Origin of the sequence: Frigoribacterium sp. PvP121, assembly GCF_017833115.1 — a bacterium.
Taxonomy (GTDB): domain Bacteria; phylum Actinomycetota; class Actinomycetes; order Actinomycetales; family Microbacteriaceae; genus Frigoribacterium; species Frigoribacterium endophyticum.
Genome location: NZ_JAFIBR010000001.1, coordinates 1820386 through 2278447 on the forward strand (window position 1 = coordinate 1820386; position 458062 = coordinate 2278447).

Consider the following 458062-nt stretch of genomic DNA (forward strand, 5'->3'; position numbering starts at 1 on the left):
GGCTCGGAAAAGATGTACTACTCTTGACGGACGGACGATTCTCAGGCGGCACAACCGGCCTGTGCATCGGCCACATGGCTCCCGAAGCGGTCGACGCAGGTCCGATCGCCTTCGTGCGCGATGGTGATCTGATTCGGGTCGACATCGCTGCTCGGTCCATCGACCTACTCGTCGATCCCGCCGAGCTCGAGTCCCGCCGCGACGGCTGGGCTCCTCTTCCCCCGCGCTACACCCGCGGTGTCCTCGCCAAGTACGCGCGCCAGGTCCGCTCCGCCGCGGAGGGCGCCGTCACCTACTAGACGACCGTCCCCGCCGCCTCCACCGGGCCCGCGCGATCGTCGTCGGCTGACCTCCGTCACACCGTCCACCACCACGAAGAGGGAACCGCCTCCGATGCCCCACGACACGACCCCGCTGCCCGGTGCCGCCGCGCGCCCGGCGGCCCGCCCCGGCTCCGACGCCCCGGCGCCTCCCGAGGTCCTCACCGGCTCCGGCGCGATCCTCCGGTCGCTCGAGCACCTCGGGGTGACCGACGTCTTCGGCCTGCCGGGCGGCGCCATCATCCCGTTCTACGACGAGCTGATGGCCTCGACCGCGATCCGCCACATCCTGGTCCGCCACGAGCAGGGCGCCGGCCACGCGGCCGAGGGCTACGCCGCGGCCTCCGGGCGCGTCGGCGTCGCCATCGCGACCTCCGGCCCCGGCGCGACGAACCTCGTCACCGCCATCGCCGACGCCTACATGGACAGCATGCCGCTGCTCGCGATCACCGGCCAGGTCTTCTCGACGCTGATGGGCACCGACGCCTTCCAGGAGGCCGACATCGTGGGCATCACGATGCCGATCACCAAGCACTCGTTCCTCGTGACGAAGCCGGAGGACATCCCGGCGACCCTCGCCGCGGCCTACCAGATCGCCAGCACCGGCCGCCCCGGCCCCGTGCTCGTCGACATCACGAAGGACGCGCAGCAGAACAGCGCGCCGTTCGTGTGGCCGCCGGTCGTCGACCTGCCCGGCTACCGCCCCGTGACCAAGGCCCACGGCAAGCAGATCACCGCGGCCGCCCAGATGATCGCCGAGGCGAAGCAGCCGGTCTTCTACGTCGGCGGCGGCGTCATCCGCGCCGGCGCCTCGGCCGAGCTCAAGACCCTGGTCGAGCTCACCGGCGCCCCCGTCGTCACCACGCTGATGGCCCGCGGCGCCTTCCCCGACACCCACGCGCAGCACCTCGGCATGCCCGGCATGCACGGCACCGTCCCGGCCGTGCTCGGCCTGCAGGAGAGCGACCTGATCATCGCCCTCGGCGCCCGGTTCGACGACCGCGTCACCGGCAAGGCCGACCTCTTCGCGCCCGGCGCGAAGGTCGTCCACGTCGACATCGACCCGGCCGAGATCTCGAAGATCCGCATCGCCGACGTGCCTATCGTCGGCGACGCGAAGGTCGTCATCCCCGACCTCGCCAGCGCCTTCGCCGAGGTGACCGGCGGGCGGAAGCCCGACATCGCCGCCTGGTGGGAGCGCCTCGACGGGCTCCGCGAGCAGTTCCCGCTCGGCTACACCGAGCCCGACGACGGCCTGCTGTCGCCGCAGGCGATCATCCAGCGCATCGGCCAGCTCTCCGGCCCGGAGGCGATCTACGCCTCCGGCGTCGGCCAGCACCAGATGTGGGCCGCCCAGTTCATCCAGTACGAGCGCCCGCACGCCTGGCTGAACTCGGGAGGCGCGGGCACGATGGGCTACTCCGTCCCGGCCGCCATGGGCGCCAAGGTCGCCCAGCCCGACCGCGTGGTCTGGGCCATCGACGGCGACGGCTGCTTCCAGATGACCAACCAGGAGCTCGCGACCTGCGTCATCAACGACATCCCGATCAAGGTCGCGATCATCAACAACTCGTCGCTCGGCATGGTGCGCCAGTGGCAGACCCTCTTCTACGAGGGCCGCCACTCGTTCACCGACCTGAACACGGGCCACGAGACCCGCATGGTGCCCGACTTCGTGAAGCTCGCCGACGCCTACGGCGCCCTCGGCATCCGGGTCCGGACGGAGGACGAGGTCGACGCCGCCATCCAGCTGGCGCTGGAGACGAACGACCGCCCGGTCGTCATCGACTTCGTCGTCAGCCGCGACGCGATGGTCTGGCCGATGGTGCCCCAGGGCGTCTCGAACTCCGAGATCCAGCACGCCCGTGCGCTCGCCCCGGAGTGGGACGACGAGGCGCCGGGCAGCAGCGCGTCCGACACCACCCGCGACGGCGACATGACCGGAGAGCACGCATGAGCCACGTCCTGAGCCTCCTCGTCGAGGACAAGCCCGGTCTGCTGACCCGCGTCGCGGGCCTCTTCGCCCGCCGCGGCTTCAACATCGAGAGCCTCGCCGTCGGCAAGAGCGAGCTCGAGGGCTTCAGCCGCATCACGGTCGTCGTCGACGTGGAGGAGCTCCCGCTCGAGCAGGTCACGAAGCAGCTCAACAAGCTGGTCAACGTCATCAAGATCGTCGAGCTCGACTACTCGCAGTCGGTGCAGCGCGAGCACATGCTGATCAAGGTCCGGGTCGACAACACCACCCGCTCGCAGGTGCTCGAGGCCGTGACGCTGTTCCGGGCCGCGGTCGTCGACGTCTCGACCGACGCCCTCGTCATCGAGGTGACCGGCGACACCGGCAAGACCACCGCCCTCCTGCGCGTCCTCGAGCCCTACGGCATCAAGGAGATCTCGCAGTCGGGCCTCCTGGCCATCGGCCGCGGGGCCAAGTCGATCACCGACCGCGTCTTCAAGAACTAGGCGGCCCCGGGCTCCCGGCCCGCGCCTCCTGCTGCACGACCCACCGACACGACATCCGTCGACAACCGAGGAGAAGCACCACTGTGACTGAGATCGTCTACGACAACGACGCCGACCTGTCCCTCATCCAGGGCAAGAAGGTCGCCGTCATCGGCTACGGCTCGCAGGGCCACGCCCACGCGCTGAACCTCCGCGACTCCGGCGTCGAGGTCGTCATCGGCCTCAAGGAGGGCTCGAAGAGCCGCGCCAAGGCGGAGGAGGCCGGCTTCACGGTCCACACCCCCGCGGAGGCCTCGGCCTGGGGCGACGTCATCGTCGTCCTCGCCCCCGACCAGGTCCAGCGCCACGTCTACGCCGACGACATCGCCCCGAACCTCGCCGAGGGCAAGGCGCTCGTCTTCGGCCACGGCTTCAACATCCGCTTCGGCTACATCGAGGCGCCCGAGGGCGTCGACGTCGTCCTGGTCGCCCCCAAGGGCCCGGGCCACACCGTCCGTCGCGAGTTCGAGGCCGGCCGCGGCGTGCCCGTGATCGTGGCCGTCGAGAAGGACGCCTCCGGCTCCGCCTGGGACCTCGCCTGGTCGTACTCCAAGGGCATCGGCGGCCTCCGTGCCGGCGGCATCAAGACGACCTTCACCGAAGAGACCGAGACCGACCTCTTCGGCGAGCAGGCCGTGCTCTGCGGCGGCACCTCGCAGCTGATCCAGTACGGCTTCGAGACGCTGACCGAGGCCGGCTACCAGCCGCAGATCGCCTACTTCGAGGTGCTGCACGAGCTCAAGCTGATCGTCGACCTGATCTGGGAGGGCGGCCTGGCCAAGCAGCGCTGGAGCGTCTCCGACACGGCCGAGTACGGCGACTACGTCTCCGGCCCGCGCGTCATCGACCCCTCCGTGAAGGAGAACATGAAGGCCGTCCTGGCCGACATCCAGTCGGGCGCGTTCGCGAAGCGCTTCATCGACGACCAGGACGCGGGCGCCCCCGAGTTCAAGGAGCTGCGCGCCAAGGGCGAGGCGCACCCCATCGAGGCCACCGGCCAGGAACTCCGCGCCCTGTTCGCCTGGAAGCAGACGGACTCCGACTACGTCGACGGCAGCGCTGCGCGCTGACGTCGACGTAGTCGACGCACGCTGGCGACATCGGTCGGCTCCGCCGACGGGCGACGGCAGCGCTGTGCGCTGACGTCGCCGTGGTCGACGCACGCTGGCGACATCGGTCGGCTCCGCCGACGGGCGACGGCAGCGCTGCGCGCTGACGTCGCCGTAGTCGGCGCACGCTGGCGACATCGGTCGGCTCCGCCGACGGGCGACGGCAGCGCTGCGCGCTAGCTGGTCGCCGAGCACTGACGACGCCCCCCTCCGACCGGAGGGGGGCGTCGTCGGTGTCGGGGCGACCAGGCGGCCCGTGGCATGATCTAGGGCATGGCGATGAGCAAGAAGGCAGTGCACTTCGGTGCGGGCAACATCGGTCGTGGCTTCGTGGCGCAGTTCCTGCACGCGAGCGGCTACGAGGTCGTGTTCGCCGACGTCAACGACGAGCTGATCGGGCTGCTGCAGTCCCAGTCGTCGTACGAGGTGCACGAGGTCGGCGAAGACAGCCGGACGACCGTCGTCGACGGCTACCGCGCCGTCAACAGCCGCACCGACGAGGAGGCCCTGGTCGCCGAGATCGCGACCGCCGACGTCGTCACCACCGCGGTCGGCGCCCGCATCCTGCCCTTCGTGGCTCCGGTCATCGCCCGCGGGCTGGCCCAGCGCGACGCGGCGCTGCCGCCGCTCACGGTCATCGCGTGCGAGAACGCGATCAACGCCACCGACTCCCTCGCCGAGGCCGTGCGCCAGGCCGACCCGGCCGAGAACGCGGTCTTCGCGAACTGCGCCATCGACCGCATCGTGCCCGAGCAGCCCGCGGGGTCGCTCGACGTCACCATCGAGTCCTTCTCCGAGTGGGTCGTCGAGAGCGGCCCGTTCGGCGAGCACCGCCCCGAGATCCACGGCGTCACGTGGGTGCCCGACCTCGAGCCGTTCATCGAGCGCAAGCTCTTCACCGTCAACACGGCCCACGCCGCCGCGGCCTACCACGGCTTCGCGCGCGGGCTGGGCAGCATCCGCGAGTCGCTCGCCGACGAGTCCGTGCACGCCGAGGTGCGCGCCGCCCTCGCCGAGACCAAGGCGCTGCTCGTCGCGAAGCACGAGCTCGACGCCGACGAGCAGCAGAGCTACATCGAGAAGAACCTCGTGCGCATCTCGAACCCGCACCTGCCCGACACCACCGAGCGCGTCGGCCGCGGGCCGCTCCGCAAGCTGGGCCGTCACGAGCGCTTCGTCGGACCCGCGGCGCAGCTCGCCGAGCGGGGCCTCCCGAGCGACGCGCTCGTCCGTGCCGTCCGTGCCGCCCTCGACTTCGACGTCGCCGACGACGCCGAGAGCGTCGAGCTGCAGGCGCTGCTGCGCTCCGGTCGGCCTGCCGACGAGCTGACCGTGACCCTCACCGGCGTCGAGGCGGGGCACCCGCTCTCCGCCGCCCTGGTGGAGGCGGTCTCCTCCAAGCTCACGGCATGACCGACCCCCGGCCCTCCGGGTCGGCCGGCCGCCACGACCACGCCGACGCGACCGCGTCCGAGCAGATCGACCGCGACGTCGACCTCGATCTCGACGACGACGGTGCGGACGACGCGCTCTCGTGGGGCGACGAGTCGGACGCCAGCCACGTCGAGGGTCCTGCAGCCGCGACGCACGACGACGAGATCGACCCCGACGCTCCCCAGGTCATGAGCAGCGCCTCCCTCGTGGGGCACGGCGTCCTCGGCGGCGTCGCCCTGCTCTCGAGCGTCGGCTGGATCGTCTCGCGCGACCAGTTCCTGGTCGCGTTCGGCGGCGGCCTCGTCGAGCACGTCCAGACGACGCTGTGGCTGACCGGCGTCTTCCTCGCCCTCGTCGCCCCGCTGCTCTGGTTCGTCGCGGTGATCCTGCTGGTGCCGTCGCAGCGCTCCGGTCGCCGCCTGCTGGTGATGGCCGTCGGCGCCGTGCTCCTGGCCCCCTGGCCGCTCGTGATCGGAGGCGGGGCGTGAGCGCCGCGCGCAGCGGAGCGACCGCCTCCTCCGACCCGCGCCCCGCCCGTCGGGGCCCCCGCGTCGGCTTCGTCCTCATCGCCGCCCTGGCCGGGCTGCTGGCCGCCTACGACCTCTCGGAGGCCGTGACCAACCTCGTGCTCGTGCCGCAGGACGTCCGCTACCAGAACAACGCCTTCTTCGACGAGGTGGGCGTGGGCTCGCTCGCGGCGTCGCCGCCGTGGGCCGCCCTCTGGGCCAACGTGCTGCTGCCCCCGGTCGCGTACGTCGTCGCCCTCCTCGTCGCGCGCCGGCGCACCCTCGGTCGGGTCGCCCTCGTCTTCGCCACCGGCCTCGCGGCGGTCGCGGCGGCGTCGCTGAGCCTCACGGCGTACGTGCTCAGCATCTGACGGGCGCGCCGCCGCGGCGGCGACGGCCGCGGACGCGGGCGGGGGAGTCGCGGTGCGCGCCCCCGGGGGAGGCCGGCGTCATCTGCGCCTCGGCCCTCCGACGAGTCGCTAGAGTGACCAGCAGCCGCGCCCACGGCGCGTCGCGGCGCCCCCCTGCACCCTCTCGTTAGGACCCTGTCTCCGTGGCCAAGCCCGTCGTTCTGATCGCTGAAGAGCTCTCACCCGCCACCGTCGAGGCCCTCGGCCCCGACTTCGACGTGAGGAGCGTGGACGGCACCGACCGCCCCGCGCTGCTCGCCGCCCTCGCGGAGGCGAACGCGATCCTGGTCCGCTCCGCGACGCAGGTCGACGCCGAGGCCATCGCGGCGGCGCCGCACCTCCAGGTCGTGGCCCGTGCGGGCGTCGGCCTCGACAACGTCGACATCAAGGCCGCCACCACGGCGGGCGTCATGGTCGTCAACGCGCCGACGTCGAACATCATCTCGGCCGCCGAGCTCACCGTCGGCCACATCCTCAGCCTCGCCCGCCACATCCCCGCCGCGCACGCCGCGCTGGCCCAGGGGCAGTGGAAGCGCTCGAAGTACACCGGCGTCGAGCTCTTCGAGAAGACCGTCGGCATCGTCGGCCTCGGGCGCATCGGCGCCCTCATCACCGCGCGCCTCCAGGCGTTCGGGGTGAACGTGGTCGCCTACGACCCCTACGTCACGCCGGCCCGCGCTCAGCAGCTCGGCGTCACCCTGCTCTCGCTCGACGAGCTGCTGGCCACCGCCGACTTCGTCACGATCCACATGCCGAAGACGCCCGAGACGACGGGCATGATCGGCCTCGAGCAGATGAAGGCCATGAAGCCGACCGCGTTCGTCGTCAACGTGGCCCGCGGCGGCCTGATCGACGAGGCCGACCTCTACACGGCCCTCACCACGGGCGAGATCGCCGGCGCCGGCCTCGACGTCTTCACCTCCGAGCCCCCGGTCGACCAGGCGCTGCTCGGCCTCGAGAACGTCGTCGTCACCCCGCACCTCGGAGCGTCGACCGACGAGGCGCAGGAGAAGGCGGGCGTGTCGGTCGCCAAGTCCGTCCGCCTGGCCCTCGGCGGCGAGCTCGTGCCCGACGCGGTCAACGTCGCCGGCGGCGTCATCGACCCGTACGTGCGCCCCGGCATCCCGCTGCTCGAGAAGATCGGCCAGGTGTTCGCCGGGCTCGCCGACTCGCCCCTCACCAGCATCGACGTCGAGGTGCGCGGCGACCTCGTCGAGCACGACGTCAGCGTGCTCAAGCTCGCGGCCCTCAAGGGCGTCTTCACGAACATCGTCAGCGAGTCGGTCAGCTACGTGAACGCGCCGCTGCTCGCCGAGCAGCGCGGCATCACCGTGCGGCTGCTCACCGACCCGACGAGCGAGGAGTACCGCAACGTCCTGACCATCCGCGGCTCGCTCAGCGACGGCGGCCAGATCAGCGTCTCCGGCACCCTGACGGGCACGAAGCAGGTCGAGAAGATCGTCGAGATCAACGGCTACGACGTCGAGGTGCCGATCGCCGCGCACCACCTCGTCATGGTCTACGGCGACCGTCCCGGCATCGTCGCCGTCTACGGCAAGGAGTTCGGCGACGCCGGCATCAACATCGCCGGCATGCAGATCGCCCGTCGCAGCGCGGGCGGCCAGGCCCTCAGCGTCCTCACGATCGACAGCCCCGCCCCCGACGAGCTGCTCGAGACGGTCCGCGTCGCGATCGACGCGCAGCTGCTGCGCGAGATCGACGTGACCCTCTAGCGCCCTCCGGGCCCTGGACGACACGGCGCCCCGTCTCCCGGTCGGGAGGCGGGGCGCCGTCGTGTGCGGTGCGGTGTGGGCCGGGCCGGGCGGAGTCGCGGGTCAGACCTCGAGGGACTCGTGCGCCGCCAGGACGACGGCCGTGCCCCCGAGGGCCTCGACGCTCGCCCGCAGCCGGTCGGCGTGCATGCCGAAGCCCGCCGCCGACAGCGTCTGCTCGTGGACGGGGAAGAGCCGCGTGGGCGCCACGGCGGTCACGTAGTCCATCGCCTCGCCGATCTTCAGCCAGGGCGCGCCGACCGGCGCCGCCAGGGTCTCGACCGGCACGGGCGGGACGGTGAACGCGTCGCCCGGGTAGAAGAGGCGGCCGTTGACGAGCACCCCCACGTTGTCGATGACGGGGATCGACTCGTGGATGACGGCGTGGCGGGAGCCGTGGAAGGACAGGGTGAAGGGCCCCGCCTCGACGGTGTCGCCGTCGGCCACGACGTGGACGTCGAACCCCGCGGCGGCCCCCGCGAGCCCGGCCGGGCCGTAGATCGTCGCGTCGGGGTTCGTGGCCAGCAGGTGGCCGAGCTGGTCGGGGGTCCAGTGGTCGGCGTGCTCGTGGGTGACGACCACGGCGACGACGTCGTGCAGGTCGACCTGAGGAGTGGTGAAGGAGCCGGGGTCGACGACGAGCTTCCGCCCGTCCTCCTCGACGACGAAGGCGGCGTGCTCGAGCTTGGTCAGGCGCATGCGGCCGACTGTACGCCCGCTCCGCGACACGCGGAGCGGGCTCGATTTGTACTCGTTCGTGAGGCTGTGGCATACTCGACGAGTTGCAAAAACGGCCCCATCGTATAGTGGCCTAGTACGTCGCCCTCTCACGGCGGTAACACGGGTTCGAATCCCGTTGGGGTCACCGATCTGTTCGGTTACCACCACCGTTCAGCAACCACGAGATCCCGCCCGGCACACGCCGGGCGGGATTCGTCGTTCCGGGGCGTCTCGCCCCCCCCCGGTGCGCCTGCGACGTCGTCACGTCTCGGTCACGACCCGGCCGTCGCCCTCGACGACCCGCCTCCCGTGGTCGATGCTCGGGGCATGCCCTCCGACCGGACCACACGCGTGGGCCTGCTCGTCGGGCTCTGCTGCCTCCTCGTGGTCACGGCCGGCGCCGTCCTGCTCGCCCTGAGGCCGCTCGGCGGGCCCGTCGTGGCCTGCCCGGCCGTCGCCTGGGGCACGACCGTCGTCGTCGAGGTGACGGGGGCCGTCGAGCGCGTGGCGGTGGTCGAGCTCGTGCCCGTCGGCGCTGCGTCGTCGCCCCCCGAGTCGTGGGGCGGCCCCGACAGCGGCGGGCCGGCCGCCGACGGCCCCGACGTCGGGCCGTGGCTCTGGCCCGGCCCGGCCGAGCGGGCTCCGGACGGCACCTGGGTGATCGCGTCCTGGGGCGGGTCGACGTCGCCGGACGGTTCCTTCCCCGACGAGGTCGACGTGCGGGCGTGGTCCGACGGCGGCGACGTCGGCCTCGTCCTCGCTGCCGCTCGCACGGCGGGGCTCCGCTTCGAGCGCGTCGGCGGCGACGCCGTCTGCGGGGGCCCGGGGGAGGCGCGGGTCGCCCTCGAGGTGCCCCCGGCCGCCTAGCGCCGGGCCGGGGTGCTCGTCGTCACGCCCTCGGGGCGGCACCGGTCTGCGTGCCGCGCCCCGCGACTCCCTCGTCCCACCGGGGGCGGAACTGCACCGAGATGCGCGGCCCGACCGCCTTCTTCGTCTTCGCGATGGCGTGCTCATGGGTGCGCTGGCAGCTGCCGCCCATGACGAGCAGGTCGCCGTGGCCGAGCGGGAACCTGTCGACCCGCCCCGTGCGTCGCGAGCGGACGGCGAGGGTGCGGGGAGCGCCGAGGGACAGGATGCCGACCATCGTGTCGCGGCCGAGGCCGGAGCCGACCCGGTCGCCGTGCCAGGCGATGCTGTCGTCGCCGGTGCGGTAGAAGCACAGGCCGGCACGACGGAAGAGCTGCTCGTCGGGCGCGCCCCGCCGGGCGTAGTGCTCGTTGAGGTCGTCACGGGCCGCGGCGAGGACGGGGTCGGGCAGGGCGTCGCCGACGCCGTACGACGAGACGAGGCGCGGCACCTCGACGACGCGGTCGTACATGGTGCGGCGGTCGGCCTGCCAGGGCACGTCGGTGACGAGCCGCTCGAACAGGGCGTCGGACGCGGTCGCCCAGCCGGGCGCGAGGTCGAGCCACGCGCCGTCGCCGAGCTCGAGCCGTCGCACGCGGCCGGCGAGCGGGAGCAGCTCGGGGCCGTCGTCGAGGGAGTCGAGCAGCGAGGCGGTGAACGGGATGACCATGGCGTCACCCTACGCTCCGTTCGAACACGTGTTCTAGTCGTGACGCGCCCCGGGCGCGTCGCTCACCCGCCGGGGACGACCCGCGCCTCCGGGGCGGCCAGTTCGCCGGCCCGGCCCTCGACGTCGACGTCGACGGGGTGCCCGGCCCAGATCGAGACCTGCAGCTGCCCGGTGTGGGTCCACAGCCGCTCGCCGCTCGCGAGGTCGTAGGCGACCACCGTCGAGCGCCCGCCGGAGCTGCCGTACGCGAGGGCGTAGCCGACGGTGCGGCCGACGGCGGCGAGCACGGCACCGGTGGGCAGGTCGAAGCGGGTCAGGGTGCGCCCGGTCGCGCCGTCCAGCGCCTGCACCTCGAGCGGCCGGTCGCCCGGTGCCGAGGAGCTCGCGTAGACCCGGTCGTCGGTCTGCCCGACCACCCCGGCCGCGCCGGTGGCCCCGAGCCCCTCGCGGCTCCAGGTGGCCCGGCCGGTCGTCCACGAGAGGCAGGTGAGGCGGTCGCGGTCGACGTCGCTGACCAGCAGGCACGACCGGCCCTCGTCGAGGGCGCCGCGGACGCCCGCGGGGGAGCGCCACCGCACCTCGCCGTCCGCGCCGCGGGCGGTCACGCCGCCGTCCGCGCCGGTCGGCCCGATCAGCAGCCCGTCGTGGACGAGGTGCCCCGACAGCTCGTCGAGGCGCGTGCCCCACGGGCGGGCCACGCCCGACGTCGGGTCGACCTGCAGGGTGCCCTCGGGGGTCGCGACGACCAGCCGGTCGTCGAGGGCCAGCACGGTGCCGCTCGTCGTGCCCCGCCCGGCCCAGGTCACCCGACGCAGGTCGCGGACGTCGCGCAGCTCGTAGCTGTAGCGCGCCCCGGCCGCCGGCTGGCGCCCCGTGACGACCACCGTGCCCGCCGCCTGGAACCTGTCGGTCTCCGTCGTCGCCCGCGGCTCCGACGCGCCGACCGTCGTGCCGTCGGCGAGCGCCAGCGTGAGCAGCACCGCCCGCTCGCCCGCGACGACGCGGACGACGACGAGGCCCGTGTCTCCGGCGAGCGAGGCCGCGACGACGTCGACCGGCCCGTCGAGGCCGAGCCGGGCCGCGTCGTCGGCGACGTCGTGCACCCAGCTGAAGGCGCCCCGCTCGGTGTCGAGCAGCGCGAGACGGGAGCCGACGCCGGTCGTCTCGCTGCCGCAGCCCGCGTCGTTCGCGAAGCCGTACGTCCAGCCCGGCCCCGCGCTGACGAGCACGCGGCCGGTGTCGACCGTCGCGGTCGGGAAGCGCAGGCACGCGGGGCGGAACCCGGGGGCGAGGGTCTCGGCGAGCGCGACGGACCACCCGGTCGTCGGCTCCTGCCGCAGGTCGACCGTCTCGACGCCCCGCCACGGCGACTCGGCGCCGTACTCCGGCTGGCCCGGGGCGAGGAGGGCCGCGGGCAGGGCGGCGGCCAGCAGCAGCGCGGCGTAGCCGAGGGCGAGGCGGCGCCCGCGGGAGGCGCGGCGCCACCACGCGGGCCGGCGCGGCCCCGGCACGGCCTGGCCTCGTCCGGGCTGTCCTGCCCCGTCGACGGCGGGGGCCTCGTCGCCGTCCCTCCGGGGCTCCGTGGCCGTGCCGTCCGACCCGCGCCGGTCGGCCTCCCACACGGCGACGTCCGGGGCGGGTCGCGCCGGGGCCCAGCCGGGCCGCTCCTCGGGGCTCACGCCGCGCCTCCGGCCGGCCCGGGGGCCACCACGCGGGTGCGGTCGACGAGTCGCGTCGCCACGCCGAGGCCGTCGATCGAGACCAGGCCCCCGCCCCAGAACGACACCCGGTCGTCGGAGCGGAGCGACCAGAGCCGGGCGCCCGTCGCGGCGTCGTAGGCGCTGAGGCCCCGGCCCGCGGTCGGGGAGCCGTCGGTGCGGACGTAGACGACGGTCCGCGACGCCGCGGCGACCTCGTCGAGGACGCCCAGCGGCGCCCGCCACCGGACCCGCCCGTCGGCGGCGGCGAGGGCGGTGAGGCGAGCGCCGTCGTCGGACTGGACGACGGCGTAGAGGTCGCCGCCCGTCTGGCCCGGGGCGGCCGAGGCCGAGAACGCGGCGGCGAGCTCGGTCGTCCACCGGCCCTGCCCGCTGCGGGGGTCGAGGCAGGTGGCCGTGGTGCCGCCGTCGTCGGTAGTGAGGACGCAGCCGTCGGTGGCCGAGAGGCGCGGCGTCGGGCTCGGCACGGACCAGAGCAGGTCGCCGTCGGCGTCGATGGCCGACACGGAGCGCCGGCCGTCGGCGTCGCGGCCGAGCGTCCAGGCCACGTCGCCTGCGTCGGGGGCGGTCGCGACCACGTCGGCGGCGGCGGCCGACGGGCTGACCTCGCCCGTCCGGCCGTCGACCCGCACGGCGCGGCCGTCGACGACGACGAGGAGCCCGTCGGGGAGCAGCTGGGGCGTCGTGCCGGCGTCGACCCGCCCCTCCCACACGGGGTCGTCGAGGGCGGCCGCGTCCACGAGCGAGTACCGGTCGGGCGAGCCGATCGCCCCGGAGGAGGTGCGCAGCTGCAGCCGCCCCACGGTCGAGACGCTGATCGAGGGCACGTCGCGGCGGCCGCGGGTGGACTCCAGCCCCCGGCCGTCCCCGAGGTCGAGGGCGACGAGCACGGTCGACCCGGTGGTCTGGGTCTGCACCAGCACCCGGCCGGCCGCGGGCACGACCTGGCTCGCCGGGATGCTCAGGGGGTCGGTGTCGTCGAGGTCGTCGGCCAGGTCGTGCACCCAGCGCACCCGGCCGTCGCGCGAGTCGACGAGGGCCACGCGGCTCGCCCCGTCGTCGAGGGCGGCACGGCGGCAGTCGGGCCCGCCGGAGGCCGTGCCCGGGTCGAGGTCGACGGAGGCCCCGACGGCGACGAGCCCGTCCACCGCGGGGGAGGGCCAGAAGTGCAGGCAGCGGCGGGGCACGTCGGGGGCCAGGCGCTCGGCCAGGTCGAGCGACCAGGCCGTGCCGGTCGGGGCGTTGCGGAGGTCGTCCACCGCCGTGCCGCCCCAGGGCGCGCCGTCGGCGTAGCGCGGCGACGCGGCCGTGCCGCCGACGGCGACGAGGGCGCTCGCGGCGACCACGGCCAGGGCGGCGACGACGATCCGTCGCAGGGGAGACGGCCGAGGCCTGGGCGCCCGCGTCGTCCCGTCCGCTCCCGCCATGCTGTCGTCGGCCTCCTCGTCGAGGGCCCCGTCGACCGCGCGACGGGTGCCGTCATGCTATTCGGAACCCTCGCCGGGGGCGCTCGGGGGCGCTCGGGGGCGCTCGGAGGCCGCTCGGCGGCGCGGGAATGCGGCGTCGGCCTCGCCGCTTGCACCTCACGTCGCCGGGCAGGCCCTGGCGTAGACTTCGACGATCATTCCGCTGAGAAGAGCTCTGGAGAGGGGCGTGCCCGTGGGCAGGACGCTTGCCGAGAAGGTGTGGGACGACCACGTCGTCGTCAAGGGGGAGGACGGCGCGCCCGACCTCCTCTACATCGACCTCCACCTCGTGCACGAGGTGACCAGCCCGCAGGCCTTCGACGGCCTCCGCCAGGCCGGTCGTCCGCTCCGCCGCACCGACCTCACGATCGCGACGGAGGACCACAACACCCCGACGCTCGCCATCGACCGGCCGATCGCCGACCTCACGAGCCGCACCCAGATCGAGACCCTGCGCCGCAACACGGCCGAGTTCGGCGTCCGGCTGCACCCGCTGGGCGACGCCGAGCAGGGCATCGTCCACGTCGTCGGCCCGCAGCTCGGCCTCACCATGCCGGGCATCACGGTGGTCTGCGGCGACTCGCACACCTCGACGCACGGCGCCTTCGGCGCGATGGCGTTCGGCATCGGCACCAGCGAGGTCGAGCACGTGATGGCGACGCAGACCCTGCCGCTCAAGCCCTTCAAGACCATGGCCGTGACCGTCGAGGGCACGCTGCGCCCCGGCGTGACCGCGAAGGACATCATCCTCGCCGTGATCGCCCAGATCGGCACCGGCGGCGGTCAGGGCTACGTGCTCGAGTACCGCGGCAGCGCGATCCGGGCCCTCTCGATGGAGGGGCGGATGACGATCTGCAACATGTCGATCGAGGCCGGCGCCCGCGCCGGCATGGTCGCCCCCGACCAGACGACCTTCGACTACCTCGAGGGCCGCGACCACGCGCCGACCGGCTCCGACTGGGACGACGCGGTCGCCTACTGGACGACGCTGCCGACCGACGACGACGCCGTGTTCGACGCCGAGGTCTTCCTCGACGCCGACACCCTCGAGCCGTTCGTCACCTGGGGCACGAACCCGGGCCAGGGCGTGTCGCTCAGCGACTCGGTGCCCGACCCGACCGCCGTCGCCGACCCGAACGAGCGCGCCGCCGCCGAGCGCGCGCTCGAGTACATGGCCCTCGAGGCCGGCACCCCGATGAAGCAGATCCCGGTCGACGCGGTCTTCATGGGCTCCTGCACGAACAGCCGCATCGAAGACCTGCGGGCCTTCGCCTCCGTCATCGCCGGCCGCACCAAGGCCGAGGGCGTCCGCGTCATGGTCGTCCCCGGCTCCGCGCGCGTCCGGCTCGAGGCCGAGGCCGAGGGCCTCGACAAGGTCTTCACCGACTTCGGCGCCGAGTGGCGCTTCGCGGGCTGCTCGATGTGCCTCGGCATGAACCCCGACCAGCTCGCCCCGGGCGAGCGCTGCGCCTCGACGAGCAACCGCAACTTCGAGGGCCGGCAGGGCAAGGGCGGTCGCACGCACCTCGTCTCCCCGCTCGTCGCGGCGGCGACCGCCGTGCGCGGCACGCTCTCCGCCCCGGGCGACCTCGACGACCTCGCCGGCACCCCCGTGCACGACGCGCTCCTCGCCGAGCGCGCCGAGACCTCGCCCGCGCTCGCCGAGCTGGCCGGAGGCGCCGCCTGATGCAGAAGTTCACGACCGTCACCGGAGTGGCCGCGCCCCTGAAGCGCAGCAACGTCGACACGGACCAGATCATCCCGGCCGAGTTCCTCAAGCGGGTCACGAAGACCGGGTTCGAGGACGCCCTCTTCTTCTCCGCCCGGCAAGATCCGGACTTCGTGCTGAACCGACCCGAGTACCAGGGCGCGCGCGTCCTCGTGGCGGGGCCCGACTTCGGCACCGGCTCGAGTCGCGAGCACGCCGTGTGGGCCCTCCGCGACTTCGGCTTCGACGTCGTCCTCAGCGCCCGCTTCGGCGACATCTTCCGCGGCAACTCGGGCAAGCAGGGCCTGCTCAGCGCCGTGGTCGACGAGGCCGACGTCGAGCGCGTCTGGGCGGTGCTCGAGGCCACGCCCGGCCTCGAGATGACCGTCGACCTCGAGGCGCAGACCGCCACGGCGGGCGACCTGACCGTGTCGTTCGAGGTCGATGCCTACACTAAGTGGCGCCTGCTCGAGGGTCTCGACGACATCGGGCTGACGCTCCGCGACGAAGCGGCCATCACAGAATTCGAATCCCGACGCGCCGCCTGGCGCCCGAAGACATTGCCGGTGAAGAAGTGAACTCCCTTGTCCAAGACGCAGCAGCAGCAGGAGCCCGAGTGGGTCTGAAGAGCGACGAGATCGTCATCCGCGGCGGCAAGCCGCTGATCGGCCGCATCGAGGTCCGGGGCGCGAAGAACCTGGCCACGAAGGCCATGGTCGCGGCCCTCCTCGGCGACACCCCCAGCATCCTCCGCGACGTCCCCGACATCAGCGACGTCAACGTGGTGCGTGGCCTGCTCTCCGTGCATGGCGTCCGGATCACCGACCCGGCACGCGGCGAGATGATCCTCGACCCGTCGAACGTGGAGTCGGCGCACTTCGCCGAGATCGACGCGCACGCCGGCTCGAGCCGCATCCCGATCCTCTTCTGCGGCCCCCTCCTGCACCGTCTCGGCGAGGCGTTCATCCCCGACCTCGGCGGCTGCCGCATCGGCGACCGCCCGATCGACTTCCACCTCGACGCGCTCCGCGCCTTCGGCGCCGTGGTCGACAAGTCGTACAACGGCATCCACCTGACGGCCCCCGACGGCCTCAAGGGCGCCAACATCGAGCTGCCCTACCCGAGCGTCGGCGCCACCGAGCAGGTCCTGCTCACGGCCGTCCTCGCCGACGGGGTCACCGAGCTCCGCAACGCGGCGATCGAGCCCGAGATCATGGACCTCATCGCCATCCTCCAGAAGATGGGCGCCGTGGTCTCGGTCGAGCCCAACCGCGTCATCTTCATCGAGGGCGTGAAGAGCCTCCGCGGGTACACGCACCGAGCGATCAACGACCGCAACGAGGCCGCCAGCTGGGCCTCCGCGGCCCTGGCGACCAAGGGCGACATCTTCGTCGAGGGCGCCGACCAGAAAGACCTGATGACGTTCCTCAACGTCTTCCGCAAGGTCGGCGGCGACTTCGACGTCCACGAGGACGGCATCCGCTTCTTCCACCCCGGCGGCGAGCTCAAGCCCGTCGTCGTCGAGACCGACGTGCACCCCGGCTTCATGACCGACTGGCAGCAGCCCCTCATCGTCGCGCTGACCCAGGCGCAGGGCACCTCGATCGTGCACGAGACCGTCTACGAGAACCGCTTCCAGTTCACCGAGGCGCTGAACGACATGGGCGCGCAGATCGTCGTCCACAAGGACGGCCTGCCCGGCCACGACCGCCGGGTCGCGCGCCGCGAGTTCGAGCAGGCCGCCGTCATCACCGGGCCGACGGCGCTGCACGGCGCCGACATCCGCGTGCCCGACCTGCGCGGCGGCTTCAGCCACCTCATCGCGGCGCTGACCGCCGAGGGCGAGTCGAAGATCACCAACGTCGGCATCATCAGCCGTGGCTACGAGCACTTCATCGCGAAGCTGCGCAAGCTGGGCGCCGACTTCGACTTCCAGGGCTAGCCCGGCGTGAGCGACGCCGCCCGCGCGCACGGGGGTCCCGCCGACCCCGACGTGCCCGTCGTCCAGCCTGCCCGCCGCGTCGGCCGCTTCGGCCGGGGCAAGGAGAAGAGCGCGGTCTTCCGTGCCGTCGCCGCCGTCGGGGCGCCGCTCTTCGACCGCCTCGCGGTGATCGAGGTCCGCGGCGCCGAGAAGCTGCCGAACGAGGGCGCCTTCGTGCTCGCGCCCAACCACTGCACCAACATCGACCCCGTGGTCGTGGCGCGCCTGATGTGGACCCTGGGCCGCGTGCCGAGGTTCCTCGCAAAGGCGTCGCTCTTCCGGGTGCCGGTCTTCGGGTCGCTGATGCGCGCCATGGGGCACGTTCCCGTCGAGCGTGGCGGACCGACGCACGCGAGCGACCCGCTCGCCGCGGGCCGTGCCCTCGCCACGAGCGGCGGCGGGGTGATCATCTACCCCGAGGGCACGCTGACCCGCGACCCCGACCTCTGGCCGATGAAGGGCAAGAGCGGGGCGGTCCGCCTCGCGATCGAGGCCGGCGTGCCCCTCGTGCCGATGGCCCACTGGGGCAGCCAGCAGGTCATGGGCCGCTACTCCTCGAAGCTCAGCCTCTTCCCGCGGAAGCGCATCCTCGCGGCGATCGGCGACCCCGTCGACCTGTCGCCGTGGCGCGGCCGGCCGCTCGACCAGGCGGCGTACGCCGAGGCGACGGCGCTCGTGATGCGCCGGGTGACCGAGCTGCTGGCTGAGCTGCGCGACGAGTCGCCGCCGGCCGAGCCGTGGGACCCGCACGCGAAGGACCAGAAGGAGACCGGCCGCTTTGAGTAGCAGCGACGACCGCCAGGGCACGAGCGAGGGCGCCAGCCGCGAGGACGCCATCGGCGCCCTCGGCGAGGGCGCGGTCACGACCGAGGCGATCTCCGTCGTCATGCGCAGCGCGATCCCGCGCACGGTCGCCGTGCTGGGCTCCGGCAGCTGGGGCACGACCTTCGCGAAGGTGCTCGCCGAGGGCGGCGCCGACGTGACGCTCTGGGCGCGCCGCCCCGAGCTCGCCCGCGAGATCACCGAGAGCAAGCGCAACAGCGACTACCTGCCGGGCATCAACCTGCCCCGCACCCTCGTCGCCACGACCGACGTCGCCGCGGCCCTGGCCGGGGCCGAGCAGGTGTACCTCTCCGTACCGAGCCAGACCCTCCGTGAGAACCTCGCCGCGGTGCGCGAGCTCGTGCCGCACGGCGTCCCGGTCATCAGCCTCATGAAGGGCGTCGAGAAGGCGACCGGGCTCCGCATGAGCCAGGTCATCGAGCAGGAGCTCGACATCGACCCCGACCTCATCGCCGTCGCCTCCGGCCCGAACCTCGCCCTCGAGATCGCCAAGCGGCAGCCGACCGCGGCCGTCGTCTCGTCGCGCAGCCTCGAGACCGCCACGGCCGTCGCGGCCACGGCGACGAACCCGTACTTCCGGTCCTTCGTCAACACCGACGTGATCGGCACGGAGTTCGGCGGCGTGCTCAAGAACCTCATCGCGGTGGCCGTCGGCATCGTCGACGGCGTCGGCTACGGCGAGAACACGAAGGCCTCGATCATCACCCGCGGCCTCGCCGAGATGACGGCCTTCGCGGTGTCGTTCGGGGCGAAGGCCGAGACCCTGGCCGGGCTGGCCGGGCTCGGCGACCTCATCGCCACCTGCGAGTCGCCGCTCTCGCGCAACAACACCGCCGGCCGGCTGCTCGGCCAGGGCTACGCGTTCGGCGACGTCGTGCGCCAGATGAACCAGACCGCGGAGGGGCTCTCCTCGGTCGCCCCCATCCTCGAGCTGGCCGCGTCACGGGGGGTCGACATGCCCATCGTGACCCAGGTCGCCGGCGTCCTCGCCGGTACGCTGGACCCGCGGAACATCGCCCCGCACCTCACCGAGACCGACGAGCCGCAGGGCGAGTAGCCGCGGGAGGGCGACCGGCACCACGCCGGGGCCGACGCTCCGTCACGAACGCCACCCGCGCCTCCCACGGTCACCCCGTCGGGCGCGACGACCCAGAGGGGCCCCATGAGCAGCGAGACCGACACCGGCGTGGCCGACGTCCCCTCGACCGAGACCGAGACCGACACCGGCGTCGGCGCCGTGCCGGGCGCCCCGCGGCGCCAGCGCGTCGTCGTGCTGTTCGGCGGCCGCTCCAGCGAGCACTCGATCAGCTGCGCGACCGCCGGCGGCGTGCTCGCGGCGATCGACCGCGACCGCTTCGACGTCGTCCCGGTCGGCATCACCGCCGACGGGGCGTTCACGCTCCAGCCCGACGACGCGGCCCTGTTCGCCCTCGACGCCGTGTCGCTGCCGGTCGTGCGCGACAACGGCACGCGCGTCCGCTGGCCGGAGTCGTCGACCAGCCGTGAGCTCAGCGTCGTCGAGGCCGACGGCAGCGTGCGGCTGCTCGGCGACGTCGACGTCGTCTTCCCCATCCTGCACGGGCGCTTCGGCGAGGACGGCACGGTGCAGGGCCTGCTCGAGCTCGTCGGCCTGCCCTACGTCGGCGCGGGCCTGCTGGCCTCCGCGGTCGGCATGGACAAGCACTTCACCAAGACCGTCCTGCAGCAGGCCGGCATCGCCGTCGCCCCCTGGCGGACCGTCCGGGCCGCGGAGTGGCAGGCCGACCCCGAGGCCGTCGCGACCGCGGTGGCCGAGCTCGGCTACCCCCTCTTCGTCAAGCCCGCCCGGGCCGGCTCGAGCGTGGGCGTCTCACGCGTCGACGGCCCCGACGAGCTCGCCGCGGCGATGGCGGTCGGACTCGCGGAGGACGTGAAGGTGCTCGTCGAGGCGGGCCTCGTCGGCCGCGAGCTGGAGTGCGCCGTGCTCGGCGGCCGGGCCGGTGGGGCACCCCGCACCTCGGTCGCCGGCGAGATCGTGCTCGGCTCCGACACGTTCTACGACTTCGAGTCGAAGTACCTCGGCGGCGCGGGTGCCGACCTGGTCTGCCCCGCGCCGCTCGCCGACGACGAGCTGGCCGAGATGCAGCGCCTCGCCGCCCTCGCCTTCGAGTCGATCGACGGCACCGGCCTGGCCCGCGTCGACTTCTTCCTCACCGCGGAGGGCTGGGTCGTCAACGAGATCAACACGATGCCCGGCTTCACGCCGATCTCGATGTTCCCGGCGTGCTGGCTGGCCAGCGGGCTCAGCTACCCCGAGCTGATCACCGAGCTCGTCGAGCTCGGCCTCGAGACCGACCGCTAGGTCGCCGGGCCCGTGCGCGGGCCTCTCCGCCGCCTAGGGCGTGGGGGAGTCGCGGGGCGCGTCGGTGGACGCACCGCCGTCGGTCGGGCCCTCGGTGGCGCCGGCCCCGCCGCTGCCGTCGCTCCCGTCAGCACCGCCGCCGTCGCCGCCCGGCAGGTCGCCGACGCCCACGCAGGCGCGCCCGTCGTTGGGCAGGTAGCCCACCGCGTCGGCGAGGTCGAAGAGCGGCGTGCTGCCGACCTCGTCGGTGACGATCACCTGCACGGCCGGGGTGCGGCCGTAGGTGGTGAAGATGTAGGTGTCGGGGTCGTCGGGGTCCTGGTCGCTGAGCCAGTCCACGCCGGCGACCGGGTAGCAGGGCAGGTCGGAGACGGCGGGCGCGGTGACGCCGCAGCGCAGCAGCACGGCCGTGGGGGAGCCCCAGGCGCCGGTCGCCTGCGCGTCGGTCTCGCGCCGCTGGTAGGGCGCGCTGTCGGGGCCCACCTGCTCGGGCAGGTGGACGGTGACCTGGGCGCAGGCCGGGTCGTTCGCGTCGTCGGCCGCCGTCATCGGCACGGCGGCGGTGCAGCCCGCGAGCACGGGCACGAGCACGGCGACGGTGGCGGCGAGGAAGGGCAGGCGCAGGCGCCGAGCGGGGCTGGACATCCCGGCCAGGCTACCGTCGTGCACATGGAACGCACCTCCACGTCCGCCGAGCCCGCCGACGCCGCCGACGGCGCCCCCGCCCCCGCCGACCGGGGCGCCGGCGCCCCCTCCGCGGCCGACACCGTCGAGGGCGCGGGCGAGCTCGCGACCCTGGCGCGCATCCTGCCCCGCCTGCCCCGCGGGCTCGACACGCAGCTCGGCCCGGGCGACGACGCCGCCGTCGTCGCCGCGCCCGACGGCCGCTTCGTCGTGACGACCGACCTCATGGTCCACGGCCCCGACTTCCGCCTCGCCTGGTCGACCCCCCACGACCTCGGCTGGAAGGCCGCCGCCTCGAACCTCGCCGACGTCGCGGCGATGGGCGCGCGGCCCACGGCCCTCGTCGTCGCCCTCGCGGTGCCGCCCGGCACCCCCGTCGCCGACCTGGAGCGCCTGGCCGACGGGCTGCGCGAGGCATGCGCCGAGATGGCTCCCGGCTGCGGGGTCGTGGGCGGCGACCTCTCGGTGTCGGCGACGTTCACGGTCGCGGTGACGGCGTTCGGCGACCTCGGCGGCCGCCCCCCGGTGCGGCGCGACGGAGCCCGGCCGGGCGACGTGGTGGCGGTCTCCGGCGCCCTCGGGCGGGCGGCCCGGGGCCTCGACCTGCTGTTCCGCCTCGGCGTCGACCACGAGGGAGCGCCCGACGCCGACCTCGCGGCGGCCCTCCGGGAGCGCGACCCCGACGTCGGCTGGCAGCTCGCCCCGACGCCGCCGATCGCCGACGGCCGGCTCGCCGCGACCGCGGGGGCGACCGCGATGCTCGACCTCAGCGACGGGCTCGCCCTCGACGCCGCCCGGGTCGCCCGGGCGAGCGGCGTCGTCGTCGACCTCGACCCGGCGCGCCTCGGCGCCGATCCGCGCGTCGCCCTCGGCGGCGGCGAGGACCACTCGCTGCTCGCCACGTTCCCGCCCGGCACCGACCTGCCGGGCGGGTTCCGCGCGGTCGGCGTCGTCCGGGAGCTCGGGGGAGGCACGCCCCGCGTCACCGTCGGGCGTCGCGACCTCGACGAGGTCGGCGGGTGGGACCCGTACCGCCTCTGGAGCGGGCAGGCGGGCTGAGGCCGACCCGCGACTCCTCGGGGGCCCGGAGCCGCGGGCCCGGGGCCTCGTGCTCAGTCGCGGACGGCGAACCAGACCGTCGTGTCGCCGTACTTCTTCCGCACGTCGAGGCCGAGCCCCGCCGGCCAGACCGGCTCGCCGTCGCGCGAGGCGCGCTCGACGACGACGAGGGCCCCGTCGGCCAGCGAGGGAGCGAGCGCCTCGAGGTCGCCTGCGAGCTCCGCCGCGGAGACCTCGTAGGGCGGGTCGAAGAAGACGAGGTCGACCGGCGCCGCGCTGCCGACGAGGTAGGCGCGCACGGGCATGGCGACCACGTCGACCCGCGGTGCGCGGCCGCTCGGGGCGCGCCCGACCACGGCGTCGACGTTCTTCCGCAGCACGCGGGCGGCCGCGGGCGCCTTCTCGACGAGCGTGACCGTCGCCGCGCCCCGCGACGCCGCCTCGAGGCCGAGCCCGCCGGTGCCGGCGTAGAGGTCGAGCACGCGCCGGCCGGCGATCTCGTCGCGGGCGTCGAGCGACGAGAACAGCGCCTCGCGCACCCGGTCGCTCGTCGGGCGCGTGCCCGTCTTGGGCACGGCGAGGGTCAGGTTGTCGGCGAAGCCGGAGATGATGCGGGACACACGGCCATCCTGACGCATCGGCCAGGCGGTTCGAGCAAGTCGACAACGCGGCGGCGGCCCGGCCGGTGAGCGGTCGTGGAGGTGGCACAAGGCGTTTGGCGGTCGCGGTCGCCGCGGGCACGATCGGCCCATGACCAGCGTCGACCGCACCGTGAGGCCCTCGTTCACCAAGTCGTTGTTCGCGGGGCGGATCGCCTCCGAGCTCGTGCTGCCCTACCCGCACATGGCGCCGGAGGAGGCGGCCAGGGTCGAGGCCGCGGCGGCGTCGGCCCGCGAGGTGCTCGCCGGCTACGACCCGCTGCGCGCCGAGCGCGAGGGCTGGGTCGGCGACGACACGATCCGCGAGCTGGGCGACCGCCGCCTCACCGGCCTCTTCGTCGCCGAGGAGTACGGCGGCCTCGGCCTCGGCCAGAGCGCGTACTGCCGGGTGATGGAGGAGTTCGGCCGGGTCGACGGCACCCTCGCCACGGTGATGGGCGTGCACCAGTCGATCGGCACCAAGCCCCTGCACCTCTACGGCACCGACGACCAGAAGGCCCGCTGGCTGCCCGACCTCGCGAGCGGCCGCAAGCTCGCGGCCTTCGTGCTGACCGAGCCGAACGTCGGCAGCGACGCCTACGCGCTCGAGACCCGCGCCGAGCGGCAGTCGGACGGCAGCTGGGTGCTGAACGGCGAGAAGCGCTGGATCGGCAACGGCGACAAGGACGTCCTCACCGTCTTCGCCCGCAGCGAGCTCGGCCACGTTGCGCTGGTGGTCGAGAAGGGCGCCGAGGGGCTCAGCACGGGGCCCCGTTTCGAGACGCACGGCCTCAAGGCGAACCACCTGCAGCGCGTGCACTTCACCGACGTCCGGGTGCCGGCGGATAACCTGCTGGGCGAGCCCGGCGACGGCTTCCGCATCGCCATGAACACCCTCAACAACGGCCGCATGTCGATGGGCACCGCGATCTCGGGCGGCATGAAGCGCTTCCTCCAGCTGTCGGTGGAGCACACGGAGGCGCGGCGCCAGTTCGGCCGCCCCCTGGCCGACTTCGAGATGGTCGGCGACAAGCTCGCGTGGATGACCGAGCAGATCTACGGGGTCGAGTCGATGTCGTACCTCACCACCGGGCTCGTCGACCGGGGCGACACCGACTTCGCGCTGGAGTCGGCGATGACGAAGGTCGTCGCGAGCGACACGGGCTGGTTCGCGCTCAACCGGGCGGTGCAGCTGCACGGCGGCGAGGCCTACATGGAGGGGCACCCGCTCTCGAAGGCCCTCCGCGACTTCCGCATCTTCCCGATCTTCGAGGGGGCGAACGACGTGATGCGCGCGTTCGTCGCCCTCAACGGCCTCAAGGCCCTCAGCGAGGAGCTGCCCGACGTCGCGTCGCTCCGCATCGGCGAGCCCGCCCGGGCGCTCGGGGTGCTCGCGCCCTACGTGGCGGGCCGGGTGCAGCGACGCATCTCGCCGGAGCGGCCGGTCGGCGTGCACCCGTCGCTCGCCCGCAGCGCCGCCGCCGTGGGCGAGCAGGTCTCGCAGCTGCGTGAACGGGCCGAGGCGGCCCTCCGCCGGCACGGGCGCCACGTGCAGGAGAAGCAGCTCGTCCAGAAGCGCCTCGCCGACGCCGCCTCCGGCGTCTACGCGCAGATGGCCGTCCTCTCCCGCGCGACCACCAGCCTGCAGGAGGCGCGGGCCGGCTCCGCCGACGAGCGTCACCTGGCCGTCGGGTTCTGCAAGCGGTCGGCGCGGGAGGTCGCCCGGCAGCTGCGGGCCCTCGAGGTCAACGACGACCGGCACGTGACGGCGCTCGCGGAGTCGACCCGCGCCTCCGGCGGGTACGCGGTCGCGCTCTGACGCCGTCGCGCTCCGACGCTGTCGGGGGCGGGCGCTAGCGTGGTGGGGTGCCCGACTCCCCGCTCGACGCGTCGCCCCTCGACGCCTCGCTGGCCGGTGCCCTCGGCGGGCGGACGGCGCAGGCGATGCAGAAGGCCTTCGGCCTCCGCACGGTCGGCGACCTGCTCTCGCACTACCCGCGGCGCTACGCCCGGCGCGGCGAGCTGACCGCGCTCGACCAGCTGCCGCTCGGCGAGTCGGTGACGATCGTCGCCCAGGTGCTCGACGTCCGCGAGCGCACGATGCGGGCGCGGCGTGGCTCGATCCTCGAGGTGCGCATCGGCGACGGCCAGGGCATCCTCACGCTCACCTTCTTCAACCAGGCCTGGCGCGCGAAAGACCTGGTGCCGGGGGCCCGGGGCATCTTCGCGGGCAAGGTCGGCGACTACCGGGGCCTCCGCCAGCTGGCCCACCCCGACTACGAGCTCTTCGACGCGTCGCACGAGGCCGTGGCGGGCGTCGGCGACGCCGAGGCGCAGGCCTGGGCGAAGCAGCCGATCCCCATCTACCCGGCCAGCGCCTCCGTCGCCTCGTGGCAGGTGCAGCGCTCGGTCGAGCTGGTGCTCGACACGCTCCCGCCGATCGACGACCCGGTGCCGACCGCCGTGCGGGCCGAGCTCGAGCTCGTGTCGCTGCGCGACGCTTACGAGCTCGTCCACCGGCCCGAGAAAGACCGAGACCACCTGCGTGGCCGTGACGCGCTGCGCTTCCAGGAGGCCTTCGTGCTCCAGGCGGCCCTGCTGCAGCAGCGCGCCCTGCTGCGCACCGCCCCCGCGACGCCGCGCGTGGCCGGGCCGGACGGCCTGCTCGCGCGCTTCGACGCCGCGCTGCCCTTCGAGCGGACGGCCGACCAGGTGCTCGTCGGCTCCGAGATCAGCCGTGACCTCGAGGGCGACGTGCCGATGAACCGGCTCGTGCAGGGGGAGGTCGGGTCGGGCAAGACCCTCGTGGCGCTCCGCGCGATGATCGCGGTCGCCGAGAGCGGCGGCCAGTCGGCCCTCCTCGCGCCGACCGAGGTGCTCGCCGCCCAGCACCTCCGCTCGGTGGTGCGCTCGCTCGGCCCCGACCTCGCGGCGCGGCTGCGGCCCACCCTGCTCACCGGGCAGATGTCGACCGCCGAGAAGAAGCGCGCGCTGCTGTCGATCGTCAGCGGGCAGTCGCACCTCGTCGTCGGCACGCACGCCCTCCTCAGCGAGGCCGTGGGGTTCTACGACCTCGGCCTCGTCGTGGTCGACGAGCAGCACCGCTTCGGCGTCGAGCAGCGCGAGGCCCTGCGGCAGAAGGGCCGCACGCCGCCGCACGTGCTCGTCCTGACGGCCACGCCCATCCCGCGCACGGTCGCGATGACGGTCTTCGGCGACCTCGACGTCTCGACCATCACCGAGCTGCCCGCGGGCCGTCAGCCGATCGAGTCGTTCGTCGTGCCGCTGGCCGACCGGCCCGGCTGGCGCGACCGCGTCTGGCAGCGCTCGGCGGAGGAGGTCGCGAAGGGCCGCCAGGTCTTCGTCGTCTGCCCCGCCATCGACGCGGCCAGCGTCGAGGCCGGCGAGGAGGCGCCGGTCGACGACGCACCGGAGGGCACCGCCGAGGGCGCTCCCGACGGCGCCGTGCCCGCCCCCGAGCGTGCGAGCGTCGAGGGCGTGCTCGCCCTCGCCCGGTCGCTGCCCGTCCTCGCCGGCGCCCGCGTCGAGCCCCTCCACGGCCGCATGTCGGCCGACGAGAAGGACGACGTCATGCAGCGCTTCGCCGCGGGCCTGATCGACGTGCTCATCGCGACGACCGTCATCGAGGTCGGCGTCGACGTGCCGAACGCGTCGACGATGGTGGTGCTCGACGCCGACCGTTTCGGGGTGTCGCAGCTGCACCAGCTCCGCGGCCGGGTCGGGCGCGGCGGGCACCCGGGCCTGTGCCTCCTCGTGACCCACGCGGCGCCCGACACGGTCGCCCGTGAGCGCGTCGAGGCGGTCGCCGCCACGCTCGACGGGTTCGAGCTCGCCCAGGTCGACCTCGAGCTGCGGCGGGAGGGCGACGTGCTCGGCAGCCTGCAGTCGGGCGGCCGCTCGTCGCTCCGCCTGCTGCGGGTCGCGACCGACGGCGACCTGATCACGACCGCGCGCGAGCACGCCGCGGAGGCGCTCGAGGGCGACGCCGCACTGACCGGGCACCCGGCGCTGGCCGCCGCCATCGCGCGCCGCCTCGACGACGCCGACCGCGAGTACCTCGCGAAGAACTGACCGGGCGGCCGCGCGCCGTCCGCCGACGAGCGCGAGACGGGCTCCCGGGGCACGTCGCTCCGAGTTCGCCCGAAGGCCCCCGGGAGCGACATCTGCACGGGCTAGGGTGTGCGGATGAACAGGATCGCCGTCGTCCCGGGGTCGTTCGACCCGGTCACCCTGGGTCACGTCGACGTGATCGCCCGGGCCGCCCACGTCTTCGACGAGGTGCACGTGCTCGTGGTGCACAACCCCGACAAGTCGGCGCTGCTGCCGCTGCCGAAGCGCGTCTCGCTCCTCGAGCGGTCGCTCCGCGAGGCGGGCCTCCCCGAGTCGGTGACCGTGCACAGCTGGAGCGTCGGGCTGCTGGTCGACTACTGCACCGAGGTCGGCGCCTCCGTGCTCGTCAAGGGCATCCGCTCGCAGGTCGACGTGGCCTACGAGACCCCGATGGCGATCATGAACCGCAGCCTCGCCGGCGTCGAGACGGTCTTCATGCTCCCCGACCCCGCCCACGCCCACGTGTCGAGCTCGCTGGTGCGCCAGGTCGCGGCGCTCGGCGGCGACGTCGCCCCGTACGTCCCCGCCAGCGTCGCCGAGTACCTCGCGGCCACCTGACCCCTCCCGCACGGCAGCGTCGCCGGCCCCGGCCCGTCTCCTCCCGTGCGACCCGACCACCCCGCACGCCCGCCCGACGCCCTCCGGGAGAGACCATGAGCACGACCAGCGACACCCGACCGTCCGACCGTGCCCTGCGGGGCGACGGCGACCTCGACCTGATGCCCCTGCCCGAGGTGCAGGCCGCCGCGCGCCGGATCATGGAGGCGGTGGCCACGGTCATCGACGGCAAGGACGGCGCGATCGGCACGGCCCTCACCGTCCTGCTCGCCGAGGGGCACCTCCTCATCGAGGACGTCCCCGGCGTCGGCAAGACCCAGCTCGCCCGGGCGCTCGCCAAGGCCGTCGACGCCCGGGTCACGCGCATCCAGTTCACCCCCGACCTGCTGCCGAGCGACATCACGGGCGTCTCGATCTACGACCGCGACCGCGGGGGCTTCGAGTTCACGCCCGGCCCCGTCTTCGCCAACGTGGTGATCGGCGACGAGATCAACCGCGCCTCCCCGAAGACGCAGTCCGCGCTGCTCGAGAGCCTCGAGGAGCGGCAGGTCACGGTCGACGGGGTCACGCACCCGCTGCCCGACCCCTTCCTCGTCGTCGCGACGCAGAACCCGGTCGAGATGGAGGGCACGTACTCGCTGCCGGAGGCGCAGCGCGACCGCTTCATGGCCCGCATCTCGCTCGGCTACCCCGACACGGAGAGCGAGCTGCGGATGCTGCAGCAGCGCGAGCGCGTCAGCCCGCTCGAGAAGGTGCGGCCGCTCGTCTCGCTCGACGAGCTGCGCCGCATGATCGCGGCCGTGCGGACGGTCTACACGGCCGAGCCGGTCGAGCGCTACGCCGTCGACGTCGTCCAGGCGACGCGGCGCCACCCCGACGTGCGGCTCGGTGCCAGCCCCCGGGCGACGCTGCAGCTCATGCGGGCGGCCAAGTCGTGGGCGGCGCTCAACGGGCGCGGCTTCGTCGTGCCCGACGACGTCGACGCGATGAGCGGGCCCGTGCTCGGCCACCGGATCATCCTCGCCGGGCGGGCCGGGGCCGGCGCGGTCTCCGCGGCCTACGACGTGGTGGCCGACGTCGTCGCCTCGACCGACGTGCCGCTCGGCGACACGGCCGGCCGACGCTGACCGTGGCGCGCGGGGGAGTGCCCACGCCGACGCGGCGCGGCGCGGTCGTGGTGGGCGCGGGGCTGCTGCTCGCCGTCGCGGGCGCGCTCCTCGAGTCGCCGCCCCTCGTCTTCGCCGGCGCGGCGCTCGTCGCCCTCGTGGTCGCCGTCGTCCTCTCGCTGCTCGTCCGCGGGGTCGACGTCGTCGTGGGCCGCCGCTTCACTCCCTCGCGGGGCGTGGCCGGGTGGTCGGCGGTCGAGACCCTGACGGTGACGCCGCGCTCCGGGCGCGCCCAGCAGGCCGCCCTGCGCGACGAGGTGCCGTGGGGCCGCACGCGCCGCTCGGCGGCCGTGCCCGTCACGCTCGAGCCGGGGCGCACCGCCACCGTGACCTTCCGCCACCCGGAGCTGAGCCGGGGGCGGCACCGCGTCGGTCCGCTCCACGTCGAGCTCGTCGAGTCGTTCGGGGTGGCCCGTCGACGAGTCGTCGCGCCCGGCACCGCCGAGTTCGTCGTCGTGCCCGAGGCCGTCGACCTCGGCCTCGCCCGCGAGTCGAGGTCGCTGGGCGACGGCGCCCGGCGCCAGCGCGAGCACAGCCTCTCCGGCGGCGAGGACGACCCGATCACCCGCGAGTACCGCCGCGGCGACCCGCTGCGCCGCGTGCACTGGAAGGCGACGGCCCGCCACGGCGACCTCATGGTCCGGCAGGAGGAGCAGCACGGGCTGCCGAGCGCCCGCCTCGTGCTGGCGCTCGGGTCGGCCGGCTGGTCGGACTCCGTCTCCTCCACCGCCGCCAGCGTCGCGAGCGCCGACTCGGCGAGGGTCGACGTCGCCCGCAGCGACGCGTTCGAGTGGGCGCTGTCGGTCGTGGCGACCCTCGGCGTCGAGTGGGGCCACGCGGGCTCCGTCGCCGTGCTCGGCACGCCGGGGGGCAGCCTCGTGGCGCGGCACGACCCCGACGCCACCGGGGCGTGGCTCGACGCCCTGGCCGACCTCCAGCTCGACGACGCCAGCGACTCGCTCGCGCCGCCGCCCGCGGCGAGGGAGCCCGTCACGGCCGTCGTCTCGGGCCTCACCCGCGCCGAGCTCGACCAGCTGGGCCGCTCCCGGGCCGCCGGCTCGACGGCCGTCGCGCTCGTCGTCTCGCCGACGCTCAGCTTCACCGCCGTGGGCGGCGGGGCCGGCCCGTCGGGCGCGGAGCCCGCCGCCGTCCTGCCGCCCGAGGCCGTCGCCGCGTCGCTCCGCGAGGCGGGCTGGCGCGTCGTGGAGGCCACGCCGACCGAGCCGGTCGGCGACGCCGTGCGTCGAGGAGGGCTGCTCCGTGGCTGAGCCGCGGCGGTCCGGGCGCTCCGGGGGCGAGGCGGAGGGCGCTCGCTGGCCCGTCGTCGCGCTCGTCTGGCTCGTGCTCGTCGTCTCGCTCGCGAGCCTCTCGTCGCTCTTCCTCGGCGCGGGCTGGTGGTTCGCGGGGGCGGGCGTCTCGGCCGTCGTGCTGGGCGCCTCCGGCCTCGTCCGCTCGCTCCGCGGCTCGCCGTGGCTCGCCTGGCTCGTCGGGCTGCTCGCCGGCACGGCGACCGCGACGGCGGTCGTCTCGGGCGGCACCGCGGTGCTCGGCGTCGTGCCGACCGCCGCGACCCTGCAGCGCGTGCGCGACCTCAGCGACCAGGCGGCCCTCACCATCTCCGACGGCACCGCCCCGGTGCCGGTCGACGACGGCGTGCTCGCGACCGTCGTGGGCGCGGTGCTCGTCGTCTCGCTCCTCGTCGACCTGCTCGCCTCGGTCGGCCGCCTCCCCGGCGCGACCGGGCTCTTCCCGGCCGTCGTCCTCGCCGTGCCGGCCTTCGTGCCGACGGCCGAGACCCGGTGGCCCTGGGTCGTCGCGACGGTGCTGCTCTACCTGCTGCTCCTCATGGTCTCGTCCGGGCGCCGTCCGACCCCCGCCGGGGCCGTGGGGGCCGTCGCCGCCGTGGCCGTCGCGGGCCTCGTGACGAGCCTCGTGCCCCTCGGGGGCGTCTCGCCCCTGACCGGCGTCGCGTCCGGCACGGGCCTCGCCACCGGCGTCAACCCGATCATCGACCTCGGCGACGACCTGCGGCGCGGGGCGCCCGTGAGCGTCCTCACCTACCGCTCCTCCGACGAGCAGGGCACGTACCTCAAGCTCGTCGACCTCGTCGACTTCTCCGGTCGCAGCTGGAGCCCCGCCGACGTCGAGCTCGACCCCGACGCCACCGTCGACGTCCTGCCCGAGGCGCCCGGGGTCGACGCCGACACCACCCGACGGGCGGTCGAGACGCAGATCACCATCGGCGTGCTCCGCAGCCCGTACCTGCCGGTGCCCGTGCCGCCGACCGAGATCACCGGGATCGACGACGGCTGGTCCGTAGTCGACGAGTCGGGCGTGACGGTGCGGAGCGACGACGAGAGCACGCAGGGGCTCGAGTACACGGTGCGCAGCCGCCCGGTCGACCCCACGGAGGACGAGGTGGTCGCGACCCTCGGCGACGCGCCGGCCGACATGGCCCCCTACCTCGCGGTCGACGGGGTGCCCGCGACCGTCAGCCAGCAGGCGGCCGAGGTGACGGCCGACGCCGCGAACCCCTTCGACGCGGCCGTCGCCCTCCAGGACTGGTTCCGTGACGGCGACTTCACCTACTCGGAGGAGACCCCGGTCGACCAGGGCTACGACGGCAGCGGCCTGGACGCCGTCGAGACGTTCCTCCGCGTGCGGAGCGGGTACTGCGTCCACTTCGCCTCCGCGATGGCCGTGATGGCGCGCACCCTGGGCATCCCGTCGCGCGTCGCGGTCGGCTTCCTGCCGGGGGAGTCCACCGGCTTCGCCGACGACCAGGAGCGCACGGTCAGCAGCGACGACCTGCACACCTGGCCCGAGCTCTACTTCCAGGGCCTCGGCTGGGTGCCGTTCGAGCCGACCGTCGGGCTCGGCCGCCCCCAGTCGTTCCTGCAGGAGACCGGCGTCGAGCCCACCGCGGCGCCCAGCGATCCCGCCGAGGCCTCGCCGACCCCCACGGCGGAGGCACCCGCGACCACCGGCCCCGACGCGGCCAGCGCCACGCCCAGCGACCCCGCCCGGGCGGCGGGGTCGTCCGGCTCCGCCGCGGTGGCCGTCCCGGGCGGCCTGGCCGCGCTCCTCGTGCTCCTCGTGCTGGCGCTCGTCGTCCCCTCCGGCCTGCGGGCCGGCCGTCGGCGTCGGAGGTTGGCCGCCGAGCCGCCCGACGCCGCGCTCCGGGCCTGGCAGGAGGTGCTCGACACCGCCGACGACCTGCGGCTCGACGTCCCGCGCTCGGCGACGCCGGGGGCGGCGGCCGAGGTCCTGGCCGACCACCTGGGCGCCGCGTCCGGCGGTCGACGTCGGCACGGCTCCGAGGAGTCGCGGGCCGCGCTCGACCGCGTGGTGACCGCCCTGACGACCGAGCGGTTCGCCGGCCGGCCCGCGGAGGCCGACGTGGGCGGGGACGCGCGTCGCGTCGTCGACGCCCTCCGCGCCTCCTCGACGCCCCGACGTCGCGTCGCGGCGGTCGTCGCGCCCCGCTCGCTGTGGGCGAGCACGGGCGCGCGTCGGCCGCGCAGAGCGTAAACTCTCCCCTCGTGCCTCACTTCACCCCCACCCCCTACACGCTGACGGTGTACGACCTGCTGCACCGCGCAGGCGAGATGCGCGAGCACACCGTCGACGTCACGGTGCCCGAGAAGCTCGGCGAGGGCCCGGTCGCGGTCGCGACCGGTGCGGCCCTCGAGCTCGACGTGCGCCTCGAGGGCCTGCACGACGGGATCCTCGCCTCCGGGCACGTCTCGTCGACGGCCACCGGCGAGTGCAGCCGGTGCCTGCGAGCCATCGAGCAGCCCGTCGAAGTCGATTTCGCGGAGCTTTTCGCGTACGCTGTCGACGAAGCTTTCGACTATCAGGTTCAAGACGATCACGTGGATCTTGAACCCGTGGTCAGAGACGCAGTGGTTCTGTCACTGCCCTTCCAGCCGGTGTGTCGGCCGGATTGCCCTGGACTCGACCCGGTGACGGGTGAACGGATCGAGGACATCCCCGACTACACGCCTCACGAGAACGTCGATCCCCGGTGGTCGGCCCTCGCGGGGTTCCAGGCTGAATCGGCACCTGCCGACGGCGAGCCAGCGAGCCCGGGTCACCACGACCGCGGTGAGCAGGGCGAGCAGCACTAGCACCACCGCGTCAGCACCACGCGCGTCACCACCACGACAGACCAGGCACCCGCGAGGGCGCCGCAACAGAGAAGAGAACCTCATGGCCGTTCCCAAGAGGAAGCAGTCCCGCTCCAACACGCACGCCCGCCGCTCGCAGTGGAAGGCCACTCCCGTGCAGCTCGTGAAGACCATCGAGAACGGCAAGGTCACCTACAGCCTCCCGCACCGTGCCAAGGTCGTGGAAGACAGCGCCGGCACCGCCCTGTACATGGAGTACAAGGGCCGCAAGGTCGCCGACGTCTGAGCACGTCGAGCGTGACCACGTCCGTCTTCGAGGTCTCGAAGTGACGTCCACCAGGGATCAGCCCGTGTCGAGCGCCAGCGCCGACCGGGCTGATCTTCTGTCACGCCTGCAGATCGACGTCAGCGACGAGCTGATCGACCTCGCCCTGACGCACCGCTCGTACGCGTACGAGCACGGCGGCATCGGCAACAACGAGCGCCTCGAGTTCCTCGGCGACTCGATCCTCGGCCAGGCCGTCACGGTCATGCTGTTCACCGAGAACCCCGACCTCGACGAGGGCGAGCTCGCCAAGCGGCGGGCGAGCCTCGTCAGCACGGTCGCGCTGGCCGAGGTGGCCCGCAACATCGACCTCGGCCGCCACCTCCGGCTCGGCCGCGGCGAGGAGCTCACCGGCGGCCGCGAGAAGCACTCGATCCTCGCCGACACCGTCGAGGCGATCATCGGGGCGACCTACCTCGACGCCGGCGCCGACGCGGCGACGGAGTTCGTGCTGCGCCTCGTCGCGCCGCTGCTCGTCGACCCCGACCGTTTCGGCGCCGCGATGGACCCGAAGACGAGCCTGCAAGAACTGGCGGCCTCGCTCGGCCTCGGCGCCCCGTCGTACCACCTCACCGACAGCGGCCCCGACCACGACAAGCGGTTCCACGCGATCGTCCGCCTGGGCGCCGACGACGTCGCGACGGGCCACGGCAGCAGCAAGAAGCAGGCCGAGATGGCCGCCGCGCTCGACGCGTGGACCCGGCTCAGCGCCGGGGCTCGCTGACCCGTGCCGGAGCTCCCCGAGGTCGAGGTCGTCCGCGCCGGCCTCGCGCCCGTGGTCGCGGGTGCCGTCGTCACCGACGTCGAGGTCCTCGACGGCCGCTCGCTGAAGCGGCACCGCGGCCCGTCCGACGACTTCGTCGACCGCCTCGTGGGCGGCACCCTCGACGCCGCGGTGCGCCGGGGCAAGTTCCTCTGGTTCCCGTTCGAGCCCGCCGCCGTGCACGACCAGCCGCTGGCGCTCGTGGCGCACCTCGGCATGAGCGGCCAGGTGCTGCTGCGCGAGCGCGACGCCGAGCCCGACCGCCTGATGCGGGTGCGGCTCGACGTCGAGAGCCCCGCGCACGGGCCGCTCCGCCTCGCCTTCGTCGACCAGCGCATCTTCGGCTCGATGGCCCTCGACGAGACCGTCCCCACGCTCGACGGGGCACCCGCGGGCTGGGCCGGCGCCGAGCTGCTCGGCTCTGGTCCGCTGCCGACCTCGGTCGACGGTCGGCCCGCCGACCCGACCCGCGCCTCCTGGGAGCTCCGCGTGCCGCAGCAGGTGTCGCACATCGCCCGCGACCCCCTCGACCCCGCCTTCGACGAGGGGCGGGTGCTGACGCGGCTGCTCGCCCGGCGCACCGGCGTCAAGCGGGCCCTGCTCGACCAGGGCCTGCTGAGCGGCGTGGGCAACATCTACGCCGACGAGAGCCTCTGGGCGGCGCGGGTGCACCCCGAGCAGCCCACCGAGAGCCTGACCCGGGCCCGCGCCCGCACGCTGCTCGCGGAGGTCCGCGCCGTGCTGCTCCGCGCCCTGGGCGAGGGAGGCACGAGCTTCGACGCGCAGTACGTCAACGTCAACGGGCAGTCGGGCTACTTCAGCCACAGCCTGGCGGCCTACGGCCAGCAGGGGAAGCCCTGCCCGCGCTGCGGCACCTCGATCGAGCGCGCGGCGTTCATGAACCGCTCGAGCCACTTCTGCCCCCGGTGCCAGCGGGTGCGCGGGGCCTGACGGGCGGGCCGGTGTCGGTGCCGGCGTCGTCGGTGGCCGCACCTATCCTGGGAGCCACGGGCCCGGCCGCCGCCGGCCGTCCCGTTCCGTGACGCGCGAGACGAAGGGGGGCGTCGGGTGCACCTGAAGAGCCTCACCCTCAAGGGCTTCAAGTCGTTCGCGTCGCCGACCACCTTCGCCTTCGAGCCCGGCGTCACCTGCGTCGTCGGCCCCAACGGCTCGGGCAAGAGCAACGTCGTCGACGCGCTCGCCTGGGTCATGGGCGAGCAGGGCGCCAAGAACCTCCGCGGCGGCAAGATGGAGGACGTCATCTTCGCCGGCACCTCGACCCGGGGGCCGCTCGGCCGGGCCCAGGTCGTGCTCACCATCGACAACTCCGACGGCGCCCTGCCCATCGACTACGCCGAGGTGACGATCAGCCGCACGCTCTTCCGCTCGGGCGGCAGCGAGTACGCGATCAACGGCGAGGGCTGCCGGCTGCTCGACGTCCAAGAGCTGCTCAGCGACTCGGGGCTCGGGCGCGAGATGCACGTCATCGTCGGCCAGGGCCAGCTCGACGCGGTGCTGCACGCCACCCCGGAGGAGCGCCGGGGCTTCGTCGAGGAGGCCGCCGGCATCCTGAAGCACCGGCGGCGCAAGGAGAAGACCCTCCGCAAGCTCGACGCCATGCAGGCCAACCTGACCAGGCTGAGCGACCTCGCGGGCGAGCTGCGACGGCAGCTCAAGCCCCTGGGCCGACAGGCGGCGGTCGCGCGCCAGGCCCAGACCATCGCCGCGGTGGTGCGCGACGCCCGGGCCCGGCTCGTCGCCGACGAGGTCGTCGGCCTCCGCGACGCGCTCGCACGCCAGGGGCGCACGGAGGCCGAGCGGCGCGCCGAGCGCCAGGTGCTGCAGGAGCAGCTCGACCAGGCCAAGGCGCGCGAGCACCGGCTCGAGCAGGCGATGATCGGCGACGCGGTCGACCAGGCCCGCCGGGTCGCCTTCGGGCTCGAGTCCGTCCACGAGCGCCTCCGCAGCCTCACCAGCCTGGCCCAGCAGCGCCTCCAGCTGCTCGCCCAGCAGAGCGACCAGCCGGCGGTCGAGGCGACGGTGAGCGCGGGCATGGTCGCCGACGCGCGCGAGGAGGCCGTCCGGCTGCAGGGCGGCGTCGCCGAGGCCGAGGCGGCCGTCGCCCGTGCGGGCGCCGACGTCGGGGCGGCCCGGTCGCGGCTCGACGCCCTCGACGAGCAGATCGCGGCCCGGAGCGCCGAGGTCGCACGGCACGACCTCGAGCTGTCCCGCCTCCGGGGAGCGGCGGACGCCGCGCGCTCGGGCCTCGCCGCCGTCCGCGGCGAGCTCCTCCGTCAGCGGGCCGCCCTCGAGGCCGCCGAGCAACGCCTCGCGACGGGCCGGGCGGAGCACGAGGAGCTCGTCGGGTCAGCCCCGGCCACCGGCCCCGACGCCGCCCCCGCCGTCGACGGAGGAGGGGACGCCATGGGGCCGCGGGTCGACCACGCCGCCGTGCGCGACGAGTCCGAGCGACGCGTCGGCGAGCTCGAGGTCCGCGTCGCCGAGCAGGAGGCGCGGGTCGACGACCTGCGCGGCCGACGTCACGCGGCCGAGCGCGAGCGGGACGCCCTCGCCGCGCGGCGGGCCGCGTTGACCATGGCCCTCGACCAGGGCGACGGCTCGTCGGCGCTGGTCGCCGCCGGCCGCCCCGGGGTCCGGGGCCTCGTCGCGGAGCACGTGCAGGTCGACGAGGGGTGGGAGGTCGCGGTCGCCGCGGCCCTCGGCAGCGTCGTGGACGGCGTGCTGGCCGACGACTCCGCCGCGGCCCTCGACGCGGTCGTGCACGCCGTCGACGAGGCCCTCGGCCGCGTCGAGGTCGTCGTCGCCGAGCCCGACCGCCCCCGAGCCGACCTGGGCGTCGACCTGCCCGAGGGGGCGGTCGCCGCGGCGTCGGTCGTGACGGCCCCCGAGGGGGTCCTCGGCCTGCTCGCCGGCACCGTCCTCGCCGTCGACCTCGACGCCGCGCGCCGAGCGTGGGCCGTCCTGGCCGGCCGCCCCCTCCCCGTGACGGTCATCACGCGCTCCGGCGAGGTCCTGACCGACTGGGTGCTGCGCGGCGGGTCGGGCGGCGAGCGCTCGCGCCTCGAGCTCGTCGCCGACCGTGACGAGGCCGCCGAGCGTCTCGTCGGGGTCGGCGCCGTCGTCGACGACCTCGCCCGCGAGCACGACGAGGCCGCCGAGAGCCTGGTCGCCTCCCGGTCGGCCCTCCGCGAGGCGACCGCGGCCGTCCGCGAGGCCGCCGCGGCGGCGCGCGCGCAGGAGCAGGCCCTCGCGGCCCAGGAGCAGCGGCTCGACCGCGTGCGCGCCCGGGTCGAGGCGGCCGACGCCGAGGTGGAGCGCCTCCGCACCGCGCTCGGCGACGCCGAGGCGTCCGTGCAGCAGGCGGAGGCGCGGGTGACGGAGGCCGTCGCCGCCCACGACGAGCACGCCGCCCGTCCGCGCCCCGTGCTCGACGCGTCGGGGCGGGACGACGTCGTCGCCGAGGTCGAGCGTGCCCGCGGCACCGAGGTCGAGGCCCGCGTCCGCCTGGAGACCGTCCGCGAGCGGGTGCGCACCGAGGTGGCGAGGGCCGAGGGGCTCGAGCGGCGGCGTCGCCAGCAGGCCGCCGCCGCGGAGGAGCAGGCCCGGCGGACGGTGCTCCGGCAGCGGCAGATGGCGACGACCTCGGCGGTGCTGGACGCCCTGCCCCTGGTCGTCGACTCCGTCGCGCGGTCGCTGGGCGAGGCCCGCACCGCGCTGGCCGCCCGGGAGGCCGCCCGCGCGGAGCAGAACGAGGAGCTCGCGGCGCTGCGCCGCGACGAGCGGGCCCTGCGCGAGCGGCTCGGCTCCGTCACCGAGCACGTCCACGGCCTCGAGATGGAGATCTACGAGAAGAAGCTGCACGTCGGTCAGCTGCTCGAGCGGGCGGCGTCCGAGCTCGGGCTCTCCGAGGAGGTCCTCGTGGCCGAGTACGGGCCCGACGTTCCGGTGCCCGACGACGCCGCGCTGGCCACGGCACGGGTGGCCGACCCCGACGCCGCCTCCGACGTCGACTCCGGCGATGCCGCCGCGGAGGGTGCATCCGTCCCGGCCGCCGACGCCGACCCCGCCGACGACCTCCCGAGCACGCCCTACGACCGGGAGGCCCAGACGCGTCGCCTCGCGGCGGCCGAGGCGAAGCTGGCCCAGCTCGGCCGGGTGAACCCCCTCGCCCTGGAGGAGTTCTCCGCGCTCGAGCAGCGCCACGCGTTCCTCGCCGACCAGCTGACCGACCTCACCGCGACCCGGCGCGACCTGCTGACCATCATCGACGAGATCGACGCGAAGATGCAGACCGTCTTCGCGAGCGCCTTCGCCGACACCAGCGCGGCCTTCGACCGGGTGTTCCCGGTGCTCTTCCCGGGCGGGAGCGGATCGCTGACCCTGACCGACCCCGACGACCTGCTCGGCACGGGCATCGAGGTGACGGTGCGCCCCGCCGGCAAGAAGATCGAGCGGCTCTCGCTGCTGAGCGGCGGCGAACGGTCGCTCGCCGCGGTCGCGCTGCTGATCGCGATCTTCAAGGCCCGGCCGAGCCCGTTCTACATCATGGACGAGGTCGAAGCCGCCCTCGACGACGCCAACCTGGGTCGCCTCCTGACGATCTTCCAGGACCTCCGCGAGTCCAGCCAGCTCATCGTGATCACGCACCAGAAGCGCACGATGGAGATCGCCGACGCCCTCTACGGGGTGTCGATGCGCCAGGACGGCGTGAGCGCCGTAGTCGGCCAGCGGGTCACGGCCGAGCAGGTCGGCTGACCGACCCCCTCGAGGGCCGGGCCCCCGACGACGAGACGACCCGCGCCTCCCGGGCTCACGGAGGAGCGGGGGAGGCGCGGGTCGTCTCGGCAGGGAGGGCCCGGCAGCCGGTCAGTCGGCGTCGGCCTCGTGGAGCGCCCCGTTGACGGTGAGCACCTTCCACGACTCGCCGTCCCACTCGACGGTGTTCGCGGCGGCGTTCTCGATGTGGGGCGCCTCGCTGCCCATGATCGCCGACAGGGTGAAGCGGATGATCGTGCCGTGGCAGACGACGACGATGCTCGCGTCGGGGCCGTCGAGGGGGAGGCGCGTGTCGCGGATCATCTCGAGGGCACCGAGGCCGCGGGCCGCGACCGACTCACGGGGCTCGATGTCGGGGTACGACTCGTTCGGCTCGTCCGGGATGGGCGAGTCGGGGACCCAGCCCTCGCGCGAGGCGTAGTCCCGCTCGATGAGCTCGTCGTACGCGTCGCCGAGCTCGATGCCGAGCTCGGACGCGATGATCTGCGCGGTCTCTCGGGCACGCCCGAGCGGGGAGGACACGATCGCCGACCACGGCTCGCCCGAGAGCAGCCGTGCGGCCTCGCGGGCCTGGCCTCGACCCGTCTCGTTGAGCGGGACGTCGGACGAGCCCTGGAGCTTGTCCTGGCTGTTCCAGTCGGTCTGGCCGTGGCGGATGAGTTCGAGTCGCATGAGCGGGTGTTCCTGTTCGATCGAGGGCCGGTGCGTCGCCGCCCTCGTGGGGCGGCGACGCGGTGACGGCGATCAGCTGTCGCTGGGCTCCTTCACCGGCACCACGACCTCGCGCTTCCCGTCTCGACGCACCTTGGCGAGACTGAGGACCGTGGCGACGGCGATCGTCGCGAGGATGAAGCTGAGGGAGAACCAGATCGGGATCTCGGGGACCCACTCGACCGGCTGACCGCCGTTGATGAACGGTACCTCGTTCACGTGCAGAGCGTGGAAGAGGAGCTTCACGCCGATGAACGCGAGGATGACCGCGAGGCCCTGCGCCAGGTACACGAGGCGCTCGAGCAGGCCCGAGATCAGGAAGTACAGCTGACGGAGGCCGAGCAGCGAGAAGGCGTTCGCGGTGAAGACGATGTACGCCTCCTGCGTGAGGCCGAAGATCGCGGGGATCGAGTCGAGGGCGAAGAGCACGTCGGTGAGGCCGATCGCGACCATCACCAGGAAGAGCGGGGTGAAGAGGCGCTTGCCGTCGATCTTCGTGGTGAGGCGGTCCTCGACGTAGTCGGGGGAGGTGGGGATGATGCGGCGCAGGAAGCGGATGAGCTTGCTGTCGGCCTGGTCGCCCTCGTCCTCTCCGCCCTTGACCTGGCTGTAGGCGAGCCAGAACAGGAGGAGGCCGAAGAGGTAGAAGACCCACGAGAAGTTGTCGATGATCGCGACGCCGGCGGCGATGAAGAGGCCGCGCGAGATGAGCGCGATCGCGATGCCGACGAGCAGGACCTTCTGCTGGTAGATCCGCGGGACGGCGAACGCCGTCATGATGATCAGGAAGACGAAGAGGTTGTCGACCGACAGGGCCTTCTCCGTGATGTAGCCGGCGAAGTACTCACCGCCGAACGTCCAGTTCGAGAAGATGCCGACGCCCACGCCGAACAGGATCGCGATGCCGATGTAGACGGCCGACCAGATGGCCGACTCGCGGATGGTGGGCTCGTGCGGCGTGCGCACGTGGCTGTAGAAGTCGAAGACGAGGAGCCCGAGGATTCCGGCGATCGTGATGATCCAGGTGACGAGTGAGACGTCCATGCAGTTCCCTTCAGTACGCATGAATGTGTACTGAAGGTCTCTTCCACTCGATCGTCAGATGATCGAGCCGATGCACCGGGTCGAGACTGGGCTCTTCCGTATTGACGACGCACCGTGAACGGAATACTCCCCTTCAACGTCTCGACACTAGCAGCAGGTCGGCCCCCGGCCGACTGCGAATAGGCTGAGCGCATGGCTTCCCCCTGGTCCCTCTCCGGTGCCCTCCGTGGCATGTTCGCGAAGAAGACGATCGACGAGACCACGTGGGACGACCTGGAGGAGGCGCTGATCGGCGCCGACTTCGGCCCCGACGTCACCGAGCAGGTCATCGACGACCTGCGCGAGAAGGTGCAGCGCTACTCGACGACCGACCCCGCCGACCTCAAGCGCATGCTCCGCGAGACGCTGGAGGAGCGCCTCTCGGCCCTCGACTCCACCCTCAAGCTCAGCGCCCGGCCGGCCGTCGTGCTGATGGTCGGCGTCAACGGCGTCGGCAAGACCACGACGATCGGCAAGTTCGCGAAGTTCCTCCGCAACTACGACCGGTCGGTCGTGGTCGGCGCGGCCGACACGTTCCGCGCCGCCGCCGTCGAGCAGGTCGCCACCTGGGCCGAGCGCGCGGGCGCGCAGATCGTCCGCCCCCAGCAGCCCGGCCAGGATCCAGCCTCGGTCGCGTTCCAGACCGTCGAGTACGCGAGGCGCACCGGCGTCGAGATCGTCCTGATCGACACCGCGGGGCGCCTGCAGACGAAGTCGGGCCTGATGGACGAGCTCTCGAAGATCAAGCGCGTCGTCGAGAAGCAGACCGAGATCGCCGAGGTGCTGCTCGTGCTCGACGCGACGACGGGCCAGAACGGCCTCGCCCAGGCGCAGGCCTTCATCGAGCACGCGGGCGTCACCGGCCTGGTGCTCACGAAGCTCGACGGCTCGGCCCGCGGCGGCTTCGTCCTGGCCGTGCAGGAGCAGACCGGCATCCCGATCAAGCTCGTCGGCCAGGGCGAGGGCATCGGCGACCTCACCGGCTTCACGCCGCACGTCTTCGTGCAGAACCTCATCGGCTGACCCGCTGACCCGCTGACCCGCTGACCGGCCGACCGGCCCGGTGGCCCCGGGGGAGGCGCGGGTCGGCCGACGGGGCGGCCGCGGCCCGTCGTCGGTTAAGATGGCGACACCATGGCCACATTCGGAACCCTCTCTGACCGCCTCGCGGACACGTTCAAGAACCTCCGCAACAAGGGCAAGCTCAGCCCCGCCGACGTCGACGGCACCGTCCGCGAGATCCGTCGTGCCCTGCTCGACGCCGACGTCGCGTTCGACGTCGTCAAGGCGTTCACGAACACGGTGCGCGACCGGGCCCTCGGCGACGAGGTCAGCAAGGCCCTCAACCCGGCCCAGCAGGTCGTCCAGATCGTCAACGAAGAGCTGATCGAGATCCTCGGCGGCCGCCAGCGTCGCCTCGAGTTCGCGAAGAACCCGCCGACCGTCATCATGCTCGCGGGCCTCCAGGGCGCCGGCAAGACGACCCTCGCGGGCAAGCTCGCGAAGTGGCTCGCGAAGGACGGCCACACGCCGCTGCTCGTGGCCTGCGACCTCCAGCGCCCCAACGCCGTGCAGCAGCTGCAGGTCGTCGGCGAGCAGGCCGGCGCGGCCGTGTTCGCCCCGGAGCCGGGCAACGGCGTCGGCGACCCGGTCAAGGTCGCCAAGCAGGCCATGAAGTTCGCGCGCGACAAGGTCTACGACACCGTCATCATCGACACCGCCGGTCGTCTCGGCGTCGACGCCGAGATGATGAAGCAGGCCGCGAACATCCGCAAGGCGGTCGACCCCGACGAGGTGCTCTTCGTCATCGACGCCATGATCGGCCAGGACGCCGTCGCCACCGCGAAGGCCTTCCAGGCGGGCGTCGACTTCACCGGCGTCGTGCTCTCCAAGCTCGACGGCGACGCACGGGGCGGCGCGGCTCTCAGCGTGGCCTCGGTGACGGGCCGCCCCATCATGTTCGCGTCGACGGGCGAGACCCTCGACGCCTTCGAGCCCTTCCACCCCGACCGCATGGCGAGCCGCATCCTCGACCTCGGTGACATCCTCTCGCTCATCGAGCAGGCCCAGGGCGCGTTCGACGAGGCCGAGGCCCGCGCCGTCGCCGAGAAGATCGCGACCGACAACTTCACCCTCGACGACTTCCTGAAGCAGATGCAGCAGCTGCGCAAGATGGGGTCGATCAAGGGCATGCTCGGCATGCTGCCGGGCGCCAAGGGCATGCGTGAGCAGCTCGAGAACTTCGACGAGCGCGAGATCGTCCGCACCGAGGCGATCATCCAGTCGATGACGCCGCAGGAGCGCGCCCTGCCCAAGCTGCTCAACGGGTCGCGCCGGCTCCGCATCGCGCGGGGCTCGGGCATGACGGTCACCGACGTGAACCAGCTCGTCCAGCGCTTCGAGCAGGCCTCCAAGATGATGAAGACCGTGGCCAAGGGCGGCGTGCCCCAGGTGCCCGGCATGGGGCCGATCCCCGGGGCCTCCTACGGGGGCAAGCGCCCCGCCGCCAAGAAGAAGGGCTCGAAGGCCGGCAACCCGGCCAAGCGGGCCGCCCAGAACGCGGCCCTCGCCACCGGCGCGAAGCCGGGAGGCGCGGCGCCGGCCAGCGGGTCGGGCTTCGGCCTCGGCGCCGCTCCCGCCGGCGACGGGGCCCCCTCGGCGGAGGAGATGGCCTCGTTGCAGAAGTTCCTCGGCCGGGGCTGAGGACTACTCGGCGGAGGTCAGGCCCTCGCGCAGCTCGCGGACGAGGGAGGCCACGACCGGTCGCAGCTCGCCGCCGTGCCGGGCGGCCACCGACAGCTGGCGCTGGTAGCTGGCGCCGTGGCCGATCACGGCCGCGATCGAGTGCAGCTCGTCGACGCAGCCGAGACGGGCGGCCGTGGGCTCGAGCGTGACGAGCAGCTCGCGCAGGTCGTCGGTGACGAGGCGCTCGTCGCCGGCGGAGTTCTGGATGACGATGGCGTCCATGCCGTAGCGGGCCGCGCGCCACTTGTTCTCGCGGACGAACCACGGCTGCATCGACGGCGGCACCACGCCGCGGTCGAGGCCCTCGGCCATGTGGTCGACGAGGCACTGGACGAGGGCGGCCATCGCCGCGACCTCCTCGACCGTCGAGATGCCGTCGAAGACGCGTGTCTCGAGGGTGCCCCAGCGGGGCGACGGGCGGAGGTCCCAGCGCAGCTCGCTGTGGTCGTCGACGACGCCGGTGTGGCTCAGGTCGCCGACCATGCGCTCGTAGTCGCCCCACGTGTCGAACTGCGGCGGCAGCCCCGCCGTGGGCAGCTGCTGGAACATCAGCGCTCGGTTCGAGGCGTAGCCGGTCTCCTCGCCGACCCAGAACGGGCTCGAGGCCGTGAGCGCCTGGAAGTGCGGCAGCCAGGTCAGGAGGCCGTTGAGGATGGGCAGCACCTTGTCGCGGGAGTCGATGCCGACGTGCACGTGGACGCCCCAGATCATCATCTGGCGACCCCACCAGCGGGTCCGGTCGATGAGCGTCGCGTAGCGCTCCTTGTCGGGCGTGACCTCCTGGTCGACGTACCGGCTGTACGGGTGCGTGCCGGCGCACAGGACGTCCGCGCCGAGCACGTCGGCCGAGGCGTGGACGGCGTCGACCGTGCGGCGCAGGTCGTCGACCGCCCCCGCGACGCGGTGGTGCACGCCGGTCACGACCTCGACGGTGTTCGTCAGCAGCTCGCCGGTCACGCGGACGGGGCCGTCGTCGTTGAGGTGCGCCAGGTCGGCGAGGACGGCCGGGGCGTGCGGGGCCAGCTCGCCCGTCCCGCGGTCGGTGAGGGCCAGCTCCCACTCGACGCCGAGGGTCGACCGCTCGGAGCTCGTGAAGTCGATCTGCATGGCTGCTGCCTCCCGCTCGGCGCGTGCGCGCCGACCCATCCTGACAGCCGGGGGAGTCGCGTGACCGTCCGTGTCGCCGCCCCCGCCCGCCGACACGACGGCTGGTTCACGAGAGATTGGTGGAACCGGTCGTTCGTCTGCAACAATGGTGGGTCGAGTCTCCGGTCGCCCGACCCTCTAATCAGGTGGCCGCCGAGACCTCATAGAGCTTCCGAGCCGAGTGTGCCCCCACGCTCACGGCTAGCAACTCGCCCACATCACATCAACAGGAGAATTGTGGCTGTCAAGATCCGTCTCAAGCGCATGGGCAAGATCCGTGCTCCGTACTACCGCATCGTCGTCGCCGACGCGCGCACCAAGCGCGACGGTCGTGTCATCGAGGAGATCGGCAAGTACCACCCCACCGAGGAGCCCTCGTTCATCGAGGTCGAGTCGGAGCGTGCGCAGTACTGGCTCAGCGTCGGCGCGCAGCCGACCGAGCAGGTCGCCGCGCTGCTGAAGCTCACGGGCGACTGGGGCAAGTTCAAGGGCGACGCCGACGCCGTCAGCACCGTCAAGACCAAGGCCCCCAAGGAGGCCTTCGTCGCCGACGAGAAGAAGAAGCCGGTCCTCGTCCCCAAGTCGGAGAAGCCCGCCAAGGCCGAGCCCGCCGAGGCCCCCGCCGCCGACGACGCCGAGACCACCGAGGCGTAGTCAGTGCTCGCACCTGCACTCGAGCACCTCGTCCGGGGGATCGTCGATCACCCGGACGAGGTGCAGGTCGTGGAGAAGACCTCTCCTCGGGGCGACGTCCTCGAGGTGCACGTCCACGCTGACGACCTGGGCCGCGTCATCGGCCGCGCCGGTCGGACGGCGAAGGCACTCCGCACCCTGGTCACGGCCCTGGCCGACGGCAAGCGCGTGCGGGTCGACGTCGTCGACGGCGACCTCTAGGCCGTGAGCACGAACGACAAGACCCAGCTCCGGGTCGGGCGCCTCACCAAGGCGCACGGCCTGAAGGGCGCGCTCAAGCTCGAGCTCTTCACCGACACCCCCGAGCAGCGCTTCACCCCGGGCTCCTCCTTCACCCTGCAGGTGCCCGAGACCAGCGAGTGGCACGGCCGGAGCGTCACGCTCACCGAGCTCCGCTGGTACAACGGCCACCCCGTCGGCTTCTTCGAGGGCGTCGACGACCGCACCGGCGCCGAGTCCCTGGTCAAGGCGATCCTCTGGGTCGACCAGGACATGGACGAGCTCCCCGACGAAGACGACGCCTGGTACCACCACCAGCTCGTCGGCCTCCGGGTCGAGCGTGACGGCGTCGAGGTCGGCACCGTCTCTCGCGTCGACCACCTCCCCGCGCAGGACTTGCTCGCCGTGGCGACGCCCGCGGGCGAGGTGCTGGTGCCGTTCGTCACGGCGATCGTGCCGAGCGTCGACATCGAGGCGGGCGTCATCACCGTCACCCCGCCGGCGGGCCTCTTCGAGGAGCTCGCCGACGACAGCTCCGACGAAGCGTCTGCCGCGTCCGTCGACACCGGCGACGACGAGGGTGAGAGCCCTGACGACGCCGAGGCCCTCGAGGCCGACCGCGCCGACGACGGCAGCTGACGATGCGCATCGACATCGTGTCGATCTTCCCGGAGTTCTTCGGGGTGCTCGACATCTCCCTGCTCGGGAAGGCCCGTCAGCAGGGCCTGCTCGACGTGGCCGTGCACGACCTGCGCGACTTCACCCACGACCGGCACCGCACCGTCGACGACACCCCGTACGGCGGCGGTGCCGGCATGGTGATGCGACCCGAGCCGTGGGGCGAGGCCCTCGACCACGTGCTGGGCGACGAGGCGAGCCCCGAGACCACGACGTTGATCGTCCCCTCGCCGGCGGGCACGCCGTTCACGCAGGCCCTCGCCCGCGAGCTGGCCTTCGCCCCGCACCTCGTGTTCGCCTGCGGGCGCTACGAGGGCATCGACCAGCGCGTCGTCGAGCACGCCGCCGAGCGCGTGACCGTCCGCGAGATCAGCCTCGGCGACTACGTGCTCAACGGCGGCGAGGTCGCCGTGACGGCGATGGTCGAGGCGATCGGTCGCCTCGTGCCGGGCGTCGTGGGCAACCCCGAGAGCCTCACGGAGGAGAGCCACGAGGGCGGCCTCCTCGAGTACCCGAGCTACACGAAGCCCGCGAGCTGGCGGGGCCACGACGTGCCCCCGGTGCTCCTCAGCGGCAACCACGGCGCCATCGCGACCTGGCGTCACGAGCAGCAGGTCGCCCGCACCCGGCGCGTCCGCCCCGACCTGCTCGGCGAGTAGCGCGTCCTGCGGCTCTCCGGGCCGCGCCGATCAGCCGCGGGCGGTCAGCACGAGCGGTCCGTCGGCCGTCACGGCGACGGTGTGCTCCGCGTGCGCGGCCCGCGAGCCGTCCGCGCTCCGCAGCGTCCAGCCGTCGGAGTCGGTGACGATCTCGTCGGTGCCGAGCATCAGCCACGGCTCGATCGCGATCACGAGGCCGGGCCGCAGGGGCCAGCCGCGCCCGGCCCGCCCGTCGTTCGGCACGTGCGGGTCGCCGTGCATGGTCGTGCCGACGCCGTGGCCGCCGAACTGGAGGTTGACGGAGAACCCCGCTCCTCGTGCGACGTCGCCGATCGCGGCCGAGACGTCGCCGAGCTTGCCGCCCGGCTGCGCGGCCGCGATGCCGGCCTCGAGGGCGCGTTCGCAGGTCTCGATGAGGCGACGGTCGTCCGGTGTGGGCTCGGCACCGACCACGAACGAGACCGCGGAGTCGGCGACCCAGCCGTCGACGGCGCAGGCGAAGTCGAGGCTCAGCAGGTCGCCCTTCCGCAGTCGGTACCGGTGCGGCAGGCCGTGCAGCGCCGCGTCGTTGACGGAGGTGCAGATCACCTTGCCGAACGGGCTGGCGCCGAACGACGGGTGGTAGTCGAGGTAGCTGCTCTCGGCCCCGCGCTCGCGGATCATGTCGTGGGCGAGGGCGTCGAGGTCGAGCAGGTCGACGCCCGGCGCCGCGGCCGCCCGGGTCGCCTCGAGCACGGACGCGACGAACGCTCCCGCCGGTCGCATGCGGTCGATCTCGTCGGGGGTGCGCAGCTCGATCATGCAGCCATTCTCCACCGTCGTTCCCTAGCCTCGACCGCATGGTGCTGCGTCGAGTCCTCTACCGCCTCCTCTGGCCCGCCGTCGTCGTGCTGCCCCTGTGGGTCCTGCTCGGCCGTGCCGCGTTCGGCGTCCCCCTCGGGGCGCAGGTGCTCGGCCAGATCGTCCTGGTGCCCCTCCTGTTCGTGGCGCAGGCGGTCGCGGTCGGGGTGGTGGTCGCGCGGCGGAGCGTGCGCCGGGCACGGGCTGTCTCCTGGCTCGACGCCGGCCTCCTCCTCCTGACCTGGGCGGCCCAGCTGGCCCTCGGCTTCTTCCTGGTGGACTCGGTCTCCGGGTCGCGTCCGGCCTCGGCGTTCACGCAGCTCGCCGGCGACGGGCGGGTCGACCTGTCGACGGCGCTCTTCGCGGTCTCGGCCGTCGTGACGATCCTCGCCGGGCTGGGGCTCGCGGCCGCCGCGGTGCGGCAGCTCGTGCAGGAGGCGCGGGGCCGGGTGGCTGCGTCGCTGGCCGACCTCGACCGCCTCGCGTCCGGCGTCACGGGGCCGACGCCTCCTCGCGGGGGTCCGGCCTCCGACGACGGCCCGGTCATCACCATCACGCCGCGCTCCTGACGCGGTGGCGGCCCGGCGCCGACCTGTGGCACACTTGACGCTTGTGCCTGCGCACGACTCTGCCACAGGGGAGTCTGCTCTCGTCAGTGCACGACCTCTTTCATCACCTCGGGTGCCCCGCACCCACGAGCAGCAGTCGACCTGTGGCGGTTGCAGAGAGCGAACCACCATGCACATCCTCGACGCCGTCGACGCAGCCACGCTGCGCACCGACATCCCCGACTTCCGCGCCGGCGACACCGTCAAGGTGCACGTGAACATCATCGAAGGCACGCGCTCGCGCGTCCAGGTCTTCCAGGGTGTCGTCATCGGCAAGCAGAACGAGGGCGTCCGCGAGACCTTCACGGTCCGCAAGGTCAGCTTCCAGGTCGGCGTCGAGCGCACGTTCCCCGTGCACTCGCCCGTCATCGACCACATCGAGGTCGTCAGCCGCGGCGCCGTGCGCCGCGCGAAGCTCTACTACCTGCGCGAGCTGCGCGGCAAGAAGGCCAAGATCAAGGAGAAGCGCGACCACTGACCCGGTCCGCACGTCCTTCCCCGAGCTCCCCGCCCTATACGATGGCGGGGAGCTCGGGCGGTTAAATGACAGACGACACATCCTCGCGGCGCCTCCTGCGCCGCCCCGGTCGCGGTGGCGACCAGAAGAAGCGCGGCACCCTGACGTTCCTCCGTGACGTCCTGGTCATCTTCCTGGCGGCGCTGCTGATCTCCTTCTTGATCAAGACGTTCCTGATCCGCTCGTTCTACATCCCCTCGGGGTCGATGGAGAACACGCTGCAGATCAACGACCGCATCATCGTCAACGAGCTCGTGCCCGACGTCGTCGACGTCAAGCGCGGCGACGTCGTGGTCTTCACCGACCCCGGCGGGTGGCTGGAGGGCACGGCCCCCGTCACCACCGCCTCCGGCAACCCCCTGGGCGACGGTGTCTCGTGGTTCCTCACGCTGGTCGGGCTGGGCACGCAAGACAGCAACGACCACCTCATCAAGCGCGTCATCGGGCTGCCCGGCGACACGGTCTCGTGCTGCAACGACTTCGGCCAGATGTCGGTCAACGGCGTCCCGCTCGACGAGCCGTACGTCACCCTGCCCCCGGGGGTCGACCGCGTCTCGGGCGACGACTTCTCCGTCACGGTGCCCGCCGACTCGCTCTGGGTGATGGGCGACAACCGCTACAACTCGAAGGACAGCCGCTACAACGGCGACACCCCGAGCCAGGGCTTCGTGCCGATGAGCGACGTCGTCGGCCGCGCCTTCGTCATCAGCTGGCCCGCCGCCCGCTGGACCTGGCTCGACGACTACCCGGCCGTCTTCCGCGGCACGGAGCGCGAGGGCGAGTGATGGCGGTCGTCGACCCCACCCTCGACCTCGAGCGTGAGCTGCACGCGGCCGGCGCCACGTGGGTGATCGGCTGCGACGAGGTCGGTCGGGGCGCCATCGCCGGGCCCGTCGCGGTCGGCCTCGGGGCGGTCCACCTCGAGTGCGGCGAGATGCCCGTGGGGCTCCGCGACTCGAAGCTCCTGAGCGAGAAGCGGCGCGAGGCGCTCTACCCGACGGCCACGACGTGGGTGCAGGCGCACGCCGTCGGCCTCGCCGACGCCCGCGAGGTCGACGAGATCGGCATCGTCGCCGCCCTCGGCCTCGCCGGGCGGCGGGCGCTCACGGCGCTGCACGAGGCCGGCGTCGGCATCATGAGCTCCGTCGTCGTCCTCGACGGCAACCACGACTACCTGACGCCGGCGCTCGCGACGCCGCCGCGCATCACCACCCGGGTGAAGGCCGACCGCGACTGCGCATCGGTCGCCGCGGCCTCGGTGATCGCCAAGGTGCACCGTGACCGGATGATGATCGCGGCCGACGACGAGCACCCCGGCTACGGCTGGGCGGGCAACAAGGGCTACGGGTCGACCGCGCACTACGCGGCGCTGACCGAGCTGGGCCCGTCGCCGCTGCACCGCCTGACCTGGCTCCACTGAGCCGACCGGTCGCCGACCGGCGGTGCCGGCCGGGCCGACCCCGTCGACGACGCGGCCCGGAGCGCTCGGGGCCCCGGCCGTGCGGGAGGCTCGGGCACAGCCGCGTAGGATGGTCCCTCGATGGACGAGGACGAGTTCGAAGACTACGACCGAGAGGTCGAGCTCGCGTTGTACCGCGAGTACCGCGACGTGGTGTCGCAGTTCCGCTACGTGGTCGAGACCGAGCGGCGCTTCTACCTCGCGAACGAGGTAGAACTCGTGCGGCGCGACACCGAGCACGACTTCTACTTCGAGCTGACGATGAGCGACGTCTGGGTCTGGGACGTCTACCGCTCCGACCGCTTCGTCAAGTCCGTCCGCGTGCTCACCTTCAAGGACGTCAACGTCGAGGAGCTCACCGCGCGCGACCTCGAGCTGCCCAAGGAGCTCGCGCTCGACGAGTAGCGCGTCCCTCCCCAGGCTCCGCCGGGGGCGCGTCGTCCCCACGACGTGACCGGCCGTCGTCGACCCGCCCCGCGCCTCCGCCAGTCTCCTCGCAGGAGGTCGACATGGCGGAGAAGGACGAACTGGGGCGGCGCGGAGAAGACGTGGCCGCCGAGTGGTGCGAGGCACAGGGGCTGCGGGTGGTCGACCGCAACTGGCGGTGCCGCGAGGGCGAGATCGACCTGGTGGCGCTCGACGGCGACGAGGTCGTCGTCGTGGAGGTCAAGACCCGGTCGGGCACGGGGTGGGGCACGGCGCTGGAGGCGGTGACGCCGCAGAAGCTCGCCCGGCTGCGGCGGCTCGCGGGGGCGTGGTGCCAGGAGCACCCCGGGGTCGGTCACGGCGTCCGCATCGACGTCGTCGGCATCACCGTCGAGCGGTGCCGCGGGCACGAGCGCATCGAGCACGTGCGCGGGGCCGGCGCATGAGCATGGGGCGCACCCGGGCCGTGTCGCTCCTCGGGCTCGACGGCGCCGTCGTCGAGGTCGAGGCCGACCTCGGCCAGGGGCTGCCGGCCTTCATGATCATCGGGCTGCCCGACGCGTCGCTGGGGGAGGCCCGCGACCGGGTGCGGGCGGCGGCCTCGAACGCCGGGTGTCCGCTGCCCTCCCGCAAGCTCACGGTCAACCTGTCGCCGGCCTCGCTGCCGAAGCACGGCTCGTCGTTCGACCTGGCGATCGCGGTGGCGGCCCTCGCGGCGGCCGACCTCGTCGAGGCCGAGTCGGTCGCCCGGGTCGTGCACGTCGGCGAGCTGGGGCTCGACGGGCGGCTGCGGCCCGTCGACGGCGTGCTGCCGGCCGTCGTGGCCGCCCGCCGGGCGGGCGCCGAGATCGTCATGGTGCCGGCCGACAACGCCGACGAGGCGTCGCTCGTGCCCGACGTCCGGGTCGTCGCCGTCGTCGGGCTCCGCGACGCGGCGATCTGGCACGGCGCCGACCTCGCGCCCGAGCCGGCCGAGCCGCTCCGCCGGTCGACGGTGGCCTCGCCCGCGGGCGCCGCCCCCGAGCTCGCCGACGTGATCGGCAACTCCGACGCCGTCCAGGCGCTCGTCACGGCGGCCGCGGGCGGGCACCACCTGCTGATGGTCGGCCCGCCCGGGGCCGGCAAGAGCATGCTCGCCGCGCGCCTGCCCGGCCTGCTGCCCGACCTCGACCTCGAGGCCGCCCTCGAGGTCAGCTCGATCCGGTCGCTCTCGGGGCTGCCGGTGGGCCGCGAGCTCGAACGGCGACCGCCGTTCGAGAGCCCGCACCACACCTGCAGCGCGGCCGCGCTGGTCGGGGGCGGCAGCGGCGTCCTCCGGCCGGGGGCGGCCTCCCGGGCGAGCCGGGGCGTGCTCTTCCTCGACGAGGCACCCGAGTTCGCGCAGACGGTGCTCGACTGCCTCCGCCAGCCGCTCGAGTCGGGCGAGACCGTGGTGCACCGGTCACGCGCCGTGGCGCGCTTCCCGGCGAGGTTCCAGCTCGTGGCGGCGGCGAACCCCTGCCCGTGCGGCCAGTGGGGCTCGCGCGAGGGGGAGTGCACGTGCTCGCCGCACCAGCGCCGGCGCTACCTCGCGAAGCTCTCGGGCCCGCTGGTCGACCGCATCGACGTGCAGCTGCGCGTCGCACGCATCAGCTCGGCGCAGTTCCGGCTCGCCGAGACCACCGACGTCCTCACCACCGCCCAGGCGAGGGAGGTCGTGGAGGAGGCGCGGGCGAGGGCCCGGCACCGGCTGGCCGGCACGCCGTGGCGGCTGAGCTCGGAGGTGCCGGGCGCCTGGCTCCGGGGCGCCGGCCGGCGACTGGCCGTCGCCGACTCGGCGCCGATCGACCGGGCGCTCGAGACCGGGGCCCTCACCATGCGGGGCTACGACCGCGTCCTCCGCCTCGCCTGGACCCTCGCCGACCTCGACGGGGTCGATCGGCCCGGCCGGGGCCAGGTCGCGCGCGCCCTCGGGCTGCGGCGGTCGCTGTGAGGGCGCTGCTCGACGCCTCCGGCGACGAGCTCGCGCGGCTGGTCCGGCCCGTGCGCTCCTGGGTGCCGGGGGGCGACTCCGACGAGGCCGGTCTCGACGTCTTCGCCCGCGCTGCCTGGTCGGGCATCGCGGAGCCGGGCGACGTCGTCGCGGGCCTCGCCCGCCGGGGCCTGGGGCCCGCGGTCGCCCTGAGGCTCGCCGTCGAGTCCGTCGTGGAGCGGGGCGGCGGCGGGGCCGGGCGCGGTCTCGAGACCGCGCTCCGCGACTCCCCGGCGGGTGACGACCTCGGCCGGTTCTCGGTCGACGCGGCCCTGCGACGCTGGGCCCCCCGTCTCCAGCGGTGGCGGGCGGAGGCGTCGCTGCGCGCCGCGGAGGCCCTCGACATCCGCCTGCTCGTGCCGGGCGACCCCGGCTGGCCCGCCGAGCTCGACGAGCTGGGCGACCACGCGCCCGCCGTCCTGTGGCTGCGTGGCGCGGGCGAGCTGCCGGCCCCGGCCGCGTCGGTCGCCGTCGTGGGGGCGCGGGCGGCGACGTCGTACGGCGAGACGGTGGCGGCCGACCTCGGCAGCGGCCTCTCCGACCGGGGGCTGACCGTCGTCTCCGGCGGAGCGTACGGGATCGACGGCTCCGCGCACCGTGCAGCCCTCGCCTCGGAGGCCCCGACGGTCGCCGTGATGGCCGGCGGGGCCGACCGGTTCTACCCCGCCGGGCACGACGAGCTCCTCCGCCGGGTCGTGCAGGCGGGGCTCCTCGTCGCGGAGGCGCCGTGCGGCACGACACCGTCCCGCTGGAGGTTCCTGCAGCGCAACCGGCTGATCGCGTGCCTCACGGCGGCGACCGTGGTCGTCGAGGCCGGCCGGCGCTCCGGCTCGCTCAACACCGCCGGCCACGCACAGGTGCTCGGGCGACCGGTCGGCGCCGTGCCCGGGCCCGTGTCGTCGCCGTCGTCGGCGGGCTGCCACGCGTTGATCCGCTCCGGGCTCGCCGCCTGCGTCACCGGCGTCGACGACGTCCTCGAGCTCGTGGGCCCGATCGGCCGCGGCGCGGGAGGCGGGGGAGGGGCAGGAGGCGCGGGGCCTGCCCCGGAGGCCGTCGACCCCCGCGTCGTCCGCGTCCAGGACGCCCTCAGCCCGCGCGTCGAGCGCACGACCGACGAGGTCGCGGCCGCCTCCGGGCTCGGCGCCGACACGGTGCGGGGCCTGCTCGCCGAGATGGAGGTCGACGGCCTGGTCGTCGCCGGGCCCGCGGGGTGGCGGAGGAGGGGCCGCTCGCGTGGGTAGCCTGGCGCCGTGACGACGACGAGACACGCGGCGGGCCCCGGCGGGGCGGGGCGCCCGTGACGGCCCTGCACGTCGACGTCGACGCCTTCGTCGAGCACCTGCGTCACGCGCGGGGGCTGAGCGAGAACACCCTCCGCTCGTACCGCTCCGACCTCGCCGACCTGCTCGCGGTCGCGGGGCAGCGGCTGGGGCGTGAGCCGCGGACGGCCGACGTCGACCTCGAGCTGCTCCGCGACTGGCTCTGGCGCGGCACCGAGGCCGGCCTCGCGCGTACCACCCTCGCCCGCCGGTCGGCCAGTGCCCGGGCGCTGACGCGCTGGCTGGAGGAGACCGGGCGCACGGGGGTCGACGTCGGCCTCCGGCTCCGCGCCCCCAAGGCCGAGAGCCACCTGCCCCGCGTGCTCACGACCGCCCAGACCGAGTCCGTGCTGACGTCGCTCGCCGTCCGGGCCGACGCCGACGACGCCGTCGCGGGTCGCGACCTCGCGGTGGTCGAGCTGCTCTACGGCTCGGCGCTGCGCGTCTCCGAGCTCGTCGGGGCCGACCTCGGCGACGTCGACCTGGACCGCCTCACCGTCCGCGTCACCGGCAAGGGCTCGCGTCAGCGGGTCGTCCCGTTCGGCGTCCCCGCGGCGGAGGCCCTGCACCGGTACCTCACACGGTCCCGGCCCGTCCTCGCGGCCCGCGCCGGAGCCGGCGCAGCCGCCGGCGCCGGGCCCGCGGGCGACGCCTTCTTCCTCGGCGCGACCGGCGGCCGGCTCGGCACCCGCGCTGTGCACCGTCTGGTCTCCGGGCTGCTGGCCGACCTGCCGGGCAGCGGTCCGTCGGGCCCCCACGCCCTCCGGCACACGGCGGCGACCCACCTGCTCGACGGCGGCGCGGACCTCCGCGCCGTGCAGGAGATGCTCGGCCACGCCAGCCTGGGCACCACGCAGATCTACACGCACGTCTCGACCGAGCGACTCCGCGAGAGCTACCGGACGGCCCACCCCCGCGCCTGACCGACCCGGAGGCCTCAGCCCCGCACCTCGTCGTGGCGGGTCGGCAGCAGCACGCTGGCCCGGCCGAGGCCCAGCATCATCAGCGGCGAGACGTATTCGCCGTCGATCCGCGCCCCCAGGTGCATGCACGGGGCGGCGCAGCCGTGGCCGGGCTCGAGCACACCGACGGCCTGGCCCCGCTGCACGACGTCGCCGGCGCGCAGCTCCGTGCTCACGGGCTCCATGCTGCTCAGGACGCCGCCCGCGTGCCGGAGCGACAGCACGGGGCGGTCGACGACCGTGCCGGCGAAGTGCACCACCCCGTCGTCCGGGGCCGACACCGCGCCTCCCTCGGTCATCGCGAGGTCGACGCCCCGGTGCCCCGGCGACCACCGGTGCTCGGGGGCGACGAACGGACGGAGCACGAGGTGCGGCTCGGGCACGGGCCAGGACCACGGCACCGCCGGGCCGGGCCGTGCCTCGGCCGCGACCGGCCCGACGGGACCGCCGGCGAGGAGGAGGACCGCCAGGACAGCGGCCGGGACGGCGACGCCCCGGCCAGCTCGCGGCGCTCCCCGGTCAGGCGACAGGTGTCGGACGACGGAGGGACGAGGGGAGGCGGCGCCGGTCTGCATGCACAGATCGTGCACGACGTGCGCGGATTCACAGCGAGGCGTATGGTCCCTCTGTGCACGAACACCCGGTGCACGACGATGTCGGGGGAGTGAGGTCACGAGCCCGCCCTCCGTGGATTTAAGGAGAACCGTGTCGAACTCGGCGCAATCGTCAGCAACAGAGAAGAAGCTGAACAGGCGGGTGACGGCTCTCGCGATCGCCGCGGCCGTGGGTGGCTTCCTCTTCGGATTCGACTCGTCCGTCATCAACGGCGCGGTCTCCAGCATCACCGACGAGTTCGGCCTGACGGAGTTCGCCTCCGGCTTCGCCGTCGCCTCGGCGCTGATCGGCTGTGCGATCGGCGCCTACGTCGCCGGCCGCCTCGCCGACAAGATGGGCCGCATCAAGGTGATGCTCATCGGCGCCGCGCTCTTCCTCATCAGCTCGCTCGGCGCCGCCTTCGCGTTCGCCGTCTGGGACCTCGTGCTCTGGCGCGTCATCGGCGGCCTGGGCATCGGCATCGCCTCCGTGATCGCCCCGGCCTACATCTCCGAGGTGTCGCCGAAGGCCATCCGCGGGCGCCTCGCCTCGTTCCAGCAGCTCGCCATCACGCTCGGCATCTTCGTCGCGCTGCTCTCGGACCAGCTCTTCGCGGTCACCGCGGGCGGCGCCTCCGAGCCCTCCCTCTTCGGCCTCGCGGCCTGGCGCTGGATGTTCCTCGTCGGAATCGTGCCCTCGGTCGTCTACGGCGTGCTCGCCCTCCGCCTGCCGGAGTCGCCCCGGTACCTGGCCGGTGAGGGCCGCGAGGACGAGGCCAAGACCGTCCTGAAGGGCATCGTCCCCGCGGAGACCGTCGACACGAGCCTCAAGGAGATCACCGACTCGATCAAGACCGAGGCGGAGCTGGAGAAGAAGTCGAGCATCCGCGGCGACCGCTTCGGCCTGCAGCCCATCGTCTGGGTCGGCATCATCCTCGCCGTGCTGCAGCAGTTCGTCGGCATCAACGTGATCTTCTACTACTCGACGACCCTGTGGCAGGCCGTCGGCTTCCAGGAGAGCGACTCCTTCACGATCTCGACGATCACCTCGATCGTCAACGTCGTCGTCACCTTCGTGGCCATCGGCCTCGTCGACAAGGTCGGTCGTCGTCCGCTGCTGCTCATCGGCTCCGTCGGCATGTTCGTCAGCCTCGCCGTGACCGCGCTCGCCTTCAGCCAGTCCGTGCCCGGCGACGGCGGCGACCCGCAGCTGCCCGGCGCCTGGGGCCCGGTCGCGCTCGTGGCCGCCAACCTCTTCGTGGTCTCGTTCGGTGCCACCTGGGGTCCGCTGATGTGGGTCCTGCTCGGCGAGATGTTCCCCAACAGCATCCGTGCCACCGCGCTCGGCGTCGGCAGCGCCGCCAACTGGATCGCGAACTTCATCGTCACGGTCTCGTTCCCGTCGCTCGCGGCGGTCAGCCTCACTCTGTCGTACGGCATCTTCGCCGCGTTCGCCCTCATCTCGTTCTTCTTCGTGCTCGCGAAGATCCCCGAGACGAAGGGCCGCAGCCTGGAGGAGATGGGCATCTCCGCCGTCGAGGGCGGCACCGCGAAGGGCGCCTCGGGCGCTCGCCGCTGACCTCGCCGCGCCCCCCCGTCGGGAACGCCCCGTCCGTTCGTCGGACGGGGCGTTCCGTCGTGCGGGGCGGGGGAGCGCAGGCGCCGGACCGCGCCTCCGTCAGGGGCCCGTCGCCGCCCCCTGCCCGTACTCCGTCGGTGCTACGATGAGCACGCAGTCTGCCTCGCAGACTGACTTCGCGTGCCCGTGCGTCCATGACGCACCGTCCCCGAGCAGCCTCCCTCACGGTCGGCCGCTCACGGACGACACCGGCCTCCACCCCCACTCGGTCCGTCACGCACCACCGGCACGTCAGTGCCACGGTGCCGACGGCGGGGGCGTGCCCGGGCACCAGGCAGGGGCGACCGACCGGTCGCCCGGACGAACCGACACCGGCACGCCTCCGCGCGTGCCACGAAAGAGGAGAACGACCATGGCCGTCGTCACCATCCGCCAGCTGCTCGACAGCGGCGTCCACTTCGGACACCAGACCCGTCGCTGGAACCCGAAGGTGAAGCGATTCATCCTCGCCGAGCGCTCCGGCATCCACATCATCGACCTCCAGCAGTCGCTCGGCTACATCGACAAGGCGTACGACTTCGTCAAGGAGACGGTCGCCCACGGCGGCACCATCCTCTTCGTCGGCACGAAGAAGCAGGCTCAGGGCTCCATCGCCGAGCAGGCGAACCGCGTCGGCCAGCCCTTCGTGAACCAGCGCTGGCTCGGTGGCCTCCTGACCAACTTCCAGACGGTCTCGAAGCGCCTCGCCCGCATGAAGGAGCTCGAGGACATCGACTTCGACGACACCACGCAGGGCTTCACCAAGAAGGAACTGCTGATCAAGAAGCGCGAGCTCGACAAGCTGCACAAGACGCTCGGCGGCATCCGCAACCTCACGAAGACGCCGTCGGCCCTCTGGGTCGTCGACACCAAGAAGGAGCACCTCGCGATCGACGAGGCCAAGAAGCTGGGCATCCCGGTCATCGGCATCCTCGACACGAACTGCGACCCCGACGAGATCAACTTCCCGATCCCCGGCAACGACGACGCCATCCGCTCCGTCGGCCTGCTGACGCGCATCGTCGCCGACGCCGCCGCCGAGGGCCTGGTGCAGCGTCACCAGAAGCCCGAGGACGCCGACGCTCCCGTCGAGCCCCTCGCCGAGTGGGAGGCCGAGCTGCTCGCGCAGGGCGAGGCCAAGGCCGCCGACGCCGCTGCCGAGGCCCCCGCGGCCGAGGAGCTCCCCGTCGCGGAGAACGACGCCGACGCGCAGGTCGCCGAGAAGCCCCTGGGCGAGCCGGTCGTCGAGCCCGTCGCCGAGGCCACCGAGGCCACGGCTGCCGAGCCGGCCGACGCCGACGCCAAGTAGTCCTCCCCCCTTCCGACTCCACGAAAGGAAGCCAGCCAATGGCCAACTTCACCGCAGCTGACGTCAAGACCCTCCGTGACCGCCTGGGCGCGGGCATGATGGACAGCAAGAACGCCCTCGTCGAGGCGGACGGCGACCTCGAGAAGGCCGTCGAGATCCTCCGCGTCAAGGGCCTCAAGGGCGTCGCCAAGCGCGAGGGTCGCCAGACCACCGCCGGCCTCGTCGCCGCGAAGGCCTCCTCGGGCTACGCCACGATCATCGAGCTCGCCAGCGAGACCGACTTCGTCGCGAAGAACGAGAAGTTCATCGCCCTCGCCGACTCCGTGCTCGAGGCCGTCTCGGCCGCGGGTGCGAAGGACGCCGCCGAGGGCAACGCCGCCGCGATCGGCGGCCAGACCGTCGAGGCCTTCGTCAACGACGAGGCCGCGCTGATGGGCGAGAAGGTCGAACTGCGCACCGTCTCGCACATCGAGGGCGACGAGTTCGCGATCTACCTGCACAAGACCTCGAAGGACCTGCCCCCGCAGGTCGGCGTGGTCGTGGGCTACACCGGCTCCGACGCCGAGACGGCCCGCTCGGTCGCTCAGCACATCGCCTTCGCCGCGCCGACGTACCTGTCGCGCGACGAGGTCCCCGCCGACCAGGTCGCCAAGGAGCGCGCCATCGTCGAGGAGACCGCGAAGAACGAGGGCAAGCCCGAGGCCGCCCTGCCGAAGATCATCGAGGGTCGCCTCACCGGCTTCTTCAAGGAGATCGCCCTGCTCGACCAGGCCTACGCGAAGGACAACAAGCTGTCCGTCGCCAAGGTCGTGGAGCAGGCCGGCATCGAGATCAAGGGCTTCGCCCGGGTCAAGGTCGGCGCCTAGCAACACCCTGACGGGGCCTGAGACGAACGCGTCTCAGGCCCCGTCGCCGTGTCCGCGGCCCTCCACTGCGGGAGGCGCGGCCGGCCGACGCAGTCCGGCACGCCCGCCGTGACTCGCTACCCTGGCTACGGCCACGACACGAGGGAGAACTCGCATGACGACAGGAACAACCGGACGACGCCGCGTCCTCCTCAAGCTCTCGGGCGAGGCGTTCGGCGGCGGTCAGCTCGGCGTCAACCCCGACGTGGTGGGCGGCATCGCCCGCGAGATCGCCGAGGCGGCGGCCGACGTCGAGATCGCCGTCGTGGTCGGCGGCGGCAACTTCTTCCGCGGCGCGGAGCTCAGCCAGCGGGGCATGGACCGCGGTCGTGCCGACTACATGGGCATGCTCGGCACCGTCATGAACGCCCTCGCCCTGCAGGACTTCATCGAGAAGGCCGGGGCCGCCACGCGCGTCCAGTCGGCCATCGCCATGACCCAGGTCGCGGAGCCCTACATCCCGCGCCGTGCGGAGCGGCACCTCGAGAAGGGCCGCGTGGTCATCTTCGGCGCCGGCGCCGGCCTGCCCTACTTCTCCACCGACACCGTCTCGGCCCAGCGCGCGCTCGAGATCGGGGCCGACGAGGTCCTCGTCGCGAAGAACGGCGTCGACGGCGTCTACTCCGCCGACCCGCGCACCGACCCCGACGCCGTGAAGCTCGAGACCCTGACCTACCAGGAGGCCCTGGTCAAGGGCCTCAAGGTGGTCGACTCGACCGCCTTCAGCCTCTGCATGGACAACGGCATGCCGATGCACGTCTTCGGCATGGAGGGCGCCGGCAACATCGCCCGGGCCATCCGGGGCGAGCGCATCGGAACTCTCGTCAGCAACTGACGACTAAGCTCGACGACGAACCAAGGGAGCATTGTGGCGATCACTGACGTACTGACCGAGACGCGCGAGAAGATGGAGCGGGCCCTGGAGTCCGCCAAGACCGACTTCGGTCAGGTCCGCACCGGGCGCATCAACCCGGCGCTCTTCCAGAAGATCCCCGTCGACTACTACGGCACCCCGACGCCGCTGGCCCAGCTGGCCTCGCTGCAGGTGCCGGAGGCGCGCACGATGATCGTGACGCCCTACGACAAGTCGGCCCTGAAAGAGATCGAGAAGGCCATCGCGACCTTCCCGAACCTCGGCGCCAGCCCGACGAACGACGGCACCCTCGTCCGCGTCACCATCCCCGAGCTGACGCAGGAGCGCCGCAAGGAGTTCGTGAAGATCGTCCGTGGCAAGGGCGAGGACGCCAAGGTGCAGATCCGCAACATCCGTCGCACCTCGAAGACGGAGCTCGACGCGCTGAAGACCGAGGTCGGCGACGACGAGGTCGCACGCGCCGAGAAGGAGCTCGAGTCGGTCACCAAGGGCTACATCGACTCGATCGACGACGCGCTGAAGAAGAAGGAAGCCGAGCTGCTCGAGGTCTAGATGAGCGACGCTCCCGACGGCCCCCGCCCCGACGAGTCGGCGCCGAACCCCAAGACCACCCTCGGCAGCCGTCGCGCCGACTTCGACGCCCGGGCCCAGGCCGCCCGTCACGACCTCGAGAACCAGCTCCGCGCACGACGCGCGCAGCTCGGTGCTCGCAACGAGGTCCTGACCGCGAAGACGGGCCGCAACCTGCCGGCGGCGATCGGGGTCGGGGTCGGTCTCGGCGGGGCCGTCCTGGTCAGCCTCATCTTCCAGCCCGCCTTCTTCATGATCGTGGCCGGGGCGCTCATCGCGTCGCTCTGCTTCGAGCTGACGAGCGCGCTGCGGTTCGCGGGCCGTGACGTCCCGCGGCTGCCGAGCGTGCTGGCGGGCCTGGCCATCGTCCCCGCCGCCTTCTACGGCGGCGCGGCCGGGCAGTGGCTCGCGCTCCTCGCGGGCGTCGCCGTCATCTCGCTGTGGCGGCTCGTCGAGCTCGCGCGCCCCTCGCACCGGAAGCCCGCCTCCGTCGTCCTCCGCGACATCGGGGCCGGGGCGTTCGTGCAGATCTACTGCGCCTTCCTCGGCAGCTTCATGGTCCTGCTCGCGGCCCAGCCGAACGGGGCGAACTGGACCCTCTCGGCCCTGATCATCGTGATCGCGGTCGACACCGGCGCCTACGCCACCGGTCTCAACTTCGGCAAGCACCCGATGGCTCCGCGCATCAGCCCCAAGAAGACCTGGGAGGGCTTCGCGGGCTCCGTCGCCGCCAGCCTGATCGCGGCCGTTCTGACGTCCTGGCTCCTGCTCGACATGCCCTGGTACTTCGGCTTCCTCCTCGGCGGCCTCATCATCGCCACGGCCACGGTCGGCGACCTGTCCGAGTCGCTCATCAAGCGCGACCTCGGCATCAAGGACATCTCGACCTGGCTGCCGGGCCACGGCGGGTTCCTCGACCGGCTCGACAGCACGCTGCCGTCGGCCGTCGTCGCGTACGCGCTCTACCTGATCTTCGTCTGACGCCGTGCCGTCGCCCGGGCCCGGTCTTCTCGGGTCGAGCGAGGGCGATGCGGCATGATGGTGCGCGTGAGCACAACCTTCCCCCTCGCGCCCAAGGGCCAGCGGGGCTACGACGAGTCCGAGGTCGACGCCTTCCTGGCGGAGGCGCGTGCTGCGTACGCTGCGGCACCGGGGGAGGGCGGGGTCGACTCGGCACGCATCCGGCGCACCGCCTTCGCGATGACCAAGGGCGGCTACTCGACCGCGCACGTCGACGCCGCGCTGGAGCGGCTCGAGGACGCCTTCGCCTCCCGAGAGCGCGAGCGCGCCAGGACGACGCGCGGCGACGACTCCTGGCTGGGCGACGCCCGGTCGACCGCGGAGGAGATCGTGGCGCGCCTCGACCGCCCGCAGGGGCACCGCTTCGACCGGGTCAGCATCTTCACCCCGGGGTACCACCGCGGCGACGTCGACCGGCTCGCGCGGCGACTGCAGGGGTACTTCAGCGACGGCCGGGCCCTGAGCATCGACGACGTGCGCGGGGCGGTGTTCCGGCCGCAGCGGGGCGGGTACCGCGAGGCGCAGGTCGACCTCGTGCTCGACGCCGTGGTCGACGTCATGCTGGCTGTCCGCTGACGCGCTGACGGCCTGACGGTCGCGTGCCACGACGCCGTGGCGTCGCCGCGACGCCGCGACACGCGCCCGGGGCCCTAGCCGTGCCGTGATCGATCCGTTACCCTGGACGGACTCATGGGCAGGCACTCAGCGACTCCGACCCCCGGCACGACTCCTCGAGATCACCCGGTCGTGGTCTCCCGACCCCGTACGGTGCACCGCAGGCTCCCCGCCTCGGTCGTCCCGGCCTCGATCGCGAGGGCCCAGGCCAGCGCGACGACGTCCGTGGCGCCGCGGCCGGCGCCCCGCCGGCACGTGGTCCTGCCGATGATCGGCTTCTGCGCGACGGCCGCCTTCATCGGCGCCTCCCTCGTGAACCCGCTCGCCGGGGCCGAGGCCGCGACGACGACCCCCGCGGCCGCCGCGGCGCTGAGCGCTCCCGGCCAGACCGTCACGGTGGCCAGCGGCGTCGTCACGACCGCCGACCGCGACTCCTACGGGGTCACCGTCCCGCCGCCGCCCCCGCCGCCCGAGCCGGAGCCCGTCGTCGAGGAGACCGCCGACGCGTCGGCCGCGTCGACCGGCACGGGTGCCGCCGCCGCGGCGAAGAAGCCCAGCACCGGCTCGGCGCCCGTCGCCGGCACTCCCGACCCGGGCAGCGCCAAGGCGGTCGCCGCCGATCTCGTGGCCGCCCGAGGCTGGGGCAGCGACCAGTACGACTGCCTCGTCTCGCTCTGGAACAAGGAGTCCGGCTGGAACGTCTACGCGGCCAACCGCTCCAGCGGTGCGTACGGCATCCCTCAGGCTCTCCCCGGCAGCAAGATGGCCTCGGTGGGCGCCGACTGGCAGACCAACCCCGCCACCCAGATCACCTGGGGCCTGAACTACATCCAGGGGCGCTACGGCAACCCCTGCGGTGCGTGGGGCCACTCGCAGTCGGTCAACTGGTACTGAGGCCGGGCACGACAGCAGCCTGACGCCACGACGGCGCTCCCGCGACAGCGGGGGCGCCGTCGTCGCGCGGCCCCGTCGCGGCTGGCCCCGACGCGGCCGGGCCGCGGCGACGCCGGTACGCTGGTCGACATGCCCCGCAGCAACCGACCGCGCCGACCCCGCGACCGGGCCCCGGGCACCGACGGCGCCTCCTCCGACATCAGCCGCGCGCTCTTCGGCGGGCCCCGGGTCGAGACCCGGCACGGTCGCGACTACACGGTGCAGGCCGTCTCGGCCGCCGCCGCGGTGAAGGAGTACACCTGCCCCGGCTGCTCGCTGGCCATCGCCCCCGCCACCCCGCACGTCGTCGCCTGGCGTGCCGACGGCATCTTCGGCGAGGCCAACGACCTCGCCGGTCGCCGTCACTGGCACACGCACTGCTGGAGGATCTCGTGAACGCCCCCGACCCCGCCCCCGTCGAGATCCGCGGGGGCGTCGAGCTGCCCGCCCGCCGCCGTGACGTCGAGCTGACGACCGACGACGGGCTCACCCTCGTCGGCGAGCTGGCGCTGCCGCTCGACCGCGCACCGGTGGCCACGATCGTCGCCCTGCACCCGTTGCCGACGGCCGGGGGCTTCATGGACTCGCACGTGCTCCGCAAGGCCGCGGGGCGCCTCCCCGCCCTGGCCGACGTCGCGGTGCTCCGCTTCAACTTCCGGGGCGTCTCGTCGCCGCGAGGCCGTTCCGAGGGCGAGTTCGGCGAGGGGGTCGCCGAGGCGGCCGACCTGCGCGCCGCCGTCCGCTTCGTCGCCGAGCAGGGCCTGCCCACCCCGTGGCTGGTCGGCTGGTCGTTCGGCACCGAGGTGGCGCTCATGCACGGCACCGAGGTCGACGTGGCGGGCCTGCTGCTGCTGTCACCGCCCCTCCACCGCGCCACCGACGACCACCTGCGCGCCTGGAACGCGTCGGAGGTGCCGATCGTCGCGGTGGTGCCCGAGCTCGACGACTACCTCCGCCCCGAGGAGGCGCGGAGCCGGTTCGCGGTCGTGCCGCGCCTCGAGGTGGTCGCGGTCGAGGGGGGCAAGCACCTCTGGGTCGGCGAGAAGCAGACCACGCGCGTGCTCAGCGAGATCGTCGCGCACGTGGCGCCGGCTGCGCTGCCGCTGCCCACGACCTGGCCCGCGGGCTGACCGGGAGCCGCCCGCTCGCTACAGGGCGTCCTGACGGGGCACGACGACCTCGCGGATGATCAGCAGGACGGACGCGGCCACCGGGATGGCGATGAGCGCGCCGAGCACGCCGAGGAGCGTGCCGCCGGTGAGGGCCGCGATGACGACGATGACGCCGGGCACGTGCACGGCGCGCCGCATGATGCGCGGGCTGAGCACGTAGGCCTCGACCTGCATGTAGACGATGTACCAGATCGCCGCGGTGATCCAGGTCGAGGGCGACTGCGGGAGCAGGGCGATCTGCGCCAGCACGATGATCGCGGAGCCGCTGATCGTGCCGACCAGCGGGATGATCGAGCCGAGGAAGGCGATGAACGCGAAGACCGCCGGCTGCTGGGCCCCGATCGCGCTGAGGAAGACGAAGCTCACGATGCCGTTGATGGCGGCGAGCGTGAACTGCCCGATGACGTAGCGCCCCACCGAGGTGCTGATCTGCTCGGCGATGTCGGCGAACTTCGGGCGCTTCGACGCGGGCACCAGCTTGTAGAGGCCGCGCTTGAAGGTGTTGATCGACGACGTGAAGTAGAGCGTCAGGATGAGCACGACGACCGTGGCGAACACCCCGTTGCCGATGGCCACGCCGACGGCGAGCACGCCGCCGCCGATGGTGAGGACGTTGTCGGGGTTGGTGAGGAACTCCACGAGGGCGTCGAGGCCGTCCTGCACGTCGATGACGTTCTGCGGGACGAGCGACTGGAGGTTGTCGACGAACTGCTGCGTCGTGACGCTCTGCAGGTACGTGACGAGGCTCGTGATCAGCGCGGTGGCCTGGCTCACGATGACGGGCACGATGGCGAACACGACGCCGACGAAGGCGCCGAGCACGGCCAGGAAGACGATGACGATCGCGAGCGACCGCGGCACGCGGCGGTTCTCGAGCCAGGAGACGATCGGGTCGAGCCCCAGCGCGATGAAGATGGCCGCGCCGACGTAGGTCAGCACCGTCGACAGCTCGCTGACCGCTCCGCCGATCACGAGCGCGACCAGGACGCCCAGGCCCGCCAGGAGTCCGAGGCGGAACGGGTTGTGGATCTTCACGGGGGTGCTCCTGTCGACGACGGAGGCACCGCTCACCGCGGTGCCGCCGACTGCCTACTCTGTCGTACCGGAGTCGTCACCGCCCGACGCCGTCCCGGAGAGCGCCCGGCGCAGGCCCTCGAGGTAGCTGGCCACCTCGTCGCGCTCGTCGCGCAGGGCCTCGAGCCGCGCCTCCGCGTCGGTGACGAGGCCCCGCGACCGCTCCTCGGCGTCGGCGACGAGGCGCTCGGCGCGGGCCTCGGCCTCGCTGACGGTCTCGTGGGCCGCGGCGTCGGCCTCGGAACGCACGGTGCGCGAGTGCTCCGCGCTCGTGCGCTCGAGCTCGTCGGCCTCGCGGCGCGCCTCGACGGCTCGCTGCCGAGCCTCCTCGAGCTGGGCGCCGGCCTCGTCGAGGTAGCCCTGGGTCTCGGCGACCGCGGCGTGGTGGCGCTGCACCAGCTCGCGGTCGGTCTCGTCGCGGCGGGTGCGGAGCTCGACGTCGGCCGCGCTGCGCCGGGCCTCGAGCTCGCGCTCCAGCTCGGCGACGGAGTCGTCGCGCTCGGCCTCGAGCCGGGCGCGCACGGTGCGGGCCTCGTGGGCCAGGCGGACGCGCTGCGACTCCTCGTCGTCGACGAGGCGGGCCTGGCTCTCGGCGACCTCGGCGTCGAGGTCGGCACGGGCGTTCGCGACCTCGACCTCGACCTGGGCGCGCAGCTCGGCCTCCTCCCGCTCGAGGCGCTCGCGCTGCTGCTCGACGTCGCGGGCCAGCCGGTCGCGCGTCTCGGTCGTGGTCCGCTCGATCTCCTCCCGGGCGGTCGCGGTGGCCAGGTCGACCTCCGCGGTGCGGGCGGCGAGCTCGACCGCGAGGGCCTCCCGCGCCTCCGCGACCTCGCGCTCGAGGCGCGCCCGGTCGGCGGCGACGTCGGCGAGGGCCTGCGCCCGGGCGGTCGCCAGCTCGTGGGCGAGGTCGGCCCGGGCGGCCTCGACCTCGCGCTCGAGCTCGGCGCGGCCGGTCGTCAGCTCGAGCTCCAGCTCGGCCCGGACGCGTGAGACGTCGGCCGCCAGGGCCGCCCGGGTCTCCGCCACGTCGCGGGCGAGGTCGGCGCGCGTGTTCTCGACGTCGTCGTCGAGCTCGGCACGGGCCGCGTCGATCTCGCGGGCGAGGTCGTCGCGTCGGGTCGTGACCTCGAGCTCGAGGTCGGCGCGCGTGGTCTCGTCGAGCCGGGCGAGCTCGGCCCGGACGGCGGCGCCCTCCCGGTCGAGGTCGGCCCGCTGGCGCTCGCTGTCGGCGACGAACTGCTCGCGGGCCTGCGCGGTGGTCCGGGCGAGCTCGGCGGCGCCGTCACGGGCGGCGGCGACCTCCTGCTCGACGACGGCCCGCAGCTCGGCGGCCTCGCGCTCGGCGGCGGAGAGCACGGCGGCGGCCTCGTGGCGCGCGGTCGAGACGTTCTCGGCGGCCTCGGTGGCCGCGGCGCCGCGCATGGCCGAGGAGTCGCGCTGGGCCTCCTGCAGGAGGGACCGGGCCTCGCCGCGGGCCCGTGAGACCAGCCGGTCGCCCTCCGCCGTCGACTCGGCGACCTGCGCGGCGGCGCGGCCGCGGGCGTCGTCGAGGAGGGCGGTGCTGCGCTCCCGGGCGTCGTCGAGCACCTGACGCGCCTCGTCGGTCGACGAGCGGCGCAGCTCCTCCGCGTCGATGTCGGCCTGGCTGACGAGGGCCGTGGCCTGCTCCTCCGCGAGGCGCAGCGTGCGCTCGAGCTTGCTGCCGAGGCCCGAGTAGGTGGGGGTGCCCGCCTCCTCCAGCTCGCGCTGCATCTCGTCGAGCCGCCCCTGCAGCTCCTTGAGGCGCCCGGCGGTGTCGGCCCGGTCGGCGTTCGCCTTGATCAGCTCCCGGCGGAGCTCGCCGAGCGCCTTGTCGACGTCGTCCTTGCGGTACCCCCGGAGCTCGGTGCCGAACTCGGCGTCGTCAGCGGCCACTGTGTCTCCTCGCGTCGGTGCCGAGCGCGACCCGTCGCGTCTCGGCGGGACGATTTTAGGGCACGCCGCCTGCCCGTCGGTCGCGTCGGCGCGTCGCCCGCGGCCGGGCGGGGGAGTCGCGGCGCGGGCCCCAGGGACGGCTGCCGGGCCCCGGGCGTGCGGCTCACAGGCTGGTCGGATACGCTGAGCCGTCTTAAATTCTGCTGCCGCGCCCGGCCTCCTCGGCCAGGCCCGCACGAGGCCGCGTCGTACTGGCGCGTGCTCGGACCCGACCGGGATGGTGGCACGGAGGGAGAGGTAACGTGCGCTTCATCATCGCAGTCGTGGTCGTCGTGCTCGCGGCGGTCATGGTCGGCCTGGGCTTCGCCCAGAGGACGGTCTTCGCGCCGCCGGAGAGCGTGTCGTCGACCGTGTCGACCGAGTCGTCGGACGCCGTCGTGACGGTGGTGCCCGCCGAGGCGCTGCACGGCCACGACGGCCGCCAGACGATCTCGGTGGCGGGCGGCGGAACGGTGTTCGCCGCGTACGGCCGAACCTCCGACGTGCTCGGCTGGGTCGGCGACACCACCTACAACAGCGTCACGTGGGACGACGCGACCGGCGAGCTCGAGACCCGGGTGGTGCAGGGGGCCGAGGCCACCGCGCCGGCCCCGGCCGACAGCGACCTCTGGTACGAGCAGTACGAGGGCACCTCGCTCACCTTCTCGCTCGACGCCCCCGACGACATCTCCCTCGTCGTCCTCTCCGACGGCACCGAGCCCGCCCCGTCGCAGCTCCGCGTCACGTGGCCGCTGTCGGCGTCGACGCCGATGGCCGGCCCCCTGATCGTCGGCGGGCTGGTCGTGCTCGTGGTCGGCGTGCTCCTCTACGTGTGGGCGATCGCCCACCACCGTCGCACCCGCGGCCCGCGCCGCACGTCCAGCGACGGCAAGCGCCCGAAGCTGCCGCGCCCGCCGCGTCGCGCCGCGATCCGCGCCGGCACGACCCCCGCGGTCGGCGCCTCGAAGCGCGGCGCCCGGCGTCGGCTGGTCGCCGTCGTGCCGGTCGTGCTCGTGTCATCGCTGGCCCTCGCGGGCTGCACGGCCGACTACTGGCCGAGCGCGGTGGGCGGTGCCGGCGACGGCAGCACGCCGACCCCGACCGCCACGGCGACGCCGGGCGCCGAGGGCGACGACGAGGGCACCGAGCTCCAGCCGCCCGTCGTCACCGAGGCCCAGGCCGAGCGCATCGTCGCGAGGGTGGCGGCCGCGGCCTCCGCCGCCGACGCCGCGCTCGACGCGACCGCGGCCGCCGAGCGCTTCGTGGGCCCGGCCCTCGAGCAGCGCGAGGCCAACTACCAGATCCGCGCGAAGGACGCCGCGGCGGCCGGGCCGATCGGGGTCCCCTCCGGGGAGCTGACCCTCACCCTGCCGCAGCAGGCCGACACCTGGCCCCGCACGCTCTTCACCGTCGTGCAGGACGCCGACGCGTCCAAGGCGCCCATCGCCCTCACCCTGGTGCAGGAGACCGCGCGCGACCCGTACAAGGTCGAGTACCTGCAGGCGCTGGAGGCGCAGGCGACGCTGCCGACGGTGGCTCCGGCCTCGCTCGGTGCGGCTCGTCTCGCGCCCGACGTGAAGCTCCTGACGCTGCGGCCCGACCAGCTCGCCGAGGCCTACGGCGACATCCTCCGCAACGGCGACGAGAGCCAGTACGCGTCGCAGTTCCAGGCGGAGGGCGACACGCTCCGCGACAAGATCGGCAAGGCCTACAAGGACGCCAAGCGGGCCAGCCTGCCCACGACGGCCTCGATCGACTACACCTCGACGCCCGACGCCGAGACCCCGGTGGCGTTCGCCTCGAACGACGCCGGCGCGATCGTGTCGGTCGGCCTCGACGAGGTCGAGACCGTCAAGCCGACCGCCGCCGGCGCCGAGGTCAACCCCGCGGGCGTCGTCAAGACGCTCGTGGGCCTCGACAATTCGACGAAGGGCATCGAGGCGACCTACGGCGTCCAGCTGCTCTTCTCCGTCCCTCCCGTGGGCAGCGACGACAAGATCGTCCTGCTCGGTTTCAGCCAGGCCCTCACGGCCGCGAAGGAGTTGCCATGACCACCCTGCCCCCCGTGCCCTCCGGGCTCCGCGGAGCCGTCGACCTCTCGTCGCTCGTCAACCGGCCGCCGGCTCCGGCGCCCGGGGCGGCCTCCGCCGGGGCCCCCGGCGCCCCGACGCCGCCCGACGGAGGGGCGCCCGCCGCCTCCGTCGCGGTGCCGGCGCTCGTGCTCGACGCGACCGACGAGACGTTCACGCAGTTCCTCGAGCTGAGCAACACCGTCCCCGTGATCGTCGACCTCTGGGCCGAGTGGTGCGGCCCGTGCAAGCAGCTGTCGCCGGTGCTCGACAAGCTCGTCGCTGAGTACGGCGGCCGCTTCGTGCTCGCCAAGGTCGACGTCGACGCGAACCCGCAGCTGACGCAGGCCTTCCAGGCGCAGTCCATCCCGGCCGTGGCGGCCGTGATCGGCGGGCGCCCGGTGCAGCTCTTCGTCGGGGCCCTGCCCGAGGCCCAGGTGCGCGACGTGTTCGAGCAGGTGCTCGAGCTCGCGGCGCAGAACGGGGTCACCGGCACCGCGGTCGTGGACGGCGCCCCGGCGGGGGAGGGCGAGACGCCCGAGCCCGAGCCCGAGCCGCTGCCCCCGCACCACCAGGACGCCTACGACGCCATCGACCGCGGCGACTACGACGCCGCCATCGCGGCCTACACGACGGCGATCGCCCAGGACCCGCGCGACCAGCTGGCCGTCGCGGGGCTCGCCCAGGTCTCGCTGATCTCGCGACTGCAGGGCGCCTCCCTCGCCGACGTCCGCGCGGCGGCCGCCGCGGCGCCGACCGACGTCGACGCGCAGCTGGCGGTGGCCGACCTCGACGTGAGCGGAGGCCACGTCGACGACGCGTTCGACCGGGTGCTGACGGTCTTCCCGTCGCTCGACCAGGAGGGGAAGGACGCGGCCCGCAAGCGCCTCCTCGAGTACTTCGAGATCGTCGGCCTGGACGACCCGCGCGTGGCGGCGGCCCGACGACGCCTCACGATGCTGCTCTACTGAGCAGCTCCTCCCGAGCACGACGGAGCCCCCCTCGACCAGGTCGAGGGGGGCTCCGTCGTGCTCGCCGTGCGCTCAGCGGCGCAGCTTCAGCCAGACCACGCCGAGCGGCGGCAGGACGACGTCGGCCGAGGCCGGGCGGCCCGCCCAGGGGGCGTTGGTCGCCGTGACGGCGCCGAAGTTGCCGACGCCCGAGCCGCCGTAGACCGTCGCGTCGGTGTTGAGGATCTCGTCCCAGGTGCCGGCCTCCGGCAGGCCCAGGCGCATGGTCTGCGGCACGCCCGAGAAGTTCGCGAGCACCGCGACCGACTCGCCCTGCCCCGACTTGCGGAGGAACGCCACGACGCTCTGCTGCGCCGCGCCGCCGTCGATCCACTCGAAGCCCTCGACGTCGAAGTCGTGGGCCCAGAGGGCGCTCTCGCGGCGGTAGACGGCGTTCAGCTCGCTGACGAGGTCGAACACCTGCTGGTGCTCGGGGCGGTCGAGCACCGACCAGTCGAGGCCGTTCTCCTGGCTCCACTCGGTGGGCTGCCCGTACTCGGAGCCCATGAAGAGCAGCTGCTTGCCGGGGTGGCCCCACATGTAGGCGAGGTAGGCGCGGAGGTTCGCGCGCTTCTGCCACTCGTCGCCGGGCATCTTCTCGTACAGCGAGCCCTTGCCGTAGACGACCTCGTCGTGCGAGATCGGCAGCATGAAGTTCTCGCTCCACGCGTAGTGGAACGAGAAGGTGATCTCGCCGTGGTGGTATGAGCGGTAGGCCGGGTCCTTCTCGACGTAGTCGAGGGTGTCGTGCATCCAGCCCATGTTCCACTTGAGGCCGAAGCCGAGGCCGCCCTCGCTCGTCGGGCGCGAGACGCCGGGCCAGCTGGTCGACTCCTCCGCGATCATGACGACGCCGGGGTGGCGCTTGTAGGCCGTCGCGTTCGCCTCCTGGAGGAAGGAGATCGCCTCGGTGGCCTCGCGGCCGCCGTGCTCGTTCGGCAGCCACTCGCCGTCGTTGCGGCTGTAGTCGAGGTAGAGCATCGAGGCGACCGCGTCGACGCGGAGGCCGTCGATGTGGAACTCCTCGAGCCAGTAGAGGGCGTTCGCGACGAGGAAGTTGCGCACCTGCGAGTCGCCGAAGTTGAAGACCAGCGTGCCCCAGTCGGGCTGCTCGCCGCGCCGCGGGTCGGAGTGCTCGTAGACGCTGCGCCCGTCGAAGTTGCCGAGCGCCCACTCGTCCTTCGGGAAGTGGCCGGGCACCCAGTCCATGATCACGCCGACGCCGGCCTGGTGCAGGCGGTCGATCAGGTAGCGCAGGTCGTCGGGGGAGCCGTAGGTGCTCTGCGGCGCGTAGTAGCCGGTCACCTGGTAGCCCCACGAGCCGCCGAACGGGTGCTGCGCGAGCGGCATGAACTCGACGTGCGTGAAGCCGAGCGCGGTGACGTAGTCGACCAGCGGGTCGGCCAGCTCGCGGTAGCTGAGGCCGGGGCGCCACGAGCCGACGTGCAGCTCGTAGACGCTCATCGGGCCCTGGTGCTGGTCGGTCGCGGCGCGCTGCGTCATCCAGTCGTCGTCCGACCACGAGTGCGCGGCCTTCGTGATGACGGAGGCGGTGGCCGGCGGCACCTCGGAGCGGCGGGCCATCGGGTCGGCCCGGTCGACCCAGGCGCCGTCGGGCGTGAGGATCTCGTACTTGTACGTGCCGTCGACGACGCCGGGCACGAAGAGCTCCCAGATGCCGTTGCCGTCGAGCTTGCGCATCGCGTGGCGGACGGCGTCCCAGCCGTTCAGGTCGCCCTTGACGCGGACGGCGTTCGCGTGGGGCGCCCAGACCGCGAAGGAGGTGCCGCGCACGCCCTCGTGCTCGCGCACGTGGCTGCCCAGCATCTTCCAGAGCTGCTCGTGGCGGCCCTCACCGAAGAGGTAGAGGTCGAACTCGGTCACGGTGGGGGAGAAGCGGTACGGGTCGTCGGCGACCCAGGGGGAGCCGCCGTCGTAGGTGGCGGTGACCTCGTAGCCGCCGAGCGGGCCGCGCGCGGCGCCCTGCCAGAGGCCGTGGACGAGGTGCTCCAGGGCGACGACCTCGCCGGAGGCGCCGGTGACGGTGACCGTCTCGGCGAGGGGCCGCACGACGCGGACGACGGTGACGCCCTCGCGCACGTGCTCGCCGAGGATCGCGTGCGGGTGGCCGTGGCGGCCCTCGACGGCGGCGAGCACCTCGTTCTCGTCGAGTGCGGGCAGCGCGACGGCCGGGGCCGACTCGTCGACGCGGACGTCGGGCGGGGTCGGGTCCTCGGGGGCGGACGGCTCGGGCTCCGGCTCCGGCTCGGGCTCGGGCTCCGCGGCGACGGCGGGCTCGGGCTCGATCGCGGGCTCGGCGGCGGCCGGCTCGGGCTCGGCGAGGACGGGCTCGGGCTCGGCGGCGGCCGGCTCGGGCTCGGTGACGACGGGCTCCGGCTCGGCGGCCGCGACGGGCTCCGGCTCGACCGCGGCGGGCTCGGCCGCCGGGGCCGTCCCCGGTGTGATGATCTCGTCGAACGACGGGCGGGCCGTCTCGGGCTCGGGGGCGGCGGGCTGCGCGGCGGCGCCGCGCCCGGGCTCCTCGGGCTGGGGCTTCGGGTGGCGGAAGATGCTCATCGGGGTGCTCCTCAGGGGGCGCGGTTCAGGTCGACCGACAGCACGTGCACGGGCTCCGTGAAGGCGTCGAGTCGGACGTAGTTGTCGTCGGACCAGGTCCACTGCTGGCCGGTGATCAGGTCGCGCACCGTGTACGTGCCGCCCGGGCGCAGCCCGAACTTCGTCACGTCGAGGTGCACGGTCGTCTCCCGGGCCGAGTGGGGGTCGACGTTGGCGACGACGATGATCGCGTCGGCGCGGCCGCTGCGGGTGTGGGCGCGGCTGAGGTACTTCGAGTACACGAGGATCGCGTCGTCGTCGCTCGAGTGGACGTCGAGGTTGCGGAGCTGACGCAGGGCCGGGTGCGACGACCTGATGCGGTTCAGCTGCGTGAGGTACGGAGCGAGGCTGGCCCCCGCCTCCTCGGCGGCCTGCCAGTCACGCGGCTTGTACTCGTACTTCTCGTTGTCGATGTTCTCCTCGCTGCCCGGGCGGGCGACGTCCTCGAACAGCTCGTAGCCCGAGTAGACGCCCCAGGTCGGCGACGCCGTGGCGGCGATCGCGGCGCGCACCTTGTAGGCCGCGCGGCCGCCGTACTGCAGGTACGGGGTGAGGATGTCGTGGGTGTTGACGAAGAGGTTCGGGCGCAGCCAGGCGCTCGTCTCCTTCGACAGCTCGGTGAGGTACTCCTCGAGCTCCCACTTCTCGTTGCGCCAGGTGAAGTACGTGTACGACTGGTGGAAGCCGACCTGGGCGAGGGCCTGCATCATGGCGGGCTTGGTGAACGCCTCCGACAGGAAGACGACCTCGGGGTTCGTCTCGCGGATCTCGTGCAGCAGCCACTCCCAGAAGCGCACCGGCTTGGTGTGGGGGTTGTCGACGCGGAAGATCGTGACGCCGAGCTCGATCCACCAGCGCACGATGCGGAGGATCTCGCGGCTGATGCCCTCGTAGTCGTCGTCGAAGTTCAGGGGGTAGATGTCCTGGTACTTCTTCGGCGGGTTCTCGGCGTAGGCGATCGTGCCGTCGGGCAGCTGCGTGAACCACTCGGGGTGCTCGGTGACCCAGGGGTGGTCGGGCGAGCACTGCAGCGCCAGGTCGAGCGCGAGCTCGAGGCCGGTGTTGCGGGCGGTCTCGACGAACCAGCGGAAGTCGGCGACCGTGCCGAGGTCGGGGTGGATCGCGTCGTGCCCGCCGTCGGCCGAGCCGATGGCGTAGGGCGACCCGGGGTCGTTCGGCCCCGCGGTCAGGGTGTTGTTCGGGCCCTTGCGGAAGGTCGTGCCGATGGGGTGCACCGGCGGGATGTAGACGACGTCGAAGCCCATCCGCGAGATCGCGGGGAGGCGGCGGGCGGCGGTGCGGAACGTGCCGCTCTTCCAGGTGCCGTCGGCCTGCTTCTTCGCGCCCTCGCTGCGGGGGAAGAACTCGTACCAGCTGCCCAGGCCGGCGCGGCTGCGCTCGACGCGGAGGGCCTCGGGCTCGCTGCGGGTGCGCAGGCTGCCGAGCGGGCGGGCCGCGAAGACGGCGGCGAGCCGCGGGTCGGTGGCCACGCGGAGGCGCGCGCCGGGGGTGAGGGACGTGTTGCCGAGCGCCTTGGCCGCGTCGGCCACGAGCGGGGTGTCGGGGTAGTCGCCCGCGGCGGCGGCCAGCAGGCGGCTGCCGAGGGTGAAGGTCACCTCGACGTCCAGCTCGGCCGGCACCTTGATCTCGGCGGTGTGCAGCCAGGTGGCCCAGTCGTCGGTGTAGCCCTCGACCTGCCAGGTCCAGTCGCCCTCGACCTCGAGCTGCACCTCCGTCGTCCAGCGGTCGGTGCCGGGGAGGCCCGCGACCATCGGGTGCCGGGTCTCGACGCCCTCCGGGTCGGTGAGCACGAGGTCGGCGCCGACGACGTCGTGCCCCTCGCGGAAGACGGTCGCGCCGAAGGGCACGACCTCGCCGCTGAAGGCCTTGGTCGGGAAGACGCGGTCGGGGGTGGTCGGGGAGAGCGCCGTGACGGGGATCCGCCCGACTCTGGGTTCGTAAGCAGCCACGGAGGCGACGCTACCCGGTATCGGGGGCAGCCGCTCCGGTGCGTCGCGCCGCGTGCGCGACCCGGACGACGAGGAGGCGCGGTGGGCGCCCCGGGGCGGGCGCGGGCACCCGAGGTGGACCGGTCCGTCCCCCGAACTGGGTCCATGCGCGTGCATCGGAAATGCTTGTCCGCACTTAGGGGGACCAGTAGTGTCGGACCCGTCGAGAAGGCCAGCCCGCCTCGGAGCCTGAACCCTCCTGAGAGCCCGGCGCCCTCGACGCCTCGCACCACGAGGTGAACCGCACACGCGTCGTCCACCCGGCCCCCGGTCAGCCATGACCGGGGCGGGCGGCGCCGTGCCGACGCGCGACGGAGCGTGCCCGGACCTAGCCCGAGCTGGTCCGGTCCGCACCGTCGACCGCCGGAGGGGAGCCCGATCCCTTCCGGCGGGACGCGTCCGGCGGCGTCAGCCGCCTGGTGTCAGCCGCCTGGCGTCAGCCGCCTGGTGTCAGCCGCCCGGCGTCAGCACCAGGGCGACGACGACGCCCACGACGGCCACGTTGAGCACGACGGTCAGCACGAACGAGCGGCGGAACGACGCCTTGCGCGTCTTGTGCCGCAGCGTCCGCTGCGCGACGAGCGCCCCGGGCCAGCCGCCCACGAGGCCGAGGGCGAGCAGCGTCCGCTCCGGCACCCGCCGGGTGCGTCGGCGAGCCGCCCGCTTGTCGAGCGCGTAGACGACGACGGTCACCGCGTTCAGCACGAGCAGCGCCGCCCCGAGGGCGAGCAGCGCGGCGGTGCCGATCGACGCGTCGGCGAAGAGCGGGGCCACGCTCAGTCCCGCGCGACGGGCAGCAGCTGGGCGCCCGTGGCGCGCACGAGGTCGGCGGGGGCGATCTCGATGTCGAACCCGCGCCTCCCCCCGCTGACGAAGACGGTCTCGAAGGAGGCGGCGCTCGCGTCGACGACGGTCGCCAGCGCCGTGCGCTGGCCCACCGGGCTGATGCCGCCCACCACGTAGCCCGTGCGTCGCTCGGCGACGGCGGGGTCGGCGAGCGACGCCTTCCGGGCGCCGACGGCGGCCGCGAGGGCCTTGAGGTCGAGACGCCGGGAGACGGGCACGACGGCGACGACGAGGGTGCCCTGCGCGTCGGCGACGAGCGTCTTGAAGACGCGCTCCTCCGAGAGGCCGAGCTCGGCGGCGGCCTCCTCGCCGAAGTTCGTCGCCGTGTCGTGGTGCTCGTAGGTGTGCGCCGTGAAGGGCACTCCCGCGGCCAGGAGCGCGACGGTGGCGGGCGTGCCCGGCCCGCCCGCGCCTCCCGCGGGCCTCCTGGTCACGCGCCCTCCTCCGCCGTCGCGGGGCGGGCGCGGTAGATGATCACGGTCGGGCCGGAGACGAGCACCTCGTCGCCGGGCGCGACCGGTCGGAGGTCGGCGGAGTCGTCGCTCGTCCAGAGCGGCTCGTAGCCTGCGACGCCCTCGTGCCGGGCGACCGTCACGGCGGTGCTCGTCTCGGCGCCGTGCACGAGCACCAGCACCGCGTTCGGCGCCTCGTGCTCGGGCGTGGAGCGCGCGAAGTACTGCAGCGTGCGGACGTGCGGGTCGTTCCACTCGTCGGGGTGCATCTCGGCGCCCGAGGCCGAGAACCAGTCGATCTCGTTGGCGCTGAGGGTGCACGCGCCCTCGAGGCCGAAGCGGGTCGGCCGCAGCGCCGGGTTCTCGGCGCGGATGCGCGTGAGGGCCACCACGTCGTCGGTGATGCCCTGCTGCCAGGGCTGCGTCGCCCAGTCGACCCAGGTCAGCTCGCTGTCGGTGCAGTAGCCGTTGTTGTTGCCGCGCTGCGTGCGGCCGCGCTCGTCGCCGGCGGTGAGCATCGGCACGCCCGACGAGACGAACAGGGTCGCGAGCAGGTTGCGCATCGAGCGGCGCCTCGCGTCGCTGATCCACGGGTTGTCGCTGTGGCCCTCGACGCCGTGGTTGAACGAGCGGTTGTCGTCGGTGCCGTCACGGTTCTGCTCGCCGTTGCTGAGGTTGTGCTTGGCGTCGTACGAGACGAGGTCGAGCAGCGTGAAGCCGTCGTGCGCCGTGACGAAGTTCAGCCCCGCGAGCGGGCCGCGCTCGTGCGCGAAGACGTTGCTCGACCCGCTCAGCTTCGAGGCGACGCTGCCGAGGCCGGTGGGCGGGGTGCCCTGGGCGCGGGCGGCGGCGACGTCGGTCAGCCAGAAGTCGCGGGCGCGGTTGCGGAAGCGGTCGTTCCACTCGATCCAGCCCGCGGGGAAGGCGCCGGTCTGCCAGCCGCCGAGGCCGACGTCCCAGGGCTCGGCGACCATCTTGACGCCGGCGAGCGCCGGGTCGGTGACGATCCCGTGCAGCAGGGGGTGCTCGGGGTCGAAGGCGTGGTCGGCGCCGCGCCCGAGCGTCGCGGCGAGGTCGAAGCGGAAGCCGTCGATCTGCATCTCGGTGGCCCAGTAGCGCAGGCTGTCCATCACGAGCCGGTGCGCGGCGGGGTGGCTGGTGTCGAGCGAGTTGCCGCAGCCGGTCACGTCGACCGGGCGGCCCTCGGCGTCGTGCCGGTAGTAGGCGGAGCCGTCGAGCCCGCGGAGGCTCGTCACCGGGCCGCCCTCCTCGCCCTCCTCGGCCGTGTGGTTGTAGACGACGTCGAGCCAGACCTCGATGCCCGCCTCGTGCAGCAGGCGGACCATGCCCTTGAACTCGCGGACCACGGCGGAGGCGCCCGCCAGCTGGGCGTCGCGGCTCGCGTACGCCGCGTGGGGCGCGAAGAACGACAGCGTGTTGTAGCCCCAGTAGTTCTCGATGCCCTGCGCCACGAGCCGCTGCTCGTCGACGTGCTGGTGCACGGGCAGCAGCTGCACCGCCGTCACGCCGAGCTGCTTGAGGTGCGCGATCGTGGTGTCGGCCGCGAGGCCGGCGTAGGTGCCGCGCAGCTCGTCGGGCACGAAGGGAGCGAGGCGCGTGAGGCCGCGCACGTGCGCCTCGTAGACGACGACGCGGTCGAGCGGGGTGCGCGGCTTCTCGACGCCGCCCCAGTCGAACGACTCGTCGACGACGGTGGCGCGCCACTCGCCGCGGCCGGTGCGGCCGAGGCCGCGTGCCCACGGGTCGAGCAGGGGGAGCTCGGGGTCGAAGACGGCGCCGCCCCGCGTCTCGCCGTCGGCGCGCACCCAGTAGCGGCGGCCGGGGGTGAGGGCGTGGTCGGTGGCGCTCCAGACGTCATGCTCGTCGCGGGTCATCGGCACGACGCGGTCGTGGGGCGCGTCGTCGACGACGAGCTCCAGTCGCGTCGCCGCGGCGGACCACACACGGAGGGTCGGGCCCTCGGGGCCCACGCGCACACCGAGGTCGGAGAGGGGATCGGCGTCAGGCACGGGACTTACAGTAGATCAGCGGCGGAGCGCCCCCCGAGAGGCGGGAGCGCCGATCCGGGCGTCGCCCGACCGGCCGTCGCGCCGAGACCAGGAGGAGCCGACCATGAGCGTCTACCTCGACCACGCCGCCACCACGCCCCTGCACCCCGCCGCGCTCGCCGCCTACACGGCGGCGCTCGGCACCGTCGGCAACCCGTCGTCGATCCACTCCGCCGGCCAGGGCGCGAAGCGGCTGCTCGAGGAGTCCCGGGAGCGCGTGGCGGCGACCCTGGGCTGCGACCCGATCGAGGTGGTCCTCACCTCCGGGGGCACCGAGTCCGTCAACCTCGGGGTGAAGGGCCTCTGGTGGGCGCGGCAGTCCGACCGGCCGCGCCCGCGACTCCTCGTGCCCGGCGGCGAGCACCACGCGACCGTCGACACCGTCGAGTGGCTCGAGCGCTACGAGGGCGCCGTCGTCACGACGATCCCGCTCGACGAGCTCGGCCGGGTGCGGCTCGACGCGCTCGCCGCCGCCCTCGACGAGCACGACGACGTCGCGCTCGTCACGCTGCTCTGGGCCAACAACGAGGTCGGCACGATGCAGCCGGTCGCCGAGGTCGTCGCGCTCGCCGCGGCCCACGGGGTGCCCGTGCACTGCGACGCCGTGGCGGCCTACGGCCAGGTGCCGATCGACTTCCGCTCGACGGGGCTCGCCGCGCTGAGCGTCAGCGCCCACAAGATCGGCGGGCCGATCGGCATCGGCGCGCTCGTGCTGGCGCGCTCGGCGACGGTGGTGCCGCTCATCCACGGCGGAGGGCAGCAGCGCCAGGTGCGGTCGGGCACGCAGGACGCCCCCGCCGCCGCCGCGTTCGCCGTCGCGGCCGAGCAACCGCACCAGCCGTACGAGCCGCTGCGCGACCGGCTCGTCGAGGGCGTGCGGCGCGTCGTGCCGGGCGCGGTGCTGCGGGGCGACCCGGTCGACCGGCTGCCCGGCAACGCGCACTTCACCTTCCCCGGGTGCGAGGGCGACTCGCTGCTCTTCCTGCTCGACGCGGCCGGGGTCGCGGTGTCGACCGGGTCGGCCTGCCAGGCGGGCATCCCGGAGCCGTCGCACGTGCTGCTCTCGATGGGGCTCACGGCCGAGGAGGCGCGGGGCGCGCTCCGCATGACCGTCGGGCACACGAGCACCGACGCCGACGTCGACGCGCTGCTCGCGGCGCTGCCGGAGGCCGTCGCCCGCGCGACCCGCGCCGGCTACGCCGACCGCGCGCCCGCCCTCGGCGCCCGCTAGCGAGCGCCTTCGTCGAGATGACCCGTCGTGGGGCGTCGCTGGGCGTGGGGGCCCAGGACGCGCCACCTTGCTGTGGGGGAGGGAGGTGAGCACACCCCAAGTGACTCGTCCTGGGGTGTCGCGGAGCGCTCAGCCCCGAGACGAGTCACCTCGATGCGCGTGAGCGTCGGCCCTCCCCAGGGCCGAGGAGGCGCGGGTCGTCCCGACAGGATCGGCGGCGATCGCCGGTCGCGCTCACGCCCCGGCACGCTCCTGGCATGCGACCTCGCCCCCTGCCCTCCGACCTGACGTCCCGCCCCTTCTCCGTGGCGGAGGCGCTCGAGGTCGGGCTGCCGTACGAGAGGCTCCGAGCGGGTGACCTCCGGGCGCCGCACCGGGGAGCGAGGTCCGCCACTGCGGCGCTCGACCTGCGCGGCCGGTGCGCGGAGTTCGCCCCGCTCCTCCGCCGGCACGAGCACTTCGCCCACGTCACGGCGCTCGGCCTCTGGGGGCTGCCGCTGCCGAGGTGGCTCGAGGAGTCCGACCTCCTCCACGTCTCCGACCCCCGGGCACGGCAACGGCGCCGCCCGGGCGTCGTCGGGCACGGCTACTCGGCACCGTCGTCGCACAGCCTGGACGGCCTGCCCGTGGCCGAGCCGCTGGAGGCCCTGGTCCAGGCGGCGGCGGACCTGCCCGTCGACACGCTCGTCGCCCTCGGCGATGCGCTGGCGGGCGGGTGGTCGCCGCACCCGCCGGCACGGCTGCTGTCCGTCGCGGACCTGCAGGGCGCCGCGGTCCGAGCCCGCGGCCGGCCCGGCGCGCGGTCGCTCCGGCACGCGGTGTCGCTCGTCCGGGCGGGAGTCGACTCTCCTCGGGAGACCGCGCTGCGACTCCTCGTGGTCCGTTCCGGGCTGCCCGAGCCCGAGGTGAACGTGCGGCGTTTCGCCGCGGACGGCTCCTACCTCGGCAAGCCGGACCTCAGCTGGGCCTCCCCGCGCGTGGCGCTCGAGTTCCAGGGCGACCACCACCGCGAGGACCGCGAGACCTGGCGCTACGACCTCCGCCGCCGCGAGGGCTTCGAGGACGACGGCTGGCGGGTCGTGCTCGTCAGCGACGACGACCTGCACGGGGCCGAGGCGCAGGCGCTCGTCGCCCGCCTGGCTCGGCTGCTGGGGCGGTGACGGCCATCGAGGTGCCGCTTCCTGGGCCCCGTTCCGTGTCGAGGGCCCAGGAAGGGGCACCTCGACGCCCGACGGTCGACACTGGGGGCATGCAGATCTACTCGTCGTCGCCCGTGGTCCGCGCTCGGCAGGTGGCGGGCGACCTCGTCGCCGTGGGGCTCGTCGTCGTGTTCGTCGTGGTCGGCGTCGCCATCGCCCAGTTCATCGCCGGGTTCGCCGACCTCGGCCGCCAGCTCGAGGAGGCGGGGGCCGGCTTCCAGGGAGCGATGCAGGACGCCTCGCGCACCCTGGGCGACCTGCCGCTCGTCGGGGCAGCGGCCAGCGCTCCGTTCGACGGGGCGAGCGGCGCGGGCGGCTCCCTCGCCGACGCGGGCCGCCAGCAGCAGGAGGGCGTGGCCCGCGCCTCCCTCGTGGCGGGCCTCGTCGTCGCGGGGGTGCCGAGCGTCGTCGTGCTGTGGGTGTGGCTGCGCGGGCGCGTCGGGTTCGTGCGCCGCGCCTCCTCGACCCGGTCGCTGCTCGCGACGCCCGGCGGCGAGGAGCTGCTCGCGCTGCGCGCCCTCACCGGCCGCGACGCCCGGGCGGCGCTCGCCGTGTCGACCGACCCGGTCGCCGACTGGCGCGCGGGGGAGCCCGGCGTGGTGCGGGCGCTCGCCGACGTCGCCCTGCGCGAGGCGGGCGTGGCCCGCGCCCGGCGCTGAGTCGCGGCAGGCAGGCCGGCGGGCCCGGCAGGCCCGGCAGCCCCGGGAGGCCCGCACGCCCCTCGCACCCCGGGCCGGTAAGCTCGGGCACCATGATCGCACTGGACTTCTCTGAGCAGATTGCCGCCCTCCGGGCCACGTTCGAGGACATCCGTGCGGTGATCGGGCAGGACCGCCTCGTCGCCGAGATCGCCCAGCTCAGCGAGCAGGCCTCCGCCCCCGACCTGTGGGACGACACGGAGAACGCGCAGAAGGTCACCAGCGCCCTGAGCCACCGCCAGTCCGAGCTCGAGAAGCTCGAGACCACCGAGCAGCGGCTCGACGACCTCGAGGTGCTCGTCGAGATGGCCAACGACGGCGACGACCAGGAGAGCGCCGACGAGGCGCAGGTCGAGCTGAAGGCCCTGCAGAAGATGATGGACACCCTCGAGGTGCAGACCCTCCTCGACGGCGAGTACGACCCGCGCCCCGCCGTCATCACCATCCGCGCCGGCGCCGGCGGGGTCGACGCCGCCGACTTCGCCGAGATGCTGCTGCGCATGTACCTCCGCTACGCGGAGAAGCACGGCATGTCGGCCACCGTGATGGACACCAGCTACGCCGAGGAGGCGGGCATCAAGAGCGCGACCTTCGAGATCGACGCCCCCTACGCCTTCGGCACGCTCAGCGTCGAGGCCGGCACGCACCGCCTGGTGCGCATGAGCCCCTTCGGCGCCGCCGGCAAGCGCCAGACCAGCTTCGCCGCGGTCGAGGTGATCCCGCTGATGGAGGAGACCGAGTCGATCGACATCCCCGAGAACGAGATCCGCGTCGACGTGTTCCGCTCGTCGGGCCCCGGCGGCCAGAGCGTCAACACGACCGACTCGGCCGTGCGCCTGACCCACATCCCCACCGGCACGGTCGTCTCGATGCAGAACGAGAAGAGCCAGATCCAGAACCGCGCCGCCGCCATGCGCGTGCTGCAGTCTCGCCTCCTCCTGCTCCAGAAGGAGGCGGAGAACGCGAAGAAGAAAGAGCTGGCGGGCACCATCACGGCCAGCTGGGGCGACCAGATCCGCAGCTACGTCCTCGCGCCGTACCAGATGGTGAAGGACCTCCGGAGCGAGCACGAGGTCAACAACCCGTCCAACGTCTTCGACGGCGACCTCGACGGCTTCATCTCGGCGGGCATCCGCTGGCGCAAGCGCGACGACAGCTGACGCTGTCCGACAGCCGTCGTCCTGCGGGCCCGCACCGCGCCTCCTCGCTGTCAGCGGATCCATAGCCGTCGCGGGCGGGGCGGCGCAGCGAGTCGCTGCCTGGATGGGCGCGGCCTCGGCTTAGGGTGATCCCCGTCATGATCCGATTCGATGAAGTCACCAAGGTCTATTCCGGCAACCCCCGGCCTGCGCTGAACTCGGTCACCCTCGAGATCCTCAAGGGCGAGTTCGTCTTCCTCGTCGGGGCGAGCGGCTCCGGCAAGTCCAGCTTCCTGCGCCTCGTGCTGAAGGAGGAGAAGCCGAGCACCGGCCAGATCCACGTCCTCGGCCAGAAGCTCAGCACGCTGTCGAGCCGCAAGGTGCCGTACTTCCGCCGCAACCTCGGCGTCGTCTTCCAGGACTTCCGCCTGCTGCCGCAGAAGAGCGTCTTCGACAACGTCGCGTTCAGCCTGCAGGTGATCGGCAAGAGCAAGGGCTTCATCCAGGAGGCGGTGCCCGACGTGCTCAAGATGGTGGGCCTCGTGGGCAAGCAGCAGCGCCTGCCGCACGAGCTCTCGGGCGGTGAGCAGCAGCGCGTCGCGATCGCGCGCGCCATCGTCAACAAGCCGTCGATCCTCCTGGCCGACGAGCCGACGGGAAACCTCGACCCCTCGACCAGCGCGGGCATCATGACCCTCCTCGAGCGCATCAACGCCGGCGGCACGACCGTGATCATGGCCACGCACGACGCCGGCATCGTCGACCAGATGCAGCGCCGTGTGATCGAGCTCTCGGGCGGCAACATCCTCCGCGACGAGCGCCAGGGCGGCTACCAGACCCAGGCGGTGCCCATCCAGGCGATCGGGGTCGAGGACCTGAGCACGAGAGGAGCCGACGCATGAGGCTCGGACTCGTCCTCAGCGAGGTCGTCAGCGGCCTGCGCCGCAACGCCTCGATGGTCATCTCGGTCGTGCTCGTCACGTTCATCTCGCTGACCTTCGTCGGCACGGCCGCCCTGCTGCAGCTGCAGATCAACCAGATGAAGGGGTACTGGTACGACAAGGCCCAGGTGGCTGTCTACCTCTGCACCGACACCGACACGACCGGCAACTGCACCGGCGCCAAGGCCACGCAGGACCAGATCGACGGCGTCGAGGCGCAGCTCTCGAGCGACGTGCTGGCGCCCTTCGTCGACCGCTCGTACTTCGAGACGCAGCAGGAGGCCTACGACCGCTTCACGACGCAGTTCGCCGACAGCCCGGCGACCGAGTTCGTGCAGCCCTCGTACCTCAACGAGACGTTCTGGGTGAACCTCAAGGACCCGACCCAGTCGGACGTCCTCACCGAGAGCCTGTCGAGCCTCGCCGGCGTGCAGAGCGTCGTCGACCAGCGCGGCTACCTCGACCCGATCTTCTCGGTGCTGAACGCTGCGAGCTACACCGCCATCGGCATCGCGGTGCTGATGCTGATCGCCGCCGTGCTGCTGATCGCCACGACGATCCGCCTCAGCGCGTTCAGCCGACGGCGAGAGCTCGGCATCATGCGGCTGGTGGGGGCGTCGAACCGGTTCATCCAGACGCCGTTCATCCTCGAGGGCGTGATCGCCGCCCTTCTCGGGTCCGTGCTCGCCGGCGGGGCCCTGATCGCGATCGTCAACTTCTTCGTCAAGGGCTACCTCGTCGAGAACTTCGCGTCGACGCCGTTCATCGGCCTGCAAGAGACCGCGATCGTCGTGCCCCTCGTGGTCGTGATCGGCATCCTGCTCGCGGCGCTGTCGGCCAACGTCGCCATCCGCCGGTACCTGAAGGTCTAGGGCGCGGGGGCCTGGGGGAGGCGCAGTGCCGGTCTGACCGGCACCGCGCCTCCTGCAGGTCTGAGCCTGTATGCTGACAGGCTGCCTGCACCAGGCAGCACCACCCATGACGACCAGGAGACAGCGTGGCGAAAGAGCGCGGTGAGAAGGTCGTGGCCACCAATCGCCGGGCGCGCCACGACTACACGATCGACGACACCTACGAGGCCGGCATCGTGCTGAGCGGCACCGAGGTGAAGTCGCTGCGGCAGGGGCGGGCGTCGCTCGTCGACGGCTACGCCTTCGTCGAGGGCGGGGAGGCCTGGCTCGACGCGGTGCACATCCCCGAGTACACCGAGGGCACGTGGAACAACCACGCGCCGCGACGCAAGCGCAAGCTGCTGCTGCACAAGCAGCAGATCGTCAAGATCGGGCAGAAGACGAAGGAGGGCGGGTTCACCGTCATCCCGCTCAAGATCTACTTCAGCGACGGCCGCGCCAAGGTCGAGATCGCGGTCGCCAAGGGCAAGCGCGAGTACGACAAGCGGCAGACGCTGCGCGAGCGCACGGCGACCCGCGAGGCGGAGTCGGCGATGTCGGCCCGCAAGCACCTCGGCGAGTAGCCGAACGGGCCCCCAGGGCCTACACTGGAAGGCCGCGCGGGAACGCGCGGAACGGTTCTCTCGACAACAACACAGAGTGTGACAACGGCCCCTCACGGGGATGATCGGTTTCGACATCGCCTGTGTGCGAACGAGAAGCGGGCCGAGGATCCAGGGTTATCTCGTAAACGATCTCTGGAAAACAATAAGTGCCAATAACAAGCGCACTGACTTCGCTCTCGCTGCGTAAGCAGTAGAGCCACATGAAGTCCGTCAGTCTGGTGACCGCCTTCTAACCAGTCCCTGACGTCATCTAGAGGGCTCGCTGCGTGACTACGCCTGGGGGTCACGCGGGACTTCAACTCGGGCTGGGCCCGTCGACCTAGAAGCCAGTAGCAAAGGTCGGGGCCGAGCAGAACGTCTCATCTGGCTACGCCCGTAGAATGCGTGCAATCTCAGCGATGGACGGGGGTTCAATTCCCCCCATCTCCACCACCGGCCGCTGTCACACTCCGTGCTCGTCCCGCCCCGTGCCTCGGCACGGGCGGGCGGGTGGCCCCCCGAAGCCCCCTCGACCTCTCCGGTCGAGGGGGCTTCGTCGTCCGGGCGGTCGCGCCCGTCGGTGCTCGCGCACCACGTTCTCGCCCGCGCACCACGCCGCGGCGTGGTTCCGGTGCGACGACGTGGTGCGTCGTGGGCGCTGCGGTGCCCGGGGGAGTCGCGGGCGGGGCTGGGTGCCGACCCGCGCCTCCCCGGGGGCTGGGGGCGGCACGCCGAAGCCCCCTCCGCTGCTGGGGCGGAGGGGGCTCGGGTGCTGCGGTGTGGCGGGTGCTGCTAGTCCTGCTGCGCGTCGACGGTGCTCAGCTGAGCACGGCGACGACGGGCCGCGAGGACGAGGCCGGCTCCGGCCAGCGTGAGGGCGGCGCCGAGGCCGATCACGAGGCTGGAGTCGTCAGAACCGGTGAACGCCAGGCTGCCGGCGGCACGCACGGGCGTGGCCGAGGTGCCGGCGGGGACGATCGGCGTGGCGGCGGCGACGCGGAACTCGACCACGTTGGAGAGGTCGGAGACCAGCACGTTGCCGTCGGCGTCGACCGTGGGCTCGCCGTTCGCGTCAGCGAAGAACGAGAGGGCGACGACGGAGTACTCGCCCGGCTTGACCATGCGGACGGTCGAGCTCCAGGTGCCGTCGGCGGCCACGACGATGACCGAGTCGGTGATGGCGTCCTCGAGGGGGCCGGACGACGCCGGCGCCTCGTCGGTCGGGTACAGCAGGAACGCGATGTTGGCGCCGGGGGTGCCGGTGCCGCTGATCGTGACGTCCTGGCCGACGACGACCTGGGCGGGGACGGGCGAGGTGATGACGGGCGTCGCGGGGGCGACGGCCTCGGGGGTCACCGCGGCGGCCGGCAGGTTGAAGCTGCGCTCGACGGTGTTGTCGAAGCCGCTGGCGCCGACGAAGCCGCTGACCGTGACGGTCTGGGCGACGGGGGCGGTCTCGGAGTAGGTGACCGAGATCGAGTAGGTCGAGCCGCTGCCGAGGTTCTGGCGACCGAGCTCACCGGCGGGGCCGGTCACGACGACGGTCGAGCCGACGGGGGCGGTGCCGGTGAAGGTGACGAGGCGGCTCGCGGCGGTGGAGCCGGCGACGGGGCTGTCGAGCGTGACGGTCTTGGCCGGAGCGGCGACGGCGGGCAGCACGATGTCGCGCGTGACGGGGTCGATGCCGCTGCCGCCGAGGAGGCCGTTGACGGAGAGCGTCTGGTTGATCGCATCGGCGTCGGTGAAGACGACGGGGATCGAGTACGCACCCGAGGCGTCGAGGCTCTGGCGACCGAGCTCACGGTCGGCACCGCGGACGATGACGATCGAGTTCGGGGTCGCGGTGCCCGTGACGGTGAAGCTGCGGCTCGCGACGGGGCCCGCCGCGGGGCTGTCGATGGTGATGAACTTCACCGGAGCGGCGGCGGGGAGGGTGAAGTCGACGCGCTTGGGGTCGCTGAACCCGCTGCCGCCGTAGATGCCGGTGACGTAGATGCTCTGCGCGACGGGTGCGTCGACCGCGTACGTCAGCGTGGTGCTGAAGGTGGTCGCGTTGCCCGTGTTGATGCGGGTCTCGCGGGTGCCGCTGGCGTCGACGCCCTTGTAGATGTCGACGATGGCGCCGGCGAGGACGGTGCCCGACACGGTGACGGTGCGCGAGTCGACCGTCGAGCCCGCGACGGGCGACGTCACGACGAGGGCGGCCGGCGCAGCCTGTGCGGCGGTGGAGGTGAGCAGTGCCCCGCTGAGGGCGAGCGTCAGCGCGGCCGGGACGGCGAGCGCGCGGCGCCAGGAGAAGACGTTCTTCACGTGGTGTTGGTGCTTTCTGATCGGTGTTCGAGCTTCATCGCTCGTCGCCCTGGCCCAGCACCCGGATGACTTGCAGAGGGGCAGTCGGTGATCGCCCCTCTCGGGACACTATGTGACAGCTGTGGCGTTGCCTAGCGACTGTGCGCCACAGGGCCAGGTGGTTCGTGGGAGGCGCCGGTCACCCTCCGGGTGGAAGCTCGCCCGGACCAGGTGGTTCGGCCCGTGATCAGGACGAGCCAGCGCAGACTCCGCTACCGCGGGGTGCTGGCCGTCGCCGAGGACGACCCCGTGGTCGTGCCGTCGGCCTCGACGGCGGGCAGGGTGATGTCGACGACGTCCGCGTCGAGGAACCCGTCGCCCTTGATCGCGTCGACGTAGAGGCCCTGTCGCTCAGGGGCGTCGTCCGCGTACTCGACCACCGTCGAGAAGGTCCCGTCGATCACCTTGGTGCTGCCGAGGAGGATGGCGTTCGAGTGGGCGTCGTAGATGCGGATGATCGCGTCGTCGGTGCCCGTCCCCGACACGACGACGGTCCGCGTGTCGGAGGCGGAGCCGTTCGTCGGCGTCGTGACGATCAGGCTCTCCTCGCCGGTGGACGCCGGGAGGAGGGTAAGCAGGGCACCACCCGTCGCGAGCGCGGCGACGGCGGTCACGGCGAGGACGGGGCGCCAGGGGAGGGACATCGTCACGGGGTCGGCTCTCTCGGGGATGTCGGGCATCATGCGCCCACTTCGCGCTCAGGGCAAGGGCTGGCGAGACGTTCCGGCAGAACATCTCGATACCCGAGAGTATCGGAAAAGGACGGGTCTGTTCGCTCGCTGTCCTCCAGGCGAACTGGGCTGCACCCCCAGAAGAGGGGGCGGAGCCCCTCGGGTCAGACGGGCCAGGTGGCGGCGACGGCCAGGCCGTTGAAGACGACGTGGGCGACGATCGCCCCGCCGATACGCCCCGTGCGCGCCGCGAGCGTCCCGACGAGCAGACCGAAGACCGTCGTGCTCACCAGGGTGACGAGCAGGCCGGCGGGGGAGAAGCTGCCGACGAGCGCGTGCATCAGCGCGAAGACGAGCGACGTCGTGAGGACGGCCATGACCGCGGCGCCTCGGGCGTCGAGACGCGTCGGCGTCGACAGCAGCCTCGCCGTCGAGCGCTGCAGCAGCCCCCGGAAGAAGACCTCCTCCACGACGGGTGCGAGCAGCACCCGCGCGAGCACGGTCACGACCAGCACGCCCACGGCGGGCCCGCCGTCGATGGTCGGGACGGGCTCGAGGCCGGTGCTGCCGACGACGCCGAGGTTGACCAGGGCGTCGAGCACGCGGGCGGTGAGGCCGATGCCGACGCCCCAGAGGAGGTCGAGGGGGCGGAGGCGCAGGCCGAGTCGTCGGAGTGCGCCCGCCCGACCGAGACCGATGGTCGCGAAGACGACCGCCGCGAGCAGCGGCACCCAGATGACGAGGTACGAGACGACGACCGAGACGAGCGGCGGCACCCCGGGGGAGCGCAGCAGCAGGTCGCCGACGACGCTCGACGCGATGACGACCGCCGCGAGGGCCAGGGCGGCGTAGAGGACGTCCCACGCGGCGGACCGCTCGCGGACGTGCTCAGCGGGGTCGAGGTCGCGACGTGTCATGAGGTCAACTTACGGTGCGGCGAACGGTCGGTGCCCTGCCGAGCGAGGCTCATGTGGCACGATTGCTCCGATGTGACCGTCTCTGGCGTCACGTCTTGATCAAGGGGAACCAAAGCCGTGGAACTGCGCGACTACATCACCGTCCTACGCAAGGGGTGGGTCTTCATCGTGGCGATGATGCTCGTGGGGGTCGGGCTCGCCTCGGCGTACTCGGTCGTCAAGACGCCCGACTACAGCGCCTCGGCGCAGGTCTTCGTGTCGACCCAGACCAGCGGCAGCGTCTCTGACCTGGCGCAGGGCAACACCTTCACGCAGCAGCGCGTGAAGACGTACGCCAGCCTCGTCACGACTCCCATCGTGCTGCTGCCCGTGATCTCCAGCCTCGGCCTGAACACCACGGCCGAGCAGCTCGCGGAGTCGATCACCGCCAGTGCGCCCCTCGACACGACCCTGATCCAGGTCGACGTCGTCTCGGAGGACCCGGTGATGGCCGCTGACATCGCGAACGCGACCTCGCAGAGCCTCACCAACGTGGTCGAGCAGATCGAGGCCACGAGCGAGGACGCCGACAGCGAGGCCGGCTCGCAGGTGAAGCTGACGCGGGTGCAGGAGGCGCAGGTGCCGAGTGCGCCGACCAGCCCGAACGTGCCGCTCAACCTGGCCCTGGGTCTCCTCCTCGGCCTCGCGGTCGGCGTCGGTGTGGCCGTCCTCCGTCACACCCTCGACAACCGCGTGCGCAACGAGGCCGACGTCGAGAAGATCAGCGACGCTCCCATCGTCGGCGGCATCGCCTTCGACCCCAAGGCCGACGAGCGCCCCCTCATCGTGCAGGCCGACCCGCGCAGCCCGCGCGCGGAATCGTTCCGCACCCTGCGCACCAACCTGCAGTTCCTCGACCTGGGCACGAAGTCCCGCACGTTCGTCATGACGTCGTCCGTGCAGTCCGAGGGCAAGAGCACGACCGTCGCCAACCTCGCGATCGCGCTCGACAGCGCCGGCGCCCGCGTCATCCTCATCGACGCCGACCTGCGTCGTCCGCGCGTCGGGCAGTACATGGGCCTCGAGGACGCCGCCGGCCTCACCGACCTGCTCATCGGCCGTGCCGACCTCGCCGACGTCGTCCAGCCGTGGGGTCGCGGGCAGCTGCACGTGCTCCCCGCCGGCCAGATCCCGCCGAACCCGAGCGAGCTCCTCGGCTCTCGGGCGATGCAGGAGCTCATCGGCCAGCTCGAGCAGCAGTTCGACTACGTCCTCTTCGACGCCCCGCCCCTCCTGCCCGTCACCGACGCGGCGATCCTCTCGAAGAGCGCCAGCGGCGCCATCGTCGTCGTCGCCGCGGGCAAGACCCACAAGGGCCAGCTCAGCGGTGCGGTCGCCGCCCTCGAGAGCGTCGGTGCCCCGATCGCCGGCTTCGTCATGACGATGATGCCCACCAAGGGCCCGGACGCCTACGGCTACGGCCGCTACGGCGGGGCCTACGGCTACGGCATCGAGGACGACAAGGAGACGAAGGCCACGAAGAAGGAGAGGACGCGCATCGGCGCCGAGGCCCGCAAGGCCGCTCGATGACCGCGGGGCGCCCCTTCAGCATCCTCGTGGTCTGCACGGGCAACATCTGCCGGTCGCCCCTCGCCGAGCAGCTGCTCACCGCCCGCCTCGCCGGTTCGTCGACGCCGTTCGTCGTGATGAGCGCCGGCACGATGGCGCAGGACGGCGCCGCCATGGACGCCACGGCGGCGGACATGTCGCGAGCCTACGGAGGCGCGCCCGAGGCCCACCAGGCCACCTACCTCACCGAGATGCTGGCCGAGAGCGCCGACCTGGTGCTGACGGCCGCCCGTGAGCACCGCGCCGCGGTCGTGCGCCTCTCGCCCCGGGCCTCGCGCCGGTCGTTCACCCTCGAGCAGTTCGCTCGCCTCGCCGAGGCCTCCGACGCGGCGGAGCTCGCCGCGGCCGACAGCCCCGCCGACGTCGTCCGTCTCGTGGCGAGCATGCGCGGCATGGTGCCGCCGCTGGACGACCCCGAGGCAGAGGACATCGTCGACCCGTACCGTCGCGGCCTCGACGTCCACGAGCGGGCAGCGGCGGACGTCGACCGAGCCGTCGACGCGATCGTGACGGCGCTCCGGGCACCCGACAGGTCGGCTGCCGCGTGAGTCGCTCGGGGGGAGCGACGACACGCACGTGGTGGTTCGTCGTGCTGGCGGTGCTCGTCGTCGCCGACGTCGCCCTGATCGCGGCGGCCGTCGCGTCGACCCGACCCGGCGAGCAGCGCGAGGCGGGGCCGATCCCGACGTTCTCCTCCGGCCCCACGACGGAGGCGCCGACCCCGACGCCCGAGCCCACGACCGCTCCGTCGTCGACGCAGCCGGCGGGCTTCCTCTCCGCCGTCAGCGCCACCGAGGCGTGGCGAGCCACCCCCGGGTCGTGCACGGACGACGCGGCCCTCGTCGAGCGCAGCACCGACGGAGGCGCGACCTGGCAGCCGATGGAGCTCGCCTTCGACCTGCGCACCGTCGTCGCGCTCGAAGCCGGCCCCGAGAAGGTCTCCGTGCTCGGCGGCGTCGGGGACGACTGCGAGCGTCAGTTCTGGTCGAGCTTCACGGCGGGGGAGTTCTGGGAGCAATACCCCGACCAAGCATCGAGCGTCGCGTTCGCTGACGTCGATTCGTCGACCGTGTCACTCGGAGGAGCCTCCAGCCCGTCGCCGTGCGCCTCTCCTGTCAGGGTGAGCACCGAGGGCTCGACGAGCTTGGTCGCCTGCGAGGGCGCGTTCTCCGTCAAGACCGGTACGGCCGATTGGGCTGCCGTCGCCGTGCCGGGTCTCCTGGACGTCACCACCGTCGCGAACCAGTACATCGCGGCCGTGTCCAGTGTCAGCACCTGCGAGGGCGTCGCCGTGCAGAGCGTCGCCGTTCCTGTGACGTCGAGTAGCACGCCGACGACCATCGGCTGCGTCACGGGCTTCGATGCTGGTGCGGGGGTGATGCTGGCGTCCGTCGACGACACCGTCTGGCTCTCGAGCGCGTCCGCAGCCCTGGTCTCGGTCGACGGCGGCCGGACCTGGTGAGGACGCGACGATGAGTGCGAACCCGACGACCCGGGAGATCAGGACGGCCAGCTCCACCATCGGCTGGAACAAGGCCTACTCGCAGCGTCTGCTCCTGACCGACGCCCTGGTCCTCATCTGGGTCGTCTTCGGCGTCCAGATCGCCTGGTTCGGCATCGACACCGCCAATGTCGCCTTCCGGGGGGACCTCCGCAACATCGCCGTCAACTACACGGCGATCTCGCTCGTCGTTATCGTCCTCTGGCTGAGCGTGCTGGGGCTCTACGGGTCGCGAGCCGATCGCGTGATCGGCACCGGCAGCACGGAGTACAAGCTCATCTTCGACGTGAGCTTGCGCGTCTTCGGGCTCCTCGCGATCCTGGCCTTCCTCTTCCACGTCGACCTGGCGCGCGGGTACATCCTCATCGCGTTCCCCGTCGGCGTCCTCGTCCTGGTCTTCTCGCGATGGCTCTGGCGTCAGTGGCTCGTCCTCCAGCGTGCCCAGGGGCGGTTCTCGGCCCAGGTGATGTTGGTCGGGTCCAGGGAGACCGTCGAGCACTTCGCGAGACAGCTCATGGCTCAGCCCTCCGCGGGCTACCACGTCGTCGCCGCGTGCGTTCCCGGAACGGCGGGAGGAACCGTCGGTGGCTCGTTGGGTGTGCCCGTCGTGGGGACCTTCGACGACCTCGAGGCGGCTCTCGTCACGAGCCGCGCGGACACGGTCGTCATCACGAGCTCTGACCATCTCCCGCCCGAGCGTGTCCGCGAGCTGAGCTGGAGCCTCGAACCGGGCGGGCAGCACCTGGTCGTCGCTCCGAGCCTGACCGACATCGGTGGTCCCCGCATCCACACGCGTCCGGTCGCCGGCTTCCCCCTCATCCACGTCGAGACGCCGACGTACGCCGGGCAGAAGCTCTTCTCGAAGCGGATCTTCGACATCGTCGTGAGCGGGCTCTTGCTGGTCCTCCTGTCGCCGCTGTTGGCCGTGGTCGCGCTCATCGTCGCCGTGGGCAGCACCGGGCCGGTGTTCTTCCTCCAAGAGCGAGTGGGGCTCAACGGCTCGACGTTCCGCATGGTGAAGTTCCGGACCATGGTCGTCGACGCTGAAGCTCGCCTACAGCGTCTCGCGGGGGAACAGCGCGCGGTAGGAAACTCGGTGCTCTTCAAGATGAAGGACGATCCACGCGTGACCCGCGCCGGTCGATGGCTCCGACGCTACAGCATCGACGAACTGCCCCAGCTGCTGAACGTCCTCCGTGGCGACATGGCGCTCGTCGGGCCGAGACCGCCCCTGGCGCGCGAGGTGGCTCAGTACGAGACCCACGTGCACCGCAGGTTCCTCGTCAAGCCCGGCATCACGGGCCTCTGGCAGACGAGCGGCCGTTCGAACCTCTCCTGGGAGGACAGCGTCCGTCTGGACCTGTACTACGTCGAGAATTGGTCCATGGCCGGTGACCTGGTCATCTTGTGGAGGACTGCCAGAGCGGTCCTCGCCCGTGAAGGAGCTTTCTGATGAAGTTCGGCGTCATCAACGGGGTCGCGGTGAGCGAAAGAGCCCTGAGGGAGGCTCGCATCGCCCGAGCGATCATCCATCTGCGCGCCCACGGGGTCGAACACGGCGCGAGACCCGTCATCGAGCACTGGTTGCCCGTCATCAAGAACGAGGGACGCATCCGGATCGGCGACCGAGCGGTGATCCTGGGCGCCGAGTCCCGGGTGCACCTCGAGACTCGTGAAGGAGCGACCCTCCTGGTGGGCGATCGTGTGCTCATCAACGCCGGATCAACGATCACATGCCATCGGGCCATCACGATCGGAGACGATGTGAAGATCGCCAACAACGTCGCGATCCTCGACACCGGAAGTCACGAGATCGTCGCGGGAACGGGGGTACCCGTCGCCCCGGTCGTCATCGAGGACGACGTCTGGATCGGGAGGGGCACGATGGTGCTGCCCGGCGTCACCGTCGGACGTGGTGCTGTCGTCGGAGCCGGAAGCGTCGTGACGAGGGACGTACCCTCGTTCACGGTGTCCGCTGGTTCTCCGGCGAGAGTGCTCAGGACCCTCGAAGCGACACCTCGTGCTCGTGCCTGAGACCTTGCAGCAGCATCCACGATCCGACGCGCCGGGGATGCGAGGCGGCGTGGGCAGAGCTCGCATGATCACTGCGGGGATGATCTTCACGGGCCTCGCGACTGCGGCCACGGCCGTGCTGGTCGCCGCTTCGCAGGTGCTTCCCGTCCAGATCACGATCGTCCTCTTGGGGGTGATGGCTGCCTTCGTCCTGCACGACCGGAGCCGAGTCCTGCTGTTCGCCGTTCTCATGGTGCCCTCGCTGAGCCTCGTCCGGAGAGTGACCGCCGGTTCCGCGGGCTACACGGATTCGGACCCGCTCATCCTCCTGCCCATCGCTCTTGTCGTGGCTGTCGTCGTCCTCAGCTGGACGAAGCCTCGGACCGACTCGAGTCAGCGATTCGTCCGTGGCGCGGCCGTGGCCGTCATCGCTGGAACGGCCGTCACCCTCGTCCTCCGAGGCTCGTTCGAGGTCAGCTCGTTGTTCTTCGCCGGGCTCATCGTCGTTCCCCTGATGCTGGCCATCAGCCTCAGCACCGGGCGCATGCCGCCCGTCTGGGACGTCGTATCGTCTGCCATCCCGGCACTCGCGGTCCTCGCCGGGACCTACGGAATCATCCAGTTCTTCTTCTTGCCCGCCTGGGACAGGGCGTGGATGATCACGAGCCGGCTCACCAGCATCGGTGCCCCCTTGCCCATGCAAGTCCGGGTCTTCGGTGCTTCCGAGTCACCTGGCCCGTACGCACTCTTCCTCGGACTCGCCATCACGCTGTGCCTGGCCAAGGCAGTGGTCGAGCCTCGGCTGCTGCGTCGTACGGCTTGGGTGGGCGTCGGTGCCTACATCCTCTTCCCGTTGCTCCTGTCCGGCGTTCGCTCGACACTGATCGGCATCGTCGTGAGCGCCGTCCTCCTGACCCTCATCCGCGCTCGTGGACTGACCCGGCTGGTGTTCCTTGCGTTCCTGGTAGGTGGCTACGCCTTGCTGCAGGCAGTCGTCGGCCGCTTCGGTGCCGGATCCTCGATCCTGACGTCGGACCGGTACTCCGGATTCTCAACGCAGGACGACTCCTTCGTCGCGAGGATCGACCTCCTGAGGAGCGTCGGGAACCCGCTCAGCTACATCGTCGGCGATCCTTCAGCGGGGAACGCTGACAACCTCTACGTCAGTGTCCTCATTCGGTACGGCTTCGTCGCTGCTGTCGCCCTTCTCGCGCTCGTCACCGTCTTGGTCGTCTCGGCCATCAGGCGACTCGCCGCGGGTCACTCCGAGACAGTGGCGCTCAGCGTGATCTTCATCGCGGTCAATTCGCTGTTCGGCCCCATCTTCGACGCTCTCTTCGGCATCGTCATCGGTGTGGTATTCGGCACCCTGATGTCCGTCGCTCGGGAGAACGTCGGCGAGCCTTCACACGCGTCGATGGAGCCGGGCCGCGTGAAAACCCTGTAGCAGACCAGTGACCGAGCCGAGCATCCTCTCGCCGGCCCGAGAGTCTCCCCGGAAGCTCAACAACACGAACAGACCCAGGCCGCAGCAGATGCGGTTGCCGACGAGGAGCCCACGCACGAGGAATGCGAGACGGCGGCCAGACGATTCGTAGAGGGCGACCGCCACGGCCTCGTTGTAGCGCATGATGCGAGTTCTCTCTCGGGTGTAGAGAGTCCGTTCATCGCCGACAGCGCGTGCAGCGGGGAAGTGGTCGACCTGGATGCGAGGGTCGTAGGCACCGGTGAAACCCTGGCTGAGGATGCCGAGACTGAGGATGACTTCGTTCCCGGACTGAGCCCCCTCGCCCGTGACGAGGTCGGCGAGCGCCACGTTGCGGGCAGGTTCTGCCCGGACGCTCATGTTCGCTCCCTTCACGTGGTGGGCAGGGCGTCGGGTGCCCTTGCCGAGGTGGTGGTTGCCGATCAGTCGCCCTCGTCTCAGGGCGCCGACCACGAGAGACGCGGATCCAGCGTCCCTGTCACCGTGTACGTTGTCGCGACCACCCAACACGCCGAGTCGACGATCCGATCCGAAGGCGTCCCTGATGCGCTCGACCCAGTCGGGGAGGGCCTCTGCGTCGTCGTCGACGAACGATACGACATCGGAGTGTGCGTTCGCGATGGCCGTCTCGACGGCGAGTGCGAGGCCCGGTGCCTCGACCACGATCACACGAGCGCCTGCCGCCGACGCCGCCTCCTGAGTGGCGACGTCCTGCCGCTGCGCGACGACGATGACCTCGTCCGGTCGATCGAGTTGCGCGGAGACGTGCCTCAGAGCATTGCTCAGAGCGTCTGGACGCCCCACGCTCGCGATGGCAACGGTCACCGTCACTCGGCCTGCTTCGGATGTCACTCTTCTCACCTGTCCTTGTTCTTGTGCTCGACGTGCGTGGAGCTGATCGTTCAACGGCCAACGAGCGTGTCGCGGACGAGTGCGAGGAGTATCCGGGGGATCGACGCGAGCCGCTTCACGCGCTCCCGAGCCGGAAGATCCGCATCGAGCGCTATCGCCCGGGCTACGTACAGTCTCTCCAACGTCCTCTCGCGAGAGCGAACGTGGGTCAGGTTCGCATCGTGCTCACGCCAAAAGCCTCGAGCTGAGTCAACGTGCACCACACTTCCCTGCGTTGCCAGGTGGTAGCCCAGCCAGTAGTCGTACATGCCGCCGGCTCTCGCCGGCAAGTCGATGGCTTTGAGCACGGTCGATCGGGTCAGGGTGGCAGGCCCCATGGGCACGGCGATCGTCGTCACCGACGCCGAGTGCCAGGAGGCGATGAGACCGGGCTCCAGATCCGCGAGTCCCCAGAGTCTCCAGGCGCTCTCGGTCCGGGCCGGGTCTTCGCTGCCGTCGGCTGTCGCCACACGAGCCCGCGAGAACGCGGCGACAGCCTCCGGGTGCTCGTCCAGGGCCGCGACGAGCAACTCCACGGTGTCATCCGCGAAGAAGTCGTCGTGGTTGAGGATGGCGATGGCGTCACCCGTGCTGAGGGCGATCCCGAGTCGGTGGTTCCGAGCTGGCCGGAGCGGATTACCGTTGCCGACGTACCTGAAGCGGTCGTCGTCCAGCGACTCGACGAGCCGACGGCAGGACTCTTCGTCCGCGTCGTCCAGAACGAGCACCTCGAGGTGGTCGTGGGTCTGTCGTCTGACGCTCTCGAGTGTCTCCGCGAGATAGTGGCCTTTATACGTGGCGACGATGACCGACACCTTCATCATGTGTGGTCTCCTTCGAAGTTGGTCTCATCGCCGACGAGGGCGTAGTCGAGGAGCTGGGCGCAGCGAGAATCGGTGAAGTCGAGGGCTCGAAGCCTTCCCGCCGCGCCGAGAGCAGGCAGGATCTCTGGGTCGATGACCAGACGGCGCATGGCGGCGGCTAGAGCAGCGGCGTCGCCAGGCTCGTGCAGCAGGCCGCTGACGCCGTCCTCGATGATCTCCGCGGGTCCACCGTCAGCGCTCGCGAGCACCGCCAGACCGTAGGCGAGTCCCTGGACAACGACCTGACCGAACGGCTCGGGACGAGTCGACGCATGAACGAGCACGTCATGAGACTCGAGGAGCGGCGCGACATCCTTCTGATGCGGCAGGAATGTCACGGAGAAGCGGGACGACTCAGCAGCGACTCGGAGAGCGTCACGATAGGACGAGGGCCCCATCACGTTGTCTCCGGCGATCGTCAACTCGATCTGCCCCGAGCCGACCTCCGGCCCCAGGAGCTGAAGGGCTTCCAAGATGACATGGATGCCCTTCCACTCGACCAGGCGGCTCAGGCTCAGGAGGCGGAGACGGGGCGATTCGACGCGCTCGACCTCGGGACTGGTGCCGCGGATCCCCGACGGTGAGTAGACGGGACGTCGCACGAGGTGCCTGTAGCGACTCGGGACGGTCGCGGCCGTCCACGCGCTGTTCGGGAGGATGTCTCGGACACCGAGGGAGAAGACCGCGGCCGTCAGGAGACGGCGCAGGATCGACAACGAACCAGCCGAGATGCCGTCATGGAGGATGACGACGTGGTCCTGTCCGCGGGGCTTGACCGCGGCGACCATGACAGCCGCGCGGAGCGTGTTCGACACGACGACACGGTCGCGGTTCCTGCGCAGGAGCCGGTGCAGGTGCACGGCCTGCTCGATGATGTTCAGCCGCCGAACGGGTGAGACGACGTCGGTGCCGGAATCGAAGGGGAGGTCGCCGACCCCAGGTTCGAGGAACACGAACCGCCAGTTGAGGCTGGTCTCCCGGGCCAGGCGTGGGAGCGCCAGCTCTGCCCCTCCTGGTTTCGAGGTGTGATCGACAAGGAGGACTGACCTGGGCTTGGGACGGTCAGGCGACACGCGAGCCTCCGTCCTTCGCGAGACGCAGGGCGCGAGGATAGATCTCCTCGATGAGACGGCCAGGAGACGCCAGCGTCGTGAGACGCTCCACCGCTGTTCGGCGCCCCGAGTCCTCAGGGCCTTCGATCGACGGCCCGCCCGACAGGCGCGCGGCGAGCGCGTCCGACAGATCGACGTCCGGACAGATCTGGAGGATGCCAGCCGGTTCGGTCAGGCTGCGCATGTACTCGCTGCCCGGGTTCGAGGATGCGATCACCGGCGTGCCCATCGACAGCGCTTCGTACGTGGGGATGCCGAAGCCCTCGTACAGGGAGGGGGCCACGAGTACCCACGAACGGCTGATGATCCGTAGGACGTCGGCGTCCGATGCTCCCGAGACGTGTCGCGTGCCCGCCGGCCAGGAGTGAGCGTCCGAGGAAGGCCCCACGACGGTGAGAACTATCTGGAGGCCCGTTCTCGCCCGGATCGCCTCGACGGCATCTGCGACGACAGCACCTCGTTTTCGTCCGGAGTAGGAACCGACGAAGACGACTGACGCCTCGTCGGTCTTCTGGACGCCCTCTGGTGCCTGCACGGCCGTCACCGGCGGCATGAAGTCCTCACACTCGAACTCCTCCACGGAGTCTGGGCCGATGCCGATCTTGACGTCAGCACGTAGCGAGGAGATCCTCTCGGTGACGGCGAGGACGTAGTGGTTGAGCTTGCGGAGACCCGTGGACGATCTCGCCTCGGCCAAGGACGACCCCAAGAACGTGCGCACGAGGGGCGCGCTGCGATGCGAGGCCAGGGCCCAGTCGTCTCCGAAGCTGTGGATGACGTCAGGGCGGGTCGCCGAGATCACCCGGCGCAGTCGGAGCGGGGAGCCGTAGAAGCGCCCGAGACGACCTGAGGGGCGGGGAATCATCCGCAGAGATGCACCGTCGAGTGGGGTGCCTCCGGCGAAGGTGACGATCGTGAGGTCGATGTCGGGGCGTGTCGCGAGGGCCGAGGCGAGGCGGTAGGCGTACCGGCCCACGCCGCCGACGTGACCCTCGTGGGGCCACTCGAGACAGATGAACGTGACCCTCATCGGACGGCGCGACCTGTAGCGACGGCCATCGATGAGTACAGGTCGTTGTGACGGTCGGCCACGTTGCGCCACGAGAAGGTCTCGGCGTGGGCTCGACAGTCGGCACCGGAGGGCCGCGAGCCTTCGAGGGCCGAGGTGAGCCGCTGCGCAAGGGCCTCGACCGAGTTGGACGGCACGATCAGGGACCGGTCGAGACCCACGACGGCGTCGGGGAGGCCACCACAGTCCGTGACGACGACAGGGCGGCCGACGGCGAGCGACTCCAGCGCGATCAGGCCGAACCCCTCGAGGGCCAGGGTCGGCACGACCGTGCAGGTGGCGGCACCGTAGGCGTGGCCCAGCGCCTCGTCGTCCAGTGTTCCGCGGAATGTGATCGAGTCACCGTGCTGGACGGACCGTGCGAGATCGTGTAGTTCCGTCTCGAACGTGCCCGTTCCGACGATGTGGAGTTCGGCCTCGGGAACACGAGCAGCGACGTCGGCCCACGCGCGGATCAGGACGTCGATGCCCATGCGTCGTTCGAGACGGCGGACGCAGAGCACGATCGGCTTAGACCCGGTCGGGTCAGGGCGGAGGCTGAAACGCTCCAGATCGACCCCCGGCGCGAGGATGCTTATCTTGCTGGCATCGACATGGTAGTCATTCGCTAGCACGTCCTTGAAGGACTCTGAGAGGACGATGTAGTGGTCGGCGCCTCGGTAACGAAGGCGTTCGAAGATCCGCTTGGCTGCAGCCGAGGTTCGGGACCCGCCTGCCGCAAGGCTCTCCGCGGCCCAGGGGCCTTGGAAGTGGACCACTTCGAGAGGACTGCCCCGATATGCCCGCTTCCGCGCACCGTACAACGCGAAGTGCCGGTCGACCACGTCGGCCTGCTCGTCGCCCAGGATCCGTCGAGAGGCAGCGACACGGGTTCGTGTCCCGCCTCCGATGGGCCCCCACGAATGCGCACCGCTGACAGGGGGCGGGGTCCCGAACGATGAAGCGTGCACTGCGACGTCGTCTCTCATCGACAGGGCACCGAACAGATCCGTGAAGTACCGGTTCAGGCCTCCGCTCCTGCTCCCGAACCATTCAGATCCGGACATGTCTATGCGCACGCTGGCGGCTCCTCGGGGTCGGGGTCGGGTTCTGGTGGGGTGGTCAGATCGGAGGGCAATGTGATGCTTCGGACCCGGATTCACTCGTCGATCCAGCCTGCGATGCGTCGTCGGAACACCGCTTCGTCGAACTGCCAGGCACGCGCGACGGAATCTTCAGCACGCACCGTGCCGACACGATCCACAGCCTGGCGCATGTGATGAGCGTCGAAGACGTCGAGGAGCACTCCCGTCACCCCATCGACGACCGTCTCGGCAGCCCCGCCGACCGAGCTGGCGATCACTGCCGCACCCGTAGCCATCGCCTCGACAGGCATGATCCCGAAGTCCTCGACGGCTGGGAACACGTAGGCGAGGCACCGTCTGTACAGTTCCCGGAGCAATGCGTGCGAGGGCGATCTCACGATGTGGACGGTGCCCGGCTCCCTGCGCGCGATGAGCTCGAACTGTGAGAGGAGGGGACCGTCGCCGGCGAGGACCACAGGCACGTCGGTAGCACGGCCCATCTCGACGACGAGGTCCAGGCGCTTGTAGGGAATGAACCGCGACGCGCCCAGCAGGAACGTCTCGGGCAGAGACGCAAGGGTCTCTTCCTCGTGTTCGGAGAGGTCGCCGTCATCCGCCGCGAAGCGCGCGACCTCGACTGGCGGATAGATGACCTGGCTGTCGCGGCGCCAGGAGTCCTTGAGTCGATCCTGGACGAAATGGCTGATGGAGGCGATCGACTTGGCCTCTTGAGCGCGGGCCCTGTCGATCCGCTTCAGCGGGGGCACAGCAAGCCGTACGAGGGCGGACTGGCCTCGGCTGTCGAGCTCGGGGTGCCAGATGTAGCGGGCAGACGTGTAGGCGTAGACGTATTTGTCGACGTGCCGACTCGGTCCGGAGAATCGCGCATGATGAGAGAAGAGGTGCGAACTGCAGAGGATCCACTCGGAGTCGTCATGACCCAGATGTCGCCACGTCGTGGGCATGAACGGAAGCGCGGCGCCCTTGTGTCGCCTCAGAGGCGTCCTCGCAAGCCAGGTCTCCGACACCCGATCGCTCTCGAAGCGCCGCGGTGCGTCGTTCCAGAGAGCTCTGATCGACGCATCCGGGTACAGGCGAGCTAGCTGTTCGACGACCTTCTCTGCCCCGCCGTGGGGCTCGAGCCATTCATGGACGATGACGCCACTCAAGCTGCCCCCAGTTGATCGTGCTTCAGCTATTGGCGAGAAACCTAGCAGCACGAGGGGTCCTCTCCGTGCCTTGCCGACGCTGGTCGCCGGCGCGCGCAGGTCTCGCTGAAGGTCTGAGGTCGTCTGATTGAATGAGCGCATGTCAGCCAGTCACGCCGGGCGTCCGCGCTATCGCTCGACCCGGCGGACGCTCCGCGTGGTGCTCTTGGTCGTCGGAGTGCTCGTGATCTTGACGGTGGCATGGGTAGGGATAAGGGGCTACCTCGCGTCACGGCACCTCCAGGCGGCCGCCGGGCTCGCTCAGGACGTCCAGGCCCAGGTCCTGGACAACGACGGTGCGGCAGCTCTCGCCACAGCCGCTCAGCTGGGGGACGAGGTGCACGCCGCTCGCGACCTCACTGGTGACCCGGTGTGGCGGCTCATCGAGGGCCTCCCCGTCGTGGGTGACGACCTGAGCGCCGTTCGGCAGGTCTCGGACATCCTCTCCGCCGTTGCTGATGATGCCATCACGCCCGTTGCCGGGATCGCCAACAGCGTGAGCATCGATTCGTTCAAGCCGGTCGACGGTGCCATCGACCTTGCTCCTCTCATCGAGGCCCGGCCAGCGGTGACACGCGCCGACGCCACCCTCGACTCGCAGCTCTCGATCGCGGAGGGCATCGACACGACTCATGCTGTGGGTCAGGTCCGGGAGGCCGTCGGCCAAGTCGTGGACGTCCTACGTCGGGCCAGCGGTCAGGTGGACGTCGTCGCCCGCGCCGTCGACCTCGCTCCAGCGATGATGGGGGCCGACGGGCCACGGGACTACCTCGTCCTGTTCCAGAACAACGCCGAACTGCGAGCGACAGGGGGCATCCCGGGGGCGGTCGCCCTCCTGCACGTCGAAGGTGGAAAGCTCAGCCTGGTGCAGCAGGCATCATCGAGCGACTTCCCACGGGCAGACTCGCCCGTGCTGCCCCTTCCGGCAGAGACCCGGGGGCTCTACGGCGACATCACTGGTCAGTACATCCAGGACGTCAACCTCACTCCGCAGTTCCCTCTCAGTGCACAGTTGGCGAGCGAGATGTGGAGACGCGAGTTCGGCACCACCGTCGACGGTGTGCTGTCGATGGATCCCGTTGCGCTCAGTTACCTGATGACGGCGACTGGCCCGATCACCCTTCCTACTGGTGACGTCCTCACCTCGGACAACGTCGTGTCCTTGCTCTTGAGCGAGGCGTATTCCCGCTACGACGATCCGGTGCAGCAGGACCTGTTCTTCGCGGGGACCGCGTCGGGGGTCTTCTCAGCGGTAGCGTCGGGTGCCCTGGAACCTCAGGCGTTGGTCGCGGCACTGGCTCGAGCCGGTGACGAGCGACGCATCTATCTGTGGAGTGCAGACCCTGGCGAGCAGGCCCGCCTCGCCGAGACGAGCCTCGCTGGAGAACTGCCGGCGAGCACCCCCACTCGTCCGGGCTTCGGTGTCTATCTGAACGACGGCACCGGCGCCAAGATGGACTACTACCTGGGAGCCGAGTTCGGGGTCGGGAATTCTGTGTGCCGACAGGACGGCCGATCGACCTACGTCGTTGAGGTCACGCTGCGGAACAATGCACCGGCCGACGCTGCGTCGTCGCTGCCGCCCTACGTCACCGGTGGCGGGAACTTCGGTGTGGAGGCCGGCCTGATCAGCACCAACGTCGCCGTCTATGCCCCCAGTGAGGGGGTGTTCATGGAGGCCACGGTCGACGGCCAACCGGCCGCACCCCAGACGGCCATGGACTCGGGGCGCTCGGTCGTGCAGCTACAGACCACGCTCTCACCAGGGCAAAGTACGACGATCAAGATGTCGTTCCTCGGCGGGGAATCCACGACTGGCGCCGCGCGCCTGGAGACGACCCCGATTGTTAACCTTCCGGAAACACAGCACGTAAGCGTTGCCTGTGAATCTCCGCTAACCTGAGCCTGCGTCTCATTCCGCAGGGGAAGTCACTGGGGCGCCTATCCACTTAGGGGAACCCATGAAGAAGATCATCGCCGCAGCTCTGCTCGTGGTCGCCGGCGTTTTCGCTGGTCCGGCTGCTGCCCAGGCTTACGTCCCGTCCACCAGTGTCACGGTGCAGGGCAACGTCGCCGCCGGCGGAACCATCAACGTCACCATCGTCAACGGTTCGTTCATCGCTGGCGAGAACGTCAGCTTCGCCGTCACCGGTGAGGGTCGCGTCACGCTGGCCGCCGTCGAGACCACCACCCTCGTCAAGACCGCCGACGCCAACGGCTCGGCTCGCGTCGCCGTCACGCTCCCGACCACGGCTCGTGGCTCCTACGCGCTGACCGCGACCGGCCTCACCTCGGGCAACGTGGCCACCGCCGCCCTGACCGTGGTCGCCGCTGATGGCACCCCCGCCGCTGGCTCGAACAACGCCGGTGGCCTCGCCTTCACGGGTTCGACCGTCCCGACGCTCGTCATCTGGGCTGCCGCCGGCGCCCTGATGCTCGGCATCGCGCTGATGGTCGTCGTCACGCTGCAGCGCCGCGCGCGCAACAACGCGTAACAACAGATCCTCCTGAAGGCCCCGAGCTCCGGCTCGGGGCCTTCTTGCGTGCGCAGATGACCGCAGCCGTTGATATTCAGATCGGCCGAGATATCGGGCCGGTCGCCCCGGCCTGAATGCTGGAGCGCCCACAGTCCGAATTGGAGCCTCAGGCCGCCCATCCGGAGCCAGTGCCGAGTCTGCGCGCCAGACGAGCTGCACGCTGTCTCGAAGGACCAAGGACCAAGGACCAAGGACCAAGGACAAAGGACCAAGGGCCAAGGGCCAAGGGCCAAGGGCCAAGGGCCAAGGGCCAATGACGAATGACCAAGGGCCGGGTCGAGGGCTCGACGGGCTCGGGTCTGGTGATGGGGGCGAAAGCACCCCGGTTCCGCTCGAGACACGGGAATCCGTGTCAGGGCGCCACCTGACGAGGAGGACCAGCCCCGGTCATGGAGGCTCGACGAGCCTGGTGATGCTTCAGGCTTTCTGCCTGCTCAGCACGGACCAGGCGGAGAGGCGTGCGACGGAGAAGACGAACATCGCCGCCGCCATCGTGAGTCCGCTGAGCGCGTTGCCGACGGCAAGCGTCGTCACTAGCCCAGCGAGGACGACGATCCCGACGACGGAGGCGACGACGAGGTGGCCAGCTGCCTCACGAGCCGAGTCGGCCAGTACTCTCAGGGACCACTGGTCCGCGATGACCTGGGTGGCGACGAGGACGATGACGACAGGAGTCAACCCGTCGAAGGTCGGCCCGAACAAGGCTCGTCCGAAGAAGAAGACGACCACGACGATGGCAGAACCGGAAAGCAACGAGCAAGTGATGCCGATGAGCGTTCGACGCCTCATGAAGACCTTGCTGTCGTCTGCGCTGAGACCTGCGAACTTCGAGTAGGCAAGGGAGTTCAGGGCTGCGGTCAGGCCAGCGGATGCGGTAGCGCATGTCACCGCCAGGGAGTAGACGCCCAGGACGGAGGCCTGAGTGAGAGCGGACAGCGCAACCTGGTCGCCCCGGCCCCCTACTGCGTCCAGAGCGCTCGTGGCCCAGTACTTGAGGCTGAAGTTCCACGGGACAGGAGCGGGAGCGCTACCTCGGATCAGTATCACTGCGAACAGACAGCCGAGGACGGTTGAGAGCACCTGCCCGCCGAGCATGATGACGTATGCCGATCTCAGGGTGAGAGCTCCGAGAAAGTACGTGACGATGATCGTGCTGGCTGGCAGGACGAGGACCGCTGCCCTTGTGAGGTTGTAACGGACGATCTTGTTCTTGAGCAACAGCAGCTCGACGCCCACCTGCCCGAAACCAGACCCCACCAGGACGACGGCGCTGACTCGAATACCGAGAGCTACCCTGTCGTCTCCGTTAGCGACCAGGTCGGCCGTCCCGACAGCGAGGGCTGCGCTCAGGACGCCGAGGGCCAAGGTGGCCACGACGCCGGCACCAGATATCTGGTCCCGTTTGACGCTCTGGAGGGCCAGTCCGCGCGGCAGGCCCAGGAAGCTCACCCATGAGAGAAGCTGCAATGTCACGAAAGCGGCAGCGAGCACTCCTCGACCGTCAGCGCCTACAGTTCGTGCCAGGAGCGGAGCGGAGACGAGGCTGAGCGCGGTGCCGCCGTATGTGATGCCTGCAGTCTGGACCAATGCACGAAGGTCTCTGCCACGGAGGAACTCAAGCACGCGATGCATCCTCGGGGGATTCGATTCTGGGCCCACGCGGCATCGGCATCCATCTCTGAACGTCGTGCGCGGGAGTTCGGGCGGGGACGAAGGGCGGCGGCGTCCGCGAACATCCATCTCATCCGCCACCATCGTTACGGGTCTGGGCCATGAACGACTACCGAGGGCAACTCTAGACGAGGTGTCTTCTCAGCTTGTCACCCTGCGTGAGGTGTGCCTTTTTGTGCGGGTTGGGTCACTCGACTGGCGGGGCCAGAGGCGATGAGAAAATGATGCACTCTTCGGGACAGCTTGTGGGACGGCCCCTCTACTGCTTTGAAAAACGCGTAGGCAACGGCCAGCGACACCGGTACTGCGAGCATCAATGTCCATGCCTTGCTGCCCGCGGGGAGCAGCTCTGAGATGGCTACCACGATGGGCTCATGCACCAGGTAAAGGCTGAAGGAGATCCCTCCGAGGAATAAGACGAGACGGCTCTCGAGCGCTCTCTTGAACGTCGGCATGACGATCGCCAGGGCGACGAGCAGCCCAGCTCCGACTACTTCCAGGACAGCGGCGAGACGAAATATGCCTCGACCTGAGATCAAGGACAAAGTCCAATACGAGGTCGTGAGGAACACTGCGCCCACGAACAAGCCAGCCCACGTTATGGCCGGTCTCTTCAAAAGGTCGATCAGTGCGCCGAGGCGTCTCAGCCGCTCCAGGTGGGGGGCCATGATGGCCCCTATGAAGAACAATGGCAGGAACTGCAGGGCAGTTACGTTCAGCGCAGTGCCTGCAGCGACCGCGAGAAGCGACGCTGCAACAACTACATGCCACAGATGCTGAAATTTGACGGCCACAAGCACGACGAGGGGGAGAAGGACCGAGAAGATCACTTCCCAGCGAAGCGACCAGAGGGCGCTGTTGATCCCGGACGTACCCGTCACTAGAACGGCGTCGCGCAGGACGCTTGGCCCGGTGACAATTTCGTCGTGACCCTTGACCCACGAGGAGTCTCCCACGCCGAATTCTCTAGGCACGGAGGTCATCAGTAGTACTGCGACTCCGATGGAAGCCCAAACCGGCAAGTAGAGGCGCAGTAGACGGCTCGGGTAGTAAGCAACCCAGGAAAAGGCTGGGCTTTTCATGACCGACGCTGTCAGTACGAGGCCGCTGAGGATGAAGAAGACGTAAACAGCCTCTCGTCCAGCCCAGACGACATGGAGCGGAGAGTAGGTGAGCCAAGCTATGGATGGAGCTGCCCGTATCCCGTCATACGGAGCTGCGAACGCGGGAATGACGAGCAATGAGTGGTGAATGACGACGACCATGGCGGCAAGTCCACGAAGTCCATCGAGCGACCGATCGCGACGGGGCAAACGCGCCGCGTTCGCTTGATCAACCGGGCGGCTTACGCTCTGCATGTTCGCAAGGTTAGCTCACGTCCTACTAGACGCTGCGCTCCGCAAGTTCGCTGCCCTAGTCCCGACGGGCTAGCCGTCAGCTGAGTTCTCTCAGGCCTTGTCAGCGTCCGTTGGAGGTCATGACCTGGACGAGCTCAGCGTCGAGAAGGCTGACGCAGGTCGTGTCGGAGAAGCTCGCTGCGGCTCGTGCCCCTGCTGTCCCTAGGAGCTTCCGCGTGGCCGGTTGCTTCAAGAGCAGGGAGATAGACGCCGCGAGACTCCGGGGGTCACCAGGTTCATGCAACAACCCTGTTTCCCCGTCCCGAATGAGTTCGTCGGGTCCGCCTCCTCGACTGGCCAAGACAGGCAGCCCGTGGCTGAGGCCTTGGACGATCACCTGACCGAACGGTTCTGGACGTATAGATGCGTGCACGAGGACGTCGTGTTGAGTTAGAAGGGTATCGACGTCGAGCTGGTGCGGGAGGAAGACCACCACGAATGGGAGCGCGGCAGCCGCTGATCGGAGGCGCTCGACGTACGCCTCGCTACCCATCAGAGCGTCGCCAGCGATGGTTAGTTCGATACTGCTTGACGAGGTGTCGGCGGTGAGAAGGGATAGGGCCTCGAGGATGACGTGAATGCCCTTCCACTCCACAACACGACTCAGGCTGAGCAACCGCAGCGGGATGTCCGGGAGATCGTCAGGGGCTTGGGTGACGACGTCGGCTGGTGTCCCCGACGGGGAAAAGACCGGTGCGCTCACCCGTTCACGAAAGCGGGAAGGGACCGACCGGCCAGTCCAGACGCTGTTGGGCAAGATCTTCGTGACCCGAGAGAACGCAAAGCGACTAGCCAGCCGTTTTCCCAAGGACAGGGAATCTGAAGAGACCCCGTCGCGCAGGAGCTGGACGTGTACTTGGTGTCGCGACTGTAGCGCCGCGACAAGTACGGCGGCCCGCAGCGTATTTGACGCTATGACGTCCCCAGGATGTTCGCGAAGCAGGCGCCTCAGGAAGAACATCTGAGCCAGCGGGCCTTGTTGTTTCTTCGGAGCGACAACTACCACGCCATCGTCGAAGGGCAGAGCGTTAGTCAGCGGTTCGAGGAATGCGAACTGCCACGAAAGCCGACTATGACGTGCAATGCGGGGAAGTGCGAGCTCTGCTCCCCCCGGCTGGCTCGTGTGGTCGATAAGAATCACACTGGTGGGCTCATGCGGCTCTGCACGGCGTGGCGTGGAAACGACGGTTCTTCTCCTTCTCCATCTCTTCAGCGTGTATGCGATGGTACGCGCTGGACATCAAACGAATCGACCTTGACGAGAACGAGGAACATGGAGGTCTGAGCCGACGGTGACCAACATCGTGTGCTCAGGGCCGCGCCCCACTTGAGGTTGGCGAGGGGGTCCAGCCCGACCAAGCTGACAGAACGCATCTGTGTCGCTGCCAAGACTGTCAGCTCTCATCCCCTTTGGTTGACAACGGGCCAGGCCTCGCGTTCTCGGGATCGCATGTCGGGTCCTGGTAGCGCTGCGGGCGCGATGACTTGAAAGGAATGATCGTGGGATCGGCTAGCGTCGGCTCAGTACGAGTGATCGCGAACGCGGCTATGGCTGTCCGTGCCGAGCAACGACGTGTCCGAGCATGATCACTCCCAGCAGGGCGCCGAGCAGTGCGCCCGTCGAGTTCGCGAGCAGGTCGTCCAGCGAGGCGAAGCGGTCGGGGAGGAAGAGCAGCTGGCCGAGCTCGACGCTGCCGCTGATCACGAACCCTGCCACGGCACCCCCCCACCAGCGGCGCGGGCCGACTAGCAGCACCACGATCAGCCCGACCGGCACGAAGAAGACGATGTTGGCCGTGAACTCGACGGCGCTGTAGCTCATCCACGCGGGGAAGCCGACGGTGTGCAGCCGGTCGAGCAGCCGCACGAGCAGGGGAGTCACTCCGCTGTCGACCGGCCTCGACGTGAAGGCGACGAGCGCCACGAACGCGCCGTAGCCGAGCGCGGACCGGACCGCGATGCGTCGCGTCGCGGGGCCGGGCGTTCCGGCGGGGTGAGCGCCCAGCAGGGGGCGGAGCGCGGCGCTGATCAGGGAACCGAGCGCGAGCCCGACCGCGACGGCCACCGTCAGGGAGGTGAGGCGGGCGCGGACCGGCACCGCGCCTCCCGCAGTCGCCGCCGTCAGCGCCACGATCGCCACGACCCCCAGCACGGCGGCGAGGCGCAGCAGCGCCCGTCGCCGACGGAGGCCCGTGGCGACGTCGGCCAGGGGGAGGAGTGGTGCGAGCGCCAGCGCGATCGCGGCCACCTGCGTGTAGCCGTCCGACATGGTGAGCAGGCCGATCGGCCGCGTCGAGGCGAGCACGTCGGCCCAGGTCGACCGCGCCACCTCGGCGACGGCCGGGACGAGGGCGACGGACGACCCGACGAGGGCGAGCACGACGAGCCAGGCCGAGAGCAGACGGGCCGCGGTCGTCCGCAGCCGTCGCGTCGTCATCCGGCCCACGGTAGCGGTGTCCGCCTGCGACCGCGCCGGGGAGCGCCGCGCCTCGACGGCGGGGCAGCAGCGACCGACAGGTGTAAGACAGGAGCATCCCATGACGAACGCATCCGACTCCTCCTCTGTCCGCGACTCCGACGGAGCGCCCGCGGCCTCCGACCCCTCGGGGCAGGTCACCGACAGCCAGAAGTGGCAGGCGTTCGGCGTCTGCGTCGGCGTCGCAGCCCTCACCATCCTCGACCTGTCGAAGGTCAACGTCGGCCTGCCGAGCATCGAGGCCTCGCTCGGCGCCGGGCCGACCGCCCTGCAGCTGATCGTCGCCGGCTACGCCCTCGCCTTCGGCCTCTCGCTCGTGCCCTCCGGCCGCCTCGGCGACCTCAAGTCGCGCCGCCTCATGTTCGTCATCGGGCTCAGCGCGTTCACGATCGCGAGCATCCTCTGCGCCCTCGCGCCGAGCATCGAGCTGCTCGTGGTCGCCCGCATCCTCCAGGGGGTCGCCGCCGGCATCCAGATGCCCCAGGTGCTGGGGCTCGTGCAGCAGCTCTTCCAGGGCAAGGAGCGCGGTCGCGCCTTCGGGCTCTTCGGTGCCGTCATCGGCATCTCGACCGCCTTCGGCCCGACCCTCGGCGGCCTCCTCATCGCGATCGGCGGCGACCAGGACGGCTGGCGCCTGCTGTTCTGGATGAACGTGCCCCTCGGCATCGTCGCCATCGTCTTCGCCCTCAAGCTGCTGCCGCGGGCGACGACCGCCCCGAGCGGCCACAACGAGCTCGACCTCGTCGGCATCGTGCTGCTCGGCCTCACCATCCTCACGCTGATGCTGCCGTTCGTGCTGACCACCGGCCAGGGCGACGAGCCCCTGCGCTGGCTCTTCCTGATCGGGTTCGTCGGCTTCGGCGCCGCCTTCGTCGCCTGGGAGCAGCGCTACAAGGCCCGCGGCAAGTCGCCCGTCGTGCACTTCTCGCTGTTCTCGCTCGCGTCGTACCGCAACGGCACCCTCATCGCGACGGTGTACTTCTGCGCGCTGCCCGCCACCTTCCTCCTCACCACGCTCTACCTGCAGCAGGGGCTCGGCCTCGAGCCCGTCTACGCCGGCATGGTGACGATCCCGTTCGCCCTCACATCAGCCGTCGCCGCGTTCTACGGCGGACGCATCGTCGACAAGTACGGCCGCAGCCTCGTGGTGCTCGGCCTCTCGCTCGTCGCTGGCGGCTTCGTGCTGCTGCTGCTCGCCGCGGTGCTCACCCCGCAGGAGATCACGCCCTACGCCATGGGCGCCGGCATGCTCGTCGCCGGCGCGGGCGGCGGCTTCGTCATCTCGCCCAACCAGACCCTGACCCTGGCGGAGGTGCCGGTCGAGATGGGCGGCGTCGCCGGCTCCATGGGCCAGGTCGGTCAGCGTGCCGGCACCGCCATCGGCACGGCGGCTGCCGTGTCGACCTTCTACTCGGTCATCGCCGGCGCCGGCTCCGACGCCTCGCTCGACGTCTACCACGCGGCCTACCGCAGCGGCTTCTTCGTCACCATCGCCCTCGTGGCGGTCGCGCTCGTGCTGGCGCTGCTCGACCTGCGGGCCCGCAAGCAGGGGCGCGTGGGGGAGGCGGCCAGCGCCTCCTGAGGTCTGCTGCGCCAGGTGCGGTGCGACGTGCCCGCGACGGTGCCTCGGCGCCGAGCGTCGCGGGGCCCCGCCGGGCGGCGAGTCAGACGGTCGCGGGCGAGGACGCCAGCGCGGCCACGAGCCACGCCGTGATGTCGACGTCGTGCGTCGCGGGGAGGTCGACGGCGGCCGGGTCGACGGCGCTGACGGTGCTGCTCGAGGGGGAGACGACGGAGGCGGCGGTGACGACGGGCATGAGGGGCTCCTTCACGAGGCGGTGACGTCGCCGCGGGCGGCGCCCCCGGCGTTGACGGAGCCCCCGCGGCCCGCCCTCAGGGCAGGCGAGCCGCGGGGCCCCTGGTGCGCCGGCCCGTCCGTGGACAGGACCCCTCCGGGGTGCGGCGTCGACCTGCGGCCAGTCAAGCGGTCGCCGCGACGCACGGCATCACCCCGGGGGATGGGACTGCCGAGGCGCGAGCTAGTCCGGAGGGATGAGGCTGGCCGCCGGGTGGCGATGTCCCGGTGACGACGGCTGGCTGGAGCTGCTCAGCCCGCGACGACCCCGAGCACCCCGTCGTGCAGCAGCCCGTTCGTCGCGAGGGCGCTGCCGTGCCACGGGCCCGGCCGGCCGTCGGCGCTCGAGAACCGGCCCCCCGCTTCCTCGACGATCGGGATGACCGCCGCCATGTCGTACGGCTCGAGCCCGAACTCGCCCGCCACGTCGACGCTGCCCTCGGCGACGAGCATGTACGACCAGAACTCGCCGTACGCCCGCGTGCGCCAGACCCGCCCGGTGAGGTCGAGCAGCTGGTCGAGTCGACCAGCGTCGCGCCAGTACTCGAGGCCGTTGTAGCTCAGCGACGCGTCGGCGAGGTCGCTCACCCCCGACACCCGCAGGGGAGCGGCACCGTGCTCGGACGAGAACGCCCCGCCGCCCCGCGTCGCCCACCAGCGCCGCCCGAGGATCGGCGCGCTCACCACCCCGAGCACCGGCACCCCGTCGACGACGAGCGAGATCAGCGTGGCCCACACCGGCACCCCGCGCAGGAAGTTCGCCGTGCCGTCGATCGGGTCGACGATCCACTGGCGGTGCGAGGCGCCGTCGTCGCCGTACTCCTCGCCGAAGAACGTGTCGCCGGGGCGCTCGGCCTCGATGCCGGCCCGGATCGCTCGCTCGACGGCCTGGTCGGCGTCGGTCACGGGCGTGCGATCGGGCTTCAGCGACACGTGCAGGTCGGCCGAGCGGTAGCGCTCGGTGCTGATCGCGTCGGCCGCGTCGGCCAGCTGCAGCGCCAGCCGCAGGTCGTCGGCCCACTCGGCCGACCCGCTCGGGTCGGCAGCGGACGAGGAGTCGCGGGTCGAGTCGGTCACCCCGCCAGCGTACCGAGCGCGGTCGGCCGGCACCGCGCCTCCGGCTGGCCCGTCCTGCACGGCCCGCACCGCGCCTCCTCACCCCCTCTCTGCAGTAAATGCCGACAGAACGAGAGCGATGAGCCTCAGAACAGGTGCTTTTCCGGGTCTCAGACCCGCACCGGTCGGCATTTGCAGCCAGCAGCCCCCGGGCAGCCCGGTGCCCAGGCACTCGGTGGGCCGCTACCCCGAGACGCGCCGGGGCTACGGCTGCTCGTCGCCGCGGGCGTCGTCGTCGCGCGCGGCCTGGTCGCGGCCGCTCACCCCGCCCTTCGAGGCGAGCAGCGTCTGCAGCGACCGGAGCCGCTCGCGCCCGGTCTCGCCGAGCTCGCCGGCCTCGACGCGGTCGACGATCTCCCAGTCGTGCGCCTCGGCGAGGGGGATCCCGTCGGGCGCGGGCCCGTCGGCGGGCAGCGCGTGCGCCGCGAACGCCTTGAGGATGTTCTCGGGGTCGACGTGGCCGAGGCCGAACGACCGCACGCCGGGGGTGTCGACGATCCAGCCGCCGCTCGGCACCTTGAACGACACGGTCGAAGACGACGTGTGCCGCCCGCGCCCCGTGACCGCGTTCACGACGCCGACCTCGCGCTGCGAACCGGTCAGCGCGTTCACGAGCGTCGACTTGCCGACGCCGGAGTGCCCCACCGTCACCGTCACGTGGCCGTCGAGCAGCTCGCGCAGCTCGTCGAGCACGGGCGACGGCGAGCCGTCGGGCAGCGGGTCGAACGACGTGGAGGTGGTCGTCACGATCCGCAGGTCGAGGCACGCGAAGTGCGCGGCGAACGGCGCCGGGTCGGCGAGGTCGGTCTTCGTGATGCAGAGGATCGGCTCGACGCCCGCGTCGAACGCCGCGACCATGTAGCGGTCGACGAGACGGGGGCGCGGCTCGGGGTCGGCCGCGGCGACGACGATCAGCATCTGGTCGGCGTTCGCGACGATCACGCGCTCGACGGCGTCGCTGTCGTCGGCGCTGCGCCGCAGCAGGGTCGTGCGCTCCTGCACCTTCACGATGCGGGCGAGCGAGCCCTCGGCCCCGCTCGTGTCGCCGACGACGCCGACGCGGTCGCCCGTCACCACGCTCTTCTTGCCGAGCTCGCGGGCCCGGGCGGTCGTGATCTCGCGCTCGTCGGGGGTGCCCGCGTCCATCAGCACGCCGTAGCGGCCGCGGTCGACCGTCCAGACGACGCCCTCCTCGGCCTGGTCGTAGGCCGGGCGCTGCTTCGTGCGCGGGCGGTTGGCCTTGGGGTTCGGGCGCACGCGCACCGAGCTCTCATCGTACTCGCCGTACGCCTCGTCGTCCGCGTCGCCCTCGACGTCGCTCCACCAGCTCATGCCGGGCCTACAGGAAGCCGAGAAGGTCGATGTCGGCGGGCCGCTCGCTGACGCGGCGACCGAGCAGGTCGCTCCACAGCTCGGTGAACTGCGGCAGCGTCTTCGCCGTCACGCGCACGTCGTCGACCTCGACGCCGTCGACCGCGAGGCCGATGATCGCGGCGGCCGTCGCCATGCGGTGGTCCTCGAACGAGCGCCACTGGCCGGCGTGCAGGGGGGAGGGCTCGAGGTGCAGCCCGTCGTCGAGCTCGGTCACCCGGCCGCCGAGGGCGTTGATCTCGCTCGCGAGGGCCGCGAGGCGGTCGGTCTCGTGGCCGCGGAGGTGGCCGATGCCGGTGATCGTGCTCGGCCCGGAGGCCAGGGCGGCGAGGGCGACCAGCGCGGGCGCGAGCTCGCCGCCGCGCGAGAGGTCGACGTCGACGCCGGGCAGCGAGCCGCCGCCGATCAGGCCGTCGCCGCCGTCGACCGTGAGCACGTCGCCCTCGAGCGTGACCGTCGCGCCCCAGAGGGGCAGCAGCTCGATCAGGTCGGCGCCGACCTGCGTCGTCTCGGCGGGCCAGTGGGCGATCGAGACCGTGCCGCCCGCGACGAGCGCCGCGACCAGGAAGGGCGCCGCGTTCGACAGGTCGGGCTCGATGACGAGGTCGCGGCCGGCGATCGGGCCCGCGGGCACCTCCCAGACGCCGGCCGACGGCGAGGTCACCTCGACGCCGCGCTGCGCGAGGGCGTCGACCGTCATCTCGATGTGGGGCATGCTCGGCAGGCTCTCGCCGGTGTGCGTCAGGGTGAGGCCCCGCGAGAAGCGCGGGGCCGAGAGCAGCAGCCCCGACACGAACTGGCTGGAGGCGGACGCGTCGATCTGCACCGCGCCTCCCTCGACCTCGCCGGTGCCGTAGAAGCTGAACGGCAGCGAGCCGCGGCCGTCGTCGGCCACCTCGACGCCGAGCGCCCGCAGCGACGCGACCGTGGTCGCCATCGGGCGGCGCCGGGCCGACTCGTCGCCGTCGAACGTGACGGGGCCGAGGGCCAGCGCCGCGACCGGGGGCAGGAAGCGCATGACGGTGCCGGCCAGGCCGCAGTCGACGGTGACCCCGCCCTGCAGCTCGCCGGGGGTGATCTCGAGGTCGGGGCCGAACGGCTCGCCCGACTCGATCTCGTCGATCGTCGTGCCGAGCGACCGCAGCGCCTGGATCATCAGCGCGGTGTCGCGCGAGTGCAGCGGCGCCCGCAGGCGGGAGGGGCCGGAGGCGAGGGCGGAGAGCACGAGCTCGCGGTTGGTGAGCGACTTCGACCCGGGCAGCGAGAGGGAGGCACGGAGCGGCCCGGCCGCCCGCGGCGCGACCCAGCGCCCCGGGTCCGCCTCGGGCACGCGGCCGTCGTCGTAGGGGGAGAACTCGGGCGCGGAATACCTGTACACCTGCATCGGTTCACCAGGGTAATGCAGCGACGACCTGGAGGACGTGTGCCCACAGCACTTGCACCGATGACGCTTCCGGGGCGCATCACCGTGGCCGAACTAGAATCGGCCCTGATGATCACCCCCGAGGGCGACGAGCCCACCCCCGCGACCAGCGCGACCGCCGCTGTGCCCGTGCCCGTGCCCGAGCGCGCCGTCGACGCCCCCGCGACCGACGGGGCCGCGGCCGAGGCCGAGGCGACGCCTCCGGGCGAGGCCGAGCTCCGCTCCCTCTTCGAGGAGCAGGCGCTGCCGTTCATGGACCAGCTCTACGCCGCCGCGATGCGGATGACGCGCAACCCGGCCGACGCCTCCGACCTCGTCCAGGAGACCTTCGTCAAGGCGTTCGCCGCCTTCCGGCAGTTCCAGCAGGGCACCAACCTGAAGGCCTGGCTGTACCGCATCCAGACCAACACGTTCATCAACACGTACCGCAAGAAGCAGCGCGACCCGTACCAGGGCACCATCGACGAGCTCGAGGACTGGCAGATGGGCGGCGCCGAGTCGGCGACGCGCACCTCCGGCTCCACGCGCTCGGCCGAGGCCGAGGCGATCGACCACCTGCCCGACAGCGCCGTGAAGGACGCCCTGCAGAAGGTCCCGGAGGACTTCCGCATGGCCGTCTACTTCGCCGACGTCGAGGGCTTCTCCTACCAGGAGATCGCCGACATCATGAAGACCCCCGTGGGCACGGTCATGAGCCGCCTCCACCGCGGTCGCCGCCTCCTCCGAGGCCTCCTCGCCGACTACGCACGCGACCGCGGCATCGCGGTGCCGGCCGGCACGACGACGAAGGGCAGCAAGCGATGACCGACTGCGGGTGCGACAAGACCAAGGCCGAGCTCGAGGAGTACCTCCACGGAGAGCTGTGCCGCGAGGACGCGGCCGACATCCGCGAGCACATCGCGAACTGCGCCGACTGCGCGGGCGAGCGCAAGGTGGGCGAGGTGCTCACCGAGGCCGTGCAGCGGGCGTGCCGCGAGACGGCCCCCGAAGACCTGCGCTCGACGGTGCTCGCGCGGCTGCGGGCCCTCCAGGCCCAGCACTAGCCGACCCCGGGGAGTCGCGGGCCGGCTCCCCGGCACCGCAGGCCCCCGGCGCACCGTCGTCACGCACCGCGGCACTGCGCTAGCGTCGGCGTCATGACCGCCACGGTGGAGGTGCTCGGCACCCTGACGCCCGACGACCTCGACGACCTCGTCTCGCTGATCAGCTCGCTCGGCTACGCCCTCGACGCCGACGTGCTCTCGGCCCGCCTGGCCCGCCTCACGGCGGAGGCCGGCCACGAGACGTGGGTCGTGCGCGACGCGTCCGGGCGCATCTCTGCGGTGGCGGGCGCCCACGTGACGTGGGCGTACAACGCCGACGCCCCGACGGCGCAGCTGCTGCTGCTCGTCGTCGCCGACGCCGCCCGCGGCGACGGCCTCGGCTCGTACCTGCTCGGTCACTTCGAGGGCTGGGCCCGCGGCCACGGCGCCCGCACGCTCGACGCGGTGTCGGCCGCGGCCACCGACTCGGCACACCGGTTCTACCGCAAGCGCGGGTACCACGAGGCGGGCGTCCGGTACTCGAAGCTCGTCTGAGGGGCGCGTCCGCGGGGCCCTGGTCGGGCCGACGTCGTGCCGGATGCGGCGCGGGCCCGCCGCGGAGGACGGGGACCCGCCCACCCCGACGAGGGCGGCGTCATCCGGCGCCCCGGGCTCAGCGCCCCGCGGCGTGGTGCGCCGCCACGGCGGCCGCGTCGAGCGCGGTGTCGTAGACCCGCACGGTGTCGACGTCGCCCCGGAGCGTGTAGTCCGCCGGTTCGCCCGCCCACGACGCGAGCGACTCCCGGCCCACCCGCCACGAGCCGTAGTAGGACTTGGCGCTGCGGGCGTCCGTCCGTCGGCCCTGCAGCTCGCCGTCGAGCCAGAGCTCCATGCTGCCCGGCCGGAAGGTGCCGACCGCGTGGTGCCACTCGCCGTCGGTCACCACGCTCTGCCCGCCGACGGCGAAGCGGAAGTCGTTCGAGCCCTGCACGCCGAAGAGGAGGGTGCCGTCGGCTCCGACGTAGATGTGGCGGTCCTTGTAGGGCGACGCCGACGAGGTGGCCGAGCTGTAGCCCACGATGCGCCCGGCGGCGCTCTCCGTCCGGAACCACGCCTCGACCGAGAACGTCGAGGGGGCGACGGCCGTGACCGTGCTCTGCACGCGGGCGTCCGAGGCCGAGAGGCTCATCGAGGGGTCGCCGTCGCAGGGGGCGTCGTTCCGGGCGGGGCCCGAGGCGGAGCGACCGAGCTGCCCGTGCCCGCTCTCGTCGCGGACGTCGCCGCCCCGGGGCTCCGAGAAGCCCCACGCCAGCACGGGGTCGTCGAGCAGCGGGTCGGCGAAGCACGGGAAGGTCGCGGTCGACGCCGAGGCAGCCGTGCCGGTCGTCGCCGAGAAAGCGGCGTCGCTGGTCGCGCCGACGGCGGCGACCGTCGCGACGACGAGCGCGCCCGCGACGAGGCGCACGGTGCCGGAGGCGCGGGGCGGCTCCCCGACGGAGGGCGCGTCGGTCTCCCACCGCGGAGCACCGCAGCCGCGGCAGGGCGCCCCCCGCCGGACGTCACGGTCGGCCCGGGTGAGCCCCGCGACCACGGCCGCCGCCGCCACGAGCAGCAGGAGCGGCGCGACGGCGCCCTGGCGCAGCCAGACGCCGGGCAGGCCCACCGCGGGCACGCGCAGCACGCCCGCGCCGTGCACGGCGGCCGGAGCGACCGGGCTGCTGTCGTCGGCGGCGTTCGCGTCGCCCCGGAGGTGCAGGCCCTCGTCGCTGGTCCGGACGAGGCGGTGCAGCCGCAGGCGCTCGTCGTGGTCGGGGTCGTCGACGAGCAGCACCTGGCCGGGCACGGCGTCGGCACCGGAGATCGGGGCGGCCGCCACGACGTCGCCGGTGCGGAGGCGCGGGGCCATCGAGTCGCTCGCGACCGTCGTCACCGACCAGCCGGCGGCGGCGGGGAGCACGCACCAGAGGGCGAGCAGGGCGACCGTCCAGAGGGCGGTGCGGGCCGCCGTCGCGAGGGCGACCACGGGCAGGTCGCCCGGGCAGGAGCGGACGGGGTGGGGCACGGGGATCCCTCGGGTGTCGGTCGGGTGGGGGGCGGGAGGTCGGCGGAGCGCGTGTCGACGGGGGCCGGACCGGCGAGGCCCGGACCGGCGAGGCCCGGGCGGGCGGGGGCCGGGCCCCGTCGGCACGCTCGTCGATCAGTCGTTCTGCGCCTCCCAGACGAACGTCGTCGACGCTGCCGCCTCCTGGACGGCGTTCGTCGCGTCGTCGGCGAGGTGGTACGTGACGCGCCAGAGGGAGTCGGTGGTGCCGGCGGGCACGCTCCAGTCGCCCACGCCGTCGGCGAAGGAGGTGGAGGCGGCGAGGTCGGCGAGGGAGCCGGTGAAGGCGGGCTCGCCCTCGGCGACGAAGCGCTCGCAGGTGGCGTCGGCGTCACCCCTCTCGACGGCGACGACGAGGGACGACCCGAGGGCGTCGAGGTCGGTGCTGTCGGCCGTGTAGAGCCGAACGGTGCTGGGGGTGCTGGTGTCGGCCGTGACCGTGAGGCAGTTCGAGCCGGTGTCGCCGGGCAGCAGGCCGGCGACCTCGAAGAGGGCCTGGCCCTCGTCGTCGTCGCTGATCGCGACCTTGCCGGTGGCCCAGCTGTTGCCGGCGTTCTCGGTCGTGTCGGAGAAAGCGGCGTACGAGCTGGTGCCGACCACGACGCCGCTGATGACGACGGCGAGGGGGAGGGCGGCGAGGGCCGCGAGGCGGGTGGAGCGGGCGGAGAGGTGCATGGGAGTCCTTCGTCAGCGGCGTGGCGCCGGGGGCATGAGCGGATGTCGCATCTGAGATGTTACGTGACATTACACATCCTGACAACCACTCAGCGCGAGACGTGTGCCCCACGGCACCCGGTCACCGTGCCGTCGGCCGTCGTCGCGGCCACCGGAAGAGCAGGTCGGCCCCCGGCCACCGTGCCGTGGCCGCGTGCAGGGGCGGGCATGCGCACCATGGTCGACCCGCGCCTCCTGCGCTCCCGGGGCCCGGAACGAGGGAAGGTGACGTCGGCTCAGCCGACGTCACCCTCCGTCTCGCCCGCCCCGGTCGGCGGGCCTCACCCCGGCTGAGCTACAGCGTGAGCGCCGCCGCGATCAGCTCGGCCTGCTGCGCCGCGCTCGCCTTCGTCGAGCCGGCGGCCGGCGACGCCGAGGCGGGGCGCGACGCGACCCGGATCGGGCGGTCGAGGTGCCTCTGCAGCTCGAGCACGACGAACGGCCACGCGCCCTGGTTCTCGGGCTCCTCCTGGGCCCAGACCAGCTCGGCCTGCGGGTAGCGCGACAGGACCTCGCGGATGCGCTCCAGCGGCAGCGGGTAGAGCTGCTCGAGGCGCACGAGGGCGACGTCGTCGCCGACGCCGCGCTTGTCGAGCTCGGCCGTCAGGTCGTAGTGGATCTTGCCCGAGTGCAGCACGATGCGCTTCGTCGCCGACGGGTCGGAGACGCGGGTGCAGTCGAGCACCGGCTCGAAGCGGCCCGAGGTGAAGGCGTCGACGCCGCTCGTGGCGCCGCGCAGCCGCAGCATCGCCTTCGGGGTGAAGACGACGAGCGGGCGCCGCGGCCGGGCGTAGGCCTGGCGACGCAGCAGGTGGAAGTAGGAGGCGGGGGTCGAGGGGCGCGCGACCGTCATGTTGTCCTCCGCGCAGAGCTGCAGGAACCGCTCCATGCGGGCCGACGAGTGGTCGGGGCCCTGACCCTCGTAGCCGTGCGGCAGCAGCAGCACGACGCTGGAGCGCTGGCCCCACTTCTGCTCGGCGCTCGAGATGAACTCGTCGATGACGGTCTGCGCGCCGTTGCTGAAGTCGCCGAACTGCGCCTCCCACATCACGAGCGCGTCGGCCCGTTCGACCGAGTAGCCGTACTCGAAGGCCATCGCCGCGTACTCGCTGAGCAGCGAGTCGTAGATCCAGAGGTTCGCCTGGTCGTCGGTGATGTTCTGCAGCGGCAGCCACTCCTGGCCGTTCTCGCGGTCGTGCAGCACGGAGTGGCGCTGCACGAAGGTGCCGCGCCGGCTGTCCTGGCCGGCGAGCCGGACGGGCGTGCCCTCGGTGAGCACCGAGCCCATCGCGAGCAGCTCGGCGAAGGCCCAGTCGATGCCGCCGGCCCGGCTCATGTCGACGCGCTTGCGCAGCAGCTGCGAGAGCTTCGGGTGCACCGAGAAGCCCTCGGGCGGGTTGTCGTGCGCGTCGCCGATCGCGTGGATCAGGTCGAGCGAGACCCCGGTCGTCTCAGGCTCGCCGGTGCGGTCGTCGCGCTGCGACACGGGGCGCTCGAGGTCGTCGACGTCGCCCGCGTCGTCGGTGACCACCGGCATCGACCCGGTCTGGGCCGCGTGCGTCTCGGCGAAGGCCCGCTCGAGGCGGTCCTGGAAGTCGCGGTGGGCGCCGTCGTACTCCTCTTGCGTGATGTCGCCGCGGCCGACGAGCGCCTCGGTGTACAGGGTACGGACGCTGCGCTTGGCCTCGATGAGGTTGTACATCAGCGGCTGCGTCATCGACGGGTCGTCGCCCTCGTTGTGGCCGCGGCGTCGGTAGCAGACCAGGTCGACGACGACGTCGCGCTTGAACTGCTGGCGGTACGAGAAGGCGAGCTCCGCGACGCGCGCCACGGCCTCGGGGTCGTCGCCGTTGACGTGGAAGACCGGCGCCTGGATCGTCTTCGCGACGTCGGTCGAGTAGACCGAGGTGCGCGACTCCGACGGCGGGGTGGTGAAGCCGACCTGGTTGTTGATCACGACGTGGATGGTGCCGCCGACGCGGTAGCCGCGCAGCTGCGACATCTGCAGCGTCTCGACGACGACGCCCTGGCCCGCCATGGCCGCGTCGCCGTGCACGAGCACCGGCAGGGTGGCGAAGACGCCCTTCGGCCCTCTGTCTTGCTTGGCGCGGACGATGCCCTCGAGCACGCCGTCGCCGGCCTCGAGGTGCGAGGGGTTCGCCGCGAGGTAGACGGGGATGGTCTCGCCGGTCGCGCTCGTGAACTCGCCCTCGGTGCCGAGGTGGTACTTCACGTCGCCGGAGCCCTGGACGGTCTTCGGGTCCTGCGTTCCCTCGAACTCGCGGAAGATCTGGCCGTAGGTCTTGCCCGCGATGTTCGTCAGCACGTTGAGGCGACCGCGGTGGGCCATGCCGATCGCGACCTCTTCCAGGCCCTCCCGGGCGGCCTGCTGGATGACCGTGTCGAGCAGCGCGATCGCCGACTCGCCGCCCTCGAGGCTGAAGCGCTTCTGGCCGACGTACTTCGTCTGCAGGAAGGTCTCGAAGGCCTCGGCCTCGTTGAGCTTGGCGAGGATCCGCATCTGCTCGTCGTGCGACGGCTTCACGTAGGGCACCTCGACGTGCTGCTGTACCCAGGCCCGCTGCGCAGGGTCCTGGATGTGCATGTACTCGACGCCGATCGTGCGGCAGTAGGAGTCGCGGAGGATGCCGAGGATGTCGCGCAGCAGGGCGGAGGTGCGGCCCCCGAGGCCCCCCGTGACGAACTCGCGGTCGAGGTCCCAGAAGGTCAGCCCGTGGCTCTCGATGGCGAGGTCGGGGTGGGTGCGCTGGCGGTACTCCAGCGGGTCGATGTCGGCCATGAGGTGGCCGCGCACGCGGTAGCTGTTGATGAGCTCCTGCACGCGCGCCGTCTTGCCCACGCGCTCGGCGAGGTTGACGTTGATGTCGGCGTTCCAGTGGATGGGCTCGTAGGGGATGCGGAGGGCCGCGAAGATCTCCTCGTAGAAGCCGCGCTGCCCGATGAGCAGCTCGTTGACCTTCTTGAGGAACTCGCCGGAGCCCGCGCCCTGGATGACGCGGTGGTCGTAGGTGCTCGTCAGCGTCACGGTCTTGCCGATGCCGAGCTCGACGAGGGTCTTCGCCGACGTGCCCTGGAACTCGGCCGGGTAGTCGAGAGCGCCGGCGCCGATGATCGAGCCGGCCCCCTTCATGAGGCGCGGGACGCTGTGGACGGTGCCGATGCCTCCCGGGTTGGTCAGCGAGATCGTGTTGCCCTGGAAGTCCGCCGCCGTGAGCTTGTTGTCGCGGGCCCGGCGGACGACGTCTTCGTAGGCCGACAGGAAGTCGGCGAAGGTCATCTCGTCGGCCTTCTTGATGCCGGGCACCAGGAGGGCACGGGTGCCGTCCGGCTTCGGGATGTCGATCGCGAGGCCGAGGTTGATGTGCGGGGGAGTGACGACGGAGGGCTTGCCGTCGACCTCGTCGTAGAAGACGTTCTGGCTCGGGAACTCCTTGAGCGCCTGCACCAGGGCCCAGCCGATGAGGTGCGTGAACGACACCTTGCCGCCGCGGGCGCGCTTGAGGTGGTTGTTGATGACGATGCGGTTGTCGATCATCAGCTTGGCCGCGACGGTCCGGACGCTGGTCGCGGTGGGCACCGTGAGGCTGGCGTCCATGTTGGTCGCGAGCGACTTCGCCATGCCGCGGAGCGGCGTGACCACGGCCTCGGGCTCCGGCGTGGGCTCGGCGGCCGGGCGCTTCGGCTCCGCCGCCTTCGCGGGCGAGTCGGCGGGGATGGGCTTCGCGGAGGGCTCCACCGACGTGGTCTTCGCCGCCTTCTTGCCGGCGGGCGCGGCCGGGGCGGGGGCCGGGGCTGCGGGCTCGTCCTGGCCGGGGGCGCCGGCGACCTCGTCGGGGACCTGGGCCTGGCCGCCGTCGGTCGAGGCGGGCTCCGGGGCGGGGGGCGTGCTGGCCGCGGCGGAGGAGGACCGCGGGGCAGGGTCGGCGTCGGCGGCGCCTCCGGCCGGGGCCTCGCCGCCGTCGGCGGGCGTGTACGCCTCGAGGACGGGCCACCACGACTCGTCGACGGCGTTCTTGTCGACCAGCCACTGCTCGTAGAGCTCGTCGACCAACCACTCGTTGGCGCCGAAGGCACCCTCGTCGGTCGTTCCCGTCACGTGGCTCGTCACAGCCGATCGCCCACTCTCCGTTGATTGTTGATCAGTGCGTGGGCAGCGCCGCCCACGGTGCCCCAGCTTAAGCGCATCCGACCGAGCGCGGGCGGGGCGACCCGCAGGAGGCGCCCCACCGGTCGGCCTCGATCTCACGGAGTCAGCGCGGTCCGGGAGAGCTACCGTGGAGCCATGAGGTTCTACGAGACGACGCCGACCCACGACCTGACGTACTCCGACGTGTTCCTCGTGCCCAGCAGGTCGTCGGTCACGAGCCGCCTCGACGTGAGCCTCGCCCCCGGCGACGGCACCGGCGCGACCCTGCCGATCGTCTCGGCGAACATGAACTCGGTCACCGGGCCCCGGCTCGCGGCGACGCTCGCCCGGCGCGGCGGCCTCGGCGTCCTGCCGCAGGACATGCCGCTGCAGCAGCTAGACGCGGCCATCCGGTGGGTGAAGGCCCAGCCGGTCGACTACGACACCCCCTACTCGCTCGACGCCGGCGAGACCGTCGAGACGGCACTCCGCACCGTCCCCGCCGTCGAGGGCCACGGCATCGTCCTGCACGACGGCACCGGCGCGTACCTCGGCTGCATCGCCGCCTCCCGCCTCGGCACCGCGCCCCGCGACGCCGTGCTCGGCGACCTGCTGCACGGGGCCCTCACCTCCCTCGACGCCGACGACGTCGAGGGGCCGCGCGCCGCCTTCGACCGCATGGTCGCCGCCGAGATCGACTTCGCGCCGGTGCTCCGCCACGGCCGCGTCATCGGCACGGTCAGCCGCAAGAGCGCGCTCCGCAGCACGCTGTACCGGCCGGCCCTCGACGCCGGGGGGCGCCTCCGCGTCGCCGCCGCCGTCGGCATCACCGGCGACGTCGCCGAGAAGGCGCGGGCGCTCGCCGCCGCCGGCGTCGACGTGCTCGTGATCGACACCGCGCACGGCGACCAGGACGGCATGATCCGGGCCATCAAGGCGGTCGCCGCCCTCGGGCTCGGGCTGCCGATCGCCGCCGGCAACGTCGTCACCGAGGAGGCGGTGCGGCACCTCGTCGCCGCCGGGGCCTCCATCGTCAAGGTCGGCGTCGGCCCGGGCGCGATGTGCACCACCCGCATGATGACCGCGGTCGGCCGCCCCCAGTTCTCCGCCGTGCTCGAGACGGCCGCGGCGGCCCGCGCGCTAGGCGCCCACGTCTGGGCCGACGGCGGGGTGCGGTACCCCCGCGACGTGGCCCTCGCGCTCGCCGCGGGCGCCGCCTCCGTCATGATCGGCTCGTGGTTCGCGGGCACGATCGAGGCCCCCGGCGAGCTGGCGGCCGACGAGGAGGGCCGGCTCTACAAGGAGAGCTGGGGCATGGCCTCGACGAAGGCCGTGCAGGGGCGGTTCGAGCGGCTCGACCCCTACGAGCTCGCCCGCAAGACGCTCTTCGCCGAGGGCATCTCGTCGTCGCGCATCTACCTCGACCCGCTCCGCCCCAGCGTCGAGGACCTCCTCGACATGATCACCTCGGGCGTCCGCAGCTCGTTCACCTATGCGGGGGCGACGACCCTGCCCGAGTTCGCCGAGCGGGCCCTCGTCGGCGTCCAGTCGGCGGCGGGGTACGAGGAGGGCAAGGCGCTGCCGGTCAGCTGGTAGCGGACGCGGCCCGCGTCCGCCGCCCAGGTGCGGGCGCGAGGGCCCGCGCGCGGTAGGATCGCACGCCTATGGATGACCCTCCGTCCCAGACGACCGCACCCTCCCACCATCTCCGCGCCGAGCGGGGTGACCGCTCCTCGTGAACGAGTGGATCCTCCTCGGCATCGGCCTGCTGCTCACCGTCGGCACCGGCCTGTTCGTGGCCAGCGAGTTCAGCCTCGTCAACCTCGACCGGTCCGACCTCGAGGCCCGTGAGCAGAAGGGCGAGAAGGGCCTCGGCCCCACCATCGGCGCCCTCCGCATCACCTCGACCCACCTCTCGAGCGCTCAGCTCGGCATCACGCTGACGACGCTGCTCACCGGCTACACGATGGAGCCTGCGATCTCGCGGCTGCTCGAGCCGCCGCTCACCGCGGTGGGCATGCCCGAGCCGGTCGTCGACGTCGGCGCGCCGATCGTGTCGATCGTCGTCGCGACCCTCCTGTCGATGATCATCGGCGAGCTCGTGCCGAAGAACTTCGCCCTCGCCCTGCCGCTGCGCACGGCCAAGCTGGTCATCCCCTTCCAGGTCGGCTTCACCACGGTGTTCAAGCCCGCGGTGCGGCTGCTCAACGAGACGGCCAACGCCATCCTCCGGTCGATCGGCATCGAGCCGAAGGAGGAGCTCTCCGGCGCCCGCACCGCGGAGGAGCTCTCGTCGCTCGTCCGCCGCTCGGCGTTCGAGGGCAGCCTCGACACCGACACCGCGACCCTGCTGGCGCGCACCCTGGCGTTCAGCGACCACACCGCCTCCGACGTGATGACGCCCCGCCCCCGCCTGTCGACGGTCACGCGGACGGACTCCGCCGAGACCGTGCTCGAGCTCGCACGGCGCACGGGCCTGTCGCGCTTCCCGGTCACCGACGACGGCATCGACGACGTCGTCGGTCTCGTCCACGTCAAGCAGGCCGTCTCCGTGCCGCGCGAGAAGCGGGCCGACGTGCCCGTGTCGGCGCTGCAGACCGCCGCCGTCCGCGTGCCCGAGACGATGACCCTCGACAACCTCCTCGCCGAGGTGCGCGGCCGCGGCTACCAGATGGCCGTCGTCGTCGACGAGTACGGCGGCACCGCCGGGGTCGTCACCCTCGAGGACCTCATCGAGGAGCTCGTCGGCGAGGTCTCCGACGAGCACGACCGCAGCCGCGTCGACGTCGTGCGCTCGCGCAACTGGCTGACCTTCCCGGGCCTGCTCCGCCCCGACGAGCTGCTCGAGCGGGCGTCGGTCAAGGTGCCGGAGGAGGGCCCCTACGAGACCGTGGGCGGCTGGCTGATGAGCGAGCTCGGCCGCCTGCCCGTCGTCGGCGACGTCGTCGAGAGCGACTCGGGCACCTTCCGGGTCGAGCGCCTCGACGGGCGCCGCATCGACCGCATCCGCTTCACCCCCACCCAGGACGACGAGGCGAGCGAGGCCGGTGACGCCGACCGCGCCTCCGACACCGGGTCGGTCTCGTCGCAGATCGCCGACGCGCGCCAGGGGGCGCACGACGACGCCCGCGGGCCCGGCGGGCCCGCCACCCGCACCGACCGGGCGACCCGGGCCGCCACCGCGGCCGCCGCCGCCCGGGCCGCGGGCCGCGGCACGGGCACCGGCACGACCACGACGACGAAGGAGGACGCGCGATGAGCGACTGGCTCGGCATCGTCTGGCTCGTGCTGCTGCTCATGGGCAACGCCTTCTTCGTGGCGGCGGAGTTCGCCGTCATCAGCGCCCGGCGCTCACAGATCGAGCCGAAGGCGGAGGCGGGCAGCCGCGCCGCCAAGACGACCCTCTGGGCGATGGAGCACGCCACGATGATGCTCGCGACGACGCAGCTCGGCATCACGATCTGCTCGCTGCTCATCCTCAACGTGTCGGAGCCGTCGATCCACCACCTGCTCGAGGGCCCGCTCGGCCTCACCGGCCTCAGCGAGGAGCTCGTGAGCGTGGTCGGCTTCGTCATCACGCTGGTGCTCGTGTCGTTCCTGCACGTGGTGCTCGGCGAGATGGTGCCGAAGAACATCTCGTTCTCGCTGCCCGACCGCGCCGCCCTGCTGCTCGCGCCCCCGCTCGTCGCCATCGCCCGCGTCTTCCACGTCGTGGTCGTCGCGCTGAACTGGTCGGCGAACGCCGTGCTGCGGGCCTTCCGGGTCGAGCCGAAGGACGAGGCGGCCAGCGCGTTCACGGTCGACGAGGTGGCGACGATCGTCGCGCAGTCGCAGCGCGAGGGCACGCTCACCGACGCGAGCGGCACCGTGCAGGCCGCGTTCGAGTTCACCGAGAAGACCGTCGACGACGTCGCGGTGCGGATGTCCGGGCTCGTCACCCTCCCGGAGGACGCGACGCCGTCCGACGTCGAGCGGGCGGTCGCGCAGAACGGCTTCTCGCGCTACGTGCTCGTCGACGACGGCGGCGACCCGACGGGCTACCTGCACCTCAAGGACGTCATCGACCTCGACGTCGACGAGTTCCACGACCCCGTGCCGCCGAAGCGAATCCGCCAGCTGATCTCGATCTACCGGGGCACCGAGCTGGAGGACGCCCTCGCGACCATGCGCCGCAGCGGCGTGCACGTCGCCCGCTCGTTCGACGAGCACGGGTCGACGCAGGGCGTGCTCTTCCTCGAGGACATCCTCGAGGAGCTCATCGGCGAGGTCCAGGACGCGACCCGGCGCTCGTAGCGGGCTTTCCGGCGGGCGTCCCCGCCGCCTCCCTCACGGCGCACGACGACGGCCGCCCCGATCGCGAGATCGAGGCGGCCGTCGTCGTGTCGGGCCGGAGGCGCGGGGCGCCTCCCCGGGGTCAGCTCACCCGGAACGGAGCGCGCTGGTACTGCGCCGGCACGTAGTCGAGCTCGACGCCCAGCTCGGCGGCGGCCCGCAGCGGGAAGTGCGGGTCGCGGAGGAACTCGCGCGCCATGAGCACGACGTCGGCCCGGCCCGAGGAGATGACCTCGTCGGCCTGGCGGGCGGAGACGATGAGGCCCACGGCGCCGGTCTCGACGTCGGCCTGCCGACGGACGTGCTCGGCGAAGCGCACCTGGTAGCCGAGGCCCACGGGGATGCTCACGCCGGCGACGAGGCCGCCCGTCGAGATGTCGAAGAAGTCGGCCCCGGCCTCGCGCGACCACGCGGCGACGGTCGCGGTGTCGTCCTCGTCCCAGCCGCCCTCGGCCCAGTCGGTCGCGCTGAAGCGCACCAGCAGCGGGTAGCCGTCGCCGACCTCGGCCCGCACGGCGCGGACCACGTCGAGCAGGAGGCGGGCGCGGTTCTCGAGCGACCCGCCGAACTCGTCGGTGCGCTGGTTGCTCAGCGGCGAGAGGAACTGGTGCAGCAGGTAGCCGTGCGCCGCGTGCAGCTCGATCAGCTCGAAGCCGGCCTCGACCGAGCGGCGGGCGGCGGTGCGGAAGGCCTCGACGAGGCCGACGACCTCGTCGTGCGTCAGCTCGCGCGGCTCGTCGTAGCCCTCGAAGGCGACGGCCGAGGGGGCGACCGTCGGCCAGCCGCCCTCGCTCGCGGGCACGCTGCCCTGCACGTCGCTCCAGGGGCGGAAGGTCGACGCCTTGCGGCCCGCGTGGGCGAGCTGCACGCCCGGCACCGAGCCCTGGCCCTTGACGAACGCCGTCACGGGCTTCCAGGCCTCGACCTGCTCGTCGTTCCAGAGGCCGGTGTCCTGCGGCGAGATGCGGCCCTCGGGCACGACCGCGGTGGCCTCGCTGATGACCGCGCCGGCGCCTCCCCGGGCAAGTGCGCCGAGGTGCACGAGGTGCCAGTCGGTGGGCACGCCGTCCTCACGGTCGACGCTGTACTGGCACATCGGCGCCACCCAGAGCCGGTTGCGGAAGGTGGTGCCGCGCAGGGTGATCGGGTCGAAGAGGCCGGGAGCCGTGCGCTCGGGGGCCGTCGTGGGGGAGTCGGTGGTCACGCTGGTGTCGGACGTCACGGAGCAGTCATCGCCTTTCAGATCGGTGGCGGGCGACCTCGGTCGCCCCTCGTGCCCCAACGCGGCGCCCGCGCGGCGTGTTCCCCCGACCGGCGGCCCGGGCGTGGCGGGGTCCGCCCGGGCTAGCGTCGAGGCGTGACCGACTCGAGCGACTACACCGACTGGGCCCCCTCCGACGCCGCGGGCGAGATCGCGGTGCCCCGCCCCGACGACGACAAGTACCGCCGCGGCGTGCTCGGCGTCGTGACCGGCTCGTCGTCGTACCCGGGGGCCGCCGTGCTCGGCGTCGAGGCCGCGCTGCACACGGGCGTGGGGATGCTCCGCTACGTCGGGCCCCGCCGCGCCGCCGACTTCGTGCTGCACCGCCGGCCGGAGGCCGTGACGGGCATCGGCCGCGTGCAGGCGTGGCTGCTCGGGTCGGGGGTGGACGGCGACCACCTCGACGACGAGACGGAGGAGGGCTTCCGCACGGCCGCCTCCTCGGGGCTGCCCCTCGTGCTCGACGCCGGTGCGCTGTCGCTGCGGGAGCGGGCCACGGGGCCCGTCGTCCTCACCCCGCACTTCCGCGAGCTGGCGACGGCCTCGGGCCAGGAGGTCGACGACGTCGCCGCCGACCCCGCCGGCGCCGCCGCGCGGGCGGCCGAGACCTGGGGCTGCACGGTGCTCGTCAAGGGCCACCACACGTACGTCGCCTCGCCCGGGGGCACGCGCCTGGTCGCGGCCAGCGCCCCGTCGTGGCTCGCGACGGCGGGGGCCGGCGACGCGCTCGGCGGCGTGCTCGGGGCTCTCGTCGCGACCCACGCCGACGAGGTCGCCGACGACGCGGAGGCGCTGGCCCGGCTGGCGGCGACGGCGGCGGTCGTGCACGGGCTCGCCGCGTCGCGGGCGAGCGCGGGCGGGCCGCTCACCGTGCTCGGGCTGGTGCACGCCCTGCCGGCGACGATCGCCGAGCTGCTCGCGGAGCGCTAGCCGGTCGCGAGGCCGCCGACGGTCGCGGGGCGCTAGCCGGCGGGGGCGGCCGCGACCAGGAACTCCACCGAGCCGGCGTCCTCGACCTGGACGAAGCCGAAGCTCGGGGCGTCGACGCCGTAGTCGGAGAAGGTCACGGGGATCGACCCGCTCACCTGGACCCCGTCGCCGGACAGGGCCGCCTGCAGGTCGACCGTGACGCTCTGCGTGACGCCGTGCATCGTGAGGTCGCCGGTGGCCTCGACGCTCGCGACCTCGCCGTCGGCGGGCACCGCGGCGTCGATCGGCTGCGTGAGGGTGAAGGTCGCCGTCGGGTAGGTGCCGGCCTCCATCGCGTCGTCGCGGAAGTACCCGTCGCGGTTCGCGCTGTCGGTGGCGATGCTCGCGACGTCGACCGTCACGGTCGCGGCGGTGATGGTCGTGCCGTCGAGCGTGACGGTGCCCGTCACCTCGTCGGTCGTGCCGACCACGGTCACGTCGGTGCCGTTGAGGACCTCGTCGACCCGGTAGCCGGCGCTGCTGCCGTCGCCGATCGTCCAGTCGCCGGAGGCCTGGCTCACGTCGACGGTCGTGGCGCCGGGGGTCACGCTGACGGTGGGCGCGGCGTCCGGCTCGCCGACGACCACGTCACGGTAGAAGGCGGGGCCGGCCACGGCCGCGGTGACGCCGAGGCCCACCACGACGACGGCGGTGACGGCGAGGGCGATCTTCGTGTTCTTCTTCACGGCGGGGTCTCCTGGGGTCGGCTCGGTGCGGGTCGGCTCGCGGGGGCTCACGGGGCTCACGGGATGGTGTCGTGTCGCCCTCGGGGGCACCTGGGAGGGGTCAGGCCGTGAAGCGGGCGAGGAAGTCGCGGGCGCGCTCGGTGCGGGGCGCCGTGAAGAGCTGGGCGGGCGGCCCCTGCTCGGCGACGCGGCCCGCGTCGAGGAAGACGACGCGGTCGGCGACGTCCCGCGCGAAGGCCATCTCGTGGGTCGCCATGAGGATGGTCGTGCCGACCTCCTTCAGCGTGCGGACGAGGTCGAGCACCTCGCCCACCAGCTCGGGGTCGAGGGCGCTCGTGACCTCGTCGAGCAGCAGCACGGCGGGGCGGGGAGCGAGGGCCCGGGCGATCGCCACGCGCTGCTGCTGCCCGCCGGAGAGCCGGTCGGGGTACGAGCCGGCCTTGTCGCCGAGCCCGACGCGCTCGAGCAGCTCGAGGGCGCGCTGCTCGGCCTCGCGACGGGGCTGGCGCAGCACGTGCCGGCTCGCCAGCGAGACGTTCTCGAGCACGGTCATGTGGGGGAAGAGGTTGAAGTGCTGGAAGACGACGCCGATCCGCGCCCGGACGGCGTCGACGCGCACGCGCGGGTCGCTGATGTCGGTGCCGTCGAGGGTGATGCGGCCGTCGTCGATGGTCTCGAGCAGGTTGACCGTGCGCAGCAGCGTCGACTTGCCTGAGCCGCTCGCGCCGATCAGCGCCACGACCTCGTCGCGGGCCACGTCGAGGTCGACGCCGTCGAGCACGGTCGTGTCGCCGAACGCCTTGCGGACCCCCTCGAGGCGCAGGACGGGGGCGGCCCCGGGAGCCGGCACCGCGCCTCCGGCGGGCGTGACGGGGGCGCTCACACGACGCTCCCGGCCTGCTCGCGACGGCGGAGGCGCGCCGACAGCCAGTCGGTGAGCCAGATCGTCGGCAGCGCCAGCACGACGAACAGCAGGCCGGCCAGCACGTAGGGCGTGAAGTTGGCGGCGGTCGCCGTCTCGATCTGCGCGGCGCGGACGGCGTCGACGGCGCCGAGCACGGAGATCAGCCCCACGTCTTTCTGCATCGACACGAGGTCGTTCATCAGGGCCGGGGTGACCTTGCGGAGGGCCTGGGGGAAGACGACGAGGCGGAGGGTCTTCGCGTGGCTGAGGCCGAGCGACCGGGCGGCGAGCCGCTGCGACGGGTGGACGGCGTCGATGCCGGCCCGCACGACCTCCGAGACGTAGGCCGAGTAGGTGAGGATCAACGCGATGGTGCCCCAGAACTCGGCGGGGAGGCGGGGGATGCCGAGGCCGAGGCCGGGCACGCCGAAGCCGACGAGGTAGAGCACGATGATGAGCGGCAGCCCGCGGAACAGGTCGGTGTAGCCGCGCACGAGCGCCCGGACGGGGAAGAAGACGGGGCCGCGCAGGGTGCGGAGGGCCGACAGCACGGTGCTCAGCACCGCGACGCCGAGGGCCGCCACGACCAGAACCCGGACGTTGAGCCAGAGGCCCTCGAGCACCCGGGGCCAGGCGGCCACGAGCGACTCGCCGTCGAAGAAGCTGAAGCGGACGCGCTCCCAGCCGGGCGTGCTCGTCACCGCCCACCAGGCGAGGGCCGCGAAGACCACGGTGCTGACGGTCGCGACGACGATCGACCGGGTCGACTGCCGGCGGCGGTACTCGCGCCGCCCGAGCTCGAGGTCGCTGACCGGGGCGGGAGCCGGGCCGCCGGGGGCGGCGCCCGTGCCGGCGGCGACCGGTGCCGGCGCTACGAGAGCTCCGGCACGTCGTAGTCGGCGAGCCACTGCTGCTGCAGCTCGTCGAGGGTGCCGTCGGCGCGCAGCGCGTCGACGGCGGCGGTGACGTCGGAGGTCAGGTCGCTGCCGAGCGGCAGGACGATGCCCAGCTCGTCGCTGGCGCCCTCGGCGGCGGGCAGCTGACCGAGCACGACGCCCCCCTCGACGAAGTAGGTGGCGGTGGGCACGTCGAGCACGATGGCGTCGACCTGGCCCGACTCGAGCGCCGCCTTGGCGTCGTCGTTGGAGTTGTAGGCCTGCACGCCGCCGTCGGGGTCGATGGCGGTCTCGGCGGCCGTGAAGCTCGTGGTCGCGCTCTGGGCGCCGATCGCGAGGCCCTTGAGGTCGGCGACGCTCGTCGCGTCGGCCGCGGCCGTGCCGGGCAGCGTGACGACGGCCTGGCGGGTCTCGTAGTAGGGCGACGAGAAGTCGACCGCCTTCTTCCGCTGGTCGGTGATCGAGAACTGCTGCAGGTTCAGGTCGTAGGTCTTCGGGCCGGGCGCGATGGCCTCGTCGAAGGTCGTGCGCACCCAGACCACGTCGGAGTCGTCGTAGCCGAGCTGCTCGGCGACGGCGTAGGCCACGGCCGCCTCGTAGCCGTCGCCCGTGGTCGGGTCGTCGCCCTCCACCCACGGGCTGTACGCGGGCTCGCCGGTCGCGACGGTGAGCTTGCCGTCGGTCACGAGGCCGACGCCTCCGCCGGAGGCGTCGCCCGACCCGCCGGAGGCGCCCGAGCAGGCGGTGAGGAGGCCGACGGCCGCGAGGGCGGTCGCGACGGCGGAGGCTCGACGGAGTCGGGTGAGGCGCATGGGACGAGAGTACCGGCGGCGACCGATGGACGACGCCTCGGAGACGCCCCGTGACGGGCGGCTAGCCTGTGCGCATGACCCGCGCCGCGCCTCCCTCGTCCGGACGCGCCGACACGGGCAGCGTGCCCCTCCCGACCGCGTCGACGGCCTCTGCGGCCCCTGCCGCCTCCGGGGCTCCAGGCCGGGGCGCCCCGGGGCCCGCGCGCCGGGTCGCCGCCTCGCCCGTGCTGCTCGGCGTCGCCGTCGTGCTCGTGCACCTCTGGCTCGGGCACGCGGCGCTGACCGGCCCGAACCAGCCGATGGGCGACGTGCTCAGCGTCTACTCGACCTGGATGCAGCGCGGCGTCGGCGCGGGGGACTGGGTCGGCATCGACCGGCCGTGGGTGTACCCGCTGCTGGCCGCGGTGCCCATGCTCCTGGCGCGCGTGGCCGGCCCCGAGCACTACGGCACGGCATGGCTCACGATCGTCCTTCTGCTCGACGCGGCCGCGCTGGCCGTCCTGACCCGCGGCGGGCGCCGCGAGCTCGCCGCGGCCTGGTGGTGGCTCGCCTTCCTCGTCGTGCTGGGGCCCATCGCCGTCGGGCGCATCGACGCCGTCACGGTCGCCCTCGCCCTGGTCGGCCTGCTGCTGCTCACCGCGCGGCCCACGCTGGCCGCCGCCCTGCTCACGGTCGCCGCCTGGGTCAAGGTCTGGCCGGCGGCCCTCGTCGTCGCGGCGCTGATCGCGGTGCGCCGCCGTCGCGACGTGCTCACCGCCGCCGTGACGACCAGCGTCGTCGTCGTCGCGATCTCGCTCGTGCTCGGCAGCGGCGCGACCGTGCTCGGCTTCGTCGGGCAGCAGGCGGGCAGGGGCCTCCAGGTCGAGTCGCTCACCGCGGTGCCGTGGCTCTGGCGGGCCGCGTCGGGGGCCGCCGACACGACCGTCTACTACGACCGCGAGATCCTGACCTTCCAGGTCTCCGGCCCCGGCGTCGCGCTCGCCGCCCAGGCGACGACCGTCGTCATGGCGATGGTCGTGCTCGCCGTGGTGCTGCTGGGGCTGCGGGCCGTGCGCTCCGGGGCGTCGGCCGCGCGCCTCCTCGCGCCCCTCTCGCTCGGGCTGGTCACGGCCCTGATCGTCACCAACAAGGTGGGCTCGCCGCAGTTCGTCTCGTGGCTGGCCGTGCCCGTCGTGGTCGGCCTCGTGCTGCAGCGCCGGGGCGGGCCCTCGTTCGTCGTGCCGGCGGCGCTCAGCCTCGTCGTCGCGGGCCTGACCCAGGTCATCTACCCGTGGTGCTACGACTCCCTCCTCGCCGCCGAGCCCTGGATCGTGCTCGTGGCGACCCTGCGCGGGGTCGCCGAGGTGGGGCTGCTCGCGCTCGCCGGGGCCCAGCTGTGGCGGCTCGGCAGGACGACGTCGGCAGAGCGGGGCAGGATGGGCGCATGATCGTCGCCTTCTCCGTCTCGCCCAGCGGCGGTGCCCCCGCCGGCCACCTCGACCCGGAGGCGCACGGCGACTCCGTCCACGACGCCGTCGCCGCGGCCGTGGCGGTCGTCCGGGCGTCGGGCCTGCCGAACCGCACCTCCTCGATGTTCACCGAGATCGAGGGCGAGTGGGACGAGGTCATGGCCGTCGTCAAGGAGGCCACGGAGGCGGTGGGCCGCTTCGGCACCCGCGTCTCGCTCGTGCTCAAGGCCGACATCCGCCCCGGCCGCACCGGCGAGCTGACCGGCAAGGTCGAGCGCCTCGAGGCCGCCCTCGGCGAGCAGGGCTGAGCCCTGACCCTGGTCGTCCTCGGGGCGCTCCTGGTCGTCCCGGGGCTGCTCGCCTACACGGGCGCCTGGCGCCGCTGGTCGGACTCCACGGTGCTGCACTGGCCCTTCGGCGTCGCGTGGGCCGGCACGGGCGTGGCGATGGTGGGCGCCGGCAACCTCCTCTGGGCGCGCGCGGAGCCCGTCGCCGACGTCCTCCAGCAGGTGGGCCTGTGCATCTGCGTCGTCGGGATCGTGGCCGCCTTCTGGCTGCCCGCCGTCCTCCTGCCCGCCTGGTACCGCGCGGCGAAGTCCGACACGGGCCCCGGCCGGGGCGTCGGCGGCCGCTGATCGGGCCCTCCCGGGGGCTGCGCCCGCGCCTCCTAGGGCGTACCATCGAGGGTCAGGTCGAATCGATTCGAACCGACACGGTCAGGCCGGAGGTGCGACGTCGCCCCCGCCGACGCCCCCAGCTCGCTCGACGGAGAGCCCTGGGCCCCCTCAGCCCGTCACCTCCGACCCAGCGAAGGCAGCCGCCCGTGACCACCCTCTCCACCCGTCGCAAGACGTTCGCCCTGATCGCCCTCGCGCTCGGCGGCTTCGGGATCGGCTCGACCGAGTTCGTCGCCATGGGCCTCCTGCCGAACATCGCGCAGGACCTGCTGCCCGACCTCTGGGCGCAGTCGTCAGACGCGGGCATCGCCCGCGCCGGCTGGCTCGTCAGCGCCTACGCCCTGGGCGTCGTCGTGGGGGCGCCGACCATCGCCGCGATGTCGTCGCACCTGCCCAAGAAGAAGCTGCTGATGGGGCTGCTCGCGCTGTTCGTGGTCGGCACCGTGCTGTCGGCCGTGCTGCCGTCGTTCGGCTGGGTGCTCGCCGCGCGCTTCTTCGCCGGGCTGCCGCACGGCGCCTACTTCGGCATCGCCTCCATCGTGGCCGCCACCATCATGGGGCCGGGCAACCGGGGCAAGGGCGTCGCGCTCGTGCTCAGCGGTCTGACGATCGCCAACGTCGTCGGCGTGCCGACCATCACGGCCCTCGGCCAGGCGCAGGGCTGGCGTACGGCCTACCTCGCCGTCGCCGCGATCTTCGCGCTCACCTTCGTCGCGGTGGCGTTCGCCGTGCCGCGCATGGAGGGCGACTCGGCCGCGTCGATGCGCCGTGAGCTCAGCGCGTTCCGCAAGCCGCAGGTCTGGCTCGTGATGGGCGTGGGCGCGATCGGCTTCGGCGGCTTCTTCGCCGTCTACAGCTACATCGCCAACGCCGTCACCGAGGGGGTCGGGGTCGACGAGGGCGTCGTGCCGTGGGTGCTCGTCGGCGTCGGCGTCGGCATGACGATCGGCAACGTCATCGGCGGCTGGGCCGCCGACAAGAACCTGAAGGCGGCCCTCACGGTCGGCTTCGTCGGCCTCATCGCCGCCCTCGTGGCGTACGCGCTGCTCGTCGACAGCCTCGTCGGGATCTTCGCCACGACGTTCCTGCTGGGCCTCGTCAGCTCGATGATCGGCCCGTCGGTGCAGTCGCGCCTGATGGAGGTCGCCGGCGAGAGCCAGGTGATCGGCGCCGCCCTGAACCACTCGTCGATGAACCTCGGCAACAGCGCCGGGGCCTACCTCGGCGGGGCCGTCATCGCGGCCGGGTTCGGGTTCGCCGCACCGGGCTGGGTGGGAGTCGCGCTGGCCCTGGCCGGGGTCGTCCTGACGGTCGTCAGCTTCCGCCTCCAGAAGACCGGCGACGCCCGCCAGGCGGCGCTCTGCGCCGCTGCCCGCGAGGCCGACCACAAGGAGGACACCGACACCGGGTCGGTGTTCATCGGCCAGCGCTAGCGGCGGGAGCCCTCGCGACGACGAACGGCCCGGCCCCTCGAGGGGCCGGGCCGTTCGTCGTCGCGAGGGGCTAGAAGCTCGTCTGCGCGGGGGTGTCGATGAGGATGCCGTCCTGGAGGGCGCGCTTCCGCAGCGCGACCTTCGTGCCGACGTCGTAGCCCGCGACGCGGTACTTCTCGCGGATGCGCTTGAGGTAGCTCTTCGCGGTCTCCTCGCTGATGCCGAGCTGGTACGCCACGGCCTTGACGGGCTCGCCGCCGCCGTACAGCGCCATGACGCGGCGCTCCTGCGCGCTGAGCTTGGGCACGCCGCCGATCTCGGCCGCGTTGAGGGCCAGGTCGAGCTCGGCCGAGATGTACGACTCGCCCTTCGCCGCGGCGCGGATGGCCTCGACGATCATGTCGGCGTCCTCGCTCTTGACGAGGTAGCCGAGCGCGCCGGCCGCGAGGGCCTCGCGCACGACGTTGGGCTCGGAGTACGTGCTCATCAACACGGTCTTGACGCCCGTGGTCTTGAGCGTGTTGATCTTGAGCGAGATCGGGATGTTGTCCTTCAGGTCGAGGTCGAGGAGCACGACGTCGACGGGGAACTCGGGGTGCGTCAGGAGCTCGGGCCAGGAGGCGACGGCCGCCACCATCGAGATGTCGCTGGCGGCACCTCGGATCCACTCGCTCAGGGCTCCGAGCAGCATCTTGTGGTCGTCGACCAGGGCCAGACGGATGCGGTCGTCGGGGTTCGTCACGGGTGCCTTCTTTCTCAGGACGTGGTGTTCAGACTAGACGGAGGGACGGAACGGGCTGTCACGACTCGGCGGGGTTGTCGACGATGCAGTGCAGCTTGATCATGACGCTCTGCTCGTGGGTCGAGGCGGTGTACTCGCCGACCCGCTCGAGGGCGTTCCAGGTCGCGGGGGTCACGCGGTTGCGCCGGATGCCGGTCGTCGTCAGCACGACGGGCACGTCGACGCTCCGCCCGGCGAGCGACGCGATCGATCGGGTGGACGCCGTCACCGGGCCGAGGGTCAGGGTGATGGTCGTGCCCGGGGTGCGGCTCTTCGAGTCGCCCAGCAGCAGCCAGACGGCCTGGAGCAGGCCGTCGCGCTGCGGGGGAGCGAGGAGGCCGGCGAGCGACGACGGGTCGACCAGCGTGACCGACCGGCCGAGGTACTCCGACTCGGTGACCGCGTGGTGCAGCCAGGTCTCGCGTCGCCCCTCGATGAGGTGCAGGCGGAGCTCCGTCGCGAGCGAGGCGGCCTGCGACGCGACCTTGGGCGCGAGGGGGAGCGGCACGTCGCCGCCGGCGACCCCGTCGAGCAGCTTCTCGGCGGCGAGGTCGAGCCGGGCGAGCTCGTCGCTCGCCAGCATGCCGACGGCGAACCGGGGCTGCGTGACGTTGCTCTGCACGAGCACGCGGTCGAGCTCGACCTGGACCATGCGCCGGAACCGTTGCACGATCGACGTCGCCACGGCGGAGGGCAGCACGGCGAGGGCGATCACGGAGAGCTGCTGGGGCACGGTGTCAGCCGTCAGCGGCGTGGTCACGAGCACCATGACGACGAACGCCACGAGCAGGACGCCGGTGGCCACGACGATCTCGCGGGCCGGCCGGAGCGTCACGACCGGCAGCAGCCCGAAGCCGACGGCCACGGAGGCGGTGGCGAAGGCTCCGACGTCGTGGAGCGGGGCGATGGCGATGAAGTCGAGAGCCACCACGACGACGAGCACGCCGCCGATGACGGCGAAGACGGAGCCCGTGAGGCGCTCGCCCCGGATGGTGACCAGGGCCGCGGTGCCGACGAACGTCGCGATGTAGAGCAGCCACGCCACGAGGGCCGGGGCCACGGACGGGTAGTCGGCCAGGTGGCTGAGGAAGAAGACCAGGCCGTAGACGGCCTGGAGGCCCGCGATCACCGCGGCGCCGAGGCCGAGGTAGCCCGTGCCGAGGGTGGCCCCGGCCGCGCGGGCCTGACGCAGGGAACGGGCGCCGGTCGAGCTGATCGGCAGGCCGCGCGCCGCCCGACGGCCCCGCACGACGCCGAGGGTGTTCTCGTCGATGCTCATCGCGGTGCCTCCAGGACGACGGTGGTGCCCGAGCCGGGCGAGGAGAAGAGCCGGGCGCTGCCGCCGACCTCGTGCAGGCGGCCGACCACCGACTCCTTGAAGCCGAGCCGCTCCTCCGAGATGCCCTCGAGGTCGAAGCCGACGCCGGCGTCGGTGACCATGGCCCGCACCATGTCGTCGTCGTGGATGATCGTGACGTGCGCCTCGGTGACGCCCGCGTGCCGTCGGACGTTCTCGAGGCACTCGGCGAGGGCGAGCAGGAAGGCGTCGAGCACGTGGGTCGGCAGCAGCACCTGGCCGGTGCCGTGCCAGCTGACCTCGAGGCCCATGCGGCCGAAGCGCTGCTTGACCGACTCGAGGGTCTGGCCGAGCGGCGCCTCCTCGACGGTCTCGAGCGAGTACTCGCCGGAGGCCTGCGGCTGGGGCGTGCCGCCGAGCCGGAGGTGGCGCAGCAGCCGGGCGTCCTCCGCGGCCTGCGCCTGGAGCGCCTGGGCCGTGACCCCGACGCCGGAGTGCGCCAGGAGCGTGAGGGTGGCTAGCACGGTGTCGTGGAGGAGGCGCGCGCCCTGCCGGCGCTGGGCCTCCGTCTCGCTGGCCTGGCGCTCCGCCCGGTGCGCGTTGCCGATGCTGTAGATGCGCCGGGCGGCGAGGGGCACGCTGCGGCCGAGCCAGATGCCCGCGACGAAGACCAGCGCCCAGCCGAGCACGACGGCCGCGACCGGGAAGGTGAAGAGCGAGCCCGTGGCCAGGGCGACGAGGGTGACGGCGACGACGAACGCGACCGACGCCGTGACGACCCGCAGCCGGCTCGACGACAGGACGATCGTGAACGACGCGGTCGCGCCGCCGGCGAGCGGCACGACGGCGGTGGCGATGCCCGGGCTCGGCTCGCCCGTGGCCGGGAGGAGGGCCACGACGGTCGCCGCGATTCCCGCGGCGAGCCCCACCACGACCCACGCCCTCGCGTGGCCGCCGGAGCGCCCGACGATCGCGAGCGCCACGATGAGCAGGAGCACGAGGGGCGCGACGGCCGCCAGGTGCAGGGGGTCGGCCACCCCGGGGTACGCCAGCGCGAGGAGGCTGACGGCCGCGCAGGCGATGCCGAGGGTGCGCGCCGTGCTGCTCAGCAGCCGGTCGCGCTCCTGGGCGAAGATGTCCATGGTGTCCCTGAGTCGGACTGCTGATGTCGTGGAGGCCTGCCGGGTGACAGCGACCTCACCATGTTTTCACACCAGGACCACCCGTGGGGGTGGTAGCGCGCGCGACGCGCCGGGGAGCGAGCCCGATTCAGGTCTCGAGCAGGCGCCGGAGGTGCCCCCCGACCGCCTCGTTCTCGATGAGGAAGCCGTCGTGGCCGAACTCGCTCGAGATCACGGCCGCGTCGCCGCCGTCGAGGCCGTGGGGCAGGAGGCGCGCGATGGTCCGCTGGTCCGCCACCGGGAAGAGGCGGTCGCTGTCGATCCCGAGCACGAGCGCCCGCGCCGACACCCGGGCCAGCGCGGCCTCGACGCCGCCGCGCCCCCGGCCGACGTCGTGCGAGTTCATCGCGCCGAGCAGCGTCACGTAGCTGCCGGCGTCGAAGCGCCGCGTGAACTTGTTGCCGTGGAAGTCGAGGTAGCTCTCGACCTGGAACCGGCCCGGCCCGCCGAGCGGGCTCACCTCGCTCTGCCAGGCACGGCCGAAGCGGGCGTTCAGCTCGTCGGGCGAGCGGTAGTTGAGCAGGGCCATGCGCCGCGCGAGCGCGAGACCGCGGTAGGGGCCCTCGCCGTCGGGGGCGTCGTGGTAGTCGCCGTCCCGCCAGCCCGGGTCCATCCGGACGGCCTCGCCCTGCACCGTGTTGAGCGCGATCTGGTCGGCGCTGGCGAGCGGCGGCGCCGCGAGCACGGCGAGTCGCTCGAGGCGGTCGGGGTGGCCGACGCCCCACTCGAGGGCGTGCATGCCGCCCATGGAGCCGCCGACGACCGCGGCCCAGCGCTCGACGCCCAGCGCGTCCGAGAACGCGACCTGCGCCTCCACCTGGTCGCGGATCGTCAGGTGCGGGAACCGCGACCCCCACTCGACGGCGTCGGGCGCGAACGACGACGGGCCGGTGCTGCCCTGGCAGCCGCCGAGCATGTTCGGGGCGACCACGAACCAGCGGTCGGTGTCGACCGCGAGGCCCGGGCCCACGACGCCGTTCCACCAGCCGGCCGTCGGGTGGCCGGTCGAGGCGGGCCCGACCACGTGGCTGTCGCCGGTGAGCGCGTGCAGCAGCAGCACGGCGTTGCCGCGGTCGGCGTCGAGCTCGCCCCAGGTCTCGTAGGCGATGCGCGTGCGCGCGAGCGAGCCCCCGCTCTCGAGCGGGAGGTCGCCGATCGCGACGAACGAGCGGTGCCCGGGGTCGTCGCCGTCGCGCCACGCGCCGGTGGCCGGCGGCTTGCCGAGCATCGCCAGGCGGTGCCGCTCGGAGACGATGCTCGACGGGACGGTGTCCTCGGATGTGCTCTGCCAGTCCATGTCGTCTCCATCATGGGGGTGGTCGGGGGGCGACGCCCGTTCGTGACGTCGCCGGGCCCGGGGAGGAGCTGCGGTGCGGTGACGCGCGGGAGGCGCGGTGCCCTCGCCCGGGGCACCGCGCCTCCCTGAGGGGGCCGGCCGGTCAGGACGACCGCAGGGCCTCCTGCGACGTGCGCCGCGCGGCCGCGAAGCCGGCCTCGAGGTCGGCCTTGAGGTCGTCGACGGACTCGATGCCCACGGAGAGCCGGACGAGCCCCGGCGTGACGCCGGTGGTCAGCTGCTGCTCGGGGGTCAGCTGCGAGTGCGTCGTCGAGGCCGGGTGGATGACGAGGCTCCGCACGTCGCCGATGTTCGCCAGGTGGCTGAACAGCTGCAGCGAGTCGACCAGCGCGCGGCCGGCGTCGACCCCGCCCTTGAGCTCGAACGAGAGGACGGCGCCGACGCCCCGGGGCGCGTACTTGTTCGCCGCCGCGTACCAGGGGCTCGTCGGCAGGCCCGCGTACCAGACGGCCGCCACGTCGTCGCGGGAGTCGAGCCACTCGGCGATCTCCTGGGCGTTCTGCACGTGGCGCTCGATGCGGAGGCTGAGCGTCTCGATGCCCTGGATGAGCGCGAAGGCGCTGTCGGCGGCGTTCGACGACCCGAGGTCGCGGAGCAGCTGCACGCGCGCCTTCACCACGTAGGCCAGCTCGTCGCCCACCGCCTGCGTGTAGACGGCGCCGTGGTACGAGGGGTCGGGCTCGGTCAGCCCGGGGAAGCGCTCGGCGTGCTCGCTCCAGCGGAAGGTGCCGCCGTCGACGATGAAGCCGCCGATGACGGTGCCGTGCCCGCCGAGGAACTTCGTCGCCGAGTGCACGACGACGTCGGCGCCGTGCTCGAAGGGGCGGATCAGGTAGGGAGTGGCGATCGTGTTGTCGACGATCAGCGGCACGCCCTCGGCGTGGGCCACCCCGGCGACGAGCTCGATGTCGAGGATGTTGATCTTCGGGTTGCCGATCGTCTCGGCGAAGAAGAGCTTCGTGTTCGGACGGACGGCTCGGCGCCACTCGTCGGCGTCGTCCTGGTCCTCCACGAAGGTCGTCTCGATGCCGAGCTTCGCGAGCGTGTACTTGAAGAGGTTGTACGTGCCGCCGTAGATCGACGACGACGAGACGATGTGGTCGCCCGCCTGGGCGATGTTGAGCACCGCGAACGTCGACGCCGCCTGGCCCGACGCCACGAGGAGGGCGCCGCTGCCGCCCTCGAGGTTCGCGATGCGCTGCTCCACCACGTCGTGGGTCGGGTTCATGATGCGCGAGTAGATGTTGCCGCTCTCGGCGAGGGCGAAGAGGTCCTGGGCGTGCTGCGAGTCGCGGAAGACGTACGAGGTCGTCTTGTAGATGGGCGTCGCCCGGGCGTTCGTGGTCGGGTCGGGTCGCGCCCCGGCGTGGATCTGCTGGGTCTCGAACTTCCAGTCGCTCTGGTCGGTCACGGTGGTCTCCTGCGTCGGTCGGTGCTGCTCGGGTCGCGGTGGGGCCACGGTACGACACGGGCAGCGCCGGCCGGCGCCGCGCGGACACGGGGCGTAACGGGTGGGCGCGCACGGGCCGACCGGCGGCGGTAGCGTCGGACGGCGCCGTCCCGCGACCGTGGGCGGCGGGCACGGGAGAGAAGGAGACGCCCATGGCGGGACGAGTGGTGGTGACCGGGGCGAGCTCGGGGATCGGTGAGGCCACGGTGCGCCTGCTGCGCGGCCGGGGCTGGGACGTGCTGGCGGTCGCCCGCCGTGAGGACCGCCTCCGCGCGCTCGCCGACGAGACGGGGGCGACCTGGTTCCGCGCCGACGTCACGAGCGACGACGACGTCGCGGCGCTCCGCGCCCACGTCGAGGCGACCGGGCCGCTGCACGCGCTCGTGAACAACGCCGGCGGCGCCTTCGGCCTCGACAGCGTCGAGGCGGGCTCGGTCGACGACTGGCAGCGCATGTTCGACGTGAACGTGCTCGGCACCAAGCGCGTCACGGCGGCGCTGCTGCCGGCGCTGCGCGACGGAGCCGAGGAGGCGGGGGTCGCTGACGTCCTGACCGTCACCTCGATCGCCGGCCACGTCGCGTACGAGGGCGGGGGCGGCTACAACGCGTCCAAGTTCGCCGAGCACGCGCTCGTGGCCGTGCTGCGGCTCGAGCTGGCGGGGGAGCCCATCCGCGTCGTGGAGATCGCCCCCGGGATGGTGCGCACGGAGGAGTTCTCGCTCGTGCGCTTCGGCGGCGACCAGGCGCGGGCCGACGCCGTCTACGCCGACGTGCCCGGGCCGCTCACGGCCGACGACGTCGCCGAGTCGATCGTGCACGCGATGGAGCTGCCGAGCCACGTCAACCTCGACCTCGTCACCGTCAAGCCGGTGGCGCAGGCCGCGCCGCACCGCGTCGCACGGGGCGCCCTGGCGGTCCGCCGCCCCTGAGGGCACCGCCCCGACGGCCGTCCGGGCGCGCTCTCGGGCGGCCGGGGCCCCCGGGCGGGGGGTGAGTCGGGCGAGGAGCGGGTGAACCGACCCGCCGCCGTCAGTCACGGTCGTCCCCCAGAACGGGGGGCACCGTGGCCCCCGTCCACGGGACCGACAGCCTCCCGGTGGCCCCTCCCGACCCCCGTCCGGGGGGTGTCGAGGGGAATCGTGTCCCCCTTGATGAGGACTCACGGGCGTGATGAGATGAGGGGCCCTCAGGTCAGAACGGGGGACGGGAGCGGGGCCCGGTCAGCGCCGGGCGGGTCGCCAGCGGCGGCAGGCGCCGGCCGGACAGAGCGAGCAGTCGGTCCCCGCGCGGTAGTGCTCGTGGGCCTCCAGGGCGTGCCCGCACACGCAGAGGGCCGCAGGCTCGGGGCGATCAGCGGTCACGACGGTCTCTCCGGGGGCTCGGGCGGACGCTCGGGGCGACCGTCTGGTGTCTCGCGATCCTATTCGCGCACCGCTGCGGAGGCCCCCGGGGCGGCGACGTCGTCCCTGGGAGTCGGCTGGCGGGGGGACAGAACGGGGGACACGCGATGTCCGCCATCGGGTACCCGCAGGTATCGACCAGGGTCGGCGGGGCGAGTCGGTCGAGGCCCGGGAGGTCGGCGGATCACCCCTCGACACGACCGGGTGGGGGTGCTTGCGCCGCGTCGCCAGCGGCGTATGTTGGTGCTCACCCGACAGCAGCGCCGATCGAACCCGAAACTCGATCGGCCCGCCCAGCCCGGCTCGACGGACCCGAAACCCCCGAGTCGCCGGCTCTCCACCGCAGGCCACCCCACCTGCTGGTTCGCTCACCCACGCAAGGACCCCCCTCGTGAACCCGGTCTCACCCCTGCCCGCATCCGCTCAGCCCCGCATCTCCATCGTCGTCCCGGCCCGGAACGAGGCCCGCAACCTCGAGATCGTGCTCCCGATGCTGCCCAGCGTGCACGAGGTGATCCTCGTCGACGGCCACTCGGTCGACGACACCGTCGCGACCGCCGTGCGCGTCATGCCCGACATCAAGGTCGTCCACCAGACCCGGAAGGGCAAGGGCAACGCCCTGGCCTGCGGCTTCGAGGCCGCCACGGGCGACGTCATCGTGATGTTCGACGCTGACGGCTCGGCTGACCCCGCAGAGATCCCGCGCTTCGTCGAGGCGCTCGTCGCCGGCGCTGACGTCGCCAAGGGGAGCCGCTTCGTGCAGGGGGGCGGCAGCGAGGACATCACGCGCTTCCGCGCGCTCGGCAACTGGGGGCTCAACGCGCTCACGAACCTCCTGCTCGGCACCCGCTACACCGACCTCTGCTACGGCTACAACGCCTTCTGGGCCCGCATCGTCCCGAGCCTCGAGCTGCTGCCCAGCGGGCTCGCGCCCCGCGCCGACGGCCAGATGCACAACGGCGACGGCTTCGAGATCGAGACGATCCTCAACTGCCGCACCGCCGCCCTCGGCTACGACATCGTCGAGGTGCCGAGCATCGAGAAGCTCCGCATCCACGGCTCGAGCAACCTCAACGCCGTCACCGACGGGTTCCGCGTGCTCCGGGTCATCCTGGAGGAGCGTCGTCGTCGCCCGTCCGCGGCGGCCCGACGCGCCTCGATGCGCGCCGCGGCGGCACCGGCCCCGGAGCTCGTGTCGACGAGCACCGGCTCCGTCCGGACCGGAGCGCGCCGGGACGTCGCGTGACCGACGGCCCCGTCACCGTCACCGTCGTCGTCTGCGCCTACACCGAGGACCGCTGGGACGACCTGGTCGCGAGCGTCGAGTCGGTGCGCCGACTGCCCGAGACGACCGAGGTCGTCCTGGTCATCGACCACAGCGACGCCCTGCTCGCCCGCAGCCGTGCCCGCTGGAGCGACGTCGTCGTCGTGCCGAACCGCTTCCGCCAGGGGCTGTCCGGCGCGCGCAACACCGGCGTCGCCGCGGCCCACGGTGAGGTCGTCGCCTTCCTCGACGACGACGCCGCCGCCGACCCGCGCTGGCTCGAGCACCTCCTCGCGCCGTTCGCCCAGCCCGAGGTCGTCGGCGTCGGCGGGCACGCGACCCCGCGCTGGCCCGACGGGGCCCGCGCGTTCTACCCGCCGGAGGCCCTGTGGGTCGTCGGCTGCAGCCACCGTGGCCTGCCGACGACGACCGCCGACGTGCGCAACGTGATCGGCTGCTCGATGGCCTTCCGCCGCGCCTCCGTCGTCGCCGTCGGCGGCTTCAACCTCGACACCGGCCGGGTGGGCACCGTGCCCCTCGGCTGCGAGGAGACCGAGCTCTGCATCCGCATCCGCCAGGCCGACCCCTCGGCCCGCATCGTGCTCGAGCCGCGCGCCGACGTCAGCCACCACGTGACCCCGCCGCGCGTGACGTGGGCCTACGCGCGTCGTCGCGGCTGGAGCGAGGGGCTGTCCAAGGCCGCCCTCAGCCGCCAGGTCGGCGCCGGCGACGCGCTCTCGAGCGAGTCCGACTACCTGCGCCGCGTCGTGCCCGCCGCCCTCGTCCGTGAACTCGGGCAGACGGGCCGGGGAGGTGCGGGCCGCGCGGGCGTGCTCCTCACCGTGGTCGTCGCCACCGTCCTCGGCTACGCCGCCGGCACCCTGCGCCGCGCCCGTCTCGCGCCCCACGACCCCGCGGTCGGCCGTGCCGTCCTCGAGGAGGCGACCGCCGCCTCCCCGGGGCGTCCGTCCGCCGCCGAGGTCGTCTCGTGACCGCCCTCTCGCTCACGCGCCCCATGGCGAGCACCGCGGTGCCGACCTGGGCGGGCGCCCTGTGGGTGGGCACGGTCGACGTGGCCGACCTGGCGCGGCCCGACGTCGACGACCTCCGCCTCGTCGACGCGGACGGCCACCCCGCCGCCCGCCTGCTGGTGCGCGACGGCCGGGAGGTGCTCGGCTTCGTCGAGGCGCCGGTGGTCGGCGGCCATGTGTCGATCGACCTCGTGCGCTCCGAGGCCGCCGACCTCCCGCCCGCGCCGAGGGCCGCCGTGGCGCCCTCCGCCGGGCTCCCCACCGTGACCGTGGTCGTCTGCTCGCGCGACCGTGCCGAGCAGCTGCGCGGCTGCCTGAGGTCCGTGCTCGCCCTCGACCACCCGGCCTTCGACGTCGTCGTGGTCGACAACGCCCCCTCGACCACCGCGACCCGCGACCTCGTCGCCGGGGAGTTCGACGACCCGCGGGTGCGCTACGTGGTCGAGCCCGTGGCCGGCCTCTCCAGCGCCCGCAACGCCGGGCTCCGCGCGGCGACCGGCGAGGTCGTCGCCTTCACCGACGACGACGTCGTGGTCGACGCCGGGTGGCTCCGGGGCCTCTGCGACGGCTTCGCCCGCGCCGACGACGTGGCCTGCGTGACGGGCCTCGTGCCGAGCGGGGAGCTCCGCACCCCGGTGCAGCGCTCGTTCGACGACCGCGTCTCGTGGTCGAGGAACGTCGCGCCCCGCGTGTTCCGCCTCGACGAGCAGCCCGCCGACCTGCCGACCTTCCCCTTCTCGGTCGGCGCGTTCGGCACGGGTGCCGACTTCGCGCTGCGCCGCGACGTCGCGCTCGCGCTCGGCGGCTTCGACACGGCCTTCGGCGTGGGCACCCGCACCGCCGGGGGAGAGGACCTCGACGTCTTCACGCGCGTTCTCTTCGCCGGGCACGCCCTCGCCGTGCAGCCCTCGGCCCTCGTCTGGCACCGGCACCGCGCCGACCTCGCCGCGCTGCGCGTCCAGGCCGCGGGCTACGGCACCGGGCTCGGCGCCTGGCTCGCCGGCGTGGCCCTCGACGGGCGCACGCGCCGCGCCGCGCTCCGCCGCGCCCCGCACGCGGTCGCGGCCCTCCTCGCCAAGGGGAAGGCGGGCTCCGCCCCCGTGGCGACCTCCCGCGTGAGCACGGCGCCGGCCGATGTCGAGCTGGACCGCGAGCTGCGCCGCACCGCGCGCGTCGAGCTCGCCGGGATCGCCCGCGGACCGCTGCTCTACCTGCGGCAGCGCTGGGACGGCGCGTCGACGATGCGTCCGGTGCGCCCGCCCGTGGCCGCCGCGTCGTCGACGCTCGCGCCGTCGCCGACGCCCGCGCCGGCAGCGGTGCCGACGGCCGCGGGGGCTGCCTCGTGACCGCCATGGCCGTGCCCGCTCTCCGCGCCGCGACCCCCGCCGAGGGCGGCCGCCGCACCCTGCCCATCTCCGCCGTCGACCGCCTCGCCGCGGGCGCGCACGTGCTCGGCGTGATGGGCCCGCTGGTGCTGCCGCCGCGGGCGGCCCTCGTCGCGGCCCTGCACCGCGTCGTCTCCCTCGGCCCCGGCGCGCGCCTCGGGCTCGTGGCGGCCGACCGCCGCGACTGGGCGTGGACCCCCGAGAACCAGCGCGAGCTCTGCGAGCGGATGGTGAGCGAGATCCCGCCGCTCGGCGACGATCTCGCCCCCGACGAGGTGCTCGAGCACCTCGTGGGCATGATCGACGACGCCCTGCCGCTGCAGGTCGTCGTCTCCGGCGAGCGGCTGCTGATGATCTACGACCACCAGGTCGTCGACGCGCGCTTCACTTCCCGGCTGCCCGCCGCCCTCCTCGACCTCGCGGCGGGCGGCGAGATGCCGGCCTGGCTCAGCGCCGAGGGCGTCCGTCACCCGCTCTGGCGGGCCGTCGCCGCCACGTACCTGCGCCACCCCGCCCGTGTGCCGGCGCTGCTGCGCGCCCGGCGCGTGCAGGTGCCGGTCGTGCCGACCGGCGTCGTGCAGGAGCGCGAGCAGGTCGCGTGGGCTCCCTCCACCGCGGTGGCCTGGGGCCGGGGCGACCGCCGGACCTTCACCGAGCTGCGGCGCTGGCTCCGGGCGCAGCCGCACCCCGTCGCCTTCTCCAGCGCGGTGATCGTCGCCCTGCGCGCCGCGTTCGTCCGCGAGGGCGTGCGGCTGGCGGCCGAGAGCGAGCTCGTCTGGGACGTCCGCCAGTACCTGCCGGCGGGCGTCGACACCACCGGCAACTTCGTCACGGGCGTGCCCGTCACCGGGGTGGACGACCTCCTCGCCGTCGACGAGAGCATCCACGAGACCGTCACGTCGGGCCGGCCCCTCGCGGCCCTCGTCGCCGGTGCCGTCAAGGAGGCCGTCCGCCCGGGCGACCGCCGCGTGCCGGCGACGGCACCGGCCCACGCGCGCGGCCACCTCGTCGTCAGCAACCTCGGCGTCGCCCGCACGATGCAGGGCCTGCCGTGGGTCCGCGACGGCCGCCCGGCCGAGCTCGGCTACACCGTGCACCCCGTGCCGGCCGAGAACCTCTCCGTGCAGATCGCCGTCATCGACGGCGCCCTGCAGGTCGCGGTCGCCTACAACGACAACGTGTTCGACCGCGGGGTCGTCGACCGGGCCCTGGCGCGGTTCGTCGCCGACCCGCTCTCGCTGATCGACGGTGCCCCGGGCTCCTGAGCCGGCGACCAGGCCGGGGAGGCGCGGGTGGCGCTCGACGCGCACCTCGCCTCCCCGGCACCATGGGCGGGTGACCTCCGCACCGACCCCGACCCCCGACCGCGCCGTGGCCCGCTGGGCCGCCTTCTCCGCCGACCCCGCGGGCGGCAACCCCGCCGGGGTCGTGCTCGACGCCCGCGGCCTCACCGACGCGGAGATGCAGGCGACGGCGCTCGCCGTCGGCGACGCCGAGACGGCGTTCGTCGTGGAGCCCGACCTCGACGGCGACGGACGGCGGCACCGCGTGCGCTACTTCTCGCCCGTGGCCGAGGTGCCCTTCTGCGGCCACGCGACCGTCGCGACGGCGATCGCGCTCGCCGAGCGCGACGGGCCGGGCCGGGTCGTCGTCGAGACCGCCGTGGGCCCGGTGCCCCTCGAGACGACGGTCGAGCCCGACGGGGGAGCGCGGGCGTCGTTCACCTCGCCCGAGCCCCGGGTCGAGCCGCTCGCGGCCGGGGTGCTCGCGCGGCTGCTCGCGGTGCTCGGGCTCCGGGCGACGGACCTCGACGACTCCCGGCCCGTGCTCGCGGCCTGGGCCGGCAACCTCCACCCCGTGCTGCCCGTCGTCGACCGAGCGGCGTTCGACGGCTTCGTGGTCGACGCGGGCGCGCTCCGGCCGCTGATGGACGAGCAGGGCTGGGCGGGCACGGTCACCGTCGTCCACGACCTCGGGGTCGACGACGACGGCACCCTCGTGCTGGAGGCCCGCAACCCCTTCCCGGTCGGCACGCTCGTCGAGGACCCGGCCACGGGGTCGGCCGCGGCCGCCCTCGGGGGCTGGCTCCGCGCCTCCGGCAGGGTCGTGCCGCCGGTCAGGGTCCGCGTGCACCAGGGCGCCCACGTGGGGCGCCCCGGGGTGCTCGACGTGCTCGTGCCGGTCACGGGCGGCGTCGTGGTGTCGGGCCGGGGCGTGCGGATCGACGGGGCGGCACCGTCCGCGGAGGCGGGGCGGGCGAGCTAGTCGTCGGTCTCTGTCGGCTCGTCGGTCTCCGTCGGCTCGTCGTGGCCGGCGCCTCCTCCGGCGCCGCCTCGCTCATCGCGCCGCTCGGCCAGGCCGGCGAGGTCGACGTCGAGCAGGTCGCGGAGGCGCTCGTCGCGGCCCTCGTCGTAGCCCGGGGCCGGCGCGGCGGCCCAGCCGATCCGGTCGACGACGGTGCTGCCGACGTCGTCCCACGCCCGGGCCCGCGCCGCGTCGACCACGGCCGCCACGAAGGCGTCGTCGCGGCCCGCCCGGCCGAGCTCCTTCACGAGCGCCTTGTGGGTCGCCTCCCGGAGGCGGAGGGCGTCGACGTCGTCGACGCGGTAGTCGAACTGGTGCTGCGACTGGCCGTACGATCGGTGGGTCCGTCGGCGGACGCGACGCAGGCGGCGGGCGCCCTCGAGCTGCTCCTCGGTCAGGCGGCCGATCTCGGAGCGGACGAAGCCGGTGGCGACCTCCTCGTCGAAGGGGAGGCGCTCCTGCAGGGCGCGGCGGATGACCTGGTTGGCCGTCGCGACCACCAGCGACGCGCGGATGATGAGGAAGCCCTCGTCGACGGCCCGCTCGAGGGGGCTCGGGTCGGCACGGCGCGCGCTCGGTCCGGTCGTCACGGGGCGGGCCTCCTCGGGTGGTCGGCGGACGGGTGGTCGGCGGACGGGCTGGCGTGCGGCGGTCGGGTGGTCGGCGCCGTCCGTGCCCCCGGTCCGTCGACCCTACCCACGGGGCCGCCCAGGCGTCGTCCGTATCGTGGCGCCATGACCGCTCGCGAGCCCGCCCCCGTCAGCACCGTGGCCCCCGACCTGCTGCGGGCGCCGGTGATCAGCCAGCACTGGGGCGGCCTCGCCTTCGCCCACTGGCGCGTCGAGCCCGAGCGCGTGGCGCCGCTGCTGCCCCCGGGCACCCGCCCCGACGTGCACGACGGCTCGACCTGGGTCGGCCTCATCCCGTTCGAGCTCTCGCGGAGCGCCTTCGGGCCGCTGCCCCCGGTGCCGTGGCTCGGCACCTTCCTCGAGACGAACGTGCGGCTCTACTCGGTCGACGACCTCGGTCGCCGCGGGGTGGTCTTCCGCACCCTCGAGGCCGCCAAGCTGCTGCCCGTCGCCACCGCGAACGTCGCGCTCGGGCTGCCCTACCGCTGGGCCTCGATGAGCCGCCGCCGGGTGGGCGGCACGGTCGAGTACGCCTCCCGCCGGCACGGCCCGGGGCCCCGGCCGTCGACGAGGCTCGCCGTGCGCCCCACCGACGAGGAGGTCGTCGGCGACCCCCTGGCGGAGTTCCTCACCGCGCGCTGGGGCATGCACGTCGCCCGCGGCGGCACGACGAGGTACTGGCCGAACACGCACGGGGCCTGGCCGCTCCGCCGGGCCGAGCTGATGGACCTCGACGACGAGCTCGTGGCCGACTCCGGGCTGCCCGGGGTCACCGACCGCGCGCCCGACTCCCTGCTCTGGTCGGACGGCGTCGACACCGTCTTCGCGCCTCCCGGAGGCCGGTGGGAGGCGCCCTGACCGGGCCCTGACGTCGAGGGTGCCCGACGGGCGTCGCGCGCGGGTGCGCGGCCCACTACGGTTGCTGGCATGGTTTCCTCACCCGACGACCCGACCGACCTCGCCGCACCGCCCGCGGGAGGGGCGCCGGGAGCCGGGGTCGACGAGACCGCGCAGGAGGCGCCCGTCGCGTCGTCGACGGAGGCGCCCGGTCGTGAGGTGCTCGGCTGGCTGGAGTTCGGCGACGCCGCCCGCCACCTGGCCCGCGACGTCGTCGCGGCCGACTTCACGCCCGACGTGATCGTCGCGGTCGCCCGCGGCGGCCTCGTGCTGGCCGGCTCGATCGCGTACGCCCTCGACACGAAGATGTGCGGGTCGATCAACGTCGAGTTCTACACGGGCGTCGACGCGCGCCTGCCGGAGCCCGTGCTGCTGCCCCCGACCCTCGACGCCCCGTCGCTCGCCGGCAAGCGCGTGCTCGTCGTCGACGACGTCTCCGACTCCGGCCGCACCCTCGCGCTCGTGCGCGACCTGCTCGCCGAGGTCGCCGACGAGGTCCGCACCGTCTGCCTCTACAGCAAGCCGCAGACCATCCTCGAGCCCGACTTCGTCTGGAAGCGCACGGCGCAGTGGATCACCTTCCCGTGGAGCGCCCTGCCCCCGGTCACCCGCGACGCGACGGTGAGCCGCGAGGCATGAGCATCCACCTCGTCGGCGGCGGCTGGTCGCCCGACGCCCCCGACATCTACGAGCCCTTCGTCGCCGAGGCCGCCGTGCGCGGCGCCGCCCTCGGCCGCGCCGTGCCCCGCGTCGCCGTGCTGGTCGTCGTGGCCGACGGATCACCCGGCGACGAGTTCGTCACCGGCTGGCCGGCGCTCATCGCCCACCGCGGTCGCTGCGAGGCCGTCGTCACCGTCGTGCAGGCCGGTGCCGCCTTCGACACCCGCGTGCTCAGCGACGTCGACGGCCTCGTCGTCGCCGGCGGCCTGACGCCCGCCTACCTCGACTCGGTCACGCCGCTGATCGACCAGGTGCGGCTGCTCGTCGCCGACGGCCTGCCCTACCTCGGCTTCTCCGCCGGCGCGATGATCGCCGCCGACCGGGCCCTGCTCGGCGGCTGGCTGATCGGCGACGTCCCCGTCTGCCCCGAGGACGCCGCGGAGGGCCTCGGCGAGGTGACCCTGGGCGAGGGGCTCGGGCTCGTCGACCTCGCCGTCGACGTGCACGCCGCCCAGTGGGGCACGCTCACGCGCCTGGTCGCCGCGACGGAGGCCGGCCTCGTGCGCGGCGGCGTCGCGATCGACGAGCACACGGCCCTCGTGGTCGGCGAGGGCGCGCTCGCCGTGCTCGGCACGGGCAACGTCTGGCGCGTCGAGCCGCAGACCGACGACGACGGCGAGATCGTCGGCGTCTCGGTCGGCACCCTGGGCGTCGAGTGACGGCCCACCCCCTCCGCGACCTCGTGCACCCGAGCTGGGCGGAGGCGCTCGACCCGGTGGCCGACGAGGTCGCCGACATGGGCGAGTACCTCCGGGCCGAGGTGCGGGCGGGGCGCGGCTACCTGCCCGACGGCGCGCTCGTGCTGCGGGCGTTCACCTACCCGCTCGACGACGTCCGGGTGCTCGTCGTCGGGCAGGACCCGTACCCGACGCCCGGCCACCCGGTCGGCCTGTCGTTCGCGGTCGACCCGCACGTGCGGCCGGTGCCGCGCAGCCTCGCCAACATCTACCGTGAGCTGCACGACGACCTGGGCGTGCCCGTGCCCGCGCACGGCGACCTGACCTCCTGGTCGGAGAACGGCGTCATGCTGCTCAACCGGGTGCTGACCGTCCGGCCGGGTGAGGCGGCGTCGCACCGCGGCAAGGGCTGGGAGCCGGTGACCCAGCGCGCCATCGAGGTGCTCGCGGCCCGCGGCGGCCCGCTCGTCGCGATCCTCTGGGGGCGCGACGCGGCCGGCCTCGTCCCGATGCTCGGCGAGGTGCCCACGGTGCAGTCGCCGCACCCCAGCCCGCTGTCCGCGTCGCGCGGGTTCTTCGGGTCGAGGCCGTTCAGCCGCACGAACGAGCTGCTCGTGCAGCAGGGCGGGCAGCCGGTCGACTGGACCCTGCCCGCGGAGCCGGCCGCCGCCTCCTGACGGCCTGCCCTGTCGGCGGGCGAGCGCGACGTGCCAGAGTGGACGGGTGCTCGAAGAGGAATACCAGACCCGGCGGCGGCTGCCGCGTGAGCTGCGGCCCGCCCCGCTGCCCGAGCCGGCGTTCAGCTTCGAGATCCGCCCCGCCGTCGCGGCCGACCTGCCGTACGTGCGCGAGATCTACAACCACTACGTGCAGAACTCGACGGTCACCTTCGACGAAGACCCCATGACCCTCGCCGACTGGCGTCGCAAGGCGGGGGTGGCCGCGAAGCTCGGCATGCCGTTCCTCGTCGCGGTGAACCCCGCGGGCGAGGCGCTCGGCTACGCGACCGCGATGCCCTGGGGCGGCAAGGCCGCGTACCGGTACACGGTCGAGAGCTCGATCTACCTGCGCGCCGCGTCGACGGGGAAGGGGCTCGGCAGGGCCCTGCTGGAGGCGCTGGTCGAGGCCTGCCGCGAGGCCGGCATCCGTGAGATGGTCGCCGTGATCGCCGACAAGAACGCCGAGGCGTCGATCCGGCTGCACGAGTCGCTCGGCTTCACCGAGGTCGGCCGCATGGGGCGCGTCGGCTTCAAGTTCGGCCGCTGGCTCGGCACGGTGACGATGCAGAAGTCGCTGAAGAAGCGGCGCCGTGGGAAGTAGGGGGGACTGGGGCTCGGGCTCCTGCCGCTGGGCTCAGGTCTGGCTCTTGCTCTTGCTCTCAAATTTGAGAGTGATCGGGGCGGATCGGCCGCAGACGCGGGGCGTCCTGGTCGCTCGAGGACGGATGTCTCTCGGATTGCGGAGCGGGACGTGCGGGGGGTGCCGAGCGCCGGGCACCGGGCGTCTCAGGCGACGACGCGGCGGAGCAGCTTCTCGGTGGCGGCGGCGTCGCCCGGCTCGCCGCGCCAGAGCATGCGCACGATGAGGCCGTCGACGGCGAGCGAGACGACCGGCAGCCGCTCGGCGGGCACGCCGACCCGGGCGAGCACGTGCTCGAGCGACGAGTACCAGGCCTCGGCGTCGTCGCGCAGGCCCGGGTCGCGCACGGCCTGCAGCAGCATCTCGTACTGCGCCACCGCGGCGGCCCGCTCGACGACGGCGTAGCGCACCAGCGTCTCGGCGAGGTCGCCGAGCGTCGGCTGCTCGAGCTCGTCGAGGGAGCGGGTCCAGGTCGCGGTCGCGTGCCGCAGGGCGCTCCGCAGCATGTCGTCCCGCGACGAGAAGTAGTAGGTCGCGGCCGCGAGCGGCACGCCCGCCGCCGTCGCGACCGCGCGGTGGGTGACGGCCGCCGGGCCGCCGGCCTCGAGGACGGTCAGGACCCCGGCGAGCAGGGCGCGCCTCCTCGCCTCGCCCTTCGGCGTCAGGGCGCCGTCACCGCGAGGGGCGACCGCCGGGGAGTCGCGGTCCGGCTCGTCCGGCGCGCCGCTCGGCTGCTCGCGGGGCCGGGTCACGCGGCCGCTTCGTGCCGGCCGCCGAGCTCCAGCATGGTGACGCCGCCGATCACCAGCACGATGCCGCCGAGCTGCACGAGCGTCAGCGGCTCGTGGAAGACCAGCCAGCTGATCAGCGCGACGAGCACGACGCCGATGCCCGCCCAGACGGCGTAGGCGATGCCGAGCGGCACGCCCCGTCCGAGCGACTGCGAGAGCATCGCGAAGGCGAAGACGTAGCCGACGATGACGACGGCGTACTGCCACCAGCGGGCGTCGGGCCCGCTGGTGACCTTGAGGAAGCTGGTGGCGACGACCTCGCCGACGATGGCCAGGGAAAGGAAGAGGTAGCCCATGGTGGTGACTCCGAGCCGTGCGACGATCCCGCCGAGCCGAGTGCGTCAGGCGGGGGAGCACGAATGAGACGAATGTACCAGAATCGGTCGTCGGTGGCTCGGCCGGCGCCCGGGGGGACGCAGTGGGCCGCGGTGCGGCGCAGCGCGGCTCGGTCGGCGGGAGCGCGGGCACGGCGGAGCACCGCCGCCCCGGAGGGCGACGGTGCTCCGCCGTCGGCGGGTGCCGGTCAGCGGCGGGCCTCCCGGCGACGCGCGACGACCAGCAGGGCGAGGCCGGTCAGCAGGGCCAGCAGGGCTCCGGCGAGCGTCGCGGCTCCGTCGTCGCCCGTGTAGGCGAGGGCGGACGTCGAGGCTTCGGCCGGGGCGGTGGAGGCGCCGGTCGCGGCGAGGGCCTGACGACCCGTCGCCGAGGCGGTCACCGACTCGGTCGAGGTGACGGCGGCGGCGGTCGCGACGGCCGTGCCGGCGGGCTCGTCGGTCGTGGCCGGGACGGTGGGTTCGTCGGTCGTGGCCGGAGCGGTGGGCAGCACCGGGATGGTCGGATCCGTCGGAGTGGTGGGGTCGACCGGCGTGGTGGGGTCGACCGGGGTGGTCGGCGTCACCGGCGTGGTGGGCACGTCGGTCGTGCCCCCGTCGGTGCTGCTGTCGCCGATGACGGAGACCGCGGCGCCGCCGACGGTGATCGGCACGTCGATCACGGGCACGACCTGGGTGCCGCCCAGGATGCCGTCGTCACCGCTCGTGACGGGGCCGGTGCCGGTGCCGGTGCCCGCGGTGGGCGTGGTGCCTGTGGTGGTGTCGGTGCTGCTGCTGTCGCCGATGACGGAGACGGCGGTGCCTCCGACCGTGACGGGCAGTCCGATGACCGGGATCACCTGGGTGCCGCCGAGGACGCCGTCGTCACCGCTCGTGACGGGGCCGGTGCCGGCGCCGGTGCCCGTGGTGGGCGTGGTGCCGGTGGTGGTGTCGGTGCTGCTGCTGTCGCCGATGACGGAGACGGCCGTGCCGCCGACGGTGACGGGCAGGCCGACCACGGGGGCGACCTGGGTGCCGCCGAGGACGCCGTCGTCGCCGCTGGTGGCGGCGCCGGTGCCGGTGGCGGGCGTGGTGCCGGTGGTGGTGGTGCCGGTGCCGGTGCTGCTGCTGTCGCCGATGACGGAGACGGCCGTGCCGCCGACGGTGACGGGCAGACCCACGACCGGGATCACCTGGGTGCCGCTGAGGACGCCGTCGTCGCCGCTGGTCGCGGCGCCGGTGGCGGGGCTGGTGCCGGTGCCCGTGCTGGGCGTGGTGCCCGTGGTGGTGCCGGTGCTGCTGCTGTCGCCGATGACGGAGACCGCGGTGCCGCCGACGGTCACCGGCAGGCCGATGACCGGGATCACCTGGGTGCCGCCGAGGACGCTCTCGTCGCCGCTCGTCGTGCTGCCCGAGCCCGTGCCGGCGGTGGGCGCGGTGCCCGTCGCGGGCGTCGTGCCGCTGCCCGTGTCGGCACCGGTGCTCGAGCTGTCGCCCAGCACCGAGACGGCGGTGCCGCCCACGGTCACGGGCACGTCGAGGTCGATCAGCGCCTGGGTGCCGCCGAGGACGCCGTGGTCACCGCTGGTCTCGGGGGCCGGCGACGCCGACCCCGTCGGGCCCGCGGCGGGCGCCGTGGTCGTGCCGCCGGTGCTGCTGCTGTCGCCGAGCACCGAGACGGCGGTGCCGCCCACGGTGACCGGCAGGTCGAGGTCGACGAGCGCCTGGCTGCCGCCGCCGATCGAGTCGTCTCCGCTGGTCTGGGCGGGAGCGGGTGCCGGGGCAGGTGCCGCCGGCACCGTCGGGGCGGTGGCCGGTGCCCCCGCGCTCGCCGCGTCGCCGACCACGCTGACGGCCGTGTCGGTCACGGTGACCGGCACGTCGACCGAGACGATGCCCTGCGTGCCCGACAGCAGCCCGGCGTCGCCGCTGGTCGTCGTGACCGGCGCGGCCGCGGGAGCGGCCGGAGCCGGAGCGGGAGCGGCCGGAGCCGGAGCGGCGGCCGGAGCGGGAACGGCAGCAGGCGCCGCCGCCGGGCCCGACGACGTCGCGTCGCCGACCACGCTGACGGCGGTGCCGAGGGCCGAGACCGGGGCCTCGACGACCGCGGCGACCTGGGTGCCCGAGAGCAGCCCGTCGTCTCCGCCGGTCAGGGTGTCCGCCTGGGCGGCGGTGGTTCCGAGGGCGCACAGGCCCCCGACGAAGAGCGCTCCGAGGAGCCCTCTCGAGACGTGCTTGTTCATGGTCTTCTCCGTACGAGTGAGGTGGGGCGCCGCGCGGGGCGGCGAGGGTCGCGTCTGTCGCTCGGCAGGCGGTGCCTGCGGCGGCGGATCGGCTCCTGCTCAGCAGGAGCGCCCGCGGCGTGGGCGGGAGCCCACGAGCGACGCGACCGACCTCAGTCGGGGGAGCTGTCGGTGTCGTGCACGGGCGACGACGGGAGGTCGTCGTCGCCGTCGGGGGAGCCCGCCGTGGTGGTCAGGGCGGGGAGCTGGGAGGCGCGGGTCGCGTCGGCCACGACGGCCCCGCCCGCGGCGCCGCTCGCGCCGGCGCCCTGCGAGCCCTGGCCCGAGCCGGAGGGCAGGGCGGGCTGGCCGTCGTCCGACGGGCCGGGGAGGGGCGCGGGAGCGGGGGAGAGGGGCAGGTCGGAGGCGCGGGTCGGGTCACCGGCGGAGGCGCGGTCGCCTGCCTGAGCCGCCACGATCGCGGCCCGGAGCGCGGTGCCCGCGTCGACCGCGACGACGTCGGCGGCCTCGGGCGACAGCGACGCCGTCGCGGCCGGGTCGCCCGCGGCGAGGCCGGCGGCCGGGGACACCGCGGCGGTGGAGTCGGCACCGAGCTCGTCGCCGACCCCGATGGTCGCCGCCGGACCCGCGTCGGGCCCGTCTCCGGCGCCGGGTGCGCCCGGCGTGACGGGGAGGGCGGGCACGGTCGGCAGGGCGGGCACGAGCGGCGCGAGCACGTCGGCGGGAGCCGGGGCGGCCGCCGCGTCGGCGACCGTGCCGACGGCGGCGTCGGTGACGGCGGCGACCGGGGCCACGACCGTCGCCACCGGTGCGGGGCCCGTGACGGCCTGCGCGACGGGGACGGCTGCCACGACGCGGTCGACGGTCTGCGCCACCGGGGCGACGACGCTGCTGACGGGGGCGGCCGCCGCGACCTGCTGCACGACCTGGGGCGCCACGGGGGCGACGGCCTGCGCGACGCGCTGCACCGGCGGTGCGACCGCGGTGACCTGGGTGGCGACCTGCGTCGCCGACGCCACTGCGCCTCCCGCCGTCTGCGCCACGGCGGCGACGGGGGCGTCGAGCGAGCCCGTCACGCTCCCGAGGGCCTGCGTCGTCCCGCCGAGCAGCGAGGGCGACGGCGCGGTCTCGGCGGAGGCCGACCGCGGGGCGATGGCGAGCGCGAGGACGACGAAGGCCAGCGCGAGGAGCCCGGAGAGGACCAGGAGGCGCACGAGCGAGAGCGCGGCGGGTCGCCGCGTCGTCGTCTCGGCCGTCTGATCCACGGCGCACCGCCTTCGGTCGCTTCGTCGAGTCGCCGGCTGGTGAGTGCCGGCCGCAGGGTGGTTGGTCCTGCGTGCCGACCTTTCTACGCCGTCGTCCCCCGCTCGTCAACGAAGGATGCTCAGATGTACCCCGCATTCCCGCCGCGGCATGGTCGTAGGCTCGGGGCGATGTTCGAACTCCACCACCTCAGCGCCCACGAGCAGTGGGACTGGCTGCGCCGCGGCGAGGTCACCCCCCGCGAGCTCACCGAGCACTACCTGGCCCGGATCGAGCGGCTCGACCCGCAGGTGCGCGCCTTCGTCACGGTGACGCCGGAGGCCGCCCGGCGCCGTACCGACGAGCTGGCCGTCGCGGGCCGGAGCGCCGCGCCGCTCTGGGGCCTGCCGCTCGCCGACAAGGACCTCTACGACCGAGCCGGCGTCCCCACCCGGTCGGGCTCGCGGCTCACGGCGGCGACGCCCGCGGCCCGCGACAGCGAGATCGCCGCCGTGCTGTCGGAGGCCGGGGCCGTGAGCCTCGGCAAGACGAGCACGCCCGAGTACGGCCTCACCGGCTACACCGAGCCGCTCGCGGGCCCCGTCACGCGCAACCCGTGGGGGCTCGGCACCGGGGCCGAGCTCGGCGCCGGCGGGTCGAGCGGCGGGGCCGCCGCCGCGGTCGCCGCCGGCCTGCTGCCGTTCGCGCCGGGCAGCGACGGGGGCGGCTCGATCCGCATCCCCGCCGCGGCGAACGGGCTCGTCGGCCTCAAGCCGTCGCGAGGTCGCGTGCCGGCCCAGTCCGGGCTGTCGAGCCTCGGCGGCCTCTCGGTGGGCGGCCCGATCGCCCGCACCGTGGCCGACGCGGCCCTGCTGCTCGACGCGATGGTCTCGCCCGACGGCCGCCCGCCCAGGGTCGACACCGCGCTGCGGGCGCCCGACTCGCCCGACGGGGCGTGGCTGGGGTCGGCGGTGCGCGGCGAGGGCCGTCACCAGCTCGGGGTGCTGAGGGCCAGCCCGTGGGACGACGCCTACGACGTCCGGGTCGACCCGCGCCTCCTCGCGGTCCTCTCCGACGCCGTCGACCTCCTGGCCACGATGGGCCACGGGATCGAGGAGGCCTCGCTGCCGGCCTCCCGGTACCCGCAGCTCTTCCGCACCCTCTGGCAGGCCGGCGCCGCGGGCATCCCGGCCGAGACCGACGACGACTTCGCCCGGCTCGAGCCGATGACGGCCTGGCTCGTGCGTCGCGGCCGCGAGATCGGCGCCCGCGAGCTCGGGGCGACCCTCGCCGGGCTCACCGAGTTCGAGCGGAGCGTCGTGCGGGCCTTCGACCGGTTCGACGCGGTCGTCACGCCCTCGCTCGCCCTGCTGCCGCAGCCGCTCGGCTGGTACGACGCCGACGACCCCGAGCGGGCGTTCGAGCAGCAGTGCCTCGTCTCGCCCTTCACCTCGTTCGTCAACGTCGCGGGCCTGCCCGCGATCACGCTGCCGGTGGGCGAGGTCGACGGCCTGCCCGCGGGCGTGCAGCTGATCGGGCGCCCCGGCCGGGAGGACGTCCTGCTGAGCATCGGCGCCCAGCTCGAGCGTCGGCTGCGCTGGCAGCGGAGGCACCCCTCCGTCTGGTGACCGACGGCGCGGGGTGACCCGAGCGGGGCCGCCGAGCACGTCGAGGGCCCAGGTCGGGTCGTCTCGACCGCGCCGCGTCGGCCGAGCACGCGCCGGCCGAGCCCGCACCCGTCGAGCACGCGCCGGTCGGTGCCGGTCAGTCGATCGTCGGCACCGACGCGATCAACGACCGCGTGTACTCGTGCCGGGGCCGCCGCAGCACGTCGTCGGTCGCGCCCTGCTCGACGACCCGCCCGTCGCGCAGCACGGCCACCCGGTCGGCGAGGTGCTGCACGAGGCCGATGTCGTGCGAGACGAGCAGCAGGCTGAGGCCGAGGTCGGTGCGCAGCTCGCGCAGCAGCTCGATGATCTGCGCGCGGACGGTCACGTCGAGGGCGCTCATCGGCTCGTCGCCGACCAGCAGCCGCGGGCGGTGCACGACGGCGCGCGCGAGTGCGATGCGCTGGCGCTGACCGCCGCTGAACTCGTGCGGCCACCGCTCGGCGTCGGCGGCGTCGAGGCCGACGCGCTCGAGCACCTCGGCCACGAGCGCGCGGTGGTCGCCCTCCACGTGCAGGTGGCGCAGCGGCTCGGCCACCGTGTCGCCGACGCGCATGCGGGGGTCGAGCGAGCTGTACGGGTCCTGCAGCACGACGCCGGTCTGCCGCCGGAACCAGCGCAGCTGCGCGGCCCGGCCGGGCTCGACCGGGCGCCCGTCGAAGGTGACCGTGCCGTCCGTCGGCCGGTCGAGGGCCAGCAGCAGGCGCACGAGCGTCGACTTGCCCGAGCCCGACTCGCCGATCAGGGCCACGCTCTCGCCCGGCCCCACGTCGAGGTCGGCCTCGACGAGCGCGTGCCGCACCGGGCCGGGCTGGAAGGGCGACCGACGCGGCAGCCGGAAGGTGCGGGTGAGGCCCCGCCCGCTGAGCAGGGGCGAGGGCCCGGCTACCCGGCCGGCGGCGCCGCCGGCGCCCGCGGCGTCCGCCTCGCCCGTCGGCTCCGTCACGATGCCCGCCAGGTGGTGGCCCGGGTCGCCGCGACGAGACCGCGCGTCACGGGGTGCTCGGGGGCGTGCAGGAGGCGCGTGACCGGCCCGCTCTCGACGGCGCGCCCTCGCGACAGGACCACCGCCTCCTCGGCCACCTGCGCCAGCACGGCGAGGTCGTGGGTCACGAAGAGCAGCGACGCCCCGCGGTCGTCGACCAGGCGGCGGAAGAGCCGGAGCACCTCGGCCTGGGTCGTGACGTCGAGCGCGGTCGTCGGCTCGTCGGCGAGCAGGACGGCGGGCCGGGTGATGAGCGCGGTGGCGATGACGACCCGCTGCCGCTGGCCGCCGGAGAGCTGGTGGGGGTACCTGTCGACGATGCGGTCGGGTTCGGGCAGCCCGACCTCGGCGGCTGCCTCGACGGCGCGGCGGCGGGCCTCGCGGCGGGTCACCGTGCCGTGCAGGCGGAGCGGTTCGGCGATCTGGCGGCCGACGGTCATGACGGGGTCGAGGGCCGTGCGCGGGTCCTGGAACACGGTGCCGACCACGGCGCCGCGCACGCGGGCCAGCTCGCGCTCGGGCAGGCCGAGCAGCTCGCGCCCGTCGAGGCGCACGCTGCCGGCCACGCGGGCGGTGCGGGGCAGGAGGCCCAGCACGGCGAGCGTGGTCAGCGACTTGCCCGACCCCGACTCGCCGATGAGCCCGAGCCGCGCCCCGTCGTCGAGCCGCAGCGAGAGGTCGTCGACGACGGCGCGGTCGCCGATGGTCACGGTCAGGTGGTCGATCTCGAGCGTCACGAGGTCACCTCCGGGGCGGGGGAGCGGGCGGGGTCGGCGGGGCCGGCCGGGCGACGGCCGCCCGCGCGCCCCGTGCCGGCGGGCCGGTCGCGGAGGCGCGGGTCGGCCGCGTCGCGGACGGCGTCGCCGAGCAGGTTGAGGGCGAGCACGGTGAGCGTGATCGCGAGCCCCGGCCAGACGACCGTCCAGGGGTGCACGCCGAGGAACTTCTGGAGGTCCGCGAGGAGTCGCCCCCACGACGCGGTCTCGGCCGAGGCGCCGTAGCCGAGGAAGGAGAGCCCCGCCTCCGCGAGCACGCTGGTCGCCATGGCGAGCGACAGCTGCACGACGAACACCGGGGCGATGTTCGGCAGCACGTGGCGGCGGAGGACGGCCGCGGTGCCGGCGCCGGAGGCCCGGGCCGCTGTGACGTAGTCCTCGCGGACCACGCGGCGGATCTCCGCGCGCGACACGCGTGCGATCGTGACCCCGTAGCCCACGCCGGTCGCCACGACGACGACCGCGAGCGAGCCGCCGAACGCCGCCGCGAGGGCCATCGCCACGAGGATCGTGGGGAAGGCGACGAGCACGTCGATGAGCACGGCCGTCGCCTCGCGGACGGGCCGGGCGGTGAGCGAGCCGAGCGCCGCCAAGGCCAGGCCGACGAGCACCGCGACCACGCCGGCCGAGACCGCGACGACGACGGTCGTGCCGGTCGCCGCGAGGACGTAGCTCGCGATGTCGCGGCCGACGCCGTCGGTGCCGAAGAGGTGGGCGCCCGACGGGGGCAGCCAGGCGGAGTACGGGTCGGTCGTGAAGGGGTCGAGCGGCGTCCAGACCCGGCTCACCAGCGCGCCGACGAGCAGCAGGGCGAGCCAGCCGGCCGCGGCGGCGCCGGCGGGGCGGCGGAGGAGGGCGCCGAGCGCGCTGCGCCGCCTCACGCCTCCTGCTCCCGGAGGCGCGGGTCGAGCCGGCGGTGCACGACGTCGACGACGAGCCCGACGAGCAGCACGAGGGCCGTGAGGGTCATCAGCTCGCCCTGCACCTTGGTGAGGTCTCGCCGGCCCACGTCGCTCACCAGCATGCGGCCGAGGCCGGGGAGGGAGAAGAGCTGCTCGACGACGACCGCGCCGACGACCAGGCCCGCGACCTGGAGGCCGAGCACGCTGACGACGCTGAGCAGCACGTTCGGCAGTGCGTGGCGGAGCAGGGCCCGCGTGGTGGTCATGCCCTTCGCGGCCGCGGCCCGCACGTAGTCCTCGTCGAGGGCGCCGACGACGGCGGAGCGGGTGAAGCGGAACAGCACAGCGCCCTCGACGAGGCCGATCGTGACGGCCGGCAGCACGAGCGAGCGCAGGGCCCGGCCGGGCTCCTCCCAGCCGTCGACGGGGAACCCCTGGGTCGGCAGCACCCTCAGGGTGACCCCGAAGAGCGCGATGAGCAGCATGCCGGCCCAGACGACCGGCACCGCGGCGAGCAGCTGCGCGACGACGCCGAGCACGGCGCCCGACGGGCGGTGGTGATGGATCGCGGCCACGACCCCGAGGGGCACGCCGACGGCCAGCCCGACGACGAGCGACATCCCCGCGAGGGGCAGGGTCACGCCCAGCTTCTCGGCGACCTCGTCAGCGACCGGGGTGCCCGTCACGAGCGACTCCCCGAGGTCGAGGCGCAGCAGGCCGCCGGCCCAGTCGAGGTACTGGACGACGACGGGCTGGTCGAGGCCGAGGGAGGCGCGGATCGCGGCCACCTGCGCGGGGCTGCCGGTCGTGCCCGCGATCGACTGCGCCACGTCGCCCGGCAGGAGGCGCAGGGTGACGAAGATCAGCACGCTGGCGACGGCGAGGCCCAGCGCGAAGAGCGCGACCCGACCGAGCAGGAACCTCGTCACTCGGTCGTGGCCAGCTCGGAGAGGTCGAGGCGGGTGCTGGTCGACGTGGTCGGGAAGCCGGTGACGCCGTCGCGGATCGCCGTCAGGGTCGTGGAGGTGTAGAGCCACTCGGCCGGGGCGTCCTCCGACACCTTGGCCGCGGCGTCGCTCAGGGCCTGCGCGGCGACGGCCGGGTCGGTGGCGGCCAGCGACTGCTCCCAGAGCGCCTGCACCGGGGCGCTGTCGTAGCCCCAGTAGTAGTCGGGGTCGGCCCAGTTGCCGAAGTCGTGCGTCTCGGCGTGGTCGACCATGCTCAGCTGGAAGTCGCGCGGGCCGCCGTCGGCGGGGGCCGTGTAGACGTCGTCGAGCCACGTCGTGAAGTCGACCTGCTCGACCGTCAGGGTGATGCCGACGGCGGCCAGCTGCGTGGTCAGCACGTCGCCGATCGCGGCCGGGTAGAAGTTCGCGTACTCGAGGGTGAGGTCGAGGCCGTCGGCGTGCCCGGCCTCGGCGAGGAGCGCCTCCGCCGCCTCGGGGTCGTAGGCGTCGACCGACGTCAGGTCGGCGTAGCCCGGGTCGAGCTCGGGGATCGGCCCGCCCTGGTCGACGGCCGAGCCGCCGACCGCGGTGATGATCGCGTCGTTGTCGATCGCCATCCGGATCGCCTTGCGCACCTGCACGTCGGTGAAGGGCTCGACGGCGTTGTTGAAGGCGAGCGTGTACTTGTCGGTCGTCTTCCCCTGCTCGAGGCTGACGCCGTCGACGCCCTCGAGCTGCGACGAGAGGGTGGCGTCGACGGCGGTCTGCACGTCGAGGTCGCCGGAGAGCGTGGCGTTGATCGCGGCCGACGGGTCGGTCACGTAGCGGAACACGACGGCCTCGACGCTCGCCGGGGTGCCCCAGTAGCCGTCGGCGCGCTCGAGGCGGAGGTTGTCGCCCTGCGTCCAGCTGGCGACCGTGTAGGGGCCCGTGCCGTTCGCGGTGGTCGACGGGTCGTTCGTGGCGGCCTGCTCGAGCACGAGGCCCGCGCGGCCGGTCAGGGCGAAGAGCAGCGCCGAGTCGGGGCGCGACAGCGTGAGCACGACGGTGTCGTCGGCGGGGGCCGAGATCGACGAGACGGCGGCCAGGTCGGCGTGCCCGGCGAGCGTCTCGTCGGTGCGCACCTGCTCGAGCGACCAGACCACGTCGGCCGCGGTCATGGCCGCGCCGTCGTGGAAGGCCACGCCGTCGTGCAGGGTGAACGTGTACGTGAGGCCGTCGTCGCTGATCGTGTGCTCCGAGGCGAGCACGTCGACGACGTCGTTCTCCTCGGTGCGGCCGACGAGGCCCTGGTAGACGTTGTCGATCAGGACCTGGTCGAGCGCGACGCCGTCGGTGTGGCGGATGTCGAGGTCGCTCGGCTCGAGCACGAGGCCGACCGTCACGGTGGCGTCGGCGTCGGGCGAGCCGGAGCCGTCGGAGCCTCCCGAGGTGCAGCCGGCCACGAGGGCGACGACGAGGGCGGAGGAGGCGGCGGCGGCGAGGAGGCGGCGGGAGCGCATGGGGGAGGAGTGGCCTTTCGGAGCGGTGCGGATCGGCGCGCCGTCGCTCGTCGCGACCTGCGCACCCCGGGTGCAGGACGTCCTCCGTCGCTGCCGGACGATGGATCTCGGCTGGCGCTCCGTCGCTGCTGGACGGGCGCCGCCCCTCTGCCCCCGGGTCGCTGCTGGACCGAGGGCTCCCGCGAATCTACTACACCCCTGGGAACCCGCCGCGGGTGTCCACGGGGAGTGGCGGCTTAGGTGAGCCTCACCTATATTGAGGGGGACATGTTCTTCGACGACCCGAACCCGCCGCTGCCGCACGACGCGATCCGCGTCCTCTTCGCCGGCGACGCCTCCTCGCTCCCCGCCCTCCGCGAGATGCTCGCCAGGCTGCCGATCTGCGCGCGCGGCCAGGTGTTCGTCGAGGTCGGCTCGACCGCCGAGGTCGAGGAGCTGCCGTCGCCCGGCCGCGTCACCGTGACCTGGCTCGCCCGCGACCGCCGCTCCGGGGCCCCCGGCACGGGCCGCTCCTGCGCCCCCGGCGAGGCGCTCGACCGGGCCGTCCGTGCCTGGCTCGCCGAGATGTACGTCGACGCCGGCGACCTCGCGGCCGGCGAGCACCTGATCTGGATCGGGGGCGCCGCCTCCTTCGCCTACGACCTCCGCCACGACCTGCGTGCCGTGCACGCGGCCGACCACGGCGCCGCCGCGACGCTCTGACGTGAGCCTCGCCGCCACGGCCCCGTCGGCCGCTCCCGTCGCGCGCCCCGCGCACCGCCCCTACCGGGTCCGCGTCGCGGCGGTCACGCGCCTCAGCCCGTCGTTCACCCGCCTCACCTTCACGGCGCCCGACCTCGCCGACTTCGGCACGGACGGCCTCGACCAGCGCATCAAGGTCGTGCTGCCCCTGCCGGGGACCGGCTTCGACGACTTCCCGGTCGACGACTGGTGGGGCGCGTGGCGCGCCCTGCCGGCCCACCGGCAGAACCCCTTCCGCACCTACACGGCCCGGGCCGTCCGCCCCGAGGCCCACGAGGTCGACGTCGACTTCGTCGTGCACGACGACGGCGGGCCGGCGGGCACCTGGCTCAGCACCGTGGCCGTCGGCGACGAGGCGATGCTGGTCGGCCCCGACGCGACGAGCGGCGTGCACGGCAGCGGCGTCGAGTGGTCGCCGGGGGAGGCCCGCACCGTCATGATCGCCGGCGACGAGACCGCGGCCCCCGCGATCTGCTCCATCGTCGAGCAGCTGCCGGCGGACGCCCGCGGCTGCGTCTTCGTCGAGGTGCCGACGGCGGCCGACGCCCTGCCCCTCGTCGCGCCGGCCGGCGTCGACGTGCACTGGCTGCCCCGCGAGGGCCACGCCGGCACGGCCGCCCACGAGGGCCACGGCGGACGCCTGGTGGAGGCGGTGCGCGGCTGGACGGCCCGGTACGTCACGGCCCGCCACCACGGCGTGCCCGTCGAGGAGGTCGACATCGAGCACGACGTGCTCTGGGACGTCCCTCAGGGCCACGCCCCGCACGGGGCGTCGCTCGACGGCGACCTCTACGCCTGGCTCGCCGGCGAGGCCGGGGCGATCAAGGCCCTCCGCCGCTTCCTCGTCAGCGAGGTCGGCGTCGACCGTCGCCAGGTCGCGTTCATGGGGTACTGGCGGCTGGGCAAGGCCGAGGGCTAGCAGCCCCCGGCCCCGCCGCGACCGGTCAGACCTCGGAGGGCAGCCCGACGATCGCCGACGTGCGGTCCCACAGGGCCTCGGCGAGGAGGTCGTCCTTCGCCTGGCGCGTGCGCAGGCCGTCCGGCTTCAGCTGATCGAAGTACGTGCCGCTCGGCACGCCGATCGTGCTCGGCCCGGCGAGCTGGATGAGCGGCAGGGCCCCGGCCTTCGCCGAGATCCCGTAGTTGCCGTTGCTCAGCACGTTGGCCATGCGCCACATCGGCGACGTCTGGCCGAAGCCGGTCTTGACGATCCCCGGGTGGAACGAGAACGCCTCGAGGCCGGTGCGACGGGCGAGCTCGCGCACGAAGAGGATGGTCTCGATCTTGCTCGTGCCGTACTGGCGCCAGCCGCCGAGCCACGGGCGCTTCGTCCAGTTCAGGTCGTCGAGGCGCACGTGGCCGAACATGTTCGCGACGCTGGCGGTCGACACGACCCGGCCGCCGCTCTCCTGCAGCCGAGGCAGCAGGAGGCGCGTCAGCAGGAAGGGCGCGAGGTGGTTGGACTGCAGGATGCGTTCGTGACCGTCGCTCGTCAGCTCGTGGTCGCTGACCAGGCCGCCCGCGTTGTTCGCGAGGACGTCGATCGTCGGGTAGCGGTCGAGGAGGCGGTCGGCCAGCGAGCGGACGTCGTCCAGCCGGTCGAAGTCGGCCAGGAAGGCCGTGCCGCCGACCTGGTCGGCGACGGCCTGGGTGCGCTCGGCGTTCCGGCCCACCACGGCCACGTCGGCCCCTCCGCTCGCCAGGGCGATCGCCGCCTCCTTGCCGATCCCGGAGCTGGCTCCGGTGATGATCACGGTGCGGGTCATCGGTAACCGCCTTCCTCGAGGCCGGCCTCGATCTCGAACCTGTTCGTCAGCGGGTCGCTGCCGGCCAGGGCGTACAGGAACGGCATCAGCATGCCGTACTTCTTCCACTGCGCGACGTGCCGCGCCTCGTGCCGAAGCACGGCGGGCCCGTCGTTGTCGCGGGTCAGGTACACGCGGCCGACGCAGGTGCCGCCGCGCTTGAACGCCCAGCGGGGCAGGCCGCGGCAGACGATGAGGTCGCCCACGACTCGGACCTTGCCGACGCTGAGCGGCACGCCGACGGCGAGGCCGACCGCGGTCGCCCAGGCGCAGCCCGCCCGCGAGATCGGCGAGTCGACGAGGGGGTTGATCACGGACGACCGTAGGCGTCGAGCAGGCGCAGCCAGATCTCGCTGACCGTCGGGTACGACGGCACGGCGTGCCAGAGGCGGTCGATCGGCACCTCGCCGACGACGGCGACCGTGGCGGCGTGCAGCAGGTCGCTCACGTCGGGGCCGACGAAGGTCGCGCCGACGATGACCTTCCGGGCCTCGTCGACGACGATGCGGGCGTGGCCCTCGTAGGAGTCGGAGTGGATCGCCGAGCCCGCGACGGCGGCGAGGTCGTAGTCGACGACGCGCACGTCGAGGCCGCGCTTCTGCGCGGCGTCGGCGGTGAGGCCGACGCTCGCGACCTCGGGGTCGGTGAACGTGACCTGCGGCACGGCGGCGTCGTCGGCGGTGGCCACGTGCGCCCCCCAGGGCTCGGTCGCCAGCTCGCGGCCGAGGGCGCGGGCGGCGATGACCTCGCCGGCGGCGCGGGCCTGGTACTTGCCCTGGTGGGTGAGCAGGGCCCGGCCGTTGACGTCGCCGACGCCGTAGAGCCAGTCGGTGCCCTTGACGAGCAGGGTGTCGTCGACGTCGAGCCAGGTGCCGGCCTCGACCCCGACGGACTCGAGGCCCAGGTCGGAGGTGCGGGGAACGCGCCCGGTCGCGACGAGGATCTCGTCGGCGATCACGACGGCGCCGTCGTCGAGGGTGACCTCGACGGTGTCGTGCTCGGTGCGGCTGACCTGCACGGGCGAGGTGCCCTCGCGCACGTCGACGCCCATCGCCCGGAGGCTCTTCCCGACGAGCTCGCCGGCGAACGGCTCCTGCCCGCCGAGCAGGCCGCTGCGCGCGACGAGGGTGACCGTGGAGCCGAGCTGCTGGTAGGCCGTGGCCATCTCGGCCGCGACGACGCCGCCGCCGACGACGACGAGGCTCTGCGGGATGCTCTTCGCGCTGGTCGCCTCGCGGCTCGTCCACGGACGGGCCTCGGCCAGCCCCGGCACGTCCGGGAGGAGCGCGGAGGAGCCGGTGACCGCGGCCACGGCGTGGCGGGCCGTGTAGACGGTGTCGCCGACGGTGACCTCCTTGACGCCCGTGATGGTCGCGTGGCCGCGGATCAGGTCGATGCCGGCGCCCTCGACCCACTCGGCCTGGCTCGAGTCGTCCCAGTTCGAGGTGAAGGAGTCGCGGCGGCGCAGCACCGCGGCGACGTCGACCTCTCCGGTGACGGCCTGGGCGGCCCCGTCGACGGCCCGCGCGGCCCGGAGCACGGCGGTGGAGCGCAGCAGCGCCTTCGAGGGCATGCAGGCCCAGTAGGAGCACTCGCCGCCGACGAGCTCCGCCTCGACGAGGGCGACCTTCAAGCCGCTCCGGGTCGCGTAGTCCGCCACGTTCTCGCCGACAGCGCCGGCGCCGATCACGATGAGGTCATAAGTCGTCATGGGGAGAACCTAGTCCTGGGCCCCCGGGTGGTCACCCAGCCGACGCGCGTCGCGGACATGTCCGTTCCGTGAGTGATTCCTGAGCAGCAGGTGGGAGGCGCGGGTACAGCCGTCCCCGGGCGCGTACCTTCTGATCCATCGCGCAGACAGCGCTCATTGAGGAGGTCACCATGGGACTCGACGACAAGATCAAGAACGCCGCTCAGGACATCGCCGGCAAGGCCAAGGAAGCTCTCGGAGACCACAAGGGCGACGAGAGCCTCAAGGCCGAGGGTCAGAAGGACCAGACCAGCGCCTCCGCCAAGAAGGTCGGCGAGGACGTCAAGGACGTCTTCAAGTAGGCCGATCCGCCTCGTTCTCGGGCCCGTCTCCCCCTCGGGGGAGGCGGGCCCTCGACGTTCCCCGGCCACCGAGACGGGCGCGGAGCCGTGCTCGAGGCATCCTCCCTCGGGGCCGCGTCTCGCTCGAGGGGCGTCAGCGCCCGGTGAACTCGGCGTCGGTGCGGGCCAGGAACGCCTCGTGTCCGATACGGGCGTCGTCGGTGCGCATCAGGCGCACGAGCTCCGGCTGCAGCTGCGCCTCTGCGGCGCGGTCGCCGTCGCGGAGGGCCAGCCGGGCGTTCGCGAGCGTCGCCTGCACGGCGAGCGGGGCCTGCGCGGCGATGCGACGGGCGAGCTCGAGCCCGCGGCCGAGCGCCTCCGCGCGCGGCACCACCTCCTGCACGAGGCCGATGCGGAGCGCCTCCGCGGCGTCGAGGAGGTCGCCCGTGAGCATCCAGCGCATGGCGTCGCCCCAGCCGACGCGCCGGGGCAGCCGCACCGTCGCGCCGCCGAAGGGCAGGATCGCCCGGCTCACCTCGATCTGCCCGAAGCGCACGTCGTCCGCGGCGACGACGACGTCGCTCGCGAGGGCGAGCTCGACGCCGAGCGTCAGGCACGTGCCCTGCACGACGGCGACGACGGGCTTCGACAGCTGGCGGCCCTCCACCTGCCAGGGGTGCAGGCCGCCCTCGGGCACGACGTCGAGGCCGTCGGGGCCCACGGCGGGGGCGACGTCGGCGAGGTCGAGCCCGGCGGTGAAGTGGTCGCCGTGGGCGTGCAGCAGGCCGACCCTCAGCTCGGGGTCACGGTCGAGCAGGCCGTAGGCGAGGCTCAGCTCGCGGAGCAGGCGCAGGTCGGCGGCGTTGCGCTTCTCCGGGCGGTCGAGGCCGATCAGCAGCACGTGGCCGTCGCGGACGACGCTGACCCGCGGCCGCTCGCCCCCGTCGCTCATCGCGACAGCGCTCCGACGACGCGGAGGATCGTGCCCATGTCGTCGGACGCGTGGGTGGCGTCGACGGGCGCGAAGCCGCAGAGGCCCGCGCCGACGAGGGTGAAGCGCTGCTTGAGGGCGGTCAGCGTCTCGATCAGCACGCTCGGCTCGAGGCCGAACGGCTGGGGGTCGAGCAGCCCGGTGAGGGCCGAGGGGTCGAGCACGTCGAGGTCGACGTGGAGGTAGACCTCGGTGGCGCCGGTCTCGGCGACGGCGTCCACGACGTCCTGCGGGGAGAGGTCGAGCGACGACACGGAGCGGATGTGGCGGCTCTCGAGGTGGACGTCCTCGGCGTCGTCGATCGAGCGGACCCCGGCGAGGACGACGCGCGACGCGTCGAGCGACTCGGGCGCAGGCCCGGATGAGAAGGTCGGGAGGTCGTCGCCGCCGTCGATCAGGGTGCGGAGCACCATGCCGCTGAAGGCCCCGCTCTCGCTGCTGCGCGGGGTGTGCAGGTCAGGGTGCGCGTCGAACCACACGACGGCCGTCCGCGGGGTGACGGCGTGCCGCACGGCCGCCAGCTCGACGCCGCAGTCGCCGCCGACCACCAGCGCGGGCGAGTCATCGCTGCGCAGCTCGTCGGCGACGGCCTCGGCGGCGGCGAGCACGGACGACAGCCGGTGCACGCCCGTGCCGAGCGAGTCGCCGGCGCCCACGGGCACCTCGACGAGGGCGGTGGCGCTCGGGGGGAGGTCGGCCAGCACGGCGTAGGCGCCGTCGGCGAGCCTCATGGCCCGCGACGACGGCGAGCCCTGCCACTGGGGGACCACGACGAACCTCACGGGCGTCAGTCTGTCACAGCGCGCGGCCCGCGCGACCAGGGCGAGCTGAGCCGGCCGACGGCGCGTTCGAGGGGGCCCCGGCCGACGAAGCGCTGCCAGAGCACGGCGTACGTCAGCGTGGCCACGACCGCCACCCCGAGCTGCCAGAGGGGCAGCCCGTACGACCCGCCCTCGGCGCGGTAGGCGAAGAAGAGCGGCGCCGTGAGCAGCAGGTGCGCGGAGTAGACCGTGAGCGGCTGGGCCCCCGTGGCCGACAGGGGACGGAGCGCCGTGGCCACGCCACGGCCCCAGGCCCGGTCGGGGCTGGTCACCAGCAGCAGCAGCCCGATGACCGCGATCGCGACGCCGCCGCTGCCGACGATCTCGGCGGGCATGCCCTCATGGTCGGCGGGGTCGAACGCCGGCACCGCGGCTGCCCCGGGCAGGAACCGCACGGTGTAGCCGACGAGCGCCGCGGCCGTGCCGGCCCCGAGCATGACGAGCTGCGTGCCGCGGCTCCGGAGGTCGCTCCGGGCGGCGACGAGGCCCACGAGCAGGAAGGGCAGCCAGACGAGCGCGGGGTAGGCCCCGACCAGCAGGGCGTCCGTGGCCACGCCCGCGGGCCCCGGGAGGCTGGAGTCGCCGTAGGCGTCCTGCGGCACGAGCGTCGCGAGGGCGGGCGCGCCGACCGCCACGGCCGCCGCGATCACGAGCAGCACCCCCGGCGGGGCGAAGAGCACGACCAGCAGCAGCAGGAACATGACGCCGTAGTAGGGCAGGATCACCAGCACGTAGCCGTTCCAGGCCTGCAGCAGCAGTCCGAGGGCGATGAGGATCCCGGCCCGGATCGCGATCGACCCGACGACGCGGGCGCGCCGGCCCCGGGGCGTCGGGGCCGCCCCGCCCGACATCAGCCCCAGCGAGACGCCCGCCAGGGTGGCGAAGAGGATGGCCGAGCGGCCGTCGAAGACCCGCTCGTCGAGGTCGACGCGCGGCCACATGTGGGCCGCGAACATGCCGAGCACGGCGAGCCCGCGGGCGACGTCGACGCCGACCACGCGGGTGCGCCCGGCTCCCCGGGCCGCACGGGGCCCCCCGTCGACCGAGCGGGGCTCGACGACGGGCGGGACGGGCCAGGGGGAGCCGGGCGCGGTGGTCACGGGGCCGTGCTCACTTGTCGAGGGCGCCGAGCTTCAGGGCGGCGAGGCGCGCCTCCACCTCGGTCTGCTGGTCGAGGTCGTCGAGGCTCTCGAACTGGGCGTCCAGGCTCGAGGCGGCGAGCTCCTGCTGGCCCAGCACCCGCGCCTCCTCGCGACGGATCTTGTCCTCGAAGCGGCTGATCTCGCTGGTGGGGTCGAGCACGTCGATGCTGCCGATCGCGTCGGCGACCTTCGACTGGGCGGCGGCGGTGCGCGAGCGCGCGACGAGCTCGTTGCGCTTCGAGTTCAGCTGCTCGAGCTTCGCCCGCATCGAGGTGAGCCCGGCCTTGAGCTTGTCGACCACCTCGGTCTGCGAGGCGATCGTCGGCTCGGCGTCGCGCGCCTCCTTCTCGGAGGCGATCTGCCGGCCGAGGGCGACCTTGGCCAGGGCGTCGAACTTGTCGGCGTCCGCCGTCGACCCCGAGCTGCGCAGCTGGTCGGCCTTCGTGCTGGCGGCGACCGCCTTGCGCTCCCAGTCGGCGGCCGCGGCGACGTCCTCGGCGTGGTCCTGCTCGAGCAGGCGCAGGTCGCCGATCGTCTGCGCGACGGCGGCCTCGGCCTCACGGATGCTCTCGGTGAAGTCGCGCACCATCTGGTCGAGCATCTTCTGCGGGTCCTCGGCCTGGTCGAGGAGGGCGTTAATGTTGGCGCGGGTCAGCTGGGCGATGCGCCCGAAGATCGACTGCTTCGTCATGGGGTGGTCCTTCCGGTGGTGGTCGTGGGGTGAGGTGGTCTGGTCTCGGCCGGGGCCGGTGGGGAGTCGCGGGTCGGCTCGTGCGGGAGGCGAGCGCCGGTCAGAACCGGCCGCCCCCGGAGCTGCGGCCGCCGCCGCCGCCTCCTCCTCCGCCGAAGCCGCCGCCGCCCCCGCCGAAGCCGCCCCCGCCCCCGAAGCCGCCGCCCCCGCCGTTGAGGAGGCCGCCGATGACGAGGCCCGTGACGATGCCGCCGAGGTCGGCGCCGCCCCGGCCCCGACCGCCGTAGCCGCCGCCGAAGCCGACCTGCTGGTACTGCTGCACCTCGGCCGCGGCCTCGCTGGCCGCCGCGGCGGCCAGCTGGGCCGCGTCGTGCGCCTCCACGAGGGCGGCGTCGCGGTCGCGCACGGCCAGTGAGACCGCGGCGGCGAGGTGGCGCTCGGCCTCGGAGAGGCGCGTGCGGGGGCGGGTGCCGATCCCGCCGCGCCGCGTCTGGATGAAGTCGCGGGCGGAGCTGATCTGGTCGCGCGCCGTGCGGAGCGCCTGGTCGAGGGCCGCCTGAGCCCGGCGGTCCTTCTCGCCCTGCTCGCGGACGGCGGCGAGGACGGCGTCGATGCGGGCGTTCGCGGCCCCCAGGTCGGCGAGCACCGCCAGGGGGTCGTCGGTGGTCGTGCCGGCGAGGGCCACGGCGGCCCGCGCGGCCGCCACGGAGCCGGCGACGTCCACGCCGTCCGGGGCGCTCCCCGGCGGCAGCGACTCGGCCGTCGCGACGTCGGCCCTCAGGTCGGCGGCGAGGGCGGCGATGGTGGTGGCGGCGGTGCGCAGCTGCTCGCCCGCGTGGTCGACCGAGGAGAGCAGCTGGTCGACCTGCCCGAACGCCTGGCGGACGGCCCGCACCCCGGCGACGGCCTCGCCCGGGCGCGAGGCCGCGAGGTCCTCGCGGGCCGCGTCGGCGGTCTCCCGCGCGAACTCGACGAGCCGGTCGGCCTGGTCGGCGTTCTCGGCGACGCCGGCGACGGCCCGGGGCGAGTACGCGGTCGAGAGCCGGGCGAGCACCTCTCGGGCCTTGGCGACCCGGGCGACGCGCGACTCCACCTCGGCGGGCAGCGCGGCCACGTCGGCGGGCACCCGCTCCTCGGCGGCGCGGCGCTCGTCGAAGGCCCGCGACTGCTCCTCCAGGGCGGCGTCGGCGGCCCGGCAGAGCTCGACGATCCGCTCGGTCCACTCGCGGCGCTGCTCGGCGGAGTCGGGCACGGCGTCGTCGAGCCTCTGCTGGAGCTCGAAGGCCTCGCGGGCCTGGTCGCGGGCCCGGCGGAGGGCCTCCACGAAGGGCCGGGCGGCGTCGTCGCCGAACTGCGCCGCGGCGAAGCCGACCTCCTGCTGGCCCGCGGTGATCTCGTCGTCGAGGGTGACGAGCATGCCGGCGGCCTCCCGCTCGAGCTCGGCCTGGCGGGCCGCCGCGGCGTCCTCGGCCTTCCGGCGACGGCGGGTGCGCAGCACCACGACCGCGACGCCGGCGACGATCACGAGCACGACGACCGCGAGCACGACGCCGAGCAGCCACGACATGTCGGGGCCCGCCTGGTCGTCACGGATGCCGTCCGCGAGGGCGACCGCCGCGCCGGCCCAGTCGTCGTCGCGGAGGCGGGGCTCGACGACGTCGGCCTGCAGCCGTCCGCGCTCGGCGTCGGAGACCGGCCCGGTGGAGTCGGTGGAGAGGTCGTAGACCCGGTCGCCCACCGCGACCGAGAGCAGGACGTCGTCGGGGCCGAGCTGGTTCAGCGAGGCCGTGGCGCTGCCCCAGGCGGCGCGGTCGGCGGGGGAGGAGAAGGAGTCGACGTAGACGACGAAGAGGTCGACGCCGGAGTCGGCGGCGAGGGCGTCGAGGCTCTCGCCGACCCGCTGCTCGTCGGCGGCCGACAGCACGTCGGCCTGGTCGAGCACGTACGCCCCCGACAGCGAGACGGGCGGCTCGGCGTGGGCCCGGTCGGCACCGACGCCGGCCACGGCCGACCCCAGCACCACGGCGGCCGCGGCCAGCACGGCCCCGACACCTGCCCCCCGACGGCTTCGTTCACTGACGCGCACACTGCTCCCCTCGGTCGTTCCGCGGAGTCTATCGACGCCGGGTCGGCGGGGGCCCGGCCGCCCCCGGGTCGACCGGTCGGCGGCGACGGGCTACTCGACGAAGAGGAGAGCGACGGACGCGACGGCGCAGGCGGCGCCGACGCCGACCAGCACGCGCCCCACCGCGCGCAGGGCCCGGCCGTCGTCGTGAGGCGCGTCGGTGCGCGGCCGCGACGGTCGGTCGGGGTCGTAGTGCACGGTGATCTCGGTCTCGACCGGGGTCTCGAGGGGGTGGTCGCCGAACTGGGTCTCGTGCAGCTCGCCGGAGGAGTCCATCCAGCGGGCCACGGCGGCGCGGGCCCACGCGGGCGGCGGGATAACGACGGCGACGGTCTCCTCGTACCGGGCGGCCCGGTGCCGGGCGTGCGCGCCCGCGAGGAGGAAGGGCACGCCGACGACGAAGCCGAACCAGCCGAAGAGCTCCACGACGGGGGAGATCACGGTGAGGGCGTCGGACACCCTGCGATGCTACCGGCGGCCGGCCAGGCCGAGGCGCAGCCCGTCGCGGCACGTCCGGGCGGGCCCGGCAGCGCCCCTAGACTCGCCGCGTGAGCCGCCCCCTCGACCGCGTCCCGTCGCCGCTCCTGGCCGTCGCGGCCATCGTCTCCGTCCAGTTCGGCGCTGCCCTCGCCCGCACGCACTTCGAGGCGCTGGGCCCCACGGGCGCCGCCGCCCTCCGCCTCGCCCTCGGGGCGCTCATCCTCGTGGTCGTCTTCCGCCCCCGCGTGCGTCGCTGGTCGCGGCGCACCTGGCTCGGCGTAGTGCTGCTCGGGCTCGCCCTCGCCGGCATGAACTCGCTCATCTACCTCGCCATCGACGTCGTGCCCCTCGGCGTCGCGGTCACCCTGGAGTTCCTCGGGCCGCTCGCCGTCGCGCTCGCCCAGACCCGGCGCTGGCTCGACGCCGCCTGGGCGCTGCTCGCCCTCGTCGGCGTCGTCGTCCTCGGCCTCGACTCGTCGGGTGCGACCCCCCTCGTCGGCGTGCTGCTCGCCCTCGGTGCCGGGGCCTTCTGGGCCGGCTACATCGTGGCGAACGCGAACCTCGGCCGGTCCGACGACGCGATGGGCGGGCTGGCCGTCTCGATGGTCGTCGCGGCCGCCGTGGTGGTGCCCGTGGGTGCCGCGGACGCGACGCGGGCCGTGGTGGCCGACCCGCGACTCCTCGCGGTCTTCCTGCTCGTCGCGCTGCTGACCTCCGCGCTGCCGTACTCGCTCGAGGTGGTCGCGCTGCGACGCCTGCCCACGCGCGTGTTCGGGGTGCTGTCGAGCCTCGGCCCGGCCGTCGCCGCCCTCGCCGGGCTCGTGGTGCTGCGCCAGGCCCTCGGCGCCCGCGAGCTCGTGGCGCTGGCCCTCGTCACGGCGGCCAGCGTCGGGGTGACGGCCACCGCGGGGCGGGGGCGGCCCGCCCGAGACGTCGTGGAGGCGCCGCCGGTCTGAGACGTCGGCCGCCCGGGTGCGCTCGTGTCCCCCGCGGAGCGGACCCGGCGTCGTCACCGACCCGGCACTCACAGGTAAGCGGCAGGTGCACGGCAGCCGTCTCGCCGGTGTTGTACCCCGAGCGCGGGGTACGCTCGGCACACGAGCCCCCGTCGGCGGGGCTCCTGAGGCCGGGAGGACATCATGGGAGCTGTTCTGGAACGCACGTCACGGGCCGAGGTGATCGACCTCGGAGACGGATTCCACCGCGTCTCCACGCCCACCGCGGGCGTCATCGGGTTCGTCCACGAGTCCTCGGGCCGCTTCGAGGTCCTGCGGGGCCGGAGCCGCCAGGCGACCCGTCAGGAGGGCGCGTACCGCACCCTCGACGTGGCCGTCATCGCGTTGACGTACAGCTGATCGGCTGGTGAAGACCGCGGGCGAGGCCCTGACGTGGCCGTGATCGGGTACCGGCGCGATTCCGACGACGAGGTCGGCAGCCACCAACGTGACGCGTTGGCCGGTGCGTCGTGCGAACGCGTCTACGTCGACCGGGCCACCGGCCCGCGGGCTCGTCGCCCCGAGCTGCAGAAGGCGTTGTCCTCCCTCCGGGAGGGCGACGTCTTCGTCGTCTCACGCCTCGACCGGCTCGGCGGCACCCTGGCCGAGGTGGTCGCGCTGATCGCCTCGCTCGACGACCGGGGCGTGGCCTTCCGCTCGATCGACGACGACATCGACGAGCTCGGCGCCTGGGGGCGGTTCTTCTTCCGTGCCGCGGGGGCGCTCGCCTCGTACGAGTCGACGATCGCCGACGAGCCGGCCCGGGCCGTCGAGCGGAGACGTCAGGAGGCGCACTACAAGCGCCGGGGCGCGCCCGCCCTCAGCCGGCGGCGGCTCCAGATCGCCCGCGACATGCTCCGCGACGAGGCGAGCCTCGTCGACGTCGCCCGGCACCTCGACGTGCCGCTGCGGACGCTCCGCGAGGGGCTGGCGGAGGCGGAGGCGGACCGGCCCCGGGACGACCCCCGGGCGCCTGCCCGCCGGGACCCGACCCGCTGACCAGGGCCGCCGTGCCGTCTGCCTCCGACTCGACCGTCCCTTGACACGGAGGGGCGTCCGGGTCCAGCCTCCCCGGCATGAGCCTCTTCATCACCTGCCCGGTCGAGAGCGTCGAGCGCGCGACGGCCTTCTACTCCGCCCTCGGCTGGGCCCTGCGGCCGGAGATGTCCGGCCCCGGCGGATCGTGCTTCGTGGTCACCGGCGACCAGCACGTCATGCTCGTCAGCCGCGAGCAGTACACGGCCGTCGGTGCGACGGAGGAACTGGTCGGGGCACCCGGGACGCCCTCGCCGGTGACGGTGTCGTTCGACCTCGAGAGCCGCGAGGCGGTCGACGACCTCGTCGCGCGCGCCGCGGCCGCGGGCGGACGCGTCGGCGACACCGACGAGTACCCGTTCATGTACCAGCGGCAGTTCGACGACCCCGACGGCTACCACTGGTCGCCGTTCTGGATGACCGCCGTCACGGAGGGCGACGCCCCGGCGTCGTCCTGACGGCGACGCGGGCCGAGGCCCTCGGCGGCCGGGCAGCGACCTGACCTCACGGACGACGGAAGAGGAGACCGGGCCCTCCCGGTGCCTCCAGACGAATCTCGGTGCCCCCAGAAGGATTCGAACCTTCGCCCCTGCCTCCGGAGGGCAGTGCTCTATCCCCTGAGCTATGGGGGCCAGGGTCGACGTCAAGGCTAGCAGCCCGCAGGGTCGCCGACGGACACGGGTCGGCCCCGCCTGGGGCGCGGCCCAGCGGGCGGGTGCACTCTGGGGCGGTGACCCACGACGACGACTCCGCCCGCGCCTCCCACGCTCCCTCTTCTCCCGCCTCCGGTGGCGGCGACGGTTCGGGGCAGGGCGGCCGCCGCTCGCTCCGCGACCGGGTGCGCGGCGCCCGCCGGCCCGAGATCGACGTGGCGCCCCTCGGCCCCGAGCAGGCGCCCCCGGAGCCGATCGAGCTGTTCCTCGCCTGGCTCGACGACGCGGTGGAGGCCGGGGTGGCGCAGCCGCACGCGATGACCCTGTCGACCGCCTCGACCGCCTCGGGGCCGACCGCGCGCACCCTCCTGCTCAAGGAGGTCGACGACGCCTTCTGGTTCACCACCTCGTCGCTCAGCCCCAAGGGCCGCCAGATCGCCGACGACCCCCGCGTCGCCCTGACCCTCGCCTGGAGCGACCTCGGCCGGCAGGTCCGCGTGCTCGGCGACGCCGTCCCCGGGCCGCGCGACGTCAGCGAGGACGACTTCCGGGCGCGGCACCCCGACTCCCGGGCCGTCGCGATCGCGATGCCGCAGAGCACCGAGATCCCCGGCGCTGAGCAGGCCGACGCGGCCCTCGACGAGGCGCGACGCCGGCTCGACGACGAGCCCGACCTCGTGCCCGACGACTGGACCGCCTACCGCGTGGCGCCCGTCTCGGTCGAGTTCTGGCAGGGCACGACGGGCCGCGACCAGGTGCGCCTGCGGTACGACCGGGTCGGCGACGGCTGGCGCCGCGCCTCCCTCTGGCCCTGAGCCGGTCGTAACGTCGCGACACACGGGTGGCGCACGGCCACGACGGTGACGACCATGGGTCCATGCCGATCGAGACGCGAGCCCCCGGAGTCCGCCCCGGCGCGCGCCTGGCCGTCGTCGAGGTCACCCGCCGTCGCCCGCACGCGCCGGAGCACCACGCCTACGTGCAGACGCTGAACGAGCGCGTCGTCGCCGAGGCACGCCGGGCGGGTTGGTCGGCCGAGCGCCTGGCCGCCGACGACCTCGGCGTCGACGCCCTCCTGGCCGCCACGCGCGACGCCGACGCGGTCGTCGTCGTCGGGGGAGAGGACCTCGCCCCCCACCACTACGGCGCCCCGGGCGGCTACCCCGGCGAGGGGCGACACCTCGAGGTCGCCGACGCCGGCCAGCTCGCCGTCGTCCGCCGGGCGGTGCGCCTCGGCACGCCCCTGCTCGGCATCTGCCGCGGCCACCAGGTGATCAACGTCGCCCTCGGCGGCACCCTCGTGCAGCACCTCGACGACGAGGCCGGCCTGCACCGCGGCACGGGCTCCGTCGAGCAGCTCATGACCGACCACGACGTCGACCTCGTCGCCGGCACGCGCCTGCGGGAGGCGCTGGTCCGGTCGAGCGCCCTGGTCCGGAGCGCCCACCACCAGGCCGTCGGCCTCCTCGGCGAGGGCCTGCGCGTCGCGGCACGGTCCCGCGACGGCGAGGTGGAGGCGATCGAGCACGTCACCGCGCCGGTCACCGGGGTGCAGTGGCACCCCGAGGACCGCGGCGCCGAGGCCTGGCAGCTGCCGCTCCTGCTCGGGCAGCTCGCCGCCCGCGAGGCGTCGGCGCGCCGCGCCGCCTAGCCCGCGCCGCCTTCGCCCACCGCGGCGAGGAGCTGCGTCATCACCGGCTCGGCCGACCCGGGCTCCGCGAAGGTCGTCGACTCGGCCACGACGAGGCGACCGGTGGGCAGGGCACGGGCGACGCCCGTGCCGCCGTGCAGGCTGAAGTAGCCCTCCACCCCGTAGCTCGGCACGGAGTTGCTCGAGGCGACGAGGTCGTTCGCGATCGCGGTGAGGCTGGCCTCGTCGTACGCGGCGACGCCCACCGTCACGTGGTCGCCGGCGGCGTCGACCCAGTCGCAGACCGTCCCGTCGGCCTCCGCCACCTGGGCGAGGGCGTCGTCGAGCGCGCCCGCGTCGGGGGCGTCGGCGGCGGCGAGGCCGGGCCACAGCGAGGGCAGCACGCCCGCGGCGGGGTCGAGCAGGGCGGCGCAGTCGAGGGCGAGCGGGGTGCTCACGAGCGGCGGCGGCGTGTAGCCGGCGGCGGCGGTGGGCGTGGCGCCGGTCGTCGAGGGCGAGGGGGCGGCCGAGGCGGACGACGAGGACGACGGCCCGGCGCCCGGGGCCGACGTCGTGCACCCGGTCAGGGCTGCGGCCCCGAGGGCCAGGGCGGAGGCGGCGACGACCAGGGCGGGGACGCGAGCCGGGGGTCGGGGGCGGCGGGACGACATGCCCCCATCCTCCCCGACGCGGCCCGTGGCCGGCTCGGAGGGGGCGCCGCGACGGGTCGTCGCCCGGGCAGGCGGCCGCCCGGCAGCCGGTACGATCGTCTCTCGTGACCCCCGCCGAACTCTCCTCCTCCCTGCTCGCCGTCGTCCAGGGCGTCCTCGAGCGCCGAGGGGTCGGCGACGACGTCACCGTGGCCCCCGCCGACGTCGTCCTCGAGCGCCCCAAGAACCGCGACCACGGCGACTGGACGTCGAACGTCGCCATGAAGTTCGCGAAGCGCGTCGGCGTCCCGCCCCGCGAGCTCGCCACGGAGCTGGCGGGCGAGCTCGCCGAGGTCGACGGCGTCGCCGACGTCGACGTCGCGGGCCCGGGCTTCATCAACGTGCGGCTCGACGCGGCCGCGGCCGGTCAGCTGGCCCGCACGATCGTCGAGCAGGGCGAGGCCTTCGGCCGCGGCGACTACTACGCCGGCGTGACGATCGACCTCGAGTTCGTGTCGGCCAACCCGACCGGCCCCATCCACCTGGGCGGCGTCCGCTGGGCGGCCGTGGGCGACAGCCTCGCCCGCGTCTTCCAGGCCCAGGGCGCCCTCGTCACCCGCGAGTACTACTTCAACGACCACGGCGGGCAGATCGACCGCTTCGCCCGCAGCCTCGTCGCCCGCTCGTTCGGCGAGCCCACCCCGGAGGACGGCTACGGCGGCGAGTACATCACCGACATCGCCGACCGCGTCGTCGCGGCGCACGACGGCGACCTCCGGGCCCTGCCGCGCGACGAGGCGCAGGAGGTCTTCCGCGCCGCGGGCGTCGACTTCATGTTCAGCGACATCAAGTCGTCGCTCCACGACTTCGGCGTCGACTTCGACGTCTTCTTCCACGAGAACTCCCTGCACGAGTCGAAGGCCGTCGAGCGCGCCGTCGCGCGCCTCACCGAGCTCGGGCACATCTACGAGGCCGAGGGCGCGACCTGGCTGCGCACGACGGAGTTCGGCGACGACCGCGACCGCGTCGTCATCAAGAGCGACGGCGAGGCGGCGTACATCGCCGGCGACCTCGCCTACTACCTCGACAAGCGCGAGCGGGGCTTCGAGCGCAACCTGATCATGCTGGGCGCCGACCACCACGGCTACGTCGGCCGCATGATGGCGATGTGCGCGGCCTTCGGCGACGAGCCGGGCGTCAACCTCGAGATCCTCATCGGCCAGATGGTCAACCTGCTGAAGGACGGCGAGCCCTTCCGCATGTCGAAGCGCAACGGCACCGTCGTCACGATGGAGGACCTCGTCGACGCCGTCGGCGTCGACGCCGGGCGTTACTCGCTCGTCCGCAGTCCCGTGAACAGCTCGATCGACATCGACCTCGACCTGCTGACGCGCCGCACGAACGACAACCCCGTCTTCTACGTGCAGTACGCCCACGCCCGCACCCGGTCCGTCGCACGCAACGCCGCGGCCGCGGGGGTCACCCGCGACGCCTTCGACGCGTCGCTGCTCTCGCACCCCACCGAGAGCGCTCTCCTCGGCGTCCTCGCCGAGCTGCCCCGCGTCGTCACGCAGGCGGCCGAGCTGCGCGAGCCGCACCGCGTGGCGCGCTACATCGAGGAGCTGGCCGGCACCTACCACCGCTGGTACGACAGCTGCCGGGTCACCCCCCTCGGCGACGAGGAGGTCACCGACCTGCACCGCACGCGGCTGTGGCTGAACGACGCCGCGGGCCAGGTCGTCCGCAACGGTCTCGGCCTCCTGGGCGTCTCCGCGCCCGACCGCATGTGACCTGACCGGCGCGGGGCGCGACTCCGCCCGGTCGTCCTGAGAAGATGTCGGGATGAGCGACGAGAGCGACAGCGACTTCTTCGAGGCCCGTCCGGTCGAGCGTCGGCGGCTCCGCAGCGCGGGGGCCGGGCTGTTCATCCTCGTCGGCGTCCTCGTCGGCCTGGCCGTGCTCGCCGTGATCGCCGACGTCGTCGTGCGCTCGGTCGTCGAGAGCCGCGCCGCGGCGGAGGTCCAGACGTCCACGGGCCTCGACGACGTCGAGGTCGAGGTGCACGGCACCTCGGTGCTCTGGCAGATCGCGCAGGGCTCGCTCGACGACGTCACGCTGACCTCCGGGGTCGAGGGCGACCCCGTCGTGGTCCGCGTCGACGTCGCCGACGTGCCGACCTCGCTCGAGGGCGACTCCGGGCCCGTCACGGGCACGATCACGGCCGACCAGGCGACGGTCGACGGCCTCGAGGCGCTCCGCCAGCAGGGTGCGTCGCTGGCGCTGGGCGACGACGCGGTCACGTACTCGCGGTCGTTCTCGGTGCCGATCGTCGGCGACGTCCCCGTGGCCGTCACCGCGGTGCCCAGCCTGAGCGACGACGGCCGGTCCGTCTCGTTCGCCCCGACCACCGCCTCCCTGCCCGACACGTCGCTGCAGATCGACCTGACCCCCTTCCTCGGCGACTTCGCCACCTCGGTCTGCCTCGCCGAGCAGCTGCCGGCGTCGGTCACCGCCACGGCCCTCGACGTGCGCTCCGGCGAGGTCACGGTCGACCTCGCCTCGCCCGGGCTGCCCCTGACGAGCTCCGCGCTGTCCGAGAAGGGCAGCTGCTCGTAGCCGGCGACCGCGGCCGACGTCACGTGGCCCGGCTCGTCGTCGCCTGTCGGTAGGCTCTCTGACGTCACGCGCGCGACCACGTCGCGCGCGGCGACCCCCGTCCCGCCGACCCTGGAGAGGCCCCGTGTCGAACCCCCTCGCCCCCGCCTGGCTCCGCGAGCCCCACGACCTCGCCGAGCTCGACGCGAGCGTCTGGTCGCGCACGGCCCGGCGCTCGGACGAGGGCGAGATCGTGCTGGGCGGCGTGGGCGTGACCGAGCTCGCGCAGACCTACGGCACTCCGCTCTACGTGCTCGACGAGGCCGACGTCCGCAGCCGGGCCGCCCAGACCGTCGAGGCCTTCCGCCGTGAGTTCGCCCGGGTCGGGACGACCGTCAAGGTCTACTACGCCGCGAAGGCCTTCCTCTCCGCCGAGGTGGCCCGCTGGGTCTCCGAGGCCGGGATGGCCGTCGACATCTGCACGGCCGGCGAGTTCGCCGTCGCCCGGGCCGCCGGCGTGGAGCCCGCCCGGATGGGCTTCCACGGCAACAACAAGTCCGACGCCGAGCTCGACCGCACGGTCGCGGCGGGCATCGGCGCGGTCGTCATCGACAGCGCGGAGGAGGTCGACCGGGTGGCCGACGTCGCCGCGCGCCACGGCGTGGTCCAGGCCGTTCGCCTCCGGGTCAACTCCGGCGTCCACGCGAGCACCCACGAGTACCTCGCCACGGCGCGGGAGGACCAGAAGTTCGGGGTGCCGCTGAGCGAGACCGCCGCCGTCGTGGCCGCGGTGCGTGCCCGGCCGTCGCTGCGCTTCCTCGGGCTGCACTCCCACATCGGCTCGCAGATCTTCGGCTCCGACGGCTTCGCCGAGGCCGCCCGGCGCCTGCTCGCCGTCCACGCGGGCCTCCTCGCCGACGGCGAGGTGCCCGAGCTCAACCTCGGCGGCGGCTTCGGCATCGCCTACACGAGCGCCGACGACGCCCGCTCGATCGACGAGCTCGCGGCGGCCCTCGCCGACATCGTCCGGGCCGAGTGCACCGACCGGGGCATCCCCGTCCCGGTCGTGGCCGTGGAGCCGGGCCGGACGATCGTCGGCCCCGGCGGCACCACGCTCTACACGACCGGCACGATCAAGGACGTCACCGTCGCGGTCGACGAGGTCGACGTCGACGCCGTGGCGACCGAGTCCGACCTCGCGGCGGCCGCCGACGAGGCCGTGGCGCTCGGTCGGCCCGCGGCCAGCGCGGTCCGTCGGTACGTCAGCGTCGACGGCGGCATGAGCGACAACGCGCGGACGGCCCTCTACGCGGCCGACTACTCCGTGGCCCTCGCGGGGCGCGCCTCCTCGGCTCCTCCCGTGCTCGTGCGCGTCGCCGGCAAGCACTGCGAGAGCGGCGACGTCGTCGTCCTGGCCGACTGGCTGCCCTCCGACGTGGCGCGCGGAGACCTGCTGGCCGTGCCCGCCACCGGTGCCTACTGCCACAGCCTGTCGAGCAACTACAACCACGTCGGCCGGCCCGCCGTGGTGGCGGTGCTCGACGGCGCCTCGCGCGTCATCGTGCGCGGCGAGTCGGAGGCCGACCTGCTCTCGCGCGACGCTGGCCTCGACCAGCCGGCCCGCGACTCCTCGTGACGAACGACCCTCCCTCGTCGGCCCCGCCCGCCCCCGGTCGCCGCAGCACCCCCACAGAACGGAACACCATGATCGAATACCGCAACGTGCGGGTCGCCCTGATCGGCGCCGGCTCGGTCGGCTCGCAGGTGGCCCGGCTGCTGCTCGAGCAGGCCGACGAGCTGGCTGGCCGCGCCGGCGCGGGCATCGAGCTCGTTGGCATCGGCGTCCGTGACGTCGACGCGCCCCGCGACGTCGACCTGCCCCGCGAGCTCCTCACGACCGACGTCGAGTCGCTCATCCTCGGGGCCGACATCGTCGTCGAGCTCATGGGCGGGCTCGAGCCGGCCCGTCAGTACGTGCTCGCGGCGCTGAACTCGGGCGCCGACGTGGTCACCGGCAACAAGGCGCTGCTGGCCAGCCACGGCCCCGAGCTGTTCGAGGCGGCCGAGCAGGTGGGCGCTCAGCTCTACTACGAGGCCGCGGTGGCCGGCGCCATCCCGATCATCCGTCCGCTCCGCGACAGCCTCGCCGGTGACCGCATCGTCCGCATCATGGGGATCGTCAACGGCACGACCAACTTCATCCTCGACCGGATGGACACCGACGGCGACACCCTCGAGGCCGCCCTCGCGACGGCGACCGAGCTGGGCTACGCCGAGGCCGACCCCACCGCCGACATCGGCGGCTACGACGCCGCGCAGAAGGCCGCGATCCTCGCGAGCCTCGCGTTCCACACGACCGTCCCCCTCGTCGCGGTGCACCGCGAGGGCATCACCGAGGTGACCCACGAGCAGGTGGTCGCGGCCCGCAAGGCCGGCTACGTCGTCAAGATCCTCGCGATCTGCGAGCGGCTGCTCGACGCCGACGGCGTCGAGGGCGTCAGCGCCCGCGTCTACCCGGCCCTGGTGCCGCTCGAGCACCCCCTCGCCACGGTGCACGGCGCCAAGAACGCCGTGTTCGTCGAGGCCGAGGCCGCGGGCGACCTCATGTTCTACGGCGCGGGCGCCGGGGGAGTGGAGACGGCCTCGGCCGTGCTCGGCGACCTCGTCTCCGCCGCCCGACGGCACGTGATCGGCGGCCCGGGCCTCGCCGAGTCCACGCACGCCGACCTCCGCGTGCTGCCCATCGGCGACGTGGTCACGCGCTACCAGGTGACGCTCGACGTGGCCGACCAGCCCGGCGTGCTCGCCGAGGTGGCCGGCGTGCTCAGCGACCACGGCGTCAGCGTCCACAGCGTCGAGCAGACCGGCGGGGTCCCGCCCCTGGCGTCACACGGCGACGTCGAGGCCCCGGCGACCGCTACCCTGATCATCGGCACGCACCGTGCCCGCGAGTCCGCCCTCGCCGCCACGGTCGAGGCCCTCCGCACCACCCCGGTCGTGAACTCCGTCACGAGCGTCCTGAGAGTCGAAGGAGCCTGATGGCCCACCAGTGGCAGGGTGTCCTGCGCGAGTACGCCGACCGTCTCGACGTCACCGAGGCGACGCCCGTCGTCACCCTCGGCGAGGGCGGCACGCCCCTCATCCCGGCGCCGGCCCTCTCGGCCCGCACCGGCGCGAAGGTCTACGTCAAGTACGAGGGCATGAACCCCACGGGCTCCTTCAAGGACCGCGGCATGACGATGGCGATCTCGAAGGCCGTCGAGCACGGCGCGAAGGCCGTGATCTGCGCCTCCACCGGCAACACCTCGGCCTCGGCCGCCGCCTACGCCGCGCACGCCGGCATCACCGCCGCCGTGCTCGTGCCCGAGGGCAAGATCGCGATGGGCAAGCTCAGCCAGGCCGTCGCGCACGACGGGCAGCTGCTGCAGATCCAGGGCAACTTCGACGACTGCCTCGACATCGCGCGCGACCTCGCCGCGAACTACCCGGTGCACCTCGTCAACTCGGTCAACAACGACCGCATCGAGGGCCAGAAGACGGCGGCCTTCGAGGTCGTCGACGTGCTGGGCGACGCCCCCGACTTCCACTTCATCCCGGTCGGCAACGCCGGCAACTACACGGCCTACACCCGGGGCTACCGCGAAGACCTCGAGGCCGGCCGCGCCACGCGCCTGCCCCGCATGTTCGGCTTCCAGGCGGCGGGCTCCGCGCCCATCGTCGCCGGCGAGGTCGTGCGCCAGCCCGAGACGATCGCCAGCGCCATCCGCATCGGCAACCCCGCGTCGTGGCAGCTGGCCCTCGAGGCCCGCGACCTCACCGACGGCTGGTTCGGGGCCATCACCGACGAGGCCATCCTCGCCGCGCAGAAGATCCTGTCGGCCGAGGTGGGCGTGTTCGTCGAGCCGGCCTCCGCGATCAGCGTCGCCGGCCTGCTCGAGCGGGCCGACGCGGGCGTCGTGCCCGCCGGCGCCACGGTCGTGCTCACGGTGACGGGCCACGGCCTGAAAGACCCACAGTGGGCCCTCCGCAAGGCCGACGGCACCGACGTGCAGCCGACGGTGGTCGCGAGCGACACCGCGCGCGTCGCCGAGGTGCTCGGGCTCGTCCCGGCCTCTGCATGACCACCGGCCCGGCCGTGAGGTCGGTCGTCGTCAAGGTGCCGGCCACCTCGGCCAACCTGGGCCCGGGCTTCGACACCCTGGGGCTCGCGCTGTCGCACTACGACAGGCTCGTGGTCTCCGAGACCCGGGGCGCCGGAGTCGCGGTGCACGTCGACGGGGTCGGCGCCGGCGAGGTGCCCACCGACGAGAGCAACCTCGTCGTGCGCTCGATCGCGGCCACGTACCGTGCTGCGGGCGTGCCGCTGCCGGGCCTGCGGCTCGAGGCGCGCAACGCGATCCCGCACGGGCGGGGCCTCGGCTCCTCCGCCGCGGCCATCGTCTCCGGCGTCATGGCGGCCAAGGGCCTCCTCGAGGGGCGCGTCGACTTCACGCCCGACCAGCTGCTGGCGGTCGCGACGGAGCTCGAGGGGCACCCCGACAACGTCGCGCCGGCCCTGTTCGGCGGCCTGACGATCGCGTGGACCACCTCGGCCGGGCCCTCGCACAAGAGGCTCCTCGTGCACCGGGGCGTCTCGCCGGTCGTCTTCGTGCCCGAGACGACCCTGTCGACCTCGCTGGCGCGGAGCCTCCAGCCGGCCTCCGTGCCCCACGAGGACGCCACGTTCAACGTGTCGCGGTCGGCCCTGCTCGTGGCGGCGCTCATCCAGAGCCCCGAGCTGCTGCTCGCGGCGACGGAGGACCGCCTGCACCAGAGCTACCGGGCGAGCGCCATGCCCGAGACCGACATGCTCATCCGGGTCCTGCGCCAGGCGGGGCTCGCGGCCGTCGTGTCGGGGGCCGGGCCCTCGTTGCTCGTGCTCGGCAGCGACCCGGCGCAGCGCCTCCTGGCGGCTCAGCTCGTGGCCGAGAACGCCCTGTCGGCGTGGCGCCCGCTGATGCTCGCCGTGGACCTCCGAGGTGCTACAGTGAACGCGCACCCGGTAGAAAACTGAGATCTCCTGGGCATCTGGCATCGTCCTCCCGGTCACCGGGCGGCACACGTGTGGGGTCCCACGTCATCCCGGCATTCCCGGTCGCACATCCCGTAGTGCACATCTAGCAGCGCTCGGTCGCTCTCTGGCGATCGCGTGCCGCACCTCCGAGAGCTTCCTGCGCATCCCGCGCAGTGCGTGCCGCGCCCTGAGCGTGCGGCCGCAGGGCCCGCCCGCACGGCAGGCCAGAGGCTGCGAGGTGTGACCAGCTCATCCTCGCGGCTCTCGCGGGGGAGCGGAAGGAACCCACCAGTGTCAGACGCAGACAACAGCGCCACCACCCAGACCACCGCCGAACTGAGCGCCATGCGCCTCCCGCAGCTGCAGGCCCTCGCCTCCTCGCTCGGCATCAGCGGCCTCTCCAAGCTCCGCAAGGGCGACCTGGTCGCGGCGATCGCCGCCGTCCAGGCGACCGGCGACGCCTCCGTGGTCGCCCCGGCCGACGACGTCGTCGTCGAGGCGCCCGTCGCCGTCCAGCCGACCCTCGACGTCACCGACGCGGCACCGGCCGAGTCGGCCCCCGTCGCCGAGGCCCCCGCCACCGAGACTGCTGCGGCGCCCCGCACGCGTCGCCCCTCGCGTCGCGTCACCGCCGCCGCCGGCGCCCCCGAGCAGCGCACCGCCGTCGAGCACGTCAACGCCGGTGAGACCGGCGTCGCGCCGGTCGCCGACGAGGCGCCCGCCGCCGTGGCTGAGGTCGGCGCGCCGGTCGCGTCGCCCGCCGACGAGGCCGCCGCCCCGTCGTCGGTCGTCGAGGCCCCCGTCGAGGATGCGCCCGCCGCCGCCGAGCGTCCGTCGCGCAGCCGCCGTGGCTCGCGCCGTGCCTCCGACGCCACGGTCGCCGCCGCGGCCGCCGAGGCCCCCGCCGCGGAGGTGCCGTCCACGCAGGGCGACGCCGTCGCGCCGCAGTCGGCCCCCGAGGCGAGCGACGCCGAGGCCGGCGCCGCCGACCAGGGCTCGAACGACCAGGGCGCCGGTGACCAGGACGGCCAGGGCCAGCAGGGCGGCGGTCGTCGCAGCCGCAACCGCAACCGCAAGAACGGTCAGAACGGTCAGCAGGGCCAGAACGGCCAGCAGGCGCAGAACGGCCAGCAGGGCCAGCAGGGCCAGAACGGCCAGCAGGCGCAGAACGGCCAGCAGGCGCAGGCCTCCGCGCAGGAGCAGTCCGCGCAGGCCGCCGAGCAGCAGCGCGCCGCCGGCGAGAAGAACGACGCCGCCCGCGGCGAGCAGCAGTCGGGCTCGCAGGCCGGTCAGCAGTCCGACGAGGCCGGCCGCCAGGGCCGCGGCCGTCAGCGCGACCGCAAGCGCGGCCGCAGCGTCCAGAACGACGAGTTCGAGCCCGAGATCTCCGACGACGACGTCCTCATCCCCGTCGCCGGCATCCTCGACGTGCTCGAGAACTACGCGTTCGTGCGCACCACCGGCTACCTCCCCGGGGCGAGCGACGTCTACGTCTCGCTCGGCCAGGTGAAGAAGTACCACCTGCGCAAGGGCGACGCGGTCGTCGGCGCCATCCGTCAGCCCCGTGACGGCGACCAGGGCCAGGGCCGCCAGAAGTACAACGCGATCGTCAAGATCGACTCGGTCAACGGCCAGCCCGTCGAGGAGGCCGCCAAGCGCGTCGAGTTCAGCGCCCTGACGCCCCTCTACCCGCAGGAGCGCCTGCGCCTCGAGACCGAGCCCCAGAAGCTGTCGACGCGCATCATCGACCTCGTCTCGCCGATCGGCAAGGGCCAGCGCGGCCTCATCGTCTCGCCCCCGAAGGCCGGCAAGACGCTCGTGCTCCAGGCCATCGCGAACGCGATCGCGGTCAACAACCCCGAGGCCCACCTCATGGTCGTGCTCGTCGACGAGCGCCCCGAGGAGGTCACCGACATGCAGCGCACGGTCAAGGGCGAGGTCATCGCCTCGACCTTCGACCGCCCCGCGGAGGACCACACCACGGTCGCCGAGCTCGCCATCGAGCGTGCCAAGCGCCTCGTCGAGCTGGGCCACGACGTGGTCGTGCTCCTCGACTCGATCACCCGTCTCGGCCGCGCCTACAACCTGTCGGCCCCCGCCTCGGGCCGCGTGCTCTCCGGCGGCGTCGACTCGTCGGCGCTGTACCCGCCGAAGCGCTTCTTCGGCGCGGCGCGCAACATCGAGAACGGCGGCTCGCTGACCATCCTCGCGACCGCCCTCGTCGAGACCGGCTCGAAGATGGACGAGGTGATCTTCGAGGAGTTCAAGGGCACCGGCAACATGGAGCTCCGCCTGTCGCGCCACCTCGCCGACAAGCGCATCTTCCCGGCCGTCGACGTCAACGCCTCGGGCACCCGTCGCGAAGAGATGCTGCTCAGCCCGGAGGAGGTCAAGATCACGTGGCGCCTCCGCCGCGCCCTGGCCGGCCTCGACCCGCAGAAGGCCCTCGAGATCGTCCTCGGCAACCTCCGCGAGACCAGCTCCAACGTCGAGTTCCTCGTGCAGGTCCAGAAGTCGGTGCCGGCGAACGGCCACGACTCCGCCCACAAGGAGCACTGACGGTGTTCGAGTCGGTGTCGGTGCTGCTGGCGGAGCACGACGACCTGCAGACGCAGCTCAGCGACCCTGCCGTGCACGCCGACGCGGCTCGGGCGAAGAAGATCAACCGCCGCTACGCCGAGCTCAGCCGCATCGTGGCTGCCCACTCGGCGTGGCAGCAGGTGCAGGACGACCTCGAGGCCGCGCGCGAGCTCGCGAAGGAGGACGAGGCCTTCGCGGCGGAGGTCCCTGCGCTCGAGCAGGGCCTCGACGAGGCCCAGGAGAAGCTCCGGCGACTCCTGATCCCGCGCGACCCCGACGACGGCCGCGACGTGATCATGGAGATCAAGGGCGGTGAAGGAGGCGCGGAGAGCGCCCTGTTCGCCGCCGACCTCCTGCGCATGTACCTGCACTACGCGGAGTCGAAGGGCTGGAAGAGCGAGATGATCGCCAGCGACGACTCCGACCTCGGCGGCTACAAGAACGTCCAGGTCGCGATCAAGTCGAACGCCAGCGACCCCGCGCAGGGCGTCTGGGCGCACCTCAAGTACGAGGGCGGCGTGCACCGCGTCCAGCGCGTGCCGGCCACGGAGTCGCAGGGGCGCATCCACACCTCGACGACGGGCGTCCTCGTCTTCCCCGAGGTCGACGAGCCGGAGGAGGTCGACATCAACCAGAACGACCTCAAGATCGACGTCTACCGCTCGAGCGGCCCCGGCGGCCAGTCGGTCAACACGACCGACTCCGCCGTGCGCATCACCCACCTGCCCACGGGCATCGTGGTCGCGATGCAGAACGAGAAGAGCCAGCTGCAGAACCGCGAGGCGGGCATGCGCGTGCTCCGCGCGCGCATCCTCGCGCGCCAGCAGGAGGAGCAGGCGGCCATCGCCTCCGACGCCCGCAAGAGCCAGATCCGGGGCATGGACCGCTCGGAGCGCATCCGGACCTACAACTTCCCGGAGAACCGCATCGCCGACCACCGCACCGGCTACAAGGCGTACAACCTCGACGCCGTGATGGACGGCGCGCTCGAGCCCGTCGTCGAGTCGTGCATCCAGGCCGACGAAGAGGCGCGGCTCGCCGAGATCGGCGACACCGCGTCGTGAGCGCCGTGGCCGACGCCTTCTCCGGCGTCGGCACGGTCGACGCCGCCCTCGCGGCGGCGACGGCCGTGCTGTCGTCGGCCGACGTCCCGACCCCGTCGGTCGACGCCGAGCTCCTCCTCGCGCACGTCACCGGGGTCGAGCGCGGCGTCCTCCTCGCGCGGGCGGTCACCCGTTCGCCCGTGACCCCGGAGCAGGTGGAGTCGCTGGTCGCGCTCGTGTCGCGCCGCGCCTCCCGCGAGCCCCTGCAGCACATCACCGGCACCGCCTGGTTCCGGTCGCTGGCCCTGCAGGTCGGCCCGGGCGTCTTCGTGCCCCGGCCCGAGACGGAGGGCGTCGCGCAGCTCGCCGTCGACGCGCTGCGCGCGGCGCCCTCGGCGGAGCCCCTGGCCGTCGACCTCGGCACCGGCAGCGGTGCGCTCGCGCTGGCCCTGGCGACCGAGGTGCCGCACAGCCGCGTCTGGGCCGTCGAGATCTCGCCGGACGCCGCGGCGTGGACGCGGCGCAACATCGAGTCGGTCGGCGCCTCGAACGTCACCCTCGTCGTCGGCGACATGACCGACGCGCTGCCCGAGCTGGACGGCCGGGTCTCCGTCGTCGTGAGCAACCCGCCGTACATCCCGCTCGGGATGGTCCCGCGCGACCCCGAGGTGCGGCTGCACGACCCGAGCACGGCGCTCTACGGCGGCGAGGACGGTCTCGTGCTCGTCAGGGCGCTCTCGCTGACGGCTCGTCGACTGCTGCACCCGGGGGGCGCCCTCGTCATCGAGCACGGCGAGCAGCAGGGCGCGGCGATCCGCGGGATCCTCGACGCCGACGGCTGGCGGAGCCCCGAGACCCAGCCCGACCTCACCGGCCGCGACCGGTCCACGACGGCGGTGCGCTGACCCGGCCACCAGGTCGGCCGCACTATCATCGTCTCGTCATGACCTCCTCCTACGACCTGTCCGTCGCCACCGAGCTGCTCACCGGCATGCGCGCCGCCCGCGGTGCGATCGGCCGCGGCGAGCTCGTGGTCATGCCCACCGACACCGTTTACGGGCTCGCCGCCGACGCCTTCGACGCCTCGGCCGTGCAGGCGCTGCTCGACGCGAAGGGCCGTGGCCGGCAGTCGCCCCCTCCGGTCCTCGTGAAGGGCCTCGACACCCTCGCCGCGCTGACCGAGTCGGTGCCCGACCTCGTGCGGCCCCTGCTCGACGAGTTCTGGCCCGGCCCGTTGACCGTCATCTTCCGCGCCCAGCCGTCGCTCAGCTGGGACCTCGGCGAGACCCGGGGCACCGTCGCCCTGCGCATGCCGAGCCACCCCATGGCCCTCGAGCTGCTGGAGGAGACGGGCCCCCTCGCGGTCTCCAGCGCCAACCTCACGGGGCAGCCGGCGGCCGCGACCGTCGACGAGGCCCGGGCCATGCTGGCCGACCGGGTCGCCGTCTACCTCGACGCCGGGCCTGTGGGGGAGGGCTACGAGCGCCGTCCGGGCGCGAACACCGGCTCGACGATCGTCGACGCGACCGGGGCTGCCGACGGCGTCCTGCGGATCGTTCGCCACGGCGTCCTCGCCGACTCCGAGATCAGACGCGTCGCGGGCGACGCCGCCGTCGCGTGAGGTACTACCTGCTGGCCTTCGCGATCGCGGCGGGGGTCAGCTTCGTCCTCTCGATCGTCGTCTGGCGGCTCGGCCTGCGCTTCAAGCTCTACCCGGCCATCCGCGACCGCGACGTCCACCGGACCCCCACCCCCCGACTCGGCGGCATCGCGATGTGGGCGGGCGTGGTCGTGGCTCTGCTGGCCGCGTGGTTCGTCTTCCCCCTGATCTCCGGCGTCGACTACTTCCGTCTCGTGTTCGCCGACCCAGGGCCCCCGCTCGCGATCATCGGGGCCGCCACGATCATCGTCGTGATCGGCGTGGTCGACGACCTCTACGACCTCGACTGGATGACCAAGCTGGCCGGGCAGATCATCGCCGCGGGCGTCCTCGCCTGGCAGGGCGTCCAGCTGCTCTCCCTCCCGATCGGCAGCAGCCTGGCCGTGGGCTCGCCCTTCATGTCCCTCATCCTGACGATCCTCGCGGTCGTCCTCGTGATGAACGCGGTCAACTTCATCGACGGCCTCGACGGTCTGGTCGCCGGCGTCACGATCATCGCCAACGTCGTCTTCTTCGCGTACAGCTTCGCCATCTCGCTGACCATCGGCCAGACCGAGTACTTCAACCTCTCCGCCCTCCTGACGGCCGTCCTGACCGGGGCGTGCCTCGGGTTCCTGCCGCTGAACTGGCACCCCGCCCGTCTCTTCATGGGCGACGCGGGCGCCCTCCTGACCGGGCTGCTCATGGCGACGAGCGCCATCTCGGTGACGGGGCAGATCGACCCGGCGACCATCTCCCGCACGGCGCTGCTCCCCGCCTTCATCCCGATCCTGCTGCCGTTCGCCGTGCTCATCGTGCCGCTGCTCGACTTCGGCCTCGCGGTGCTCCGTCGGGTCAGCGCCGGCAAGTCTCCGTTCACCGCCGACCGCAAGCACCTGCACCACCGTCTGCTCGACATGGGCCACTCGCACTTCCACGCCGTCCTGATCTTCTACGCGTGGACCCTCGTCGTGTCGGTCGGCTGCCTGATGTTCCTCTTCGTCAAGCCGACCTCGCTGGTCGTCGGGTTCCTCGTCGTCGGACTCGTCGCCTGCGCCGCCCTCACCCTCGCCCCGCTGAGCCGCCGCAAGAAGGTCGAGGTGGCCGTCCAGTCCGCCCGGCCGGGCGACCTCGCGACGTCCCGGTCGGACCGCTTCGACCCGCTCGACCAGGCCGCCGGGGGCCTCGACCACCTCGACGCGGCCGACCCGGCCGACGTCCCGTCGCCACCACCCTCGAAGGACCACTGATGAACGCCCGATCGATCTTCACCAAGATCCTGACGTACACCGGCCTCCTGGCCCTCGCGATCGCCGTCGTCGGCGGAGGGGTCGGCTGGCTCACGGCCGGCTCGGACGGGCTCTGGAGCGCCCTCGTCGGCGTGGCCCTGGCGATCGTCTTCGCGGGCATCACCGCGGGCAGCATGCTCATCGCGATCCGCTTCCGCCTGGCCGCCTTCTTCGGCATCGTCATGGGCGCGTGGCTGCTCAAGATCGTCGTGTTCGTCGTCCTGCTCGTGCTCGTCCGCGACCAGCCCTTCGTCGACGACGTCGTGCTCTTCCTGGCCCTCGTCGTGTCGATCGTCGGCACGCTCGTCATCGACGCCCTGGTCGTCGTCCGCGGGCGGCTGCCCCACGTGAGCGACGTCACGCTGCCCGAGGCACCGGTCGACCGCTAGTCCGTCGCACCGCCGACGGCGGGCCCGGGCCGCACCGTGCGTCCGAGCGCCGCGCCTCAAGCGTGCACAGCGCGAAAGAACCCCCGTCGATTCGCTGTCCTGAGGGTTACCTTGATAGGGTGATCTCCGTTCCCCGGCCGCGATTCTCTGCGGGTTCGGATGACAACCCCACCAATCGTCGCGACACTTCAGGGTGCTCGCCCCGACACAGGAGATAGCGCTGATAGCGAACGCTGTGAACCTGCTCTCCGCTGCCGACGCCGGCCACGGAGACGGGGGATTCCACGCCCCGACTCTTGACGAGTTCTTCCCTTCCGCCATCTTCTTCGAAGGCACGCCCTTCGAGCTGAACCGCATCATGCTGGTCCGCCTCTTCGCGATCGCCGTCATGCTGCTGCTGTTCTGGCTGGCCCTGCGCAAGGGGCGGCTCATCCCGTCCCGCGGGCAGAGCATCGCCGAGCTGGGCCTCGACTTCGTCCGCATCCAGATCGTCGAGGAGATCCTCGGCGAGAAGCTGGGTCGGAAGTACCTCCCGCTGCTGGCGGCGATGTTCTTCGGCATCTTCGCCATGAACATCACCGGCATCGTGCCCGGCCTCAACATCGCGGGCACCTCCGTGGTCGCGATGCCGCTCATGCTGGCCGTCGTGGCGTACGTGATGTTCATCTACGCCGGTATCCGCGAGGCAGGCACGGGCACGTTCTTCCGTAACGCGCTCTTCCCGCCCGGGGTCCCGTGGCCGATGTACATCCTCCTGACGCCCATCGAGTTCATCAACATCTTCATCGTCCGGCCCATCTCGCTGGCCTTGCGACTGCTGCTGAACATGATGGTCGGCCACCTCCTGCTGGTGCTCTGCTTCGCAGCGACGCACTTCTTCTTCTTCAGCATGAGCGGCGGCTTCATCGCCTTCGGCGCCCTGACCCTCGTCGGCGGCTTCGTGATGACCATCGTCGAGATGGCCGTCGCCGTGCTGCAGGCCTACGTCTTCACACTCCTCGCCTCGGTCTACATCCAACAGGCCGCGTCGAAAGAACACTAAGTACGACGAGCTCCGTCGACCGACGGAGCTCGCCCAACCGGAAGGAAACACACAGTGGACACCACCACGATCCTCGCTGAGATCAACGGCAACATCGCGACCGTCGGCTACGGCCTCGCTGCGATCGGCCCCGGCATCGGTATCGGCATCGTCGCGGGCAAGACCGTCGAGGCCATGGCTCGCCAGCCCGAGCTCGCCGGCCGTCTCCAGGTCACCATGTTCCTGGGCATCGCGTTCACCGAGCTGCTGGGCTTCATCGGCCTCGCCGCCGGCTTCATCTTCTCCTGATCAGTTAGGACGACACACCGATGATCGAGACGATCCTCGCGGCAGAAGGGGCACCCGAAGGGGCCGCCGTCTTCTTCCCCGCTGTTTACGACGTCCTGTGGTCTGCCGTCGTCTTCGTGGTCATCGCGGCGTTCTTCGGGATCTTCGCCATCCCGAGGTTCCGCAAGATCCTCGACGAGCGCGCTGAGCGCATCGAGGGCGGCATCAAGCACGCCGAGGCCGCCCAGGCCGAGGCCGCGCAGGCTCTCGGCGAGTACAAGAAGCAGCTCGCCGACGCTCGCGCCGAGGCTGCGCGCATCCGGGAGGCCGCGCGCGCCGAGGGAGCCGAGATCCTCGCCGACCTCAAGCAGCAGGCCCAGGCCGAGGCGGACCGCGTCACCGCGAACGCCCACGTCCAGATCGAGGCCGAGCGCGCGGCAGCAGTCGCCTCGCTCCGTGCCGAGGTCGGCTCGCTCGCGATCGACCTCGCGTCCGGCGTCATCGGTGAGTCGCTGAACGACGACGCTCGTGCGTCGGCCGTCGTCGACCGCTTCCTGGCCGACCTCGAGGCCGACCAGAACGCGAAGGCGGGCAACTGACGATGGGTTCCATGACCAGAGAGGCCCTCAGCTCGGCGCGGGCGGTCCTGACCGACCTCGGCGACACGGCCGACCTGGCCACGGGCGAGCAACTGCTCGACGCCGGTCGGGTCATCGGGGGGTCCGTGCAGCTGCAGGCCTACTTCGCCGACCCGGCCGTCGACGCTGTCGTCAAGAAGCAGCTCGTCGACCGTCTCTTCGGTTCCTTCTCGCAGCCCGCCCGGGCTCTCCTGCTCTCCGTGGTGGCCAGCCGCTGGTCGTCTCCCGACGACCTGCTCGCCGGCATCGAGGAGCTCGGGTTCCGGGTCATCGCCTCGAGCTCCCCGTCCGACAGCAGCATCGAGAACGAGCTGTTCGGGTTCGACGCCGCGGTGTCGTCCGACGCCCGCCTCGAGCTCGCGATCGGCACGAAGCTGAGCGACCCCGAGGCGAAGGCGGGCCTCGTCCGCCGTCTCCTCGAGGGCAAGGCGAGCGCGCAGACCCTGGCCATCGTCAGCCACCTCGTCCGCCAGCCCCGTGGCCGGCGCATCGGCGAGCTCGTCCGGACGGCCGCCGACATCGTCGCCGACCAGTCCGGCCAGCTCGTCGCCACGGTGACGACGGCGAAGCCGCTCGACGCCGCCCACGCTGAGCGGCTCGAACGGGGCCTCTCGCAGCAATTCGGCCGCGACCTCCGCATCAACCAGGTCATCGACCCCGCCGTCATCGGCGGGCTGCGCGTGCAGGTCGGCGACGAGGTCATCGACGGGACCGTCGCCACCAAGCTCAGCCTGCTCCGCCTCCAGCTCGCTGGCTAGGCGCGCTCCCACACACAGACTCGAGGCCTCCCGAAGCCTCGCTACGAATAGGAATCACAATGGCAGACATCAAGATCAGCCCCGATGAGATTCGCGACGCGCTGAAGGACTTCGTCTCGTCGTACGACCCGTCGAAGGCCTCGACCACAGAGGTCGGCTACGTCACCGACGCCGCCGACGGCATCGCCCACGTGCAGGGCCTGCCCGGCGTCATGGCCAACGAGCTCATCCGCTTCGCGGACGGCACGCAGGGCCTCGCTCAGAACCTCGACGAGGACGAGATCGGCGCCATCGTGCTCGGCGAGTTCTCGGGCATCGTCGAGGGCATGGAGGTCACCCGCACGGGTGAGGTCCTCTCCGTCCCCGTCGGCGACGGCTACCTGGGTCGCGTCGTCGACCCCCTCGGGGCCCCGATCGACGGCCTCGGCGAGATCGCGACCGAGGGTCGTCGTGCCCTCGAGCTCCAGGCGCCCGGCGTCATGCAGCGCAAGTCGGTGCACGAGCCCATGCAGACCGGCATCAAGGCCATCGACGCCATGATCCCCGTCGGCCGTGGCCAGCGACAGCTCATCATCGGCGACCGCCAGACCGGCAAGACGGCCATCGCGATCGACACGATCATCAACCAGAAGGCCAACTGGGAGTCCGGCGACACGACGAAGCAGGTCCGCTGCATCTACGTCGCCATCGGCCAGAAGGGCTCGACGATCGCCTCCGTCAAGGGTGCGCTCGAAGAGGCCGGTGCCATGGAGTACACGACGATCGTCGCTGCTCCCGCCTCCGACCCCGCCGGCTTCAAGTACCTGGCGCCCTACACAGGCTCGGCCATCGGTCAGCACTGGATGTACGGCGGCAAGCACGTCCTCATCATCTTCGACGACCTGTCGAAGCAGGCCGAGGCCTACCGCGCCGTCTCGCTCCTCCTGCGTCGCCCGCCGGGCCGCGAGGCCTACCCCGGCGACGTCTTCTACCTGCACTCGCGTCTGCTCGAGCGCTGCGCGAAGCTCTCCGACGAGCTGGGCGCCGGGTCGATGACGGGCCTCCCGATCATCGAGACGAAGGCCAACGACGTCTCGGCGTACATCCCGACGAACGTGATCTCGATCACGGACGGCCAGATCTTCCTCCAGTCCGACCTGTTCAACGCCAACCAGCGCCCCGCGGTCGACGTCGGCATCTCGGTGTCGCGGGTCGGCGGCGACGCCCAGGTCAAGTCGATCAAGAAGGTCTCCGGCACGCTCAAGCTCGAGCTGGCGCAGTACCGGTCGCTCGAGGCCTTCGCGATGTTCGCGTCCGACCTCGACGCCGCGAGCCGCCGTCAGCTCGCTCGTGGAGCTCGCCTCACGGAGCTCCTGAAGCAGCCGCAGTACTCGCCGTACCCCGTGGAGGACCAGGTCGTCGCGATCTGGGCCGGCACGAACGGCAAGCTCGACGAGGTCCCCGTCCCCGACATCCTCCGCTTCGAGCGTGAGCTCCTCGACTACCTGGGCCGCAACACCTCGGTGCTGTCCGACCTGCGTGAGAAGAACGTGCTGTCCGACGACATCGTGTCGACGCTCGACTCGTCCATCGACGCCTTCAAGCAGGAGTTCCAGACGGGCGAGGGCAAGCCGCTGGCTTCCGTCGGTCGCGAGGAGTTCGCCGCCACCGACGCCGACGACGTCAACCAGGAGAAGATCGTCAAGGCCAAGCGCTGACGCGCTCGACCGACGATCACGACTGACGAGACAACAGGAGAGTCATGGGAGCCCAACTACGGGTCTACCGCCAGAGGATCCGCTCCGCGCAGACGACCAAGAAGGTCACGCGCGCCATGGAGCTCATCTCCGCCTCGCGCATCCAGAAGGCGCAGGCGCGGATGAAGGCCTCGGGGCCGTACTCGCGTGCCATCACGCGGGCGGTCTCGGCCGTGGCGACGTTCTCGGACGTCGACCACATCCTCACCACCGAGCCGGCGACGATCGAGCGGGCCGCGGTCGTGGTCTTCACGTCCGACCGCGGCCTCAACGGCGCCTTCAGCTCCAACACCCTGAAGGAGGCGGAGCAGCTCTCGCAGCTCCTCCGCAGCCAGGGGAAGGACGTCGTCTACTACCTCGTCGGGCGCAAGGCGCAGAACTACTTCACGTTCCGCAAGCGTGACTCGGAGCAGATCTGGACGGGCAACACCGACCAGCCCGAGTTCGCGACGGCGAAGGAGATCGGCGACGCGGTCGTGTCGAAGTTTCTCACCGAGGCCGCCGAGGGCGGCGTCGACGAGATCCACATCGTCTACAACCGCTTCGTGAACATGGTCAGCCAGGTCCCCGAGGTCGTCCGTCTGCTCCCTCTCGAGGTGGTGGAGGGCATCGAGGAGCCCGCCGAGGGCGAGGTGCTGCCCCTCTACGACTTCGAGCCCGACCCCGTCGAGGTGCTGGACTCGCTCCTCCCGGTGTACATCGAGAGCCGCATCTTCAACGCCATGCTGCAGTCGGCCGCTTCCGAGCACGCCGCCCGCCAGAAGGCCATGAAGGCTGCCAGCGACAACGCCGACACCCTCATCCGCGACTTCACCCGCCTCGCGAACAACGCTCGCCAGGCGGAGATCACGCAGCAGATCTCCGAGATCGTCGGCGGCGCCGACGCCCTCAGCTCGGCCAAGTAGATCAGCACCCCAGTTTCACCATCCGAAGAGAGAGAAGCCATGACTGACACCGCAACCGCGCCGGTCGCGACCGAGTCGGCTCCCGGCGTCGGGCGAATCGCCCGGGTCACGGGCCCCGTCGTCGACATCGAGTTCCCGCACGACGCCATCCCTGGCATCTACAACGCCCTGCACACGACGATCACCATCGGCGAGAGCACGAGCGAGCTGACCCTCGAGGTCGCCCAGCACCTCGGTGACGACCTCGTCCGTGCCATCGCCCTCAAGCCCACCGACGGTCTCGTCCGTGGCCAGGAGGTCACCGACACCGGCGGGCCCATCACGGTCCCCGTCGGCGACGTGACCAAGGGCAAGGTGTTCAGCGTCACCGGCGACATCCTGAACCTCGAGGGCGACCAGAAGGTGGAGATCACCGAGCGCTGGCCGATCCACCGCAAGCCCCCGCAGTTCGACCAGCTCGAGTCGAAGACCCAGCTCTTCGAGACGGGCATCAAGTCGATCGACCTCCTGACCCCGTACGTCCAGGGCGGCAAGATCGGCCTGTTCGGCGGTGCCGGCGTCGGCAAGACCGTCCTCATCCAGGAGATGATCCAGCGCGTCGCTCAGGACCACGGTGGAGTCTCCGTCTTCGCCGGTGTCGGTGAGCGCACCCGTGAGGGCAACGACCTCATCGGCGAGATGGACGAGGCCGGGGTGTTCGACAAGACCGCCCTCGTCTTCGGCCAGATGGACGAGCCGCCGGGAACGCGCCTCCGCGTGGCCCTGTCGGCGCTGACGATGGCGGAGTACTTCCGCGACGTGCAGAAGCAGGACGTCCTGCTCTTCATCGACAACATCTTCCGCTTCACGCAGGCCGGTTCCGAGGTGTCGACCCTCCTCGGTCGCATGCCCTCTGCGGTGGGCTACCAGCCCAACCTCGCCGACGAGATGGGCGTCCTCCAGGAGCGCATCACCTCGACGCGTGGCCACTCGATCACGTCGCTCCAGGCCATCTACGTGCCTGCTGACGACTACACCGACCCGGCCCCGGCGACGACGTTCGCGCACCTCGACGCCACGACCGAGCTGTCGCGCGAGATCGCGTCGCAGGGTCTCTACCCCGCGATCGACCCGCTGACCTCGACGAGCCGCATCCTCGACCCCCGCTACCTGGGCGAGGCGCACTACAACACGGCCATCCGCGTCAAGGCCATCCTGCAGAAGAACAAGGAGCTCCAGGAGATCATCGCCATCCTCGGTGTCGACGAGCTCTCCGAGGAAGACAAGATCACGGTCGCCCGTGCTCGTCGCATCCAGCAGTTCCTCTCGCAGAACACCTACATGGCGAAGAAGTTCACCGGCGTCGAGGGCTCGACCGTCCCCCTGAAGGACACCATCGAGTCGTTCACGGCCATCGCTGACGGCGAGTTCGACCACGTCGCGACGCAGGCCTTCTTCAACGTCGGCTCCATCTCCGACGTCGAAGAGAAGTGGGCTCAGATCCAGAAGGAGAACGGCTGATCGTGGCTGCTCTCACCGTGAGCGTCGTCTCGGCCGACCAGGAAGTCTGGTCGGGCGAGGCGAGCTCCGTCGTCGCCCGCACCTCCGAGGGTGAGATCGGGATCCTCCCGGGTCACGAGCCTCTCCTCGCCATCCTGGCCACGGGCCGGGTCCGCGTCCGCCAGGCCGACGGCACCACCGTCGAGGCGACCGCGGACGACGGGTTCCTCTCCGTCGAGAACGACACGGTCACCGTCGTCGCGCGCAACGCGCAGCTGGCCTGACCCGTCCTCTCCCTCCCGTTCCACCGTGCTGTTCCTGCTGCCCCCGTCCGAGACGAAAGTCGACGGGGGCAGCGGTGCGTCCGGGGTCGATCTCGGGCGGCTCGCCTTCCCGGGTCTCCGGGCACAGCGTGAGGACGTGCTCGCGCGCCTCGCCGTCCTCTCGGAGGACGTCGAAGCGTCCCTCGTCGCCCTCAAGCTGGGGCCGCGCCTGCGCGGGGAGGTGGACCGGAACCGGGCACTGCCGACGGCACCCGTGCTGCCCGCGTTGTCGAGGTACACGGGAGTCCTCTACGACCCCGTCCGCGCCACCGGCCTGAGCGCCGCCGAGTGGGCCTGGGCAGGGCGTCACCTCGTCGTCCACTCAGCTCTCCTCGGCCTCGTGTCGGCGACCGACCCCGTGCCGGCCTACCGCTTGTCGCACGACTCGCGCCTCCCGGGGGCGAGCCTCAAGGCCACCTGGCGAGCGGCCGTCGCCGGGAGCCTCGCGGAGGTCGACGACGTCGTGGTCGACCTCCGCTCAGAGGGCTACGTCGGCCTCGGCGCCGCGCCGGCCGACAGGTCGACGTACCTGCGCGTCGTCTCCGGTGCCGACGGGCGACGCCGGGCGTTGAACCACTTCAACAAGAAGTCCAAGGGGCTCCTCGTGCGGGCGCTGCTGGACGACAGGCCGTCGCTCGGGACCCTCGACGACCTCGTGGGGTGGGCGCACGGTCGGGGCATCGTGCTGGAGCAGGGGGCGAGTGAGACCGTGCTGGTCTCGGAGTCGGTCCTGGCCCCGGTGGGCTGACCTGCGCCTCCTCGGCCTGCCCCTCCCCGCCGGCCGCGGGGGCCGAGCGGCCCACGGGCTCCGCGGTCTCCGGGCCGCAGGCCCACGGGGCCCTCACGGCACCGCGACCGGCCCCTCCCGGTGGACGATGCCCTCGTGCTGCAGCAGCCAGCGCTTCGTCTCGACGCCGGCGCCGACCGTGTAGCCGGTCAGCCCTCCCGTGCGGCCCAGGACGCGGTGGCAGGGCACGAGGATGGGGAGGGGGTTCGCGCGGACGGCACCGCCCACGGCGCGGCCGGCCTGCGGGCTGCCGATCGTCGCGCCGAGACGGCCGTAGGTCGTCGTGCGGCCCCACTCCACCGTCGCCAGCGCCGACCAGACCGAGCGCTGGAACGACGACCCCGTGAGGCGGAGGGGCAGGTCGAACCATCGACGGACGCCGAGGAAGTAGTCGCGCACCTGGGTCCGAGCCGCGACCAGGAGGGCGTCGGGCCTCTCGTCGAGCCCGTCGTGGGGGAGGCGCCCCTCCGACTCCACCGCGACCCGCTCGACCGCGAAGCCGCGGGTCTGGATCTCGATGCGGCCCACGGGGGAGTCGAGCCGGACGAAGCCGGAGCCCTCGGGGGCGACGTCTTCACCGCTGCCCGGCGGCGGGGGCGGGACGAGGGCCAGGGTTCGCATGACGAGACCCTAGGAGACCGGGGGAGCCGAGGTGGCCGCGCTGGCGTGCCCTGTGGAGAACTCGCCGGCTCGCGGCCCGGGGCGGCGGTCGGCGACCTGCCCCCGTCACGACGGCCGGGAGCCGGTCTGCCGGGCCGATAGCCTGGAGCGAGGGCGTCCCGGGGCCCCGGCCCGCGCCTCCCGGCCCGTCCGGCACGGCACGGCAGACCCTCGACGATCGGAACGGCATGGCCCCCCACGACGGCCCGCACGACCCGTCGCGTCTCGACGACACCGTGGTCACGCCGCTCGTGCGGCCGCCGGGGCGGACCGCGCCCCGTGACCTCGACGACACCGTCGTGCGTCCGCGCGCCGCTCGGCCGGGCGGGGGCCAGGCGGGCACGGCGGCGCGCGGCCGACCCGTTCGTCGGCCGCACGGCGTGCGCGTGGGGCACGCGGTGCACTGGCTCGACCGCCCGCTCCTCGTGGGTCGTCGCCCCGCGGCTCCGCGAGTGGTCCGGGGAGCGGAGCCCGTGCTCGCCGCGGTGCCCTCGGCGGGCGGCGAGGTCTCGGCGTCGCACGTGTCGTTCGAGCAGCAGGGCGACGTGGTCGTCGTGACCGACCTGCGCTCGACGAACGGCACGGTCGTCGTGCTCCCGGGCCGTGTTCCGGTCCGACTGCGGCAGGGCGAGTCGGTCGTGGCCCTCGCAGGGACCATAGTGGACATCGGCGACGGCGTCCTCCTCGAGGTCCTCCCGCCTCAGCGCATCCCCCTCCAGGAAGATCCCCTCCCGTGACAGAGCTCGGCAGCCCCGTGACAGACCACCACCTCGCCCTCGAGGGGTCGACCCTGACCCTCGACTGGGCCGGCGTGACCGACGTGGGCCGTCGGCGCGCCCACAACGAGGACAGCTACGTCGCGGAGGCCCCCCTCTTCGTCGTCGCGGACGGCATGGGCGGGCACAGTGCCGGCGACGTCGCCAGCGACGCCGTCGTGCGGCGGCTCCACGACGCGGCCGTCGCGCCCTTCCTCACCACCGACGCGGTGGAGGAGGCGCTTCTCCGCGCGACGGAGGAGATCGCGGTGGCGGCCGCCGACACCGAGCTCGGCGTCGGCACGACGGTGACCGGGGCGTTCCTGTCGCTCGACGACGACGAGCCGTCGTTCACGGTCTTCAACGTCGGCGACTCCCGGGTCTACCTCCTCGACGCCGGCGTCCTGCGCCAGGTCACCGTCGACCACTCGGTCGTCCAGGAGATGGTCGACGCCGGCATGCTCCACCCCGACGACGCCGAGTCGCACCCCGACAGCAACGTCATCACGCGGGCGGTCGGCTTCGACGTGGAGCCGCGGCCCGACTACTGGCGCGTGCCCCTGCGGCCCGGCCAGCGCCTCCTCGTCTGCTCCGACGGGCTCACCAAGGAGCTCGACGCCCGGGCCATCGCCACGACCCTCGGAGCGGCCGACGGCGCCTCCGGGGCGGCCGCGGACCTCGTCGAGCAGGCGGTCGCCGCCGGCGGCCGCGACAACGTGACGGCCGTCGTCGTCGTCGTGCGGGGCTCGTCACCGGCGGGCGGCACGGAGGCCGACGAGACCACCGTCCCTCGCTGACGTCGCCCGGGCGACGAGCCCTCCCCCGAAGTGGGGGGACCGGCGTTGTCCCCCGAACGCTCTCGTCGACCCGGCGCCTCGGGGCGCCGACCTAGAATCGATCCGGTCGGCGGCGCGTCGACGTGATCGAGGCAGATCGCGCCGACGGCGCGGGGCGGGAGGCGACGTGGCACGACGACTGCCGTCCACTCCGCCGGTGCTGCCGGGCTTCTCGTCGGTGCACGTGCTCGGCTCCGGCGGCTTCGCCGACGTCTTCCTCTACGAGCAGAACATGCCCCGACGCCAGGTGGCCGTCAAGGTGATGCTGAGCGAGGTCGTCAACGACCAGGTGCGGCAGATGTTCCAGGCCGAGGCCAACCTCATGGCCCAGCTGAGCTCGCACCCGTCCATCCTCACCGTCTACCAGGCGAGCGTCTCGGCCGACGGCCGGCCGTACCTCGTGATGGAGCTCTGCTCGTCGTCGCTGAGCGAGCGCTACCGGCGTGACCGCATCCCCGTCGCGGACGTCCTCCGCATCGGCGTGGCGATCGGCTCCGCCGTCGAGACGGCGCACCGGGCCGGGGTGCTGCACCGCGACATCAAGCCGTCGAACATCCTCATGACCGCCTACGGCCACCCCGTCCTCTCCGACTTCGGCATCGCCGCCTCCCTCAGCGAGAGCGAGCCGCAGGAGGTCGTCGGCATGTCGATCCCGTGGTCGGCGCCGGAGGTCCTCCTCGACGAGACGGCCGGCACCGTCGAGTCGGAGGTCTGGTCGCTGGGCGCCACCGTCTACTCCCTGCTGGCGGGTCGCAGCCCCTTCGAGATCCTCGGCAGCGACAAGAACGGGGCGTCCGAGCTCATCGGCCGGATCGACAAGGCCAAGCTCGTCCCGACGGGCCGCACCGACGTCCCCCCGAGCCTCGAGCGCATCCTGGCCCGTTCCATGTCGCGCCGCCCCGAGCAGCGTCAGTCGAGCGTGCTCGAGCTCCTCCGCGAGCTGCAGCAGGTCGAGTCGGAGGTCGGGGTGGGCCAGACGCCGATCGAGGTCGCCGTCGACGACTGGGCCCTCGCGACGGTGACCGACCTCGAGGAGAAGACCCGCATCCGCGGCGTGGCGCCCGTCGTCGCGACGCGACGCCGACGGCGGCGGCGGCGTCAGGTCACGGAGGCGCAGGCGGCCGCCGTCCACGGTCCCCGGGCGGGCGCCGGCGCGCGGAGCCAGGCGGGCCCGGGGCAGAGCAGAGCCCTGCTGCGCAGCACGGGCACACGGCCGGCTCGCCGTGACCGCCGCGTCCTCGCCCTCGTCTGGCTGCTCGTCGCGGCCGGGGTGGTCGTCATCGCGCTGGGGGCCACCGCCACGCTCGTGCTCGTGCGGGCCTCGTCGACCGAGATCCCGCGCGTGACGGGCATCTCGACCTCGAGCGACGGCACGTCGGTCGTCTTCTCCTGGAGCGACCCGGGCCTCCGGCCGGGGGACTCCTACGTCATCACCACCGGTGACGACTCGAGCCAGCAGACCGTCGGCCGCTTCGTCGCGAGCCCCTCCGACCCCGACGCGGAGGTCTGCGTGACCGTGAGCGTCAACCGAGGGGGCCGGAGCGGTGAGCCGAGCGCCGAGACGTGCGCCACGGTGGGGCCCACGCCGTGAGCCGGCTCCTCTCCTGGGCGTCGCGACGTCGCTCGGCCGTCGCCACGGGCATGAGCTCCGTTCTGATCGCAGCCGTCGTGGCGGGCGTGGCGGTGGTCAGCACCGGGTACGAGGCGCAGCGCATCGACCTCGACGACGGGACGGTGTGGGTGGCGAACGGCGCCCGGTCGGCCGTGGGCCGTGCGAACGCCGACGTCCGCGAGCTCAACGCGGCGGTCCGTGCCACGGGGACGGACCTCGCCGTCGCCCAGTCGGGCCAGGACGTCCTGCTCGTCGACCGCACGGCCGCGACGGTGGGGGTCGTCGACCCCGCGACGGCGACCCTCGGCGACACGGTGCCGCTCCCTCCCGAGTCGCCCGACGTCGCCATCGCGGGCGACCGGGCGCTGATCGTCTCGCAGGGCACGGGGGAGCTGTGGAGCCAGCCCCTCGACTCCCTGGCGTCGTTCAGCAGCGACGTCGACGCCGACCTCAGCCTGGGCGCCGACGTCGTCACGAGCGTCAGCCCCGGCGGGGTGACCACGGTCTTCTCGGCGGAGACCGCCGTGGTGACGCGCATCGACTCTCCCGACGACCTCGTCGTCTCGTCGACCAGCACCACCTCGCTGACGGGCGACGGACCCTTCCAGGTGACCAGCGTCGGCGGCCGCTCCGCCGTCCTCGACCTCGCCACCGGTGAGCTCGTCGTCGACGGCGCCCCGGTCGACCTCGGTGCCGAGGCCGACGGGGGGCTCGCCCTGCAGCAGGCGTCCGACGACGGTGACGGCGTGCTCGTCGCCACGTCCTCGTCGCTCCTCCGGGTGCCCTTCTCCGGAGGGGAGCCGGAGGAGGTCGTGACCGGGCAGGTCGGGGCGCCCGCCCGGCCCGTCGTCGTCGCGGGCTGCACGTACGCGGCCTGGGCGGGAGGGTCCGCCTGGAGCGACTGCTCCGGCGCCCGCGGCGGTCTCCTCGAGCTCGACGGCGTGCCGGCCACCTCCGATCTCGTCCTGGCGGTCCACGGCGAGCACGTGGTGCTGAACGACCCGGCCGGAGGGCGCAGCTGGGCGGTGCAGGGCGACGGCTCCGTCATCGACAACTGGGACGAGCTCCTCGACGAGGAGCAGCAGGAGGAGCAGGAGGAGAACGACGCGACCGACGAGCCGCCGGAGCTCGACCCCGACCAGAAGGCCCCCGTGGCCGTCGACGACTCGCTCGGCGCCAGGCCCGGGCGGGCGAGCACCCTGCCCGTGCTGCTCAACGACTACGACCCCAACGGCGACCCGCTCGTCATCGAGAGCGTCGGCGAGATCGACCCCGCCGTGGGGCGCCTCGACCTCGTCAACGACCGCCAGCAGGTGTTGCTCACCCTCGCCGACGACGCCTCCGGGGCGGTGCTCGTCGACTACACGGTGAGCGACGGCCGCGGCGGCACGGACTCGGCGGTGGCGACGGTCGCCATCCGGCAGGAGGGCGAGAACGGCCCGCCGGCCCAGGTCCGTCGCTCCACCGCGACGGTGTCGTCGGCGGGGCGGGTCTCGACCGCCGTCCTCGGCGACTGGGTCGACCCGGACGGCGACGCGTTCTACCTCACCTCCGCGTCGGGCGCCGACGGGGTCTCGTACAAGCCGTCCGGCGACGTCGTCTACCAGGACGCGGGGGCCGGCGCCGACACCGTCGACCTCTCCCTCGTGGTGAGCGACGGCCAGGCCGAGGGGCGCGGCCAGCTCGTGGTCACGGTCGGCGGAGCGGCGACCCTGCGGGCCGACTCGTTCACGGTCCAGGCCTACGCGGGCCGCCAGGTGACCGTCCGCCCGTTGGACTACGCCCGCGGGGGCTCCGGTGAGCTGAGGCTCAACAGCGTCCCGGCCAAGGCCGGCTCGACCGTGACGCCGAGCTACGACGCCGGCACGTTCCGGTTCGTCAGCGACGAGGTCCGCACGCACAACCTCGAGTACACCGTGACGGACGGTGACCAGACCGCGACGGGCGTCGTCCGGATCGACGTCCAGTCGCCTCCTGACCCCTCCACCCCGCCGGTGACGACGCCGAAGACGGTCTTCGTCGAGACGCTGAGCTCGCAGACCCTCGACGTCGTCGCGACCGACCTCGACCCCGCGGGCAACGTCCTGATGGTGACCGGCACCTCCGAGGTGCCCCTCAGCACCGGCGTGCGGGTCGAGACCCTCGAACAGCGCTACCTGCGCATCACCCTCGCCGCCCCGCTCGAGGGCCCCGTCGGCCTGACGTACACGGTGTCGAACGGCCTGGCGACCGCCGAGGGCACCGTCACGGTCGTCGAGATACCCCGGCGCCAGCAGACGCAGCCCCCGGTGGCGACCGACGACCAGGTCACCGTCCGGGTCGGCGACGCCATCGACATCGACGTCCTCGCGAACGACGAGCAGCCCGACGGCGACGACCTGACCCTGGTCGCGGACCTGGTCCGGGGGGTCCCGGCCGACGGCGGGCTCCTGTTCACGTCGGCCACCGAGCTCCGGTACCTCGCGCCGGCCACGCCCGGCAACTTCACCGCGGTGTACGCGGTGCAGGGCCGGGACGGGCAGACCGACTCCGCCCAGGTGTCGATCTCCGTCCGCGAGGCGGACGCCTCGACGAACAACGCCCCGGTGCCCCAGACCGTGACGGCCCGGGTCGTCGCGGGCCAGACCGTGCGGGTCAGCGTGCCCCTCGCCGACATCGACCCCGACGGCGACAGCGTCAGCCTGCTGGGCATCGGCACGAGCCCCGAGAAGGGCAACGTGACGGAGGTGGGGGCCGACTTCGCGCAGTACCAGGCCAACGCCTCGGCGGCGGGAACGGACGAGTTCACGTACACCGTCGTCGACGGGCTGGGCGCCCGGGCCACGGGCAAGCTCCGGATCGGCATCGCGGCCCGCGCCGACGGCTCGCGGAACCCGGTGGCCGTCGCGGACGTCGTGACGATGCGGCCCGGCGGCACCGTGACGGTCAGGGTGCTCGAGAACGACTCCGACCCCGACGGGGGTGCCCTCTCCGTGACCCAGGTGGAGCCCTCCGACGAGGCCACGACGGCCGAGGTCGTGGACGGCTCCCTCGTCGAGGTGACGCCGCCCCGGGCCGAGGGGTCGTACGGCCTCGTCTACACGGTCGAGAACGCGCAGGGCGGCTCCAGCTCGAGCTTCGTCACGGTCACCGTCGACGCCGACGCCCCCCTCAACCGCCCCACGGCGTCCGACACCGTCCTCGACCTCGCCGACATCAGCGGCCGGGAGTCCGTCGACGTGGCCGTCCTCGCCAACGTCTTCTTCGCCGACGGCCCCGTCTCCGAGCTGGGCCTCGGCATCGAGCCCGGCTACGACGGCACGTCCGTCGTGACCGCCGACCGTCGCGTGCGCGTCACCCTGACCGACCGCGCGCAGATCATCCCCTTCTTCGTCACCCACCCCGACGACCCGCGCGTGCGGGCGACGGCGTTCATCCGCGTCCCCGGCTTCGACGACGCCCTGCCGCAGCTCGACAAGCGGGCGCGACCCGTGACGGTCGTCAGCGGCCAGCGCGTCGTCGTCGACCTCAGCCGGTACGTCATCGCCGCGGGCGGCAAGGCCGTCCGCCTGACGAACCCCGGAGCCGTGCGGGCCACCCACGCGAACGGGGACGATCTGGTCATCGACCAGACCACGCTGGCGTACACGTCGGCCGACCTCTACTTCGGGGCCGCCTCCCTCTCGTTCGAGGTCACCGACGGAACGTCCGCCGACGACCCCGAGGGCCGGACCGCGACGCTCGTGCTCCCGGTCACGGTCACGCCGCGCGAGAACCAGCCGCCCACCTTCACCGGCACGTCGATCGCCCTCGAGCCCGGCGAGTCGCGGACGCTCGACCTGACCCGCCTCACGACGTACCCGTACCCCGACGCGGTCGGCGAGCTGCGCTTCGAGGCCCGCCCCGAGGCCGCTCCCGGGTTCACCGTCGACGTGTCGGGCCAGCGCATGACGGTCACGGCCGACGCCGGCACCCCGAAGGGCACCTCCCGCACCCTGCCCGTCTCCGTGCGCGACTCCGTCTCGACCGGCCAGTCGGGCGCGGTCCAGCTCGCCGTCGTGGGGTCGAGCCGTCCCCTCGCGCAGCCCGTCGCCGACGCGCAGGCGGTCCGGCGGGGCAGCTCGGCGACCATCGACGTGCTCGCCAACGACCAGGCGACCAACCCCTTCCCCGGTCAGCCGCTCCGCGTCGTCGACATCAGGGGCCTGGGGGGAGGCGCCCTGCCGGCGGGCGTGTCGGTCACGCCGAGCGCCGACAGCAGGACCCTCGCGGTCGCCGTCGGCGCCGGCGCCGCCCCCGGCGACGCGAACCTGCAGTACCGGGTCGCCGACGTCACCGGCGACCCCGACCGCCAGGTGTGGGGCAACGTGACGATCTCCGTCCAGGACGTCCCGGCGCAGCCGGCGGCGCCGACCCGCACCGGGTCCTTCCGCGGCGGAGAGCTGACGCTGAGCTACGCGGCTCCGCAGGCGAACAACTCCCCGATCACCCGGTTCCGGCTCGTGGGCACCGGCAGCGGCGGCTCGCCCTACTCGAAGGACTGCGGGCTCTCCACGGTCTGCACCCTGACCGACCTCGCCCCGGAGCAGACCTACCAGTTCGCCGTCGTCGCGACCAACGCCGTCGGCGACTCCCCGGCGAGCGCCCTCAGCGACTCCTACAGCGCCGACTTCGTCCCGGCGGCGCCGACCGGCGTCTCGGTCACCCCGTCGCGCTCCACCCCGGGCGCGCTCGACGTGTCGTGGAACGCCGTGCCGAAGCCGGCGAGGGGCACCGCGGTCACGGGCTACGTCGTCGAGCGCGCCGGCGCGGCGGCCCAGTCGACGTCGGCCACCTCGGTGACCCTGACCGGCCTCGCTCCGAACGAGGTCTACGGCGTGACGGTCTCGGCACGCAACCGTGCGCAGGTCAGCAGCGACGCCGACTGGGCGCGGAGCGGCACGGTCTCGGCGCGGGCGGTCGGTGAACCCTCGGCCCCTGTCGGTGTCCGTGCTGATCGCGACCGCAACACCATCACGGTTTCGTGGCAAGCGCCAGCAGATCTGGGCGGTGCCTCAGCTGTGACCTACAGCGTCTGGCGGCAGGACACGGGCACAGGCGCGACGGGGTGCAACGCCGCCGGTACGCGCATCCTGAACGACCAGTCGACCTCATCCGTGACCGACTCTCCGCCGGACGACGGTACCTTCACGTACGTGGTCGTCGCGCGAAACGGCTACTTCTGCGGCGCGAGCGGCAGCGCTTCGTCGACGAGCGTCACGCCACCAGGTGCCGCGACGGGTTCCGTCTCGGTCGAGCAGTCAGACAGTTTCGGGAACTACGACCTTCGTGTGAGCAATCTGTCCGCGGCGAGCGGGACGGCTGACCGATACGAATACCGCGTTGGCGGTGGCGCCTGGCGTCCCGTGGCGAACGGCGACTTCATCGCCTCTGATGCACCGAGCGGACGCACGCTCTCGGTCACCTTCAGGGCCTGTCGGACGATCTTGCTCTTCAGCGAATGTGGCGCCGAGTCGTCGGCCACGTCGGCCACGCCAGTCTCGACCCGCCCTGCCGGAGCCGTGTGCAGCGTTAATCAACCACTCGTCGTGAATGATCCCGCCAATGGGCCTGATGCGGTGGTGCCGGACGACGGGATGGTGATCGTCTTCGTCACGGTGGCTCAAGGAGCAGGCAGCCCCGTGGAGACCGAGTCACGGACTGACCCGGCCACAGGCCGACCTTGGACTCGTTCCAGCACCGTGCCCGAGACCGCCGCGTCGGTCCGAGTCACGACGACGGTGGACGCCGACGGCACGTCCTACACGGATCCCGGCTCGTTCACGACATCGTGCTCGTGACGCACCACCGCCCCGCGCCGACCAGAGAGACGACAGCAGAATGAGCATGACCCCCGAGCAGGCGACCTGGTTCTCCGACATCTTCGGCCGCCTCGTCGCCAACGTCGACCAGGTCCTCCTCGGCAAGTCCTTCGTCGTCAGGCTCTCGTTCACGGCGCTGCTGAGCGAGGGCCACCTGCTGCTCGAGGACTTCCCGGGCACGGGCAAGACGTCGCTGGCCCGGGCGGTCGCGCAGACCGTGCAGGGCACCAGCAGCCGGGTCCAGTTCACGCCGGACCTCCTGCCCGGCGACATCACGGGCGTCAGCATCTACGACCAGAAGAAGGGCGAGTTCGAGTTCCACCGCGGGCCCGTCTTCGCCAACATCGTGCTCGCCGACGAGATCAACCGGGCGAGCCCGAAGACGCAGTCGGCGCTGCTGGAGGTCATGGAGGAGTCGCGGGTCACCGTCGACGGGATCAGCCACGACGTCGGTTCGCCGTTCATGGTCATCGCGACCCAGAACCCGGTCGAGCAGGCGGGCACCTACCGCCTCCCGGAGGCCCAGCTCGACCGGTTCGTCATGAAGACCTCGATCGGCTACCCCGACCACGCGGCCACCGTCCGGATCCTCGAGGGCTCCGCGACGCGGGTCCACGAGGGGTCGATCTCGCCCGTGGTCCAGGCCGGCGTCGTCGTCGAGATGGCCCGTCTCGCCCGCACGGTGCACGTCGAGTCGACCATCAACGACTACGTCGCCCGTCTCGTCGAGGCGACGCGCACGGCCCAGGAGGTGCGCCTGGGCGTGAGCGTCCGGGGCGCGCTGTCGCTGGTGCGCTGCGCGAAGACCTACGCGGCGTCGCTCGGCCGGCACTACGTGACGCCCGACGACGTCAAGGTGCTCGCCGAGCCCGTCCTGGCGCACCGCCTCGTGCTCGACCCCGAGGCGGAGTTCGACGGCGTCACCGCGTCGAGCGTCGTCAGCCAGCTCCTGATCGAGACCCCTCCGCCGGCCGAGAGGGTCGCCGTGTGAACGAGGAGGGAGCGGGCCCCGTCGGGGCGTCGCGTGGGTCCGTCGCTGCGCGTGAGCGCAGCCGCACCCGGGGCGGGCAGCCCGCCCGGGGCGGACAGCCCGCCCGGGGCGGGGCCGACGCCTCGTTCGCCACCGGCACTCGGGGGCTCACGAACGCCCGCACCCGGCTCGTCGGCGACCGCACCGGCCCCGTGGCCGACGGCCTCGTGCTCGTGGTCCGGGCCGCCCGTGGCGTGCGTCGTGTCACCTCGCACGGGGTCACCGTCGTCTCGGGCGTCGTCACGCCCGTGGGCTGGGCCATGCTCGTCGCCGCGCCCGTCGGCCTGGCCGCGGGCCTCGTGCTCGGCTGGCAGGAGCTGCTGGTGATCGGCTGGGCCGCGGTCGTCATGCTCGTCGTCGCGGCCGTGTACCTGATCGGGAGGAACGCGTTCACGGTCGAGCTCCACCTCCCGCACGAGCGGGTGGCCGTCGGCGACGACGCCTCGGGGACGGTCACGGTGACGAACCCCACCCGTCGGCGGCTCCTCGGCGTCTCCGTCGAGGTGCCCGTCGGCGTCGGCCTCGCCGAGCTGAGCCTGCCCGGGCTGCGGGCGGGGGAGTCGCTGACCGAGACGTTCCCGGTGCCGACGACGCGCCGGGGGGTCGTGCGGGTCGGCCCGGTCCGCACCGTCCGCGGCGACGCCGTCGGCCTCGTGCGGCGCGAGCTGGAGTGGACGGGCGTGACCGAGCTCTTCGTGCACCCCCGGACGATCGGCATCGCCAGCTCGAGCACCGGCCTCATCCGCGACCTGGAGGGCAACCCGACGAGGGACCTCAGCCCGAGCGACATCTCGTTCCACGCCCTGCGGGAGTACCAGCCGGGCGACGAACGGCGGAACATCCACTGGCGGTCCACCGCCAAGACCGGCACCTACATGGTCCGTCAGTTCGAGGAGAGCCGTCGGAGCCACGTCGTGATCGCCCTCAGCGTCGCCCGCGACGACTACGCGGGCGACGAGGAGTTCGAGCTGGCCGTCAGCGTCGCCGGCTCGCTGGGCGTCCGGGCGATCCGCGACGCCCGCGAGGTGAGCGTCGTCGTGGGCGAGCGCACGCCGGAGTTCGCCAAGCGCAAGGTGCTCGCCGTGCGCGAGCTCAGCACCCTGACCCGCAACCGCCTCCTCGACGACCTCGCGGTCGTGGAGCGCGACGAGTCGGCGCTGCGGATCGAGGACGTCGCACGCGTGTCGAGCACCCAGGTGTCGGGCGTGAGCGTCGCGTTCCTCGTGGTGGGGTCGAGCACCACGCTGACCGGGATGCGGGCGGCCGCCCTGCAGTTCCCGCTCGGCGTCGAGGCCGTCGCGGTCGTCTGCGACCCCGAGTCGGTGCCGGGCATGGTCCGGGTCGCCGACCTCACGGTGCTGACGGTGGGCTACCTCGACGACCTGGCCCTCTCCTTGGCCCGGGCGGCGGCGACGTGACCGCGCACGACCTGGGGGAGCGCCGTCGGGCCGGCGACCTGCGGGTGCGGGTCCGGCGACCGCGGCTCCGCGCCTCCTTCGTCTCCCTCGCGTGCACCCTGCTCGGCCTCGCCACCCTCGTCTCCGCGGTGCCGTTCTGGCCCGTCTACCAGAGCGCGGAGTTCGTCGTCACCGTCGTGGTGACGGTGCTCGTCGGCACCGTGCTCGGCGTCGCCGGAGCCGTCCTGCGCCTCTCGAGCTTCGCGGTGCTCCTGGTGACCGTGGCGGCGTACCTGCTGCTCGGCGTCCCCCTCGCCGTGCCCTCCGGGGCGCTCTGGGGCGTCCTCCCCACCCTCGACGGCCTGCGTCAGCTGGTCGTCGGCACCGCCCTCGGCTGGAAGCAGCTGCTGACGATCTCGCTGCCCGTGGGCAGCTACGAGGCGCTGCTGGTGCCGCTGTTCGTGCTGCTGCTCGTCGTGTCGGTCGTCGGGACGTCGGTGGCGCTCCGCACCCGGCGCGGCGAGCTCGCGATGGCGGGGCCCGTGGTCGTCCACCTGGCGGGCATCGTGCTGGGGCCCGAGGACGCCGTCCTGCCGCGGGTGGCCGGGCTCGCGCTGCTGACGACGTGCGTGGCCTGGTTCGTCTGGTGGCGCCTCCGTCGTCGTCGCCTGGCGGTCGACGCCCTCGCCGGGGGCCGCCCGTCGGGCTCGACGGGCCACGGGCACGGCACCGTCGCGGGCCGGGCCGTCGCGGGCACCGTCCTGACGCTGGCCGTGGCCGCCTCGACCGCCGTCGGGGCCGTGGCCCTGCTGCCGTCCCCGAGCGACCGGGTCGTCGCGCGCTCGCTCGTGGCCCAGCCGTTCGACCCGCGCGACGAGGTGAGCCCCCTGACGCGCTTCCGCGTCTACGAGCAGGAGCCGCTGGTCGACGACGAGGTCTTCCGCGTCCGGGGGCTGGCGCCGGGGCAGCTGCTGCGCCTCGCGACCCTCGACACCTACGACGGCGTCTCGTACACGGTCGGCAGCGGCTCGGTGTCGAGCGCGTCCGGCACGTTCGACCTCGTGCCGTCCACCGTCGACCAGTCCGACGTCGCGGGCGCGCCGACGAGCGTCTCGGTCGACGTCGGCTCGTACGAGGGCATCTGGTTGCCGACCGTCGGGGCGCTCCGCGACGTCGCCTTCTCGGGCCCGACCGCCGCCGAGCGACGGGAGCGCTTCTACTACAACGACGCGACGGGCACGGCGGCCGTCGTCGGGGGAGTCTCCGAGGGCGACGCCTACAGCCTCCGGGCCGTCCTGCCCCGGCAGCCGTCCGGGGGCGACCTCGACCGCCTGACGCCCGGCACCGACGCCGTCCCGGCCCCCCGGGCCGTCCCCGACGAGCTGAGCACGGCCCTGGACGGCTACGTCGAGGGAGTCGCGGGGCCGGGTGCCCAGCTCCGGGCAGCCCTCGAGGGCCTCCGGGCGCAGGGCTACGTGAGCCACGGCGTCTCCGCCGACGAGCCGCCCAGCCGGTCGGGCCACGGGGCCGACCGCATCGCGCAGCTCTTCACGGACCCGGTCATGGTCGGCGACGGCGAGCAGTACGCGACGGCGGCCGCCCTGATGGCCGACCAGCTCGGCTTCCCCGCCAGGGTGGTCATGGGCTTCGTGCCGAGCGAGGAGGCGCCCGTCGACGACCAGGGAGCGGTCGCCCTCACCGGCGGTGACGTCACGGCCTGGATCGAGGTCGACACCGCCCAGTTCGGCTGGGTGGCCCTCGACCCGAACCCGGAGGAACGACCCGTCCCCGAGGAGCAGCTGCAGGACCCGAGCCAGGTCTCACGCCCGGAGTCGGTCGTGCAGCCGCCGCCGCAGGACCCGCAGGTGCGCGACGACCAGGCCCCGCCCCAGACGGCGCAGGAGGACGCCGACACGCCCCCCGAGTGGCTCGCGGCGCTTCTCGTGGTCGTCACGGTCGCGGGGTGGCTCGCCCTCGTGGCGGGCATCGTCGCGGCGCCGTTCCTGGCCGTGGTCGGGCTGAAGGTCCGTCGTCGTCGACGTCGCAGGAGGGCGGCCTCGGCCGCGGCCCGGATCACCGGCGGCTGGCGCGAGTTCGAGGACGCCGTGGTCGACCACGGCGTCGACACGCCCCCGGCGGCGACCCGGAGCGAGGTCGCCGCCCGCGTCGGCGGGGCGCGCACGGCGGTGCTGGCCCGCGTGGCCGACCGTGCGGTCTTCGGTCCGTCCGCCCCGCCGGAGGAGGACGCCGACCGCGTCTGGGCGGCCGTCGAGGACCTCCGTCGTTCGCTGGGGGAGGGCCTCACCCGGTGGCAGCGGGTCAAGGCCGCGGTCTCGCTCCGCTCGCTCCGTCGATACCATGGCCGGACACGTCCCGAGCGCTAGAGGAACCTCATCGATGCACTGCCCCACCTGCGCCAGCCCCCTCCCCGTCGGAGCCATGTTCTGCGGCGAGTGCGGCCGGGCCGTCACGAGCGCGGACGTGCAGGCGGCCCGCCGGGCGGAGGAGGCCGAGGCTGCGCGCGTCGCCGCGGCGGGGCCGGCCCCGGCTGCTGAGACGCCGTCCTGGCGCCTCGAGCAGCCCGACCGTCCGCTGCCGGGCGAGCAGGAGCCCTGGTGGGTGCGCGAGCGTCGAGCCCCCGCCGCGCCGCCGGCGTGGTCCGGCCAGCCCGTGCAGCCCCTCCCGACGACGCCCGAGGCGCGCCCCGCCCCGACGGAGCCCGACGACGGGCCCGTCGACCGGCCCACCGAGGCTGCGACACCGGCCGCCGTCCCGGCCCCGGCACCCGCGCCTCCGGCACCCGCGCCCCCGGCGGCCCCCGCTGTCCGGCCGGCGCCCCTGCGCGTGCCCGGTGCCGACGACGACGGCCCGCGGCCCACGTCGGCCCCGCTGTGGACGGCGTCCCTGGCACCCGTCCCCGTTCCCGAGGTCGTGTCGGCGACGGCCGACTCCGCCGACCCCGCCCCCGTCGACCAGCAGTCGCGCCCGGGCTCGGAGGCGGAGGCCGAGGAGGCGACGCCCGCCCCGGACGGTGCCGCCTCACCCGGCGACGTCGGAGCCGAGCCGCGCGAGGACGAGTCCGTTCCGACCGACGACGCGTCCGAGGGCTCCGAGCACCTGGTCGGCGCGGCGTCGGGGCCGTCCGGCCCCGCGACGCCCGCGACCGACACCGCCGCCGACACCGCCGCCGAGGGTGCCGACGCCTCAGGCCAGGACGACCCCGCCGAGCTCGACCACGACGTCGACGTGACGCCCACGGTCGGCGAGGCCGCCGACGCCGCCGACGCGCAGGCCGCCGAGCCCGAGCCGGCCTCAGCTCCCGTGCCCCTCCGCGAGCCCGTGGCGTTCGCCCCCGCAGCGGGCGACACGGCCCCCGTGGCCCCCGTCCCCCTGGTGGAGCCGGGGCGCGCAGCCGCCGTCGAGCACTGCACCCACTGCGGGGCCGCTCTCCACGAGGACGACATCTTCTGCCCCGAGTGCGGTGCCGTCGTGCAGTCCGTCGCCCTGTCGTTCACCGGGCCGATCACTCCCTTGCCGGCCAGCTGGACGCCGCCGACCACGCCGGCGCCCGACGCACGCGTCGAGCCGGAGCCCGTCGAGCCGGCGCCCGTCGAGCCCGCCCCGAGCGAGGCGGCGCCCGTCGAGCAGCCCTCGCCCCGGCCGGTGACGCCTCCTGCGTCCTCGGCCCCCGTCGTGCCCCCGGCCCCCCCGGCGCCCGAGGCCTCGCCGTGGCGCCCCTCGCCCCTGCCTCCCCACCTGAGGCCGTCCGACGACGACGACGTCGACGCCACCCGGCTCGTCCGGCGCGGCCCCGTCGGCACCCCCTACCTCCTCCAGTTCAGCACCGGCGAGAGCGTCACCGTCGACGGCTCGGGCCTGCTCGGCCGCGCGCCCGCCCCGCAGCCCGGCGAGCGCTTCGACCAGCTGGTGCGCATCGTCGACCCCGGCAAGTCCGTCTCCAAGACGCACCTCGAGTTCGGGCAGGAGTTCGGGGCGCTCTGGGTGAGCGACCGGTGGTCGGGCAACGGCACCGTCGTCCGGCCCCACGACCAGCCCGCCCGCCGGGTGGAGCCCGGCACCCGGGTGCGCGTCGCTCGGGGCACCCGCGTCGAGATCGGCGAGCAGTTCTTCGTCGTGAGCTGACGTCCCTCCCCAGCTGACGACGTTCCCGTCCGTCCCCCGGCGTCGGCACGCGTCCCCGCGTCGGCGGCGCGACGTGGTCTCCTCGGGCATGCCCCTGCCTCTCCGTGCTCCTCGTTCCCTCGCCCCCGACGCCCCGTCGCGAGGGGCGCCGCGGGCGCCCCTCGCCGTCGTCGGGAGCGACGCCGCGCTGGTCGCCGCCGGGGTGGCGGCGGTCGTGCTGACCACCGGCGGGGCGCGGTCCTGGAGCGTCGCCGTCGTCGCCGCGGCCGCCTCCTGGGTCGGCACGACGGCGGCGAGTCTCCTCCGACACCGGAGGCCACGGTCACGTCGAGCCGCGCGGGAGCACGAGGAGGCGGTGGCGGCGGTCACGAGACAGCTCGCGGTCGTGGCCGACGACCTGTCCGCCGAGTTCCCGGACTCGGCGGCGCTCGCCGAGCTCGTGCGTCGTCGGGGAGGCCTGCTGTCCCTCGCGCCCCGTGACCCCGGCGGCGCGGCGTGGCTCGTCCTCGGCACGGGGCAGGTGGACGTGGACGTGGGCGTGGCGGGGCTCGACGACGACGGGCGGGGCGGGAGCGCGAGCTCCGGGCCAGCCGACGCGGCGCTCCCCGACGAGCCGGTCACCGCGCGACGACGTTCCCCGGGTCTGAGCCCGTCGACGATCGCCCGGGGCCCGCTCTGCGTCGACGCCCGCGGTGGTGTCGACGTCCACGGCCCCGCCGTGCTCGTCCGCGGTGTCGCCGCGGGCTTCCGGCTGCAGCTCCGCGCCCAGGGCGGCCCGGTCGACGCGGTGGCCGTCGTCGGTGAGGACGCGCCGAGCAGGGCGCCGGCCGCGTGCGTGCTGGTCGTCGACCGGGACGGCACGGCGACGGTCACCCGCCGCGACGGGCGTGCGTGCCGGGTGCCCGTCCAGGTCTGGAGCATCTCAGTGCACGACGACGCGGAGCGGGTGCGGCCGTGACGCGGCACCACCCGCGCCGGGGCCCGGGGCCCGGGGCCGCGGGGGCCCTCAGCGTCCCGCGGCGACGAGCTCGGGGCTCACCTCGATGCCGCCGACGACGACGCCTCCGCCGAGGACGGGCTCCAGGGTCGCGTCGACGACGCGTCGTGCCGCGTCGGCGTCCACCGCGCCCTCGGCGACGAGGAGGTGGAGCGCCACCAGCGTGCCCGCTCGCACGTTGCCGTCCAGCACCTTCACGGCGACGCCCACGCCGCCCGGGGTGCCCATCACCATGACACCCTCGGCCCCGAGCTTCGCGAAGACGCCCAGCTCGTCGACCGTGACCGTGTTGGCACGGCCGGGCCCGTCGATGGCCCAGGCGTCGGCGAACACGGCGTCGACGAGCCGCGCGGCCTCGGGGTCGCCCGCCCGGCGCGCGGGCGCCACCGAACCGGCGACCCGGGCGACGGAGCGCGCGAGCCCCGTCACGGTCGTCGCGAACACCGGGGCCCCGCAGCCGTCGACGCCCGCGTGGTCGACGACCTCGCCGGTGTACTCGGCCACGGTCTCCCGCACGGCACGCTGCAGCGGGTGGTCCAGGTCGACGTAGGTCGCCGGGTCCCAGCCGTTCTCGGCGCAGGCGAGGAGGAACGACGCGTGCTTGCCCGAGCAGTTCATGGCGAGCCGACGGCTGCCGTCGGCGCGCCGGGCGCTCGCCCGGTCGCCGGGCCAGTCGGGCGGGCAGAGCAGGTCGTCCTCGCCGCTGCCGGAGCGGGCGAGCACGCTCGCGGCCAGGGCGAGGTGCTCCGGGGTGCCGGCGTGGCTCGCCGTCGCGATCGCCGCCTGGGAGCCCGGCAGCTCGACGCCCGACCGCAGCACGGTGAGCGCCTGCAGGGGCTTGAGGCACGAGCGCGGGTAGATCGAGGCGCCCGCGTCGCCGACCTCGCGGAGCACGGCGCCGTCGTGGTCGACGACGGCGGCGGCGCCCAGGTGCCGGCTCTCCTCCAGCCCGGAGCGCACCAGCACGGCCAGCTCACGGCTGCCCGCCGCCGTGAGCGGGTGGCGGGGGGCGGAGACGGGCGCGGTGGCACTGAGGTCGGTCATGATGGGGAGCATACCGACGCCCCCGGCCACCGACGGGGGCGTGCCCGCCACCGATCCCCGGAGGTCCCCGTGCTCGACCACCACTACGCCGTCGACCTCACCTGGACGGGCGACCGCGGCGTCGGCACCACGTCGTACCGCAGCTACGGGCGCGACGCCGTGATCTCGGCCGCGGGCAAGCGGCACGACGTCGAGGGCTCCGCCGACCGCACCTTCCACGGCGACGCCGACCGCTGGAACCCGGAGGAGCTCCTGCTCGCCGCGCTGGCCGAGTGCCACCTGCTCAGCTACCTCCACGTCGCGGCCGCCGCGGGCGTCGTCGTCGTCGCCTACTCGGACGCCGCGGAGGGCAGCATGACCCAGACCGCCGACGGGGGAGGCCGCTTCACCTCGGCGACCCTGCGGCCCCGCGTGACCGTGGCCGACGAGAGCATGGTCGAGGCCGCGACCCGCCTGCACGCGGAGGCGTCCCGCAAGTGCTTCATCGCCGCCTCCGTCGCCTTCCCCGTCGGGCACGAGCCCACGACGCTCGTCCGCGCCTCCTGACCCGGGGCACGACGCCCAGCAGACACCTCGACGTCGTGCGGCACAATGGTCTGCGCCGAGCGTCGTCGACGACCGGCCCCCACCGCCTCGACCGAGAGATCACCATGCGCCGCTCCCTGTCCCTCCTGGCCGTCCCCGCCCTCGTGCTCGCGCTCGCCGCGTGCTCCGGCGACGACGGGGCCGCCCCCGCCGACACGTCCTCGCCGTCGAGCTCGTCGAGCTCCGCCGCAAGCGACGTCCCCCAGCGCGCCACCGGCGCCGACCAGGAGCCCACCCCGGGCTTCCCGACCGTCGAGCTCGACGCCGACGGCCGACCGACCGTGACGATCCCCGACTCGGCGGCGCCCACCGAGACGCAGGTCGAGGTGCTCAAGAAGGGCGACGGCGCGGTCGTCGCCGACGGCGACACCGTCACGGTGCAGTACCAGGGCGTCAACTGGACGACCGGCGAGGTCTTCGACGAGAGCTGGTCGCGCGGCGCACCGGCGACCTTCGCCACCACGCAGGTCATCACGGGCTTCGCCCAGGGCATGGTCGGGCAGACCGTCGGCTCGCAGACGGTCGTCGTGATCCCCCCGGCCGACGGCTACGGCGCGTCGGGCCAGCCGCAGGCCGGCATCGGCGGCACGGACGACCTCGTCTTCGTCATCGACATCCTCGCCGTCGGCTGACGTGACCCGCCTTCACCGTCTCCCGCGCCTCCTCGCGGCCGCCGTCCTGCCGCTCGTCGCGGCGGGTCTCGTCGGCTGCACGGGCGGCGGCGAGCCGGCGCCGTCCGACGGCACGGCCTCGGGCACGGCGACCGCAGCGACGCGTGACTGCCTGCCGTCGGGCTCGGCGTCCGAGTCGGTCCAGGTGTCGGGCGACGTCGGCACGCAGCCGACCATCGCCCTGAGCGGGCCGGTCGACGTCTCGTCCAGCCAGCAGACGGTCGTGACGGCGGGCACCGGGGAGCGCACGGGCACGGGCGACGTCGTCCGCGTGGCGATCACGGTCTTCGACGCCACGACCGGCGACCTCGTCAACTCGGCCGGCTACGAGAGCGGCACCGGCGAGCAGCTGACCATCAGCGCCGACTACTACGTGCCGGGGCTCGAGGGCGCCCTGCTCTGTGCGCAGGCCGGGGGCCGCACGGTCACCGTCGCCTCCGCGGCCGACATGCAGCCGAGCACCGAGGGCACGGACCCGCCCAACGCCGCCGCCGTCATCGTGGTCGACACCTTCGCGGTCGTCCCGACCCGGGCGACGGGGGCCGACCAGGAGGCGCAGCCGGGCTTCCCGTCGGTCGAGCTCGCCGACGACGGCCGCCCGACGGTCACCCTCCCCGAGGGCGACCCGCCCACGGACCTGCAGGTCGAGGTCCTCAAGCTCGGCGACGGCCCGGTCGTGCCCGACCCGGCCAACGTCACCGTCCAGTACCAAGGCGTGAACTGGCGCACCGGCGAGGTCTTCGACGAGAGCTGGGGGAGCGGCACGCTCGCGACGTTCTCGACCCAGCAGGTCGTCAGCGGATTCGCCTCCGCGATGATCGGCCAGACCGTCGGGTCGCAGGTGCTCGTCGTCGTGCCGCCCGCGGAGGGCTACGGGGAGGCCGGCCAGGCCTCGGCCGGCATCGAGCCCGGCGACACGCTCGTCTTCGTCATCGACGTGCTCGCCGTCGCCTAGCCCGCCCCGCCCCGCCCCGACTCGCCGCCCGACGCCGGGCCGGGCCGGGCCGCGGCGGCCCCGGCCGAGGCCAGCCCGCGGGCCCTAGGCTGCTGGCATGCGTCGCGTCACGATCCTCGGCTCCACCGGCTCCATCGGCGTCCAGGCGCTCGACGTGGTCCGGGCCAACCCCGACCTCTTCGAGGTGGTGGGGCTCTCGGCCGGGAGCAACCGCGAGCTGATCGAGCAGCAGGCGGCCGAGTTCGGGGTCGAGCACGTCGCGCTCGGCACCGACGAGTCCGTGGCGCTCGTCCGCGACGTCGCGACGGACGTCGTCCTCAACGGCATCACCGGCAGCGTCGGCCTCGGCCCCACCCTCGCGGCCCTCGAGTCGGGCGCGACCCTCGCCCTGGCCAACAAGGAGAGCCTCATCGTCGGCGGCGACCTCGTGCGCGAGCGCGCCCGGCCGGGCCAGATCGTCCCCGTCGACTCCGAGCACTCGGCCATCGCACAGGCGCTGCGGTCGGGGACGGAGCGCGAGGTCCGGCGCCTGGTGCTCACCGCCTCCGGTGGCCCGTTCCGGGGTCGCACCCGGGCCGAGCTCGTCGACGTCACCCCCCGGGAGGCCCTCGCGCACCCCACCTGGGACATGGGCCTCGTGGTCACCACGAACTCCTCGACGCTGGTCAACAAGGGGCTCGAGGTGATCGAGGCGCACCTGCTCTTCGACGTCGACTACGACCGGATCGACGTCACCGTCCACCCGCAGTCGATCGTGCACTCCATGGTCGAGTTCGTCGACGGCTCGACCATCGCCCAGGCGTCGCCGCCCGACATGCGCCTGCCCATCTCGCTCGGCCTCGCGTGGCCCGACCGCGTGCCGGGGGTGGGGCGTCCCCTGGACTGGACCACCGCCTCCACCTGGACCTTCGAGCCGCTCGACACCGAGGCCTTCCCCTCGGTCGAGCTCGCGAAGCAGGTCGGCCGGGCCGGCGGCACGGTGCCTGCCGTCTTCAACGCCGCCAACGAGCAGGCGGTCCTGGCCTTCCACGAGGGCCGCGTGGGGTACCTCGGCATCCTCGACACGGTCCGGGAGGTCGTCGACCGCCACGACTCCGGCGTCGCGTCGCTCGAGGGAGTCCTCGAGGCGGAGCGCTGGGCCCGTGCGGAGGCCGACGCGCTGCTCGCCGGCTGATCCGGCCCGGCCGCCGGCGACCGCGGTCGGCTGCCCGCCCCCAGACCTGGGGTGACGGCCCCCGCCGGCCCGGCGTTCCCAGCGTCGCCAGGGCCGGGGCGCACCTCGCCCCCTGGTCCGGGCAGCTACCCTGAGCCGGTGGAAACGATCCTGCTGTACGTGCTCGGCATCCTGATCATGGTGATCGGGCTCGGCGCGTCGATCGCGCTGCACGAGGTGGGCCACCTCGTGCCGGCCAAGAAGTTCGGCGTCAAGGTCGGCCAGTACATGATCGGCTTCGGGCCCACGATCTTCTCCCGCCGTCGCGGCGAGACCGAGTACGGCCTCAAGGCGCTGCCCCTCGGCGGCTACATCTCGATGTCGGGCATGTACCCGCCGAGCGCCGCCGGCGGCTCGCGCACGGCGAGCACCGGCTTCTTCCAGACCCTCGTCCAGGACGCCCGCACCGCCAGCGCCGAGACGATCGACGAGGGGGAGGAGAAGCGCACCTTCTACCGCCTGCCCGTCTACAAGCGGATCATCATCATGCTCGGCGGCCCCGCGATGAACCTCCTCATCGCCGTCGCCCTCTTCGCCGTCCTCCTCTGCGGCTTCGGCACGGCCCAGTCGAGCTCGACCGTGGGCTTCGTGAACGAGTGCGTCCTGCCGGCGGGCTCGACCGAGACCAGCTGCCCGGCGGGGGCGACCCCGGCTCCCGCCTACGCCGCCGGGATGCAGAACGGCGACCGGATCGTGTCGATCGACGGCGTCGCCATGACCGACGGCGACCAGGTCACGAGCACCCTGCGCGCCGCGCCCGACCAGACCCTCGACGTCGTGGTCGAGCGCGACGGGGCCGAGCAGACCCTCCAGGTCACCCCGGTGCTCACCGAGCGCGAGGTCACCGACGACGCCGGAGCCGTCGTGACGGACGCCGACGGCGCGCCGCGCACGCAGGAGGTGGGCTTCGTCGGCATCGGGTTCGCCACCGAGAACGTGCGGCAGCCCGTCACTGCCGTGCTGCCGGCTGTCGGCGACACCGTCGCGCGGGTGGCGAACGTCGTCCTGCACCTCCCGCAGCGGATGGTCGACGTCGCCCAGGCCGCCTTCGGCGGCGGTGAGCGCGACGCGAACGGCCCGGTCAGCGTCGTCGGGGTCGGCCGCATGGCGGGCGAGATCGTCAGCCTCGACAGCATCCCCGTCGTCGACCGGGCGGCGTACCTCGTCAGCCTGCTCGCGAGCCTCAACGTCGCCCTGTTCGTCTTCAACCTGGTTCCCCTGATGCCGCTCGACGGCGGCCACGTCGCCGGCGCCCTCATCGAGGCCGTCCGCCGTGCCGCCGCGAAGCTCCTCCGCCGGCCCGACCCGGGCCCCGTCGACACGGCGAAGGTGATCCCGTTGACCTTCGTGGTCGTCATCGTGCTGGGCGGCATGAGCCTGCTGCTGACCTACGCCGACATCGTCAACCCGATCAAGCTGTTCGGCTGACGCCGGGTCCACTCGGCGCTCAGCCCGCGGGGCTAGCATGTGCTCCGTGCCTGCAGTCAATCTCGGAATGCCGAAGGTCCCCGAAACTCTTGCCCCGCGACGCAAGTCGCGGCAGATCAAGGTCGGCAAGGTCCTCGTCGGAGGAGACGCTCCCGTGAGCGTCCAGTCGATGACGACCACGCCCACCCCGAACATCAACGCGACCCTCCAGCAGATCGCCGAGCTCACCGCGTCCGGCTGCGACATCGTCCGCGTCGCCGTGCCCAGCCGCGACGACGCCGAGGCGCTGCCGGTCATCGCCAAGAAGAGCCAGATCCCGGTGATCGCCGACATCCACTTCCAGCCGAACTACGTGTTCCAGGCGATCGACGCCGGCTGCGCGGCCGTCCGGGTCAACCCCGGCAACATCCGCAAGTTCGACGACCAGGTCGGCAAGATCGCGGCGGCCGCCAAGGCCGCGGGCGTCTCGATCCGCATCGGCGTGAACGCCGGGTCGCTCGAGCCGAGCCTGCTCCAGAAGTACGGCAAGGCCACTCCGGAGGCGCTCGTCGAGTCCGCCGTCTGGGAGGCCTCGCTCTTCGAGGAGCACGACTTCCACGACTTCAAGATCTCGGTCAAGCACAACGACCCGGTCATCATGGTCAAGGCCTACCGCCAGCTCGCCGAGCGCGGCGACTGGCCGCTGCACCTCGGCGTCACCGAGGCCGGCCCCGAGTTCCAGGGCACCATCAAGTCGGCCACCGCCTTCGGCATCCTCCTCGGCGAGGGCATCGGCGACACGATCCGCGTCAGCCTCAGCGCCCCGCCCGCTCAGGAGGTCAAGGTCGGTCTGCAGATCCTCCAGTCGCTGAACCTGCGCGAGCGCAAGCTCGAGATCGTCAGCTGCCCGAGCTGCGGTCGCGCCCAGGTCGACGTCTACAAGCTCGCGAACGACGTCACCGACGGCCTCGAGGGCATGACCGTGCCCCTCCGCGTCGCTGTCATGGGCTGCGTCGTGAACGGCCCCGGCGAGGCCCGCGAGGCCGACCTCGGCGTCGCCTCCGGCAACGGCAAGGGCCAGATCTTCGTCAAGGGCGAGGTCATCAAGACCGTGCCCGAGGCCGAGATCGTCCAGACCCTGATCGAGGAGGCCAACCGCCTCGCCGCCGAGATGCCCCCGGGCGAGGTGGGCTCGCCCCAGGTCCTGACGGTCTGACGACCGCCCGGCGGCCGAGGCCGCCACACCCGCGGGAGGCGCGGTGCGAGCACGATCTCGCACCGCGCCTCCCGCATGTCCGGGCCGGGCACCTCGACGCATGTGTCGTCGTGTGACGTGCCCGCGCGCCCCCGCTCCGCGCAGCCTCCACCATGGAGGGGACGCCCGAGCGAGCGCCGACCCGCGTCGGCCGCCACAGCCGGCTCGTCGCCGCACAGAACACCGAGGAGACCCATGTCCAGCGCCACGCCCCTGATCGACGCCCCGAAGAAGGGCCCCGGTCGACTCATCGCGATCATCGTCGTCGCCGTCGTCGTGATCGCCGCCGCGATCGGGATCGGAGTGGCCGTCGCCGGCCGAGGCGGCTCCGGCGCCGCGGGGGAGACCGTGCGCATCGGGGTCGTCGGCGCGAGCGACCCGTACTGGAAGACCTTCACCGACGCCGCGGCGGAGGAGGGCATCACGGTCGACCTGGTCGACTTCTCCAGCTACGAGCAGCCGAACCCCGCGCTGACCGAGGGCGAGCTCGACCTCAACCAGTTCCAGCACATCGTCTACCTGGCCCAGTACGACGTCGCGGCGGACGCCGACCTCGTGCCGATCGGCTCCACGGCGATCTACCCGCTGCCCCTGTACTCGCAGGAGTACACGTCGGTCGACGACTTCCAGCCCGGCGACACGATCGCCGTGCCCGACGACGCCAGCAACCTCGCCCGCTCGCTGCTCGTCCTCCAGTCGAACGGTCTCATCACGCTGAAGGACGGCGGAGACATCTTCTCCGGGGTGGACGACATCGACGAGTCGAAGTCCACCGTCAAGGTCACGACGGTCGCCGCCGACCTCGCCGCGACGTCGCTGCCCGACTTCGCCGGGGCGATCATCAACAACGAGTACGCGACGAAGGCCGGCCTGTCGGCCGACGACGTGATCGCGCAGGACGACCCGAGCGACCCCGCCGCCCTGCCCTACGTCAACGTGTTCGCGGCCCGCGCCGACGACGCCGACGACCCGACGCTGAAGAAGCTCGTGCAGATCTACCAGGACACCAAGGCCGTCACCGACGGCGTCGTCGAGAACTCGGGCGGCACGGCCGTCACCGTCAAGGTGCCGGTCGCCGACCTCGAGTCGTCGCTCTCCGAGACGAAGGAGCTCGTCGAGCAGAACGGCTGACGCCCGGCCCGCCCTGCCCCGCCCGACCCGTGTGCCACCCTGGTGCACGGGTCGGGCCGTCCCGCCCCTGACGAGGAGAACCATGCCCGCCATCACCCTGACCGACGTCGTGAAGACGTACCCGCCCCGAGAGAAGGGCGGCGCGCCGCTCACCGCCGTCGACGGCGTGAGCCTCGAGATCGCGGACGGCGAGATCTTCGGGATCATCGGCTACTCCGGGGCCGGCAAGAGCACGCTCGTCCGCCTGATCAACGCGCTCGAGCTGACGACCAGCGGGCGGATCGAGATCGACGGCGCTCCCGTCACGGGGCTGCCCGAGCGCGACCTGCGCCGGGTGCGGGCCGGCATCGGCATGATCTTCCAGCAGTTCAACCTCTTCTCGTCCAAGACGGTCTGGGGCAACGTCGAGTTCCCGCTCCGGGCCGCCGGGGTGCCCAAGGCCGAGCACCAGCGGCGGATCAGCGACCTGCTGCACTTCGTCGGCCTCGCCGACAAGGCCCACGTCAGGCCCGACCAGCTCTCGGGCGGGCAGAAGCAGCGCGTCGGCATCGCCCGGGCCCTCGCGACGTCGCCGCGCATCCTCCTCGCCGACGAGGCGACGAGCGCCCTCGACCCCGAGACGACCCAGGAGGTGCTGGGGCTCCTCCGCCGGGTGAACGCTGAGCTCGGCATCACGATCGTCGTCATCACCCACGAGATGGACGTCATCAAGTCCATCGCCGACCGGGTGGCCGTGATGGACTCCGGCAAGGTGGTCGAGCTGGGCCCCACCTTCCAGGTCTTCAGCGAGCCCCGCGAGGCCTCCACCCGCCGCTTCGTGTCGACGGTCGTCGCGGGCAGCCCCGAGGGCGACGAGCTGGCGGCCCTGCGCCGACGCCACCCCGGCCGTCTCGTGACGGTCCGCGTCTCCGAGGGCGGGGTGGACCAGCAGCACGTGTTCGGCGTCCTCGCCCGCCACGGCGTCGGCTTCGAGATCGTCTTCGGCGGCATCGACGAGATCGCCGGCCGGACCTTCGGCACGCTCACGCTCGCCCTGGCGGGCGACGACGGGGCCGTGGAGGCCGCCGTCCGTGAGCTCGGGGCCGCGGCGACGGAGCTCCCCCCGCACACCTCCGGCACGACGCAGAAGGGCCTCTGACCCGTGGACTCCCTCCTCCAGCTCCAGCCCCTGCTCTGGCAGGCGGCGTACGAGACCGTCTACATCGTCGCCCTCACCCTCCTGCTGGGCGGACTCGGCGGCCTCCTCCTCGGGCTCGCGCTCTACCTCACCCGAGCGGGCGCGCTCTTCGCCAACCGCCCGGTCTTCAGCGTGCTGAACGTGGTCGTGAACGTGTTCCGGCCGATCCCGTTCATCATCTTCCTCGCGGCGGCCCAGCCCCTCGCCCGGGCCGTGCTCGGCACCGGCGTCGGCAACACGGCGATCATCTTCACGCTGTCGCTCGCGGCGTCGTTCGCCATCTCCCGCATCGTCGAGCAGAACCTCCTGACCGTGCAGCCGGGCGTGGTCGAGGCCGCGAGGGCCGCGGGCGCCGGCCCGTTCCGCATCATCGGCAGCGTCATCCTGCCCGAGGCCCTCGGGCCGTTGATCCTCGGCTACACCTTCGTCTTCGTCGCGCTCGTCGACATGTCGGCGGTCGCCGGCTACGTGGGCGGCGGCGGCCTCGGGGCCTTCGCCCTCCTCTACGGCTACCGGCAGTTCGACCCGGTCGTGACCTGGGCGGCGGTGCTGCTGATCATCGTGCTGGTGCAGCTCGTCCAGTTCGCCGGCAACGCCCTCGCCCGTCGCGCGCTGCGACGCTGACGGGGGTCGCTGCGACGCCGACGGGGGGTCCCGACGGGGTCGGGCCCGACGGACGTCCGGTCTACAGTGGAGCGCGTGACCGACACGACGACGACTCCCCAGCCCGCCGCGGCCGCAGCCGGTCCGATCAGCCCGGCCGAGATGGAGCGTGCGCACCGGGTTCTCGGCACCGTGTCCGAGGCCTTCTCCCGCAAGGTCGTCGGCCAGACGGCCCTCCGCGACACCCTGCTGATCGCCCTGATCACGGGCGGGCACGTCCTCCTCGAGAGCGTCCCCGGGCTCGCGAAGACCACGGCCGCGCAGACGTTGTCGTCGGCGGTCCAGGCCAGCTTCACGCGCATCCAGTGCACGCCCGACCTGCTGCCGAGCGACATCACGGGCACGCAGATCTACGACGCCCAGAAGTCGACGTTCGTCACGCAGCTGGGGCCCGTGCACAGCAACTTCGTGCTGCTCGACGAGATCAACCGGTCGAGCGCCAAGACCCAGAGCGCCATGCTCGAGGCGATGCAGGAGCGCCAGACGAGCATCGGGGGCCGCGTCTACGCGCTGCCCCGCCCCTTCCTCGTCCTGGCGACCCAGAACCCGATCGAGCAGGAGGGCACCTACCAGCTGCCCGAGGCGCAGCTCGACCGGTTCCTCCTGAAGGAGGTGCTCGACTACCCGAGCCCCGCCGAGGAGGCGGAGGTCATCCGCCGCATCGAGGCCGGCGTGTACGACGAGGGCCGGGCCGACGAGCCGACCGGGGTGACGCTCGACGACGTCGTCTCCCTGCAGGAGCTCGCCAAGCGCGTCTACGTCGACGCGTCGATCGTCAACTACGTCGTGCAGCTGGTCTACGTCACGCGGCACCCGCAGCAGTACCTGCCGGCCGGGCTGGCCGACTACGTCGAGTTCGGCGCCAGCCCGCGGGCCAGCATCGCCTTCGTCCAGGGCGCCCGGGCCCTGGCCCTCCTCCACGGCCGCGACTACGTCATCCCGGAGGACGTCAAGCACCTGCGCCACGGCGTGCTGCGGCACCGGGTCATCCTCGGGTACGAAGCCGCGGCCGACGACGTCCGGCCCGAGACCGTCATCGACGCCGTGTTCGGCGCGGTGCAGACTCCCTGACGCCGTGCCGGGCCTGCTGCTCCGGGTGCGCACGAAGATGTCGCTGTTCGCCCACCGACGCACCCTCGACCTGCTCGAGGGCGGCTACGCCTCGGTGCACCACGGGCGCAGCCACGACTTCGACGACCTGCGCGCGTACGTGCCGGGCGACGAGGTGCGCGACATCGACTGGAAAGCCACCGCGCGCCACGGCGAGCCGCTCGTCAAGCGGTACATCGCCAGCCGCCGCCGCCATCTGGTCCTGGTCGTCGACACCGGCCGCAACATGGCCGCGACGGCCGCCGGCGGCGAGACCAAGAAGGACATCGCGGTCATGGCGGCCGGGGCCCTCGCCTACATCGCCGCGCAGCACGGCGACGTGGTCAGCCTCGTCGCGGGCGACGAGTCGGGCACCCGCGCCTACCCCGCCGGCTCCACCGACGCGCACCTCGAGATGCTGCTGAGGCGCGTCGACGAGCGGGTGAGCCTCGAGGCGCCCCGCAGCGACCTGCACGGCGTCCTGTCGTGGGTCGCCCGGGGCGTGCGCCGGCGCTCGATGCTGCTCGTCGTCGCCGACGACGTCGTGCTCGACGAGGCGCTCGAGAAGCTGCTGCGGCGGCTCCGCGCCCAGCACGAGGTCCTCTGGCTCACGGTCGGCGACGCCGACCTGATGAGCCGTGCAGGCCACGCGCGTGACCTCTACGACGTCCAGGAGACCGCGGGGCTGCCCGCGTACCTCCGCGAGAACGGAGCCCTGCGGGTCGCCTTCGACGCCTCGTCCGAGCGACGGGTCGGCGACGTCGAGCGGCAGCTGCAGGCCCTCGGCATCAGCAGCGAGCGCCTCACCGCGCAGTCGCAGGTCGTCCCCGGCCTCTTCGCCCTGATCGAGAAGCACCGCCGTGCTCGACGATAACGGCTTCTTCGGCCCGTATCAGTACCAGTGGTGGGTGCTCTGGCTCGTCCTCGGCCTGTTGCTCCTGGCGCTGGTCGTCGGCTGGTGGGTCTTCGTGGTGCGGTTCTCGGCGCGACGGCTCCCGCCGGCCGAGCGCGCCGCCCGCCGTGCGGCCGCCGTCGACCTCCCGAGCGTCCGCGCCCGCTACCTCGGCCTGGTCGACGAGGTCGAGGCCGCGGCCGCGGCGGGCAGGCTCGACGACCGCGCCGTCCACGGCCGGCTCAGCCTCCTGCTGCGCTCCTTCGCCCACGAGACCGCCGGCGTCGACACCCAGGTGATGACGCTGGCCGACCTGCGGGAGTCCGACCTCCCGCAGCTCACCGGTGCGGTCGAGGAGTACTACCCGCCCGCCTTCCGGCAGGCGCACCCGGGCGACGCGCGCCACGCCGTCGCCACGGCACGGGAGGTGATCACCTCGTGGGCCTGATCTTCTGGTGGGTGCCCCTCGTGGCGCTCGTGGTCGCGGGAGTCGCGGTCTGGCTCACCGTGCGTCGCCTCCGTCGCGAACGGGGTCGCCTCCGTCGCCTCGGCACGCCCGTCGCGCACAGCGAGCGCCTCACCGAGCTGCCGGTGTACCGCCGGCTGGTGCGCCGGTACCGCGCGCTGCTCGTGGCCGCGCTCGTCGTCCTGGTCGCCCTGGGCGGCGTCGGCGCGCTGCTCGCCGCACGCCCCTCGTCGACCCAGGTGGTCGAGCCGCCGTCCTACAAGCGCGACATCGTGCTGTGCCTCGACGTCTCCGGCTCGATGACCGAGGTCGACGCGCAGATCGTCGACACGTTCGCCCAGCTGGCACAGGGGCTCGACGGCGAGCGGATCGGCCTGACGCTCTTCGACAGCTCGGCCGTGACGGCCTTCCCCCTGACCGACGACTACGACTTCGTGACCGAGCAGCTCCAGCGCTACGGCGCCTCCTTCGACTCCCTCGGTGAAGACGGCACGCGCTACTGGTCGGGCACGGACCTCGGCGAGGGGGCCTCGTTGATCGGCGACGGCCTCGCGTCGTGCGTGCTCGGCTTCGACGGGGGCAGCGAGAGCACCCGACCGAAGTCGGTGGTGCTCGCGACCGACAACTACGTCAACGGCCAGGCGCTCGTGACCCTCACCGAGGCGGGCGAGCTCGCCGCCGAGCGCGACGTGCGCGTCTACGCGCTGAACCCAGCCGACTACTCGTCCGACGCCGTCGCCGACGAGGTGGCGGGCGAGCTCGAGCAGGTCGCCGTCGACACCGGCGGGGCCTACTACGCCCTGAACGACGACGACACGGTCTCCGCGGTGATCGACGCCATCGACGAGCGGGAGGCCGGGCTGTTCACGGGCACGCGCCGGCTCGTCGTCACCGACCGGCCCCAGGGGCTCGTCATCGCGGCCCTGCTGGGCGTCGCGGGCGCGTTCCTCCTGCTCTGGCGGGTGCGGCTGTGAGCGCGGTCGGCACGGGGGAGGCGCTGGTCACCGCCTCGACGGGGGTCGCCCGGGCCGTCGTGTTCCAGCCCGTGCTGCCCTGGTGGCTGCTCGCCGTCGTCGGTGTCGCCCTGCTGGGCTTCACGGCGTGGCGGCTCGTCGCGGAGCGGTCGAACCGGCGGCTCGCCCGGGCCTGGGCTCGGCGCCTGGGCGTCGTGGCGCTGCTCCTCGTCGTGGCCGCCCGCCCCGGCCTGCCGGGAGGCTCGGCGGAGGCGTCGGTCGCGCAGGTCAACGTCTTCTTCGTCGTCGACACGACCTCGAGCATCGCGGCGGAGGACTGGGGCGACGGGCAGCCGCGGCTGACGGGGGTCCGCGCCGACGTGGCCGCCGTCGCGGAGCAGCTCGCGGGCGCGCGGTTCTCGCTCATCAGCTTCGACAGCACCGCCGTGCTCCGCACCCCGCTGACCGACGACGCGGCCGCCGTCGTGTCGGCCGCCGACGTCATGAACCAAGAGATCACGACGTACTCGCGGGGCAGCTCGATCAGCGAGGCGAACGACCTCCTCGCCGAGCGCCTGGCCGAGGCCCGCGACGCGGACCCGGCGCGGGCGAACGTCGTCTACTACCTGGGCGACGGCGAGCAGACCTCGGGCGACGAGCCCGAGTCGTTCGCCGAGGCGGCCGGCGATGTCGACGGGGGAGCGGTGCTCGGCTACGGCACCGCCCAGGGCGGGCCGATGAAGGTCTTCGACGGGTACGGCGACGAGTACAGCGACGACGAGTACATCCTCGACCGGACGCGGGCGGGGGAGCCCGAGGCGGTCTCGCGCATCGACGAGGACGCCCTCCGCACCGTCGCCGAGCAGCTCGGGGTCCCGTACGAGCACCGGACGGCGGGCACGAGCGTCGACTCCGTCGTCGCCGACGTGCGCTCGGGCAGCGTCGCCTCGGACGCGACGCGGTCCGAGACGGTGACCGACCTGTACTGGATCGCCGCGGTGCCGCTCTTCCTCCTCGTGCTCGTGGACGCCCTCCAGGTCGCCCGTGCCCTGGCGGAGGTCGGGCCCGCGCGGCGCCCTCGGCCCACGGGCGCCGGCGGCCCCGGCACGCCGCCCCGCGCCTCCGACGCCCGCCGACCGACCCCCGGAGCCCGACCGTGACCGACACCCTGCCCCCGCCTCCCGTCGAGGTCGCGCGCGCCCGAGACGTCGCCCCCGCCCGCACGGTCGAGGAGTACCGGCGGCGCCTGCGTCGCCGTCTCCTGCTGTGGTCGGCCCCGGTCGCCCTCGTCGTCCTCCTCGTCGCGGTCAAGCTGCTGTCACTCCCGATCGCCGCGGCGCTCACGCAGCAGGCGTACGGAGCCCGCGAGTTCGAGCGCGCCGCGTCGGCGACCGGGCCGCTCGGGGTCGTCAACGTCGTCGAGCCCTGGGTCCACCACTTCGACCGGGGCACGGCCTACGCCCAGATCGGGGTGCTCGACGTCGCGCGCCAGGAGTTCGTCACCGCCCTCGACCTCGCCCCCGACGACGACACGGTCTCCTGCGTGATCCGCACCGACCTGGTCCTGACCATCGAGGCACAGGGCGACGCCGCGCTGCTCGAGCTCCGCTACGCGGACGCCGAGGCGCTCTACGCGCTGGGCCTGACGACGATCGAGGAGGCGCCCGAGGGCTGCTTCCAGCCCCCGGACGACCCGCAGCAGCCCGACACCTCCGAGCCGCTCGACCAGGCGGACGGCCGCCTGGGCGAGAAGCAGCAGGAGGCGCAGGGCGAGCCGGGCGACGGCGACCCGGGCGGAGGCGACGGGAGCGATCCCGCCCCCGGCGACGGGGAGGAGGGCGACGGCGGCGCCGGCGGGCAGACGCCCCTCGAGCAGCTGCAGGAGCAGGGCGAGCAGAGCCAGCAGGAGCAGCAGCGCGACCAGGACCGCGAGCGGTACTACGAGCAGAACCCGGGGGACTACGACGGCAGGCCCTGGTGAGGTGCCGTCGCGCCCCTAAGCTGGTCGGGTGTCCACGCGCCTCTCCCAGCTCTTCGTCCGCACCCTCCGAGAAGACCCCTCCGACGCGGAGGTGACCAGCCACCGCCTCCTCGTGCGGGCCGGCTACATCCGCCGCCAGGCGCCGGGCGTGTTCGCCTGGCTGCCGCTCGGCCTCCGGGTCAAGGCCCGGATCGAGGCTGTCATCCGCGACGAGATGGCCGCCGCCGGCGCCCAGGAGGTCCACTTCCCGGCGCTGTTGCCGCGCGAGCCCTACGAGGCCACCGGCCGCTGGACGGAGTACGGCGAGGGCATGTTCCGCCTGAAGGACCGCAAGGACGCCGACTACCTCCTGGCGCCCACGCACGAGGAGGCCTTCACCCTGCTCGTCAAGGACCTCTACGCGTCGTACAAGGACCTCCCGCTGACCCTCTTCCAGATCCAGGACAAGTACCGCGACGAGGCCCGGCCCCGGGCCGGTCTCCTGCGCGGCCGCGAGTTCACGATGAAGGACGCCTACTCGTTCGACGTCCGCGACGAGGGGCTCGAGGTCAGCTACCAGGCCCAGCGCGACGCCTACGAGCGCATCTTCACGCGACTCGGCCTCGAGTACGTCATCGTCCAGGCCGATGCCGGGGCCATGGGCGGCTCCCGCTCCGAGGAGTTCCTGCACCCCACCGAGGTCGGCGAAGACACGTTCGTCCGGTCGGCCGGCGGCTACGCGGCGAACGTCGAGGCGTTCACCACCACGGTGCCCGCCACCGTGCCGATCGAGGGCCAGCCCGCCGCCGTGATGCTCGACAAGGCCGACACGCCCACGATCGCGTCGCTCGTCGAGCAGCTCGAGACCGCGCACCCCCGCGCCGACGGGCGTCCCTGGACGGCCGCCGACACGCTCAAGAACGTCGTCGTGGCGCTCACGCACCTCGACGGCACGCGCGAGCTCGTCGTCGTCGGCCTGCCCGGCGACCGCGACGTCGACATGAAGCGGCTCGAGGTCGCGTTCGCCCCGGCCGAGGTCGACGCCGCCGGCGACGCCGACTTCGCGAAGGCGCCCGGCCTGGTGAAGGGCTACATCGGGCCCGGCGGCGCGGGCTGGGGAGCCGGCATCCGCTACGTCGTCGACCCCCGCGTCGTCGAGGGCAGCTCGTGGGTCACCGGGGCCAACATCCCCGGCGTCCACGTCGCGGGCCTCGTCGCCGGCCGCGACTTCGAGCACGACGGCGTCGTCGAGGCGGCCCAGGTGCGCGAGGGCGACCCGGCCCCCGACGGCTCCGGCCCCATCGAGACCGCGCGCGGCATGGAGATCGGCCACGTCTTCCAGCTGGGCCGCAAGTACGCCGAGGCCCTCGGCCTCAAGGTGCTCGACGAGAACGGCAAGCAGGTCACCGTCACGATGGGCTCGTACGGCATCGGCGTGACCCGCATCCTCGCCGTCATCGCCGAGGCGAACAACGACGAGAAGGGCCTCGTCTGGCCCGAGAACGTGGCGCCCTTCGACGTGCACGTCGTGGCCACCGGCAAGGACCCGGTCGTCTTCGAGGTCGCCGAGGCCCTGACCGCCGAGCTCGAGCAGCACCGCCTCGACGTCCTCTACGACGACCGTCCGAAGGTCTCGCCGGGCGTGAAGTTCGGCGACGCCGAGCTCCTCGGCGTGCCGCGGATCGTCGTCGTGGGCCGCTCGGCCGGCGAGGGCGTCGTCGAGCTCTGGGACCGCCGCACGGGCGAGCGCACCCCCGTCACCGTGGCCGAGGCCGTGGCGGCGCTCTCGGCACCGCGCGCCTCCTGACCACCGGCACCGCGCCTCCCCGTCGTCCTGGCGCGGAGGCGCGGTGTCGTGCGTCCGGGCGGTGCGTCCCGCCGCCCGCACTCGGGTACCGTAGGGGGATGCTGTGTGCGCCACCGCGCGCGCAGCCTGCAGATCTGAACAGTGGAGGCCCTCAGTGGACATCGACCTGAGTGTGTTGCGCCTCATGGAGCGCGAGCGCGAGATCCCCTTCGAGGAGCTCGTCGGAATCATCGAGCAGGCCATCCTCACGGCCTACCTCAAGCACACCAACCAGCCCGAGAGCCGCGTGCCCGCGGCCCGCGTCGAGCTCGACCGCAAGACCGGCCACGTGTCCGTCTTCGCCATCGAGCGCGACGAGGAGGGCGCCGTCGTCGGCGAGGCCGTCGACAGCCCGAGCGACTTCGGTCGCATCGCCGCCTTCGCGGCCAAGCAGGTGATCAACCAGCGCCTGCGCGACATCGGCGACGACAAGGTCCTCGGCCAGTTCAAGGGCCGCGAGGGCGACATCGTCGCCGGCGTCATCCAGCAGGGGCCGAACCCCCGCATGGTGCACGTCGACCTCGGCACCGTCGAGGCGATCCTCCCCCCGGAGGAGCAGGTGCCCGGCGAGAAGTACGCGCACGGCTCCCGCATCCGCGTGTACGTGACGGGCGTCAGCAAGGGCACGAAGGGGCCGCAGATCACGGTCTCGCGCACCCACCCGTCGCTCGTGCGCAAGCTCTTCGCGCTCGAGGTGCCCGAGATCGCCAGCGGCGTCGTCGAGATCGTCTCGCTCGCCCGCGAGGCCGGCCACCGGACGAAGATCGCCGTCAGGGCCACGGAGGCGGGCGTCAACGCCAAGGGCGCGTGCATCGGCGAGATGGGCCAGCGGGTCCGCGCCGTCACGACCGAGCTGAACGACGAGAAGATCGACATCGTCGACTACTCCAGCGACCTGCCGACCTTCGTCGCGAGCGCCCTGTCGCCCGCGAAGGTGTCGTCGGCGTTCGTCATCGACAAGTCGACCAAGGCCGTCCGCGCCCTCGTGCCCGACTACCAGCTGTCGCTCGCCATCGGCAAGGAGGGCCAGAACGCCCGCCTCGCCGCGAAGCTGACGGGCGCGCGGATCGACATCCAGCCCGACTCGATCCTCGAGGACGACTGAGCTGGAGGTCGATCCGCGCGCCGGGTCGACGGCGCGCAGCGTCGGCGGCACGGTGGCAGGCATGGCCCGTCCAGCCCGACTCGATCCTCGAGGACGACTGAGGCACATCGTCGACCTCGACGCCGGGGGAGGGCGGCACCACGCCGTTCGCCCCCGGCGTCTCCCGTCCCGCGACCCGAGGGGGTAAGGTGGAACCCGTCAGAACGTGCATCGGCACTCGAACGCGCGCTCCGCGGTCCTCACTCGTGAGGATCGTCGTCCGAGACGGACGCCTGGTGGTCGACGAGACCGCCTCGCTCCCCGGGCGGGGTGCGTGGTTGACGCCTTCGATGGAGGCGTTCGAGTCAGCAGTGAAGCGCAGGGCCTTCCGCCGTGCGTTCCGCCTCGACTCGGACCCCGACTCGCAGGAGCTCCGCGACCACCTCGTGGCACGGACCACTCCCGATGCACCACCCCGAGTTCCACCACGACCACTAGCCCAGACAGAACAGGCTGACAGGCACATGGACAACTAATGAGCGGCTCGAAATGAGACCCGTCCAGAACTGACGGCTCCACCCTGATCGGGCGGGGCCCGAGACAGGAGAACTGTGGCTAAACCACGCGTACACGAGATCGCCAGCGAGCTGGGGATCGACAGCAAGACCGCACTAGAGAAGCTCAAGGAGATGGGCGAGTTCGTCAAGGGGCCCTCCTCCAGCGTCGAGCCCCCCGTCGCCCGCAAGCTGCGCCAGGCCTTCGCCGGCGCCGCCTCGGCGTCGCCCGCCCCCAAGGCACCCGCGAAGCCCGCCACCACGGCGTCGTCGTCGGCTCCCAAGCCGGGCACGCCCCGCCCCGCGGCCCCCACCCCGAAGCCCCCGGTCGCCGAGCAGCCCGCTGCTCCGGAGCCGGCTCCCGTCGCCGTTGAGCCCGAGGCGGAGGCGGCACCCGCCCCCGTCGCGCCGCTCACCGTCGCCGAGCGTCAGGCCCAGGCCGAGGCCCAGCGCGCCGCGGCCGCCGCCGAGGCTGCCTCCGCCCCCGCGGCGGACGCCGTCAAGCCCGGCGCCGCCGGCCCGAAGCCCGGCGGCCCCCGCCCCGGTGCCCCGCGCCCCGGCAACAACCCCTTCGCCAGCAACCAGGGCATGGGTCGTCCGAGCGCGCCCCGTCCCGGAGGCTCCGGCGCCGCGAGCAGCATGCCGCGTCCCGGCGGCGCCGCGGGCCCCCGCCCGATGGCTCCCCGTCCCGGTGCTCCCCGTCCCGGTGCCCCGCGCCCCGGCGTCGGCGCAGGCCCCCGCCCCAACGGCTTCGGCCAGCGTCCGGCCGGTGCCGGTGCTCGTCCCGGCGGTGCCGGCGGCGGCTTCCAGCGTCCCGGCGCCGGCGCTCCCGGCGCCGCGGGCGGTTTCCGTCCCGGCTTCGGCGCTCCCCGCCCCGCGGGCGGCGGCGGTGGCCGTGGTCGTGGGCCCGGCGGCGGCACGGCCGGTGCGTTCGGTCGCGGTGGCGGCAAGAGCAAGGCACGCAAGTCGAAGCGGACGAAGAGGGCCGAGTTCGAGATGCGGTCGGCGCCGTCCCTGGGCGGCGTCAGCGTCCCCCGCGGGGACGGCAGCACGATCGTCCGTCTCCGTCGGGGCGCGTCCATCAGCGACTTCGCCGACAAGATCGACGCCAGCCCCGGCAACCTCGTCACCGTGCTGTTCCACCTCGGTGAGATGGCCACGGCGACCGAGTCCCTCGACGAGGCCACCTTCCAGGTTCTCGGCGAGGAGCTGGGCTACAACATCCAGGTCGTCTCGCCCGAGGACGAAGACAAGGAGCTCCTCGAGGGCTTCGACATCGACCTCGAGCAGGAGCTCGAGGACGAGGACGAGTCCGTCCTGCAGATCCGTCCCCCCGTCGTGACCGTCATGGGCCACGTCGACCACGGAAAGACGCGACTCCTCGACGCGATCCGCAACGCCAACGTCGTGGCCGGTGAGGCGGGTGGCATCACCCAGCACATCGGTGCGTACCAGGTGTGGGCTCCGCACGAGGGCGTCGAGCGCGCCATCACCTTCATCGACACCCCGGGCCACGAGGCGTTCACCGCCATGCGTGCCCGTGGTGCGCAGGTCACCGACATCGCGATCCTCGTGGTCGCGGCCGACGACGGCATCATGCCGCAGACGGTGGAGGCCCTGAACCACGCCCAGGCGGCCAACGTGCCGATCGTGGTCGCGGTCAACAAGATCGACAAGGAGGGCGCGAACCCGGCGAAGGTCCGGCAGCAGCTCACCGAGTACGGCCTCGTCGCGGAGGAGTACGGCGGAGACGTCATGTTCGTCGACGTGTCGGCCCGTGACAACAAGAACATCGACGCCCTCCTCGAGGCCGTCCTGCTCACGGCCGACGCTGGTCTCGACCTGCGCGCGAACCCCGACAAGGACGCCCGAGGCGTCGCGATCGAGGCTCGTCTCGACAAGGGCCGCGGTGCCGTCGCCACGGTGCTCATCCAGTCGGGCACGCTGCGCGTCGGAGACGCCATCGTCGCCGGCACGGCCTACGGCCGTGTGCGAGCGATGGTCGACGAGAACGGCGACGCGGTCGACGAGGCCTACCCGAGCCGGCCCGTGCTGGTCCAGGGCCTGTCGAGCGTGCCCCGCGCCGGCGACACCTTCCTCGTCACCGAGGAGGACCGCACGGCTCGTCAGATCGCCGAGAAGCGCGAGGCCGTCGAGCGCAACGCGTCGCTGGCCAAGGCCCGCAAGCGCATCTCGCTCGAGGACTTCACCCGTGCTCTCGAGGAGGGCAAGGTCGAGGCGCTCAACATCATCATCAAGGGCGACGTGTCCGGTGCCGTCGAGGCGCTGGAGGAGTCGCTGCTCAAGATCGAGGTGGACGACAGCGTGCAGCTGCGCATCATCCACCGCGGAGTCGGCGCCGTCACCGAGAGCGACGTCAACCTCGCCACGGTCGACAACGCGGTGATCATCGGGTTCAACGTGCGCCCCGACACGAAGGCCCGGGAGCGCGCTGCTCGCGAGGGTGTCGACGTCCGGTTCTACTCGGTCATCTACGCGGCCCTCGAGGACATCGAGAACTCGCTCAAGGGCATGCTCAAGCCCGAGTTCGAGGAGAAGCAGTCCGGTGTCGCCGAGATCCGCGAGATCTTCCGCTCGTCGAAGGTCGGCAACATCGCCGGTGTCATCGTGCGGTCGGGAACGATCACCCGGAACGCCCGCGCTCGGGTCATCCGCGAGGGCGTCGTCGTCGGCGACAACCTGGCGATCGACTCGCTGCGTCGCTTCAAGGACGACGTCACCGAGGTGCGAACGGACTTCGAGGCCGGCATCGGCCTCGGCAAGTTCAACGACATCCAGATCGGCGACGAGATCGAGACCATCGAGATGGTCGAGAAGCCGCGGGTCTGACCCCGGCGTCACAGCACTGAACGAGGCCCCGCTCCGACTCCGGTCGGGGCGGGGCCTCACCCCTCACCGCTCGCCCTGAGCGGACCAGCAGAAGGAGCCCGACATGGCTGACCCGCAGCGCGCCCGCAAGATGGCCGACCGCATCAAGGAGATCGTCGCTCGACGCCTCGACAAGGGCATCAAGGACCCGCGTCTCGGCTTCGTCACGATCACCGACGTCAAGGTGACGGGCGACCTCCAGCACGCCTCGATCTTCTACACGGTCTACGGCACCGACGAGGAGCGCCGCGACACGGGCGCCGCCCTGAAGTCCGCCACCGGCATGCTCCGGAGCGAGGTGGGCAAGAACATCACCGCGCGCCTCACCCCGAGCATCGAGTTCATCCTCGACGCCCTGCCCGAGAACGCGGCGTCCATCGACCGCCTCCTCCAGGAGGCGCGTCAGCGTGACCAGGAGAGCCAGACCATCGCGGCCACGGCCGAGTACGCCGGCGACGCCGACCCGTACGTGAAGCCCCGTGACGAGGACGACTACGACGACGAGGCCGACGACGGCGACGAGCTCGAGCTCGACGACGCCGAGCCCGCGCCCACCGCCGACGCCCCCGCGGGCGACGCCCCGGTCGGAGACGGCTTCGTCGAGCCTGACGGCGGCACGCGCTGACCTGACGCCGCGGCGCCTCGCGTCGTCAGCTCGGCAGTTCCCAGCCCTCGTCGGCACTGCCCGTGACCAACCCGTCGCGGAGCAGGCCGGCGAGGGCTCTGTCGCGCTGGGCGGCGTCGGGCCAGACCGTGGCGATCTCCGCGGCGGTGACGGGCACGTCGCTCGCCCGCAGCTCGGCCATGACGAGCCCGCGCACCTGGCGGTCCGATCCCTCGAACCTGGCCTGCGTGCGGAGGCGCGGCCCGACGTGCGCGGGGCGTCCAGCCAGCACCCACGCGCACTCGGAGATCAGGGGGCACTCGTCGCAGCGGGGCGAGCGCGCGGTGCAGACCAGGGCACCGAGCTCCATCACTCCGGCGCTGACGACCCGCGCCTCCTCTCGGTCGAGGGGGAGCTGTGCCTCCATCAGCGGCAGGTCACGCCGGGCCGACGGCGCCCAGGGCTCTGCGAGGCCCTCGACCGCACGGGCCAGGACCCGGCGGACGTTGGTGTCGACGACGGGGTGCCGGTGCCCGTAGGCGAAGACGGCGACGGCCCGGGCCGTGTAGTCGCCGACGCCGGGCAACGCCAGGAGGTCGGGCACCCCCTCGGGGACGACGCCGCCGTGCCGCTCGGTGATCGCCACGGCGGCGGCGTGCAGCGCCAGGGCGCGACGGGGGTAGCCCAGGCGGTCCCAGGCGCGGACGGCGTCGGAGGCGGGGGAGGCGGCCAGGTCGGCGGGGGTGGGCCAGCGCTCGAGCCACTGCTGGAGGCGCGGGACGACGCGGACGACCGGCGTCTGCTGGAGCATCACCTCGCTGACCAGCGTTCCCCAGGCGGTGAAGCCGGGCCGGCGCCAGGGCAGGTCCCGCCCGTTCTCGCGGAACCAGGTGGCGACGGGGGAGGCGAGGGGCACCGGTCGATCCTAGGCTGCGCGCCCTCGACGGAGGCGCACCCTCCCCAGGCGCGGTGCCCCGGTCGCCGTCCCCAGCGTCAGGCCTCGAGTGGCGACAGAACGGTACATGTGGAATGTTGGTTGGCAGCCCGCCGACCACCGTGAGACAGGACGCCGCCATGACGAGACCCCGCTGCCCGCAGACGCCCCGCGACGAGGCCTCGTGAGCTTCGCGGGCGACCTGCCGAAGCCCCGGGTCGAGGGCGACCCCGCGCAGGTGCGGGCGGCGGCGGCCCGGTGGGGGGCGACGGCCGAGCTGATCTGGTCCGCGGCGGAGTCGTTGCGCTCCCTGGACGCCGAGGGGGCTCAGAGCGACGCGATCGAGGCGTTCCTCGCCGCGGCCGGCGAGGTCGAGCAGCAGCTACGGACGGTGCACCGGCGCTACCAGGGCGCGGGGGAGGCGCTGCAGGCCTACGCCGCCGCCCTGGCGGAGGCGCAGACGGCCTCGGCGCCGGCCCTCCGGGAGCACGGCCTCGCGGTCGACGACCACGACGCGGCCCGACGGCTGGTCGAGAAGTACGAGGGGATGGCCCTGGTCGCGGTCGGCGAGGAGGCGCGGGCCGACTACGAGGAGCTCGCCCGCGTGCAGCGTCTGCGCCTCGCCGAGGCTGCCGAGCGTGTCGTGCTCCACGGTGGCCGTGTGGACGCCGCGCACGCCGCCGTCGAGGCCGCCGCCACGACCGCGATCGCCAGCCTCGACGACCTCGAGGCCGGCGGGCCGCGCGACTCGCTCTGGGACGACGTGAGCGGTGCCGCCGGCGTGGCCTTCGACGGCTTCCAGCAGTGGATGGAGGACAACGACCACTGGATCGACGGCCTCGTGACGGTCGCGGGTTTCGTAGGCATGGCACTGGCCGTGGCGGCTCTCTTCATCCCAGGAGTGAACGTCTTCGCGTTCGGCCTCATGGTGGGCGTCCTGGCCGTCACGGCCGCTCAAGCCGCTGTGGGGACTGGTGAATGGTCGGATGTCGCCTTCGCTGCCCTGTCCCTCGCCACCTTCGGCACGGGCTCGGTCCTCGTCGGTGGTGCCAAGGTCGCCGCCAAGAGCATCGCCGTGAACCGTGTCAACGGCCTGGTCGCGTCGGGCCAGTCGCGGTCGCTGGCGACGGCGTGGGTCAAAGCGACGTGGGACCGAGCCGCCCCTGGCTTCCTCAGCAAGTCGCTCCGGCAGAACCTCGGGGATGTCGACATGGCGCAGATACGGCGGTTCCTGCGAAGTGACCGACCCGGTGCAGAGTTCGACGACGCCGTCGCAGTCGCCGGTGCACTCCGGGATCTGCGGCACGCTCGCATGTTGTCCGGCAGCGACTTTGTGACGGGTGGGTTGCGGGCGCTCGATCCGTACGGTCGGCTGCAGCGGGCGGGAGTCATTCAGTGAGCGCCAGCGCGGCGTCCACGTCCACGACCAGGGGCCGGAGGTCGAGCGGCGCGTCTCATCCGATCTCGGCAGGGTTCTGGGTCGTCGCCTACTACGGCAGTCTGGTTCCGGTACTCGTCATTCAGAGCTTCAACATCGTGCTGGTGATCATCGCCGTGCGCTGGGAGGCGGATGGCCGCCGGTCATCCGAGATCGAGACGGTCTTCGAGTCGTCACCCGGTTGGCCTCCGGTCGACATGCCGGGCTTCGTGTTCGTCGGCATGGGGATCGGCATCGTGCCCATGGCCGTGGAGATGGTGGTTCGCCGCGGAAGAACGCCCAGTGGCAGCCAGCCGGGGCTGATGGGCTTCGTGTGGGCTGCTGACGGCCTGCTCTGCCTGAACCACTGGTGGGCCTTCGATGCGGCGCCGGTCTGGGCTGCTCCCGCGGGGCTCGCGGGCTTCACCATGCTCGCCTCAGCGGGCGTGGCGTTCGTCGTGTACCTGACCCGTGGCGTGCGTCGACTGCTAGCACGTCGCCGAGGCGACCCGGCTGCCGACGAACCAGCCGAGTCGCTCGACCCTGTGCGGGCTCGCCTGCTCCGCGGGACGGGGGCAGGCCGATGAGCCCGCCGCGGTGGGTGCGGCGGGGGCCGGGCGTGGTCGGCGTCGGGTACGCGGTGATGGTGCCGCGGGGCTGGGTGCAGATCCCGGGGCAGCTGCGGCCCGAGATGGCCTTCGACGCGGTCGTCGACCAGCTCGGCAGCGTGCTCGGCGGCGAGGTGCCTTCGGAGTTCGCACAGCGGGTCGGCAGCGGGCTGATCGAGGCCGCTGCCGCCGACGCCGACGGCCACGTGCTCGACTCCTACGTGACCGCCGGCCCGCTGCCCGACACCGGAACGACCGCCAGCATCGTGGTCACGGTGGTGCCGGTCACCGCTCGCTCGACCGACGACCTCGACCGGCTGCTGCTGGGGCGGGTCGGCCGGGGCGCGACAGCCCTGGGCGTGGGAGGTGAACCGGCGGTCGTGTGGAGCGAGACCGGCGGTGGGCAGCCGGCCCGCGACTCCCCGGGTCGGGTGGTCCGCCGACGCACGATGCTCACCAGGGTGACCGGGCAGCTCGACCGTCTCGTGTCGGCGACGCTGACCGTGCTCGAGACCCACGAGCGCACCACCGACACGGAGGCCGCGAGCGACGCGGTGGCGGACGCACTGGTCGAGCTGTTCGACGCGATGCTCACCACCGTGCGCTGGCTCGACGCGGAGGGCCGGGTGATCACCGGCCGCTGAGCCGCCGCGCGGCACCGCGGCCTAGGGTGACCTCATGACCACCCGCTGGGCCCCCGCCAGGAAAGACACGCTCCGTGCACTCGCGACCGAGATCCTGCACAACTACTCGAGGGGCCGCGCCTTCGTCGCCGTCGACGGCCTGCCCGGTGCCGGCCAGGCCGCGTTCGCCGACGACCTCGCCGACGCCCTCCGCGAGCTCGGGCACGCGGCCTTCCGCGCCTCCGTCGAGGACTTCGTCGTCCCCGTCGACACGGGCTCGTCGCCCGACGTCGGCGCCGCCGACCCGGCCTTCGCGCCCGAGCTGTTCCGCCGCGTCCTCATCGAGCCCTTCCGCCTCGGCGGCAGCACCGGATGGGTCGAAGCGGCGTACGACCGCGAGGCCCGTCGGGCGGTGGAGCCGCGCTGGGTCACCGGGCCCGCCGACGCCCTCCTCCTGGTCGACGGCGCCGGGCTCAACGAGCCCGAGCTCGCCGGTCTCTGGAACTACAGCGTCTGGGTCACGGGCGACGCCCACCGCGGCGGCCTCCGAGCCCGGGCGACCTCCGTCGTCGACGTCAGCGACCCGGAGCACCCCCGCCGCGTCTTCGACGACGCGTGCTGAGGTCCGCCCCTCGCGGGTGCGGTAGCGTCGTCGCGTGAACAGCGGCATCCTCCTCGTCGACAAGCCGCAGGGCATCACCAGCCACGACGTCGTCTCGCGGGTCCGCCGGGCCGCCGGCACCCGCAAGGTGGGCCACGCTGGCACGCTCGACCCGCTGGCCACCGGGCTCCTCGTGCTCGGCCTGAACTCGTCCACGCGCCTCCTGACCTTCCTCGTCGGCCTCGACAAGACCTACGAGGCGACCATCCGCCTCGGCGTGGCCACGACCACCGACGACTCCGAGGGCGAGACCACCGCCACGCACGACGCCTCCGCCGTCACCGACGAGGCGATCGACGCCGGAGTGCGTGCCCTGAGCGGACCGATCAGCCAGGTGCCCACGACCGTGAGCGCCATCAAGGTGAACGGCCGTCGCGCGTACGACCTCGCCCGCGAGGGCGTCGAGGTCGAGCTCAAGGCCCGTGACGTCACGATCTCCGAGTTCTCCGTCCACGACCGGCGCAACGCCGAGGTCGTCGACGAGGCCGGGCGCACCGTGAGCGTCCGCGACCTCGACGTCCGGGTGCGCTGCTCCTCCGGCACCTACGTGCGGGCGCTGGCCCGCGACCTGGGCGCCGGGCTCGGAGTCGGCGGGCACCTCACGGCCCTGCGCCGCACGACCGTCGGCCCCTTCGACGTCGCCGACGCTGCCGTCCTCGAGGGCATCGACGTCGCGCCCGCCCTCCTGCCCCCCACCGCGGTGGCGGAGCGCCTCTTCCCCGTCTGGCGGATGACCGCCGACGAGACGGTCGACCTCGGCCACGGCAAGCGCGTCACCGTCGGCATCGACGACACCGCCGGGCCCGTCGCCGCCGTGACGCCCTCCGGCGACCTCGCCGGCCTGGTCGAGGTGCGGCGGGGGCAGGCCGTCCCGATCGTCAACTTCCCGAGCGACGAGGTGTCGGCATGATCGAGTGGTTCACCTGGGTGCAGGTCGTCGTGGCGTGCGTCGCCGGCCTCGTCTGCGTCGTCGCCGGGTTCGCCCGCAAGCTGCCGAACGACGTCACCGTCGGCGCGACGGCCCTCGTCCTGGTGCTGCTGATCGTGCAGCTCGTCGTCGCGATCGTGGCCCCGTTCGTCGGCAACCCGCCCACGGGCAACGTCGTCGAGTTCTACATCTACCTCGTGTCGGCCATCCTCCTGCCGCCCCTGGCGGTGGTCTGGGCGCTCGTCGACCGGACCCGGTGGAGCAACCTCGTGCTCGCGGCGTCGGTGTTCGCGGTCGCCGTGATGGTCTACCGCATGCTGCAGATCTGGACGGTGCAGGTCGCGTGACGCCGTCGTCGAGCCGCATCCCGTCGACCCTGCCGCCCGTGTCGGCGCGCACGGCGACCGCGACCTATCCTGGTCGATGATGGTCACTCAGAAGTCAACGCGCGCGGTCGGCCTCGGCCGGGTCCTCGTCGCGGTCTACGCCCTCCTCGCCCTGGCGGCCACCGGCCGCTCCGTCTTCCAGATCGCCGAGCAGTTCTCGGAGGCGCCGCTCGCCTACACGCTGAGCGCCCTCTCGGCGGTCGTCTACATCGTCGCGACCGTGGCCCTCGTCAAGCGAGGCACCACCTCGTACGCCGTCGCCTGGGCCACCATCTCGTTCGAGCTCGCCGGGGTCCTGATCGTCGGGCTCGTGACCGCGCTCGACCCGGCCCTCTTCCCCGACGACACCGTCTGGTCGTTCTTCGGCCGCGGCTACGGCTTCGTGCCGCTCCTGCTGCCCGTGCTGGGCATGATCTGGCTCTCACGCACCCGACCGACCGCCGCCGAGCGCGCGCACGACGGCGAGCCGGAGTCCGTCACCGGCCTGCCCGAGTAGGCGACGTGCAGTTCTTCGAGACCGTCGCCTCCGTCCCGGCCGACTTCGGGCCGAGCGCCGTCACCATCGGCAAGTTCGACGGGGTGCACGTCGGCCACCGGGCCGTCATCGACCTCCTCGAGCAGGTGGCCGCCGACGAGGGGCTCGTGAGCACCGTCGTGACCTTCGACCGGCACCCGCTCGCCGTGCTGAGGCCGGGCGACGTGCCGCGGGCCTTGGTCAGCAACCGCCAGAAGCGCGAACTGCTCGAGCAGGCGGGCGTCGCCGCCACGCTCATGCTCACCTTCGACGACGAGCTCCGCGCCCTCGCTCCCGAGGAGTTCGTCGACAGGATCCTCGTGGGCGCCCTCCACGCGCGGGTCGTCTTCGTCGGCGACGACTTCCGCTTCGGGGTCCGGGGCAGCGGCACGGTCGAGACGCTGCGCGAGCTCGGGGCGAGCCGGGGGCTGCGCGTGGTCTCGATCGACGACGTCCGCCCCGGGGGCGCACGCCGCGCCTCCTCGACCTGGATCCGCGAGCTGCTCGACGGGGGCCGCGTCCGCGAGGCCGCCGAGCTGCTCGGCCGGGAGCCGGCGGTGCGGGGCGTCGTCGTCCAGGGCGAGCAGCGCGGGCGCGAGCTGGGGTTCCCGACCGCCAACCTCGAGCCGCACAGCGAGGGCTTCGTGCCCGCCGACGGCGTCTACGCCGCCCGGGTGCTCGTCGGCGACACCCTCTACCCGGCCGCCGTCTCCGTCGGCAACAACCCGACCTTCGAGGGCGTGCCCGAGAAGCAGGTCGAGGCGCACCTCCTCGACGTGACGCTCGACCTCTACGGGCAGGAGATCACCGTGCACTTCGTCGACTGGGTGCGGGGCAACGTCGCCTTCGAGGGGCTCGACGCGCTGATCGCGCACATCAGGGCCGACGTCGTGCGGTGCCGCGAGATCCTCGGGGCCCCCGCGCCCTGAGGCCGCACCGCGAGGGCCCGGCCCGCGCCGGCCGGATGAGCCCGCGCCGCGTGCGCCCGGACGCCCTGACGCCCGGACGCCCGGATGCCAGAAGGCCCGCACGACGATCGTCGTGCGGGCCTCCTGCTCTGTCGCGTGGTCGGCCGGGCCGCCCCGGCCCCGGCTCAGTACGACGTCGCGTCGTCCCCGGCGCCGGAGGCGCTGCCGGTCTCGAGCCGGTGCGCGAGGTCGTCGAGGATGGTGCCGCTGGCGCTGGTGCCGAAGCGGGTCACGCCGAGGTCGAGCATCTCGAGGACGGTGTCGAGGCCGCGGACGCCGCCGGAGGCCTTGACCTGGACGCCCTCGCCGACCGCGTCGCGCATGAGGCGCAGGTGGGGGAGCGTCGCGCCGCCGCCGGCGAACCCGGTGGACGTCTTGACGAAGGCGGCGCCGGCCCGCTCGGCGGCCTTCGAGCCCGCGACGATCTCGTCGTCGCTGAGGAAGGCGGTCTCGAGGATGACCTTGACGACGAGGTCGCCCGCGGCCTCGACCACGGCGCGCACGTCGGCCTCGACGTCGTCGAGCAGTCCGCTGCGCAGGCGGCCGACGTTGACGACCATGTCGAGCTCGACGGCGCCGTCGGCGACGGCCTGACGCGACTCGGCGACCTTGGCCTCGGTCGAGGTCGTGCCGTGGGGGAAGCCGATGACGGTGCCGACGAGGACGCCGGTGCCGTCGAGGCGGGAGACGGCGTGGGCGACGTCGGAGGGGCGGACGCAGACGCTGAAGACGTGGTGCGCCGCGGCCGTGTCGAGGGCCTCGTCGACGTCGGCACGGGTCAGTTCGGGCTTGAGGATCGCGTGGTCGATCATGCCGGCGACGGCGGCGACCGTGGGGAGCTGCTGGGTAGTCATGATGCTGCCAGCGTAGCTTGGGCACATGGCCACCGACCCCGTCCCGTCCGACCCCCGCCCCGCCGCCGACCCCGTCGTGAGCGAGAACGACGGCGCGGTCGCCCGGCGCCGTGTCCTCGTCACCGGCTCGACCGGCTACATCGGCGGGCGGCTGACGCCGCGCCTGGTGGCGGCCGGCGCCGACGTGCGCGTCCTGGTGCGGAGCCCCGGCAAGCTCGTCGACGTCCCGTGGGCGGGCGACGTGGAGGTCGTCGAGGGCGACCTCACCGACGCCTCCACCGTCCGCCCCGCCATGGACGGCGTCGACGTCGTCTACTACCTCGCGCACGCGATGGGCGGGCGCGGCGACTTCGAGGCGGCGGAGGCGGAGGCCGCCCACACCGTCGCCGACGCCGCCCGTGAGGCGGGCGTGGGCCGCATCGTCTACCTCGGCGGCCTGCACCCCGAGGGCGAGCTCTCGAAGCACCTCCAGTCGCGCAAGGAGGTCGGCGACGTCCTTCTGGCGAGCGGCGTCCCGACGGTCGCCCTCCAGGCGGGCGTGGTCATCGGCTCGGGCTCGGCGTCGTTCGAGATGATCCGCCACCTCACCGACGTGCTGCCCTACATGCCCGCGCCGAAGTGGGTCCGCAACCAGATCCAGCCGATCGCCGTCCGCGACGTGCTGCACTACCTCCTCGGCGCCGCCGACGTGCCCGCCGACGTCAACCGCACCTTCGACATCGGGGGCCCCGACGTCCTCCGCTACGGCCAGATGATGAACGGCTACGCGCTCGAGGCAGGGCTCAAGCAGCGACCCATCGCCTCGCTGCCGGTGTTCACGCCGTGGCTGGCCTCGCAGTGGGTCAACCTCGTCACGCCGGTGCCTCGCGCCCTCGCCGTGCCGATCATCGCGTCGCTCCAGTACGACTGCGTCGTGCACGAGCACGACATCGACCAGTACGTGCCGGCGCCGGCGGAGGGCCTCCTCCGCTACCGCCAGGCCGTGCGCCTCGCGCTCCAGCGCGAGAAGGACGGCGAGGTCGAGACGAGCTGGCAGGACAGCTCGGTGTCGGGCGCGCCCAGCGACCTCCTGCCCAGCGACCCCGACTGGTCCGGCCACATCGTCTACACCGACGACCGGGAGACCGACTCGACCGCGCCTCCGGAGGAGCTCTGGAAGGTGGTCGAGAGCATCGGCGGCGAGAACGGCTGGTACTCCTTCCCGCTCGCCTGGGCCGCGCGGGGCTGGATGGACCGGCTCGTCGGGGGAGTGGGGCTCCAGCGCGGGCGGCGAAGCCGCAGCACGCTCCGCGCGGGCGACGCCCTCGACTGGTGGCGCGTCGAGAAGATCGAGCGCGGCCACCTGCTGCGGCTCCGCGCCGAGATGAAGGTGCCGGGCGGCGCGTGGCTCGAGATGACCGTCACGCCCCGTGAGGGCGGCGGCTCCCACTACCGCCAGCGCGCGGTGTTCTTCCCGCAGGGGCTCGGCGGGCGCCTGTACTGGTTCGCGATCCTGCCCTTCCACGGGGTGATCTTCTCGGGCATGCTCGAGCGCATCACCGCCACCGCCGAGCGCGACGCGGCCGCCGCCTCCCACGGTGACGACGTGCCGGCGGGGCACGGAGCGCAGGAGGCGCGGGTCACCGCCGAGGACGCCCCCGGCACCAGCACGGCCGGGTCGTGACGCCGCTCCTCGCCGCCCCGCTGCTGCTCGCGTCGACGGCGCTGACGCCGACGCCGACGCCGTTCGGCCCCGCGGGCGACGGGCCCGCCTCGCCCGTGCCCCTGTGGCTGGGCGTGACCCTCGGGATCGTGGTCGTGGTCGCCTCGTTCGTCGTGCTGCTGCCCGGCGTGCGACGCGGCCTCGACCGCATCTCGTCCCACCGACCTCGACGCTTCCGCGACTGACGCGGTAGCGTCGAACCACCCCGCGACCGGTGGAGCCGCCCTCGGGCGGCACGGCCGGTCGCGCACACGACGACAGGAGGCCCCCATGGCGCACGGCGAGAAACTCGTCTTCGTCGGAGACAGCATCACGGCAGGCGGCGACTGGACCGCCTGGTTCCCCGACGACGACGTCCTCGAGCTCGGCGTCGACGGCGACACCACCACCAGCCTGGCCGAGCGGCTCGACGACGTCGTGGCGGCTCAGCCCGACTCGGTGGTGCTGCTGATCGGCACGAACGACTTCGGCCAGCGGCGCACCGTCGAGCAGGTCGTGCGCGGCGTCGAGTCGATCATGGTGACGATGCGGCGCGAGCTGCCCGGCACCCGGCTGCTGCTCCAGTCGATCATGCCCCGCAGCGCCGACTACGCGCCGCGGATCAAGGACGCCAACCGGCACCTGCGCCAGTTCTCGTCGACCGTCCGGGCCCAGTACCTCGACCTGTGGCCCGCGCTGGCCGACGAGTCGGGCGACGCGATCCGCCCCGAGTTCAGCGACGACCAGCTGCACCTCACGGCCGCGGGCTACGAGGCGTGGCTCGCCGAGCTCGTGCCCGGGCTCGCGCGGCTCCGCGACGAACCGCCGATGAGCGCACCGCTCCGGGTGCTCAACGTGCCCTACGACATCGACTGAGCCCGAGGCGTCGGGGGCGCCCAGGGTGCCCCCGATAGGCTCGTCCGCGCCGCGCCCGCGGCCTGACGAGAGGTCGACAGCCCGTGCCCACGCCCACCGCCCCCGCGTTCCTGCGACCCGCTCTCGCGCCCGGGCTGCTCGGGGCGGTCGTGCTGACGGTCGGGGCGTTCCTCCTCGACTCGCCGACCTTCACGATCGTGCGGTTCGCGGTGGCGATCCTCGCCCTGATCATGCTCGTCTTCGCCTGGCGCGGCCGCACCTGGTGGGCGCTGCCCGTCCTGGCGGCCATCGCGGTGGTCTGGAACCCCGTGGTCGTCGTGCCGCTCTCCGGCCAGCCGTGGGCCGCCCTGCAGTTCGCCGGCGCGGTCGCGTTCGTGGTCGTGGGCGTCCTCGTGAAGGTGCCGACGGAACAGGCGGCGGGCGACGCACGCCCCGCTCGACGCCGCTGACCGCGGCGGGGCGCTCGCTCGTTCACGAGAACCCGCGTCGACCAGCTAAAATCAGTTCGTTCTAGAGTGCGGTGGCCGTCCCGAGGCCCCCGACGGGAAGTTGAGTCTGAATGGTCACCGAGATCACCGGTACGACAGAGAGTCCTCTGCTGACCCCTCGTCCCCGACCCGGTGGTCTGGACCGCGACGACGTGGTGGTGCGCAAGGGGCAGTTCACGCTCCTCAACGGCCACCTCACGCCGCAGCAGTCAATGATCGAGGACCTCCTCTTCATCCGCCGCGTCCTCGACGAGGCGGCGATCCCGTTCCTCCTCGTCCGCGGCAACGACGTGCGCCCCGTGCTCGCGGTCGACGTCGTCCACCGCCGGGCCTTCATCGACGCGATGATCGCGGCCTCCGGCTCCGAGCCGTTCTACGCCAAGCCCCGCAAGGGGCAGGCCGTCCTCGTCGCCGAGGGGGGCCTCGAGTCCGAGACCGAGCGGGCCTTCAAGGTCTACCGCCCCCGCGTCGAGCCCATCGGTCGCCTGCGCTACGGCGCGGGCACGGCCGTCCAGGTCGAGTTCTGGATCCTCACCGACGACGAGGTCCTCGTGCCCGTCGAGAACTCCCTGATGCGGTACTCGCTGCCCCGTGATGAGGCCGTCGAGACGACCGTCGAGCGCTACGGCCTCGAGTGGCCGACCCTCGAGCACATGTTCGACGACCACGCCACCGACATCACCTTCGACATCGACATCGTCTTCTCCTGGGTCGACGGCAACTCGGTCGAGTACCAGCGCGCCCGTGCCGCCCAGGCGAAGCGCCACGTGGTGGGCGAGGGCGACGACGCCCCGGCCCGGTTCCGCCAGATCGACGAGCTCAAGTACGCCCTCCGCAGCGTCTACATGTTCGCTCCGTGGGTCCGCAACATCTACATCGCGACCGACTCGCCCGTGCCCGAGTGGCTGGGTGACCACCCCCGCGTGCGCGTGGTGCGCAGCGAGGAGTTCTTCTCCGACCTGTCGTTCCTCCCCACGCACAACTCCCAGGCCGTCGAGTCGCAGCTGCACCACATCGAGGGGCTCAGCGAGCACTTCCTCTACTCGAACGACGACATGTTCTTCGGGCGCCCGGTCGCGCCGTCGATGTTCTTCTCCCCGGGCTCGGTGACGAAGTTCATCGAGGCCGAGACCCGCATCGGCCTCGGCGTCAACAACACCGAGCGCAGCGGCTTCGAGAACGCCGCGCGGGTGAACCGGCGCCTGCTGCAGCAGCGCTTCGGTCGGGTGACCACCCGCCACCTCGAGCACACGGCCGCGCCCCTGCGCCGCAGCGTGATGTCCGAGATGGAGCACGAGTTCGCGGACGAGTTCCGGGCCACCGCGGCCAGCCCGTTCCGGGCCAAGGAGAACGTCTCCGTGACGAACTCGCTCTACCACTACTACTCGTTGATGACGGGGCGCGCGATCGTGCAGGAGGCCGCCCGGGTCCGCTACGTCGACACGACGACGGTCGCCGACCTCGCCTCGCTCTCCGACCTGCTGAAGAAGCGCTCGTACGACTTCTTCTGCCTCAACGACGGCAGCTTCCCCGAGGTCACCGACGAGGAGCGCACGGCGACGGTCACCGACTTCCTCGAGCGGTACTACCCGTTCGCCGCCCCGTGGGAGAAGGCGGAGATGGAGCGCGTCGAGCGCGAGTCGGCCGAGCAGCGTCGTCGCCTCCGCCGTGCGGGCGGCGACCAGGACCAGATCGAGGCGTAGCCCCGGGGAGTCGCGGTCCGGCACCCGCCGGCACCGCGCCTCCCGCAGGTGGTCACGCCGGGCGCTCGCCCCGGCGCACCTCGCCCGAGACGACGAACTGCGCGCTCGGGTCGCCCGACAGCGCGGCGTCGACGCGGGCGCGCATGTCGGCGGTCATCGGCGGCAGGTCACCCCGCGGGAACCACCGGGCCTCGGTGTTCTCGCCGTCGGCCGGCGACGGCTCGCCGCCCTCCCAGCGCATCAGGAACGTGTGGTCGAGGTAGCTGGCCTGGTCGCCGTTGTCGTAGACGATGCCCTCCGTCACCCCGAGGGCGGCGAGACGCACGGGCGCGACGTGGAGGTCGGCCTCCTCGAGCACCTCGCGCACGGCGGCGTCGGCGGGGTGCTCGCCCGGGTCGATGATCCCGGTGACGGGCGTCCACTCGCCGGTGTCGGAGCGCCGGACCATGAGCAGGTCGTCGCCCCGCTCGACGACGGCGGTCACGCCGGAGAGCCAGAGCGGCGCAGTGCCGATCGACTCGCGGAGGGTCAGGATGAAGTCGGGGACGGCCATGCCGCGAGCCTAGCGAGCCGCTGTCGGGGGAGCCTGCCCGCTCCTCGCCGCGCGTAGGCTGACGGCATGAGGGGCGACGGCGTGCGGTGGGGCGCCGACGTGCGCTCGATCTCCGACATGGCGGGGGAGTCTCTGCTGCTCGGCGGCGGCGGCCGGGCCATCCTGCTCCAGCTCGCGAACCCGGCCGTGGGGCACGGGGTCGCCGACCACAGCGACTTCGTCGACCGGCCGCTCGCCCGCCTGCACGGCACGATGACCTACCTCTACGCCATCGTCTTCGGCACGCCCGAGGAGGTGGCATTCGTGCGGGCGCTCGTGGACCGGGCCCACCGGCCCGTCAGGAGCACCGCCTCCTCGCCGGTCTCCTACGACGCCGTCGACCCGCAGCTGCAGCTGTGGGTGGCGGCGACGCTGTACGACTCGGCGATCTCGCTCTACGAGCGCGTCCACGGTGCGCTCTCGCCCCAGGCCGCGGAGGACGTGTACCGCGAGTACGTCGTGGTCGGCTCGGCGCTCCAGATGCCTCCCGAACTGTGGCCGGCGACCCGGGCCGACTTCCGCGCCTGGTGGGACGCCCAGCTCGCCGGGCTGTCCGTCGACGCGGTCACCCGCGACGTCGCGTACCAGCTGCTGCACCCCGTCAACGTGCCCGTGGCGTTGCGGCTGGCCATGCCGCTGGCGCGCCTCGTGACGGCGGGGCTGCTGCCGACGACGGTCAGGGAGGCGTTCGGGCTGCCGTGGGGAGCGGGGCGGCAGCGGCTCTTCGACCTCGTCGTGGGCGTGAGCCGGGTCGTCGTGCCGCGGCTGCCTGGCCGGGTGCGGCACGTCCTGCGGGACCACTACCTCCGTCGGCTGCGGAGCTACATGGCGCAGCAGGGTCCGGAGCGGGCGGTCTAGGAGCCAGCCAGGGTCGCGTCGTCGATCGCCGTCGCGTCGTGTCGCCCTCTCGCCGATCGTCCGCGGGGCCCTGCTCTCGAGCGCCCCGCGGTGAGGTGATGTCTCAGATCCCGAACGCCGAACGCGGAACTCGGAACTCCGAACTCGGAACGCCGAACGCCGAACGCCGAATGCCGAATGCCGACTGCAGGACCCTGTCCGCCGAACTCCGAACTCCGAACTCCGAACTCGGAACTCGGAACTCGGAACTCGGAACTCCGAACTCCGTACGCCGAACTCCGAACGCCGTACGCCGTACGCCGTACGCCGTACGCCGAACTCCGAACGCCGTACGCCGTACGCCGTACGCCGAACTCCGAACGCCGGACTCCGGACTCCGGACTCCGGACGCCGGACGCCGGACTCCGGACTCCGGACGCCGGACGCCGTACGCCGAATGCCGAACGCCGAACACGGACCGCCGAACGCCGAACACGGACCGCCGAACGCCGAACACGGAACGCCGGACTCAGACACGAAACGCCGAACGCCGCATGAGGGCACGATCTGCCCCCTGACACGACTGCGGGGCGCGCCGACCGTCGACAACTCCTGCGCGACGTCGCCGGAACGGCGACGGCAGCGGCGAGCGGGACACGGCGCAGGAGTTGCCGACGTGGCGCCCGTGCGCCGTGCTCAGGGCCGTCCGGCCCGAGCGAGGAGGTGCGGGTGCGGAGACGATGCCGAAGACCCGTGAGACGTGTCGACGACTCCTGCGCGACGTCGCCGGAACGGCGACGGCAACGGCGAGCGGGACACGGCGCAGGAGTTGCCGACAGGGCCGACCGGCAGCGGCCGGCCGGCTCGGGTCAGAGGGTGTCGATGGGGCCGGTCAGCGCGAGGTCGCGGGTGACGACGGGCACCGGGGCGGTGTCGGTCCGGCGGTGGCGGGGCGCGGCGGGGGCGATCCGCACGCCGGCGAGGGCGAGGCGCTCCGCCGTCGACGAGGGCGAGACGTACTCGCCGACCGTCGCGTACGAGCCGATCGGCACGACCGAGTGCACGACCGTGTCGGCGTAGACGTGCACCAGGTTGTACGACTGCGCGCCGTCGCGGCCGCGGGTGCCGCCGACGGCGAGGTCCTGCGTGTAGCAGGTGGCGGAGGCCACCGAGACGGGCACGCCCGCGAACATCGCCGTGGTCGAGTAGTGCAGGTGCCCGGCGATGATCGACCGGACGTCGCTGCCCTCGATGACCTCGGCCAGCGACGCCTGGTCGCGCAGCTCGACCAGGACGCTGAGGTCCTGCACGCTGGGCACCGGCGGGTGGTGCATGGCGATGATGGTGCCGTGCTCCGCGGGGGTCGAGAGCTCTTCCGCCAGCCAGTCGAGCTGGTCGCCGGTGAGCTCGCCGTGGTGGTGGCCCGGCACCGACGTGTCGAGCGTGATGACGCGCAGGCCGTCGACGTCGTAGACGAAGTCGACGGGGCGGTCGGAGGGCATCTGCCCGAAGAGCTGCTCACGGAACGCGCCGCGCTCGTCGTGGTTGCCCATGGCCCAGATGATCTGGGCCCCGAGGCGCTCCGCGACCGGCTCGAGCAGGGCCCGGAGCTTGCGGTAAGCGGCCGGCTCGCCCTTGTCGGCGAGGTCGCCGGTGAGGATGATCGCCTCCGGTCGCATCCCGGAGGCCTCGACCCCGGCGAGGATCTGTGCGAGACGACCCTCGCTGTCGACGTCGCCGTAGAGGTCGGCGTCACCGCCGACGAGGTGGGTGTCGCTGAGGTGCAGGATGAAGTGGTCGGGCCTCGGGTGCTCGGCCGTCCGGAGATCCATGGTTCTCTCATTCACGTGTCGCCGACGACGGCCCCAGGACGAGGCCCTCGTTGTTCCTTCGTCACCAGTCCACCATTCGTTTGCTCCACGGCCGGTGAACGTCGGTGCGTGTTCGGGTGAACGATCAGCGAACTGATCGGACACGTCGACGCCCCGCGACGCTACAGACGCGCGGAGGGCCCCGCCAGGCCCCAGGACGGGGCGGAGCGGGGCCCGGCGGGGACCTGCGGGGAGTCGCGCTACGGCTTGAGCACCACCTTGATGCAGCCGTCCTCCTTCTTCTTGAAGAGCTCGTACATCTCCGGCGCGCGGTCGAGGGGCACCGGGTGGGTCGTGAGGTCCTCGGTGCCGAGCGGGTCGGCCGGGTCTTCGACGAGGGGCATCAGGGTGTCCATCCACTGGTGGACGTTGCACTGGCCCATCTTGATGGTGATCTGCTTGTCGAAGAGGGTGAGGAAGGGAGTCGGGTCGGCCGTTCCGCCGTAGACGCCCGACAGCGAGACGGTGCCGCCGCGTCGGACGACCTCGAAGGCGAGGTGCATGGCGCTGAGGCTGTCGACGCCGGCCTTCTGCATGAGCGCCTGGCCGACCTTGTCGGGCAGGGCCGCGGCGAACTTCTGCACCATGCTGACGCCGCCGTGGTCGTGGGCCTCCATGCCGACGGCGTCGACGACGGAGTCGGGGCCGCGGTCGTCGGTCATGCCCTTGATGACGTCGGCGACGTCCTTCGTGAGGTCGAGCACCTCGACGCCGTGGCGCTCGGCCATGGCGCGGCGCTCGGGGACGGGGTCGACGCCGATCACCCGGAAGCCCTTGTGCACGCCGATGCGGGCCGCGAACTGGCCGACGGGACCGAGCCCCAGGACGACCAGCGTGCCTCCCTCGGGCACCTGCGCGTACTCGACGCCCTGCCACGCCGTGGGGAGGATGTCGCTGAGGAAGAGGTAGCGCTCGTCGGGGAGGTCGTGCCCGACCTTCACGAGGTTGGCGTCGGCGCGCTGGATGCGCAGCTGCTCGGCCTGGCCGCCGGGCACCTGGCCGTAGAGCTTGGTGTAGCCGTAGAGGGTCGCGCCGGAGCCGTACTCGGTCACCTGCGTGGTCTCGCACTGCGAGAACAGGCCTCGCTCGCACATGAAGCACGCACGGCAGGCGATGACGAACGGGACGACGACGCGGTCGCCGACCTGGATGCGCGAGACGGCCGAGCCGACGGCGGTGACGACGCCCATGGTCTCGTGGCCGAGGACGTCGCCCTTGTCGAGGTAGGGGTCGAAGACGTCGTAGAGGTGCAGGTCGCTGCCGCAGATCGCGGCCGAGGTGACCTTGATCACCGCGTCGGTCGGCTCCACGATCGTGGGGTCGGGCACCTCGGTGACGGCGACGTCGGCGATGGACTGGTAGGTGAGAGCCTTCATGCCTCCCGTCTACGCCCGGCGGCAGGGAGCGCGCTGGCCCCGTGGGGTACAGGTGTCGCGGAGACGACGGAGGCGGCCGCCCCGTCAGGGGGCGACCGCCTCAGCAGTGCCGCAGGTGCGGCCGGGGGGGTGCTACGCGTCGACGCTCACGGCGGAGGCGACGATGTTGACGACCTTGCGGCCGCCCTTGGTGCCGAACTCGACCGCGCCGGGGGCGAGGGCGAACAGCGTGTCGTCGCCGCCACGGCCGACGTTGGCGCCGGGGTGGAAGTGGGTGCCGCGCTGGCGGACGAGGATCTCGCCGGCGAGGACGACCTGGCCGCCGAAGCGCTTCACGCCGAGGCGCTGAGCGTTCGAGTCACGACCGTTGCGGGTGGACGATGCGCCCTTCTTGTGTGCCATGTGTGCTCAGCTCCCTTTACTTGGAGATCTTGGTGATCTTGACGCGGGTGAGGTCGGCACGGAAGCCCATGCGACGCTTGTAGCCGGTCTTGTTCTTGTAGTTCTGGATGACGATCTTCGGGCCGCGGAGGTCGTTGAGGACCTCGCCCTCGACGGTCACCGAGGCGAGGTCGTCGCCCGAGAGGACGGTGTCGCCGTCGACGTGCAGGACGGGGACGAACGAGACGGTGTCGGACGTGTTCGCCTTGAGACGGTCGACGGTCAGGATCGTCCCGACCTCGACCTTCTCCTGACGACCGCCGGCACGCACGATTGCGAAAGCCATGGGATCTCCTTGGTGCAGCTAAGTGTGAGGTGCCCGCGTTCGGACAACTTGGATAGTCTTTCACAGATGTCACGACCGATCAAACTTCAGCGCCCGCCGCGGTTCACCGCGGAGATCGTCGCCGACGCCCGACAGCGGCTGCTCGACCTGCTCGACGACCTCGACGGCCTCACCTCCGAGCACGCCGACGACATCGAGGTGTGGGGCTCGGCCGTCACGACGGCCGGGTGGGAGATCGCGACGCTCGGCCAGTGGCTGGGGCTGGAGGGCGAGGCGGTGCTGCTGCTCGGCGGCGCCTCCTACCCCGAGATCGCCGAGCACCAGGGCACCAGCGCGTCGGCCGTGTACGCCCGCGTCGGGCGGTCGCTGACGCTCGCCCCCTACGCGCACGCCTCAGGGGCGGACGGCGGCACCACACGGGTGTCGGCCGACGACCTCGACCAGGCCAGGGCGGACTACCGCGCCGACCGCGCGGGGGCCGACGGGGAGGGCGACGTCGAGGAGGCGGGGGTCGGCTCGGGCGCGTCGCTCGCCGACCGCATCCCCGAGGCCCTCCGTGCGGGGCCGCTGTCGACGACCGCGCTCGTGGCCGCGCTGCCGGGGTACCGCCGCAGCAGCGTCCTCTCGACCCTCAGCGTCCTGACCCGCCAGGGGAGGCTCGAGCGGGTCGGGCACGGCGTGTACGCGGTCGCCGACCCCACCGCTGCTCCCGACCCCGCCGCTGCGCCCGACCCCGGTGCGCCCGACCCCGGTGCGCCCGGCCCCGTCGCGAGCTAGCGCGCGCAGTCGATGCAGAGCCGCGCGGTCGGCCGGGCCGCGAGCCTCGCCTCGCCGATCCGGGCCGAGCACCGCTCGCAGCGGCCGAACGTCCCGTCGGCGAGCCGCCGCAGCGCCGCGTCGGCGTCGTCGGCCCGCTCGAGGGCCGACCGCCGCACCGCGTCGAGCTGCGACCGTTCGTAGGCGATCGTCGACCCCTCGGGGTCGTGCTCGTCGTCGACGTTGGCCCCCTCGCGGGCCGCGGCCACCGCCTCCATGTCCTGTCGGAGGCGCACGGCCAGGGCGAGCGCGTCGTCGCGGGTGGCGCGCAGCTGGTCGCCCGGGTCGATCACGCGACGAGCGGCGGCACCTGCTCGCCCTCGCGCGGCGGGGGCGGCGGGGTGCCGTCGCCGAAGGGCCGGCCGCCGAGCTCCTCCCGGCCGTGGGCGGTCAGCCAGCCCGACGGGTCGGGGCCGGCGGGCACGATGCCGGTCGGGTTGATGTCGCTGTGCACGACGTAGTAGTGCGCCTTGATCTGCGCGAAGTCGATCGTGTCGCCGAACCCGGGGGTCTGGAACAGGTCGCGGGCGTAGGCCCAGAGCACCGGCATCTCGGTGAGCTTCGAGCGGTTGCACTTGAAGTGCTCGTGGTACACCGCGTCGAAGCGGGCGAGGGTGGTGAAGAGGCGGATGTCGGCCTCGGTGATCGTGTCGCCGACGAGGAACCGCTGGCCCTCCAGGCGCTCGGAGAGCCAGTCGAGACGGGCGAACAGCGTGTCGTACGCCCGCTCGTAGCTCTTCTGCGACCCGGCGAACCCCGCGCGGTAGACGCCGTTGTTGACGTCGCGGAACACGACCGCGTTCACCTCGTCGATCTCGGCCCGCAGGTGATCGGGGTAGAGGTCGGGCGCGCCCTCGCGGTGGTGCTCGCGCCACTCGGTGGCGAAGTCGAGCGTGATCTGCGGGAAGTCGTTGGTGACGACCTTGCCGCTCGGCACGTCGACGATCGCGGGCACGGTGATGCCGCGGGCGTAGTCGGGCGTGCGGGCGAAGAAGGCCTCCTGCAGGCGCTCGATGCCGAGCACCGGGTCGCGGCCGTCGGGGTCGAGGTCGAAGGTCCAGCTGCGGGCGTCGTGGGTGGGGCCGGGCAGGCCGAGCGAGATGACGTCCTCGAGGCCGAGGAGGCGGCGCGAGATGACGGTGCGGTTTGCCCAGGGGCAGGCCCGGGCGGCGACCAGGCGGTACCGGCCCGGCTCGACGGGCCAGCCGTCGACGGCGTCGCGCGTGATCCTGTCCTCGATGTAGTTCGTGTCGCGGGTGTACTCCTGGCCGGGCTCGACGTACGTGCCCTTCGCCTGCTGGTCGTCGCTCATGCCCGCCACCCTACGCAGGGGCGTCCGAGAGGTCGGGCAGCTCGGCGCCCCCCGGCCCGGAGGCGGCCGAGGCACGGCTCGCCTGCCAGTCGCGCCACATCGCCTTCAAGTCCCAGGCGTTCTCCGCCTCCAGCGAGATGCCCTTCTCCCCGGTGCGCCGGGTGCGCCCCTGGATCAGCATGAGCTTGGTGCCGAAGAGCAGCGAGCCCGCCCGCGACTGGGCCTCCTCGAAGAAGGTCGCGTCGGCGCAGCCGGTGCCGTCGTCGAGGCTGATGAAGACGACCCGCTTGCCGCTGCGCATGGGCGGCGTCTGCGTGGCGATGCGGATGCCGGCGACGAGCACGGTCGTGCCGTTCCAGTGGTCGCGCAGGTCGGCGGCCCGCGTGACCCCGAGGTCGTCGAGCATCGGCCGGTAGCTCTCGACGACGTGCTCGCTGACCTCCATCGAGAGGATGTCGAGCTCGTCGCTGACCCGGTCGCGGAGGCTCACGTCGGGCGTGCCGGTCGGCACCTCGGCCGAGTCGTCGACGCTGAAGTCGAGCTGGTTCTCGACGTCGGAGGCGCGGGGCCGGGCGGTGCGCTGGGTCAGCGACCGCACACGGGCCAGCACGTCGCCCCGCGTGCGGCCCGGGCCGGCCAGCGAGTCGAGCGCCCCGACCTGCGCGAGGCGCTCCACGAGCCGCCGTGACGGCGTCGCGCGCTGCCAGAAGTCGGTGATGGAGTCGTAGGGCCGGCCCACGACGATCCGCGCGAGCTCGGCGTCGGTGATGCCGTGCACGTCGGCGAGCGAGAGCCGGATGCCGAGGTCGCCGGGGCGGCTCGGGGCGATCGGGGTCGCGGGGGCGCGCACGCGCTCGACGCTGTAGACGTCGGTCGACTGGTTGACGTCGAGCGGCAGCACGGGCACCCCCATGCGTCGTGCCTCGGTGAGCAGCAGCCGCTTCGGGTACATGCCGGGGTCGTGGGTGAGCAGCCCCGCGAGGAACTCCGCGGGGTAGTGGGTCTTCAGCCAGGCACTCTGGTAGGTGGGCAGGGCGAAGGCCGCTCCGTGCGCCTTGCAGAAGCCGAACGAGCCGAACCCCTTGAGCACCGCCCAGATCCGGTCGACCTGCGCGTCGGTGAAGCGCCTCCTGCCCCGCTCGTCGACGTTGGCCCGCGTGCGGCGCCGGAACTCCACCTCGAGGTCGTCGTCGGCGCCCTTGCCCATGTGCCGGCGGAGCTCGTCGGCCTCGGCGAGCGACACCTCCATCGTCGCCTCGAGGATCCGCAGGACGTGCTCGTGGTAGATCACGACCCCGTAGCTGTCGTCGAGGAACGACGCGAAGCTCGGGTGCAGGTAGTCGGGCTGCTGGAAGCCGTGCTTGGTGTCGAGGAAGGGCGCGACCATGTTGCCCTTCATCGGCCCGGGGCGGAACAGCGAGATGTCGGCGATCAGGTCGCTGTAGCGGTCGGGCTGCATCTTGCCGATCAGCTCGCGCTGGCCCGGGCTCTCGATCTGGAACATGCCGAGCGTGTGCGTGGTGCGGATGGCCTCGAAGGTGGGCTCGTCGTCGTGGGGGATCTCGTCGAGCTCGACCCGCCCCTCGCGGTTCACGTAGGGCACGTCGACCGAGAGGCCGCCCGCGACGGCTGCGCGGGAGCCGTTGACCCGCTCGATCTCGTCGAGGGCGTAGGCCATCGAGCTCTGCATCCGGACCCCGAGCACGTCGAGCTTGAGGAGGCCGGCGTCGTTCATGTCGTGCTTGTCGAACTGGCTCATCGGCAGGCCGATGCCGCTCGGCTGCACGGGCGTCGTGCTGAGCAGGTCGGAGTCGCCGAGGATCACGCCGCACGGGTGCATCGAGATGTGCCGGGGGAGCCGGTCGAGCCGCTCGGTCAGGTCGACGAGGAGGTCGATCTGGCCGTTCTGCCGCGCGAGGTCGGCGATGGCGCGCAGCTCGGGCTTCTCCGCCATGGCGGTGCGGAGGTCACGGGCGTTGGAGCGCCACACGTTGTTGGCGACCATGTCGATCTGCTCGTCGTCGAGGCCGAGCGCCTGGCCGGCGTCACGGACGGCCCCCCGGCCCCGGTAGGTCGACTGCATCGACATGAGGGTGACCCGGTTGCTGCCGTAGCGGTCGAAGATCGCCCGGTAGATCTCGTGCCGCCGGGCCGACTCCACGTCGATGTCGATGTCGGGCAGGGTCTCCCGCTTGTTGCCGAGGAACCGCTCGAAGAGCAGGTCGTGCTCGATCGGGTCGACGTTCGAGATGCGCAGCAGGTAGGTGACGAGGCTGCCCGCGCCCGACCCGCGGGCGGCGTTCCTGACCCTCATGTCGCGCATCAGCTGCGAGACGTCGGCGACGGTGAGGAAGTAGCCCGCGAAGCCGAAGCCCGAGATGATGCCCAGCTCGTAGCGCATGCGCTCCTCGACGGTGCGGCGGAGGCCCTGGCCCGCGTGCCCGAAGCGGGCCGTGACCCCCGCCTCCGCCCGGCGGAGCAGCACCTGGTCGGGGTCGCCCTCGACGCCGATCGCGCTCAGCTCGGGCACCTTGGGCTGCCGCCAGCGGAGGTCGGCGTCGGGGTCGAGCCGGCAGCGGTCGGCCAGCCGCTCGGTCGCGGCGAGCATCTCCTCCGCCGCCCGGCGCGACAGCGACGAGGCGTCGGCGACGAGGTGGGCGATCGCGCGCATCGCCGCGCCGTCCTTCAGGGTCGCCTGCGCGTTGGGCTGCGGCGTGAAGGAGCCGAGCGGTGCCAGGTGGCCCGCCGAGTCGAGCACGTCGGCCGTCACCGCGCCGTCGGCATCGAGGTAGCGCACCGCGTTCGTCAGCACCGCCGGCACCCCCACGTGCTCGGCGAGCTCGAGCATCCGGGCCGCGTGCCGCACGCTCCGGCTCTCGCCGGGCTCGGTGAGGTGGCAGACGACCTCGACGACGACGCCCCCCGGCAGCTCGCGGGCCCAGTCGGCGAGGAAGGCGGCGGCCGCGGTGCTGCGCCCCTCGCGCACCAGCCGGCCCACGTCGGAGTCGGGGCCCAGCAGCACCGTGGCGGAGGCGCCCTCGTCGCCCCGCAGGAACGCCCGCAGCCGGGAGCGCCCGATGGTCGCCGTGCTGTTGGCGCTGCCCGCCGCCCGGCGCGTGGCCCGGCCGTGCGCGGCGCTGATCAGGCGGCAGAGAGCCGCCCAGCCCTCGCCGGCCCGGCCCTCGCCGGAGCCGTGGGCGAGCACCACGACCCGGTCGACCGGGGCCGCGGCGGAGGCGGCCGTCCGGCTGCCGGTCGCCGTCGCCGTCGCCGCCTCCGCCCGGTCGTCGGCGCAGCCCAGCTCCACCCCGACGATCGGGTCGATGCCGGCCGACCGGCAGGCCCCGATGTGCCGGATCGCCCCGTAGAGCCCGTCGCGGTCGGTGATCGCGAGGGCGTCGGCCTCGTCGGCCGCCGCCCGCTCGACCAGCTGGGCGGGCGGGGTCGTGCCGTGGTGCGCGCTGAACGAGGAGGCCACGTGGAGGTGGGTGAAGCGCATGGTCGTGCTCCGAGTCGGGACCCCGGCCAGGTCTGGTCGAACGTGTGTTCGATCAGTGTACGTCCTCGGCTGGGCCGCACCGCCGCCGGGCTGTCATCATCGGTGCATGCCCGACCGACGCCCGAGCGGCTCCCGCCCCGACGTCCGGGGTGACGTCCGCACCGCCTCGCGGTGGGCGCGCGTCCTGCTCGGCCAGCCGCGCCTCCTGCTGGCCGTGAAGGCGGCGCTCGCCGCGGCCCTCGCCTACTGGCTGGCGCCGCACGTGCCCGGCGTGGCGGCCGAGTACCCGTACTACGCCCCGCTCGGCGCGGTGATCGCGATGTACCCGACCATCAAGGCGTCGCTCCGCCAGGGCGTGCAGACCCTGCTCGGCCTCGTCGTGGGCATCGTGCTGGCCACGGTCGTCTTCTCGCTGCAGGAGGGGCAGCCCGGCGTGCTCGCCGTCGCGGCGGTCGTCGGCGTGGGAACGCTGCTCGCGGGCATCCGCCGGCTCGGCGCCGGGCGGGACTGGGTGCTCACGGCCGGGCTCTTCGTGCTGCTGCTCGGCGGCAGCGCGACCACGGAGGGCGACCAGGCCGACTACTCGACGGGCTACGTCATCCAGGTCGCGGTCGGCGTCGTGGTCGGGCTGACGGTCAACTACCTCCTCGTGCCGCCGCTCTACGCCGGGCGGGCCGACGAGCGGCTGCGCTCGCTGCAGGCCTCGCTCGCCGACCGCACCGACGACGTCGCCGCGGTCTTCGAGGCCCGCTGGCCGCTCGAGGGCGACGACTGGGAGCGACGCGTGGCGGAGCTGCCCGGCACCCTCCGGCGGGTGCGCGACGCCGTGCAGTACGCCGACGAGTCCCGACGGCTCAACCCGCGCTGGAAGCTCCGGCGCCGCGACCTCGGCCAGGAGTACGCCGACCTCGTCGTCTTCGAGCGCGTCGGGTTCCACCTCCAGGACATGGCGGAGGTCTCCGGCATCCTGGGGCGCCGCATCGGCCGCCAGATCGGCATCGTCGAGGAGCTCGCGCCGGTCGTCGCCCGCGCCGCGCACGCCGTCGCCGAGGTCGTCCGGCTCCGGGGCGGCGACGACGTCGACGCGTTCGTCGAGGCCCGGCGCCGGGTCGCCGACCTCTGGGAGGCGATCGACGAGCACCGGCACCTGCCCACCACCGACACCAGCGGGGGCGTCTCGATCGCCGTCTCGATGGGCCGCATCATTGCCGCGCTCGACCCCGACGACACCACGGCGCCCCGACCCGACGACGACGCGGTGCCGGACGACACGGGGGCGGACGACGAGGGCGGGGGAGGCGCGGGGAGCGACACCGAGGCCGACACCGGCCCCGCCGACGGCCGCGCGGGCGACGGACCGACCGAGGGCGGCACCGACAGCACCGGCCCCGTCGACGACCCCACCGCGCCCCGCGACACCGAGCCCCGCCGGTGAACGTGCTCCCCGCGGGAGCAGTACGGTTGACCGGGCACCGGCGCCCGAGCGCGACGCGCTGCCCTCCCCGGGCGGCCCCGCGGGGGCCGGGAATGGTCCGCCGCCCGTCGCGTTGACCCACCGGGGCCCCCAGCACACCGGCGCGGACGCGCTCGTCGTCCGCAGCTCTCGGCCCGCATCGAGGAAGGACGACCATGACCACCGACACCACGTCCCCGTCGGCGGCTGCCTCCGGGCAGTTCACCATCGGAGGCGACCTCCCCGTCACCCGCCTCGGGTACGGCACCATGCAGCTCACCGGCGAGGGGGTCTGGGGCCAGCCCCGTGACCACGACGAGGCCGTCCGGGTCATCCGGCGGGCCGTCGAGCTCGGCGTGACCTTCTTCGACACCGCCGACTCCTACGGCCCCGACGTGGCCGAGCCGCTGCTGCGCGAGGCCCTGCACCCCTACGGCGACGACGTCGTCATCGCCACCAAGGCCGGCCTCACCCGCCCGGGCCCCGGCGACTGGCGACCCGTCGGCCGCCCCGAGTACCTCCGCCAGCAGGTGGAGATGAGCCTCCGCATCCTCGGGCTCGACCGCATCGACCTCTTCCAGCTGCACCGCATCGACCCGGCCGTGCCCCTCGCCGACCAGGTCGGCGAGCTCGCCGCCCTGCAGCAGGAGGGCAAGATCCGCCACATCGGCCTCTCCGAGGTCTCCGTCGACGAGCTCAAGGAGGCGCAGCAGACCGCGACCATCGCCTCCGTCCAGAACCTCTACAACCTCGCCTCCCGCGACGCCGAGGCGCTGCTCGACCACAGCGAGGCCGAGGGCATCGCCTTCATCCCGTGGTTCCCGCTCGCCACCGGCGCGCTCGCCGCACCGGGCGGGCCGCTCGACGCCCTCGCGACCGAGCACGACGCCACCCCCTCGCAGCTCGCCCTCGCGTGGCTGCTCCGGCGCTCGCCGGTCATGCTCCCCATCCCCGGCACGTCCAGCGTCTCGCACCTGGAGGACAACGTCGCCGCCGCCCAGATCGACCTCAGCGACGACGAGTTCGCCGCCCTCACGAAAGCTGCACAGTGACCGACACCACCACCCTCATCATCCTCGGAGCCTCCGGCGACCTCACCGAGCGCCTCCTGCTGCCCGGCCTCGCCAGCCTCCTGAAGAGCGACCGCGGCGTCGACGTCCAGCTCATCGGCACCGGCCGCAGCGAGCGCACCCCCGACGAGTGGGACGGCGTCGTCAAGACGGCCTTCAACGGCGACGCCGGCAGCGACCTCGCGAAGAAGACCCTCGCCTCCAGCCGCTACATGCAGGGCGACCCCACCACCGTCGAGCACCTCAAGGCCCTCTTCGAGGCCTCCGAGGGCACCCCGGTGATGTACTTCGCGCTGCCCCCGGCGATCAGCACCAAGGTGATCCAGGCGCTCGCCGAGATCGACCTGCCCGACGGCCTGCGCCTCGCCCTCGAGAAGCCCTTCGGCTCCGACGAGGAGAGCGCGCGTGAGCTGAACGCCGAGCTGCTGAAGATCGTCCCGGAGGAGCGCATCCACCGGACCGACCACTTCCTCGGCCGCGCGACCGTCCTCAACATGATCGGCCTCCGCTTCGCGAACCGCCTCTTCGAGCCGGTGTGGAACGGCGAGAACATCGAGAAGGTCGAGATCTTCTACGACGAGGTCCTCGGCCTCGAGGGCCGCGCGCAGTACTACGACAAGGCCGGCGCCCTGGTTGACATGATCCAGAGCCACCTCCTGCAGGTGCTCGCCGTCATCGCGATGGACGCCCCGTCGAGCATCGACTCGGTCGAGCTGCGCAGCGAGATCGCACGCGTGCTGCGGGCCACCTGGGTCAAGGGCGGCGACCCCGTGGCCTCGAGCCGTCGGGCGCAGTACACGGCCGGCACGATCGACGGCAAGGACGTCCCGTCGTACTCCGACGAGGAGGGCGTCGACAACGAGCGCCAGACCGAGACCCTCGCCGAGGTCGAGTTCGAGGTCAAGACGCGTCGCTGGGCCGGCGTGCCCTTCATCCTGCGCTCCGGCAAGGGCATGACGAAGATCCGCAAGGAGGTGCTGATCACCTTCAAGCCCGTCCCCGCGCTGCCCGAGGGCCTGAACGGCTCGTCGACGCCCGACACGCTCCGCATCGAGATCAGCCCCGAGACGATGGAGCTCGGCGTCACCACCAACGGCAAGGGCAACCCCTTCGACCTGGAGAAGTCCACCTTCCAGGTCACGCTGGGCAAGCCCGAGCTCACGCCCTACGGCGAGGTGCTCAGCGGGATCTTCCACGACGACCCGACCCTGTCGATCCGCGGCGACGTCGCGGAGCGCTGCTGGGCCATCGTGGCGCCCGTCGTCGACGCCTGGACGGCCGGCGACGTGCCGCTCGACACCTACGCGGCCGGCTCGACCGGCCCCGCGGACTGGCCCGCCTGATCGGCGCCGACCGCCCGGCGGCGCCCTGAGCGCCGCCCCACGACGAGGCCGCCCTGCCCACCGGCAGGGCGGCCTCGTCGTGTCCGCCGGGGCCGACGGGCGACGCCGTCTCGACGGACGGGGCGTCCGTCAGCGCCGCGCGTCGAGGGCACCGCCGATGGCGTCGGCGGCTCGCACGAGGGCGAGGTGCGACAGCGCCTGCGGGGTGTTGCCGACGTGGCGGCCCGTGGACACCTCGATCTCCTCCGAGAGCATGCCGACGTCGTTGCACCAGCCGACGAGACGGTCCATGAGCGTCACGGCGTCCTCCACGCGCCCCGACCGGGCGTACTGCTCCGCCAGCCAGAACGAGCAGGTGAGGAAGGGGTGCTCCGTGCCCTCGAGGCCGTCGACCCCCGACTCGGTGCGGTAGCGCAGCAGCAGGCCGTCCTGGAGGAGGTCGTGCTCGACCGCGGCGACGGTGCCGAGCATGCGAGGGTCGTCGGGGGCGACGAAGCCCACCTGGGCGAGCTGCAGCAGCGAGGCGTCGACCTCGGCCGAGCCGTAGTGCTGCGTGTACGTGCCCCGGTCGGCGTCCCAGCCCTGCTCCTCGACCTCGGCACGGACCTCGTCGCGGAGGCTCCGCCACCGGTCGACGGGCCCGTCGAGCCCGAACTGCTCGACGCCCTGGACGGCTCGGTCGAGGGCGGCCCAGATCATGACGCGGGAGTGGGTGAAGTGCTGCGGTTCGCCGCGGATCTCCCAGATGCCGTTGTCGGGGCGGGTCCAGTTGTCCTCGACGTACTGCATCAGGGCGCGCTGCAGCGGCCAGGAGTACTCCGACTCGGCCACCCCGAGCTGACGGGCCTCGTGCAGGGCGACCATGACCTCGCCGAAGATGTCGCCCTGGTACTGGGTGAACGCGGCGTTGCCGAGCCGGACGGGGGAGGCGCCCTCGTAGCCCGGCAGGTGCTCCAGCTCGCTCTCGTGCAGGTACCGCTCGCCGGCGAGGCCGTACATGATCTGCACGTCGGCGGGATCGCCGGCGATCGCCCGGAGCAGCCAGCCGCGCCACTTCTCGGCCTCCTCCGCGAAGCCGTGCAGGATGAGCGCCTGGAGGGTCATCGACGCGTCGCGCAGCCACACGTAGCGGTAGTCCCAGTTGCGCGAGCCGCCGAACGACTCCGGCAGGCTCGTCGTCGCGGCCGCGACGATGCCGCCCGTGTCCTCGTTCGTGAGGGCCCGGAGGATGAGCAGCGAGCGGCGCACCTCGCGGTCGTAGGCGGAGGGCTCCTGCGAGCGGGCGGCCCAGGCCTGCCACCAGCGGACGGTGTCGGCCAGCACGGCGTCGACGTCGGGAGCGGTCGGCGGCTCGCGGTGCGAGGGGTACCAGGTGAAGGTCATGTCGACGGTCTCGCCGGCCGCGACGTCGAACTCGGCGGCGTGGGTGTGGTCGGCCGCCGTGAGGTGGGGCCCCCGCACCACGACCGCGTCGGGGCCGGCGATCGCCACCAGGGCGGTCTCGTCGCCCTCGGGCAGCTGGCGCACCCAGGGCAGCGCGGCGGCGTAGCCGAACCGGATCCGCAGGTCCTCCTGCATCCGCACCGTGCCCTCGACGCCGGTCACGCGACGCACGACGTCCGCCCGCCGGTCGCCGACCGGCATGAGGTCGGTGACCTCGACGACGCCGGTCGACGTCGTCCAGCGCGTCACGAGCACGAACGTGTCGTCGACGTAGCGGCGGGTCGCCGTCGCCCCTGCCTCCGCCGGGGCGACGAGCCAGCGGCCGTGGTCGCGGTCGCCCAGCAGGGCGCCGAAGACGGAGGCGGAGTCGAAGCGCGGCAGGCACGACCAGTCGATGCTGCCGTCGGTGCCGACGAGGCACCCCGTGTGCAGATCGCCGATCAGGGCGTAGTTCTCGATGGGCAGGGGCATGGCGCCATCGAACCAGACGGCGTGGTGAGCACGCCGGGGGAGTCGCCCCCTCAGCCCCCGGTCAGCGGCGCTGGAGCGTCGGGTCGGGCCACTGGGTCTCGACCAGGGGCTTCTGCCTCCTGGCCCGGGCCCAGACGAAGAACCCGGCGAGCGTGAAGGCGCCGTAGAAGACGTACATCAGCCCGGAGGCGTAGTAGCCGGCGCTGAAGAGCAGGGGCGTGCCGACGAGGTCGACCGCGACCCAGATCAGCCAGAACTCGACCCAGCCCTTCGCCATGCCCCAGGTGGCCAGCAGCGAGCCGGTGAAGATCCAGGCGTCGGCCCAGACCGGCTCGTAGGAGCCCAGGGCGCTGAACACCGGGGTGAGCAGGGCGGTGCCGCCGACCAGGCCGACGACGAGCAGGGCACGGGTGCGGGCGCCGGCCCAGCGCGGCTCGACCGCGGTGCCCGCGTCGCCGCGGCTCTGGTTCCAGCGCCACCAGCCCCAGATCGAGACGGCGATGAACATGACCTGCCGACCGGCCTGGCCGAGCAGGTTGACCGGGTTGGGCGTGTCGAAGACCGCCCCGAGGAAGACGGTGAAGAGGAGGGCGTTGCCCACGATGCCGACCGGCCAGGCCCACACCTTCCGGCGCATCCCGCCGAGGGCGCTGAGCAGCCCGAACACGTTGCCGACGATCTCGCGCCAGAGGATCGTCTGGTCGCCGATCATCAGCTGTGCGTCGAACAACCACCGGATGACGGTCATGGGCACCTCCCTGTCTGCCGAGGCCCAGCGGGAGAACGGCTCCGGCGTGCCGGGCATTCCCGCCGCGCTCGCCGGTGCCCGGGCGCTCGTCGGGCGTCGACGCCCCTCAGGCGAAGAGCTGCTGCTCGACGGTGTCGTCGTAGACGCCGAGCAGCAGCCAGGTGCCGCCCTCCGCCGGGTCGAGCGCGAGGTCGAAGGTGCCGTCGATGCGGTGCGCCCCGTCGGTGAGCGGCAGGGCGTCGACGCGCCACACCGGCAGCTCGAGCAGCTCCGCCCCGAGGCCCCGGGGCGCCCGGGGCGCCGAGCGCCACCACTCCCGACGGGTCATCCACATCTCAGGGGCGCTGACGACGCCGTAGACCACCCCGCGCCAGACGAAGCGGAGGGGCGCCCCGCCCTCCGTGGTCTCGACCGGCACCTGTTCGTCGACCTTCACGTCGCCTCCTCGTTCGAATGTACGTTCGACCAGGAGTGTACGAAGTCCCACCGACATCGGCCAGGGGGGGGTCACCAGCGGGGCAGCGACTCCTCGACGTGGCCCACGACGCGGCCCGGGACGCCCGCCTCGTCGGCGAAGCCCCGCCACCGCGCGACCGCGTCGCGCACCTCGTCGACGACGTCCGAGGCGCCCGGCACCAGGTGGCGGTCCGCCAGCCTCATGACGTCGGCCCGGGCGACGTCGCGGAAGACGCCGTCCACCCCCATCAGGTGCTGGTACGTCCACCGGCCGGTGGGGTTGTGCGCGAACGTGACGTCGTAGGCGGGCGCGAGCTCCCAGGAGGCGGTCGGCGACCGCAGCAGGAACGACGCGTTCTTCGTGTGGTCGTCGTTGTTGGCCGCGAGCACGTTGAAGACCATCCGCCGGAACACCTGCTCCCGCGCCCCGGGCCCGCCGCCGAGCCGGGCGACGGCGTCGAAGAGCTGCCCGTAGTCGTGGACCTGACGCTGCCGGTAGTCGAGGTGGGCCGTCCCGCAGAGGGTGACCGAGTGCACCTTGCCCTCCGGCGACCGGTCGAACCGCCGCGTCATGAAGTGCGCCCGGCCCCCCTCCTCCAGCAGCCGGCACTCGCTCATCTCGATGCCCGCCGCCCTCGCCATCAGCGAGTACGCGTACTCGACCCGACCCGTGGCCGAGCCCTGGCCGAGCTCGACGTCGGCCCCGAGGCCGTCCAGCTTCAGCAGCCAGTGCTCGAACCCCTCGGGAGCTGGGAGCTGGCCCGACCGCACCTCGCCCGTCGCCCTGTCCCACGCGACGACGGCCTTGGCCCGCGCCCCTCCCGCCGAGGTGCCCACCTGGATCAGCGACCGGATCGCCGACTCCGCTCCCTCGTCGTCCGCGAAGCTCCCGTCGAGCACGCTCCGGGCCCCCTCGACCAGGGCGCTCAGCTCGACCGCGCTCGTCGTGCGGTGCCGCGGCCCCCGCGAGGGGCGGAACTCGAGGGCGCCCATCGCACGGTCGGCCATGTAGGCCAGCCGGTCGAGCGGCGTCACCGCCGCGCGCGAGACGCCCTGTCGGGCCAGCCACGCGTCGATCACCGCGTTGCCGAAGTCGTCGGGCAGCGCGTCGGCCAGCAGGGCGGGGAGGCGGTGGAACGTCGCCTCCGGCAGCTGCGGGAAGACGTGGCGCCGCACCCGGGTCGGCATCGTCAGCGGCGCGAGCTCGATGCCCCGCTCGACCCAGTCGGGCCAGTACTCGAACACGTACGCCCCGAGCCGGGGGTCCGGCGCGACCGCGCCGACGCGCATGCCCCAGGCGCTCACCTCGACGGCGGGCACCGGCACCCAGCTCACTCGTCGGCCCCTCCGGACGGGCGCTCGCCGCGTCGCCCTGCGTCGTCACGGACGACTCGGCTGGCCCGGGGGCCCCGGGGGCGGTAGACGCGACGGCGAGGGGCCGCCGGCGCCGAGCGCAGCACGTCCAGCGGGCTCACGTCGCTGTGCGGGGCGATGGTGTCGAGGGCGGACTCCGCGCCGAGCGCCCGGAGCACCCGGACGAGGCTCCGCACCGTGCTGCCGCGGCCGTTCTCGAGCGACTGGAGGGTGCTGGTCGACACGTCGGCGAGGCGCGCGAGCGAGATCTGGTCGAGGCCCTGGTCGAGGCGTCGGGCGCGCACCTGGGCGCCGATCCGCGCCTCCCACTCCGGGGTGGAGCGGGCAGCGTCGGGCTGGTCGGTGATCTCGGTCATGTCGCTCCTGTACCTGATCTTCTGATGATAGGACACGAGAACGCCTCCCATGACGGGATTTCCCTGTATCAGAGGCGGGTGTCTCCCGAGCGGGGGACGACGTCGGTGTCGACGAGCTGCTCCCACAGCCCGGCACCGTCCGGCGCGGAGACCCAGACGGCGTCGCTGCCCTGTGCGTGCTCGGAGCGCGAGCGTCCGCCGGCCAGGACGGCCTCGCTGGGCGACAGTTGGCGGATGGCCACGGCGGCGACGTTCTCCGGGTGGTCCCGGAGGAACCGCCCGTAGAGCTCCTCGTCGTGCTGCCCGTCGTCGCCGACCAGCAGCCACCGCATGTCGGGGAACTCCTCGGCGAGACGGTCGAGCGAGCCCTGCTTGTGCAGGCGGCCGCTGCGGAACCACCGGTCGTGGGTCGGCCCCCAGTCGGTCAGCAGCAACGGGCCGCTCGGGTAGAGGTTGCGCGACAGGAAGCGCGAGAGCGTCGGCGCGACGTTCCAGGCGCCGGTCGACAGGTAGATCACGGGGCAGCCGCCCGCGGCCGTGTGCAGCCGTTCGTAGAGGACGGCCATGCCGGGCACCGGGCGCCGGGCGTGCTCGTTGAGGACGAAGGTGTTCCACGCCGCCAGGAAAGGGCGGGGGAGCGAGGTGACCATGACGGTGTCGTCGATGTCCGAGACGATGCCGAACCGGGCGTCGGCGTCGATCACGACCACGGGGGCCTCGATCGGCCGCGAGCCCTCGGTGCTCAGGGTGACGAGGTGCCAGCCCGGCTCGAGGTCGACCTCGATCCGGGCGTCGAGCACCCCGCCGCGGTCGGTGGTGACCTGGACGGTGCGGCCGCCGACCGTCACGTCGACGACGGCCCGCTCGACGGGCACGCTGGTGAAGCTCCGCCAGCCGCGCACGTTGAGGCGGTCGGTGCCGTCGAGCGACCCGGTGCGCGTGAGCAGCACGCGGGACAGCACCCGCACCCAGCCGGCCGAGCCGTAGCCCGAGTACGGCACGATCGTCGGGAGCAGCCCCCGCTTGCGGGCCCGCTTCTCACGGAACCGGTGGACCGAGTTCTCGAGTCGGGCGGCGCGGTGCAGGAGGGGCTCGACGGCGGACGACGTCACCGTTCGGGGGTCGGGCATGCGGTCATCCTCCCACGCCGCCGCGCGACGACGGGTCAGACCGGGTCGACCAGCGACGGCGAGTCGACGCCGACGCGGCCGACGTCGGGCGACACCTCGTGCACCTGCAGCCGGGCGGCGATCTCGTCGACGAGCCCCGAGACGCCCTGCAGCAGGTCGTCGTCGCCCTCGGTCTCCGGGTCGAGCCAGTCGTCCATGACGTCGGCCCCGACCAGCACGGGCATTCGGTCGTGCACCCCGGCGAAGGGCCCCGAGGAGGCGCGGGTCAGCACCGCGGTCGACAGCAGCCACCGAGACGGCGACCCCACGGCGGCCGCCGGGTCGCGCCACCACTCGTACAGGGCGGCGAAGAGCATCACCTCGTCGTCGGGCAGGCTCACGTAGACCGGGCGCTTGCTGCCGTCGGGCAGGACCTGCCACTCGTACCAGCCGTTGGCGGGCACGAGCCCGCGTCGGGAGACGACGGCCTCGCGGAAGGTGGGCTTCTCGGCCGCGGTCTCGACCCGGGCGTTGAAGAGGGGGGCGCCGACGGGCCCGGGGGAGGCCGCCGCGACGAAGCCCCACCGCGCCGACGCGAGCCGTCGCACCGGCGGCCCGCCCGCGTCGTCGCCCCGGGGCGCGGCGTCGACGAGCAGCGACACCGGGCGGGTCGGAGCGATGTTCCAGGAAGGGTCTGGGAGAGTGTCACCCGATACATCAACGTCGAACAGGGCCACCAGGTCGCTCGAGGCGCGCGCCATCACGAATCGTCCGCACATGCGTCCATTCTCGGGGCAGCGACCGACAGTGGCCGACACCCGGTCGCCGGAGCCCCCGACGGGGGCGCCCGCGGGGCCGGCCAGGCGGGCCTGTGCGCCGCCGTCGACCGACGGCCGGCCCCGACGTCCAGCACCGTGCCCGGCACCCGCCGGCACCGCACCAAGGAGGAACGTTGCTCGTCACCGACGTCAATGAAGCACTGCCCGGGGGATCGTCACTGCTCAGGAACGAGCCGGTCCAGGCGCGCAGCACCGCGCGCCTCACGGGCCTGCTCGACGCCGCGGCCTCGATCATCGACGAGATCGGCTACGAGCGGCTCACGACCGCCATGGTCGCCGAGCGCGCCGGCGCCTCCATCGGCACGGTCTACCGCTACTTCCCCGACCGCATCGCGGTCGTCGACGCCCTGGCGCTCCGCTGCACCCAGCGTCTCGTCGCCGGCGTGTCGGCGGCGGTGGCCGCCGACGGCGTCGACGACTGGCGTCAGGCCCTCGACGCCGTCATCGACACGGAGGTGCAGATGTACCGCTCCGAGCCGGGCTTCCGGTCCGTGAGCTTCAGCGACGCCCCCGAGCTGGGCGCCGACGGGGGCGCCCCGGCCGTGCACCCCCTGGCCGAGAGCCTGTCCGCCCTCCTCGCCGACCGCTTCGGCGTCGTCCGTGACGACGCGAGCGACCTGGCCGTCCAGGTCGTCGTCGAGATCGGCGACGCGCTGCTGGCGCGGGCCTTCGTGGCGGGCGGCGACGGCGACCCCCGCTTCGTCGAGGAGTGCCGACGGGCCGTGCGCGGCTACCTCGAGCCCGTCCTCACGGTGGCCTGACCCGCCTCCCCACCGTCCCTCCGCGGCCCGGCCGCCGTCGTCCGCCCAGCGCGGCGACGGCGGCCGTTCTGCGTCACGACTCGGCCACGGAGGCGTCGACGAGGTGCCCCCGTCGGGGGAGTGTGGTTGGGTGGTGGCCCTGGCAAGTGTCGATCCGTGCTGCCCACGAGGAATGAGCCACCCATGATCGAGTTCCGCTCGGTGAGCAAGCAGTACCCCGACGGCACCCGCGCCGTGGACGACTTCAGCCTCGTCATCCCCTCCCGGAAGACCACCGTCTTCGTCGGGTCGAGCGGCTGCGGCAAGACGACCATCCTGCGCATGATCAACAGGATGGTCGACGCCACCTCGGGCACCATCGAGATCGACGGCGAGTCGATCGCCGGCCTCGAGCCGGTGGCCCTGCGCCGCAGCATCGGCTACGTGATGCAGAACTCCGGTCTGCTCCCGCACCGCAAGGTCGTCGACAACATCGCCACGGTGCCGGTGCTCAAGGGCGTCGGCAAGAAGGAGGCCCGCGACCGCGCGCTGGAGCTGATGGACACCGTCGGCCTCGACCGCTCGCTGGCCGACCGCTACCCGAGCCAGCTCTCCGGCGGGCAGCAGCAGCGCGTGGGCGTCGCCCGCGGCCTCGCCGTCGACCCGAACATCCTCCTGATGGACGAGCCGTTCGGCGCCGTCGACCCCCTGGTGCGCTCCGACCTCCAGCAGGAGCTCATCCGGCTGCAGCGCGAGCTCGACAAGACCGTCGTCTTCGTGACCCACGACATCGACGAGGCCTTCTACCTCGGCGACCAGGTGGTCATCCTGGAGAAGGGCGGCCGGATCGCCCAGCAGGGCACGCCCGCCGACATCCTCTCCGACCCGGCGAGCGACTTCGTCGCCGACTTCGTCGGGTCGAACCGCGGCAAGCGGGCGCTGCACATCGAGCAGACCGCGACCGGCCAGGTCGTCGTCGACGAGTCCGGCCGCACCACGGGCGTCCTGACGCAGCCCGTGCCCGTGCTCCAGGCAGAGGCCGGTGCCCCCCGGGCGCCGGGTGCTCCGGCGCAGGGTGGGCACGCGTCGTGAACTGGATCTGGTCGAACACCGACTACATCTGGGACAAGACGCTGGTCCACCTCGGGCTGAGCGTGCCTCCCGTGATCCTGGCCTTCGTGATCTCGCTGCCGATCGGGTGGCTGGCCAACCGGTTCCCGGTCGTCCGCGGGGTGCTGCTCACCGCCTCCGGCCTCATCTACGCCGTGCCGTCGTTCGCGCTGCTCGTCGCGCTGCCCGGCATCATCGGCCTCTACCCGCTGCGGAGCAACACGAACCTCATCGTGGCGCTGACCCTGTACGGCGTGGCCCTCATGGTGCGATCGACCGCCGACGGCCTGCGGGCCGTCGAGCCCGACGTGCTGCAGTCGGCCACGGCGATGGGGTACTCCGGCTGGCAGCGCTTCTGGCGCGTCGAGTTCCCGCTCGCCGGCCCCGTCCTGCTCGCCGGGCTGCGCGTGGTCGTCGTCAGCACCGTCAGCCTCGCGACGGTCGGCGGCATCCTCGGCATCAACGGGCTGGGCCTGCTCTTCAACGACGGCCTGCAGCGCAGCATCCTCGCCGAGATCGGCACGGGCATCGTGCTGACGATCGTCATGGCGCTCGTGCTCGACGGCCTGCTCGTCCTCCTCGGTCGCGTCCTGATGCCGTGGGCCGGCCAGGGGGCGCGCGACCGGCGCCCCGTCCGCCAGGCCGAGGCGGTGACCGCGTGAACGCCTTCCTCGACGCCCTCGCGTGGCTCGGCGACCCGGTCCACCTCACGGGGGCGAACGGCGTGCCGGCCCGTCTCGGGCAGCACGTCACCTTCTCGGTGATCGCGGTGCTCATCGCGGCCGTGGTCGCGATTCCGCTCGGGTTCCTGATCGGGCACACGGGCAAGGGGCGCACGGTCGCGGTCGCGCTCACCGGCGGCGTCCGGGCCCTGCCCACCGTCGGCATCGTCTTCCTCCTCGCGCTCGTGCTCGGCATCGGCATCAGCGCGCCGATGATCGCGTTCGTGGTGCTCGCGATCCCGTCCATCCTCGCCGGGGCGTACTCGGGCTTCGAGGCCGTCGACCGCGCGACGATCGACGCGGCCCGCGCGGTCGGCATGACGGAGTGGCAGATCGTCACGCGCGTGGAGCTCCCGCTCGGCCTGCCCCTCCTCATCGGCGGGCTCCGCTCCGCCCTGCTGCAGGTCGTCGCCACGACCACCATCGCGGCCACCGTGGGCGCCGGCGGCCTGGGCATCTACATCTTCACGGGCCTCCGGTCGAACGACTACACGCAGATGTTCGCGGGGTCGATCGTCGTGATCGCCCTCGCCGTCGTGCTCGAGGTCGTCTTCTCGGTGCTCCAGCGACTCGTCGTCCCGGCCGGCGTCACCGCCGCGGGCCGCCCCCTCGACACCCGCGTGACGACCTCCCGGTCGGCCGCGGCGAAGGCAACATCCCTCCAGGAAGGAACACAGTGATCAACACAGCGAAGAAAGGCCGGCTCACCGTTCTCGGTGCAGTCGCGATCGGGGCCATGGTGGCCCTGGCAGGGTGCGCGTCGAGCGACCCCCTGAGCGACGGAGGAGGAGATGCCTCGGCGTCGTCCGACACCATCGTCGTCGGCTCGCAGCAGTACTACTCGAACGAGATCATCGCCGAGCTCTACGCCCAGGCCCTCGAGGACGGCGGCTACACCGTCCAGCGCGAGTACCAGATCGGCCAGCGCGAGGTCTACCTCCCCGAGCTCGAGTCCGGTGACATCGACGTCTTCCCCGAGTACACCGGCAACCTCCTGCAGTACTACGACAAGGAGTCGACGGCGAAGTCGCCCGAGGAGGTCGAGGCCGCCCTGGCCGACGCTCTCCCCGAGGGCCTGACCGCGCTCACCGCCTCGGAGGCGTCCGACCAGGACAGCTACACCGTGACCAAGGAGTTCTCCGAGGAGAACGACATCACGAGCCTGGCCGACCTCAAGGACTACGACGGCACCCTCGCCGTCGGTGCGCCGCCGGAGAACGCCGAGCGCCCCTACGGCCCTCCCGGGCTGAAGAGCATCTACGGCGTCGACGTCACCTCGACCCCGATCGACGACGGAGGCGGGCCCCTCACCGTCAAGGCCCTCCTCGACGGCAGCGTCCAGCTCGCCGACGTCTACACGGCCAGCCCGCTGATCGCCGAGAACGACCTCGTCACCCTCGACGACCCGGAGAACATGATCCTGCCGCAGAACGTGGTGCCGATCGTCTCCGACAAGGTCGACCAGGGCGCGCAGGACATCATCGACGCCGTCGACGCCGCCCTGTCGGCGAAGGACCTCCAGGAGCTCAACGCGAAGAGCCAGACCGACCAGGAGTCGTCGGCCACCATCGCGAAGGACTACCTGACGTCGAAGGACCTCATCGGCTGATCGTCGGTCCACACCACCGGAGGGGCCGGGCGCGCACAGCGCCCGGCCCCTCCGTCGCGCCGGCGCAGGCCCGGGGGCAGGGCAGGCCCGGGGGAGAGCGCCGGGGGCGGGCGTCTCGGCTCAGGCGCGGCCGTCGTCCTCCGGGGGTCGAGCGTCCCCGTCCACCATGTGCCGCGCCTCCCGCCGGTGGACGACCTTCTTCACCACCAGCACGAGCACCAGGAACACGGCGACGATGCCGACGAAGACGTAGCCCGCCTGGTGCAGCTGGTCGGCGAGCTCGCGGTAGCTCCCGGCGGCCGCGGCGCCGACCGACACGTACGCCGTGGCCCAGAGCAGGCAGGCCGGGGTCGTCCAGGTCAGGAAGGTGCGGTAGCGCATGGGGCTCGTGCCGACGGTGAGGGGGATCAGCGAGTGCAGCACGGGCAAGAAGCGGGAGATGAAGACGGCGATGCCGCCCCGCCGCGCCAGGTAGGCCTCGGCGCGGGCCCAGTTCGCCTCACCGAGTCGCTGGCCGAGCCGGCTGTGGCGGATCGCGGGGCCGAAGTGCCGGCCGAGGGCGAAGCCGACGCTCTCGCCCACCAGCGAGCCGACGACCAGCGCGGCGACGAGCAGCACCCCCTCGAGCGGTGACGCGACGGCGGTCGCAGACACGATGGCCACGGTGTCGCCGGGCACGACGAGGCCGAGCAGCACGGAGGTCTCGAGCACCATCGCGAGCCCCGCGAGGAGCGTCCGGAGGAGCGGGTCGACCGACTGCACGAGGTCGAGGAGGCCGGTCAGCACGTCGTTCACGCGGCTGATCCTATTCACAGGCAGCCGTGAGGCGGCCGCCCCCCTATACAACAGGTGTCGCCTATCGTTCGTCCTACGCTGAGATCGTCCCGCCGACGTGACGCCCTCCGTCCCCCTCGAGGAAGAAGACGACAGTGCTCTCGACCCTCACCGCCCGCGGACCGGGCCGCTCATGACCGAGCTGCTCGACCCGCTGCTGCTCTCCCGCTGGCAGTTCGGCCTCACGACCATCTACCACTTCCTGTTCGTGCCGCTCACGATCGGCATGGCGTTCACCGTCGCCGTCTTCCAGACCGCGTGGGTGCGCACCGGCCGGGTGCACTACCTCCAGCTGACGCAGTTCTTCGGCAAGATCTTCCTGATCAACTTCGCCATGGGCGTCGTGACCGGCATCGTCCAGGAGTTCCAGTTCGGCATGAACTGGTCCGACTACTCGCGGTTCGTCGGCGACGTCTTCGGCGCGCCCCTCGCGCTCGAGGGCCTGCTGGCGTTCTTCCTCGAGGCCACCTTCATCGGCGTCTGGATCTTCGGCTGGGACAAGGTGCCCGCGAAGCTCCACCTCGCGAGCATCTGGGGCGCGACGGTCGGGAGCATCCTGTCGGCGTACTTCATCATCGCGGCCAACGCGTTCATGCAGAACCCGGTCGGCTTCGACATCAACGAGGAGAAGGGCCGGGCCGAGCTCACCGACATCGTCGCGGTGCTCACCAACAAGGTGGCCCTGGCGGCCTTCCCGCACACGATCTTCGCCTGCTTCATGGTCTCCGCGGCCGTGATCGTCGCGGTGGCCAGCTGGCACCTGAGCCGGAGCCAGAACCTCGAGACGATGCGCCCCGCACTGCGCTTCGGCCTGTGGACGATGGTCGTCGCCGGCGGCCTGACCGTGCTCACGGGCGACCAGCTCGGCCTCGCCATGGTCGAGACGCAGCCGATGAAGATGGCGGCGGCGGAGGCCCTGTACAAGACCTCGACGGGGGCCGACGCCTCCTTCTCGATCTTCACGCTCGGCACGCCCGACGGCGTCCACGAGCTCTTCAGCGTGCGCGTGCCGTACCTGCTCTCGTTCCTCTCCACCCACACGTTCGACGGCACCGTCGAGGGCATCAACGACCTGCAGGCCCAGTACGTGCAGCTCTACGGCCCGGGCGACTACACCCCGATCATCTGGGTCACCTACTGGTCGTTCCGCTGGATGATGGGCCTCGGCATGGTCGCGGTCATGGTCTCGGTCGTCGGCCTCTGGGTCACGCGCCGGGGGCGCCTGCCCGAGAACCGCTGGGTGTGGCGGGCCGCGGTGTGGACCTTCCCGCTGCCGCTCCTGGCCATGGTCGTCGGCTGGGTCTTCACCGAGATGGGCCGCCAGCCCTGGCTCGTCTTCGGCCTGCTCAAGACCGCCGACGGCGTCTCGCCGAACGTCACGGGCCTCGAGGTGCTGATCTCCCTGCTCGCCTTCACGGCCATCTACGGGACCCTCGCGGTGGTCGAGTTCCGGCTCATCCTCCGCGCCGCCCAGAAGGGCCCGGCGGGGCCCCCCGCGGTCGACGCCGAGACCGGCGCCGTCACCCACGAAGCGACCGTCTACTGATGGAAGGCGCACTCTGACATGGACCTCCCCACCCTCTGGTTCGGCATCATCGCCTTCCTCTTCGTCGGCTACTTCGTGCTCGACGGGTTCGACTTCGGCGTCGGCATGTCGCTGCCCTTCCTGGGGCGTGACGACACAGACCGCCGCGTCCTGATCAACACCATCGGGCCGGTCTGGGACCTCAACGAGACCTGGGTCATCGTGGCCGGGGCCGCGCTCTTCGCGGCTTTCCCCGAGTGGTACGCGACGATGTTCAGCGGCTTCTACCTGGCCCTCCTGCTCATCCTGCTCGCGCTCATCGCCCGCGGGGTCTCGTTCGAGTACCGCCACCAGCGGCCGGAGGCGCGGTGGAAGCGCCGCTTCGACCTCATGATCACGGTGGGCTCGGCCGTGCCCGCCTTCCTCTGGGGCGTGGCGTTCGCCAACGTCGTCCGGGGCGTGCCGCTCGACGCCGGCTTCAACTACACGGGCACCTTCCTCGACCTGCTGAACCCCTACGCCCTGCTCGGCGGGCTCACGACCCTGCTGCTCTTCTTCACCCACGGCGTCGTCTTCGTCTCGCTGAAGACCGACGGCGAGATCCGGGAGCGGGCCCGTCGGCTCGCCGTCCGGTCGGGCGCGGCGACGATCGTGGTCGCCGCGGGCTTCCTCGCGATCACGTCGCTGATGCACGGCACGCTGGCGTCGACGGTCCTCTCCGTCGCGGCGGCCGCCACGCTGGTGGCCTCGTTCGTCGCGAACCTCCGTGCCCGCGAGGGCGTCGCGTTCGCCACGATGGCCGTGACGATCGGCCTCGCCGTCGTCAGCCTGTTCGCGGCGCTCTTCCCCGCGGTGATGCCCGCGAGCAACGACCCGGCGAACAGCCTCACCATCGCGAACGCGGCGAGCTCGACCTACACGCTCACCGTCATGAGCTGGGTGGCGCTCGTCTTCGTGCCGCTGATCCTCGCCTACCAGGGCTTCACGTACTGGATCTTCCGCAAGCGCGTGACGCGGGCCGCGATCCCCGTCGCGGCGCACTGACGGGAGGGCCGTGAAGCCGCTCGATCCGCGCCTCCTGCGGTACGCCTCCGCCGCCCGGGCGTTCCTCGTGCTCGGGGCCCTGCTGGGCGTGCTGCAGACCGTGAGCGTCGTCGGGGTCGCCTGGGGCGCAACCCGCGCGGTCGTGAGCGTCGTCGAGGGCGCCGGGGCGGGCGCGACCGGCGACGCGCTCGTCGTGCTCGCCCTCTCCGTCGTCGCGCGGTCGGCCACGTCGTGGGCGCTCGAGGCCGTGGCCGCCCGCACCGCGGCGACGGTCAAGAGCCAGCTCCGGGCGCGGGTCCTCGCGGCGGTGTCCGTGCGCGGCCGCGAGTGGGTCGCCGAGCGGGGCTCCGCCCGTCTCACGACCCTCGTCGGCCCCGGCCTCGACGCCCTCGACGAGTACTTCTCCCGCTACCTGCCCCAGCTCGTCCTCACCGCCCTCGCGACGCCGCTGATCGTCGGGGTGATGCTGGTCAGCGACTGGCTGTCCGCGGTGATCGTGCTGGTGACGCTGCCGATCATCCCGCTCTTCATGGTGCTGATCGGCTGGACGACCCGGGCCGCCCAGGATCGCCAGTGGGAGCGCCTGCAGGCCCTCGCCGCCTCCTTCCTCGACGCGGTGGAGGGGCTCTCCACCCTCAAGGTCTTCGGCCGGGAGCGTCGACAGGTCGAGCGGATCGGGCGGCTCACGGACGACCACCGGCGGCACACCATGGCCGTGCTGCGCGTCTCGTTCCTCAGCGGCTTCGCCCTCGAGCTCGCGGCGTCGCTGTCGGTCGCCCTCGTCGCGGTCTCGGTCGGCATCCGGCTGGTCGACGGGTCGCTCGCCCTGTCGGTCGGGCTGTTCGTGCTGCTGCTGGCGCCCGAGGCGTTCCTGCCGCTCCGTCAGGTGGGGGCGGCGTTCCACGCGGCCTCCGACGGCGTGGCCGCGGCCGAGGGCGTGTTCGCCGTGCTGGAGGAGGGCTCGGCGACCGGCCCGACGCCCGCGCGCGCGGCGGTCGCCCCCGTCGGGGCGGGCGACGCCCTCGTCGTCTCCGCGGTGTCGGTCGAGCGCGGCGGCGTCGTCTCGCTGGCTCCCACGTCGTTCGTCGCGGAGACGGGCCGGGTCACAGCCGTCACCGGGCCGAGCGGCGTCGGCAAGTCGACCCTGCTCGCGGCGGTCAAGGGGGAGGCGCCCCACGGCGGCGAGTTCCGCTGGCGCGACGCCGACCGCGGCTGCGTCGTCGGCGACGTCGCCTGGTCGGGCCAGCGCCCCGGCCTCGTCTCGGGCACCGTGGCCGAGAACGTGGCCCTGGGCGACGAGGTCGACCCGCCCGCGGTGGCGGTCGCCCTCCGCGCCGCGGGGGCGCCCGACGTCGACCCGGGCCTCGTGCTCGGCGCGGGCGGCGGCGGCCTCTCGGGCGGGCAGGCCCAGCGGGTCGCCCTCGCCCGGGCGCTGTACCGGGTCGAGCGTCGCGGTGCCCGGCTGCTGCTCGTCGACGAGCCGTCGTCGGCCCTCGACGCGGTCACCGAGGCCGCCGTCGTCGCGGGGCTCCGGCGCGCGGCGGCCCGCGGAGTCGCCGTCGTGGTCGCGACGCACCGCGCGGCCGTGCGCGACGCCGCGGACGACGTCGTCGTGCTCACCCCCGCCCCCGCCCCCGCCCCCGCCCCCGCGACGGCCCCTGAGGAGCTGCCCGCATGACCGTCACCCGCACCCGCACCGGCACCGCTCCCGGCCCGTCCCTCCTCCGCACGGCGCAGCCGCCGCTCCGGCGCTCGGCGCCCGGCATCGCGGCCGGCTCGCTCAGCGCGCTCTCGGCCGTCGCCCTGCTCGCCGCCTCGGCGTACCTCATCACGCGGGCGGCCGAGCAGCCGCCCATCCTCTACCTCACGATGGCCATGGTCGGGGTGCGGGCCTTCGCCCTGGCGCGTGCGGCCTTCCGCTACCTCGAGCGGCTCTCCAGCCACGACGCGTCGTTCCGGCAGCTGGCGGTCGTCCGCACCGAGCTCTACCGCAGGCTGTCGCGCGTCGCGCCGGCCGGGCTCGGCCGCACCGACCGCGGCGACCTCCTCGCCCGGGTGGTGTCCGACGTCGACGCCCTGCAGGACCTGCCCCTCCGGGTCGTCCAGCCCCTCGTCGTCTCCGGCGTGACCGCGGCCGCCGCCGTCGGGGGCGTCGCGATCGTCTCGCCCCGCGCGGCGCTGGTGCTGGCCGGGGGGCTCGTCGTCGCGCTCGTCGTCGGCGTCGTGCTCGCCGACCGGCTCGCGACGGGCACGGAGTCCGCGCTGGCCGCCCGCCGCGGCGCCCTCTCCGGCGCCGTGCTCGACACGGTCCAGTCGCTCGACGTGCTCGTCGCGTTCGACGCGCTCGAGGGCCAGCTGCGCCGGGTCGCGGCCCTCGACGACGACCTGCGCCGCGCCTCCCGCCGGCGCGCCACGACCGCGGGGCTCGTCGCGGCGCTCTTGTCGCTCGTCTCGGGCGCCACGGTGGTCGGCGTGGTGCTCGCGACCGCGGGCGACGTCGCCGCGGGCGAGCTGCGAGGGCCCGCCTTCGCGCTGGTCGCGCTCGTGCCGATCGCCGTGCTCGAGGTCGTGGGGGCCGTGCCGACCGCCGTGGTCGCGGGGCGTCGCGTGCGCGCCAGCGGGGCCCGGGTGGAGTCGGCCGCCCCGCTCGTCCCACCGGCGGAGATCGTGGTCGACGAGCTGGGCGAGCTGGGCGAGCCCGAGGGCGACGAGGGCGACGGTCCGGCCGCCCTCCCCGCCGGCCTGCCGGTGCTCAGCCTGGACCACGTCTCGGCGCGCTGGCCCGGCGCCGCCGCCGACTCCCTCGTCGACGCGACGCTCGAGGTCCGCGCCGGCGACCGCGTCGTCGTCGAGGGCCCGAGCGGGGCCGGCAAGAGCACGCTCGCCGCGGTCCTCGTGCGCTTCCTCGAGCACCGCGGGCGCTACGAGGTCGGCGGCACGTCGGTCCGCTCGCTCGGCGCCGAGCGCGTGCGGGGCACGGTCGGCCTGATCGAGCAGTCGCCGTGGCTCTTCGACGAGTCGATCCGGCAGAACCTCCTCTTCGCCCGCGACACCGCGACCGACGACGACCTGCTCGCCGTGCTCGACCGGGTCGACCTCGGCGACTGGGTGCGCGAGCGGGGCGGCCTCGACGCCCGCCCGGGGGAGCGGGGGGTGCTCGTCTCCGGCGGGCAGGCACAGCGGCTGTCGCTCGCCCGCGCCCTGCTCCGCGGCTTCCCCGTGCTCGTGCTCGACGAGCCGACGGCCGGCCTCGACGCCGAGCTGGCCGATCGCCTCGTCACCGACGTCCTCGAGGCGGCGCGCGACGACGGGACGACGGTGGTGCTCATCTCTCACGTCCCCGTGCCCGCGGCCCTGGTCACCCGCCGGGTGCGCGTCGAGGGGGGCGTCCTGCGCGAGGTCGGCTGACGCGGGGGCCGCGGGCTGCCCGGCCTCTCGCCGGGGGTGCCGGCGTCGTCGCGGTCAGGCGGCCGGCAGCGGTCGGCGCAGGGCGTCGAGCCGTCGCTGCCAGGTCGCCAGGCGGCCGGGCTCCTCGGCCGTCGTCGGGCCGTCGACCCAGCGCGTGGCGATGCGCACGCCGTGCAGGGCGCTCAGCGACCAGATCTCGAACCCGTCGAGCTGCTCCGGCGTCACCCGCTCGTGCAGCACGTCGACGCCGAGCACGGCCGCGAGGGTGAGCACCGTCCGCACCGTGACGCCCGGCAGCCTCGGCAGGTCGTCCGAAGGCATGCAGAGGGCGTCGCCGCGCCACCAGAGCAGCGAGCTCCACGCGCCCTCGACGACCCAGCCGTCGGCGTCCAGCAGCACTGCCTCCTCGGCGCCGCGGGTCGCGACCTCCCGGCGGAGCGCTCCCAGCGCCTCCAGGTCCGGGCCCTTGACGAGCGGCTCGGTGCGGGGGTCGGAGGAGGCGGTGGCCAGCACGACCGACCGCCGTGCCCCGGGTGCCGGCCGGAGGTGCAGGAGGAGGTCGTCGCCGAGCAGCTCCGCGCGCGGGAACCACCGGCCCTCGCGGGGCAGGGCCGCGACCGCGGCCGACCAGAAGGCGTCGACGTCGAGCGCCGGCGCGGCCTGCCCCACGGAGCCCGCGAAGCGGTCGCGGTGCACGTCGAGGGCCCGGACGGCTCCGTCGACGACGAGCCAGGAGTCGGCCACGCGGGTCGGGCCCCGGTGCGCCTCCGGGCCGGTGGCGGGGTGGTCGAGGGGAACGTCGTCGCCCGGGTGCCCGTCGTCCACGAGTCGTCCGTCGTGCCAGCGGAGGGTCGTCGCGAGGCTCATGCCCCCCAGGCTAAGCGCCGCGCGGGGCCGCCCCGACCCCGGGTGGCCCGCGGGCTCCTACACTCGGTCCATGCGCCCGACGGTCCTCCGCCGCCCCCTGCCGTGGGCCGACCCGGAGGCCGTCGTCGCCGCCCTCGCCCCCGAGGGCGACGTCGTGTGGCTCGACGCCGGGCACGGGGCGGTCGCCGGCCGTTCCGTCCTGCTGTGGGGCGACCGGGTCACCGCGTCCGCGCGGCACGGCGAGCTCGCCCGGCTCTGGGCCCTGCTCCGCGACGACCTCGCCGACGGCCGGGACGACGCCGCCCCGCTCGGCTGGGCCGGCTGGCTCGGGTACGGGGCGGGGACGTGGCTGCTCGACCGCGACGCCACCGTGGGGCCGGGGCGCGGCAGCCCGCCGTCGGTGACCGCGGGCCTCCCCGTCGACGAGGCCGCGCCTCCCGACGTCGCCCTGCTCCGCACCGACCGCGCCCTCGTCTTCGACCACGCCGCCGGCGAGGTCGAGCTGGTCGCCCTCGGGGCCGACGACTGGGCGCGGTCGGTGGCCGCGGCCTGGCCCGGCGTCGCCCCGCTCGGGGAGCCCGCGGATCCGGAGGCGCGGCGCGGCCCCGGTGCCGTCCGCCGCCGTCACGACGACGACGCGTACCTCGCCCTCGTCGCGCGCTGCCAGTCCGCCATCGCGGCCGGCGACGCGTACGTGCTCTGCCCGACGACGTCGTACGAGGTCGCGGGGACGGTGGACGCCTTCGAGACGTACCGCCGCCTCCGTCGGTCGTCGCCCTCGCCGCGGTCGTCGTTCGTCCGCATCGGAGGGACCGCCGTCGCGGGCGCCTCGCCCGAGTCGTTCCTCGAGGTCACACGGGGCGGCGTCGTGAGCTCGTCGCCCATCAAGGGCACCCGGCCGCGCGCCGCCGACCCGGTCGCCGACCGGGCCCTCGCCGACGAGCTCGCGACGAGCGAGAAGGAGCTCGCCGAGAACCTGATGATCGTCGACCTGGTGCGCAACGACCTCACCCGCGTCGCGCGCCTCGGCAGCGTCGTCGTCGACGAGCTCTTCGCCGTGCGCTCCTACCCGGCCGTGCACCAGCTGGTCAGCACGGTCACGGCCCGGCTCGCCCCGGGCCTCGGCGCGCTGGACGCGCTCGAGGCGACCTTCCCCGCCGGCTCGATGACGGGCGCGCCGAAGCGCCGCGCCGTCGAGCTGCTCGCCGAGGGGGAGGCCGCCCACCGCGGCGTCTACTCCGGCGCGGTCGGCGTGCTCGGCCTCGACGGCAGCGCCTCCTGGGCGATGGCCATCCGCTCGGTCGTCGTCACCGACGGCGCGGCCACCGTCGGGGTCGGCGGGGGAGTGACGTCGTCGTCGGTGCCGCGGGAGGAGCTGGCGGAGGTGGCCTGGAAGGCGACCGCGCTGCTGCGCGCGCTGGGGGTCCCCGCGGGAGGCGCCTCCTCGTGACCTGCCCCGGTGCGGTCGGCGCCCCGTGCGGACCACGCTCGGCGGGCCGCTACCCTGGACGACGGGCCGCCGCGTGCCCGCACCTCGTCGTGCCGTCCGCCGGTCGCCTCCATCCCGTGAGCGAATGAGAGTCCCGTGGCACACGAGCACGACAACACCCCCGCCGAGGAGCGCGAGTACGACGTCGCGCGCCTGCAGCGCAAGTGGCAGCAGGTGTGGGAGGTCGCGAAGCCCTTCGCGGTCGACCCCGACGACAAGCGCCCGCGCAAGTACGTCCTCGACATGTTCCCGTACCCGTCGGGCGACCTCCACATGGGCCACGCGGAGGGCTACGCGCTCGGCGACGTGATCGCGCGCTACTGGCGCCAGCAGGGCTTCAACGTGCTCCACCCCATCGGCTGGGACAGCTTCGGCCTGCCCGCCGAGAACGCCGCCATCAAGCGCGGCGTCGACCCCCGCGAGTGGACCTACGCGAACATCGCGCAGCAGGCGCAGAGCATGAAGCTCTACGCGCCCTCCTTCGACTGGGACCGCGTGCTCCACACGAGCGACCCCGAGTACTACAAGTGGAACCAGTGGCTGTTCCTCAAGATGTACGAGAAGGGGCTCGCCTACCGGAAGGACAGCTGGGTCAACTGGGACCCGGTCGACCAGACCGTCCTGGCGAACGAGCAGGTGCTCGCCGACGGCACCTCCGAGCGCTCGGGCGCCGTCGTCGTCAAGAAGAAGCTGACGCAGTGGTACTTCGGCATCACGGAGTACGCCGACCGCCTGCTCGACGACCTCAACCAGCTCGAGGGCCGCTGGCCCACCAAGGTGCTGAACATGCAGCGCAACTGGATCGGGCGGTCGGTCGGCGCCGACGTGCACTTCGAGATCGAGGGCCGCGACGAGCGCGTCACGGTCTTCACGACGCGCCCCGACACCCTCTACGGGGCGACCTTCATGGTCGTCGCGCCCGACAGCGACCTCGCGGCCGAGCTGGTCGCCGAGGCCACCGACGACGTGAAGGCCGCCTTCGCGGAGTACCTGGTGCAGGTGCAGAAGTCGACCGAGATCGAGCGGCAGACCGCCGACCGCCCGAAGACGGGCGTGCCCCTCGGCCGCGTCGCCGTCAACCCGCTCACCGGCGCCCCGATGCCGGTCTGGGCGGCCGACTACGTGCTGGCCGACTACGGCCACGGCGCGGTCATGGCCGTGCCCGCGCACGACCAGCGCGACCTCGACTTCGCCCGCAAGTTCGACCTGCCCGTGCGGGTCGTCGTCGACACGAACGCCCCCGTGACCGGCGTCATCCCGAAGCTGGAGCTCGACGAGCACGGCCAGGCGATCCTGCCGGAGGACCTGCCCGAGCTCGACCCCGCGAAGACCGGCGTGGCCCTGACGGGCGACGGGCGCCTGATGAACTCGGGCCCGCTGACCGGTCTCAGCAAGTCGAACGCGATCAAGCGCGTCGTCGAGCTGCTCGAGGAGAAGGGCGCCGGCAAGGCCGCGAAGACCTACCGCCTGCGCGACTGGCTGATCTCGCGCCAGCGCTTCTGGGGCACGCCCATCCCGATCGTCCACGCCGCCGACGGCACCGAGGTGCCGGTGCCGGAGGACCAGCTGCCCGTGCTGCTGCCGTCGACCGAGGGCCTCGACCTCAAGCCGAAGGGCAGCTCGCCGCTCGGCGCCGCCACCGACTGGGTGACCGTGCCGAACCCGCTCGACGGCACGCCGGCCCGGCGCGACGCCGACACGATGGACACCTTCGTCGACAGCTCGTGGTACTTCCTGCGCTTCCTCAGCCCGGACGACGCCGAGAAGGCCTTCGACCCCGCCGTCGTCAACCGCTGGGCACCGGTCGACCAGTACGTGGGCGGCGTCGAGCACGCCATCCTGCACCTGCTCTACGCCCGCTTCATCACGAAGGTGCTGTTCGACCTCGGCTACGTCGACTTCACCGAGCCCTTCAGTGCGCTGCTCAACCAGGGCATGGTGCTCCAGGACGGCGCGAAGATGAGCAAGAGCAAGGGCAACCTCGTCACCCTGTCGGAGGAGATCGAGAAGCACGGCGTCGACGCCATCCGCCTCACGATGGCCTTCGCCGGCCCGCCGGAGGACGACATCGACTGGGCCGACGTCTCGCCGGCCGGCTCGGCGAAGTTCCTCGCCCGCGCCTTCCGCCTCTCCTCCGACGTCGCCAGCCCGGTCGACGCGGTCTGGGCCGACGGCGACCAGGCCCTGCGCCGCCAGACGCACCGGTTCCTCGCCGAGGCGCCCGGGCTGACGGAGGCGTTCAAGTTCAACGTCGTCGTCGCGCGCCTGATGGAGCTCGTCAACGCGGTGCGCAAGACGATCGACTCGGGTGCGGGCGCGGCCGACCCCGCCGTGCGCGAGGCGACCGAGACGGTGGCCCTGGCCCTGTCGCTCTTCGCCCCGTACACCGCCAGTGAGATGTGGGAGAAGCTGGGCCACGACGGCGTCTCGGTCGCCACGGCCGGGTGGCGGAAGGCCGACCCGACCCTGCTCGTCGAGACCAGCGTCACGGCCGTCGTGCAGGTGAACGGCAAGGTGCGCGACCGCCTCGAGGTCTCGCCGAAGATCAGCTCGGAGGAGCTCGAGGCCCTGGCCCGCGACTCCGCCGCGGTGCAGCGCGCCGTCGGCGAGAAGGAGATCGTGAACGTCGTCGTCCGGGCGCCCCGCCTCGTGGCGATCGCCGTCAAGTAGCGGCGCTCCGTCCCTCCCCGGTCACCGACGGCCGCCCTGGCTCCCCAGGGCGGCCGTCGTCGTCGACGGGGGCGTGGCGGCGGCACCTAGCGTCGCGGGATGGTCGTCACCTTCCGCAGCGAGCCCGACCCGGCGAGGCCGGGCGGTCCGCGCTGGCGCATCGGCCTCGGTGCGGCCGTCGTCGTGCTGCTGGTGCTCGCGGTGGGGTCGGTCGTCGCGACGGCGGTGGCCACGGGGGGAGGCGCGGGCGAGACCGAGATCACCGCGGCGGCGTCGACGGGGGGCCCCGACGGCGACGAGGCGGGCGCGGCGGCGACCGGTGCGACGGCCGGGTCGGGCACCGCGGGGTCGCTGTTCGTCCACGTGCACGGCCACGTCGCCCGCCCCGGTCTCTACGAGGTGCCGGCCGGGGCCCGCGTCGTCGACGTCGTGGCCGCGGCCGGGGGCTTCGCGCCGGGGGCGGACGAGGCCGGGGTCAACCTCGCCCGGCCGGTCGTCGACGGCGAGCAGCTGCGGGTGCCGGCGGTGGGCGAGGTGGTGGACGGGGGCGGTGGTGCCGGGGCTACCGGCGGCGGGGGAGGCGGTGGGGGTGGCGGCGGCGGGGCCGGCGGGGCGTCGGGCTCGGGCGCCGCCGCGGGCGGGGGCCTGGTCGACCTGAACCGCGCCGACGCGACGGGTCTCCAGGCGCTGCCGGGGGTCGGCCCGGCGACCTCGGCCGCGATCATCGAGTGGCGCGAGGGCTCCGGCGGGTTCCGGTCGGTGGACGACCTGCTCGAGGTGCCGGGCATCGGCGAGAAGACGCTCGAGACCCTCCGACCGCTGGTGACGGTGTGACCGCCGGCGACGGCGGGGCCGCCCCGCCCGTCGACGTCCGCCTGGCCGTCCCGGCGGGGGTGGCCTGGGCGGTGCTGGTCGTCGTGCTGCCTTGGTCGGCGGGGCGGCAGGCGGTCGTGCTGGCCGGCCTCGCGGCGGTCGTGCTGGCAGCGGGGGCGGTGGCCGCCGTCGCGCGGAGGGCGGCGCGGGGCGACGGCCCGCCTGGCGAGGTGTCGGTCGGCGCGCCGGCACGGTCCCTGCCGCCCTCGAGGCGACGGGCTTCCCGCGCATCCGCCGCCGCGACCCTCGTGCTCGTCGCGGCGGGGCTGGCGGGCCTCCTCCTCGGGGCGGCCACGGCCCGGTCCGACGACCGGTGGCTGCCCGCGGTGCTCGACCTGCAGGGCAGGGTGGTGACGGTCGAGGGCACCGCGACGGGCCGGATCGTGCCGGGCAGCACCACCGCGGTGCTCGACGTGGGCGTCGTCGAGGTGGGCGGTCGGGCTGTCTGGCGAGGCGACTCCTCGCTGTTCCTGCTGGGGCCCCGGGTCTCAGGGCCGGCCGTGGAGATCGGCCAGGCCGTCCGGGTCCGGGTCTCGCTGCTGCCCGTGGAGCGCGGCGATCCGCACCCGTGGGCGGCGGCGTCGCGAGGGCCACTGCGGGCGGGAGCCGAGGCGGAGGGCGTCGAGGGCGTCGCGAACGGGCTCCGCGGGGCCTTCCGCGCCGTCACGGCCGAGCTGCCCGGCGACGGCGGGGCCCTGCTGCCCGGCCTGGCGCTCGGCGACACCTCCGCCGTGCCCGACGACCTCCAGGAGGCGATGGAGACCGCGTCGCTGACCCACCTGACCGCCGTCTCGGGGTCCAACTGCGCCGTCCTCGTCGCGCTCGTGATGCTCGGGGGCGGGGCGCTCCGGGTGCCCCGCGTCGTCCGCATCGGGGTCTCGTGCGTCGTCCTGCTCGCCTTCCTCGTGCTGGTCACGCCCGACGCGAGCATCCTCCGGGCGACGGTGATGGCGCTCGTGGTGCTCGTGCACCTGGCGGCGGCGCGACCGGTCTCGGGCCTCCCGGTCGTCGCCCTCGCCGTGACGGGTCTGCTCCTCGCCGACCCCTGGCTGGCGCGCGACGTCGGCTTCGCCCTGTCCGTCCTGGCGACGGCGGGGCTCGTCGTGCTGGCGCGACCGCTGGCGGCCGAGTTCGCCCGCGTGCTGCCCACGCCGATAGCGCTGGGGCTCGCGGTCCCGGCGGCGGCTCAGCTCGCGTGCCAGCCCGTGCTGCTGCTGCTCGAGCCGAGCCTGCCGGTGCACGGGGTCGTGGCGAACGTGCTCGCCGAGCCCGCGGCTCCCGTCGCCACCGTGGCCGGCCTCGTGGTCTGCGCCACGGCGCCGTGGGCGCCCGGCCTGGCCGAGCTCGTCGCGCGCGTGGCCTGGGTGCCCGCCAGCTGGGTCGGCGCGGTCGCCCGCAGCGTCGCGGCGTGGCCGGGCGCTCGCCTGGACTGGTCGGGCGGGCCGGCGGGCGTGGCCGTGCTGGTCGTCGCGTCCGCGCTGGTGGCGGCCGTCGTCCTGACGCCGCGCGGGCTGCGGGCCCGACGGCTGCTCGGCGTCGCGCTCGTGGCGGCCCTCGTGGTCCCGGCCGGCGCGGCCGTGGGCGCCCGCCTCGGGGAGCGCGCGGGCGTGCCGGACGACTGGGTCGTCGCGCAGTGCGACGTCGGGCAGGGCGACGCCGTGCTCGTCCGGAGCGCCGGGCGCGCGGCGCTGATCGACGTGGGCGACGACGAGGAGGCGCTGGCCGGCTGCCTGCGCCGCTTCGGGGTCGACGAGGTCGACCTGCTCGTCCTCACCCACTTCGACTCGGACCACGTCGGCGCCGTCGACGTGGTCGCGGGCCGCGTCGGCACGGTGCTCGTCGGCGCTCCGGGTCGGCCGGCCGACGTCGCCGTGACGGACGCCCTGCGGGAGGGCGGCGCCGAGGTCGTCCCCGTGACGGCCGGCGCCGGCGGGGTGCTCGGCGACCTGGCCTGGTCGGTGCTCTGGCCCGTCGACGCCGAGGCCTCGGGCAACGACGCCAGCGTCGTCACCGCGTGGCGCCCCGCCGCCGGGTGCGTCGCCGGCTGTGCGTCGCTGCTCGCGCTCGGCGACCTCGGCGAGGCCGCCCAGCGGAGGCTCCTGTCGTCGCCGGCCGGTGAGGAGGCCCTGGGGCCCGTCGACGTCGTGAAGGTGTCGCACCACGGCTCCGCCGACCAGCACGCCGAGCTCTACCGTCGTGCCCGGGCCCGTGTCGCGCTGATCGGCGTCGGGCGGGAGAACGGCTACGGGCACCCGACCGACGAGGCCCTGGCGCTCGTCGACGGGGCCCTCGTCGCCCGCACCGACCTCGACGGCGACGCGGCGGTGACCGTCCGCGGAGCACCCGGCGGGGGCGGCGCCGCGGCGGAGCTGGGCCTGTGGCGGGGGCGACGTGGCTGACGGAGGGGTCCGTTACGCTGGTCCCCGGCTGCCCGGGGCGGCCGCACCTGGAGGAGGACCGTGGCCGCGAAGACGACCGGCAAGACCGTCAAGAAGGCGTCGGTCACCGTCGACCAGGTCGCGTGGCACCAGATCCGACCGGCGCCGGTGGTGCTCGTGAGCGGGCCGGAGCAGTTCCTCGCCGACCGCGCCGTCAGGCAGCTGCGCGACCAGCTGACGGCAGAAGACCCGAGCCTCGAGGTCAACGACCTCGAGGCCGACCACTACCAGCCGGGCGAGCTCATCTCGTTCGCGAGCCCCTCCCTGTTCGCCGAGCCGCGCCTCATCAGGGTCTCCGCCGTCGAGAAGTGCACCGACGCGTTCCTGACCGAGACCCTCCGGTACCTCGAGTCGCCCGCCGACGACACGTACCTCGTGCTGCGGCACGGGGGCGGCGTGAGGGGCAAGAAGCTCCTCGACGCCCTCCGCTCCGGGCTCGGCGGCGGCTTCGAGGTCGTCTGCGCCGAGCTCAAGAAAGAGACCGAGAAGCTCGACTTCGCCGCGGCCGAGTTCCGTGCCGAGCGTCGCCGGGTCACGTCGGGTGCTCTCCGCGCCCTCGTCACGGCCTTCAACGACGACCTCGCCGAGCTGGCCAGCGCGTGCCAGCAGCTGATCTCGGACGCCGCGGACGAGATCACGGAGGCGACGGTCGAGAAGTACTACGCCGGCCGTGTCGAGACGAACGCCTTCAAGGTGGCCGACATGGCGATCGCCGGCCGGCAGGGCGAGGCCCTGGTGCTCCTGCGGCACGCGCTGTCGTCGGGGGCGGACCCGGTGCCCGTGGTGGCGGCGTTCGCGATGAAGGTCCGCACGATGGCGAAGGTGCAGGGCTCGTACGGCCCGTCGGGCCAGCTGGCCTCGCGGTTCGGCATGGCGCCCTGGCAGGTCGAGCGCGCGCAGCGCGACGTCCGGGGCTGGAGCGAGGACGGCCTCGGGCGGTGCATCGAGCTCATCGCCGAGACCGACGCCGCCGTCAAGGGCGCCGAGCGTGACGCGATCTACGCCCTCGAGCGCATGGTGACCGCCGTCGCGACCCGCGGCGCCCTCGCCCGCTGACCCGCGCCTCCCCGGCCCCCGCGCGGCGACTTCCTCGCCCACCGACCCGCGCCTCCCCGGGCCCAGCCCGGCCCCGCGACTTCCTCGCCCACTGACCCGCGCCTGCCCGGGCCGCCCCGCCCCGCGACTCCCCGGCCTTCTGACCCGCGCCTCCCCGGTCCCCGCCCCGCCCCGCCCCGCCCCGCCCCGCGACTCTTCGGGCCGCCCCGCTCCGCGCCCTCGCGCCCGCCCGAAGACGGGCCCTCCCTCCGTCCGTCGCGCGCCCGCGATGGTCGGCAACTCCTGCTCACGGTCACGCGCGCGGCGGGTCGCCCGTCCCGGCGAGCACCCCGCAGGAGTTGCCGACGGTCCGCGGGGGAGGCGCGGTGCCGGCTGGGCCGTTCCGCGGACGCTCGTCGCCGTGGAGCGTGCGCGTCGGCAACTCCTGCTGCGTGTCGCGGGAGCGGCGTAGGGGCCGTTCCGGCGCGCAGGCCGCAGGAGTTGCCGACGGTCCGCGGGGGAGGCGCGGTGCCGGCTGGGCCGTTCCGCGGACGCTCGTCGCCGTGGAGCGTGCGCGTCGGCAACTCCTGCTGCGTGTCGCGGGAGCGGCGGAGGGGCCGTTCCCGCGCGCAGGCCCCAGGAGTTGCCGACGGTCCGCGGGGGAGGCGCGGTGCCGGCTGGGCCGTTCCGCGGACGCTCGTCGCCGTGGAGCGTGCGCGTCGGCAACTCCTGCTCCGTGTCGCGGGAGCGGCGTGGGGGCCGCTCCGGCGGGCATCCCGCAGGAGTTGCCGACAGGGCCCCCCCGCAGCCGCGGCCGCCGGCCGCGCGTGCACGACGAAGGCCCCGTCTCCGAGGAGACGGGGCCTTCGTCGTCGACGACCAGGTCGTCGGGGATGCTGCGTCAGCGACGCGTCACCGGGGGTCGGCTCAGAGAGCGCTGACCTGCTTGGCGATGGCCGACTTGCGGTTCGCGGCCTGGTTCTTGTGGATGACGCCCTTGCTGGCGGCCTTGTCGAGCTTCTTCGCCGCGAGGGCGAGGGTGCTGGTGGCCTTGTCCTTGTCGCCCGAGACGATGGCCTCGCGCGTGGCGCGGATCGCGGTCTTGAGCTCGCTCTTGACGGCCTTGTTGCGGTCCTGGGCCTTCTTGTTGGTGCCGATGCGCTTGATCTGCGACTTGATGTTTGCCACGTTCGCTACTTCCTTGGTTTCTGTGTCTGGACGAGTGATGCGCCAGCCGACCGGAGGACGATGCATCCTGCCCGGGCTGCCGCCGGTGCTGCCACCGGAGCGGCTCACGGCTGGGATCGCGTTCCGTCAGTTCAGACGTAACGCGCAAGCCAACAGGCAACGTTACCAGTCGCGCCCGTCATCCTCAACGACCGAGGGGCCGGAGGCGCGGCGTGTCGCCCGTAGTACCGTTCAGCATGCCTTCGCTCGCCCCGCACGTCGCGTCCGTCCCCACCTCCGGCATCCGACGGATCTTCGAGATCGCGGCGAAGCTGGACGACGTCGCGATGCTCGTCGTGGGCGAGCCCGACGTGCCCGTGCCGCACCACGTCGCCGACGCGGCGAGGCGCGCCTGGGCCGACGACCGCACGAACTACACGCCGAACGGCGGCGTCCCCGCGCTCCGCGAGGCCCTCGTGGCGAAGCTCGCGCGCGAGAACGACGTCCACGTCGACGTCGAGCAGGTCTGGGTGACGGTCGGTGCCACGCAGGCCCTGCACCAGACGATGGGCCTGCTGCTGGCCGCGGGCGACGAGGTCCTCGTGCCCGACCCCGGCTACACGACCTTCACGATGAACGCGCGGATGCTCGACGCCGTCCCCGTGCCCTACGCGCTGTCGCCCCAGCGCGGCTTCGTGCCGCACGTCGACGACCTCGAGAAGCTGGTCACGCCGCGCACCCGGGTGATCATCGTCAACTCGCCGTCGAACCCCCTCGGCGTCGTCTACGAGCGGGAGGTGCTGCAGTCGCTCCTCGACTTCGCTGCGCGCCACGACCTCTGGGTGATCAGCGACGAGGTCTACGAGTACTTCACCTACGGAACGCCCCACGTCAGCCTGGCGAGCCTCGACGCCGACGACCGCGTCTTCAGCGTCTTCTCGACGAGCAAGACGTATGCGATGACCGGGGTCCGGGTCGGCTACCTCGTGACGCCGCGGGGCCTCGCCGACACGATGCGCACCGTGCAGGAGGCCGCCATCAGCTGCGTCGCGGAGCCCGACCAGCTGGCGGCCCTCGCGGCCGTCCTCGGCGACCACTCGCCGGTCTCCGAGGCCCGCGAGCACTACCGCAGCAACCTCGAGCTGGCGAAGGGCCTGCTCGACGAGCGGGGCATCCGCTACCTCGACCCGCAGGGCGCCTTCTACCTCTGGATCGACGTCGGCCACGCCTCGCAGGGCGACGTCGCCGCCTGGGCGGAGGACCTCTTGTTCCAGCACCGCGTCGCCGTCGCGCCGGGCAGCGCGTTCGGCCGCTCCGGCGAGGGCTGGATCCGCGTCTGTCTCGCCTCGTCGCCCGAGGTGATCACGAGGGGCCTGGCCGCGCTGCCCGCTCCCGGTGACCCGCGACGCCCGCTCGGCCGCGCCTCCGTCGTGTCGTCCGACTGACCCGTCGCCGCGTCCGCGGCGCCCCCGGGGCGAGGGCGTGCCCCCGGCGGTTTCCGGGGGTCAGCCCCCGAGGAGTCGCGGGTCGACTTTCCTAGGCTCGGTCCATGACCTCGACCACCACCGCCTCCGCCCCGTCCCCCTCCGTCGCCGCCCCCGCCCCCGCCGCCTCCGCGCCGCTCAGCATCACGAGCCTCGTGCTCGGCCTGGTCTCCGTCGCCGCGGGCTTCACCGTCGTCGTGCCGATCGTCGGCCTCGTGCTCGGCGTCCTCGCGCGCCGTCGCGAGCCCGAGGCGCGGACGTTCTCGACGATCGGCATCGTCGCCAACGCCGTCATGCTCGCGGGCGCGGCGATCGTGCTGGGCCTCGGCCTGGCCGTCGGCGTCCCGCTCGGCGTCGCGCACCTCCTCGGCGCCCTCGGCTAGGCGGCCCGGGCTCACCAGCCGTGGGCGCGGGTCGGCGCTGCCCGGCCCTCGCCGCGTCGCGGGCGTGGGAGAATGCTCGGACCCCCGCCCGCCACCCCCAGAGGACCGTGTGAGCCCCCAAGCACTCCGAGCACTCGAGCCGGCCCAGACCGCGCCCGAGCAACTCCGCAACTTCTGCATCATCGCGCACATCGACCACGGCAAGTCGACGTTGGCCGACCGCATGCTCGGCATAACCGGCGTCGTCGAGAGCCGCGCCATGCGCGCCCAGTACCTCGACCGCATGGACATCGAGCGCGAGCGCGGCATCACGATCAAGAGCCAGGCCGTCCGCATGCCGTGGGAGCGCGACGGGGCCACCTACGCGCTGAACATGATCGACACCCCCGGGCACGTCGACTTCAGCTACGAGGTCTCCCGCTCGCTCGCCGCCTGCGAGGGCGCGATCCTCCTCGTCGACGCCGCGCAGGGCATCGAGGCCCAGACGCTGGCGAACCTCTACCTGGCGCTCGAGAACGACCTCGAGATCATCCCGGTGCTCAACAAGATCGACCTGCCCGCGGCCGACCCCGACAAGTACGCGGCCGAGCTCGCGAGCCTCATCGGCGGCGACCCCGCCGACGTCCTCCGCGTCAGCGGCAAGACCGGCATGGGCGTCGAGGAGCTCCTCGACCGCGTCGTCGACCGCATCCCGTCGCCGGTCGGCGTCGCCGACGCCCCGCCGCGCGCGATGATCTTCGACTCGGTCTACGACAGCTACCGCGGCGTCGTCACCTACATCCGGATGATCGACGGCACGCTGCACCCTCGCGAGAAGGTCCAGATGATGTCGACGAAGTCGACGCACGAGATCCTCGAGATCGGCGTCTCGTCGCCGGAGCCGGTGCCCAGCGCGGGGCTCAGCGTCGGCGAGGTCGGGTACCTCATCACCGGCGTCAAGGACGTCCGGCAGTCGAAGGTCGGTGACACCGTCACGACCCACGCGAAGCCGGCCACCGAGGCGCTGCCGGGCTACACCGAGCCGCTCCCGATGGTGTTCTCGGGCCTCTACCCGATCGACGGCAGCGACTACCCCGACCTCCGCGAGGCGCTCGACAAGCTGAAGCTCTCCGACGCGGCGCTGGTCTACGAGCCCGAGACGTCGGTGGCCCTCGGCTTCGGATTCCGCTGCGGGTTCCTCGGCCTCCTGCACCTCGAGATCATCACCGAGCGGCTCGAGCGCGAGTTCGGCCTCGACCTGATCACGACGGCGCCGAGCGTGGTCTACGAGGTCACCGCGGAGGACGGCAAGACCGTCACCGTGACCAACCCGAGCGAGTTCCCCGGCGGCAAGATCGCCAGCGTCCGCGAGCCGATGGTGAAGGCCGCCATCCTCGCCCCGAAGGACTACGTCGGCGTGATCATGGAGCTCTGCCAGCAGCGCCGCGGGTCGCTGCTCGGCATGGAGTACCTCGGCGAGGACCGCGTCGAGATCCGCTACGCGATGCCGCTCGGCGAGATCGTCTTCGACTTCTTCGACAGCCTCAAGTCGAAGACGGCCGGCTACGCGAGCCTCGACTACGAGCCCACCGGCGAGCAGGAGGCCGACCTGGTCAAGGTCGACATCCTGCTCCAGGGTGAGCAGGTCGACGCCTTCAGCGCCATCGTCCACCGCGACAAGGCGTACGCCTACGGCGTGCTGATGACCGGGCGCCTCCGCGAGCTCATCCCGCGCCAGCAGTTCGAGGTGCCCATCCAGGCCGCGATCGGCGCGCGCATCATCGCGCGCGAGAGCATCCGAGCGATGCGGAAAGACGTGCTCGCCAAGTGCTACGGCGGCGACATCACCCGCAAGCGCAAGCTGCTCGAGAAGCAGAAGGAGGGCAAGAAGCGCATGAAGACCATCGGTCGCGTGGAGGTCCCCCAGGAGGCGTTCATCGCCGCCCTCTCCGGCGACACGGAGAAGAAGGACAAGAAGTAGCCCCATGCGCCGAGCCACCCACACCGAGACCCGGACCACCTACGGCGAGGTCGGGGCCACCCAGGCCGCCGACCTGATGCAGTACCCGCCGGTCGGCTTCACCCCGGTCGAGTACCGCACCCGGGTGGGCCACGGCGACGCGCGCTTCGAGGCGGCCTGCATCGCCGCCCTGACCTGGAAGATCCAGGAGCGCAGCGGCATCACGGTGCGCGTCGACGACGTCCCGCCCGCCGACGACACCGGCTACGTGCCGGTGACGTTCGACGAGTCGGGCGAGCCGGTCGACCCGGCGCACTGGAGCGAGGAGCGCCCCGACGAGTCGCGCTACGCGCCCGACGGAACGCCCTTCCTCACCGCCGGCACGACCGCGACGCTCGTCATCTCGGCCTGGGGACGCCAGGTGGAGGCGCCGGTCCGGGTCGTCTACGTCGTCGACGAGCCGAAGCGCAAGGGCTTCGCCTACGGCACGCTCGAGGGCCACCCCGAGAGCGGGGAAGAGAGCTGGATCGTCGACCAGACCGACGACGGCTCGGTCTGGCTGACCATCCGCGCCTTCTCGCGCCCCAGCACGTGGCGCTGGCGTCTCGTGTCGCCGTTCATGAAGCGCACGCAGACGCTCTACACGAAGCGCTACCTCCAGGCCCTCAGCCAGAACGACGAGACCGGCGACCAGGGCGAGTCCGTGCCGAGCGTCCACGACGTCGACCTCACGGCCGCCGCTGAGGCCGCGGCGGACGACGAGGAGTCGCGCCGGCACGGTCCCGACGAGGTCCGCGACGTGCGTCCGGGCCACTGACGGTGCCCGGAGCCCTCCCCGTCGCCGACCCGGCCCCCGCCGACGGAGCCCTGCCCGCCTCCGTGGTCGAGGGCGTCGCCGACCGCGACCTCGGCGTCTACCTCCACGTCCCGTTCTGCCGCGTCCGCTGCGGCTACTGCGACTTCAACACCTACACGGGCGACGAGCTGCGCGGGGCCCGTCGTGACGACTACGCCTCGCAGGCGGTGGCCGAGGTCGCCCAGGCCGGCCGTGTGCTCGAGCGGGCGGGCCTGCCTCCGCGCCGCGCCTCCACCGTGTTCTTCGGCGGCGGCACCCCGACGATGCTGCCGCACACCGACCTCGCGACGATGCTCCACGCCGTGGTCGACACCTGGGGGCTGGAGGCGGGGGCCGAGGTCACGACGGAGGCCAACCCGGACAGCGTCGACGCGGAGTACCTGCGCGCCCTCGCCGCCGCCGGCTTCACCCGGGTCAGCTTCGGCATGCAGTCGGCCGTGCCGAGCGTGCTGGCGACGCTCGAGCGCACCCACGACCCCGAGCGCATTCCGCTCGTCGTGGCCTGGGCCCGGGAGGCCGGCCTCGACGTCAGCCTCGACCTCATCTACGGCACGCCGGGCGAGACCCTCGACGACTGGACGAGGTCGCTCGACGTCGCCCTCGCGCAGGAGCCCGACCACCTCTCGGCCTACGCCCTGATCGTCGAGGACGGCACGAAGCTCGCCCGGCAGATCCGCCGCGGCGAGGTCGCCCAGCCCGACGACGACACGGCCGCCGACATGTACGAGCTCGCCGACGCTCGCCTCGCCGAGGCCGGCTACGACTGGTACGAGGTGAGCAACTGGTCGAGGGGCGTCGAGCACCGGTCGCGCCACAACCTGTCGTACTGGACGGGCCAGGACTGGTGGGGCGTCGGGCCCGGCGCGCACAGCCACGTCGGCGGGGTCCGCTGGTGGAACGTCAAGCACCCCGCCGCCTACGCGCAGCGCATGACCGCGGGGGAGTCGCCCGGCGCCGGGCGGGAGACCCTCGACGACGAGACGCGCCGGGTCGAACGCGTGCTGCTCGCCGTGCGCACGCGGGACGGCCTGCCGACGAGCGACCTCGACGCGACGGGCCGGGCGGCGATCGCCGGGCTCATCGCTGACGGCTGGATCGACGGCCGCGCCGCCCTCGCCGGCCGCGTCGAGCTGACGCGCACCGGGCGCCTGATGGCCGACGCCGTCGTCAGCCGGCTGCTCCCGGCGTGACGCGAGGCGCGCCTCCCCGGGGGGAGACGCGCCTCGGCGGGTGCGGCGACGTGGTCGCGTCGGCGGACTACGCCTTGATGAACTCGAACGTCAGCGGGTACTTGTAGTACTCGCCCTTGTTCGCGGCGAGGGCCGCGAGGATGCTGAAGACGATCACGACGATGCCGACGGCAGCCGAGATGAGGTAGCCGACGAGCACGATCCAGAGCAGGGCGCCGACGACGCTCGCGATCGTCATCGTGATCTGGAAGTTGAGGGCCTGACGCGTGTGCTCGCGGATGAACGGGCCGCGGTCCTTCAGCACGAGGTAGCCGACGAGCGCCGGGATGAACCCGAAGAGGATCCCGCCGACGTGGATCAGCGTCGACCAGAGCTTCTCGTCCTCCGGGCGGAGGGGCTGGCCGGCCTGCTGGTAGCCGGCGCCGCCGCCCGGGGCCTGCTGGCCCCACGGCTGCTGCTGGCCGTAGGGCTGCGGGCCGCCCTGCGGCGCCTGCTGGCCGGGCGCCTGCTGGCCGTACGGCGGCGGGCCGGGCTGGCCGGTCGGGCCGGCCGGGCCGCCCTGGCCGGGCTGCTTGGCGTAGGGGTCGTGCGGCTCTGCGGGCGGGGTGTCGGTCATCTGCTCACCTGGTTCGTCGTGGTCGGAGGTGACGGCCTCCCGCCCCGGTGGGGCCGGTGCCCGAGGGCGTCGACCGGACCGCGCGGTCCGGTGTCCGTCACGCCGAGCATAGGACAGGGAGGCGCGGCGCGAGTAGGTGCCGCCAGGCCGGTGGCGTAGCATTGGCAGTCTGGTACGGCGAGTGCCAGCCGGTCCGTGTCGACGCCCCCGGGGCGCAGCGGGCCCGTGGTGCGATGAGGAGGTGTGCGGTGGTCTCGGAACGAGGGCTCGAGGTGCTGCGCGTCATCGTGCACGACTACGTCGCCTCCCGCGAGCCCGTGGGCTCGAAGTCCATCGTCGAGCGGCACCAGTTCGGCGTCTCCGCCGCGACCATCCGCAACGACATGGCCCTCCTCGAGGAGGAGGAGCTCATCGCGGCCCCGCACACCTCGAGCGGCCGCGTCCCGACCGACAAGGGGTACCGCCTCTTCGTCGACCAGCTCGCCGACCTCCGCCCGCTCAGCGCCGCGCAGCGCCAGGCGATCGAGACCTTCCTCGGCGACTCCACCGACCTCGACGAGGTCCTCGGCCGCACCGTCCGCCTGCTCAGCCAGCTGACGAACCAAGTCGCGCTCGTCCAGTACCCCTCCTTCTCGCGGGCCCGCGTCCGCCACGTCGAGCTCGTCAGCCTCGCCGAGCGCCGGGTCATGACGGTGCTCATCACCGACACGGGCCAGGTCGAGCAGCGGGTCGTCGAGCTCCCCGCGCCGGTCGACGAGTCCTTCCTCGGCGAGCTCCGCTCCTCGCTCAACGCGCTCGTCGGCGGGGCTGCCCTGAGCGCCGCCGCGACGGCGCTGGCCGACCTGCCGGCGCAGCACCAGCCCGAGCGCGCGGCCACCGTCGGGCTCCTCGTGGCGAGCCTCGTCGAGCAGCTCGCCACCGGCCGCCAGGACCGCCTGGTCATGGCGGGCGCGGCGAACCTCGTCCGCATCGGCGACGACTTCAGCGGCAACCTCTACCCCGTCCTCGAGGCCATCGAGGAGCAGGTGGCGCTGCTCCGACTCTTCGGCGAGATGCAGCTCGACGCCGTCGACGTCGCCGCCAGCATCGGCCGCGAGAACGAGTCGTTCGGGCTCTCGCAGGCGTCCGTCCTCGCGAGCGGCTACTCGTCGTCCGGCAGCGAGATCGCCCGCCTGGGCGTGCTCGGCCCGATGCGCATGGACTACTCCACCAACATGGCGGCGGTCCGGGCGGTCGCCCGCTACCTCTCGTCCCTGCTCTCCGAGCGCTGACGAGGGCCGGCGCCGGCCTGCGGCCCCCGACCACCGACTCCACCCCCAGACACGACACACGACCAGCAGACATCCCACCCAGACATCCGCCCCGCGGCCCCGCGGAGCGCAGACGCACACCAGAGGCAGACGAGAACCAGTGGCAGATCATTACGACGTGCTCGGAGTCGACCGCTCGGCGACCCCGGAGGAGATCAAGAAGGCGTACCGCCGGCTCGCCCGCGAGCTGCACCCGGACGTCAACCCCAGCCCGGAGGCGTCCGAGCGGTTCAAGGACGTCACTCACGCGTACGACGTCCTCAGCGACCCCCAGCAGCGGGAGCGCTACGACCTCGGCCCGCAGGCCGGCTTCGGCGGGGGCGGCGGGGCCGCGGGCTTCGGCGACATCTTCGACGCCTTCTTCGGCGGCGGGGGAGGCGGCGGTCAGCGCCAGGGGCCGAGGTCGCGTCGCGAGCGCGGCCAGGACGCCCTGCTCCGCCTCGAGGTCGACCTGGAAGAGATCGTCTTCGGCACGCAGCGCGACATCGAGGTCGACACCGCAGTTCTCTGCGAGACCTGCTCGGGCTCCTGCTGCGCGCCCGGCACCTCGCCCCAGACCTGCGACATCTGCCACGGCTCGGGCCAGATCCAGCGCCAGGTGCGCTCGCTGCTCGGCAACGTCATGACGTCCAGCCCCTGCGGCACCTGCCGCGGCTACGGCACGGTCATCCCCAACCCGTGCCCGACCTGCCAGGGCCAGGGCCGCGTCCGCGCGCGGCGCACCATCCCCATCGACATCCCCGCGGGCGTCGACACCGGCCTCCGCCTGCAGCTGCCCGGTCAGGGCGAGGTCGGGCAGGCCGGCGGCCCGAACGGCGACCTGTACCTCGAGGTCAAGGTCCGCCACCACGAGACGTACAGCCGCAACGGCGACGACCTCCTGGCGACGCTCGAGGTGCAGATGTCCGACGCGATCCTCGGCACCGAGACGACACTCGACGGCCTCGACGGCGCGGTGGAGATCGAGCTCAAGCCGGGCACGCAGAGCGGCGACGTGCTGACCGTCCGCGACCGCGGGGTCACGAAGCTCCGCGGCACGGGCCGCGGCGACCTCAAGATCGGCGTCCAGGTGGTGACGCCGACGAAGCTCAGCCACAAGGAGCGCGAGCTGATCGAGAAGTTCGCCGCCGGCCGTCGCGAGCAGGCGCCGGAGCTCTCGCAGTTCCAGCAGGGCCTCTTCGGCAAGCTGCGCGACCGGTTCCTGAACTTCTGATCGTGGCGCACTTCTACCTGGTCGACGACCTGACGGAGGCGGCGGCCGGGTCGACCGTCACGGTCACCGGCGCCGAGGCGCGGCACGCCGTCACGGTCAGCCGGGTGCGGGTCGGCGAGCAGCTCACGCTCGGCGACGGCCGCGGCACGGTGGTGCGGGGCGAGGTGACGGAGGCGACCGGCGACCGGCTGTCGCTGGTGGCGGCCACCGTCACCGCGCATCCTCGGCCGGGGGTGCGGATCGCGCTGGCCCAGGCCCTCGCGAAGGGCGACCGCGACGAGCTGGCCGTCCAGGCCGCGACGGAGCTCGGCGTCGACGAGGTCGTCCCCTGGTCGGCGTCGCGGTCGGTGTCGCGCTGGGAGGGCGCCAAGGTCGCGAAGGGCACGAGCCGCTGGCGCGCCATCACCCGCGAGGCGACGAAGCAGGCGATCCGGCCCTGGGCGCCCGAGGTGCTCGACCTCGCGACGACGAAGCAGCTCGCGGCCCGCACGGCGCTCGGCCCCGTGCTCGTGCTGGAGCCGACGGCCGACCTCGCGCTCTCCGCGGTCGACCTCCCGCCCGAGGGAGGCGCGGGCTCGGTCGTCACGGTGGTGGTCGGCCCCGAGGGCGGCGTCTCGCCCGCCGAGCTCGCCCTCTTCATCGACGCGGGCGCCACGCTCGCGAGGCTCGGCGACAGCGTGCTGCGGACCTCGACGGCGGGCCCGGCGGCCCTGGCCGTCCTCAGCGTGCGGCTCGGTCGCTGGTAGGCGGCTCCGTCGCCGACGTCGGGCCGGTGTCACCGGCCGCCGGTACGATGAGCGGCATGTCCGACGACCAGACCAGCCAGGCCCCCGGCAGTTCCGAGCAGCCCTCCGTCTTCAGCCGCATCGTCGCGCGCGAGATCCCGGCCGACATCGTCTTCGAGAACGAGCGGGTCATCGCGTTCCGCGACGTCGAGCCCAAGGCTCCCGTCCACCTCCTCGTCGTCCCGAAGACCGAGCGGTGGCACGACGTCGCCGAGCTGGCCGCGGGCGACCCCGAGCTGCTCGCCGAGATCGTCGCGACCGCCTCCGCCCTGTCGGCCGACCCGGCGGTCTTCCGCTCCGACGACGGCACCGACCTCTCGGTCGGCCGCGGCGAGTTCCGGCTCGTCTTCAACACCGGCCCCTCGGCCGGGCAGACCGTGTTCCACGTGCACGCCCACGTGCTCGGGGGACTCCTCCAGGAAGGCACCCTTGCCCACTAGCGACACTCCGTCCACCGGCTCCGACGCCCGCGCCGAGGGCGCGACCCGGGTCGACATCACCGTCGACGGCGTCGCGATGGTCCAGCTGCTCGGTCCTCACGACCGGCTCCTCAAGACCGTCGAGAAGCAGTACCCCGACGTCCGCGTGCTCGTGCGGGGCAACGAGGTCGGCCTCGAGGGGCCGGCGGCGTCGGTCGCCCGGGCCCGGGGCCTCGTCGACGAGCTCGTCTCGCTGGTGCGCGGCGGCCACGACCTCGTCCCGGCCGAGGTCGAGACGAGCGCGAAGCTGCTCGACTCCGGGCAGGCTGCGCCCGCCGACGTCTTCGGCCAGCCGATCGTGTCGAGCCGCGGCAAGTCCGTCCGGGCGAAGACGCTCGGCCAGGCCCGCTACGTCGAGGCGATCGACCAGCACACCATCACGTTCGGCATCGGCCCGGCGGGCACCGGCAAGACCTACCTGGCGATGGCCAAGGCGGTCCAGGCCCTGCAGCGGCGCGAGGTGCAGCGCATCATCCTCACGCGCCCCGCCGTCGAGGCGGGGGAGCGCCTGGGCTTCCTCCCCGGCACGCTCACCGACAAGATCGACCCGTACCTCCGCCCGCTCTACGACGCGCTCAACGAGATGATGGACCCGGAGATCGTGCCGAAGCTGCTCGCGGCCGGCACCGTCGAGGTCGCCCCGCTCGCCTACATGCGCGGCCGGACGCTCAACGACGCCTTCGTCGTGCTCGACGAGGCGCAGAACACGACGCCCGAGCAGATGAAGATGTTCCTCACCCGGCTCGGCTTCGGCTCGCGCATGGTCGTGACGGGCGACGTCACCCAGATCGACCTGCCGACCGGCGCGAGCGGGCTCCAGCTCGTGACCCGCGTGCTCGACGGCATCGACGACATCCACTTCGCCCGCCTGACGAGCGACGACGTCGTCCGGCACACCCTCGTCGGCCGGATCGTCGACGCCTACACGACGTACGACGCCGAGCGACAGGCGCAGCGCGCGCACCGAGAAGAGCAGGCGGCGGCCGCGAGGCCCTCGTCCGCCGACGGGGCGTCGCGGTCGACGGGAGGCAGCCGATGAGCATCGAGGTCAACAACGAGTCGAGCATCGAGGTCGACGAGGCCGCGCTGCAGCGGCTGGCGACCTTCGCCCTCGACCAGATGCACGTGCACCCCGAGGCCGAGCTCGCGATCGTGCTCGTCGACGAGGCCGCCATGGAGCAGCTGCACGTCCAGTGGATGGACGAGCCGGGCCCGACCGACGTGCTCAGCTTCCCCATGGACGAGCTGCGCCCCGGCACCGAAGACGACCCGACCCCGGCCGGTCTGCTCGGCGACATCGTGGTCTGCCCTCAGGTCGCGGTCTCGCAGGCGGCGACGGCGGGCCACTCGCCCCTCGACGAGATGCTGCTGCTGACCTGCCACGGCGTCCTGCACCTGCTCGGCTTCGACCACGCCGAGCCGGAGGAGGAGCGCGAGATGTTCGGGCTGCAACGCGAGATCCTGGCCGCCTTCGCGGCCGCCGACGAGAGACGGTGACGCCGTGATGGTCACCGTGTTCGTCATCGTGGCCGTCGTGCTCGTCGTCCTCGGAGGGCTGCTCGCGGCCGTCGACTCGGCCTTGGGCGTCCTCAGCCGGGGCGACCTGCACGAGGAGGCCGAGGCCTCCCCGCGCAGCCGGGCGGCCCTGCTCGCCGTCGCCGACGACGTCGGCGCCCACGTCAACGCCGTCAACTTCATGCGCATCGTCGCCGAGACGTCGGCGGCCGTGCTCGTCACGCTCTCGTTCGCGACGGCCGTCGACCAGTGGTGGCTGGCCCTGCTGCTGTCGGCGCTCATCATGACCGTCGTGTCGTTCGTGCTGGTGGGCTCGAGCCCCCGCAGCGTCGGCCGCGCCCACGCCCGTGGGCTCGTGGTCGTCACGGCTGGGCTCGTCCGGGCCCTGCGGCTCGTGCTCGGCCCCCTGGCCGACGCCCTCGTCGCCGTCGGCAACCGGGTCACCCCCGGGCGGCCGCGCACCGCGTCGTTCTCGTCGGAGGAGCAGCTGCTCAGCATGGTCGACGAGGCCACCGAGCTCGACGTCCTGGAAGAGGACGACCGGGAGCTCATCCACTCGATCTTCGAGTTCAGCGACACCGTCGTCCGCGAGGTCATGGTGCCCCGCACCGACATGGTGACCGTCGAGGCGACGGCGACCGTCGGCTCGGCGATGAGCCTCTTCCTCGGCCGGGGCGTGTCGCGGGTGCCGGTCGTCGGCCGCGACAGCGACGACGTCGTCGGGGTGGTCTACCTCCGCGACCTCGCCCGGCGCCTGCACGAGCACGTCGGCGACGACTCGGCGCCGGTCGTCGCGCTCGCCCGCCCGGCCCTCTTCGTCCCCGAGTCGAAGAAGGCCGACGACACCCTCCGCCAGATGCAGGTCGACAAGAACCACCTCGCGATGGTCGTCGACGAGTACGGCGGCATCGCCGGGCTCGTCACCCTGGAGGACCTCATCGAGGAGCTCGTCGGCGACATCAGCGACGAGTACGACCGCACGGTCGCCGCCCACCGCGAGGTCAGCCCCGGGGTCTTCCGGGTCAGCGCCCGTATGCCGGTCGACGAGCTCGGCGACCTGTTCGGCCTCGAGCTCGACGACGACGACGTCGACTCCGTCGGCGGGCTCCTCACCAAGGCCCTCGGCCGCCTGCCCGACAAGGGCTCGGTCGTGACCGTGTCCGGTCTCGTGCTGACCGCCGACCGGACCGAGGGCCGCCGGCACGACCTCCAGACCGTGCTCGTCGAGCGCAGTCCCGACCTGACGGCCGCCGAGGCCGACACCGCACCCGCCACGACGAGAGAAGCACCATGACGAACACCGACGACGCCGACCGCACCTCCGCCGCGCCTCCGGCGGGGTCCACCTACCGCGCGGGCTTCGTCTCGTTCGTCGGCCGCCCGAACGTCGGCAAGTCCACGCTGACGAACGCCCTCGTCGGCGAGAAGGTGGCGATCACGTCGTCGAAGCCGCAGACGACGCGCCGAGCCATCCGCGGCATCGTCCACCGCGAGGTCGGTCAGCTCGTCGTCGTCGACACCCCGGGCATGCACCGCCCGCGCACCCTCCTCGGCGAACGCCTCAACAGCGTCGTCCAGACGACGCTCGGCGACGTCGACGTCATCGGCTTCTGCGTGCCGGCCGACGAGAAGATCGGCCCCGGCGACAAGTTCATCAACGAGCAGCTCGACGCCTTCCCCCGGGCGAAGAAGGTCGCCATCGTGACGAAGACCGACACGATCTCGCGGCCCGCCGTGGCGGAGCAGCTGCTCGCCGTGAGCAAGCTCCGCGACTGGGAGGCGATCATCCCGCTCTCCGCCCTCGAGGGCGTGCAGCTCGACGTGCTCACCACCGAGCTGATCAAGCTGATGCCGGTCTCGCAGCCGCTCTACCCGGCCGACGCCGTCACGGAGGAGGTCGTCCAGGACCGCATCGCCGAGTTCATCCGCGAGGCCGCGCTCGAGGGCGTGGAGGACGAGCTGCCCCACTCGCTGGCCGTCACGATCGACGACATGATCGAGCGCGACGACCGCGACCTGCTCGAGATCTACGCGAACCTGTTCGTCGAGCGTGACAGCCAGAAGGGCATCGTCATCGGAGGAGGCGGCGCTCGCCTCCGCGAGGTCGGTGCCCGTGCCCGCGCGCAGATCGAGCCGCTCGTCGGCAAGCAGGTCTTCCTGTCGATCCGGGTCAAGGTCGCGAAGGACTGGCAGCGCGACCCCAAGCTGCTCGGCCGTCTCGGGTTCTGACCCGGGCAGTGTCCCTCCACAGGATGATCCCCGTCGTCCTCTCGTCGTCCGGGGCGCCGTCGGTGTCCCGGGGCCGAGCCCTGGGCCGTACGGTGGTGCGGTGATCTTCCGACGACTCGCCCCGTATCAGGTGGTCGTCGACGTGTCGGCCGCGGTCGTCCTCGGGGTCGTCGCGCTGGGGCTCAGCGCGGGCGGGACGGCGGCCGGGCTGGTGATCGCGGGCATGACGGCGACGCTAGCCGTCCGGCGGCTCGCCCCGGGCCCCTCGCTCGTGCTCGCCTGGGTCGTGGCGATCGGCGAGATGCTCTCGCAGACCAGCCCCGGCGTGAGCAACCTGGCGATCTGTGCGGTGCTCTACACGGTCGCCGCCTACGGCACCGAGGCGACGAAGTGGGCGGGGCTCGTCTCCACGGTCGTCGGGGCCGCAGTGGGCACCTTCTACGTCACCAGCGTGCAGACCACGCTCTTCGGCATCGACTACACGGTGTACGGCCTGCAGGACGTCGTGCGGATCCTGCTGCAGCTCGGCATCACCTTCCTCGGCTTCCTCGCCCTGCTCGGCCTGCCGTGGGCGGGCGGCCTGCTGGCGCGGGCGCGGTCGTCCGAGCGGCTCAGCCGGGAGGCGCAGCTCATCGCCGAGCGGGAGACGGCGCGGGCGGAGGGCGAGGTCGCCCGCATCGAGCGGGAGGCGGCGCGGGCCGAGCGAGACGTCGCCGTCGAACAGGAGCGCAACCGCATCGCCCGCGACATGCACGACGTCGTCGCGCACTCCCTGGCCGTCGTCATCGCCCAGGCCGACGGTGCCCGGTACGCGGCCCGGGTCGACGCCGGGTCGGTCGACGACGCCCTCGTCACCATCGCGACCACGGCCCGGGAGGCGCTGGGCGACGTCCGCGTGCTGCTCGGGCAGCTCCGCCACAGCCAGGGGGAGGCGCCCCAGCCGGCCCTCGGCGACCTCGACCGGCTGCTGGAGCAGATGCGCGCCTCCGGCCTGGTCATCGAGCACCGGGTGCAGGGCGAGGCGCAGGTGCTGGGCACCAACCGACAGCTCGCGGTCTTCCGGATCGTGCAGGAGTCGCTGACGAACGTGCTGCGCCACGGCGCCGCGGGCGCGCCCGTCGACCTCCTCTTCGACTGGCGCTACGAGGCCCTCCACCTGGTCGTCACGAACGTCGTCCGGCCCGCCACCCAGCCCGTCGACACCCGCCCCGGCGGAGACGACCGCCGCGGCGGCGGGCACGGCCTCGACGGCATGCGCGAGCGCGCGACCCTCGCCGGGGGCTCGCTCACCACGCAGGACGCCGACGGCCGCTTCGTCGTGCACGCCGTCGTGCCCACCCTCGCCCTCACCCAAGAAGTAGGAATCCGCCGATGAGCCCCACCACGCCCGCCACCGCCGTCCGAGTCGCGCTCGTCGACGACCAGGCCCTCTTCCGGGCCGGCATCAAAATGCTCGTCAGCTCGCAGCCCGACCTCGAGTTCGTCGGCGAGGCCAGCAACGGGGAGGAGGGCGTCGCCATGGTCGCGGCGACCCGCCCCGACGTGGTGCTGATGGACATCCGCATGCCCGTCATGGACGGCATCGCCGCGACGACGGCAGTCCTCGCCCAGGCGCAGGCCGCCTCCCGCAAGCCTCCGCGCGTCATCGTGCTCACGACCTTCGACCTCGACGAGGCCGCGACCCGGGCCATCCGCGGCGGGGCCAGCGGGTTCGTCCTCAAGGACGCCGACCCCGAGTTCCTGCTCGCGGCCATCCGGACCGTGCACGCCGGCAACGCCGTCATCGCCGCCTCCGCCACCCGCGAGCTCTTCGAGCACTTCGACGGGCGGTCGGCGCGGGCCGCCGCGGTGCCCGCCGCGTTCGGCACGCTCACCACGCGCGAGCGCGACATCTTCGACCTCGCCGCCCGCGGGCTCAGCAACTCCGAGATCGCCGGGCGGGAGTACCTCAGCGAGGCCACGGTCAAGACGCACATCAGCCGCGTGCTGTCGAAGCTGTCGCTGCGCGACCGGGTGCAGCTCGTCGTCTACGCGTACGAGCACGGGCTGGCGGAGTAGCGGAGCCCGGCGTCGTCACGGTCCTGCGGGCCGTCGTGGCGGGTGCTAGCCTCGGCACGTGCTCACCTGTGTGCTCCTCCTCCTTCGCCGCCGCGACGAGTCCTGACCCTGGCCTCCCTCGTCGCGGAGTTCGCCGTCGGCCGACCAGCACGCGAAGACAGCCCCTCCCGGGGCGAGAGAGACCTGAGACCATGAAGAACGCACAGCAGCCCTCCGGCATGCCGATCCACAAGTACCGTCCGTTCCACGAGCAGATCGTCGTCGACCTGCCCGACAGGACGTGGCCCGCCAAGCGGATCGAGCAGGCCCCGCGTTGGTGCGCCGTCGACCTCCGTGACGGCAACCAGGCGCTGATCGACCCGATGAGCCCCGAGCGCAAGCGGATCATGTTCGACCTGCTGGTCGGCATGGGCTACAAGGAGATCGAGGTCGGGTTCCCGAGCGCCTCGCAGACCGACTTCGACTTCGTGCGCAGCCTCATCGACGAGGGCGCCATCCCCGACGACGTCACCATCCAGGTGCTGACCCAGGCGCGCGAGCACCTCATCGCCCGCACCTACGAGTCGATCGCAGGCGCGAAGCAGGCGATCGTCCACCTCTACAACAGCACGAGCGTCCTGCAGCGCGACGTGGTCTTCCGCACCGACCGCCAGGGCATCGTCGACATCGCCCTCGAGGGCGTCCGGCTCTGCCGCGAGCACGAGGCGACGATCCCCGAGACCACCGTCTTCTACGAGTACTCGCCCGAGAGCTACACCGGCACCGAGCTGGAGTTCGCGCGCGACATCTGCAACCAGGTGATCGAGGCCTTCGACGCGACTCCTGACCGCCCCGTGATCATCAACCTGCCGGCCACCGTCGAGATGGCGACGCCGAACGTGTACGCCGACTCGATCGAGTGGATGCACCGCAACCTGGCGCGTCGCGACAGCGTCATCCTGTCGCTGCACCCCCACAACGACCGCGGCACCGGCATCGCCGCCGCCGAGCTGGGCTACCTGGCCGGCGCCGACCGCATCGAGGGCTGCCTCTTCGGCAACGGCGAGCGGACGGGCAACGTCGACCTCGTCGCCCTGGGCATCAACCTGTTCACGCAGGGCATCGACCCGCAGATCGACTTCAGCGACCTCGACATGGTCAAGCGCACCGCGGAGCACTGCAACCAGCTGCCCGTCCACGAGCGCAGCCCCTGGGCGGGCGACCTGGTCTACACGGCCTTCTCCGGCTCGCACCAGGACGCCATCAAGAAGGGCTTCGAGGCGATGGCCGCGACCGCCGCCGAGCGGGGCGTCGACGTCGACCAGCTGGAGTGGGCCGTGCCCTACCTGCCGGTCGACCCGAAAGACCTCGGCCGCAGCTACGAGGCCGTCATCCGCGTCAACTCGCAGTCCGGCAAGGGCGGCGTGGCCTACCTGCTCAAGGCCGACCACGCGATCGACCTGCCCCGCAAGCTGCAGATCGAGTTCAGCGGCGTCGTGCAGTCGCGCACCGACGCCGAGGGCGGCGAGATGACGAGCGCGCACATCTGGTCGATCTTCCAGGACGAGTACCTGCCCGCCGACGACGCCGACGAGAAGTGGGGCCGCTTCGAGCTGACCCGCACGGGCACGTCGAGCGACATGAGCGGCGAGACCAGCCTCGACGTCGAGCTGCGCGTCGGCGACGAGCGCCAGCTGACGACCGGTCGCGGCACCGGGCCGATCGCGGCGTTCCTCTCCGTGCTCAGCGAGCACGGCGTCTCGGTGAAGTTGTACGACTTCGTCGAGCACACGCTCAGCGCGAGCGGCGACGCGCAGGCCGCGGCCTACGTCGACCTCGACGTCGACGGCACGCGCCTCTGGGGCGTCGGGATCGACGCCGACAGCTCCACCGCGTCGCTCAAGGCGATCGTCTCGGCCGTCAACCGGGCCATCCGCCAGACGTCGGAGACGCGCGAGCTCGCCGCCGTCTAGCCTCGGCGGCTCGTCTCGCACGTCCCCCCGTCGGCAACTCCTGCGCACCGTCGTCGAGAGCTGTGCCCGAGCCCCTGGCGCGCCACGGGGCAGGAGTTGCCGACCGGGGGCGTCGTGCACGGGGGCACGTCGCCGAGCCGAGGCAGCGCCGCCGCCGGCGCGACGCGCGTCGGCGCCCCCGCCGGTGCGACCCGCGTCGGCGCCCCCGCCGGTGCGACCCGCGTCGGCGCCGCCGCCGGTGCGACGCGCGTCGGCGCCGCCGCCGGTGCGACCAGCGCCGCCGCCGGTGCGACGCGCGTCAGCGCCGCGCCTGCCCGTCCGTCCCGCGCGCTGGGCTCGAGCCGTCGGCAACTCCTGCTCGGCGTCGTGCCGGCGGCTCGGCGACGCGGTCGCGGGGCGACGCGCAGGAGTTGCCGACAGGGCGTCCGCGCGGCGGCGAGGGCCGGTGAGGAGGGCGCAGACGCGAGCAGGGGCAGCCCCCCGCGGGCGAGAGGAGGCGCGGGGCAGCTCAGCGAGGCCGGCGCCAGCGGGGCAGACGGCTGAGCGAGCGCTGCTCGGGCAGCGTCCAGCCGAAGCGCACGGCCAGCAGCCGGATGACCAGCGTGACCGACGTGCCGATGACGGCGGCGGCGGCCGCAGGCACGCCGAGCGAGACCAGGCTGACGAGCACCACGGTGCCGCCCGCGGCCGCGACGGCGTAGAGCGACCCCACGTGCATCATCGCGATCGTGAGGTTCATGAGCACGTCGCGCAGCACCGACCCGCCGACGGCGGAGATCACCCCCACGAAGATCGCGGGGATCTCCGGCAGGCCGAGCGACAGCGCCTTCGTCGAGCCGATCGCGCCGAAGAGCCCGATGGTGAGGGCGTCGAGGGCCGTGATGACGCTGGCGAGCCGGTGGAAGAGGCGCTGCAGCGCCATGCCGACGAGCGCCGCGGCGACCGCGACGAGCAGGTACCAGTTGCTCGCCATCATGCGCGGCACCTGCCCGAGCAGGACGTCGCGGAGGATGCCGCCGCCGAGCCCCGTCGCGATGCCGATGATCGCCACGCCGAGCAGGTCGAGCCGGCGGTCCTTGAACTCGGAGGCGAACATCGCGCCCTGGAGGCTGCCCACGCCGACGGCCAGGAGATCAGCCCAGAGGGGGATGGCGAAGGCCGTGGCGTGCATCCGACGTTTGTACCACGCGTGGGATCATGGGTCGGTGCCCGTCTACCGTGATGAATGCGTCGTGCTGCGCACCCACAAGCTGGGTGAGGCAGACCGCATCGTCACGATGCTCAGCCGCCAGCACGGGAAGATCCGGGCCGTCGCCAAGGGCGTCCGTCGCACCGCGTCGAAGTTCGGTGCCCGTCTCGAGCCCATGATGGTCGCCGACCTGCAGCTCTACGAGGGCCGTTCGCTCGACATCGTGCAGCAGGCCGAGTCGCTCGGCTCGTACGGCGCCCTGATCGCGAGCGACTACGCCAGCTACACCGCGGGCAGCGTCATGGTCGAGACGGCCGACAAGCTGACGGAGGCGGAGGCCGGCCTCCAGCAGTACCTCCTGCTGGTGGGGGCGCTGCGGTCGCTCTCGCGGCACGAGCACGCGCCGCAGCTGACGCTCGACTCGTACCTCCTGCGGGCCCTCAGCGTCGCTGGCTGGTCCCCGAGCTTCGGGGACTGCGCCGTCACGGGTGCACCCGGGCCGCACTCGGCGTTCGTCGTCCAGCTCGGCGGGGTCGTCGCGGACTCGCACGCGCCTCCCGGGGCTCCGCGCCTGTCGCGCGACGCGCTCGGCCTCCTGGGCGCGCTGCTGACGGGCGACTGGGCGACCGCCGAGGCGGCGGGCGAGGCGACGCGCAACCAGGCCAGCGGCGTCGTCGCGGCCTACACGCAGTGGCACCTCGAGCGCGGCCTCCGGTCGATGCAGCACCTCGACCGTGAGCCGGGGCGACCGCAGCTCTCGGCCGGGGTCCGCGCGACGGCCGCGGCCGAGGCGGCTGCACTCGCGGCGACCGTCGTGCCCGTGCCCGTGCCCGTCCCTGTGCCCGCCGTCGACCCGACCACCCCGACCCCGCACGCCCCCGGAGGGACCCCGTGAAGAAGACCCACCGCGACGCCGTCGACTTCCGCCCCCTCGACTGGACGGGCCTCTACCCGCCCGAGCTCCCCGCCGCGGCCGTGCCCGAGCACGTCGCCATCGTGATGGACGGCAACGGCCGCTGGGCCAACGGCCGCGGCCTGACCCGGGTGGAGGGCCACAAGGCCGGCGAGGCGAGCCTGCTCGACGTCGTCGCGGGCGCGATCCAGCTGGGCGTCAAGCACCTCAGCGTCTACGCTTTCTCGACCGAGAACTGGAAGCGCTCGCCCGACGAGGTGCGCTTCCTGATGGGGTTCAACCGCGAGGTGCTGCACCGTCGACGCGACCAGCTCAATGCCTGGGGCGTCCGAGTGCGCTGGGCGGGTCGGAAGCCGCGGCTGTGGGGCTCCGTCATCAAGGAGCTGCAGTTCGCCGAGCAGCTCACCCGCGACAACGACGTGCTGACCCTCACGATGTGCGTCAACTACGGGGGCCGCACCGAGATCGCCGACGCCGTCCGTGAGATCGCCGAGGGCGTCGCCGCCGGGCGCATCAAGCCGTCGGGGGTCAGCGAGAAGCTGATCCAGAAGCACCTCTACACGGCCGACCTGCCCGACGTCGACCTGTTCGTCCGCAGCTCGGGCGAGCAGCGGACGAGCAACTTCCTGCTCTGGCAGTCCGCCTACGCCGAGATGGTCTTCCTCGACACGCTCTGGCCCGACTTCACCCGCGAGGACCTCTGGGGCGCCGTCACCACCTACGCCCGACGGGCGCGCCGCTTCGGCGGGGCCGTCGACGCCCCCGGTGAGGGCGCCTGAGCCTCAGAACTGGACGTTGGCCCCGAGGAAGATGCGCTCGGCCGGCCACAGGAACTGCAGCGTCAGCGGCCCGTCGGTCTGGCGGTGGAACCAGGCGTTGCCGAAGACGACCTGCTCGCCGGGCAGCAGGTACCACGACGTCGCGTCGGCGGGGAACTGCGTCGCGAGCTCCGTCGACCAGCCCTGGCTCGTGATGAGGTCCTGCCCGGCGAAGGTGTCCTGCTGGGCGAGGTCGTTGCCGTACGACGAGTAGTCGGCGGAGAGGTCGGTGAGGTCGAGCCGGCGCTGCGAGGCGTTCGACAGCACGTAGACGGTCGCCTCGACGGTCGTGCCCGCCGGGTAGGGGTCGGTGCCGTCCGGCCGCGCGAAGATCGACGGCTCGGTCGTCGTGAGCTCGCCGACGCCGTAGACGTAGATCGTGAGGTCCTTGTAGTTGACCTGGTTCAGCAGCGCGCCCCCGGGCACGAGGTCGTCGGCCGCCGAGCCGCCGCCCGTGCCCGGCGCGCCGGTCACCTGGGGCTGCGGGACGCCGGAGGAGCCCTGCCCGGGGTCGGACCCCGACGCCCCGGACGAGCCGTCGGCGGGGCGGAGCGTGTCGAGGTCGGCGTAGCACCCGGTCAGCCCCAGGAGGGCCACGGCGAGCACGGCGGCGGAGGCGAGCGTTCTTCTCGACACGGGGCGGGCACCTCTCGGAGGGGACGCCGGGCGGGCGGCACGGCGGGCGGATCGCCAGCCTAGCCGGGGCCCCCGACCCCGGCGGGGGCAGCGGGGGCCGGAGCGGCCTCGGACACCAGCACGCCGCGGAGCCCGTGCGCCCCGGGCTCGACCGCGTGCAGGGCCTCGGCCAGCAGCCGCACGCTCGGCACCCGCCGGGCCCCGCGTCGGTGGACCACGGAGATCACGCGCGCCATGTCGCGGGGGAGGGGCACGACCCGGACCCCGTCCGGCACCGCGGCGGCCTGCAGCGAGAGCCCCGGCAGGAGGGCGACGCCGAGCCCCGACGCGACGAGGCCGAGCACCGCGAGGGCGTTGTCGGTCTCGAGCACGATCTCGGGCTCGAAGCCCGCCGACGCGCACGACGCGAGCAGGTGGCCCCGACAGCGCGGGCACCCGCCGATCCAGCGCTCGGCCGCGAGCGACCCGAAGTCGCCCCCGGGCTCGAACGCGTGCGCGCGGGGCACGACGAGGACGGTGTCGTCGACGAAGACCGGGTGCTCCCGCAGGGAGTCCGGCAGCGGGGCCGGCGAGGTCGCGCCGGCCCCGGCGTGCCCGAAGACGAGGGCGACGTCGGCGAGACCGTCCCTGACCAGGGCCAGCGCCTCCGGCGGTTCGGCCTCGACGTAGTCCACCCGGAGCCCGGGGCGGCTGCGGCGGAGCGCGGAGAGGACCTCGGGCACGAGGGTCGAGGAGGCGCTGGGGAAGCCCGCGAGGCGCACCCGGCCGGACGTCGCCCCGCCCAGGTGGTCGAGCTCCTGCCGTGCGGCGTCGAGCGCGGCCTGCACGTGCACGGCGTGCTCGGCCAGACGGCGACCGGCCTCGGTGAGGGCGACCCCGCGGCCCGACCGCAGCACCAGCGGGTGGCCGACCCGCGCCTCCGCGCGTCTCAGGTGCTGGCTGACGGCGGGTTGGCTGTAGCCGAGGCGGGCAGCGGCCGCGGTGATGGTGCCCGTCTCGGCCAGGGCCCGTACGACACGGAGGGTCTGCAGGTCGACGTCGTCGTTCATGGCTCGACCATAACTCTCGGTTATGGATCGAGCGCGGAGCTGGCGGTTGTCGTGACGGAGGCGGGTCGTCACCCTGGAGGCATGACCGCACCCGCCCGCACCCTCCCGGCCCCGACCGGCGCCCCGCTCTCCGTCGCGGACCTCGCGGGGCAGTTCGCCCGCGGCACCGGCTACCTCGCGGCGTGCACGATGGGCCTGCCGACGGCGGCGACGCTGGAGGCCCAGCAGCGTGACCAGGAGGCCTGGCGGACGGGCCGCCGGTCGCCCGTCGACTACGGGGCGGTCGTCGAGGAGTCGCGGGCCGCGTGGGCCCGGTCGGTCGGCGTCCCGACGTCGGCCGTCGCGATCGGCTCCCAGACGTCGGTGATGGTCTCGGTGGTCGCCGCGGCCGTCCCCGACGGCGCCGAGGTGCTCTGCGTCGACGGCGACTTCAGCTCGATGGTGTTCCCGTTCGTGGCGCAGGCGCACCGGGGCGTCACGGTGAGGAGCGTGCCGCTGGCCGAGCTCGCGGAGAGCGTGGCGGAGCGGACCGCCGTGGTGGCCTGGTCGGCCGTGCAGTCGGCCACGGGGGAGGTCGCCGACCACGCCGCGGTGGTGGCGGCCGCGGCCCGGCACGGCAGCCTCACCGTCTGTGACCTGACCCAGGCCGCCGGCGTGCTGCCGGTCGACGCCGCGACCGTCGACGTGACGGTCTGCCACGCCTACAAGTGGCTCTGCAGCCCCCGCGGCGCGGCCCTGGCGACGTTCTCGACGCGGGCCCTCGCCGAGCTCCGGCCCGTCCAGGCCGGGTGGTACGCGGGGGAGTCGGTGTGGTCGTCCTGCTACGGGCCCGAGATGCACCTCGCGAGCGACGCCCGGGCGTTCGACGTGTCGCCGGCCTGGCAGGCGTGGGCCGGCGCCCTGCCCGCCCTCGACGCCTTCTCCCGGCTCGACGTCGCGGAGGCCTGGGCCCACGCGAGCGGGCTCGGCGACGAGCTGTGCCGGCGTCTCGGCATCGCCGAGCAGGGGCAGGCGATCGTCACCTGGCCCGACGCGGAGGGGCGCGACGTCGCCGCGATGACCGCGGCCGGCCTGACCGTCTCGGGGCGCGCCGGGCGGGCGCGCGTGGCCTTCCACCTGTGGAACGACGGCGACGACGTCGAGGCCGTCGTCCGGGCGCTCCGGCCCTGAGGCTCCGACCTCGGCCGCGGGCCCTCCGCGCCGGGGGCCTCCGGGGCCGGGGGCCCGGCGGCTAGAGTTGCCGGGTACCTCGACCCACCGGGCACCCAGCTCGGCCTGACTCTCTGGAGCATCACACGTGGCAGCACCCAACCGTCTCGATTCCGTCATCGCCCTGGCCAAGCGCCGAGGGTTCGTCTTCCAGTCGGGAGAGATCTACGGCGGATCGCGGTCGGCGTGGGACTACGGCCCCCTCGGCGTGGCCCTGAAGGAGAACATCAAGCGCCAGTGGTGGCAGACCATGGTGCAGGGCCGTGACGACGTGGTCGGGCTCGACTCCGCCGTCATCCTGCCCCGTCAGGTGTGGGAGGCCTCCGGCCACGTCGAGGTCTTCAGCGACCCGCTGGTCGAGTCGCTGCACACCCACAAGCGCTACCGCGCCGACCACCTGCTCGAGGCGTACGAGGCCAAGCACGGCCACCCGCCGGAGAACGGCCTGGCCGACGTGCGCGACCCGGAGACCGGCCAGCCCGGCTCGTGGACGGAGCCGCAGAACTTCTCCGGCCTGCTGAAGACCTTCCTCGGCCCGGTCGACAACGAGCAGGGCATGGCGTACCTGCGGCCCGAGACGGCCCAGGGCATCTTCACCAACTTCGACAACATCCTCCAGTCGTCGCGCATCAAGCCCCCGTTCGGCATCGGCCAGATCGGCAAGAGCTTCCGCAACGAGATCACGCCCGGCAACTTCATCTTCCGCACCCGCGAGTTCGAGCAGATGGAGATGGAGTTCTTCGTCGAGCCCGGCACCGACGAAGAGTGGCACCAGTACTGGATCGACCAGCGCTTCCAGTGGTACGTCGACCTCGGCATCGACCCCGACAACCTCCGCCTCTACGAGCACGCGGCCGAGAAGCTGTCGCACTACTCGAAGCGCACCGTCGACATCGAGTACCGCTTCCGCTTCGCGGGCGGCGAGTTCGGCGAGCTCGAGGGCGTGGCCAACCGCACCGACTACGACCTCAAGACGCACGCCGCCGCCTCCGGCAAGGACTTGTCGTACTTCGACCAGGCGAAGAACGAGCGCTGGACGCCCTACGTCATCGAGCCCGCGGCGGGCCTCACCCGCTCGCTGATGGCCTTCCTCGTCGACGCCTACACGGAGGACGAGGCGCCGAACGCGAAGGGCGGCGTCGACAAGCGCACCGTCCTGAAGCTCGACCGCCGCCTCGCGCCGATCAAGGTGGCCGTGCTGCCCCTGAGCCGCAACGAGCAGCTGTCTCCGCTCGCGCGGGGCCTCGCCGCCGACCTGCGGAAGTACTGGAACATCGACTTCGACGACGCCGGCGCGATCGGCCGCCGCTACCGTCGCCAGGACGAGATCGGCACGCCGTTCTGCGTCACGGTCGACTTCGACTCCCTCGACGACGACGCGGTCACGGTGCGCGAGCGCGACACGATGGCCCAGGAGCGCATGCCGCTCTCGGCGCTCCGCGGCTACCTGGCGGAGCAGCTGCTCGGCGCGTAGGCCTCCGGCACGCCGAGAGGGCCCCGACAGCGCGTGCTGTCGGGGCCCTCTCTCCGTCGTGATCTGCGCCTGCGCCGCATCCTGGCCTGGGGCGCGCCCCCGAGTCCGAGCCTGCGGCCTGCACCGGCGGTGTCGTCGCTCGTGACGGCCCCGAAGTCCGTGCAGAGGGCCGCCCTCGTCCCCGGCCCGCAGCGCGTCCTCCGCGCGTGGTCGACGACTCCTGCTCGGTGTCACGACGCGGCGGCCCAGCCGTCCCGGCCCGCGGCGTACAGGACGAGCCGACCGCCGCGCGGCGTGAGCGGCAGCGGACCGTCGACGCCGGTCAGGAGGCGTCCGGGTACTCCGCCGCGCCCCGTCTCCGCCTGGTGCGGCTGGGCGCCGACCCCCGCCTCCCCCCCCTGGGCGTCTCCCCACCGTTCGCCGCCGGTGCCCCGGGTGCTCAGGTCGGGAACTCCTGCCCTGTGTCTCCGGCGCGCGCTCCGCGGCTCGGCCCGCGACAGCGCGCAGGAGTTGCCGACCGGTCCCAGGGAGGTGGAGGCCTGCGAGCATGGCGGAGGGTGCTGCCCGCGTCGACCCGGGCGTCGACGGCAACTCCTGCCGGGTGTCGTCACCGCGCGCTCGGCGCCTCGGCCCACGACAGCACGCAGGAGTTGCCGACCGGCCCCAGAGCGACCGCAGGCTGAGGCGGTGGCGTCACCGGCTGCGCGACCGGCGGCGACGCCGTCGGCGGAGGCGCCGTCGGCAACTCCTGCCGGTCGACGTCGGCGGGGGCGTCGAGGCGCGTCCCGCCGCAGGGAGCAGGAGTTGCCGACGGTGGGCTGGTGAGCGAGTGGGGTGGGGGAGAGCGGAGAGCGAGACGGCGCGAGGGGGAGGCGCGGAGAGCGCGGGAGGGGGAGGCGCGGGCGGCGCGGGCGGGGACGGGAGGCGCGGCGGAGCGTGTGAGGGGGAGGCGCGGGGAGCGCGTGCGGGGACGGGAGGCGCGGTGGGGCAGGTGCGCCGGTGCGGGACGCCTCCTCCCCAGCGGCCGCAGGGGGAGTCCTGTCCACGGGAGGGCGGGCGCCGTCGTGGGCCTGCCCTCGCGGAGCAGCAGGATCGGACCATGACGACGATCCGAGAGCTGGTGCACGACGCCGGCGGACTGCTGCACAAGCGTGACCTGGTCGCGCACGGTGCGTCCGACCGTCACCTCACCGCCGCCGTCCGCCACGGGGGAGTGCTCCGGCCCCGCAGGGGGTGGTACTCGACGTGGCGTCCGACCGACCCGCGGTTCGTCGCGGTCAGCGTGGGGGGCCGCCTCGCGGGGGCGTCGGCGCTGGACCTCGAGGGAGCCTGGGCGTGGCGGCCGCCGTCCCAGGTCGTCGTCTCCGTGCCGCGTACGGCGTCACGGCTCCGCCGCAGGCCAGGCACGAGGGTGGTCTGGGACGGCCCCGCCGTGTCGGCCCGCGGCACGACCGCCGTCGTCCACGTGCACGACGCACTGGCGCGAGCCGTGGTCGAGGCCGGCTCGTTCGAGGTCGCCGTCGCCTTGGCCGACTGGGCTCGACGGGCCGCGGTGGTCGACCGGGTCGACGTCGAGCCCGTGCTCGGCGCACACCGGCGCGACGCGGCAGGACTCGCGGCGTGGAGCGACGAGGGTGCCCAGAGCATCATCGAGAGCGTCGTGGGCACGCGCCTCCGCCTCCGAGGTCGACGGGTGGCTCGGCAGGTGGTCGTGGGCCCCCTGGGGGAGGCGGTCGACCTGACCGTCGACGGGCTCGTCGGTCTCGAGACGGACGGCCGAGAGCACCACGAGGGACGGTTCGAACGCGACAGGTGGAAGGACGGCCTGACAGCCCGGGCCGGGTACCTGCCGCTCCGGGCGAGCTTCCTCGCCGTGCGCCACCGGTGGGCCGAGACCGAGGCCGCCGTCGACGCGATGATCAGCACCGCGGGCGGCCCTGCCCCCAGCCGACGGCCCGCGCCGGGGCTCCCACGGCTCCTGGCTGCCCGGGGCAGACGGTCCTGGAGGCTGTCCCGGGAATGCCGGGGGCGCGGCCGGACTTGGCTCCAGGCGTGACCGACTCGACCCCCGCCTCCCTCGCCCCCGCCCCCCGCGACCCCGTCGTCGTCGACGTCTGGAGCGACATCGCCTGCCCGTGGTGCTTCATCGGCAAGCGCAAGTTCGAGGCCGCGGTCAAGCGTTTCGACGGCGACGTCGTCGTGGAGTACCACTCGTTCGAGCTCTCGCCCGACACCCCCGTCGACTTCGAGGGCGACGAGATCGACTTCCTGTCGAAGCACAAGGGCATGCCGGCCGACCAGGTGCAGGGCATGCTCGAGAACGTCGCCGGGATCGCCGCCGAGGTCGGGCTCGCCTACGACTTCGACGCCCTGAAGCACACCAACACCGTCAAGGCGCACCAGCTGCTGCACTTCGCGAAGGCCCGGGGGCGCCAGCTCGACATGAAGGAGCGCCTCCTCTCGGCCTACTTCGAGGAGGGGCGTCACGTCGGCCGGGTCGAGGACCTCGCCGACCTGGCCGCCGAGATCGGGCTCGACCGCGATGAGGTCGTCGCAGCCCTGGAGTCGGACGCCCACCTCGCCGACGTGCGCGACGACCAGCGGCAGGCCCAGGCCTACGGCATCTCGGGGGTCCCCTTCTTCGTCCTCGAGGGCAAGTACGGCATCAGCGGCGCCCAGGCGCCGGAGACCTTCCTCGGGGCGCTGCAGCAGGTCGTCGCCGAGCGCGGCGCGGCTGCGGCGGCCCCTGCCGTCGGGGTCGACCGATGAGCGCCGCCTTCACGATGCTGGGCGACGCGGACGCGCTGGCCTGCGAGGGCGACTCGTGCCTCCTGCCGGCCGTCGTCGCCGACGTGCACGCGGCCACCGCGAGCGGCCAGGCACCCGCCCGAGCCGTCGTCGAGGCCCTCGACGAGGGCCGCCAGATCTGAGGCGACCCCCGACCTGCACGCCCCGGCGACCCCCGCCGCAGCCCGTCTCGACGGCGGGTGCCCGACCTCAGTCGCTGATGTCCGCCACGGTCGCCGACAGGCCCGCGACGAGGGCGTCGGCGTCGACGAGGGCGCTCCGGCCGTGGACCCCGGCCCCGAGGGCGACGCGGAGGCCGAGGATCCGCTCGTCGGCGAAGACCGGCCACGAGGTCGAGCTGCCCAGCGGAGTGATGGTCCCGCGCTCGTAGCCGGTGGCCTCGAAGGCAACCTCGGGCGAGGGCATCGACAGCTTGTTGACCCCCACCACGGAACGCAGCTTGCTCCACGAGATCTGTCGGTCTCCCGGCACGAGCGCGAAGAGGAACGTGCCGTCGTGCCGCTTGACGACGAGGCTCTTCACCACCGACGAGGCATCGAGGCCGAGCAGGGCCGCGGCCTCCTCCAGGCTCTCCGCGGCGGGCCGCTCGACGACCTCGACGGCGAGGCCCAGCCGGTCGGCCGCGGCCGACACCCGGTCGGCGCCGGGAGCTGCGGGGGAGCCCCCGTCGCCCCGTCCCTCCCCGACTCCACGCCCCTCCGACCCGTCCACACCCGCTGCCGACCCGACTGTCGCGCCCTCGTCGCTCATGGGAGAATCGTACCGATGTCCACCACCACCCTTCCTTCCCCCGGCCTCTCGATCGGACCGATCGACGTGGCCTCGCCCGTCGTCCTCGCCCCGATGGCCGGCATCACGAACACCGCCTACCGCCGCCTCTGCCGCGAGTACGGCGCCGGTCTCTACGTGAGCGAGATGATCACGAGCCGCGCGCTGGTCGAGCGCACCCCCGAGTCGATGCGGCTCATCCAGCACCACGAGAGCGAGACGCTCCGCAGCATCCAGCTCTACGGGGTCGAGCCCAACACCGTCGCCGAGGCGGTCACGATGCTCGTGGCGGAGGACCGCGCCGACCACATCGACCTCAACTTCGGCTGCCCGGTGGCGAAGGTGACCCGTCGGGGCGGGGGAGCAGCACTCCCCTGGAAGCTCGGCCTGTTCCGCGAGATCGTCGAGCGTGCCGTGCGCGCCGCCGGCGACGTCCCGGTCACGGTGAAGATGCGGAAGGGCATCGACGCCGACCACCTGACCTACCTCGAGGCCGGTCGGGCGGCCGAGGGCGCGGGCGTCGCGAGCATCGCGCTCCACGCGCGCACCGCCTCCGAGTTCTACTCCGGCACGGCCGACTGGTCGGCCATCGCCACCCTGAAGGAGACCATCAGCAGCGTGCCCGTGCTGGGCAACGGCGACATCTGGTCGGCGGCGGACGCCCTGCGCATGGTCGACGAGACCGGCTGCGACGGCGTCGTCGTCGGCCGGGGGTGCCTCGGGCGACCGTGGCTCTTCGGCGACCTCGCGGCGGCCTTCCGCGGCGAGGACGCCAAGGCCGAGCCCACGCTCGGCGAGGTCGCCGCCGCCTTCCGGCGTCACGCCGAGCTGCTCGTCGAGTTCTACGACGGCGACGAGCCGCACGCGTGCCGCGACATCCGCAAGCACGTCGCCTGGTACTTCAAGGGGTACCCCGTCGGCGGCGAGACCCGTGCCAGCCTGGCAGCGGTCGAGTCCCTCCAGCAGATGGACGACCTGCTGTCGACCCTCGACGGCTCGCAGGAGTACCCGGGCGAGGCCGCCGAGGGCCCCCGCGGCCGAGCCGGCAGCCCGAAGCGGCCGTCACTGCCCGACCGCTGGCTCGAGAGCCGCGAGCTCGACGTCGCCTTCAAGGCCGAGCTGGCCGCTGCCGAGCTGCACCACAGCGGCGGCTGAGGCGTGTCGATCCGCGTCGCCCCGCACCTGCCGGCCCGCACCCGTCCTGTCGTGCCCGCCCGCGACTCCGCCCGCCTTCCTGCCTGCCCCGAACCGAGAGGTGACCGGTGACCGCTGCGTCCCCGCACGCCGTGAGCGTCGCCTACGACCCCGCCGACTCCGAGCGGTGGCTGCCCGAGCAGCACTCGAACCGACGGAGCGACTTCGCCCGTGACCGGGCGAGGCTGCTGCACTCGAGCGCGCTCCGCCGCCTCGCGGCCAAGACGCAGGTGCTGAGCCCCACCGCGGGGCTCGACTTCGCGCGCAACCGGCTCACGCACTCGCTCGAGGTCGCGCAGGTCGGCCGGGAGCTCGCGACGAGCCTGGGCCTCGACCCCGACGTCGTCGACACGGCGTGCCTGGCCCACGACCTCGGGCACCCGCCCTTCGGGCACAACGGGGAGCGGGCCCTCAACGAGTGGTCGCGCGACATCGGCGGCTTCGAGGGCAACGCGCAGACGCTGCGCCTGCTCACGCGCATCGAGCCCAAGGTCATCGACGCGACCGGTCGCAGCTTCGGCCTCAACCTGACCCGTGCCAGCCTCGACGCCAGCTGCAAGTACCCGTGGCCTGCCGCGCAGGGCGTTCCCGACCCCGGTGGTCGCATGAAGTTCGGCTTCTACGACGACGACACGGCCGCGTTCGAGTGGCTGCGCGCCGGGGCACCTCGTCGACGTCGCTGCATCGAGGCCCAGGTCATGGACCTCTCCGACGACATCGCCTACTCCGTGCACGACTTCGAGGACGCCGTGGTGAACGGCTACGTCGACGTCTCGAGCCTCGGCTCGCTCGACGGGCACGACGACCTCGTGACGGCCATGCACGCGTGGGTCGGCGGCGAGCTCAGCCGGGACGAGCTGGTGGAGGCGTTCGAGCGGCTGCGCCGCCAGCCCTTCTGGCTGCGGTCGTACGACGGCGGCCGGCTCGACCAGGCCCGGCTGAAGAACCTCACCAGCCAGCTGATCGGCCGCTTCGCGGGCTCGGCCACGCAGTCGACCCGGGAGTCGTACGCGGAGGAGTCGCTCATCCGGTTCCGCGCCAGCATGGTCATCTCACCCGACGTCATCGGCGAGATCGCGGTGCTGAAGGGGATCACCGCCGCGTTCGTCATGACCCAGGGCGCGCGACAGCCGATCTACGAGCGTCAACGCGAGGTGCTGACGACCCTCGCGGAGTCCCTCTGGCAGCGGGGCGACTCCGAGCTCGACGCGGGCTTCGCGGCCGACTGGGCCAGCGCCTCCGACGACGCCGCCCGACGCCGCGTGGTCGTCGACCAGGTCGCGTCGCTCACCGACCAGAGCGCCATGGCCTGGCACGACCGCCTCGTCGGCTCCCGGTGACGGCCACGCGCGACGCCGCCCGTCCCCGCACCGACCCCCGCCGCGCCGCCCCCGAGCACACGGGCCTCCGGGGCACAGCCCCCGTGACGGACGCCCGACCTAGGATCGATCCGTGGCAGGGCTGATCAAGCGGGACGACATCGACGAGGTGCGCTCGCGCACCAACATCGCCGACGTCGTCGGCGACCACGTCACGCTGAAGGGCGCCGGCGTCGGCAGCCTCAAGGGCCTCTGCCCGTTCCACGACGAGCGCAGCCCGAGCTTCCACGTGCGGCCGCAGGTCGGCCGGTACCACTGCTTCGGCTGCGGCGAGGACGGCGACGTCTACAGCTTCGTCATGAAGATGGACCACACCACCTTCCAGGAGGCGGTGGAGCGCCTCGCCGGCCGCATCGGCTTCGCCCTGCACTACGAGGACGGGGGCCAGGCGAGCGACCACGGCAACCGGGCGCGGCTGCTGGCGGCGAACGAGGCGGCTCGAGAGTTCTTCGTCGAGCACCTGACGGCCGCTGACGCCGACCCCGCCCGGCGCTTCCTCGGCGAGCGGGGCTTCGACCCCGCCGCGGCCGAGCGCTTCGGGGTCGGCTTCGCCCCGAAGTCGTTCGACGCCCTCCGCTCGCACCTCAAGGGCCTCCGCTTCACCGACGAGGAGCTCGTGACGGCGGGCCTGCTCAGCCAGGGCGACCGCAGCCCCTACGACAGGTTCCGGGGCCGGCTGGTGTGGCCGATCCGCGACGTCACCGGCTCGACGATCGGCTTCGGCGCCCGCCGCCTGCTCGACGACGACAAGGGCCCCAAGTACCTCAACACGCCCGAGACGCCCGTTTACCACAAGTCGCAGGTGCTCTACGGGCTCGATCTCGCTCGCCGCGACATCGCGAAGGGCAAGCAGGTCGTCATCGTCGAGGGCTACACCGACGTCATGGCCTGCCACCTGGCGGGCGTCACGACGGCCGTCGCCACCTGCGGCACCTCGTTCGGCGTCGACCACATCAAGCTGCTGCGACCCATGCTCGGCGACGTCGGCGGAGCCGACACGTCGACGGCCGGGGAGGTGGTCTTCACCTTCGACCCGGACGAGGCCGGTCAGCGGGCCGCCTCCCGGGCCTTCGCGGAGGAGAGCCGGTTCTCGGCGCAGACCTTCGTGGCCGTCGCGCCTGACGGGCTCGACCCGTGCGACCTGCGGCTCAACCGCGGCGACGACGCGGTCCGCCGTCTCGTCGACACCAAGCGGCCCATGTTCGAGTTCATGATCCGACGCGTGCTCGACGCCCACGACCTGGAGACGGTGGAGGGGCGGGTCACGGCCCTGCGCGCCGCGGCTCCCGTCGTGGCGGGCATCCGCGACCGGTCGATGACCCAGGGCTACGTCCGCTCGCTCGCGGGCTGGCTGGGGCTCGACCCGGGGGAGGTCGCGACCAGCGTCGAGGAGGCGCGCCGCGCCTCCGGTGCCGTGGCCGCCCTCGAGCGGGCCCAGCCGAAGAGCGTCTCCGACGGGCGCCAGTCCATCACCAGCCTCCCGCCGCTGCCCGAGGAGCCCGCGGGCCCCAGCCTGATGACGCTGCCCGGCGACCTGACCACCCGTCTCGAGCGGGACGCGCTGATGGCGATCCTGCAGCAGCCCGCCGCCGTGGGCCTCGAGCTCATCCAGCGAGCGACGCGGGCGACGCTCGCGACGGCGTCGTTCGACGTGGTGAAGGACGCCGTCGCGGTGAGCCTCGACAGCTTCGGCGACCCGCGGTGGCTCGACGTGGTGCTCGACCAGACACCCGAGTACTACGCGGGCCTCGCGAAGGAGCTCGCCGTCGCGCCGTTGCCGGAGCGCGAGGGGCGCGAGATCACCACCTACTGCCGCGGCATCGTCTCCTCCTTGGTGGAGCGCGACCTCCTCCGGCAGAAGGCGGACCTGATGGGGCAGTTCCAGCGCACCGACGTGAAGGCCGAGCCCGAGCGCCACCGTGAGCTGCAGCGGCGGCTCGTCGAGGTCGAGGCCGAGCGGCGCGCCGTCCGCGCCGAGTAGCGCCACCGCCGGAGCCGGCCACCGACGCCCGGGGCGGCCACCGACGGCCCGCGATCCGACGCGACACGCGGTGCCTGGAAGCGCATACACGAGCTGCCGCTACGACCAGACCACGCGGCAAGGTTCGTTGCCGTCTTGTTAACGATCCGGCCTGGGCTACGACCCGAGGCCGGGCGTGTGTTACCAATGAGCACTCCCAGAAACGGCCGCACCTCACAGCAGCGGTGTCGGGAGCCCCTCGTACCCAGAGAAAGAGGCAACCGGATATGACAACGTCCGACATCAGGCTCGGCCGTCGCGTCCTCGCGATCACCGGTGGCGTCGCCGCCACCGCCCTCGTCCTCGCCGGCTGCGCGTCCGGAGGCGGCGACGCCGCCGACGACGCGCTGAACGGCATCAGCGTCGGCACCACCGACGTCATCACCTCGCTCGACCCGGCCGGTTCGTACGACAACGGCTCGTTCGCCGTGCAGAACCAGGTCTTCGGCTTCCTGATGAACTCGCCGTACGGCAGCCCCGACGTCGAGCCCGACCTCGCGGCCTCCGCCGAGTTCACCGACCCGACGACCTACACGGTCACCCTCAAGGACGGCCTGACCTTCGCGAACGGCAACGCGCTCACCTCGAGCGACGTCAAGTTCACGTTCGACCGCCAGCTCGCCATCGCCGACGACAACGGCCCCTCGTCGCTGCTCGCCAACCTCGACAGCACCGACGCGCCCGACGACACGACCGTCGTCTTCCACCTCAAGGGCGCCGACCAGACCTGGCCCCAGATCCTCTCGAGCCCCGCCGGCCCGATCGTCGACGAGGACGTCTTCTCGGCCACGAGCCTGACCGCCCCGGCCGACATCGTCTCGGGCGACGCCTTCTCCGGCCAGTACTCGATCACCGACTACAAGGAGAACGAGGCGATCCAGTACGAGGCCAACGACTCGTACGACGGCGTCCTCGGCGCTCCGAAGGCGTCGTCGATCACGGCGACGTACTACACCAAGGAGACCGACCTCAAGCTCGCCGTGCAGGAGGGCGACGTCGACGTCGCCAACCGCAGCCTCAGCCCGACCGACCTCGCCGACCTGGCGAAGGACGACTCGCTGACGGTGCACAACGGCCCCGGCGGCGAGATCCGCTACATGGTCTTCAACCTGAACACCCAGCCCTTCGGCGCCACGCAGCCCGACGCCGACCCGGCCAAGGCCCTGGCCGTGCGCCAGGCCGTCGCCGACAGCGTCGACCGTGCGGCCCTCGCCAAGGACGTCTACAACGACACCTACACGCCCCTCTACTCGGTCGTCCCCGACGGTCTGACCGGCGCCACCGAGCCCCTCAAGGAGCTCTACGGCGACGGCGACGGCGGAGCCGACGTGGCGAAGGCCACCGAGGCCCTCTCGGCCGCCGGCGTCTCGACGCCCGTGTCGATCGACCTGCAGTACAGCCCCGACCACTACGGCGCCTCGAGCGACGAGGAGTACGCGCTGATCAAGACGCAGCTCGAGGCCACCGGCCTCTTCACCGTCAACCTGCAGTCGACCCTCTGGGACACCTACTCGAGCGAGCGCCGCGAGGACGCCTACCCCGTGTACCAGCTGGGCTGGTTCCCCGACTTCTCGGACGCCGACAACTACCTGTCGCCGTTCTTCGTGAAGGACAACTTCGTCGGCAACCACTACGACGACGCCGAGGTGCAGGGCCTGCTCACGCAGGAGATCGCCGAGTCCGACGAGACCGCCCGCACGGCGCTCATCGGCCAGATCCAGGACGCGGTCGCCGCCGACCTGCCGACGCTGCCGCTGCTCCAGGGCACGCAGGTCGTCGTCTCGGCCTCGGACATCCAGGGAGTCGACGACACGCTGGACGCGTCGTTCAAGTTCCGCTACGGCGCCCTGAGCCGCTGACGGCCGCACCGCTGACCCGCCCCGAGCGGGTCGGCACCGACCGAGACACCGCGTGACGCGGAGGGGGTGTCCCGCCCACGGGCGGGACGCCCCCTTCCCGCGTCCGCTCCGCACCACCACGAAAGGCACAGTGACGTGACAGTGCTCACCGGGAGCGCCACAGCTCCCGCGACGCCCCCGACGACCACCGAGAAGAGGCGGAAGTCCGCCGGCGGCGGCCTCGGCCGTTACCTCGTGGTCAGGGCCCTCCTGATCATCCCGACCGTCTTCATCCTGGTCACCCTGGTCTTCTTCCTGATGCGGGTCGTCGGGAACCCGATCACCGCCTCCGTCGGGGGCCGCCTCACCGAGGCGCAGCTGCAGGAGCGCCTGCACGCCGCGGGCTACGACCGGCCGATCATCGTCCAGTACCTCGAGTACCTGGGCCAGATCGTCCGCCTCGACTTCGGCACGACCGCGACCGACAACCGCCAGATCAGCGAGGTGATCGTCACGTACGGCGCGGCCACGGTCGAGCTCGTCTTCTACGCCCTGATCGTCGCGCTGGTGATCGGCATCCCGCTCGGCATGCTCGCCGCCTACGTGCGCGACCGCTGGCCGGACGCCGTGCTGCGCATCCTCGCGATCCTCGCCTACGCGACCCCCGTCTTCTTCGCGGGCCTGCTGCTCAAGCTCGTCTTCTCGGTCTGGCTGGGCTGGCTGCCGCTGAGCGGCCGCGCCGACACGAGGGTGGGCATCGCCCTGGGGCGGATCGAGAACCCCACCGGCATCTACATCATCGACGCCCTGCGCATCGGCAACGCGACGATCACGACGAACGTGCTCAGCCACGCCGTGCTGCCCGCCCTGACCCTCGGCCTGCTGACGGCCGGGATCTTCCTGCGCCTGGTGCGCACGAACGTCATCGGCACCCTCGGCTCCGAGTACGTCGACGCCGCCCGCTCACGCGGGGTCTCCGAGCTGCGCCTCGTCCGCAAGCACGCGCTCAAGCCGGCGCTCATCCCGATCATCACCGTCATGGGCCTGCAGATCGCCATGCTGCTCGGCGGCTCGGTGCTGACCGAGACGACCTTCGGCTGGCGCGGCCTCGGCTTCGAGCTGCAGCAGTACCTGTCGGCGCGCGACTTCGTCGCCGTGCAGGGCATCGTGGCCGTGCTGGCGGTGATCGTCGCCGTGACCAACTTCGTCGTCGACGTGATCGCGGCGCTCATCGACCCGCGAGTGAGGTACTGACATGTCGACCGTCCCCACCGCCGTCCTCGCCGACCGCCGCGAGCCGCTCTGGAAGCGCCTCCCGGTCGTCTCGCACCTCCGCCGCTCGGTCGGCCTCCAGCGCGGCATGCTCGTCGCCGGCCTCGTGCTCTGCGTCGTGTTCATCGTCCTGGCCCTCTTCGCCCCGCTCATCGCGCCCTACGGGTTCGGCCAGCTGAGCGACGCCGACGGCAACTTCGCCCGTCAGGCCGCCCCCTCCGGGATGCACCTCTGGGGCACGACGGTGGGCGGCTACGACGTCTTCAGCCGCGTCGTCTGGGGCACCCGCACGGCGATCGCCGTCATCGTCGTCGCCGTGGTCCTCTCGATCACGATCGGCGTCGTGCTCGGCCTCGTCTCGGGCTACCTCGGCGGCTGGCTCGACCGCGTGCTCGTGGTCGTCGCCGACGCCGTCTACGCCTTCCCGTCGCTGCTGCTCGCGATCGTCATCTCGATCGTCATCAGCGGCGGGCAGTCGAGCCTGTGGGGCGGCATCCTCTCCGCCGGCATCTCGATCACGGTGGTCTACGTGCCGCAGTACTTCCGCGTGGTCCGCGCCGAGGCCGTCCGCCTCAAGGCCGAGGCCTTCGTCGAGTCGGCGAAGGTCGTGGGCAGCAGCACCCCGCGGATCATGTTCAAGCACGTGCTGCGGAACGCCACGCGGAGCCTGCCGCTCATCCTCACGCTGAACGCCTCCGAGGCGATCCTCACGCTCGCGGCCCTCGGGTTCCTCGGCTTCGGCATCGGCCCGACCTCGGCCGCGGAGTGGGGCTACGACCTCAACCGGGCGCTCAGCGACACGGCGAGCGGCATCTGGTGGACGGGCGTGTTCCCGGGCTCGGCGATCGTGCTGATGGTGCTCGGCATCACCCTCGTGGGCGAGAGCCTCAACGACCTGGCCGACCCGCGCCTCCGGACGCGTCGTCGTGCCGGGCGCAAGAAGACGACGGCTGCGGCGCAGGCACCGGCCGAGACGACGGAGGTCCCCGCATGAGCGACGACACCAGCACCACGGCCGACGGCACGACGAGCGCGGGAGGCGCGGTGAGAGTCCGCCACGCCGCACACGACCTGCCCCGCGACCAGCGCGACGTGGCGGTCGGCATCACCGACCTGCGCGTCACCTTCGCCACCGACGGCGGCGACGTGCCGGCCGTGCAGGGCGTGACGCTCGACGTGCGCGCCGGCGAGGTCCTCGCGATCGTGGGGGAGTCGGGGAGCGGCAAGTCCGTGACGGCCAAGACGATCCTGGGGCTGCTGCCCGAGACCGCGACCGCGAGCGGCGCCGTGGTGCTGAGCGGGAGCGACGTGCTCTCGGTCGGCGCCGGCAAGGTGCGGGAGCTGCGCGGCACCGAGGTCGCCATGGTCTTCCAGGAGCCCTCGACCGCGCTCAACCCCGTCTACACGGTGGGCTGGCAGATCGCCGAGGGCATCCGCGCCCACGGCAAGGTCAGCCGGAAGGACGCGAAGGCGCGCGCCGTCGACATCCTGCGCCGCGTGGGGATCCCCGACCCGGAGACCCGGGTCGACCACTACCCCCACCAGTTCTCGGGCGGGCAGAAGCAGCGCGTCGTCATCGCGATGGCGCTCGTGCTCAACCCGTCGGTCATCGTCGCCGACGAGCCGACGACCGCCCTCGACGTGACGGTGCAGGCCGAGATCCTCGACCTGCTGCGCGACCTGCGCGACGAGTTCGGCACGGCCATCGTGCTCATCACCCACAACATGGGCGTGGTCGCCGACCTGGCCGACCGCGTCGCGGTGATGTACCTGGGCCGCGTCGTCGAGCAGGCGTCCGCCACGGACCTCTTCGCCGCCCCGCAGGACGACTACACGAAGCGCCTGCTGGCCTCCGTGCCCAAGCTGGAGGCGCGGGGCGCGCAGGTGCAGGCCGCGGAGGTCGACCGCGAGGTCGTCGTGCGCGCCACGGGGCTCGAGATCGAGTACCCGGGCCGTTTCGGCCGCAGCGGCTTCCGGGCCGTCAAGGGCGTCGACTTCTCCATCGCGAAGGGCGAGGTGCTGGGCCTCGTCGGCGAGAGCGGCTCGGGCAAGACGACCATCGGCCGGGCCATCGCCGGGCTGACCAAGGTCACCGGCGGCTCGCTCGAGGTGCTCGGCGTCGAGATGAACGGCGTGCACGAGCGGGACTTCAAGCCCCGACGCGCCGACATCGGCTTCGTCTTCCAGGACCCGGCCTCGAGCTTCAACCCGCTGCTGACGATCGCCGAGTGCGTCGCGGAGCCCCTCGTGGTGCACGGCCGCGCCCCGCACGCCCGCGCGGCGCGGAAGCGCGTCGACGAGCTGCTCGAGGCCGTGCAGCTGCCCCGGGCGTTCGGCGACCGGTACCCGCACGAGCTGAGCGGCGGCCAGCGTCAGCGGGCGAGCCTGGCCCGGTCGCTGGCCCTCGAGCCGACCCTGCTGATCGCCGACGAGCCGACCAGCGCGCTCGACGTGTCGGTGCAGGCGCGGGTGCTCGAGCTCTTCCGCGAGCTGCAGTCCGACCTCGGGTTCGCCGCCCTGTTCATCAGCCACGACCTCGCGGTCGTCAACATGCTCGCCGACCGCATCGGCGTGCTCTACCACGGCGACATGGTCGAGATGGGGCCGAACGACCAGGTGCTCGGCGCCCCCGAGCACCTGTACACGCAGCGTCTGCTGGCGTCGCTGCCCGTGCCCGACCCGGCCGAGCAGGCGGCGAGACGGCAGCACCTCGCCGAGCTCGACCGCGTCGCGGCCGAGGGCGCGGCCTGACCGTGGCGGGGCTCGACCTCGACCTGTCGCGACCGGTCGCGACCGACGACCTCTCGCTCGAGTACCCGGCGCGCGCCGGGAGCCCCGCCCTGCGGGCGGTCGACGGCGTCACGCTGTCGGTGGCCCCCGGCGAGATCGTCGCCGTGCTCGGCGAGAGCGGGTCGGGCAAGTCGACCCTGGCCCTCGCCCTGGCCGGCCTCGTCGGTCGTGGGCGGGCGCCCGAGGGGCGCCCCCGCATCGTCGGCGGCGCCGCCCGCGTCTTCGGCCAGGACCTCCTGCGGGCGTCGCCGCGGCGTCGCGACCGGCTCACGGCCGTGGTCGGCTACCTCGCGCAGGACGACGGCGAGGCGCTCAGCCCCGACCTCACCGTGGGGGAGGCCATCGCCGAGCCGATCTACCTCCGCGACAAGCGGTTCGACCGACGGGAGGCCGGCCGTCTGACGTCGACGCTCGTCGACGCGGTCCACCTGCCGCTCAGCGTCATGCTCAAGCAGACGTGGGAGCTGAGCTCGGGCCAGCGGCAGCGCGTGGCGCTCGCGCGGTCGCTCGTGCTCGAGCCGAGCCTCCTCGTCGCCGACGAGCCCGCCCGCGGGGTCGACGTGCTCGTGCGGCAGGCCGTGCTCGACGTGATCAAGAACCTGCACGAGGATCGCCAGTTCTCGGCCGTCGTCGTCACCTCCTCGGTGGCCGAGGCGCGCGCCGTGACCGACCGCGTAGCCGTGATGCGCGGCGGGCGTCTCGTGGGCCACGGCCAGATCGACGAGGTGCTGCGCGACGGGGTCGACCCGTACGTGAAGGTGCTCGCGCAGACGTCGCCGATCGACGCCATTCGGCGGGGCTCGAGCGGCCCGGTCGGCTCGGCCGGCCCGCACGGCTCGGCCGGCCTGCGCGGCGACGCCGACGGTGACGCCGGGCAGACGGCCGGGGGAGACCCGCGATGACCGGGGGCGCTGACGTCCCCGTCGCCCGCGGGCACCGCTCCACCGACGTGGTCGCCGCCCTCCCCGCCGACCGTCGGCCCCGCCCGGGCGCCGTCACCGTGGCGCCGCGGGAGTCCCCGGTCTTCGTGGCCGCCGTCGAGGAGGCCGGGGGCGTGCTCGTCCCGCTCGGCCCCGACACGCGCGGCTTGATCTGGCTGTCGTACCGCGACGTCGCCGGCCTCGACGCCGCCCTCGCCGCCCACCCCGGCATCGAGTGGGTGCAGCTGCCGTGGGCGGGCGTCGACGCCTTCTCCGACGTGCTGGCCCGGCACGCCGACGCCCCCCGGCCCCTCTGGACGAGCGCCAAGGGCGCCTACTCCGAGCCGGTCGCCGAGCACGCCCTGATGCTCGTCCTCTCGCTGCTCCGGGTCGTGCCCTCGCGCGTCCAGGCCACCTCGTGGCAGACCGAGCAGCGCGGCGTCTCGCTGTACGGGCGACGGGTCGTCGTCGTGGGCGCCGGGGGGATCGCGCGCGAGCTGCTCCGGCTGCTCGCGCCGTTCGAGTGCCGGGTGACGGTGGTCCGCCGGTCGGCTGAGCCCGTGGCGGGCGCGGAGCGCACGGTCACCGTCGATCAGCTCGACGAGGTGCTCCCCGACGCGGACGTCGTCGTGCTCGCGGCGGCCTCGACCGCCGAGACGGCGCGGCTCGTCGACGCGCGGCGGCTCGCGCTGCTCCCTCCGCGGGCCGTCCTGGTCAACGTCGCACGCGGTGACCTCGTCGACACGGAGGCGCTGGTCGCCGCCCTGGACGACGAGCGCCTCTGGGGCGCCGGCCTCGACGTGACGTCGCCCGAGCCCCTGCCCGACGGGCACCCGCTCTGGGGGCACCCCCGCGCGATCGTCACTCCGCACCAGGCCGACACCCCCGAGATGACGGCGCCGCTGCTCGCCGGGCGCATCCGCCACAACGTGCGCGCCCTGGCCGGCGACGGGGACTTCGCGGGGGTCGTCGACCCGCGCGCCGGCTACTGAGAGCCGGTCGAGCGGTCGCCCTCGTCGGTCGGGGCGCCCCCCTCGGCGCGACGCGCCCGGCGCACGCCCGGTGTTCATCCGGAGGTCAGATGTGCGCTACAGTTGGACCCGCTGTTGAGAACTCCGGTTCGCAGCAGTTGCCATTCCTCGATAGCTCAATTGGCAGAGCAGCCGGCTGTTAACCGGCAGGTTCTTGGTTCGAGTCCAAGTCGGGGAGCGAAGGCCCAGCGGCTCCACCCGCTGGGCCTTTTCACATTTCTCGGGGTGTGTCGGGGCCCGTGGCCTCTCCGGCCTGGCTGGTGCGCGGCGGGCCTGCGGGAGCCAGCCCGCGACTCCCCGGGGTCAGCACCGCGTCGCGGGCCGGCCCCGGCGTGCCGTCGTCGCAGGACGACGCCCGTCAGTCGTCGAGGTGGTCGACGCCCGGCAGCCAGGTCTTGCCGGGCACGCCCCAGCTCGCGCGCTTCACGGCCTTGACGGCCGCCTTGTGGAACGGGTGCTCGAGACGGTCGGCGTAGAGCACGCCGTCGAGGTGGTCGTACTCGTGCTGGAAGATGCGCGCCAGCCAGCCGACGGCCTCGATCTCGAACGGGCGCCCGTCGAGGTCGGTGGCCCGCAGCAGCACGCTGTCGGCGCGGCGCAGCGGGAAGCGCTCGCCCGGGATCGACAGGCAGCCCTCCGACTCGCCCTCGTCGTCGAGCGGCTCGATGGTCAGCGGGCTCTGCCAGAGTCTCGGGTTGATCGCGACGCCGCGCTGGTCGCCCCCGTCGTCGTCGATCCACGACCAGACGAAGAGGCGGAGGCCCACGCCCACCTGCGGGCCGGCGAGGCCGACCCCGGGAGCGGCGTCCATGGTCTCGAACATGTCGGCCACGAGCGTGCGCAGCTCGTCGTCGATGTCGGACACCTCGGAGGCGCGGTGGTGGAGGACGGGATCACCCGTGATCGAGATGGGACGTACGGCCATTCGTCCAGACTATCGACGACGCGCCCGCTACCGTGGTCGCGTGAGCGCTGACCTCGGGGACCTGACCGCCCAGGTCTCGCTGACCCCGTACCAGGCGCTCGGCATCCCGCTCGCCCTGGTCGGCGCCGTCTTCCTCTCGATCGGCGCGCAGCTGCAGAGCCGCGGGGTCGCGAAGGTCGAGCACCGGCTCGGCGCGGCGCACAGCGGCATGTCCGTGCGCCAGGTGCTCGCCCTGCTCGGGCGGCCCTCGTGGGTCATGGGGACGGCCATGCTGGGCCTCGCCATCGTGTTCCAGCTCACCAGCCTCAAGATCGCGCCCCTCCTCGTGGTGCAGCCGCTCGGCGCCGTGGCGCTCGTCGTCACGGCCCTCGTCAACGCGAGGGTCACGGGGCGCCGGCTGACCGGCCGGGTCAAGCGCTCCATCGCGATCTGCGTGGGCGGCATCGGGCTGTTCGCCACCGTCGCCGCCTTCACCGCCACCGAGAGCCCGATCACGACCCCGCAGCTCGTGACCGTGCTCGTGCTGCTGCTCGTGGTGGGCGCCCTCCTCGGCGGCGCCTTCGTGCTGTTCCGCCGTCGACGGAGCGCGCTGTTCTACATCATCGGCGCCGGGGTGCTCTACGGCTTCGTGGCGACGCTCGCCAAGGTCGTCCTGAACAGGATCACGGCCGGGGCGTTCGACTGGCTCAGCGTGCTCTGCCTCGTGATGCTGCTCGCCGCCGGCGCCCTTGGCGGGTACTTCGTGCAGAACGCCTACTCGTCGGGCTCGCCCGACCTCGTCATCGCCGGCCTCACGGTCGTCGACCCGATCATCGCCGTCACGATCGGGATCGTCGTGCTGGGGGAGGCCGCCACCGCACCCGCTGGCGCCGTCGTGCTCTTCCTGCTGGCCGGCGCGATCGCGGTGTACGGCGTGTTCCAGCTGGCCAAATACCAGCCCGTGAAGAAGACCTGAGCTAGCGTGGCCACGCCGTGTCGGGAGCGGGCCGTCGACCGGGCCCGCGCCTCCTCTGCTCCGCCCTCGCCGGCGCGGCCACCGCGCGAGCTGACCACCGCACGACCTGACCACCGAGCCTGACGAAGGACGCCCGAGACGTGACCGACGCCCCCGATCCCGCCGCGCCGACCCGCCCGGAGGCCGCCTCCGACGCCCGCCTCACCGTGCTGATCGCCGCCGACACCTTCCCGCCCGACGTCAACGGGGCCGCCAACTTCGCCGAACGGCTCGCGGTCGGCCTCGCCGACCGCGGCCACGACGTGCACGTGCTCGCCCCGGCGGCCACGCGTCGCCACGGCACGTTCCTCGAGCAGCACGCCGGCACGACCCTCACCGTCCACCGCCTGTACTCCACGCGCTGGCCGCTGCACGACTGGCTGCGCTTCGCGACCCCGTGGCGGGCGCAGCGCAACGCCGAGCGCGTCATCGAGCAGGTGAAGCCCGACGTCGTGCACATCCAGTCGCACATCGTCATCGGCCGCGCCGTCGTGCGCGTCGCCAACCGCCTGGGCATCCGCGCCGTCGCGACGAACCACTTCATGCCCGAGAACCTGCTCGAGCACACCGGGCTGCCCCAGGGGCTCCGGGCCACCGCCGTCGCGCTGGCGTGGAAGGACGCGAGCTCGACGTTCCGCCGCGTCGAGGCGATCACGACGCCGACGCAGGCCGCCGCGGACTTCCTGGAGGAGGCCGTCGACGTGCACGGCGTGCTCGCCGTCTCGTGCGGCATCGACGCGTCCGACTACACCGCGCGGGCGGACCGCCCGGCCGAGAACCGGATCGTGTTCGTCGGCCGGGTCACCGCCGAGAAGCAGATCGACGTGCTGCTGCGGGCCGTGACGCAGCTCGACCCGGCCCTCGGCGCCACGCTGACGATCGTCGGCGGGGGCGACCTCATGAAGCAGCTGCAGCAGCTGACCGTCGAGCTGGGCCTCTCCGACCGGGTGACGTTCGCGGGGTACCTCTCCGACCACGACCTGCGACGGACCCTGACGGAGGCCACGGTGTTCGCGATGCCCTCGATCGCCGAGCTGCAGAGCATCGCCAGCCTCGAGGCGATGGCGTCGGGCCTGCCGATCGTCGTGGCCGACGCGATGGCGTTGCCGCACCTCGTGACGGAGGGCGTCAACGGGCACCTCTTCCGACCCGGCGACAGCCGCGACCTCGCGGCGAAGCTGACCCGGGTGCTGACCCTCCCCGACCACGAGTACCTCGCGATGCGTCGGGCCAGCCTCCGCGTCATCCAGGGGCACGACATCCAGCGCACGCTGAGCGTGTTCGAGGGGCTGTATCGTGGTCAGCCGGTGGCACCCACCACCGAGGTCGACCCGGCCTGACCCGCCTCGGCGGCCCGACGGGTCGGCGGGGGGCGGTAGCTCAGCCGGTTAGAGCAGTCGACTCATAATCGATCGGTCACGGGTTCAAGTCCCGTCCGCCCTACTGGTGTCGCGTGCGGTGCGGTGCGGTGCGCCGCGCCTCGCGTCTCGCGCCTCGCGCCTCGCGTCTCGCGCCGAGGTGCCTGTGGCACGATGAGCGCATGTTCACGAGGCGACCGCGCGACCTGCAGTCCGACGACGACGGCCCCGGGGCCGGCCCGGCCCGCATGGGCATCGGAGCGCAGGTGTACGTGCTCGACTCCGACGAGGACGCCGCGTCGCCCTTCCCGTACGGCCCGACCGGCGTCGTGCTCCGGGCCGGCGGCTCGGCCTGGCAGGGAGTCTCCGCCATCGGCGGGTCCGCCCGCACCTGGTGGGTCGAGTTCGACTCGCCGCAGATCGACCGTGACGGCGACGGCCCCGTCGACCGTGCCCAGGTCGCCGAGCGCTTCCTCCGCCTCGCGCCCCCGCTCGCCTGAGCCGTCGGCCCCGGCTTGCTGTCTCTCCCGGTGGGGTGGTGTCGTCCCTCTCTGCGTCTTTGCGTCTCCGCGTCTCCTCGGCCCTCGACGTCACCCGTCCTCGTCTGCGCGGCCCTCGCCGAGGTCCCTCCAGCTCTCCGCGGCCCCTCGACCTCGTCCATCGATCCTGAGTGGCACGTCGACCCCGCTCCTACACTTGCGCGCGGCCCTTCGCCTCGACGCGTCCATCTCCGGGTGGCCCTTCGACGCCGCGTCACGACCTCTTCGAGCTCGCGTGCCGTCCCCTGGTCCGCTCTCCGGCCGGTCGGCAACTCCTGCTCCGTGCCGCGGAGCGGCCCCGCTGCCTGACCTGGACGCCGCGGGGCAGGAGTTGCCGACACGCGAGCCGCGTGTGCCCGCGCTGGTGTCTCACGTCAGTGACGGTGCACGCCGTCCTCCGCCGCGACTCCTCGGAGCCCCTGGGCGGCGGCACACCGTCGGCAGCTCCTGCGTGGAGACCGGCGCGGCCTCTGTTCACCCCGTCCTCGACCACTGAGCAGGAGTTGCCGACGCCCTGGCCCGGTCCCGACTGGAGGCGCCCGCGTCGGGCCGCCGACGCCACCCACGATTCCTCCCGGGCCCCTGCGCGGCGGCACCCGGTCGGCAACTCCTGCAGGCCCTGTGCGTCGCCACCCGCTCGGCAACTCCTGCAGGTGGTGGGCGTCGCCCCCCGGTCGGCAACTCCTGCAGGGCGGTGCGCGGAGCGGGGGGAGTCGCGGTGCCGGAGGCAGGGAGCAGGAGTTGCCGACACGCGTGTCGGCGCGCCGACGGCAGGAGCCGCCGACGCGGGGGACGCGGGAAGGAGGAGTCGCCGACACCCTGACAGGGACGGGGGCCAGGGGTGCGAGCCGGTCGGGCGTGAGGGGGCGTCATGGGGGTCGGCTGACGGGCTCGCGTCGACAACTCCTGCGGGTGGTGCGCGGCGTGGGTGGAGTCGCCGTGCCGGAGGCAGGGAGCAGGAGTTGCCGACAGGGATGAGGGGGCGGGGCGCGCGGCGCGCGGCGCGGTGTGGGTGTGGCCCCGAGCGTCGAGTGGCTCGCTCGCGCGCGTCGACAACTCCTGCGGGGTGGTGCGCGGAGCGGGTGGAGTCGGGGTGCCGGAGGCAGGGAGCAGGAGTTGCCGACACGGAGGAGGCGTGGGCGGAGGGCGGGCGTCGGCAGGGCGTCAGCGGGGCGGGGCGGAGCGGGGCGGAGCGGGGCGGAGCGTCGGCGGGGCGGGGCATGGGCGGAGCGGAGCGGGGCGGAGCGGGGCGGAGCGGGCCGGGGCGGGACGGGAATGCCGCGGGGGCGGCGTGCGTTCGGACAACTACATGCAAACGCATGTAGTTGAGCTAGGGTGGACACCATGCAGCTAGGGATCTTCAGCGTCGGCGACATCACGACCGACCCGACCACGGGGCGGACCCCGACCGAGCACGAGCGCCTCGAGGCGATGGTCACCATCGCCAAGAAGGCGGAGGAGGTCGGCCTCGACGTCTACGCCGCCGGCGAGCACCACAACCCGCCCTTCGTGAACTCCAGCCCGACGACCCTCCTCGCCTGGATCGCCGCGCAGACCGAGACGATCACCCTCAGCACCTCGACCACGCTCATCACGACCAACGACCCGGTCAAGATCGCGGAGGACTTCGCGACCCTCCAGCACCTCACGAACGGCCGCGTCGACCTGACCCTCGGCCGCGGCAACACCGGCCCGGTCTACCCCTGGTTCGGCAAGGACATCCGCCAGGGCATCAACCTCGCGATCGAGAACTACGCGCTGCTGCGCCGGCTCTGGACGGAGGACGTGGTCGACTGGAAGGGGCACTTCCGGACGCCCCTGCAGGGCTTCACCGCGACTCCCCGGCCTCTCGACGGCGTCGCGCCGTTCGTGTGGCACGGCTCCATCCGCAGCCCCGAGATCGCCGAGCAGGCCGCGTACTACGGCGACGGCTTCTTCGCCAACCACATCTTCTGGCCCGCCTCGCACACGAAGCAGATGGTCGAGCTGTACCGCACCCGGTTCGAGCACCACGGCCACGGCCGCGCCGACCAGGCGATCGTCGGCCTCGGCGGCCAGGTCTTCCTCGGGAAGAACTCGCAGGACGCCAAGGCCGCGTTCCGCCCCTACTTCGACCAGGCCCCGGTCTACGGCCACGGGCCCAGCCTCGAGGACTTCACGCGGCAGACGCCCCTCACGGTCGGCAGCCCGCAGGAGGTCATCGACCGGACCCTCGGCTTCCGTGAGTACGTCGGCGACTACCAGCGCCAGCTGTTCCTCATGGACCACGCCGGCCTGCCGCTGAAGACCGTCCTCGAGCAGCTCGACATCCTCGGCGAGGAGGTCGTCCCGGTGCTGCGCGCCGAGTTCGACGCCCGGAGGGCCCCCGGCGTGCCCGACGCTCCGACCCACGCCTCGCGCGTGGCCGTGGCCGCGGCCGACGCCGCCGCCCTCGACGCGCGGGCGCTCCGCGAGGCCGACCCCGTCGCCACCGGGCGCTGAACGCCGGCCGGAGCCCCGGCACGCACCAGCACCAGCACCACCACCACCACCAGCACCACAGACAGGAGCACCACCCCGTGAGCACCAAGACCGTCGTCGTCGTCAGCGCCGGGCTCAGCCAGCCCTCCTCCACGCGGCTCCTCGCCGACCGCCTCGCCGAGGCGACCGCCCGCGAGCTGCTCGTCGGCGGGACGCCCGCGCGCGTCGAGGTCGTCGAGCTGCGCGACCTGGCGCACGAGATCACCGACGCCCTGCTCACCGGGTTCGCTCCGGAGGCGCTGGCCGCGGCCCTGGAGCAGGTCGCGCGGGCAGATGGCCTCATCGCCGTCACTCCCGTGTTCACCGCGTCGTACAGCGGCCTGTTCAAGTCGTTCTTCGACGTGCTCGACAAGGACGCCCTGAGCTGGACCCCGGTGCTGCTCGGGGCGACCGCGGGCACGGCGCGCCACTCGCTCGTGCTCGACCACGCGCTCCGGCCGCTGTTCTCGTACCTGCGGGCGGTCGTGTCGCCGACGGCCGTCTTCGCCGCCTCGGAGGACTGGGGAGGGGGCGACGAGACGACGACCGGCCTGCCCGAGCGCGTCAGCCGCGCCGCCGGCGAGTTCGCCGCCCTCGTCGCCCGCCACGACACCGAGCGCGACGACCCGTTCGCCGACGTCGTGCCGTTCGCCGAGCAGCTGCGCCGCCTCGGCGGCGACACGACGCCGTAACCGGCCCCGTCGCGCCGCGCCGCGGGGCATGATCAGACGCCCCGCACGGTTCACCCCGACAGACCCAGGAGGACCCATGGCCGACACCACGCCCGCCACCGCCGACATCACGCCCGACCCCAGGCCCGACCCCACGCCCCGCACCTCCGACGCCGCGTCGGCCGCCGCCGAGCTCGACCGTTTCCGCGCCCTCCGGCACGCCCACGTCGTCGGCGCCCGCGGCCCGCTCGCCCTCGTGAACACGCAGTGGGTCGACTCGCCCCAGCCGATCTGGGGCGTGCCGGGCACGTGGGAGCCGACCCCCGCGGGCGTCTCCGGCCTGCGGGTGACGGCCGCCGCCTCCGACGGGATCGTGGTCGACGGCGACCTCGTCGACGGCTCGGTGCTGGTGTCGGGGGACGACGCGATCGCCCCGAGCAGCGTGCGGTTCTCCGACACGGTCACCGGCACCGTGGTCGCGAACGACGACCGCACGAGCTGGGCGCTCCGCGTCTGGGACGCCGCGTCGCCCGACATCGGCCGCTTCGGCGAGATCGACGCGTTCGCCCACGACCCGGCCTGGGTCGTCACGGCCGAGTTCGTCCGCAGCGAGGAGGGGGCCCAGGTCGACATCCGGCACCAGGCGGACCTCGAGCTGAGCCGGCCGAAGCCGCTGCCGGGCGTGATCCGCGTCACCCTGGGCGGCGTCGACCACGAGCTCGTCGCCTTCCCGGCCGGGCAGGGCGACCGCCTCCAGCTCGTCTTCTCCGACGGCACGACGGGCGACAGCACCTACTCCGTCGGCCGCTTCCTCTTCCCGACGCCGTCCGACGACGGCACGATCGTGCTCGACTTCAACCGGGCCGTGCTGCCGCCCTGTGCCTTCAGCTACGCGTTCAACTGCCCGGTGCCGCCGCCGCAGAACCGGCTCACGGTCGCGGTCGAGGCGGGCGAGAAGACCGTGCTCGACACGGCCGGGGCCCCGCTGCACGAGTAGCGCAGGGGCGCGGCCGGGCGGGCCCCCGTCAGGTGGCAGGATCGACGGGTGTTCATCCTCGTCCGCCGTCTCGACGACGGCGACGTCGAGCTGACGCCGTGGAGCCGCGAGGCCCCGGGCGCCTCGCTCGCCCCCGGCCCCTCCCGCACGATCGCCGACGGCGAGCTCGCCGAGGTGGTCAGGAGGCGCGAGGCCGACCCCGAGGTCGCGTCGCGGCCCCGCTGGGTCTGGGACGACACCCCGCGGTGGTACCCGCGCCTCCTCGAGGCCGGCGTCCGGGTCGCCCGCTGCGTCGACCTGCGCCTGTGCCACGCCCTGCTGCGGGCGTCGGCCGCCACCGTCGGCTCCGAGCTGCACGGGGCCCCTCGGGGGCCCTGGGACGTGCCCCAGGCGAGCGAGTCCCCGCGCGACGGGCTCTTCGACGTGCTGCCCGAGTCCCTCCCCGACCCCGCGGGCGAGTTCGCCCGCCAACGAGCGGCGATCGAGGCCGCCGGGGCGCGGGGCAGGCTCGAGCTGCTGACGGCGGCCGAGTCGACGGGGGCCCTGATCGCCGTCGAGATGCGCCACCGCGGCGTGCCCTGGTCGCCCGTCGTGCACGACCGGCTGCTCACCGAGATCCTCGGGCCGCGGCCGGCGCCGGGTGAACGACCGAGCCGCATGCGCGCCGACCTGGCCGAGGTGCGCGACGCCCTCGGGGCGCCCGACCTCAACCCAGACTCGCCCGCGGAGCTCGTCCGGGCGCTGCACGGCGCCGGCGTCATGGCGGCGTCGACGAGCAAGTGGGAGCTCGAGAGGCACGACCACCCCGTCGTCGAGCCCCTGCTGCGGTACAAGAAGAAGCAGCGGCTGCTCGTCGCCAACGGCTGGGCGTGGCTCGACGCGTGGGTGCACGACGGCCGCTTCCGCCCCGACTACGTGCCGGGCGGCGTCGTGACCGGGCGCTGGGCGACGAGCGGGGGAGGCGCGCTGCAGCTGCCGAGGGCGGTGCGCGCCGCGGTCGTGGCCGACCCGGGCTGGTCGCTCGTCGTGGCCGACGCCTCGCAGCTCGAGCCGCGCATCCTCACCGGCCTGAGCGGCGACCGGGCGATGGCCGCCGCGGGGGAGGGCGACCTCTACGAGGGCATCGTCGCGAGCGGCGCCGTCGCGAGCCGCGCCGAGGCGAAGGTCGCGATGCTCGGCGCCATGTACGGGGCGACCCAGGGCGAGAGCGGGCGCCTCGTGCCCCGGCTGGCACGGAGGTTCCCCCAGGCGATGCAGTTCGTCGAGGACGCAGCGCGGACGGGCGAGGCGGGCGGCGTGGTCAGCACGCTCCTCGGCCGCACCTCTCCCTCGCCGGCCGACGCGGCCGACGAGCTGCCGCCCGAGATGCCCCGCGCCGCGGTCGACCGCGACGCGCGTTCGTGGGGCCGCTTCACGCGCAACTTCGTCGTCCAGGGCACGGCTGCGGAGTGGGCCTTGTGCTGGATGGGCGCGCTGCGCTCCCGGGTGCACGACCGCTGGGGCCACCTCGGCGACGGCGCTCCGCACCTCGTCTTCTTCCTCCACGACGAGGTCGTGCTGCAGGCCCCCAGGGAGGCGGCGGCCGAGGTCGCCGAGATCGTCACGGAGGCCGCGGCGGAGGCCGGGCGTCTCCTCTTCGGCTCGGCGCCGGTACGGTTCCCGCTCACGGTGGCGGTGGTCGACGACTACTCGCAGGCCAAGTGACGGGCCGGCCCGCCGCGTGCGCCTCGTCCGCCCGCCCCGACGCGCCCGGGTGCACAGCTGTTACACGGTTGTGATGCACGGGCGGCATCTGCGATGATCTCCCCAGCGGGCTCGCCCGCGCACAACTGAACACGCACGAGAGCAACGATCGCAGCCGAGCTGCACCGTTCGAGAGGTCGATGGGGAAGTCGCACCTGACCGAATGGAGGAATCGTGGCTGCTGCAATGGCTCGGGGAGTGCTCTACGTGCATTCATCCCCTCGTGCACTGTGCCCACACGTGGAGTGGGCCGTCGGCCGTGCCCTCGGGCACGCCGTCAACTTCGCGTGGGTCGACCAGCCCGTGCTGAAGGGCTCCCAGCGCACCGAGTTCTCCTGGCAGGGAGACGAGGGCGCGGGCGCCCGCATCGCCTCTGCCCTCCGCGGCTGGGAGCACCTCCGCTACGAGGTGACGGAAGACCCGGGCGTCGAGAACGACGGCGGACGCTGGATGCACTCGCCCGACCTCGGCGTGTTCTTCGCGCAGACCGACACCGCGGGCAACACGGTCATCCCCGAGGACCGCATCCGGTACGCCATGGACATCGCGGGCTCGAACGCGCTCGAGCTGCACCGCGAGCTGCGCCTCGCGCTCGGGCAGGCCTGGGACGACGAGCTCGAGCCGTTCCGCCACAGTGGCGAGGGCAACCCCGTCGTGTGGCTGCACAAGGTGGGCTGACCGCTCGGCCGACCCGCGCCTCCCGGGTCACGTGACGAAGGCCGGCACCCTCGCGGGTGCCGGCCTTCGTCGTGCTCGCTGCGACGCGTCGGGTCGCGTCGCGCCGGGGTCAGACCGAGCGGAACGCGATGACCGCGTTGTGGCCGCCGAAGCCGAACGAGTTGCTGATCGCGACGATCTCGCCGTCGGGCAGGCGACGCGGCTCGCCGAGCACGACGTCGAGGTCGATCTCGTCGTCCATCTGCGTGACGTTGATCGTCGGGGGAGCGATCTTCTCCTGCAGCGCCTTGACGGTGAAGACCGCCTCGATCGCGCCGGCCCCGCCGAGCAGGTGACCGGTCGCGGCCTTCGTGGCCGACACGACGAGCTTCGAGGTGTGGTCGCCGAAGACGCGCTTGATGGCGCGGTACTCGGCGATGTCGCCCACCGGCGTGCTCGTGGCGTGGGCGTTGACGTGCACGACCTGCTCGCGCTCGACGCCGGCGGCCTCGAGCGTGGCGACGACGGCCCGCGCCGCGCCGGAGCCCTCGGGGTCGGGCGCGGTGATGTGGTAAGAGTCACTGGTCACGTCGCCGCCGATCAGCTCGGCGTAGATCTTCGCGCCGCGGGCGAGCGCGTGCTCCTCGGTCTCGAGGACGAGCGCCGCGCCTCCCTCGCCCAGGACGAAGCCGTCACGGGTGACGTCGTACGGGCGCGAGGCCGTCGCCGGGTCGTCGTTGCGCTTCGACAGGGCCTGCATGGCCGCGAACGACGCGAGCGGCATGGGGTGGATCGCCGCCTCGGAGCCGCCCGCGATGATGATGTCGGCGAGGCCCTGCTGGAGGTGCGAGTACGCGTTGGCGATGGACTCGGTGCTGGAGGCGCAGGCCGACACGACGGTGCGGGCGCCGGCACGGGCGCCGAGGCCCATCGAGATGGCCGCGGCGGGGCCGTTGGGCATGAGCATCGGGACGGTCATGGGCAGGACCCGGCGGGGGCCCTTCTCCCGGAGGGTGTCCCAGGCGTCGAGGAGGGTCCAGACGCCGCCGATGCCGGTGGCCCAGTCGACGCCGAAGCGCTCGGGCACGACCTCGGGGGAGCCCGCGTCGGCCCAGGCCTCGCGCGCGGCCGTGAGGGCGAACTGGCTGGAAGGGTCGAGCCGCTTCGTCTCGCGGCGGTCGAGCACGTCGGCCGAGGGCGTCCGCGCCTGGCCGGCGATGGTGACGGGCAGGTCGTACTTGGCGACCCAGTCCTGCTCGAGGGTCGTGATGCCGGACTGGCCGGCGAGGAGGTTGGCCCAGCTGTCGACGGCGGTGCCGCCGAGGGGCGAGGTCGCACCGATGCCGGTGACGACGATCTTCTTGGTCATGACGGTTCTCCCTGGAGTGGCGCTGTCGCCCGGCCGCGCCGAGGCACGACGGAGAGCGGCGGAACGGGTGCGCCCGGCCGGCCCCTGGGGGCCGAGCCGGGCCGCGACGTCGTTAGTCCTGCGCCTTGGTGATGAAGGTGACGGCGTCGCCGACGGTCTTGAGGTTCTTGACCTCTTCGTCGGGGATCTTCACGTCGAACTTCTCTTCTGCGTTGACGACGATCGTCATCATCGAGATGGAGTCGATGTCCAGGTCGTCGGTGAACGACTTGTCCATCTCGACGGTGTCGGTCGCGATGCCCGTCTCGTCGTTGACGAGCTCGGCCAGGCCGGCGAGGACTTCTTCGGTGGACAGTGCCATGGTGTTGTTCTCCTTGAGGGGGTGTCGTGGTGACCGAGGTAGAGCCTATACAGGCGGGGGCGAGGGGGAGGCGCGGCGCGCTACGGCAGGACGACGACCTGGGCGCCGAACACGAGGCCCGCGCCGAAGCCGATCTGCAGCGACAGGCCGCCGCTGAGCTCGGGGTGCTCCTCGAGCAGGCGGTGCGTCGCGAGCGGGATGCTGGCGGCCGAGGTGTTGCCGGTGGTCGCGATGTCGCGGCCGATCACGACGGTGTCGGGCAGCCCGAGCTGCTTGGCGAACTCGTCGATGATGCGCATGTTGGCCTGGTGCGGCACGAAGGCGGCGAGCTGGTCGCTCGTGACGCCGGCTCGTTCGAGGGCGAGCTTCGCGACCTTGACCATCTCCCAGACGGCCCAGCGGAAGACCGTGGGGCCCTCCTGGCGGAGCGTCGGCCAGGCGACCTCGCCGGCGCCCTCGCGGTACTCCTGCATGGTCGACGTCATGCCGATCGCGTCCCACTTGCTGCCGTCGGAGCCCCAGACGGTCGGTGAGATGCCGACGGTGTCGCTCGGGCCGACGATCGCCGCGCCCGCGCCGTCGGCGAGGAGGAACGAGATGGTGCGGTCGGTCGGGTCGATGATGTCGCTGAGCTTCTCGGCGCCGACGACGAGCACGTGCTCGGCGAGGCCGCTGCGCACGAACGAGTCGGCCTGGGCGATGCCGTAGGCGTAGCCCGCGCAGGCGGCGCTGATGTCGTACGCCGCGGCGGGGGCCGCGCCGATGCGCTCGGCGAGCAGGGTCGCGACCGAGGGCGTCGCGACGCCCCCGCTGACGGTCGAGACGAGCACGACGCCGATCTGGTCGGGGCGGATGCCGGCGCGCTCGATCGCCTGGCGGGCCGCCGTCTCGGCGAGGTCGACGACGTGGACGTCCTTCGAGGCGCGGACCCGGGTGATCACGCCGGTGCGCTGCTGGATCCACTCGTCGGAGGAGTTGATCGGCTCGATGATGTCGGCGTTGGGCACGACGTTCTCGCCGCGGGCGGCGCCGAGGGAGAGGATGCGCGTGTACGCCGCACCGGTGGTCTGGTTCATCTGGGGGGTGGTCATGCTGCTCCCTCGAGGAGGTCGACGGCGGCCTGGAGGTCGTCGGGGGTCTTGACGGCGACGCTGGGGACGCCACGGAGGGCACGCTTGGCGAGCCCGGTGAGGGCGCCGGCCGGCGCGAGCTCGACGATGCCGGTCACGCCCTCCGCCGCGAACGACTCCATCGTGGCGTCCCAGCGGACGGGCGAGGCCACCTGGCCCACCAGCAGCTCGACGAAGCGCGGGCCCGAGGTGACGACGGTGCCGTCGTGGTTGGTCCAGAGGCGGAGCGTCGGGTCGGCGGGCGTCACCGAGGAGGCGGCGGTGCGGAGGGCCTCGACCGCCGGCTCCATGAAGCGCGTGTGGAACGCACCGGCCACCTGCAGCGGGACGACCCGGGCCTTGGCGGGGGGCTGCTCGGCGAGGGCCGCGAGGCCGGCGAGCTCGCCGGCGACGACGATCTGTCCGCCGCCGTTGTAGTTGGCGGGCGACAGGCCCAGCTCGGTGAGGCGGGCGGTGAGCTCGTCGGCGTCGCCGCCGAGCACGGCGCTCATGCCGGTCTCGACCTGGGCCGCGGCGGCGGCCATGGCGCGCCCGCGCTCGGCGACGAGGCGGACGGCCTCCTCGTCGGTGAGGACTCCACTGACGGCTGCGGCGGTGAACTCGCCGACGGAGTGGCCGGCGACACCGCCGACGCGACCGCGGTCGACCCGGGCGAAGAGGGCGCGCGCGGTGAGCAGGCCGGCGGCGACGATGAGCGGCTGAGCCACCGCGGTGTCGCGGATGGTGTCGGCGTCGGAGGTCGTGCCGTGCGCGACCAGGTCGAGGCCGGAGGCGGTGCTCAGCGTCTCGAGGAGGCCGCGGCTCTCCGGGTCGGCGAGCCAGGGGGCGAGGAAGCCGGGGGACTGGGAGCCCTGCCCGGGCGCTACGACAACGATCACTGCTCCATCATGCCCTCGACACCGTGGGCCGTGGTGTAGCAACTCGACCAAAGATCGCGACGAGCCTTGTCGATCTCCACGAGGCCCCGCCTCCTGGGCTCGTCAGCGGCGACGCGTGACCGGGGCGTCGTGGTCGGCGATCGAGCCGAGGATGAGCGCGCTCTGGAGGATGAGTGCCTCCCGGGCGCCGGTGGCGTCCCAGCCGATGACGTCGGAGACGCGCTTGAGGCGGTAGCGCACGGTGTTCGGGTGCACGAAGAGCTCACGGGCCGTCGCCTCGAGCGAGCGCCCGTTGTCGAGGTAGCACCAGAGGGTGGTCAGGAGCTCGGTGGAGTGGTTCTTGAGCGGCTTGTAGACGCGGTTGACGAGCGTCGACCGGGCGACGGGGTCGCCGGCGAGGGCCCGCTCGGGCAGGAGGTCGTCGGCCAGGACGGGGCGGGGAGCGGCTCGCCACGACCGCGCGACCGCGAAGCCGGCGAGGGCCGCCTTGGCGCTCTTCGACGCGTCGACGAGGCTGGGCACCTCGTGGCCGAGGACGAGGTGCCCGTCGCCGAAGCCGGGCTCGAGGGCCGAGGCGATCTCCGTGAACGACGTGCGGCGGTCGGGGGCGGCCGTCTCGCCGTCCGTGTCGGTGACGACCTGCTCGGCGCGGCCGATGACGAGGACGAGCCTGCTGCCCTGCACGCCGATGAGCACGTCGGCCTCGAGGTGCCGGGCCGTGCGCCGGAGCATGTCGACGTCGAGCATCCGCGGGGCCGTGCCGACGAGGACGGAGACCTCGCCGTGCCCGTGCCAGCCGAGCGCGGCGATCCGGCTCGGCAGCTCGTCGTCGTACTCGCCGCTGAGGATCGAGTCGACGACGAGGGCCTCGAGCCGGGCGTCCCAGAGGCCGCGTGCCTCCGCGGCCCGCGCGTAGACGTCCGCCGAGGCGAACGCGATCTCGCGTGAGTAGAGCAGGATCGCCTCGCGGAGGGAGTCGTCGCCGTCCTTGACCCGTTCCTCCACGACCTCGACCGTCACGCGGATCAGCTGCAGGGTCTGCTGCAGGCTGACGCTCCGGAGCAGCTCGCGCGGAGCTGCCCCGAAGACGTCGGCGGCGATCCAGGGCGTCGACTGGGGGTTGTCGAACCAGCTGATGAACGACGTGATGCCGGCCTGGGCGACGAGCCCCACGGCGGAGCGCCGCCCGGGCGGCATGTCGCCGTACCAGGGCAGCGTCTCCTCCAGGCGCTTGATCGTCGCCGTCGACAGCTCGCCCGAGACCGTCCGCAGCCACGCGAGCGTGCGCTCCTTCGTGGCGGCGGACGGTTCCATGGGCGAGTTCGACACCCGCTCAGCGCTCACGTCGCGGTCAGCTCTCCCCGCCGGCGCTGCCGCTGGTGCCGGCCGTCACGTCGTGCAGCCGGTAGCGGTCGATCGCCTGCTGGACGACGCTCGGGTCGACCTCGCCGCGGCGGGCCAGGGCCTGCAGCGTGCGGACGACCATCGACGGGCCGTCGATCTTGAAGAACCGACGGGCCGCGGCGCGCGTGTCGCTGAAGCCGAAGCCGTCGGCACCGAGCGTCAGGTAGTCGCCGGGGACGAACTCGCGGATCTGGTCGGGAACGGCGGCCATGAAGTCGCTGGTCGCGATGAACGGACCCTCGCTGCCCCGGAGCTTCTCCGTGACGTAGGGGGTGCGCTGCTCGGCGCCGGGGTTGAGGAAGTTGTGCTCCTCAGCGGCGAGGCCCTCGCGGCGCAGCTCGTTCCAGGAGGTGACGCTCCACACGTCGGCGGCGACGTTCCAGTCGTCGGCGAGCAGCTGCTGTGCCTCCAGGGCCCACGGCACGCCCACGCCGGACGCGAGCAGCTGGGCGCGCGGGCCCAGGTTGTCGGCGCTCTTGAGCTTGTAGATGCCGTGCAGCAGCCCGTCGACGTCGAGGTCGTCGGGCTCGGCGGGCTGGGCCATCGGCTCGTTGTAGACGGTGATGTAGTACATGACGTTCGGGTCGGAGTGGGCCGGCGAGCCGTCCTCCGTCGTGCCGTACATGCGGTCCATGCCCGCCTTGACGATGTGGCCGAGCTCGTAGCCGAACGCGGGGTCGTACGAGACGACGGCCGGGTTGGTCGAGGCGAGCAGGAGCGAGTGCCCGTCGGCGTGCTGGAGGCCCTCGCCGGTCAGCGTCGTGCGGCCCGCGGTGGCTCCGATGATGAAGCCGCGTGCCATCTGGTCGCCGGCCGCCCACATGGCGTCGCCGGTGCGCTGGAACCCGAACATCGAGTAGAAGACGTAGACCGGGATGAGCGGCTCGCCCTGCGTCGAGTACGAGGTGCCCACGGCCGTGAAGGCCGCGAACGCGCCGGCCTCGTTGATGCCGACGTGCAGCAGCTGGCCCTGGGGGCTCTCCTTGTAGGCGAGGAGGAGCTCACGGTCGACCGACGTGTAGTGCTGGCCGTTCGGGTTGTAGATCTTGGACGTCGGGAAGTAGGCGTCCATGCCGAAGGTGCGCGCTTCGTCCGGGATGATCGGGACGATGCGGTGGCCGAAGTCGGGCGAGCGCAGGAGGTCCTTCAGGAGGCGCGCGAAGGCCATCGTCGTGGCGACCTCCTGCTTGCCGGAGCCCTTCTTCACGACATCGTACGACTTCTGCTCGGGCACGGCGACCTGGGTGTACTTCGAGCGGCGCTCGGGCACGTAGCCGCCGAGCGCGCGACGGCGCTCGTGCAGGTACTGGATCGCCTCGTCGCCGTCGCCGGGGTGGTAGTAGGGCGGCTGGTAGGGGTTCTCGTCGAGCTGCGCGTCGGAGACGGGGATGCGCATCTCGTCGCGGAACTGCTTGAGGTTGTCGAGCGTGAGCTTCTTCATCTGGTGGGTCGCGTTGCGGCCCTCGAACGACGGGCCGAGGCCGTAGCCCTTGACCGTCTTCGCCAGGATGACGGTCGGCTGGCCCTTGTGCTCGGAGGCCGCCTTGAACGCCGCGTAGACCTTGCGGTAGTCGTGGCCGCCGCGCTTGAGGTTCCAGACCTGGTCGTCGGTGAAGTCCTTGATGAGCTCCAGGGCGCGGGGGTCGCGGCCGAAGAAGTTCTCGCGGACGTAGGCGCCGCTCTCGGCCTTGTACGTCTGGAAGTCGCCGTCGGGCGTCGTGTTCATGAGGTTGAGCAGGGCGCCCTCGGTGTCGCGGGCGAGCAGGTCGTCCCACTCGCGGCCCCAGACCACCTTGATGACGTTCCAGCCCGCGCCACGGAAGAAGCTCTCGAGCTCCTGGATGATCTTGCCGTTGCCGCGGACGGGGCCGTCGAGGCGCTGCAGGTTGCAGTTGATGACGAAGTTGAGGTTGTCGAGCCCCTCGTTCGCCGCCACCTGGAGCTGGCCGCGGCTCTCGACCTCGTCCATCTCGCCGTCGCCGAGGAAGGCCCAGACCTGCTGGTCGGAGGCGTCCTTGACGCCGCGGTTGGTGAGGTACTTGGCGACCTGGGCCTGGTAGATCGCGTTGATCGGGCCGAGGCCCATCGACACGGTCGGGAACTGCCAGAACGAGGGCATCAGGCGGGGGTGCGGGTAGGAGCTCAGGCCGCCGGTGTGGTGCGACTTCTCTTGACGGAAGCCGTCGAGCTGCTCGGTGCCGAGACGGCCCTCGAGGTAGGCGCGGGCGTACATGCCGGGGGAGGCGTGGCCCTGGAAGAAGACCTGGTCGCCGCCGCCGGGGGCGTCCTGACCGCGGAAGAAGTGGTTGTAGCCGACCTCGTACAGCGCAGCGGAGGAGGCGTAGGTGGAGATGTGGCCGCCGACGGAGATGCCGGGGCGCTGGGCACGGTGGACGGTGACGGCGGCGTTCCAGCGGATCCAGCGGCGGTACCGGCGCTCGAGGTCCTCGTCGCCGGGGAACTCGGGCTCGTCCTCCGGGGCGATGGTGTTGACGTAGTCCGTCTTCGGCACCATCGGGACGCCGAGGTGCAGCTCGCTCGACCGCGTCAACAGGCTCTTCATGATCTCGCGAGCGCGCTCGTGGCCCTGCGTCGCGACGAGGGAGTCGAGCGACTCCCGCCACTCAGCGGTCTCTTCCGGATCGCGATCGGCCTTGTCGACCGTGTACGGATCCTGGTCGTTTACCGTCACCCTTGACCTCTATCACTCGTGGTTGACATCAGCTGCCGCCCGACTCGGGCGGGCAGACGCCAGGGCTGACACGGCCGGGTAACGGCAGTCGTCGGCGTCTGACTGGTCGAGTCTAGTTGCCTCCGCCGACGGAGGCTCGGCAGCCGCTGGGAGGCGTCGAGAGCCGGTGGTGGGCACGCCGCGGGCGAACGGCCTTGCGGCCACGCGCCTCCGGCGTAGTATCGACGATCGTGTCATCGCCGGCCGACCGAGCCGACGAGGGAGGAACGCGCAATGGCTCTGGAGAACGACATCCAGGCACCTGACTTCGACCTGCCGAACCAGTTCGGCGAGCACGTCCGGCTCTCGGACTTCCGGGGCGTCAAGCCCGTGGCGCTGGTCTTCTTCCCGCTCGCCTTCTCGAGCACGTGCACCGCCGAGCTGTGCACGCTGCGCGACAACCTGGCGATGTTCCAGGACCACCGCGTCGAGCTGATCGGCATCTCCGTGGACTCGAAGGCGACGCTCCGCGCGTTCGCCGAGGACGAGGGCTACGACTTCACGATGCTCGCCGACTTCTGGCCGCACGGCGAGGTCTCGAAGGAGTACGGCGTGTTCCTCGACCACAAGGGCTTCGCGACGCGCGCGACCTTCCTGATCGACATCGACGGCGTGATCCGCGAGCACTTCGTCACCGAGCCCGGCCAGGCCCGCTCGATCGACGACTACCGCACGGCCCTCGACGCGCTGGTGCCCGTCCCCGCCTGACGCGACGGGGCCCGGCCTCGGCCGCGGTAGCATCGTCCCGCCGCGCACCCGCGGTGCAGGGGCCTTTAGCTCAGTTGGTAGAGCGCCACGTTTACACCGTGGATGTCGTCGGTTCGAGCCCGGCAGGGCCCACCGTCAGGCACCTGACCGGATCGACGAGGGCGTACGGCGTCGTCGTAGCCATCGAGCTCGGTGCTCTCGCGCATCCGTCATCGCTCGCTCCTCCGGGCGGATCCACGCCTGGGCTCGCGAGGAGCGTCTCGGCGCCCGCCAGCTGTCAGGTCGACGCGGCAGGCTGGACGTGGATCGACGACCAGGGGGCTGAGCGATGACGCAGGACGATGACGGAAGGGCCCGTCCGACCGATCGGGGCGTGACCACTCGCCCCGTCGCCGCCCGTGCCGTGGCGTTCGCCGTGCCGTCACGGTGGTCGGGTCGGGCCGTCCGTAGGGTCCGCCACGATGCGTTGTGGCCCGACGGCCGGGTCGAGTACGACGTCAGCCTCGTCGACGCGATGTACCGCGGAGCGCCGGCCGACTACTCGGCCGTCGCCCACGCCGTCGGCGACCGCTGCCCCGAGCTCGGGGCAGGCCCGTGGATCGACGACCGGGCGCTCGAGGTCGACGGCCCGGGCTTGCCGGCGGGGCGAGCGGTCGACGCGACCGAAGGCGCTCGACGGGAGTTCAGGTCGCTGCCGATCACGCCCCGGCGATCGCACCCTCACCGGTGGCGCATCGTGGTCGGCTCCCTCCTCCTCGCGGTGGGGACCGCCGGCCTGGCCGTCGGGGGAGCCGTGGGGCCCGCGGCGTTCCTCTGGTTCCTGCCGACCGTCTGCGGGCTGGCCCTCCTCGGGAGTCTCGTCGGACGGCACCGTCGCCGGTAGGGCGGCGGCTGCGGTGCGGGGGGAGGTGTCAGGCCGGGACGCCGGGGAGCGTCAACAGCGCCACCGCCAGCGCGGCCGCCACCGCACCCAGCACGATGATGACGATGCCCGGGGCCGGGCTGCCGCCCGCCCGCCGCGCGACGATGAGGGCGCCTCCGACGACGCCGACGAGACCGAGGACGAGGAGGGTGATCGCGAACAGCACGGGGGCCTCCGGGGTCGGGGGAGTCGAGGGGCGAGCGACGAGGTGCGCGACACGGTACCAGCCGGGGCGCGGGGCGCAGAGCCCGAGCCCCGGGCCTAGGGTCGAGCGATGATCGTCGTCGCGGTGACCCGCTTCCTGGCCGGTGCCTTCCTCGCCAACGCCGTCCCGCACGGAACGGCGGCGCTCCGTGGGCGGGAGTTCCCCAGCCCGTTAACGACACCTCCGGGGGTCGGCCTCTCGTCGCCCCGCGAGAACGCCGCGTGGTCGCTGACGAATCTCGTCGTCGGCACGGCCCTCCTGCTCGCCGTCCGTCGGCGCGCCGGGTCACCCGCGTGGGCGGCGGCCGGGGCGACGCTCATGGGCGGCTTCCTCGGGTGGTGGTTCGCGCCCGCACGACGGGAGGCGCGCCTCCTCGCAGTCCCTCTCGAACGGTGATCAGGTCCGGGCCCCGAGCAGCACCCGGCGCGCCTCAGCCCGAGGCGCCCGCCACGGTGCTGGCCCGCACGACGAGCTCGGGGGCGAAGACGACGCGCCGTGGCTCGCGCGTGGGGTCGTCGATCTCTTCCTGCAGGATCTCCATCGCCGTCTGGCCGATGAGGCCGCTGGGCTGACGCACCGAGGTCAGGGGCACCACGGCGGCCCGCGCGAAGTCGATGTCGTCGTAGCCCACGAGGGCGACGCCGTCGGGCACCCGCAGGTCGCCGAGCATCACCAGTGACTGGAGCACGCCCATCGCCACGAGGTCGTTCGCCGCGAAGACGCCGTCCGGCCGATCGAGGGGGAGAAGGCGGGAGCTGCCGCGTCGGCGGCGGAGAGCCATCGGCCGCACGCCGGCCCCCGGCCCCGGACCCTTGCTGGCCCGGTCAGGCGCTGTCGCGCCACACGATGTCGGTCGGCAGCAGGACGCCCACGGCACGGTCGGTGCCGCCGAGCTGGTCGAGCACCTGCTGGGCGGCCCGACGGCCGAGGTCCTCCGCCGGCTGCCGCACGGTCGACAGCGCCGGCGTGCAGCGCAGCGCCCACGAGCTGTCGTCGAAGCCGACGATGCCGATCTGCCCCGGCACGTCGACGCCCCGCCGGTGCAGCACGTCGAGGGCCCCGGCCGCGACGGCGTCCGACGCGGCGAAGACGCCGTCGACGGTGGGGTCGCGCCGCAGCAGCTCCGTCATGCCGTCGACGCCGGCGGTGTAGCTGTAGAACGGGTTGCGGACGACGAGGTCGGGGTCGAAGAGGTCGCCGAGGGCGGCCCGGAAGCCCGCGAGGCGGTCCTGGCCCGAGTCGCGGTCGAGGCCGGAGGCGAGCATGCCGACCCGGCGCCGACCGGTGCCGAGCAGGCGGCGGACGATCGCCTCGGCCGCCGCGGCGTTGTCGATGCCGATGTAGGGGATGTCGGGGGCGTCGAGCGGGTGGCCGACGAACGACGCGGGGAGGCGCAGCTCGGCGACCGCCTGGGAGATCGGGTCGCCGGTGCGGGCCGACAGGATGATCGCGCCGTCGACGAAGCCGCCCCGGAGGTACTCGACCACGCGGTCGCTGTCGCGGCGCGAGTCGATCATCAGGGTGACGAGCTGGTGGTCGGCCTGCGAGAGCACCGCGTTCGTGCCGATCAGGATGTTGCCGATGTTGGGGTCGTCGAGCACGACCGAGTGCGGCTCGTGCACGATCAGCGCGACGGCCCGCGACCGCTGCGTGACGAGGTTGCGCGCGGCGGCGTTGCGGACGTAGCCGACCTTGGCCACGGCGGCCTCGACGGCCTCCCGGGCCTGCGCCGACACGTAGGGCTCGTCGTTGAGCACCCTCGAGACGGTGCCTCGCGAGATGCCCGCCTCGGCGGCGACGTCGTGGATCGTGGCCCGGCGCCGGGGGGCTGGCTGACCAGGCATGGGAGTCACCCTAGCCGACCCTGGACGGCCGGGCGCGGAGCCCCGGCGCCTGCCGTGTTGACAAACCCGGACGTCTGGGTTTTACTCTGTGAACGTTCCCAGAAAGATGCACCGAGGCTCTCGCCGAGGATGTGTGGGAACGATCACAGACACTGTGTGTGAACCTTCACAGACGAAGGGCTCCGGCCTGGCGTCGGCGGGGGAGAACCCGACGACGAAGCCGAGGCCCCCGTGCTGACCCAGACCCTCCCGCAGCCCACCGCGCTCGAACTCGGGCTCGACGGTCTCGTCTTCGGCTGCGACTACAACCCGGAGCAGTGGTCGCGGGAGACCTGGGTCGAGGACGTCGCGCTGATGCGCGAGGCCGGCGTCAACCTGGTCGCGATCAACATCTTCGGCTGGTCGCACGTCGAGCCCGAGCCCGGCCGCTTCCGCTTCGACGACCTCGACACGGTCATCGACCTGCTGCACGAGGCCGGCATCGGCGTGAACCTCGGCACCGGCACCTCGTCGCCGCCGCCGTGGCTCACCACGCGCCACCCCGAGGTGCTGCCCGTCGCGGCCGACGGCACGACACGCTGGCCGGGCGGCCGCCAGGCCTTCTGCCCCAGCTCGCCGGTCTTCCGCGAGCGCGCCCTCGAGCTCGTGCGGGCGACCGCCGAGCGCTACGGCTCGCACCCGGCCGTGAAGCTCTGGCACGTCTCGAACGAGCTCGGCTGCCACAACGCCCTGTGCTACTGCGACGAGTCGGCCCTCGCTTTCCGGGCCTGGCTGGAGGCGCGCCACGGCACCGTGGACGCGCTGAACGCCGCCTGGGGCACGGCGTTCTGGAGCCAGCGGTACTCGTCGTTCACCGAGGTGCTGCCCCCGCGGGCCACGCTGTCGTTCGTCAACCCGGCCCAGACCATCGACTTCCACCGCTTCAGCTCCGACGCGCTGCTCGAGCACTACCGCGCCGAGGCGGAGGTGATCCGGCTCGCCAGCGCCGTGCCGATCACGACCAACTTCATGGTGGCCGCCCACATCAGGAACCAGGACTACTGGACCTGGGCGGGCGACATGGCCGTCATCGCCAACGACCACTACCTCGACCACCGCCTCGAGCGGCCCGAGGTCGAGCTCTCGTTCGCCGCCGACACCACCCGGGGCCTCGCCGGAGGCGCGCCGTGGATCCTGATGGAGCACTCGACGGGAGCCGTCAACTGGCAGCCCCGCAACCTCACGAAGGCGCCGGGCGAGATGCTCCGCAACACCGCCTCCCACGTGGCCCGCGGCGCCGACGGCATCTGCTTCTTCCAGTGGCGCGCCTCCGTCAAGGGCACCGAGAAGTTCCACTCGGCGCTGCTGCCGCACGCCGGCACCTCGTCGCGCACCTGGCGGGACTCCGTCGAGCTCGGCGCCCTCGCCGGCCGGCTCGGCGAGCTGCGCGGCTCGCGGGTCGTCGCCGACGTCGCCCTCGTCTTCAGCTGGGAGAACTGGTGGGCGGCCGACCTGGAGGCGCACCCCACAGCCGACTTCTCGTACATCGAGCAGGTCCACCGCCTCTACGGCGCCCTCTGGGAGCTCGGCGTCACCGTCGACGTGGTCGCGCCCGGCGCCTCCCTCGACGGCTACGCGCTCGTCGTGGTGCCGAGCCTCTACCTCGTCCGCGACGAGCACGCGGCCGTGGTCGACGAGTTCGTCGCGGCCGGCGGCTCGGCCCTCGTCACGTTCTTCAGCGGCATCGTCGACGAGACCGACGCGGTGCGCGTCGGCGGCTACCCCGGGGCGTTCCGCGACCTGCTGGGCGTGCGGGTCGACGAGTTCTCCCCGCTGCCGGTCGGCGGCCGGGTCGAGATCTCGGGCGGGCCCGTCGGCGCCACCGGGTCGCTCTGGTCGGAGCCCGTGGAGCTCGTCGGCGCCGAGGCCGTCCTGGGCTACGCCTCCGGCACGCTCGCCGGTCGCCCCGCCGTGACGCGGAACGCGCACGGCCGAGGCCTCGGCTGGTACGTCTCGACCGAGCTCGACGCCGCGACGCTCCGCCACGTCGTGGCCCGCGCCGTCGACGAGGCCGGGGTCGCCCCCCGCAGCGAGGTCGCCGGCCGCGCCGGGGTCGAGGTCGTCCGCCGCGTCGGCGACCAGCACGAGTGGGTCTTCGTCCTCAACCACTCCGACGACGTCGTCGTCCACGAGTTCTCCGGCTACGACCTGGTCTCCGAGCAGCACGTCTCGGGGCCCGTCGAGCTCGCCGCGGGCGGCTCGCACATCATCCGCCAGGACAGGAAGGCATCATGACCGTCACCTCCGCCCGCTCGCGAGGTCGCCGCGCGACCGACGAGGCCCCGCGACCCGAGGCCCCCGGCCGCAGGAGGGGGTTCCGCTACCGCAAGGCGATCGCGATCTTCGTCCTCCCGTTCGGCGTGCTCTTCGCGGCCTTCTACCTCACGCCCATCCTCTACGCGGTCTGGCAGTCGCTCCAGAAGATCGAGCGCGAGGGCACCTTCGGCGCCCCCACCCAGGTCTTCGGCGGCCTGGCGCAGTACGCGCTGGTCTTCCAGAACGGCGAGTTCTGGTCGTCCATCCTCCGGGTGCTGCTCTTCGGCGTCGTCCAGGTGCCGGTCATGCTCTTCCTGGCCCTGCTCTTCGCCCTGCTCCTCGACTCGCCCCTCCTCCGCGGCAAGCGCTTCTTCCGCCTCGCCTTCTTCGCCCCGTACGCCGTCCCCGGCGTGATCGCGGCCATCATGTGGGGCTACCTCTACTCGCCGAGCCTCTCGCCGTTCTCCGCGGTGACCTCGAGCGTGGGCCTGCTCGACGGCGGCACGGTGCTGTGGGCCATCGCCAACGTCGTCACCTGGGTCTTCGTCGGCTACAACATGCTGATCATCTACTCGTCGCTGCTCGCCATCCCGACCGAGATCTACGAGGCCGCGCGCCTCGACGGCGCCTCGCAGTGGCGCATCGCGGTCGCCATCAAGATCCCGCTCGTCATCCCCGCGATCGTGCTCACCGCGGTGTTCTCGGTCATCGGCACCCTTCAGCTGCTCACCGAGCCGCTGGTCTTCCGCCAGTTCACGTCGACGATCTCGTCGACCTTCACGCCGAACATGCTCGTCTACTCGACGTCGTCGGTGCCCAACTTCAACCTCGCCGCCGCGTTCAGCGTCGTCCTCGCCGTGGCGACGTTCATCCTCTCGATCGGCTTCCTCCGGTTGACCCAGCGGAAGGCCGACCAGTGACCGTCGACGCACCCACCCGTCCCGCCCAGTCGTTCGACGACGCCAGCGCCCCGGCGCCGAAGCGCGGCCGCGGCCCCCGCGAGAGCGTCATGTCGCGCTCCGCCGCGATGATCATCATGGGCGCCTTCACGCTCTACTTCCTCATCCCGATCTTCTGGCTCTTCGTCTCGTCGACCAAGACGCTCGACAACTTCAACAGCGGGCCGGCGCTCTGGTTCTCGGCGACGTCGCTGCAGGACTTCGTCGGCAACATCGGGCAGCTCTTCACCTACAACGACGGGATCTTCCCGCGGTGGATGCTGAACAGCATCGTGTACGCCACGGTCGCCGGAGGCCTCGGCACGATCCTCTCCGCGATGTGCGGCTACGCCCTGGCGAAGTACCGCTTCCGCGGTCGGGAGGCGCTGTTCAACGTCTTCCTCGGCGGAGTCCTGGTGCCCGCGACGGCGCTCGCGCTCCCGCTCTTCCTCATCTTCAGCCAGGTGCAGCTGACCGACACGTTCTGGGCGGTCTTCCTGCCGAGCATCGTCAGCCCGTTCGGCGTCTACCTGAGCCGCATCTACGCGGCGTCGAGCGTGCCCGACGAGATCATCGAGGCCGCGCGCATCGACGGCTCGAGCGAGCTCCGCACCTTCTTCACCGTCGCGATCCGCCTCATGTCGCCCGCCCTCGTGACGGTGTTCCTCTTCCAGTTCGTCGCGATCTGGAACAACTTCTTCCTGCCCCTCGTGATGCTGCGGTCGCAGGAGCTCTTCCCCGTGACCCTCGGCCTCTACACCTGGAACTCCAACGTGAGCCAGTACCCCGAGCTCCGCACCCTGGTGCTCGTGGGGGCGTTCGTCTCGATCATCCCGCTCCTGGTCGCCTTCCTCAGCCTGCAGCGCTTCTGGCGCAGCGGCCTGGGCTCCGGCGGGCTCAAGTGAGCCGCACCGGCCCGCTCGACCCGCACCGCGCCTCCTCGTCTTCCCTTCCCCACGGCAACAGCGTCGTTCCCACCCGTGACCGGGCACCCCGGTCACGCACCTCGATAGGAATCATCATGAACAGATCCCGCGTCCTCACGATCGCGGCCGCCGCCGTGGTCTCGACCATCGCCCTCGCCGGCTGCAGCTCCGGCAGCGGCTCGGACAGCGCCTCCGGCGACTCCGCCTCGTGCGAGGCCTCCTCGGGCAAGGTGACCCTGAACTTCACGACCTGGGTGCCCAACATGGACAAGGTCGTCGCTCTCTGGAACGAGGAGAACCCCGACATCCAGGTCAAGGTCTCCATCGTGCCGAACGGCAACAGCGGCACGTACCAGAACTTCTTCAACCAGCTGAAGGCCGACAACGCTCCCGACATCGGTCAGGTCGAGTACGACACGCTCCCCGCCTTCCGCGTGCAGGACGGCCTCGCGAACATCGCCTCGTGCGACGGCGTCTCCGACGCCGAGGCCGACTTCTCGGACGGCCTGTGGAACCAGGTCACCTTCGGCGAGGACGACTCGGTCTACGCGATCCCGCAGGACTCCGGCCCCATGGCGCTGTACTACCGCAAGGACCTCTTCGAGCAGGCCGGCCTCGACGTGCCCACCACGTGGGAGCAGTACGCCGAGGACGCCGTGAAGATCAAGGAGATGGGCGGCAGCATCACCAACTTCGCCAAGGGCGACGTCAACCAGTTCGCCGGGCTCGTCTCGCAGGCCGGCGGCCAGTGGTTCGACACGAGCGACGGCACCTGGAGCGTCGACATGACCGACGAGGCCTCCACCAAGGTCGCCGACTACTGGCAGGACCTCATCTCGAAGGGGCTGGTCAGCACGCTGCCGAGCTTCACCGACGAGTGGAACAACGCCTACAACACCGACCAGGACTGGACCTGGGTCTCGGCCGTCTGGGGCGCCAACACCATCTCGAGCGGCGCGCCCGACACGTCGGGCAAGTGGGCCGTCGCGCCCATGCCGCAGTGGGAGGAAGGCGAGAGCGCCTCGGCCGCCTGGGGCGGATCGTCGAACGTCGTCTTCAAGGGCAGCGAGCACCCCGCCGAGGCGTCGAAGTTCCTGATCTGGCTGAACACCTCCACGGAGGCGCTGGACGCCCTCAACAAGGAGGCCAACCTGTACCCGGCGTCGACCACCGGCGCCGACCTGCCGGCCCTGACCGCCGGCGTCGAGTTCTACGGCGACCAGCCCATCTATGAGGACTTCGCGAAGGCCGCCGAGAACATCCAGCCCTTCACCTGGGGCCCCACGATGACGCAGACCTACAGCGACATCTCGGACGGCTTCGGCACCGCGGCCTCCGGTGACGGCACCCTGCTCGACGCGCTGAAGGACGGCCAGGAGAAGACGATCGCCGCCCTCGAGGCGCAGTCGATCGCGGTGAAGTAGCACCGCAGCGACGCAGCACCGCACCACGCACGACGACGCCCGTGCCGGAGGAACTCCTCCGGCACGGGCGTCGTCGTCGTCGCGGGTCGCCCCGCGCGGGCCTCAGGCCATGGTCGCCGTGTCGATGACGAAGCGGTAGCGCACGTCGGACGCCAGTACGCGCTCGTAGGCCTCGTTGATCTGGTCGGCGCTGATCAGCTCCGTCTCGGGCACGATGCCGTGCTCGGCGCAGAAGTCGAGCATCTCCTGCGTCTCGCGGATGCCGCCGATGGCCGAGCCGGCCCAGCTGCGACGCGCGGGGATGAGCGCGAACGCCGGCACCTCGAGGGGCTCCGAGGGCGCGCCCACGTTGACGAGCGTCCCGTCGACCCTCAGGAGGCTGAGGTACGCGCCCATGTCGATCTTCGCCGACACGGTGTTGACGATCAGGTCGAACGAGTTCGCCAGGTCGGTGAAGGTCTGCTCGTCGCTGGTCGCGTAGTGCGCGGTCGCGCCGAACCGCAGCGAGTCCTCCTGCTTCGAGGTCGTCTGCGAGAGGACCGTGACGTCGGCGCCGAGCGCCGCGGCGATCTTGACGCCCATGTGGCCGAGGCCGCCCATGCCGACGATCGCGACCTTCGTGCCCTCGGTCACGCCCCAGTGGTGCAGGGGCGAGTAGAGCGTGATGCCGGCGCAGAGCAGCGGGGCGACCTTGTCGTAGTCGAGCGACTCCGGCACGCGGAGGACGAAGTCCTCGGTGACGACGACGGCCTGCGAGTAGCCGCCCTGCGTGATCGTGCCGTCGGCGGGGTCGACGCCGGTGTAGGTGCCGACGTTGCCCTTCGCGCAGTACTGCTCGTCGCCGCGCAGGCAGTACTCGCACTCGCCGCACGAGTTCACCATGCAGCCGACGCCGACCCGGTCGCCGACCTGGTGCTTCGTCACCTCCGAGCCGACCTCGGAGACGGTGCCGACGATCTCGTGACCGACGACCTGCGGGTACTGGATCTCGCCCCACTCGCCGCGGACGGTGTGGATGTCGCTGTGGCAGATGCCGGCGTAGGCGATCTCGATCATGACGTCCTTCGGGCCGACGTCGCGGCGCTCGATGGTCGTCCTGACGAGGGGCTCGGTGGCCGACGGGGCGGCGTAGGCGGTGACGGTGCGCATGGGGGTGCTCCAAGGGTGGTGGTGAGGGGGAGGCGCGGAGCACGACACGAGGTCGCTCCGGTCGCCTGCCACCACGCTACGCGCGGCACCTCCGCGGAGGCAGGCCCCGACAGGGCCCCCTCCGCCGGGCCCCTCCGCGGGGCCCCCTCCGCCGCCCCCGGTCAGTCGTGCCAGGCGGAGACGAGCACCTTGCCGCTGGCCGAGGAGTCCTTCGCGACCTCGAACGCGCGCACGGCCTCCGCGGCCGGCAGCCGGTGGGTGACCACCGCCTCCAGCGAGGGGTCGTCGGTGAGCAGGCGCACGGCCTCGTCGATCTCGTCGTCGAAGCGGAACACGCCGACGACCGTGAGCTCCTTCGAGATGGCCGGCGCGAGGTTCACGGGTCGGGGCTGGTCGGGCACCATGCCGATCTGCGCGACGACGCCCCGACGACGCGCGGCGACGAACGCGGCGCTGATCGCGGGGGAGGCGCCCGAGCACTCGAGCACGACGTCGAAGGCCTCGGCGGGCACCTCGTCGACGCCGAGGCGCAGGACGACGTCGGCCCCGACCGCCGTGGCCCGGGCGAGGGGCTCGGGCAGGAGGTCGACCACGGTCACGTGGGCGGCGCCGCGGGCCCGGGCGGCCGCGGCGGCGAGCAGGCCGATCGGCCCGGCCCCCGACACGAGCACGCGCGCCCCGATGACGTCGCCCGCCCGGCCGACGCCGTGGAGGGCGACGGCGAGGGGCTCGGCGAGGGCGGCCCGGTCGAGGGGCAGGCCCTCGGGCAGCACCCGCACCATGGCGGCGTCGACGACGAGGTGCTCGCTGAGGGCCCCCTGCGTGTGCGGTCGGGTGGACGCGCTGCCGAGGTAGGAGCCGCCGGGCCAGAGGTGCGGGGCGTCCTCGACCCCGGGCGCCGACGTGCCGCGGCGAGCCGGGTGGACGGTGACGGGGGTGCCGGGCGCGAGGCGGCCGCTGGGGTCGAGGTCGACGCGGCCCGAGAGCTCGTGCCCGGGGGTCAGGGGCTCCTCGACGACGAAGGCCCCGTTGGCGCCCTCGAAGTAGTAGTGCAGGTCGGAGCCGCAGATGCCGACCCACTCGACGCGGATGCGCACCTCGCCCTCGGTGGGCTCCGGCAGGGGCACCTCGCGCTCGGCGAGGCTCAGGGCTCCGTCGATCTGGATGGTCTTCATGGTCGTGTCCTCCACTGCTCTAGACGACGCTCGTCATGCCGCCGTCGACGAAGATGTTCTGCCCCGAGACGAAGTCGCTCGCCGCCGAGGAGAGGTAGACGAGGGTGCCCTGCAGCTCCTCCACCCGGCCCCAGCGCTGGGCGGGGGTGCGCTGGCGCAGCCAGGCGTCGAAGGTCTCGTCCTGCCAGAGGTCGGTGTTCATCTCGGTCGCGAAGTAGCCGGGCGACAGGGTGTTCACCTGCACGTTGTGCCGGGCGAGGTCGGCGGCCATGCCGCGGCTCAGCTGGGCGACGCCGGCCTTGGTCGCCGAGTAGGGCGCGATCGTCTGCCGCGCGAGCATCGACTGCACGCTCGCGATGTTGACGATCTTGCCCGAGCCGCGCTCGACCATCCCGGGGGCCACGAAGCGCGAGACGTAGAACACGCTCGAGAGGTTCGTCCTCACCACCGCGTCCCAGTCCTCGACGGGGAACTCGGTGAAGGGCGCCCGGCGCTGCACGCCGGCGTTGTTCACGAGGACGTCGGGCACGCCGTGCTCCGCCACGAGCTCCGCGACGGCGGACTCGACGGCCGCGGCGTCGGTGACGTCGAAGAGCGTCGCGGCGGGGCGGCGGCCGGTCGCACGCTCGATCTCGTCGCGCGTCTCCTCCAGGGCCGCGGCGTCGCGGCCGTGCACGACGACCCGGGCCCCCGCCTCCGCCAGGGCCGTCGCCAGGGTGCGGCCGAGGCCGCGGGAGGAGCCGGTCACGAGGGCGAGCCGGTCGGTCAGGTCGAACAGGTCGTTCACGATGTTCCTCTCGAGGGGCCCTGCCGGCGGACGCCGGGCAGGGGCGGGGCAGTCAAGGGCCGTGCCAGGGCGGGGCGGGCCGTGTCGGGGCCCGGACGGGGAGGGGCTAGAGCAGCGCGCCCACGCCGAAGACCAGGAGGGCGGCGGCGAAGCCGAGCACCGACTCCACGGCCTGCTGCACGGTCCAGACGCGGAGCGTCGTCTTGACGTCCATGCCCATGAGGCGGCCGACGAGCCAGAAGCCCGAGTCGTTGACGTGGCCGGCGAAGACCGAGCCCGCGGCGGTGGCGAGCACGACGGCGGCGAGCTGGACGGGGTTGAGGTCGGCCAGGGCGACGGCGGGGGCGATCAGGCCGGCGGCCGTCACGAGGGCGACCGTGGCCGAGCCCTGGGCGAGGCGCAGGATGGCCGCGATCAGCCAGGCGGCCACGATGACGGGCAGGCCGAGGTCGCCGAGCACGTCGGCGAGGGCGTCGCCGATGCCGGAGGCGCGGAGCACGCCGCCGAACATGCCGCCGGCGCCGGTGATGAGCACGACGGAGCAGATCGGGCCGAGGGCGCTCTCGAGCACCTTCTCGAGGGCGCTGCCGCTCACGCCGCGGGCACGGCCGAGGACGACGGCGGCGACGAGCACCGAGATGAGCAGCGCGATGCCGCTGGTGCCGACGAGCACGAGGGCCTGGACCCAGGTGGCGTCGCCGTCGACGACGCCGACGGACGAGAGGGAGGTGAGGCCGGTGTTGAGGAGGATCAGCACGAGCGGCACGGCGAGGACGGCGATGACCGTGCTGGCCTTCGGCGGGTTGCCGGCCTGCACGTCGTCCTTCTCGTCGCCGAAGAGCGAGAGCACGGGGAGGGGGATGCGCGCGTTGACGTACTTGGCCCACAGGTAGCCCGAGACGTACCAGAGCGGGAAGACGATGACGAGGCCGGCGAGCAGGACGATGCCGAGGTCGGCGCCGAGCAGCTCGGTCGCCGAGACGGGGCCCGGGTGCGGGGGCAGGAAGACGTGCATGACCGAGAAGGCGGCGGCGGCGCTGATGCCGTAGAGCAGCATCGACTTGCCGCCCATGCGGCGGGCCACGGCGAAGACGATCGGCAGCATGACGATCAGGCCGGCGTCGAAGAAGATCGGGAAGCCCATGATGAGCGAGGCGAGGCCGAGCGCGAACGGCGCCCGCTTCTCGCCGAAGACGTCGACCATCCGGTCGGCGAGCACCCGGGCGCCGCCCGACGACTCGACGAGGCGGCCGAGCATCGCGCCGAGGCCGACCAGCAGGGCGACGGAGCCGAGCGTGGTGCCGAAGCTCGTCACGAGCAGCTCGGCGATGGCGCCGGTCGGGACGCCGGCGACGAGCGCCGTCAGCGCCGCGACGATGACGAGGGTCAGGAAGGCGTGCAGCTTGAACTTGATGACCAGCAGCAGGATGAGCGCGATGGCCCCCGCCGCGATGGCGAGGAGCGGCCCCGCCTCCAGAGTCTGTGTCCAGTCGTCCATGTCGATCTTCTCCGTTGAATTCGTCGGGCGAGGTGCGCCGTCCCACGCCGGAGCCCGGTGCGGGCCCTGCGTCCGGGTCAGGGTGCCATAAAAAGTAGGACTTTTGCAAACGGACTGACCCGGACACGGCGGCGGGCGCGACGCACCCTCGCCTCGACGAGCGTCAGAGCGGACGCGACTCGCGCAGGATCTCGGCGAGCTCGGTCATGTGCTCGGCCTGCGAGCGGTAGTCGAGGGCGGCGCCCGACCAGCCGTCGTGCACCTGCCCCGCGGCGAGGGCGGGGTGGGACGCGAAGGTGGGCTGCGCCTCCAGGTCCGCGGTCTGGAAGCCCTCGTTGTTGACCAGCAGCACGTCGCCGGTCATCATCTGGCTCGCGTTCTCCCAGCTGAAGATGTCCCAGTAGTAGTACCCGTCCGGGTGGAGATCCGTGTACCGGACGCCGAGGCTGCGGTACAGCTCGGTCTCGGGCTCGTCGGCGGGCTTCGTCACGTAGACGCCGTCGGCGTCGGCGTACATCGCCGTCACCTCGACGTCGCTCTCGTCGGCCGCCGCCGTGAGGTCGGCCGCGGCGGCGTCGAACTCGGTCTTCGCGTCGGCGATCGTGGCGTCGTCCACGCCGAGCGCCGAGGCGAGCCGGTTCACGCTGTCGATGACGTCGAGGCCCGAGCCGCCGACCTCGATCGCGACGACCGGGGCGATCTTCTCGAGCTGGGCCTGCTGCTCGGCGTCGGCGAAGCCGTAGTACGGCGCCTCGAGGTCGAGGGTGCCCTCGCGGTCGGTGGGGTAGATGCCCGTCACGATGAGGTCGGGGGCGGCCTCGGCCAGGGCCTCGAGGTCGATCTCGCCGTAGGAGTTCCCGACGATCGCGGTGTCGTCGAGGTCGGCGCCCTCGAGGCGTGCGTCGCTCGCGACGTCGTAGCGGCCGAACAGGGCCACCGGCTCGACGCTGTAGCTCATCAGGCCGATCGCGTAGTCGGTGAAGCTCGCGACGCGTTCGGGGCGGTGGTCGAGCTCGACCGTGGTGCCGGTGTCGTCGGTGAAGCTCCAGGCGCCGGTGTCGGCGCCGTCGGCGGCGGGGGAGTCGCCCCCCGCGTCGGTCGAGCAGCCGGAGAGCACGAGGGCGAGGGCCGCGACGGGCGCGAGGAGGCGGAAGGGGCGGAGGGGGCGGCGCACGGCCGTCGAGATGGTCACGAGAGGTAAGGCTAGCCTACCCTTACCTTGTGGCGCCACCGGTGCCGCCGGCGCCCGCGAGGTCGGGCTCGCCCGCGGGGTCGAGGTCGGGGTCGCGCGGCACCACGAGCGGGGCGCCGCTCGTCGGGTCGGTCAGCACCACGGCGTCGAGGTCGAACGCCTCCCGGAGGAGCTCGGGAGTCAGGACCTCCCACGGCGCACCGTCGGCCAGCACCCGTCCGGCGCCCACGACCACGAGCCGGTCCGAGTACCGGGCGGCGAGGGTGAGGTCGTGCAGCACCATCACCACCGTCGTGCCGCGCCGCCGGTTGATCGACCGGACCAGCCGCAGGATCTCCAGCTGGTGGGCCAGGTCGAGGAAGGTCGTCGGCTCGTCGAGCAGGAGCACGTCGGCCTGCTGCGCGAGCACGAGCGCGAGCCACGCACGCTGCAGCTGCCCACCGGAGAGCGACCCCACGTCGCGCCCCGCGAGGTCGCGGAGACCGGTCGCGTCGAGGGCGTCGTCGATCGCCGCCGCGTCGGCGGGCGTCCACGGGCGCAGCAGGCTCTGGTGCGGGTGTCGCCCCCGCGACACGAGGTCGCGGACGGTCGTCGCCGACGGGGTGAGGGGCTTCTGCGGCAGGACGGCCAGTCGCCGCGCCACCGCCTTGCCGGGCAGCGAGCGGAGGGGCTCGCCGTCGAGCTCGACCGTGCCGGCGACCGGCGACAGCAGCCGGCCGAGCGCGCTCAGCACCGTCGACTTCCCGCTGCCGTTCGCGCCGATCAGGGTCGTGACGGTGCCGCGCTCGATCGACAGGTCGAGCCCGTCGACGACGATCCGCCGGTCGTAGCCGAGCGTCACCCCCCGGGCGCCGAGCGCGGGGGCGCTGGAGTCGCGGGCAGGGGAGGCGGGGGAGTCGCGGGTGGGGTCGGTCATGCGGGTCGGTCCTCTCGACGGTGGCGGACGAGCAGCCAGATCAGGTACGGGGCGCCGACGACGGCGGTGACGATGCCCACGGGCACCTCGCCGGGCAGCAGGGTCCGGGTGGCGAGGTCGGCGGCCACGACGACGAGCGCCCCGAACGTCGCTGAGGCGGCGAGGGGCGGGCGGCCCGTGCCGGCGACGCGCCGGGCGAGCTGCGGCGCGACGAACGCGACGAACTCGAGCGGCCCCCCGGCCGACACCGCGGCGGCGGTCAGCAGCACGGCGCAGGCGAGCACGACGAGCCGGTGGCGCTGCACGGCGACGCCGAGCCCCCGCGACAGGTCGTCGCCCAGCTGGCTGACGTCGAGCGCCCTCGTCTGCGTCGCCGCCAGCGGGGCGACGACGGCGAACACGGCCAGGGCGGGCCAGACGCTCGCCCACGAGATGCCCGAGACGCTGCCCACGAGCCACTGGCTGGCCGCCGCGGCGTCGGTGATCCGGGCGCGGGCGACGAGCCAGCTCGTGAGCCCGCCGAGGGCGGCGGTCGCGCCGATGCCGACGAGCACGAGGCGGTAGCCGTCGACGCCGCCCCGCCACGAGAGCGCGTACACCGCCACGGCGGCCACCAGCGCCCCGGCGACCGCGGCCGCCGGGACGCCCACGCTGAGCAGCCCTCCCGTCACGGAGTACCCGCCCCCGGCCAGCACGATCGCCGCGACGGCGCCGAGGCCGGCGCCCGAGGTGACGCCGAGGATGTCGGGGGTCGCCAGCGGGTTGCGCGCGAAGGTCTGCGTGAGGGCGCCGGCCAGGCCCAGGCACGCTCCGACGACGAGCGCCCCGGCGACCCGGGGCAGGCGCAGGTCGAGCACGATGAGCTCCTGGGCGGGCGTGCCGCCTCCGGCGAGGGTGCGGACGACGTCGGCGACCCCCAGCGACGACGACCCCGCGGCGAGCCCCACCAGGGCGAGGGCGACGACGACCAGCAGCGACCCCGCCGTGGCGGCGGCCACCCGGGGCCCGCCGACGGTGCGAGGCCGTGCCGGTGCCCGAGTCCCGGCCTCGGCCCCGGACGCGACCCGGTCGGCGGGCGCCGGAGGCGTGGACGCGGGGCCGCCTTTCACGGCGGGCGCGCGGGCGTCGAGCCGGCTCACAGCGCGGCCGCCGTCCCACGGCGGACGATCGCGACGAAGGCCGCCCCGCCGAGCACCGTGAGCACCACCCCGACCGAGAGCTCGGACGTCCCGCCGACCAGTCGGCCGACGACGTCGCAGGCGAGCAGGACGACCGCGCCGACGAGGGCCGAGGCCGGCAGCAGCCGGGCGTGACCGCCCCCGACCAGCGCGCGCGCCAGGTGCGGTGCGGTGAGCCCGACGAAGCCGATCGGCCCGCTGACCGCCACCGCGGCGGCCGTCAGCAGGGTGATGGCGCCGAGCCCCACGAGCCGCGCCCGGAGGAGGCTCTCGCCGAGCCCGCGGGCCAGGTCGGCGCCGAGGGCGAGCGTGTCGAGCGACCGGGCGTTCACCGCCGCGAGGGCCGCGCCGGCGACGGCGACGGCGACGGCGGGCCCGGCCGCGTCGAGCGAGCGGCCGGAGAGCGACCCGACGACCCAGATGCGGTAGGCGGCCAGCGTGGTCTCGTCGGAGAGCACGAGGAACGACGTCAGCGCCACGAGCAGGGCCGACACCGCCGACCCCGCGACCGCGAGCGGCACGGGGCTCGCGAGGCCGCGACCGAGGGCGGCGACCGAGAAGACGACGACGCTCGCGACGACGGCGCCGACGAGCGCGAGCCAGAGCGTCGCGACGACCGAGCTCGTGCCGAGCACGTACACGCCGACGACGACGGCGAGGCTCGCCCCCGCCGAGACTCCGAAGAGCCCCGGGTCGGCCAGGGGGTTGCGCGTCTGGCCCTGCATCACGGCGCCCGCGAGGCCGAGGGAGGCGCCCACCAGCAGCCCGAGGACGGTCCGGGGCACGCGGGAGCCCCAGACGACGGCCCCGACGTCGCGGGCGGGGTCGAGGAGCGCGCCGACGACGGTGGCCGGCGAGAGGACGGCGCTGCCGAGCGCGAGGCTCGCCGCGACGACGACGACCAGGGCGACGAGGAGCAGAACGCCCCGGGGGGCGGCCCGTCGGGCAGCACCGACGCCGGGGTCGGTGAGGGCAGGAGCAGACGAGGTCACCAGGTGAGGTTAGCCTACCCTCACCTCGGGTCAGGCCAGCTGTCCGGTCGGCTCGGGGGCCACGCGCGCCCAGCCCCCGCCGCGGCGCTCGATCGCCCCGGCCTCCTCGAAGGCGGCGAGCCACCCCTCCATGGGCCAGCTGCCCCAGCGCTCCGCGAACACGCGACCGTTGCGGAGGATGTCGTCGAGGTGCTGCCACGGCGGCGAGGAGGTCGGGTGCCACTGGTGGTAGGCGTGCGCGCCGCCCACCCAGACGAGCGGCACCTCCGCCGCGTGCGCCGCGAACGCGAAGTCGGTGTCCTCGCCGCCGTAGCCCTCGTACTCCGACGAGAACCCGCCGACACGGGCCCAGGTGTCGACGTCGAGCGCGAACGAGAGCGACCAGAACAGCCGGTGGTCGCCGTCGCGGGCGATGACCGTGCGGCCAGCGGGAGGCGCGGGCCGGGCCGCGTGCGGGCGCGTCAGCCCCGCCGGGTCGCGGTCGAGCTCGGCGAGGCTCGCGCCCTCGGGCAGGTACGTGACAGGGCCGCAGAGCAGGGCGCCGGGGTGCCGGGCCGCCGCGGCCTCGTAGCCGGTGACGAGGTCGGGCCCGGGCACGCAGTCCGCGTCGAGGAAGACGAGCAGGCTCGCCCCGAGCGCCCGTGCCGCCGCGGCGCCGCGGTTCCGGCCCTCGGCCAGCCGCAGGCCGTCCGGGCCCGGCGGCACGTGGACCACGACGGCGTGCTCCAGGCCCGCGCCCTCCGGGGCCGGGGACTCGTCGAGCCACACGACGACGTGGGGCACCGGAGGCGCCAGTCGGGCCAGGCGGACCCGCTGGGCCCTGAGGTGGCCGAGCCGCGCCTCCGAGCACAGCGTCACGGCGACGGTCAGCGCTGCCACGACGCCACCTCCGCGACGACGGCGGCGGCCCGGGCGGGCGCGCCCTCGACCTGCCACGTGGACCAGTCGGGCGTCGTCGCCAGCGCCCGGTCGAGGAGGGCGGGCCACGCCTCGTCGGCCGGCCACCCGTCGACGACGACGGCGAGGCCGCGGTCGGCCAGCAGGCGCGCCGTCGCGCCCTGCTCGTCGAACGGGCGGTCCTGGGGCACGACGACGGCCCGGGCGCCGGCGGCGGCGAGGTCGGCCACGCTGTTCTGGCCGGCCGCCGTCACGACGACGTCGGCCGTCGACAGGAGCTCCCAGGGGTCGTCGACCCACGAGCCCGCGTCGCCGCCCAGCAGCGTCCACGAGGTGCCGGGCGTGGCCGCCTCGGCGCGCGCGACGTCGTCGGCGAGACGACCCGCGCCTCCCTCGCCCCCTCCGGGCAACACCAGCACGCGCGGGCCCGTCGGGGCCGCGCGTGGCACCGCTCGTGGTCGACCGGCGAAGCGGGAGATGCCCCCCACCGTCCGGACGCGGTCGGCGGCGACGTCGAGGGCGGGGGAGGCGTGGAGGCCCGGCGCCCACGGCGCGAGGACCCGCTCGGCGGCGCGGAGGGCGAGGAGGTGGGGCTCGTCGGAGCGGTCGCCCGGCTGGGTGACGACGACGGGCGGCACGCCGAGGAGGCGCACGAGCAGCGCGACCTCGACCGAGACGTCGACGACGAACGCCGCGGGCCGGTGCTCGCCGACCCAGCCGGCGATCGCCGCCAGCCGGGCAGCGTGGCCCGGGTGGTGCAACGGGGCCCAGTGGAGCAGGCCCCGCACGGTCGGGGAGGCGTCGCGGGGGTCGAGGTCGGCGCCGTCGCCCGAGCGGGAGGCGACGGGCCCGTCGTCGCGCGGCAGGAGCACCCACTCGGTGTCGGCGGGGAGGCCGGCGGGGGCGGGCAAGCTGCTGAACACGACCACCCGCGCGGCGAGGTGCGGGCGGACGGCCGTGAAGCGCGTGACGTGGCCGGCGCCGTGGTGGTGCACGTACCAGCCGACGAGGGGCAGGGCGTCGCTCACGCGTCGGCCCGGGCAGCGGCGCCGGCCTGGGCCGCCGCGTCGACCGCGTCGGCCGTGTCGACCGCGTCGGCCGTGTCGACCGGCGAGGACGACGGCGGCCTCGACGCGCCGCCCCGGGTCTCGACGAGCGACCGGTAGAGGCCCTCGAGCACGCCCGCGCGGTGCCGCAGCGACAGCCGGTCGACGGCGTCCTCGCGGATGCGCGCCCGGAAGCCCGGGGTGCTCTGCGACTGCGCGGCCAGCCCCTCGGCCACGTGGGCCAGGGCGGCGGCGTCGCCCATGGCGACGAGGCCCGCCCCGGCCGACGAGCCGACGACCTCGGAGACGCCGCCGGTGTCGAAGGCCGCGACCGGCGTGCCGACGGCGAGGGCCTCGGCGATGACGAGCCCGAACGGCTCCTCCCAGACGGGCGTGACGAGGGCACAGGCGCTGCGGCCCACGAGATCGGCGAGGCTGTGCTGGTCGAGCTCGCCGACGTAGCGGACCCGGTCGCCGAGGTGGGGCTCGACGGCCTCCTCGAACCACGCCGCGTCGCCGACGCGGCCGGCGAGCACGAGCCGCCGGCCGGTCAGGCGGGCGGCCGCGATCGCCAGGTCGGCGCCCTTCTCGGGCACGAGCCGCCCCGACCAGACGAGGTCGTCGCCGCCCGGCCCGAGGGGCCACAGGTCGGTGTCGACGCCGTTCGGCAGCACGAGCGACTCGACGCCGGCCGCCCGCCACTCCCGCGCGGTGTGGTCGCTCACGGCCAGGAACGAGCTGCGCGGCTCGGGCCCCCGGGCGTGGTGCTCGAGCAGGTCGGGCAGCGTGGGGGTGTGCAGCGTCGACACGACGGGCACGCCGAGGCGGCCCGCCCACGAGAGAGGCAGGCCGTGCAGGCTGTGGTTCTCGACCACGTCGAACTGGTCGGCGTGGTCGGCGACCCAGGCGAGGGCCCGGTCGAGGGCGGGCAGGGCCCGCTCCAGGTAGCCGGCGGGGTAGGTCGTGTCGGTGGCCTCGGCCGGGTCGTCCCACACCACGGGGGGCAGGGTGAACTCGGCGGGGCCGCCCGCCAGGAAGTCGCTGCCCTCGGGCGCGCAGAGCACGACGTGGTGGCCCCGGGCCCGGAGGGTCCGCACCTGGTTCCACACCGACGACTCGAGCCCGCCCGCGTGCGGCTGGCGGATGGGGTACCGCAGCGGCGCGACGACGGCGATGCGGAGGGGCTCTCCGTCCCGGCCGGAGGGGCCCTCGTGCGGTGCGCCGTCCGACGCGGCCCGCGGCGGCGGCGTCGAGCCGCCCGTCCGCCCGTCCGCCGAGCGGACCGCCGCGGCGTAGGCCTCGTCGTGGACGGCGGCCAGGGTGCGTCGCTGCACGCGGCGCACGAGGCGCCGACGCGCCACGAGCTCGGCCCGCGCGGGGCTGCCGGGGCGGGCTCCCGGGTCGTCGGTCAGGGCGCGGAGCGCCTCGGCGAGCGCGGCGGGGTCGCCGGCGTCGAAGGTCGCGAAGGAGTCGGGGTGCTGCTCGGCCGCGTAGCCGACGCGGGGGCCGGCGACGGGCACCCCGAGGTCCCAGCAGAGCTCGACCCAGCCGGAGTGGGTGCCGTGCCGGTAGGGCAGCACCGCCACGTCGAGGTCGGCGAGCGACGCGGCGAGCTCGTCGTCGGAGAGGCGGGGGTGCACGTCGAGGACGGCGTGGGCGTCCGCCGCGACCAGCGCCGCCACCCGGGCGCGCGCCTCCTCGTCCCGCACGCGCTCGTTGAGGTCGACGCGGACGACGACGTCGGTGCCGTCGCGGCGCAGCAGCTCGGCCGCGGCCAGGAGCGTCTCGACGGCTCGGACGGCGTCGATGTTGGGCCGCAGGTCGCGGAGGGCGGTGCCGACGACCAGGGCGTCGGACGCGCGGCCGGAGGGCGCCTCCGCGTCGAGGGGGAGCAGGTCGGGGTGCGCGACGACGACGGCCTCGCGCCCCCAGCGCCGGGCCACCTCGGCGGCCGCGCCGGGCGTGAGGGTCAGGACGACGTCCGCGGCGGGCACCAGGAGGTCGAGCTGGGCGTCGTGGTCGCCCTGGTCGACGAGCTGGGGGTTCTCGAGGTCGTGGACGGTGTAGACGAGCGGCTTGCCGACCTCGCGCAGCGCGGCGACGACGCCCGCGAGGTGCTCGAGCGTGAACGACTCCGTGCCGAAGTGGACGTGCAGCAGGTCGAACTCGTCGGCGTGCGCACGGATCCAGCCGGCGTCGACCATGACCGGGGGCCACCACTGGCCGGGGCCGGCGCCGGCCGGGGCCGGGTCGGCCAGGCGGACGACCGTGGCGGGGCGGTCCGGCGCGTCGAGGGCGCGCACGTAGGGGTGGGCGGCGGGGACGGACGCGACCCGGAGCAGCGGCTGCGGGGGAGCGACCCGGTCGTTCAGGGGATCGATGATCGTGCCTCCTCGGCGTGTCGTCTGGGGCGGGGCGGACGAGTCCGCAGGACCCTGCTGACGTCCGGGGGCCGGTCGGTGTCGAGGAGGGGGTCAGCCGATGGGAGCGGCCTCCACGGACGCTAGTCCTCGGGAGGCTCCCAGGCCCTGTGTGCCTGTACCCCTCTGCTCCGCGACGGGCGGGAGGGCCCTGGACCCGGCAAGCTGGGGCAGCCCGCCACGACCGTCGCCGGCAGGAAGGCGACCCCCTCGTGACCACCACCACCCCCGTCGTCGACGGCCGCACCCGCCACTACGGCGACTTCTACGGGCTCAGCGAGCCCGAGGGCGACGGCGCCGTCGCGCTCGTCGTCGGCAACTGCCAGGCGGAGTCGCTCCGCATCGCCCTCGAGGGAGGCGGCCTGCGGACGGTGCGGACGCCCGCGGTCCACGAGCTGGTCGCGACGGACCTCCCGCACCTCGCGCGCTGGCTCGGCCGGGCGGAGCTGCTGGTCTCGCAGCCCGTCCGCGACGACTACCACGGCCTGCCCCTCGGCACGGCGCAGCTCGCGGCGGCGCTGCCTGAGCGCGCCCGCGTCGTGCGGGTGCCCGTCATCCGCTTCGCGGGCCTCTACCCGGCCCACGCCATCGTCCGGCCCCCGAGCGACGCGTCGCTGGTGCCGCCCGTCGTCGAGTACCACGACCTCCGGCTCGTCGTGCGGGCCGCGGCCCTCGGCGGCGCCGTCGACGCGCCCCCGCCGCTGCCCCCGCTCCGGCCGGAGGCCGTGCGCGCGGTCGCCGAGCTCTCCCGGGGCGAGCTGCGCCGGCGTGAGGAGGCCCACGACGCCGTCGTCGTCTCCGACCTGTTCGACAGCCCCTCCTTCGCGCAGATGCGCACGCTGAACCACCCCGGCAACCCCGTGTGGCGGTCGCTCGCCGAGCGCGTGCGTCGTCGGCTCGCCCTGCCCGAGCACGAGGTCGACCCGGGGCGCCCCCTGCTCGACAGCGTGCACGCGCCCCGGGAGGCCGCCGTCGTCGAGGCGTTCGGCCTCGAGGAGGCGCCCACCGACCACTGGCTCGTCGGCGGCCGCCGGGTCGAGGCGGCGGAGGTCGAGGAGGCGCACCTCGCCTGGTACGCCGACCACCCCGAGGTCGTGACGGCGGCGCTCGCCCGCCACGCCGACGCGCTGCGCCTGCTGGGCCTGTCGTGAGCGGCTCCGCGTCGTCGGCGACCGACTCCCCGGGCCTCCCGGCCCTCGTCGTCACCGACGACCCCGAGCACGGGGTCTCGAACTACGCACGAGGCGTCGCGGCGGCCGTGGCGGCCCTCGTCGGGTGGGACCTCGCGGTCGGGCCCGACGCGCTCACCGGCACCGCGCCTCCCGCCCGGTCCCACCTGCACTTCACCGACCGGCTCTGGGGCGGGTCGCCCGAGGAGGCGGCCGACCGCGTCGAGGACCTCGCGCGCCGGACCTCGCTCACGGTCACCCTCCACGACCTCCCGCAGCCCTCCGACGGCGAGCGCAACCTCCCGCGGCGCGCCGAGTGCTACCGGCGCGTGGTCGCTGTGGCGGCGGGCGTCGTCTGCAACAGCCGGCACGAGGCGCTGCTGCTCGACGAGCACGTCCTCGCCGGGGCGGGCGGTCGAGCGGCCGTCCTGCCCCTCGCCGTCGACCCCGTCGGCGCGCCGCCCGCGCCGGGGGAGCGCCCGCCCTCCGACGGCACGGCCGCCGTCATCGGGTTCTTCTACCCGGGCAAGGGCCACGCCGAGCTCGTCGACGCCGTCGTCGAGCTGCGGGCCGCCGGGTCGCCCCTGCGCGTCGCGGCCCTGGGGCGCGCGTCGCCGGGCCACGAGGCCGAGCTCGCCGAGCTCGTCGCCGGCGCCGCCTCCCGCGGAGCGTCGCTGGAGGTCACGGGCTACCTCGACGACGACGAGCTGCTCGAGCGCTGCCGCCGGGCCACGGTGCCCGTCGCGGCCCACCGCCACGTCTCGGCCTCCGGGTCGATCGCGACCTGGATCGCGGCCGGGCGGCGCCCCCTGGTGCCCGACACGAGGTACTCCCGCGAGATGGCCGAGCTGCGGCCGGGCACCCTGACCCTCGTCGACCCCGATGACCTCGGGACGGCCCTGGCCGCGGCCCTCGCCGACCCCGCCTCGACCTGGCTCGGGCCCTCGGCCGTGACGGCGCCCGGCCTCGCCGACGTCGCGGCGGCATCGGTCCGCTGGTGGGCCGACGAGGTGGCCTGGTGACGGCGCGGCCGCCGTGGGGGCGGGGCCTGCCCGGCAACCGCTGGGACCTGCTCGACGGCGAGCTCCCCGCGGAGCCGCCCCTCGTCAGCGTCGTCGTGCCGCACTACCGTCAGCAGGCCGAGCTCGACCGGACGCTGGCGGCCCTCGCCCGGCAGACGCACCCCGCCGACCGCCTCGAGGTCGTGGTCGTCGACGACGGCTCGCCCGAGGCGCCCGTCGTGCCGCCCGGCGTCGTGCTCGTGCGGCAGCCCGACGAGGGCTTCCGGCTGGCCGCGGCGCGGAACCTCGGCGTGCGGACGGCCACCGGCGACGTGCTCGTCTTCCTCGACGCCGACACGGCGCCCGAGCCGGGCTACGTCGCCGCGGTGACCCGGCTGCCCGCCCTCGCGCCGGAGGTGGTGACCGTGGGCCGACGTCGCCACGCCGACTTCGGCGGGGTCCCGGTCGACGCGCCGGTCGAGGTCGCCGGGCCGGTCGCCGAGCTCCCGTCGCCGACCTGGCTCGACGACGCCCACCGGGCGAGCCGAGACCTGCTCGACGCCGACGACCGGTCGTACCGCCACGTCATCGGGGCGGTCACGGCGTGCAGCCGGTGGCTCGTCGAGGAGGTCGGCGGCTGGGACGAGGGCTTCACCGAGTACGGGGGAGAGGACTGGGAGTGGGTCCACCGCGCGTGGCGGGGCGGGGCCGTGCTCGCGCACGTCCGTGACGCGGTCGCCTGGCACGACGGCCCGGACTGGGCCGGTCGCTCCGGCGACGACGAGGCCCGGCAGCGGCGCCAGAACGCCGAGACGATCACGCTCAGCAGGCTGGTGGCCGTGCCCGGCTCCCGCCCCCGGGCGCTGCGGGGCGACGGGCCGGTCGACGTCGTCGTCCGCCTCGGCCGCGCCCTGTCGCCGGGGCGTGCCTTCCTCACGGCGGACTCGGTCCTGGCGGTCCTGCCGGAGGCGCGGGTCGTGGTCCCGAGCGAGGTCGCGTCGGCCGTCGGCGGCGACCCGCGCGTCGTCTCCGCGGCGGCGGTCGCCGAGCGGCCCGAGCTCGTGACGGGTGCCCGCGTGACGGTCGACCTGCCTGGTGAGGTGAGGGTCCGGTACGGCGAGGCCCTCGTCCGCGCCGTGGCCGAGGTCGGCGTCGGCGAGCTGGGCACGGTCGAGCTGTGCGCCGTCGAGCCTGAGGACGGTGGGCGGGAGGGCAGCGGGGCCGACGGGGCCGGCGGAGCCGCGCCCGTCGTCGTCGCCCGCGTCACGTCCCGGCGGGCCGAGCTGCGACGGGCGCGCTGGGAGCGCGACGACCTCTTCCGGACGGAGCGCCGCGCGGCCGACGGCCTCGAGCCCCTCGTCGGCGAGCCCTCCCTCGCGGCGTGGCTCGGCGGGTGGGGCTGAGGGGCAGGTGCCGCACGGGCCTGCCGACGGCCCCGCGCCTCCGCCGTTCCTGCTGGTCACACCGGCGAGCCTCCCCGGCCCGACGTGCCGCCCGAGGTACCGTCCCGCCATGACCGACAGCGTGCGGACGGCCGAGGGCGACACCATCGTGGTGCCCGAGGCCGACGACGCGCCCCAGCGGCACCGCTCGACCTTCGTCGAGCCGGTGCCCCGCACGTCGCCCGAGGCGGAGGCCACTGCCCCGCCCGAGGCGACCGACCAGGAGCTCCGCCCCGTGACACCCACCCTGACGCCCGAGGCCCCCGCCGACCTGGAGCAGTCGCCCGTCGACCCCGAGCTGTCGCCCGCCGACCTCGACCCGGCGGCGGTCGTCGAGCCGAGCGCCCCGGTGCGCGAGCCGCGTCCCGTCTCCGTCCCGTCGCACCGGGCCGACGTGCCCGCCGACGTCGTGCCGACCGACGCCGCCGAGCCCCGCCCCGCGAGCGTCGCGCGGCACTCCCTCGACACGTCGAGCATCACCCTCCCCGTCTTCGCCGAGCCCGTCGACCCCTCGCTGCCGCAGCCGCCCGAGCGCATCTCGCTCGACGACGACGTCCTCGTGCGCATGGTCGAGCGACGCCTCGACGACACGGCGACCGTCGACCTGATGGCCGTCGTCCAGGCCCAGATGGAGGCGCGCCGCCAGGAGGCCGCCCGCTTCGCCCGCTGGGCCGACGAGGTCGGCCGCATCGGCACGGACGAGGCGGCCGAGGCCCTCGAGCGCACCCGCCTCCGCTTCACCGGCGTCATCGACGTCGTCCTGCCCCTGACGCCCGTTCCGGGCGACGAGGTCTCCGTCGCCCGGACGGTCTCGTCCGAGGCCGCCGCGCCCCCCGTCCTCGACGTCGCTCCTGCCCCCGAGGGCCCGCAGGTCGTCGAGGAGGCGCCCGCCGGGTCCCCGGCACCGGTCACGACCGCCGCCGAGGTCGCGCGCGCCGAACCGGATCCCGTGCCCTCCGACGTCGTCGCCGGGACCTCGGCCGCTGACGCCCCGGTCGCCCCCGTCGCCGTGGCCGCGCCCTCGCGACGCCCCCTCGCCCTGGCCGGCCTGGCCGTCGGCCTCCTCGTCGTCCTCGCCGCCCTGGTGCTCACGCTCGTCGACGCCGGCCTCCTGGTCTCCGCCGTCGTGGCGACCCTCGCGGTGCCCGTCGTCGGGGGCCTCGTGGCCACCGCGGCGCTCCGCGTCGCCTCGCAGCGCCGCCCGGGCGACGCCCGGCTCGAGACCCGGGGCCCGATCGCCGTCGTGGCCGCCGTCGTGCTCTCCGCCGTCGTCGGCCTCGGCCTGCTGGCCCCCTCGTCGGAGGCCCTCTCGTGGCAGGGCTACCTGCTCGGCGGCGCCCCGCTCGAGCCGGTCGTCGGCCTGCTCGTCGCCCTGGTCGCCGCGGCCCTCGTCGCGGTGTTCGTGGTCGCGTCCGTCGCCCTCGTCCGCCCGGCGGCCCGCGACTAGGCTGACGAGGTGTCCTCCCTCGCAGCCGTCTCCGCCGTCGTCGAGCGCCTCTGGCCCCTCTCGGGCGCTGAGTCGTGGGATTCTCCCGGCCTCGTGCTCGGTGACCCCGAGCAGCCCGTGCGGCACGTGCACCTGGCGGTCGACGCGGTGCTCGACACCGTCGACGAGGCCGTCGCCCTGGGCGCCGACCTCCTCCTGACGCACCATCCCCTCCTCTTCCGCGGCGTGACGACCCTGGCCGGCGACACGACCAAGGGCGCCGTCGTGGCCCGGCTGCAGCGGGCCGGGTGCGCGCTGATCGCGGCGCACACCAACGCCGACGTCGTGCCCACGGGCACCTCGCGGGTGCTGGCCCACCAGCTCGGCCTCGTCGACCAGTCGACTATCACGGAGGGCTCCCTGCCGGGCACCGGGCTCGGCGTCGTCGGCCGCCTGCCTCGACCGACCAGCCTGGTCGCCCTCGCCCGCCAGCTCGGCGACGTGCTGCCGCCCACCGCCTCCGGCGTCCGGGTGGCCGGCGAGGCCGACCGCGTCGTCGAGACGGTGGCGCTCTGCGCGGGCGCCGGCGACTCCCTGCTCGACCACCCTGCCGTCCGGGCCGCCGACGTCTACGTCACGAGCGACCTCCGGCACCACCCCGCCTCCGACGCCCGCGACCTCATGCGCCTCGGCCACGGTCCCGCCCTCGTCGACGTGTCGCACTGGGCGAGCGAGTGGCTCTGGCTCGACACGGCCGCCGAGCAGCTCCGGCGCGAGCTGCACGACGTCGAGGTCACCCTGAGCGACCTCCGCACCGACCCCTGGGACTTCGCGGTCGTGCAGTAGCCGCCGCCGACCCGCCCGGGCGACTCGTCGCCCGCCCCGTTCCGCCCCTGACGAAAGAAGTCCCCGTGCCGTTGCAAGCCAGCCCCGCCGACCAGGCCCTGCTCCTCGACCTCCAGAAGCTCGACACGACCCTGCAGCAGCTCGCGCACCGTGCCGCGAACCTCCCCGAGATCGCCGTCCTCGCCACGGTCGACGGCGACGCCCACCGCCTCCGCAGCCGCATGGCGTCCGAGCAGGGCGCCTGGGAGGACGCGCAGGCGGAGCTCCGCCGCGTCGAGTCCGACGTGGCCGTCGTCGAGGCGCGCGTCGCCCGCGACCGGCAGCGGCTCGCGAGCACCTCCTCCGTCAAGGACGTCCAGGCCCTCGAGGCGGAGCTCGCCGCCCTCGCGAAGCGGGGCTCCGACCTGGAGGACATGCAGCTCGAGGTGATGGAGCGCGTCGAGAGCCTCGGCGCCGTCGCGACGGTCACCCACGAGGAGCTCGACCAGCTGGAGGTCCGCCGGGCCGACGCCCGGAGCACGCGCGACGCGAAGCTCGGCGAGCTCGAGGTCGAGCGCCGCCAGGTCGAGGCCGACCGCGCCACGCTGGCCGAGAAGGTGCCGGCCGACCTGCTCGACCTCTACGAGATGCAGCGTCGCCGGTACGGCATCGGCGCCTCCCTCCTCCGCGGCGGCGTCTCGAGCGCCAGCGGCGTCACCCTGACCGGCAGCGACCTGGCCGCCGTGCGCTCCGCCAGCGCGTACGACGTCGTGCTCTGCCCCGACAGCAACGCCGTCCTGGTCCGCACCAGCGAGTCCGGCATCTAGCCTCCCCGGGGGCCGTGGCGCCGACGGCGGCTCGGCGCCCCTCCCGCGGGCGCTACAGTGGCAGGGCGGATGGGTCGGCAAGACGGTCGCGTCGGTCGGGGGCTCGCTCCCGACCGCCGAGGAACGTCCGGGCTCCACAGAGCAGGGCGGTGGGCAACACCCACCCGGGGCGACCCGCGAGACAGTGCAACAGAGAGCAGACCGCCACGGTCACGTCGCGAGACGGGGCCGCGGTGAGGGTGAAACGGTGGTGTAAGAGACCACCAGCGGTTCGGGTGACCGACCGGCTAGGCAAACCTCGCCCGGAGCAAGGTCAGACAGAGGACGTCGAGGTGGCTCGCCGAGTCCTCGGGTAGACCGCTGGAGGGCTGCGGCAACGTAGTCCCGAGATAGATGGCCGTCCATGGTGCCTCGGCACCGGGACAGAACCCGGCGTATCAGCCGGCCCATCCGCCCCAGACCGACAAGAGGCCCGGGTGCAGGAGGCACGCCTCCCGCACCCGGGCCTCCGTCACGTCGTGACGACGGTCGGCCTGGTCGGTCGCCGCTCCCGGTCGTCGCCGGCTCAGACGGTCGTCGTGGGCCGTGACGATGCCGCGAGGGCCGCCGCGCCGAGGATGCCCGCGTTGTTGCGCAGCACGGCGGGCACGATCTCGGCCCGGAGGTCGAGCAGCGGCAGGAACTCCGCGTGGTGCTTCGAGACGCCGCCGCCGACGATGATGAGGCGCGGGTAGAGCAGGGCCTCGAGGTGCGAGTAATACTTCTGCAGGCGCTTCGCCCAGTGCTTCCAGCTCAGCTCGTCGCGCTCCTTGGCGGCGAACGAGGCCTTCGTCTCGTAGTCCTTGCCGCCGATCTCGAGGTGGCCGAGCTCGGCGTTGACGATGAGGACCCCGTCGTTGATGAGCGCGGTGCCGATGCCGGTGCCCAGCGTCGTCATGACCACCAGCCCCGGGACGCCCTTCGCCGAGCCGTAGCGGGTCTCGGCGTAGCCCGCCGCGTCGGCGTCGTTGACGAAGTGGATGTCGCGCCCGAGCGTGGTCTCGAAGAGGCGCTCGGCCTCGAAGTCGATCCACTTCTTCGACACGTTCGCGGCCGACAGCGTCTTGCCGTCCATGATCGCCGCGGGGAAGCAGACGCCCACGGGCACGTCGAGGTCGTCGACGCCGAGCTCCTCGACGATCTGCTTCACGACGGCCACGATGTCGTCGGGCTCGCCGCCGGCCGGGGTCGGCTTCTTGAGGCGGTCGGTGAGCAGCTCGCCCGACTCGACGTCGACGATCGCCCCCTTGATGCCGGTGCCGCCGATGTCGATGCCCACTGCCTTCTGTGCCACGGGTGGGTCCTTCCTAGGGGAGTGTGTCGGGGGATGGGTCAGCTGAGGGTGAGCACGTCGGCGCCGCGCTCGGTCACGACGAGGGTGTGCTCGAACTGCGCCGTGAGCGACTTGTCGCGGGTCGTCACGGTCCAGTCGTCAGGCCAGATGTCGGCGTCGACGCTGCCGAGCGTCAGCATCGGCTCGATGGTGAAGACCATGCCGGGGGTCATCACGTCGTCGTACTGGGGTGCGTCGTAGTGGGGGATGACCAGGCCGGAGTGGAACGCACGGCCCACGCCGTGGCCCGTGTAGTCGCGGACGACGCCGTAGCCGAACCGGGCGGCGTACGACTCGATCGCCCGACCGATGACGTTCACCTGTCGGCCGGGCGCGACGGCCTTGATCCCGCGACGCAGGGCCTCCCGGGTGCGGTCGACGAGGTCGACGGTGGCCTGAGGGGCCTCGCCGACGATCATCGTGCGGTTGAGGTCGCCGTGGACGCCGTTCTTGAACGCGGTGACGTCGACGTTCAGCAGGTCGCCCTCGACGAGGGTCGTGTCGTCGGGGATGCCGTGGCAGATGACCTCGTTGAGCGACGTGCAGACCGACTTGGGGAAGCCGCGGTAGCCGAGGGTCGAGGGATAGGCCCCGTGCGCGACGAGGAACTCGTGGGCGACGCGGTCGAGCTCGTCAGTGGTGACGCCGGGGCGGAGGGCCGCCTCGACGGCGTCGATGGCCTGCGAGGCGATCCGGCCGCTCTCGCGGATGAGCTCGACGGTCGGGGCGTCGTACACGTCGCCGCCCGTGTAGGGCGACGGCCCGGCCTTGCCCACGTACTCCGGTCGGGGGATCGACGCGGGGACCGGACGCTGCGCTGAGATCCGGCCCGGGGTCAGGTGTCCGTGGGAGTCCCGAGGCATGTCGTCCACCTTAGGGGGAGACGTCGTCCGCGGGGCGCACCCGGTGGGCGCCCGGCGGCCCCGGGGCCGGGCTCCGGAGGTAGCCTGCTGCCATGGCACCCGAGTACTGGTACAACTCGGCCGGGGCCTGAAGCGGCGGGGATCCGCGGGGTATCAGGCCTGTCCGGTCCGCAGGGGGTCCGCAGGAACATCGATCGAGGCGGCCATGAGGTCGTTTGCCGCGGCTCGTGTCTTGTCTTCGGCCGTGGGCCATAGATGTGCGTAAATCGACATCGTCGTGGTCGCGGACGCGTGCCCGAGGGCCCTCTGGACCGTGACCGGGTCGCAGCCAGCCGCGATCAGGCCGGACGCGTAGAAGTGCCGGAGGTCGTGCAGCTTCGTGTGCGGGACGTCGGCGGCCGCGAGTGTGCTCACCCAAGCGCGGCGGATCACCCCCGGCCGGGGCGGGCCGACGAAGAGCCAGCCCTCGGCGCCGCTGACGCCGACCTGCTCCACGTGCTGGCTCAGCATCATGAGCAGACGGTCGGCGAGCGCGACCTTCCGCTCGCTCCCGGCCTTCGGCGGGGTGAAGGACGGGGCGCCGCCCTCGTACTGGACCTGCCGCTGGACGTGCAGCTGCCGCGTCAGAAAGCCGACGTCGCCGAGCTGGACCGCAGACGCCTCGCCGATCCGCAGGCCGGCGAAGGCGCACAAGGCGATGACCGGGCGGAACCACGGCTCGGCCGCCTCGAGCAGCTGGCCTACCTGCTCGGGCGTCGGGATCCGCATCGAGTGCTCGGCCCGCTGGGCTCGGGGGAGGATTACGCCGGCCGTCGGGTCGCTGGCGAGGTGGCGATCGCGTACCGCGGCGTTCAGGACCGTGCGCACGTTGGCCACACGGGTCTTGATCGTCGACGGCTGCAGGTGCGCGGACATCTCCTTGACCCAGGCTTCGACGTGCGACCGTCTCAGCTTGCCGAGCTCGATCGAGGCGAAGCTGCAGTCACGGACGGAGATGTTCACAACGCGCGCGGTGCCGGCAGCCCAGACCTGCCGCTGCGACCACTCGGCGTAGAAGCTCGCGAGCGTCACGCGTGAGTCGCGCGGGTCGACGTAGGTGCCCGTCAGCCGGGACGTCGTGACGTTGTCGAGCCAGGCCTGCCCGTCGGCCTTCCGAGGGAAGTGCCGCGCGTGCTCTTTGCCCTGGTCGTCCCGGTAGCGGGCCCGCCAGCTACCGTTCGGTCTCTTCGTGACGCTTGCCATCGAGACTCACCGCCCTCAAGTTGCTGAAGGCGAGCCCCATGTCGGCCACATCAGTGAGTTGACGACGCTGCTCTACGTCTGCGACGACGGAGGACGGGGTGTGCTTGAGCCAGTCGCGCGAGGTCTCGACAGGGCCGGTGCCTGCTGGTTGGGTCTTGAGCACCATGTCGAGCTCATCGAGCGCGTCGATGTAGGTCTCGATCGCTGCGTCGAGGGAGCGGTGAGCTCGGGCCACCTTCGAGTTCGCGTCGTCGAGCTCGGCCTCGCGCGAGCTCATCGTGAGGGACGCCCGAGTTGAGCCCAGGACGCGAGCCAGGGCGTCCGCTTCGTGTAGACGCAAGGACCGAGTGCCCTGCTCGACCTTCCAGACGGTCGTCTGCGACCAGGGGTAGCCAAACTCCCGCATGGCGTCGGCAACGTCCTTCTGCGACCTATCGCCACGTAGCCGAAGAACGTTCCGGCCGATCAACTCATCATCTACGAACACGTTCAGCATCTAACTGCAGTTTGGTGTTGCGCACAACTACGGTCTGTGCCTATCGTGTACCCACTTCGAGTCAGAGTAAGTCACAACATCGAAATGGAGACAGCATGACCCAGAAGCTCCTCACCGTCGACGAGGTCGCCGAACGCCTCCGTCGCACCCCCGCCGCCATTCGCGCCATGCGCTACGAGGGCAAGGGCCCGAAGTCCGCGAAGGTCGCCGGCCGCGTCATGTGGCGAGAGGAGGACGTTGACGCCTACATCGAGGGCCAGTTCACTGAGACCTCAGCATGACCGACCACGAGAACGAAGAAGCCCCTGCCGGTGCGGGAACACCTGGCAGGGGCACGACCACCTCACAAGGAGACGATCACAACATGAGCACCCTACCGATCCCGACCGACAAGCACACCCCCTGGGCGACGATGACCAGCAGCTTTGAGACCGACGGCGAGCGCTTCGTTACCCATGAGGGCCAGCTGTTCGCCGACGAGACACACAAGATCTTCATCGACGCGCAGCGCGTAACGGCCGTCCATAGCGACGCGGTCGAGGTGCAGCCGACCATCATCACGATCGACGGCGGCCTCGTGCAGGCGGGCCGCTTCCGCGTGCAGGAGGTTCGAGCGCTACGTGACGCCCTCGACGCTGCGCTCGACCGTGTCGACCCCGAGTCGTACCGGCGACACATGCCCGACGTCGTCCGCGGGGTGGACCTCTCGGAGGTGGTCCCGGACGTGCGCGTGACGCGCGGCACGATCGCCGGAGAAGCAGTCATCCTCAACGTCCGCGCTCAGGGCCGCGAGCTCTACAAGGCGCTCACGGCGGCACAGGCGAAGAGGTTTGGCGCCCAACTCATCAAGCAGGCGTGCAAGGCCGAACAGGCAGGAGAGAAGTGATGACGAACTCAGACCCCTTCGAAAACAACACCGGGCGCCCCTACCCGTGCACCCGCGAGGGTTGCCTCGGCTACGGCAAGACCCACCGCGCTGACGAGGGCGAGTCGAGCATGGTCCACATCGCATTCGAGGTGCGCCTTGACCTTGAGAGCGAGCGCGCGGAGGCGGCAGTCGTCGTCGACACGGACGATGACACGGGCCCGTGGGTCGTGTGCCCGACGTTCAACGGCGGCGGCCACAGCATGCCCTTGTCCGACTTCGAGCTTTTCGAGAAGGTCACCCGCCGCGGCTACCTCATCGCGCAGCGCCTGAACGAGGAGCGCGTAGACACAAAGGTCTCGACCGCACTCCTCGACCACCAACTTCTGGCGTTCGAGGCCGAGCGACCCGGCCACCTCCGAGGGCTCGCGGAGTGGCTCGGGGTGCCCCTGAGCTCGGACGAGCGGCCGGCGGGACTCGAGACAGGTGACCCGCGTGCATGACCCTCTCGGCGCGCAACTGGGCGTGGGACGTGCAGACGCGCCCGCGGCGACCAGAGGAGACACCGAAGCCGGGCGACGATCCCGTGCGCGTGCGCCTGAAGCCGGGGGAGAAGCTTGTGCTGCTCTGCATCGCGGAGCACGAGAACGCAGAGGAGGGAATCGCCTATCCGTCGTACGAAACGATCGCAGAGAAGACCCACCTCAGCGTCAGGGCGGTCCAGGATCACGTGAAAACCCTCGCCGCGGCCTCGGCGTTCGCCATCAAGCGGCGACGGCGCCGGGACGGCAAGTGGTACCGGCACACGTACGTGCTCGACGTGCCAGAGCGGTACCGCGAGCGCGACCCCGCGTGGCAGCAGCACCAGGGCTGACCCGGCAGATTCTGCCGATGGCGACCACCGGCAGATCTCGCGCGACCACCGGCAGATCTCGCGGTGGGAACCGGCAGATCTCGCGCATCGAACCGGCAGAACCTGCCGCTTATAAGTGAGAGACCAGTGACTAGATCAGTGACAAGAGACCACGGCCCCTTCGCAAGCGAAGCGACCCTGAATCCCGAAGGTCGAGACGATCAGGGAGTGATGGGGCGCTTCGGGCCCACCAACGTGCTGAACGTCGACATCAGCGCAAAAATGACGAAGAAGGTGATCAGCGTTCTCCATAGGGGCTCAGCTCCCGATGAGTACCCACCGTCCGTGTTCGCCACGAGGAGGAGGGAGAACTCGAGGAAGATCACGAACAGGGCAAGCCCCAGGACCTGCACGGCGAAGATTCCCGTCAGTACACGCTCCCCGATGCTGATCTGTGCCCACTGGCGAAGGCCGGAGAACTGCGAATGGACAGCAACAGTGAAGGCCAGGTATAGGACGGGGAGGAGGGCGCTGGCGCCGACAGCAGCATCGACGGACATCGTGTCAGGAATCATCCTCCGAAGATATTGCGAACCTACAGGTCGTTCTACCCGCGGATACCCCCACTTCGAGGAGGACCGCTCATGAGCGAACTCGACACCCTGACCACCCCCACCGACGAGGACCTGCTGCACCTCGCCGCCGCCCGCGCCCGCCGCCGCCTCCTCGAGGTCGCCGGCCTGGTCGCCTACGTCCGCACCCTCGTCGTCCCCGCCATGGGCGGCGCCTCCGACGGCATGCCCCGCGCCGCCTCGAAGACCGCCCCCCTGCCGCTCCGCGCTGACGCCGTCGACGACAGCGACGACGCCTACGCCCGACTGCTCGAGTGGGTGTCGTACTGGGCCCGCGAGCTCGCCACCGAGCCCCCCGTCGCCGTGCAGGTGAAGTGGCGCGCGAAGGACGAGCCCGACGGGTTCCGCGCCGGCACGACGCCCGCCGGCGCCGGGCTGCTCGTGAAGCTCGTCACGACGTGGCTGCTCACCCACCAGGACCGCATCGTCGTGCACGCCTCCGCCCAGGCCTACCTCGACGACGTCGCCGACATGGTGTGGAAGCTGCGGGCGAAGTACCCGCGAGCACCCCGCCCCGAGCGCGGCGTCCTCGAGCGCCCCTGCCCGGTGTGCGACCGCTTCACGTTCGGTGCGACCTGGCCGGGCGAGGCCGCCGTCGACGAGTTCGAGCTCGTGTGCTCGTTCTGCGGCCACACCGAGCAGGCCGCCGCGTTCATCCGCGAGGGCCGCGTGCGGGAGCTGCTGCACGAGCTGCGCGAGGAGCACGCCGACCCGCGCTCCGAGTGGTGGACGAAGCGGCAGGCGCAGTCCGAGCTCGACATCACGAAGCAGACCCTGAACCGGTACATCGCCGAGGGCTCCCTCCCGACGTACACGGCCGACGGGACGGTGTACGTGAACACCGAGGACCTGCTCACCCTGTGGCGGGCGAAGCGCATGAAGCCCACCGCGACGCAGGCCCAGGCCCGCTGACGACACACCGAATCCGCGTAGTTGACGGCCTGTTCCGTTTGTGCTTAAGATAGCGCCAGCGAACCCGTCCGCTCCACGGACAATCACCCGAAACCCCCTCCACAGTGAGGGGGTTTCGGCGTTTCGCGGCTCCCCTGTCGCCCTTGCGCGGGGAACGGTCAGACCCACCGGCTGTCGGAAGCGACCGGGTCACAGCGCGGCTGCGCACCCTCGGGTGGTGCGCGGCCGCGCCTCGTCTTCGGCGCGCGCCACTCACACACACGCCCACCGGCGGTGTACTCCCGCCTCCCCGGCTGACACCCGGGCCCGCGGACGCGTGCACCGCACACCTCGCAACCGGGGTGAGCGCGCGCCGAGCCACTTCGAGCGGGGCCGTCAACGGCCCTTGATGTGTTTCCACCGAAGAGCGCTCACGATGCCGCCCTCATCGGCTAGGCGCACCTGCGGCCCCGCTCGGACCTCCCCACCTCGACCGCGAAGGACGCGACCATGGCCCTGCAGACCACCGCACTGAAGAACTCGCTCGCCGACCGATACGCGGCCCTCGCGCTCTTCGGCGCCCTCTACGCCACGGTGCCCGGCGCGAACCCCGGCACCGAGCTCTCCGGCGGCTCCCCGGCCTACGCACGCAAGCCCCTGACGTGGGGCACCGCGGCGAACGGCGCCACGACGGCGTCCGCCACGTTCGACGTCCCCGCCGGGTCCACGGTCGCGGGCGCCGGCGTGCACTCCGCGCTGACGAACGGCAACTACCTCGACGGGATCGCCGTCACCTCGCAGTCGTTCTCGACGCAGGGGCAGATGACGGTCGCCTTCACCTTCACCCAGTCGTAACCGGGAGGGGCCGCCGTGGCAGTTGCACTCGTCGCACAGCGCACGGCCGGCTCCTCCGGCACCACGACCGCCGTCACCTACGGCCAAGCCCCCACCGCGGGGAACCTCCTGATCCTCGCGATCATGGCCTACGGCACCGCCGCGACGGGCCCGACCGTGTCGACGCCGTCCGGGTGGGCCCTAGCCGTCGGCGGCGCCCCGGTGAAGGCGTCGGCCGCGAACCGCTGGTGCGGGCTCTGGGTCTTCTACCGCCTCGCCACGGGCGGGGACGCGGCCCCGGTCGCGACCCTCACGTCGTCCTCGTACCGGTACGTCGTCGAGGAGTGGTCGGGCCTCGACGCGACCAACCCGTTCGTGTCCGCCACGGGCCTGAACAGCACGACCGCGCAGACGATGATGGGCACCGTCGACAGCCCCTCGGTCACGGCGCCCGCGAACTCGTGGACCTACTCGGCAACCGCGATGCGCCTCGACACGGGGCCCGCGACGATCGGGATGATGTGGACGGGCGGCAGCGCCTCCGACCTCTTCCCCGCCACGGCCGCGAACACCCTCGGCACGGCGACGCAGACGACCACCACGGCGTCGACGTTCACCCCGGGCAACATGTGGACGGTCACCGGCGCGACGCCGCAGTCCGCGCAGACCGGCTCCGCGACGTTCCGCCAGGCTGGCGGCACCACCCCGACGCCCGCACCCGTGACCGCTACCGCGGCGCTGGCCGGGGCGGGGACGCTCGCCGCTGCTGGATTGCCGTCGACGACGACGTTCGCGCCCACCACCGCGCAGGGCAACCTCGCCGCGGTGGGGACCCCGCGCACGACGTCGGCCGCGACCACCACGGGCGCCGGCACGCTGACGGCCACCCCGACGACGAGCGTCACCACCGCGGCGCCCCTCAGCAGCACGGGCACACTCACCGCCGTCGCCGTCCCGACCCTGACCACCACGGCCGCCCTCACTGGGACCGGCACGCTGAGTGCCGCCGGCACACCGTCGACGGCCGCGGCCGCCGCGTTGACCGGCACTGGGGCGCTCGAGGTCGACACCGCGACGGGCGGGATGGTCGACGCCGACCTCACCGGCACGGGCACCCTGACCGCGCGCACCAGCCCGGCCACGACCGCAGCAGCTCCGCTCGCCGCAGACGGGGACCTCACGGCCACCGGCACACCGACCGTGACCGAGCGCGCACCCCTCGCCAGCACGGGGACGCTGACGGCGACCGTGGGGAACCTCGCGGTCACGACCGCCGCGTTCCTCGGCCTCGGTGTCCTCGCCGCCACGGCACGCCCCACCACCCGCACAGACGCGCCCCTCACGGGCGCAGGCGACCTCGACGGGGCCGCGACCCCCACGGTGCAGGGCACGGCCGCTCTGGCTGCCCTGGGGCTCCTCACCCCCGACACCACCATGGCCGTCTCGGCCACCGCGGTGCTGACGGGCACGGGCACCCTCAGCGCCCGCGCCCAGGATGCAGCGCACGACATCACCGTGACCGCCACCCTCGGGCCCCGCCGGTCCACCAGCACCCTGGTACCCCGGCACCGGACCAGCACCCTCACCCGCCGATGGGAGTCCCGATGATCGTCCTGCCCCGCGAGTCCATCGAGATCGTCCTCGTCCCCGTGCACGTCGACGGGACCCTCGTCACCGCGGGTGTCGAGGTCACCACCACCACCGGGGACCAGCGACCCACCGACTGGCGTCCCGCGGACCTCACCGACGACCGCACCGGCATCCTCGTCACCGGTCTCCCCGTCGGCGTGCACACCGTCTGGGTGCGGGTCACCTCAGTCCCCGAGGTGCCCGTCCTCCAGTCGGGGCAGATCAGGATCACCTGATGCCCCGTGTAGCTGGCCGCCGCCACCGGGAGATGCGCGACGAGGAGAAGTCCCGCTGGTCGCAGGAGAACCGACCGTGCTGCATCTGCGGCATGGCGACGATCGACTGGGACGCACCAGCGAACGAGCCCGACGCGTTCGAGCTCGAGCACGTACTCCCCGTGAAGACGCACCCCGAGCTGGAGTTCGAGCCAAGCAACCGGAAGCCCTCACACCACCGCTGCAACCGGGCGAAGGGCGCCGGCCCGATCATGCCGACCATCGGCACCACCAGCGAGACCTGGTAGCCCCCCGCACCCGAAGGAGTCCCCGTGAGCATCCCCCTCAGCAAGCAGCCCCCCGTCCTCAAGTGGCGGGTCACCGTGCAGCGGACCGACGAACCCCGCGACCACGCCGACGTGTTCTCCCGCGAGGCAGAGACCGAGGAGCAGGCCACCACCGACACCGTCGCCATGTGCGCCCGCGAAGGCTGGACCGTCGACGTGGTCAGCGTCGAGCAGGTCGACAGGTTCTGACCGTGGCACCGAAGCTTGCGGGCACGATCCGCATCGAGGACCACCGCATCCTCATCGACGGGCAGGAGCTGCCCTGGTACGTCGAGGCAGGGACCATCAGCGTCGACCTGTCCGACGGAAGGCACGACCTGGACCGGGTCACCCTCACGCTCCTGTCCGACAAGGTCGAGGTGGACCACACCTCGCACCCCGCCCGCCCGAACGACGAGGAGTGACCATGGCCGCCAGCATCGGCACCACCGCTGTCGCAGGCACCATCACCATGAACGGGCACGAGGTAGCCACCTTCACGGTCGACGTTCCCGTGACCACGACCATGGGTGACGGCAGCCCCGGCGTCACGGTCGGCCCGGTGCAGCCAGCACTGGCACAGGCGCTGAGAGACGCGGCCGATGCACTCGACCGCGAGGAACCGGCTGACCACGACCATCAGCCGAAGCAGCACCGGGACGGCAAGCCACCCTAGTGCCAGACGTGCGGCCTCACCGCATCAGGCAAGCAGCCGACCTCACGCCTAGGGAAGTGACCATGACCGTCCCCGAAGACCACACGAGACCACGCACCTACGCACGACCCTTCCGCGACCGACGGTGCCCAGCAGTAGCCACTGCCCCCGAGGGCACGATCCGCTGCGACCTCAGACGCAAGCACAAGGGCGACCACAGCGCAGAGCACGGCATGTACTCCATCGCCTGGTCACCGCACACCGCAACCGAAGCACCAATCGACATCGAGCCCACCCACCAGGGGTAGGGGCGGTCACATCGCCAGCCACAGAACGCCAGGACCATTCGCCGGGAGTGATCTTCCCCATCGAGGGGTGCGCACACGCGAACGTCGTGTTCGCGTTCGCAGCACGAGGAGGTTCTGATGCCGCAGTCACCGGAGGAGCGTCGTGCTGCTGCTGCTGAGCGGATGCGGCGGAAGCGTGCTGAGGAGCGTGAGGCGCGGGGCGAGAAGGCTGGGGCTGGTGCGCACGTGGCGAACGTGCCTGAGCTGCGGCCGATGCGTGAGGCCGTCGATGCTGCGATCGCGGCCGCGCGGTGGCTGACGCTGTCGGACGAGGCGTCGAAGGAGCAGGCCCGGCAGCTCGCGGACGACGTAGACGCGTCGAACGCGGCTGGTGAGCGTGCGGCGGCTCGTGCGGCGCACCGTGCGCTGTCGCGGGTGCTGAACGACCTGGGGGCGACCCCGTCGGTGCGGCTGCAGCGCGAGCTGCGGTCCCGCCGCATCCTCGAGGAGAAGGGCGGCAGCGATGACGGACACGCTGCGGCCACCGGCACGACCGGCAACGTCTCGCAGTTCGAGCGTCCCGCACCGCGCCGACGCACGAGGTAGGCGCTTCGGGTCGGTCATGCCTCGCCTGTGGACTCGTCCGCTGCGGGAGCTGACCCCGGAGACGTCTCTCGGCTTCGAGGTCATCGAGTTCGCGGACTGGGTTCGCGATCGCCTCGAGGAGCTCGATGCGAACCGGGCCGCCGGCGACGACCTCGACTACCTGGGGCTGATGCCGCGGCTGTTGGAGTGGCAGCGGTGGCTCCTGATCCACACGCTCGAGCTGCTGCCCGGCGAGGACCTCGTCCCGCGGTTCCGGACGGTGCTGCTGCTCGTGGCGCGGCAGAACGGGAAGAGCACCGTGCTGACGGTGCTGATCCTGTGGCGGCTGTTCCAGGACGGCGCCCGCATGGTCCTCGAGACCCACGCGTCGCTCGAGCACGCTCGCATGGCGTGGCAGGAGGCTGTCGACGTCGCTGAGGCGATCCCCGAGCTCGCCGACGAGATCGACAAGAAGCACGAGGGCAAGGGCTCGCAGCTCCTGCTCCTCGACGGCGGCGAGCAGTTCAAGATCGCGTCGGCGAACCGTCGCGGCGGCCGCGGGTTCCGGGGTGACTTCGTCATCTTCGACGAGCTCCGCGAGCACCAGGACTTCAAGGCGTGGTCGGCGACGGCGAAGACGACGCTCGCGCGGCGTCGCGCTCAGGTGTGGGGGGTCTCGAACGCTGGCGACAACCAGTCCGTGGTGCTCCGGCACCTGCGGAAGGTCGCCCTCGCGGCGATCACGGGCGAGCCCCTCGAGGGCGTCCCCGACGACGAGATCCACTCCGGGTCGATCGGCCTGTTCGAGTGGTCCGCCGGCGAGGTCGACGGCAAGCCGCGCGGCGTCTGGGACCGCGACGGTTGGGTCGAGAGCAACCCGTCGATGGGGCACACGCAGCTCGACGAGCGTGCGATCGCCGCGTCGGCCGCTGAGGACCCCGAGCAGGAGTTCCGCACCGAGGTGCTGTGCCAGTTCGTGACAAGCACCGGCAGCGGACCGTTCCCCACGGGCGGCTGGGAGGCCACCAGGGTGGAGCGCGTCGTGCGCGACACCGAGCGGCTGGCGACGTACTGCATCGACACGTCGTGGAACCGGCAGATGACGCACATCGCGCTGGCGTTCTACGACGTGGAGGGCCGGGCTCGCGTCGAGATCGCCGCGTCGCGCGCCGGCACCGAGTGGGTCATCCCGTGGCTCATGTCCCCGCAGCGGAAGATCGAGCCCGACTTCGTGACCCTCCAGGGCCGCGGTGCTCCGGTCGGGTCGCTGCTCCCCGACTTCGAGAAGGCCGGCATCGGAATCACCGAGTGGGGCGGCCCTGACCTCTCGCGAGCGTCGGGCGTCATGTTCGACCTGATCCGCCAGGCCGTCGACCCCGACCCTGAGGCGCGCCGCGTCGTGTTCACGCACGGCACGCAGCCGGTCCTCGACATCGCCGCGACGTCCGCGTTCGTGAAGCCCCTCGGCGACGGGTGGGCGATCGACCGGCAGAAGTCGCCCGAGGACGCCGCCCCGCTGGTCGCTGCGCTCGGTGCGCTGTGGCTGCTGAACACCAACCCGGAGCCGCGCGGCTCCGCGTACGACGACGAGGACGCGAGCGTGCTCGTGTTCTAGAACGCTGGGAGGCGCCGTGGGACTGCTGGACTTCATCCGCGGCGTGACGAACGAGATCCGCCCGAACGTGCCGATCGAGTACGTGAACCAGCTGACGAGCTCGGTGCTGAACCGGACCCCCGAGGACATGTGGCGGACGCAGCCGGCGCTGCGGTCTGTCGTGTCGTTCCGGGCCCGGAACGTCGCGCAGCTCGGTCTGCACACATTCCAGCGCGACGGCGAGAGCCGCGAGCGAGTCCGGGACAACCCGGTGGCTCAGCTGCTCCGCCGGCCGAACGCGCACCAGACGACGTACGAGCTGGTCTACGACCTCGTCGCCATGCTCGACCTGTACGACCGTGCCTTCTGGGCTCTCGGCCCTGACGACGACGCGCCCTCGGGCTGGTCGATCCGCTCGGTCCCCGCACCGTGGGTCATCGGCAAGTCCGGCGGCGACTTCTGGGGCCCCGAGAAGTGGATCATCGCTCCTCCCGGCGAGGCCCGCTTCGAGGTGCCGGCAGCCGCGATGATCGCGTTCACCGGGTGGTCGCCGCTCTCGACGACGACAGGCACCCCGCCGATCGACGCCCTGAAGCAGACCCTCGCCGAGCAGATCAGCGCGCAGGAGTTCCGCCTGCAGATGTGGAAGCGCGGCGGCCGTGTTGGCACGTACCTGACCCGTCCCGCGACGGCGCCCGCCTGGGATGCGGCCGCGCGGAACCGGTTCCGCGACTCGTTCGCGCAGTACGTGGCGTCGGGCGCGAAGGCCGGTGGGACGCCGCTGCTCGAGGACGGCATCGAGATGAAGCGCGTGGGCTTCACGGCCCGCGAAGAGGAGTACATCGAGTCTGCGAAGCTCGCCATCTCGACGGTCGCCTCGGTCTACCACGTGAACCCGACGATGATCGGGCAGCTCGACAACGCGAACTTCGCGAACGTCCGCGAGTTCCGTCGCATGCTCTACACCGAGACGCTCGGCCCCCTGATCGCGCAGATCGAGGACCGGCTGAACGCGTTCCTGGTGCCGCAGCTGACGGACGACGACGGGGTCTACGTCGAGTTCAACATCGGCGAGAAGCTGCAGGGCTCCTTCGAGGAGCAGGCGGCGGTCCTGTCGACGTCGACCGGGTCCCCGTGGATGACACGGAACGAGGCCCGGTCGCGGAACAACCTCCCGGCGATCGAGGGCGGCGACGAGCTGGTGACGCCGCTGAACGTCCTCATCGGCGGTCAGGCGTCCCCGCAGGACGGCGGCACCCCGATCGGCACCCTCGCGGCCCTGGCCGAGCTGGTGCAGCGGCGTGCACCGCAGACCGTGCGCGTGAAGGCCGACGAGCAGCCCCCGGACGAGGAGCACGTCGCCGACCTCGGCGAGACGTTCTCGGCGTTCTTCAAGCGGCAGCGGCGGGTCGTCCTCTCCGCCCTCGGCGCGAAGGCCCCTGAGTGGTGGGACGAGGACCGATGGAACGAGGAGCTGGCCGACGATCTGCTCGGCAACTCCACGGCCCTCACCAGGACCGTGGGGCGGCGCACGCTGCGCAGCGCGGGACTGGATCCCGACGCCTACGACACGGAGCGCACGCGCGCGTACCTCGCCGCCGTGGCGGCGTCGACGGCGCGCGGGGTGAACCGGGCGACGAAGGCGCAGCTCGACGCCGCGCTCGACGCCGACGAGCCGCAGGACGCACTGCGGAACGTGTTCGACGTGTCCGAGGACGCACGCTCTGCAGAGGCGGGACAGACCCTGGCGACGGGGCTGGCAGCGTTCGCGGCCGTCGAGTCCGTGAAGCAGGTCGCGCCGGGCCAGGCGACGAAGACGTGGCGCGTGACTTCGTCCAATCCGCGAGCCGCCCATTCCGCAATGGATGGAGAGACCGTTGCGGCGGATGCCGACTTCTCGAACGGGGCCAAGTGGCCGGGCGACGCCAGCGCGCTCGACGTCGATGACATCGCGGGGTGCACGTGTGTAGTGGAGGTGACGGTCTCGTGAAGGACGCTGAACGGCGGTTCTGGCCCAAGGTCGACATGGGGGAGGGGTGCTGGAACTGGCAGGCGAGTCTCCTCCGCAACGGATACGGCCAGTTCCACGCCCCCGGGACGACGCTCGCTCACCGGTACTCCTACGAGCTCCACCACGGCGCCATCCCCGAGGGCCTCGTCATCGACCACCTGTGCCGCAACAGACGTTGCGTGCGCCCGAGCCATCTCGAGGCTGTTCCGCAGGCTGTGAACCTGCAGCGTGGCGAGACCCTGAACGCCGCCGAGTCGGCCCTGACGCACTGCCTCCGCGGCCATCAGTTCAACGAGAGCACCACCTACCTCTACCGAGGGCGACGCACCTGCCGGCCATGCCGACGAGACGCCGCCCGGCTGCGGAGAGTCCAGCTGAAGGAGTCGGCATGACCACGAAGATCAAGACGACCACGCCGGTCCTGCGCATGAAGGCAGGGCCGGCGGACGGGCTGAAGGAGGGCGAGTTCCTCGTCTACCCGTCGACGTTCACGCGGACGCCGGACTCGTACGGCGACGTCGTCGCCCCGGGTGCGTTCCTCGACACGATCGCGGAGTGGAAGGACTCGGGCAACACGCTGCCGGGCCTCTTCGGGCACCGGCTCGACGACCCCGACTTCTACGTCGCCGGCGCCCTCGACATGGGCGAGGACGAGCACGGCTGGTGGGTGAAGGGCGAGTTCGACCTCGACTCCCCGAAGGGCCCGCAGGTGTACCGCCTCGTCAAGGGTGGCCGCCTGAACCAGCTGTCCTTCGCGTTCGACGTGCTCGAGGAGGGTGTCGTCGACCTCGGTGACGGGGAGACGGCGAACGAGCTGCGACGCCTGAAGGTCTACGAGTTCTCGTTCGTGCCGATCGGCGCGAACCAGGACACCAGCGTCGTGGCGGTCAAGGCGGTCACTGACCAGCTGACCGCCGACGTGAAGGAAGGACGCGTGCTCGCGTCCAAGCACATCGACTCCCTGCGCGCCGCGCAGGAGGCAATCGGGGCCGTCATCACGGCGGCCCTCGGAAGCGATGACGACAGCAAGGCCAGCGACGCCAAGGCCAAGGACGAGGAGCTCGCGAGAGCCAAGTCCGAGGAGCTGCGGCGCTCGACCGCGGAGCTGCGATCCATCGAACTGTCCCTCATCTAGGAAGGAACCCGCATGGGTCTCAAGGAACAGCTCGCCGCGGCCCGCAAGGACGCGAGCGAGTTCATCGCCAAGCTCAAGGCCGACGGCCACGAGGTCACCGACGACGAGCTCGCCGAGGCGCGCACGAAGTCCGACCTCGTCACCAACCTCGTCGCGAAGGTCGAGCGTCAGGACGCCCTCAAGGGCTTCAGCACGGTCACCGCCGTCGACGAGGACCCCCAGGAGAAGGCTCCCGCCCGCACCCTGGGCGAGCACTTCGCCAAGGCCGTCGGTGACACCCTGCGCGTCGCGCGTGGCCAGAAGGGCTTCTCGGTGTCCGCACCGGAGTTCAAGGCCGCCACGGACGCGCAGTCCATCCCGACGGTCGTCGCCCCGGCGCTGACCACGATCGACACGAACATCGTCACCGGTGTCCGTCGTCGCCTCACGGTCGCGGACCTCCTCGGCTCGGAGACGATCAGCGGCAACGCGCTGACGTACTTCGTCGAGGGCGCGCTCATCGAGGGCGGCTTCGCCAACGTCGCCGAGCTCGGCAAGAAGCCGCAGCTGCACTTCGGTGACCCGACCCCGGTCACCGAGGCTCTCGCGAAGATCGCCGGCTTCCTGAAGGAGTCCGACGAGATCCTCGAGGACGTGCCGTGGCTCGTCTCCGCGATCAACAACCGGCTGCTGTACGAGCTCGGTCTGAACGAGGAGAACCAGCTGCTGTCGGGCACGGGCACGGGTGGCAACATCCGCGGCCTGCTGAACCGCTCGGGCGTGCAGGTCGTCGCGTCGGCGAACCGGACCGACAACGCGGACGCCGTGTTCCGCGCGATCACCGCGGTGAGCCTGAACGGCGGCATCGAGGCGGACGGCCTGGTCATCAACCCGGCCGACTACCAGACCCTGCGCCTGTCGAAGGACGGGAACGGGCAGTACTTCGGCGGCGGCTTCTTCGCTGGCGAGTACGGCCAGGGCGGCATCGTGCAGCAGCCGCCCGTCTGGGGCCTCCGCACCGTCGTGACTCCGGCGATCGCTGCCGGCACCGCGCTCGTCGGCGCCTACGGCCAGGCCGCGTCCGTCATCCGCAAGGGCGGCGTGCGCGTCGAGACGACGAACTCGGACGTCGACGACTTCGAGTACAACCGCGTGACGATCCGTGCGGAGGAGCGTCTCGCTCTCGCCGTGCGCCGCCCCGCCGGCTTCGCGAAGGTCACCTTCTCGTCGGTCGCCCCGGCGTGATCCTCGGGCGGGGCTGGCCTTCGGGCTGGCCCCGCCTCCACCCCTGATCGAAGGGAGTCCCCATGGGGCTCAAGGAGTACCGCCACAACGGTGGCACGTACCAGTTCGACACCGACCAGGTGCCGAAGGGCGCCGTCCTCGTCGACGACGCCCTCGCGGCGGACCTCGCCGCGCTCGAGGCGCAGCACGACGCGCAGGTGAAGCAGCAGACACCGCCGCGGAACAAGGCCCGCGCGGCCGACACGAAGTAGGAGGCCACCGTGGCAGAGCTCGACTCGTTCGCGAAGCCCGAGGACATGGAGGCACGCACCGAGGGGATCATCCCTCAGACGCGCCCGTTCCTCGACGAGGCTCTCGCCGCGGCCTCCCTCGTCATCCGCGAACACTGCGGCTGGCACATCGCCCCCGTCGTCGATCAGGTGCAGTACGCCGGCGGCCGCGACACCGTGTTCCTCCCCACGAGGAAGCTCACGGAGCTCGTGTCCGTCGTCAACGACGGCACCGTGCTCGACGCGGGGGCGCTCGACTTCGACGAGGACACCGGGCAGGTGTTCGGCCCCCGCTGGTCGACGCGCCGCCGCGGCCTCGTCATCGCGTACCGGCACGGCCTCGACGCCGTGCCGGCCACGATCAAGGACCTCACGCTGCAGGTCGCGGCACGGGCCCTCGGGTCTCCGCTCGGCATCGTCCGCGAGCAGTCGCTCGCGTCGTCGATCGTCTGGGCGACGACGGCGGCCGGTGTGGCGGGTGGCACGGTGCTCATGCAGCACGAGCAGGATGCCCTCGCGCCGTACCGGCTGGGGTGGCACCTGTGAGGGCCTCCTTCGCGCGGCTCACGATCACGCGTCTCCGCTACCCGCTCAGGATGGATCGCGGCGTCGCAGTCATCGACTACGCGGCCGCGCCCCTCGAGCGCGACATCGATCGCTGCTGGTACGAGCCGACGTCCTCGGCCGAGAACCTGGACGCCCGCACGGCCGTCCTGACCGGCTACACGGTCGACGCGCCCGCCGGCGCCGACATCTTCGCGACCGATCACGTCCGCATCGACGGCATCGAGCACGAGGTCGTCGGCCAGCCTCTGCGGCTCCCGTCACCGACTGGCGTCCTCGAGTCGACGCGACTGACTACGAAGCGCTGGGAGGGCTGATGGCTGGCAGCGTCCGCATCGAGATCACCCCCGGTGCGATTCAGGAGATCCTGAAGTCGCCGGAGGTCCAGAACGAGCTCGGCGCCCGGGCGGACCGCATCGCCGCGGCGGCCGGGGGCGAGCCTGACTACGAGGTCGAGGTGCGTGTCGGCGCGACCCGCGCTCGCGCATCTATCCGCACGGCCTCGTTCGAGGCCATGCGGGCGGAGGCGAACGATCGGACCCTCCTTAGCGCGTTGGACGCTGGCCGGTGAGCGCCGAGCTGATCGTCCCGCCGGATCCGGTCGACGTCGTCGCCGCCGAGCTGAACGCCGCGTTCCCGTCTGTCAGCGGCTACGAGAGGGTTCGGGCGGGCGGGAGCGTCCCCGCGCAGCGCCCGCGCCAGTTCGTCCGCCTGCGGGCCGTGGGCGGCGTCCAGGGCACGGTCGCGCACGTCACACCGACGATCGCTGTCGAGTCGTACGCCGACACCCCGGGCGACGCCGCGCAGCTCGCGAACGTCACGCACGCGATCCTTCTCGCCGCGGGCCGGAACCTCCGCATGGGCGGCACGCCCTGCGCCGGCGTAGAGGTCTTCGCCCTCCCTCAAGACCTGCCCGATCCGACGACGGACCAGGCACGATCCACCGCCACGTACGCGGTGTCGCTCCGCGGCGTCGTCGCGTAGCTCCCTCCCCACACCATGGCCGCCCCGGGCGGTCGTTCACGCTGCCCGGAAAGGGGCCCCCACCATGAACAACGCATCCCGCGTCATCAACGGCAAGCCGGTCGCCGCCGGCGGTGTCGCCTGCGGTCCCCTCGGCACGCCGCTGCCCGAGACGGCCGTGTCCGAGCTCGACCCGGCGCTCATCCGCGCCGGCTACATCAGCGAGGACGGTGTCACGAAGAGCGAGTCGCGCGACACGAACGAGCTGAAGGAGTGGGGCGGCCTCACCGTCAAGCGGTCGACGACGGGCTTCGCCGTCACGCTCGCGTTCCAGTTCCTCGAGTACCTCAACCCCGTCGGCGCTCGCGCGATCTACGGCGAGAACGCGGTGAAGGTCACCGCGGCCACGGCCGAGCACGGCGAGCAGATGGTCGTCAAGGTCTCCGGCCAGGAGGCGCCGCACCTCGCGTGGTGCTTCGACATGGCCGACGGCGACGCGCACCTGAAGGTGAACGTCCCCGACGGGCAGATCACCGAGACGGGCGACACCCCGTACTCGAACAGCGACGGTGCCGTGCGCGACGTCACCCTCTCGGCCTACCCCGACGAGGACGGCGTGCTCATCTACGAGCTCACCGACGACGGCAAGAAGACCCCCCTCGTCACGACCGCGAACATCGCGTCGCTGACGACCGAGACCGCGCCGGCCCCCAGCAAGTAGGCGCACCCGATCAGCGGGCCGGGGCGACGGGACTCCTCCCGGCCCGCTGTCACCCCTCACCGGAGTCCCACCCACGAAGGAGTCCCACCGTGACGTTCGAAGTTCCCCCGTCGAAGGCGTCCATCGACCAGAACCAGTGGTCGTTCAAGATGCCCGGCGACCGCAAGACCTACAAGGTCCCGAAGCTGCAGTTCATGCGCCCGTCGCTCATGCGGCAGATGGACGCCACCTCGAACCGCATCGACCGCGTCTACGCGCTGCTCGAGCACTACCACCCCGGCCTCGTCGACCACTTCGAGGGCCTCGACCAGATCGAGGCGTTCTACGGCGCCTGGGCGGAGGCGTCGGGCCTGACCGTGGGGGAATCCTCGGCCTCCTCCACGTCCTAGACGAACACGAGGAGGCCCTCCGCTACGACCTCTTCATGGCCGGGCGATCCCTCGATGACCTGGGATCGCCCGGCTTCTCGTGGCTGGACCTGCGCGCGCTCATGCTCTGGTCGCCGACGACGTCCGCCTACGCCCGGGCTGCGCTCGGGAACGACGTCGCGCAGGCAGCGCAGCTCGACACGCAGCTGCTGTACCTGCTCGTCGACCTCATCGCAGGCGGCAACTGGCAGCGCAGCGGCGGCAAGGGTTCCCGGCCGAAGCCGATGAAGCGCCCCGGCGCCGACAAAAAGGTCGGCGGCACCACCGTCATGGAGCTCGACGAGCTCGACGCATTCCTGGGGTGGTCGCCCCGTCGATGAGAAAGGCGGTGGCCGCATGGCTACTGAGCTGGCCACCGCCTACATCTCCCTCGTCCCCTCGATGCGCGGCGCGCAGGGCGAGATCGCCCGTTCGCTCGTCCCCGACGCGTCCGCCGCAGGCACCGCCGCTGGTGGCGCTGCGGGCGCGACCCTCGGCGCGGGTCTCATCGCGGCGCTCCCCGTCGCGGCGATCGGCGCCGCCCTCGTCGGGTCGTTCGTCGGCCTCTACAAGGTCGGCAGCATCTTCGACGACGTCACCGACACGATCCGCGTCGGCACCGGCGCCCAGGGTGAAGCGCTGCAGGGGCTGTCCGACGTCGCGAAGGACGTCGCGACGTCGGTCCCCGCCAGCTTCGAGGACGCCGGCACCGCGGTCGCCGACCTGAACACCCGCCTGGGCCTCTCGGGCGACTCCCTGACGACCGTCGCCTCGCAGTACCTCGAGGCGGGCCGCATCCTCGGCACCGAGGTCGACATCCAGTCGACCACCGCCGCGTTCTCCGCCTTCGGCATCGAGGGCGACGCCGTATCCGGTGCCCTCGACGAGCTGTTCCAGGTGTCGCAGGCGACCGGCGTCGGCATGAACGAGCTCGCGGCGTCCGTCCAGAAGAACGCCCCCGCGGTGCAGAACCTCGGGTTCTCGTTCTCCGAGACTGCAGCGCTGGCCGGTTCCCTCGACAAGGCCGGTCTGAACACCGGCGCGATCATGGGCTCGCTGTCGAAGTCCCTCGTCACCCTGGCGAAGGATGGGCAGGAGCCGCAGGCCGCCTTCGAGGGTGTCATCACCCAGCTCGAGGGCTTCATCAGCGCAGGCGACACCGCGTCCGCGATCGACCTCGCCGGGAAGGTCTTCGGCACGAAGGGCGCCAGCCAGCTGGTCGGCGCGATCCAGTCCGGCACCCTCGCCCTCGACGACCTGGTGGGCGCTGCGGGACTCTCTGGCGACACCATCCTCGGTGTCGCGGCCGAGACCGCCGACTTCGCCGAGTCGTGGACCCTCGTCAAGAACAACGCCCTGTCCGCCCTCGAGCCGCTGTCCACCGCCGTGTTCAACCTCGCCGGAGGAGCCATGGCCGAGGTAGCCACGAAGGCGCGCGAGCTCGCCCCCGTCATCTCCGAGGGCTTGACCGCCGGTCTCGCCGTCGTCGGGCCGCTGCTCTCGTCCGTCGGTGCCGCTCTCGGGCCCGTGCTCGCCTCGGTCGGCAGCTCCATCGGACCGCTCCTGGCATCCCTCGGGACGGCGCTGGGGCCGCTGGTGACCTCGGTCCTGCAGGTCTGGCAGGCGTTCTCGCCGCTTGCCCTGATCTTCGGGGTGATCCAGCCGCTACTGCCGACGCTCCTCGGGGCGTTCACGCAGCTCGCGACGACCCTCGGCGGGGCCCTGACCACCGTGCTGCAGTCGCTCCTGACGGCCCTCGCCCCGGTGGTCACCGTCCTGTCGTCGACCCTCACGTCGACGCTGGTCAGCATCCTGCCCGTGATCCTGCAGGTCGCTACGACCCTCGGTGGTGTGCTCGCGGGGGCCCTGACGACGCTCGCCCCGCAGCTCGGCCTGCTCGCCGCGACCGTCGGCAGCGTCCTGACGACGACCCTCGCAGCGCTCTCACCGGTGCTCGGCATGGTCGCCGGCCTGATCGCCTCGGTCCTCACCGCGGTCCTGCCCCTGGTGCCCGTGATCCTGAGCCTCGTGACGGCGATCGCGCCCCTGGTGGTGCAGCTGATCGGTGCCCTTGCGCCGGTCCTCTCCGCGGTCGTGCCGCTCTTCGGGGCGATCATCTCAGCGATCACACCCCTCATCACGACCATCATCGGCGTCCTGGTGCCCGTCATCTCGGCCCTCCTGCCAGTCGTGACGACCGTGTTCGGCGTGATCGTCGACATCATCACGGCCGCGCTGCAGATCGTGCAGGGCATCATCCAGGTCGTCACCGGTGTCATCACAGGGAACTGGTCCCAGGTCTGGGCCGGGCTCGGCAACATCGTGTCCGGGGCGTGGAACCTGATCCAGTCGGTCGTGACAGGCGCCCTCGCGATCGTCGGGTCGGTCATCTCGACCGCCCTGAACGGCATCAAGGCCGTCTTCTCGGCCGCGTGGAACGGGCTGACGAGCATCGTGTCCGGGGCCTGGTCCGCCGTCAGCGGTGCCGTGTCGACCGGGGTGCAGACCGCGATCCGGTTCGTCGCCGAGCTGCCTGGGAAGGCAGCTGACGCCCTCGGCAACCTCGGCTCCACCCTGGCCGCCTCCGGCAGGGCCCTGATCCAGGGCTTCATCGACGGCATCAAGGCCATGGTCGGCAAGGTCGGCGACGCCGTCGGCGGGGTCCTCGACTTCGCGAAGGGCTTATTCCCGAACTCGCCCGCCGACCGGGGGCCGTTCTCCGGCGCCGGGTGGACCCGAGTCAAGAAGTCCGGCTCGGCGATCCTCGACGCCGCGTTCGGCGACCTCGACGAGCGACAGGTGGACCTCAGCGCAGCGATCGGCTTCACCGCCACGGGCGCGTCGGCGTTCCTCCCGAGGGGCGCGTCCGCCGCGTCCCTCCGCGCGCTGCAGGCCCCCGTGGTCGCTGCGCCGGCGGGTGGGCTGCCCGACCGCATCGCCCTCGTCGACCAGGACGGCAGCATCCTCGCGCTGACCCGGGTCGTCGCCCGCGACGAGGTGGCCTCCGCGTCGCAGTCGAAGGCGCTGGGCCTGTCGACCGGCCGCCAGCGGGGCAAGCAGTAACGGCGGTGACCGGGTACGCCCGGTCACCGCCCCTTCGGCATTCGACCTAAGGGAGTCCTCATGCAGGTGATCGACGGCGGCAACGCGGCATCGGTCTTCGACAGCACCCTCGACGGGGGCAACGCCGCGTCGGTGTTCACGAACGTCGAGCTGGTGCCCCGCCTCGATCGGGCCCCGGTGGAACGGGTCGAGGTCACGGTGACGGAGATCCTGCCCGACGCGGTGTACGTCGACATCTACCGCCTCGCCGAGGGCCGCTCGATGCTGGTCCGAGGCGGCGTACGCGTCTACGCCGTCGGAGGTGTCACCGTCGTCGACTTCGAGGCGCCCTTCGGTGTCCCGATCACGTACCGCGCGGAGATGTTCGCCGACCAGGCGGGCACCGCATCGCTCGGCTTCACCGGCTCCGCGGACACGTTCCTCGACGTGACGTCGACGTGCGTGCACCAGCCGCTGAACCCGGAGCTGGCCGTGTGGCCGATCCGCCTGCAGGCCACCGCCGAGGACGTCACCCGCAGCACCCCGGGCGAGCTCGTCTACACCGAGGGCGCGTCCGTCGGCACATGGGTCGGACAGACCCGCCGCGGCATCGAGGGCCTGACGTTCGACCTGATGACTGCCACGCAGGAGGAGGCGAACACGTTCCAGGCGATGCTCGGCGGGTACGGCCTCTCGAACGTCGCCGTGCTCTGCATCCGCACGCCGCCCCCCATGCGCATCCCGAGGGTCTTCTTCGGCACCGTCCCCGAGCTGCACGAGCTCGACGTCGACGTCGCGAACGGTGGCACCGCCGTCCGGTTCCAGTTCGTCTCCGACGAGGCCCAGCCGCCCGCTCCCGGCCTCGTGACCGCGATCCTGTCCAGGGACGACATCGACGCCGCCTACCCGACGAGAGAGGCGCGTGCAGCCGCGTACCTCACCCGCCTCGACCGCGACCGCGACTACTCGCTCGCAGGGCTGGCCGGCTGATGCGGATCCACACCGAGCAGTGCCGTCAGGTGCTCACGCACTCGTTCCACCGGCGCTGGGTAGCTGACCTGTACTACGACGGCGTGCGCCGCCTCGCTGACCTGCCGATCTCCTCCCCGTCGTTCACGGACGACGGGGACGCGCAGGTGCAGCAGACCGGGACGGTCACGGTCACCTACTCCGGCAACTTCGCCGAGACGATCGTCCCGAAGACGGCCGCGGACTACCTCGCACCGTTCGGCGCGGAGCTCGCGGTCTACGTCCTCGTCCAGGCGGGCCCGTTCGTCGAGCGCATCCCGATGGGCTGGTACCGGATCACGGAACCGTCCGACAGCTACGAGGCGTCCGCGGTGTTCCAGGGCCGACGCATCGTCGTCGGCTCGACCGTGAAGCTCGCCCTGCAGGACCGCCTCGTGCGCGTGCAGCGGGACCGCTTCGACCTCCCGAGCTCGCCTCCCCAGCAGGAGTCGGTGCTGACGGAGATCGGCCGGCTCACGGGCTTGCAGATCACCCGGCAGGTCGACGACCGGCCGATCCCGTCCGGGGTCGCGTACGAGGAGGACCGCCTCGAGGCCGTCTACGACCTCGCCGACGTCCTCGACGCGGTGCCGCACCCGCTGCCCGACGGGTCGCTGGGGCAGCGGCCGAACGTCTGGCCGGCCCCCGTCGACAGGCTCCGACGCGGCGACGGCGGCACCCTCGTCAACGTCGGCCGCTCCATGTCGGCGGAGCGCGTCTACAACCGGGTAGCGATCCGGTCCGCATCGACCGACCAGCGCGTCATCCTCGCCGTCGTCGAGCTCACCGAGGGCCCGCTGCGCGCCTCGAACGCTGACGGCACGGTGTCGCCATTCGGCCGGGCGACGTACTTCTACAGCTCGGACAAGATCACCACCGTCGAGCAGGCAGAGGCGTACGCGCAGCAGCTCGCCCCGCGCGTCTCGAGTCTCCGCGCGGTCGAGGTCCCCGTCGTCGAGAAGTTCAACCCGCTCCGCGAGGTCGGCGACGTCGTCGTGGTCGAGCGTGACGACCCGGCCGAGACGTTCACGGGTCGGATCAAGAAGATCGACCGCGACGACACCGCGACGCAGACGCTGACGATGGAGGTCGCCTGATGGACGAAGTCGCGGTCGTCCAGGGCCTCCTCGACGGCAAGGCCACGGTGAACACCTACCTGGCGACGTTCGTGTCGTTCGCGCGGGACCGGATGCAGTTCGACATCGGGCCCGAGCGGATCGACGCGCGCGCGATGACGGCCTACCGGCCTGAGGTCAACGAGCCGGTCTGGATCGTCGCGATCAACGGCCGGTTCTACTTCATTGGGTCGGCGCTGTCGAAGCCCGGCCAGGGCGAGGTGCTCGACGTCGTCGACGGCCGCGCGATCGTCGGCACTGACATCGGCGACGTCTCGGCGACGATCGCGGAAGGCATCGAGCTCGTCCCGGGCAGCATCGTCACGCTCTACTGGCAGGGCGGCGCGACCGTGATGAACGTCCTGTCGTCACCGCCGCCCGTCGTCGAGCCGCCACCCGCGCAGACCGCCGGTCCGACGCAGCACGTCGACACGTTCCTCGCGCTCGATGCGGGCACGTTCGGCGGCGGCAACTGGAAGCAGCGTCAGGTGTGGGCCTCAGCGTCGACCCTCGGCGCCTGGTTCTACGGCACGAAGATCGTCGACACCCTGCGGGCCGCGCAGGTGCAGCGGATCGAGATCTACTGCACCCTCGCGCAGGTGTTCGGCGATGCCCCGGTCTTCGCGACGCACCCTCACCCCTCGCAGCCGCCCGGGGCGCCGTCTCTGTCGAATTCGACGGCCCGCCAGGTGTCGTCGGGCATCTGGCTCGAGCTGCCGGTCGCGTTCGGGCAGTGGCTCGCCGCGAACGTCGGCGGCATCGGCCTCAACCACGGCGGCTTCAACAAGTTCCGCTCGCTCACGGAGGACCCTCAGTCCGGGGCCCTCCGCATCACCTCGATCTACTGAAGGAGCTGCCGCCATGGCCTCAAACAGCATGGGCCCGAAGAACGAACCGGAGTACGCCGGCGGCGGCGCCCCGGCCGACGCGGCCGACCTCACAGAGATCGCGAAGTACGCCGCCCTCGTCGGCAACCACCGCGAGGGCACTGCGCTCGAGCGCCAGAACCTCGCCACCGTCGAGAAGTGGAAGGGCCTCCTCTGGTCCGACACCGACACCGGCCTGCTGCTCTTCTACACGGGCGCCGCATGGGTCACCGTGGGCGTCCCCGGGGCGCTTCGCTCGGCGAAGGCCGGTTACTTCCAGAACGCGGTCGGTGGTGGCGGCACGGCCGCGTCCCGGTCGTTCGCCGCGAAGCCGTACGCACGCCGCGTCGTCATCCGTGTCGACGGCACCGGCGGCTTCGGCGGCACCGAGGGCTACGTGACGCCGGCACTGTCCTGGACCGGAGCCGGCGTCGTCGTGACGTCGAACGGGCAGACGCACTCCGCCAGCCCCTCGAGCGCGGGCGCGGAGAACGGCTCGTACTTCCCCGGCGGCCGCTTCGTGCACGTCGGCCGCACCTTCGACGTCGAGATCCCCGCGAACGTCACCTGCACCCTCAACGTCACCACGGACGCCTCGGTGATCGCCTACTACCGCTGGACCGTCCACTTCGAGGAGTACGGCGCCGGCGAGATCGCCTGACGCCCTGAGCCTGATCGGAGGCACCATGCCCGCATCCGTGGGTCTGTCCCGCTACGCCGAGCTCCGCGGCATCGAGCAGTTCGTGAACGCTGCCGACGCCGCCCTGCTCCTGACCGCCCTCCTCGACGACGTCGCCAAGCTGCCGGGCTGCTACCGGGCGACGGTGAACGAGGGCAACCGCTCCCGGCCCCGGCAGTTGATCGTCTTCGAGCGCAGCAAGAACGGCGGCCCGCTCGCCGCGACGCCGTTCAACTCCACGCACGACGAGATCCGCATCGGCAGTGCCGTCGACCTCGGCGGTCCGAACGGGGAGGCCCTCGCCGGGCCCACCCTCGCCGCGATCCGCCGTCTCGGGCCCGCGTACGGGGTCCTGCCGACCGGCATGGACTTCTCCCGCCCCGAGTCCTGGCACTTCAACATCTACCCCGCCATGGCCGCCGCGATGCTCGCTCTCCTGCGCGCACGCGACGCCGGCACCCCGACCCCGCCCCCCGAGGAGGACGACATGACCGACATCGCGTTCGTCGAAGTGAACGACCCCAAGTCCGTCTGGCACGGCTCGACCGGCTACTACACCTCCGGCGAGGGCTTCGTCGTGACCTCGGAGGGCGGCCAGGGACGAGGCCTCTACGAGGCGAAGCGGCTCACCGCGGGCGTCTTCGGCCTCAAGGTCGAGCACCGCACGACCGACGAGGCCGGCTGGATCCTCGCCCGCGCCGCCGAGCGCCCCGACCCCGCCGTGTTCGACACCGCGGCGATCGCCGGTGCCGTGGCCGCGAGCCTCAAGGCTGGCGGCTCGCTCGCCTCGACCGCGATCACGGCCGAGGTCGTGCAGCAGATCACCCAGGGCGTCGCCGACACCCTGTCCGCCCGTCTCAAGTCCTGATCGGAGCCCACCATGAACCCCGTCCTGCAGCGCTTCGCACCGAGCGTCCTCTCGTTCCTCGTCCTCGTCGTCGGCGGCGTGCAGGTCGCCGTCGCGGCCGGGCCCATCACGCCCGTCGTCCTGGCGCAGCTCGTCGTGCTCGTCCTCACGACGTTCACCACCTGGCTGGTCCCGCTCGTCGGCACCCGCTGGCGCGGCAAGGTGAAGACCGGCGTCGAGCTGCTTGGTGTCGCGGTCACCCTCGCCCTGCCCTTCATCGCGACGGGCGCGATCACCTGGTCGCAGCTGCTGCTCGTCCTGGTCGCGTTCATCAAGGCCGGCGCCGCCGAGCTCGGCGTGCAGATCCGCACCGAGCCCGTCGTCGCGCCGAAGGAGGGCGACGTGTTCGTCGTCACCGGCGTCGACCGCATCCCGGGGCCCGACCACCTGGCGACCAGCTGATGCGGTCCTCCCTCGGTTGGGCCCGGCGCCTCTACCGTGCGTCCATCTGGGGGCCCGGCAACGTGAGCAGCGCGGACGCCCGCGTCTCGCGGCTGCTCCGCCGCACGCTGCCGGAGTTCTACGTCGCGACGTGGGCGTTCGGGTCCCTCGGTGTCCTCGGCGGCGTCCCTGCCCTCCGCGACACCTTCGGCGAGGAGTACGCCCAGATCCTCGGCTTCGCGATCGCGTCGGCGTCCCTCGTGTCGCTCGTCGGCATCGCGTGGCCTGCCCGGCTCTGGCGCCTCGAGTTCTACGCGGTGTCGCTGCTGTCCGGCCTGGTGCTGCTCTACGCGGCCGCGGTCCTCTTCGCCGGCGTCACGAGCAACGACGTCGGCAGGACCGCCGTCGCCGCTGCGATCTACGCGATCTCGACCCTGCCGCGCTGGCGGGTGACCGACATCGCTCGAGAGAGGCAGGTGCACGGATGGCGGTAGACGCCGGATCCGCCAGCATCGTCGGATCGATCCTCCTGCTGATCGGCGTGCTGGTGCAGAACCAGCGCGCCGCGGCCCGCGCCCGCCGCGAGGTGCCCGCCGAGACCGACACCGCGAGCGACGTCGACTACCTCGCGCGCGACCTGGCCCTCGCGGAGTACGTCGACGGCCGGATCGCGGCCGCCACGCAGCCGCTGCGCGACGAGATCGCCGACCTGCGCCGCCAGTTCGGCGCGCTGCGGCTCCTCCTCCGACAGACCCGCGAGGCATTCCGAGAGTACATCCGGCAGGTGCGCTCCACGTGGGGCAGCGGCGAGGAGCCCCCGCCCATCGGAAACCACATCCGCGAGCTGCTCGCCGAGGACGACCTCGACGGCACCTTCTCCACCGACGAGGTGAGGCGGATGCGTGACGGCACCGACCTCGACCCGCTGGCTGAGGGGAGGTGACCGTGTTCGTCATCCTCTGCATCGTCGTGCTCCTGCTCGCCTACAGCCCGACCCTCGAGGCCGCCAACCGGCGCTGACCTCACCCCCTGCGCGGGCCACCGACCCGGTGGCCCGCGCTCTTCTTCGTTCACGGCCGCCAGGCGGCAGAAAGCAGGACCACCATGGCGACACGCATCCTCGTCCGCCGCGACACCACCGTCGGCTGGCTCAAGACCAACCCGGTACTGGGCCCCGGAGAACCCGGTTACGACGTGACGACCGGTGAGGCATTCTGGGGTGATGGAGCGACACGCTTCGACAGCCTGCCGAAGACCGCCGTAGCGCCCGCCGGCCGCAGCTTTGCCAGTGTCGACGACGCCACCAAGCTGTTCGATGACGAAGTCATGCGCGCAATCGCTCCCATCGTCGACGTGTCCCGTTACCGCACAAGCTCGGGAATCGTGGACCAGTCCAGCTTCGCGGCAGCGGCTGCAGTAGCTGGCGCCGGGGGGACCATCTTCATCCCCGAGACACTTCCCGTTGTTCTGAGCGCAGCTATTCGCCTCGTCGACATCAACCTTGCGTCCGACAACGCTCTCGTGAGGGTCAGCCGCGACCTCGGCCCTGGCGTTGCTGCCATCACCCTCCACGGCACCGGTGCGCACCCCTTCATCCGCGCGGAAAACTTCCGTCTGGAAGCACCGGGCGTTCCTCTGACGCTCGGGACGCCCCCCACGGGTATGCACGGCATTGAGGTGACCGGGTACGCCAAGACCCGTATCAGCGCGCAGATCCGGTTCTTCAACCGCGGCATCGTCTATCGAAGTGAGCACGGGCACCTGTTCCTGAACCGGTGCAACTTGACCGCGAACTACTACGGGCTCTACCTCGCCCGGAACACGTCCGACTACTTCATCGACGACAGCGAGCTCAACGGCAACACCATGGCCGGCATCGCCATGCCCGCCGATCAGGGCTTCGACGGTGCCGGTTTCACAAACTCGCACATGGGCTTCCAGCCCTACGGCATCCTGCAGGAGGCCCTCACCGAAGCCGGCTCTGCATCCCAGGGCTCGCCCCGCGTCTTCATCCAGGACGCCATCCTCAACCACGTCCGCTTCGAAGCCATCGGCAACGGGGCAATCGTCTCCCTCGCGACGAACGACGCCAACAACAAGTCCGTTCTGAACGGCGTGAAGATCATCCAGCCCGGCTTCTCCTGGAATGACGGCTACCGCATCGCCGCCCGCCCCCGCGACTACGCCATCGAGATCGGCTTCCTCGACCGCACACTCGAGATCCAGTCCGGCTCGTTCCCGTTCCTGCCCGGCGACAAGGGCGTCATCCACATCAAGCAGGCCAACTCGGGCTCTGCCCTCACGCTCCAGGGCCCCGCGGGCACCGTGAGTCCTTCACAGGTCACCATCGACGCGAACGCCTCGGGCTGCTCCGTGTCTGCTGGCCTCGCCGCGGTGGTCGCCGTTCCCACTCAGAAGTTCGTCGCCGGACTGCACTACTCCGCCCCCGGCCCCCGACAGGTCACCGGGCGTCCCAACGGCTTCGCGACGTTCCTGCCCATCCGCATCGAGGGCTCGCGCGTCTTCACGGGCCTCGGGGTCGAGATCGTCACGGCGGGCGAGGCGGGGAGCAAAGTGCGCCTCGGCGTCTACGCCGACAACGGCGGCGCCCCTGGGGCGCTCGTCGTCGACGGCGGCCAGGTTGCGGCTGACACGGTCGGCCTGAAGACCGTGACGGGACTGTCGGTGCCCCTCTCCAACGGCTGGTACTACCTGGCAGCCACCGTCCAGTCCGCACCTACGACTCAGCCCGTCATGCGCGGCATCGTCAGCGCCGTTCCCGGCGCCCCGATGGCGACAGCCGGCGGGCAGCTCGTCAACGGCGCGGGCTGGCAGCAGGGCGGCCTCGGGCAGGGCAGCTACCCCAGCGCCCTCACCGGCGCAGGGCCGGCCGACACCGCCGTCGGCGTGAGCCTGATCGCATAGAGCAGAAGGCCCCTCCGCCACTCGGCGGAGGGGCCTTTCGTCGTTCACCCCCGCCGCTCAACCCACCACCGCAGGCACGCAGCGGCCCCGCCGACGACCAGAAGCGCTCCCGCGCGACGAACCGTTCCCCCTCGTCGTAGATGACCCACCCGTCGTGCGGCTCCCACGTCACACTCACCCCGACCGCCGGCGCTCACCCGTCATGGGGAACGGAGCAGCGCGAAGGCCCAGTCCGTGACGCACCCCTTTGGAAGGGTCGGTGGCGCTTTTACGGAGCAGACGCTAAAGCGCGTGGCATCTACCCGCTTGCACGCAACCGTCTTACTCTTGGGACATCCTCAAGAATTGTTAGTAACTTGGAGGCTGTCCGGGACCTTCGGGCCCCGGTTCGCTGGTTCCGCCAGCACTCCGCCTCGTCGACTTCACCAATCGACAGAGCGTTCCTCTGCACCTTGGGGGAGGGCCAAGGCCGGAGCCTCTTGCGCGCTCCGGCCTTGGCCTGACGTCAGGGCTGGCCGACCGGATCAGAGGCAGCATCGGCCCGTTCTGTCACGCGGGGTACCCCGCATGATGACGCTACCCACGAGTTCGAGGTAGATAAAGGCCACCTGTTGCACAGTTCGGATTTTGGACGGCTCAAGGCTGGGGCTCACCGGCACCCCTGCCGGAGTGCCCCAATCCACAGGATCAGGCCCGAACCCAAATCTTGCTGCCTTGCTTATCCGTACGACGTTCGCTGCTCACATCGATAGTGGTTTGTAACCAGTTCGGGGCTGGCCAAATCAAAAGGTGCAGGTCGGACCGCGACCATCCTTAAGCAGGACGCGCGCAGGCACTTCCTGTGGTCACCGTAGGAGAGCACCTGCTGACCGACACTGACCAGCGGGTCTGGCATGACTGACACGATGCCCGATTCGGGCCGGGGCCACACTGGAAGCAACGGGTAACTCCAAGTGCAGGTCGCGAGAGTCTATGGCGGCTGCTCGGAGCCTAGGTGAGTTCAAGCGCAGAGCTAAGTGTTTCTCAAAACGAGCTCGGATCGGCAACGCTGGCCCGTCACGCTTTACCTGCCCTTAGAGGCGCGGGGCCCTCGCTGCTCTCAAGCGTGGGCGCAATAGCTGGTTCCCGGATCAGGGCAAGCCCCCCAGGGCTATTCGCTGAGTCCATTAACTGCTGCACCCAAAGCGCGTTTATGCGGGGTGAGCGTCCACCGACGAAGCTGAAGTGCATGCTTGCCGCGGGGTGGATCCAGACGCTGTGCCACCCACCTGATGCCCCGGCCGCGTCCTCCCACGTCAGAGCAAAGCTCTCATGCCGGCGGAGCTTAGCCATGACAACGACCCTTACGTGCGCAAGGGTGCGGTCGTCCATCGGGATTTCGACTGTGCTGTGGTCGTACTGCAGCGTGCCCATGTGCGGTCGATTCTCTGGACACGTCGCAGCCGGTGCTTGCCCAGTGCCGGGTGCGGCGTGGAGTTGTCCCGCGAACGGCGGGCCGCTTGAGGGGGGTGTGCGAGAGAGGCGGGGCAGTTGCCACTCGGCGAGCCGTCGAGGCAGCATCGCACACAACCGCCCCATCTGCGGTTCTCGGCCCAAACCCTTCTCGAGGGCTAAAGACCTAATGCCGATCAGCCCACCAAACAAGACATTCCGCTTGCCCTACACGCGAGCAGAACTGGTCCTCCCCGTCAAAGAGGACCCATCCATAATGCGGCTCCCACGTGACAGCCGAGCCCTTCGGGAAGCCCGGACGGTCACACCGCAGTCGAAAGCTGCTGGGCGTGTGGTCGACCCTTGGGGCCTTCAGCGTCCAGATGCCTACTCGGTAGCGCTCGGTTTCGTCCCAGCCGTTCGCGATCATTAGCTCGCCCCACGGACGCTTATCGGGTTGTACAGCCATGATCGGGACCGTACGGGCGACCGCCGACACGACTGAGCGCAACCCCCTCAGTGGGTTTGCTCAAACCTGCGAGAGTCGAAGCATGACGCCAATCACCTTCGAAGCGATCCAGCATGAAATGGGCCTCGCGATGGACGCCCTTAACTATTTCGAGCTAGCCGACCTCGAACAGGGCGGGCCCGAAACCCAGGAAATACCAGATCAAAGGAAGTCCGAGGATTCGCCCTCAGTTGGCGATGAGGTTGTTTAGCTCGCTGGCAACCTGCACGAGAGCATCCCAGTCGTAAGCCTCAGGGTCACGCGGGCTAAGGAACTTGACCCGAACCCGCAGGGGCTCCTCCGTGCCGGCGAAGAGCGCGTTGCCCGACGCTGCGGCCAGAGCACCCTGCACATCCAGCAACGCCCCGGGTCCTGCCACCTCGTGAGCCTTGAGCTGCTTGCTCGCAGCGCTCAAAGCCTTCGTGATCTGCTTGCGAGTCGCCGCGTCGAGATTTGCCGTGCCCCACTCGCGGGCCAGAAGGTGCAGGCCAGCCAGGAACTGCGCCGCTTCCGCATAGACGACGTCGTCACGCTGGGCCACCTTCGTGTACCGGTTCGCTTCGATCTCGACAAGACCGTACGTCTGCAACTGAGCGATCGCTTCCCGGATGGGTGTGCGAGACACCCCAAGCCACTTCACAAGCTCGTCGTCGTTGAGGCGTTCACCGGGCTCGAGCGTGCCATCGACGATTGCAGCGAGCATCTTGTCGAAGGCGACATCACGGAGAAGTCGGCGGGGCGCTGCAGTGGAGTCAGAAGACGGAATCGGCATATCGCCAGCCTAAGTCACACCAATGTCGCATACCAGTCCTGTGGCCCAAATAGGGGGGCACCTTATAAACGCCATCGGCTACGGTCGGTGGAATGTTGTGTTGGGCGGGGACAGAAGCATGCGGAACACTTACGTGGGATTTTCCCGTCTGGGAGGTTCTGGTCACCGCAGTCCTGACCGGCATAGTGACGTGGCTGAGCATCCACTTCAGTCTGAGGGCGGCCCACGCGCAGACAAGTCGGGCCCTCGCGGCAGATGAAGCGGCCCGTCAGGCCGAACGAGTGACTTCGGCCGTGCTTGCGCTTGTCGAATTGCGGCGTGCAACCATTGCCGCCGAAGGTGACGCGGACGACGATGCGAAACATGCTCGCCAGCTCGCGCTCGAACGTGCTCGAGTGATTGTTGCCACGTCGTCGGCGCCCGGCTCGGCGTACATCGTCGACGAATTGAACGAGCTTCTCGACCCTTACACGATCAGCCCTCCAGGCCCGGACGACCCCTGGGCGTATGAGTACGCCATCGACATCCTCTCGGCCGCGCAAGCCGCGGACAACCTAATTCGCGCTTGGCAGGAGGACCCGAACAGCCTTTTGTCCGAGCTCGAGGACAACGCACGCATGCGCGAGCAGGCAAGCACCGCCGACCACCGAGCGGTTGCACGCGGCGCGGCCGCCGAAGTCGAAGTGATTTCGGTGGCCGCGGGATAGCCAACTACCAGGCCCATAGACAATTCTGTGCGGATTCGCCAAGGTGTACCCATGGCACAAAAAGACGAGGGCTCAGGCTCCGAGAACATCGACTCGGCAGGCCAAAACGCACCACCGAGCGGGCTCTCACGTCGCACGCTACTTGGCACGGGCGCTACGTTCGCCAGCTTGGTGGCCTTCTTCGGGGCAGACATCCTTGCTATGCCCGAAGCGGCGTTCGCGGCTGGTGGTTACGTGTGGCCCGTTGGTCGGGACCCGCTCCCCGACTCGACATACGGCCAGCAGTTCGGCGCGTCCAGGCCCGGGGGCCGCATCCACGAAGGAGCGGACTTCCTTCGGCCATCCGGGACTTCGATCGGTGCCGTGACTGACGGCGTCGTCGGCTCGAAGGGCTACCAGGCCGACAGCTCCGGAACAGGCGCAGGGAACTACCTCTACGTAAACCACACCGGGTTCACCAGTGTCTACTTCCACATGCTGACGGCGAGTCCGCTCGTGCAGGGCACGCGGGTCGTGACAGGTCAGGAAGTCGGACGCGTGGGGAACACGGGCACGGGCGTAAACCATCTGCACCTCGAGATTCGAGAAAACGGAAGGGCCCTCGACCCCGTGCCCTACCTCCAGGCCCGAGTCGGCACAGCAACAGCACCCCCCACACCTACATACGACGGAGACAAAATGCAGCTGATCCAGAGCCCCACGACCATCGCCATCATCGGAAGCAACCCGGGCATTGGGGCCGCGAATGCTCGCACGCTCGGAACGGCGGAACAAGTGAACGCCGCGGCCAAGGCCTGGGGCCAGCCCGTAATCCTCACGCAGCGCGAATATGACGTGGTTCGAGCCCTGGCTACGAACACGCCGGTCAACTGAACTTCAAGCGCCGACTGGCTAGCCGGCGTTGAAGCGCGAGTGCGCCCCTAGTCGACTCACAGAGGTCCGCGGGGGCGCACTCAGGCGTTAAAGCCATCGGCTCCGAACTCGACGCGGGGATCTTCCGGTTCGCGTGACCTGCTCTGTGTGGCCTGAGAGCAGCCACGTGACCCGGATCGCTTGTTTGCCTCCAGTGACTACCGACGCAGCTCACAAAAGACCCGTCCCCAGCGTTGAACGGGCCCTTTGTGGCTACGGCCGCCCGTCGCACTACTCGAGGACGAAGTCGGCGGCGGTGCCGGCCGCTCCTTCTCCCACCACGGGACCCACTTCTCCACGCCGAGCACCGTACGGTGGACCGCTGACACCGCCCCCTGAGCACGACGAAGCCCCCGCTGACCTCCTAGGCCAGTGGGGGCTCATTCGTCGTTTCAACGGGCTACTAGTGCCTGCGGAATGAACCGCCCAGTACTCGTATGACCTGTCAGAACTGACGTTGCCGGAGAATTTATGCGTCGCCGCCCGCCGAGCTCGGCGCCTGCATATCCTGGAGAAGTGAGGGCACGAAGTCCCGCAGGGCCACGAAGTTCTGACCTGACTGCTTCGAGTGGCCGAGGTGAATGTGGCCGAAGCTGCCGAGCGCTTGGCCGTAGTCGAGTTCCACGCGGTACTCGCCGCCCTCACCGGAACTGCCCGCGAAGAAGTTCGGGACGTCGTTCAGTGCGATGGACTGCAGGGCACTCCTTGAAGTGCTGATGGCCGTTGGCGAGTCTTTGCCTGCGACTTGCACGACAACGATGCGGTCTGTGGTGAATGCCGCAACGCGTGCGAGAGCGTCGTCGGTCTCGTCAGAGATCGACGCATCGATGTGCTCGATCTGGCCATCAGGGATTAAATTTGCGAGCATCGAGGCCATCTTGCCGCCCACACCGTCGCGCTTCAGCACGGCCGTGAGGACCCAATGTGGGTTGCTGCTCTGGGCGGCGCTGTTCAGCGCCCTGGCAATGTCGAATGTGCTCATGGTGGTTCCTCCTGGTGATCTTTTATCGTGCTTTGCCAGGCTATGAGGCGCCACCGACGGTTGGCGGCACGGGCCCGAACCTGCGGCGGCGAGAGCATGGTCACGTATCGGGGCAAGACTCGACCGAGATCGAAACGCGATTTGGCAGGCCGCCTTTGAGCTCGCAATTAGGACGTAGCCCAGAGCCACGTCGTTCGCGGGCCAACTCGGCAGGCAGCCGACGTCACATCGAGCCCCCGCAGCTCCTCCTGCCGCGACAGGCGTTCCGTTCAAGGTTGCGGGAGCCAGGTACCCCAGAGGCTCGCTGCCAGGCCGCACGAGAGACCAGCGCCCACCAGCCAGAAGTCGAGCCGGCTGCCTTCACGCAGCTCGACGATGATCCGTTCAGCTAGTGGCTCTTCGCCGATCGTGTTCCAGGTAGTGACGTACATGCCAGCCGCGTCGTGCTGCTGCCGCCATCGCAGCCCGGCGGCTTCTCTCTCCTGAGAAGTCACGTCATCGCGGGAGGTTACGGCGTGCAGCTCGGCGGAGTACTGGGAGCGCAGACGTCGCTCTCGCTCGAGCCTGACGACAGCGCGCCCAGCGTCGCGTCGGATGAGCACGAGCCCGGCTGTCGAGAGGCCGAAGGCCGCCAGCGTGAGGGCACTGATGGCAAGGCGGGCCCAGACGAGATCCATGTGAGCACCGTAGTGGCGCTCAGGCTGCCGCTGGGCCCTCAGGCTCCGGAGATGGGCTCGATGGTGGTCGACGCGGTCTCCGAGGCTTCAGGGGCTGCTTTGGGCCCCGCTGCCACCGCTCCACAGCCTCACGATGCGGATCAGGCGTGCCGTCCATCCACGCGTCCAGAGACGACGGTCGGATAGCCCACCGAGCGTGTTTCCCGCGCTGCTTAGCGAATAGTTCCCCCGTCTGGCATGCCTTTCGAACGGTGTCCTCGTGTCGGCCGACTCGGACCGCGGCCTCCCGAGTTGTGAGCCACCGGACGTCGTCCGGGTTGGCTGGCTGAGCCGGCGGCTCGATCGCATTGACATGGAGAGCAAGCTGCTCGCCCACCTGCCGGGCTACTTCGTCCCGGATGAAAGCCTCGAGGGCAGCGGCCATATCAGTGCTCGTCGTCATTCTTTGAGCGTGCCAGAGTCCGCACTGAGTCCGCAGCAGCCCCTCATCAGGGCCATGCCCTACCGTCACCCACCTGCACAAGATGCCCGTCTTTCCGCGCCTCCCAGCACTTGGCAGTAACGTGCTGGCATGACTCAGGACTTCTGGTACAACATCACCACCCACGAGGTCGAGGAGGGCAAGGTCTCGCCCGCCGTCGACCGCGCCGGCCCCTACGCCACCCGTGAGGAGGCGGAGCGCGCGATCCAGACCATCAGGGAGCGCAACGCCCGCCTCGACGCCGAGGACGCCGCCGACGACTGACCGGGTCCGCGCCCCCGCGGCGCACGTCCCGTCCACTAGCCTGGTCGTCGAGCAGAAAGGCCGTGCATGGACAAGCAGACAGACTTCGTTCTTCGGACCATCGAAGAGCGGGGCATCAAGTTCATCCGCCTCTGGTTCACCGACGTGATCGGCACCCTCAAGTCGGTGGCCATCGCGCCGGCCGAGGTCGAGGGGGCGTTCGCCGAGGGGATCGGCTTCGACGGCTCGGCGATCGAGGGGCTCACCCGCTCCTACGAGGCCGACGTCCTGGCGCAGCCCGACCCGACGACGTTCCAGATCCTTCCCTGGCGGGGCGAGATCGACCCGACGGCCCGCATGTTCTGCGACATCACGACGCCCGACGGGCAGCCGGCCGTCGCCGACCCCCGCAACGTGCTGAAGCGCACGCTCGCCCGTGCCGGCGACCGGGGCTTCACCTTCTACACGCACCCCGAGGTCGAGTTCTACCTCCTCAAGAGCGCCCAGCACGGCCCGGAGGGCCCCCAGCCGGTCGACTCCGCCGGCTACTTCGACAACGTGCCCGGCGGCACCGCCCACGACTTCCGTCGTCGCTCGGTGCGCATGCTCGAAGACCTCGGCATCTCGGTGGAGTTCAGCCACCACGAGGCCGGCCCCGGCCAGAACGAGATCGACCTCCGCTACGCCGACGCGCTGACGACGGCCGACAACATCATGACCTTCCGCACGGTCATCAAGGAGGTGGCCATCGAGCAGGGCGTCTACGCGACGTTCATGCCGAAGCCCTTCAGCCAGCACCCCGGCTCGGGCATGCACACCCACATGTCGCTCTTCGAGGGCGACTCGAACGCCTTCTACGAGGCGGGCGCGGAGTACCAGCTCTCCCGCATCGGGCGTCAGTTCATCGCCGGCCTGCTCAAGCACGCCCCCGAGATCACGGCCGTCACGAACCAGTTCGTGAACAGCTACAAGCGCCTCTGGGGCGGCGACGAGGCCCCGAGCTTCGTCACGTGGGGCCACAACAACCGCAGCGCTCTCGTGCGCGTGCCGCTCTACAAGCCGAACAAGGGCAACTCGAGCCGCGTCGAGTACCGCGCGATCGACTCCGCGGCGAACCCGTACCTCGCCTTCTCGCTGATGCTGGCCGCCGGCCTCAAGGGCATCGAGGAGGGCTACGAGCTGCCGACCGAGGCGGAGGACAACGTCTGGGGCATGAGCGACGCCGAGCGCCGCGCGCTGGGCTACAAGCAGCTCCCCGCCAGCCTCGACCACGCCCTCTCGATCATGGAGGACAGCGAGCTCGTCGCCGAGACGCTGGGCGAGCAGGTCTTCAACTACGTGCTGCTCAACAAGCGCCAGGAGTGGAAGGCCTACCGGGCCCAGGTCACCCCCTACGAGCTGCGCTCGAACCTCGAGATCCTCTAGCCGGCGCCGCACCGCGCGCGCCCGACCGTCATGACCCGTCCGAGCACCGGCCTGTCCGAGCTCGCCCGGCTGGGCTTCGCGGAGCTGCGGGAGGCCCGCGACCGCATCGAGCGGCTGGTCGCCGAGGAGCCCCGGGCGGAGTCGCTGATCGCGTCGTTCGCCCGCGCTCCCGACCCCGACGCGGCGCTCCGGCACCTCGAGCGGCTGGTGGAGCGCGACGCGGACGCCGTCTCCCGGCTCCTCGACGGCGGAGCAGGCCCCCGTCTGGTGCGCGTGCTGGGGGCCTCGTCGGGCCTCGCGGAGTTCCTGACGCGACGACCGGACGAACTGGCGGGCCTCCTGTCGCCCCTCACCGCGCCTCCCTCGTCCGACGAGTACGTCGCGGACCTCCTCGACGTCGTCGCGGGGCTGGTCGGCGACGACGCCGCGGTCGCGCTCCGTCGCCGGTACCGCCACCACCTCCTGCGGCTCTCGGCCTGGGACCTCGAGTCCTCCGACCCGGTCGCCGTCCTGCCCGACGTGGCCGCCGCCCTCGCCGACCTCGCCGGCGCCGCCCTCGAGGCCGCCGTCGCCGTCGCCCGGCGTGAGGTGCCCTTCCCCGCCGACGACGTGGCCCGCACGCGCTTCACCGTCATCGGCATGGGCAAGACCGGTGCCCGCGAACTCAACTACCTCAGCGACGTCGACGTCGTGTACGTCGCCGAGGGCGCCGACGGGCTGGAGCCCGGCCGGGCGGTCGAGATCGCCACCCGCCTGGCGGTGCACGCCGTGCGCGTGGTCTCCGACCTGTCGATCGAGCCCGAGCTCTGGGAGGTCGACGCGAACCTCCGCCCCGAGGGCAAGGACGGCGCGCTCGTCCGCACGCTCGACTCGCACGTGGCGTACTACGACCGCTGGGCACGCGGGTGGGAGTTCCAGGCCCTGCTGAAGGCCCGGCCCATCGCGGGCGACCGCGAGCTGGGTGAGCGCTACGTCGAGCGCATCGCGCCGTTCGTGTGGTCGGCGGCCTCGCGCGAGGCCTTCGTCGAGTCGGTGCAGCGGATGCGCGAGCGCGTCACCGACCTCATCCCCGCCGACGAGGTCGATCGTCAGCTCAAGCTCGGCCCCGGGGGCCTCCGCGACGTCGAGTTCACGATCCAGCTGCTCCAGCTCGTGCACGGCCAGGCCGACGACGGCGTCCGGGAGCGCTCGACCCTCGCGGCCTTGTCGGCCCTCGCCCGCCGGGGCTACGTCGGGCGGGCCGAGGCCGCCCAGTTCGACCGCGACTACCGCGTCCTCCGGCTGCTCGAGCACCGCATCCAGCTCTCCCGCCTGCGCCGCACGCACCTCATGCCCACCGACGACGACGACCTCCGCGCCCTCGCCCGCGGCACGGGCCTGGCGGGGTCGGCGCGCGAGCTCGTCGAGGCCTGGCAGGGCGTCAAACGGCGGGTGCGCACCCTCCACGAGCGCCTCTTCTACCGCCCCCTGCTCTCCGCCGTGGCGGCGCGGCCCGAGGAGGAGCTGGCTCTCAGCACCGACCAGGCCGCCGCGAGGCTGGCGGCGATCGGCTTCGCCGACCCGCGGGGCGCACTCGGCCACATCGCGGCCCTGACGGGCGGAGTCTCCCGCCGTGCGAGCATCCAGCGCCACCTCCTGCCGGCGATGCTGCAGTGGTTCGCCGACGGCACCGACCCCGACCTCGGCCTCCTCGCCTTCCGTCGGCTCAGCGACGGGCTGGGGGAGTCGTACTGGTTCCTCCGCATGCTCCGCGACTCCTCCGGGGCGGCGCACCGGCTGACGACCGTCCTCTCGACGTCGCGCTTCGTCGCCGACCTCCTCGAGCGCACCCCCGAGGCGGCCGTCTGGTTCGAGAACGACGACGAGCTGCGGCCCCGCAGCCTCGCCAGCCTGCTGGACGAGACGCACGCGACCCTGGCCCGCCACGACACCCCGGAGGCGGGGGCCGGCGTCCTGAGGAACGCCCGCCGACGCGAGGTCCTCCGCCTCGCCATCGGCGGCATCCTCGGCCTGATGACGATCGACGAGCTGGCGGCCGGCCTGACCGACGTGACCACGGCCGCCATCACGGGTGCCCTGGCCCTCGCCCGCCGCGACGCGGGCGACATCGAGTTCGCCGTCGTGGCCATGGGCCGCTACGGCGGCCGCGAGCTCGGCTTCGGCTCCGACGCCGACGTGCTCTACGTCTACCGGGCTCCTGACGGCGACGAGACCGCCCACCGCCGGGCCGTCCGCGTCGTGGCGGAGCTGAACCGCCTGACGGCCGACTCCCTCGTGCCCCTCGACCTCGACGCCGGCCTGCGCCCCGAGGGCAGCAGCGGGCCCGTGGTGCGGTCGTTGACCTCCTACCGGGCCTACTACGACCGGTGGTCGCTCACCTGGGAGGCGCAGTCGCTGCTGCGGGCCCGCGACGTGGCCGGCGACGAGGCGCTGCGCCGTGACTTCATGGCCGTCGCCGACACGGTCCGGTACCCCGCGGAGCTCTCCGAGCAGGAGGTGCGGGAGGTCAAGCGCATCAAGGCGCGCGTCGAGGCAGAGAGGCTGCCGCGCGGGGCGGAGCCGTCGCGGCACCTCAAGCTCGGGCGGGGGTCGCTGAGCGACGTCGAGTGGTTCGTGCAGCTGCTCCAGCTGCAGCACGCGCACGCGGTTCCGGCCCTGCGCACGCCCTCGACGCTCGACGCCCTGGCGGCGGCGGAGGAGGCCGGGCTCGTCTCGTCAGGCGACGCGCAGAAGCTGCACGACGCCTGGGTGATCGCGTCCCGCGCCCGCTCGGCCGGTGTCCTCTGGACCTCGCGCACGTCCGACGTCCTGCCGACCGACCGTCGTCAGCTCGAGGGCGTGGCGCGGCTGATGGAGTACCCGCCGGGGTCGGCCACGCGGCTGGAGGAGGACTACCTCGCCGCCACGCGACGCGCCCGAGCCGTCTTCGAGCGGGGCTTCTACGGCCTCGACGAGGCTCCCACCCCCACGGGCTGAGTCGCGACACGCCCGGGATGCAGATCTCGGCGGGTGAGGCGAGAATTCGTGGCGGGTGATCCGTGCGTACCCCGATATCACCCGCTGTACCCCGTGCGAGATGACCGGCGTGTTTCCGGTTCGTAGCCGGGAGGAACACGACCCGTGACTGACAGGTCGTTCTCAGCTTCGACACCCGTCACATCGGCGGTGGTGGTCGACGTCACGTAAAGCCCTGATCCTGTGCCGTATCGCTGGTGATGAGAGAGGCTCTGGTCCGGCCTGCCTGGAGGCGACGGGCGTCGTCCAGACGCTGGGGGCCGCACCGCTGGCCGTTGTCGGCATTTCGCCTGACACCAGAGGGAGGACAAGTGCCGTACCCCACGGGGTGAGAGCGCGCCCCCGAAGAGGTGACGGCTTGTGAGCACCCGCAGGGTGACTGAAGATTGCCTCACCCGACACCCAGGTTCCCCGACGACGCGGACGCCACCCCCTGTTCCCCCATCTTCCGAGGCGGCCATCGTGTTGACTTTCATCCTTCAGATCCGTTCCATGGCGGGCGGCTACCCCGAGGTCTACCTGTTCGCGGTGTACTCGGCCCTCATCTGGGTCCTGTGGATCGTCAAGGTGGTCCTCTCCCGCCGGTACCGCCCCTCGACGGGCGAGTTCACCGGCACGACCAGCGTCGTCGTCCCCGTGGTCGACGAGCCCCTCGACCTCTTCCGCGACGTGATCGGCCGGATGGTCGAGCAGGCGCCCGGCGAGATCATCGTCGTCATCAACGGCGCCCCGAACCCCGACCTCGCCGCCGTCTGCGACGAGTACGCGCCCCTCGTGCGCTGGGTGCACACGCCCATCCCCGGCAAGCGGAACGCCGTGATGATCGGCACCGAGCTGAGCCGCGGCGACATCACGGTGCTCGTCGACTCCGACACCGTCTGGACGCCGGGAACGCTCTCCGAGCTCGTCCGCCCCTTCTCCGAGGCCAACGTCGGCGGCGTCACCACCCGTCAGCGCATCCTCGAGCCCGAGCGCAGCTGGATCACCCGCTGGGCGGACTGGCTCGAGAACTCGCGGGCCCTCTACTCGATGCCCGCCCAGAGCGTGCTCGGCCAGATCGGCTGCCTGCCCGGCCGCACCATCGCCTTCCGCCGCGTCATCCTCGAGCGGGTCATGGACAAGTTCATGACCGAGAAGTTCATGGGCGTCTTCCTCGAGGTGAGCGACGACCGCACGCTGACGAACCTCACGCTCAAGGAGGGCTACCGCACCGTCTACCAGCACACGAGCCTCGTCTACACCGACGCGCCCCTGCAGGTGAAGAAGCTCTTCAAGCAGCAGCTCCGCTGGGCCCGCGGCAGCCAGTACAACACCTTCCGGATGATGCCGTGGATGCTCGGCCACGCCCCGATGCTCGCCTTCTTCTTCGCGATGGACATCATCCTGCCGTTCATGCTCATGGGCGTCATCGGCGGCTGGGTCTACCGCGGCATCACCGGCCAGGGCGTCAACCTCTACCGCGGCATCCTCGCCGAGTACGGCGTCTCGACCGGGCTCATCAGCATCATCGTGCTGATGGTGCTCTCGTCCGTGCTGAGCATGGCGATCCGCCAGATGCGCCACCTCGCCGAGAAGCCCTCCGACTTCTTCCGCCTGCCCGTCTTCATCATCGTGTCGACGCTCTTCCTGATGCCCATCCGCGTCATCGGCTTCTTCCGCATGGGCCACGCGAGCGGCTGGGGCACCCGCGCAGGCGCCTACGGGGGAGGCGCGGCGGACGACGCCGTGCAGGCCCAGGTCCAGGCCGTGGGGGCCGACGACTCCCTCGACGTGCTGGAGCGCGAGTTCCGGGGCGAGGCCGACCCCGGCGTCGACACCCTCTTCGACGTCGGACCGTCCACCTCGACGGTCGGCCCGACCGGCGACTCCACCACGGTGCGCGACGGTGACCGCGGCGCGGTCATGGTGCGCAGCCACCGCGCGGAGACGGCCGTGGACGCCCGCCCCGGCGACGCCGTCACGACCAGCACGGCGACCGCGCTGGCGGAGGCGACCTCACCGGCCCGCGTGGCCGCGCCTCCCCGTCGTCGCCTCAACCCCAAAGCCGGCTTCCCGTACCTGATCGGTGCCGTCATCCTCGCCCTGGAGGTGCTCTTCATTGTCTGAGTCCGCACAGAAGTTCGTGGCCCCGGCGCACGTGCAGTCGGGAGCCTGGTGGGCGCAGTCCCACGGCAACGCCCGCCGCACGGGCCTCGGCGCCACCGCCGTCGTCGTCCTGCTCGCCATGATCTCGTGGCTGATCTGGATCTCGCCGTCCGACAACGCCGTGCGCAGCGCGGTGCAGACCGCCGTGGGCGCCTCGCCGTCCGACGTCGCCGAGCTGAAGGCCGACCGGTCGGCCCTGCTCGACCAGCTCGTGAGCGCCAAGGCGCAGCTGGCCGACAGCAAGACCGCCCTGGCCGACGTGCAGCAGCAGGCCTGGACCTCCGAGGGGCAGCTCACCGCGGCGCAGGCTCAGCTCGCCTCGGCGCAGAGCGCCCTCGACCAGGCCCAGGCCGCCGCCGACGGCGGATCGACGGCCGCGGGGTCGGCTGCCGGCGGGTCCGGCGGCGCCGCCGCCTTCTCGGGCGCCAAGGGCGCCACGGGCTCGGGGGGCAAGGGCTCGGGGTCCGGCAGCGGCTCGGGCTCGGGCAGCGGCAGCGGGACCCCGACGGGCCCCCAGCCCGTCACGGCCCCGTCGCTCGCGAGCATCATCCAGCCGGAGTCGCGCTACTTCGGCCTGTACACGACGCAGTCGCCCTTCAGCTGGTCCGAGTTCGACGACGTCAGCAGCAAGGTCGGCGCCCAGCCGAACATGGCCGGGTACTTCCAGGGCTGGGACCAGGACTTCGACCCGAACGCGGTCACCCGGGCGTGGGCCAAGGGCGACCTGCCCTTCCTCACCTGGGAGTCGCGCCCGCTGAAGGCGGCCAACGACCAGGTCGTCGACCCCGACTACGAGCTCGGCAAGATCATCGACGGCGAGTTCGACGCGTACCTGACGAAGTACGCCCAGGACATCACGACGACGGGTCTGCCCCTCGCCATCCGTCTCGACCACGAGATGAACGGCAACTGGTACCCCTGGGACGAGGGCGTCAACAACAACACCGCCGGCCAGTACACGGAGATGTGGCGCCACGTGCACGACGTCTTCGAGCGCGAGGGGGCGAACGACCTCGTCGCCTGGGTCTGGGCTCCCACCCGCGTGGAGGGCGTGCCGACCAAGAACCGCACGCTCGAGTACACCGCCAGCCTGTACCCCGGCGACGACTACGTGGACTGGGTCGGCATGACCGGCTACCTCCGCAGCAACGCCGAGACGCCGCAGACCGGCGACTTCGACGGCACCTTCGGCAAGACCCTCGGCTACCTGCGGGCCATCACCGACAAGCCGATCGTCCTCGCCGAGATCGGCGCCGCCGAGCTGGGCACGACGAAGGCCGCCCAGAAGCCCCGCTGGATCGACTCGCTCTTCGACACCCTCGCCGACCCGGCGAACGACGACATCGTCGGCTTCGCCTGGTTCAACCTCACGGCGACCACCGTCGCGTCCGGGTCGTACCTGACCAACGACTGGCGGATCGTCTCCCGACAGGACTCGATCACGGCCTTCCGCGAGGGCATCGCCCGGCGCGACACGGGGTTCGACCTCCGGACCCTCCCGTGACCGGCCCCGCCCGTCCCTCCTCCCTCCCTGCAGCCCCCACCATCCTCAGGAGCGCATCATGACCGACGACCTCACCCCCTCCGACAGCGACGCCCCCGTCACCTCCGCCGACTCCGCCCGGCCGCGCATCAGCGTCATCGGCACCGGCTACCTCGGCGCCACCCACGCGGCCGCCATGGCGGAGATGGGCTTCGACGTGATCGGCGTCGACACCGACCCCTCGAAGGTGGAGGCGCTCGCCCAGGGCCGCGTCCCGTTCTTCGAGCCCGGCCTGCCCGAGCTCATCGTCAAGCACGTCGACTCGGGCCGGCTGGTCTTCACCACCGACCTCGCCGAGGCCGTCGCCCTCAGCGACGTCCACTTCATCTGCGTGGGCACGCCCCAGCGGCGGGGGAGCCACGCGGCGAACCTGAGCTACGTCGAGGAAGCGACCCGTGCCGTGGCCCGCTCGCTGAGCCACGACGGCCTCATCGTCGGCAAGTCGACCGTGCCCGTGGGCACGGCGGCACGGCTCCGCGAGATCGTCGCCGGCGTCCTGCCCGCCGGCATCTCGGCCGACGTCGTCTGGAACCCCGAGTTCCTCCGCGAGGGCCACGCCGTCGAGGACACCCTGCGCCCCGACCGCATCGTCTTCGGGGGCACCGACAGCCGCTCGGAGGCCGTGCTGCGGGCCGTCTACGCCGAGCCCATCTCGACGGGCACGCCGGTCATCTCGTGCGACCTGCCGACGGCCGAGCTGGTGAAGGTCAGCGCCAACGCCTTCCTCGCGACGAAGATCTCGTTCATCAACGCGATCTCCGAGCTCTGCGAGGCCGCCGGCGCCGACGTGTCGACGCTCGCCGACGCGCTGGGCTTCGACGACCGCATCGGCCGCAAGTTCCTCAACGCCGGCCTCGGCTTCGGCGGGGGCTGCCTGCCCAAGGACATCCGCGCCCTGATGTTCCGGGCCAACGAGCTCGGCGCCCACCGCGCGGTGGGCCTGATGCAGCAGGTCGACGAGATCAACATGGCCCAGCGCCAGCGCGTCATCGACCAGGCCATCGACGCCTGCGGCGGCTCGGTGCTCAACCGCCGGATCGCCGTCCTCGGCGCGGCCTTCAAGCCGCACACCGACGACGTCCGCGACTCGCCGGCGCTCAACGTCGCCGCGGCGCTGCACCTGCGCGGTGCCCAGGTGCTCGTCGTCGACCCCGAGGCCACGCAGACGGCCCAGCGCAGCTTCCCGACGCTGTCGTTCGCGGACAGCATCGAGGAGGCGGTGACCGACGCCGACGCCGTCCTCCTGCTGACCGAGTGGCCCGAGTTCGTCGGGGCCGAGCCCCTGCCCCTCGCGCAGCTGGCCGCGAACCCCGTCGTGATCGACGCCCGCAACGCGCTCGACGCGGAGGTCTGGGCGAGCGCCGGCTGGGAGGTCCGGCCGCTCGGCAGCCGCCGCGTCCCCGCGCGTCGCCAGGCGCTGTCGCCGGTCGCGATCCCGGCCTGAGCCAGCCGCTGCTCGGCGATCACGGGCCGTCCTCCTCCGGGAGGGCGGCCCGTCCGCGTGCGCGCAGCCGGCGCGCCGGGCGGCGACACGGGCTGGGGAACGACGGGAGGCCCGCACCCCAGGGGGTGCGGGCCTCCGCGGAGAACGCTCGTGAGCTAGACGCCGAAGTACATCTCGAACTCGAACGGGTGGGGACGCTGCGCCATGGGCAGGATCTCCTTGTCGCGCTTGTACGCGATCCAGGTCTCGATGAGGTCCTCGGTGAACACGTTGCCCTTGGTGAGGAACTCGTGGTCGGCCTCGAGCGCGAGCAGGGCCGCGTCGAGCGAGGCGGGCACCTGGGGGATGTTCTTGGCCTCCTCCGGGGGCAGCTCGTAGAGGTCCTTGTCGACGGGCTCGTGCGGCTCGATCCGGTTCTGGATGCCGTCGAGGCCCGCCATCAGCTGGGCGGCGAACGCGAGGTACGGGTTCGAGGCCGCGTCGGGGACGCGGAACTCGATGCGCTTGGCCTTCGGGTTCGTGCCCGTGATCGGGATGCGGATGGCCGCGGACCGGTTGCCGGCCGAGTAGACCAGGTTGACGGGGGCCTCGAAGCCAGGGATCAGGCGGTGGTACGAGTTGATCGACGGGTTCGTGAAGGCGAGCACCGCCGGAGCGTGCTTGAGCAGGCCGCCGATGTACCAGCGTGCGACGTCGGAGAGACCGCCGTAGCCGTTCTCGTCGTAGAAGAGGGGCTTGCCGTCGCTCCAGAGCGACTGGTGGGTGTGCATGCCCGACCCGTTGTCGCCGAAGAGCGGCTTGGGCATGAAGGTCGCGACCTTGCCCCACTGCTCGGCGGTGTTCTTGACGATGTACTTGAACTTCAGGATGTCGTCCGCCGCGTGGACCATCGTGTCGAACTTGTAGTTGATCTCCTGCTGGCCGCCCGTGCCCACCTCGTGGTGCGCGCGCTCGAGCTCGAGGCCGGAGTCGATCAGCTTCAGGCTGATGTCGTCGCGGAGGTCGGCCGTCTTGTCGACGGGGCTGACGGGGAAGTAGCCGCCCTTGTAGGCCGTCTTGTTGGCGAGGTTGCCGCCCTCCTCGACCCGACCGGTGTTCCAGGCGCCCTCCTCGGAGTCGACGCTGTAGAAGCTCGCGTTCTGCGTGACCTCGTAGCGGACGTCGTCGAAGATGTAGAACTCGGCCTCGGGCGCGAAGAACGCCGTGTCGGCGATGCCGGTCGACGCGAGGTACTTCTCGGCCTTCTTGGCGACCTGGCGGGGGTCGCGGCTGTAGAGCTCGCCGTTCCGCGGGTTGAAGATGTCGAAGACCAGGATGAGCGTGCGCTCGGCCCGGAAGGGGTCCACGTAGCCGGTCGTGACGTCGGGGATGAGCTGCATGTCCGACTCGTGGATCGAGGCGAAGCCACGGATGGACGATCCGTCGAAGAGCTGCCCGACGGAGAAGAACTCCTCGTCGACCGTGGAGGCGGGGATGTTGAAGTGCTGCTGGACGCCGGGGAGGTCGGTGAACCGGATGTCGAGGAACTTGACGTCGGTGTCCTTGATGAACTTCAGCACCTCGGAAGAATCAGTGAACATCTAGATGTCTCTCCAATGGTGTGGAACGGATCGGCCAGCGGGACGCAGCCACTGACGACGGTATGGGCGAGGGGTTTCGCTGCGGTGTCCCTCGTGTTTCCGGCATGTTACGCATGTGCCGGTCGGTAGGCTCGACGCCATGCCCGATTCCATCCGCCGACCTCCGTCCGAGCCCGCCGCGCCCTCCGGCCAGGGCGGCTCCGACGGCCGCCAGGAGTGGCCGGGCCAGCGTCTCGGCCTGCCGCGCGAGGGGCCGCGGTCGATCGCGCGCCTCGGGCGCCGGGTGGGCGGCCTCGTGATCGACTGGGCGCTCGCCTCGGTCGTCGCGTACGCGTTCTTCGGCGGTGAGGGCCTCGCCATCACGGCCGTGTTCGTCGTCGTGCAGGTGCTCTTCCTCGTCACCCTCGGGGGCACGCCGGGCCACCTCGCCCTGGGCATGCGCCTCGTGCCGATGCGAGGGGGAGCGGTCGGCCTGTGGCGTCCGCTGGTCCGGACGCTCCTGGTGGCCCTCGTCGTCCCCGCCGTGGTGTGGGACCTCGACCAGCGCGGCCTGCACGACCGGATCGCCGGCACGGTCCTCGTCCGCGTCTGACGTCGACCGCGACGGCCTGCCCGGGCCGGGCCGGGCCTGGCCGGGCCTGGCCCCTCGACACGCCGACGGCGCCGCCCCCGAGGGAGCGGCGCCGTCGTCGTGCGGGGCGGTCGGTCAGCGCGGTCGGCCGGAGCGGACCTTGAACGGGTCGACGCCCTTGGGGATGGGCAGGCCGTTCTTGCCGAGCGACTGGAGGCGGTTGCTGACCGCCAGCACCTCGTTCCGGTTGAGGGTCGACTTGACCTTGTTCATGCGCCCGGCGAGCTTGTGCAGCGGGACGGCGTCGGCGTCGGGGCCGACGTGCAGCACGGTGACGGCGACGTTCGGCAGGATGCGGGCGACCTTGCGACGCTCCTCGTCGACGAGCTTCTTGGTCTGGGCCGCCGCGCCCTCGGCGATGAGGACGACGCCGCCCTTGCCCACGGCGCGGTAGACGGCCGCCTGGGTGCGCCCCTGGACGGCGACGGGCATCTCGGCAGCGCGCCACGAGCGGCGGAGCCCGCTCTTCATGACGGCGCCGACGGCGCCCGGCTGGCCCTCGATCTGCGAGTACGCGGCCTTCTCGGCGCGTCGCCCGAGGACGATGAGCAGCAGGAGGACGCCGAGCATGAGCCCGACGATGATGTACAGCACGAGCGCGAGCACGTTGCCGCCCGAGAGCAGCAGCGCCGCGACGACGCCGAGGGCGACCGGCACGAGCAGCGCCGCGAGCATCAGCGGCAGCGCCTGGGAGTCGTAGCGGCGGGTCATCTGGAAGACCTGCCACATCTGCTTGAACCGACCCGGTTCCTTGGGCGGCTTGGGGGTCGGGTTCTCGGAGCGTCGTGCCATGTCGACCAGGATACGGGACGGGCGTGCGCACGGCGGCCCGGTCGGCCCTCCCAGCCTCCGACCAGGGCGCGGCCGTCCACAGGGCACCCGGGGGAGTCGCGGTGCCGGGCACGGCACCGGTGACGCTGGAGGGGTGAGCAGCTCCCGCACCGGCCCCTACGACGTCCTCGCCCGAGACGAGCACGACGGCCTCGAGGCCCTCCACGCGACGGGGCCCGACGGGCTGCCGGTGGTCCTCCTGCGGTCGGCTCAGCCCGGCCCGTCCGGAGCGGGCGTGCAGGCGGAGCTCGCCCGGGCGGCCCCGGTGCGGCACGCCCACCTGCTGCCCGTCGTCGACGTCCTCCACGGGGTCGACGGGCGTCTCGCGGTGGTCGTGCCCGACGGAGACCTCGTCCCCGTCCCGTCGTGGCTGGCGAGCCGGGGTCGCCTGGCGCCGGGCGAGCTGGTCACCCTGGCGGTGCCCCTCCTCGCGGTCCTGGAGCGCGCGGCCGCGTCCGGACTGCTCGTCGACCGCCCCGGCCTCGCCGACGTCGTGCTCGACGACCGCGGCGCACCGCTGCTGCGGCGCCTGCGGTCGTCGGGCGCGACGACGGACGCCGCGGCCGCGCGCGCCTCCGCGGCCGCCGCCTCCCGCGGCCTGGTGGAGCTCGTCGCGGAGCACCTGGACGAGGGCGCCTCCCCCCTCCTGGTGGCCCTCGCCTCGGCGGACGACCTCGACACGGTCGTGGAGGCGGTGCACGACCTGGCGGCCCCGGTGCCCCTGCCGACGGTCGGGGCCGAGGTGAGCGACGGGCCCCGGGGCGAGGAGGTCGACTGGTCGGCCCTGTCGGGGCCACCCCGCCCCGCGTGGGCGGCAGCCCTGCCGGAGTCGGCCGTGATCGACGCCGCCCTCGACTGGTGGGCCCTCCGCCGGGAGACCTCCGTCAGGGCTCGCTTCGCTGCCGTCCGGCCTCGGTTCTGGCTGGTGGGGGGCGTCGTCGCGGTGTCGGTGGTGATCGCCGTCCTGGCGTCCGCGCAGGCCAGGCCCGTCCGGGGCGGAGCAGCCGTCACGGCGGCCGACGCGAGCGCGGCCGCTCCCTCCCCGGGTCGCGTCCCGGCCCGGGGCGACGGCGGAATCGAGTCGACGTCTCCCTCGGGGCCGGCGGCGACGCCGACGGGGGGCGTCGGCGAGCCGGGTCCGGCCGACGACGACGTCGTGACGACGGGGGAGGACGCGGTCGCCGCGGCACAGGTGCTCGTGACGGCCCGGGCTCGCTGCCTCGCCGACGTCACGCCCTCGTGCCTGGCCGCCGTCGACCAGGACGGCTCCCCGGTGGCGGCACGCGACGCACGGCTGCTGGCCGACCCCGGGGCCGCGGGGAGCGCCGTCGTCCCGACGACGGTGGACGCCGAGGTGCAGCGACTGGGTGAGACGGTGCTCCTCCACGCCCACGGGCCCGACGACGAACCGGCCTCGGTCCTGGTGGTCAGGACCGAGGCCGGTTGGCGTCTCCGCGAGGTCGTCGCCCGGGGGTGACGGGCGACCCGGCTAGATGCCGAGCACGGAGGCGAAGTCGCCCGCCTCGAGGCGGTCCTTGACCGCGACGAGGAAGCGGGCGGCGTCAGCACCGTCGACGATGCGGTGGTCGTACGACAGGGCCAGGTACACCATGGAGCGGACCGCGATGGCCTCGCCCCCGGCGGCCTTGACGACCACGGGGCGCTTGACCACGATGCCGGTGCCGAGGATGGCCACCTGCGGCAGGAAGACCACCGGGGTGTCGAACAGGGCCCCGCGCGACCCCGTGTTGGTGACCGTGAAGGTGCCGCCGGCGAGCTCGTCGGGCTTCAGCTTGTTGTCGCGCGTCCGCTGCGCCAGGTCGGCGATCTGGGCCGCGATGCCGGCCAGGTCGAGCTCCGAGGCGTTCTTGATGACGGGCGTGAGCAGGCCCCGCTCCGTGTCGACGGCCATGCTGACGTTCTCGTGGTCCGGGTAGACGATCGAGTCGCCGTCGACGGTCGCGTTCAGCTTCGGGTGGGCCTTGAGGGCCTCCGCCGCCGCGAGCGTGAAGAACGGGAGGAACGACAGCTTGTTGCCGGTCTTCTCCAGGAACTCCGCCTTGTGGGCGTCCCGGAAGGTCGCGACCGCGGTCACGTCGACCTCGACCACGCTGGTGAGCTGGGCCATCGCCTGCATCGACTGGACGGCGCGCTCGGCGACGACCTTGCGGAGGCGGGTCATCGGCACGGTCGTGCCGCGGAGCGGCGAGACCTCGACGGGGGCGGGAGCCGACGCACCCGACGACGCGGGCGCCGCCGACGCGGCCTGGGCGGCCTCGGCGGCTGCCAGGACGTCCTCCTTGCGGATCCGGCCGCCGACGCCGCTGCCGCTGAGGGTGCTGATGTCGACGCCCTTCTCGTTGGCGAGCTTGCGCACGAGGGGGGTGACGTAGCCGGTCGGCGCGGCGCTGCTCGTGGCCGGCGCGGGCTCGGCGGCGGCGGCCGGGGCGGCGGGCGCGGGGCTGGCGGCCGGAGCGGCCGGGGCCGCGGCGGGCACCGCAGCCGGCACCGCGGCGGGAGCGGCCACCGGGGCGGACGGGGCGGGGACGGGCGCCGACGCGTCGGTCGCCCCCGGCTGGGCGGGCGCGTCGTCCGACGCGGCGGGCGCCGGGTCGACCTCGTCCGCCGGGGCGAGGGGCGCCGCGGGGGCCTCCTCGCCAGGAGCGGGAGCGTTCGACGACGACACGACGGTCTCCTCCGTCTCCGGCTCGGGCTGCTGCTCGGCCTCGGCGGGCGCCGACTCCGGGGCTGCGTCGCCCTCGGACGAGCCGCTGCCGTCACCGATGCGCACCAGCGCGGTGCCGACCTCGACCGTCTCGTCCTCCTGGACGAGGATCTCCTCGATCACCCCCGCGACCGGGGACGGGATCTCGGTGTCGACCTTGTCGGTCGAGACCTCGAGCAGGGGCTCGTCGACCTCGACGCGGTCGCCGACGTTCTTCAACCATCGGGTGACCGTGCCCTCGGTGACACTCTCCCCGAGTGCCGGGAGGTTGACGGATTCGCTCATGCGTGGAACTCCTTTGACGACATCTTGTGCCTGTGTGTGCGGTGCGGTGCGGTGCAGTGGTGGGTGGTGCTACATCGCGTGGAGGGGCTTGCCCGCCAGGGCCAGCATGGCCTCGCCGAGAGCCTCGTTCTGCGTGGGGTGGGCGTGGACCAGGGGAGCGACGTCCTCCGGGTAGGCCTCCCAGTTGACCGTGAGCTGAGCCTCGCCGATGAGCTCGCCGACGCGGGCACCGATCATGTGCACGCCGACGACGGGGCCGTCGACGACGCGGACGACCTTCACCGAGCCGCTCGTGCCGATGATGTGGCTCTTGCCGTTGCCCGCGAGGTTGTAGTCGTAGGTGGCGACGGCGTCACGGCCGTGCTTCTCGACGGCCTTGGCCTCGGAGAGGCCGACGGACGCGACCTCGGGGTCGGAGTAGGTCACCTTGGGGATGTTCACGTCGTCGATGACCTGGGGCGACAGCCCCGCGATCTCCTCCGCCACGAAGATGCCGTGCTGGAAGCTGCGGTGGGCGAGCTGCAGGCCGGGCACGATGTCGCCGACCGCGTACACGCCGGGGACGCTCGTCGCGAGCCGCTCGTTCGTGATGACGAAGCCGCGGTCCATGGTGAGGCCCACCTCCTCGTAGCCGAGGCCAGCGGTCGAGGGGCCGCGCCCCACGGCGACGAGGAGGATGTCGGCCTCGAAGGTCTTGCCGTCCTCCAGGGTGACGACGACGCCGTCGTCGCTCTGCGTGACGCTCTGGAAGCGGACGCCGAGCGAGAAGCCGATGCCGCGCTTCCGGAAGGCGCGCTCGAACTGCTTCGAGATCGACTCCTCCTCGTTCGGGACGAGGTGGGGCAGCGCCTCGATGATGTCGACCTCGGCGCCGAAGGACTTCCAGACGCTCGCGAACTCGACGCCGATCACCCCGCCGCCGAGGATGGCCACGCGCGACGGCACGTGGTCGAGGGCGAGCGCCTGCTCGCTCGTGATGACGCGGCCGCCGATCTCGAGGCCGGGGAGGCTGCGCGAGTACGAGCCGGTGGCCAGCACGACGTTCTTGCCCGTGAGGGTGACGTCGCCGACCTGGACGGTCGTGGGCGAGGTGAGGCGCCCCTCGCCCTCGACGGTCGTGATCTTCCGGGCCTTGAGCAGGCCCTGGAGGCCCTTGTACTTGCTGGCGACGACGCCCTCCCGGTAGGAGGTCACGGCGGCGATGTCGATGCCGTGGAAGTCGGTGTGGACGCCGTACTTCTCGGACTCGCGCGAGACGTCGGCCACCTCGGCGGAGTGCAGCAGGGCCTTGGTCGGGATGCAGCCCCGGTGGAGGCAGGTGCCGCCGACCTTGTCCTTCTCGACGAGCGCGACGCTCAGCCCCAGCTCGGTCGCCCGCAGCGCGGCGGCGTAGCCGCCGCTGCCGCCGCCGAGCACCACCAGGTCAAAATTCTGTTCCGACACCCAGCAACTCCCTCGTGCGTTCGGAGGTACCCCGCGGGGCTGGGGTGCTGCGGCGTCGTGGTGACGGCGTCGTCGCACCCGCCAGCGTCTTCTCCGTCAGGAGCCGCGCCCGGCAGGTGCTCTGCAGGCCGCGGGGCTGGTGTCGCCCGGGGGACCGATCTCGGCGGGTTTCTCCCGCCTCCCCGACCCTACTACGCGACCGAAAAGACGGCTGCCAGCTCGAGCAGGGTGCGGACGGAGACGCCGGTCGAGCCCTTGGCCGTGTAGCCGTAGCCGCCGCCCTTGTTGTTGGACGGCCCGGCGATGTCGAGGTGGACCCACGGGAGGGCGCTGCCGTCCTCACGGCGACCGACGAACTCCTGGAGGAACACGCCGGCGAGGAGCATGCCGGCGGCGGTGTTGCCCGGGGTCGCGTTGACGAGGTCCGCGACGTCGGAGTCGAGGCGGGCGCGGAGCTCGCCGGGCAGCGGCATCCGCCAGAACGTCTCGCCGACACGGCCGGCGAGGCCGACGACCTCGTCGGCCAGCGCGTCGTTGCCCATCACGCCGACGGTGCGCGTGCCGAGGGCGACGACCTGGGCGCCCGTGAGCGTGGCGACGTCGACGATCGCGTCGGGCGTCTCCTCGCTCGCGGCCACCAGGCCGTCGGCCATGACGAGACGGCCCTCGGCGTCGGTGTTCGTCACCTCGACGGTGGTGCCGCCGCGGATCGTCAGGACGTCGTCGGGGCGGATGGACGTGCCGCTGACCATGTTCTCGGCGACGCAGAGCCACGCCGTGAGCCGGACGGGCAGGGCCAGCCGCGCGGCCGCGACGGTGACGGCCAGCACGGTGGCCGCGCCGGTCATGTCGTCCTTCATGCCGAGCATGCTGCCCGCGGGCTTGAGCGAGAGCCCGCCCGTGTCGTAGGTGATGCCCTTGCCCACGAGGGCGAGGTGCTTGGCGGCGCCCTCGGGCGCGTACTCGACCTTGACCAGGCGGGGCCCGCGCGACGAGCCCTGGCCCACGCCGAGGATGCCGCCGAAGCCGCCGGCGCGGAGCTCCTCCTCGGCGAGGACGGTCACGGTCAGGGGCAGGCCCTCCGCCCGCGCGACGGCGGCGTCGGCCAGGGCCTGGGGGAACATCTGCTGCGGCGGGGTCATGGCGAGGTCGCGGACGGTGTGGACGGCCTCCGCCACCACCGCGGCGCGGGTGACCAGAGCCTCCTCGACGTCGCGGTCGGCGACCAGCACCAGCTCGCGCGCGTGCCGCCGCGACTCGCCGGCCGAGGCCGAGCGGAAGGAGTCGAACTCCCAGGAGGCGATGGCCGCGCCCTCGAGGACGGCCGCGGCCTCGTCGTCGTCGGCCACGGGGAGGGCGAGGGCGACACGGTCGACGCCTGTGAGCTGGCGGACCGCCGAGCCGGCGGCGTAGCGCAGGGACTCCGCGTCGACGACGTCGCCGAGGCCCACGAGGGCGACGACCGACGCGGCCACGCCCACGGCGGGCACGCGGACGAGCTGGTCACGGGCACCGGTCACGCCGAGGACCGCGAGGTCGGTCGGCAGGCCCTCGAGCTCCACGGTCACGGTGGGGCCGTCGGCTCCCTTGCGGACGCCCACGACGAGGACGTCGGCGGTGGTCTCGGCGGGGGAGGTGCGGACGGCGGACAGGCTGAGCTCGGTCATGACGTCGATGCTACCGACGGCGCTGTTCGCTCTCGGCACGCGCCGGCGGCCGGGGAGGCGACCCCGGGGTGTCTAGGCTCGATCACATGCACGACCCCGCCGGCCTCTACGACCTCGCCCCCGACTCCCACGACGTGCCCGAGGGCCTGCCGCTCGTCGCGGGGCTCACCGGCTTCGCCGACGCGGGCTCCGCCGTCAGCCAGCTCGGGCAGTACGTGCTCGACACCCTCGACCACACCCTTGTCGCGACCTTCGACCCCGACGAGCTCCTCGACTACCGGGCCCGTCGCCCCGTCTTCACCTTCGACCAGGACCACGTCGCCGAGATCACGACCTCCCCGCTGTCGCTGCACCTCGTGCAGGACGACGTGGGGCAGCCGTTCCTCTTCCTCTCCGGGTTCGAGCCCGACTTCCAGTGGCAGCGCTTCACGGCGGCGGTGGTGGGCCTGGTCGAGCGGTACCGCGTGGCGACGACGACGTGGGTGCACTCGATCCCGATGCCCGTGCCGCACACCCGCCCGCTCGGGGTCACGGTCAGCGGCAACCGGGCCGACCTCATCGAGACCCTCTCCGTCTGGAAGCCCGTGACGCAGGCGCCCGCCAACGCCCTCCACCTGATCGAGAAGCGGCTGCACGACGACGGCCACCCGACGGCGGGCTTCGTCCTCCTGGTGCCGCACTACCTGGCCGACACCGAGTTCCCCGACGCGGCCGTGACCGCGCTCTCGAGCATCAGCGCGGCCACCGGACTGATCTTCCCGACCGACCGCCTCCGCACCGAGGGGCGCGACTTCCTCGTGAAGGTCGACGAGCAGGTGCACGGCAACCAGGAGCTGTCGCGGCTCGTGACGACCCTCGAGGAGCGTCACGACACCTACATGGAGGGCAACCCCCTGCCCTCGCCCCTGACCGACCAGGACGGCCAGGTCCCGTCGGCCGACGCCCTGGCGGCCGAGCTCGAGAAGTTCCTGGCGACCCGTCGTCCCGACGACGAGGGCTGACGCCCGCTCCGTGCCGGGGGAGGGGCGGGTCGGGTAGGTTCGACGGGTGAACTCCGCGCGTGCCTGGCTGGTCTGGGGCACCGCCGTCCTCGCGTACGTGGTGGCCGTGCTCCAGCGGTCCTCCCTCGGAGTCTCGGGCGTGGAGGCCCAGCAGCTCTTCGGCATCTCGGCCGCCACCCTCTCGACCCTCGCGGTCGTGCAGCTCGCGGTCTACGCCGGGCTGCAGATCCCCGTCGGCGTCATGCTCGACCGGGTCGGGCCCAAGGCCCTGATCGTGACGGGCGGGGTCCTCCTCGCCGTCGGGCAGGGCGTGGTCGCCCTCTCGCCGCCCGTGATCGGCGTGGCCGTGGTGGGCCGTGTCCTGGTGGGCGCCGGCGACGCCATGACGTTCATCTCGGTCATGCGGCTCCTGCCGGCCTGGTTCCGCGGCCCGATCCTCCCGCAGGTCTCGCAGTGGACGGGCAACATCGGCCAGGCCGGCCAGGTGCTCTCGGCCCTGCCGCTGTCGCTCGTGCTGCACGCCGCGGGCTGGTCGCCGGCCTTCCTCAGCGCCGCGGCGCTCTCCGTGCTCGCGGTCGTCCTCGTCGTCGCCGTCGTCAGCGAGTCGCCGGAGGGCCGCGACCGCGACCGCGCCGTCCTCACCTGGCGCGAGGCCGGCCGGCAGCTCGGCGAGAGCGTGAAGCGCCCGGGCACCCGCCTCGGCTTCTGGTCGCACTTCGTCACCCAGTCGTCGGGGACGGTCTTCTCCCTGCTCTGGGGCGTGCCCTTCCTCGTGGGCGGGCTCGGCTTCACGAGCGGGCAGGCCTCGGGCCTGCTCACCGTGCTGGTCGTGTCGGGCGTCGTGGCCGGCCCGGTGCTCGGCATCCTGATGGCGCGCTTCCCGCTCCGCCGCTCCGCGCTCGTGCTGGGCATCGTGAGCGTGCTCGGCGTCGTCTGGACGGTGCTCCTGGCCTGGCCGGGGGTGCCGCCGCAGTGGCTGGCGGTCGTCCTGGTCGTGGCCCTCGGCGTGGGCGGGCCCGGCTCGATCATCGGGTTCGACTTCGCCCGGACCTTCAACCCGCTCCGCAGCCTCGGCGTGGCCAACGGCGTGGTCAACGTGGGGGGCTTCCTCGCGAGCTTCGTGATGATGTTCTTCATCGGCGTCGTCCTCGACCAGGTGGACGCCGCGCGCGTGGCGTCCGGGCAGCCGAGCGACCTCTTCGCGTTCGAGTCGTTCCGGGTGGCCTTCCTCGTCCAGTACGTGGTCGTGGGCGGCGGCGTCGTCGGCCTGCTCCTCGCCCGGCGGGGCACCCGTCGTCGCCTGCACCTCGAGGAGGGGATCCAGGTCGCTCCGCTCTGGGTCGCGCTCGATCGCCGCTGGCGTGAGGCGCGGCGTCGGCGGCGAGACGGGGCCTGACCACCAGCCGTCCGCCCAGGGCGCACCGCGCGGCCCGTGGCGGGCCCGTGCGTGTCGAACGGCCGGCCTCCGCCGTGCAATAATGGTCGAAGGACCCGTTCGTGTCCTCGCACATCGTCCGCCGTGAGGCGCGTCACCGCGAGGACTTGACATGGGTCCTCGTACTGCCCGAAATCCTGCACCATCTCCCGTGCGCCCCGAGGCGCGCGAGACCACAGCGACATCGGCCCGCCCCCGGGCCGATCCGGTCGGCCCGCCCCGCGGGCCGTCCGCCCAGAAGCAAGGCCGACCGACGTCAGGGCGCCGGTCGACACGTCGAGACGCCGCCGCGCCGCAGCCTCCCCGACGCAACCGACGATCGAAAGGTGTTCGCATGGCTACTCGCAGCAAGGCGACCACGGCCGCCCCGGCCGTGTCCGACGAGGGGACCGAGTCCGTGTCCCCGGCCACGGAGGCGGCCGAGGCCGCCGCCGCGGCCCCCGCCAAGAAGGCCCCGGCCCGCAAGGCCCCCGCGAAGAAGGCCCCGGCCAAGAAGGCCCCCGCGAAGTCGACGAAGGCCGCCGCCGGCGAGGACGCCCCCGACGACGAGGCCGAGGTCGAGCCCGTCGAGGTGCCCGTCGACACCGAGTCCGACGCCGCCGACGAGACGGAGGGCGACACCCCCGCGAAGGCCCCCGAGGTGCTGCCCACCGGCGCGCTCGTGATCTCGCAGGACGACGACGACGAGATGCCGGTCTACTCGACCACCATCACCGGCGCCACGGCCGACCCGGTCAAGGACTACCTCAAGCAGATCGGCAAGGTCGCCCTGCTCAACGCCGCCGAGGAGGTCGAGCTGGCCATGCGCATCGAGGCCGGCCTCTTCGCGGAGGACAAGCTCTCGCACAGCACGGGCCTCAGCAAGGAGCTCGAGCGCGAGCTGCGCTGGGTCGCCCGTGACGGCCAGCGGGCCAAGAGCCACCTGCTCGGCGCGAACCTCCGCCTCGTCGTGAGCCTCGCCAAGCGCTACACCGGTCGTGGCATGCAGTTCCTCGACCTCATCCAGGAGGGCAACCTGGGCCTCATCCGTGCCGTCGAGAAGTTCGACTACACGAAGGGCTTCAAGTTCAGCACCTACGCCACGTGGTGGATCCGCCAGGCCATCACCCGCGCCATGGCCGACCAGGCCCGCACCATCCGCATCCCCGTCCACATGGTCGAGGTGATCAACAAGCTGGCCCGGGTGCAGCGCCAGATGCTGCAGGACCTCGGTCGCGAGCCCACGCCCGAGGAGCTCTCCCGTGAGCTCGACATGACGCCCGAGAAGGTCGTCGAGGTCCAGAAGTACGGGCGCGAGCCCATCTCGCTGCACACGCCCCTCGGCGAGGACGGCGACAGCGAGTTCGGCGACCTCATCGAGGACACCGAGGCGGTCGTCCCGGCCGACGCGGTCGGCTTCACCATGCTGCAGAAGCAGCTGGAGTCGCTGCTCGACAGCCTGTCCGAGCGCGAGGCGGGCGTCATCCGCATGCGCTTCGGCCTCGGCGACGGCATGCCGAAGACCCTCGACCAGATCGGCGACACCTTCGGCGTGACGCGGGAGCGCATCCGGCAGATCGAGTCCAAGACGATGGCCAAGCTGCGCCACCCGTCCCGGTCGCAGTCGCTCCGCGACTACCTCGAGTAGACCCGTGAAGTACGTCATCCCCGTCCTGGCCGGGCGCCTGGTGCGCGCCGCGGCGCGGCTCCGCGGCGGGGGCTCGGCCTACCCCGGCCGAACCGTCCTGACGCTGGCTCCGGACTTCCTCAGCCACGTGGCGTCGCAGTTCGAGCAGGGCGTCGTGTTCGTGCTCGGCTCCAACGGCAAGTCGACGACCACCATGATGCTGACGGAGACGCTGCGGGCCCACGGGCTCTCCGTCTTCACCAACCCGACCGGGGCCAACCTGCCCCAGGGCATCGCGTCGGCCTTCCTCCGCGAGGTCACCGTGACGGGTCGCGTCAAGCACGACATCGGCGTGATCGAGGTCGACGAGGCCTTCGCGGTCGAGCTGACCCGGTCGCTGCATCCGTCGACCGTGCTCATGCTCAACGTCCAGGTCGACCAGCTCTACCGTTTCTTCGAGACCGAGCGCGTCGGCACGATGATGACCGACACGGCCGCGCTGGCGACCACGGCCGTGGTCACGAACCGCGACGACCAGCACCTCGCGCCCTACGAGGCTCGGCAGGGGCAGACCGTCACCCGCTTCGGCGCGGCCCCCGACGTCGTCGAGGCGTCGCCCAACGGGCTGCAGAACGCCCACGACTTCAGCCGCGAGGCCGACGGCGGCCGGTCGGCCGACAGCGAGGTCGTCTCGCTCGCCGGCGATCGCGCCACCATCTCGGTCGGCGGTACCACGGTCGAGGTCAGGCTGCCCGCCCGCGGCCTGCACTACGCCGTCGACGCGGCGGCGGCCCTGCAGACCGCCTCGGTCGTCCTCGGGCGACCCGTCGACCCGGTCGCGGTCTCACGGGCGTTCGAGTCGATGAAGCCGGCCTACGGGCGGGGCGAGCGCATGTCGCTCGGCGCCGACGAGGCGGAGTTCATCATGTTCAAGAACGCCGCGAGCCTCCAGCTGAACCTCGACGCCCTGCCGCAGGACGTCGAGCAGGTCATGCTGGCGATCGACGAGGGCACCCCCGACATCTCGTGGATCTACGACATCGACTTCTCGCACCTCGACCACGTCGACGTCCTGGCCGGTGCCAAGGCCTGGCAGCTCGCGCTCCGTCTCGAGCACGACGGCATCCCCGTGCACGTCATCGAGGAGGACATCTCGAAGGCCATCCGGCTCATGCGCCGGCTGCCCTCGCCGAGCGACCACACGAAGCACTTCGTGACGAACTACGAGCAGATGATGCTGGCCCGCCGCATCCTGGGCCACCCCGACCTGGAGAAGACCGCGTGAGCAGCGACACCCTCCGCCTCGTCCACCTCTACCCCGAGCAGCTCGGCGTCAGCGGCGACCGGGGCAACGTGACGTCCCTCGTCGAGCGTGCCCGCCGTGCGGGCATCGAGAGCGAGGTCCTGGAGTACCGGGTCGGCGACGCGGTCCCCACGGTGGCCGACGTCGTGCTGGTCGGCCACGGTCCGCTCTCGGGCGTCCGCGCCGTCAGCGAGGACGCACAGCGCCTCCGCGACGCGCTGGAGGGCTTCGCCGCGTCCGGCGTTCCCGTCGTCGGCGTGGGGGGCGGCATGGAGCTCCTCAGCCACGGCGTGCAGACGACCGAGGGCGAGACCGTGCCCGGCATCGGTTTCCTCCCCGGCACCGTCCGTCGGGGGGCGCCGCGTCGCACGAACTACTTCCAGGTGACGACCGAGCACCTCGGTGACTCCCTGACGCTCTTCGGGTTCGAGGACCACGCGGCGCACGTCGAGCTCGACGCCGACGCGGAGGCGTTCGCCACCGTCGTCCACGGCGGCGGCAACGGCGACGGTCGCTCCGAGGGCATCCGGCGGGGCGCCTCCTTCGGCACGCAGCTGAAGGGGCCGCTGCTCCCGCTCAACCCGGCCCTGAGCGACCGCCTGCTGCGGGCAGCGCTCACGCGCCGGAGCATCTCGTACCACCCGTCGGCCGCGCACGCGAAGCTCGACCAGTACGCCACGGCCTCGCAGCGCGTCATCCGCGACAACCTGGAGCGCTCGTTCAAGGCGATGTGACCCGAGCGCGGGGGACCGCACGACGAAGGGCCCGTGCCGGGTGGCACGGGCCCTTCGTCGTGACGGACCGGGGCGTGCCCGGCCGGGAGTCGTGGGTGGTCAGCTCGCCGTGAGCTTGGCGCTCTCGTCGAGCCACTCGACGGCGTCGGGCTGCAGCTTGTCCTTGAACTTCGCGCCGTGGTGGGCGCAGAAGAGCAGTTCGCCGCTGGCCATGGTCGCGCGGACGTAGGCCTGGGCTCCGCAGCTGTCGCAGCGGTCTGCGGCGCTGAGCTGGTACCGGGAGCCGAGCTCGTCGACGGCGGTGGTGTCGGTGGCCATCTGAGTCATGGGGTGCTCCTCCTGACGGTGGTGCTGTGGGTGGGTGACACTCATCAAAACACGCGCGCGGCGAGCACGGAGCACATTGCGCGGGATTTCGCTCCGCGCGTAGCGGAACGGCCCCGGAAGGGGGCCTCGCGGGTGTCGGACGGGCCGTGTCGGGGGCTCTCGTTAAGATGGTCCGAGCCCACCGCCTCCGGATCCCCCGGTCGACGCGGTCGGCTCAGCGTCAGGAGATCCCCGTTGGCCACGTCTGATTACTCGGCTCGACACCTTTCCGTCCTCGAGGGCCTCGAGGCGGTGCGGAAGCGACCCGGCATGTACATCGGGTCCACCGACTCCCGCGGGCTGATGCACTGCCTGTGGGAGATCATCGACAACTCCGTCGACGAGGCGCTCGGCGGCCACGGCGACGCCATCGACGTCGTCCTGCACGCCGACGACAGCGTCACCGTCCGCGACACGGCGCGCGGCATCCCCGTCGACATCGAGCCCAAGACCGGCCTCACGGGGGTCGAGGTCGTCTTCACGAAGCTGCACGCCGGCGGCAAGTTCGGCGGCGGCTCGTACGCCTCGTCGGGCGGCCTGCACGGCGTCGGCGCCTCCGTCGTGAACGCCCTGTCGGAGCGGCTCGACGTCGAGGTCGACCGCGACGGCGTCACCTGGGCGATGTCGTTCCGCCGTGGGGAGCCCGGTACGTTCGACGACTCCGGCGAGCCCACGCCCGACGCGCCCTTCACGCCGTTCGTCTCCGGCAGCGTGCTGCGCCGGGTCGGGAAGGTGAAGAAGGGCGTGACGGGCACGCGCATCCGCTACTGGGCCGATCGCCAGATCTTCACCCGCGGCGCGAGCTTCCAGCCCGACGAGCTCTTCGGTCGTGCCCGCCAGACGGCCTTCCTCATCCCCGGGCTGTCGCTGCACATCCGCGACGAGCGGCCCGGTTCGCTGACCGACGGCGGTTTCCCCACCGAGAGCACCTTCCGCTTCGACGGGGGCATCAGCGAGTTCGTCGAGTTCCTGGCGCCCGACACGGCCGTGACCGACACCTGGCGCATGACGGGCCGGGGGAGCTACACCGAGACCGTCCCCGTGCTGACCGAGGGCGGTGCCATGGTCGCCACCGAGCTCGAGCGCGAGTGCGAGGTCGACATCGCGCTGCGCTGGGGCAGCGGCTACGAGACGGTCTTCCGCAGCTACGTCAACATCATCGCGACCCCGAAGGGCGGCTCGCACCAGGCCGGCTTCGAGGCGGGCCTGCTGAAGTTCCTCCGGCAGCAGGTCGAGGCGAACGCCCGCCGGCTCAAGGTCGGCACCGACAAGGTCGAGAAGGACGACGTGCTGGCGGGGCTGACCGCGGTGCTCACCGTGCGCCTCCCCGAGCCGCAGTTCGAGGGCCAGACGAAGGAGATCCTCGGCACGCCCGCCGTCCGGGCCATCGTCGCCGGCGTCGTGGCCGACCAGTTCGGCGAGCTGTTCGGCTCGTCGCGCCGGGAAGACAAGGCCCAGACCGCGCTCGTGCTCGACAAGGTCGTCGCCGAGATGAAGTCCCGCATCGCCGCTCGGGCCCACAAAGAGACGCAGCGGCGCAAGAACGCGCTCGAGAACAGCTCGCTGCCCGCCAAGCTGGTCGACTGCCGGTCCAACGACGTCGCGAACAGCGAGCTCTTCATCGTCGAGGGCGACTCGGCCCTCGGCACGGCCAAGCTCGCCCGCGACAGCGAGTTCCAGGCGCTGCTGCCCATCCGCGGCAAGATCCTCAACGTGCAGAAGGCCTCGGTCAGCGACATGCTCTCCAACGTCGAGTGCGCGTCGATCATCCAGGTGCTCGGGGCGGGGTCGGGGCGGTCGTTCGACCTCGACGCGGCGCGCTACGGCAAGGTCATCATCATGAGCGACGCCGACGTCGACGGGGCGCACATCCGGACGCTGCTGCTCACGCTCTTCTTCCGGTACATGCGCCCGATGATCGAGCAGGGGCGCGTCTTCGCGGCCGTGCCTCCCCTCCACCGGGTCGTGGCCATCAACGCCGGCAGCAAGCCGAACCAGACCATCTACACGTACTCCGAGCAGGAGCTGAAGGGGGTGCTGGCGGGTCTCCGCCGGAGCGGCAAGCGCTACCAGGACCCGATCCAGCGCTACAAGGGCCTGGGCGAGATGGACGCCGAGCAGCTCGCGACCACCACGATGGACCGCAAGGGGCGCATGCTGCGCCGGGTCAGGGTCGACGACGCGGAGAACGCGGCGCGGGTCTTCGAACTGCTGATGGGCAACGACGTGGCCCCCCGCAAGGAGTTCATCATCGACGGGGCCGGCCTCAGCCGAGACCGCATCGACGTCTGACGCCGCCGCCGGGGTCGGCCCGACCGGTCACCGCGGGGGAGCCCCGCCGGCCTGGCCGGGCCGGGGCTGCCCCGTCGTCGGTCAGTCGACCGGCTCGGCCCCGGCCTCGGCCCCAGTGGCCGAGTCGGTGACGTGCGCGACCGAGGCCCCCACCGACGCGACGACGGCCGGGAGCGGTGCCCCGGAGGCGTCGCGCCGCACGAGCTCCTCGGGCAGCGAGCGCACGGCGCCGTCCGCCGCGACCGCCCGGGCGGGGCCCGGCCCCACCCAGGCGAGCGACAGGCCGCCCTCTCCCTTGAGCAGGGCGTGGGCGCGGACGCCGCCGGTCGAGCGGCCCTTGGCCGGGAACTCGTCGAAGGCGCTGAGCTTCGCGCGGCCGGGGTCGACGCCGTCGATCGAGGCCGCACTCGTCGACACCGTCGCGACCACCGCCTCCTGCCCCTCCGGCACCGCCCCGAAGAACAGGACGCGCGCGTCGTCGGGCAGGCTCACCCCGGCCACGCCGCCGCCCGCCGGGCCCTGGGGCCGGACGGACGCCGCCGGGAAGCGCAGCAGCTGCGCGGCCGAGGTCACGAAGACGAACTCGTCGTCGTCGGTGCCCTGCGCCACGCCGACCACCGAGTCGCCCGGCTTGAGCGTGACGACCGGGAACTCGGGCTTGGCCGGCCACTGACCCGGGGCGACGCGCTTGACGACGCCCCGCGCCGTCCCGAGGGCGACCGGGCGGTCGGCGGTCAGGGAGACGAGCGCGAGCACCTTCTCGGTGGCGTCCGGCAGCCCGAGGTACTCGCGCACCGGCACGCCGGCCCCGAGCTGCACCGAGGTCGGCGGCACGGAGGGCAGGTCGACCGGCGTGAACCGGATGAGGCGACCCGTCGTCGTCACCGCGCCGACCTCGCTCCGGGTGGAGGTGTCGATCGACGACAGCACCGCGTCGTGGCTCGTGCGCCGGGCCGGGGGAGTCGGCGCCGCCGAGCCGGGCTCGGGGTGGTCGACCCTGAGGAGGCGCCCCGTCGTGGAGAGGAACACCCGCGTGGGCGTGTCGGCGATCTCGAGCACGGGGGCCCCGCGCCCGCGCCCGGCCGTGGCGACGCTCGGAGCGGCCTCGGTGAGCAGCGTGCGCCGGGGGGTGCCGAACTGCTCCGCGATCTCCGCGAGCTCGGACGAGACGAGCGCGCGCAGCCGGGCAGGGTCGGCCAGGAGGGCACGGAGCTCCTCGATGGCGGCGACGAGCTCGTCGCGCTCGGACTCGAGCTCGATGCGGCTGAACTTCGTGAGCCGGCCGAGGCGCAGGTCGAGGATGTACTCGGCCTGGATCTCGCTGAGGTCGAAGACCTCCCGGAGCCGGGCCCGCGCGGCGGCCGAGTCGTCGCTCGAGCGGATGACCTGGATCACCTCGTCGATGTCGAGGATCGCGACGAGGAGGCCCTCGACCAGGTGGAGGCGATCCTCCTTCTTGCCCAGGCGGTGGCGGCTGCGGCGCGTGACGACCTCGAGGCGGTGGCCCACGTAGACCTGCAGCATCTCCTTGAGGCCCAGCGTCCGGGGCTGGCCCTCGACCAGCGCGACGGCGTTGATGCTGAAGCCGTCCTCCAGGGGCGTGTAGCGGTACAGCTGCTCGAGCACCGCCTCCGGGCTGAACCCGGTCTTGATGCCGATCACGAGGCGGAGCCCGTGCGTGCGGTCGGTGAGGTCGGTCACGTCGGTGATGCCCGTGAGCTTCTTCGCCTGGACGCCGTCCTTGATCTTCTCGATGACCTTCTCGGGGCCGACGAGGTAGGGGAGCTCCGTGACGACGAGCCCCGACTTGCGGGCTGTGATGCTCTCGACCTGCACCTTGGCCCGCGTCTTGAACGAGCCCCGCCCGGTCGCGTACGCGTCGCGCACCCCGGCGAGCCCCGAGATCGTGCCGCCGGTGGGCAGGTCGGGGCCCGGCACGAAGGCCATGAGGTCGTCGAGGCTCGCCCCGGGGTGGTCGATGAGGTGCCGGGCGGCTCCCACGACCTCGACCAGGTTGTGGGGCGCCATGTTGGTCGCCATGCCGACGGCGATGCCGCTCGCGCCGTTCACCAGCAGGTTGGGGAAGGCGGCGGGCAGCACCTCCGGCTGCATCAGCTGGTTGTCGTAGTTGGGCACGAAGTCGACGACGTCCTCGTCGAGGCCCCGGGTCATGGCGAGGGAGGCCTCGGCCAGCCGCGCCTCGGTGTAGCGCGGGGCGGCGGGCCCGTCGTCGAGGGAGCCGAAGTTGCCGTGGCCGTCGATCAGCGGCACGCGCATGGTGAACGACTGGGCCTGGCGCACCATGGCGTCGTAGATCGCGGTGTCGCCGTGCGGGTGGAGCTTGCCCATGACCTCGCCCACGACTCGGGCGCTCTTGACGTGGCCGCGGTCGGGGCGGAGCCCCATCTCCGACATCTGGTAGAGGATGCGGCGCTGGACCGGCTTGAGGCCGTCACGCGCGTCGGGCAGGGCCCGCGAGTAGATGACGGAGTACGCGTACTCGAGGAACGATCCCTGCATCTCGAGGGAGACGTCGATGTCCTCGATCCGCTCACCGTCGCTGGCGCTGCTCATGTCGTTCGTCGTCGTGGTCATGCACTTCTCGGGGGAGGGAGGCGCGGGGCGCCTCGGCGGGGCCGGCACCCGGCTGCGGGGCGGCGGGACCGGCCAGACGGCGCTGTGCCAGACTGGTGCCGATGACGACCATCGTACCGGCGCGCCCGACCGGAGCCGTGAGCCTGGCCGACGTCCTGGAGTCGTGCGTCGCCGCCCTGACGGGCCACGTCGGCGCCATCCCCCTCCCTCCCGCCCGTTCGGCGATCGTCCTCCTCGTCGACGGCCTGGGCTCGGCCTCCCTGGGGGCCCGCACGGGCCACGCGCGGACCCTCACGGGGCGGAAGGGCAGCATCTGGTCGGGCTTCCCGACCACGACGGCCGCCGCCCTCGCGACGCTCACCACGGGAGCGCTCCCCGGCGAGCACGGGCTGGTCGGCTGGTCCGTCCTCGACGCGGAGAACGACCGGGTCGTCAAGCAGCTCTCCGGCTGGGACGACCGGATGCGCCCCGACACCTGGCAGCGCCGGTCGACCGTCTTCGAGCGCAGCTCCGCGGCCGGCGTCCGCAGCTTCGCGGTCGGGCCCCGTCGCTACGCGACCTCGGGGCTCACCGAGGCGATCCTCTCCGGCGCCGACTACGTCACGGCCGAGAGCGTGGCCGAGCGCTTCGCCACCGCGCGCTCCCTCGTGGCCGCGCCCGGCGCCTCCCTGGTGTACCTCTACGTGCCCGAGCTCGACATGATCGCCCACCGGGCGGGGTGGGAGTCGGACGAGTGGACGGCGGCCCTGGAGGAGCTCGACGGAGAGGTGCGGCGCCTGGACGAGGCGCTCGGCGCCGACGAGGGGCTGCTCGTCACGGCCGACCACGG

Annotated in this window: 423 protein-coding genes, 5 tRNA genes and 2 other RNA genes (2 of these 430 running past the window's edge); 297 read left to right on the forward strand and 133 right to left on the reverse strand. The window is 72.9% G+C overall.

The genetic code is table 11. The features are described 5' to 3' along the window. The 8 genes from ilvD to serA all read left to right on the forward strand — a co-directional run. Window positions 1–299: the 3' portion of a dihydroxy-acid dehydratase gene (ilvD, locus tag JOE43_RS08485; protein WP_056053492.1), read on the forward strand. Its footprint begins 1414 nt before the window's first position; 299 of the gene's 1713 nt are visible here — the last part of the coding sequence; its start codon lies beyond the left edge, outside the window; the stop codon is at window positions 297–299. Between the two features lie 94 nt (window positions 300–393). Then, complete coding sequence (locus JOE43_RS08490; RefSeq protein WP_167258803.1) at window positions 394–2277, forward strand: acetolactate synthase large subunit; 1884 nt, start codon at window positions 394–396, stop codon at window positions 2275–2277. After that, complete coding sequence (ilvN, locus tag JOE43_RS08495) at window positions 2274–2780, forward strand: acetolactate synthase small subunit (protein WP_056053495.1); 507 nt, start codon at window positions 2274–2276, stop codon at window positions 2778–2780. Before JOE43_RS08490 ends, ilvN begins: the two co-directional genes overlap by 4 nt. A gap of 83 nt (window positions 2781–2863) precedes the next feature. Beyond that, window positions 2864–3889, forward strand: coding sequence for a ketol-acid reductoisomerase (ilvC, locus tag JOE43_RS08500; protein ID WP_056053498.1), 1026 nt, complete (start codon window positions 2864–2866; stop codon window positions 3887–3889). A gap of 312 nt (window positions 3890–4201) precedes the next feature. Beyond that, entirely contained in the window at window positions 4202–5341 is a 1140-nt protein-coding gene (locus JOE43_RS08505) for a mannitol-1-phosphate 5-dehydrogenase (RefSeq protein ID WP_209517013.1), read from the forward strand. Then, the gene (locus tag JOE43_RS08510) at window positions 5338–5850 is read left to right on the forward strand and encodes a hypothetical protein (RefSeq protein WP_209517015.1); all 513 of its coding nucleotides are present in this window, start codon (window positions 5338–5340) and stop codon (window positions 5848–5850) included. The genes JOE43_RS08505 and JOE43_RS08510 overlap by 4 nt, the downstream gene beginning before the upstream one ends. Then, window positions 5847–6239 carry a hypothetical protein gene (locus tag JOE43_RS08515; RefSeq protein WP_209517017.1) on the forward strand — a complete coding sequence of 131 codons (393 nt, stop codon included), beginning with the start codon at window positions 5847–5849 and terminating at the stop codon, window positions 6237–6239. The genes JOE43_RS08510 and JOE43_RS08515 overlap by 4 nt, the downstream gene beginning before the upstream one ends. A 182-nt stretch (window positions 6240–6421) precedes the next feature. Further along, on the forward strand, window positions 6422–8011 hold the full coding sequence (serA, locus tag JOE43_RS08520; RefSeq protein WP_056053508.1) for a phosphoglycerate dehydrogenase: 1590 nt from the start codon (window positions 6422–6424) through the stop codon (window positions 8009–8011). Window positions 8012–8113: 102 nt separating this feature from the next. Here serA and JOE43_RS08525 read toward each other — a convergent pair whose 3' ends face one another. Continuing rightward, window positions 8114–8749 carry an MBL fold metallo-hydrolase gene (locus JOE43_RS08525; protein WP_209517019.1) on the reverse strand — a complete coding sequence of 212 codons (636 nt, stop codon included), beginning with the start codon at window positions 8747–8749 and terminating at the stop codon, window positions 8114–8116. Between the two features lie 93 nt (window positions 8750–8842). Between JOE43_RS08525 and JOE43_RS08530 the strand changes: the two genes are divergently transcribed. Together JOE43_RS08530 and JOE43_RS08535 are read left to right on the forward strand one after the other, a co-directional pair. Next, window positions 8843–8915 (forward strand) — tRNA-Glu (locus JOE43_RS08530). A gap of 182 nt (window positions 8916–9097) precedes the next feature. Then, window positions 9098–9637 carry a hypothetical protein gene (locus JOE43_RS08535; protein WP_209517021.1) on the forward strand — a complete coding sequence of 180 codons (540 nt, stop codon included), beginning with the start codon at window positions 9098–9100 and terminating at the stop codon, window positions 9635–9637. A gap of 22 nt (window positions 9638–9659) precedes the next feature. Here the strand turns inward: JOE43_RS08535 and JOE43_RS08540 are convergent, their stop codons facing one another. The 3 genes from JOE43_RS08540 to JOE43_RS08550 all read right to left on the reverse strand — a co-directional run bounded on the left by JOE43_RS08540 (window position 9660) and on the right by JOE43_RS08550 (window position 13491). Continuing rightward, on the reverse strand, window positions 9660–10346 hold the full coding sequence (locus tag JOE43_RS08540) for an alpha-ketoglutarate-dependent dioxygenase AlkB (RefSeq protein ID WP_209517023.1): 687 nt from the start codon (window positions 10344–10346) through the stop codon (window positions 9660–9662). A gap of 62 nt (window positions 10347–10408) precedes the next feature. Further along, on the reverse strand, window positions 10409–12025 hold the full coding sequence (locus JOE43_RS08545) for a hypothetical protein (RefSeq protein ID WP_209517025.1): 1617 nt from the start codon (window positions 12023–12025) through the stop codon (window positions 10409–10411). Then, window positions 12022–13491: a PQQ-binding-like beta-propeller repeat protein gene (locus tag JOE43_RS08550; RefSeq protein ID WP_209517028.1), complete on the reverse strand. Its 1470-nt coding sequence runs from the start codon at window positions 13489–13491 to the stop codon at window positions 12022–12024. The genes JOE43_RS08545 and JOE43_RS08550 overlap by 4 nt, the downstream gene beginning before the upstream one ends. A 232-nt stretch (window positions 13492–13723) precedes the next feature. On the opposite strand from JOE43_RS08550, the gene leuC reads away from it, so the two are divergent. From leuC to JOE43_RS08580, 6 genes are all read left to right on the forward strand, one after another. Further along, entirely contained in the window at window positions 13724–15217 is a 1494-nt protein-coding gene (gene leuC / locus JOE43_RS08555; RefSeq protein ID WP_374072947.1) for a 3-isopropylmalate dehydratase large subunit, read from the forward strand. Further along, window positions 15217–15816 (forward strand): 3-isopropylmalate dehydratase small subunit, encoded by a 600-nt coding sequence (gene leuD / locus JOE43_RS08560; RefSeq protein WP_209517030.1) that lies wholly within the window; start codon window positions 15217–15219, stop codon window positions 15814–15816. The genes leuC and leuD overlap by 1 nt, the downstream gene beginning before the upstream one ends. Then, window positions 15813–17180: a UDP-N-acetylglucosamine 1-carboxyvinyltransferase gene (gene murA / locus JOE43_RS08565; protein WP_056053530.1), complete on the forward strand. Its 1368-nt coding sequence runs from the start codon at window positions 15813–15815 to the stop codon at window positions 17178–17180. The genes leuD and murA overlap by 4 nt, the downstream gene beginning before the upstream one ends. Before the next feature lie 6 nt (window positions 17181–17186). Continuing rightward, the gene (locus tag JOE43_RS08570) at window positions 17187–18005 is read left to right on the forward strand and encodes a 1-acyl-sn-glycerol-3-phosphate acyltransferase (RefSeq protein ID WP_235491151.1); all 819 of its coding nucleotides are present in this window, start codon (window positions 17187–17189) and stop codon (window positions 18003–18005) included. Between the two features lie 100 nt (window positions 18006–18105). Beyond that, window positions 18106–19119, forward strand: a complete 1014-nt coding sequence (locus tag JOE43_RS08575; RefSeq protein WP_209519144.1) for an NAD(P)H-dependent glycerol-3-phosphate dehydrogenase — start codon at window positions 18106–18108, stop codon at window positions 19117–19119. 105 nt (window positions 19120–19224) lie between these two features. Beyond that, complete coding sequence (locus JOE43_RS08580; protein WP_209517033.1) at window positions 19225–20403, forward strand: D-alanine--D-alanine ligase family protein; 1179 nt, start codon at window positions 19225–19227, stop codon at window positions 20401–20403. Window positions 20404–20436: 33 nt separating this feature from the next. Here JOE43_RS08580 and JOE43_RS08585 read toward each other — a convergent pair whose 3' ends face one another. Beyond that, window positions 20437–21048: a DUF3515 family protein gene (locus tag JOE43_RS08585; RefSeq protein WP_209517034.1), complete on the reverse strand. Its 612-nt coding sequence runs from the start codon at window positions 21046–21048 to the stop codon at window positions 20437–20439. A gap of 24 nt (window positions 21049–21072) precedes the next feature. Between JOE43_RS08585 and thiL the strand changes: the two genes are divergently transcribed. Continuing rightward, on the forward strand, window positions 21073–22146 hold the full coding sequence (gene thiL / locus JOE43_RS08590) for a thiamine-phosphate kinase (RefSeq protein WP_209517036.1): 1074 nt from the start codon (window positions 21073–21075) through the stop codon (window positions 22144–22146). 53 nt (window positions 22147–22199) lie between these two features. Here the strand turns inward: thiL and rsmD are convergent, their stop codons facing one another. Beyond that, complete coding sequence (gene rsmD, locus JOE43_RS08595; RefSeq protein ID WP_209517038.1) at window positions 22200–22766, reverse strand: 16S rRNA (guanine(966)-N(2))-methyltransferase RsmD; 567 nt, start codon at window positions 22764–22766, stop codon at window positions 22200–22202. 130 nt (window positions 22767–22896) lie between these two features. Here rsmD and JOE43_RS08600 point away from each other — a divergent pair, with 130 nt between their 5' ends. From JOE43_RS08600 to smc, 11 genes are all read left to right on the forward strand, one after another. After that, complete coding sequence (locus JOE43_RS08600) at window positions 22897–24603, forward strand: acyl-CoA dehydrogenase family protein (RefSeq protein WP_209517040.1); 1707 nt, start codon at window positions 22897–22899, stop codon at window positions 24601–24603. 47 nt (window positions 24604–24650) lie between these two features. Continuing rightward, window positions 24651–26876 (forward strand): ATP-dependent DNA helicase RecG, encoded by a 2226-nt coding sequence (locus tag JOE43_RS08605; RefSeq protein WP_307803296.1) that lies wholly within the window; start codon window positions 24651–24653, stop codon window positions 26874–26876. Window positions 26877–26990: 114 nt separating this feature from the next. Next, window positions 26991–27473 carry a pantetheine-phosphate adenylyltransferase gene (gene coaD / locus JOE43_RS08610; protein ID WP_209517042.1) on the forward strand — a complete coding sequence of 161 codons (483 nt, stop codon included), beginning with the start codon at window positions 26991–26993 and terminating at the stop codon, window positions 27471–27473. Between the two features lie 95 nt (window positions 27474–27568). Next, on the forward strand, window positions 27569–28600 hold the full coding sequence (locus JOE43_RS08615) for an AAA family ATPase (protein ID WP_374072951.1): 1032 nt from the start codon (window positions 27569–27571) through the stop codon (window positions 28598–28600). Between the two features lie 17 nt (window positions 28601–28617). Beyond that, window positions 28618–29907 carry a DUF58 domain-containing protein gene (locus JOE43_RS16185; RefSeq protein WP_209517045.1) on the forward strand — a complete coding sequence of 430 codons (1290 nt, stop codon included), beginning with the start codon at window positions 28618–28620 and terminating at the stop codon, window positions 29905–29907. Next, window positions 29900–32170, forward strand: coding sequence for a DUF3488 and transglutaminase-like domain-containing protein (locus JOE43_RS16190; RefSeq protein ID WP_209517047.1), 2271 nt, complete (start codon window positions 29900–29902; stop codon window positions 32168–32170). The genes JOE43_RS16185 and JOE43_RS16190 overlap by 8 nt, the downstream gene beginning before the upstream one ends. Before the next feature lie 11 nt (window positions 32171–32181). Beyond that, a complete protein-coding gene (locus JOE43_RS08630; RefSeq protein WP_307803297.1) occupies window positions 32182–32769 on the forward strand; it encodes a DUF177 domain-containing protein in 588 nt (195 codons plus the stop codon). Window positions 32770–32851: 82 nt separating this feature from the next. Beyond that, entirely contained in the window at window positions 32852–33055 is a 204-nt protein-coding gene (gene rpmF, locus JOE43_RS08635) for a 50S ribosomal protein L32 (RefSeq protein WP_043593937.1), read from the forward strand. 64 nt (window positions 33056–33119) lie between these two features. Continuing rightward, window positions 33120–33818: a ribonuclease III gene (rnc, locus tag JOE43_RS08640; RefSeq protein WP_056053555.1), complete on the forward strand. Its 699-nt coding sequence runs from the start codon at window positions 33120–33122 to the stop codon at window positions 33816–33818. Between the two features lie 3 nt (window positions 33819–33821). After that, window positions 33822–34808 carry a bifunctional DNA-formamidopyrimidine glycosylase/DNA-(apurinic or apyrimidinic site) lyase gene (mutM, locus tag JOE43_RS08645; protein ID WP_209517050.1) on the forward strand — a complete coding sequence of 329 codons (987 nt, stop codon included), beginning with the start codon at window positions 33822–33824 and terminating at the stop codon, window positions 34806–34808. A 117-nt stretch (window positions 34809–34925) separates the two neighbouring features. Next, entirely contained in the window at window positions 34926–38633 is a 3708-nt protein-coding gene (gene smc / locus JOE43_RS08650; protein WP_209517052.1) for a chromosome segregation protein SMC, read from the forward strand. A 111-nt stretch (window positions 38634–38744) separates the two neighbouring features. Here the strand turns inward: smc and JOE43_RS08655 are convergent, their stop codons facing one another. Further along, window positions 38745–39326, reverse strand: coding sequence for a histidine phosphatase family protein (locus JOE43_RS08655; RefSeq protein WP_167258842.1), 582 nt, complete (start codon window positions 39324–39326; stop codon window positions 38745–38747). Window positions 39327–39398: 72 nt separating this feature from the next. Then, window positions 39399–40409, reverse strand: coding sequence for a TerC family protein (locus JOE43_RS08660; protein ID WP_056053566.1), 1011 nt, complete (start codon window positions 40407–40409; stop codon window positions 39399–39401). A gap of 192 nt (window positions 40410–40601) precedes the next feature. On the opposite strand from JOE43_RS08660, the gene ftsY reads away from it, so the two are divergent. Beyond that, the gene (gene ftsY / locus JOE43_RS08665) at window positions 40602–41471 is read left to right on the forward strand and encodes a signal recognition particle-docking protein FtsY (RefSeq protein WP_209517054.1); all 870 of its coding nucleotides are present in this window, start codon (window positions 40602–40604) and stop codon (window positions 41469–41471) included. Between the two features lie 111 nt (window positions 41472–41582). After that, entirely contained in the window at window positions 41583–43151 is a 1569-nt protein-coding gene (gene ffh / locus JOE43_RS08670; RefSeq protein ID WP_209517056.1) for a signal recognition particle protein, read from the forward strand. Window positions 43152–43154: 3 nt separating this feature from the next. Here the strand turns inward: ffh and JOE43_RS08675 are convergent, their stop codons facing one another. After that, window positions 43155–44300, reverse strand: a complete 1146-nt coding sequence (locus JOE43_RS08675) for a glutamate--cysteine ligase (RefSeq protein ID WP_209517058.1) — start codon at window positions 44298–44300, stop codon at window positions 43155–43157. 276 nt (window positions 44301–44576) lie between these two features. Here JOE43_RS08675 and rpsP point away from each other — a divergent pair, with 276 nt between their 5' ends. From rpsP to trmD, 4 genes are read left to right on the forward strand one after another with little or no spacing between them, the layout of a single operon-like run. Then, a complete protein-coding gene (gene rpsP / locus JOE43_RS08680; RefSeq protein WP_056053584.1) occupies window positions 44577–44993 on the forward strand; it encodes a 30S ribosomal protein S16 in 417 nt (138 codons plus the stop codon). A 3-nt stretch (window positions 44994–44996) separates the two neighbouring features. Continuing rightward, window positions 44997–45233: an RNA-binding protein gene (locus JOE43_RS08685; RefSeq protein WP_056053586.1), complete on the forward strand. Its 237-nt coding sequence runs from the start codon at window positions 44997–44999 to the stop codon at window positions 45231–45233. A 3-nt stretch (window positions 45234–45236) separates the two neighbouring features. Next, a complete protein-coding gene (gene rimM, locus JOE43_RS08690) occupies window positions 45237–45890 on the forward strand; it encodes a ribosome maturation factor RimM (protein ID WP_209517060.1) in 654 nt (217 codons plus the stop codon). A 2-nt stretch (window positions 45891–45892) separates the two neighbouring features. Then, on the forward strand, window positions 45893–46588 hold the full coding sequence (gene trmD, locus JOE43_RS08695; RefSeq protein WP_209517062.1) for a tRNA (guanosine(37)-N1)-methyltransferase TrmD: 696 nt from the start codon (window positions 45893–45895) through the stop codon (window positions 46586–46588). 30 nt (window positions 46589–46618) lie between these two features. On the opposite strand, the gene map (JOE43_RS08700) is transcribed toward trmD, so the two are convergent. Next, the gene (gene map, locus JOE43_RS08700) at window positions 46619–47389 is read right to left on the reverse strand and encodes a type I methionyl aminopeptidase (RefSeq protein WP_209517064.1); all 771 of its coding nucleotides are present in this window, start codon (window positions 47387–47389) and stop codon (window positions 46619–46621) included. Window positions 47390–47427: 38 nt separating this feature from the next. Between map (JOE43_RS08700) and JOE43_RS08705 the strand changes: the two genes are divergently transcribed. From JOE43_RS08705 to JOE43_RS08745, 9 genes are all read left to right on the forward strand, one after another. Continuing rightward, window positions 47428–47997, forward strand: coding sequence for a hypothetical protein (locus JOE43_RS08705; protein ID WP_209517066.1), 570 nt, complete (start codon window positions 47428–47430; stop codon window positions 47995–47997). A 169-nt stretch (window positions 47998–48166) separates the two neighbouring features. Then, window positions 48167–48514, forward strand: coding sequence for a 50S ribosomal protein L19 (gene rplS / locus JOE43_RS08710; protein ID WP_056053596.1), 348 nt, complete (start codon window positions 48167–48169; stop codon window positions 48512–48514). Between the two features lie 65 nt (window positions 48515–48579). After that, window positions 48580–49338, forward strand: a complete 759-nt coding sequence (lepB, locus tag JOE43_RS08715; protein ID WP_185232053.1) for a signal peptidase I — start codon at window positions 48580–48582, stop codon at window positions 49336–49338. Beyond that, entirely contained in the window at window positions 49338–49973 is a 636-nt protein-coding gene (locus JOE43_RS08720) for a ribonuclease HII (protein WP_209517068.1), read from the forward strand. The genes lepB and JOE43_RS08720 overlap by 1 nt, the downstream gene beginning before the upstream one ends. 120 nt (window positions 49974–50093) lie before the next feature. Beyond that, window positions 50094–50417: a DUF2469 family protein gene (locus JOE43_RS08725; RefSeq protein ID WP_185232057.1), complete on the forward strand. Its 324-nt coding sequence runs from the start codon at window positions 50094–50096 to the stop codon at window positions 50415–50417. A gap of 104 nt (window positions 50418–50521) precedes the next feature. Next, complete coding sequence (locus JOE43_RS08730; protein ID WP_209517070.1) at window positions 50522–50884, forward strand: YraN family protein; 363 nt, start codon at window positions 50522–50524, stop codon at window positions 50882–50884. Next, complete coding sequence (locus JOE43_RS08735; RefSeq protein ID WP_209517072.1) at window positions 50881–52410, forward strand: YifB family Mg chelatase-like AAA ATPase; 1530 nt, start codon at window positions 50881–50883, stop codon at window positions 52408–52410. The genes JOE43_RS08730 and JOE43_RS08735 overlap by 4 nt, the downstream gene beginning before the upstream one ends. Continuing rightward, window positions 52407–53690, forward strand: a complete 1284-nt coding sequence (gene dprA / locus JOE43_RS08740) for a DNA-processing protein DprA (RefSeq protein ID WP_209517073.1) — start codon at window positions 52407–52409, stop codon at window positions 53688–53690. The genes JOE43_RS08735 and dprA overlap by 4 nt, the downstream gene beginning before the upstream one ends. Window positions 53691–53746: 56 nt before the next feature. Next, window positions 53747–54691, forward strand: a complete 945-nt coding sequence (locus tag JOE43_RS08745; protein WP_209517075.1) for a tyrosine recombinase XerC — start codon at window positions 53747–53749, stop codon at window positions 54689–54691. A 14-nt stretch (window positions 54692–54705) separates the two neighbouring features. On the opposite strand, the gene JOE43_RS15945 is transcribed toward JOE43_RS08745, so the two are convergent. Further along, window positions 54706–55113 carry a M23 family metallopeptidase gene (locus tag JOE43_RS15945; protein ID WP_209517078.1) on the reverse strand — a complete coding sequence of 136 codons (408 nt, stop codon included), beginning with the start codon at window positions 55111–55113 and terminating at the stop codon, window positions 54706–54708. Window positions 55114–55435: 322 nt separating this feature from the next. On the opposite strand from JOE43_RS15945, the gene JOE43_RS08755 reads away from it, so the two are divergent. The 10 genes from JOE43_RS08755 (at window position 55436) to JOE43_RS08800 (ending at window position 64297) form a co-directional block, all read left to right on the forward strand. Then, on the forward strand, window positions 55436–56902 hold the full coding sequence (locus JOE43_RS08755) for a sugar porter family MFS transporter (RefSeq protein ID WP_307803298.1): 1467 nt from the start codon (window positions 55436–55438) through the stop codon (window positions 56900–56902). A 412-nt stretch (window positions 56903–57314) separates the two neighbouring features. After that, entirely contained in the window at window positions 57315–58250 is a 936-nt protein-coding gene (rpsB, locus tag JOE43_RS08760; RefSeq protein ID WP_209517082.1) for a 30S ribosomal protein S2, read from the forward strand. A gap of 38 nt (window positions 58251–58288) precedes the next feature. After that, window positions 58289–59116: a translation elongation factor Ts gene (gene tsf / locus JOE43_RS08765; RefSeq protein WP_167258855.1), complete on the forward strand. Its 828-nt coding sequence runs from the start codon at window positions 58289–58291 to the stop codon at window positions 59114–59116. Between the two features lie 154 nt (window positions 59117–59270). Continuing rightward, a complete protein-coding gene (gene pyrH / locus JOE43_RS08770; protein ID WP_209517084.1) occupies window positions 59271–59990 on the forward strand; it encodes a UMP kinase in 720 nt (239 codons plus the stop codon). 72 nt (window positions 59991–60062) lie between these two features. Next, window positions 60063–60581, forward strand: a complete 519-nt coding sequence (frr, locus tag JOE43_RS08775; protein WP_056055773.1) for a ribosome recycling factor — start codon at window positions 60063–60065, stop codon at window positions 60579–60581. Further along, complete coding sequence (locus JOE43_RS08780; RefSeq protein WP_209517086.1) at window positions 60582–61580, forward strand: phosphatidate cytidylyltransferase; 999 nt, start codon at window positions 60582–60584, stop codon at window positions 61578–61580. Window positions 61581–61637: 57 nt separating this feature from the next. Then, window positions 61638–62195: a DivIVA domain-containing protein gene (locus JOE43_RS08785; protein ID WP_209519146.1), complete on the forward strand. Its 558-nt coding sequence runs from the start codon at window positions 61638–61640 to the stop codon at window positions 62193–62195. Between the two features lie 264 nt (window positions 62196–62459). Beyond that, window positions 62460–63128, forward strand: coding sequence for a lytic transglycosylase domain-containing protein (locus JOE43_RS16195; RefSeq protein WP_307803299.1), 669 nt, complete (start codon window positions 62460–62462; stop codon window positions 63126–63128). A 129-nt stretch (window positions 63129–63257) separates the two neighbouring features. Further along, the gene (locus JOE43_RS08795) at window positions 63258–63563 is read left to right on the forward strand and encodes a hypothetical protein (protein ID WP_209517088.1); all 306 of its coding nucleotides are present in this window, start codon (window positions 63258–63260) and stop codon (window positions 63561–63563) included. Next, complete coding sequence (locus JOE43_RS08800) at window positions 63560–64297, forward strand: alpha/beta hydrolase (RefSeq protein WP_209517090.1); 738 nt, start codon at window positions 63560–63562, stop codon at window positions 64295–64297. Before JOE43_RS08795 ends, JOE43_RS08800 begins: the two co-directional genes overlap by 4 nt. A gap of 18 nt (window positions 64298–64315) precedes the next feature. Here JOE43_RS08800 and JOE43_RS08805 read toward each other — a convergent pair whose 3' ends face one another. Next, window positions 64316–65374 carry an AI-2E family transporter gene (locus JOE43_RS08805; protein ID WP_209517091.1) on the reverse strand — a complete coding sequence of 353 codons (1059 nt, stop codon included), beginning with the start codon at window positions 65372–65374 and terminating at the stop codon, window positions 64316–64318. A gap of 54 nt (window positions 65375–65428) precedes the next feature. Beyond that, the gene (locus JOE43_RS08810) at window positions 65429–67327 is read right to left on the reverse strand and encodes a DivIVA domain-containing protein (RefSeq protein ID WP_209517093.1); all 1899 of its coding nucleotides are present in this window, start codon (window positions 67325–67327) and stop codon (window positions 65429–65431) included. A gap of 302 nt (window positions 67328–67629) precedes the next feature. Here JOE43_RS08810 and JOE43_RS08815 point away from each other — a divergent pair, with 302 nt between their 5' ends. Both JOE43_RS08815 and JOE43_RS08820 read left to right on the forward strand, forming a co-directional pair. Continuing rightward, a complete protein-coding gene (locus tag JOE43_RS08815; RefSeq protein WP_209517095.1) occupies window positions 67630–69417 on the forward strand; it encodes a hypothetical protein in 1788 nt (595 codons plus the stop codon). Next, a complete protein-coding gene (locus tag JOE43_RS08820) occupies window positions 69414–70406 on the forward strand; it encodes a tetratricopeptide repeat protein (protein ID WP_209517097.1) in 993 nt (330 codons plus the stop codon). The genes JOE43_RS08815 and JOE43_RS08820 overlap by 4 nt, the downstream gene beginning before the upstream one ends. 72 nt (window positions 70407–70478) lie before the next feature. Here the strand turns inward: JOE43_RS08820 and glgB are convergent, their stop codons facing one another. From glgB to glgX, 5 genes are all read right to left on the reverse strand, one after another. Then, window positions 70479–73022, reverse strand: coding sequence for a 1,4-alpha-glucan branching protein GlgB (glgB, locus tag JOE43_RS08825; RefSeq protein WP_209517099.1), 2544 nt, complete (start codon window positions 73020–73022; stop codon window positions 70479–70481). Between the two features lie 11 nt (window positions 73023–73033). Further along, on the reverse strand, window positions 73034–75031 hold the full coding sequence (locus tag JOE43_RS08830; protein WP_374072964.1) for an alpha-1,4-glucan--maltose-1-phosphate maltosyltransferase: 1998 nt from the start codon (window positions 75029–75031) through the stop codon (window positions 73034–73036). Between the two features lie 489 nt (window positions 75032–75520). Further along, a complete protein-coding gene (locus JOE43_RS08835) occupies window positions 75521–75844 on the reverse strand; it encodes a DUF1294 domain-containing protein (protein ID WP_307803300.1) in 324 nt (107 codons plus the stop codon). A gap of 2 nt (window positions 75845–75846) precedes the next feature. Then, window positions 75847–76350 (reverse strand): Cys-tRNA(Pro) deacylase, encoded by a 504-nt coding sequence (gene ybaK / locus JOE43_RS08840; RefSeq protein ID WP_209517103.1) that lies wholly within the window; start codon window positions 76348–76350, stop codon window positions 75847–75849. After that, complete coding sequence (gene glgX / locus JOE43_RS08845; protein ID WP_209517105.1) at window positions 76347–78398, reverse strand: glycogen debranching protein GlgX; 2052 nt, start codon at window positions 78396–78398, stop codon at window positions 76347–76349. Before glgX ends, ybaK begins: the two co-directional genes overlap by 4 nt. 103 nt (window positions 78399–78501) lie before the next feature. On the opposite strand from glgX, the gene JOE43_RS08850 reads away from it, so the two are divergent. From JOE43_RS08850 to ssrA, 8 genes are all read left to right on the forward strand, one after another. After that, entirely contained in the window at window positions 78502–79668 is a 1167-nt protein-coding gene (locus JOE43_RS08850; protein WP_209517107.1) for a cysteine desulfurase family protein, read from the forward strand. Window positions 79669–79925: 257 nt separating this feature from the next. After that, window positions 79926–80828 carry a hypothetical protein gene (locus JOE43_RS08855; protein ID WP_209517110.1) on the forward strand — a complete coding sequence of 301 codons (903 nt, stop codon included), beginning with the start codon at window positions 79926–79928 and terminating at the stop codon, window positions 80826–80828. A gap of 89 nt (window positions 80829–80917) precedes the next feature. Then, entirely contained in the window at window positions 80918–81526 is a 609-nt protein-coding gene (locus JOE43_RS08860) for a hypothetical protein (RefSeq protein ID WP_209517112.1), read from the forward strand. 92 nt (window positions 81527–81618) lie between these two features. Then, entirely contained in the window at window positions 81619–82725 is a 1107-nt protein-coding gene (gene prfB, locus JOE43_RS08865; protein ID WP_056053657.1) for a peptide chain release factor 2, read from the forward strand. 137 nt (window positions 82726–82862) lie between these two features. After that, the gene (gene ftsE, locus JOE43_RS08870) at window positions 82863–83606 is read left to right on the forward strand and encodes a cell division ATP-binding protein FtsE (protein ID WP_056055785.1); all 744 of its coding nucleotides are present in this window, start codon (window positions 82863–82865) and stop codon (window positions 83604–83606) included. Further along, complete coding sequence (gene ftsX / locus JOE43_RS08875) at window positions 83603–84517, forward strand: permease-like cell division protein FtsX (protein ID WP_209517114.1); 915 nt, start codon at window positions 83603–83605, stop codon at window positions 84515–84517. The genes ftsE and ftsX overlap by 4 nt, the downstream gene beginning before the upstream one ends. Before the next feature lie 125 nt (window positions 84518–84642). Further along, complete coding sequence (gene smpB, locus JOE43_RS08880; RefSeq protein WP_056053663.1) at window positions 84643–85119, forward strand: SsrA-binding protein SmpB; 477 nt, start codon at window positions 84643–84645, stop codon at window positions 85117–85119. Between the two features lie 96 nt (window positions 85120–85215). Further along, window positions 85216–85593, forward strand: a transfer-messenger RNA (tmRNA) gene (gene ssrA / locus JOE43_RS08885). A gap of 339 nt (window positions 85594–85932) precedes the next feature. Here ssrA and JOE43_RS08890 read toward each other — a convergent pair. The 3 genes from JOE43_RS08890 to JOE43_RS08900 all read right to left on the reverse strand — a co-directional run bounded on the left by JOE43_RS08890 (window position 85933) and on the right by JOE43_RS08900 (window position 89077). Beyond that, a complete protein-coding gene (locus JOE43_RS08890) occupies window positions 85933–87450 on the reverse strand; it encodes a hypothetical protein (RefSeq protein WP_209517116.1) in 1518 nt (505 codons plus the stop codon). A gap of 251 nt (window positions 87451–87701) precedes the next feature. After that, window positions 87702–88139 (reverse strand): hypothetical protein, encoded by a 438-nt coding sequence (locus JOE43_RS08895; protein ID WP_209517118.1) that lies wholly within the window; start codon window positions 88137–88139, stop codon window positions 87702–87704. A 185-nt stretch (window positions 88140–88324) separates the two neighbouring features. After that, window positions 88325–89077: a CPBP family intramembrane glutamic endopeptidase gene (locus JOE43_RS08900; protein WP_209517120.1), complete on the reverse strand. Its 753-nt coding sequence runs from the start codon at window positions 89075–89077 to the stop codon at window positions 88325–88327. A gap of 117 nt (window positions 89078–89194) precedes the next feature. On the opposite strand from JOE43_RS08900, the gene JOE43_RS08905 reads away from it, so the two are divergent. From JOE43_RS08905 to JOE43_RS08930, 6 genes are all read left to right on the forward strand, one after another. Next, complete coding sequence (locus tag JOE43_RS08905; protein ID WP_209517121.1) at window positions 89195–90646, forward strand: polysaccharide biosynthesis tyrosine autokinase; 1452 nt, start codon at window positions 89195–89197, stop codon at window positions 90644–90646. Then, window positions 90643–91233 (forward strand): low molecular weight phosphatase family protein, encoded by a 591-nt coding sequence (locus JOE43_RS08910; protein WP_209517124.1) that lies wholly within the window; start codon window positions 90643–90645, stop codon window positions 91231–91233. The genes JOE43_RS08905 and JOE43_RS08910 overlap by 4 nt, the downstream gene beginning before the upstream one ends. Continuing rightward, entirely contained in the window at window positions 91230–92147 is a 918-nt protein-coding gene (locus JOE43_RS08915; protein WP_209517125.1) for a hypothetical protein, read from the forward strand. The genes JOE43_RS08910 and JOE43_RS08915 overlap by 4 nt, the downstream gene beginning before the upstream one ends. Window positions 92148–92157: 10 nt before the next feature. Continuing rightward, window positions 92158–93639, forward strand: a complete 1482-nt coding sequence (locus tag JOE43_RS08920; RefSeq protein ID WP_209517127.1) for a sugar transferase — start codon at window positions 92158–92160, stop codon at window positions 93637–93639. Next, the gene (locus tag JOE43_RS15950; protein WP_209517129.1) at window positions 93639–94220 is read left to right on the forward strand and encodes a DapH/DapD/GlmU-related protein; all 582 of its coding nucleotides are present in this window, start codon (window positions 93639–93641) and stop codon (window positions 94218–94220) included. Before JOE43_RS08920 ends, JOE43_RS15950 begins: the two co-directional genes overlap by 1 nt. 79 nt (window positions 94221–94299) lie before the next feature. After that, complete coding sequence (locus tag JOE43_RS08930; RefSeq protein ID WP_209517131.1) at window positions 94300–95646, forward strand: hypothetical protein; 1347 nt, start codon at window positions 94300–94302, stop codon at window positions 95644–95646. On the opposite strand, the gene JOE43_RS08935 is transcribed toward JOE43_RS08930, so the two are convergent. The 6 genes from JOE43_RS08935 to JOE43_RS08960 form a co-directional block, all read right to left on the reverse strand. Beyond that, window positions 95605–96510 (reverse strand): glycosyltransferase family A protein, encoded by a 906-nt coding sequence (locus JOE43_RS08935; RefSeq protein ID WP_209517133.1) that lies wholly within the window; start codon window positions 96508–96510, stop codon window positions 95605–95607. The two genes, JOE43_RS08930 and JOE43_RS08935, sit on opposite strands and share 42 nt — an antisense overlap. Before the next feature lie 77 nt (window positions 96511–96587). Then, on the reverse strand, window positions 96588–97400 hold the full coding sequence (locus tag JOE43_RS08940) for a glycosyltransferase family 2 protein (RefSeq protein ID WP_209517136.1): 813 nt from the start codon (window positions 97398–97400) through the stop codon (window positions 96588–96590). Further along, complete coding sequence (locus tag JOE43_RS08945) at window positions 97397–98392, reverse strand: glycosyltransferase family 4 protein (RefSeq protein WP_209517138.1); 996 nt, start codon at window positions 98390–98392, stop codon at window positions 97397–97399. Before JOE43_RS08945 ends, JOE43_RS08940 begins: the two co-directional genes overlap by 4 nt. 109 nt (window positions 98393–98501) lie before the next feature. Next, window positions 98502–99581 (reverse strand): glycosyltransferase family 4 protein, encoded by a 1080-nt coding sequence (locus JOE43_RS08950; protein WP_209517140.1) that lies wholly within the window; start codon window positions 99579–99581, stop codon window positions 98502–98504. Beyond that, a complete protein-coding gene (locus JOE43_RS08955) occupies window positions 99578–100678 on the reverse strand; it encodes a glycosyltransferase family 4 protein (RefSeq protein ID WP_209517142.1) in 1101 nt (366 codons plus the stop codon). The genes JOE43_RS08950 and JOE43_RS08955 overlap by 4 nt, the downstream gene beginning before the upstream one ends. Before the next feature lie 80 nt (window positions 100679–100758). Next, window positions 100759–101853: a glycosyltransferase gene (locus JOE43_RS08960; RefSeq protein ID WP_209517144.1), complete on the reverse strand. Its 1095-nt coding sequence runs from the start codon at window positions 101851–101853 to the stop codon at window positions 100759–100761. Window positions 101854–102049: 196 nt separating this feature from the next. On the opposite strand from JOE43_RS08960, the gene JOE43_RS08965 reads away from it, so the two are divergent. Both JOE43_RS08965 and JOE43_RS08970 read left to right on the forward strand, forming a co-directional pair. Next, window positions 102050–103795, forward strand: coding sequence for a DUF4012 domain-containing protein (locus JOE43_RS08965; protein ID WP_209517146.1), 1746 nt, complete (start codon window positions 102050–102052; stop codon window positions 103793–103795). Window positions 103796–103853: 58 nt separating this feature from the next. Next, the gene (locus JOE43_RS08970; protein WP_192045522.1) at window positions 103854–104387 is read left to right on the forward strand and encodes a hypothetical protein; all 534 of its coding nucleotides are present in this window, start codon (window positions 103854–103856) and stop codon (window positions 104385–104387) included. Window positions 104388–104846: 459 nt separating this feature from the next. Here JOE43_RS08970 and JOE43_RS08975 read toward each other — a convergent pair whose 3' ends face one another. From JOE43_RS08975 to JOE43_RS08990, 4 genes are all read right to left on the reverse strand, one after another. Next, on the reverse strand, window positions 104847–106052 hold the full coding sequence (locus JOE43_RS08975; RefSeq protein WP_209517148.1) for an oligosaccharide flippase family protein: 1206 nt from the start codon (window positions 106050–106052) through the stop codon (window positions 104847–104849). Window positions 106053–106249: 197 nt separating this feature from the next. After that, the gene (locus JOE43_RS08980) at window positions 106250–107458 is read right to left on the reverse strand and encodes an acyltransferase (RefSeq protein ID WP_280921584.1); all 1209 of its coding nucleotides are present in this window, start codon (window positions 107456–107458) and stop codon (window positions 106250–106252) included. Between the two features lie 100 nt (window positions 107459–107558). Beyond that, window positions 107559–108200 (reverse strand): glycosyltransferase family 4 protein, encoded by a 642-nt coding sequence (locus JOE43_RS08985; RefSeq protein ID WP_209517152.1) that lies wholly within the window; start codon window positions 108198–108200, stop codon window positions 107559–107561. 843 nt (window positions 108201–109043) lie between these two features. Continuing rightward, window positions 109044–109934, reverse strand: a complete 891-nt coding sequence (locus JOE43_RS08990) for a VanZ family protein (RefSeq protein ID WP_209517154.1) — start codon at window positions 109932–109934, stop codon at window positions 109044–109046. A 100-nt stretch (window positions 109935–110034) separates the two neighbouring features. Here JOE43_RS08990 and JOE43_RS08995 point away from each other — a divergent pair, with 100 nt between their 5' ends. Further along, a complete protein-coding gene (locus JOE43_RS08995) occupies window positions 110035–111555 on the forward strand; it encodes an MFS transporter (protein WP_209517156.1) in 1521 nt (506 codons plus the stop codon). Window positions 111556–111637: 82 nt separating this feature from the next. On the opposite strand, the gene JOE43_RS09000 is transcribed toward JOE43_RS08995, so the two are convergent. The 4 genes from JOE43_RS09000 to aroA form a co-directional block, all read right to left on the reverse strand. Then, window positions 111638–111790, reverse strand: coding sequence for a hypothetical protein (locus JOE43_RS09000; RefSeq protein WP_209517158.1), 153 nt, complete (start codon window positions 111788–111790; stop codon window positions 111638–111640). A 290-nt stretch (window positions 111791–112080) separates the two neighbouring features. After that, entirely contained in the window at window positions 112081–112905 is an 825-nt protein-coding gene (locus tag JOE43_RS09005) for an inositol monophosphatase family protein (RefSeq protein WP_307803301.1), read from the reverse strand. Between the two features lie 243 nt (window positions 112906–113148). Then, entirely contained in the window at window positions 113149–114276 is a 1128-nt protein-coding gene (gene rsgA / locus JOE43_RS09010; protein WP_167258889.1) for a ribosome small subunit-dependent GTPase A, read from the reverse strand. A gap of 7 nt (window positions 114277–114283) precedes the next feature. Further along, window positions 114284–115699, reverse strand: coding sequence for a 3-phosphoshikimate 1-carboxyvinyltransferase (gene aroA, locus JOE43_RS09015; protein ID WP_209517160.1), 1416 nt, complete (start codon window positions 115697–115699; stop codon window positions 114284–114286). Between the two features lie 108 nt (window positions 115700–115807). Between aroA and JOE43_RS09020 the strand changes: the two genes are divergently transcribed. The 3 genes from JOE43_RS09020 (at window position 115808) to JOE43_RS09030 (ending at window position 117315) form a co-directional block, all read left to right on the forward strand. Further along, window positions 115808–116542, forward strand: coding sequence for a sigma-70 family RNA polymerase sigma factor (locus JOE43_RS09020; RefSeq protein WP_245187132.1), 735 nt, complete (start codon window positions 115808–115810; stop codon window positions 116540–116542). Next, complete coding sequence (locus JOE43_RS09025; protein ID WP_056053738.1) at window positions 116539–116781, forward strand: zf-HC2 domain-containing protein; 243 nt, start codon at window positions 116539–116541, stop codon at window positions 116779–116781. Before JOE43_RS09020 ends, JOE43_RS09025 begins: the two co-directional genes overlap by 4 nt. Before the next feature lie 93 nt (window positions 116782–116874). Continuing rightward, window positions 116875–117315: a GNAT family N-acetyltransferase gene (locus JOE43_RS09030; protein WP_209517162.1), complete on the forward strand. Its 441-nt coding sequence runs from the start codon at window positions 116875–116877 to the stop codon at window positions 117313–117315. Window positions 117316–117433: 118 nt separating this feature from the next. Here JOE43_RS09030 and JOE43_RS16200 read toward each other — a convergent pair whose 3' ends face one another. From JOE43_RS16200 to JOE43_RS09045, 3 genes are all read right to left on the reverse strand, one after another. After that, window positions 117434–118822, reverse strand: coding sequence for a LamG-like jellyroll fold domain-containing protein (locus JOE43_RS16200; protein ID WP_209517164.1), 1389 nt, complete (start codon window positions 118820–118822; stop codon window positions 117434–117436). Window positions 118823–118957: 135 nt separating this feature from the next. After that, window positions 118958–119536 (reverse strand): hypothetical protein, encoded by a 579-nt coding sequence (locus tag JOE43_RS09040; protein ID WP_209517166.1) that lies wholly within the window; start codon window positions 119534–119536, stop codon window positions 118958–118960. A gap of 334 nt (window positions 119537–119870) precedes the next feature. Beyond that, window positions 119871–123704: a multifunctional oxoglutarate decarboxylase/oxoglutarate dehydrogenase thiamine pyrophosphate-binding subunit/dihydrolipoyllysine-residue succinyltransferase subunit gene (locus JOE43_RS09045; protein WP_209517168.1), complete on the reverse strand. Its 3834-nt coding sequence runs from the start codon at window positions 123702–123704 to the stop codon at window positions 119871–119873. 174 nt (window positions 123705–123878) lie between these two features. Here JOE43_RS09045 and JOE43_RS09050 point away from each other — a divergent pair, with 174 nt between their 5' ends. From JOE43_RS09050 to JOE43_RS09060, 3 genes are all read left to right on the forward strand, one after another. Next, entirely contained in the window at window positions 123879–125318 is a 1440-nt protein-coding gene (locus JOE43_RS09050) for a GuaB1 family IMP dehydrogenase-related protein (protein WP_209517171.1), read from the forward strand. A gap of 139 nt (window positions 125319–125457) precedes the next feature. Continuing rightward, entirely contained in the window at window positions 125458–126981 is a 1524-nt protein-coding gene (locus JOE43_RS09055; protein ID WP_209517172.1) for a hemolysin family protein, read from the forward strand. Next, the gene (locus JOE43_RS09060) at window positions 126978–128015 is read left to right on the forward strand and encodes a hemolysin family protein (protein WP_209517174.1); all 1038 of its coding nucleotides are present in this window, start codon (window positions 126978–126980) and stop codon (window positions 128013–128015) included. Before JOE43_RS09055 ends, JOE43_RS09060 begins: the two co-directional genes overlap by 4 nt. A gap of 121 nt (window positions 128016–128136) precedes the next feature. On the opposite strand, the gene JOE43_RS09065 is transcribed toward JOE43_RS09060, so the two are convergent. Beyond that, window positions 128137–129258, reverse strand: a complete 1122-nt coding sequence (locus JOE43_RS09065; protein WP_209519149.1) for an NADH:flavin oxidoreductase/NADH oxidase — start codon at window positions 129256–129258, stop codon at window positions 128137–128139. A 153-nt stretch (window positions 129259–129411) separates the two neighbouring features. Between JOE43_RS09065 and JOE43_RS09070 the strand changes: the two genes are divergently transcribed. Then, entirely contained in the window at window positions 129412–130245 is an 834-nt protein-coding gene (locus JOE43_RS09070) for an ADP/ATP-dependent (S)-NAD(P)H-hydrate dehydratase (RefSeq protein ID WP_209517176.1), read from the forward strand. A 32-nt stretch (window positions 130246–130277) separates the two neighbouring features. Here the strand turns inward: JOE43_RS09070 and JOE43_RS09075 are convergent, their stop codons facing one another. From JOE43_RS09075 to JOE43_RS09090, 4 genes are all read right to left on the reverse strand, one after another. Continuing rightward, on the reverse strand, window positions 130278–130970 hold the full coding sequence (locus JOE43_RS09075) for a YceI family protein (RefSeq protein WP_209519150.1): 693 nt from the start codon (window positions 130968–130970) through the stop codon (window positions 130278–130280). A gap of 100 nt (window positions 130971–131070) precedes the next feature. Further along, entirely contained in the window at window positions 131071–131853 is a 783-nt protein-coding gene (locus tag JOE43_RS09080; protein ID WP_374072972.1) for an amino acid ABC transporter ATP-binding protein, read from the reverse strand. Then, window positions 131850–132782 carry an amino acid ABC transporter permease gene (locus JOE43_RS09085; protein ID WP_209517178.1) on the reverse strand — a complete coding sequence of 311 codons (933 nt, stop codon included), beginning with the start codon at window positions 132780–132782 and terminating at the stop codon, window positions 131850–131852. The genes JOE43_RS09080 and JOE43_RS09085 overlap by 4 nt, the downstream gene beginning before the upstream one ends. Continuing rightward, a complete protein-coding gene (locus JOE43_RS09090) occupies window positions 132746–133582 on the reverse strand; it encodes an ABC transporter substrate-binding protein (protein ID WP_209517180.1) in 837 nt (278 codons plus the stop codon). The genes JOE43_RS09085 and JOE43_RS09090 overlap by 37 nt, the downstream gene beginning before the upstream one ends. 74 nt (window positions 133583–133656) lie before the next feature. Here JOE43_RS09090 and JOE43_RS09095 point away from each other — a divergent pair, with 74 nt between their 5' ends. From JOE43_RS09095 to JOE43_RS09110, 4 genes are all read left to right on the forward strand, one after another. Beyond that, window positions 133657–135009, forward strand: coding sequence for a glycosyltransferase 87 family protein (locus JOE43_RS09095; RefSeq protein WP_245187133.1), 1353 nt, complete (start codon window positions 133657–133659; stop codon window positions 135007–135009). Then, window positions 135006–135338, forward strand: coding sequence for a thiamine-binding protein (locus JOE43_RS09100; protein WP_209517182.1), 333 nt, complete (start codon window positions 135006–135008; stop codon window positions 135336–135338). Before JOE43_RS09095 ends, JOE43_RS09100 begins: the two co-directional genes overlap by 4 nt. 90 nt (window positions 135339–135428) lie before the next feature. Next, complete coding sequence (locus JOE43_RS09105) at window positions 135429–135665, forward strand: hypothetical protein (protein ID WP_209517184.1); 237 nt, start codon at window positions 135429–135431, stop codon at window positions 135663–135665. Between the two features lie 188 nt (window positions 135666–135853). Beyond that, on the forward strand, window positions 135854–137140 hold the full coding sequence (locus JOE43_RS09110; RefSeq protein ID WP_307803302.1) for an MFS transporter: 1287 nt from the start codon (window positions 135854–135856) through the stop codon (window positions 137138–137140). Window positions 137141–137210: 70 nt separating this feature from the next. Here JOE43_RS09110 and JOE43_RS09115 read toward each other — a convergent pair whose 3' ends face one another. From JOE43_RS09115 to JOE43_RS09135, 5 genes are all read right to left on the reverse strand, one after another. Further along, complete coding sequence (locus JOE43_RS09115) at window positions 137211–137882, reverse strand: response regulator transcription factor (RefSeq protein ID WP_056053789.1); 672 nt, start codon at window positions 137880–137882, stop codon at window positions 137211–137213. A gap of 58 nt (window positions 137883–137940) precedes the next feature. After that, window positions 137941–139200 (reverse strand): hypothetical protein, encoded by a 1260-nt coding sequence (locus tag JOE43_RS09120; RefSeq protein WP_209517186.1) that lies wholly within the window; start codon window positions 139198–139200, stop codon window positions 137941–137943. Continuing rightward, window positions 139197–140360, reverse strand: a complete 1164-nt coding sequence (locus JOE43_RS09125; RefSeq protein WP_209517188.1) for a sensor histidine kinase — start codon at window positions 140358–140360, stop codon at window positions 139197–139199. The genes JOE43_RS09120 and JOE43_RS09125 overlap by 4 nt, the downstream gene beginning before the upstream one ends. 127 nt (window positions 140361–140487) lie before the next feature. Further along, the gene (locus JOE43_RS09130; protein ID WP_209517190.1) at window positions 140488–141696 is read right to left on the reverse strand and encodes a homoserine O-acetyltransferase; all 1209 of its coding nucleotides are present in this window, start codon (window positions 141694–141696) and stop codon (window positions 140488–140490) included. Between the two features lie 142 nt (window positions 141697–141838). Beyond that, window positions 141839–143167: a bifunctional o-acetylhomoserine/o-acetylserine sulfhydrylase gene (locus JOE43_RS09135; protein ID WP_209517192.1), complete on the reverse strand. Its 1329-nt coding sequence runs from the start codon at window positions 143165–143167 to the stop codon at window positions 141839–141841. Window positions 143168–143358: 191 nt separating this feature from the next. Here JOE43_RS09135 and JOE43_RS09140 point away from each other — a divergent pair, with 191 nt between their 5' ends. The 6 genes from JOE43_RS09140 (at window position 143359) to JOE43_RS09165 (ending at window position 150551) form a co-directional block, all read left to right on the forward strand. Continuing rightward, the gene (locus tag JOE43_RS09140) at window positions 143359–144135 is read left to right on the forward strand and encodes an SDR family oxidoreductase (RefSeq protein WP_209517195.1); all 777 of its coding nucleotides are present in this window, start codon (window positions 143359–143361) and stop codon (window positions 144133–144135) included. An 862-nt stretch (window positions 144136–144997) separates the two neighbouring features. Beyond that, window positions 144998–145852 (forward strand): glycosyltransferase family 2 protein, encoded by an 855-nt coding sequence (locus tag JOE43_RS09145; protein WP_307803303.1) that lies wholly within the window; start codon window positions 144998–145000, stop codon window positions 145850–145852. Beyond that, window positions 145849–146862, forward strand: a complete 1014-nt coding sequence (locus tag JOE43_RS09150; protein ID WP_209517196.1) for a glycosyltransferase family 2 protein — start codon at window positions 145849–145851, stop codon at window positions 146860–146862. Before JOE43_RS09145 ends, JOE43_RS09150 begins: the two co-directional genes overlap by 4 nt. Next, window positions 146859–148247, forward strand: coding sequence for a glycosyltransferase (locus JOE43_RS09155; protein ID WP_307803304.1), 1389 nt, complete (start codon window positions 146859–146861; stop codon window positions 148245–148247). The genes JOE43_RS09150 and JOE43_RS09155 overlap by 4 nt, the downstream gene beginning before the upstream one ends. After that, window positions 148244–149551 (forward strand): hypothetical protein, encoded by a 1308-nt coding sequence (locus JOE43_RS09160; protein ID WP_209517198.1) that lies wholly within the window; start codon window positions 148244–148246, stop codon window positions 149549–149551. Before JOE43_RS09155 ends, JOE43_RS09160 begins: the two co-directional genes overlap by 4 nt. A 70-nt stretch (window positions 149552–149621) precedes the next feature. Next, entirely contained in the window at window positions 149622–150551 is a 930-nt protein-coding gene (locus JOE43_RS09165) for a PhzF family phenazine biosynthesis protein (protein ID WP_209517200.1), read from the forward strand. Here JOE43_RS09165 and JOE43_RS09170 read toward each other — a convergent pair. Further along, a complete protein-coding gene (locus tag JOE43_RS09170) occupies window positions 150548–151180 on the reverse strand; it encodes a hypothetical protein (protein ID WP_209517202.1) in 633 nt (210 codons plus the stop codon). The genes JOE43_RS09165 and JOE43_RS09170 overlap by 4 nt on opposite strands. Before the next feature lie 144 nt (window positions 151181–151324). Here JOE43_RS09170 and JOE43_RS09175 point away from each other — a divergent pair, with 144 nt between their 5' ends. From JOE43_RS09175 to JOE43_RS09195, 5 genes are all read left to right on the forward strand, one after another. Then, window positions 151325–152077 carry a YqjF family protein gene (locus tag JOE43_RS09175; protein WP_209517204.1) on the forward strand — a complete coding sequence of 251 codons (753 nt, stop codon included), beginning with the start codon at window positions 151325–151327 and terminating at the stop codon, window positions 152075–152077. Window positions 152078–152146: 69 nt separating this feature from the next. Then, window positions 152147–152755, forward strand: coding sequence for a phosphoribosyltransferase (locus JOE43_RS09180; RefSeq protein WP_209517206.1), 609 nt, complete (start codon window positions 152147–152149; stop codon window positions 152753–152755). Beyond that, window positions 152752–153495, forward strand: coding sequence for a Type 1 glutamine amidotransferase-like domain-containing protein (locus JOE43_RS09185; RefSeq protein WP_209517208.1), 744 nt, complete (start codon window positions 152752–152754; stop codon window positions 153493–153495). Before JOE43_RS09180 ends, JOE43_RS09185 begins: the two co-directional genes overlap by 4 nt. Continuing rightward, the gene (locus JOE43_RS09190; RefSeq protein WP_209517210.1) at window positions 153492–154190 is read left to right on the forward strand and encodes a uracil-DNA glycosylase; all 699 of its coding nucleotides are present in this window, start codon (window positions 153492–153494) and stop codon (window positions 154188–154190) included. The genes JOE43_RS09185 and JOE43_RS09190 overlap by 4 nt, the downstream gene beginning before the upstream one ends. A gap of 46 nt (window positions 154191–154236) precedes the next feature. Next, the gene (locus tag JOE43_RS09195) at window positions 154237–154833 is read left to right on the forward strand and encodes a GNAT family N-acetyltransferase (RefSeq protein ID WP_209517212.1); all 597 of its coding nucleotides are present in this window, start codon (window positions 154237–154239) and stop codon (window positions 154831–154833) included. A 185-nt stretch (window positions 154834–155018) separates the two neighbouring features. Here the strand turns inward: JOE43_RS09195 and JOE43_RS15670 are convergent, their stop codons facing one another. The 4 genes from JOE43_RS15670 to JOE43_RS09215 form a co-directional block, all read right to left on the reverse strand. Then, window positions 155019–155624, reverse strand: a complete 606-nt coding sequence (locus JOE43_RS15670) for a TetR/AcrR family transcriptional regulator (RefSeq protein WP_209517214.1) — start codon at window positions 155622–155624, stop codon at window positions 155019–155021. Beyond that, on the reverse strand, window positions 155621–155959 hold the full coding sequence (locus JOE43_RS09205) for a multidrug efflux SMR transporter (RefSeq protein ID WP_209517216.1): 339 nt from the start codon (window positions 155957–155959) through the stop codon (window positions 155621–155623). Before JOE43_RS09205 ends, JOE43_RS15670 begins: the two co-directional genes overlap by 4 nt. A gap of 227 nt (window positions 155960–156186) precedes the next feature. After that, window positions 156187–158217, reverse strand: a complete 2031-nt coding sequence (locus JOE43_RS09210) for a hypothetical protein (RefSeq protein WP_209517218.1) — start codon at window positions 158215–158217, stop codon at window positions 156187–156189. A 152-nt stretch (window positions 158218–158369) separates the two neighbouring features. After that, complete coding sequence (locus JOE43_RS09215; protein WP_209517220.1) at window positions 158370–159482, reverse strand: hypothetical protein; 1113 nt, start codon at window positions 159480–159482, stop codon at window positions 158370–158372. Between the two features lie 168 nt (window positions 159483–159650). On the opposite strand from JOE43_RS09215, the gene JOE43_RS09220 reads away from it, so the two are divergent. Further along, a complete protein-coding gene (locus JOE43_RS09220; RefSeq protein ID WP_209517222.1) occupies window positions 159651–161087 on the forward strand; it encodes an amidase in 1437 nt (478 codons plus the stop codon). A 136-nt stretch (window positions 161088–161223) separates the two neighbouring features. Here the strand turns inward: JOE43_RS09220 and JOE43_RS09225 are convergent, their stop codons facing one another. From JOE43_RS09225 to JOE43_RS09245, 5 genes are all read right to left on the reverse strand, one after another. Continuing rightward, window positions 161224–161961 carry an ABC transporter ATP-binding protein gene (locus tag JOE43_RS09225; RefSeq protein ID WP_209519156.1) on the reverse strand — a complete coding sequence of 246 codons (738 nt, stop codon included), beginning with the start codon at window positions 161959–161961 and terminating at the stop codon, window positions 161224–161226. 107 nt (window positions 161962–162068) lie between these two features. Continuing rightward, window positions 162069–162848, reverse strand: a complete 780-nt coding sequence (locus JOE43_RS09230; protein WP_209517225.1) for an ABC transporter ATP-binding protein — start codon at window positions 162846–162848, stop codon at window positions 162069–162071. Then, window positions 162845–163768: an ABC transporter permease gene (locus JOE43_RS09235; protein WP_209517226.1), complete on the reverse strand. Its 924-nt coding sequence runs from the start codon at window positions 163766–163768 to the stop codon at window positions 162845–162847. Before JOE43_RS09235 ends, JOE43_RS09230 begins: the two co-directional genes overlap by 4 nt. After that, a complete protein-coding gene (locus JOE43_RS09240; RefSeq protein ID WP_209517228.1) occupies window positions 163765–164718 on the reverse strand; it encodes an ABC transporter permease in 954 nt (317 codons plus the stop codon). Before JOE43_RS09240 ends, JOE43_RS09235 begins: the two co-directional genes overlap by 4 nt. Beyond that, entirely contained in the window at window positions 164715–166238 is a 1524-nt protein-coding gene (locus JOE43_RS09245; protein WP_209517229.1) for an ABC transporter substrate-binding protein, read from the reverse strand. Before JOE43_RS09245 ends, JOE43_RS09240 begins: the two co-directional genes overlap by 4 nt. A 267-nt stretch (window positions 166239–166505) precedes the next feature. On the opposite strand from JOE43_RS09245, the gene JOE43_RS09250 reads away from it, so the two are divergent. Beyond that, window positions 166506–166940, forward strand: a complete 435-nt coding sequence (locus JOE43_RS09250; RefSeq protein WP_209517231.1) for a siderophore-interacting protein — start codon at window positions 166506–166508, stop codon at window positions 166938–166940. A gap of 1 nt (window position 166941) precedes the next feature. Next, entirely contained in the window at window positions 166942–167898 is a 957-nt protein-coding gene (locus JOE43_RS09255) for a siderophore-interacting protein (RefSeq protein WP_209517233.1), read from the forward strand. 25 nt (window positions 167899–167923) lie between these two features. On the opposite strand, the gene JOE43_RS09260 is transcribed toward JOE43_RS09255, so the two are convergent. Genes JOE43_RS09260 through JOE43_RS09270 form a run of 3 tightly spaced genes read right to left on the reverse strand, consistent with a single transcriptional unit; the run spans window position 167924 to window position 170495 of the window. Then, on the reverse strand, window positions 167924–168745 hold the full coding sequence (locus JOE43_RS09260; RefSeq protein WP_209517235.1) for an SDR family NAD(P)-dependent oxidoreductase: 822 nt from the start codon (window positions 168743–168745) through the stop codon (window positions 167924–167926). Further along, window positions 168742–169098: a Fe-S oxidoreductase gene (locus tag JOE43_RS09265; protein ID WP_255465346.1), complete on the reverse strand. Its 357-nt coding sequence runs from the start codon at window positions 169096–169098 to the stop codon at window positions 168742–168744. The genes JOE43_RS09260 and JOE43_RS09265 overlap by 4 nt, the downstream gene beginning before the upstream one ends. Further along, the gene (locus JOE43_RS09270) at window positions 169095–170495 is read right to left on the reverse strand and encodes an NAD(P)/FAD-dependent oxidoreductase (RefSeq protein ID WP_209517238.1); all 1401 of its coding nucleotides are present in this window, start codon (window positions 170493–170495) and stop codon (window positions 169095–169097) included. The genes JOE43_RS09265 and JOE43_RS09270 overlap by 4 nt, the downstream gene beginning before the upstream one ends. Before the next feature lie 170 nt (window positions 170496–170665). Between JOE43_RS09270 and JOE43_RS09275 the strand changes: the two genes are divergently transcribed. Continuing rightward, window positions 170666–170836, forward strand: coding sequence for a CsbD family protein (locus tag JOE43_RS09275; protein ID WP_167258932.1), 171 nt, complete (start codon window positions 170666–170668; stop codon window positions 170834–170836). A 133-nt stretch (window positions 170837–170969) separates the two neighbouring features. Here JOE43_RS09275 and JOE43_RS09280 read toward each other — a convergent pair whose 3' ends face one another. From JOE43_RS09280 to JOE43_RS09305, 6 genes are all read right to left on the reverse strand, one after another. Beyond that, on the reverse strand, window positions 170970–171767 hold the full coding sequence (locus JOE43_RS09280; RefSeq protein ID WP_209517240.1) for a crotonase/enoyl-CoA hydratase family protein: 798 nt from the start codon (window positions 171765–171767) through the stop codon (window positions 170970–170972). Further along, window positions 171764–172588, reverse strand: coding sequence for an arginase family protein (locus JOE43_RS09285; protein WP_307803305.1), 825 nt, complete (start codon window positions 172586–172588; stop codon window positions 171764–171766). Before JOE43_RS09285 ends, JOE43_RS09280 begins: the two co-directional genes overlap by 4 nt. 5 nt (window positions 172589–172593) lie before the next feature. After that, complete coding sequence (locus JOE43_RS09290) at window positions 172594–173727, reverse strand: hypothetical protein (RefSeq protein ID WP_209517242.1); 1134 nt, start codon at window positions 173725–173727, stop codon at window positions 172594–172596. Window positions 173728–173737: 10 nt separating this feature from the next. Then, a complete protein-coding gene (locus JOE43_RS09295) occupies window positions 173738–174460 on the reverse strand; it encodes a PspA/IM30 family protein (protein WP_056053889.1) in 723 nt (240 codons plus the stop codon). Window positions 174461–174560: 100 nt separating this feature from the next. Further along, window positions 174561–176501, reverse strand: coding sequence for a YgcG family protein (locus JOE43_RS09300; protein ID WP_209517244.1), 1941 nt, complete (start codon window positions 176499–176501; stop codon window positions 174561–174563). Between the two features lie 135 nt (window positions 176502–176636). Beyond that, window positions 176637–177044 (reverse strand): hypothetical protein, encoded by a 408-nt coding sequence (locus tag JOE43_RS09305; RefSeq protein WP_056053894.1) that lies wholly within the window; start codon window positions 177042–177044, stop codon window positions 176637–176639. 89 nt (window positions 177045–177133) lie between these two features. Here JOE43_RS09305 and JOE43_RS09310 point away from each other — a divergent pair, with 89 nt between their 5' ends. The 4 genes from JOE43_RS09310 to JOE43_RS09325 all read left to right on the forward strand — a co-directional run bounded on the left by JOE43_RS09310 (window position 177134) and on the right by JOE43_RS09325 (window position 179553). After that, the gene (locus JOE43_RS09310; protein ID WP_209517247.1) at window positions 177134–178021 is read left to right on the forward strand and encodes a DMT family transporter; all 888 of its coding nucleotides are present in this window, start codon (window positions 177134–177136) and stop codon (window positions 178019–178021) included. A 219-nt stretch (window positions 178022–178240) separates the two neighbouring features. Continuing rightward, window positions 178241–178420: a hypothetical protein gene (locus tag JOE43_RS09315; protein WP_056053897.1), complete on the forward strand. Its 180-nt coding sequence runs from the start codon at window positions 178241–178243 to the stop codon at window positions 178418–178420. Between the two features lie 33 nt (window positions 178421–178453). After that, window positions 178454–179059, forward strand: a complete 606-nt coding sequence (locus JOE43_RS09320) for a recombinase family protein (protein ID WP_209517249.1) — start codon at window positions 178454–178456, stop codon at window positions 179057–179059. Between the two features lie 77 nt (window positions 179060–179136). After that, complete coding sequence (locus JOE43_RS09325) at window positions 179137–179553, forward strand: VOC family protein (RefSeq protein ID WP_209517251.1); 417 nt, start codon at window positions 179137–179139, stop codon at window positions 179551–179553. Window positions 179554–179655: 102 nt separating this feature from the next. Here JOE43_RS09325 and JOE43_RS09330 read toward each other — a convergent pair. Beyond that, window positions 179656–179727 (reverse strand) — tRNA-Arg (locus tag JOE43_RS09330). Between the two features lie 98 nt (window positions 179728–179825). On the opposite strand from JOE43_RS09330, the gene JOE43_RS15955 reads away from it, so the two are divergent. Together JOE43_RS15955 and JOE43_RS09340 are read left to right on the forward strand one after the other, a co-directional pair. Beyond that, on the forward strand, window positions 179826–180563 hold the full coding sequence (locus tag JOE43_RS15955) for a pyridoxal 5'-phosphate synthase (protein ID WP_209517253.1): 738 nt from the start codon (window positions 179826–179828) through the stop codon (window positions 180561–180563). A 62-nt stretch (window positions 180564–180625) separates the two neighbouring features. Next, window positions 180626–181399 (forward strand): gamma-glutamyl-gamma-aminobutyrate hydrolase family protein, encoded by a 774-nt coding sequence (locus JOE43_RS09340; protein WP_209517255.1) that lies wholly within the window; start codon window positions 180626–180628, stop codon window positions 181397–181399. Here the strand turns inward: JOE43_RS09340 and JOE43_RS09345 are convergent. Beyond that, window positions 181396–182049, reverse strand: coding sequence for a hypothetical protein (locus JOE43_RS09345; protein WP_209517257.1), 654 nt, complete (start codon window positions 182047–182049; stop codon window positions 181396–181398). The genes JOE43_RS09340 and JOE43_RS09345 overlap by 4 nt on opposite strands. A gap of 104 nt (window positions 182050–182153) precedes the next feature. On the opposite strand from JOE43_RS09345, the gene argS reads away from it, so the two are divergent. From argS to JOE43_RS09450, 21 genes are all read left to right on the forward strand, one after another. Beyond that, window positions 182154–183818, forward strand: a complete 1665-nt coding sequence (gene argS, locus JOE43_RS09350) for an arginine--tRNA ligase (protein ID WP_209517259.1) — start codon at window positions 182154–182156, stop codon at window positions 183816–183818. A gap of 52 nt (window positions 183819–183870) precedes the next feature. Continuing rightward, window positions 183871–184644, forward strand: coding sequence for an LmeA family phospholipid-binding protein (locus JOE43_RS09355; RefSeq protein WP_209517261.1), 774 nt, complete (start codon window positions 183871–183873; stop codon window positions 184642–184644). 124 nt (window positions 184645–184768) lie between these two features. Next, complete coding sequence (locus JOE43_RS09360; protein ID WP_209517263.1) at window positions 184769–186259, forward strand: alanine racemase; 1491 nt, start codon at window positions 184769–184771, stop codon at window positions 186257–186259. A gap of 68 nt (window positions 186260–186327) precedes the next feature. Continuing rightward, on the forward strand, window positions 186328–187662 hold the full coding sequence (locus JOE43_RS09365; protein ID WP_056053924.1) for a homoserine dehydrogenase: 1335 nt from the start codon (window positions 186328–186330) through the stop codon (window positions 187660–187662). Further along, window positions 187662–188744 carry a threonine synthase gene (gene thrC, locus JOE43_RS09370; RefSeq protein ID WP_056053927.1) on the forward strand — a complete coding sequence of 361 codons (1083 nt, stop codon included), beginning with the start codon at window positions 187662–187664 and terminating at the stop codon, window positions 188742–188744. Before JOE43_RS09365 ends, thrC begins: the two co-directional genes overlap by 1 nt. Further along, window positions 188741–189676: a homoserine kinase gene (gene thrB / locus JOE43_RS09375; RefSeq protein ID WP_209517265.1), complete on the forward strand. Its 936-nt coding sequence runs from the start codon at window positions 188741–188743 to the stop codon at window positions 189674–189676. Before thrC ends, thrB begins: the two co-directional genes overlap by 4 nt. A gap of 291 nt (window positions 189677–189967) precedes the next feature. Beyond that, the gene (gene rho, locus JOE43_RS09380) at window positions 189968–192235 is read left to right on the forward strand and encodes a transcription termination factor Rho (RefSeq protein WP_209517267.1); all 2268 of its coding nucleotides are present in this window, start codon (window positions 189968–189970) and stop codon (window positions 192233–192235) included. Between the two features lie 2 nt (window positions 192236–192237). Next, on the forward strand, window positions 192238–193320 hold the full coding sequence (gene prfA, locus JOE43_RS09385; RefSeq protein ID WP_209517269.1) for a peptide chain release factor 1: 1083 nt from the start codon (window positions 192238–192240) through the stop codon (window positions 193318–193320). Between the two features lie 5 nt (window positions 193321–193325). Further along, entirely contained in the window at window positions 193326–194204 is an 879-nt protein-coding gene (gene prmC / locus JOE43_RS09390) for a peptide chain release factor N(5)-glutamine methyltransferase (protein WP_209519158.1), read from the forward strand. A gap of 38 nt (window positions 194205–194242) precedes the next feature. Beyond that, the gene (locus JOE43_RS09395) at window positions 194243–194920 is read left to right on the forward strand and encodes an L-threonylcarbamoyladenylate synthase (protein ID WP_209517271.1); all 678 of its coding nucleotides are present in this window, start codon (window positions 194243–194245) and stop codon (window positions 194918–194920) included. After that, window positions 194917–196188 carry an MraY family glycosyltransferase gene (locus JOE43_RS09400; RefSeq protein ID WP_209517273.1) on the forward strand — a complete coding sequence of 424 codons (1272 nt, stop codon included), beginning with the start codon at window positions 194917–194919 and terminating at the stop codon, window positions 196186–196188. Before JOE43_RS09395 ends, JOE43_RS09400 begins: the two co-directional genes overlap by 4 nt. Further along, window positions 196188–196616 carry a hypothetical protein gene (locus tag JOE43_RS09405; RefSeq protein ID WP_056053945.1) on the forward strand — a complete coding sequence of 143 codons (429 nt, stop codon included), beginning with the start codon at window positions 196188–196190 and terminating at the stop codon, window positions 196614–196616. Before JOE43_RS09400 ends, JOE43_RS09405 begins: the two co-directional genes overlap by 1 nt. A gap of 235 nt (window positions 196617–196851) precedes the next feature. After that, window positions 196852–197658, forward strand: a complete 807-nt coding sequence (gene atpB / locus JOE43_RS09410) for a F0F1 ATP synthase subunit A (protein ID WP_167258951.1) — start codon at window positions 196852–196854, stop codon at window positions 197656–197658. A gap of 54 nt (window positions 197659–197712) precedes the next feature. Next, window positions 197713–197946 (forward strand): ATP synthase F0 subunit C, encoded by a 234-nt coding sequence (gene atpE / locus JOE43_RS09415; RefSeq protein WP_043594505.1) that lies wholly within the window; start codon window positions 197713–197715, stop codon window positions 197944–197946. A 20-nt stretch (window positions 197947–197966) separates the two neighbouring features. Further along, window positions 197967–198524: a F0F1 ATP synthase subunit B gene (locus JOE43_RS09420; RefSeq protein WP_056053950.1), complete on the forward strand. Its 558-nt coding sequence runs from the start codon at window positions 197967–197969 to the stop codon at window positions 198522–198524. A gap of 2 nt (window positions 198525–198526) precedes the next feature. Next, the gene (locus JOE43_RS09425; protein ID WP_209517275.1) at window positions 198527–199321 is read left to right on the forward strand and encodes a F0F1 ATP synthase subunit delta; all 795 of its coding nucleotides are present in this window, start codon (window positions 198527–198529) and stop codon (window positions 199319–199321) included. 59 nt (window positions 199322–199380) lie between these two features. Beyond that, window positions 199381–201018 carry a F0F1 ATP synthase subunit alpha gene (gene atpA / locus JOE43_RS09430; RefSeq protein WP_209517277.1) on the forward strand — a complete coding sequence of 546 codons (1638 nt, stop codon included), beginning with the start codon at window positions 199381–199383 and terminating at the stop codon, window positions 201016–201018. Between the two features lie 44 nt (window positions 201019–201062). Beyond that, complete coding sequence (locus JOE43_RS09435) at window positions 201063–201962, forward strand: F0F1 ATP synthase subunit gamma (protein ID WP_167258954.1); 900 nt, start codon at window positions 201063–201065, stop codon at window positions 201960–201962. A 39-nt stretch (window positions 201963–202001) separates the two neighbouring features. Beyond that, a complete protein-coding gene (atpD, locus tag JOE43_RS09440) occupies window positions 202002–203462 on the forward strand; it encodes a F0F1 ATP synthase subunit beta (protein ID WP_167258955.1) in 1461 nt (486 codons plus the stop codon). A 2-nt stretch (window positions 203463–203464) separates the two neighbouring features. Then, entirely contained in the window at window positions 203465–203725 is a 261-nt protein-coding gene (locus tag JOE43_RS09445) for a F0F1 ATP synthase subunit epsilon (RefSeq protein ID WP_167258956.1), read from the forward strand. Window positions 203726–203750: 25 nt separating this feature from the next. Continuing rightward, complete coding sequence (locus JOE43_RS09450; protein ID WP_209517279.1) at window positions 203751–204512, forward strand: YaaA family protein; 762 nt, start codon at window positions 203751–203753, stop codon at window positions 204510–204512. A 93-nt stretch (window positions 204513–204605) separates the two neighbouring features. Here JOE43_RS09450 and JOE43_RS09455 read toward each other — a convergent pair whose 3' ends face one another. Then, entirely contained in the window at window positions 204606–205172 is a 567-nt protein-coding gene (locus JOE43_RS09455; protein WP_209517281.1) for a methylated-DNA--[protein]-cysteine S-methyltransferase, read from the reverse strand. A 227-nt stretch (window positions 205173–205399) separates the two neighbouring features. On the opposite strand from JOE43_RS09455, the gene JOE43_RS09460 reads away from it, so the two are divergent. From JOE43_RS09460 to JOE43_RS09500, 9 genes are all read left to right on the forward strand, one after another. After that, window positions 205400–205948 carry an FHA domain-containing protein gene (locus JOE43_RS09460; protein WP_209517283.1) on the forward strand — a complete coding sequence of 183 codons (549 nt, stop codon included), beginning with the start codon at window positions 205400–205402 and terminating at the stop codon, window positions 205946–205948. After that, window positions 205945–206763 carry a PP2C family serine/threonine-protein phosphatase gene (locus JOE43_RS09465; RefSeq protein WP_209517285.1) on the forward strand — a complete coding sequence of 273 codons (819 nt, stop codon included), beginning with the start codon at window positions 205945–205947 and terminating at the stop codon, window positions 206761–206763. The genes JOE43_RS09460 and JOE43_RS09465 overlap by 4 nt, the downstream gene beginning before the upstream one ends. Before the next feature lie 166 nt (window positions 206764–206929). Then, window positions 206930–208393, forward strand: a complete 1464-nt coding sequence (locus JOE43_RS09470; protein ID WP_209517287.1) for a serine/threonine-protein kinase — start codon at window positions 206930–206932, stop codon at window positions 208391–208393. Beyond that, window positions 208390–214233 carry an Ig-like domain-containing protein gene (locus JOE43_RS09475; RefSeq protein WP_209517289.1) on the forward strand — a complete coding sequence of 1948 codons (5844 nt, stop codon included), beginning with the start codon at window positions 208390–208392 and terminating at the stop codon, window positions 214231–214233. Before JOE43_RS09470 ends, JOE43_RS09475 begins: the two co-directional genes overlap by 4 nt. Window positions 214234–214273: 40 nt before the next feature. Next, a complete protein-coding gene (locus tag JOE43_RS09480) occupies window positions 214274–215245 on the forward strand; it encodes a MoxR family ATPase (RefSeq protein WP_056053982.1) in 972 nt (323 codons plus the stop codon). After that, a complete protein-coding gene (locus tag JOE43_RS09485; RefSeq protein ID WP_209517291.1) occupies window positions 215242–216702 on the forward strand; it encodes a DUF58 domain-containing protein in 1461 nt (486 codons plus the stop codon). The genes JOE43_RS09480 and JOE43_RS09485 overlap by 4 nt, the downstream gene beginning before the upstream one ends. Then, window positions 216699–219065, forward strand: coding sequence for a transglutaminaseTgpA domain-containing protein (locus JOE43_RS09490; RefSeq protein ID WP_307803306.1), 2367 nt, complete (start codon window positions 216699–216701; stop codon window positions 219063–219065). The genes JOE43_RS09485 and JOE43_RS09490 overlap by 4 nt, the downstream gene beginning before the upstream one ends. A 13-nt stretch (window positions 219066–219078) precedes the next feature. Beyond that, window positions 219079–220824, forward strand: a complete 1746-nt coding sequence (locus JOE43_RS09495; protein WP_209517293.1) for an FHA domain-containing protein — start codon at window positions 219079–219081, stop codon at window positions 220822–220824. An 88-nt stretch (window positions 220825–220912) separates the two neighbouring features. Then, window positions 220913–221782, forward strand: coding sequence for a hypothetical protein (locus JOE43_RS09500; protein ID WP_209517295.1), 870 nt, complete (start codon window positions 220913–220915; stop codon window positions 221780–221782). 48 nt (window positions 221783–221830) lie between these two features. Here the strand turns inward: JOE43_RS09500 and JOE43_RS09505 are convergent, their stop codons facing one another. Further along, window positions 221831–222865 (reverse strand): asparaginase, encoded by a 1035-nt coding sequence (locus tag JOE43_RS09505; RefSeq protein ID WP_209517297.1) that lies wholly within the window; start codon window positions 222863–222865, stop codon window positions 221831–221833. A gap of 69 nt (window positions 222866–222934) precedes the next feature. Here JOE43_RS09505 and JOE43_RS09510 point away from each other — a divergent pair, with 69 nt between their 5' ends. From JOE43_RS09510 to rbfA, 20 genes are all read left to right on the forward strand, one after another. Then, entirely contained in the window at window positions 222935–223411 is a 477-nt protein-coding gene (locus tag JOE43_RS09510) for an OsmC family protein (RefSeq protein WP_209517299.1), read from the forward strand. 104 nt (window positions 223412–223515) lie between these two features. Continuing rightward, a complete protein-coding gene (locus tag JOE43_RS09515) occupies window positions 223516–224082 on the forward strand; it encodes an FKBP-type peptidyl-prolyl cis-trans isomerase (RefSeq protein ID WP_209517301.1) in 567 nt (188 codons plus the stop codon). Window position 224083: 1 nt separating this feature from the next. Next, window positions 224084–225076: an FKBP-type peptidyl-prolyl cis-trans isomerase gene (locus JOE43_RS16205; protein ID WP_209517303.1), complete on the forward strand. Its 993-nt coding sequence runs from the start codon at window positions 224084–224086 to the stop codon at window positions 225074–225076. 97 nt (window positions 225077–225173) lie between these two features. After that, window positions 225174–226250: a 1-deoxy-D-xylulose-5-phosphate reductoisomerase gene (dxr, locus tag JOE43_RS09525; protein ID WP_209517305.1), complete on the forward strand. Its 1077-nt coding sequence runs from the start codon at window positions 225174–225176 to the stop codon at window positions 226248–226250. 138 nt (window positions 226251–226388) lie between these two features. Further along, complete coding sequence (locus tag JOE43_RS09530; protein WP_307803307.1) at window positions 226389–227717, forward strand: site-2 protease family protein; 1329 nt, start codon at window positions 226389–226391, stop codon at window positions 227715–227717. 46 nt (window positions 227718–227763) lie between these two features. Then, the gene (gene ispG, locus JOE43_RS09535; protein ID WP_209517307.1) at window positions 227764–228912 is read left to right on the forward strand and encodes a flavodoxin-dependent (E)-4-hydroxy-3-methylbut-2-enyl-diphosphate synthase; all 1149 of its coding nucleotides are present in this window, start codon (window positions 227764–227766) and stop codon (window positions 228910–228912) included. Window positions 228913–229146: 234 nt separating this feature from the next. After that, a complete protein-coding gene (locus tag JOE43_RS09540; RefSeq protein WP_209517309.1) occupies window positions 229147–230082 on the forward strand; it encodes a MetQ/NlpA family ABC transporter substrate-binding protein in 936 nt (311 codons plus the stop codon). A gap of 82 nt (window positions 230083–230164) precedes the next feature. Then, a complete protein-coding gene (locus JOE43_RS09545; RefSeq protein WP_209517310.1) occupies window positions 230165–231220 on the forward strand; it encodes a methionine ABC transporter ATP-binding protein in 1056 nt (351 codons plus the stop codon). Window positions 231221–231223: 3 nt separating this feature from the next. Next, on the forward strand, window positions 231224–231883 hold the full coding sequence (locus JOE43_RS09550; RefSeq protein WP_056054022.1) for a methionine ABC transporter permease: 660 nt from the start codon (window positions 231224–231226) through the stop codon (window positions 231881–231883). A gap of 141 nt (window positions 231884–232024) precedes the next feature. Beyond that, window positions 232025–232993: a MoxR family ATPase gene (locus JOE43_RS09555; protein ID WP_209519161.1), complete on the forward strand. Its 969-nt coding sequence runs from the start codon at window positions 232025–232027 to the stop codon at window positions 232991–232993. 4 nt (window positions 232994–232997) lie between these two features. After that, the gene (locus JOE43_RS09560) at window positions 232998–233885 is read left to right on the forward strand and encodes a DUF58 domain-containing protein (protein WP_209517312.1); all 888 of its coding nucleotides are present in this window, start codon (window positions 232998–233000) and stop codon (window positions 233883–233885) included. Continuing rightward, entirely contained in the window at window positions 233872–234351 is a 480-nt protein-coding gene (locus JOE43_RS09565; RefSeq protein WP_209517314.1) for a hypothetical protein, read from the forward strand. The genes JOE43_RS09560 and JOE43_RS09565 overlap by 14 nt, the downstream gene beginning before the upstream one ends. Next, complete coding sequence (locus JOE43_RS09570) at window positions 234342–235343, forward strand: VWA domain-containing protein (RefSeq protein ID WP_209517316.1); 1002 nt, start codon at window positions 234342–234344, stop codon at window positions 235341–235343. The genes JOE43_RS09565 and JOE43_RS09570 overlap by 10 nt, the downstream gene beginning before the upstream one ends. Continuing rightward, a complete protein-coding gene (locus tag JOE43_RS09575; protein WP_307803308.1) occupies window positions 235340–236482 on the forward strand; it encodes a vWA domain-containing protein in 1143 nt (380 codons plus the stop codon). Before JOE43_RS09570 ends, JOE43_RS09575 begins: the two co-directional genes overlap by 4 nt. Continuing rightward, window positions 236479–237303, forward strand: a complete 825-nt coding sequence (locus JOE43_RS09580; RefSeq protein WP_209517318.1) for a hypothetical protein — start codon at window positions 236479–236481, stop codon at window positions 237301–237303. The genes JOE43_RS09575 and JOE43_RS09580 overlap by 4 nt, the downstream gene beginning before the upstream one ends. A 28-nt stretch (window positions 237304–237331) precedes the next feature. Beyond that, window positions 237332–239089: a proline--tRNA ligase gene (locus JOE43_RS09585; protein WP_209517320.1), complete on the forward strand. Its 1758-nt coding sequence runs from the start codon at window positions 237332–237334 to the stop codon at window positions 239087–239089. 154 nt (window positions 239090–239243) lie between these two features. After that, on the forward strand, window positions 239244–240233 hold the full coding sequence (nusA, locus tag JOE43_RS09590; RefSeq protein WP_056054040.1) for a transcription termination factor NusA: 990 nt from the start codon (window positions 239244–239246) through the stop codon (window positions 240231–240233). Between the two features lie 188 nt (window positions 240234–240421). Then, the gene (locus JOE43_RS09595) at window positions 240422–240748 is read left to right on the forward strand and encodes a YlxR family protein (protein WP_167258981.1); all 327 of its coding nucleotides are present in this window, start codon (window positions 240422–240424) and stop codon (window positions 240746–240748) included. A gap of 75 nt (window positions 240749–240823) precedes the next feature. Next, the gene (gene infB / locus JOE43_RS09600) at window positions 240824–243616 is read left to right on the forward strand and encodes a translation initiation factor IF-2 (protein ID WP_209517322.1); all 2793 of its coding nucleotides are present in this window, start codon (window positions 240824–240826) and stop codon (window positions 243614–243616) included. 103 nt (window positions 243617–243719) lie between these two features. After that, entirely contained in the window at window positions 243720–244280 is a 561-nt protein-coding gene (gene rbfA / locus JOE43_RS09605) for a 30S ribosome-binding factor RbfA (protein WP_209517324.1), read from the forward strand. Window positions 244281–244305: 25 nt separating this feature from the next. Here rbfA and JOE43_RS09610 read toward each other — a convergent pair whose 3' ends face one another. After that, window positions 244306–245175, reverse strand: coding sequence for an A/G-specific adenine glycosylase (locus JOE43_RS09610; RefSeq protein WP_307803309.1), 870 nt, complete (start codon window positions 245173–245175; stop codon window positions 244306–244308). Window positions 245176–245377: 202 nt separating this feature from the next. Here JOE43_RS09610 and JOE43_RS09615 point away from each other — a divergent pair, with 202 nt between their 5' ends. From JOE43_RS09615 to JOE43_RS09650, 8 genes are all read left to right on the forward strand, one after another. Further along, entirely contained in the window at window positions 245378–246592 is a 1215-nt protein-coding gene (locus JOE43_RS09615) for a hypothetical protein (RefSeq protein WP_209517326.1), read from the forward strand. Then, window positions 246589–247197 carry a hypothetical protein gene (locus JOE43_RS09620; protein WP_209517328.1) on the forward strand — a complete coding sequence of 203 codons (609 nt, stop codon included), beginning with the start codon at window positions 246589–246591 and terminating at the stop codon, window positions 247195–247197. The genes JOE43_RS09615 and JOE43_RS09620 overlap by 4 nt, the downstream gene beginning before the upstream one ends. Continuing rightward, window positions 247194–247862 carry a hypothetical protein gene (locus JOE43_RS09625; RefSeq protein ID WP_209517330.1) on the forward strand — a complete coding sequence of 223 codons (669 nt, stop codon included), beginning with the start codon at window positions 247194–247196 and terminating at the stop codon, window positions 247860–247862. The genes JOE43_RS09620 and JOE43_RS09625 overlap by 4 nt, the downstream gene beginning before the upstream one ends. 34 nt (window positions 247863–247896) lie before the next feature. Then, window positions 247897–248463, forward strand: a complete 567-nt coding sequence (locus tag JOE43_RS09630) for a hypothetical protein (RefSeq protein WP_209517332.1) — start codon at window positions 247897–247899, stop codon at window positions 248461–248463. A gap of 34 nt (window positions 248464–248497) precedes the next feature. Continuing rightward, window positions 248498–249412, forward strand: a complete 915-nt coding sequence (gene truB / locus JOE43_RS09635; RefSeq protein ID WP_209517334.1) for a tRNA pseudouridine(55) synthase TruB — start codon at window positions 248498–248500, stop codon at window positions 249410–249412. Further along, window positions 249409–249777 carry a hypothetical protein gene (locus tag JOE43_RS09640; protein ID WP_209517336.1) on the forward strand — a complete coding sequence of 123 codons (369 nt, stop codon included), beginning with the start codon at window positions 249409–249411 and terminating at the stop codon, window positions 249775–249777. The genes truB and JOE43_RS09640 overlap by 4 nt, the downstream gene beginning before the upstream one ends. A 76-nt stretch (window positions 249778–249853) precedes the next feature. Then, a complete protein-coding gene (locus JOE43_RS09645) occupies window positions 249854–250312 on the forward strand; it encodes a hypothetical protein (RefSeq protein WP_209517339.1) in 459 nt (152 codons plus the stop codon). 5 nt (window positions 250313–250317) lie between these two features. Continuing rightward, complete coding sequence (locus JOE43_RS09650; RefSeq protein ID WP_209517340.1) at window positions 250318–251259, forward strand: bifunctional riboflavin kinase/FAD synthetase; 942 nt, start codon at window positions 250318–250320, stop codon at window positions 251257–251259. A gap of 164 nt (window positions 251260–251423) precedes the next feature. Here JOE43_RS09650 and deoC read toward each other — a convergent pair whose 3' ends face one another. After that, window positions 251424–252152: a deoxyribose-phosphate aldolase gene (gene deoC / locus JOE43_RS09655; RefSeq protein ID WP_209517342.1), complete on the reverse strand. Its 729-nt coding sequence runs from the start codon at window positions 252150–252152 to the stop codon at window positions 251424–251426. A gap of 25 nt (window positions 252153–252177) precedes the next feature. Between deoC and JOE43_RS09660 the strand changes: the two genes are divergently transcribed. The 5 genes from JOE43_RS09660 (at window position 252178) to JOE43_RS09680 (ending at window position 256900) form a co-directional block, all read left to right on the forward strand. Further along, window positions 252178–253815, forward strand: coding sequence for an SDR family oxidoreductase (locus tag JOE43_RS09660; protein ID WP_209517344.1), 1638 nt, complete (start codon window positions 252178–252180; stop codon window positions 253813–253815). Further along, on the forward strand, window positions 253812–254039 hold the full coding sequence (locus JOE43_RS09665; RefSeq protein WP_209517346.1) for a hypothetical protein: 228 nt from the start codon (window positions 253812–253814) through the stop codon (window positions 254037–254039). The genes JOE43_RS09660 and JOE43_RS09665 overlap by 4 nt, the downstream gene beginning before the upstream one ends. An 85-nt stretch (window positions 254040–254124) precedes the next feature. Then, entirely contained in the window at window positions 254125–254709 is a 585-nt protein-coding gene (locus JOE43_RS09670) for a GDSL-type esterase/lipase family protein (protein ID WP_209517348.1), read from the forward strand. Window positions 254710–254792: 83 nt separating this feature from the next. Further along, window positions 254793–255158, forward strand: a complete 366-nt coding sequence (locus JOE43_RS09675) for a DUF6804 family protein (protein WP_209517350.1) — start codon at window positions 254793–254795, stop codon at window positions 255156–255158. Window positions 255159–255268: 110 nt separating this feature from the next. Further along, window positions 255269–256900, forward strand: a complete 1632-nt coding sequence (locus JOE43_RS09680; protein WP_209517352.1) for a stealth conserved region 3 domain-containing protein — start codon at window positions 255269–255271, stop codon at window positions 256898–256900. A gap of 52 nt (window positions 256901–256952) precedes the next feature. On the opposite strand, the gene JOE43_RS09685 is transcribed toward JOE43_RS09680, so the two are convergent. Next, the gene (locus tag JOE43_RS09685) at window positions 256953–257453 is read right to left on the reverse strand and encodes an NUDIX domain-containing protein (RefSeq protein WP_209517354.1); all 501 of its coding nucleotides are present in this window, start codon (window positions 257451–257453) and stop codon (window positions 256953–256955) included. A 66-nt stretch (window positions 257454–257519) separates the two neighbouring features. Here JOE43_RS09685 and JOE43_RS09690 point away from each other — a divergent pair, with 66 nt between their 5' ends. Beyond that, on the forward strand, window positions 257520–258350 hold the full coding sequence (locus JOE43_RS09690) for an oxygenase MpaB family protein (protein ID WP_209517356.1): 831 nt from the start codon (window positions 257520–257522) through the stop codon (window positions 258348–258350). 848 nt (window positions 258351–259198) lie between these two features. Here the strand turns inward: JOE43_RS09690 and JOE43_RS09695 are convergent. The 4 genes from JOE43_RS09695 to rplU form a co-directional block, all read right to left on the reverse strand. Next, window positions 259199–260161, reverse strand: a complete 963-nt coding sequence (locus JOE43_RS09695; protein WP_209517358.1) for a phosphodiesterase — start codon at window positions 260159–260161, stop codon at window positions 259199–259201. Window positions 260162–260400: 239 nt separating this feature from the next. Beyond that, window positions 260401–261576 carry an alcohol dehydrogenase catalytic domain-containing protein gene (locus JOE43_RS09700; protein WP_209517360.1) on the reverse strand — a complete coding sequence of 392 codons (1176 nt, stop codon included), beginning with the start codon at window positions 261574–261576 and terminating at the stop codon, window positions 260401–260403. 132 nt (window positions 261577–261708) lie between these two features. After that, window positions 261709–261978 (reverse strand): 50S ribosomal protein L27, encoded by a 270-nt coding sequence (gene rpmA, locus JOE43_RS09705; protein WP_056054111.1) that lies wholly within the window; start codon window positions 261976–261978, stop codon window positions 261709–261711. Between the two features lie 16 nt (window positions 261979–261994). Next, window positions 261995–262303 (reverse strand): 50S ribosomal protein L21, encoded by a 309-nt coding sequence (gene rplU, locus JOE43_RS09710; RefSeq protein ID WP_056054115.1) that lies wholly within the window; start codon window positions 262301–262303, stop codon window positions 261995–261997. Between the two features lie 66 nt (window positions 262304–262369). Between rplU and JOE43_RS09715 the strand changes: the two genes are divergently transcribed. Continuing rightward, on the forward strand, window positions 262370–263080 hold the full coding sequence (locus JOE43_RS09715) for a hypothetical protein (protein WP_209517361.1): 711 nt from the start codon (window positions 262370–262372) through the stop codon (window positions 263078–263080). On the opposite strand, the gene JOE43_RS09720 is transcribed toward JOE43_RS09715, so the two are convergent. Genes JOE43_RS09720 through JOE43_RS09730 form a run of 3 tightly spaced genes read right to left on the reverse strand, consistent with a single transcriptional unit; the run spans window position 263077 to window position 267930 of the window. Then, window positions 263077–263412, reverse strand: a complete 336-nt coding sequence (locus JOE43_RS09720) for a TraR/DksA family transcriptional regulator (RefSeq protein ID WP_307803310.1) — start codon at window positions 263410–263412, stop codon at window positions 263077–263079. The two genes, JOE43_RS09715 and JOE43_RS09720, sit on opposite strands and share 4 nt — an antisense overlap. Beyond that, window positions 263409–264431: a glutathione S-transferase family protein gene (locus JOE43_RS09725; RefSeq protein ID WP_209517363.1), complete on the reverse strand. Its 1023-nt coding sequence runs from the start codon at window positions 264429–264431 to the stop codon at window positions 263409–263411. The genes JOE43_RS09720 and JOE43_RS09725 overlap by 4 nt, the downstream gene beginning before the upstream one ends. 10 nt (window positions 264432–264441) lie before the next feature. Continuing rightward, window positions 264442–267930, reverse strand: a complete 3489-nt coding sequence (locus tag JOE43_RS09730) for a DNA polymerase III subunit alpha (protein ID WP_209517365.1) — start codon at window positions 267928–267930, stop codon at window positions 264442–264444. 106 nt (window positions 267931–268036) lie between these two features. Between JOE43_RS09730 and JOE43_RS09735 the strand changes: the two genes are divergently transcribed. From JOE43_RS09735 to JOE43_RS09745, 3 genes are all read left to right on the forward strand, one after another. Then, a complete protein-coding gene (locus tag JOE43_RS09735) occupies window positions 268037–269365 on the forward strand; it encodes an FUSC family protein (RefSeq protein WP_209517367.1) in 1329 nt (442 codons plus the stop codon). Between the two features lie 194 nt (window positions 269366–269559). Further along, a complete protein-coding gene (locus JOE43_RS09740; RefSeq protein ID WP_185232326.1) occupies window positions 269560–270435 on the forward strand; it encodes an aldo/keto reductase in 876 nt (291 codons plus the stop codon). Next, window positions 270432–271796 carry a glucose-6-phosphate dehydrogenase gene (locus tag JOE43_RS09745; RefSeq protein ID WP_209517370.1) on the forward strand — a complete coding sequence of 455 codons (1365 nt, stop codon included), beginning with the start codon at window positions 270432–270434 and terminating at the stop codon, window positions 271794–271796. Before JOE43_RS09740 ends, JOE43_RS09745 begins: the two co-directional genes overlap by 4 nt. A gap of 129 nt (window positions 271797–271925) precedes the next feature. Here JOE43_RS09745 and JOE43_RS09750 read toward each other — a convergent pair whose 3' ends face one another. From JOE43_RS09750 to JOE43_RS09780, 7 genes are all read right to left on the reverse strand, one after another. Continuing rightward, window positions 271926–273764, reverse strand: a complete 1839-nt coding sequence (locus JOE43_RS09750; protein ID WP_280921667.1) for a glycoside hydrolase family 15 protein — start codon at window positions 273762–273764, stop codon at window positions 271926–271928. Window positions 273765–273771: 7 nt separating this feature from the next. Then, a complete protein-coding gene (gene pnuC / locus JOE43_RS09755) occupies window positions 273772–274458 on the reverse strand; it encodes a nicotinamide riboside transporter PnuC (RefSeq protein ID WP_209517374.1) in 687 nt (228 codons plus the stop codon). Between the two features lie 106 nt (window positions 274459–274564). Beyond that, window positions 274565–274894, reverse strand: a complete 330-nt coding sequence (locus JOE43_RS09760) for a DUF6504 family protein (protein WP_056054147.1) — start codon at window positions 274892–274894, stop codon at window positions 274565–274567. Window positions 274895–274965: 71 nt separating this feature from the next. Further along, window positions 274966–276249 (reverse strand): type II toxin-antitoxin system HipA family toxin, encoded by a 1284-nt coding sequence (locus tag JOE43_RS09765; RefSeq protein ID WP_209517376.1) that lies wholly within the window; start codon window positions 276247–276249, stop codon window positions 274966–274968. Further along, on the reverse strand, window positions 276246–276644 hold the full coding sequence (locus JOE43_RS09770; RefSeq protein WP_209517378.1) for a helix-turn-helix domain-containing protein: 399 nt from the start codon (window positions 276642–276644) through the stop codon (window positions 276246–276248). The genes JOE43_RS09765 and JOE43_RS09770 overlap by 4 nt, the downstream gene beginning before the upstream one ends. 68 nt (window positions 276645–276712) lie before the next feature. Beyond that, on the reverse strand, window positions 276713–277774 hold the full coding sequence (locus JOE43_RS09775; RefSeq protein WP_209517380.1) for an App1 family protein: 1062 nt from the start codon (window positions 277772–277774) through the stop codon (window positions 276713–276715). 35 nt (window positions 277775–277809) lie between these two features. Next, window positions 277810–278532, reverse strand: coding sequence for an SOS response-associated peptidase (locus tag JOE43_RS09780; RefSeq protein WP_209517381.1), 723 nt, complete (start codon window positions 278530–278532; stop codon window positions 277810–277812). A gap of 173 nt (window positions 278533–278705) precedes the next feature. On the opposite strand from JOE43_RS09780, the gene JOE43_RS09785 reads away from it, so the two are divergent. From JOE43_RS09785 to JOE43_RS09805, 5 genes are all read left to right on the forward strand, one after another. Continuing rightward, complete coding sequence (locus JOE43_RS09785) at window positions 278706–279353, forward strand: TetR/AcrR family transcriptional regulator (RefSeq protein ID WP_209517383.1); 648 nt, start codon at window positions 278706–278708, stop codon at window positions 279351–279353. A 183-nt stretch (window positions 279354–279536) separates the two neighbouring features. Beyond that, window positions 279537–280424 carry an ABC transporter ATP-binding protein gene (locus JOE43_RS09790; RefSeq protein WP_209517385.1) on the forward strand — a complete coding sequence of 296 codons (888 nt, stop codon included), beginning with the start codon at window positions 279537–279539 and terminating at the stop codon, window positions 280422–280424. After that, window positions 280421–281104 (forward strand): ABC transporter permease, encoded by a 684-nt coding sequence (locus tag JOE43_RS09795; RefSeq protein ID WP_209517387.1) that lies wholly within the window; start codon window positions 280421–280423, stop codon window positions 281102–281104. Before JOE43_RS09790 ends, JOE43_RS09795 begins: the two co-directional genes overlap by 4 nt. Continuing rightward, window positions 281101–281844 carry an ABC transporter permease gene (locus tag JOE43_RS09800; protein ID WP_209517388.1) on the forward strand — a complete coding sequence of 248 codons (744 nt, stop codon included), beginning with the start codon at window positions 281101–281103 and terminating at the stop codon, window positions 281842–281844. Before JOE43_RS09795 ends, JOE43_RS09800 begins: the two co-directional genes overlap by 4 nt. Continuing rightward, on the forward strand, window positions 281841–282773 hold the full coding sequence (locus JOE43_RS09805; RefSeq protein ID WP_307803312.1) for a glycine betaine ABC transporter substrate-binding protein: 933 nt from the start codon (window positions 281841–281843) through the stop codon (window positions 282771–282773). The genes JOE43_RS09800 and JOE43_RS09805 overlap by 4 nt, the downstream gene beginning before the upstream one ends. A gap of 120 nt (window positions 282774–282893) precedes the next feature. Here JOE43_RS09805 and JOE43_RS09810 read toward each other — a convergent pair whose 3' ends face one another. Beyond that, window positions 282894–283568: a DedA family protein gene (locus JOE43_RS09810; RefSeq protein ID WP_209517390.1), complete on the reverse strand. Its 675-nt coding sequence runs from the start codon at window positions 283566–283568 to the stop codon at window positions 282894–282896. 172 nt (window positions 283569–283740) lie between these two features. On the opposite strand from JOE43_RS09810, the gene JOE43_RS09815 reads away from it, so the two are divergent. From JOE43_RS09815 to cydC, 4 genes are read left to right on the forward strand one after another with little or no spacing between them, the layout of a single operon-like run. Continuing rightward, window positions 283741–285153, forward strand: a complete 1413-nt coding sequence (locus JOE43_RS09815) for a cytochrome ubiquinol oxidase subunit I (protein ID WP_209517393.1) — start codon at window positions 283741–283743, stop codon at window positions 285151–285153. An 18-nt stretch (window positions 285154–285171) separates the two neighbouring features. Then, window positions 285172–286176, forward strand: a complete 1005-nt coding sequence (cydB, locus tag JOE43_RS09820; RefSeq protein WP_209517395.1) for a cytochrome d ubiquinol oxidase subunit II — start codon at window positions 285172–285174, stop codon at window positions 286174–286176. Window positions 286177–286186: 10 nt separating this feature from the next. Then, window positions 286187–287854, forward strand: coding sequence for a thiol reductant ABC exporter subunit CydD (cydD, locus tag JOE43_RS09825; RefSeq protein WP_209517397.1), 1668 nt, complete (start codon window positions 286187–286189; stop codon window positions 287852–287854). Continuing rightward, window positions 287851–289584: a thiol reductant ABC exporter subunit CydC gene (gene cydC, locus JOE43_RS09830; protein ID WP_209517399.1), complete on the forward strand. Its 1734-nt coding sequence runs from the start codon at window positions 287851–287853 to the stop codon at window positions 289582–289584. Before cydD ends, cydC begins: the two co-directional genes overlap by 4 nt. Window positions 289585–289638: 54 nt before the next feature. Here the strand turns inward: cydC and JOE43_RS09835 are convergent, their stop codons facing one another. After that, window positions 289639–290451 carry an aminotransferase class IV gene (locus tag JOE43_RS09835; RefSeq protein ID WP_209517401.1) on the reverse strand — a complete coding sequence of 271 codons (813 nt, stop codon included), beginning with the start codon at window positions 290449–290451 and terminating at the stop codon, window positions 289639–289641. A gap of 70 nt (window positions 290452–290521) precedes the next feature. Here JOE43_RS09835 and JOE43_RS09840 point away from each other — a divergent pair, with 70 nt between their 5' ends. The 5 genes from JOE43_RS09840 to holA all read left to right on the forward strand — a co-directional run bounded on the left by JOE43_RS09840 (window position 290522) and on the right by holA (window position 298977). Then, window positions 290522–291901, forward strand: coding sequence for an anthranilate synthase component I family protein (locus tag JOE43_RS09840; protein WP_209517403.1), 1380 nt, complete (start codon window positions 290522–290524; stop codon window positions 291899–291901). A gap of 135 nt (window positions 291902–292036) precedes the next feature. Beyond that, on the forward strand, window positions 292037–294610 hold the full coding sequence (gene leuS, locus JOE43_RS09845) for a leucine--tRNA ligase (protein WP_209517405.1): 2574 nt from the start codon (window positions 292037–292039) through the stop codon (window positions 294608–294610). 99 nt (window positions 294611–294709) lie between these two features. Next, entirely contained in the window at window positions 294710–295444 is a 735-nt protein-coding gene (locus tag JOE43_RS09850; RefSeq protein WP_209517407.1) for a helix-hairpin-helix domain-containing protein, read from the forward strand. Beyond that, window positions 295441–297882 carry a ComEC/Rec2 family competence protein gene (locus JOE43_RS09855; protein ID WP_209517408.1) on the forward strand — a complete coding sequence of 814 codons (2442 nt, stop codon included), beginning with the start codon at window positions 295441–295443 and terminating at the stop codon, window positions 297880–297882. The genes JOE43_RS09850 and JOE43_RS09855 overlap by 4 nt, the downstream gene beginning before the upstream one ends. A 60-nt stretch (window positions 297883–297942) precedes the next feature. Then, window positions 297943–298977, forward strand: coding sequence for a DNA polymerase III subunit delta (gene holA, locus JOE43_RS09860; protein WP_209517410.1), 1035 nt, complete (start codon window positions 297943–297945; stop codon window positions 298975–298977). Window positions 298978–299883: 906 nt separating this feature from the next. Here the strand turns inward: holA and rpsT are convergent. Further along, a complete protein-coding gene (gene rpsT / locus JOE43_RS09865; RefSeq protein WP_056054191.1) occupies window positions 299884–300144 on the reverse strand; it encodes a 30S ribosomal protein S20 in 261 nt (86 codons plus the stop codon). A 236-nt stretch (window positions 300145–300380) separates the two neighbouring features. Here rpsT and JOE43_RS09870 point away from each other — a divergent pair, with 236 nt between their 5' ends. The 5 genes from JOE43_RS09870 (at window position 300381) to hemW (ending at window position 305975) form a co-directional block, all read left to right on the forward strand. Beyond that, window positions 300381–301568 carry a pyridoxal phosphate-dependent aminotransferase gene (locus JOE43_RS09870; protein WP_056054195.1) on the forward strand — a complete coding sequence of 396 codons (1188 nt, stop codon included), beginning with the start codon at window positions 300381–300383 and terminating at the stop codon, window positions 301566–301568. A gap of 104 nt (window positions 301569–301672) precedes the next feature. Next, window positions 301673–301990, forward strand: a complete 318-nt coding sequence (locus JOE43_RS09875) for a hypothetical protein (RefSeq protein WP_209517412.1) — start codon at window positions 301673–301675, stop codon at window positions 301988–301990. A gap of 109 nt (window positions 301991–302099) precedes the next feature. Further along, window positions 302100–303950, forward strand: a complete 1851-nt coding sequence (gene lepA / locus JOE43_RS09880) for a translation elongation factor 4 (RefSeq protein WP_056054197.1) — start codon at window positions 302100–302102, stop codon at window positions 303948–303950. A 4-nt stretch (window positions 303951–303954) separates the two neighbouring features. After that, the gene (locus JOE43_RS09885) at window positions 303955–304746 is read left to right on the forward strand and encodes a DUF1990 family protein (RefSeq protein ID WP_209517414.1); all 792 of its coding nucleotides are present in this window, start codon (window positions 303955–303957) and stop codon (window positions 304744–304746) included. A gap of 2 nt (window positions 304747–304748) precedes the next feature. Continuing rightward, window positions 304749–305975 carry a radical SAM family heme chaperone HemW gene (gene hemW, locus JOE43_RS09890; protein WP_209517417.1) on the forward strand — a complete coding sequence of 409 codons (1227 nt, stop codon included), beginning with the start codon at window positions 304749–304751 and terminating at the stop codon, window positions 305973–305975. 67 nt (window positions 305976–306042) lie between these two features. Here the strand turns inward: hemW and JOE43_RS09895 are convergent, their stop codons facing one another. Then, window positions 306043–306591, reverse strand: coding sequence for a DUF4870 domain-containing protein (locus JOE43_RS09895; protein ID WP_209517418.1), 549 nt, complete (start codon window positions 306589–306591; stop codon window positions 306043–306045). A gap of 248 nt (window positions 306592–306839) precedes the next feature. Between JOE43_RS09895 and hrcA the strand changes: the two genes are divergently transcribed. The 11 genes from hrcA (at window position 306840) to leuA (ending at window position 318132) form a co-directional block, all read left to right on the forward strand. Next, entirely contained in the window at window positions 306840–307862 is a 1023-nt protein-coding gene (gene hrcA / locus JOE43_RS09900) for a heat-inducible transcriptional repressor HrcA (protein WP_209517420.1), read from the forward strand. A 139-nt stretch (window positions 307863–308001) separates the two neighbouring features. After that, entirely contained in the window at window positions 308002–309114 is a 1113-nt protein-coding gene (gene dnaJ, locus JOE43_RS09905; protein ID WP_167259029.1) for a molecular chaperone DnaJ, read from the forward strand. Between the two features lie 2 nt (window positions 309115–309116). After that, entirely contained in the window at window positions 309117–309860 is a 744-nt protein-coding gene (locus JOE43_RS09910) for a 16S rRNA (uracil(1498)-N(3))-methyltransferase (RefSeq protein WP_209517422.1), read from the forward strand. 56 nt (window positions 309861–309916) lie between these two features. Then, window positions 309917–310339: a histidine triad nucleotide-binding protein gene (locus JOE43_RS09915; RefSeq protein ID WP_209517425.1), complete on the forward strand. Its 423-nt coding sequence runs from the start codon at window positions 309917–309919 to the stop codon at window positions 310337–310339. After that, a complete protein-coding gene (locus JOE43_RS09920; protein WP_374073002.1) occupies window positions 310329–311417 on the forward strand; it encodes a PhoH family protein in 1089 nt (362 codons plus the stop codon). The genes JOE43_RS09915 and JOE43_RS09920 overlap by 11 nt, the downstream gene beginning before the upstream one ends. After that, window positions 311414–311875 (forward strand): rRNA maturation RNase YbeY, encoded by a 462-nt coding sequence (gene ybeY, locus JOE43_RS09925; protein ID WP_056054216.1) that lies wholly within the window; start codon window positions 311414–311416, stop codon window positions 311873–311875. Before JOE43_RS09920 ends, ybeY begins: the two co-directional genes overlap by 4 nt. A 7-nt stretch (window positions 311876–311882) precedes the next feature. Continuing rightward, on the forward strand, window positions 311883–313187 hold the full coding sequence (locus tag JOE43_RS09930; RefSeq protein WP_209519166.1) for a hemolysin family protein: 1305 nt from the start codon (window positions 311883–311885) through the stop codon (window positions 313185–313187). Continuing rightward, window positions 313184–314122, forward strand: a complete 939-nt coding sequence (era, locus tag JOE43_RS09935) for a GTPase Era (protein WP_209517427.1) — start codon at window positions 313184–313186, stop codon at window positions 314120–314122. Before JOE43_RS09930 ends, era begins: the two co-directional genes overlap by 4 nt. A gap of 100 nt (window positions 314123–314222) precedes the next feature. Continuing rightward, complete coding sequence (locus JOE43_RS15965; RefSeq protein ID WP_307803315.1) at window positions 314223–315497, forward strand: histidine kinase; 1275 nt, start codon at window positions 314223–314225, stop codon at window positions 315495–315497. Further along, on the forward strand, window positions 315494–316180 hold the full coding sequence (locus JOE43_RS09945) for a response regulator transcription factor (RefSeq protein WP_056054229.1): 687 nt from the start codon (window positions 315494–315496) through the stop codon (window positions 316178–316180). Before JOE43_RS15965 ends, JOE43_RS09945 begins: the two co-directional genes overlap by 4 nt. 191 nt (window positions 316181–316371) lie before the next feature. Beyond that, the gene (gene leuA, locus JOE43_RS09950) at window positions 316372–318132 is read left to right on the forward strand and encodes a 2-isopropylmalate synthase (RefSeq protein ID WP_209517428.1); all 1761 of its coding nucleotides are present in this window, start codon (window positions 316372–316374) and stop codon (window positions 318130–318132) included. A 508-nt stretch (window positions 318133–318640) separates the two neighbouring features. Here leuA and JOE43_RS09955 read toward each other — a convergent pair. Further along, a complete protein-coding gene (locus tag JOE43_RS09955) occupies window positions 318641–319303 on the reverse strand; it encodes a trimeric intracellular cation channel family protein (protein WP_056054235.1) in 663 nt (220 codons plus the stop codon). Window positions 319304–319337: 34 nt separating this feature from the next. Here JOE43_RS09955 and recO point away from each other — a divergent pair, with 34 nt between their 5' ends. Together recO and JOE43_RS09965 are read left to right on the forward strand one after the other, a co-directional pair. After that, on the forward strand, window positions 319338–320216 hold the full coding sequence (gene recO / locus JOE43_RS09960) for a DNA repair protein RecO (RefSeq protein WP_209517430.1): 879 nt from the start codon (window positions 319338–319340) through the stop codon (window positions 320214–320216). Beyond that, the gene (locus JOE43_RS09965) at window positions 320213–321013 is read left to right on the forward strand and encodes an isoprenyl transferase (RefSeq protein WP_209517432.1); all 801 of its coding nucleotides are present in this window, start codon (window positions 320213–320215) and stop codon (window positions 321011–321013) included. Before recO ends, JOE43_RS09965 begins: the two co-directional genes overlap by 4 nt. A gap of 3 nt (window positions 321014–321016) precedes the next feature. Here JOE43_RS09965 and JOE43_RS09970 read toward each other — a convergent pair whose 3' ends face one another. Both JOE43_RS09970 and JOE43_RS09975 read right to left on the reverse strand, forming a co-directional pair. Continuing rightward, window positions 321017–321688 carry a hypothetical protein gene (locus tag JOE43_RS09970; protein ID WP_209517434.1) on the reverse strand — a complete coding sequence of 224 codons (672 nt, stop codon included), beginning with the start codon at window positions 321686–321688 and terminating at the stop codon, window positions 321017–321019. Between the two features lie 59 nt (window positions 321689–321747). Further along, window positions 321748–322737: a LysR family transcriptional regulator gene (locus JOE43_RS09975; protein ID WP_209517436.1), complete on the reverse strand. Its 990-nt coding sequence runs from the start codon at window positions 322735–322737 to the stop codon at window positions 321748–321750. An 81-nt stretch (window positions 322738–322818) separates the two neighbouring features. Between JOE43_RS09975 and JOE43_RS09980 the strand changes: the two genes are divergently transcribed. The 5 genes from JOE43_RS09980 (at window position 322819) to JOE43_RS10000 (ending at window position 328350) form a co-directional block, all read left to right on the forward strand. Next, a complete protein-coding gene (locus JOE43_RS09980) occupies window positions 322819–323907 on the forward strand; it encodes an aminotransferase class V-fold PLP-dependent enzyme (RefSeq protein WP_209517438.1) in 1089 nt (362 codons plus the stop codon). Between the two features lie 127 nt (window positions 323908–324034). Next, a complete protein-coding gene (locus JOE43_RS09985; protein WP_056054249.1) occupies window positions 324035–325420 on the forward strand; it encodes a glycine--tRNA ligase in 1386 nt (461 codons plus the stop codon). Between the two features lie 1099 nt (window positions 325421–326519). Further along, window positions 326520–327476 carry a hypothetical protein gene (locus JOE43_RS09990; protein WP_209517440.1) on the forward strand — a complete coding sequence of 319 codons (957 nt, stop codon included), beginning with the start codon at window positions 326520–326522 and terminating at the stop codon, window positions 327474–327476. Continuing rightward, window positions 327473–328189 (forward strand): DsbA family oxidoreductase, encoded by a 717-nt coding sequence (locus JOE43_RS09995; protein ID WP_307803316.1) that lies wholly within the window; start codon window positions 327473–327475, stop codon window positions 328187–328189. Before JOE43_RS09990 ends, JOE43_RS09995 begins: the two co-directional genes overlap by 4 nt. After that, the gene (locus JOE43_RS10000; protein ID WP_167259043.1) at window positions 328186–328350 is read left to right on the forward strand and encodes a hypothetical protein; all 165 of its coding nucleotides are present in this window, start codon (window positions 328186–328188) and stop codon (window positions 328348–328350) included. The genes JOE43_RS09995 and JOE43_RS10000 overlap by 4 nt, the downstream gene beginning before the upstream one ends. Before the next feature lie 67 nt (window positions 328351–328417). Here JOE43_RS10000 and JOE43_RS10005 read toward each other — a convergent pair whose 3' ends face one another. After that, complete coding sequence (locus JOE43_RS10005) at window positions 328418–328978, reverse strand: aminoacyl-tRNA deacylase (RefSeq protein WP_209517443.1); 561 nt, start codon at window positions 328976–328978, stop codon at window positions 328418–328420. Between the two features lie 15 nt (window positions 328979–328993). Between JOE43_RS10005 and dusB the strand changes: the two genes are divergently transcribed. The 10 genes from dusB (at window position 328994) to JOE43_RS10055 (ending at window position 341618) form a co-directional block, all read left to right on the forward strand. Further along, window positions 328994–330151 carry a tRNA dihydrouridine synthase DusB gene (gene dusB / locus JOE43_RS10010; protein ID WP_056054265.1) on the forward strand — a complete coding sequence of 386 codons (1158 nt, stop codon included), beginning with the start codon at window positions 328994–328996 and terminating at the stop codon, window positions 330149–330151. A 107-nt stretch (window positions 330152–330258) separates the two neighbouring features. Beyond that, window positions 330259–331530, forward strand: coding sequence for a deoxyguanosinetriphosphate triphosphohydrolase (locus tag JOE43_RS10015; protein ID WP_056054268.1), 1272 nt, complete (start codon window positions 330259–330261; stop codon window positions 331528–331530). 112 nt (window positions 331531–331642) lie between these two features. Continuing rightward, window positions 331643–333550, forward strand: coding sequence for a DNA primase (gene dnaG / locus JOE43_RS10020; protein ID WP_209517446.1), 1908 nt, complete (start codon window positions 331643–331645; stop codon window positions 333548–333550). Window positions 333551–333816: 266 nt separating this feature from the next. Further along, entirely contained in the window at window positions 333817–335448 is a 1632-nt protein-coding gene (locus JOE43_RS10025) for an ABC transporter substrate-binding protein (RefSeq protein ID WP_167259048.1), read from the forward strand. 141 nt (window positions 335449–335589) lie between these two features. Continuing rightward, complete coding sequence (locus tag JOE43_RS10030) at window positions 335590–336681, forward strand: ABC transporter permease (RefSeq protein WP_209519168.1); 1092 nt, start codon at window positions 335590–335592, stop codon at window positions 336679–336681. A 1-nt stretch (window position 336682) separates the two neighbouring features. After that, on the forward strand, window positions 336683–337693 hold the full coding sequence (locus JOE43_RS10035) for an ABC transporter permease (protein ID WP_209517448.1): 1011 nt from the start codon (window positions 336683–336685) through the stop codon (window positions 337691–337693). After that, window positions 337690–339450 (forward strand): ABC transporter ATP-binding protein, encoded by a 1761-nt coding sequence (locus tag JOE43_RS10040; RefSeq protein ID WP_209517450.1) that lies wholly within the window; start codon window positions 337690–337692, stop codon window positions 339448–339450. Before JOE43_RS10035 ends, JOE43_RS10040 begins: the two co-directional genes overlap by 4 nt. 2 nt (window positions 339451–339452) lie before the next feature. Then, the gene (locus JOE43_RS10045; protein ID WP_307803317.1) at window positions 339453–340391 is read left to right on the forward strand and encodes an ATP-binding cassette domain-containing protein; all 939 of its coding nucleotides are present in this window, start codon (window positions 339453–339455) and stop codon (window positions 340389–340391) included. Then, the gene (locus JOE43_RS10050; RefSeq protein ID WP_209517453.1) at window positions 340388–341401 is read left to right on the forward strand and encodes a D-isomer specific 2-hydroxyacid dehydrogenase family protein; all 1014 of its coding nucleotides are present in this window, start codon (window positions 340388–340390) and stop codon (window positions 341399–341401) included. The genes JOE43_RS10045 and JOE43_RS10050 overlap by 4 nt, the downstream gene beginning before the upstream one ends. 144 nt (window positions 341402–341545) lie before the next feature. Then, window positions 341546–341618: transfer RNA gene (locus JOE43_RS10055), tRNA-Asn, on the forward strand. A 180-nt stretch (window positions 341619–341798) separates the two neighbouring features. Here the strand turns inward: JOE43_RS10055 and def are convergent. Further along, complete coding sequence (gene def / locus JOE43_RS10060) at window positions 341799–342365, reverse strand: peptide deformylase (protein WP_209517454.1); 567 nt, start codon at window positions 342363–342365, stop codon at window positions 341799–341801. A gap of 40 nt (window positions 342366–342405) precedes the next feature. On the opposite strand from def, the gene JOE43_RS10065 reads away from it, so the two are divergent. The 9 genes from JOE43_RS10065 to JOE43_RS10105 all read left to right on the forward strand — a co-directional run bounded on the left by JOE43_RS10065 (window position 342406) and on the right by JOE43_RS10105 (window position 351844). Then, window positions 342406–343320, forward strand: coding sequence for a DMT family transporter (locus JOE43_RS10065; protein ID WP_307803319.1), 915 nt, complete (start codon window positions 342406–342408; stop codon window positions 343318–343320). 140 nt (window positions 343321–343460) lie between these two features. After that, window positions 343461–344699, forward strand: coding sequence for a glycosyltransferase (locus JOE43_RS10070; RefSeq protein ID WP_307803320.1), 1239 nt, complete (start codon window positions 343461–343463; stop codon window positions 344697–344699). Window positions 344700–344728: 29 nt separating this feature from the next. Then, window positions 344729–344802 (forward strand) — tRNA-Ile (locus tag JOE43_RS10075). Between the two features lie 97 nt (window positions 344803–344899). Then, window positions 344900–345217, forward strand: coding sequence for a hypothetical protein (locus JOE43_RS10080; protein ID WP_209517456.1), 318 nt, complete (start codon window positions 344900–344902; stop codon window positions 345215–345217). A 1383-nt stretch (window positions 345218–346600) separates the two neighbouring features. Next, window positions 346601–347737, forward strand: coding sequence for an LLM class flavin-dependent oxidoreductase (locus tag JOE43_RS10085; protein ID WP_209517458.1), 1137 nt, complete (start codon window positions 346601–346603; stop codon window positions 347735–347737). A 77-nt stretch (window positions 347738–347814) separates the two neighbouring features. Then, entirely contained in the window at window positions 347815–348447 is a 633-nt protein-coding gene (locus JOE43_RS10090) for an FMN reductase (protein ID WP_209517460.1), read from the forward strand. 76 nt (window positions 348448–348523) lie between these two features. Continuing rightward, window positions 348524–349423, forward strand: coding sequence for a DUF1684 domain-containing protein (locus tag JOE43_RS10095; protein WP_209517462.1), 900 nt, complete (start codon window positions 348524–348526; stop codon window positions 349421–349423). Between the two features lie 48 nt (window positions 349424–349471). Further along, the gene (locus JOE43_RS10100) at window positions 349472–351127 is read left to right on the forward strand and encodes a bifunctional 3'-5' exonuclease/DNA polymerase (protein ID WP_307803321.1); all 1656 of its coding nucleotides are present in this window, start codon (window positions 349472–349474) and stop codon (window positions 351125–351127) included. 225 nt (window positions 351128–351352) lie between these two features. Next, complete coding sequence (locus JOE43_RS10105; RefSeq protein WP_209519173.1) at window positions 351353–351844, forward strand: DUF3145 domain-containing protein; 492 nt, start codon at window positions 351353–351355, stop codon at window positions 351842–351844. Window positions 351845–351953: 109 nt separating this feature from the next. On the opposite strand, the gene fabF is transcribed toward JOE43_RS10105, so the two are convergent. The 6 genes from fabF to aceE all read right to left on the reverse strand — a co-directional run bounded on the left by fabF (window position 351954) and on the right by aceE (window position 359657). Continuing rightward, complete coding sequence (gene fabF, locus JOE43_RS10110) at window positions 351954–353192, reverse strand: beta-ketoacyl-ACP synthase II (RefSeq protein WP_209517464.1); 1239 nt, start codon at window positions 353190–353192, stop codon at window positions 351954–351956. Between the two features lie 112 nt (window positions 353193–353304). Next, a complete protein-coding gene (locus tag JOE43_RS10115) occupies window positions 353305–353553 on the reverse strand; it encodes an acyl carrier protein (protein WP_056054313.1) in 249 nt (82 codons plus the stop codon). A gap of 80 nt (window positions 353554–353633) precedes the next feature. Further along, window positions 353634–354644 (reverse strand): beta-ketoacyl-ACP synthase III, encoded by a 1011-nt coding sequence (locus JOE43_RS10120; protein WP_209517466.1) that lies wholly within the window; start codon window positions 354642–354644, stop codon window positions 353634–353636. Beyond that, entirely contained in the window at window positions 354641–355561 is a 921-nt protein-coding gene (locus tag JOE43_RS10125) for an ACP S-malonyltransferase (protein ID WP_209517468.1), read from the reverse strand. The genes JOE43_RS10120 and JOE43_RS10125 overlap by 4 nt, the downstream gene beginning before the upstream one ends. 102 nt (window positions 355562–355663) lie before the next feature. Beyond that, complete coding sequence (locus JOE43_RS10130; protein ID WP_209517470.1) at window positions 355664–356875, reverse strand: CdaR family transcriptional regulator; 1212 nt, start codon at window positions 356873–356875, stop codon at window positions 355664–355666. A 37-nt stretch (window positions 356876–356912) separates the two neighbouring features. Further along, window positions 356913–359657 carry a pyruvate dehydrogenase (acetyl-transferring), homodimeric type gene (aceE, locus tag JOE43_RS10135; RefSeq protein WP_209517472.1) on the reverse strand — a complete coding sequence of 915 codons (2745 nt, stop codon included), beginning with the start codon at window positions 359655–359657 and terminating at the stop codon, window positions 356913–356915. A 273-nt stretch (window positions 359658–359930) separates the two neighbouring features. Between aceE and JOE43_RS10140 the strand changes: the two genes are divergently transcribed. The 3 genes from JOE43_RS10140 to JOE43_RS10150 all read left to right on the forward strand — a co-directional run bounded on the left by JOE43_RS10140 (window position 359931) and on the right by JOE43_RS10150 (window position 361287). After that, entirely contained in the window at window positions 359931–360404 is a 474-nt protein-coding gene (locus tag JOE43_RS10140; RefSeq protein ID WP_209517474.1) for a peroxiredoxin, read from the forward strand. A 59-nt stretch (window positions 360405–360463) separates the two neighbouring features. Then, window positions 360464–360536: transfer RNA gene (locus JOE43_RS10145), tRNA-Val, on the forward strand. Window positions 360537–360777: 241 nt separating this feature from the next. Next, window positions 360778–361287 (forward strand): hypothetical protein, encoded by a 510-nt coding sequence (locus JOE43_RS10150; protein ID WP_209517476.1) that lies wholly within the window; start codon window positions 360778–360780, stop codon window positions 361285–361287. 28 nt (window positions 361288–361315) lie between these two features. On the opposite strand, the gene JOE43_RS10155 is transcribed toward JOE43_RS10150, so the two are convergent. Next, window positions 361316–361492: a hypothetical protein gene (locus JOE43_RS10155; RefSeq protein ID WP_209517478.1), complete on the reverse strand. Its 177-nt coding sequence runs from the start codon at window positions 361490–361492 to the stop codon at window positions 361316–361318. Between the two features lie 108 nt (window positions 361493–361600). Here JOE43_RS10155 and JOE43_RS10160 point away from each other — a divergent pair, with 108 nt between their 5' ends. Then, window positions 361601–361927, forward strand: a complete 327-nt coding sequence (locus tag JOE43_RS10160) for a hypothetical protein (protein WP_209517480.1) — start codon at window positions 361601–361603, stop codon at window positions 361925–361927. A gap of 34 nt (window positions 361928–361961) precedes the next feature. Here the strand turns inward: JOE43_RS10160 and JOE43_RS10165 are convergent, their stop codons facing one another. Next, entirely contained in the window at window positions 361962–362312 is a 351-nt protein-coding gene (locus tag JOE43_RS10165) for a substrate-binding domain-containing protein (RefSeq protein WP_209517482.1), read from the reverse strand. 43 nt (window positions 362313–362355) lie between these two features. Further along, window positions 362356–363375: a LacI family DNA-binding transcriptional regulator gene (locus JOE43_RS10170; protein WP_209517484.1), complete on the reverse strand. Its 1020-nt coding sequence runs from the start codon at window positions 363373–363375 to the stop codon at window positions 362356–362358. A 231-nt stretch (window positions 363376–363606) separates the two neighbouring features. Here JOE43_RS10170 and JOE43_RS10175 point away from each other — a divergent pair, with 231 nt between their 5' ends. From JOE43_RS10175 to JOE43_RS10190, 4 genes are all read left to right on the forward strand, one after another. Then, window positions 363607–365649, forward strand: coding sequence for a beta-galactosidase (locus tag JOE43_RS10175; RefSeq protein ID WP_209517486.1), 2043 nt, complete (start codon window positions 363607–363609; stop codon window positions 365647–365649). Beyond that, complete coding sequence (locus tag JOE43_RS10180) at window positions 365646–366590, forward strand: carbohydrate ABC transporter permease (protein ID WP_243861369.1); 945 nt, start codon at window positions 365646–365648, stop codon at window positions 366588–366590. The genes JOE43_RS10175 and JOE43_RS10180 overlap by 4 nt, the downstream gene beginning before the upstream one ends. An 89-nt stretch (window positions 366591–366679) precedes the next feature. Continuing rightward, on the forward strand, window positions 366680–367513 hold the full coding sequence (locus JOE43_RS10185) for a carbohydrate ABC transporter permease (RefSeq protein WP_167259466.1): 834 nt from the start codon (window positions 366680–366682) through the stop codon (window positions 367511–367513). 116 nt (window positions 367514–367629) lie between these two features. Beyond that, complete coding sequence (locus tag JOE43_RS10190) at window positions 367630–368958, forward strand: ABC transporter substrate-binding protein (protein ID WP_209517488.1); 1329 nt, start codon at window positions 367630–367632, stop codon at window positions 368956–368958. Between the two features lie 102 nt (window positions 368959–369060). On the opposite strand, the gene JOE43_RS10195 is transcribed toward JOE43_RS10190, so the two are convergent. The 11 genes from JOE43_RS10195 to JOE43_RS10245 form a co-directional block, all read right to left on the reverse strand. Beyond that, window positions 369061–370107 carry an NAD(P)-dependent alcohol dehydrogenase gene (locus JOE43_RS10195; RefSeq protein WP_209517491.1) on the reverse strand — a complete coding sequence of 349 codons (1047 nt, stop codon included), beginning with the start codon at window positions 370105–370107 and terminating at the stop codon, window positions 369061–369063. 161 nt (window positions 370108–370268) lie between these two features. Next, the gene (locus JOE43_RS10200; protein WP_209517493.1) at window positions 370269–371282 is read right to left on the reverse strand and encodes a zinc-binding dehydrogenase; all 1014 of its coding nucleotides are present in this window, start codon (window positions 371280–371282) and stop codon (window positions 370269–370271) included. Between the two features lie 19 nt (window positions 371283–371301). Further along, window positions 371302–372069: an SDR family oxidoreductase gene (locus JOE43_RS10205; RefSeq protein WP_209517495.1), complete on the reverse strand. Its 768-nt coding sequence runs from the start codon at window positions 372067–372069 to the stop codon at window positions 371302–371304. A 106-nt stretch (window positions 372070–372175) separates the two neighbouring features. Next, window positions 372176–373567, reverse strand: a complete 1392-nt coding sequence (locus JOE43_RS10210) for a GntP family permease (protein WP_056054456.1) — start codon at window positions 373565–373567, stop codon at window positions 372176–372178. A gap of 163 nt (window positions 373568–373730) precedes the next feature. Beyond that, window positions 373731–374759, reverse strand: a complete 1029-nt coding sequence (locus JOE43_RS10215; RefSeq protein WP_209517497.1) for an ABC transporter substrate-binding protein — start codon at window positions 374757–374759, stop codon at window positions 373731–373733. Window positions 374760–374781: 22 nt separating this feature from the next. Next, window positions 374782–375675, reverse strand: a complete 894-nt coding sequence (locus JOE43_RS10220) for an ABC transporter ATP-binding protein (RefSeq protein WP_209517499.1) — start codon at window positions 375673–375675, stop codon at window positions 374782–374784. Further along, window positions 375672–376673, reverse strand: coding sequence for an iron chelate uptake ABC transporter family permease subunit (locus JOE43_RS10225; protein ID WP_209517501.1), 1002 nt, complete (start codon window positions 376671–376673; stop codon window positions 375672–375674). The genes JOE43_RS10220 and JOE43_RS10225 overlap by 4 nt, the downstream gene beginning before the upstream one ends. Before the next feature lie 137 nt (window positions 376674–376810). Continuing rightward, window positions 376811–377845: an iron ABC transporter permease gene (locus JOE43_RS10230; RefSeq protein ID WP_209517503.1), complete on the reverse strand. Its 1035-nt coding sequence runs from the start codon at window positions 377843–377845 to the stop codon at window positions 376811–376813. Between the two features lie 30 nt (window positions 377846–377875). Then, complete coding sequence (locus JOE43_RS10235) at window positions 377876–378724, reverse strand: galactosyltransferase-related protein (RefSeq protein ID WP_307803323.1); 849 nt, start codon at window positions 378722–378724, stop codon at window positions 377876–377878. Then, the gene (locus JOE43_RS10240) at window positions 378712–379770 is read right to left on the reverse strand and encodes a glycosyltransferase (RefSeq protein WP_307803324.1); all 1059 of its coding nucleotides are present in this window, start codon (window positions 379768–379770) and stop codon (window positions 378712–378714) included. The genes JOE43_RS10235 and JOE43_RS10240 overlap by 13 nt, the downstream gene beginning before the upstream one ends. Then, window positions 379767–382091: a glycosyltransferase gene (locus tag JOE43_RS10245; RefSeq protein WP_209517505.1), complete on the reverse strand. Its 2325-nt coding sequence runs from the start codon at window positions 382089–382091 to the stop codon at window positions 379767–379769. Before JOE43_RS10245 ends, JOE43_RS10240 begins: the two co-directional genes overlap by 4 nt. 329 nt (window positions 382092–382420) lie before the next feature. Between JOE43_RS10245 and JOE43_RS10250 the strand changes: the two genes are divergently transcribed. The 7 genes from JOE43_RS10250 (at window position 382421) to rnpB (ending at window position 389351) form a co-directional block, all read left to right on the forward strand. Next, window positions 382421–383359, forward strand: coding sequence for a WcbI family polysaccharide biosynthesis putative acetyltransferase (locus JOE43_RS10250; RefSeq protein ID WP_209517506.1), 939 nt, complete (start codon window positions 382421–382423; stop codon window positions 383357–383359). Next, entirely contained in the window at window positions 383356–384399 is a 1044-nt protein-coding gene (locus tag JOE43_RS10255) for a hypothetical protein (protein ID WP_209517507.1), read from the forward strand. Before JOE43_RS10250 ends, JOE43_RS10255 begins: the two co-directional genes overlap by 4 nt. Further along, the gene (locus JOE43_RS10260) at window positions 384396–385781 is read left to right on the forward strand and encodes a glycosyltransferase (RefSeq protein ID WP_307803325.1); all 1386 of its coding nucleotides are present in this window, start codon (window positions 384396–384398) and stop codon (window positions 385779–385781) included. Before JOE43_RS10255 ends, JOE43_RS10260 begins: the two co-directional genes overlap by 4 nt. Window positions 385782–385890: 109 nt before the next feature. After that, window positions 385891–387267, forward strand: coding sequence for a hypothetical protein (locus tag JOE43_RS10265; RefSeq protein WP_209517510.1), 1377 nt, complete (start codon window positions 385891–385893; stop codon window positions 387265–387267). Window positions 387268–387276: 9 nt separating this feature from the next. After that, window positions 387277–388092 carry a Nif3-like dinuclear metal center hexameric protein gene (locus JOE43_RS10270; protein ID WP_209517512.1) on the forward strand — a complete coding sequence of 272 codons (816 nt, stop codon included), beginning with the start codon at window positions 387277–387279 and terminating at the stop codon, window positions 388090–388092. Between the two features lie 65 nt (window positions 388093–388157). Further along, window positions 388158–388898, forward strand: a complete 741-nt coding sequence (locus JOE43_RS10275; protein WP_307803326.1) for a hypothetical protein — start codon at window positions 388158–388160, stop codon at window positions 388896–388898. Between the two features lie 70 nt (window positions 388899–388968). After that, window positions 388969–389351: RNase P RNA component class A (gene rnpB / locus JOE43_RS10280), an RNA gene on the forward strand. Between the two features lie 112 nt (window positions 389352–389463). Here the strand turns inward: rnpB and ppgK are convergent. The 4 genes from ppgK to JOE43_RS10300 form a co-directional block, all read right to left on the reverse strand. Next, the gene (ppgK, locus tag JOE43_RS10285) at window positions 389464–390231 is read right to left on the reverse strand and encodes a polyphosphate--glucose phosphotransferase (RefSeq protein WP_209517514.1); all 768 of its coding nucleotides are present in this window, start codon (window positions 390229–390231) and stop codon (window positions 389464–389466) included. Between the two features lie 38 nt (window positions 390232–390269). After that, on the reverse strand, window positions 390270–391133 hold the full coding sequence (gene map, locus JOE43_RS10290) for a type I methionyl aminopeptidase (protein ID WP_209517516.1): 864 nt from the start codon (window positions 391131–391133) through the stop codon (window positions 390270–390272). Between the two features lie 153 nt (window positions 391134–391286). After that, window positions 391287–392375: a site-specific integrase gene (locus JOE43_RS10295; protein ID WP_245187137.1), complete on the reverse strand. Its 1089-nt coding sequence runs from the start codon at window positions 392373–392375 to the stop codon at window positions 391287–391289. Beyond that, window positions 392344–392871: a helix-turn-helix transcriptional regulator gene (locus JOE43_RS10300; RefSeq protein WP_209517518.1), complete on the reverse strand. Its 528-nt coding sequence runs from the start codon at window positions 392869–392871 to the stop codon at window positions 392344–392346. The genes JOE43_RS10295 and JOE43_RS10300 overlap by 32 nt, the downstream gene beginning before the upstream one ends. 95 nt (window positions 392872–392966) lie before the next feature. Between JOE43_RS10300 and JOE43_RS10305 the strand changes: the two genes are divergently transcribed. From JOE43_RS10305 to JOE43_RS10320, 4 genes are read left to right on the forward strand one after another with little or no spacing between them, the layout of a single operon-like run. Then, the gene (locus tag JOE43_RS10305) at window positions 392967–393152 is read left to right on the forward strand and encodes an AlpA family transcriptional regulator (protein WP_209517521.1); all 186 of its coding nucleotides are present in this window, start codon (window positions 392967–392969) and stop codon (window positions 393150–393152) included. After that, a complete protein-coding gene (locus JOE43_RS10310) occupies window positions 393149–393757 on the forward strand; it encodes a hypothetical protein (protein WP_209517522.1) in 609 nt (202 codons plus the stop codon). The genes JOE43_RS10305 and JOE43_RS10310 overlap by 4 nt, the downstream gene beginning before the upstream one ends. Next, window positions 393757–394239 carry a hypothetical protein gene (locus tag JOE43_RS10315; RefSeq protein ID WP_209517524.1) on the forward strand — a complete coding sequence of 161 codons (483 nt, stop codon included), beginning with the start codon at window positions 393757–393759 and terminating at the stop codon, window positions 394237–394239. Before JOE43_RS10310 ends, JOE43_RS10315 begins: the two co-directional genes overlap by 1 nt. Next, window positions 394236–394610: a helix-turn-helix domain-containing protein gene (locus JOE43_RS10320; protein ID WP_209517526.1), complete on the forward strand. Its 375-nt coding sequence runs from the start codon at window positions 394236–394238 to the stop codon at window positions 394608–394610. Before JOE43_RS10315 ends, JOE43_RS10320 begins: the two co-directional genes overlap by 4 nt. Window positions 394611–394810: 200 nt before the next feature. Here the strand turns inward: JOE43_RS10320 and JOE43_RS10325 are convergent, their stop codons facing one another. Continuing rightward, the gene (locus JOE43_RS10325) at window positions 394811–395164 is read right to left on the reverse strand and encodes a hypothetical protein (protein ID WP_209517528.1); all 354 of its coding nucleotides are present in this window, start codon (window positions 395162–395164) and stop codon (window positions 394811–394813) included. A 69-nt stretch (window positions 395165–395233) separates the two neighbouring features. On the opposite strand from JOE43_RS10325, the gene JOE43_RS10330 reads away from it, so the two are divergent. From JOE43_RS10330 to JOE43_RS10490, 33 genes are all read left to right on the forward strand, one after another. Continuing rightward, window positions 395234–396133 carry a hypothetical protein gene (locus tag JOE43_RS10330; RefSeq protein ID WP_209517530.1) on the forward strand — a complete coding sequence of 300 codons (900 nt, stop codon included), beginning with the start codon at window positions 395234–395236 and terminating at the stop codon, window positions 396131–396133. 489 nt (window positions 396134–396622) lie between these two features. Next, complete coding sequence (locus tag JOE43_RS10335; protein WP_209517532.1) at window positions 396623–396967, forward strand: hypothetical protein; 345 nt, start codon at window positions 396623–396625, stop codon at window positions 396965–396967. A 15-nt stretch (window positions 396968–396982) separates the two neighbouring features. After that, window positions 396983–398554: a hypothetical protein gene (locus tag JOE43_RS10340; RefSeq protein ID WP_209517534.1), complete on the forward strand. Its 1572-nt coding sequence runs from the start codon at window positions 396983–396985 to the stop codon at window positions 398552–398554. Continuing rightward, window positions 398551–398811, forward strand: coding sequence for a hypothetical protein (locus JOE43_RS10345; RefSeq protein ID WP_209517536.1), 261 nt, complete (start codon window positions 398551–398553; stop codon window positions 398809–398811). Before JOE43_RS10340 ends, JOE43_RS10345 begins: the two co-directional genes overlap by 4 nt. Next, window positions 398811–399098 (forward strand): hypothetical protein, encoded by a 288-nt coding sequence (locus JOE43_RS10350; protein WP_209517537.1) that lies wholly within the window; start codon window positions 398811–398813, stop codon window positions 399096–399098. The genes JOE43_RS10345 and JOE43_RS10350 overlap by 1 nt, the downstream gene beginning before the upstream one ends. 24 nt (window positions 399099–399122) lie before the next feature. Next, window positions 399123–399326 (forward strand): hypothetical protein, encoded by a 204-nt coding sequence (locus JOE43_RS10355; protein WP_209517539.1) that lies wholly within the window; start codon window positions 399123–399125, stop codon window positions 399324–399326. Between the two features lie 2 nt (window positions 399327–399328). After that, window positions 399329–399541 (forward strand): hypothetical protein, encoded by a 213-nt coding sequence (locus JOE43_RS10360; protein WP_209517541.1) that lies wholly within the window; start codon window positions 399329–399331, stop codon window positions 399539–399541. Between the two features lie 2 nt (window positions 399542–399543). Beyond that, window positions 399544–399792, forward strand: a complete 249-nt coding sequence (locus tag JOE43_RS10365) for a hypothetical protein (protein ID WP_209517543.1) — start codon at window positions 399544–399546, stop codon at window positions 399790–399792. Window positions 399793–400304: 512 nt separating this feature from the next. Then, the gene (locus JOE43_RS10370; RefSeq protein WP_209517545.1) at window positions 400305–400664 is read left to right on the forward strand and encodes a hypothetical protein; all 360 of its coding nucleotides are present in this window, start codon (window positions 400305–400307) and stop codon (window positions 400662–400664) included. Between the two features lie 16 nt (window positions 400665–400680). Next, entirely contained in the window at window positions 400681–402258 is a 1578-nt protein-coding gene (locus tag JOE43_RS10375) for a terminase large subunit domain-containing protein (RefSeq protein ID WP_209517549.1), read from the forward strand. A 16-nt stretch (window positions 402259–402274) separates the two neighbouring features. Further along, window positions 402275–404227: a phage portal protein gene (locus JOE43_RS10380; protein ID WP_209517551.1), complete on the forward strand. Its 1953-nt coding sequence runs from the start codon at window positions 402275–402277 to the stop codon at window positions 404225–404227. Next, on the forward strand, window positions 404224–404640 hold the full coding sequence (locus tag JOE43_RS10385) for an HNH endonuclease signature motif containing protein (protein WP_209517553.1): 417 nt from the start codon (window positions 404224–404226) through the stop codon (window positions 404638–404640). Before JOE43_RS10380 ends, JOE43_RS10385 begins: the two co-directional genes overlap by 4 nt. Next, on the forward strand, window positions 404637–405383 hold the full coding sequence (locus JOE43_RS10390) for an HK97 family phage prohead protease (RefSeq protein ID WP_209517555.1): 747 nt from the start codon (window positions 404637–404639) through the stop codon (window positions 405381–405383). The genes JOE43_RS10385 and JOE43_RS10390 overlap by 4 nt, the downstream gene beginning before the upstream one ends. Before the next feature lie 12 nt (window positions 405384–405395). Next, complete coding sequence (locus tag JOE43_RS10395; protein WP_209517557.1) at window positions 405396–406607, forward strand: phage major capsid protein; 1212 nt, start codon at window positions 405396–405398, stop codon at window positions 406605–406607. Window positions 406608–406669: 62 nt separating this feature from the next. Continuing rightward, window positions 406670–406858, forward strand: a complete 189-nt coding sequence (locus JOE43_RS10400; protein WP_209517560.1) for a hypothetical protein — start codon at window positions 406670–406672, stop codon at window positions 406856–406858. Between the two features lie 9 nt (window positions 406859–406867). Then, on the forward strand, window positions 406868–407422 hold the full coding sequence (locus tag JOE43_RS10405; RefSeq protein WP_209517562.1) for a hypothetical protein: 555 nt from the start codon (window positions 406868–406870) through the stop codon (window positions 407420–407422). Window positions 407423–407472: 50 nt separating this feature from the next. After that, on the forward strand, window positions 407473–407757 hold the full coding sequence (locus JOE43_RS10410) for a hypothetical protein (RefSeq protein ID WP_209517564.1): 285 nt from the start codon (window positions 407473–407475) through the stop codon (window positions 407755–407757). Then, the gene (locus JOE43_RS10415; protein ID WP_209517567.1) at window positions 407757–408011 is read left to right on the forward strand and encodes a hypothetical protein; all 255 of its coding nucleotides are present in this window, start codon (window positions 407757–407759) and stop codon (window positions 408009–408011) included. The genes JOE43_RS10410 and JOE43_RS10415 overlap by 1 nt, the downstream gene beginning before the upstream one ends. Next, window positions 408008–408424, forward strand: coding sequence for a hypothetical protein (locus JOE43_RS10420; RefSeq protein ID WP_209517569.1), 417 nt, complete (start codon window positions 408008–408010; stop codon window positions 408422–408424). Before JOE43_RS10415 ends, JOE43_RS10420 begins: the two co-directional genes overlap by 4 nt. A 64-nt stretch (window positions 408425–408488) precedes the next feature. Beyond that, a complete protein-coding gene (locus JOE43_RS10425) occupies window positions 408489–409124 on the forward strand; it encodes a hypothetical protein (RefSeq protein ID WP_209517571.1) in 636 nt (211 codons plus the stop codon). Window positions 409125–409213: 89 nt separating this feature from the next. Further along, on the forward strand, window positions 409214–409513 hold the full coding sequence (locus JOE43_RS10430; protein ID WP_209517573.1) for a hypothetical protein: 300 nt from the start codon (window positions 409214–409216) through the stop codon (window positions 409511–409513). 35 nt (window positions 409514–409548) lie between these two features. Then, window positions 409549–409872, forward strand: coding sequence for a hypothetical protein (locus tag JOE43_RS10435; RefSeq protein WP_209517575.1), 324 nt, complete (start codon window positions 409549–409551; stop codon window positions 409870–409872). 16 nt (window positions 409873–409888) lie between these two features. Continuing rightward, complete coding sequence (locus tag JOE43_RS10440; protein WP_209517577.1) at window positions 409889–412594, forward strand: phage tail tape measure protein; 2706 nt, start codon at window positions 409889–409891, stop codon at window positions 412592–412594. Between the two features lie 60 nt (window positions 412595–412654). Then, on the forward strand, window positions 412655–413563 hold the full coding sequence (locus JOE43_RS10445; protein ID WP_209517579.1) for a hypothetical protein: 909 nt from the start codon (window positions 412655–412657) through the stop codon (window positions 413561–413563). Then, entirely contained in the window at window positions 413563–414678 is a 1116-nt protein-coding gene (locus JOE43_RS10450; RefSeq protein ID WP_209517581.1) for a hypothetical protein, read from the forward strand. Before JOE43_RS10445 ends, JOE43_RS10450 begins: the two co-directional genes overlap by 1 nt. Then, window positions 414678–415544, forward strand: coding sequence for a hypothetical protein (locus JOE43_RS10455; RefSeq protein ID WP_209517583.1), 867 nt, complete (start codon window positions 414678–414680; stop codon window positions 415542–415544). The genes JOE43_RS10450 and JOE43_RS10455 overlap by 1 nt, the downstream gene beginning before the upstream one ends. Window positions 415545–415557: 13 nt before the next feature. Continuing rightward, entirely contained in the window at window positions 415558–416223 is a 666-nt protein-coding gene (locus tag JOE43_RS10460; protein WP_209517585.1) for a hypothetical protein, read from the forward strand. Between the two features lie 25 nt (window positions 416224–416248). Then, window positions 416249–417109 carry a hypothetical protein gene (locus JOE43_RS10465; RefSeq protein WP_209517587.1) on the forward strand — a complete coding sequence of 287 codons (861 nt, stop codon included), beginning with the start codon at window positions 416249–416251 and terminating at the stop codon, window positions 417107–417109. 12 nt (window positions 417110–417121) lie between these two features. Further along, the gene (locus JOE43_RS10470; protein WP_209517588.1) at window positions 417122–417550 is read left to right on the forward strand and encodes a hypothetical protein; all 429 of its coding nucleotides are present in this window, start codon (window positions 417122–417124) and stop codon (window positions 417548–417550) included. 62 nt (window positions 417551–417612) lie between these two features. Next, window positions 417613–418023, forward strand: a complete 411-nt coding sequence (locus JOE43_RS10475) for a hypothetical protein (protein WP_209517590.1) — start codon at window positions 417613–417615, stop codon at window positions 418021–418023. Then, window positions 418014–418472, forward strand: coding sequence for a hypothetical protein (locus tag JOE43_RS10480; protein WP_209517592.1), 459 nt, complete (start codon window positions 418014–418016; stop codon window positions 418470–418472). The genes JOE43_RS10475 and JOE43_RS10480 overlap by 10 nt, the downstream gene beginning before the upstream one ends. A 161-nt stretch (window positions 418473–418633) precedes the next feature. Beyond that, the gene (locus JOE43_RS10485) at window positions 418634–420454 is read left to right on the forward strand and encodes a hypothetical protein (RefSeq protein ID WP_209517594.1); all 1821 of its coding nucleotides are present in this window, start codon (window positions 418634–418636) and stop codon (window positions 420452–420454) included. 1982 nt (window positions 420455–422436) lie between these two features. Beyond that, window positions 422437–422604 carry a hypothetical protein gene (locus JOE43_RS10490; protein WP_209517596.1) on the forward strand — a complete coding sequence of 56 codons (168 nt, stop codon included), beginning with the start codon at window positions 422437–422439 and terminating at the stop codon, window positions 422602–422604. Here JOE43_RS10490 and JOE43_RS10495 read toward each other — a convergent pair. After that, window positions 422581–423165: a GntR family transcriptional regulator gene (locus tag JOE43_RS10495; RefSeq protein ID WP_209517598.1), complete on the reverse strand. Its 585-nt coding sequence runs from the start codon at window positions 423163–423165 to the stop codon at window positions 422581–422583. The two genes, JOE43_RS10490 and JOE43_RS10495, sit on opposite strands and share 24 nt — an antisense overlap. Window positions 423166–423446: 281 nt before the next feature. On the opposite strand from JOE43_RS10495, the gene JOE43_RS10500 reads away from it, so the two are divergent. Continuing rightward, a complete protein-coding gene (locus JOE43_RS10500; RefSeq protein ID WP_209517600.1) occupies window positions 423447–423872 on the forward strand; it encodes a hypothetical protein in 426 nt (141 codons plus the stop codon). A gap of 51 nt (window positions 423873–423923) precedes the next feature. Beyond that, entirely contained in the window at window positions 423924–424745 is an 822-nt protein-coding gene (locus JOE43_RS10505; RefSeq protein ID WP_209517602.1) for a M23 family metallopeptidase, read from the forward strand. Between the two features lie 508 nt (window positions 424746–425253). On the opposite strand, the gene JOE43_RS10510 is transcribed toward JOE43_RS10505, so the two are convergent. The 3 genes from JOE43_RS10510 to JOE43_RS16270 form a co-directional block, all read right to left on the reverse strand. Next, window positions 425254–425766, reverse strand: a complete 513-nt coding sequence (locus JOE43_RS10510) for a hypothetical protein (protein WP_209517605.1) — start codon at window positions 425764–425766, stop codon at window positions 425254–425256. Between the two features lie 269 nt (window positions 425767–426035). Further along, window positions 426036–426443 (reverse strand): hypothetical protein, encoded by a 408-nt coding sequence (locus JOE43_RS10515; RefSeq protein WP_209517607.1) that lies wholly within the window; start codon window positions 426441–426443, stop codon window positions 426036–426038. A gap of 19 nt (window positions 426444–426462) precedes the next feature. After that, complete coding sequence (locus JOE43_RS16270) at window positions 426463–426885, reverse strand: helix-turn-helix domain-containing protein (protein ID WP_209517609.1); 423 nt, start codon at window positions 426883–426885, stop codon at window positions 426463–426465. Window positions 426886–427014: 129 nt separating this feature from the next. Between JOE43_RS16270 and JOE43_RS10525 the strand changes: the two genes are divergently transcribed. The 6 genes from JOE43_RS10525 (at window position 427015) to JOE43_RS10550 (ending at window position 436739) form a co-directional block, all read left to right on the forward strand. Beyond that, window positions 427015–427188: an SPOR domain-containing protein gene (locus JOE43_RS10525; RefSeq protein ID WP_209517611.1), complete on the forward strand. Its 174-nt coding sequence runs from the start codon at window positions 427015–427017 to the stop codon at window positions 427186–427188. Window positions 427189–427254: 66 nt separating this feature from the next. Then, complete coding sequence (locus JOE43_RS10530; RefSeq protein ID WP_056054486.1) at window positions 427255–428592, forward strand: glutamine synthetase family protein; 1338 nt, start codon at window positions 427255–427257, stop codon at window positions 428590–428592. A gap of 30 nt (window positions 428593–428622) precedes the next feature. Next, entirely contained in the window at window positions 428623–431568 is a 2946-nt protein-coding gene (locus tag JOE43_RS10535) for a bifunctional [glutamine synthetase] adenylyltransferase/[glutamine synthetase]-adenylyl-L-tyrosine phosphorylase (protein ID WP_209517612.1), read from the forward strand. A gap of 501 nt (window positions 431569–432069) precedes the next feature. Then, window positions 432070–433713: a glycosyltransferase gene (locus tag JOE43_RS10540; RefSeq protein ID WP_209517614.1), complete on the forward strand. Its 1644-nt coding sequence runs from the start codon at window positions 432070–432072 to the stop codon at window positions 433711–433713. After that, a complete protein-coding gene (locus tag JOE43_RS10545; RefSeq protein ID WP_245187138.1) occupies window positions 433706–435256 on the forward strand; it encodes a glycoside hydrolase family 26 protein in 1551 nt (516 codons plus the stop codon). The genes JOE43_RS10540 and JOE43_RS10545 overlap by 8 nt, the downstream gene beginning before the upstream one ends. Window positions 435257–435314: 58 nt before the next feature. Then, window positions 435315–436739 (forward strand): UDP-glucose/GDP-mannose dehydrogenase family protein, encoded by a 1425-nt coding sequence (locus tag JOE43_RS10550; RefSeq protein ID WP_209517616.1) that lies wholly within the window; start codon window positions 435315–435317, stop codon window positions 436737–436739. A gap of 155 nt (window positions 436740–436894) precedes the next feature. Here JOE43_RS10550 and glnA read toward each other — a convergent pair whose 3' ends face one another. Then, window positions 436895–438319, reverse strand: a complete 1425-nt coding sequence (gene glnA / locus JOE43_RS10555) for a type I glutamate--ammonia ligase (protein WP_056054503.1) — start codon at window positions 438317–438319, stop codon at window positions 436895–436897. Between the two features lie 139 nt (window positions 438320–438458). Between glnA and JOE43_RS10560 the strand changes: the two genes are divergently transcribed. Further along, window positions 438459–438911, forward strand: a complete 453-nt coding sequence (locus tag JOE43_RS10560; RefSeq protein ID WP_209517619.1) for an RDD family protein — start codon at window positions 438459–438461, stop codon at window positions 438909–438911. A 114-nt stretch (window positions 438912–439025) separates the two neighbouring features. On the opposite strand, the gene JOE43_RS10565 is transcribed toward JOE43_RS10560, so the two are convergent. After that, window positions 439026–439742: a DUF4191 family protein gene (locus JOE43_RS10565; protein ID WP_209517620.1), complete on the reverse strand. Its 717-nt coding sequence runs from the start codon at window positions 439740–439742 to the stop codon at window positions 439026–439028. Between the two features lie 133 nt (window positions 439743–439875). On the opposite strand from JOE43_RS10565, the gene JOE43_RS10570 reads away from it, so the two are divergent. Continuing rightward, window positions 439876–441258 (forward strand): hypothetical protein, encoded by a 1383-nt coding sequence (locus tag JOE43_RS10570; protein ID WP_209517622.1) that lies wholly within the window; start codon window positions 439876–439878, stop codon window positions 441256–441258. Between the two features lie 12 nt (window positions 441259–441270). Here the strand turns inward: JOE43_RS10570 and sucB are convergent, their stop codons facing one another. The 3 genes from sucB to JOE43_RS10585 all read right to left on the reverse strand — a co-directional run bounded on the left by sucB (window position 441271) and on the right by JOE43_RS10585 (window position 445901). Continuing rightward, window positions 441271–442791, reverse strand: a complete 1521-nt coding sequence (gene sucB, locus JOE43_RS10575; protein WP_209517624.1) for a 2-oxoglutarate dehydrogenase, E2 component, dihydrolipoamide succinyltransferase — start codon at window positions 442789–442791, stop codon at window positions 441271–441273. A gap of 69 nt (window positions 442792–442860) precedes the next feature. Continuing rightward, window positions 442861–444234: a dihydrolipoyl dehydrogenase gene (gene lpdA / locus JOE43_RS10580; protein WP_192045661.1), complete on the reverse strand. Its 1374-nt coding sequence runs from the start codon at window positions 444232–444234 to the stop codon at window positions 442861–442863. A 191-nt stretch (window positions 444235–444425) separates the two neighbouring features. Continuing rightward, on the reverse strand, window positions 444426–445901 hold the full coding sequence (locus tag JOE43_RS10585) for a leucyl aminopeptidase (RefSeq protein WP_209517626.1): 1476 nt from the start codon (window positions 445899–445901) through the stop codon (window positions 444426–444428). An 86-nt stretch (window positions 445902–445987) separates the two neighbouring features. Between JOE43_RS10585 and JOE43_RS10590 the strand changes: the two genes are divergently transcribed. The 5 genes from JOE43_RS10590 to JOE43_RS10610 all read left to right on the forward strand — a co-directional run bounded on the left by JOE43_RS10590 (window position 445988) and on the right by JOE43_RS10610 (window position 451980). Next, a complete protein-coding gene (locus tag JOE43_RS10590) occupies window positions 445988–446902 on the forward strand; it encodes a proteasome assembly chaperone family protein (protein WP_209517628.1) in 915 nt (304 codons plus the stop codon). A 46-nt stretch (window positions 446903–446948) separates the two neighbouring features. Beyond that, the gene (locus JOE43_RS10595) at window positions 446949–448298 is read left to right on the forward strand and encodes a nitrate/nitrite transporter (RefSeq protein ID WP_209517630.1); all 1350 of its coding nucleotides are present in this window, start codon (window positions 446949–446951) and stop codon (window positions 448296–448298) included. 190 nt (window positions 448299–448488) lie between these two features. Then, window positions 448489–449964, forward strand: coding sequence for an RNA polymerase sigma factor (locus JOE43_RS10600; protein WP_374073026.1), 1476 nt, complete (start codon window positions 448489–448491; stop codon window positions 449962–449964). Between the two features lie 4 nt (window positions 449965–449968). Next, on the forward strand, window positions 449969–451228 hold the full coding sequence (locus JOE43_RS10605; RefSeq protein WP_209517634.1) for a MurT ligase domain-containing protein: 1260 nt from the start codon (window positions 449969–449971) through the stop codon (window positions 451226–451228). Continuing rightward, window positions 451225–451980 (forward strand): type 1 glutamine amidotransferase, encoded by a 756-nt coding sequence (locus JOE43_RS10610; protein ID WP_209517636.1) that lies wholly within the window; start codon window positions 451225–451227, stop codon window positions 451978–451980. Before JOE43_RS10605 ends, JOE43_RS10610 begins: the two co-directional genes overlap by 4 nt. A gap of 99 nt (window positions 451981–452079) precedes the next feature. On the opposite strand, the gene JOE43_RS10615 is transcribed toward JOE43_RS10610, so the two are convergent. Further along, a complete protein-coding gene (locus JOE43_RS10615; RefSeq protein ID WP_056054537.1) occupies window positions 452080–452307 on the reverse strand; it encodes a hypothetical protein in 228 nt (75 codons plus the stop codon). Window positions 452308–452541: 234 nt separating this feature from the next. Between JOE43_RS10615 and JOE43_RS10620 the strand changes: the two genes are divergently transcribed. Next, on the forward strand, window positions 452542–454638 hold the full coding sequence (locus tag JOE43_RS10620; protein WP_209517638.1) for a type IIA DNA topoisomerase subunit B: 2097 nt from the start codon (window positions 452542–452544) through the stop codon (window positions 454636–454638). 81 nt (window positions 454639–454719) lie between these two features. Here the strand turns inward: JOE43_RS10620 and JOE43_RS10625 are convergent, their stop codons facing one another. Continuing rightward, window positions 454720–457233 carry a DNA topoisomerase (ATP-hydrolyzing) subunit A gene (locus tag JOE43_RS10625; protein ID WP_245187139.1) on the reverse strand — a complete coding sequence of 838 codons (2514 nt, stop codon included), beginning with the start codon at window positions 457231–457233 and terminating at the stop codon, window positions 454720–454722. A gap of 101 nt (window positions 457234–457334) precedes the next feature. On the opposite strand from JOE43_RS10625, the gene JOE43_RS10630 reads away from it, so the two are divergent. Continuing rightward, window positions 457335–458062: the 5' portion of an alkaline phosphatase family protein gene (locus JOE43_RS10630; RefSeq protein WP_209517640.1), read on the forward strand. The gene runs 409 nt beyond the window's last position; 728 of the gene's 1137 nt are visible here — the first part of the coding sequence; it begins with the start codon at window positions 457335–457337; its stop codon lies off the right edge, out of view.

Bases quoted from the DNA above. Each gene is read 5' to 3' on its own strand.
- JOE43_RS10265 (WP_209517510.1), top strand. From the start codon at position 385,891: ATGACCGACAGCGTGCGGACGGCCGAGGGCGACACCATCGTGGTGCCC.
- JOE43_RS10365 (WP_209517543.1), top strand. From the start codon at position 399,544: ATGGCCGCCAGCATCGGCACCACCGCTGTCGCAGGCACCATCACCATG.
- JOE43_RS09020 (WP_245187132.1), top strand. From the start codon at position 115,808: ATGATCACCCCCGAGGGCGACGAGCCCACCCCCGCGACCAGCGCGACC.
- def (WP_209517454.1), bottom strand. From the start codon at position 342,365: ATGGCCGTACGTCCCATCTCGATCACGGGTGATCCCGTCCTCCACCAC.
- JOE43_RS10050 (WP_209517453.1), top strand. From the start codon at position 340,388: ATGACCGGGGGCGCTGACGTCCCCGTCGCCCGCGGGCACCGCTCCACC.
- JOE43_RS09680 (WP_209517352.1), top strand. From the start codon at position 255,269: ATGGTCACCGAGATCACCGGTACGACAGAGAGTCCTCTGCTGACCCCT.
- atpD (WP_167258955.1), top strand. From the start codon at position 202,002: ATGACTGACACCGCAACCGCGCCGGTCGCGACCGAGTCGGCTCCCGGC.
- JOE43_RS09875 (WP_209517412.1), top strand. From the start codon at position 301,673: ATGACCTCGACCACCACCGCCTCCGCCCCGTCCCCCTCCGTCGCCGCC.
- thiL (WP_209517036.1), top strand. From the start codon at position 21,073: ATGGAACGCACCTCCACGTCCGCCGAGCCCGCCGACGCCGCCGACGGC.
- rpmA (WP_056054111.1), bottom strand. From the start codon at position 261,978: ATGGCACACAAGAAGGGCGCATCGTCCACCCGCAACGGTCGTGACTCG.
- ilvN (WP_056053495.1), top strand. From the start codon at position 2,274: ATGAGCCACGTCCTGAGCCTCCTCGTCGAGGACAAGCCCGGTCTGCTG.
- JOE43_RS10025 (WP_167259048.1), top strand. From the start codon at position 333,817: ATGACAACGTCCGACATCAGGCTCGGCCGTCGCGTCCTCGCGATCACC.
- JOE43_RS08860 (WP_209517112.1), top strand. From the start codon at position 80,918: ATGCAGATCTACTCGTCGTCGCCCGTGGTCCGCGCTCGGCAGGTGGCG.
- JOE43_RS09770 (WP_209517378.1), bottom strand. From the start codon at position 276,644: ATGACCGAGATCACCGACCAGCCCGACGCTGCCCGCTCCACCCCGGAG.
- sucB (WP_209517624.1), bottom strand. From the start codon at position 442,791: ATGAGCGAATCCGTCAACCTCCCGGCACTCGGGGAGAGTGTCACCGAG.
- JOE43_RS10115 (WP_056054313.1), bottom strand. From the start codon at position 353,553: ATGGCACTGTCCACCGAAGAAGTCCTCGCCGGCCTGGCCGAGCTCGTC.
- leuA (WP_209517428.1), top strand. From the start codon at position 316,372: ATGAAGAACGCACAGCAGCCCTCCGGCATGCCGATCCACAAGTACCGT.
- JOE43_RS08550 (WP_209517028.1), bottom strand. From the start codon at position 13,491: ATGGCGGGAGCGGACGGGACGACGCGGGCGCCCAGGCCTCGGCCGTCT.
- JOE43_RS09790 (WP_209517385.1), top strand. From the start codon at position 279,537: ATGATCGAGTTCCGCTCGGTGAGCAAGCAGTACCCCGACGGCACCCGC.
- JOE43_RS09685 (WP_209517354.1), bottom strand. From the start codon at position 257,453: ATGGCCGTCCCCGACTTCATCCTGACCCTCCGCGAGTCGATCGGCACT.
- JOE43_RS10465 (WP_209517587.1), top strand. From the start codon at position 416,249: ATGCCCGCATCCGTGGGTCTGTCCCGCTACGCCGAGCTCCGCGGCATC.
- JOE43_RS08940 (WP_209517136.1), bottom strand. From the start codon at position 97,400: ATGATGAAGGTGTCGGTCATCGTCGCCACGTATAAAGGCCACTATCTC.
- JOE43_RS09050 (WP_209517171.1), top strand. From the start codon at position 123,879: ATGAGGTTCTACGAGACGACGCCGACCCACGACCTGACGTACTCCGAC.
- JOE43_RS10565 (WP_209517620.1), bottom strand. From the start codon at position 439,742: ATGGCACGACGCTCCGAGAACCCGACCCCCAAGCCGCCCAAGGAACCG.
- JOE43_RS09250 (WP_209517231.1), top strand. From the start codon at position 166,506: ATGTTCTTCGACGACCCGAACCCGCCGCTGCCGCACGACGCGATCCGC.
- JOE43_RS09990 (WP_209517440.1), top strand. From the start codon at position 326,520: ATGACGACGATCCGAGAGCTGGTGCACGACGCCGGCGGACTGCTGCAC.
- JOE43_RS10085 (WP_209517458.1), top strand. From the start codon at position 346,601: ATGCAGCTAGGGATCTTCAGCGTCGGCGACATCACGACCGACCCGACC.
- JOE43_RS09025 (WP_056053738.1), top strand. From the start codon at position 116,539: ATGACCGACTGCGGGTGCGACAAGACCAAGGCCGAGCTCGAGGAGTAC.
- JOE43_RS10390 (WP_209517555.1), top strand. From the start codon at position 404,637: ATGACCACGAAGATCAAGACGACCACGCCGGTCCTGCGCATGAAGGCA.
- JOE43_RS10435 (WP_209517575.1), top strand. From the start codon at position 409,549: ATGGCCGGGCGATCCCTCGATGACCTGGGATCGCCCGGCTTCTCGTGG.
- JOE43_RS08535 (WP_209517021.1), top strand. From the start codon at position 9,098: ATGCCCTCCGACCGGACCACACGCGTGGGCCTGCTCGTCGGGCTCTGC.
- JOE43_RS09835 (WP_209517401.1), bottom strand. From the start codon at position 290,451: ATGAGCCTCGCGACGACCCTCCGCTGGCACGACGGACGACTCGTGGAC.
- JOE43_RS09945 (WP_056054229.1), top strand. From the start codon at position 315,494: ATGAGCCCCACCACGCCCGCCACCGCCGTCCGAGTCGCGCTCGTCGAC.
- JOE43_RS10035 (WP_209517448.1), top strand. From the start codon at position 336,683: ATGTCGACCGTCCCCACCGCCGTCCTCGCCGACCGCCGCGAGCCGCTC.
- map (WP_209517516.1), bottom strand. From the start codon at position 391,133: ATGCCTCGGGACTCCCACGGACACCTGACCCCGGGCCGGATCTCAGCG.
- JOE43_RS10400 (WP_209517560.1), top strand. From the start codon at position 406,670: ATGGGGCTCAAGGAGTACCGCCACAACGGTGGCACGTACCAGTTCGAC.
- JOE43_RS08855 (WP_209517110.1), top strand. From the start codon at position 79,926: ATGCGACCTCGCCCCCTGCCCTCCGACCTGACGTCCCGCCCCTTCTCC.
- JOE43_RS10625 (WP_245187139.1), bottom strand. From the start codon at position 457,233: ATGACCACGACGACGAACGACATGAGCAGCGCCAGCGACGGTGAGCGG.
- JOE43_RS10005 (WP_209517443.1), bottom strand. From the start codon at position 328,978: ATGAGCGACGAGGGCGCGACAGTCGGGTCGGCAGCGGGTGTGGACGGG.
- JOE43_RS10450 (WP_209517581.1), top strand. From the start codon at position 413,563: ATGCGGATCCACACCGAGCAGTGCCGTCAGGTGCTCACGCACTCGTTC.
- trmD (WP_209517062.1), top strand. From the start codon at position 45,893: ATGCGCATCGACATCGTGTCGATCTTCCCGGAGTTCTTCGGGGTGCTC.
- rpmF (WP_043593937.1), top strand. From the start codon at position 32,852: ATGGCCGTTCCCAAGAGGAAGCAGTCCCGCTCCAACACGCACGCCCGC.
- JOE43_RS10590 (WP_209517628.1), top strand. From the start codon at position 445,988: ATGCACGACCCCGCCGGCCTCTACGACCTCGCCCCCGACTCCCACGAC.
- JOE43_RS08730 (WP_209517070.1), top strand. From the start codon at position 50,522: ATGGCGGAGAAGGACGAACTGGGGCGGCGCGGAGAAGACGTGGCCGCC.
- JOE43_RS09245 (WP_209517229.1), bottom strand. From the start codon at position 166,238: ATGCGCTCCCGCCGCCTCCTCGCCGCCGCCGCCTCCTCCGCCCTCGTC.
- JOE43_RS10415 (WP_209517567.1), top strand. From the start codon at position 407,757: ATGGCTGGCAGCGTCCGCATCGAGATCACCCCCGGTGCGATTCAGGAG.
- JOE43_RS08615 (WP_374072951.1), top strand. From the start codon at position 27,569: ATGAGCACGACCAGCGACACCCGACCGTCCGACCGTGCCCTGCGGGGC.
- JOE43_RS08795 (WP_209517088.1), top strand. From the start codon at position 63,258: ATGCCCCGCAGCAACCGACCGCGCCGACCCCGCGACCGGGCCCCGGGC.
- era (WP_209517427.1), top strand. From the start codon at position 313,184: ATGACGAACACCGACGACGCCGACCGCACCTCCGCCGCGCCTCCGGCG.
- rplU (WP_056054115.1), bottom strand. From the start codon at position 262,303: ATGGCTTTCGCAATCGTGCGTGCCGGCGGTCGTCAGGAGAAGGTCGAG.
- JOE43_RS09340 (WP_209517255.1), top strand. From the start codon at position 180,626: ATGCCGATCGAGACGCGAGCCCCCGGAGTCCGCCCCGGCGCGCGCCTG.
- JOE43_RS09930 (WP_209519166.1), top strand. From the start codon at position 311,883: ATGGTCACCGTGTTCGTCATCGTGGCCGTCGTGCTCGTCGTCCTCGGA.
- JOE43_RS09460 (WP_209517283.1), top strand. From the start codon at position 205,400: ATGGCCCCCCACGACGGCCCGCACGACCCGTCGCGTCTCGACGACACC.
- JOE43_RS10530 (WP_056054486.1), top strand. From the start codon at position 427,255: ATGGACAAGCAGACAGACTTCGTTCTTCGGACCATCGAAGAGCGGGGC.
- JOE43_RS10170 (WP_209517484.1), bottom strand. From the start codon at position 363,375: ATGCCTGGTCAGCCAGCCCCCCGGCGCCGGGCCACGATCCACGACGTC.
- JOE43_RS09185 (WP_209517208.1), top strand. From the start codon at position 152,752: ATGAGCATCCACCTCGTCGGCGGCGGCTGGTCGCCCGACGCCCCCGAC.
- rpsB (WP_209517082.1), top strand. From the start codon at position 57,315: ATGGCCGTCGTCACCATCCGCCAGCTGCTCGACAGCGGCGTCCACTTC.
- JOE43_RS09500 (WP_209517295.1), top strand. From the start codon at position 220,913: ATGCCCCTGCCTCTCCGTGCTCCTCGTTCCCTCGCCCCCGACGCCCCG.
- JOE43_RS10445 (WP_209517579.1), top strand. From the start codon at position 412,655: ATGCAGGTGATCGACGGCGGCAACGCGGCATCGGTCTTCGACAGCACC.
- JOE43_RS08980 (WP_280921584.1), bottom strand. From the start codon at position 107,458: ATGCAGAGCGTAAGCCGCCCGGTTGATCAAGCGAACGCGGCGCGTTTG.
- frr (WP_056055773.1), top strand. From the start codon at position 60,063: ATGGAGCGGGCCCTGGAGTCCGCCAAGACCGACTTCGGTCAGGTCCGC.
- JOE43_RS10470 (WP_209517588.1), top strand. From the start codon at position 417,122: ATGAACCCCGTCCTGCAGCGCTTCGCACCGAGCGTCCTCTCGTTCCTC.
- cydB (WP_209517395.1), top strand. From the start codon at position 285,172: ATGGACCTCCCCACCCTCTGGTTCGGCATCATCGCCTTCCTCTTCGTC.
- JOE43_RS10490 (WP_209517596.1), top strand. From the start codon at position 422,437: ATGACGCCAATCACCTTCGAAGCGATCCAGCATGAAATGGGCCTCGCG.
- JOE43_RS10325 (WP_209517528.1), bottom strand. From the start codon at position 395,164: ATGATTCCTGACACGATGTCCGTCGATGCTGCTGTCGGCGCCAGCGCC.
- JOE43_RS10455 (WP_209517583.1), top strand. From the start codon at position 414,678: ATGGACGAAGTCGCGGTCGTCCAGGGCCTCCTCGACGGCAAGGCCACG.
- JOE43_RS09365 (WP_056053924.1), top strand. From the start codon at position 186,328: ATGATCGAATACCGCAACGTGCGGGTCGCCCTGATCGGCGCCGGCTCG.
- JOE43_RS09435 (WP_167258954.1), top strand. From the start codon at position 201,063: ATGGGAGCCCAACTACGGGTCTACCGCCAGAGGATCCGCTCCGCGCAG.
- JOE43_RS09885 (WP_209517414.1), top strand. From the start codon at position 303,955: ATGCGCCGAGCCACCCACACCGAGACCCGGACCACCTACGGCGAGGTC.
- glnA (WP_056054503.1), bottom strand. From the start codon at position 438,319: ATGTTCACTGATTCTTCCGAGGTGCTGAAGTTCATCAAGGACACCGAC.
- JOE43_RS10210 (WP_056054456.1), bottom strand. From the start codon at position 373,567: ATGGACGACTGGACACAGACTCTGGAGGCGGGGCCGCTCCTCGCCATC.
- JOE43_RS10550 (WP_209517616.1), top strand. From the start codon at position 435,315: ATGACCGACGACCTCACCCCCTCCGACAGCGACGCCCCCGTCACCTCC.
- JOE43_RS09175 (WP_209517204.1), top strand. From the start codon at position 151,325: ATGACCGCTCGCGAGCCCGCCCCCGTCAGCACCGTGGCCCCCGACCTG.
- JOE43_RS09000 (WP_209517158.1), bottom strand. From the start codon at position 111,790: ATGCCCGTCGTCACCGCCGCCTCCGTCGTCTCCCCCTCGAGCAGCACC.
- JOE43_RS10560 (WP_209517619.1), top strand. From the start codon at position 438,459: ATGCCCGATTCCATCCGCCGACCTCCGTCCGAGCCCGCCGCGCCCTCC.
- JOE43_RS09275 (WP_167258932.1), top strand. From the start codon at position 170,666: ATGGGACTCGACGACAAGATCAAGAACGCCGCTCAGGACATCGCCGGC.
- JOE43_RS09975 (WP_209517436.1), bottom strand. From the start codon at position 322,737: ATGAACGACGACGTCGACCTGCAGACCCTCCGTGTCGTACGGGCCCTG.
- JOE43_RS09695 (WP_209517358.1), bottom strand. From the start codon at position 260,161: ATGGATCTCCGGACGGCCGAGCACCCGAGGCCCGACCACTTCATCCTG.
- JOE43_RS08910 (WP_209517124.1), top strand. From the start codon at position 90,643: ATGACCGCGGGGCGCCCCTTCAGCATCCTCGTGGTCTGCACGGGCAAC.
- JOE43_RS10375 (WP_209517549.1), top strand. From the start codon at position 400,681: ATGCCTCGCCTGTGGACTCGTCCGCTGCGGGAGCTGACCCCGGAGACG.
- JOE43_RS16270 (WP_209517609.1), bottom strand. From the start codon at position 426,885: ATGACGACGAGCACTGATATGGCCGCTGCCCTCGAGGCTTTCATCCGG.
- JOE43_RS09125 (WP_209517188.1), bottom strand. From the start codon at position 140,360: ATGGACATCTTCGCCCAGGAGCGCGACCGGCTGCTGAGCAGCACGGCG.
- JOE43_RS10300 (WP_209517518.1), bottom strand. From the start codon at position 392,871: ATGCTGAACGTGTTCGTAGATGATGAGTTGATCGGCCGGAACGTTCTT.
- JOE43_RS09840 (WP_209517403.1), top strand. From the start codon at position 290,522: ATGCGCCCGACGGTCCTCCGCCGCCCCCTGCCGTGGGCCGACCCGGAG.
- JOE43_RS10160 (WP_209517480.1), top strand. From the start codon at position 361,601: ATGATCGTCGTCGCGGTGACCCGCTTCCTGGCCGGTGCCTTCCTCGCC.
- JOE43_RS10105 (WP_209519173.1), top strand. From the start codon at position 351,353: ATGGCTCGGGGAGTGCTCTACGTGCATTCATCCCCTCGTGCACTGTGC.
- JOE43_RS09515 (WP_209517301.1), top strand. From the start codon at position 223,516: ATGCGCCGCTCCCTGTCCCTCCTGGCCGTCCCCGCCCTCGTGCTCGCG.
- lepB (WP_185232053.1), top strand. From the start codon at position 48,580: ATGACAGACGACACATCCTCGCGGCGCCTCCTGCGCCGCCCCGGTCGC.
- thrC (WP_056053927.1), top strand. From the start codon at position 187,662: ATGGCCCACCAGTGGCAGGGTGTCCTGCGCGAGTACGCCGACCGTCTC.
- ftsY (WP_209517054.1), top strand. From the start codon at position 40,602: ATGGCTTCCCCCTGGTCCCTCTCCGGTGCCCTCCGTGGCATGTTCGCG.
- JOE43_RS09425 (WP_209517275.1), top strand. From the start codon at position 198,527: ATGGGTTCCATGACCAGAGAGGCCCTCAGCTCGGCGCGGGCGGTCCTG.
- JOE43_RS10585 (WP_209517626.1), bottom strand. From the start codon at position 445,901: ATGACCGAGCTCAGCCTGTCCGCCGTCCGCACCTCCCCCGCCGAGACC.
- tsf (WP_167258855.1), top strand. From the start codon at position 58,289: ATGGCCAACTTCACCGCAGCTGACGTCAAGACCCTCCGTGACCGCCTG.
- JOE43_RS10615 (WP_056054537.1), bottom strand. From the start codon at position 452,307: ATGACTCAGATGGCCACCGACACCACCGCCGTCGACGAGCTCGGCTCC.
- leuD (WP_209517030.1), top strand. From the start codon at position 15,217: ATGCAGAAGTTCACGACCGTCACCGGAGTGGCCGCGCCCCTGAAGCGC.
- JOE43_RS08950 (WP_209517140.1), bottom strand. From the start codon at position 99,581: ATGAGGGTCACGTTCATCTGTCTCGAGTGGCCCCACGAGGGTCACGTC.
- JOE43_RS08600 (WP_209517040.1), top strand. From the start codon at position 22,897: ATGACCAGCGTCGACCGCACCGTGAGGCCCTCGTTCACCAAGTCGTTG.
- JOE43_RS09690 (WP_209517356.1), top strand. From the start codon at position 257,520: ATGAGGGGCGACGGCGTGCGGTGGGGCGCCGACGTGCGCTCGATCTCC.
- JOE43_RS08490 (WP_167258803.1), top strand. From the start codon at position 394: ATGCCCCACGACACGACCCCGCTGCCCGGTGCCGCCGCGCGCCCGGCG.
- JOE43_RS09355 (WP_209517261.1), top strand. From the start codon at position 183,871: ATGAGCGACGAGAGCGACAGCGACTTCTTCGAGGCCCGTCCGGTCGAG.
- JOE43_RS08510 (WP_209517015.1), top strand. From the start codon at position 5,338: ATGACCGACCCCCGGCCCTCCGGGTCGGCCGGCCGCCACGACCACGCC.
- dxr (WP_209517305.1), top strand. From the start codon at position 225,174: ATGCGTCGCGTCACGATCCTCGGCTCCACCGGCTCCATCGGCGTCCAG.
- JOE43_RS10495 (WP_209517598.1), bottom strand. From the start codon at position 423,165: ATGCCGATTCCGTCTTCTGACTCCACTGCAGCGCCCCGCCGACTTCTC.
- map (WP_209517064.1), bottom strand. From the start codon at position 47,389: ATGATCGAGCTGCGCACCCCCGACGAGATCGACCGCATGCGACCGGCG.
- JOE43_RS10515 (WP_209517607.1), bottom strand. From the start codon at position 426,443: ATGGATCTCGTCTGGGCCCGCCTTGCCATCAGTGCCCTCACGCTGGCG.
- fabF (WP_209517464.1), bottom strand. From the start codon at position 353,192: ATGACCAAGAAGATCGTCGTCACCGGCATCGGTGCGACCTCGCCCCTC.
- JOE43_RS09735 (WP_209517367.1), top strand. From the start codon at position 268,037: ATGCCCGACCGACGCCCGAGCGGCTCCCGCCCCGACGTCCGGGGTGAC.
- JOE43_RS10315 (WP_209517524.1), top strand. From the start codon at position 393,757: ATGACGAACTCAGACCCCTTCGAAAACAACACCGGGCGCCCCTACCCG.
- JOE43_RS10130 (WP_209517470.1), bottom strand. From the start codon at position 356,875: ATGGAACCGTCCGCCGCCACGAAGGAGCGCACGCTCGCGTGGCTGCGG.
- JOE43_RS08540 (WP_209517023.1), bottom strand. From the start codon at position 10,346: ATGGTCATCCCGTTCACCGCCTCGCTGCTCGACTCCCTCGACGACGGC.
- JOE43_RS08660 (WP_056053566.1), bottom strand. From the start codon at position 40,409: ATGGACGTCTCACTCGTCACCTGGATCATCACGATCGCCGGAATCCTC.
- rsgA (WP_167258889.1), bottom strand. From the start codon at position 114,276: ATGAGCTGGTGGAGCGACGTCGAGGGCGACGCGGACGACGAGGCGTAC.
- JOE43_RS09725 (WP_209517363.1), bottom strand. From the start codon at position 264,431: ATGAGCGACGACCAGCAGGCGAAGGGCACGTACGTCGAGCCCGGCCAG.
- JOE43_RS10310 (WP_209517522.1), top strand. From the start codon at position 393,149: ATGACCGACCACGAGAACGAAGAAGCCCCTGCCGGTGCGGGAACACCT.
- JOE43_RS08785 (WP_209519146.1), top strand. From the start codon at position 61,638: ATGGTGCGCGTGAGCACAACCTTCCCCCTCGCGCCCAAGGGCCAGCGG.
- JOE43_RS10345 (WP_209517536.1), top strand. From the start codon at position 398,551: ATGATCGTCCTGCCCCGCGAGTCCATCGAGATCGTCCTCGTCCCCGTG.
- JOE43_RS10525 (WP_209517611.1), top strand. From the start codon at position 427,015: ATGACTCAGGACTTCTGGTACAACATCACCACCCACGAGGTCGAGGAG.
- JOE43_RS10180 (WP_243861369.1), top strand. From the start codon at position 365,646: ATGACCGTCACCTCCGCCCGCTCGCGAGGTCGCCGCGCGACCGACGAG.
- JOE43_RS09220 (WP_209517222.1), top strand. From the start codon at position 159,651: ATGTTCGAACTCCACCACCTCAGCGCCCACGAGCAGTGGGACTGGCTG.
- JOE43_RS09670 (WP_209517348.1), top strand. From the start codon at position 254,125: ATGGCGCACGGCGAGAAACTCGTCTTCGTCGGAGACAGCATCACGGCA.
- rplS (WP_056053596.1), top strand. From the start codon at position 48,167: ATGCACATCCTCGACGCCGTCGACGCAGCCACGCTGCGCACCGACATC.
- JOE43_RS09095 (WP_245187133.1), top strand. From the start codon at position 133,657: ATGACCCGCGCCGCGCCTCCCTCGTCCGGACGCGCCGACACGGGCAGC.
- ftsX (WP_209517114.1), top strand. From the start codon at position 83,603: ATGAGGCTCGGACTCGTCCTCAGCGAGGTCGTCAGCGGCCTGCGCCGC.
- JOE43_RS09455 (WP_209517281.1), bottom strand. From the start codon at position 205,172: ATGCGAACCCTGGCCCTCGTCCCGCCCCCGCCGCCGGGCAGCGGTGAA.
- JOE43_RS10165 (WP_209517482.1), bottom strand. From the start codon at position 362,312: ATGGCTCTCCGCCGCCGACGCGGCAGCTCCCGCCTTCTCCCCCTCGAT.
- JOE43_RS09180 (WP_209517206.1), top strand. From the start codon at position 152,147: ATGGTTTCCTCACCCGACGACCCGACCGACCTCGCCGCACCGCCCGCG.
- JOE43_RS09980 (WP_209517438.1), top strand. From the start codon at position 322,819: ATGACCGCACCCGCCCGCACCCTCCCGGCCCCGACCGGCGCCCCGCTC.
- JOE43_RS10040 (WP_209517450.1), top strand. From the start codon at position 337,690: ATGAGCGACGACACCAGCACCACGGCCGACGGCACGACGAGCGCGGGA.
- JOE43_RS08720 (WP_209517068.1), top strand. From the start codon at position 49,338: ATGGCGGTCGTCGACCCCACCCTCGACCTCGAGCGTGAGCTGCACGCG.
- JOE43_RS09130 (WP_209517190.1), bottom strand. From the start codon at position 141,696: ATGGACTGGCAGAGCACATCCGAGGACACCGTCCCGTCGAGCATCGTC.
- JOE43_RS09295 (WP_056053889.1), bottom strand. From the start codon at position 174,460: ATGACGAAGCAGTCGATCTTCGGGCGCATCGCCCAGCTGACCCGCGCC.
- JOE43_RS10425 (WP_209517571.1), top strand. From the start codon at position 408,489: ATGAACAACGCATCCCGCGTCATCAACGGCAAGCCGGTCGCCGCCGGC.
- JOE43_RS09480 (WP_056053982.1), top strand. From the start codon at position 214,274: ATGAGCATGACCCCCGAGCAGGCGACCTGGTTCTCCGACATCTTCGGC.
- JOE43_RS08525 (WP_209517019.1), bottom strand. From the start codon at position 8,749: ATGCGCCTGACCAAGCTCGAGCACGCCGCCTTCGTCGTCGAGGAGGAC.
- JOE43_RS09955 (WP_056054235.1), bottom strand. From the start codon at position 319,303: ATGCACGCCACGGCCTTCGCCATCCCCCTCTGGGCTGATCTCCTGGCC.
- coaD (WP_209517042.1), top strand. From the start codon at position 26,991: ATGAACAGGATCGCCGTCGTCCCGGGGTCGTTCGACCCGGTCACCCTG.
- JOE43_RS10095 (WP_209517462.1), top strand. From the start codon at position 348,524: ATGGCCGACACCACGCCCGCCACCGCCGACATCACGCCCGACCCCAGG.
- JOE43_RS10350 (WP_209517537.1), top strand. From the start codon at position 398,811: ATGCCCCGTGTAGCTGGCCGCCGCCACCGGGAGATGCGCGACGAGGAG.
- JOE43_RS10120 (WP_209517466.1), bottom strand. From the start codon at position 354,644: ATGACCACCCCCCAGATGAACCAGACCACCGGTGCGGCGTACACGCGC.
- JOE43_RS08970 (WP_192045522.1), top strand. From the start codon at position 103,854: ATGAAGAAGATCATCGCCGCAGCTCTGCTCGTGGTCGCCGGCGTTTTC.
- JOE43_RS09850 (WP_209517407.1), top strand. From the start codon at position 294,710: ATGGTCGTCACCTTCCGCAGCGAGCCCGACCCGGCGAGGCCGGGCGGT.
- JOE43_RS09555 (WP_209519161.1), top strand. From the start codon at position 232,025: ATGGAGCGTGCGCACCGGGTTCTCGGCACCGTGTCCGAGGCCTTCTCC.
- JOE43_RS09870 (WP_056054195.1), top strand. From the start codon at position 300,381: ATGCCTTCGCTCGCCCCGCACGTCGCGTCCGTCCCCACCTCCGGCATC.
- JOE43_RS09740 (WP_185232326.1), top strand. From the start codon at position 269,560: ATGACCACCGACACCACGTCCCCGTCGGCGGCTGCCTCCGGGCAGTTC.
- glgB (WP_209517099.1), bottom strand. From the start codon at position 73,022: ATGAGCATCTTCCGCCACCCGAAGCCCCAGCCCGAGGAGCCCGGGCGC.
- ftsE (WP_056055785.1), top strand. From the start codon at position 82,863: ATGATCCGATTCGATGAAGTCACCAAGGTCTATTCCGGCAACCCCCGG.
- JOE43_RS09495 (WP_209517293.1), top strand. From the start codon at position 219,079: ATGCACTGCCCCACCTGCGCCAGCCCCCTCCCCGTCGGAGCCATGTTC.
- JOE43_RS09915 (WP_209517425.1), top strand. From the start codon at position 309,917: ATGTCCGACGACCAGACCAGCCAGGCCCCCGGCAGTTCCGAGCAGCCC.
- JOE43_RS09420 (WP_056053950.1), top strand. From the start codon at position 197,967: ATGATCGAGACGATCCTCGCGGCAGAAGGGGCACCCGAAGGGGCCGCC.
- JOE43_RS09205 (WP_209517216.1), bottom strand. From the start codon at position 155,959: ATGGGCTACCTCTTCCTTTCCCTGGCCATCGTCGGCGAGGTCGTCGCC.
- JOE43_RS10395 (WP_209517557.1), top strand. From the start codon at position 405,396: ATGGGTCTCAAGGAACAGCTCGCCGCGGCCCGCAAGGACGCGAGCGAG.
- JOE43_RS10185 (WP_167259466.1), top strand. From the start codon at position 366,680: ATGTCGCGCTCCGCCGCGATGATCATCATGGGCGCCTTCACGCTCTAC.
- JOE43_RS10335 (WP_209517532.1), top strand. From the start codon at position 396,623: ATGGCCCTGCAGACCACCGCACTGAAGAACTCGCTCGCCGACCGATAC.
- JOE43_RS09345 (WP_209517257.1), bottom strand. From the start codon at position 182,049: ATGTCGTCCCGCCGCCCCCGACCCCCGGCTCGCGTCCCCGCCCTGGTC.
- JOE43_RS10140 (WP_209517474.1), top strand. From the start codon at position 359,931: ATGGCTCTGGAGAACGACATCCAGGCACCTGACTTCGACCTGCCGAAC.
- JOE43_RS10480 (WP_209517592.1), top strand. From the start codon at position 418,014: ATGGCGGTAGACGCCGGATCCGCCAGCATCGTCGGATCGATCCTCCTG.
- JOE43_RS10440 (WP_209517577.1), top strand. From the start codon at position 409,889: ATGGCTACTGAGCTGGCCACCGCCTACATCTCCCTCGTCCCCTCGATG.
- JOE43_RS08585 (WP_209517034.1), bottom strand. From the start codon at position 21,048: ATGTCCAGCCCCGCTCGGCGCCTGCGCCTGCCCTTCCTCGCCGCCACC.
- JOE43_RS10485 (WP_209517594.1), top strand. From the start codon at position 418,634: ATGGCGACACGCATCCTCGTCCGCCGCGACACCACCGTCGGCTGGCTC.
- JOE43_RS09625 (WP_209517330.1), top strand. From the start codon at position 247,194: ATGAGCCCGCCGCGGTGGGTGCGGCGGGGGCCGGGCGTGGTCGGCGTC.
- JOE43_RS09715 (WP_209517361.1), top strand. From the start codon at position 262,370: ATGTCACGACCGATCAAACTTCAGCGCCCGCCGCGGTTCACCGCGGAG.
- JOE43_RS09120 (WP_209517186.1), bottom strand. From the start codon at position 139,200: ATGAGCATCGACGAGAACACCCTCGGCGTCGTGCGGGGCCGTCGGGCG.
- JOE43_RS09645 (WP_209517339.1), top strand. From the start codon at position 249,854: ATGATGGTCACTCAGAAGTCAACGCGCGCGGTCGGCCTCGGCCGGGTC.
- rbfA (WP_209517324.1), top strand. From the start codon at position 243,720: ATGGCTGACCCGCAGCGCGCCCGCAAGATGGCCGACCGCATCAAGGAG.
- JOE43_RS10320 (WP_209517526.1), top strand. From the start codon at position 394,236: ATGACCCTCTCGGCGCGCAACTGGGCGTGGGACGTGCAGACGCGCCCG.
- JOE43_RS08780 (WP_209517086.1), top strand. From the start codon at position 60,582: ATGAGCGACGCTCCCGACGGCCCCCGCCCCGACGAGTCGGCGCCGAAC.
- JOE43_RS09090 (WP_209517180.1), bottom strand. From the start codon at position 133,582: ATGCGCCTCACCCGACTCCGTCGAGCCTCCGCCGTCGCGACCGCCCTC.
- JOE43_RS08995 (WP_209517156.1), top strand. From the start codon at position 110,035: ATGACGAACGCATCCGACTCCTCCTCTGTCCGCGACTCCGACGGAGCG.
- JOE43_RS09270 (WP_209517238.1), bottom strand. From the start codon at position 170,495: ATGACGACTTATGACCTCATCGTGATCGGCGCCGGCGCTGTCGGCGAG.
- pyrH (WP_209517084.1), top strand. From the start codon at position 59,271: ATGACGACAGGAACAACCGGACGACGCCGCGTCCTCCTCAAGCTCTCG.
- JOE43_RS10295 (WP_245187137.1), bottom strand. From the start codon at position 392,375: ATGGCAAGCGTCACGAAGAGACCGAACGGTAGCTGGCGGGCCCGCTAC.
- JOE43_RS10000 (WP_167259043.1), top strand. From the start codon at position 328,186: ATGAGCGCCGCCTTCACGATGCTGGGCGACGCGGACGCGCTGGCCTGC.
- JOE43_RS10190 (WP_209517488.1), top strand. From the start codon at position 367,630: ATGAACAGATCCCGCGTCCTCACGATCGCGGCCGCCGCCGTGGTCTCG.
- JOE43_RS09780 (WP_209517381.1), bottom strand. From the start codon at position 278,532: ATGTGCGGACGATTCGTGATGGCGCGCGCCTCGAGCGACCTGGTGGCC.
- JOE43_RS10220 (WP_209517499.1), bottom strand. From the start codon at position 375,675: ATGACCGACCCCACCCGCGACTCCCCCGCCTCCCCTGCCCGCGACTCC.
- JOE43_RS08920 (WP_209517127.1), top strand. From the start codon at position 92,158: ATGAGTGCGAACCCGACGACCCGGGAGATCAGGACGGCCAGCTCCACC.
- JOE43_RS08725 (WP_185232057.1), top strand. From the start codon at position 50,094: ATGGACGAGGACGAGTTCGAAGACTACGACCGAGAGGTCGAGCTCGCG.
- JOE43_RS08675 (WP_209517058.1), bottom strand. From the start codon at position 44,300: ATGCAGATCGACTTCACGAGCTCCGAGCGGTCGACCCTCGGCGTCGAG.
- JOE43_RS15950 (WP_209517129.1), top strand. From the start codon at position 93,639: ATGAAGTTCGGCGTCATCAACGGGGTCGCGGTGAGCGAAAGAGCCCTG.
- JOE43_RS09040 (WP_209517166.1), bottom strand. From the start codon at position 119,536: ATGCACCTCTCCGCCCGCTCCACCCGCCTCGCGGCCCTCGCCGCCCTC.
- JOE43_RS09325 (WP_209517251.1), top strand. From the start codon at position 179,137: ATGAGCCTCTTCATCACCTGCCCGGTCGAGAGCGTCGAGCGCGCGACG.
- JOE43_RS08930 (WP_209517131.1), top strand. From the start codon at position 94,300: ATGATCTTCACGGGCCTCGCGACTGCGGCCACGGCCGTGCTGGTCGCC.
- JOE43_RS09640 (WP_209517336.1), top strand. From the start codon at position 249,409: ATGATCGAGTGGTTCACCTGGGTGCAGGTCGTCGTGGCGTGCGTCGCC.
- JOE43_RS08505 (WP_209517013.1), top strand. From the start codon at position 4,202: ATGGCGATGAGCAAGAAGGCAGTGCACTTCGGTGCGGGCAACATCGGT.
- deoC (WP_209517342.1), bottom strand. From the start codon at position 252,152: ATGACTACCCAGCAGCTCCCCACGGTCGCCGCCGTCGCCGGCATGATC.
- JOE43_RS08575 (WP_209519144.1), top strand. From the start codon at position 18,106: ATGCGCAGCGCGATCCCGCGCACGGTCGCCGTGCTGGGCTCCGGCAGC.
- JOE43_RS09540 (WP_209517309.1), top strand. From the start codon at position 229,147: ATGTCCAGCGCCACGCCCCTGATCGACGCCCCGAAGAAGGGCCCCGGT.
- JOE43_RS09630 (WP_209517332.1), top strand. From the start codon at position 247,897: ATGACCACCCGCTGGGCCCCCGCCAGGAAAGACACGCTCCGTGCACTC.
- JOE43_RS10195 (WP_209517491.1), bottom strand. From the start codon at position 370,107: ATGCGCACCGTCACCGCCTACGCCGCCCCGTCGGCCACCGAGCCCCTC.
- JOE43_RS09815 (WP_209517393.1), top strand. From the start codon at position 283,741: ATGACCGAGCTGCTCGACCCGCTGCTGCTCTCCCGCTGGCAGTTCGGC.
- JOE43_RS08580 (WP_209517033.1), top strand. From the start codon at position 19,225: ATGAGCAGCGAGACCGACACCGGCGTGGCCGACGTCCCCTCGACCGAG.
- JOE43_RS08735 (WP_209517072.1), top strand. From the start codon at position 50,881: ATGAGCATGGGGCGCACCCGGGCCGTGTCGCTCCTCGGGCTCGACGGC.
- JOE43_RS09280 (WP_209517240.1), bottom strand. From the start codon at position 171,767: ATGAGCGACGGGGGCGAGCGGCCGCGGGTCAGCGTCGTCCGCGACGGC.
- JOE43_RS09140 (WP_209517195.1), top strand. From the start codon at position 143,359: ATGGCGGGACGAGTGGTGGTGACCGGGGCGAGCTCGGGGATCGGTGAG.
- JOE43_RS09210 (WP_209517218.1), bottom strand. From the start codon at position 158,217: ATGAACAAGCACGTCTCGAGAGGGCTCCTCGGAGCGCTCTTCGTCGGG.
- JOE43_RS09660 (WP_209517344.1), top strand. From the start codon at position 252,178: ATGGCCACCGACCCCGTCCCGTCCGACCCCCGCCCCGCCGCCGACCCC.
- JOE43_RS10460 (WP_209517585.1), top strand. From the start codon at position 415,558: ATGGCCTCAAACAGCATGGGCCCGAAGAACGAACCGGAGTACGCCGGC.
- JOE43_RS08655 (WP_167258842.1), bottom strand. From the start codon at position 39,326: ATGCGACTCGAACTCATCCGCCACGGCCAGACCGACTGGAACAGCCAG.
- JOE43_RS09700 (WP_209517360.1), bottom strand. From the start codon at position 261,576: ATGAAGGCTCTCACCTACCAGTCCATCGCCGACGTCGCCGTCACCGAG.
- atpA (WP_209517277.1), top strand. From the start codon at position 199,381: ATGGCAGACATCAAGATCAGCCCCGATGAGATTCGCGACGCGCTGAAG.
- JOE43_RS09775 (WP_209517380.1), bottom strand. From the start codon at position 277,774: ATGCCCGACCCCCGAACGGTGACGTCGTCCGCCGTCGAGCCCCTCCTG.
- JOE43_RS08850 (WP_209517107.1), top strand. From the start codon at position 78,502: ATGAGCGTCTACCTCGACCACGCCGCCACCACGCCCCTGCACCCCGCC.
- pnuC (WP_209517374.1), bottom strand. From the start codon at position 274,458: ATGACCGTCATCCGGTGGTTGTTCGACGCACAGCTGATGATCGGCGAC.
- JOE43_RS09545 (WP_209517310.1), top strand. From the start codon at position 230,165: ATGCCCGCCATCACCCTGACCGACGTCGTGAAGACGTACCCGCCCCGA.
- JOE43_RS09505 (WP_209517297.1), bottom strand. From the start codon at position 222,865: ATGACCGACCTCAGTGCCACCGCGCCCGTCTCCGCCCCCCGCCACCCG.
- dusB (WP_056054265.1), top strand. From the start codon at position 328,994: ATGTCCACCACCACCCTTCCTTCCCCCGGCCTCTCGATCGGACCGATC.
- JOE43_RS08900 (WP_209517120.1), bottom strand. From the start codon at position 89,077: ATGACACGTCGCGACCTCGACCCCGCTGAGCACGTCCGCGAGCGGTCC.
- JOE43_RS10330 (WP_209517530.1), top strand. From the start codon at position 395,234: ATGAGCGAACTCGACACCCTGACCACCCCCACCGACGAGGACCTGCTG.
- JOE43_RS10535 (WP_209517612.1), top strand. From the start codon at position 428,623: ATGACCCGTCCGAGCACCGGCCTGTCCGAGCTCGCCCGGCTGGGCTTC.
- JOE43_RS10510 (WP_209517605.1), bottom strand. From the start codon at position 425,766: ATGAGCACATTCGACATTGCCAGGGCGCTGAACAGCGCCGCCCAGAGC.
- JOE43_RS08705 (WP_209517066.1), top strand. From the start codon at position 47,428: ATGGTGCTGCGTCGAGTCCTCTACCGCCTCCTCTGGCCCGCCGTCGTC.
- cydC (WP_209517399.1), top strand. From the start codon at position 287,851: ATGACCGTCACCCGCACCCGCACCGGCACCGCTCCCGGCCCGTCCCTC.
- JOE43_RS10305 (WP_209517521.1), top strand. From the start codon at position 392,967: ATGACCCAGAAGCTCCTCACCGTCGACGAGGTCGCCGAACGCCTCCGT.
- prfB (WP_056053657.1), top strand. From the start codon at position 81,619: ATGATCGCACTGGACTTCTCTGAGCAGATTGCCGCCCTCCGGGCCACG.
- ffh (WP_209517056.1), top strand. From the start codon at position 41,583: ATGGCCACATTCGGAACCCTCTCTGACCGCCTCGCGGACACGTTCAAG.
- thrB (WP_209517265.1), top strand. From the start codon at position 188,741: ATGACCACCGGCCCGGCCGTGAGGTCGGTCGTCGTCAAGGTGCCGGCC.
- JOE43_RS10200 (WP_209517493.1), bottom strand. From the start codon at position 371,282: ATGAAGACCATCCAGATCGACGGAGCCCTGAGCCTCGCCGAGCGCGAG.
- JOE43_RS10080 (WP_209517456.1), top strand. From the start codon at position 344,900: ATGTTCACGAGGCGACCGCGCGACCTGCAGTCCGACGACGACGGCCCC.
- JOE43_RS09100 (WP_209517182.1), top strand. From the start codon at position 135,006: ATGATCGTCGCCTTCTCCGTCTCGCCCAGCGGCGGTGCCCCCGCCGGC.
- JOE43_RS09395 (WP_209517271.1), top strand. From the start codon at position 194,243: ATGACCTCCTCCTACGACCTGTCCGTCGCCACCGAGCTGCTCACCGGC.
- JOE43_RS10505 (WP_209517602.1), top strand. From the start codon at position 423,924: ATGGCACAAAAAGACGAGGGCTCAGGCTCCGAGAACATCGACTCGGCA.
- JOE43_RS09260 (WP_209517235.1), bottom strand. From the start codon at position 168,745: ATGACCCGCACCGTGATCATCACCGGAGCCAGCTCCGGGATCGGCAAG.
- ybeY (WP_056054216.1), top strand. From the start codon at position 311,414: ATGAGCATCGAGGTCAACAACGAGTCGAGCATCGAGGTCGACGAGGCC.
- JOE43_RS08820 (WP_209517097.1), top strand. From the start codon at position 69,414: ATGACCACCCTGCCCCCCGTGCCCTCCGGGCTCCGCGGAGCCGTCGAC.
- JOE43_RS09730 (WP_209517365.1), bottom strand. From the start codon at position 267,930: ATGCGCTTCACCCACCTCCACGTGGCCTCCTCGTTCAGCGCGCACCAC.
- JOE43_RS09405 (WP_056053945.1), top strand. From the start codon at position 196,188: ATGAACGCCCGATCGATCTTCACCAAGATCCTGACGTACACCGGCCTC.
- JOE43_RS10410 (WP_209517564.1), top strand. From the start codon at position 407,473: ATGGATCGCGGCGTCGCAGTCATCGACTACGCGGCCGCGCCCCTCGAG.
- JOE43_RS09030 (WP_209517162.1), top strand. From the start codon at position 116,875: ATGACCGCCACGGTGGAGGTGCTCGGCACCCTGACGCCCGACGACCTC.
- JOE43_RS09060 (WP_209517174.1), top strand. From the start codon at position 126,978: ATGAGCGACTGGCTCGGCATCGTCTGGCTCGTGCTGCTGCTCATGGGC.
- aroA (WP_209517160.1), bottom strand. From the start codon at position 115,699: ATGCAGGTGTACAGGTATTCCGCGCCCGAGTTCTCCCCCTACGACGAC.
- JOE43_RS09895 (WP_209517418.1), bottom strand. From the start codon at position 306,591: ATGACCGACACCCCGCCCGCAGAGCCGCACGACCCCTACGCCAAGCAG.
- JOE43_RS08990 (WP_209517154.1), bottom strand. From the start codon at position 109,934: ATGACGACGCGACGGCTGCGGACGACCGCGGCCCGTCTGCTCTCGGCC.